Raw genomic sequence first — 461,373 nt, forward strand, 5'->3', positions numbered from 1 at the left:
TTCAAGTCTGATACTGTTACCTGTAGTTCACTTACCTTTTGCATATTTAAAAGTAGGGAATATTATTTAATGATGTAAAAATGAGGTGAAAAATTGCAATTGGGTGAACCTGACCGCTGATTTTTTTGATTGCGCAGATTTCGTTGATTCTATCTGTATTTGGATTAAAAGTATTTGTGGATTTATTTGATTTTTGTGATTGTGGGATTATCATTTATCATTATTTCCCCCGATTCGTGTCCTCACGAATCGCTTTATGCTATGAAGTTATTAATTGTTTGGCGGATGATCGTGAGGAAACGATCACGGCGAGCAGCGGTTGCGTCAGTGGTCGCTGAGATAACACCGACCATAAGCTGAACTGATTGTCCTAAAGGCGATCGTGAGGACACGAATCGCGGGAAGAGAATCCCTCAATCACAAAAATCTCATAAATCCCGGTTCAGTTCCATTTGCTCAGAAATACCCCGAAAGCTTCTTTATACTGATCGCCTACGGTGATGTTCACTTTGCCTATCTGCAAGGCATTACGGGTAATGGAATTAATTTTATTAAGTGATACAATGAACGAGCGATGTACGCGCATAAAACGTTTGGATGGTAGTTTTTCTTCCAAAGCTTTTAAACTGGTAAGAGACAACAGCGGCTTTTCCTTATCCTGGAGATAGATCTTTACGTAGTCTTTTAAACCTTCAATGTACAGGATTTCGTTAAGGGCAATACGCACCAACTGATATTCGATCTTTAAAAACAGGTATTCCTCTTCTTCAACAGGTTCGGTGGCAACTGCTGCACTATTGTTTGAGCGGTTCACCAGTTCAAAATAACCCAATGCTTTATTTGATGCATGCAAAAACTCTTCATAGTTAAATGGCTTGAGCAAATAATCGAGTGCGTCAACCCGGTAGCCTTCAATAGCAAACTGGTTATAGGCGGTGGTAAAAATAATACGTGGTTTGTTAGCCCCCCTGCTGTCAAGTACTCTTGCAAGTTCCATACCATTGAGGTTAGGCATTTGAATATCCAGAAAAATAAGGTCAATCTTTTGATCCTGCAAGCCAACCAACGCCTCAACAGCGCTACTGTAGCGGCCAACCAGTTTCAAAAATGGTGTTTGCTCAATAAAAGCACAAACCAGTCCCAGCGCAAGTGGCTCATCATCAACAGCTATACAATTAATTATCATGACAGCTTAAGGGTTAAGTTAACAGTATAGGTGTTGGCAATAGTATCCTCATTAATATCCAGCTTATACTTCCCGGTATAAAGTATATCAAGCCTGCGAATGGTATTTGTTAAACCGATGCCCTTATTTTCGCCAATGTTGGGGTTATGATCTTTATAGATACCGTTTTCAACCGTTAAATTAAGTGAATCTCCCTGCTGATCGACAACAATGCGAATGGCGCTCGGCTCGGTAGCGCTTATACCATGTTTAAAGGCATTTTCTACAAAAGGTAAAAAAAGCATTGGGGCAACGGCTACGTCATTAGTGTGCGCCGGCGGTGTAAAGGTAACTGTTACTTTTTCGGTAAGCCGCAATTCCATAAGGCTGATGTAATCCTTAATAAAAGCAATCTCCTGGCTTAATAATGCCGTGCCGTGCTGGGTATCATATAAAACATACCGCATCATACGCGAAAGCTGGTGCAACGCTTTACGTGAGGTTTCGGCGTTAACATGTGTAAGTGCGTAAATATTATTAAGCGTATTGAAAAAGAAATGTGGATTGATCTGGGCTTTCAGGAAGGAAAGTTCGGAGCTTATTTTTTCCTGCTCAAGAGCAGCCCTCAGCCTGATATCTGATTGCCATTTTTGAATAGCGGTTATACTGGTGCTGATGCCCAAAACCAATGCAATGATAATTGTACCGAAAATATCCCAGCCGCCTTTGTCCCTGGGTTTGGGCGGGCGGTGTTGTTTATGAAATATAGCTTCCATACGCTCATGCATATGGAGCGCATCATCTGCCCATTGGCTAAATAATAAAAAAACCGCCACTAATACTACAACAGTAATTAAATACATAGCGGTACGGTCATGCAGTAAAAAACGCGGAACAAGCAGTCGGCTATTAAAATAATAAGCCGCTACAAGCAGGAAAAAAACAATGGCTTGCTTGATCCAAAACTGGTAAGGAAACTCAACATTCCAGGTGAGCGGCTGGTAAAAAAACAGCAGTATACCAAAAACGGCCCATATTAAAACATGAATAAGTACAGTGATGGTGTTACTTTTTGATTTAAGGCTCATTTAAAGGATTACTATAATTCACGAAAGATAAATTTACTTATATAATCAACAATAATACAAATCAATACTACTACAGGACAATCATAATCGGCCGGGAGGCAAAAAACACCGATGAGCCCTTTAATCTGATCTTTAAAGAGTTCCATAACCCCTCCATGGTATAACCGCCGGCATTTATAGGCTAAAATGGCTATCCCGTCTATATATTAACAGGCTCTGTCTATTACGTTTTTTACACTAAAATTAATGCTATTGTTTTGCTGCTGTTAATCAGCATAAAATGAAAATCCTATACTCCTTAGCAGTATTAATTGCGTTAGCGTTTACGTTACATTTTAACGCCAACGCTCAAACTAACCGAACGGTTCATGGTATCGTAAAAGACTCTACCGGCTACCTTGTTGCCGGCACCAGTATAAAAATGCTTACCGGTACCGATAGCACCACCGTAATTACGGGTACCGACGGGACTTTTACGTTTAACAACGTAAAAGTAAACCAATTTAGTTTGGTATTTAGTTCGATAGGCTATCAACCACTCAGGCGCCGCTTTGTGCTTGCCAATGACAATAAACCGGCCGATTTACCTCCGGTTATCCTGAAAATAGAAACTACCATGTTAAACACTGTGGTTATTGCTGATGTGAACCCGGTAAAACTTAAGGAGGATACCATTGAATTTAATGCCGATGCTTACAAGGTGCGTGATAATGCCCCTGTTGAAGATGTGATCAAAAAGCTGCCGGGTATGGACGTTGATAAAGACGGTAACATCACCGCCCAGGGCAAAAGCGTTACTAAGGTACGCGTTAACGGAAAGGATTTTTTTGGCGGCGATGTTAAAACAGCCACAAAAAACCTGCCTGCCGATATTGTACAAAACATCCAGATCATTGATGATTACGGCGACCAGGCAAATCTTACCGGCGTAAAAACCGGCGAGCCCGATAAAGTACTTAACATCACCATTAAGCAAAATAAAAACTATGGCTATTTTGGACAGGCCAGTTTAGGCGGCGGGCGGGATGCCCTCCCCGGTGTATCAAGTGATAAGGAAAGCAACAGGTATGTGGCTTCGGCAAACGTGTTCAGTTTTAGCGGTGACAGGCAGCTGGCATTTCTGGGCAACCTGAATAATACCAATACCAACCTGTTTACTTTCGGCGGCGGCGGCCCGAGAGGTGGCGGTCCGGGTGGCCCTCCGGGATCAAACAGCAGCTCATCAAACGGGATCACTACAGCCCGCTCATTCGGTTTCAATTATCGCGATAGCTGGGGCAAAAAAATCACCGCTTACGGTAGTTATAGCTTTGCCGATAATTCGGTGAACACCATCAGCAGTACCATTCAAAATAACCTTTCGTCAACCAACGCAAGTACCAATACACAAACCAATAACCAGCAGGACGAGAAGCTGAACCACCGGGTTAACTTCAACATCGAATACAAGCCCGATACTATAAACTACGTAAAGATCACCCCATCATACGCATACGCCAGCACCAACACTACATCTGATGCTACAAGCCTGCTGCTCCGGAATTCGGAAACGGTATCAAACTATAGTCTTGCAAACCTTAGTAAATCAACAGAGCCCAACTATGGTGTTAATGTATTATTTAACCATAAGTTTAATAGCCATGGGCGCAACTTCAGCGTAAACGTTGGCGCTGGCAGTTACACTATTAATAAATATCAAAACCCGGTTTACACCTATATTGATGGAGCCCGCAATGCCCCCTTAAACCAGTTCATTAATACCGATAGCCGTACCGATAGCGTGGGAACTACCCTATCCTACATGGAACCTATCAGCAAAAAAGGCTATCTGGAGCTTAACTATGCTTACCACTACGCCTACACCACTGCCGATAGGGCAACGGATACCCTGGCCGATAACGGCGCTATAAACAGGTACGATTTGCTGAGCAATAACTATAACTCAACTTTTGTTACCAACAGGTTTGGGCTTAACTATCGCTTTATAGACAAAAAATACAATTATACTTTAGGTGTTGTGGCACAACCTACATTGCTAAAAGGATCGTCGATAGTTGATGGCACACCATTTACAACCAACAACAACACATTTAACTGGGCTCCTACTGCCAGGTTCATCTATAACTTTTCGCGCAGCCAATCACTTAGTTTAAATTATAACGGCAGCAGTAATCAACCTACTTATACAGAATTGCAACCGGTTACCGACTTCAGTAACGCATCATACCCGGTACAGGGTAACCCCGATCTGAAACCGGAGTTTAATAACACATTGTCGTTAAAATACAATAAGTTCAATTTTGAAAGCGGTAACGTATTCTTCAGCAACCTGTCGTTCATTAAAACGGATAACAAGATTGTAGCCAATACCATTACCTACCCTAAAACTTATGCGCCTAACAGCAAACTGGCCGGGAGTATTTTAACCCAATATTTAAATGCCGATGGTTATTATTCGGCACAGGGATTTTACGTGTTTGCCAAGCCCTGGCAAAAAAGAAAATATAATTTATTCATGATCGGTAACATTTCGTACAATAACAACGTCTCATATATTAGTAATGTCGACTCTGCTACCTACAACATGACAACCGAGAAAAATATTGCCAAAAATTTGGTATTATCTCAAGGCGCGCGCTTTAGAGTGAGCATTACCGATGTTATTGACGCCGAAGCAAGCACAACCTACAGTGTCAACACATCAAGCAATTCAATTAAGCAGGCCAACGTTAACAGTAACTTCCAATCCCTTAACCTGGGTATTAACGGCAAAAGCTATTTTAAAGACTGGACACTGAGCTATGATTACTCAAAAATGATCTATTACGGTTATACCGGTGCTACCAACCCCAATATATTGAACACCTATGTAGAGCGCCGCTTTTTGAAAGGCAATGCCGGCACCCTAAGGTTTTCAGTAATGGATGTATTTAACGAAAATACGGGATACACTACAACGCAAAACGGCAGCTACATTACTCAAACCAACAGTAACCGTTTGGGCCGTTATTACCTGCTGACATTTACACTTAAGTTACAGAAATTTGCCGGTAAAAGACCAACGATGGAACGCGGCGGGCCGGGTGGTCCCCCTCCTGGCGGCGGCCCCGGCGGACCGCCACCATTTTAAAGAATGGTAAGGCTCATAAAATATTAAAAACCTTTCCGTCCCTGAGAAAGATGGTGAGTTCAGATCAAAACATGATGATCTGAGATTTAGTTGATGTTATCATAAGATAACTGCAGGGCGTTCCGGGGTGAGATACGGGACGCCCCTTTTTATTAATTATACGTTAACATTTGGCCCGGGGTTATAGGATCTCCATAAAAATATCCGGTGTTTTGCCCCTTATCAATATTATAAATCGCTAATATGATGGCACCAGGCAATAAATACGCTATTTTTTAATTAATTGAAAAATGATAATTTACTCCTGCTTTAAAACCACTTTGTTTAATTGAATAATCTCCTGGTGTTTCATTGCCGCTGTGTATTGATGTTGGAATTGCATACGATGCATTGATCTCGAACGCTTTATTGATGATTACACCTGCTTTTATCGGAAAACCCAGCCAGTTTTTATCAAACGCAAGCAGGTTATTATTTGACGCAGATGTACCACCCGAAGTGATCACCTGGCTATATTTCGGAAAGTTTACCGTTACACCTATATCGCCGTAAAATTTCATAGTATTGGTATTGTATAAATAATAAATAAATTGAGGATAAGCGGTCAGATTACGCTGATCAAAATGATATTTTATTTTCGGCTTATCGGGTTGGGCATAATAAAGATCAGCAATTGTTTCGTTTGAGGCTGTCCAATACATCAGTTCAATCCGGAATACGGCCCTGCCTATTTTTGCGTTTGTATAAAAATTTATACCTGCCGAAAATGTGGGGCCAAAAGTTGTTTTACTTTCATCGGCATTACGAAATGGCAACTCGCCTCCAAATTTAAATTTATTGGCTGATACACCTGCGCCAACAAAGAAATCGAACGATGATTGAGTTTCATAATGCGTGTTATCAGCCATCATGTTATTTATCATGCGTGATATCTTCCTTAAAACAGGTGTTTTGTAGCTTGCTTTTTCAATTTCCTGTTTAAGTTCATCTGACGAAGGGTTGTACTTTGCCGCTAAATTATAAAGCTGTGGCACATACTCGTTATCTGAGTGTGTGGCAACACCAAGCTCGGGTATATAATACATCCGATATATAAGTTCATAGGTGGTGCCGGCTGCGTGATCAGTAATAAAGTATCTTGTTTTAATATCATCAGTAAACGAGTAAAGCGTAACCTTATCACCTTTTTGCTGTACTTTCAAAAAAACAGTACGCTGTTTTACACTGGTATCTTTGCCTGTGGGCAGCCTGGCAATATTAGTTTCATCATTACTTACAGGGCCGCTATAGCGCTCATAAGCTACCGAATTGGTTATTTCAAAATATCTAACATCGTTAGCAGTATAGTTATTGACGCTTGAACTTGAAGCTGAGGCTTTAAAACTGATAGCTTCGGGGTTGCTGTCCCATTCTTTTTCGTTTATAAATCCCTTAATTGTTTCTCCCTTAATTGTGATAATGTAACCTGGTTTAAAATTACTTTGAGCTTTTAAAAGTAAGGGATACAGAAGTGGTACCAATAACAGTACATGCTTAATTTTCATTGTGAAGTGGTTTGAGTTTAATTGGTAGTTGAAGATAATGTTAAAAAAATATAAATTTTATACTTTATCAAAAAATGAGCAATATTTACACTTTTTACCTACATTTAGCCAGTTGTTTGTAAATAAAACTGAATGAAACCGCTTTTACTCAAAGTTTCTGCCGATCCAGCGCATTCTTTTAGCGTAAGGCATGATATGTTGCCTGACATCAATAACCGCTGGCATTGCCACCCTGAGCTTGAACTGATTTATTTTACAAAGGGCGGCGGAACGCAATTTATAGGCGACAGCATTAAACAGTTTGAGGCCGGCGATATGGTATTGGTTGGATCAAACCTTCCGCACTACTGGCGTTTTGACGATGTGCACTTTGGCAATAGCGGCGACCAGGTGCCGGTTGATACCATTGTGGTGCATTTTTGTGAAAACTTTTGGGGCGATCAGTTTCTTCAGCTCCCGGAAAATAAGCTGATCAAGGTACTGCTTGAACGTTCCAAACGCGGTCTGCAAATAACCGGCGAAACAAAAAAACAGGTAGCCGACACCCTGGCAACCATGCTTAATACCGATGGGGCCGAAAGGATCATTATGCTGCTAAAAGCGCTGAATACCATAGCGGGCAGTTCGCCGCTTAATTATTTAACTTCCATAGGGTTTAAGTATGATCACAATGAATCGGAAAGCGACAGGCTCAACAACATTTATGAATACTCGGTACGTAACTTCCGTAAAAAGATCTATCTGGAAGAAATTGCCGATATAGCAGGCGTAAGCGCCAACTCCTTTTGCCGTTACTTTAAATCAAAAACCCGCAAAACATATTCACAGTTTGTGATCGAAATAAAAGTAGGCTACGCCTGCAAACTGCTCATTGAAAATAAGCTCAACATCAAACAGCTTTGCTATGATAGCGGGTTCAATAACTTCTCTACTTTTCATAAACATTTTAAGCAGGTAACCGGCAAAAGCCCGCTGATGTATCAGAAGGAGTTTACGAAGAAAGCCTGAACCGGGATTTGGGAGGATTGGCCGGATTAATAGGATCTCGCTTTGCTTGCGGTAGGCAATAAGTTCAAAAAGTTTCAGATAATAAAGGATCCTGTAATACTACATTTTCCCTAAAAGAATCCTGCGCATCCCGATAATCCACCCAAATCCCGGTTCATATCCCTATATTGTAAACCTCAACCTCTTACAATATGATCCGCAACATCCTGCTTGTTACCTGGCGAAACCTTATCAAAAACAAAAGTTACACGTTTATTAATATTATCGGGCTTGCTTTAGGCATGGCAGCGTTTATATTAATATTCGCTTATGTAAATTTTGAAAAGAGTTTTGACCGGATGCATCCCGATGCGGCGAATATTTATAGGGTTGAGAGCCAGTTTTACCGTGGCGATAACCTTAGCGACAGCTGGCCTACCAGCACCAACGGCTATGCTACCGCTATGAAAGCCAACTTTCCCGAAATTGAATCATACGCCCGTATCGACTGGCATAATGCAGAGCGGGTAGTAAAGTACAACAACATCAAATTTCGCGAGGAACATGTTTGCTTTGCCGACAGCAACTTCTTTAACTTTTTTGCTTACCCTATGCTTAAGGGCGATAAGCTTACTGCACTTAATGAGGTTAATTCGATAGTGATCTCACAATCGGCTGCTAAAAAATATTTTGGTAACGATGAGCCTGTAGGCAAGTTTTTGGATATCACTACATTGAGCGATAGTTACCATTGTATGGTTACCGGGGTATTTAAAGACCTGCCCGCTAATTCAACCATGCAGTTCAACTTCCTGGTATCATGGGCTACTATACCCAAGTTTGAAAAAGATTTTTGGTACCTGCATGAAAGCTACACGTTTGTGAAGCTGAAGCCCCACGCAAGCCCGGCTGCGGTTGAAGCCAAATTCCCGGCATTGGCCGAGCGCTATAAAACAGGTCTTTCTTTAAAAGACCTTAAATGGACGATAAAATTGGTCCCCCTTGCGGATATCCATCTTAACCCCGCCAAACCAAATGAAATTGAGGTAAAAGGAAATCGTTTTGCGGTAGATTTTCTGAGTATCATAGCCTATATCATCCTGCTGATTGCCTGTATCAATTACATCAACCTGGCTACCACCAAATCGGTTGACAGGGCACGGGAAGTAGGCATCCGCAAGATAAGCGGCGCGCATGCACCGCAATTGATCATGCAGTTCCTTGCCGAATCGGTTATTATCAACCTGGCTGCCCTGGTAGTAGCCTTAATACTGGTATTAGCCGGGCGTTATGGTGTCATGAACTATTTATATGGCGAAGGTTCGTATGGTTTGTTATTTGACAGCGCTTTGTATTTGAAACTTGCCGCTGTTTTTGTTGGTAGTATCTTGCTTTCGGGCATTTACCCTGCAACGGTGCTGGCCCGGATGAAGCCGATAGCAGTACTTAAAGGACGGTTCGCGTTTTCAAAAAGCGGTGTGCTTTTGCGCCGCGGAATGGTAGCTTTCCAGTTTATGGCTTCGGTATTACTGATTGCTGGTACGTTTGCGGTTTACAGGCAGATAGTTTACATGAACAGCCAAAATACCGGGGTAAATATCGATCAGACCATTGTGGTGAAAATGCCTGTTAATACACCGAATTATAATCAAAAAACAGTCAGTTTTAAAAATACGCTACAGGCTTTTGCAGGTGTTAAAGCCGTTACGCTTTCGGGCGCAGTACCGGGCAAGGAAGTAGGCAAATTTTTGGCCGACAGGCGCTTCGGTGCTCCAAAATCAGAAGAACGGACTTACGAAATGCTCCGTGCCGATCATGATTTTATTAAGACTTATGGCTTGCAGATTATAGCCGGCAGGGCCTTTGATAAAAGTCGCCCGGCAGATTCTGTTGGTTTGGTGATGAACGAAGCTGCTGTAAAACAGTTCGGTTTTGAGTCGCCGCAGGATGCCGTGGGTAAAAAGGTTTGGATTGAAACCCTGGATAAAGAACCCAACGAGATCATCGGCGTAGTGAAAGACTATCACCAGCAATCGCTTCAGAAAAATTATACCCCGGTTGTCATGTTCATGGATCCTAAACTACCCTGGATCCCCGCCGATTATATCTCGGTAAAAGTAAACGGAGGCAATATGCGCCAGATGGTTGATAATATCAAAACAACCTGGAATAATACCTTCCCCGAATCATCATTCGATTTCTTTTTCCTTGACGATTTTTATAACCGTCAGTACGCGCAGGACACCCAGTTTGGTCATGTATTTACCCTGTTTGCTTCGCTGGCGATATTTATTGCCTGCATTGGTTTGTTTGGCTTAACGGCTTACTCGGCCGCCCGCCGCACCAAAGAGATCGGCGTACGTAAAGTGCTTGGCGCATCGGTGCAAAATATCATTTCCCTGCTTACCTGGGATGTGGTAAAGCTCATCTTTATATCAAGCCTTGTGGCAATCCCGCTGGCATATATTTTCATTAACCAATGGCTTAACCGTTACGCCTTCCGGGTGCAGTTAACGTGGTGGCAGTTTGTTGTGCCGGTTTTCGCGCTGGTGGCAATTGCTGTGGCAACTACGTTTTATTTAACCTTCAGGGCGGCATTGGCTAACCCGACGAGTTCGTTGAGAAATGAATGACCGTTGATTTGTTTGATTACGCTGATGACGTTGATTTTTTCTGAACCGAGATTTGGGGGGATTTGCTGGATGGATGGGATTTCCCGTTGCCCCTTTTGCCGTCGCTCGGCCGGAGCCCATAGCCGTTAACTTAAGTTAAAAAAACTCTTAAAAGCTGGGGAATGTGCGATTCCCCTCTCGAGAGGGGTGGAGGGGTGTGTTATTCTACGTGCGGCTTATCGCTTGTATAACACACCCCTGCTACCTCTCGTTCCATCGCGCCCCCTCTCGAGAGGGGATTTTAAAACACTTACACCAAATTTTTTCCCTTAAGTTAACGGCTATGGGCCGGAGTCGAGCGACGGCGAAGAAGAAATAAAGCAGTATATAATATTACTGTAATCCTCTAATCCTAAAAATCAAGGTTCAGAAAAGAATCCGGCTCATCCGATCAATCCTCTAAAAATCCCGGTTCAGACAAAAATCAAGGTTCAGAAAAAATCAACGCCATCAGCGCAATCAAAAATTCATCAACGGTCCTATGCCAAAATAACTGAACATTTTGGCTAATTTTCGATACTTATTTATCTGTAAACCTTATTTCTTTGTATTACCGATATAAACTTTTTTGAGAGCTATTCTATGAGCCAACGATACTGTTTAACCCTCGATCTGAAAGACGACGCGGCACTCATTGCCGAATACGAAAAATACCACGAAGCCATCTGGCCCGAAATTCATGACAGCATTATTGCCAAAGGAATCACCAATATGGAGATCTACCGTTTTGATACCCGCATGTTCATGATCATGGAAGTGGATGATACTTTCAGCTTTGAAAAATCGGCAGCTATGGATACTGCAAACCCTAAAGTACAGGAGTGGGAAGATCTGATGTGGGGCTACCAGTCGCCGGTAAAAAATGCGCCAGTGAGTGCTAAATGGGTTTTAATGGATAAAGTTTTCTCATTATAAAATAGAATAGCCATGCTAAAAAAACTACAATTACTGCTGATGTTTGTATTGCTGATGGCCCCATCGGTATTTGCGCAAAAAATGATAGGCACCGAAACCGATGCCCAAAAAGATAAACGCATGGAATGGTGGAAAGACGACCGTTTTGGTATGTTCATTCACTGGGGACTGTACTCGCAGGCTGCCCGCCACGAATGGGTAAAGCACAATGAAAAAATTGACAATGCCGGTTATCAGAAATATTTCGATCAGTTTAACCCCGATTTGTTCGATCCGCAAAAATGGGCTAAGCAAGCCAAAGCAGCCGGTATGAAGTATGCCGTGCTAACCACCAAGCACCACGAAGGTTTTTGCCTGTTCGATTCAAAATTTACCGACTATAAAGCACCAAACACCAAAGCCAAACGCGACCTGGTACGTGAGTACGTGAACGCATTCCGTGCGCAAGGTTTAAAAGTTGGCTTTTATTATTCGCTGTTAGACTGGCACCACCCGCAGTATACTATTGATGAGATCCATCCGCAATCTCCCGCCGATAAAAGCGATGCATCATATGCTAAGCTGAACAAAGGACGTGATATGGCTAAATACCGTCAATACATGCGCGATCAGATCACCGAGCTTTTAACCAAATACGGCAAAATTGATATCCTTTGGCTTGATTTCTCGTTCCCTCGTAAAGATGGACATGGCAAAGGCAAAGACGAGTGGGGTTCAGTTGAATTGCTTAAACTGATCAGGAAATTACAACCTGGTATCATAGTAGATAACCGTCTGAACCTGGAAGAATACAAAGACGGCGCTGATTTTGAAACCCCAGAACAGGTGAGCACTGCCGAACTGGCTAAATACCGCGGCAAAACCTGGGAAACCTGCCAAACATTTTCAGGCTCATGGGGATACTACCGCGACGAAAATACCTGGAAAACCCACCGCCAGTTGCTTGATCTGTTAATTACATCGGTAAGTAATGGCGGCAACCTGATCCTGAACGTTGGGCCAACCGCACGCGGCGAGTTTGATTACCGCGCTACCAATGCGCTGGATAGTTTAGCCTACTGGATGCATGCCAACAGTAAATCTATTTATAACTGTACTTACGCTCCCGATACCTATAAAATACCCGAAGGCACTAAACTTACTTATAACAAAGCCGCCGGTAAATTGTATGTACAATTGTTCAGCTATCCGCAGGGTAAACTGATACTGCCGGGATATAAAGGAAAGATCAAATACGCACAGTTTTTGAACGATAGCTCGGAGCTTTTATACAAAGAGGCAAACGGCGACGATCTGGAGGTAACTTTACCGGCAAAGAAACCGAATTATGAAATACCGGTAATTGAACTTACGCTTCAGCAATAAGCAAAAATACTGTCCTTACTAAAAGGACCGATCATATAAACTAATGTCAACACAAAGAGAAACATATTTAAGGATCCATCCGCATGATAACGTACTGGTAGCCCTTCAGGACCTGCCGCAGGGTACTGTTATTACGTTTGATGGGCAGACTTTTACACTGGTAGATAAAATAGCAGCAAAACACAAATTTGCCATCAATGAATTGCCGCTGGATAAAGAGATTTACATGTATGGCGTACTGGTTGGCAAGGCTTCGGCAGTTATTCCGCAGGGTGGTTTGCTCACTACCGAAAATGTACATCACGCCGCCGAAGGTTTTCATTTAGGTGAACGTAAACTGGACTGGCATCAGCCTGATACTGCCAACTTTGAAGGCAAAACCTTTATGGGTTATCACCGTACCGATGGTTCGGTTGGCACAGGTAACTACTGGATAGTAGTGCCGATGGTTTTTTGCGAAAACAGGAATATCAACGTATTGAAAGAAGCATTGGTTGATAAGCTGGGGTATAAGAAAGCCAAAAGCTATGAGGGTGATGTAGAACAGTTGATGGAGCTTTACCAGGCCGGTAAATCTGTTGAAGAGATTCTGAATGCCGATATCCAAGCTACTGAAGATAAGCCAAACTCCAAACGCCTGTTTAAAAATATTGATGGGATTAAATTCCTGAGCCATAGCATGGGCTGTGGCGGTACCCGTGAGGATTCGGATACCCTTTGCGGGTTGATTGCTGGTTATGTTACCCATCCCAACGTAGCGGGAGCAACGATATTAAGCTTAGGCTGTCAGCATGCACAGGTAAGCATTTTACAAAATGAAATTGCTAAACGCGATGCTAATTTCAGTAAGCCGCTGGTTGTGCTGGAGCAGCAAAAAGTAGGTACAGAAAGCGAGCTGTTAAAACAGGCTTTAAAACAAACTTTTGCCGGTTTGGTAAAAGCCAATGAAACTACCCGTCAGCCAGCACCTTTATCAAAACTATGTGTTGGTTTGGAGTGCGGTGGTTCGGATGGCTTTTCGGGCATTTCGGCTAACCCGGCATTAGGCTATTTGTCTGATCTGCTGGTTACCATGGGTGGCTCCGTGATCCTTTCAGAATTCCCGGAGCTTTGTGGTGTGGAGCAGGAACTGAGCGACCGCTGTATTGACGTAGAAACAGCTAACCGCTTCATGCACCTCATGACCACCTACAATGCCCGTGCAGAGGCCGATGGTTCTGGCTTTTATGCCAACCCATCGCCGGGAAATATCCGTGATGGCTTGATCACCGATGCCATTAAATCGGCAGGAGCAGCAAAAAAAGGCGGTACATCGCCGGTAACAGCGGTTTTGGATTATCCTGAAAAAGTTACCAAACCAGGTTTGAATTTATTATGTACCCCGGGCAGCGATGTAGAAAGTACCACAGCCGAAGTAGGTGCAGGTGCAAATATCGTATTGTTTACTACTGGTTTGGGAACACCAACAGGTAACCCTGTTACACCGGTTATCAAGTTATCAACCAATACGGCCATGTTTCAGCGCATGCCCGATATTATAGATATCAACTGCGGAACCATCATTGAAGGTTCCGAAACCATCCAGCAGGCCGGCGAGCGGATCCTGGACTACGTGATAAAAGTAGCCAGCGGCGAGGCAGAACCAAAATCGGTAAAACTCGGCCAGGATGATTTTATTCCTTGGAAGAGAGGGGTGTCGTTGTAGCCCCACCCAAACCCTCCCCTAAAGGGAGAGGGCTTTTGATTAGCGCGAAGGATAAAGTTATTGGTAACAACACCAACAACGGCGATAAAAGCCGGGGTTCGTGCGATTCCCTCCCTCGGGAGGGTGTAGGGAGGGGTTTCTTCGATATGCTTAATCGGCATGCATGGCGTATAAACCCCTCCCTGCCACTGCACTGCCCAACCGCACCCCTCCCGAGGGAGGGAATTGAAAAAAGTTGGTGGTGACAATACCAACAACGGCGTTGAGAGATAAATTATTAATAACCATAAAATAAAAAAGTCTCCCCTTTCAGGGGGAGATTTAGAGGGGGCTTATGTTCAAACTAACCAATAAATCAGTAATTGTAACAGGCGGCGGCAGCGGCATAGGCAAGGCTATGGCTGTATTATTTGCACAGCAAGGTGCCGAAGTTCATATCATCGAATTAAATGACCAGGCAGCAGCCGATACCGTTAAAGAAATAACCGAAGCAGGCGGAAAAGCCACCGGCTATGCCTGCGACGTGAGCAGCCAGCAACAGGTGGTTGATACTTTTACCAAAATAGGTAAAATAGATATCCTGATCAATAATGCAGGCATAGCGCATATCGGTCGCGCAGATAATACCAGTACCGAAGATTTTGAACGCGTATTTAACGTGAATGTTAAAGGCGCTTATAACTGCCTTTACGCAGCTATCCCGGTATTAAAAAGCAACGGCGGCGGCGTGATCCTCAATACTGCATCAATAGCAGCCAGCGTAGGTATCACCGACAGGTTTGCTTATTCCATGAGCAAGGGCGCTATCCACGCCATGACCTTATCAGTAGCGCGCGATTATCTGCATGATAACATCCGTTGTAACTGTATCTCGCCGGCAAGGGTGCATACGCCTTTTGTGGATGGTTTTATTGCCAAAAACTATGCGGGCCGCGAAGAAGAGATCTTTGAAAAGCTGTCAAAAAGCCAGCCGATAGGCAGGATGGGCAAACCGGAAGAAGTAGCTACATTGGCACTGTACCTGTGCTCGGACGAAGCGGGTTTCATCACCGGTACGGATTATCCTATCGATGGCGGCTTTATCACCCTGAACAACTAAAACCTGATTTGATATGATCAAAAAGCTATTATTAATGGGGATGCTCCTCGGCGCTGTACGCGCGGGCGCTCAAACCTACACGCCAACAGCCGATAACCTTGCTGCAAGGCAAAACTTCCAGGACATGAAGTTCGGGCTGTTTATTCACTGGGGCATCTACAGTGAGCTTGGTGCGGGCGAGTGGGTAATGAACGAAAAGCATATTCCTTATGATAGCTATAAACGCTTGGCCGATTTTTTTAATCCGCAGGCTTTTAACGCCCACGAATGGGTGATGTTTGCCAAAAAAGCGGGCATGAAGTACATCACTATTACTTCGCGCCATCATGATGGGTTCAGTATGTTCGGCACCAAGACATCACCATATAATATCGTTGACGCCACGCCTTACCATAAAGATCCCTTGATGGAACTGGCACAGGAATGTGTTAAAGAAGGCATCGAACTACATTTTTATTACTCCCTGCTGGATTGGGGCCGCAAGGATTATGCTTTCGGTAGTCCTATTGCCGATGGCAAACCGGTAAACGGCGACTGGGACAGCTACATCAATTTCATGAAAGCCCAGCTTACCGAATTGATCACCAAATATCCCGGCGTAAAAGGCATTTGGTTTGATGGCCATTGGGAGCGCGATGTTAACTGGCATTATGATGAGATTTATGGGTTGATCCATAAACTGAACCCTGCCATACTGGTCGGCAATAACCATCACCTCGAACCAAAAGAAGGAGAAGACTTTCAGATGTTTGAAAAGGATTTGCCCGGAGCCAATACTACCGGTTTCAGCGGTAAATCAAAAATAGGTGCCCTGCCTCTGGAAACCTGCGAAACCATTAACAACAGCTGGGGCTTTAACATTACCGACAGGAGCTTTAAATCATCCAAACGCATCATCCATTACCTGGTTAACGCCGCAGGTTTAAATGCCAACTTTTTATTGAACATTGGCCCCATGCCTAATGGAAAGATCCAGCCTGAATTTACCGATACGTTGGCTATTGTTGGCGCATGGGTGCAAAAAAACGGCGAAGCTATTTACGGTACCCGCGGTAGCGGTATTCCGGCACAGCCTTGGGGCGTTATCACGCAAAAAGATAAAAACCTGTATGTGCATGTGATGACGCCATCGCAGCAACCATATGTTTTCATTCCGCAATTAAAAGGCAAAGTGACAAAAGCGGCTTTACTGGCCGATGGTACTGCGGTAAAATTTAAACAACAAACCGAGGGCGTGTTTGTATATCTTAACGGTGTAGCAACCGACCCTGCCGACACTATTATTAAACTGACAACTAACTAATACAACAACAATATGAAACTTATAAGATTTGGCGAGATAGGAAAAGAGAAACCAGGAGTTATTCTGAATGATAAAAAATACGATGTGTCTGCCTTCGGAGAAGACTACACCGAACAATTTTTTGAAACCAATGGACTTAGCCGCCTTGCCGACTTTATAAAAGATAACCTACTGCCTGAAGTTGCCGAAGATGTGCGCTTAGGAAGCCCTATCGCCCGTCCCTCAAAACTGGTTTGTATTGGTTTGAACTATGCCGACCATGCTAAGGAAACTAACGCCCCTCTCCCACCGGAGCCGGTGATCTTCATGAAATCAACTACCGCTATTGTTGGCCCGTTTGATGATATCATGATCCCTAAAAACTCGGTTAAAACAGATTGGGAAGTGGAGCTTGCCGTAGTTATCGGCAAAAAAGCATCATATGTTGAAGAAGCTGAAGCAATGGACTACGTTGCCGGTTACGTATTGCACAATGACGTAAGCGAGCGCGAGTTTCAGCTGGAGCGTAACGGTACCTGGGATAAAGGTAAAGGTTGCGATACCTTTGCACCGCTTGGCCCGTTTTTAGCTACACCTGATGAAATTGCCGATCCGCATAATCTGCGCCTGTGGTTGAAAGTTAATGGCGAAACCATGCAGGATGGCACTACCTCAAACTTTATATTTAACCTTCCTCACCTCATCTCCTACACCAGCCAGTTCATGACTTTGCTGCCGGGTGATATTATCTCGACAGGTACACCAGCAGGCGTTGGTTTGGGCATGAAGCCGCCGATTTATTTAAAAGCAGGCGACGTAGTTGAATTAGGTATTGAAGGTTTGGGCGAATCAAAACAAAACCTGGTAGCTTATGCTAAAAATTGATGCACATCAGCATTTCTGGCAGTATAACCCGGTAAGGGACAGCTGGATCACTGAAGATATGCAGGTAATAGGTCGGGATTTTTATCCTGAGGACCTGTTACCTGTATTGCAAAAACATGGCGTGGATGGCTGTGTTGCCGTCCAGGCCGATCAGTCGGAAAAAGAAACTGAGTTTCTGTTAGATCTGGCTTCCGTACACCCCTTCATCAAAGGCGTTGTAGGCTGGATTGATCTGAAAGCTGATGACCTGGAAGACAGGCTGCATCATTTTAAAAAATACGAAAAGCTTAAAGGTTTCAGGCACATCCTACAGTCAGAACCCGATGAGCAATACATGCTTGGCCCGCAATTTAAAAAAGGCATTGCTGCTTTAGGTAAACACGGATATACCTATGATATCCTGATCTTCCCAAATCACCTGCCTTATGCCGCGCAGTTGGTTGCAGAATTTCCTGATCAAAAGTTTGTGCTCGACCACATGGCTAAGCCATATATCAAAGCTGGCAAAATTGACGGATGGAAACAGGATATCGAAAAGCTGGCAAGTTATCAAAATGTGTATTGCAAAGTATCCGCCCTGCTCACCGAAGCCGACTGGCACAATACCCCGGCTGCCGATTTTATTCCTTACATCGATATTGTATTTAATGCTTTCGGTATCGGCCGGGTAATGTTCGGTTCCGACTGGCCAGTATGCCTACTTGCCGGTGGCTACGAAAAAACTATGGAGGTAATGAACCTTTATACTGAAAAGCTTTCCGGAACGGAGCGGCAGCTTTTTTTTGGCGGGAACGCCATAGCGTTTTACGGTTTATAAATTGATGACGCGATCCGTGTCCCCACGGATCGGGGGATAAAAATAAATTACCCGCTGCCGTGTCCTCACGGCCGCTTCCCAAGCTAATAAAAAACTGATGTCATTGCTGAGGAGGAACGACGAAGCAATCTCGTAGCTATGCAGGCGAACATGCATTGGCTACGAGATTGCCACGCTGCGCTCGCAATGACATTTTTAGAGCTTTCTAAACCGTCAAATTTCGCCTTTTCACGACACCTCCCTACTGTACTAAAATCACTAAACTGTACTGTATATTATTTATTTCAAAACGATAGTCACTATTATCAATATGATAGCATAACATTTTGCTCATTTCATTATAAATCAATTAAATATCAGCTTAAATGTAATATTAAGGTAACATACAACGTCTGATACAAGTATGGCACACATTTAGCTATGCTTATATATGATTGATGCAAAATATCACTAAAAAAGGTGAACCATTTGGCCCCCGATAACGTTATATAGGTACCAATCAGACTTAAATTTTTATGTTAGACGTTATGTACACAACCCTGTTACAAGTTGTAGTCCTGCTTGCGGTTTTCATTTTGCCGATGTTCATTTTTGGCAAAAGGATCAGGAACAAAAAAGTAAAGACCGTTAATTACAAAATAGATACCGATACCTCTGAGGCCCGATATGCTATTAACGAAAATGGCTTCCTGGAAGAAATTAATACAGGCAAGCTCTCCAAGCACCGTAGTTGAGTGCAAAAACATACAAAAGCAAAGCTTGCCTTTGTTGCCCGCTTTGCTTTTGTATTTTAACTGACCTTCTTTCTTCTTCTATAAGCCCTGCTCGTCGGCACTTGGGCCGTAACTTCCCGGAATAGGGATATCCAGCAAACGTAAATAAACTCCTAATTGTGCCCTGTGATGAACAATCTGGCAATAGGTCATCCTGATCACTTCTGCCTTTGTACGTTGATTAAGGATCTGTTCGCCATTACGTAAAGTCCAGATCTTATCAAATGTACTGATATCCGCTTTTTGCAGGTTTGAATACCCATCAGCCAACGAATCTTCAAATAGCTTCAGCAAATCAGCTGTACCGCTTACCTTTTTAGGTTCATAGGGCGCGGTGGCAAAATCAAGTCCATCGGTATGTAGGGTCAGGCTCACCCAGGTAGGCAGCTCGGCAATATGGGTAGAGAGTTGTTCAATGGTCATGCTTTTTGCGTGCGGTTTCCATTGGTATTTATCGTCGGGGATGCGGCTCAGCATTTTTTCGGTGGTTTGAGCTTCCTGCTCCATCTCTTCCAATAACGATTTCAAAGTGTCCATAAGTGTTGTGTTTTTGTTTTCTGATGTAAAGTAACGGCAGGGTAATGACAGCCCTATGTCAACAGGGACCGTTGATTGGAAAAAAAATGATTTCGCTGATTTCGTTGATTTTATTTTTTGGGATTACACCGATTGATTTTGATTACACTGATTTTTTCCAACTGTGATTTTTGGGATTTTAGGATTAATCGGATTCTCTTTTTTAGACGAATGATTGTTTAAAACCGTGAGCTTATTCGTCAGCAGATAAGTTTCGGATGAAAGCGGGCAGAACAATGCAGGGCGGTGCGGCTGTAGGGGCATAGCAAATATTTGCAGAAGTATGGGGATGGAGTGATCGAAGTGGGGCAACTTTTTGCAGCCCGTGGTTCTGGCCGCTTTGCAGGGCAAGGCCAGCGTTGGGAATTGAGGGCTGGCGAGTGCGGCAAAGAAACCTCTCTGCTGACTTGATTTATTCGCTCATTATTTTCTTTTATCGGTGCTCATGAGTTTCGCTGCGCTTCAGTTTTTGGTTACTTTTGTATCAAGACAAAAGTAACAGCCACCGCGGCAATTGAGCGGCGAATGTATGTTGTTTAGAACCTAAGCTCAATTAATTGGGCGTTGCCTGCGACCCGGGCTTTCCGCTCATACGCCTGCAGGCATTACGCTCGGGGCCGGTATCCGCTACAATCCCTAACGCTGGTTTTTGTTTAATTGGAAACTATGAATTATACACCACCACAGCTCCGCACCGTTAACGTGATCCGTTACGTAACGCCGTTGCGTGAGGGCGGGTCACTACCGGCCATTGCCGAAGCTGACGACGAGTTTTTATATGTACTGAAATTCCGTGGAGCGGGCCAGGGGGTAAAAGCCCTCATTGCCGAACTTATTGGCGGTGAAATAGCCCGTTTGCTTGGGTTTAAAGTGCCCGAGTTGGTTTTTGCCAATCTTGATGAAGCATTCGGTCGCTCAGAAGCTGATGAAGAGATCCAGGACCTGCTGAAATTCAGCGTAGGCCTTAACCTGGCGCTGCATTATTTGTCGGGCGCTATTACCTTTGATCCGGCAGTTACCGTGGTTGACTCCAAACTGGCTTCGCAAATAGTATGGTTCGATTGCCTGCTTACCAATGTAGACCGTACCGCCCGCAATACCAACATGCTGATATGGCATAAGGAACTGTGGATGATTGACAACGGAGCAGCGCTGTATTTCCATCACTCATGGCATAACTGGGAGGAAATGGCCACGCGTCCGTTTTTGCAGGTGAAAGATCATGTGCTGTTACCTCGCGCCACCCAGCTGGATATGGTTGATGCTGAATTTAAGGCAATACTAACACCTGAAAAGATCCACGATATTGTAGCGTTGATTCCTGATGAGTGGGTCACCTACAGAGATTTTGAAGAAACGCCTGATGAGGTACGGAATATATATGCTGAGTTTTTGATAACCCGGCTGGCCGCCTCAGATGTATTTGTTACAGCCGCTAAACAAGCCCTATATGCAGGTATTTGAGTACGCCGTTATCCGCGTTGTACCAAGGGTGGAGCGCGAAGAGTTTATCAACATCGGGGTGATCCTGTTTTGTCCCAAACAAAAGTTTTTAAAAGTGCTGTTCAAGCCAGATGACGAGCGGTTGGCCGCTTTCTGTTGTGATTTAGATCTGGACTGCCTGAAGGAAAATATCAATTCACTTCAGCGCATCTGCAACGGCGAAAAAGATGCAGGTCCAATAGCGCAGCTTGATCAGCCCTCACGTTTTAGATGGCTCACAGCTACGCGCAGTACAGTGGTGCAGGCATCAAAGGTACATCCGGGCTTGTGTGTTGATGCGGAGGCTACGCTGAACAGGTTATTTGAGCAGATGGTGTTGTGATATGTATATTGCCCGTGGGGACACGGACAAGGGGAAAGGCAAAAAAATCGCGCTCGTTTGTAACGAGTGCGCAGCTGGGTTTGCGTTTATAACGCAACGGGCGATGCAATCGCCAAACCATATCTTGCGCTCTTTGCAAACGAGCGCAAGATAATAACAAGGTGGTAAAAATATGTCATTGCGAGCGCAGCGCGGCAATCTCGTAGCCAATGCATGTCCGCCCTGTATAGCTACGAGATTGCCACGTCGCCCCGGCGCTTTTCCCATTTCCGTTCCTCGCAATGACATAATTTATTTGGCTTGTGGTTGGCGTTTTTACCGCCAGCATCTAACCGCCCCTACATCACCTCTCATTACATCGTTTTCTTAACATCATAAAACCAAATCCTTTAGTTTTATGATCACAATTATAAAAACACGATTATTATGATCAACCGAACTACGATTAACAGGGTGGCACTGTTTGTGGCTCTCATCGTTATGGCTGTTTTTACGGCGGTAAATGTTAACGCCCAAAGCAAAAAGAATTTCAAAGTAATAGCCTTTTATACCGGCCGGAATGACCTGGCTCATATCAGCTTTATGCACGAGGCTAATCGTTGGTTTCCGGCTATGGCCAAAAAGTATAACTTTACTTACGACAGCACCAATAACTGGGCTAATATGAACCCCGAGTTTTTAGCCAAATACCAGGTGGTAATATTTTTAGATACCCGTGCCGATAACCCGGAACAACGTGCGGCTTTTGAGCAATATATGAAAAAGGGCGGCGCCTGGATGGGGTTCCACTTTTCGGCCTTTGCGCTTACCCCATCTGATTTTCCGCAAAATTGGGATTGGTACCATAACGAGTTTTTAGGTTCGGGGCAATATGTAAGTAATACATGGCATCCAACGCCTGCTATTTTACATGTGGAAGATCCCAATCATCCCGTAACCAAAGGATTGCCGGTAACTTTTAAAACAAACCCTAACGAATGGTACCGCTGGGAGCATGACCTTCGCAAAAATCCCAATATTGATATCCTGCTGGCGGTCGATTCAACAAGTTTCCCCTTAGGCACCGGTCCAAAACAATACGAGATCTGGCATAGCGGCTACTATCCCGTAGCCTGGACAAACAAAAACTACCGTATGGTTTATTTCAACATTGGTCATAATGCCATGGACTATGATGGTGGTACCAACAAAGAGCTTTCCCAAACCTTTGAAAATGCCGATGTGGATAAGCTGATCATCAATTCGTTGCTGTGGCTGGGGAGAGGAAAATAGTGCCCCGCCCCTAATGTCGGAGTTAAATTACAGGCATATCTTTATTCCTCAATCAAACCCTAAATACTCTTTCTGGTGCACCTCAACGGAGCCGGAAATATTATCATGATTGAGGAATATAACGATATGGAAAAAATCGTTATCGAAAAGATAGATATCATTTTTGGCATCGGAACCATGGAGTTTCATAATGAGCCCCATGTGCTTTGCCTGGCCTATTAAATTAATAATGTGCTGCGATGTGGAGGTGGCATAAGTTACGGTACGCAATATTGTCCCGCTGCTAAGCTTGCTGCCGACGCCAATCACAATAGTTTCTTCCTTGTTATCAGCACCTACCTTATTCAGGTGTTCAACGCTGTTTCCGTCAACCTCCTGGATATACTGGCGTTTGAATTTTTTACCAAGGGTAAGATAATTATGGGCTTCGGCGTTAGACAGGTTGGAGATATTTGCCAAATCATTAATAGTTATGCTTTGGGCAAACACGGTTGCACTGCAAAACAGCAATAAGGCAATTAATAGGGTCCTTTTCATTTTTTAACTTACCAAATATACTTTTTTTACTACTTAAAATAATCGCCGGGATGATAAGTACGCATGGCGTGTTTTAAAACATCTTTTTTATAAAATAGCACATCTTTAAACTTACCATCAATAATACCCTGCTCCTGATCAGTAAAATTTTTTGATGCAGGATCAAAGGAGCTTCCACCGTTTACAATGCTTTTGGCTTTTAACCGTGCACCAAATTCCACAACAGCGATAAAACTATTACCCGAATATCCATAGCGCCTGTTAGTATTCATGGTACGACTTTGGAACGATGGCAGCTGACCGAAGCCTGAACCGGTTAAACCAACAGGGATACTTGGTTTATTATCATCAAAGCTAATGCCATCGCCAGGGCGCTGGTAGCGGTTCATATCCCCCCACTCCACTTTCCAGGTACCAAACCGAGTTTGCAAATCTTTAACAACGTCGCTTAACCATGCTAATTGCTGTGCGGGGCTTATAGTTTTAGCCAGTGTTTGAAAGCGGTTGATAATAAATGTACTCTCCTGGTCAGTTTTAGGCGGAGGCAGGGCCTTTACCATTAAGGAGCCCCATTCTATAGCAAGTGAACTGGCTACAGAATGGATCGCCGTATTCCTGTCCCATTGCTGAAGTATCTCTATCGGTTGGGCCAGTGCATGTTTTGTTGAATCGGGGGCGGCCTCATAAGCTTTAAAAAGAGATGGCAGCAGATCATCAAAAGCTGCAAGGTAATGATCATAGCCTTTAGCTACGAGGCCGTCAAGCGTAAGGTTCTTTGCATCTTTCAGGATCCTGATTGCTGTTATAGCCCGGTAGTTTTCGCCATCGGGTGCCATGTAAGCAGGATATCTGTTTTTATCCGGACTTGAAGTACCAGACGCAGTATACGGTGTAGAATTACAATTCTGGATCCAGCCGGTAGCCGGATTAGCAATAGTAATGATCTCGCTCAGTTTATGTACACCCCGCCATTCGGTAGCCGAAGTGCTGCCGTCAACCGGTAAACTCCAGTCATAATCAGGATTACGTTTAGGGATGAAATTTCCATACCAAAAAATGGTGTTCCCTTTATCATCAGCATAAACTGTACTATTGGTAGCATTTGATACCAGGTTCATGGCTCTTTTATATTCAGCCAGGTTATTGGCTTTTGTTATCAACCATGACTCAACCAGGGCGTTGTACGAGCGGTTGTTAGCTTTAAGCGTAAGCCACCTGCCATCCCTGGCACCTAATACCGGGCCGTGGTGGGTATAATAACCGGTTATAGATCGTTGTTCAACCTCAGCGCCTTTTTTTATTTTGAAGGATAGGTTACGGGTGACAACCGGTCTTAATTTACCATCATATTCATAATACCATTTGCCATCCTTCTTGCTCACCTTTTCGGCGTACAAATCGGCCACGTCAGCATAAGAGCTGGTATGCATCCAGCCGCAATGCTGGTTAAAGCCCTGGTAAATAAAAAATTGTCCCCATGTAACAGCGCCATAAGCATTAAGCCCCTCGTTGCTTACCAGCTCCACCTCACTTCGGAAATAAAACGGAACATGGGGGTTGATATACAATAAAGCGTGCCCCGAGGCCGATCTTGATGGTGATATGGCGAAACCATTTGACCCTGTTTCGCGCTCATTTACCATATTGTAACTATCTTTTTCCTGCTTGCTGCTTAGCGCACCCAGTTTTTCGGGATCAGCGCTGTAAAAATCTTTGGTTTCGCTTAGCTTAAGGCTTCCGGTTTCGGTAGCAGCAACGCTACCGTCGGTAAACATCAGCGCATACCAAGGCTCAAAATGCTTAAATACCTGCGGCTTTATTTCCGGATGTTTGTATAAATAGTAGTTGACACCATCGGCAAAAGCATCCAATAATTTTCGAAACCAGGGGGCGCTTGCCTTATAATCTTTAATGGCATCGGCGCTATCGGCTATTAATTGCAATTGCACGTCGGTATATAAATTAGCCTCACCGTCAACTTCGGCCTGTTTGCCCAACTGGTAAAGGTAATTGCGTTCGATACCTTTAAAATTATCCTCGCATTCGGTATACATCAATCCAAAAACAACCGAGGCATCTGTTTTTCCATAGATATGAGGAACTCCCCAATTATCCCGAATAATGGTTACAGTTTTGGCTAACATTTCTGCCCGCTTTATTTCCTTATGATTAATTTTTTGAGCAAAAACCAAAGCTGGAAGAAACATTAAAACGATGCTTAAATTAACTTTCATGGTAACAGCAATTTTACTAAGTAAATTATCTATGTAAATGTGAAGAAAACGATACTTTTTAAAGATTTTGAGGTAAATTTGGAGATTAATTCATAATAATTACATCGCACCGCCGTTTTTATTCAACTATTCACAATCGGTTTTTTGGAGGTAATTATTCTATACTGCCAAAGCGGTGTAGTTAATTGTTAATGTCTTTTCTGTACCGGCAAGCAATACGGTATCTGAATATAAAGAGCTTAGGTATATATTTAATATGATATCTGAGATTTAGTTGATTCAATATCATTTGAGACGTGATATTGTGTGCGTTCCGGGGTGAGATACGGAACGCATTTTTTTTTGGTTCACTGGTTCATTAGTTCAGTTGTTCATTAGTCTTAGCACAGAGGCTATCCATTTTATTGGTTTTAGTTCACTGGTTCATTAGTTCAGTTGTTCGTTAGTCTTAGCACAGAGGCTATCCATTTTATTGGTTTTAGTTCACTGGTTCATTTGTTCAGTTGTTCATTAGTCTTAGCACAGAGGCTATCCATTTCATTGGTTTTAGTTCACGGGTTCATTTGTTCAGTTGTTCATTAGTCTTAGCACAGAGGCTATCCATTTCATTGGTTTTAGTTCACGGGTTCATTTGTTCAGTTGTTCATTAGTCTTAGCACAGAGGCTATCCATTTTTATTGGTAGTTACCATACTCACAAACTATTTACTAATGAACCAGTGAACAAATGAACTAATGAACTAATGAACCCACTTATCCCTGTACCACGCCATAGCTAATAATACCATGCGGTTATAGGTTTCGAGGCCCTGGGGCTGGTTATTTGCTTTCAGAAAATTGTCGTAAAAAACACTGCTTATGGCACCAAGCTTATTTTCGTAAGCAAGCCAATAGTTTCGTTCGGTGATGTAATCGCTGCGTACTTCTTTGCTTATCAGTGCTTTAAGCTCTTTATGGGCAACTGTATCACGGGCACCAAGCGAATGCATAAATTCTTGTACTCCAAGATGATAGGCCGAATAGCGCAATAACCTGTCGTGCGATTTGACAGCGATAATAAAACCAGCAAAATCTGCTTCATCTTCGGCACCATATCCCATCTGATGTGACATTTCATGGCAAACAACAAAGGGACGGTTAAAAACGGGCATCTGGTAATTGACCTGGGCTTCGGAGGTAAAAGGATTATAATAGCCAGATGTACCGATATAATTTAATATAGGTGTAAGTATAGATGGTTTGATATCGGGACTGTAAGCTTTGAAATTGGCAGAATCTCTGCTGAGCGTATAAATAGCGTGACGGGCTGTATTATAAATGCGTGTATTGCCCTGCGCCCAGTCTGCAGGTGTAAGGCGCGCACGTGTAACGTTGGCACTGTCTATCAGCATCCGGGTTACGGCTTTAAGATCGGCAGTTGTAAAAGCTGTATCCCTGAGCCCAAACCGCTCGGAAGCTGGCAATCTGAAATAATTCATCCCCCATAAAATATAAAACGCCGCTATACCCGCCTGGATGCCTATGATCAATCCTAAAAATAACCTGCCTGCTTTTTGAAACTGCTTCTTAAACAGCAGGGTAAATAACCTCACCACGGCGTAGATCAGATAAATAACAACGGCTATATACAGAATATCGCCCATGCTAAACGGAAATATATTTAAAACGGAGTGAAAAACCCGGCAAACAACAATGTAAAAACCATTGGCGTAGTAATGCTCAACGGCAGCAGGGTGATCTGCAAATAACATCAGTAAAAAAATAACCGATGCCATTAATATTATTACGATAATTTTTTTTTGTACAGGTTTTATTTTGGTTGGGCTGCGCATTATGTTGTGTAAATATAGCGCTTTACGATGAGGTTAAAAAGAGACGCTATTGCATAAAAAAAGCCCCCTGTCCGGGGGCTTTAAACACTGAAAATAAGGTTACTAAATATTTTTTACTTTACAGAAACCGGCACAACGATCTTATCCCAGAACATGCAAAAGCTTTTTGCATCAACTGTATAAACCAACCTTTCGTGCATTGGTGCTGCTTTAGTTTTTACGTTTACGCGAAGTGCATCTTTTGATTCATCGTATTTGAACGCACCCCATTGTTTGGCCACTTTGTTAAAAATAGCTGTCCATGTGCCGTTTTCGTTAGGAATCAGGAAAAATCCGTAGGTTCCTGCAGCCAATGTTTTACCTTCAACTTTAATATCTTTTGATGTTGTAAAAGTGGTGGCTTCATTAGCACCTGCACGCCATACTTTACCGTAGGCCTCTAAACCGCCCCAAATTTTACGGCCTTTAACCGATGGGCTGCCATAATTAATAGTAATGGTTGAACCTGCTGCTGTACCACTTACGCTATCACGCGGGCTTGCTGGTTTGTCCTGGGCAAAAGTTGCTGCTGATAAAAATAAGGCAAAAACAAACAGGAATGCTGCCTTAAGCTGAAATGATTTTTTCATAAGATTTCTCATAATTATTTAAGTAAATATAGATTGAAATTTGGTTTAAAAACAACTATTCGTTTAAATACCTTCGAGAGGTGATTTTAACATATAAAACATTGAAAATAAACAACTGGTGTTTAAACTATTTGAATTTTATACTGTTTAACTAATTGAAGGATCATATTGCAATTAGGAATACACCGGAGGGATTCATAGCCCAAAGGTTAAACAATTGTTGTGGTTTTTTTACCCTGCCTACCATGGCAGGGTTTTTTATGCAATAACATCATTGTACCTTATAAGTTAAAACATTGCGCCCAATGTTACCGGCCTCATCAATACCCTCTATTACCAAACGATAAGTCCCCTTACCATCTGCGTTAAAAAAATCAAACGAGGCATTGCCGTCTTTATCTGTCACTATATTGGGGCTCCAGTATATAGCAGTCCTTGTATCGGGTTTTTCGCTGTTTGTTTTTGTATTTTCATAAACAGGTGTATAAAAAGTACGGGCCTTGTAAAACCCTTTTGCAGTATAATACAATAATCCATCACCAAGTTTCTTATTAGCCGCCGGGAGTGCCCCTTTCCGGCTCTTGATCACCAAAACACCATTAGCACCCCTCATGCCATATATAGATGCGTCAAGGTTTTTAAGTACTTTAACACTTTCAATATCAGCTATATTTAAATCATTAACAGATGCGCCTTGCTGCATAGTTACGTCATCAACAATGATAAGCATGGGCCCGCCCTGCAAATCATTAACTTTATCGGCCAAAAACGGCACCCCATTTTTCAAAACAACACCAATTAACCGCCCCTGTAAACCCGAAGTAACACTAACCTGGTCTTTAAGGTTCTCCTTTCCTAAAACCTGGGTACTATGGCCCTCCTCTTCATTTTTTTTATCGTATATCATTACCTCATCCAATACTTTGCCGGATACACTTGCCATATAAACAGGCTGTGCCCTTAGCTCGGCATTTTTGTAATTGGCCGCAGCGTTGTCATTTTCGGTATTGGCGGGTAAAGAGGTTAATGCCTTTTCAGGATCAAGAGTGATTATTGTGTTACTTCTTTCGATGGCTGTTACCGCCTGGATCAAAAATTGGGTTTTATCAACGTAGGCAATACCACGGAATGCAAATTTACCTTCAGCATCTGTAGTTTGGGTTAACACAGAACCGCCGTTTTGCGGCATAAGGGTTACCGTGCCACCATCTACCGGCTTACCATCCATGGTTTTTACATGGCCCGAAAGATCAAAGCCACCTTCGGCCTTATAAGCAATGTCTGCTGTTTTGCTATCACTTAATAACTGTTTCCACTCAAACCTGCGATACCCCTGGGTAAGCATCAATATATCCAGGTTTGAGCGGGTATCATTGTTAACATTGGCAAAATAATAATTAGGTTGTTCAACTGCGCCCCTCAAATCTGAAGTTAACAGCAGATTGGATAATATGGTACTTTCGTCATCTTCGGCAATAGGTACTTTACCTTCGTCAACAACCGCTGCAGACAAATAGCTTTTTGCCGCCGCGCCACTTTTATTTTTTGTATTGATTGCGATATGCACTTTCCCCCTTACCGAATATAAAGGTTTATCGCTGACTGGTGTGATGTTCAACTGATCGGCGTTCTGAATAAAGGCAATACGTTCATTAAGCGGCTCGCCTCCGGCCGAAAACAGGGTAACCTGTGCCAGCCCTGTTTTAAAATCATTTTTATTGAGATTAAGGTCAAGAACCTGGTTATCAAGCACCGCCTTTACCGACCTGATAGAACCACCCGAATATATAATTACTCCAAACTCTTTGTTTTTATTTTTGAGGTAATAAGCTTTGTTGGCATTTATTTCGATACCCAGTTTTTCCGGATAGTCGTTATTAACCGTTAAAGTTATCCCCTCGTCATATGCCTTTGGTAAATCAACCGTTACCTTGGTACCATCTGCATAGGTCAGTTTAGCTTTATAAGTTTTGCCGGCTTCTGCAGTAATAAATATAAGGCCCATACCCAGGTGTTTCGATTCAAATTTGGTTACCTCAACATTGGCATTATCAACAACAACACCCTTTACATTAATTCCGAGCCCGTTGGCAGCCACGGCTTTAAAAGCTAATTTGGCAGGTATGCCATTTACAAAACTGCCGCCTTCCGGAAAAAATTGAATTTCGGCTTTACCTGTTCTTGCGGCTAAGGTAGTTTTGTTAAGGGGTAATTTCCGACCGTTGATGTTAACTTGCTGATCAAAAAAATTATCCTGCCCGTTGTTCAACATCCATTTTGTATAAGCCCTGACGCGGTATGTACCTTTCGGCAGGTTGCCGGCGAGGCTAAAATCGCCCGCGGCCAAACCATTAATCAATTGTAATGATATAGTTTGCATCACGGAGTCTACGGGGCTAACCAGGTCAACATGTAGCAGACCGCTTAGTGTTGAAAGTTCATGCTGCTCGCCAAGGGTTACATATGCCTTAAAATAAAGTGTATCGCCGGCGTTGTAGTAGGGTTTATCCAAATGCAGATAAGCTTTTTCAATTGCCTTATTGGCCGATAAAGTTTGAAGCCGCGATACCGCCCCGTCTAAGGAAGTAACAGGCGAAACTTGCTTATCATTTTGTGAAAAAGCAGACATATAGCAGCACAATGCCGCTAAAAGCAGTGATACATTTTTTTTCATATACAGGACTTTAGTTCAGGTTATTAATTGGTTATATAAAGAGAAATAAATATAAGTAATAATTTACAATAAAATACTCACATTAAAATAGTTATATACAACCTAAATAACCTACCCTGCTATTGCGTAAGTTCAGCGTCCTGCTTCATCTCTTCCCAATAAAGTGTTTCAAGATAGATACCGTTTTGAATGGCCACACGCGTACGTATTTTTTCTAATTCGGCCTTCACTTCTTCATTGTTGAGCCCACGGCCCAGCGAATGGTAATAAATGGCGTAACCTGTTCGGCTGTTTACGCATTTATATTGCTTTTCCCCGGCTTTCATAATCGGATTAACTAATATAAATACAATGCAGCAAATGATTGGATTGTTTTAATTAAACTTAAATGTTACACAATTTTCTTTATTCAACCAGCAGGTTTCTTTTTACTTTAAATCAACAAGTTACAACACAAGCAACTTCACTTTATTACATTGGCTTAACCATTCTTAACATTAACTTAACAATTAGCATCTTATTAATAGTTACTTTTACACGCTGAATAATTTATAGTGACATATTTTAAAATCCGCTTAATATAACTACTGTAAATTCACGACTGATAAAACAGATCAATGAAGAGCACTAACTCAAAATCGATATTCCCAAACTCAAACCAGGTTTTTTACGATTTGTTCAACGCTGCTGTAGCCAATGTTACCGAAATGGCCAGGTTGCTTAACGAAGCCGTTAACGCCCCAACGTCATACGAGCAAAAATTCAATTTTGCCCATATCGACAAGTTAAAATTTAAAAGTTACGAGATAACACACAGGGTATTTTCAGAATCGGGCCGTACACTGATATCCCCATTTAACCGTAAAGACATGTGCGACCTTGCATCGGCTATTGATGATGTGGCCGATAGGATTACCATGGCTGCCCGCAGGATAAACCTTTATAATGTACCTGCTATTACACAACCTATAGTTGATTTGGCGGCCCTGATCCTGCAAACAAGTACTGAGCTTGAAAAAGCTGTTAATGCGATGAATAACCTGAGTAAATCGCCCGAAATTTTTGAGCTTTGCAGCAATATTAAAAAACTGGAGGCCCAGGCCGATTCAGTTCATAATAAAGCCTTTGCCGATTTGCTTAACAATGAAAAAGATCCGATTGAGCTAATTAAATACACTGACGTTTTTGCAGCAATGGAAACTGCTACCGACAGTTGTGAAGACACTACCCTGATCATTGAAAGTATTTTGATCAAGAATGGGTAATCTCTACTAAATCCACTCCACTCCAAAGGAGATGATTTTTATAAAACAAAAAAAGCGATGAGTTATCATCGCTTTTTTTGTTAGTACCATTTATTTTAAAGCCCTCGCCTTTGGAGCGGGTTGGGCGGCTGAGGCCCCTCTCCTATTTCCCCTTTTCAGATTGAGGGCCGTTATCGCCGCCATTATTATCCTGGTCATTATTTTTATCTTTCTCTCTGTCCTTCTTAAACTCAAGTTTACCAAATTTATAGCTCAGGCTTATTCCGAACGATTGTACCGGTACCAGCCTTACATTGGTTGAGTAAAAATTGCTGCCAAAAGTTGATGAACTTTGACTCACGTATTTGGCAAACGGATTGGTGGCCGTAAACCCGATACTGGCCTTTTTATTCATGAACATTTTGCGCATGGCAAAGTTGTAAAACACAAACTTAGGGTTGGTACCCTGAATGCCCTTTTGCGATGAGTTATAGTTACCGAAAAACTCGGCACTCAGATCATGGCCAAAGTTGTATTGCGCGTTTAAGTTAAGGCGGTAAGCAAAAGCGCTTACATTGGCAAAACCCGGATTGGTGCTGCGCCTGTCGCTGAAGATCATGTTGGTACGCAGGCTCAGCTTGTCGGTTACAGGAACAGAAGCATAGATATTGATTCCGATCCTGTCTTCAGAACCTATGTTATAACGCTGGTTAAATGATACGTCTCTATAGGTTTTATTGTTAACCTTCAACGAATCATAATAGGTAGTAAATTGCTGTATATCATCTGTATTGTGACGATAAAAAGCAGCAACATTGATATTGGCACCGCCATCAAAAGCTTTGTTGTAACCAAACTCGAAGTTATCTCCCTTTTCGGGCCTCAAATTAGGGTTACCGGTATTGATGTTGTGCGGGTCGCTGATATTAAGAAAAGGGTTCAGGTCGCCGTAATCCGGGCGCTGGATGCGACGGGTATAACTTAATTTAACAGATTGCGACCCGTTATTTCCAAATTTGTGCGAAAATACCAACGACGGTACCAGGATATTATAGTTAGGAATATTCACTCCCTGAAAATCGGCCTTGGTATTGGTGTACTCATCTCTTACCCCGGCTTTTACGTCTAAAAAACTATTAAATAACGATGCTGATCCTGACAGGTAATAGGCATATATTTTACGGTCATAGGTAAAACCATAAGTTTGCCCGGGATCGAGGTTAAACGTACCATCCGTTGCAAGTGTATCAGTAACCACGCTATTATTGATGTGATTGAAATCAAGCTTGCCTCCGGTTTCAATAGTCACCTTTTTGCTTACTGGATGAGTGTAGTCAATAGAGATATTGGTTTCCCGGTCTTTACCCGGATTGGCATTTGTTAAGCCGGTAGATGGCTTAACTCCGTTTAAATAATCTGTTTGCTGTGCAGATGCAAAGCTATTATTACCAAAGCTTTCGGTATAAAGTATATCCAGCTCCTGGCCTTCTTTTTCAAATGTTTTCTTGTAGCCTACGCTCACATCAGTTGAACGGCCATTAAACCTGCTGCTCGAGTTGCGGATATCGGCCGTATCTGACATAAATGCACCAGTAGCCGAAACAACCCCCGAATTTTCGTTGGTGACACCGTTACCATGGTTACCAAAATGATTAAAACCAACGCCTGCGGTAAGGTTATCATGTTTGCTTATATCCCAGTTAAAGTTAATGCCCGATTCATAACCGTTGCGCCTGAAATTATTGCTGCCTTTTTGAAAAAGCGTAGTTTGATTTCCACTCCCATCGGTTGACACGCGGTTACGTGTGTTAGGAGCATCGGTGTTGATCTGGGCATTACCGCTAAAAAAGGCATTAACACCAAAATTGCCTTTGCGGGCATTGAGGTTAAAAGAGCCATTTTCGCGGCGGGTACCTGCCGATAGGTTAAAGCTGCCGTTAACGCCCTCAACTTTGCTATCTTTTAATATAATATTTACAATACCACCCGTACCGGCAGCATCATACTTGGCACCCGGACTGGTAATAACTTCAATACTTTTGATCTGGCTGGCCGGGATGCTGGCCAAAGCATCGGCAAGGCTGGCACCGAAAATGCTCGATGGTTTACCATTGATCAAAAAGCGGATATTGGCGTTGCCCTGCAATTCTACGTTACCATCAATATCAACAGTGATCTGTGGTACCTTTTTCAAAACATCTATAGCTACCCCGCCCTGTGCACTTAAATCGTTTTGGGGGTTGTACACCATTTTATCAATGCGGTTTTCAACAGTCGGCACTTTAGCGGTTATGGTAACACCTTTCAGTTCGTTGGCTATGGGTGCAAGTTTGATTTCACCTAATGCTACTACACCATCTTTAACAACCACGTGTTCGATAACTGCTTTTTGGTAGCCTAAAAACTCGGCGGTTATTTTGTACTCGCCGGCGGGGATATTATTGATAGAAAAATTTCCTTTAGGATCGGTACTGATACCGTTGAACGGTGATGCGGCACCTTGTTTAAATACAGATACGGTGGCATAGTCTACCGGTTGTTTTGTAGTGGCATCGGTAACTTTACCTGTAATTTTCCCCTTAGCTCCGGGGGCGGTTTGGGCGTGTAAGGCGGTTATAAAAATAAAAGAAACTAATATCAGAAAAACGGACTTCATTATGTATTGCGAATAGTTGGAACCGCAAATTTTATAAGAAAGATTGGATTAAATCTGAATTAAATGGTATTGAAGTGTATTTGTTACAATATGTTTTATCAGTGTATATATGCCTGTTACATTGTATATGAGCCCGTTACAAAAAGATTAAAAAATCAATACAATTGTGCCCCCTATAATAAGCAGCGCACCTATGGCGTTCTTCAAAGTTAACGGTTCGCCCAGGAACACGACAGAGAGCGCAATAGCTAAAGCAACGCTCAGTTTATCTACCGGTGCTACCTGGCTTACCTTACCTAATTGCAGCGCACGGAAATAACAGATCCATGAAAGCCCGGTTGCGCAGCCCGACAGGATGAGGAAGGTCCAGTTGGTTTTAGTGAGGCTGCTGATGCCGCCATGTGTTCCTTTAAAAAGGGCAATAGCCCATGCCAGGATCAGGATTATCACCGTACGAATGGCGGTTGCCAGATCAGTATCCACCCCTTTAATTCCTATTTTAGCAAAAATGGCTGTAAGCGCCGCAAACAGCGCCGAAAGTAATGCGTATATCCACCACATAATGATCAGATTTTGTATTTAACTTGCAACAAGCTAAGTGCAAATTTGCTTAAGTATTCTGTATAAAATCTGTGAACATAATTTCATAGTACTAACCATTAACCAAAAAATCCAGAATCCGTACAAATTCATAAGCTAATTTTACCTAAAAAGATTTGAAATTACTGATCATTGAAGATGAAGAAGGCCTGCGCGAAAGTATCGAAGAGTACTTTACCGAAGCCGGCAATATCTGCGAAACCGCGGCCAGCTATACAGCTGCCCTTGCCAAGGTTGAACTGTACAGATACGATTGTATCCTCCTGGATATTACCCTGCCCGGCGGCAGTGGTATCGATATATTAAAAGTACTTAAAGCAAAAAACTACACCGACGGTGTGCTCATCATCTCGGCCAAAAACTCGCTCGACGACCGTCTGCAGGGCCTTGACCTGGGTGCTGATGATTATTTGGTAAAACCCTTCCATCTTTCCGAGCTAAAAGCAAGGGTATCGGCCATTATCAGGCGTAAAATGTTTAATGGCAGCAACGTGCTCAACTTTAACGAGCTCAGTATCGACCTGATGGCTAAAACTGTAGCTGTAAATGGGATCCCGGTAAAATTCACCCGAAAGGAGTTTGCTTTGCTCATCTATTTCATAGCTAACAAAGGAAAGGTGATTTCAAAAAACGCCATTGCCGAACATTTATGGGGCGACGGCATCGACCTGGCCAACAACTTCGACTTTATTTATTCGCACATTAAAAACATCCGCAAAAAAATAATGGAAGCCGGCGGGAAGGACTATATTTATGCAGCCTACGGCATGGGCTACAAATTTGCCGATCAATAAATGAAGCTTTCGGAAAGGTATAACCGGGTAAATTTAATTGCTACCATTGTTATCATGCTGATAACAGGTGCTATTTATTACCTGGCCATCAGCCTGATCCTTACCAATCAAAAAGACAGCTCACTTAAGGTTGAGGAGCAGGAAGTTTTTGATTACGTAAAGCTCAACAAGCACCTTCCCCAGGTTTTTGACTCAAAGGACCAGAAGATCACCTTTATTTCGGCCGAACCTAATTCGGTTAAACGTGAGTTTTTTAACACTACCTATTATCGTGAAAAAGATGAACCGGAATCTGGTCGCGGGTTAGTCAGTTCGGTAACCGTTGGCGACAGGTATTATAAAATCCTGATAGTTGAATCGAAAGTAGAAACTGAAGACCTGATCCAGATCATCTTCGGTATTACCATTGGCGTTATTTTATTGTTGCTGCTGGTACTGGTAATAACCAACCGCCTTATATTAGGCCGGCTTTGGCAACCTTTTTACAACATTCTGAGTGAGTTAAAACTATTTAACCTTACCGATAACAGGGAAATGCCAACGCCCAATACCTCCATAGACGAATTTGATGAGCTCCAGGCCGAAGTTACTGCCATGGCCGAAAGGGTAAAAAAAGACTATAAAGACCTTAAAACCTTTACCGAAAATGCGTCGCATGAGTTGCTTACCCCTATTGCCGTCATCAACTCTAAATTGGACACCCTGATCCAGACAGAAAACTTCAGCGAACATCAAAGTAAATTGCTTAATGACCTTTATAGTGCGGTGTCACGTTTGAGCAGGCTTAATCAATCGCTGTTGTTACTGGTTAAGATCGAAAATAAATTATTGAACGACCGCCAGCACCTGAATTTGCAGGAACTCATAGAAGAGCTGTTATACCAACTGGAAGATATTTTTGGCGATAAGCAGATAACGGTTACTTCAACGCTCAACGAAAAAGAAATTGAAGCCAGCAATTATCTCATCGAGATACTATTAAATAACCTTATCATCAATGCGGTTAGGCATAACCGCACCGGCGGGGAGATCATCATCAGGCTCACAGCCAAAAATTTAACCATCAAAAACACCGGCGAACCAGTAGCCCTCAATCCCGAAAACATCTTTACCCGTTTTCATAAAGCATCTACATCAGAAGGCAGCGGCCTCGGGCTTACCATCTCCAAACAGATCTGTGAAAGTTTGGGTTATCAGCTGGTTTACAGCTATGAAGCTCCTCATCATACCTTCACTGTCAACTTTTAAATTTGTTACAGTTCCTGTACCAAATTTTTCCAGAATTATACTTTAGCTTAGCTATTATTTAACACAACATATATTATTTTGACCATCCGGATAAAATGTTTTTTTGGCTTTTTATTTTGCCTGTTTAGTGCTGCTACACAGGCACAAACCTACAATCTTGAACATTATTTGGAGCTTGCTAAAAGCAACAGTCCGCTGTTAAAGGACCTGCAAAACCAGGTGGCTTCGGGCCAGTTGGATAGCCTCCGTATCAGGGCAGGTTACAAACCGCAGGTAAGCGCCAACAACGGCGGGCTTTATGCCCCGGTTGCGGGCGGTTATGGCTATGCCCCGGCCATTACTAATGAGCACACGCTTAATGCCTTACTGGGCATAAACCAATCGCTGGATAGTAAAAAGAATATTGCCACGCAAATAGATGCTGTTAAACTGCAATCCCAATCGGTACTCAACACAGCTAAAATATCCGAACAGGATTTGAAAAAAGCCGTCACAGCGCAGTATATCGCTGCGTTTGGCAGCCTTCAGCAGGTAAAATTTAACCAGGAAGTGATTACCCTCCTTAACCGCGAAGAGGAACTGCTCAAAAAACTCACCCGCACCAATGTTTACCGTCAAAGTGATTACCTTACCTTTCTGGTTACCCTTAAACAACAGGAATTAACACTGTCGCAAGCCAGACTGCAGTATAGAAACGATTACACCACGCTTAATTACTTAACAGGTATTGTTGATACCAGTTACATTGAACTGCAGGACCCGGGTATTCAAAAAAACATCCGTGCCGATATCAGCAACAGTATCTTTTTCAGTCAGTATAAAACGGATAGCCTTAAATTGGTGAACAGCCGTGCCCTGGTTGATTTCAGCTATAAACCTAAGATCAACCTGCTGGCCGATGGCGGCTACAATTCTGATTTCCTGAGCGGTCCGGCCTATAAAAACTTCGGTGCCAGTGTCGGGTTCAGTTTTACGCTGCCATTATATGATGGCGGTCAGCGTAAGATCCAGTACCGCAAACTCTCGCTTGAAGAAGATACCCGCCGCAGCTATAAAGCATTTTTTGACACGCAATATCGTCAGCAGATAGCGCAGCTTAACCAGCAAATAGATGGCTCCGAAAAGCTGTTAACCCAGATAGATGAACAAATGAAATACACCGAGAGCTTGGTAAAGGTTGATACCCAGCTATTACAAACCGGCGACGTGCGTGTAGCCGACCTGGTGCTGGCCATTAACAACTATCTCACCATAAAAAACCTTAAAACACAAACCAATATTAATAAGCTGCAACTTATTAATCAGCTCAATTACTGGAACAAATAACATGAAATTTAAACACATATACCTTGCTGCAGGCCTGTTAACGCTGCTATATAGCTGTAAAGGCAACACCCCACCCGCGGATGATACCGGCGGCGATGCGGGGTCTGCCGCTCAAACACCCGTAACAGTAACCACAATTGCCGATAGTGCCATGGTTGATTATATTGACCTGAGCGCTACATCTGTTTTTCAGCAAAAAAACATTGTTAAGGCTAATGCCAACGGTTATATCCAAAAGGTAAACATCCTGCCCGGGCATTATGTAAACAAGGGCGAGTTTCTATTCAGCATAAAAACCAAAGAAGCGCAAAGTATTGGCAACAGCATCAATGTGTTGGATACCACTTTTAAATTTTCGGGTGTCAATAAAATTAAGGCTGCCGGCAACGGCTATGTTACCCAATTGAACCATCAGCAAGGTGATTATGTTCAGGACGGCGAGCAGCTTGCCGTGATCAGCGATCGCTCAAGTTTTGTGTTTGTTATGCAGTTGCCTTACGAGTTACGCAGCTATGTGAAAAACAACCAGAACGTACAGCTTGTACTCCCCGGCGGCGAAAAGCTGACGGCACTGGTGAGCTCATCAATGCCAGCTGTTGATTCACTATCACAAACCCAGGGCATTGTACTTAAAGTAAGCAGTGCCAACCTCATTCCCGAAAATTTAGTGGCCAAGGCACGGATCATTAAATCAATAAGGCCGCATACGGTATCGCTGCCAAAATCGGCCATATTGAGCAATGAAACCCAAACCGAATTTTGGGTAATGAAGCTCATCAATCCAACAACGGCGGTAAAAACAGATATAACCAAGGGCATTGAAACCGGCGACAGAGTGGAGATCTTAACGCCCAAATTTTCGGCAAATGATAAAATAGTGATCACCGGCAATTATGGGCTGGCAGATACAGCTAAAGTGAAAATTGTAGAGTGATGAAGATAGCCCGTCAATACAGGATGAATAATCAACTCACCCCGTCAACGCTTCGCCTGACACCCCTCTCTGCTTCGCAAAGAGGGGGAGCAAAATTCTCCTTTTTCTTTTTTAGCCCTCTTTCTGCCGTAGGCGAAGAGAGGGTCGGCCAGCGAAGCGGTGCCGGGGTGAGTCAACTCATCGCCATACAGTACGCAGGCAAAAACAAAATATCTTTATCATGAACCAGCGCAAAAACTATTTTATAACCCATCGCAAGCCATTAGGCCTGGTGCTGGCCCTGTTTATTATGGGCGGGTTGTTTGCCTATTCCAAATTGCAAACCTCGCTTTTTCCTGAAATCACTTTCCCCAAGATCAAGATCATTGCCGACGAAGGCTTGCAGCCGGTAAATAAAATGATGGTAACGGTGACCAAACCGCTGGAGAATGCCATTAAACAAGTGCCCGACCTGCAACTGGTACGCAGCACCACAAGTCGCGGGAGCTGCGAAATTTCAGCACTATTTAATTGGAATGCTGATATCGACCTGAGCCAGCAACGCATCCAGTCGAGCATCGATCAGATCAAAAATGACCTCCCTGCCGATGTAAATATCAGCGTAGCTAAAATGAACCCTTCCATTTTGCCGGTAAGCGGTTATACTTTAGAAAGTCATAACCTGTCCCCTATTGAGTTAAGGCAGTTAGCTACTTACACCGTGAAACCCTTTCTTTCGCAGGTTGATGGGGTGTCAGAGATCAGGGTGATCGGCGGCAAACTCAAAGAATACTGGCTTACGCTTGATCAGCAAAAAATGACGGCATTAGGCCTTACACCTGATATTATCAATAACACGCTTGCCACTACCAACTTTGTAAAATCAGAAGGTTACCTGTCTGATTATAAGCGTATGTACCTTACTGTTACTGACGCAACCATCAACGCAAAAGATCAACTGGAAGAACTGGTGATTAGCAATAACCGTAAAAGGATTGTACGCCTTAAGGATTTTGCAAGCATCCAGGTTAACGAAGGTATTGAGTACACCCGCATTAACGCCAACGGGCACGATGGGGTACTGATAGCTGTAATAAAGCAACCCAACGCTAACCTCATATCGGTTAGTAATGACATGGCCGATAAGGTTGACGCGCTGAAAAAACTGCTGCCCCGGGGCGTAACTATAAGGCCATATTACATCCAGGCCGATTTTGTGAATGATTCGGTAAAAAGTGTAAGCGACAGTCTTTGGATTGGTTTGCTGCTGGCCATTATTGTGGCGGTAATCTTTTTAAGATCTTTTAAAGCCAGCGTTACGATATTAATTACTATCCCGGTTACACTTGGGCTTACGTTACTGATATTATACTGGCTTGGCTATACCTTTAATATCATGACCCTTGGTGCCATAGCAGCATCCATCGGTTTAATTATTGACGATGCCATTGTAGTGGTTGAGCAGATCCACCGGGTACATGAAGAACATCCTGATGAATTGAGCAGTCATTTGGTTCGGAAAGCTATTGACTACCTTTTCCCGGCTATGGTAGGTTCATCTATCAGCACCATTGTAATTTTTATCCCTTTTGTGCTAATGACCGGGGTGGCGGGAGCTTACTTCAAGGTATTAACCGATACCATGATCATTACGCTATTGTCTTCTTTCTTTGTAACGTGGATCGGCTTGCCGGTAATTTACCTGCTCATAACGCCCAAGCCTAAATTAAACGCAGCTGTAAAGGCTAAAAAAGAAGAAGTACACACGGTTAAGCAACAAAAATGGGTAAGTTTCTTTATCCTGCGGCCATATGTGAGCATCATTATCATTGCCGCTTTAGCAGCGGTAATTGTGATTGTGCCACCTTTGCTGGAAACCGGCTTTCTGCCCGATATGGATGAAGGTGCCATTGTGCTCGACTATAAATCGCCTCCCGGAACTTCATTGGAAGAAACCGACCGCATGTTGAAGCAGATAGAAAAGCTGATAGTAAAACACCCTGATGTAACCGCTTACTCGCGCCGCACCGGTACCCAAATGGGCTTTTTTATTACGGAGCCCAACAGCGGCGATTACCTCATCCAACTAAAAAAAGACCGGACCAAAAGCACTGAAGAGGTGATCAGCGACCTCCGTAAAATAGTTGAAGAAACCCAGCCCGCGCTGGAGGTTGAGTTTGGACAGGTAATAACCGATATGCTTGGCGACTTGACCACATCGGCCGAGCCAATTGAGATCAAGGTATTTGGCGATAATCAGCAAACTTTACAAAACCTGTCGAGGCAAATTGCCGGCCTGGTTGAGAAAGTAAAAGGCGCTGCTGATGTATTGCCGGGCATTATCATTGCCGGGCCTTCGGTAAGTATCCAGCCACACTATAGTAAGCTGGCGCAGTATGGCATTACCCCTGCAAACCTGCAAATGCAGGTACAAACAGCGTTGGAGGGTAATGTGATAGGCAGCTTATTGGAAAAAGAACAGCTTTCCCCTATCCGCATGGTTTATCCGGGCAACCGCTCACTTAATGTGAATGATATTCATAACCTGCATATCTTTTTACCCAACGGCAAGTTAATCCCGATAACAGAGCTTGCTTCGGTAGAGTTAAGTCCCGGCGATGCCGAAATTAACCGCGAAAACCTGCAAAGCATGAACGTGATCAGCGCACGACTGGAGGGCAGCGATCTGGGTACTGTAATAACAGCCATTCAAAAAACCATCCATGATAACGTAAACCTGCCTACCGGCTACCATGTGGAATATGGCGGCGCTTATGCCCAGCAGCAGCAATCATTTAAGGAGCTGCTTATCATCCTGGTAACAGCCTGTCTGCTTGTTTTCGGGGTGATCTTATTCCTGTTCAGGCAGTTCAGGATAGCGCTGCTTATTTTGGTGATCGGTATTTTGGGTATCAGCGGCAGCTTCCTGGCTTTATTTATTACGGGTACACCGCTTAATGTGGGCAGCTATACAGGGCTTATTATGATTGTAGGCATCATCGGCGAAAACGCTATTTTTACCTTCCTGCAGTTTAAGGAAAGCGCCATTGAAAATGAAAATAAAAACATTGATGAGGCTATAACTTTTGCCATCAGTACCCGTTTAAGACCCAAACTAATGACCGCTTTAGGCGCAATTATAGCACTGATGCCGCTTGCTTTAGGTATAGGCGCAGGCGCTCAGTTGCACCAGCCATTGGCCATAGCAGTTATTGGTGGGTTTTTAGCAGCATTGCCATTATTGCTTATTGTTTTACCGGCAATGCTCCGTATATTGTACCGCAAAGGGTTTACTACCCACTTGAACGAACTTAATGAAAGCCACCAAGGGTAACACAACATTTTTACAGATTCGGGATATAATTTCATGGCAATAAATAATCCCGAAAAATGAAAAAACAAATCCTGGCTGTGGCTTTGCTTATTGCAGGCCTTGCTCCTTTTAAACTAAACGCGCAAACCTATGTAGCCGATAAAACTATCGCGCTTCCGGGTGATGGCGGTTATGATTACCTGGCTATTGATAAGGTAAACCGTAACCTGTACGTATCGCATAGTACAGCGGTAAATGTTATTAACCTGGATACCGAAAAACCGGTTGGTGTTATTGAAAACATGAAAGGTGTTCACGGTATAGCCATAGTTAACAAACTTAACCGCGGTTTTATTAGCGATGGCAAGGCAAATGCCGTAGTGGTGTTTGATTTAAGAACTTTTAAAACCATAACCACAATTGCCCTTACGGGCGCCAATGGCCCGGATGCTATTATGTATGACCCATATTCCGACCGTGTATTTACCTTTAACGGCGAAAGCGATAATTCATCAGTAATTAATCCGGCAACCCTGAAACAAGTTGGCACGGTAGCGCTTGGCGGCGGGCCCGAGTTTGCAGTATCTGATGGAAAAGGAAAAATTTATAATAACCTTGAAGATAAAAGCAGTCTGAACGTTATAGACAGTAAGAGCCTTAAAGTAATTAAAAACTATCCCCTTGCTCCCTGCGGCGGACCAACCGGCCTGGCACTTGATGCCGTTAATCAACGTTTATTTACAGTTTGCCGTGAAAATAAGGGCGTAAGTGTTGTTGACATTAATACCGGCAAAGTAACCGCTACCCTGCCAATTGGCGCAGGCGTTGATGCCGTAGTTTATGACCAGGAAACCAAACTGATATTTTGTTCATGCGGCGATGGCGTTACTACCATCATCAAACAAAAATCGGCCGATGAATATGAAGTGATCCAATCACTAAAAACCGCTGAAAGGGCCAAAACCATGGCGCTGGATACCAAAACCCACAAAATCTATTTAAGTGTTGCGAAGTTTGAAACCGGTACCCGTAAAACCATTCCAAATACTTTCAAAGTGCTTGTTTTCAAACAAAACTAAAGTAAATTGTATATAAAATTTACATGAAATGATCATGAAGATTTTGTATATTCCAGATTTTACTAATTAATTTTTACAAAAAAATGAACTTTTGTGCACGTTATCGTTATATTTAACGTTTTAACATCATATGATAAAAAAGACTGATTTTGTTTATTCCCAGGAGTCTGAACCTCATCGCATCCGCACAAAAAAAATCTTAAAGCAGTTTCCGCAATTGCGTAAGCTTATAGGCAAAAACCCGGCAACTATATGGGCCATTGTTGGTTTAGTAACTTTCCAGGTAGTTTTAGCCTGGTTTGTACGTGATCAGTCATGGTGGATAGTTTTTGGAGCAGCTTATCTGTTGGGGGCTTTTGCAGATCATGCGCTGTTTGTAATGATCCACGAATGTACACACCAGTTATTGTTTAAAAACCGTAACGCTAACCGCTGGGCATCAATGTTTGCCAATTTACCGCAAATATTACCAAGCGCTATCTCGTTCGAAAAATATCATATCAAACACCACTCTTTTCAGGGTGTACACGAACTTGATGCCGATTTACCGAACCGCTGGGAAGCAAAACTGATCAGTAATTCATTTTTTGGCAAAGCACTTTGGTTGTTGTTTTTCCCGGTATTTCAGCTTTTCCGCTTATCGCGTTTAAGAGAAATCCACCCGTTTGATGGCTGGATCCTGACCAACTGGTTATTACAGGCAGCATTTACAACTGCTATCGCCTACTTTATGGGCTGGCATGCCGTAGCTTTCTTGTTGTTAAGCTTCTCGTTTTCGGTTGGCCTGCACCCACTGGGCGCACGCTGGATCCAGGAACATTACCTTACCGTTACTGAAGAACAGGAAACATACAGCTATTATGGTAACTTTAACGCGGTAGCCTTTAACGTAGGCTTCCACAATGAGCACCATGATTTTCCTTCTATCCCATGGAACAAACTTCCTGAGATCAGAAAAACGGCTCCCGAATACTACGATACTTTGCATTATCATACCTCATGGACTAAACTATTTTTCCAGTTTTTGTTCGACAGGGAGATCTCGTTGTTTAACCGCATCCTGCGTAAAGACCGTGGCCGTGTAGCATTAACGGATATTTCAAAACCAGATATCGACCTCACCAAATCCGAAACAACAAAGACGGAGCTTGCGGATGTTGAAAAATAAGAAAAAGAGAAAGGGCCTTAACAAAAGGCCCTTTTTTGTTGGGATAACCCGCTAATTGTCATTGCGGTAAGCGATAGCGTGGCAACCTTACGGAAGCATGTCCGGCCTGTACAGTGATCGATTGCATCGTCGTTCCTCCCTTATAATGACATGTAAAAATCACTTTCATTTCCACTTGCATCTCACCAAATAATTTTCTTATTTTGCTAATAAAATTAGCAAAATGAAATATCTAAGCATAGCCAATCAGCTCATTATTTTCAGTCGTTATATTGGGCAGCAGGTTGTTATCACCAGTCTTTTAAATCATAGCGAGATCAGTATCGGTACGCTGGCCGGTGTAAAACACAACGCCTTAGCTGTTAACATTGATGATACAACACGCTGGATTCCGCTGTATGATAATTTCAGGCTTTGCGAAATTAAGCTACTCCTGAAGCCCTTAAAAAAACTCACTCCCGAGGTTGTTTCTGCAGCTAACAATCTGCCTGTAAAAGCATTCATCACCCCCTACTATCAGCAACAAGGTTATGATATGCCGGTTTTTATTGAACCAGGGCACCCCTGCAATTGTAAATATGTACAAGAACTTGAACTTGCCGATTACCGTACCCCGGCAGATATTTACCGGCAAAATGCCTTATTACATGCTTTTGAGTCAGTTTAAATATATCGTGGTACGGATATTGTACGCTATCTGCTCTTTTTGTTATACAATTTTCATATAGTCGTAACAAAATCAAATAATTAATGTCAACTTCATACTAATGCACGTAATTTGCGTTATTGTTTGCAAGAAACAGAATGAGCCGATCAAAAAAATTAAATATACTTTTACCACTTGTATCCCTGCTTTTCATGGGGGCCTTTGCCAAGCACAGGCTACTCGACAAGCAGGATATTACAGGGACTTTAAATAATAAGGAAATGGATGAAACATCGGGCATTGCAGCCTCATCCATTAACCGGGATACTTATTACGTACACAACGACAGCGGCGATACGAGCCGTTTTTTTGCTATATCAGCCGAAGGCAAACTTAAATCAACCATCTATTTTAAGGGAGACAGCACACATGGGCTTGGCGTACAGGATTGTGAAGATATTGATGTGGGCCCGGGACCCGAGAAAGGAAAAAGCTACGTTTACCTTGGCGATATAGGTGATAATGCGCAAAACAGGCCATACATCACGGTTTATCGCATGGCCGAAAAGAAAGCATGGGCTACAGCCAACGCAGCCAACATAAATACGGAAGCTGCGCGTGCAGATTTTAAATATCCCGATGGCCCTAAAGATGCAGAAACGATGATGATTGATCCTATAGATAAACAATTGATCATTGTAAGTAAACGGGGTGATACTGTTGCAGTTTACACTACGCCGTTAAAATACAAAGCCAATACAACAACGGTATTAACCAAGCGCTGCAAATTGTTCTTCGCAGGCTTTAAACCTTTTAAATGGATCACAGCAGGCGATATCTCCAAAGATGGCCAGCAGATCCTGTTAAAGAGTTACGACAAAGTTTATTACTGGCGCCGCCAGCATAACGAGCCTATTTGGGAAACCATGGTTCGCAAGCCACAGGAGCTTACTTACAAAGTTGAAAAACAGGGTGAAGCCATAGGTTTTCAGCCGGATGGCAAAGGTTATTACACAACAAGCGAGGGTGTGTTTTCGCCAATATATCATTATGATGTGCCGAATTGATTTTTATATAAACAATCCCCTAACGTCCCATCAAGTTCTCTCGCAGATTTAAATTAACCCACAAAATTATTTTGTCGTTTAATTAGTAAGGCGTTTTGTTTTGTCCCTCTGGGGCAAAGGGCATTTCTATACTTTTTTATGCTACAAACCTTTTGCACTTCTGGTGCACTTGTCCTTAAATACACCTCAATTAATACCTGTTTATTAAATTGTAAAAATCCCCCAAAGGGGGAATAGGTTTGTAGAAATAAAACCCAACCCAATCCTCGAACCCCAGAGGGGTTCATCTCACACGGATTACTCAATTGACAATAACCATATGACTATTATTTGTGGGTTAACATAAATCTGCGAGATATCCTGGTGACATAATATAAACAAAAAACGTCATTGAGAGGTACGAAGCAATCCCCGATTAACAGGTCCACCCTGTGTAGTTTGGGATTGCTTCGTACCTCACAATGACGTGTATTTTATGCCTTTCTACCTAAAATCTACTTACATAACCCGGATAAGCTTCACGCCATGCGGTGGTATTTTGAAAGTATATTTATGATTAACTGCTATCAGGTATTTCTGCTCCCAAACATCGCGGGCTTTGGTGAAACCTTTTAACAGTTTATCATTAGCATCAAGGTTAACGGTTTGATATTTATCAGATGTATTAAAGAAACCTATAGCCTTTTCGCCTTTGTTAAGCTCCTTTACCCAAACCTGCTGCTCTTCTGTTTTAGAAGCCTGCCTTGCACCTTTACCTAAAGCGTCCTGATCAATGGCCAATACTTCGTCGTTGGTTAGCAAGCTAAGTGTAAACCTGTCCAAATGTCCCATATCACATCCAATTAATAATGGGGCAGATAATAAGCTCCATAAGCTGATGTGGGTGTATTGCTCATCATAAGTTAAACGGGTGTTGTGCAAACTTGGGCCCCAACCCACTTTACCAACAACCAGCATATCCGGATCATTAAAATGTCCCGGGCCGGCATATGGCGAGGCAGGATCCTGTCCAAAACCAATATCACTCATGCTCCTCCAGGTATCCTGGATATCGCCAGTGGTACGCCAGCTGTTACCGCCGGTTTCGGCACCCCATTTCCAAACATCGCCCCAGCCGTATTGGCAAAAGCTAAACATAATGTCACGGTTCACCTTGTTTAAAGATGAGCGCATTAATTCATAAGGTTTTTTAAGTGCGGGCAGGTCCGGATGCGGAGGGGTAACTTCCGAGTATGAGCACCAGTCGTATTTCAAATAGTCAAAACCCCAGTCGGCATAAGTTTTAGCGTCCTGATCTTCGTGCTGCCAGCTGCCCAGAAAGCCTCCGCAGGTACGCGGGCCAGGCGACGAATAAATACCTGTATGCAGGCCAAGGCTATGAACATAATCAGTTAAGCCTTTCATATCCGGAAACTTGCTGTTAGCTACAATAGCACCATCGGCGGCACGGTTCTCTGCTTCCCAGCCGTCATCAATATTGATATAATTCCAACCGTATGAACTCAGTTTTTCTGACATTTCTTTGGCCGAGATCTTCACTTTTTCATCGTTTACGCTCAATCCCCAGGCATTCCAGCTGTTCCAGCCGAGAGCCGGAGTAAGGCCTATTTTATCGCCAATGCTAATGGTGAGCGTTTTGGTTTTGCTCCCTAATTTGTTGGTAACAGTAAGCGTTACAGGATAGTCGCCTTTTTGGTTTACCACACCGGTAATGATACCTGTTTTAGCATCAAGTGTTAAACCTGCAGGCAACCCATCTGCTTTATAGCTAAGCGGTTTTTTACCCGTGGCCGGGATCAAATAAAGAAACGGATTTCCGGGCCTCGCTCCGTAAACATCAGCTCCATTAATTTTTGGTTTGGCCGATGGATAAGGTGTAAGTATATAAGGTGTAGTTTCGGTTTTATTGATGTCTTTTCCGGATTTTTGATCGCTAAATGTATAGGCGATAGTGTAAGATTTTTTAGCTAAACGGGCTATCACGAACGAATAAGTGAAGGGCTTGCCTGCGGTAAAGCTTGCCGGGTTTGACTTTTCGTAGATCACTGCGCCTGTTTCAGGGTCTGTTACTTTAAAAGCCAAAGTGCCCTGGTATTGGTATTTGTTAGTAGTTACCAGTTTAACAGATTTAGCCAGACTGTTATTTTCTTCAAAGCTGTAATCGCCATCGGTATTTACGGTAACATGATCCATTACATCGGCCATGCCAATGCTAAAGTTATCGCCATAAATACCTCCGTCGCCACCGGTATCATAAATACGAATGGCTAATACATTCTCCTTATCCCATAAAATGGCCGGATCAGATGCTGAAATATTATAAGTACGCTGCCCGTAATTTCCATCTTTAATAGTTCCGCTGCGGCCGCCATATTTGGCTATAAGTTTGCCATTTAAATACACCTCGTCATTATCGTCAACACTGGCCAGGTTTAACCGGAGACTATCCTTTAAATATGCTTTTTCTTTGAGTGACGAAGGGATCACCACATGGATCCGGTACCAGCCAAAGCCATCGTAATTAGGGTGCCCCTGCGGCTCCCACGAATGGGCAACATCAATGTTTTGCCAGTGTTGATCGTTAAAAGTTGGGGACGACCATTGCGCAGAATCACCTACGGCAAATTTCCAGCCTTTTTTAAGCTGAACATCTTGTGCCGAAGCGCCCAGGTAAGTACCGCCCAGCAAAAGCAACATGGTAAAGATCTTTTTTATCATTATAGGTTGTTTAAAATGTATTGCGAAACAGGATTTCGCATGGTTAGTATATGCAGATTTAAAGGTACAAGGATTTTGAATAATTAGAAATGTATTATTAACATTTATATTAAAAACCGGTATGCGATAAAAATTAATTTTCCTGTCTTTCCCCCTGTAATTGTTTAAACACCCGGGCAACTTGTCTGCAACGCATATAATTAAAAAACACACCGAACAATGAGGGCTCATCGCGGCGGTCGAGTGAGCTTATATTGAGGTAAACTTTATTTTCGGTATACAAACAAGTAATAAGGCGTTTTTGAGATGAATAGCTATAAGGATATTGAATGTATCTTATTAAATGATCTCCATTAGTATCCAAAATCTCGAGACTCCCTTCGTCGAGGGCCTTGCGCATATCTTGTCTGCGGCTTTGGAGGCTGACGCCTTCAATAACCAGCAAACTATTAAACAGCAATAAATTCGCAATCATCCAGCTATCAAAAACAAATGCAAATACAAATATCTGAGGCGATGACAGAGAGCTAATATATTGATTAACACCAAAATTTGGCGCGAATGGCAGTATCATTAACACAAAAGCTGTGATGCAATTAAACAGATAATTCATTTTTGAGCTATCGCCTCTATTGTACACCAATCTTCCGGCTTCTACGCTTTTCTGAAAGTCAATTCTATCCAAAACGGTTCGTTGTTTAAGATGCTAATATATCATTAGGCCTGAATAGTAATGCGTAGTATCTGATATAAAAACCTGCGCAAAAGTTGCTGAATCTTCAAACAGGTGTAAAAAAAGCGCGACAGTTGTTTATCAAGCTGTAGCAGTACAGTTTTTGTTTATAAACCGATAACACCGCCGTTAATAAACTTAATGTACAGTTTACGTTTTGGTTTAATATCGATGATACTTTTACCACAGAAAACAACAGCTATGAAAAAAACTTTTTTAACATTAGGCCTTGTAACACTTTGTTTTGTGGCCTGCTTTGCTGCTCTTTCAGAAATTACCGGCAAGTGGGAAGGCAAGCTTGAAACAGAAACCGGCGAAGTTTACCCATTGCTTTATAATTTCCAGATCAACGGCGATAAACTAACCGGCACAGCCAAAACCCCTAAAGGCGATATGCCAATTGAAGACGGCAAGATAACCGGCAACGATTTCAAATTCACTGTAAGTATCGAAGATATTCACATCGCCCATACTGGTAAGTTTTACGGCGATTCGGTTGGTGTTGATATTGAAGCTAACGGTTCAAAAACACATACTACATTAAAACGCGCTCAATAACCTTGTTTTTCCTGATTTAAGCGATTACATGATATTTAAATCGCATAAAATATCATGTAATCGCTTCATCCTATAAATCAAGGTTGTTATATTTATACACCAAATCAATATTTTATGAAAAGAAAATTTTTTACTACTACCCTATTGGTAAGCTGCTTTATGATCTGCCTTGCGGCTATAGCTGATTTAAACGGTAAATGGGCAGGTAAGCTGGTTACAAGCGACGGCCAGGAATACCCGTTATTATATAATTTTAAGGTTGATGGCGATAAACTGACAGGTACAGCGTTAACCCCGGAAGGTGATGTTGATATAAAAGAAGGCAAAACCAACGGCACCGACTTTTCATTTACGGTAGCAACCAGCGGTATCACAATCCCACATACAGGTAAATTCCTGGGCGATTCGATCAGCGTTGAACTGGATATCAACGGATCAAAAAGCAGTTCTGTATTGAAAAGACCAGTTGATAAGAAATAAACTTACAATAACACCATAGTCATGCCGTACTTGTTTCGGCACCAATGCTAAGCGGCCTTGTATGGTGCGCCTGCTTGTGGGATCCTGAAAAAAGGCCAGAATAACCTCTTTTATAAAAGAAAAACCTTACCCATCAGTAAGGTTTTTCTTTTTTTAATAAACTTAAAGGCAACAAAATTGTATATAGTTTAAATTACTCCTATAGATATCTGCTTAAACTATATCAACAATGAAAAAAGAGTTCCTGGCGATTGGTGCGTTTGTTATCATTACCGCATTTAGTTTTATTTCGATGGCCGATATCAACGGCAAATGGATAGGTTCGTTAAAGCTTCCCGGCGATGATCATTTTCCCTTAAGTTATACTTTTAAGATAGACAGCGGTAAACTTACCGGCATGGCTCACGCCCCCCAGGGAGATGTGGCCATTACCGATGGGATGATCAATGGCGACAATTTTTCGTTCAGTATCCCGGTGCCGGGCGGCAGCTCGCCCCATACAGGCAAAGTTTATACAGACTCCATTGGTATGAACCTGGTTTACAAAGGCCAGCATATGCACGCTACATTGAAAAGAGATAAGTGAAGTCATTAGTCTTAAGTACTGAGTCTGTAGTTCTAAGTCGTAAGTCTTAAGCCTAAATAGGATGACTTCAAACTTTCGGCTTAAGACTTACGACTTAGAACTTGCGACTTAAAACTTGCGACTACCGACTTTTAAAAAAGTTGCTTATTAAACGCGCAGGGCTTACCTTTGCGCCATGCTGCAACGTATTACAGCCTATTTACTCATCTTTTCGCTGATCACGGTCAATTTCTCGCGCTTTTTCATTTTTGCGGGCTTTGAGCTGAACAGGAATTACATTGCTACCAAGCTTTGCGAAAACAGGAACAAACCCTGGCTGCATTGCGACGGTAAATGTTACTTTGCGAAAAAGATCAAACAGGCAGAGGACAAGCAGGCCAGCGACGAAAGGCAGTCGCAAAAAAGTCTCTTTCAGGAGGTTTATGTCATCAGTTCAACTGATGTTAAATTCCACTCCAGCCTGTTGCAGGTTATTTCAACCCCCTACACCCCAACCGTACCGGCAGATCGCCCGGCTACGATATTCCAGCCTCCGCAGTTAGGATAATCATTTCATTTTTATTGGTTTTTGATTGATGGTATTTGTTGCTATATGCTTGCGTTTTTAAACGCGGAATAAGCATGGCGCATATTCAACTCACCCGGTCTACGCTTCGCTGGACCACCCTCTCTCCGGCTTTGCCGCAAAGAGGGCGAGGAAATAAGGTTTTTTTTTAATCTTTCGTTTTCCTTCCCCTCTTTACGCGAAGCGTAGAGAGGGGTGACGAGCGCAGCGATGTCGGGGTGAGTCGATACGCTGAAGAGCCACTTTGCAAGTCATCCCCGTCAATCAATCCCCCTACTCTACCCATTTTTTACACCGGGAGGCAACTCCTGTAATACTATATAATGAAACGATATCTAATCCTATTTATAACTTTTATACTAATTAAAACACTGGCTTATGGCCAAACTACCATACAAGGTACTGTAACTGATGCCAACACCCATGAAGCTATTTCCGGCGCGTCAATATGCAATGCAGATGTTGCAACAGGCGCAAAACTGGGCATGACCAATACTAAAGGACATTTTAGCATCAATGCACAGGGTATTACCAGGCTTAAATTTGCTATGGTAGGTTACAGTGCGCACATCATTGAAGTATCTGCCATAAAGGCCCAAAAGCTTGACGTTGCCTTAGAGCCTTCAACCGTCGATCTGCAACCTGTTGTTGTAACCGCCAGCCGCGAAGGACAGGCCAGGCAAGACGCTCCAATCGCCATCAGTAAGATCAATTCAACCCAAATAAAGGATACAAAAGCTACTGCCCTATACCAACTGCTTAATAAAGTTGCGGGCGTGTACATGGTGAATTTGGGTAACGAGCAGCATACTATGGCAATCAGGCAGCCAATTACCTATAACGCTCTTTATTTATATATGGAAGATGGCGTACCTATCCGCCCTACAGGCATCTTTAACCATAATTCCCTGTATGAAATCAACATGTCGGGCGTTAAAGATATTGAGGTGATCAAGGGACCTGCGTCATCGCTTTACGGCAGTAACTCCATTGGCGGTGCCGTTAACTTTATTACCCAGGGGCCGCCTACAGGCTATGCAGGCAATGTTTCTGTTCAGGGTGATAATTATCATTACCGCCGCGTGGATGCCGACGGTGGTTTTACACAAGGTAAATTTGGCTTGTATGTAGGCGGCTATGTAGCTCACCAAACCGATAGCTGGCAGGATTATTCTGATTTTGATAAGTACTCGGCCAATTTTAAAACCACTTATGATTTCAGCGCCAAAACCAAGCTTACAACTTCCGCTGCCTACAACTATTTAAACACCCAAACTCCCGGCAGTTTAGATAGTGCCCGTTTTTACGACCGCAGTTATGGTGCCAACCAGCGTTTTACCTATCGCAAAGTAAAATCATTCCGTGCCAGCACCAGGCTGGATCATCAATGGGACGATAAAAACAGCACTTTTGTAACCCTGTTTTTCCGTGGCAACTCAACCGCGCAATTGCCAAGCTATTATATCTCTGATGTTCGTGATGCCGGTGGTGTTTACCAAAGCAGCAACGGCCAGGTAAACGATCAGAAGTTTAACAGTTATGGCTTACTGGCCCAGCACCGGGTTGATTTTGATTTCCTGCATTCGAGGTTGATAGGTGGTGTTTATATGGACGATAGTCCGAGTTCATACTATGCCCAATACCTTGATATCACCAAAGATGTAGCTAATAACTATTACACCGGCTTTACCAATACCGGCAGATACATTGACAACTACAAAATTAAGTTGTTTAATACAGCGGCTTATGTTCAGTATGAGATTAAACCGGTAGAAGCATTAAGGATAGTGGGCGGCTTGCGTTACGACAGGGTGCATTATAACTTTGATAACGAGATCCCTGCCGGGCAAACCAAATACAAGCAACAGGAAACCAACAATTTCAACATTGTAGCCCCTAAACTGGGCATCACCTATAATTTTGGCAACAACAAAGGTATTTACGCCAACTACAGTGTAGGCTTCCAACCACCGGAAACCGGCGATCTGTACAGCTCGCGCCAGCTTACCCAGCTTAAACAAGCTACTTTCGATAATTACGAAGCTGGCGGCTGGTTCTCGGCTTTCAACAAAAAGTTATATTTTGAACTGAGCGTGTTTGATTTGGAAGGCCATAACGAGATCATTAACCAGTTACTGCCCGATAATACAACGCAAAACCAAAACGCGGGTGCAACACGCCACCGCGGTATCGAGTACTCGCTTACAGTGGCCCCGGTTAAAGAGCTTACTTTTAGGTTTAGCGGCACCAACGCAAAACATACCTATGTTGAATACAGCGAGGTGACCACCAACTATACCACCGGCACCAACACGGTAACCAACTATGACGGTAAACGTATGAACAATGCGCCGGCCTGGATTGCTAACTCCGAGCTTACTTACAAACCGCAATACCTCCCCGGTTTCAGGATAGCAACAGAGTGGCAGCACATCAACCAATACTATACCAACCCTGCCAATACCAAAACCTACTCTGGTTATGATATTTATAACCTGCGTTTAGGTTATGATGTAAAAAGCAGTGTATTAAAAGGTGCGGGCATCTGGTTCAATGTGCTTAACTTAACCAATAAGCTGTACGCAACTACGGTAACCAGCAGCCAGTACGGCGATACTTATAATGCCGCGCCGCCGCGTACCTATACATTGGGCATCAGTTATTCATTTTCAAAATATTGATCATGGCATCAGCAGCAATAAAAAGCAAATTTTATAAATGGCACCGGGTACTGGGCTTAACGGCCCTTATCCCGGTGATATTCTGGACACTGAGCGGGCTTTCACACCCGTTCATGTCCAACTGGTTCAGGCCATCGATAGCTGAAGAAGTGTTCAAGCCCCTGCCTCAAAACCAGATGAAGCCCGTGCTTAGCATTCAGCAGGTACTGGATAAAAATAACATTACTGCAATCCGCAACTTCGGATTGATAAATTTTAACCGTAATACCTTTTACCAGGTGCTGGGTAAGGATAGCGTGTATAACTATTATTCGGCAAATGATGGTGTGCTGCTAAAAGATGGCGACAGGCTCTATGCTACTTATCTCGCCCGCTATTTTACGCAGGATTCAACCTCCAGCATTAAAAAGATAGATTATCAAACAACGTTTGATGGGCAATACCAGCCCATCAATCATCTTTTACCCGTTTGGAAGATCAGCTTTGACCGCCCGGATGGCATGGACATCTATATTGAAACCAACCAAAGCCGCATGGGTACGTTTAACAATAACACCCGCAAAGCCTTCCTCTGGCTGTTTGAACAATTCCATACCTGGCAGTTTTTAGCTGATATTGGCGGCGATACTTTTCGTAATGTAGTGCTGCTCATTATCATGACGGCAATGCTTCTCGCTCTTATCAGTGGTTTAACTGTTTATGGTTTAATGTGGAAAAAGTTTAAATCGGTAACTCAAAAACGTAAAGAAAATGGTAGTGACGATAAGCGCATCGTTCATCGTTACCACAGGCAAATAGGGATCATTGTTTCATTTGTGATGTTTACGTTTGTGATCAGCGGAGCATTCCATCTTGCAGTAAAACTTCATAACACCGAAACTCCTAAACCTGATTATGGAAACGTAACTGACAGAAAGCAATTAGCTATCTCAAACCTTCAGCTTCCTATTGCCGATAGCCTCGTTAATCGCATTGCAATAGTTAGCTTTGATGGTAACAGCTATTACCAGGTAACCGACAACAAGAAACAGATCTCCTATTTCAATACGCTAACCGGTAAAGAGCAAATTAATGGCGACGAAGACTATGCCCGCTTCTTAAGTACTTATTACCATACCCACCAGGATCCGGATAAGTTTTATGGCAGGGTAAAAGTTAGCCGGATAAAGCAATTTGATAACGAATACGGTTTCATTAATAAACGTTTGCCTGTTGAAAAGGTAAGTTATCCGGACGGAAGCAATTGGTATGTTGAAACTACTTCATCAAAGCTGGCTACAAAAGTTGCAGGAATTGACAGGGCCGAAGGGCTTTCTTTTATATTTTTACACAAATATTTTGGCATGACCTGGGCGGGCAAAGATATCCGCGATATAGTAAGCATGCTGGCCGCCTTAGGCGTGTTGGTGGTATCGCTGTTCGGGTTGGCCTCATTTATTAAAAACAAATAATCAATGAAAAAAAGCTTTATCATTTTGGCTTTGGCCAGCCTCGCGCTGGGCGCCTGCAACAGTGCGGTTAAGAGCACCAACAAAACCGACAGTACTGCTACTGTAAAGAAAAAAGGCAAATATACCTGCACCATGCACCCTGATCTTACGTTTGATAAACCCGGCACCTGCCCTAAATGCGGTATGGCTTTGGTTGAAAGGGATACCACGGAAGATAAGAAGTAACTAATTACCTCTGAACTTCTTAACAACGTCATTGCGAGGTACGAAGCAATCCCCAAGTAGCCGAGCGGCTATGCACATCCGCCCTGTAAAGTCGGGGATTGCTTCGTACCTCGCAATGACGCTTTTTTTGCTTTACGTATTATCTTGCGCACGTTTTCAACGTGTACTTAATGCAGGCTGGCGATTGTATCGCCAGTATATTACGTTACAAACGTAAGCCCATATTAAGTCCTCGTTAAAAACGAGCGCAATTTTTATTTGCTTTCACCCTCCCTAAAAACAAACACAACAAATATCCCGTTATACCCCTTGTTACAAATAATTCATTAATTTTGGCGCTGATGAAAAAGGTGGAAGTATTAAAAATGATCGACTTGGTTGAAGAGATCAAGAAACTTGATGAACTTATACAGCAAAGTCGTAAGAAAAAAACTTCTGACTTTGTGATCAATCAGTATGAGGCAAAAAAGCTTAAGCTCATTGGGTCCACCATTACCGAATTGGCTTCCGCCCCTATTCAGTCTGTAGAAAGCTATCATCTTATCCAGAAGATATTGAATAAATATTATCCTTCTATATCTGAAAATAACCTGCTTAACGACGATGATATCAGCAAGATAGCAACTGCTATTTGATTAAGAATGCTTATTTCAAAAAGGCGGGTAAATAGATGCCGTTTGCTCTAACGACTCATCGCCTTTCCAGAATGTTGTACCAGGATGAAAATGCTTCCATGAATGCCAGTACTCCTGGTAAGCCTGTATTTTAGCAAGACGCTGACCTTTCTGCGCGCCGGTTAAGCATAAACCGTCCCAATCCCAAACCGAAGCTGTTTCTTCATCGGTAAGCATGCCTTTATCATCCAGTTTAAAATGAAGGTTTTTACCACTTACTGACGTATTCCAGGCGTGATAGCTAAGGCTATCCTTTTCAATAGCAATCAGCAGCGCATTTTTGTTCAACTCATCATTCAGCAAGCGTTTTGCGTACATATGGCGCCAATCATAAGCTTTGGCTTTCCCGTTTATGATCACGCCAATTACCCAGCTTTTGCGCATCAGGGAATCTTTGTTTTTTATGGTACTGTCACGGTCAACAGCCTGAACACGATCATAGTTTTTCAGGTCGGCGTAATCGGAAGTATATAACCTGTCAGGTTGTAAGATCAATGTTTCGGGATGTTTTTGTAACCAGGCGGCAAGAGTTAGTTGTTCATAGGGCAATTCTGCAAGCTGCTTTCCTTTAAGTTCGCCTACGGCAGCGTTGCCTGTAGCCTGGTACCACCAGGTTTTTGTGCTTTCATCTTCAATAATAGCATTATAGTGCCTTGCGCCTACCAGTCTGAAATTTTGCCTTACCCCGTTAATAACAGGGCTGTAAACTCGTCCTGTACGGCACATGGTACAATAAGTAACCAAAACAGGTTTGCTGCCAACATCATCCTGCAGTTTATGATGATAACCCAGGTAAATGAGCGGATAGGCTTTAGCCACTCCGTTATTTACTACGCCAACCACCAGATAGCTTAACGGCACCCGGTTACGTAAACCGTTTGCAAAAACAGCTTTTTCAGTTTCTTTAAACATGGTTTCGGCTTTGTACATATAATCAGTTATATAAAAACTGCCTAAACAAAGCACAAAAACAGCTGTCTTGATAACCTTTTGTTTGAAGGTATTTTTGGTATAAAATTTAAACAAGTACCAAACAATAAACAACAGCCCGATAAAACGTAAAGGGGTTATCACCTTTTCGAGATAATAGCAAACGGTTATGGCATTCAAATCCTGACTGCCGGGAAAAGGCATTAACAGGTAAGCATGAATAAGACCCGGCACTACCAGCAGGATAATGCCTATCCAGAATATTTTAGCACTGTTCCATCTCATGCTTATTCAATAAATCTTGAGCAATGGGCTTAATCTCAATAAGTTTATAATCGGTTTATAATTTCCTAATTTATAAAAATTTACAAATACAAAAAATTATCTCCGAAATAAAAATTCATTGATCATTGCAGTGCGCCCTTTAAATTTTACTTTTTACTTACCGGCCGTAGCCGGTACAGTCATTAAATTTGTTTAAACATTAAAAAGAGATGATGAAAGTAGAAATATGGTCGGATGTGATGTGTCCGTTTTGTTATATAGGCAAACGAAGGTTTGAGGAAGCGCTGGCCGGATTTGAAGGCAAACAACAAATTGAGATCGAATGGAAAAGCTTTCAGCTAAACCCCGATCTTAAAACTAATCCCAATATCAGCATTAACCAGTACCTGGCCGATATTAAGGGCTGGACACTGGATCATGCCGAACAACTGAACGATCATGTTACCCAAATGGCAGCACAGGCCGGGCTTACCTATAATTTCGACAAATCGGTTGTGGCCAATAGCTTTAACGCACACCGGTTAGCCCACCTTGCTAAGAAACATGGGCTGGGTGATGCAGCCGAAGAAGCGCTGTTCAGGGCATATTTTACCGAAGGCCTAAATATTGATGATACCCAAACGCTTATTGAGCTGGGTACCACTATAGGCCTGAAAGCTGAAGAAGTTAAGCAAACCATCGAAAGCGATACTTACACGGAGGATGTTAAACATGACATTGCCGAAGCTCAGCATTTAGGCGTACGCGGTGTTCCGTTTTTTGTAATGAACCGTAAATATGCAGTATCCGGCGCTCAGGAAGTAGCGGTTTTTAAAGATACGCTTACCAAAGCGTTTACAGGCTGGCAACAGGAAAATCCCAGGCCTGCGTTTGATATTATTGAAGGCGAATCATGCAGTCCTGACGGAGACTGTAAATAATTGAAATATTGTAAACTTTTCTTAACAATATTTGTATCAAATAATTTCGCAAGCACGTACAAAGGGCTAAACTACTTATATTTAAAGTATTAAAACCGCTTCATTTAGCCCTTTGTATGAAAAAAATTTACTACTATAAATTATTTATCCTGTTTTTAATGACTGCTTCGGTAAGCAGTTGTAAACTTGATCCCCCTCTCGGCCCCGACAAAGAACTGAAAGCAATTTCTGTAACTCCTACTACCAATACAGGAACAGGTACTGGAACGGGTACAGGAACTGGAACCGGTACGGGAACTGGCACAGGAACAGGAACGGGAACTGGTACGGGAACGGGAACCGGTACAGGTACTGCCGACGACGGCTCTGATTATCCTGCTGCAGCACAGGGAACAATATCGTATAAAATTGATGGCGGCGCTGCTATTATAAAAAGCGGGCCAATGCTTGTTTCAAATGATCCCAACATTCTTTCGGATAAAGGCCAAACAATTGTATCCTACTTCAGCGGAACTGGTACGGATGTATTTCAGTTAGGAGCCAGCACGCTTGTTGCGGGCACTTATGACATAACAACGATGAACCTCACTATCGATGGTTCTTTTTTAAGCGGAAAAGTCAAGTTTACTACCTTAAATCACTCAAGCAATATTAAGGGAAATGCGGTAGGTACCTTTAAGGCACAATTTGAAAATTTCAGTACCGGGGCAACACATACCATTGTGGGTTCATTTAATGTAAAAGGCTAACACTACAAAAGATTATATAATCAAAAGCGGTCATTTTTAAACTATTATAAATAAAATGACCGCTTTTACTTTTTTAACGCCCATTAATTCACCTAAAAGTAAAAAACGATTTAGCCTGTTAAAAGTACAATTAATTAAGTTATATTTGTGCTCACCAATCATAGTGTCAAATTGACACTATGATACTATTTCAACATGAACAATATCCCTGCTCAAAAAGATACTGTAAACAAAGTAATGCTTCGCATTGCCGTAGGTGCCATGTTTTTCATGGCAGGGTTAAGTTTTTCAAGCTGGGCATCACGTATAGCTACAGTTCAGCAAACTATGGGCTTATCTGAAGCCGGCTTAGGCGCTGTTTTATTTGCATTACCTGTTGGATTGATGTGTTCTTTGCCCTTTTCCGGCTGGATCATCACTAAGATAGGCAGTAAAAAACTGGTTATAGCAGCATTATTGGTTTATGCTGTTGCGCTGGTGAGCCTGGGCCTTGCTCAAAATACATTTCAGCTTATCATATGCCTGCTGTGCTTTGGTTTTGCCAGTAATTCTGTAAATATTGCGGTTAATACGCAGGCCGTAGCTACCGAGCAGCTTTACCAGCGGCCTATTATGGCATTTTTTCACGGTTTGTGGAGCCTGGCCGGGTTTACCGGAGCTGGTATAGGCACCTTCATGATAGCCAGGGGGATAATTCCTTTTCATCATTTTTCGTTAATGCTGATTGTAATAGCAATTGGTGTGGCTGTAGCTGCCCGTTACCTTAAAGATGATAAAGTTACTGATGCCGGGCCTGTATTTGTAATGCCCGATAAATCACTCATCAAGTTGGGCATCATTGCCTTTTGTTCTATGATCTGCGAAGGTGCAATGTTCGATTGGAGCGTGATCTACTTTAAAAAAGTGGTGCTTGCCCCGCAGGCGCTCGTTGGGATAGGATTCACTACATTTATGTTCACCATGGCAGGCGGCCGCTTCATTGCCGACTGGTTTGCCCATAAATTTGGTTTAAAACGCACATTGCAGGTCAGCGGCTCGTTAACGGCAACCGGTTTATTAGTAGCAGTTGCTTTTCCTCATGTTTATACTGCTATGGCAGGCTTTTTATTGGTTGGAGCAGGTGTATCATCAGTAGTGCCTATGGTGTACAGCGCCGCCGGTAAGTCAAAAACAATGCTGCCCGGTGTTGCATTGGCAGCGGTATCAACCATTGGGTTTATGGGCTTTTTGATCGGCCCGCCGGTTATCGGTTTTATTGCAGGCATCGCTACACTCAGAGCGTCATTTATCCTGATTGCCTGTATGGGCATTTCGGTAGTGGTTGTATCAACCATGGCAAAAATAGATTCGGACGATACCAAGGAAGAATCACCAGACGAGACTACAACCGTTGATTTTAGTCCTCCCGTTCCAGGTCCTCAACAGCAGGGTTAAGCAGGTATTCAAATTGTTCATAGCCGTTGTGAAAAATAAACTTCAGCCTTTCCTTCGGTAAATTAATATCCAACGCCATCAGGCCCAGCGTTTCCGGCAGGTTATCCCTGATCAGTTTTAAGTCGGTAACATGTGGCATTTCTACAAAAATATCATCGCCCTGCGGTTTTATTTCCCACCCATGTATGCGGGCATTTTGCAACGTAGTTATCCATTTCTGTTGATAGTTATTCATAACATCCGGTTTCATTGATAAATGTTTTATAGTTCAGTTTTGTTTTAGTCAGATGATAATCGTCATACCTCCTCTCAACCAATAAAACTTATTCGTTAATTTAGGGAACTATGAAACAAAGCTACCCTATTGATAAGATCACACAACCGGTAAGCAAATTCATAAACCAGGAACATACCGGCGGCATAGTACTTTTTATCAGCGTGGTTATCGCTATCATATGGGTAAACTCGCCTTTTCAACATAGTTACCATGAGCTTTGGGACCTCAAATTATCCATTGGTTTTGACAAGTATGTTTTAGATCATCCCCTTCACCTTTGGATCAATGACGGCCTCATGGCGCTATTTTTCTTTGTGATCGGCCTTGAGTTAAAGCGCGAGTTCATGGCCGGCGAGTTGTCCTCTGTAAAAAAAGCCGCACTCCCTATGTTTGCCGCTTTAGGCGGGATGCTGGTACCGGCTTTGATCTTTTTCCTTTTCAACACAGGTAAACCTTCAGCTCACGGCTGGGGAATCCCGATGGCTACAGATATTGCCTTTGCCCTGGCTTTATTATCCATGGCAGGTAAACATATTCCATCATCGGTAAAAGTATTTCTTTCAGCATTAGCTGTAGCCGATGATCTTGGCGCTGTATTGGTCATAGCCTTATTTTATAGTAGTCATATAGCGTTGATGCCGCTTACTGTTGGTGTTTGGTTACTGGTGTTGCTGCTCATCGGCAATAAAATGGGGATCAGGAACACGGCATTTTACCTGATCATAGGCTTTGCTGTTTGGATAGCCTTTTTACTTTCGGGCGTGCATGCAACTATTGCCGGGGTACTGGTGGCTTTTACCATCCCAGCCCGTACCCGTATCAACGAGGCAGGTTATGCCCAATCAGTAAAACAATACCTTGCCGATTTTGAAAACGAGCAACCCAACAACAGCACGCTTGTAACACCGGAGCAACATCATATTATTGATAAAATAAAAAAGCTAAGCCTTGATGCCGAAACGCCGCTCCAAAAAATTGAGCATGCGCTGCACCCCTGGGTAGCTTTCATCATTATGCCGCTTTTCGCTTTGGCAAATGCCGGGATAGTGATAGGTCATGACTTTTTCTCATCGCTGGTTAACCCTGTAAGTATAGGTGTAACTGTAGGCTTACTTGCCGGAAAGTTTACCGGTGTATTGCTCTTTACCTGGCTCATGGTAAAGTTTGGGGCCCAATTACCTGCCGGTTCAACCTGGAGACAGATGACCGGCGTAGCCTTGCTGGCAGGCGTAGGTTTCACCATGTCCCTTTTTATATCGGCATTAGCCTTTGATAGTGCAGATATGATTGACCAGGCCAAGTACGGAATTTTGTTGGCTTCGTTACTGGCGGGCATATCGGGAGTGGTTGTTTTGAGAGCCCCCCAGCCCCCTAAAGGGGGAGCTTTTGATTAGCGGATTTCCCAATTCGGTTTTCCATAAACACCCAAAGGCGTTATGCGGTTTTGGAAAATAGTTTGCGGGCTGTTGTAAAACCTTATAAAATCATCGGCACTGGTTTGGCCAGGATAGGGTACGTAATAATGATGCTCATTTCCGTTACGCCATGCCATTACATACGATACCCGGTGTTTAGCGAGTGTTTGAAGTAATACCTTCGTCCACCAATCGGCCATTGGGATACCTTCGTATCCGGTTTCGGGCAGACATGATATTTTATGATGTTTTGCTGCGATGGCGTCAACAATGGTAAGGCGTTTATCCAGTTTAGTTTGAAAACGATCAACACTGCTGGTACAATAGTTATCAAAACCGATAAAATCGGCGTAAGCATCGCCGGGATAACGTTCCAGAAAATCATCTTCTGATTCAAAGTCAGCCGCCGAATATACGATGAGCAGGTTATGCAGCTTCTTTTTATCCCGCAGGTAATCGATAGTAAAACGCCACAAGGCTTTAAACTCATCAGGCGTACTGGTGTTTTTGCACCACCAAAACCAGTTGCCGGTAAGTTCATGAAAAGGTCGGAACAATATGGGAATAGCCTCTCCCTCCTGTCCTTTCAAATCAGCTAAATAATTGGCAGCCCTATCGAGGTAATCAACATACACATCATGGAACGCGCCACCGGGGATGAGATCCTTTGCAGTATGCTGAGTGGTATCCCAGGCAGTTTTGCCATTGGCCGGATTATCCATATGCCAGCAAAAGGTATTGATACCGCCGCGGGCATAAACATCCTTAACAAACTGCTTTTGTTGACTAAAAAGAATGCCGTTAATATCATGGATACTGTCATGCTCAATTTTAGCCAGGTCCCAGCCATACAACGCCGGATAAGATCCGGTAACGCTTTTCACGTCTGACCGACCAGGTTCATTACGCCAGCCCACGCCATAAGCCAGGTCATCATGGTGGCCAAATATCACGCCCACGTTTAGCAGGCGCTGCATACTGTAAAAAAGCTGCCGGGTTTCAGTAGTCGCTTTTTTATCGGCGGGCTCAAACAGTTGCGCCGTAGCAGTCAAACTATTGATCAGCAGGAATAAAATAATAATTGCTTTAAAAGCATTACACATGATCACTGTTCTTTTAAATGGTGTATTTTTGATATTGTGCGAGCAAAGCTGGGGAAGACTTACGAAGTTTTAAAAACTTCGTAAGTCTGGGTTCTGCAACTTGATCTCCTCTTGGCACATCCAAATTAATGCTTTCAAAACTAAACATAAGCCATATTCAGATGTGTTATTTTTTATCGGCCACCAAAAACACCACTCCCCTTGCAGGTACGCTTACTTTAATGCCTCCGCTGGTACCGGTTGTGCTTGCCGCTATGGTTTTATAGTTTGACGGGCCTCCGTAAGCTACTGCCGGGCCATTGCCATTCACCGTTACCTTGGTCGAAAATTCGCCGTTATCAGTACCGCCTTTTAGTGTATAGTAATAATAATTACTGCCGGTATTGTAGTTTTTAAAATTGATGCTTACCACCTGGTCGGTAGTGCTTTTGTTAACCAGCACTACGCCTGCTTCACCCGAGTTAAAGGATGAGGCGTAGCTCACAATATCCGAACTTCCGCTAACGGAGGAGCTGATCATCCTGTCGCCAAAATATTTCTGAAAGTAATACATGTAATAAAATGCTGGCCGTGGCGTAAAATCAGGTGCATCCGGCTGACCGATACTGAATAAGCCATGATCATCGCCCGGGTGGTTAGTATCCCAGCTATTTGCCAAATCCCATCTGCTGGCCTGGCCGTATTGATCTTTGATAATTTCGCCCAAAACCATTACGGCATGTACACCGGCAATATTTGAGATCTGCTGCTTTGAACCTGATGAAAATATATTCCATTCGGTAAGTGCGATGGGCTTTTGAGGCACACCGGCTGTTTGTATGGCTCCTTTAACATAATCCATCATTGTTTTTGATGATGCCGGGGCAGTTTCGAGGATAGTCAGCGCGGTTGAATTTTCATTGTAATTAGTATAGTAGTTATGCACGATAAAAAAGTCGGCCTTGTCACCTATCTGCGCCAAAGCCCCGGGGTTCCAGTTGGCTACAATGGTGGGATTTGAACTATCGGCACTTTCATGCAGCACAGCGCCAATTTTTATGGTTGTGCCAATATCGGCTGCAGCTTTACGCATCGAATCGGCAAAAACCTTAAAATGCTTACCGTACAGATCGCCGGTAATTATAGCCGGCTGACCGTCTTTATTTTTGCTTACATCAATGCGGTAACAGGCTTCCCAGTTGCCATAACACTCGTTGCCAACTTCCCAATACTTGGTTTTACCTTTATCGTAACGTACCCATTGCGCGGCCAGGTGCGCGGCAGTAGCCACCGGATCATTGCTGGTGCCGTACCGGGCATAGGCGTAATTTACGGTGATGATACCAGTAGTATTTGTTTTTTGCAGCAGGCTGTAATAATTGCTTAAACTTAATGACCAGCTATCATTTACATTGCCGCTCCAATAACCGCTATCGTTATCAACTGTACCATCAGGTTTCAGAAGATGATCGGGTACATCGGTCGGCTTACCGTACGCAGCTAAATCCCAGAAATACACATCAGATAAACTCCCTCCCGGTGCCCGGATGATATTTGGCGACAGGTTAGTAATATTGGTCACTGTACCCGCATCAGTGTATTGCCCGGTAAAAGGGTTAATGTTATTACCAAACATGTATTTGGATACTTTTGATACTACCTGGCTAAAATCGGCCGTTACGGTAATGGATGTGCTGGCCGTTGGTTTGGCTGCATCAACAGTTGCCGGTTTGCTGAAAGTCTTCCCCTGCCAGTCGTCAAGAAAAAAGCCCTGGGTTGCCGCTACCGAAGGATCAGTTGGTGCCGTGATAGGGCCTGTAGCGCCGCCATTACCAGGGTCAACGACAACAGATGTTGGGTCGGGGGCGGGTTTACTGCCTTTTTTGCATGCCCCCGTGATCAGGAGGACAAGCGGCAGTACTACTATGAATGTTTTAAATAATTTCATTTCAATGTTTTTATCCGATTAATAATTTCAATACACGCACGGCTGTTGTGGTAGGGGCATTTCCACAGCCCCGCTTTATCCTCGCCGGGCATAATGCTTCCATCGGCTCTGATGCCCCAAAACCATTCGCCATTTTGTTTGTCCAGTATTTTATCCTTTACAAAAGCCCAATTATCAAGGGCCAGTTGAAGGTATTTATCATTGACGCTTACCTGCCAGGCATTGTAAAAACCAACCATGGCTTCGGCCTGCACCCACCAATGTTTCTCCTTAATGAGATGATCATCTGCCGGTTCATATTCATACCACAAGCCACCATCGATATCTAAACCTTGAATAGTTGCTTCTGCTATCGCGATACAAACGCCATTGATCTTTGTGATCATTTCCTGATTGCCAATAGTTTCGGCAGCTTCCAGCAGGAGCCAGGTAGCCTCAATATCGTGCCCGTATGATACCGTGTTTGACCTGCGGTTCCAGTCCTCGTCAAAAAACAGTACGAGGTGACCGGCTTCGGCATCAATAAAATGATCAAAGAAATTATTGATCAAAGTTTCTATTTGTTGTTTAAGCTCTTCATCAGGCCAGATGCGGTACAGGTTGGTATAAGCTTCCAGTACATGCAGGTGGGTATTCATGGTCTTTTTTTCGTTGGCATCCTTGGCGCTCAGCCGCAGATCGCCGAGGGGTTGCCAGTCGCGCGTGAAAGCTTCGAGATATCCTGTGTTACCCTGATCGTAACTTTTATCAACCAAGAGGCGATACAGGCCGATGGCTTCCTCTTTCACTCTTTCCAGTTTTGAGGCCATATAATATTCACTCAATGCGTAAATGGTAAAAGCATTGGCATACACCTGCTTTTTGGTGTCAAGCTTATCGCCCTTATAACTAACCGACCAATACACGCCGCCAAACTCTTCGTCAACAAAACAAACCTTGATATAATCATAAGCCCGGGTTGCTGCGTGCAAATAAGCTTTATCAGGATTTTGATTATAAGCAGCCGAAAAACTCCACAGGATCCGTGCATTTAACACCGAACCTTTTGCGGCATCAGGAGTAACCTGGTTCCCGTTATCTATCTTACCCCAAAAACCGCCGTTCACTTCATCAACTGTGTGGTTGAGCCAATAGTTGAGAATGCTTTTCAACTCTGCTGTTAATTCGTTACTGAATGTAGCGAGTTGCTCTCTTGATACAGGGTTTGATGATTGAAGCTTGTTATTTGTCATAGTTTACAGGCACACCTCCTCCACATTTCCTTTTAAGATAAGTGGCACGCAGGTTTTAACCCGCTACTATTGGTGTATGGTTTTAAGATTGTTTAGTAAATAGTAATGAATTAGCGGTGAATGTGTTTGTCGCGTGAAAAAACACACCCCTCCACCCCTCTCAAGAGGGGAATCGCACCGCCCCTGCTTTGAAAAGCTTATTTTATAGCCACCTTTTAAACTCCCCTCTTGAGAGGGGGCACGTTAAGTAGCGTGGTTACAGGGTTGTGTTTCATCACGCGCCAAGTAACACACCTCCGCCCCTTTCAAAAGGGGAATTGCACCTACCCCTCTTTGAAAGATGAAGAATATATGCTCAGAGGTTAAGTGTTCAGGCGCTGGCTTCCTGTAACTGGCCTAAACCTTTATTTTTATCAATAATATTATACACTACCTGCACCGATGAAGCCGAACGCAAACCATCTTCCGGTGTGTTCATAGCATAATCAATCAGTTTATCAATGGTGGTGGTAGCCACATGCATGCGGGTATCTGAAGATGCGTAGTAAACATACACAGTACCATCCTCGTCGGCTATCCAGCCGTTGCAGAATACTACGTTTGATACATCGCCTATCCGCTCCTCGCCTACCGGGGCCAAAAAGTAGCCGGCCGGCTGATACAGCACTTTGGTAAGATCATTTGTATCCGTCATGAACATGTACAACACATAGCGTAAACCTGCAGCTGTATTGCGCACACCATGCGCAAGGTGCAGCCAGCCTTTCCCCGTTTTAATTGGTGCCGGGCCCTGGCCGTTTTTGGCTTCGTAAACGGTATGGTAATTTTTATTGTGGATGATGGTTTCCTGATCAACCACAGCATTCTCCATGGTATCGCACAAGCCAAAACCTATACCACCGCCGGTACCTGCGCTGATAAAACCATCCTGCGGACGCGTATACAATGCATACTTACCATCAACAAATTCGGGGTGTAATACTACGTTACGCTGCTGGGGCGAATTGGTTTTCAGGTCGGGCAGGCGCTCCCATTGCACCAGGTCTTTTGTACGCGCAATACCACAAGCCGCTATCGCCATCGACTGATCATGCGACGGCGCTTCCGGATCGCGGCGTTCAGTGCAGAACAAACCGTAGATCCAGCCATCCTCATGTTGCGTAAGGCGCATATCATACACATTGGTATCTGGCTCATCGGTTTGAGGCAATTCAATCGGGTAATCCCAGAATCTAAAACCATTGATACCGTCAGCACTCTCGGCTACCGCAAAAAATGATTTACGATCGGCCCCTTCAACGCGTGCTACCATGAGGTATTTGCCATTAAATTTTATGGCTCCGGCGTTAAAAACAGCATTGATACCAAAGCGCTCCATCAAGTGAGGATTGGTTTTGGCGTCAAGATCATACCGCCACTCAAGCGGGGTATGGGCTGCTGTAAGCACAGGGTATTTAAACCGGCTAAAAATACCGTTGCCTGTTTCCTCAACCTCGTTTTCCCGGTTAATTAATTGCGCTTGTTCGGCCTGTAACTGAATGAGCCTTTGGTTAAATTCCTGCGTCATATATATCTTTTATCAATAATCTTTTAGTTTGTCCCACCAGGTTTTCTTCAGTATAGTAATCGTGACCACCAGTATGGCGATGGTAACTATCAGGGATGTTTTTTGTGCCAGTATCAGGTACATGGGCAATATTGTAAGGCTGCATTGCGTAATAGTGCCTATAACCACATTGAACATGTTTAGCTTAAAGTTTTTGTTGGGCACAAATGAAGGATCGCTCTCCATTACAATTGCCTTAACGGGCCCCCAAACACCCCATGGTCTCACCGTTGTGTAAAACGATTTCAACACGCTCAGATCTGTTGGCGCTGTAGCGTAAGAGCCGATAACCGAGCCCGCCAGCGAAATAGCAAACAACACCGGGAACCAGTACAACAACTCAACCGACGGTATAATAAGGGAGAAGATCATCGCCGATAAGATCCCCGAAAGCATCCCGTAAAAAAAGCCGTTGGCATTAAAGCGCCACCAATGCCATTTAAGTACGTTACTGGCTATATAACCGCCATAAAGTGCCGATACTATCCATTGCAGCACACTATTCACATCTTTTACAAAAAAACCCAATATCACGCCCACTGCTACCACAAAAACGCCTACCAGGTAATTGGCAGTAATGATTTTTTTGGTTGATGCCTTTGGGTTAATGTATTTAAGATAGATATCATTCACAATGTATGCCTGCGCCGCGTTCATAGTGCCGCTGAAGGTGCTCATGAAAGCCCCAAGTAAACCGGCTAACAGCAAACCCACTAAACCAACCGGCAAAAAGTTATTGATAACAGCCGGCAAAATGCGTTCAAAGTCGATAACACCTTTGGCATCTTTCAAATCCATTTGGTGATAAAAAAGAACGCCGAGTATGGTTAAACTTATAATAAGCGCATAGCGGATAGGCAGCAAGATGATATTTACAAAGCCGCTCATTTTGCTGGCCTCTTCGGGCGAGCGGGTGGAGAGGATTTTTTGCATATCATAATTAGGTGCCGGCCCGGCTACCGCCGAAAAGAAACCTTTAAAGGTCATCATCATAAAAAATAAACCGAACAGCGAATAACCATCTGCTTTGATCTTGCTGTTTACCTCGTTGATGATCCCCGTCCAGCTCAAACCGAGGTTTTTACCAAAAAATGGGCTATACCAGCCGTCAGGTACATTGAGGTGGCTTCCATGCAATTTCCCGGCAGCAATAAAGCTGATCCATACGCAGGCCACCGTCATAATGCCGTATTTGATCATATCGCCCAGCACAATACTGTGCATACCGCCTATAATAGAGTAAAACATGGCGAACAGCGTAAATATGATCCCGTACACATGCGGCACATACTGAGGCGCTACACTAAATGGTACGTAAGCCTTAACCAAATCCCAGGGGATAAATATTTCAATGAACTTACCTAAACCTATAAACCCGTACGCTAAAAAACCGAAACAGCTCAACAGCGCGAAAGCGATAACCACCACATTTGAGCCTGTTACCCCCGGCCCGGTTTTGCCAAAACGGGTTGCCAGCCACTCGGCACCGGTAGCCGCGTTTGACCGGCGCAGCCAGCGCGACAAGTACATCATTAAAAACACCTGGTTAAATACCGGCCAAAGCCATGGGATCCAGATGCTTTTCATGCCATAAACAAAGCACAGGCTTACCATCCACATGGTGCCGCTGATGTCGAACATATCGGAGGCATCGCTTAAACCCAGCTTATACCAGGGTAAAGATTTGCCGCCCAGCATATAGCTTTCCTTGTTTTCGCGGGCCTTTTTACGGTACCATAAACCAATAAAAATGGTGCTCAGCAGGTATAAAACTATAATGGCAACATCAAGTAAGTGTAACTTCATCTTGTCTGAATCAGAATTTATAGAATTTTTGAATTAACAGAATTAAAATCTTCCAGTACATAAAAGCTGATAGGGATGTGCTTAAGCATTCTGAAAATTCTTAAATTTTGAAAATCCTGATCCTAATTGGCATTACCCAAAAATGAATTTATTATCTGCAATTTTATAATACTTTTTTAACCTTCTATTTAACTTTATATACAGGTTAACATATTTTAACTGCCAGCACAGTTAAATAAATACACGGTTTCCGGTATAGGTTTCTCTAAACTCCTTGGGGATACACATCTTTTTACGCTTAAAGATCCTGTTGAAATTGGAAATATTATTAAACCCGCATTTGTAAGCAATCTCAGCCACAGTAGTCGTTGAATCGATAAGCATTCTGGATGCATGCCCAAGCCTGATCTCATTTAAACTATCAATAAAGGTTTTACCTGTACGCTTTTTAATAAACCTGCTAAATGAAGCTTCGGGCATATTAGCAATTTTAGCTACTTCGGCAAGGGTAATTTGCTTATTATAGTTAACATTCATATGCTCAAACACTTTCTCAATACGGCGGCTGTTGTAATAAAACTTCTCGTTGGTAAAGCTCGGATCCGACAACATTTTCATATTACGGGAAATCGACAGATCATGAAGGATGGATAAAAGCTCCAGCACTGAGTCAAAACCACTTTTTTTGTCCAGCATCGTTATCCTGTCCTTAAGCGCATAAATTGTTTCCGGCGAAAAGGAAATCCCTCTTTGCGAACGCTCCAGCATACTCTTCACAAAACTTAACTGATTGCGTTTCAGAAATTTCTCATCAAACAAATCCTTATGAAACTGAATAGTAACCTCGGTTATATCTTCGCTCTGGCATTGGTGCGTAAACCAGGCGTGATATAAATTAGGACCAACCAGCGCCAGCTCCACTTCTTCAATAACCTCAATGTGGCCACCCACCACCCTTTTGGCCCCCTTGGCATTGATAATTAAATTGAGCTCATACTCGTCATGATAATGAAGCGGAAAGTCAAATTTCTTTTTTACCCTCGAAAAAATAGTAAAACAATCACTTGGCGTTAGCGGAGTTATCTCTCGCATTACATTACTTGTCATCATAAAATCCCACTAATAAAGTTTGCTAATTGATGATACTAATTTAACATTTTTATATCAACAAAATAACGTTTACACAATTTATTATTAATTTTTTGTTACCCCATCGCTCATTATCGCCTTCACGGCAACATCATCAATTAAAAATGTGCCTGTAGCGTTACCCATTGCCAAAAGCAATTTAAAGCGCACCGCGCCGGCAGGTATCAAGACCTCCTTTGAAGCCAACTCCCAGGGATGATCGCCGGTTAGTGTAACTATGTTCACCCCGTCGCCAGTCTTTTTATCCGCTTTATCCAGAAACTCAACGCTGAAAACTGCGCCGTTCCAGTCGTCTTTCCCTTTTACCACATTGATAATTTTAAGCCATGCGCTAAATTCAAGCTTGCCTGCTTTTTTCGGTATAGTAACCAACTGATCGATACCAAGCCAGTTTGCAGCATTAGTTGAAATGATAGCACAACTACTTTTGCCGGTTTTCACATCCCATGGGGTAAGCTTAACCCCACCATCATTCCAGCCGTACATTTCATCTTCAAAACCACCGTTGGTTACCAGGTTCTTTTGAGTCTGTACCTTGTCTGCCAGCAGCAATAGTACCACACCGGTTATTAAGCTATAAATTTTCATGCTGTTAAATTTTAAAGTCAGAGTCGCCGCCGTGCGAATGACGGCGACCCGATAAAATTTAGATAAATCCGAGATCGTCAACATAGAAGGTGGCTGGTGCCCCAACTCCTAAAGTTTGAAAAGTAATTTCAGATATCGTTGTCGGATTGCCCAAACTGCTTAACGGAATGGTAAAATCCGTGTAGGCACCAGGTACAATAGTGAGTGGAACGGCTTTGTCATACCCACCATTTACCACAAGCTGTACCCTATCGCCGGTTTTAAAGTTTGTACCTCCGTAAATAGATACTTTTATTGATGTTAAACCCGATGAAGCCACGTTTAGGGTAGCGCCTCCATAACCTAACTGCAATGCACCGTAACCGTTATCAACATTAACCGCTATAGCGTGAGTACCACGTTTTACATGAGCTGTGCTGGCATAATCGCGGGTACTGCCATAACCATCATATCCGCCACCGTTACCGCCCCAGTACAGCGTAAGGTCATCGCCATAAATTAAATATTTGAAACCGAACGAAGCGGCAGACTTGGTTGTACCACCTGCTGTTGTAACATATACATAAGCCTGAACAATGCCGGCTGGTACTTTTACCTTTATTTCGGTTGTTGTTGGCGTACCTACAATTTCAGCCGGGGTATCATCAAACTTAACACTAACAATATCGCTAAATACGCTGCCTGTTATGGTAACAATATCGCCCGCTCCTGCTGCAAGCGGCGCAAACGAAGTGATTACCGGCGGCGGTTGTGCTATGCTGAAGTCATAATCAACCTTGCCCTGCGTGGTAACTACCGTAAGTTTATTTGACTGGCTTGACCCAAAAGGCACATTTGAGCCTATGGTAACAATGATGGTTTTATCACTTACCAAAGCAGGGTTAAAATAAACCTCGGTACCGTTAAAGTAAACATGGGTTGTATTCAGCAGGTTTTCGCCGATGATGGCATACTGTGTGTTTAAACGCCCCTGGGTCACTGTCGAATCGAACTTAACCAGCTTAATATCATCATACACATTAGATGAATCGAGGTTTACCGGGTGCGATACATCTTTAATAGTATCTGTTTTACTCACATACCTTACCCTGGTTATTTTAGGAGCGCCGGTGCCACCGGTACCCCTGTCATTATATTTACGGCACGAGGCCATACCAAACACCATCAAAACCGATAGCATCCAGTAAAATGATTTGGATTGTTGAAATATCTTTTTCATGGTTTGATTATTTAAATACATAAGGTACCGGCGCGTCTTTTAACTTAGGGTTTGATGCCACTTCGGTAGCTGGGTACGGTAGCCTGAAATTGGCATCGCTAACAATTGAATTATATTCGTTACCATAACGCTGCGGCGGCGTGCTGTTATCAGAAGTTCCCCTGTCCTGGTTTTTGATAATGCTAACGGCTATCGGGTGGGTGGTTACATTATAGCCATCCAATCGGCCCAGGTCAAACCAGAAATCATTTTCAAAAGCAAATTCGCGCCTTCTTTCATCCAGTATATCGTCGCGGTAAAGTTCTTTTGGTGTATTAGCCGGTGCTCCTGCCAGTTTAAGCGCTGGGTTTGCCAGGTAGTATCCACGTTTAATAGTGGTTAGGTTACCTAAACCTGCCCTGTTCCTGATCTTGTTGATAGCAGCCAAAGCTTCCGGATCACTGCTGGTTTTAGCACCTGCCATGATGGCTTCGGCTTTGATCAGGAAAACTTCGGCGTAACGCATCATGTAGGTATTGTTCGCGGCAGATTGTGCTGCACCCAAACCTCCGTTATCAGCAGGGGTACCAACCACATATTTTTTTACTTGTGCATGCGTGCCTTGCGAGTTGGCATTATCGGGCAGCGTGTAACCGCCTGCCGCCTGGTTTATTTCGGGATAATGATCACCCGGAAGCATAATGGTAGCTTTCCGGCGTAAATCGCCCGATTCATACATATCCTGCAGGTCGAAAGTTGGTGCAAGCACGCCATAGCCATCTCCCGTACCGGTTATTACTGAATTATAAGCGAAGGAAGCCTGCTGCGGGTTACCTTTTCCATAACCACCTGTGGCCGACCATTGTAATTGAATAATTGACTCCTCGTTATTGTTATTAGCTGTCAGGTATAAATCGGCAAAGGTTTTACCGGCTACATCAACACCATATAATTTAAACTCGCCACTGCTGATTACCTTGTTGGCTTCGGCCAGTGAGTTTTGATAATCCTGCATATACAGGTAAACTTTGGCAAGTAATGCTGATGCCGATCCGCTTGAAACACGGCCTGATGATTTACCACTGCGTGGTCCCATTTTAGCGAGGTTATCCTCAGCAAATTTCAAATCGTTAACAATAAATTTGTATACATCGGGAATAGGATTGGTGTTGATCTGGTAGTTTGACACATAATCCAAACTATTCTCAATTATTGGCACCGGCCCCCAGGTACGCACCAAATGGAAATAAGCTAACGCGCGGAATAGGTGAGCTTCGCCAAGGGCATTGTTTATCACAGCCTTATCAACTCCTGAACCCACTTTTACAGGCAGGTTATTGATTAAAGCATTGGCCTGGGCCACTACAATGTACAACGAGTTCCATGCGCCACCTAACTCAAAGTTAGCGTCGGTTACCGAAAAATTCTCAAAGTTCACTACATCAGATGAGTAGGTACGGCCATTGCCGCCCATCAGCTCGGTTATTGACCAGCCGGCTTTACCGCACCAGCCAAACCATACCGCACTGTACAAATCATTTGTACTGGCAACCACCTGGTCGTTAGTTTTATAGTAATTATCCAAAGTGATGGCACTTTGGGGCGGACGATTAAAGAAGTCCTTTTTACAGCTGCTTGCTGTAACACCTGTTACAACCGTTAGCCCTAATAAATATTTTATATATCTTTTCATATCAGGTATATCCAAAAATTAAAATTCAGCGTTAACTCCAAATGTGATGGTACGTGGTGAAGGATACCTGCCGATATCAACTCCATTTAAAAACGCATCCTGATTTATTGACCCAATTTCCGGATCGAGGCCCTTATATGGTGTAAACACATACAGGTTTTGCCCGCTTACATAAACCTTAAGGCGATTAAGCTTGATGTGCCTGATCCACGATAATGGCAGGTTGTAACCAAGACTAACATTTTGCACCCGTAGGAATGATCCGCTTTCGATGAACCTATCGGAGTTTTTCAGGTTAGGGTTATCGCCGCCGCGCGGGGCCGGGATATTTGAATTAGGATTTTGAGGTGTCCAGAAATTACCTACGGAAGCAAGCTGGTTTTGATAAAGGCCGGATAAGCCGCTGATAGAATAGTTAAGCACATTGAAGATCTTAGCACCATATGATCCGTTAAGGAAGAACGAAAGATCAAATGATTTATAGCTAAACGAGTTGGTAATACCGTAAGTAAACTTAGGGTTACCACTACCTAAACTGGTCTGATCCGATTCGTCAATTTTGCCGTCATGGTTTAAATCCTTGTATTGAATATCGCCCAGCCAGGTGCCTGCTGAGTTATTAGCCACTGCACGGCCAAACTGAATTGGTGCATTGCGCAGCTGATCGGCAGTTTTGAAAATACCCTGAACTTCATAGCCGTAAAACTCACCCACAGGTCCGCCCGCAACAGTACGTGTAACCGGTAACGACAGGAAGCTTACGCCAACACTCCTGTTGATGAAGGGCACACCATTGGCAAGTGATACAACTTTGTTTTTATACTTTGAGAAGATCAGCGTAGTGTTCCACCTGAAGTTGGTTGTAGCTATGTTTCTTGAATTGATGGTGAACTCAATACCGCGATTATACAATTTACCACCGTTAACATAAGGCGGCGCAATTACACCTGTACCTGAATACTCAGCACTTTGACCTAACAGGAATGCCGGTAACGATGCCTGGAACAGGAAGTTTTTTGATGTTTTATCAAAGTAATCAACGCTGGCATCAATCCTGCCGAACAAAGAGAAATCGATACCGATATCGGTTTGGATAGCTGTTTCCCAGGTAAGGTTAGGGTTTGCCACTTTATCAATGGTAAAGCCGGTACCCAAACCTGTAGTTAATGAATTTAAAGCCGAGCCATACAAATAGTTAGGCACTGCCTGGTTACCAACCTGGCCATAGCCTACTCTTAGCTTCACGTTATCTGCAATCTTTTTAATTCCAGCCAGGAAAGGCTCTTCAGATAAACGCCATGACACCGCAAACGATGGGAAATACCCCACCTGGTGGCCTTCGGCAAATTTTGATGATTTATCACGGCGAATGGTAGCGGTGATGCTATACCTGTTATTGTAAGTATAGATAGCACGGGCAAATTGCGACTCAAGCGCCTGGCCGTCTTTATACTCGCCGTTAGTAGCGGTTTTAGCATCGCCAAGGTTCAGCGTTTTAAGGTCATTGCCTAAAAAATTCTGAACACCGGCATCAACACCGCCCCAGGTCGATTCGTTAACCTCATAGCCTAATAAACCTACTACATTATGTTTTTTACCAAAAGTGTGGTTATAGTTCAAATACTCCTGCCAGCCCCAGTAAACAGTATTGGCAATATATTCGTTAAGTTTTGCGGTTGGGTTAACAAATAGCGGCCCGTAATTATACGACGGCTGGAAAACCTTAGCATTCGACCAGTTGAAATCGCCGTTCAACTGGCTTCTTAATGACAGATCTCGAGTAAATTTCATTTCGGCATACACGCCGCCGTTAAAATTGCTGCGTATTAGGTTATTGTAGATACTTAAAGCCTGGGCCACCGGGTTAATTTGTCCGCCCTGTTGATTAGCCTGCGGCAGCGGACCAGAAAATGAGCCATCCGCATTACGTACCGACTGATCGGGAGCACTTAACAAAGCACCGTAAATAACACCATTATTATCACCAATCGATACATTTTGGTTGGTACGACTACCGGATATGGTGGTACCTACCTTCAACCAATCCTTCACCTGCGAGTTGATATTGGTGCGGATGGTATAACGGGTAAAGTCGTTGCCCAAAATAGTACCCAATTGCCTTAAATAACCGCCAGAGATATAATAATCTGTACCTTCTTTACCACCTGAAATGGACACCTGGTGACTTTGCATCGGCGCGTTCCGGAAAATTTCATGCTGCCAGTTAGTTCCGTTACCCAATAGGTTCGGATCGGCAAACTCACCGCGTTTTTGAACACCAATTACATCGGCAAGGGCATTTTGCAATGCGGCGTATTGCTGCAGGTTCATCATTTTTAAAAACTTACCCTGTTCCTGGTAACCGAAATAACCATCATAACCCACGCGCGCACTACCGTTTTTACCGCGCTTGGTAGTAATAATGATTACACCGTTTGATGCCCGGCTACCATAAATTGCCGTTGCCGATGCATCTTTCAGCACATCGATAGATTCGATATCGCTCGGATTGATCAACGCCAGTGGACTCACTGCATTCTCATCATTGTTAGAAGTTAACTGCGGAGAGCGGCCACTGGTTGATTTGTTGGTTGCATCCCCCGAAACAGGAACACCGTCAATTACATACAAGGGCTCATTTGATAAACTCAACGAGGTAACACCACGCACCCTAACCGAGGTTGAACTACCCGGAGCGCCCGAGTTTTGAGTTATGGTTAAACCCGCAGCTTTACCCTGCAGCAATTGATCAATACTTGGCTGTGGAATGTTTGCTATATCTGCAGCCTTTACTGATGATATAGCACCGTTAACATCCTGCCGCCTTTGTGAGCCGTAGCCGATAGCTACCACATTAACATCAGTAAGCGCAGTGGTTGTTGATTTAAGGGTAATTGCCAATGTTGTTTTGCTCCCTATCGCTACTTCTTGTTTTTCGGTACCGATGAAAGTAAAAACAAGAATTTTGGCATTGGCCGGTAAAGTAAGGCGAAATTTACCGTCAACATCGGTAATCACCGTCGTTTTACTATCCTTAACAGCAACTGTAACGCCCGGCAGGGTGACGCCCTTTTCGTCTGAAACTGTTCCCTGCACCACCGTTCCCTGGTTTTGCGCCATCCCCCGGATGCACATCAACAGAAAGGAGAACAGCAATGCTATTCGTAGAATTTTTCCCATAATTGATTGTTAGTTAATATTGATTTATTTAGATTTTAAGTTCTTAATGATACAGACTGGATAATACCGCTCCTTCCCTTGCCTGATGCCCGATCTCTCTGAAAATAGATTATCTATCCCCGTAATGGCCCCCGTTTCATCAATTAACATTGACGGATCATCCTGTTAATAAATTGGTTTGTTACTTATTAGGTTTATATCAACCCTTGCCTCAGCAAATGATTGTGGTTAATATTGATTATAACGATGGTAAAATTATATGCAACAAACAGCCCGGTTGTGGATAAATAGGGGTACAAATGTCAACCATATTTAAAATCCTAATTATCAATAACTTAATATAAAAAATTGCCATAAAAATGCTACAATAGTTACAAATGTGCACCCATTGATATGGTTTATAATGACATTTTGGTGCGATAATAGTATCACCAGGAGCGGTTTATTGGGAGATAAAAAGAAGATAATTTTGAAATAGGAGAGATTCCGCTATTTCTGCCACTGGTCGAAGTTTAGCGATAGCGTAACTTCGTCCTAAAATGTGTTAAGCTTTCAGCTTAACTACAATGAAAATTTGATCTTACTTATTTTCCACAAACGAGCATTGCAGCCGTCGCAAGCAGGATGCTTGCCTTATTTTAGGACGAAGTTACGTTATCGCTAAACCCGCGGCAGCAAAACCCATTAATCCAGAAAACCCATTCAATCCCGGTTCAGAAAAAATCAGCGCAATCAGCGTAATCCAGAAAAATCAACGGTCAATCCTGGCTCATAGCTTCCTGATACTTGGATGGAATGCTGTTAAACTCGGCTTTAAAGGTGCGTACAAAGTATTTCTGGCTCTTGAAGCCAACCTTGTGGCAAATTTGAGATATGGTAAGATGTCCGGTTTCAAGCAATTGTGCAGCGCGTTTTAAACGCATGGAACGCACAAGCTCATTGGGGGTTTTACCCGTCATTTGCAGGATCTTTTTGTAGAGTGTATAGCGGCTTACAAACATATCGCTGCTTAATTCTTCAACAGAAAAATTAGGGTTGGAGATATTGGCATCTATCAGTAGCAGTACTTTTTTAATAAACAATTCTTCCGGCGAATCTACCTGCAGTTCAGTTGGTGTAACATCTACCTGTTTCTGGTAGGTTTTGCGCATTTTTTCCTGCTGGTTAAGGATGTTTTTTATTTTAGAATGCAGGATCTCGAAGTTAAACGGCTTGGTCATATAATCGGCGGCACCGGTTTCCAAGCCTTTGATCTGCTGCTCCTCCCCTGTTTGGGCAGTGAGCAATATCACCGGAATATGTGATGTACGCGAATCGCCCTTGATCTTGCGGCACAGATCAATGCCATTCATTTCGGGCATGCTGATATCACTTACTACCAGGTTAGGGTGCTGGGCCAATGCCCTCTGCCAGCCTTTTTTACCATTTTCGGCCTCGATAATGTTAAAGGCATCTTTTAAATTATCCTTAATGTAAAACCTGAAATCCCCGTTGTCTTCTACCAGTAACACTGTTGGCTTTTTAGCATCACGGGTTTCTTTTGGTTGAGCAGGCTTTGCCAAATCCCCCTCGGCCATAAACTCCATACTATGCTGCAGGTGATGCTCAGTATCCGTAAACAACGTTTCATCAACTTTTTGTAATGGTAATATCACCGTAAAGCAACTGCCCTGGTTATGTTCACTCTCTACAAAAATTTCACCCTCATGCAGCTTTACAAACTCTTTGGTAATGGCAAGCCCGATCCCGCTGCCCTGGTTTAACATAGAACCCGGAATATCATGCTGAAAGAAAGGATCAAAGATCCGCTCTCTTTTTTCTTCAGGGATTCCGATACCTGTGTCCATCACCCGGATCTCCAGCAGATATTTATCCTCCTCCTGGTTGGGTTTCAGGCTAAGCAGTACACTTACCTGCCCACCCTCATGCGTAAACTTGTAAGCGTTTGACAGCAGGTTAAACAGGATACGCTCAATTTTGTCATGATCAAAACTGGTAACAAACTCATCAACATCGGTATCAAAAACAAATTTGATATGTTTTTGATCGGCAATATCGGTGAACGACCACGACAGTTCTTTAATAAAGCTGATGATATTTCCTGATCGCCTATACAGCTTAAGCTCCTGATATTCCATTTTCCTGAAATCCATTAGCTGGTTAACCAAATTAAGGAGGCGTTTGGCATTACGGGTGATCATTGTTAGCTGGCGACGGGTTTCGGGCTCGCTCACCTGTTTCAGGATCTTATCAACCGGGGCCATGATCAGCGATAGCGGCGTACGAAATTCATGACTTACGTTGGTAAAAAATTTAATCTTCATCAGGTCAAGTTCATGCATACGCTGGGCCTCTTCGCGCTCCTTTTCAATAGAGAATTGCGCCTTTAGCTTTTTGATGCCCCGTTGCCTGAAATAAAACAGTACGCCTATAAACAGCAATGCGTAAACTATATAAGCCCAGGTAGTTTTCCAAAATGGAGGCAGGATCCTGATATGCAGCGATATTTCCTTTCCGTTCCAAAACTCGTTATTGGTTGCTCTCACTTTAAAAGTGTAATCGCCGGGCTCAAGGTTATAAGTGGCTTTACGAAGCTTGTTATCAACCGAAATCCAGCCATCGTAAAAGCCCTCCATAGCATATTGTAGCTTAACCTTATCCGGGTTAAAGAAAGTAAGTGCCGCAAATTCAATCGAAAACACGTTCTGATCGTAGTTAAGCACTATTTCTTTAAGCTGAGAAATAGATTCGGGTAATATTATCCGGCCATTAACCTTTTCGCCAACGCCCAAACTTTTGTCAAACAATTGAAAATCGGTAAATAATAACGTTGAGCTGCTTTTATCAAAATGCAGGGCTGATGGTTTAAAAACATTAAATCCGTTCCCTCCGCCAAAAATCAACTCCCCTTCGCCGGTCTTGCCTGACGAGTTTTCGGCAAACTCGCGCCCCTGCAATCCATCGGCTTCATTATAGTTTATAAAATGAAATTGGAGTTGTGGCTTACTCCTGTCAACAATAATATTTGACAGCCCGTTGGGTGTACTTACCCAAATGTTATGGTTTTCATCTTCCCTGATATCTATAGTTGTATTATCAGGCAGGCCATCCTGTTTGGTAAGCGCCGTAAACTTTTTTGTGGCCGGGTTGAAAATATTGAGGCCCTCGCGAGTACTGATCCATATCAGCCCCTTACTGTCCTCCAAAATATTATTGGTATTATTGTTTATGAGGCTATTCGCATCTTTATCATCATGCAGGTAATGAGTAAACTTATTCTCTTTTTGATCAAGCTTATCAACCCCATAGGCGGTTATTACCCAAATATTTTTTTGCCGGTCTTCAAGCAGGGCACTTACATAGTTTGAATGGATGGTGTTTTGGGTAATATCGCCATCAAATTTATAACTCTTTATCACCTGCCGGTTCCGGTTAAGCTTATTCAGCCCTGCCGACAGCGTACCTACCCAAAGATTCTGGTCGCTATCTTCCATGATAGAGCAGATCCTGTTTTCAGAAATACTCTTGGCCTCTCCATCAATATGTTTGTAGTGTTTAAAAGTTTTACCGTCATAACAATCAAGCCCCCCATAATAGGTGCCTATCCATAGTTTTTGTTCATGATCAACATACAGGCAAACTATAACATTGTTGGTTAAGCTATTATTATCACCGGCATTATGCAGGTATTGTTTAAAACTGCCGGTTTTACGGTTCCAGTAAATGAGGCCTCCGCCATTGGTACCAATCCATATATTGCCCAGCTTGTCTTCGGCAAAATTATTTACGTCGCTAAAGGGTAAGCTGTTAACATCACTGAGATGGTGGGTGTAACCTGCAAATTTGATGATACTTGGATGGTAATAACTTAAGCCTCTTTTATAAGTGCCGCACCACATAATACCCGAATAATCACGATACATGCAGGTTACGCAGTTTTGCCCTATCGTTTTATTGTCATCCTCGCGATTAAGCATATAACTTAAACTAAAAGTATGCTTGTTAAGCAAGTTTATACCGCCATGGTCCGTTGCTATCCATATCCTGTTTTGATCATCTTGTGCCAGGTCTGATACAACATCTGTATTAAGGCCTGTACCGGCCGCACCTTTACCAATATGCTTAAAAATGCCCTTTTCCATATTGAGGTAAAACACCCCGGATGAATAGCTCGGCACAAAAACCCATATATCATCCTGCCTGTCGATATATATTTTGTACGATGAGCTGAGGCCGGGCGGCAAACCACCAAGTGCCCTGCGATAATTAACTTTGTAGGTAACCGGATCCAGCCTTTCCAAAACACCGGTGTTGGATACCAGCCAAATACCCTTCTTTGAATCTACCGAAAGATCGGTAACCATATTAGTAAAGATAGAACTGCTGTCAGCATCCTTATGCGCTAAATTGGTAAGCAGTTTTGTTTTGGGATCGTATTTGTAAACACCCTGATTTTTGTTGTGGTGCAAAAACCAAAAATTGCCGAACCTGTCGTTTTTAATAGCAGCGATGTAAGGGTCATAAAGTTTTATCTTGTACAGGAAATCTTTGTAGTTACGGGTAAATTTCTCGGTAGCAGGATCATAAATATTAAAGCCCGTGCGGGTTTCGATCCAGAGCTTATTTTCCGGGCCGGGTGTTATGCTAACAATGTAATCGTCATCTAAAGTGGTGGTATCATTACCGGCATGTTTAAAGGTTTTGATCTTATACCCATCATACTTGTTAAGCCCCGATAAGGTGCCAAACCACATAAAACCTTTATCATCCTTATAAACGCAGTTAACCTGATTATGCGATAACCCGTTATTAATATCAAGCCTTGAAAACTGAAATGGATTTGATTGCGCACTCAGCAATGCCGGGAAATACAGCATAAAAAGGCAACATATCAAAATTTTACACTTCATTAACGATATTTTAAGGGCTGCGTTACGCTATATAAATTTTAACTTTTAGGTTTGCAGGCAAATAAGTTTAAACATTTAACCCAAATGGTCAAAAGGATTTAATTAGCTGTAATTTAATCTGCCATTAACACTGTATTTGATAATTTGCCCGCTTAAAACCGGTGCGGTTTTTGGCCGGGGTTTTGCTATAGCATTTATAATTGGTTTATTATCAAATGTACTTTTTATACAGAGGTAAGATATAATACTTTCTTTACATTATTTGGTTTTAAATTAACAAAAACATTTAAAATTATTGTTACAAACAACAAAATAACACATTGATATATAATACTTTTATTTCATTTTGGCAATCAGCAACACTGTTTTTAAAACGATTTAAAAAGTATTTCAATGAAATAAACGGAGCCTGGCAAACAAACTCCGGCAGGTTTTGTAGAAGTAACCGTATATTAATACAAGTACCTATTGAATGGACAATACGCAAAGCATAACAAAGCACCCAAAAAGATTAGCAAGGTTTAAACAAAGCCTGAGCGACTTTTTTTTGACGCTTTATAATATCAACCAGTTTATCCTCCGTTTTTTTAAAGAAGCTTTTGTACCGCCCTTTGAACTCAAGGAAGTTGTACGCCAATGTTATGAGGTTGGAGTACGTTCATTTACACTGATATCGGTTACAGGTTTCATTGTTGGCGTGATATTCACCAAGCAGTCAAGGCCATCATTGTCGCAATTTGGTGCCGAATCATGGCTCCCTTCATTAGTATCTATAGCTATCATGCGCGCGCTTGCGCCATTGGTTACCGCGCTCATAGCCTCAGGAAAGGTGGGCTCAAGTATTGGTGCCGAATTAGGTTCGATGAGGGTAACCGAGCAGATAGATGCCATGGAAGTATCGGGCACAAAACCTTTTAAATACCTGGTGTGCACCCGTGTTTTGGCTACCACCCTTACCATTCCTATTTTGTCGACCTACACGGGCTTTGTGGCTTTGTTTGGCGGTTATTTGAACGTTACCCAAAACGAAGGCACCACCTGGACAACCTTTATACAGGAAGTTTTTGAGCCCTTAACTTTTACCGATTTTGTGGCATCGCTCATCAAATCAATTGTATTTGGTTTTACCATTGGCATTGTTGGTTGTTACCAGGGCTATAACTCAAATAAGGGTACCGAAGGCGTGGGCAAGGCCGCAAACGGAGCGGTAATTACTGCCATGTTCCTGGTATTTATTGAAGAAGTTATTATTGTACAGATAACCGGCTGGTTCCGCTAATTAATTGAGATATGAAAAAGGCAGCAGTACAGGCAGATCATAATAACCCGGTTATCAGCATCAGGGGCCTCAAAAAAGCTTTCCAGGACTATGCGGTGCTTCGCGGTATCGACCTTGATCTTTACCAGGGCGAAAACCTGGTGGTACTTGGTCGTTCGGGTACGGGTAAATCGGTGCTGATCAAGATCATATCAGGCCTGCTCAAACCCGATGAGGGCATGGTAAAAGTATTTGGACAGGATATTGCCCATATAACCGAAGATGAATTGCAGAAGCTGCGTATCAGAATAGGGTTTTCATTTCAGAACAGTGCCTTGTACGATAGTATGACCGTTCGCAAAAACCTGGAGTTTCCGCTGGTACGCAACAAACGTAACCTTACCCGCGGCGAGATCAACACCGCTGTTGAAACTGTACTGGATGCGGTTGGGCTGTCACAAACTATTAATCAGATGCCATCCGAGCTTTCGGGGGGGCAGCGCAAGCGTATTGGCATTGCCCGCACACTGATCCTCAACCCCGAGATCATGTTGTACGATGAGCCAACCGCCGGCCTCGACCCTATTACCTGTATCGAAATCAATGACCTCATTAACGAGGTGCAGCAGCGTTATAACACATCATCCATTATCATAACACATGACCTTACCTGCGCCAAACAAACCGGCGACAGGATTGCTATGCTCTTAGACGGGCAGTTTCAACGTACCGGCACTTTCGATGAGGTATTTAATACCAACGACAGCCGGGTGAAACCATTTTACGACTACAACTTTATTCAATAACAACACTTAGATAAGATATACCATTATCATGGATCCAGCAGAAAACAGAAAATCGATCATAGTAGGCATATTCCTGGCACTTGGCCTTATTTTATTTATCCTGGGGGTATTCACCCTGGGTGGCCAGCAAAAAGCCTTTGTTAAAAACATAAAGCTAAGCGCCATATTTACCGATGTTGCCGGGTTAAAAAAGGGCAACGCCATTTGGTTTTCGGGCGTTAAGGTGGGCACTATCAGTAACATCAAATTCATTGGCCCGTCGGAGGTTCAGGTGTATATGAATGTTGATGAGGCTACCCAACAATATATCCGCCGTAACGCTATGGCCAAAATAGGATCAGATGGTTTGATAGGTAACAAGATCATTGTAATAGAAGGCGGCACCGCGCAGGCACCTGTTATAGAAGACGGTGATGTACTAAAGGCCGAAAAAATGCTTTCCACCGATGACATGCTAAAAACCCTGCAGGATAATAACCAAAACCTGTTAGCCATCACTAATGATTTTAAATCATTAAGCCACAACATATTGCAAGGCAAAGGTACCGTAGGGGCACTACTTGCCGATAGTACCATGGCTATGCAGCTGCGAGGCGCTATGCGCAACCTTCAGGCTACTACACAAAGCGCAGCGTTAATGGCGGTACAGCTTGATCAGTTTAGCCGTAAAATGAACACTAAGGGCGGCCTTGCAGATAAAATGCTTACCGACACAGCTACTTTTGCGCAAATTAAACAGGCCGTAACCCAGCTGCAACAGACGGCTACAAATGCATCAACACTTACCAGCAATCTTACTAAAGCAAGCAATAAGCTTAACAGCACAGATAATGCACTTGGCGTACTATTGAACGATCAGAAAGCGGCAGTACAAACGCAATCGGCCATTAACAATCTGCAGGCAGCATCTATCAAATTAAATGATGACCTTGAAGCTGCACAGCATAACTTCTTGCTTCGCGGGTTTTTCAAAAAACGCGATAAAGCGAAAGCTGATAGTTTGAAGGGCAAACAATAGCCCCCTCAAATCTCCTCATCCCGGGGAGATTTGCAAACTACATTTTTTTTCAAGTCCCTCTCATCCGGAGAGGGATTTAGGGTGAGGCAAAAAAAATGCGTTCCGTATCTCACCCCGGAACGCAATCTCGACAGCATCTCACTGATATCGATCAACTAAATCAGGTAAATCTCACCCTGTATCTTATTATACACGCATATCGTGCCATTGTTTTAAATAATTAAAAATCAGATATTTAAACAAAGTCCAACTTTTTAACATGTTCGATTATGTACATATACCGTCCTCTTTCGGATCAGATAACTTTATTTATGCCCGGTATCTTCAGCAAAACAGCTGATAACAGAAAACTGCCCGTTACGGCCAGCGGAGCAACTATCAATAATTTATAGCCGGGATCTACCGGCCAACCTATGGCAATCATCGAAAGCGAGATCAGTACAAGTGGATGGAAGATGTACACCCCAAATGCAGCACGCGATATACCTTTCAACAGCTTTGATTGCTTAACCCATTTATGTTTGGCAATAATTAACAACGCTGCCATAATAAAAACACCGGTAAACTGCTCCCAGCAAGCATACATTAATGATTGCCAATGCCCTTGCCCGCTCAAAGTTTCAACCGAACTGTGGGTATTTTCTTTTACAAAGAAGATTACAGGAAATACCACCAAAATCATGAAAACTGCCAGCCAGGCAAATAGCCGGCCGGTTTTGAGGGCAAAACCACTAAGCCAGTTATTTCTTGATGCTATTATGCCCATCAAAAACATAACTATATACTGCGAAAAATGCGCCAATTGAAACCCAACAGGTTTAAGTATCCAACCAATCGGGAAAACCATGCGTACTATATATGATGCTAATCCTAATCCGGCAGCAAATACTACAATAGCACCAGCTGATGGTGCTTTCTTTAATGGTTTATTTCGAGGCTTTATCAACGAGCGGATCAATACAAAAAACAAACTGAACAAAAGTAACGCAGCCACAAACCACAATACTCCAAAATCTATCCATCCGTCAAAACCGCTTAAATATTGAAAATAGGTGATATGGTGTCCGTAGGCAAGGCGGTAAACGATGAAACTCAATACCGGCGACAAAACAAATGAGTAAAACAATAATGGAATCCCCAAACGCTTTAACCTGTCAACAATAAAAATCCCCGCCCCTTTCTTTTGTAGTGAAGATTCTGTAAAATACGCCGAAATAAAGAAGAACAACCCCATAAAAAACGACTGATTTACGGCAACAAACAAGGTCATGGGAATAAGTGCACCTTCATGTGTGGTCTTATCTGTAAAATACCAGCCACCCGGTGCGCCGTACGTAATAAAGGCATGATGCAATACCACCAGGATAGTAAGTGCAACTTTCAAATTATCAATATAAAGCAGTTTTGGCGCAGTTGACGGCGCAATATTCTTTTCAACTGGTGGAGTATTTGTTAATTGCATAGGCAGGCTTTTCCGTATTTTCATGAATAAGACAACACAAATCTTTGTACGTTGCAGCCAAGGCGCTTTAATATGTCATGAGATCTTATCTCTCAAGGTGTGAAAAATCAGCTTGCGTTTCACATTTTTTGCACAATTTTCAATTAACTTGTAACATAATGTTTATATATTTGGTTGAATACTAAAAATATACTATTTAAATTGACATCCAGTTGAACACGCAGCTACAAACATCTGCACCCATGGCTCAGAGCAAGTCGGCGGCCGCACGAAACCTGTATAACAGTTACGCTGCAAAGCTTTTGGGTTATATTTTCGGCGTGGTGCAAAATCAATCAGTAGCTGAGCAATACCTCGCAGCAGTTTTTAAAGATGTTCCAAACAAGATAGATGAACTTTCAAAAGCAGATGTGAATGTGCTTTGCCACCTGCAAATAATGGCACGCCAAAAACTGGCTGATTTTCTGAAAACCCCTGATCATGATGCCGACAGAAAAATCACTCAAAATATACCTTGGGTGAATAATAAATATACTACCCTGATGACGGCATTACAACAACAGGTTTTTTTCGGGGTACATTATCAGTGTAAAACAACATCGAATATTGCTAAAGAGCTAAATAAAACAGAAGAGGAAATAAGAAAAACGTTAAAAGAGTGTTTTACCATTATCAGGAATGGGAGGGACAATGAAAGAGTACATTGATAGTGGTATACTTGAAGTTTTTGTAATGGGCGCAGCTACCGACGAAGAAGTAAAGGAGCTGATGTATATGAAGGCTAAATACCCCGAAGTGGATGAGGCCCTGAAACAACTGGAAATAGACATGGAAAGACTTGCGGCCGATATGGCCCTCGCCCCTCCTCCGGGCACCTGGGACAGGATTGAAAACGAGATTGATGATCTTATCCGCAGGGAAACTTACACTCAGCCAATTAAATTCAGGACAGATCACGGACATAATGGTTATGAAAAAACGGCTCCTCCCGAACAATTCATATCTATCGAATCTGAATCAAACCATATGCGCCTGCATAAATCATGGCGCTGGGTATTTGCCGGTGTGTTTGTATTAGGAAAGATCTTTTTAGGCTTCGCAATATATTTCTATCTCGAAAACCGCCAAACCCAGCAACAACTACAAGAGTTGAAGACCGAGATCAGGGAATTGAAGAACAAGTGATTGGAGGTCAGAGATTAGGTTTCAGGTCTATTTATATAGAATCCATTGATTAATTTCACAGAACACAATCAATAACATTGATAGTAAAGCTATTCGCTTTAAGCTTTGTGCATTCTGCTTTAAGCTTCAAATTATGGAAAACGATTATTTAACCAGCGTAAAAAAGCAATTTGCCTATTACAAATCTCTTGGCGAAAAAACGTTCGGGCAGCTTAACGATGAACAATTATGCTGGCAATATAACCCTGAATCAAACAGTATTGCTATGATCGTGAGCCACATGTCGGGCAATATGATTTCCAGGTGGACTGATATTTTTACTACCGATGGCGAAAAGCCCACCCGCAACCGCGAAGCTGAATTTACCCCATCCAGCGCCACCCGCCAAACAATTTTAGATAGCTGGGAACAGGGATGGAAATGCCTTTTTGATACACTTGATAAACTAACCGCTGATGATCTCGACCAGATCATCTATATCCGCAACCAGGGCCATACCGTTATGGAGGCTATTAACCGGCAGTTGGCTCATTACCCCTACCACGTTGGCCAGATAGTTTTTTTAGGCAAAATGCTCTGCAATGAAAACTGGGCTTCATTATCTATCCCCAGGGGGCAATCCGACAGCTATAATGCCGATAAGTTTGCCCAGGAAAAACGGAAGGTGCATTTTACGGATGAAAAATAATCCATTCATTATTAAGCCGTATCTCTTTACTAAACGACGTCAGGTTTAAAAATCCTGCCGTGCCGGCAGAACTCAATTAGCTTCCCATCCCGTTAAAACCTGCCCGGCATTTAAGATCTGCCTTTAAAATTTTCAAATAAATTTCCGCAACCAATTAATTGCGAATATATTTGCAATCATTTGATTGCAAATAGGAGATTTTTATGAGAAGAGATGTATTTCAGGCCATTGCCGACCCCACCCGCCGGGCTATTATTAGTCTGCTGGCCTTGCAAGCCATGACGCCTAATGCCATTGCCGAGCATTTTCAAAGCAGCCGTCAGGCTGTATCCAAACATATCCAGATATTGAGTGAATGCCAGTTGGTTAGCCAAAAACAAACAGGCCGTGAAATTTATTATCATTTTAACGCTCAAAAAATGAAAGAAGTGGATGTTTGGATGGATCAGTTCCGCGCCCTGTGGGAAACCCGTTTTAGCCAGTTAGATAACGTATTACAAAACCTAAAAAACAAACAATCATGACAAACAACGAAGCCGTATTTTCCAAAGACCTGCAAAACAAAAAGCTAAACGTGATAAGAACTTTTGACGCGCCGATCAATTTAGTATGGCAGGCGTGGACCGAAAGCGAGATCCTTGACCAGTGGTGGGCCCCTAAACCGTATCGCGCTGAAACCAAATTTATGGATTTCAGAGAAGGCGGTTACTGGTTGTATCAAATGGTTGGCCCAGAGCACACAGAACATCCCACATGGTGCAAGGAAGAATATAAAACCATCATCACACCGCAAAAAATTACCAATGCGGTTTCATTTAGTGATGAAAATGGTGTAACCGCAACAAATTTCCCTGTAATGAACTGGGAGAAGAATTTTGTTGAGAATGGCGAGCACACCACTGTTAACATAGATATCTATTTTGATAAAGTGGAAGATATGCAAACCATTGTGGGCATGGGCTTCCAGGAAGGTTTCAATGCCGGCTTAAGCAATCTTGATCACTACCTGAGCACTGCTTTCAAGATCAGGAAAGACCTGAAGCCAAACAACACGGCAAGGGTTACCACTTACTTAAATTTCAACGGCAACACCGAAGAGGCTTTAAACTTTTACAAAGAGGTTTTTAAGGGCGAATTCACCGGCAAAAAACTTACGCGTTTTAGCGATATAGAGTTGCCGGCGGAGGTTCAGATGAACGAAGCCGATAAGAAACTGATCATCCATGGCGAACTTACCATTATGGGCGGCCACGTACTGATGGCTACCGACGCGCCGGAAAGCATGGGTTTCAAACTGCAAACCGGCAATAATATGCACATTAACGTTGAACCCGAAAGCCGTGAAGAAACCGAGCGTTTGTTTAACGAACTTTCGGCCGGAGGCAAGGTGAGTATGCCCTTGAGCGATATGTTCTTTGGAGCGTACTTCGCAGAGCTTACTGATAAGTATGGCATTAACTGGATGCTGAATTATCAGAATGTCTGAACCTGGATTTGGGGGGATTTCTGGGATTAATAGGATTTTATTTAGGGATTTAACCTTGCGTTCGCTTGCAACGAGCGCTTAACTTGGCTTAGCGATTGCATCGCGACTCGCATTACAAATGCGAAACCATTTTAAGCACTCATCACAGATGAGCGCAATTGAGGAATAAATAAAAACTATGTCATTGCGAGCGCAGCGTGGCAATCGCACGGAAGCATAGCTGCCCTGTATAGTATGCGATTGCTTCGTCGTTCCTCCTCGCAATGACGTGGTTTTGTTTAATTCACCTTGCGCTCATTCACAACGCGCGCAAGGTGAACAAATCAGCGCAATCAACGAAATCAAAAAAAACGCTATAAATCAGCGGTCAAATTCCTATCTTTGCCCATGCAAGAAAAAATCCTCATTCTTGACTTTGGCTCGCAATTCACCCAACTTATAGCGCGCCGCGTCAGGGAGCTCAATATTTATTGTGAGATCCACCCCTTCAATCATTATCCCGAAATTGACAGCACTGTAAAAGGTATCATCCTTTCCGGCAGTCCTTATTCTGTAAGGCAGGAAGACGCACCTCATTTCGATTTTGAAAAATTTCATACCACACGCCCTATTTTAGGTGTTTGCTATGGTGCTCAATACGTTGCCCATTTCCACGGCGGCGAAGTATTACCATCAAGCACCCGCGAATACGGTCGTGCCAATTTGGAATACATAAAACAGGATAACCCATTATTTAAAGATGTTCCCGGTGGATCGCAGGTATGGATGTCGCACGGCGATACCATTGCTACTATTGGTGATAACTTTGAGGTAATTGCCAGTACCGATAGTGTTAAAGTTGCCGCTTACCAGGTAACCGGTACCCAAACTTACGGTATCCAGTTTCACCCGGAAGTTACCCACAGTATTGACGGCAAACAATTGCTGCAAAACTTTTTGGTTGACATTTGCGGCTGCAAGCAAGACTGGACACCAGACTCATTCATCGAAACCACGGTTGCCGCTCTTCGCGAAAAATTAGGCGATGATAAAGTAGTACTTGGTTTATCAGGGGGTGTTGATTCATCGGTTGCGGCAGTATTGCTTCACCATGCTATCGGCAAAAACCTGCACTGTATATTTGTTGATAACGGCCTTTTGCGTAAAGATGAATTTGAGCAGGTGCTTGATTCATACCAACACATGGGCTTAAACATAAAAGGCATCGACGCCAAACAACGTTTTTATGACGCATTGGCCGGCTTAACCGATCCTGAAAAGAAACGTAAAGCTATCGGCCGTGTGTTCATTGAAGTGTTTGATGATGCCGCGCATGAAGTACAAGACGTAAAATGGCTTGGCCAGGGCACCATCTACCCGGATGTTATCGAATCGGTATCAGTTAAAGGCCCTTCGGCTACTATCAAATCGCACCATAACGTTGGCGGCTTGCCCGATTTCATGAAACTTAAAGTTGTTGAGCCGCTCAACACTTTGTTTAAAGACGAGGTAAGGAAAGTAGGTAAAGCTTTAGGTATTGATCCTAATATTTTAGGTCGCCATCCTTTCCCCGGACCAGGCCTGGCTATCAGGATCCTGGGCGATATCACACCCGAAAAAGTGGCGATATTACAGGAAGCAGATGCAATTTATATAAACAATTTACGTGCTGCCGGGGTTTACGATAAAGTTTGGCAAGCCGGCTCTATATTTTTACCGGTACAATCGGTAGGTGTAATGGGCGATGAGCGTACTTACGAAAACGTGATTTGCCTCCGTGCCGTTGAATCGGTTGACGGAATGACCGCCGACTGGTGCCATTTACCGTACGACTTGCTGGCTAAGATCAGTAACGAGATCATCAACAACGTAAAAGGAATTAACCGGGTAGTATATGATATCAGTTCAAAACCACCGGCCACCATTGAGTGGGAATAAGTGGTTACCGTTTTTTTGCATAGCATTGCTGCTGGCCGCGTGTTCACCGAAAACGCGGCCGGTAGCAACTACCGTAAAAAAACCTGCTGATAACACCGAGAAAAGGCCCGGTAATACCACCGAAAACCCTTCGGAGAAAGTATCGGAGCAAAAAGTGGCGAACATAGCCATGCTCTTGCCCCTTAATCTCGAGCACTTAAATCCGGCTCAAAAATACAGCCCTTTACAGCTAAGCCAGGCTAACATCGCTGTTGAATATTACCAGGGATTTAAACTTGCCCTTGATTCGCTTACCGCTTACGGCAATAACTATAAGCTGCAGATCTTTGATTCAAGGGACGAAGCCATGCAGGCACATGACCTGGCTTTAAACGCATTTGTCCGTTCAAGTGATTTGATAGTCGGCCCTGTTTTTCCGGATGGCGTAAAGGCATTTTCCGGTGCCCTGTCCTATTCTAAAGGGCCTATCCTCTCGCCTTTGTCTCCGGCTAATCCGGCTACCATCAACAGCAAAAATCTGATCACCGCTATACCTCCGCTTGAATATCATGCCTGGGGCGCAGCAGAGTATATCAACAGAACGGTAAAACCCAAAAAGATCTTTATCCTGCGCTCCGGCTTTAACCAGGAAAATGATTATGCCGTCAACTTTAAAAAAGCCATTGACAGCTTAAGCAAAAAGAAGGTAAAGGTTATCAATGTATATGTTGTACGTGGAAAGCTGAGCAGCTTATTGCCGCAACTTTCAAAAACCGAGAAAAATGTATTTGTGATCCCTGCTATTGATCAGGCATTTTTAGGTGTAACCTTACGGTCGTTAGATACGCTGAACAAGCACTATCCGGTTATGGTGTTCGGGCACCCAAGCTGGGACAAGTTCAGCTTTCTGAAACCACAGCTTTTGCAGCGTTTAAATACGCATATCACCTCTACCGAAAAAATAAATTACAAAGCCGGGGCAACAACAACATTTTTACGTAACTATAGGCGTGCTTATCACGTTGAACCGACCGAATACGCTATTAAGGGTTTTGACGAGGGGTTATACTTTGGCAGGCAGCTTTTTGCCGATAAAGGTTTAGCTTCAATTGAGGGGACCGATTTTACCGGCTTGCATAACGGCTTCCATTTTATTAAAAAACCGGGGCAAGGCTGGATCAATACCCACGTAAATATATTAATGTACACTAACTTTGAGCTAAAACAGGTAGAATGAAGGCTATAAATCAGCTTAAAACGTTTCAGCGAATTTTGGGTGAATACCCTGCCGATACGCCACTAAGTAAATTTTTACCCGGCTTTTACCGGCAAAACAAACAAATGGGCTCAACCGACAGGCGAGTTGCCAATCGGTTAGTATACAATTACTTTCGCCTGGGCAAAGCACTGCCTGATGTTCCTGAAGATGAACGCCTGTTAGTCGCCGAGTTTTTATGCAATACCCAAACTAACTCCTACCTGCAAAATTTCAAACCTGAGTGGGCTGTATGCGTAGGATTTAGTGACGACGATAAACTCGCCCTTGTAAAAACTGCCTACCCTGATTTTAAACTGGAAGATGTATTCCCCTGGAGCAATCAGCTTTCGGATGGAATTGATAAGGAATCTTTCCTTAAATCTTTTTTTTATCAGCCCGATCTGTTTATTCGCGTTCGCAACGGTTATGATCATTTGGTAAAGGCCGAGTTGACAAAAGCACAGGTTGTTTTTAAGGATGAAGGTAATGGTTGTTATTCGCTGCCTAATGGGACACGTCTCGAAACGATATTCCCTAAACAGCACTGGTTTGAGGTGCAGGATTATTCATCGCAGCAAACGGGTAATTACTTTAAGCCACAGCGTTGGGATAGCTGGTGGGATGCCTGTGCGGCATCAGGCGGCAAATCGTTACTGTTGCATGAGGACGAACCCAATATCAAACTGGTTGTATCTGATATCCGCGAATCCATACTGGCTAATCTCGATGAACGCTTTCAACTGGCAGGGTTAACCAAATACCAAAAGAAAGCCCTCGACCTTACCCAAAACATCGATTCGGTGATGCATGACTACGCTTTCGACGGGATCATCCTTGATGCACCATGCAGCGGCTCCGGCACCTGGGGCCGTACCCCTGAAATGATAGCCCAGTTTGATGCGCACAAAATAGAGTTTTTCCAAAAGCTCCAAAAAAGTATCGCCCAAAATGTGGTGAAATATCTTAAGCCAGGTAAGCCGCTCATCTACATCACCTGCTCAGCTTTTAAAGGTGAGAATGAGGATGTGGTTGAATACTTAGTAAACGAGCTTGGTTTAAAACTGGACGAGAAGGCGGTTTTAAAAGGCTATGAGCGTAAGGCAGATACTATGTTTGTGGCGAGGTTAACCCCCCCAGCCATTTAATAATTTATGTCATTGCGAGCGTAGCGTGGCAACCGCACGGAAGCATCTCCGCCCTGTATAGCATGCGATTGCCGCGTCGCACCACCGCAAATCCCGGCCTGCTCCTCGCAATGACATGAGAGAATAAGCCTTTTTGATCTACAAATGTGTATTACTCCTGAAAAGCTTAATAGCAATCGCCAATAAAATAATCCCGAATGCTTTGCGCAGCACGCTTAACCCCTTTTGGCGCAAGTCTTGAGTAGAGGATAGTGTGAAGGCTGACTTGTGCCTCCGCAAGCGCCTTTTATAGAATCTTACCTTGGTCTTTTTATCACCGCTGTAACAATCCCTCCCGCAATTAACCCAATAGGCAAAATAACCTGACCGGGTAAAACCACCATTGAAACGACGGCTAAAAGAACACCAATTCCTATTTTTAATAACGCTAAATTAAAGAATGGCTTTTGCGCGTCATTAACGTCGATTATTTTCTGAACAGTCAAATTCGTTAATACTTGCTCTATCAACTCGGCAGGGACACCTTGCTTTTCGAGCCGGGCATAAATAACTTCATTATCAAGGCCCTCATTTTTTAGTTTTGAAGCTTGCAGGTAAGCTTTCCTTTTTAGTTCTTCGTCCATCGGTTTAGGTTAAAATTTGTGAAAGCCTACAAATGCGTATTACTCCTGAAAAGCTTAATAGCTATCGCTAATAGAATAATCCCGAATGCTTTGCGCAGCACGCTCAATCCTATAGGCCCGAGCAGCCTTTCCAGCCACTTTACATTTTTAAGTACAAGATATACCACCAGTGTATTTAACACTATGCCTACGAGGATATTCTGCGTTTGGTATTGTGATTTAAGGGAAAGCAGTGTGGTCATGGTACCGGCCCCGGCAATAAGCGGGAAAGCCAGCGGTACAATGGATGCAGCCTGCGGCAGTTCTTCTTTAAAAAAATCGACACCCAATATCATTTCCATGGCGATAATAAAAATCACCAGGGAGCCTGCAATAGCAAAGGAAGAGATATCAAGCCCGATAACCGCCAGCAGTTCATCTCCGATAAAAAGAAACGTCACCATAAGCACCAGCACGGCTATACTGGCCTTTTCCGACTCGATGTGACCTACGCGCTGCCTCAACTGAATGATTACCGGTATGGCGCCCAAAATATCAATAATAGCAAAAAGGATCATCGTGACCGAAATGATCTCTTTAATTATAAACGGGTGCGACATAACGTGTAGGATTTATTCTTTCTTCTTTAAACGGAAACTCAGCAAAAAGGCTGCTAAAATATAGCATGAAGATAAGAAGAAAATAGCATGTACCGATAGCAAAGCTGCAAAGCCCGCGGTAACCGGCCCCAGGGCTTGCCCTATAGAAGCGTACGATTGATTGATCCCCAATATTTTGCCCTGTTCTTTATGATCAATATGATCGGCAATTATTGCATTAAGCATAGGGTTGCGCAAACCGTTAAACAGGCCATAAATACAAATGCCGATAACAAAGGGTATAAATTGATTGGTGAGTCCGGTTACAAACATTGCTACAAGGCATAGAAAGGTAGAAAGTAACAGGATCATTGACTTAGATGAAAACCACCTGGTAAACAGCGGCACACAAAGCTGCATAATAATACCGCTTACGCCAAAACCTGCATACAAAATACCAATTTGTGTGGGTGTAATCTGCAATACGTCAACACTAAAGGTTTGAAAACCAATGATCATGGTAAACTGGGCCATGGTAAGCATAAAACCGGTAAATACCGCTGTACCGATGACAGGTCGCTTAAGGGTGGTTATTAAAGCTGTAAAGGAGAATTTAGTTTTTTCCGAATCTTTCTTTGTCGTATCGGGCGGGTTAGTCTCCTTTAAAAAAAACAGGCTGCAAAGCGTACCGATCAGTGAGATGCCGGCAGCAAAATAAAAAGGAACCTGCATGCCGTACCTGTTCAGGAAACCGCCAATGGCCGGCCCGATCACAAAGCCGAACCCAAATGCTGAGCTTAGTATGCCGAACCTCCTGGCCCGGTTATCCGGCCTTGCAGTGTCTGATACCATAGCTTGAGCTACGGAAACGTTCCCTCCAGTAAGTCCGTCTAAAATCCGGGCGGCAAAAAGCATGATCATGCTGCGGGCTTCGGCAAAAAGGATAAAAGAGATACACGTACCTGCAAGGCTGATCACCAGTAAAGGCTTCCGCCCCCATTTATCAGACAGCGAACCTAAAACAGGAGTGGCAAAAAATTGGGCCACCGAAAATGATGCAGTAAGGATCCCCAGCGTTTCACCGGTAACACCAAAGGTTTTACCATACGTGTAAAGTATAGGTACAATAATGCCGAACCCCAACGAGTTGATGACACATACAAATACTAATACCCACAGGTTTTTATCGCCCTTCATGAAGCGGTTTTATTGGTTTGGGAATATAAAATGGAATGTAACAAAAAAGGCCCTGAAAATTCAGAACCTTTTTTGTTTATGATAACATTGTTATACTATTCAACAAATTTAGGGTTGATAGGGTCATTAGCTCCTTCAACTTTGCCATGGCGCACATGCGAACGTTTGATGCTGTAGCCAAAGTAAACTGCAAAACCAATTAACAGCCATACAATAAGCCTTGCCCAGTTTTCCCAGCCTTCGCTGGCAATCATACAAAGGCAAATGATGGCACCAAGCGGACAAACTATGGTATAAGCCGGAGTTTTGAACGGCCGTACTATATCCGGATCGGTTTTCCGTAAGATAAAGATACCTATACATACAAGCACAAAAGCGAACAGCGTTCCGATACTTACCATATCACCTACATATTTATCAGGAATAAAACCGGCAAATAATGATACAAACACAAAGAATAACCATTGCGATTTGTAAGGGGTACGGAATTTAGGATGTAGCTTAGAGAATACTTTAGGGATCAAACCATCTGTGCTCATTGTGTAAAACACACGGGTTTGGCCCATCAGCATTACCAGGATCACAGACGAGAAGCCTGCAAGGATAGATACTGTAACAAATGAGGCTAACCAACCATAACCGGGCATAGCAGTCTTGATAGCATAGCTTACCGAAGCTTCTTTACCCTGGATAAGGAAATCTTTGTATGAAACCAAACCTGTTAACACATGCGAGAACAAGATATAAAGTATAGTACAAAACACCAATGATATCAAAATACCTTTTGGCATATCTCTCTGTGGGTTTTTAGCTTCCTGAGCAGCAGTTGAAACCGCATCAAAACCAATAAAGGCAAAAAACACCACACTTGCACCGCGCAATACACCGAGCCAGCCATGGTTAAAAGTATCGGCATAATCAACAACACCCGCGCTAACTTTGATCTTGCCTGCATCGGCCGGGATAGTATAAGGTGTATGGAAAGCCGGGTTGATAAAGTGCCAGCCTAAACCTATTATCAATAATACGATAGCAACTTTTACAACCACAATAATATTGTTTACAATTGCCGATTCGGCTGTACCGCGAATCAATAATAAAGTTAGCAGAAACAATACCAGGATGGCCGGAAGGTTAACAATACCTCTTGTGCCAAATTCGGCGGCATACATACCTGTTGTAGTATTTGACACTTCCATAAACGAGTGCGACCATGCGTAGGGTATATGCACGTTAAAGAAAGTTGTTAAAAACTCATTAAAATACTGCGACCAGCCAATAGCTACCGTAGCGGCACCAAGCGCGTATTCAAGAACTAAGTCCCATCCAATGATCCAGGCGATAAATTCGCCCATAGTAGCATAAGAGTAGGTATAGGCTGATCCCGCGATAGGGATCATACTGGCAAATTCTGCATAGCATAAACCAGCAAGGGCGCAACCAGCAGCTGCAATAAGGAATGAGATGGTAACTGCAGGACCGGCATGTTCACCTGCCGCTGCTGCTGTACGAACAAAAATACCGGCACCAATAATTGCGCCGATACCGAGTGCTATAAGCGAGCCAACGCCTAAGGTTCTCTTAAGCGATTTCTCCGTTTCTGCCGAAGCAGCCATTAATTGAGCAATCGGTTTCTTAATAAATAATTTCATTTTAAATTAGTAAGATCAGTCAAAAATTAAAAATTTACATTTCCCCAAACGTACTTAAATTTATTGAGAACGTAAAGAGCCGAATGAAACAACGGTTAAGTATTAATTATCAAAATATTAAACTGTTAAATGCTATTAAATCTATAGAGAATTAGATTTTTCAGCTCATTTCAGATGCAGAACATCAGTTTAATTTGATAATTCAGGGTTGATTAGGATTTTTTCGACCCGGCGGCAGCAGATTTGAGAATTAACCCGAAATTTCAAACCGTCATTGATGCTCTTAATGCAGTTTATATGATTTAGCAGGTATTTATTTTTTTGAACCATGATTTTGAGGTTAAAAGATTTCCTGATTTAGAGTTTAGAGATGATCTCTTATTTCTGCTGTAAATCCTGCCAAAATATGTCCGTTGCGCTACTGCAAACTTTTCTTTGCAATTTCTTACTGCAAACTGCCAACTGATAAACTGCCAACTGGCTACTGGCTACTGCTCCCCTTCCCTCTTCACCAGCAACACCTCATCATTATCAAGCAACAGGTAACCGTACTCGTAATTAAAAAAATAGGTCGACCCATTTTTTGTTTGATAGATACTGGTGATGTGGTCAAAATCAAAACCTTTTGCAGTAAGCTTTTTTCGGGTTGTTTTGGTTTTGCCGGTTGGGTTTAACTCTTCCAGCACACGTCTGTTACGGCGCAGGATATTGTTGATATTGCGTACGAGGTTGTAACTGCTGCTGTTGAGCTGATTGTTGTAATTATTACGGCACAAATCATTACAAAACTTTTTATCGGCACGGCCCTGCAATGGCGTACCACAATCTAAACATAGTCTTTCCTCACTCATTACATAAAGGTAATAATTAATTTATCCGTTTGCAAACGCTTACAAACGGATACTATCGACTATAAACGGTTAACATCCGGCTAATTTTTTCGCCTTACTGCACCTTTGTATCGTTAATTCAAACAACAGTAAACATTAATAATAAAACGATGAACTCATTAAGAAACAGTGTACGCCTGGTAGGCAACTTAGGCATGGATCCGGAAGTAAAAGTATTTGACAGTAATAAAAAGATGGTGCGCCTTTCCATCGCCACGAATGAAAGCTATAAAAACGATAAAGGCGAAAAGATAAACGATACCCAGTGGCACAACCTGGTTTTCTGGAGCCCGCAGGCTAAGCTTGCTGAAGACCTGTTAAAAAAAGGCGATGAATTAGCTATTGAAGGTAAGCTAAGCAACCGTAACTATACCGACAAGGATGGTATTAAACGCTACGTATCAGAGATAGTAGTTAACGAATTTTTAAAAATAGGTACTAAAGGCTGAAGAGCAAATGGCTATACGCCAAAAGCGGTGGGACATTGGCGGATAAAACCTGTTGATTTGCAGGGGCAGGTATCACCGAGGGAAGATCAACCTTCAACTGAAGTTTAAAGATAATTGACATTAACCTCTTAAAAGCAGGGCCGTCGCATTCCAAATGATCGGCTTTTTACACCTCGACCGTGCGATTTTTGAAGCACATTGAATTAGAATGTAATAGCCCTGCTCTTAAAAACGGTACATACCAGCCTTATATTTAAGGCGCATCCAAAACACTCTTAACCGATGATTCAGCGGATTCAATTGCCAATTGATATCAAACTTCTTATCCCGATCCTCTTTCAGCGCTCTGTAATTCGGGATTGGAACCTTACAGTGCAACATAGGCGGATCGGTAATTATCGTTTCCCTATACATTGCATCTAAAGAAGTTTTCAGATAATAAGCAATTTCAATTATTGTAACATTTCTTTCAGCCCTGTAAATGTATAAATTGATGTCGTGAAGGTTATCATATAGCGAAAGCAATTGCGGCATTACATCGGCCAACGAGCGGAGCATCTTTTGATCGTTGTTCTGTTTCCTCAACTTGTGCAGATCACAAAAGCCTTGTGTGCTGTTTTCAATTTCAGATGTTATATACAAACAGTTATCAGTTATTTTGTTCCATGATAATTTCCGCGCTATTTCAAGCAAAGACACAGTAGCTCCGGCCAAATGATCATACAGGGTAGCCTTAGTAATTATATTCATTATTTCGCTCTTAAACTACGCATCGGCCCCAAAAGCTTTAAGGTACGCGGTCCTTTCAACTATGGAGTGGATAACTACATCAAGCTGCTGCGATGTTGTATCTATATGGCCGATGATCTCTTTGTTAAGCGGATTTTGAAGATCGTCATTGTCAAATAAATTAACCAAACCTAAAATAGTAGCTACGGGCTTACGCAACTCGTGCGAGCTGATATTAGCGATGGTTTGCAGGCGATTGTTCTGCTCGCGGATATTATCTTCCGTTTTTTTGCTTTCAATTAACACCCTGAGAATATTAACTGTGCGTTCAATGATATTGAGCTCATCATTGCTGGGCTCGCGTATTTCATGATAATAAATACCAAACACAGCTAAAACCCTTGATCCTTTCGAACTCATTACCGGGGTAGACCAACAAGCCTTTAAACCATATGGCCTCACCATATGAGCATAATTATCCCAAAGCTGATCGTTTTCAATATCGCTGACAATCACTTGCTCGCGATGATATACCGCCTTGCCGCAAGAGCCTATCTCCGGGCCAACGGGTAAACCTTCAAGCAAATCACAATAGGCTTGCGGCAACCGTGGTGCGGCAAGCACATGCATTTTTTCCTGTTGCTCATCTACTTCAAGTACAGAGCAAACCATATCCGGAAAAATCTGCTCAATGCCCCGTAACAATTCGCGTGCGGTTTGCCCAAGTGTATATTTGGCTGTGGCATTTAACTCAAGTACTTCTTTTTCGAGCCCTAATATCCATTCCTGCATTTTGATCTCTGTAATATCACGAATAAAAATAGCCAACTGGTTTTTATAGGGATAAACATTGATGCGCAGCCAGCTATTAGAGTAAGTATTGAGATATTGTACCTGTATCGATCTCCGCTCGGTTAATGATATATGAAACTCAGCGGCTACCCGCTCGTTCAAACCCAGGTTATCGATTTGCATGAAGTTCAAATCTTTCAGTTGTTCTACACCAAGATTGGTCATAGCATGAAATGCCGGGTTAAAAGCAGTAATATTCCATGATGAATCAAGCACCGCAAAACCTTCATTAAGACTTTGGATAGTGTGCTGAACAATATCGTTTTCGGGCTGCCCAAGCATTCCGGCGAGAGTATTGCCGCTCGAATAGATGAGGTTATCGTCCTCGTTCAATACTACCGACCAAATAACACTAAAATAGCATCCATCTTTTGCCTTGATGCGGCTCTGATAACCAATTAGTTTTTTATGAAGCAAAAGGCTGGCTTGCGATTCGGACTGGCGCTCCTTATCTGCCGGATGACAAATAGCTGCAATATTTAAATCCGCTAATTCCTCATCGGTATAATTAAAAGTATTACGAAAGGCGTGGTTGGTATGAAGGATTGCACCATTCATATCCATAACAAAAAAAACGTCTTTTGAATGAGTGAAAAGTGATGTAAACCTCGTGTCCATTTGCTGCAGGCATAACATATTTATAATAACTAAGTTATAAAAATGTTTGCAATATTATCTAATATCAGGGAGTTGTTGATGCTACAGGTATTATTTTTCCGTTAAAAAATTTACTTCCGGTTAAGGCAAAATCGGCAATATATTTACCCATTTCAAATGCCATCACCGGCGATTCATAACCCGGGAATGCCTGTTCCAGCATCTCAGTTTGTGCCGATCCTAAAGCAAGGCAATTTACTTTTACGCCCTGGTCTGTTAGTTCCTGCGCCAAACACTCGGTCAATGTATGTAAAGCTGATTTACTTGCAGAATATGCCGACAAACCCGGAAATTTAGCGCTTCCCTGGAAACCTCCCATGCTGCCGATATTAACAATATGCGAACCGGCGGGCATTAAAGGTAATAATGCCTGAACAACCCGTACGTGGCCAATGAAGTTGCTTTGCAGCATCTCTACGAAATCGGACTCAAGCAATTCTGTAAATGGTTTATTGATAAGTACCCCGGCATTGTTGATCAAAATATCAACCCGGTTATCAAAATGCGATGCGATGAAATGCAGTAAACCCTCATAATCATCATGCACAATATCAAATTTAAGTGCAAACAACTGGCAATCCGGATTTAACCCATGAGCTATTTCCAGCAAACGTTCCAGTTTATCCTGTGAGCGGGCCAAAGCAATTACTTTGTGGCTGCCCGATAGTATCAGTTCAATTACGGCTTCAAAGCCCACGCCGCTACTGGCACCGGTTATTATGATGTTCATACGCCCCTACCCCCCTAAAGGGGGAATAATTGTTTGTTAATCGATTTGTTTTTCACCGTCATTACTTCGTATCCACACATGGCAAGTTGTAGAATCCAGACTTACGAAGTTTTAAAGACTTCGTAAGTCTTCTGCTTTGTCATTTCCAACTTCAGAGTCCATAGGTTTTCAAATCCGCAATGACAATCAGTTTTGACATCCGCAATTATATCAATAAATATCAATTGCTAAACTACCAATTTTTGCTCAACCGGATGCTTGATCAGGTAAAAACCATCGCTGATGAGTTTACCGTATTCGGGCTCATTATGTCCTTTTTGTTCAAGAAAATATTTGATCTCGGCAGCCAGTGCAGGCTCTACACCTTCATGATCAAGTATTTCCAATATCTCCAAAGCACAAAGCCAGTCATCATGATGGTCTTTTTGCAATTGCAGCCATACGTTACCTAAAAAGCCATAGTCGCCATGGTTTATACGACAATTACGCACCTGTTGATATAGCCTGTGCAGTTCTTTGGTTTTATGATCGTGTGCGGCATGATGGGTTTCTGTTTTTGATTTATAAACAATGGTTTCGTAGGCTTCCCTATCGGCAGCCCCGCAAAATACAGAAACGATCTCTTCACCGACAGCCATATCATAAACACCCCAGGCCGGGTCAAACAACACCATTCCATCTTTATCGGTAACGGTGACTTCATCAAAAGTGATCACCATGATCTTTTCTTCTGACGAAAGCACATTTTTTACAATACCTTTTATGGTAATCCCGCTTTCAAAATGCAGCTCGGTTTCCAGGCCTTTTACTATACCCGCTTGTTTTAAATCATCTGCTGAAAAATCTTCCAAAGCAACATTACTATTTTTCAGCTTACCAACCGGCGAGCTGAAACCATCCTTATGATAGTCTTTACCGTGTCCTTTTAACTGTTTATTGTTCAGGGCCAACGCGGTAGGGCCTGTGGTTTTAATAAAATATGGCTTCCCGCCGGCATCTGTCTTAAAATCGGTAACGGTACCCGAAACCTGTAAGCCTGAACTGTAAACCACAGTACAGGTATTTTTGCTCTCAACCGCTTTATTTAAACCATAAGCGCCTCCTTTTCTAAAAGACATGGTATCTGCAAACTCTTCCAGCACATTGATCAGGTTTTGAAAATCAGGAGTTACAAAAAGCTGCGGTTGAGGCTTGGTGATGTCATAAGTATATTTAACAGCTCCGATATCATACCATAGTTTTCCTACATGTTTTTGCATGCAGGTTGAACTTTCGCCTATGGATGAAAGCAGGCCTGCACCGTAAATCTTTGGCTGCTCTAAGGTTCCGATCAGGCCATACTCTACCGTCCACCAGTGTAAACGGCTCAATAATGCCATTTCCGAAGGTTCGCCCATGTTTTGCTGGCAATAAGATACCTGTTCCTCGGCCTTGATGATCTCATTTTCATCGGCGTCGGGCATTTCTTTTAAAATTGATAAAGCGCGGATAGCTTCATACAACTCAAAATCCTGTGCCGAAAACATGGCCTTGGCCCCTATCGACCCAAAATAGCTTAGATATTCGTGGTAATCCTTATCGGCAATTATGGGTGCATGCCCTGCCGATTCATGGATGATATCGGGTGCAGGCGTATATTCGATATGTTTTAACTGGCGGATATCGGCAGCTATAACCAATACCCGGTAAGCCTGGTACTCCATAAAGGCCGCCGGCGGAATAAAACCATCAACGGTAACCGCACCCCAGCCAATTTTACCAAGGGCATCGTTCATCTCCTGCAAATTGGGGATATGTTCAATAGTTAACCCTGCTTTTTGCAAACCGGGGATATACGGATAGTAGGCAACGTCTTTAAGATAGCTGTAATTCTGGCGCATCACATAGCGCCACACCGCATGGTCAATGGGCGTGTAGTGCTCGTAGTGCTGGTCGACTATAAATTGTTTTAAATGACCGGGCAATGCCGCAACCTGCGGATTATTAAAATCATTAAAATGGCTCATTGATAAACTGACGATTTATAATATAACGCCAAGTTTAGCAGTTGGTTGCCATGAAAACAAACTTCAGTCTATTATTATGAAATTAGATTTTAAACAGAATATTATTCTTCTATAGGGTGATTTTCCAATTTTGGTTCTTCACCTTTTTTAAGGCCTGCGTCCAGCCGTTTAGGAGCAAGTACATAATACACACCAAATAAGGCCACAATAATTGAAATAAGGTAGAACCCAAAGCTCAGGTAAACCGCCATATCTTCGGTAAGGTTAAACTGGCGGGCCAGTGTAAGGAACAGCGCATCGCGGATACCGCCGCCGCCCAAACTAAACGGAATAATAGCCGCTAACGATGAAAAAAGGAATGACAGCAGGTAAGGAGCAAATTTACCGTTGAAATCCTGCGCCAGCAGTAAACAAACAATGGTAAGTAATTGCATGCTTTGTACGCCGATTGCTTTTAAATGCGCCTGTAAAAAGTTGTGGGTGTATTCTTTAAAAAACTTGCGGGCTACAAAATAATAGATCACGGAACCAACCGATACTATACTGAGCGGCCAGCCAAGGTGATAAGGAAAACTTGGTATTAAAATAACCAGGCCCACTACAATAGCGCCTATTGCCCAAAAACCGCTCAACCTGTCAAACAGGATAGCCCAGAATACTTTTTTGGTTGGTAAATTATAGCGTTTGTGCAATAGGTAAATTTTGTAGCCATCGCCGCCGATGCCGCCGGGTAATAACACATTATAACACAAGCCAAGAAAATACAAGCGAAGGTTAAAGCGCCAATCTAACCGTAAACCAATTGATTTAAAATAGCTTAATAGCCTCCATGACGAAAAAAGCATCGACCCGACATAACAGGCAATAGCAGCTGCAAGCCAGGCCCTATCGGCATTGGCAAGGCGGTCTTTTATTTTAACAAAAGGTACTTTACTGAAAACCCAGTAAAGCAAACCACCGGTTACTACTATGATGAGGATTACTTTTACTACGCCCCAAAGCTTACCTTTCCAGGTTTTATGTTCGGCACCTTCGTCAATGATGTCTTCTGGTTGTGTCATTCGGCTGCAAAGCTATGTTATTTTTTTATTTGGATGTACAGGATAGTCAATTAACAATTTTTCTTCATTTTGTTTTCACAAATATTAAAAGCAGTAAATCAGGTTATTATTACAAACCAATTTCCTGCCTGGTTAACTCATTTGTTTCTGCAATTAACCATAACCATTGTAATCAAATATTCAACTCTGTGTAATCATAATATCAATTCGGTGAAATCCTAACAACAAAGTGTTATTTTTGCGCAAATTTTTTGGAGATGAGTAAAGTAAACGTTGGTTTAGTACAAATGACCTGTACTGCTGATAAACAGCAGAACCTGGAAAAGGCTATTGTTAAAGTAAGGGAAGCTGCCGCCAAAGGCGCGCAAATAGTTTGTTTACAGGAACTTTTTACCTCACTTTATTTTTGCGATGTTGAGGATTATGACAATTTTAAGCTGGCCGAAGCTATTCCCGGTCCATCAACCGATGAACTTTCGAAGGTTGCTGCTGAGCTTAACGTAGTGATCATTGCTTCATTGTTTGAAAAACGTGCCCAGGGTGTTTATCACAATACTACCGCTGTTTTGGATGCCGACGGAAGCTACTTAGGCAAGTATCGCAAAATGCACATCCCCGACGATCCGGGCTTTTACGAAAAATTTTACTTCACCCCAGGCGATTTGGGTTACAAAGTTTTCAATACCAAATTTGCCCGCGTAGGCGTATTGATTTGCTGGGACCAATGGTACCCAGAAGCAGCACGCATCACCGCCTTAATGGGTGCTGATATATTATTTTACCCAACCGCCATTGGCTGGGCTACTACCCAGGATGAAGCCACCAATGTGGAACAATATAATGCATGGCAAACCATCCAGCGTTCGCACGCTATAGCTAACGGAATACACGTGGTAAGTGTAAACCGCGTAGGCGAAGAAGCCGGCGTAAAATTCTGGGGCGGTTCATTCTTTGCCAATCCGTTTGGTGCAATTATTCACCAAACTTCACATGATCAGGAAGAAGTAATTGTGCAAGAACTTGATTTGGACAAGTCGGATTACTATAGGAGTCACTGGCCGTTTTTACGTGACAGAAGAATAGACAGCTATCAGCCAATAACAAAAAGGTTATTAGACGAGGACTAATCCCCCCATATGTCATTGCGAGGAGGCACGACGAAGCAATCTCGTAGCTATGCAAATCAACCATGCATTGGCTACGAGATTGCCGCGCTACGCTCGCAATGACATACAGTTTCTTACATTTGCACTACCAAATTATGAGCCAACAAATTTCAACTATACTAACTCCCGCCTCGCAAGGCTTCCATTTCCCTGCCGAGTGGGCTAAACATACAGCTACCTGGTTGAGCTGGCCGCACAAAGAGGCTTCGTGGCCCGGCAAGATAGACACCATTTACGCACCTTATATCGCTTTTATAAAAGTGGTTTCTGAGCAGGAACTGGTACGCATTAACGTGGTAAACGAGGATATGAAAGCCTCGGTGATTTTCCAGCTGCAGAATGCCGGGGTTGATTTAAGCAAAATAGAGATCTTTGAATTCCCTACTAATGATGCCTGGTGCCGTGATCACGGTCCGGCGTTTTTGATAAACCCAACTACCAGGCAAAAAGCCATTGTTGATTGGGGATATAACGCATGGGGCGGCAAGTATCCGCCATTTGATTTGGATGATGTGATCCCTACCAAAATAGGCAACCACTTTGGCCTGCCAGTATTTAACCCGGGCATTGTGATGGAAGGCGGCTCGGTTGACTTTAATGGTAAAGGAACTATTTTAACTACCACAGCCTGCCTGCTTAATAAAAACCGTAACCCGGAGCTTAATCAGCAGCAGATTGAAAGCTACCTGCAAAACTATTACGGCGCAGAACAGATTTTATGGTTAGGTGATGGGATTATTGGTGATGATACCGATGGGCATATCGACGATATTACCCGTTTTGTAAACGAGGATACAGTGGTTACCGTTGTTGAGGAAGATAAGAACGACGAGAACTACCACATTCTTCAGGAAAACCTCGAAACCCTGAAAACCATGCGCCTGCTTAACGGCAAACAACTTAACATTGTTGAATTGCCGATGCCTGATGCAGTAGTTTATGAAGATACCCGTTTACCGGCCTCATACGCTAATTTTTATATAGCTAATTCGGCGGTGATAGTGCCTACTTACCGTTCAAAAAACGACGATAAAGCACTTGACATATTAACTCAATGCTTCCCCGACCGTAAGGTAGTAGGCATTGACAGCACCGACATTATCTGGGGCCTCGGCAGTTTCCATTGCCTGAGCCAGCAGGAACCGGAATAAGCCCCACCCAACCCTCCCCTGACGGGGAGGGCTTTTTTTTGCAAAAAATTGTCATTTCGATAGAGCATGGGAGGGCATAAGCGATTGGAGCGAAAGAGAAATCTCATACAACAAGCATAGCCACGCATACATGCTTTACAGCATAGCGTATAAGATTTCTCCTCACGGCGCCGCGCACCCCCAACCGGTTCGTCGAAATGACAATTCGATTTTTATCAATATTTTTCATCCTGCTTCCCACCCTCTTCCTTTCTTGTTTCCTGCATCTTGACTTCTTGCCTCTCTCCTCTTGTCTTCTTGCCTCTCTCCTCTTGACTTCTTGCCTCTCTCCCCTGCCTCTCTTTTCACCGCCTTTATCCCCCATTTTACCGACATCTCCCCTTGCACCGCCAAGTATTGATTGACCTGCCTGCCACATCGCTGTAGATTTGGGTAACATTAAAACTTAAAGCGATGAACAACGATATAATAAACACCGAAAACAAAAGAAATGGCAAAATCATGTTAGGAATAATTTTACTGGCAGCCGGTGGTTTATTTCTGATAGATCAGCTTGATGCCTTACTTATTCCTGATTGGCTTTTTAGCTGGCCAATGTGGTTCATAGCCTGGGGCGCTTACATGGGTGCCAAACATGATTTCAAAAAACCATCATGGATTTTCATGATACTGATAGGCGTGATATTCCTCATCAATGAAAACGTTTATGATGCCGACCGCATAACCTGGCCAATTGCACTTATCATACTTGGTGCCTGGATAGCCATCAGACCGGCAAAACAAACCGACCGTGACTTTTGGGAAAAGAATGAAAAAGCCAAACAGCATTTCGACTTTGAGCAGCCTAAAACAGAAGCTTAAACTCAACCATCCATCATATATATCGAAGCCGGGGCATTTTTAAAAAGCCCCGGCTTTTTGTTTTTCTTATTTGAGAATTACAGGCTAACGTAATACCACGGCATTTTAAACAGGCCCGGCTTTAAATTTACATAAACCGTATCGCCAACTTTAACCTGGTAGTAAAGTGATTTAGAAACTTCTGTTTCTTCACTTTCTTTCGGCCCCCATTTACTTAAAGTTAAATCATATGATGTGTGTTTTCCTGTTGACACCCTTTGACTAAGCACCTGCGCTTTATACTCCTTTGGGGCGCTATAATCAAAATTGCAATTAATTATAACAGGGGCAGTAAAACCATATAACAGTACAAATGCCGCAGCGCTAAGCCAGGTCATTTTGTTTGAACGTGCTTTTTCCTTCGAGCTCATTATTATCCCCAAAAAAACAACCCCTAATACAGCTATCACTGAAAACGCGGGCAAAAGCATCTCAGTTAAATGCATTAATTTAAAATCAGCCAGTACCCTTATCAAAAGCCCAAGGGGTGGCAATATCAACGCTGTACTTAAAGATGGATACACGGCCTGTTTCTTATTGTCGGCGCTGTTAAGTGTAACTACATCCCTTTTTAAATAAAATACAAGCATCACTACCAGGGGCCAAATTGTACCGGCTAAAACAGCATAATCATAAGGTGCAGGATGTATGAACAGCCAAAAACACAAACCGATGCCTCCGTAATTAAAATATGAGCAAAACTGTTTTAACTTTTTTAATTCGGCTAATCGCTCTTCACTGCTGTAGCCATAGCTTTCATCATTTTTTATCTCTTCTATACCTTTCTGTTCTTGTTCGGCGTCAAGATCTTTGCAATTCAAGGCTATCCATTGCAATATTTCGCTGCCATCGGCAAAATAGCTGTAGTCGCTTAAAACTATCGCTTTATTCGATTTATCAGCAGGGCGTATAGTTATCCTTTTATCCCGAACAGTATCGTAACCCTTAATATCATTAATTAGCAACTCTCTGCTACTAAAATACCCCACACGTTTTATCCCGTTGTTAGAGATAATTATTTTGCTTGCCTGCAATTCAAGATAGAGATAAAGTCCTAACATTATCAGTCCAATCCCTATTAATACAAGCCACCAGCTTTTATCGGCGATAGAAACATAAGCCAGATAAACGCCGCCGACTACCATAGCGACAATGATGATATATAGGAATATTTTCCATCCGGTGCTGAGGCTGTATTCCTTTTCAAACGTAGCACCCATGGAAGGGTTAAAGCGCTGTTCCATTTTGATATGATAAAGTTTAGTATGGTTATTTACGGATAAAAAACCGTCGCAACATACAAATTTTTATTTTTGCCGGATGTTAAAAAATCAAACGCAACTTTTTCACCGCCAAAACCTCCCCTTTTACCGATTTCTTTAAATACATCACCAATTTTTGTTTGGCTCAACTATAATGTTACCTTAGTTTTGGATATGATTTCAATTTGCAGATAATACAATGAACAACGATATAGAACATCCAAAAGATCCCAACAAAGGCAAGTCTGTTGCCGGGATCATTTTACTTGCTGTAGGCGGCATATTGCTGCTTCAGCAATTCCGAATTTTTTTCATACCCGATCATCTTTCCCTGTGGCCATTGTGGCTCATTTTTTGGGGAGTATATGTAGGCGCTAAGCATAATTATAAAAAGGCTTCATGGGTTATGCTGGTAGGTTTAGGTACTATATTCCTTATAACCGAAAACATAAACGACTCTGGCCGTATTGTAGGCCCCTTAGCTGTAATTGGCTTTGGCATGTGGCTGATATTAAGGCGCAACAAGCATTTCGATCCGCAGCAATGGAAAAATGATTTCAAAGGTGATAAATGGACTAACTGGGATAAGAAAGAGCCTTTCCAATTTGAAAAAAATGAGCCGGTTGTTGATTACACTGTAAAAGACGAAGGCGACCCGATTCCTCCGGTTGACCCATATGCTCAAAAACAACAGCAATACAACACCAAATATTCTGGCGATGATTATATAGATACGGTATCTATTTTTGGCGGGGTTAACAAAACCATTCTTTCCAAACAATTCCGCGGTGGCGATATCGTTAACATATTTGGTGGTGCCGAACTTGACTTTACCCAGGCAGACATCAACGGTCGCATTATCATTGATATAACCCAAATTTTCGGCGGCACCAAAATTATTGTACCATCAAACTGGCAGGTAGTATCTGACCTGGCAGCCGTTTTTGCCAGTGTAGATGATAAACGCATCAGGAGCACCGCAAGTGTAGGCAGCGAAAAGGTACTGGTACTTAAAGGTGTATCCATTTTTGCCGGAGTAGATATCCGCAGTTATTAATTAAGGCAGCTAATAACGAAAAGCATAAACAACATGAACTGGTACGTAGCAAAATTAGTTTTCAGGGTGATAAGCGGAGATGGCGATCATCAGGCGCAATTTGATGAGCAATTAAGATTGATCAGTGCAGAAAATGAGCTGGTAGCTTATGAAAAAGCCAACCGAATAGGTCACGCTAATCAGGATAGCTTTAAAAATATTGAAAAGCAAACCGTTAAATGGCAATTTATTGATGTGGCCGAACTTAACCAGCTTGGCGAACTCACCGATGGCACCGAATTGTATTACAATATACATGAAACACCCGATGCCGATCTTTACATCGCCTGGGCGCATCATAAATCAGCCTTATTAGGCATCAGAAATTAAACCTTAAACCACAGAAAGCAACCCATTTTGGAAGTTCCATCAATACAATCATCAAAACTATACGCGGCATTTGTAATTTGCGGTGTGGCATGGGCTGCACTGCAAACTTACATCATCCATAGTTTTGGTTTTTTATGGTTTACTGCCGCTACCGATGGTTTGCTTAGTGCAATATTGCTTTCATGTGCCTGCTGGCTTATCAACAATAACTTACGCTACTACCAACCAGGTAAAGGCAGCTACATTAACCTGTTTATTTGGTGCGTGGCGCTTGCAGGTATTTGTACAGCCGGCTGCCGATACCTTTTACCACTCATTAACAGCGATCAGATCTATACCGGTTTCCTGGCCCAGTCATTAACCATCCGCTTTTTTACCGACTTTTTAGCCATAGGCTGGATGGCCATGATCAGCTTGCTGTGGTTTTCACAACTCGACCAAAAAGAAACCCTGAAGCGCAAAACCGAGGCCGAACAACTGGCCCGCGAAGCCGAGCTGTACAATTTAAGGCAACAATTACAACCTCACTTCCTGTTCAATAGCCTTAATTCCATTAATGCCCTTATAGGCTTTAAGCCTGATGAAGCCCGCAGGATGATCCACCAGTTATCTGATTTTTTACGAGGAACCCTTAAAAAAGATGATCAGCTGCAGGTTAGTCTTACCGAAGAATTGGCACATCTTAATTTATACCTCGATATTGAAAAAGTACGCTTTGGACACCGTTTACAAACAGAAATAAGCTGTGACCCAAAATGCGGATCTGCAATATTACCATCCATGCTGTTACAACCTTTGGTTGAAAACGCTATTAAATTTGGCCTCTATGATACCATAGGCGAAGTTACCGTGAGTATTCGTGGCGAGATTGAGGATGGATACCTGAACCTAATGGTACAGAACCCGTATGATCCACAAACATCCAAACCAAAAAAAGGTACAGGTTTTGGTTTGCGGGGAGTGCAACGGCGATTATATTTGCTGTATGCCCGTAATGATTTAATGGAAACCCATGCGAGCGATGATCTGTACACAACCATTATAAAAATACCGCAACTATGAAGCGAGCTTTAATTATTGATGATGAACCTTTAGCCCGCATGGTTGTAAGGGAATACCTGCTTGATTTTAAAGACATTGAACTTATACAGGAATGCAACGATGGCTTTGAAGGCCTCAAAGCTATTCAGCAATATCAGCCCGATCTTGTTTTTTTAGATATCCAGATGCCTAAAATTACCGGCTTTGAAATGCTTGAACTGGTTGAGCAGCCCCCTGCCGTAATATTTGCCACCGCATTTGATGAATACGCTATAAAAGCTTTTGAAGCCCACGCGGTCGACTATCTGTTAAAACCTTTCAGTAAAGAACGCTTTAATAAAGCTGTTGAAAAATTCCTGGCTTCGGCTGCACCAAAACCTGCTGTTAAACAAACGGAGGAGTTATTGGAAACCGCCGCTACTCATTCGCCTGCGCAGCATGAGCGTATTGTGGTAAAAACAGGTACTAAAGTGAAGATCATACCCGTTGCTGATGTAGAATACCTGCAAGCTGATGATGATTATGTAAGCGTGATTACCAAAGAAGGCTCGTACCTTAAAAATAAAACCATGAGCTTTTTTGAGCAAACGCTTGATCCTAATCACTTTGTCCGCGTACACCGCTCGTACATCGTAGCTATACCGCAAATCACCCGTATCGATCCCTACGAAAAAGACGCACACCTGGCCATCCTGAAATCGGGTGCCAAAATCCCGGTAAGTAAAACGGGCTATGTGAAATTGAAACAGGTGCTGGGGATATAACAGTAAGAGTTTAAGAATCAAGCTACCCGTCACTGTTTCTCTACCCGTCATTGCGAGGTACGAAGCAATCCCCTAAATGCAGAGGGGCTTGCATGGATGCTCTGTACAGTTCGCGATTGCTTCGTTCCTCGCAATGACGATGGTTAATATTTTCCGCTACGCTCGCAATTGACATAAAGACATCATCGCGTTTTCACTAATAAAATCCTTTCTCCCACATAATTTACTGCGATCAATCCCGTTAACTATAACTATAGTTAACAACCTAACCAATGCCTAAACTGATCACCTTGCTGCTGTCACTCCTGTTGATAGCACCTCCCAAACCCGAAATTCCGGATAGTAAGCGGGCCGGCGATGTTCGCCTTAAAGTATGGCCTAAACTTCAGAAAGAACTTAAAGACAAAGGCTTTGCACCTTATGGCTCAATATACATCCGCATAATTAAAGATATTAGCGTACTTGAAGTATGGGTAAAATCAGCCAATAAATACCAGCTTTTTAAAACCTACGATGTATGTACGTACTCAGGCGGACTGGGCACCAAAACCCGTAATGGTGACGGCAAAAGTCCGGAGGGATTATATATCATTGAACCCAAACAGCTTAACCCGGTAAGCAATTATTACCTGGCTATTAATGTTGGCTACCCAAATGCAATTGATAAAGCCAAAGGCTATACCGGCAACGCCATTATGGTTCATGGCCATTGCGCATCAATAGGCTGCTACGCCATGACCGATGCCCGCATTGAAGAAATTTACACCTTGGTTTATGAGGCCTTTATAGCAGGACAAAAGCAAATCCGTGTTGATATCTTCCCTTTCCGGGTAAACGACGCAAACTTAAGACGCTATGCGGCTTTTAAACAGGATGCTTTTTGGCGATCATTAAAGCCAGCATATGAACTTTTTGAAAAACGGCAGGTACCGGTGGAATATCATCTTAAAGGGAAGGATTATGCTTATTGAGGGTAAGTCGGACGATAATTTTGCCACAAAAGAGGTAATTTCGGCTAACAAAACCATGTCATTGCGAGCGCAGCGTGGCAATCGCACGGAAGCAGAGCCGCTCTGTATAGCATGCGATTGCTTCGTCGTTCCTCCTCGCAATGACATAGTTTTATTAAATCCACAGCTATTATCCACAAGGGTATCACTCCATCAACAACACCATCAAAGCTTCCTCTACCCTTTCCAATTCCAAAAGCTGTTTGGCTTTCAAATGCAATTGTAGTTCACGGGTCTGGCTATCACCTATGGTGGCGTCCAACACTTCTTTTATTTCGGGAGTAAGCGCAAATGCTTCGATAGCTTCATCGGTGGGTGTTGCTTCCAGGTTACCCAATTGTCCGAGGTTATTACCGGTAAGGACCCTTGAGTTACGGATGGCGTACGGCAATGCATCAACACCTATACCTATTTTAGTATTTGGTTTGGCTACTTTAAACAGATTGTCATTAGTAACGCGGCAATACCAATCTCCGCCGAGGCGGGCTACCAGATCCATTTTTGCCTGGTCTATTTTCCCGTCTGCATCTAAAACCATATCACTGATGTGAATCAGCTTAATTTCGGCAAGTACGAGGTTACCTGCACCGTGGCTTTGCCCTAATTCAATTACCTCATTCACCACACATTCCAGTTGTACATACGACTCGGCCACGCGCGGAGGTTTTACCAATTGCGACTGTACTGGTGTTAAGCCCGACTTAATAAACTCATTAATGCCCTGCGAATACTCTACGCTTGATAATGACGTTTGCTGTACCATATCGTAGTTAACAATATTGATCACGCATTCAGGCACTTCCCTGATATTTTCGAGCGTATGCTTGGTAGTATTATCCCTCACCCTGCGCGATGGCGAAAAGATGCATATGGGCGGGTTTGTGCTGAAAAAATTAAAAAAGCTGAATGGGCTCAGGTTCACGTTACCTGCTTTATCTACAGTAGAAGCCAAACATATTGGCCTCGGCGCTATTACATAGTGCAGGTAATTTTGAAGTTGAACCGGCGAAAGATCGGCTATGTTGATGGTAGGCATGGAGGCTGTACTTTAAAGCCGTCATTGCGAGGTACGAAGCAATCGCGAACTTTACAGAGCGGCTCTGTTTATCGGGGATTGCTTCGTACCTCGCAATGACGCGTTTGTATTTCTATGGATAGTATTTTCTTATTTCTTCAGCTTCAATATTGAAAAATCACTATCAGCTTTCTTAATGATATTACCCAGCATGCCCAGGCCGGTTACTTCCATTTCCACTAAGTCGCCGGGTTGTAACCATTGCGGTTCATAGTCGGCATTGTTGAGTACGCCGGTGCCATTCAGTTCAAGAAAACAGCCGGTACCAACAGTGCCTGAACCTATTACGTCGCCCGGCAAAACATCACAGCCATAAGCTGCACGCTCAATGATCTCGGCAAAGGTCCAGTCCATATCGGCCATATTACCTGCCGATACCTGTTTGCCATTCACCACACATTTCATCTCCAGGTTATATGCATTACCGGTATGGCCGGGTTTTGCGGAAACTTTATATTGCTCCAACTCATCGGGCGTCACCAACCACGGACCAATCACTGTCGAAAAATCCTTGCCCTTTGCCGGGCCAAGGTTCAGCAGCATTTCTTCCATTTGCAGGGTACGGGCGCTCATATCGTTCATGATCATGTATCCCGCTATAAAACTATCTGCTTCGGCAGCTGTAATGTTACGGCCTTTTTTATTGATCACCACGGCAACTTCCAATTCAAAATCAAGCTTTTGGAAGTGATCGGGCATACATTCAATTTCGCCGGGCCCTTGTATGGCGTTATGATTAGTAAAATAAAATATAGGATATTGGTCAAACTCCGGTATCATATCCAACTTACGGTTACGCCTGGCCGAAGCCACATGCTGCCTGAACGCATAACCATCACGACATGAAGTTGGGTGCGGGACCGGGGCCGTCAATTCAAAAAACAACTCCTCTTTAGCCTCTATCTTTCCTAACCGGATATCTTCATTAACCCGTGCGGCATGTACCATCAACTCAGGCCCACCCCATAAAAATTCGTTCATGTTATCGGGGATCAGCTTATCACATGAATTTAAATTGTAAATATGGCCGTTAACAAAAACGCCCAGATGTTCACGGTCTTCGGTTTTATAGGATACTAATTTCATAGAGTAGCTTAATTGGTATAATCAAAGCTAATGATTTTTTGTTAGGTGAATGGTTGATTAAGTTGATTAGGTGAGTGGTTTCTTACGCGGATATATATTTAACCCCGCCGCCGCTCGGCTCCTGCCGAGTGGCCGTTTTCCCCAGGCCTCTGGCCTGTATACACCACGTCGGCGGCCAGAGGCCGTTTTATAGCTGCCACTCGGCTGGAGCCGAGCGGCGGCGTAAGGATTAAAAAAACAACCAACCCCTCACCTAATCAACCACTCACTATTCAACCCAAAATTTGCATCCTAAATATAATCCCGCTAACTTAGTATCATGTTGCGCATACAAATGCATTTCCTGTTTTCGTTGGGGTTAACCTCCATGAGCGATGCTTCATCGTTCAGAGATGCTATGCTCGCTAAAATCGTATTGGCGCAATACTAATTCTCCCCACCTGTTTCCTTCATTTTTTTAATCATTTATTTACTAAATGGTTAAGGCTATGCGTTCCGGACTTTTAGCCCGAACACAAATCAGCATTTTATACGTTTTGTTGTTAACCAATTAAACCAATCCATGCCTGTATATCATAGTTTAGGATCAATTCCGCCTAAGCGGCATACGCAATTCCGTAAGCCCGATGGTAGTTTATATGCCGAAGAGCTTGTATCAACCGAAGGCTTTTCAAGCCTTTATTCGCTGGTATACCACGCCTACCCGCCAACTATTGTAAAAACACTTGGTGAGCCCTACAGCGTGGAGCCTAAAATAGCGCGCGAAAAACACCTGAAGCATACCAGTTTGATAGGGTTCAATGTACAACCCGAAGATGATTATCTGCAAAGCCGCAAGCCGGTGCTGGTAAACAGCGATCTGCATATTTCGCTTGCGGCACCGCGCAAAAGCATGACCGACTACTTTTATAAGAACAGCCAGGCTGATGAGGTAGTATTTATTCACGAAGGTACCGGTACTTTAAAAACAGGTTTCGGCAATATCAAATTCCAGTATGGCGATTATTTGATAATCCCCCGCGGAACCATTTATCAGATGGAGTTTGACGGCGCTGCAAACAGGCTTTTTATTGTGGAAAGCTTTAGCCCTATCCGCCCGCCCAAACGTTACCGTAACCAATATGGTCAGTTAATGGAACATTCGCCCTACTGCGAACGAGATATCAAACGGCCGGCCGATCTGAAAACTTATGATGAGCATGGTGATTTTAAAATCCTGATCAAAAAGCAAGGGCTCATTTACCCTTATATCTACGGCACCCATCCATTTGATTTTATAGGCTGGGATGGCTTTCATTATCCATGGGCGCTGTCCATTCATGATTTTGAACCGATAACCGGCAGGCTGCACCAGCCGCCGCCTGTACATCAAACTTTTGAGGGTAACAACTTTGTGATCTGCTCATTTGTACCCCGCAAGTTTGATTATCATCCGCTATCCATCCCTGCGCCCTACAACCACAGCAATGTGGATAGCGACGAGGTTTTATATTATGTAGATGGCGATTTTATGAGCCGTAAAAGTGTGGTAAAGGGGCAAATCACCCTGCATCCCGGCGGTATCCCGCATGGCCCGCATCCCGGCTCGGTCGAAAAATCCATAGGCAAAGAGTCGACAGATGAATTAGCCGTGATGATAGATCCATTCAAGCCATTGATGCTAACTGAGGATGCTATAAAGATAGAGGATGAAAATTATTATAAAAGCTGGCAATATTAACTACTAATCCCATGTCATTGCGAGCGTAGCGTGGCAATCGCATGCTATAAAGAGCGAATCTGTACAGCTCGCGATTGCTTCGTTCCTCGCAATGACATATTTAAATTTATTAAAATGCACACTCAAACTTTAGATAAACAACCAACTACAACCGATTTCCTGCCTCTTAACGGCACCGATTACGTTGAATTTTACGTAGGCAATGCCAAGCAGGCGGCCCATTATTATAAAAGCGCTTTCGGTTTTCAAAACCTGGCTTACGCCGGGCCTGAAACCGGCGTGCGCGACAGGGCATCATATGTTTTACAGCAGGGCAAAATCAGGATTGTACTTACCACTCCGCTGCATTCTGAACATCCAATTGCTGAGCACATTAAAAAACATGGCGATGGAGTAAAAGTACTGGCACTTTCGGTTGATGATGCTTACGATGCTTTTGAGCAAACTACCAAACGCGGTGCCGAAGCTTATCAGCAACCGCAAACCCTAACCGACGAACATGGCGAAGTACGCACCAGCGGCATCAAGCTTTACGGCGAAACCGTACATATGTTCATAGAACGTAAAAACTATAAGGGCTTGTTTTTACCAGGCTATCAAAAACTGGAAAACACCTTTAATCCAAGTGATACGGGTTTGTTATATGTTGACCATTGCGTAGGCAATGTCGGCTGGCATAAAATGAACGAATGGGTTAATTTTTACGAAGAGGTTTTAGGCTTCCGCAATATCCTCACCTTCGATGATAAAATGATCTCGACCGAGTATTCGGCTTTAATGAGCAAGGTAATGAGCAACGGAAATGGTTATGTAAAATTTCCGATCAATGAACCGGCCGAGGGCAAAAAGAAATCGCAGATTGAGGAATACCTGGAATTTTACGAAGATGAGGGTGTGCAACACCTGGCCCTTGCCACCCATGATATTGTAGCTACCGTTACCGAATTGCAAAACCGTGGTGTTGAATTTTTAAAAGTGCCTTCCACTTATTACGATGACCTTATTGACCGTGTGGGCCACATTGATGAAGACCTTGAGCCATTAAAACATTTGGGCATCCTGGTTGACCGTGATGACGAGGGTTATCTGTTGCAGATTTTCACTAAGCCGGTTGAAGACAGACCGACGCTTTTCTTCGAGATCATTCAGCGTAAAGGCGCAAAATCATTTGGTGCGGGTAATTTCAAAGCCTTGTTTGAAGCCATTGAACGGGAGCAGGACGCAAGGGGAAACCTTTGATTACTGATTTCGGATTTTTATTAGTGATTTATGATTTGAAGCCGGGCGAATGCCCGGCTTTTTATTTTCAATTCGCTATTTTTAGCAAATGCATAAATACCTAACCTTCCTTTTTATTTTATTGAGTGCGGCAGCTTTTGGACAAAAAAGCCTTAGTAATAAAGGCGATAGTTTATACGAGGCAAAAAATTTTGTTCAAGCTGGAAATTGTTACTTACAGTCGGCTAAGCAAGCCGAATTTAAGGCTGCGGCCACAAACGATTATTATAATGCAGCCTGCTGTTATGCACTATCGGGTAAAGCAGATAGCGCAATGACCATATTGAAATTAGCCATTAACAGCGGCTACAAAAATGCGGCGCACCTGGTAACAGATTCAGACCTGAATTCGTTGCATCAAATGCCCGAATGGCGGCCACTGCTCAATTCGGTAGAAAAAGAACCTAAAGGCTTCACTGATGATCCGTTGAAAGCAAAACTCGTAACAAGCGACATAAAAAACTTTTGGATTGCTTATGACAGGGCGCAAAAAGATACTGCAAACCGACTGAAGATCTACAGGCAATATTATATTGATCCGGGATCGGCAGGACTGCAGGATTACTTTGCAATCAAAGTTATCAGCATGAAAAGGTTTGTTAAGGCGCATGATAAAAAGCCCAGGTTTTACGCGGCCATCCGCAAAAACACCTATACCGTTGATAAGCAAAAACCGCAGATGACAGCATCATTTGTAAAACTTAAAGAACTTTATCCGCAGGCTAAATTCCCGGACGTTTATTTTGTTATTGGTGCTTTTACATCCGGGGGCACTTCAACAGATAATGGCTTACTTATTGGCCTTGACCAGGCAGTTAGTACTCCCGACATACCTGTTGATGAATTAAGCCTTTGGGAAAAGAACAATTTTGGCAAGCTTGATTACATCCCCAACCTGGTAGCACATGAACTTATCCACTTTAACCAGGGCGGCATGTTAGGCGGCGATACCACCTTGCTCAGGGCCGTTTTGGAAGAAGGCATGGCCGACTTTATAGGCGAATTGATTTCCGGCCATACCGCTAACGAGCGCCTCCATGTGTGGGCCAAAGGGCGCGAAAAGCAAATATGGGCCGATTTTGAAAAAGAGATATATCTAAAGCGCGGCTACAATTGGATAGCCAACTCCAACCAGGAAACGGCCAACAAACCAGCCGACCTTGGTTATTGGGTTGGTTACCAGATATGCAAAGGTTACTATGATAACAGCTCAGATAAAAAGCAAGCCATCTACGATATGCTTAATATCAAAGATTATAAAGCTTTTTACCAGAAAAGCGGCGCAAGTAAAAAGTTTACCAATTAACTCACCCCACTCCGGGGCCGGGCTAATGCCCGGCCTTTTTATTTGGCAGCCATTAAGTTATATTTGATATAACCAATAATCATTTTATGAAAAAAGCTTTACTTATCCTTGCCGCTGTAGCGTTAAGCTTTAACTGCTTAGCCCAAAGCTCTGCCGCCGCCAAACCTGTTTATGATGCCGCTTTGGCCAAAAAACTGGGAGCCGACGATTACGGTATGAAAAAATATGTGATGGCATTCCTGAAAGAAGGGCCTACACAACTGAAAGACTCGGCGGCTAATATGCAGTTGCAAATGGCCCACCTTAAAAACATCGGCAAGCTTGCTGCCGAAGGTAAGCTGGTTGTTGCAGGGCCATTTTTAGATAACCAGCCCTTACGCGGTATTTTCATTTTCAATGTTGAAACTGTGGAAGAAGCAAGAAAACTTACTGAAACTGATCCGGCTATTAAGGCAGGCGCTTTAGTTATGGAACTACACCCTTTTTATTGCAGTGCCGCACTGATGCAGGTGGTACCTATCCACAATACTCTTCAAAAGCAAAGCATGACCAATTAAATGGATACGGTGCAATTTGTGCTTGAACAGCTTAAAGAAAAAGCTGATGCCGCGTATTTAAAAGGGATGGCCCGTTTTGGCATCGATAACTCGCAGGCCCTGGGTGTAAAGTTACCCGAAATACGCAAGCTTGCTAAAATCATAAAAACAGATCATGCGTTGGCTTTAGCACTTTGGGGCACAAGGGTACATGAAGCCCGGATGCTGGCCTCGCTCATAGCCGACCCCAAACAGGTTACACCAGAATTAATGGATAGCTGGACCCGTGATTTTAACTCATGGGATATTTGTGACCAGGTTTGTGGTAATCTTTTTGATCGCACCGTATTTGCCATTGACAAAGCTGTTGAATATAGCAGTCATGAGCAGGAATTTGTTAAACGTGCGGGATTTGTTTTAATGGCCGAATATGCAATCCACAACAAAACCGCCCCCGACAGCGTATTTATAAAACTGTTTCCTATTATGGAACGGGAAGCCTGGGATAATAGAAACTTTGTTAAAAAGGCTATTAACTGGGCACTACGGCAAATAGGCAAACGAAATAATATATTAAAAGTTAAAGCTATTAATACTGCGAGAAATATTTATAACCAACCCGCCAAATCTGCTAAATGGATCGCCAAAAACGCGCTCGATGAACTAATAAGCAAATAGCAATATAATATTTTTCCATAAAATTAAATGCAGGCAAATTGCAGGTAAATTGCCTGTAAAATAGGACATTATAATACCCAATAATAGTTCACCCATATTTACTAACTTAGTGCCCGCTATTTTTGACAATCAAATTACTTCAAACTATTTTATTGAAGATATCTTCATTTCAAAATATAAATAAGTAAAAACAGAACACATTTGGCGGGTATTTTGCAAAATATTACTTCAATTAGGAGTAGATATAGCCAGATATTCTAAAAACCGTAATTACCAGTAAAAGAATACATTATAAAGTATCAAAAATATTATATTTGGAACCTGCAAATGTGGAATAACGTTTGAAAAGAAAATCCACAGCAGCACAACTGATGGTTGTAAATTTAAAAACTTCAAATCATGGCACATGTTTTAATAATAAGCACGTGTCAAAAAAACAAATTGAATAAGTGAACGGATTGTTGATATGAGTTTTTTGGAAAAGGGTAAACTTTCTGGCGATGATGTACATCTAACCCCTTTGATCAATGATCTGGATACGGGTATCTGGAAGTATAATTTCAATACAAGGGAAGTAAAATGGTCGACAGGGTTTTATAAGGTATTAGATTTTCAATTGAATGAAATTGAATGTAATGCTTACACTTTCTTTGAGCATTTACTTTATCACGGCGATAAACCGGCCTTTATTAATGCCATTAACAACAGGCTAACTGAAAACACTCCACCGCTGCAATTACGCTTTTTAACAAAAAAAAACGGGTACCAGTGGTTTGAAACCACTATCAGAAAAATTGATAACGAACATGGCTGTATAGCTTACGGTTCGCTCATCAATATCAACCGCTACAAACATAACGACCTATTATCGGCACATAACCAGGTAATCAATGATGCTGCCTTTAACACAGCACAATTGGGAAGCTGGGAAATTGACGCTCAAAACACCGGCACCATCGAGCTGTCAAAGCAGGTGTATGATTTATTTGATCTTCAAAATCATTTAAACCTGAGCGTTGAAGAATTTATTAGTTTTTTTGAGCCCCCATACCGGCCTGTTTTACAAAACGCCATTAATCAAACGTTTGATCAGAGCCGGCCGTTTGATGTCGATTTACTTTTACGATCGGCCAAAAACAATATGTTGTGGCTAAAAGTAAAGGCCGTACCGGTAATTAATCACTTTGGCAAATGCACCTCGGTTAAAGGGATTGTGCAGGATATCGACAGCGAAAAAAGGAAATTACTTAAACTTGAGCAGTCGATAAATTTATTGACCGACCAAAACCGGCGCCTGCAAAACTTTGCATATATAGTATCGCATAATCTTCGTTCGCACACAGGCAATCTCCAATTTATGGTAAACCTGTTTGAACAAACCGAAACAACTGAAGAACGCGAAGAGATTTTTTCGCACATTAAAACTATCAGCGATAGCCTGGATCTTACTATCGAACATATCAATGAAATAGTAAAAATTCAGACAGAAATTACCAAAGAGCGAAAAATGGTTGAGTTAGAGCCAATGTTTAAAAATATTTGCTCTGCGCTAAAAAATAATATAGAAGCAATAAACGCCCGTATTGAAGGCGACTTTACGCAATGCCGTGAAATCAGCTACATTCCGGCTTACATGGAAAGCATCCTGCAAAATTTGCTCACCAATTCATTAAAATACAGTCATCCTGAAAGACAACCCGTTATAAAATGCTATACATTAACCGAAGGGAACCACATCTATCTTATTTTTGAAGATAATGGCCTCGGCATTGATCTTGACCGTTATGGCGATAAGATTTTTGGTATGTACAAAACATTTCACCAAAACACCGATGCTAAAGGGATTGGCTTGTTTATAACCCGCAACCAAATTGAAGCATTAGGCGGCAGCATCAAAGTTGACAGCAAAGTAAATGTTGGCACAAAATTTACTATCAGACTGGCATAATTAACTAACAAGAAATGATTGCAGATCTAAATGCCGCAAACACCTGGATTGTGGATGATGATAGTATTTATGTTTACGGCCTGAAAAAGCTAATAGGTATAAAGGGACTTAACACCCGGCTAAGCCATTTTGTAAATGGAGAAGAAGCCATTAATGCCTTAAAAAAAGCAAACGAAGATCATGATTTGCCAGATTTGATATTGCTGGATATCAATATGCCGGTTATGGATGGATGGGAGTTCATGAATGAATTTGCGAAAATAAAACCCCGGCTGGGGAAAAGAATCGCTATTTATATCGTAAGCTCATCAGTTGACCTGAATGATATTCACCGGGCTAAAAGTATTTCTGAAGTTTCTGATTACCTGTTCAAACCCGTGAGGACAAGTCACTTAATAAAGGTATTTGATACAACACCGGAAAGCAGCAGCGAACAGCTATTTAAGTATGGAGCTTAACATAAGCTCCATACTTAAAATCAAAATTATTCTATATAACTTTCCAGTATTTTAAAGCCTCCAGTTGTTTCCAATTCAACTTTATCAATACTTTTTGGCAGCAGGATGCACTCGCCCATTTTAACGGCATATGCTTCATCATTATATTTTACAGTGTATCCGCCTTCTACGCAAACATGGATCACAAATGAATCTAATGCAGAATAGTCTTTAGAGGTACTTTCATCAAAATCAAGTACGTTGGTTGTAAAATACGGGCAGGTAACCAATTTTACAGTCTCGTTCTCTTTAGGCTCGTATTGGGTTTTATATTCCGGATAGTGTTTGTAATCAATAGCGGCAAGGGCCTCTTCGGTATGCAACTCACGTTTATTGCCTTTATCATCAACACGGTCAAAATCGTAAATACGATAAGTGATATCTGATGTTTGCTGAATTTCGGCAATCAGTAATCCTTTGCCAATGGTATGTACCCTGCCTGCAGGTAAAAAGAAAACATCATCAGCTACGGCTTCTTCCTTGTTCAGGATATCCATGATATGGCCGCTGTTTAAAGCATTGACATATTTTTCTTCGGTCATTTCCTGGTTAAAACCGGTAATCAATGTCGAGCCCTTGTCGGCTTCGATGATATACCACATTTCTGTTTTGCCAAATGAGTTGTGGCGCTCTTTAGCCAGTTTATCATCAGGGTGCACCTGTACCGAAAGATCATCATTGGCATCAATAAATTTCACCAGTAAAGGGAAGATATTACCAAAATGGTCATAAACTTTCTTACCCACCAGCTCATCTTTGTATTGCTCCAACAAGTCAGCCAATGATTCACCTTCAAGGGCACCCGAAGCTACAACCGAAACATCAGATTTCACACCCGATATTTCCCAGGTTTCGCCGCAGTTAGGCAAGCTGCCAAAATCTTTATGCAAGTAGGTTTTGATCTTTTGACCACCCCATATCTTGTCTTTATATATGGTTTTAAATTTTAATGGATATAATGCCGACATAGTGTTGTGTATTTTGACCGCTAAGTTAGGAGTAAAATAGAAAATAGGAAATGCTAAATTGATTTACGTACTATACATGTAAACAAAAAAAGCCCATACTATTGTATGAGCTTTTTATATCAAATTGCCTGGTAATTATTTACCTAAGCGTTTTTTTAAGTTTTCGTCAATTGCAGCTAAAAACTCTTCGGTGTACAGGTAATCGGTACCATGTTCCACTTTAGGTTTAATAGTGATGGCCAAATCTTTGGTCATTTTACCACTTTCAACAGTTTCGATACAAACTTCTTCCAAAGCTTTGCAGAAATCGATCAGCTCCTGGTTGTTATCCAGGATACCGCGGAATTCCAAACCTCTTGTCCATGCAAAAATAGATGCAATTGGGTTAGTTGAAGTTGGCTTGCCAGCCTGGTGATCACGATAGTGACGGGTTACTGTACCGTGGGCAGCTTCTGCTTCCATTACAGTACCATCAGGAGTAACCAGGGTTGAAGTCATTAAACCTAATGAACCAAAGCCTTGAGCTACAGTATCTGACTGTACGTCGCCGTCATAGTTTTTACAAGCCCAAACAAAGTTACCGTTCCATTTAAGGGCCGATGCAACCATATCATCAATTAAGCGGTGCTCATAAGTGATACCGGCAGCATCAAACTTCTGTTTGTAATCGCTTTGATAGATCTCTTCAAAAATATCTTTGAAGCGGCCATCATATTTTTTAAGGATGGTGTTTTTGGTTGAAAGGTATAAAGGCCAGCCTTTCATTAAAGCCTGGTTAAAGCAGGCATGGGCAAATCCTCTGATTGACTCATCAGTATTGTACATGGTTAATGCAACACCATCGCCTTTAAAGTTAAACACTTCAAATGATTGCTCAGGGCTACCATCTTCTGGTGTAAATTTAACGGTTAATTTACCCTTGCCTTTGGTTAAGAAATCGGTAGCACGGTATTGATCGCCAAAAGCGTGACGGCCTATGCAAATAGGGGCTGTCCAGTTAGGTACCAAACGAGGTACATTGCTCATAACAATTGGCTCACGGAAAACAGTACCATCCAGGATATTACGGATAGTTCCGTTTGGCGATTTCCACATTTGTTTTAAACCAAACTCCGCAACCCTTGCTTCGTCGGGAGTGATAGTGGCGCATTTGATACCAACACCGTATTGTTTAATGGCGTTAGCTGCGTCAATAGTTACCTGGTCGTCGGTTTGGTCGCGGTACTCGATACCCAAGTCATAGTATTTGATATCAAGATCAAGGTACGGGGTAATCAATTTGTCTTTGATGAATTTCCAGATTATACGGGTCATTTCATCGCCATCCAGTTCAACTACCGGATTCTCTACTTTTATTTTTGACATGCCTGATGTGGTTTTGTTATACAACGGCTCCAAATATATAAAATTGGCTTTATCAATTTTATCAAATAATGCAATGAAAAATTATAGATTTCGTTATAATGACAATTATTGCCGCCAGCATTGTTGTTTTTATAAACTTTGGTGCTATTTTTATAAAATAAAACGCTTACCATAAAACAAGCTCCTTCTTAAACAGGCGCTACCGTTTATTTATGATAAAATCCATACTAAAAATCTCCATTATAATCCTGTTGAGTTCTGTATCATTTTTGGCTAAAGCCCAGGTAGGGTTTGATTATGCGCAATATGATGTTGGTTTTGCAGCAGGTATCAACCAGGCCAGTTCGGCCGATGTGCAAACTTTAAAAACTACTCCTTCCATCAATCTCAACTTTACTTATAATCAAAGTCCTTTTTTGAACTACGTATTTAACGTTGAAATTGGCCGTTTAAAAGGAGGCTCGCCCAATACAACTACACAAAGGCAGTTTGAAAACCATTTTAGCGCCTACTCATTCAGGGTGCAGGTGCAGGCCGGCGAATTAATTGACTATTCGCAAAGCGCTATAGCAAACGCCTTTAAAAACCTTTACCTGTCATCAGGGTTAGGATACATCAATAATAATGTAGTATTCAGAACAGATGATGCGCTTTTATTGGCGAACGACCAGGTACTACCTTTTGAGCCTAAAACAAATGAAATTTTTATACCCGTAAGGTTAGGTTATGAATTTAAGATCTTCAACAGCTACAACCAACCCGCTGTAAAAATTGACCTCGGTTATCAATACAACTTTATCATGGGCGATAACCTTGACGGTTATGTTGCCGGTGCTCATAATGATGCATATTCGCAGGTTACATTAGGTTTTAAATTTGCCATTGGCGGTGTTACTTCGTACCGGAAACAGATCCATTATTAAGCTTTAGGTAAAAATTCTTTTTTTAACTGGTTTGCTTTTTTGGCAGGGTTTTTACTGTGTATATTTATATTATAAAAACACAGACCTATGAACAACGATCAAATTGACGATGCGGGCTTTAACGACGATCTGCCTGATCGCGACGAAACACTGAAAGATGAGCTGGGCGAAACTATTGACAAAGAAGACCTGAGCTATAATCCGGACGCCAACAGCTACGAATATGATGTTAAAAGCGACGACCCGGATTACGACCATCCCGATCCATATCATACAACAGCAAAGAACGGTGAGGATTTTAACTCCACCTATGATGAAGCAAATCCTTACGACGTTGACGGCGAATTTGACGAAGACCGTTCGCTCGAAACTGATGTAGATGAATTAGGCATGCACATTGATAACGGAGAAAGCGTTGAAGTTGATCCTGTTGATGCAGCCTTATCTCATACTCCCGAAGATGACCGGGATGATCTTGATGAAGAAGGCTATCCTAAAAATGACAGTAAACCCCTAAAATAATTTATTTTACCTGCCGAGTTGTGAATTTTAATTAAGCACAACTCGGCAGATAACCTAATTTAATCAAAATCAAGGTTAAACCTGTTTTTTAACTCCAGCAATTCAGGGTTGCGCGCCGCCATGTGCTGAAATTTTTCGGGCGCGGTGTAAGGCTTGCGCACTACTTTTAGTTCGTCAACACGGGCGTTTACGTCAATAGTAAAATTTTTGAGTGCACTGCGCAGGTAGTTAAGCATAATGGGCTTTTCATCCCTGAAAATATTTTCCTGCACCATGTTACCTACTATTACCTCAAAAACGTAAGGCTTCAACATGCGCGGCGCACCGGTTGTAAGTACGGTTAGCAAAGTTTTTTTTCCTTCCTTTTTTGCAAATGCGGCAAAATCGCTCCAGCATTGCAAAAAAGCATCCATGGTAAAATCCTCTTTATCCTCGCCTTTTAAATAAGGGTCTTCTTCTTCAAGTAATGCTTCCGGTGTCTTAACCTCGCCGGTTAACGAAGGGGTGAGTGTACTTCGCAAAGGCATCATAATCTTAGGCTTTTCGGCCGGAGATGCTTCTTTTACCGGTGCAGCTGACACTACAGGCTCTTTTGCAGGGGCACTGTATACAGGCGCAGCTTCACTTACCATGGATACGGCCGGGCTTGCCGGTGTACTATTAACAGGTGTTATTGCTGAGGTATCAGGTTTTTTTTTTAATCCCCCGTCGGCAGCGGGCGTTACAGTGAGTGAAGTGGTTGCCAGGTTAAATACCGATGGCAGGTGGCACATCTTAAGCAGTGCCAGCTCCACCTGCAGCCGTTGGTTTTTACTGAGCTTATAACTGATATCGCACTGGTTGGCAATATTCATGGCCGAGAGCAAAAACGACACTGACGCCTGCTGCGATTGCTGCAGGTATTTTGCTTTGATCCCTTCACTTACCTCAAGCAGTTTTAATGTTGACTGATCTTTCCCAACTAACAGATTTCTGAAGTGTTCAGACAGGCCTGCTATAAAATGTGCACCATCAAACCCGCGCGAAAGGATCTCGTCAAAGAACAACAATACTTTTGCGGTATCTTCCTTAAGCAGGCTTTCGGTTATATTAAAGTAGTAGTCGTAATCAAGTATGTTCAGGTTATCAATAACCGAACGATAGGTTACCTTACCGCCCGAAAAGCTCACGATCTGGTCAAACATCGATAACGCATCGCGCAAACCGCCATCGGCTTTCTGGGCTATGATATGTAGGCCATCAGGTTCGTAACCGATGTTTTCCTTACCGGCAATTGATGCCAGGTGGTTAGCCATATCTTCAACCCTGATGCGGTTAAAATCAAAGATCTGGCAACGCGAAAGAATGGTTGGCAGGATCTTATGCTTTTCGGTAGTGGCTAATATAAATATGGCGTAATGAGGCGGCTCTTCAAGCGTCTTCAGGAAAGCGTTAAACGCTGCCTGTGATAGCATGTGCACCTCATCAATAATATAAACCTTGTAACGGGCTGCCTGCGGGGGAATCCGCACCTGCTCAATTAAACTGCGGATATCATCAACAGAGTTGTTTGAAGCAGCATCAAGCTCATGAACGTTAAAGGAGTTGCCGTTTTCAAAAGCTTTGCATGACGCACATTCGCCGCAAGCCTCTCCATTAGGCTGTAAATTGGTACAGTTTATGGTTTTGGCCAGGATCCGGGCGCAGGTAGTTTTGCCCACACCACGTGGACCACAGAACAAAAAGGCCTGTGCCAGCTGGTTATTTTTTATAGCGTTTTTGAGCGTATTGGTAATATGTTGCTGACCAACAACGGTTTCAAAAGTAGCCGGGCGATACTTACGGGCCGAAACAATGAAATTATCCACAAGTGCTAAGGTAGTGAGAAAATAGGTTTAGTGAAAGGGGGCTTTTGCTAAAATTTTGAACACTCAGCAGTACTCATATGATAAAAACAACATTACCAATTTGTTTCGCCATATCAAAACAAACCTGTACGCGCTAATTTTCTAAAAATCATCATCGGGCAGATGATCATCATCTTCAGGGTCGGACTCACCCATATCATCATCTACCTGTATTTCATGCAGGTCTTCTTTATCCTCAAGTATGTCGTCAAAATCCTCATCTTCCTGGTCGTCCCAGTCCCCCTCAAGAGGATCATCCCCTCCGCCGTACATCAATACTTCATCAAACGAAAGTGCTTTTGAGTTTTCAACACCGGTAAAGTTTGCTACTAACTGCATAGCTTTAAGTTTTTTTAGATAGAACGGTGCATTAAGTTATAAGTTTTAAAAATACCGGTAAATAGTTATCAACCAGTATCAACATTGATTTGAAAATTACAAAACTATTTGTACATTTGCAGCCCCGTAATAGCGGGTAAATAATTAAAAATCAAGTATAATGCAACAGTACGAAATCGTGATCGTTCTAACCCCGTTGCTTTCAGAAGAGATTGCTAAAGAGGCAAATGCCAAATACAGCAAAGTTCTTACTGATGGCGGAGCCGAAATTGTCCAGGAGGATAATTGGGGTTTGAGAAAATTAGCGTACCCTATCCAAAAGAAAACTACAGGGTACTATCACTTAACTGAATTTAAGGCTCCGGGTGAATTAATTAACAAATTGGAGATAGAGTTAAGGCGCGATGAGCGTGTTTTGCGTTTCCTGACCATTGCTTTGGATAAACATGCCATTGCTTACAATGACAAAAAACGTAGCGGTGCTTTTAACAAAAAACCAGCAGCTAAAGCAGAGGAGGCAGCAAACTAATGGCTAACGAACAAATTAAATACGTTACCGCTCCCAAAGTGGAGGATAACCGTAAAAAATACTGCCGTTTCAAAAAGAATGGTATCAAGTATATTGATTACAAAGACGCAAACTTTTTATTAAAGTTCATTAACGATCAGGGTAAAGTATTACCACGTCGTTTAACTGGTACTTCATTAAAGTTTCAGCGTAAAGTGGCTCAGGCTGTTAAACGCGCACGTCACATCGGTTTATTACCTTACGTTACAGATTCATTAAAATAATAGGAGATTTAAGAAATGGAAGTTATTTTAAAACAAGATGTAAAAAACCTGGGTGATAAAGACGATATCGTAAATGTGAAACCAGGTTATGGCCGTAACTACCTTTTACCAAAAGGCTACGCCATATTAGCTACTGAAAGTGCACGTAAAGTTTTAGCCGAAAACCTTAAACAAGCTCAATTTAAGCAAGAAAAAATCCGCAAGGATGCTGATGCTATTGCAGCCCGTTTAGAAGGTGTTAAACTGAACATTGGTGCTAAAGCCGGCGAAACTGGCAAAATCTTCGGTGCTATCAACACTATCCAAATTGCTGATGCATTGAAAAAAGAAGGTTTTGACGTTGACCGTCGCCGTATCACTTTTGACCAGGAGCCAAAATTTGTTGGTGAGTATGTTGCCAACATTAACCTGCACAAAGAAGTTAAAGTACAGGTTCCGTTTGCAGTAGTAGCGGAATAATTATATTTCGGAATTCGGATTTAAGATTTCGGATTTTGAAAAATTTAAACAGGTGTTTTGTTAATTCAAAACACCTGTTTTTTTATGATCAGAATTAAATAAAAACAAATCCGAAATCGAAAATTTGAAATCCGAAATCGAGAATATTTATTTCGGATTACTGGAAAAAATTTAGAATTTTAGAGGGTGCTTTGCTTATGTGAAGCACTCTCTTTTTTTAAAGGAAATATTATAACAGTGTTAAAGTTTTTCAGCAAAAACAACCAGAAGTCAAAGTCGGATAAGCGGAACTCCAAATCGGAATCGAAATTTTATGGTATTCCTAAACTCATATTCAGGATTTTCAAACTGGCATTCATTCTATTTTTTGGTTTAAGTCTGCTGGGTGTAATCGGCTACCGTTTTATTAACCCTCCTTTTACCTGGTTGATGATTGAGCGCGGTTTTCAGCGCAAATCGGCAGGTAAGGAATGGAAGATAGATAAAAAGTGGAAGGATTTTGACGACATCTCCGACAATATGAAACGTGCTGCCGTTGCTGCCGAAGACCAAACATTTTTGGAGCACCACGGCTTCGACTTTAACGCTATCGAAAAAGCCATCGAAAAAAACTCGCATAGCAAAAAACTTATTGGCGGCAGTACCATATCGCAACAGGTGGCTAAAAATGTTTTCCTGTGGGAAGGTCGTTCCCTGCTCCGTAAAGGCATTGAAGCCTATTTTACTGTACTGATAGAAACCTTCTGGAGCAAAAAGCGCATTATGGAGGTTTACCTCAATGAAATTGAAATGGGCGATGGCATTTACGGTGTGGAAGCTGCTTCACAAGCCTATTTCCACAAATCGGCATCTGATTTAACCCGGCAGGAAGCTGCGGCCATAGCGGTGATTTTCCCAAGCCCGTTGAAATGGTCTGCCACTAACCCTACCAAATATTTAAGGCACAGGCAGTACCTGATCATGAAGAATATGAAAAGACTGGGACCTTTGGATTTTTAAGCCTTCCTGAAGCTACTAAGGTGTACGCATCTTATCAACGAATATCGATCAATAAAATCGAATGTCATTTCGACGAACCAGTTTGGCAATGCGTGGGCGCAGTGAGGAGAAATCTTATACCTCCTGCTCTGAACCTTACTCACGGCTCTACAGGGCGTATAAGATTTCTCTTTCGCCCTACTCCTCGGCCCTACCCCGCTCAATCGAAATGACATTTTTCTTTATTTAAAAAGATGTCATTTATTTAACACCTTCTTTTATCAATTAGCTCAATTTCCAATCGGGCCTTTCAAAGTGACAGGTATAACCGTATGGATTTTTCTGAAGATAATCCTGGTGTTCGGCTTCCGCATTCCAAAAGTCAGTTGCAGGTACTACTTCGGTAACGATTTTTCCCGGCCATACGCCAGAGGCTTCCATCTCTGCAATCAACTCATTTGCTACCTCATGCTGGCTTTCATTCAAATAAAAAATAGCCGAGCGATAAGAAGTTCCAATATCATTCCCCTGCCTGTTCCTTGTTGTTGGATCGTGGATCTGGAAAAAATACTCGAGAAGTTTACGGTAAGATAATAGAGCAGGGTCAAATTCAATCTCAATCCCTTCAGCATGTGTTCCATGGTTTCGATAAGTTGCATTAGGTACATCCCCACCTGTATACCCCACTACAGTAGAAATAACACCTGGATAATGCCTGATCAACTCTTCTACTCCCCAAAAGCAACCGCCTGCCAAAATGGCTTTTTCTGTATTCATAAGGCTTTATATTTAATTAAATAAAGGTAAGGCACAAACGTGCAAATGACAAAAGATAGATGGATGAGATCTGTATGCTCACGGTCATTATTTACTATCGTCTGATCGAAGTTACCCTATCGCTAAACTTCGACCAGTGAAAGTTAAACTTAGACCAGCCTCCGTATTTATTTCATCAGCGCTGTAACCTTTTGTAAATTAACGTTATCTTAATTTATATGATCATACCGCCATGTTTAAAAAAAACTTAAAACTCAGCACAATCCTTTTTGCTTCTATCTTTTTTGCAAACATTGTAGTCGCCCAGGTTAAAAGCACATCCCCTACTACATTTACAGATAAAGACATGGTACAGTGGGATTACAGTTCAAAAGTTATTGGCGAGGATTATACCATATATGTGCATTTCCCTCCGGGTTACGATACCACCAAAACCAAATATCCGGTACTATACATGACCGACGGCGACTGGAACATGACAGTAGCCATGAACTGCTTCAATATGCTCAGGCAGGATTATGAAACCACCGAAGCACTCATTGTAGGCATAGGCTACGGCGAGCGCACTAACCAACGGAGCCGCGACCTGAACCCGGCAACCGGCGGACCAAAATTCATTTCATTTATTGAGCAGGAGGTAATCCCGTTTATACAAAGTAAATACCGTGTAAGCGATAATAAAGCCTTATACGGCTATTCGTACGGAGGCATGTTTACCACTATGGTATTATTTGAGCATCCCAACCTGTTTAACATGATCTTTATAGGTGCACCCGGTAATGGAGGTAACGAACTGATCCCGTCGGCAAAAAAATATTTCGCCAATAACCATGATCTTAACAGCCGGGTATTTTTGGGAGTTGGCTCTTTTGAGCATACCACAGCCAAAAATATCGAAGATTTTAAGGTATACATGGAAAGCCAGCACTGCAAAGGTTTGGATATAGCTACGGCAATTACTCCTAACGCCGGGCATGGAGCAGCCTTAGCCCAGGTAATGCAAAACGCTATTGCTTTTGCATATTGTAAAAAACATAAGGAGATAAGCATACCAGTTAAAGACCTGCAACAGTATACCGGCACTTATATTATACCAGGCGATACTACTAAAAGCCAATTCAAACTGTACGTAACGGATAATAAACTTTATTTTGCAAACAACGGCCAACCGCCAATAGTCTTTGTACCATTTGCCAAAGATTCATTTTTCATGCTCGAAAACGAAAGGGATGAAGTATTTTTCCATACTGAAGGAGGCAAAATGTATATACTTTACAGCCCTCTACATGAAAAACCAACCCGGCTGGATAAAGTAAATTAAACCAATTCACTTCTATTTATACTTCCAGTGCCTCGATTTACCTTCTGCCAGCCACTCAGCGGCTGTTTCCATGCGCTTAAAGCGGGTAGCTTCGGTCTTGGCTTCAGTTATCCACTCTATATATTCCTTTTTCTGCGAATAACTAAACTGGTTCAGGTTAAGCCAGGCTTGCGGATGATCCTCTAAAAATTTCACAAAGTAATCTGGCACTAACAATTCGTCCCGTTGGGCAGGCGACTTTTTCACGGAGGCTGGCCTTACCTTGTTATCCTCATTTAAGATTATGGCCTGGTGTATAAACTCAATAAGCACTTCTTTTGGCGGCAGGTCATCAATACTCGTTAACCGGCCAAAGCTGCCTGCTGCCTGCTCGGCCAGACTCAATACTTTTTCCGGATCATACAATAACGACGTTTTCCAAAACCCAAATGAGCAATGCTGTTTAAAAGCAGCCATATTACAAACCACACCTTTGTGATCAAAAAATGGCATGCTCCATTTCATGGTTTCGGTTATCGTGGGCGAGGCCTCATGCACCACATCCCGCAAATAGTTTAAAATTGGCTTTGCAAAATCAGGCGATTTTTCAATGTAGGCATCAATCCGGCTATCGTAATGTTCCATAAAACTAAAGTTAGTAATTTCAACGGAGATCTAAATATGGCAATCTTGGGGGAGCATCGCTTTTACAACAGGGGGCACCTACGGAGCCGAAAAATTGGTTTGCTTTCTTCTATAAACGCGATACCCCTCCGGGTAATGTCATTAAGTTAAGGGAAATTCCACCACAGGGGGACAGGTTTATAGTAATATCATACACCGAAAATAACCGTGTTAGAGGAGCGGAACACTCAGAGTTGTGTACCTCTGGCACACCAAGACAAACAAATCTTTAATTTCTACAAACCTTTTGCACCTCTGGTGCAACCTGTCAATCCCTTAACTTAATGACATTACCCAGAGGGATAATTCTTCATAATTGTTTTACACTCCATAGGAGTGACGTGTTTATAGCAGAATATAAAAGCTGTATTTGGCTCCTTAGGTGTCTGTTATTGATAATATTATACAAACAAAAAAGCCCTCCGGTTAACCGGAGGGCTTCATATACTTATTTATCAAATATTATTGGCTGATAAATTTCTTAGCGTTGATCTTACGTTCGTTTTCGTTAAGAAAGATCTTACGTAAGCGGATGCTTTGCGGTGTAACCTCAATATACTCATCGGCCTGGATATACTCCATTGATTCCTCTAAAGAGAATTTGATAGCCGGAGCAATACGTACGTTGGTATCGCTACCTGATGCACGCATGTTGGTTAACTGCTTGCCTTTAGTTAAGTTAATAACCAAATCGTTATCGCGGATGTGCTCGCCTAAAACCTGGCCTTCATAGATATCAACTCCCGGATCAACGTGGAACCTGCCACGATCCTGTAATTTATCAATAGCGAAAGCAGTAGTTTTACCTGTATCCATTGATACCAATACACCATTTAAACGGCCCGGGATCTGACCTTTCCATGGTTCGTATGCTTTGAAACGGTGTGCCATGATAGCCTCACCACCTGTTGCAGTTAATACGTTGTTACGTAAACCGATGATACCGCGTGCAGGGATATCAAACTCAAGGTGTTGCAGATCGCCTTTAGGCTCCATGATCAACAGATCACCTTTACGTTGGGTTACCAGCTCAATTACTTTACCGGCAACATCGCCCGGTACGTCAACAATAAGGGTTTCAACCGGCTCACATTTAACACCGTTGATTTCTTTAACGATAACCTGTGGCTGACCAACCTGCAATTCGTAACCTTCACGACGCATAGTTTCGATCAATACCGACAAGTGAAGGATACCACGGCCATACACTAAGTATGAATCAGGCGATTCGGTTTCAACAACCTTAAGCGCCAGGTTTTTTTCCATCTCTTTGTATAAACGGTCGCGCAGGTGACGTGAAGTAACAAATTTACCTTCTTTACCAAAGAAAGGTGAAGTATTGATGGTGAACAACATATTCATTGTTGGCTCATCAATTTTAATTACTTCCAGTTGTTCAGGATTTTCAAAATCGGCAATGGTATCGCCAATATCAAAGCCTTCAATACCTACTACGGCGCAGATATCACCCGAACTAACTTCAGTAGCACGTACTTTACCTAAACCTTCAAAAGTATAAAGTTCTTTAATTCTTGATTTTTGGATAGTGCCATCGCGTTTTACCAATGATACCGGCTGGTTTTCTTTGATAGTACCACGGGCAACCCTGCCGATAGCGATACGGCCTACGAAAGATGAATAATCTAACGAAGTGATCTGCATCTGTAAAGTACCTTCAGCAATAGGTGCAGGAGGAATATTTTCCAGAATAGCATCCATCAACGGGAAAATATCCGTTGTTGGTTTTTTATAATCTGTGCTCATCCAGCCTTGTTTTGATGAACCGTAGATAACCGGGAAGTCCAGTTGCTCTTCAGTTGCTTCAAGGTTGAAGAATAATTCAAAAATTTGTTCGTAAACTTCTTCGGGGCGGCAGTTCTCTTTATCAACTTTGTTTACAACCACAATTGGCTTAAGGCCTAAAGCCAATGCTTTTTGAGTTACAAAACGTGTTTGAGGCATAGCACCTTCAAAAGCGTCGCAAAGTAACAATACACCGTCGGCCATTTTCAATACACGCTCAACCTCGCCACCAAAATCGGCGTGACCAGGGGTATCGATAATGTTGATCTTAACATCTTTATACCTTACAGATACGTTTTTTGAAACGATGGTGATACCACGCTCACGTTCAAGATCGTTATTGTCGAGGATCAACTCTCCGGTTTGCTCATTGTCCCTGAAAATGGCACAGCTGTGCAGAATTTTATCAACCAAAGTAGTTTTACCGTGGTCAACGTGCGCAATGATTGCGATATTTCTTATTTTTTGCATGAAAATGCTCCCTAAAATTTGGCGCAAAGGTACACTTAATATATGAGATTATAAAGCGTTTACAAGTTATAGTTGATAATTAATGTAATCAAAGTATCAAAAGACGAGTTGCTTCACCCTATCTCCCAAAAGCCCAAACCAAAAACTTACCCATTGCGCGGCCCCAGGTAGCGGTATCATGGGTACCTCCTACTACTTCAACATATTGAATTTCTTCCGGGCGTTTAAAACCTTGGGCTTCCATCTCCCTGATCAGGTCGATGGTATCATCAATAGCATCAATAATGCCGTTCTTATTCCGGTCGCTGGTTTCATCTTTGGTACCGGTTTGCAGCCAGGCGCTGATAGCCGGTTTAGTTTTAGTTTCCCTTATTACCTGGTGCATCAGCCTGTCGGCCTCTGTATAACCTTTGGCAAGGTCTTTCCCCCGCCACCAAAATGAGCCAGAAAAAACGCCGGCCTTATTAAACAATGCCGGATTGTTCCAAACAATATCGAAAGCCGATAAACCGCCAAGCGAAAAACCAGCGAATGCAGTTATATCAAATTCATTAAAACCCGTCAATTGCTCTAATTGAGGCAACAATTCTTCTTTTATAAATTGCGTATAGATATCGGCTTTAGCCCCCCTGCCTTTAAAATCCGGTTTACCGGTAATACCATATTCATCCAGGCGGTCATCACCGGCATGTATGGCCACAATCAATACCGGTTTAAGGCGATTGGTATTATATAATGTTTCGAGCGTTGTCTTTAATCCAAGATTTTCAAGTTCCTGGCCGTCGTTAAGCAGCAGCAGGTTCAAAGGCTCGGCAATATCGCTATCTTCCGGTTTCAGGATGGTTAAAGTTACTTCCCGCCCAAGCAGTGCAGAGGTTATATTTATATCTTGTTCGGTTATCGTCATTTCAGTATCAAGCCAGCCCGGGTACATCTCTTTCTAAATTAAAATTAAGGGCGCAAAAATAAGCTATACTTTTTACTTTTTAGGGCTAAGGATTAATATTATCAGGCTGTTGCCTTTTTCAAACAAACCTCCTAACTTACAATCATTATAAAAACTACACTACTTTGACCGAAAAATTTCACCGCTGGCACTCCCCCAACACCAACACCGACCTCGAAATGCTGGTTTTCGGCGACCGCGGTTATCCTGTGATCGTTTTTCCTACAACCAAAGGCCGCTATTACCAAAATAAAGATTTCGGCCTCATCCAAAGTGTAAAATGGTTTGTTGACAATGGCCTGGTGAAGATCTACTGTCCTGATACCATTGATGACCGCAGCTGGTACAATAAAGGTATCCACCCTGCCGACAGGGCCAAAACCTATGCCGGGTATGACCGTATGTTGCAGAATGAACTTATTCCCTGGGCTATGCATGAAACGGGGGTTGGCAAAGTAGCCCTTGCCGGTTGTAGTTTCGGCGGATACCATGCAGCCAATTTCGCGTTTAAGCACCCCGAAAAAGTAAGGCATTTATTTACTATGGGCGGAGCTTTTGATATTAAAATGTTTACGGATGGTTACTATGACGACAATATCTTCTATAACAATCCTGTCGACTTTTTGCCGGGCAGCAACCATCATGACCTTTGGCAAATGAATATTATTCTTGGCACGTCCGAGCATGACATTTGCAAAGGATATAACATCCAGCTTTCAAACATTTTAAAGCAAAAAAACATTAAACATTGGCTGGATATCCGCCCGTTTGCCAATCATGACTGGCCCATCTGGCGTGAAATGTTCCCACACTACTTATCAACCATAAAGTAGAGAATCAGGAAATCAAGAGTCAAGAAGCAAGAAAAAAAAAGAGAATTTAAGAAGCAGGAGGCAAGATATAACAAACTGAAACCCCAAAGAAAAACAAACATAAAACACCTATTACCATGAAAAAAATTGGCATCTTATTCGGACAGGAAGATTCGTTTCCGCAAGCATTTGTGGACCGCGTAAACCAAAAAGCAGAAAAAGGCATCAGTGCTGAATTTGTACGGCTCGATAAGGTTATGCAAGCCGAACCGCTTGACTATGCAGTGATCGTCGACCGTATTTCGCAGGATGTGCCCTACTATCGCGCAGCCTTAAAAAATGCCGCCATTTGCGGTACTGCCGTAATCAACAATCCATTTTGGTGGAGTGCCGACGAAAAGTTTTTCAACAACGCCCTCGCCGTAAAAATTGGCGTACCTGTACCTAAAACGGTGATCCTGCCGTCAAAGGAACTGCCCGATGATACCACCAATAAATCGTTCCGTAACCTGGCTTACCCCTTGGATTGGAATGGAATTTTCAATTATGTAGGCTTTCCGGCCTATATGAAACCATTTGACGGCGGCGGCTGGAAAGAAGTTTACAAGCTGGAAAACGAAAAGGATTTTTTTAGCAAATACGATAAAACCAAGCAATATGTAATGATGCTGCAGGAAGAGATTGTTTTTGACGATTACTTTCGCTGCTATTGCATTGGCGGCAAGCATGTACGCATTATGCAGTACGAGCCGCGCAACCCGCATCACCTGCGTTATGAGCATGGCAAGGCACCGGCATCCAAAAAGCTACTGGATACCATTAAAGATTATGTAATTAAACTAAACCAATATTTAGGTTACGATTTTAATACTGTGGAGTTTGCTGTACGCAACGGCATCCCATACGCCATCGACTTTTGCAATCCTGCCCCCGATGCCGAAGTTACCAGCGTAGGTCAGGAAAACTTTGAATGGGTGGTTGAAACCGCCGCCAATTACGCTATTGAACGCGCCAAAGGTCAAAAAGACGGACTGGACAACCTTACCTGGGGCGAGTTTGTAAAAACATCAGCAGCAAAAACACCGCTGGTAGCAGCTGTAAAAAAAGCTGCTGTTAAAGTTGATGTTTCGGTAACTGCGGTTGATCATACTATTGAAGCGGAAGGGAAAGTGAAAAAAGCTAAAGCGGTTAAAGCGCCGGTTGTAAAAGCCACTGCTGTAAAAGAACCAGTAGTAAAAGCGACTGCCGTAAAAGAAAAAGCAGCAGCCAAGCCTAAAAAGGCTACTAAAAAATAGGGTATGTGCGATTCCCCTCTCGAGAGGGGTGTAGGGGTTTGTTATCGCGTGTAGAAACACACCCCTTCCATCACACCGCCCAACGCGCCCCCTCTCAAGAGGGGAGTTTTGAAGAAGAAGAGTAATAACCCTAACCAATTATGAACGAATTTACCTTAGGTGTTGAAGAAGAATTTATGGTGATTGATCCCGTATCGAGGGAGTTAAAATCGCATGAGCAAAGAATTGTGGATGCTGCTCAAAAAATCCACGAAGACCAGGTAAAGGCCGAAATGCACCAGGCTGTGGTTGAGGTAGGTACTCATATTTGCCGCAATACAGAAGAGGCCCGCCAAGAGGTAGGGAAGCTTCGTACTACCGTAGCTCAACTGGCCGGCGACATTGGCTTGCGCATCGGCGCTGCAGGTACACACCCCTTTTCGCACTGGCAACATCAGTTGATAACCGACCATCCAAGGTATTTTGAAATTGTAGATGAAATGCAGGAGGCCGCACGCTCAAACCTTATTTTTGGGTTACATGTACACGTGGGGATCCAGTCGCGGGATATGGCTATACACATCGCCAACCAGGTACGGTACTTTTTGCCGCACGTATATGCACTTTCAACCAATTCGCCCTTTTGGGAAGGACGAAATACCGGATTTAAATCATTCCGTACCAAGGTTTTTGATAAGTTTCCGCGTACGGGCATTCCCGATTATTTCAGCAGCATTGAGGAGTATGACCGTTATATTAAACTACTGGTAAAAACCAATTGTATTGATAACGCCAAAAAAATCTGGTGGGATATCCGGGTACACCCCTTCTTTGAAACCATTGAGTTCCGTATTTGCGACTGCCCCATGCTGGTAGACGAAACCATTGCTTTTACCGCTTTATTTCAGGCTTTATGCGCTAAGTTGTATAAACTCAGAGCACAAAACATGAAGTTCATCAATTATTCGCGGGCGCTCATCAATGAAAATAAATGGCGTGCGGCCCGTTACGGTATCGACGGTAAAATGATAGATTTTGGTAAGGAAATGGAGGTAAACACCCGTTCGCTGATACTGGAACTACTTGATTTTGTAGACGATGTGGTTGATGAGCTCGGCTCGCGCGATGACCTGCAATATGTACATAATATACTGGAGCATGGCACCGGCGCCGACAGGCAACTGGCTATTTATAATCAAAACAATAACTTTGCCGATGTGGTGGATTATATAACATCGCAAACGTTGAAGGGGATTTAAGAGCCCCACCCAAACCCTCCCCTAAAGGGAGAGGGCTTTAAAAAATAAGGCATAAGAAACATGACGGAGAAACCGGAAATAAAAGTAGCCATACTTGATCTGTATGATGGGATAGCGAACGAGGGTATGCGCGGCTTCCAGGATATTTTGAAGCGATATAGAACTAAACACGATCTGAATTTAAGTTACCAGATCTTTGATGTTCGCCGTAAGTGCGAGATGGCAAACCTCGACTTTGATATTTACATTTCAAGCGGTGGCCCCGGTAATCCACTGGAAACCGAAGGTACCGAATGGGAAAAGAAATATTTTAACCTGGTTGATAAACTGGAAGACCATAACCTATCCAACAACAGCAACAAAAAACACGTTTTTTTTGTGTGCCACTCTTTTCAGCTGATGTGCCGCCGTTATAAACTGGGCGATATCAATATGCGCCGGTCGCCCTCATTTGGGGTACTGCCTGTTAATAAAACTGAGCTGGGTTTGAGTGAGCCGTTATTTGAAGGTTTGGCCGAACCTTTTTATGCTGTTGATTCGCGCAGCTGGCAGGTGATCAATCCGGATGAAAAACGTTTTGAAGAACTGGGCATGCAACTGGTGGCAATCGAAAAAGAACGCCCGCATATCGATTTACCAAGGGCGATGATGGCCATCAGGTATAACGATTATTTCTTTGCCACACAATTTCACCCCGAAGCCGATGCAGGGGGCATGAAAGGGATGCTGCTTCGCGAAGAAAAAAAACAGGAAGTGATCAGTGAGCATGGCGAGGTTAAATATAAAGAGATGCTGGAACGCCTCGACGATCAGGATAAAATAACACACACCCAACATACGCTGATCCCTAATTTTTTAGATGCAGCCGTAGAAAGTGTATTGGGTGTGGTATAATTATAATGCTATATATAACGCTATATCATTGCGAGCGCAGCGTGGCAACCGCATGCTATACAGAGCGGTCGCGCTTCCGTGCGATTGCTTCGTCGTTCCTCCTCGCAATGACATGGTTAATATGAATCACCTATGAATCCATCAGTCAGAAAAACATTTAACGGAAAATTCAGCGACGAGAAATACAGTCAATTTCTGGATAAGCTCAATAATGACTTAAAAGAACCTGTTCCTTTCCGCGTAGCGGAAACACCCGTTTTTTTGACTGCTGATTTTCGCGATAAACTCATAGCCGCCGGAGATAATATTGTTGGTACCATCCTGAAACCCAATTTCAAAGAACTTACCGAACGCGCCATTCCTGATTTTTGGCGGGTAGCCAATGAAAATGATCATCCCCATTTTATTGCCCTTGATTTTGGCATCTGTAAAGATGAGCAGGGAAATATCGTACCCAAACTGATCGAATTGCAGGGCTTCCCTTCACTTTATGGTTTCCAGGTGCATTTGGGCGACACTTACCGCGATGTTTATGATCTCCCTGCTGATGAAACCACTTTTTTTAGCGGATTGAATAAAGAAAGCTATCTCGATCTGCTTAAAAAAACGATTCTCGGCCCCTACCAGCCCGATGAAGTTGTGCTGATGGATGTTAATGCCCCGGAGCAAAAAACGGCGGTCGATTTTTATCTTACCCAAAAGTACATCGGCACACCGGTGGTATCTTTAAGCGATCTGATCCAGGATGGCAAAAAGCTCTACTACATGGCCGGCGATGAAAAGAAACAGATCAAACGCATTTACAACCGTTTGATATTTGATGAGATAGCCGGAGATCCGGAGATCTTTACCAAAGTTGCCGATATCAGGCAGCCTCTTGAGGTTGAGTGGATCACGCATCCTAACTGGTTTTATCGTATCAGTAAATTCACCATGCCTTTTTTAACGGGCGATTACATCCCCAAAACGCAGTTTTTGCACCAGATAGCACAAATTCCTACAGATTTAGAAAACTATGTACTAAAACCGTTGTTCTCCTTTGCAGGTCAGGGCGTAATTATTGATCTTAGTAAAGATGACGTACAAGCCATTACAGATCCGGAGAATTGGATTTTACAGCAAAAGGTAAATTACGAACCTGTTGTACAATCGCCGGAGGGGGGCGTAAAGGCCGAGATCAGGCTGCTTTACCTTTGGCCCGATGGGGATCAAAAACCAACGCTTGCCATTAACCTTGCACGGTTAAGCCGCGGAAAAATGATAGGCGTACGTTATAACAAGGATTTTAACTGGGTTGGCGGCACAATTGCTTTTATGCCCCGTTAAACTTTGTACTAATTACCCTGTCTGTACGTATATATTAAATAATGCTTAATTTTGTCTTTATGAATATGCAGATCATCATTATCGCGATACTTTTTGCAGGCGCTGTTTTCTACATCGGCCGTATGATGTATAGGGCTCTTACAACCAAAAAAAGCTGTGGCGGCAATTGTAAATGCGGTGTTGATTTTTCGGGTATTGAACCTGGAAAAACCGCTAAATAATGCTAAATTCCCATTTCATACAATCTTCATAACAAACCAATACTTTTAGTAAAGTAATTTCTCTTAATGTCGTCAAGCAAGCAAGTTTTTCAGGCTGATAACCCCGGTAGGTGGAACCGTTTTAAATGGTTAAGCCGTATACTACTGGCTGCATTGGTTATTGGTATTATAGCCGTAATTGTAACTATCCGCTCTACATATTACCCCGAACTCCCCAACCTTAATCCGGCTCCTAAAAAAATGACCAGGGAGGAGCTTGAGAAGTTAAAACAGTCAACAAAATTCAAATCGTTCAAAATTCAAAAATCTGAGATAGAAGCTCTTGAACGCGCAAAAAAACTTCATCAGATTAAGCAACCCAACAATAAAGACCGCATCAATGCCGCGTTTTACCGTGCATGGGAACCACAGGCCTATAACTCACTGGTAGTGAACATTGGCCACCTGGATATGGTGGTAAGCGAAGGTTTTTTTATAGCACCAAAGGTTGATACCGTAATTACCAAGCTGGATACCGGTTTAATGAACCTCAACAAAAAGTACAACAAACCAATTGTTGTTTCGCTGTCAAATTATGTAAATTATGATAATGCGCATGGTGGCTACGATACTAAGGATGTTGACCGTATTGTTAACAGCAAGGCCCTTCGCACTAATTTCATCAACAGCATAGTTAATGCGCTAACCAAAAACAAGCTAAAAGGCATCAATGTTGATTTTGACGAGCTTAAAGACCGTAACAGCAAAAACTATATAGCGTTTCAAAAAGAGCTTTATGAAACGCTGCATGCCAAAGGCTTACTCGTTACGCAAAACGTAGTACCTGAAGACGAAACTTTTGACATTACCAAGCTGCAACATGTGAACGATTTCCTGTTCATCATGGCTATTGATGAACATTATGAAGCCACAAATGCCGGCGACCTTTCAAACCAGCGCTGGGTTGAGCAGATCCTGGATGACGTATGTTCAAAAGTTCCGTCAGAAAAAATAATTTTAACTTTTGCAGGCGGTGCCTATGACTGGCGTGAAAACAGCGTAGGCAAAACAATGGGATATCAGCAGGCTATCAGTACTGCCGATGAACAAAAAAGCAAGATCACTTTCGACCCAAATTCGGCCAACCTGCATTATACCTATATGGACAAGGATAGCCTTGACCATACTGTTTATTTTACTGATGCCGCTACTAATTTTAACGTGATCCGCATGGCCGACGACTGGGCAACCGGCGGCGTAGCACTATGGCGTTTAGGTGCAGAAGACCCGCGCTTGTGGACCTTCTTTCAGAAAAACCTGTCGATAGATTCTTTGAAAAAAACCGGTATCGACATGCGCAAACTCACCTCGGTAGGTTTAAACAACCGCGTAAATGTTGACTATGACGGCGATGGCGAGGTACTTGACCTCATCACAACGCCTACCACCGGCGAGATCAATGTAAAGATGGATACTTCCACATTTACTATTCTTGATCAGCATTACATCAAGCTTCCAACTAAATACGTTATCCGCAGGTACGGTTACGCCCCTAAAAAAGTGGTTTTAACTTTCGACGACGGGCCCGATCCTGACTTTACCCCCCGTATTTTAGATATCCTTAAGGCCGAAAAAGTACCTGCAGCTTTCTTTGTGGTTGGTTCGATGGCTGAGAAGAATATACAACTGCTGAGGCGTGAGTATGAGGAAGGCTATGAAATAGGTAACCACACCTTCTTCCACCCTGATATTTCAACCATTAGTTTAAAAAGGGTGATACTGGAGCTTAACTCCACCCGTAAACTTATTGAATCGGTAACAGGCAGGAGCACTATATTGTTCCGCCCGCCTTTTAACGCCGATGCCGAACCGCAAACACTTGCCGAGGTTATCCCGGTTGCTGAAAGCCGCCGCCAAAGCTATATCACCATTGGCGAATCTATCGACCCATGGGATTGGCAGCCCGGCGTAACTGCCGACAGCATTATTGCCCGTACCATCAGGCAAAAAGATAACGGATCAATGATATTGCTGCATGATGCCGGTGGCGATACCCGCGAAGAAACTGTTAAAGCCCTGCCTGCAATCATCCATTACTTTAAATCGCACGGATACCAGTTCACCACCATTGCCGATGTGCTTGGCAAAACCAAGGATGACCTGATGCCGCCGATTAAAAATGACCCAAGCACAGGTATTTTCGGTCCGGCTTATGATGTTTTTGTTCACGGTTATTACTATATCAACTGGGCCCTGATCTATGTATTCCTGTCGGCCATATTCCTGGCCATTGGCCGTATTGTACTTATAGGCATTTTAGCTATAAGACAACGAAGCGTTGACAAAAAATCTAAAAAACTTGACCGTGATAAAGATGTGATGCCTCCGGTAAGCATCATTGTGCCGGCCTACAACGAGGAGGTTAACGCGGTAGCAACCATTCAAAGCCTGCTCAAAACCGACTATCCATCATTCGAGATCATTTTTATTGATGATGGATCAAAAGATAAAACTTTTGAGGTTGTAGAAGCTGCTTATAAAGGCAATCCGCTTATCAAAATATTAACCAAAGCAAACGGAGGTAAGGCGTCGGCATTAAACTTCGGCATTACCCATGCACAAAATGATTTTGTGGTTTGTATTGATGCCGATACCCAGCTTAAAACTGATGCTGTTTACCAGTTGATGACCTACTTTACCGATGAGGAAATAGGTGCCGTAGCCGGAACGGTTAAAGTTGGCAACGAAACCAATGTCATTACGCGCTGGCAATCCATAGAGTATATTACAGCGCAAAATATGGACCGCCGTGCTTTCGATTTGATCAATAGTATTACTGTTGTACCGGGGGCAATTGGCGCATTCCGTAAATCGGCTATTTTCCGTGCAGGCGGCTTCACTTATGATACCCTTGCCGAGGATTGTGATTTAACTATGCGCATCCTAAAACAAGGCTATGTGGTGCGCAACTGCGCCGAAGCCATTGCCTATACCGAAGCGCCTGAAAGTATCAATATGTTACTTAAACAGCGTTTCCGCTGGAGTTTTGGTGTAATGCAAAGCTTCTGGAAAAACCGAGATGCGCTGTTTAACAAAAAATATAAGTTTTTTGGAATGGTGGGGATGCCTAACATCCTTATTTTCCAGATCATATTACCGCTGTTCTCCCCTCTTGCCGATCTGATGATGCTGTTTGCACTGTTTGGCGAAAAACCGGAGAAGATGCTGCTTTACTATGTAGCCTTTGTAGTGGTTGATTTTATTGTTGGTATCATCGCTTTCCGCATGGAAAAGGAGGATTACAAAAAACTTGTGTACATCATTCCGCAGCGGTTTATGTGGCGGCAGCTGATGTACTATGTACTGTTTAAATCACTGCGAAAAGCTTTAAAAGGAGAGCTGAGCGGATGGGGCGTACTTAAGCGTACCGGCAATGTAAAAGTTGATGGCTCGGGAGGTAAAAAAGCGCAGCCAATTTATATAGTTATCGGCGTTGCAATAATTGCCGTGATAGGATATCTGCTGTACAAGCATTTTAGTTAGCATACTAAACGCTATTCATAACAAAAGCCGCTGCTTATAAACAGCGGCTTTTTTTTATGAGCCCGCCAGTTTCTTTTTAATAAAGCCGGCGGCCTTGGTATATCCCCCTTCCGATCCATCTACAAAATGAATATGTCCATCCTCCAGGTCGCGCACATAGCATGACATTACCGATTCGCGGCTTACATGGAAACCAAAATACAGCTCGCCGTTATTTTCAAGTTGGGTTAATACTTCCTGCAGCTTTTTCCTTTGCGCCGACGTACCCGATATCACGGTATTGATCTTACCGTCGATAACCAGCGTATCCGACATTTCAACAAGGCGATTCAGGTAATGCCTACCTTTTTTTGTATTGAAATAAATATAGACATACAGCATTACCATCCACTCTTTGATCAGCTCTATCACTTTTATCTTGCCCAGTTTTACTTTCATCTCTCTGCCAAGCCTGTCGAAAGTTGATTTAAGCTTAAGTTTTGGAACTGATATAGGCTGCCGCTTTTCCGAATCGCCGTAAATTTCATCAATATAACAAACCACCTTTTTGAAAACACCGGCTTGCTTATTTTCCTCGCGGGCAACTACCAGCAGGGATATTACTTCATCTGTGTTTTCGGGCGGAGGGATCTTGTCCCAGCGGCATTGCATACCGGTAAGGTCAAGTTCACCTTCTTGCGCCATGTAGTCAAACGATTCGCCTTCCCGCCCCTTTATCACCTTCTCGGCATAGCTTAATCCGTTGCCCAGGATAATAGGTATTGTAAAATTGCCCGAAGTACAATATTTGCTGATGCAAAGCTTGTGCCCCTGTTCATAAACCTTACTAACAGGCACAATACCCGTACGAAGCTCAAGATCGAAATTTTTACGGGTATTGTCCTTATACAAAGCCAGCGCCTGCATCACCACATCAACAATAGGCTCCGGAACTATGAACGTTGCGCCATCACCACCAAAAAAGAATGGCACAGTTATGTTATGTTTAAAAGCAATATTAAGTACCGATACGATGCTGCCTGTAGCCACAAAATTCACGTTTTCGTGCTGCCCGTTGTTTACGGCTATGGTGCTTCCTTTAATATCAGTAATGATGATATGCCAGTCGGCAGGTACTTTATCAAATAACTCATCTTTAATAAAAAGCTCACCAAGGGGTATGGTGTTCACTTTCAGGTTGGAATAAAAATTCTGGTTGGTGGCGGGCATTTTTCCTTAAATAAAAAACAGGCTGATTATGTTTTAAAGATCGGGTTCAATTACGAAAAATGATACAGTATCGATGCAAAAAATATTTTTATTGTTGTGATTTTTCAAAGATAAGTTCGACATTCAACGCGGGTTAAACCTACCCGATATAAACCATCAACGCTAAACAAATGAAAGCTATCGAAATTATTTCCATTCCTGTAACCGATCAACAGGCGGCCAAATCCTTTTACCTGAAATTAGGTTTTGAAATTATGATTGAAGCCAACTTTGAAAAACAAACCTGGATCCAGATGTCATTCCCGGGCTCGCCGGTTTCTATCACACTGGTAAACTGGTTTCCGGAAATGCCCGCAGGGAGTGTACGTGGCCTGGTGATTAAAACCGACGATCTGGACAAAGAAATAGAAGAACTAAGGGTAAAAGGCCTCGAAGTGGCCGACGCGGAAAAAACGCCATGGGGTAGGTTTGCTACCGTTAAAGACCCCGACGGAAATGCGCTCAGTTTGCATGGGAAATAATTAATTTCAGATGTGCAGATTGTTTGCTGATCAATAAGCTTAATCAAATCGCCTGCACATTTGTACATATAAAATCCACACATCAATAAATTCATCTGCATATTTGCACATCTGAAATCTGCACATCCACAGCACATGCTAAAAAAATACTCCGCGCTCTTGTTTATTCTTTTGGTTTTATGGGGTTGTAATCCTAATAATACCAAACAACCCGATGCCGATGTTTATAAGGTTGTAAAGGTAAAAGACGGCGATACTTTAGGTTTGCTTAGTAACGATAACCAACAGGTTACTGTAAGGCTTGCCGAAATTGACTGTCCCGAAAAATCACAGGCCTTTGGGCAGGCGGCTAAAAAATTCACGTCCGACCTGTGCTTTGGTAAAGAGGTAAAATTAATAGGCCATGAGCATGACCGCTATGGCCGTACAGTTGCACAAGTGGTACTTACCAATGGTACAAACATAAATTACGCGCTGGTAAAAAACGGTTACGCCTGGCAATACAAAGCCTACTCCAAAAACGCCGAACTGGCTGCATTAGAACAGCAGGCTCGTGAAAACAAGCTCGGCTTGTGGCAGGATCCCAACCCAACCCCACCATGGGATTTCCGAAGGGAAAAGAAACAGCCCAAAACAGACTCACTTCAAACCCCAAAACCTAAAAAACATTATCACAAGCGTAAGCCAAAACTTGAATATGCAGCCTAAATAGTTAACTTTAGGGGCATATCATCAACAATGAAGTTAACAAAAGCATTCATATCCATTTTTTTTACCTTACTGCTCATCTGGGCATTACAAACCAAATTTGGCGTTGTACCTCCATTGGGAAAATTCCTAAGCCCTGCCGATGGCTTTTGGCAAAATGCCGAAAGCAAGAACATTTTGCCCACCCTCGATCTGAGGCTTAAAGGCCTTCAGGGTAAGGTTACCATTAAATTTGATGAAAATCACATTCCGCACATTTTTGCAGAGAATGAACACGATCTGTACTTTGCCCAGGGCTATATGACCGCCACCGATCGCCTTTGGCAAATGGATATTCAAACCCGGCAGGCGGCAGGAAGACTGGCCGAAGTTATAGGGCCCAAGGTGCTGGATATTGACCGCTATCACCGCCGCATGGGTATGGTTTACGGTGCCGAAAAAACCATAACGGCAATGATGGCCGATCCGGTAGTACGAAACATGATCCTTGCTTATACTGATGGGATCAATAGTTACATTCACCAGCTGAGCCCGAGAGATTACCCGATAGAATTTAAACTCCTGAATTACGCGCCTGAAGAATGGAAGCCCATCAACTGCGCATTTTTGCTTAAGCTGATGTCAGAAACACTGGCCGGCGGCTCAAACGAATTTGCAATGACCAACATCCTGCGCAAATTTGGCCCTGCTACCACCAATGATCTTTTTCCGGATTATCCCATGCACGAAGATCCTATTATCCCCGTAGGTACAAAATGGGACTATTTTAAACCACTGCCTATTCCCAAACCATCCGCACATTTTTTGGCCAGCATGACCGATAGCGCCAATACCAAACCCCGCGTTGAAGGCATCGGCAGTAATAACTGGGCAGTAGCCGGCAATAAAACAGCAAGCGGCTATCCCATCCTGGCTAATGATCCGCATCTTAATCTTACTTTACCTTCCATCTGGTATCAGATCCAGCTTTCGGCACCGGGTATGAATGTTTACGGTGTATCCTTGCCTGGTGCTCCCTGTGTAATTTTAGGGTTCAACAACAATATCAGCTGGGGTATCACCAATGTTGATGCCGACGTGTTGGACTGGTACCAGGAAAAATTCAGGGATACTAAAATGGATGAATACTGGTATGATAACAAATGGAATAAAACCACACGTCGTATCGAAAAAATTGATGTGCTTGGCCAAAAACCCGTTTATGATACCGTAGTTTATACCCATCATGGCCCGGTTGTTTATCAAAATGATGTTCAAAAATCAGATGGTGCCGATTTTGTTCCGGTAGGTCATTCCCTGCGGTGGATAGCACATGAACCTTCAAATGAGCTGATGGCTATGTACCTGCTTAATACCGGTAAAAATTATGCTGATTACCGTAAAGCACTTACCTTTTTCAGCGCTCCGGCGTCGAATTTTGTTTTTGCAAGTAAAGATGATATAGCCATTACCCCTAACGGTAAGTATCCACTTAAATATAAAGACCAAGGTAAATTTATTTTAGACGGAACCGATCCTGCCGACGACTGGCATGGCTGGGTGCCCTTTGAGCATGACCCGACAGTTAAAAACCCGCCGCGGGGCTTTGTGAGTTCGGCCAATCAGTCATCCACCGATCCTACTTATCCTTATTACATCGATTGGACGTTTGCATCCTACGAACGCGGCAAACGCATTAACGACCGGCTATCGGCTATGACCAAAGCTACCGTAGATAGCATGCGGGTTTTGCAAACCGATGTTTACAGCATCCGCGCGCAGGATATTTTACCAACGTTGTTAAAATACCTCGACCCGGCAAAACTTGATGCCACACAACTTTATGCATATCACGAAATCCTTAAATGGGACAAAAACGTTTCAGCAGCTTCAACCGGCGCTACCGTATTTGGCAATTGGTGGTCGCAATTATATAATGGTGTATGGGCCGATGATTTTGCAGATAAGAACCTGCAAGGCAACTTCCCCTCAATGGACCGCACCGAACGACTGCTATTAAAAGAGCCTGACTCTAAATGGTTTGATGATACCCGCACACCTGCCAAAGAAACCGCAGCAGACATTGTTAATAAAGCTTTTGCAGCCGCTGTAAAGCAAATAGCCGATAGATGCGGGAAGCCCGGAGCAGGTTGGCGATGGGGCAATTTCAAGAAAATGGAGATAGCCAGCCTGTCACGCCAGCCGGCCTTTGGATCAGGCAATTTTGAATCGGGCGGCACCGGATCTACCGTTAATGCTTTAAATGACGGTCACGGCCCTTCATGGCGTATGGTGGTACAAATGGGGCCAAAAGTGAAAGGTTATGGTATTTTCCCTGGCGGCGAGTCGGGCAATCCAGGTAGCTTTTTTTATAACGATATGTTTAAAACCTGGAATGAAGGCCATCTGAAAGAATTACTTTTCATGCAATCGGCCAATGAGCCTTCACCGCGTATCAAATCAACTTATACATTAACCGGTAAATAATTTCAGCATCATGTTATTCCTCATCATACTTATACTTTCATTTGCCAGCGGATACTTTTTACCCTGGTGGATAGTTGCTATCATATCTTTTTTAACGGCCCTTATTATTGGCACTACGGCAAAAAGCTCTTTTTGGCAAGCCTTTGTTGCCGTTTTAATTGTGTGGATTGTACTGGCACTTTTTAAAAGTATCCCGAATGACCATATTATGGCTACGAGGATAGCTCACCTGTTCCATCTGCCAGGCTGGGGGTTTATACTGGCGGTAACGGGCATTTTAGGAGGATTGATCGGTGGGCTTTCTGCATTATCAGGACTGCTCCTTAAACAAGCCTTTCAAAAGCATTAAAACAAAAATGCCCGGCAAAATTCCGGGCATTTTGTTGTTAGTGTATTTAGCTTAAAATGAAGCCAGTGTTTCTTTTAATGTTTTTACTGCTTCGGTGGTGCTTGTTGCCTGAGCAAATATGTCCTGCGAGGTTGCTTTTGCTCCGTAATAAGCTGCATTTGAATCTTTATCGATACCCAGGTTTGAACCGTTGATAGTTATACCTGCAAATAAGCCTTTACTGCGCGAATAAGAATAAACCTCGGCTTGCAGCTTATAATCGGTACTTGCAGTTGAACTGCGACCAACCGGGCCAGCTGCTGCAGAAATATCGCCGCCAATGGTAAAATCGCCGTTTTTAACCTTGGTTAACACACCTTTACTACGGAATACCAATACCAGATCGACTGATTGTACGCCAATTTGCAAACCAAAGCTGCCGCCTGTTAAGGTCACAAACACTGGGTCGCTCCATTTGCCGTTACCCAGTTTCACCATAGCTACGCCTTTTCCGCGTTTACCTCCTATGCCAAAACCTGCATTGATCATCTTAGGAATAATCACAATACCTTCGTATTCTTCCAATAACTGGTGGGGGATGCTTTCCTTCATTTTGGCAAACTCTTTCAGTACGTTTGCTGAATTATGGATGCGCTCCGTTTGCTTGCTGTCATCATCGGCAGGCTTTGCCGATATCATTACGAAAAAGAGGCCTAACAAAACCGGGAGCCTCAAAAATTTTAATGTTTTCATGGGGATGGATGATTAATATAACTAATTGTTGTACGCTTCTATACTTTACTAACCCCCAAAACACGCACTTGTTTTTTAATTTTATGTAATTTCAAAGTCAAACACGCTCAATTTTGCATATAAAACAACACGCCTGCGCATTTCTGGCATGCAAATATTCAACATTAACATTTTCGGCAAATATTTCGGTTATCAGTTCATCAACATCGGCATCACCAACAAGCCGTGTCAAAACCATTTGCTGCGCTTTACTATAACCTATAAGCGACAGTGGAAAACTCTTTTTATTAGTTTTGATCTCCGGAGGAAAACGATGGATATCGTTGTATTCCTCAACATCTGAGGCACTGATAAAAACCGGTCCCGGCTGGTTGTAGGCATTTTCAATTTCAAACGGCGAATGTTTTAACAGTAAGCGTTTGTCAACATTACGTTCAAACGGCTTAAGCGAAACCCGGCAAGGCCCAAGGCCGGTAGCTAACTGTTCAACCACTTCTCCCGCAAAATCGTCGATCATGGTAGTTCTTATTTTTTGCGCAAATGATTTAGATAATGGTACAATTTTAAATGTGTTCATGATTATTGTTTTTGATACGTCAAAGGTCTGGTTAGTCATAAAACACTTCAACCCGAAACTTGCGGTGTTTGTCTGAACCGGGATTTTGAACCATGATTTATAGGATTTAAGGATTACATGATATCAAGCAAATCCTCCAATCAAGTAAATCACGGTTCAATCTTGATGTCATGTAAATCCATTAATCATGCGAATCATGGTTCAAATTCCGCAATCATGCGAATCATGGTTTTCCTTATCTTTGCCCCCAATGAGCAAACCCGGTAAACAGCAGGTATTTTCTATCAATACCGATGATCAATTTAATGAAGCAGCGTTGCAGGTTTTCAATTACCAGGCAAAGCATAATCCGGTTTACAGGCAGTTTATTGAAGGGTTGAAAATTGATCCGTTAGCAATTACATCTTACGGGCAAATTCCCTTTTTACCTATCGAGTTTTTTAAATCGCACACTATATTAAGTACTGATGAACCTGTTGAGGTAACTTTCACCAGTTCGGGCACTACAGGTATGATCACCAGCAGTCACCGGGTGACAGACACATCCTGGTATGAGGATAGTTTCCGTAAAGCGTTTACTATTTTTTATGGCGATATCAGGGATTATACAGTTTTAGCACTGCTTCCCTCCTATCTTGAACGCGAAGGTTCATCGCTTATTTATATGGTTGATGATCTTATTAAGCAATCAAACAACCCGGATAGCGGTTTCTTTCTGTATAACCATGATGAACTTTTTCAGCAACTTAAAAAACAACAGGACGCCGGAAAGCCTACGCTTTTGATTGGTGTAACTTTTGGATTGCTTGATTTTATCGAAAGTTATCAAATAAATTTCCCCGAGCTGGTAGTAATGGAAACCGGCGGAATGAAAGGCCGCCGTAAGGAAATGATCCGCGAGGAGCTGCATGATATTTTAGGTAAAGGATTTGGCGTAAAACACATCCATTCGGAATATGGAATGACCGAACTGCTATCACAAGCTTACTCCAAAGGCGATGGTATTTTCAATTGCCCGCCCTGGATGAAGATCATCATCCGGGATACTAACGATCCGCTCAGTACGTTACAAAATGGTAAAACAGGTGGGATCAGCGTTATTGATCTGGCCAATATCAACTCCTGTGCGTTCATTGCCACGCAGGATTTGGGCAGAATTTATAATGACAGCTCATTTGAAGTATTAGGCAGGTTTGACCAGTCGGATATTCGCGGCTGTAATTTGCTGATTGCTTAATACTATTTGAGAATCAAGACGTCAGGAATCAAGATTCAGGAAAGTTTTTGAATAAGATTTTATCTTTTTTATTGCTTCTTAACGCTTAATTCTTGACTCTTTGACCGTTATAATTATTATTTTTGCGCGCATCATAAATGCTAAAAACATGATTGAGAAATTTTTAACAGAGGAACAGGATCCTAAAGCAGTTGAAAAGGTTTATTCGCGTCTCGTTGATCTGCTATCAACCGGCGAGGAGATTATTTATATAGCCGTTCAGAAAAAACCGCTGGTAAACCTTTTTCCTGATTGTATCGCTATAACTAACAAACGTGTATTATTTTTTACCCCGGCCAACCTGGGTTTATCTATCAAGTTTGTTGATTTTGTTTGGAAAGATATTGTTGACGTACATACCAAAGAGGAGATCATTGGTGCCGTATTCAGCGTGAGGACAACCGGCGGAGCCGAAATGGCCGTTGATTACCTCCCTAAAGTTCAGGGCCGTAAATTATACCAGTACGCCCAGGAGCGTAAAGAAGTTGAGCGTGAAGCCCGCCGCCAGCGCGAGCTTGAACAAAAACGTGCCGAATCAGGTTCTATTCAGTTAGAAAACTCGCCTGCCCGTGCTTTTGCGGCACCTGCTTCGCCACAGCCTTTTTCACAGCCAAACGGGTATGCAGCGCCCGCCGCACCGGTAACTCCACCAGCACCGGTTGCAGCCCCCGCACCGGTTTTACAGGAAACACCAGCGCCTGCGCCAGCACCTGCACCTGCAGCTAAACCCGATGAGCTTACCGAAAAATTAAAGAAACTAAAAACATTGTTTGATAATGGCCTTATCTCGCAGGAAGAATATAATGCCAAGAAACTGGATTTACTGAGCGATCTTTAAAAGTCATTGAGTCATTATAAGAAAGGCGATGGAAACAACTACTTCCATCGCCTTTTTTCGTCATTAGGTCATTGGTCAGACATTTCAGGAAAAGCACAAGTCACCCACGCTTATACCCTTGACACAAGACTTGCGCTAAAAATGCAAACGCTATACAATGACTTAATAACGATTTATCAAATGACCTAATGACTAAAGTAGCCTCCGGTCGAAACCAAAAGGCTCTCTTTTTAAAAGCTTCACATCAAAAGCATCCGGATGCAGAGGATTAAGGAGATAATTATATTCGGCAGGGACAATTGATGAGGGCACTTTCATCAGCAAATATTCCTGTTTTTTAAGGAAAGTATCCCCAAATTCGCGCAAAATTACCGGGCCCGATATATCCCGCCAATCTTCAGGTAATTGCTCAACCTTAACGGTGGTTATTTTGTCATCCGGCACTTCAATTTCTACAAGGCAGTAATTACCCGGAATTATCAAAGGATCTAAATGCACAAGCACTTCCAACACCGCTAATGACCGGGATGAGGCAAGATAAAGCATCGGTTTGCCTTCACTGTTCCAACGGCCGCCATATAATCGCGCTCCCGCGCCGCTCAGGTCGGCAGCGTAATTACATTTAGTGATACGATAAAGTATCATCAGGCAAAAATACCGTGCTCTATACGACCAAGCTCCTTGAAAACCATATCAAAACCGGCCGAAGTATCCAAAATAGTTACAGGAGCCTCGCCCCTGAAAACCACCGATGGTGTTTTGATCCAGATCTTGAACTTATCCATCGACTCAAAAACCTCCTCGCCGCGGGTGTAAAGCCGTGCAAGCTCAATGGCCTTTTCGGCATATTCGGTTTTAATAATGACATCATCCTCGTAACGTTGTAAGGTGCGCTCGGAAATATGCAATATATTGGCAAGCTCCTGGATATTGAGGGAAATTTTTTTTGCAAGAGAAAGTAAAGCGCTTTTCGGGAATCCCTTACGGGCCAGGCTGATGATATCAAAATCAGACGAGGCTTTTACCTGTTTTGAACCATTCAATAAACTATAAAACGAAGGCATCGCACCCTGAACAACATAAGCTGCCATTGGCTCTTTGACCTCATTTTTAGTATCCGGCTTTGACTTATACGACATATGTACAAATATAACTACCATTTGTCGTATTTACAAATATTAGGCCAACAAAAAAGCGATGGGTTTTATTTCACCTATCGCTTTTCTATCATTGGGTCATTTTGTCATTAAGTCATTAACTGTGCGAATGACTCAATGACCTAACTTATTCTGCAACTATTAAAAAGTAGTTCTTTTTACCTTTTTGAGCTACGATGAATTTACCGCCTATCAGCGCATCATTATTGTAAACATCATCGGCAGTGCCTATCTTAACTTTATTAATGGCAACACCACCGCCCTGAATCATCTTTTTAGCTTCGCCTTTTGATGCAAAAACAGCCGTTTTCGCAGCCAACAGATCGGTAGCGTTAATGCCCTGCTCCAACTCACTTAGTGCGATATTATAGTTAGGTACTCCCGCAAATAAACCCAACACCTCGTTTTCACTCAACTCGTTCAAAAATTCGATACCTATATTACCAAACAAAAATTCTGATGATTTGATAGCCTTTTCATATTCGGCTTCACCATGTACGCGGATAGTAATATCTTTTGCCAAAGCTTTTTGCAGTATACGGGTATGAGGAGCAGCATCATGCTCTGCCTCCATAGCTTCTATAACCTCACGATCAAGCAAGGTAAAAATACGGATGTATGATTTAGCGTCAACATCGGTTGTATTTAACCAAAACTGGTAAAACTGGTATGGCGAAGTACGCTCAGCATCAAGCCAAACAGCACCGCTTTCGGTTTTACCGAATTTGGTACCATCAGCTTTCTTGATCAGGTTGGTAGTTAAGGCAAAAGCTTCACCGCTGTCTTTACGGCGAATCAACTCGGTACCAGTAACAATGTTACCCCACTGGTCGCTGCCGCCCATTTGCAGTGAGCAGTTATGGTGCTTCCACAGGTAGTAAAAATCGTAACCCTGAACTAATTGGTAAGTAAACTCAGTGAACGACATGCCGGTGTCGCCCTCCAAACGTTTCTTCACCGAATCCTTAGCCATCATATAGTTTACCGTAATGTGCTTGCCTACATCGCGGATAAAATCAAGAAAAGTAAAGTTTTTGAACCAATCGTAGTTGTTCACCATTTCGGCGCTGTTGGCACCTGTGTTGAAATCAAGGAAACGGGTAAGCTGTTTTTTTACCGCCTCCAGGTTATGCTGAAGCACATCCTCCGACAATAAATTACGCTCGGCCGATTTGCCCGATGGGTCGCCCACCATGCCGGTAGCACCGCCAACCAAAGCATAAGGTTTGTGGCCCGCGCGCTGAAAGTGGATCAGGGTCATGATTTGGGTAAGGTGGCCAACGTGCAATGAATCGGCAGTTGGATCAAACCCGATATACCCCGAAGCCATACCTTTATTTAACATATCCTCGGTTCCGGGCATTTCGGTATGCAGCATGCCGCGCCAACGTAATTCTTCAACAAAGTTCATATCAAGTTCTGTTTCAAAAAGGTGCAAATATAAATGAAATTGATACACTAATTTTCACTAATTGAGTCGAATTACACGAATTTAAAATGCATCAATTTTAAATTCGTGTAATTCGATTTAATTGTCTGCTGCCTGAAAAGATTCGTGTTTATACGGTTAACTATAAGTAAACCCAGTTTCAAATAATTACTTATATTTTGTATCTTGAGCAAAACCGGGTATTTTGCAAGACAAGGCTTATGAATTTTCTATCGCATTTTTATTTCGACAGGCATACTACCAACTGTTACCACGTGCTGGGAACGGTACTGCCCGACCTGTTGAAAAATGCCGATAAAACCATCATCCTTCACCCTGAAAAACTCCATCATGCTGATAACGAAGTTAATTCTATCGTAGCCGGATGGAACAAACACCTCGATGTCGACCGTTATTTTCACTCGTCCGACTTTTTCACCACCCGCTCGCATGAATTAAAAAAGCTGCTTGCCCCTGCCCTTGCAGGCTCTCCGGTTAAGCCATTCTTTTTAGGCCATATAGCGTTGGAGCTTATTATCGATAACCTGCTGCTCACAACAGGTAAAATAAGTGTTAATGAATTTTATGATCACCTGAGTGGTTGTCGGGAAGATAAAATAAAGGAGTTTTTAACTTTTGCCGGACTTAAAGACACTGATGTTTTCTTTAAGTTTTACGAAGGATTTAAAAAAAGCCAGTACCTGCATACCTATGCGGAAACGCATCAAATAGCTTATGCGCTTAAAAGGATCTGCATGCGGATTTGGAATAATCCCTTTACACCAGAGCAGGAAGCATTGATGGATGAAATATTAAGCGCCTACCGGGATGAGATGCTGAATGATTTTATGTTGATTTTTAAAGAGATTGAGCAGAAATTAACAAGCGTTTAAAACATTTTTCGGGCACCAAATACCTCCTTAAAGTGCTGTTTTACACTCCTATCAGATAACCTGCAGCAAAAAACCGCCTTTTTTAATGCAAAATGGCCTGAATATAAGCAATTAACATTAAAAAATTTCTTTTTTCAATAAAATATATCCGTACCTTTGCAGTCCCAATTAACAAATTGGGAAAAGGAGAAAAATTATTTAATGGCAAAAAAACAAGAAGCAGAAAAAGAATTAAAAGCGAAAGAAGCTGAACTGGGTACAGTTAATGCGTCTGGCGAAAAAGAAACTATTGAATCAGAAGCTGATTCAATCTCTATCGAAGAGATCAAATCAAAAATTGCGGCTACACCGAGCGAAGATTTCGACTGGGATGCTGACGACAAAAAATTTGGTAACTACAGCGATGACGACCGTGAGAAATTTGAGAAATTGTATGATGGAACTTTCAGCTCTATCACCAAAGGCGAAATCATCACCGGTACTGTTGTTAACGTTAACAACAAAGATGTTGTGCTTAACGTAGGTTTCAAATCAGACGGTTTAGTATCAGTATCAGAATTCCGTGACACACCAGATCTTAAGATCGGTGACAAAGTTGACGTTTTTGTTGAGTCGCAGGAAGATGCTAACGGTCAGTTAGTGCTTTCACGCAAACGCGCAAAAACTCAAAAATCATGGGAGCGCATTAATTCAGCCCTTGATAATGATGAAATCATCACCGGTTTTGTTAAGAGCCGTACTAAAGGTGGTTTAATTGTTGACATTATGGGCGTTGAAGCCTTCTTACCTGGCTCACAGATCGATATCAAACCTATCAGGGATTACGATGTGTACGTAGGTAAAACTATGGAATTCAAAGTTGTTAAAATCAACCACGAATTCAAGAACGTTGTGGTATCGCACAAAGTGCTTATCGAAGACGATCTGGAAAATCAAAAAACAGAAATTGTTGCACGCCTTGAAAAAGGTCAGGTATTGGAAGGTACCGTTAAAAACATTACCGACTTTGGTGTATTCATTGACCTTGGTGGTGTTGACGGCTTACTGCACATTACAGATATTTCATGGGGCCGTATTGAGCACCCACGTGAAATTTTGGCATTGGATCAAAAGATCAACGTTGTTGTTCTTGACTTTGATGACGAGAAAAAACGTATCGCTCTGGGCTTGAAACAATTAACCCCTCACCCTTGGCAAAGCCTTTCTGAAGAAATTCAGGTTGGTTCAAAAGTTAAAGGTAAAATCGTTACCGTTGCTGATTACGGCGCATTCCTTGAAATCATCCCTGGTGTTGAAGGTTTGATCCACGTATCAGAAATGTCATGGTCACAAAACCTGCGCAACCCTCAGGAATTCCTGAAAGTTGGTGACGAGATCGAAGCTCAAGTATTGACTTTAGACCGCGAAGAGCGTAAAATGTCATTAGGTGTTAAACAATTAACTCCTGATCCATGGCAAAACGCTGCTGAAAGGTACGCAGTTGGTACTCAGCACGTAGCTACAGTTAAAAACATGACCAACTTTGGTGTGTTTGTTGAACTGGAAGACGGCATCGACGGCTTGATCCACATCTCTGACCTTTCTTGGTCTAAAAAAGTTAACCACCCTAACGAATTCACTAAAGTTGGTGAAAAATTAAACGTAGTTGTACTTGAACTTGATGTTGAAAACCGCAAATTGAGCTTAGGCCACAAACAGCTTGAAGAAAACCCTTGGGATACTTTTGAAACTATCTTCACTATCGATTCGATCCATGAAGGTACTGTTATCAAAGTAACCGACAAAGGTGCTATTGTAGCTTTACCTTACGGTGTTGAAGGCTTTGCGCCAACCAAACACCTGGTTAAAGAAGACGGCAAGAGCCTGAAAGCTGAAGAAGCTGCTGAATTCAAAATCATTGAATTTAACAAAGAAAACAAACGTATCGTTATTTCACACTCACGTATCTGGGAAGAAGCCCGCGCTGATGCCCGCGTACAGGAATTTGAAAACCGCAAAAAAGAAGCAAAAGCTGCTACTAACGCGGTGAAAAAAGTGAAAGATTCTGTTGAAAAATCAACTTTAGGCGATCTTAGCGTATTAGCTCAATTAAAAGAGCAAATGGAAGGTGCTGAAAACAAAGCCCGCAAGGCTGCACCTGCTGCTAACAGCTCTGAAGAAGAAGCATAATTTAGCTTAACACTTTATACAAGCCCCTCCGGAAACCGGAGGGGCTTTTTTGTTGGATTAAACTTTTTTGATTTGAGTTATATGTTATACTTGCGCTCGTTTGTAACGAGAGCTTAATATGGTTTGGCGATTGTATCGCCTTTGCGTTACAAACGCAAACCCAGGTTACGCACTCGTTTTAAACGAGCGCGAGTTAGTTTTTATATATTTGAATATGCCCACCGGAGAAACCAACCTTAATACGCTGCTTAAAAACATAACACCCGCGCTTAATGAAGATGATTATGTTTATTGCACAACATCATCATTACCTAACATCAATGCCGATGACATCATAGCGTTTTTCAAAGAACAGGAGGCTATAACCCTTATCCTCAAAAAAGAAACCGCCGATAAGTTAAACCTTGAATATAGTTACGTTGCCGCCTGGATCACATTAACTATCCATTCATCATTAGAAGCAACCGGGCTTACCGCTGCATTCGCAACCTCGCTGGCTAAAGAAAATATTAGCTGCAATGTGGTGGCCGCCTATTACCATGACCATATTTTTGTAGCTAAAAAGGATGCAGAAAGGGCGATGGCAACTTTGAAGAAGCTATCAGAATAATCCTCATTCCCGACTCCTACCCGTCATTGCTTTAGGGTACGAAGCAATCGCAAACTTTATAGGGCGGCCATAAAAACAACTCTGTACGTAGGAGATTGTTTCGTTCCTCGCAATGACGCCGCGAAGAGCGCCTGTTAAAAAAGAGTTGCGACTAAACCCCACTTTCAAAACTCATCCTCCAAAACTGAAAACAAATTATTACTTTTGCCCAAATCCACCCATACGATGCAAAATCTAACGCTGCTCGACGGACAAAAGTTTCAAATCACTATACAACGTTTATGTCGCCAGTTAATTGAAAATCATAACGATTTTTCAAATACAGTATTAATTGGTATTCAGCCTCGTGGCATTTATTTAGCCAAACGCGTTGCCGAAGAATTAAGAAAAATCCTTCCTGATAAAAACATACTGCAAGGCGATCTTGATATAACCTTCTATCGCGATGATTTCCGCCGCCGCGAATCACAACTGCTGCCAAATCAAACCAAAATAGATTTTATTATTGAAGGCAAAAAAGTGATCATGATGGATGATGTACTGTGGACAGGCCGCACTATTCGCGCCGCTATGGATGCCCTGCAGGCGTTCGGCAGGCCTGAAAAGGTGGAGCTCCTGGCTTTGGTTGACCGTCGCTATTCCCGTCATATCCCGGTATCGGCTGATTATGTGGGTATCGAGGTTGATTCCATTGCATCGCAAAAAGTAGTGGTAAGCTGGAAAGATACCGATGGGGAGGACAAGATAGTTCTTGTTTCAGAGGCACAGGAATAATATAATAATAATATATATACAACGCGTCATTGCGAGGTACGAAGCAATCCCAAACTATACAGGGTAATCATGCATGGTGCCTCTGCTAATCGGGGATTGCTTCGTACCTCGCAATGACGGAAAAAAATAAAAAATCCGAAATCGAACATCCGAAATCCGAAATCAAAATAACATGGCAGGACTGAGCACACGACACTTATTGGGTATAAAAGATTTAAACCGGGCAGATATTGAGCTGATATTTGAAACTGCCGATACTTTTAAATCTGTTTTAAACCGGCCTATTAAAAAAGTGCCGTCGCTGCGGGATGTTACCATTGCCAATATTTTCTTTGAAAATTCAACCCGTACCCGTTTATCATTCGAGCTGGCCGAAAAAAGGCTTTCGGCTGATGTGATCAACTTCGCGGCCTCATCATCATCGGTAAGTAAAGGCGAAACACTGATTGATACGGTGAACAACATCCTGGCCATGAAGGTTGACATGGTAGTTATGCGCCACCCTTATGCAGGAGCGGGCATCTTCCTGTCAAAACACGTAAAAGCACAGATCGTGAACGCAGGCGATGGTGCGCACGAGCATCCAACCCAGGCATTGCTTGATGCCTTTTCTATCCGCGAAAAATATGGCGATGTAGCCGGCAAAAAGGTGGTGATTGTGGGCGATATCCTGCACTCGCGCGTGGCACTTTCAAATATCCTTTGCCTTAAACAATTGGGAGCCGAAGTGATGGTTTGCGGGCCAACTACATTGATCCCAAAATACATCGGCTCATTAGGGGTGAAAGTTGAACATAACCTCATTAAAGCCCTTAACTGGTGCGATGTGGCCAACATGCTCCGCATTCAGCTGGAGCGCCAGGATATCAAATATTTCCCATCGTTAAGGGAATACACTATGCTTTTCGGTCTTAACAAAACTATCCTGGATTCGTTAGATAAAGAGATCACTGTAATGCACCCCGGCCCTATCAACCGCGGTGTGGAGATCACCAGTGATGTTGCCGACAGCAAACAATCAATCATTCTCGATCAGGTAGAAAACGGTGTAGCCGTACGTATGGCTGTGCTTTATCTGCTGGCCGGACAAACACCAACCATATAAATAGCATGTTTCAGGTATGAAGTTCAATTTCAAAACATATCTGAAACATACTTATAAAGGAGAACTACTCTATCTTGCAGTTATTGTTGGGCTATACTTGTACGACCACAACAATATCATCTTTCTTTTATTTTTCCCATTCTCGTTTGTACAGGGCTATTACCGCTATCAATACAAAATTACCCAGGCAGAGAAACTTAAAGCCCGTGGGCTCACCGAAGAAGATATCGATAATATCAGCTTTGTAAAAAAGTGGGAGCATTCGCGCAAACGTGGTATGTGGAATTACTGCATTATTGACGGTGGGTTCATTTTCGGATTAGCTATATCACTCATTACAAGCGTAGCCTGGTTAATTTTTAAAGGTAAAGATATGCACAGCCTACTGGCGGAGCCCGGTGATATGTTTGCTTTTATTGGTTATAATTATATGATAGGAGCCGCTATTGCCGTTATTATATTCCGTATGAAATGGAAACGAAATGAAAAACGCTTTGTGCGTTTAACCGATCCATTGGCTGATAACTATTTTGCCAAAGATTACCAGGACATATAAATCGATAGTATTTAGTCATAAGTCCATTACCTTTTTCCTTCAATTTTAAGGGCTTGTGACTAAAGATTAACGAGATTCATTAAACACGAAATCAGATTTCATGAAACTAAGGCTCTGTTTTATCCTATTCTTATTTATCCCATATATAACCTTCGCCCAAAGTCATCAGCAATTTAAAACCGATTCGGTATTTGTGCTGGTGAAAAAATTCTTCAACGCCAAGCAGGCCGATTCTATTTACGCTTTAACCGGGGTAAATTTTAGGCATGCCGTAAGCGAAGGTCAGTTCCGCAGCCTTAGCCAACAGCAATTATTCCCCTTAAATGAAATTAAAGGTTCAACGGTGATCAGCTTTGTGAACAACAAGGTAAGCACTTATAAGCTGGTATTCCCATCGGTAACGCTGCAATTGCTCATGAGCCTTGATACCGACAATAAGATAGAGCTCTTTCTGTTTCAGCCATACAAGGATATTACCGCCGATAAGACCACTCAAATGCCAACCTCGAATAAAATGCTTACCGCTATAGATAAACAGGTTGATGAGATCGCACGTCCTTATATTCAAAAGGCAAACACCGTAGGCCTAAGTATAGGCGTATTTAAAGACGGGCAGATCAGCATTTATAATTATGGAGAAACGGCCCGGGGCAACAAACAATTACCAACTGCAGCTACGATATATGAAATCGGCTCCATCACTAAAACATTTACGGCTACCCTGCTGGCTTATTACGCCAACGAAGGGAAAGTAAAACTTACCGATCCTATTACCAAATACCTGCCCGATTCGGTGAAAACCAATGCGGCATTAAATGCTGTAACCCTTCAAACACTAAGCAACCATACATCAGGCTTGGCAAGAATCCCCGAAAACCTTCAGTTTGATTCGACCAGTGCGGCTAATCCTTACAAAAGCTATAACAAAAGGCTTTTGTACAGTTATCTCAAAACCTGTAAGCTCAACAGTAAACCAGGCGAGCAGTATGCTTATTCCAATTTAGGAGTGGGCTTATTAGGAACGATATTATCACAAGTAAGCGGCAAAACTTTTGAACAGATGGTACAGGAGGTAATTTGCAATCCTTTAGCAATGAAAAATACAGTGCAGCATTTAAGCGCTTTACAACTCCCCCACTTTACTAAAGTGTACAGCCAATATGGCGACCCAACAGTTGCCTGGGATTTTGACGCTCTTGCCGCCTGCGGGGCCCTCCATTCAACAGTAAATGATCTGCTGATATATGTAAAGGCCAACATGACAGGTGGCGCCGACAAGCTATCAAAAGCCTTTGAACTCACTCATCAAATAACTTACAGCAAGGATGCTAAAATAGCCCTTGGCTGGCATATCATTTTGGTTGATGGTGTGGAATACATTTTCCACAACGGAGGCACTTATGGTAGCAGCAGTTTCTTAGCTTTTAATGCCGATAAGAAACTTGCGGTTGTTGTATTATCAAATGCAGCTGAAAGTACAGATGCCGTGGGGACGGGGATTATTAAGAAACTGCAGTAACCGATAACTTCTGTAACATAGCAAATCGAGCTATTGGATGTTATTAAACGCCGCAAGAATACCTATTTATAGGTATTTAGGCCATCAAGTTGATATTAATTTCTATTTTCGCGCAACTTATCCCTTATTAGTTTATGACGAAAAAAGTATGCCTAATTGCGCTTGCTGCATTTGTTTCGATTATGCAGGCATGTGTATCTTCAAAAATAGCAAGCAACAAAGATTCCGCTTACAATATCAAGCCCAAAAAGTTATACCTGATCGTGAGCAGCTCAAAAGATGCAAAAACCTTCCCCCAGGACCTCTACAACGGTTTGGTAAAAAATTTTAAAACCAGAAATATTGCTTATGATGGATTTGTGCGTGATCCACTTTCGCTAAAATCAGATGAAGAGCTGAACCATGACCTCAACGCGTATGACCCTGACGGGTTATTAACTATTAAAATGACGCAGATAGATATAATAAACGGAGGTGCTGGAGGTGCCACTTTTGAGCTCAGTTTAATAAGCCGCGAAAACAAAAAAACGGTATGGAAAGCTAATTTAAATGTAACCGGACCAATGAGGGATTTAGCTACAGTAAACAGCGCCATAAAAACGATAATAGGCAAAATGCAGGAAGATCAAATTATAGAAACTAACGATAAAATCAGCCTTCTTCACAATCAATACTAATGAAACAATTACTATCTTTTATAGCTATCATAATGCTTTTACAGTCATGTGCCACTGTAAATATTAACTCAAACAAAGATCCCAACTACACTCAAAAGCCTAAAAAAATATACATCGAAATAAAATGTAAAAAAGATATGCGGCCTTTTGGTCAGGGATTGGCCAATGGTTTAAAAACTGATTTTGAGAGTAAGGGAGTAAGTTCCATTTCGCAGTTATATGATGACCTTGATTTGGAAAGCGCCGAAAACTTGGAGAAAAAAGTAAGCGACTATGCTCCCGACGCCGTATTCCTGATCAAACAAACTGTATATGGCGATCAAAGCACATTTGAACTGGGTTTGATAGACAGCAAAACCAAAAAGTTTTTTTGGAAAAGCGAAATAGTTACTACAATGGGCACCTATGGTGATTTCGACGAATTGATCAATAAAGCCCGTAAAGCTATTTTAACCAGACTTACTGCAGATGGAGTGCTTTAGCACCCAAATAAAAATCCATCAACATCGATTAAATTTTCGATAAAAAAATGGGGAAAGCTTTTAGCTCTCCCCTTTTTTTATCCCTTCGCACTATCCTTAAGGTTGATTCAAATCAACCAAAATTCAAATTTCAGCCTATGGTCGGTGTTATCACCACAGGTGTTCGGAAGATTCAGATCGGTTGGGAATGCTGGTTAAAAAAGCTATGTCATTGCGAGGAGCGGCGAGGGCAAAAGCACTTGGGGCGACGTGGCAATCCCGTAACTATACAGGGCGGATATGCATTGGCTACGAGATTGCCGCGCTACGCTCGCAATGACATATTTTTTTATTTAAAAAGTAGAGATAATTTCATCTTCCGAACACCTGTGGTGTTATCACCGCACCATATGATTTAACTTCCAAATCACTAATGTTAGTTATAAGTATAGTTGCAGTAGCACAAAGATGGAAGTGGTACGGTGATAACACCAACCACAAGCTGCATAACCTGCAATAAAAAAAGGTGCCTGAAAACTGATTAAGCTTTCAAGCACCTTCCCCTTCACACTATTCAGGTTGTTTTAATTTTGAAGAAGAAATTTTCAACTCTTCAAATCAACCAAATTCAAATTATTAATATTTCAAAGTCGATCCGTTCCTGATCTCATCTGAAGCTACCTTTACCAGTTTATCATCTTGCTTCAAGTCAGCGCCGAAGATCTCGATGCTATCGCCGTTAGTGAGGCCTTTTTTCACATCAACCCAAACCGCTTTGTGATCCACAACTTTTATAACAAAAACCTTTTCGGTTGAAGTTGCTACTGCCGTTTTAGGTACCACGTAAGTACTGTCGCCAGCAGGCAACGGTACATTTACTTCGGCAAACATGTGCGGGATCAGCTTCTTGTCTTTATTGTAAACGTCCATCTCCAGGCGTTCTGCACGTAATTTTTCATCGAGCGCGCCGGCTATACGTTTTACCTGTGCAGTAAATTTTTCACTTGGCAAAGCCCTTACAGTGAAATTAACCTCGCTTTTGTTGCTTAGTGCACCTGTATAAATTTCAGGTACTGATACCACTAAACGTAAGCGTCCCTGATCTTGTACGGTAAACAACGGATCGGTGCTTTTACCTCCCGGACCAACATAAGCACCCAGGTTTACATTACGACTGGTGATCACCCCATCAAAAGGAGCACGGATTTCCAGGTAAGCCAAATTAGCCGATACCTCTTTTAATCCGGATTTTGCAGCGTCGATATTTGCCTGGTCGGCGTTCTTTTTAGCTTCGGCCTGCTCCAGGTCATTTTGCGAAACAGTACCAGGAGTTTTACTGGTACTTACCAGCCTGTCATAAGTGGCTTTGCTGGCAAAGTAAACTGCCTCAAACTGCTTAATGCGCGATTGTGCTGCAGCCAATTGCGAGTTAATTTCCGGTGCTTCAAGTACAGCCAGAAGCTGGCCCTGGTGTACTTCAGAACCTATATCAACCAATAGCTTTTTAACGTAGCTGTTGGTTTTGGCATACAGGTCAACCTGCTGGTAAGGGATCAATTCACCCGGAATAGTGATATTGCTGCTTAACCTGCCTTTTGTTACCGGTACTAATTGTACCGTTGGACTTTCAACAGCTTCCTGCTGTTGTTCCTCTTCCTGCTGCTCCTTTTTTTCTTTATCATCTGAGTGGCAGGCGCTCATGGAGCCAATTGCCACTGCTAAAACGGCAAACAGCAGTATTGATTTATTTTTTAGCTTATTCATGGTGGTGCAAAGGGACATAAAATTTACTTTCTTTATCTTCTGGGTCTAATGAAACAGATTGGGTGGTGGCATTACCTTGTACCCACGCAAAAACCAATGGTAATATCAGCAGCGCGGCAAAGGTTGAGGCAATAAGGCCGCCGATTACGGCGCGACCGAGCGGTGATGTTTGATCACCGCCTTCACCTAAGCCTGATGCCATCGGGATCATACCTACGATCATGGCCAAACTGGTCATCAATATAGGGCGCAGACGTAATGCTACAGCTTCGCGGGCCGATTTCAGTGCATCGCCATTGTGCTTGCGCAGCTCTTCGGCATTGGTTATCAGCAACACAGCGTTTGAGATAGATACACCTACCGACATGATCATACCCATGTATGATTGCAGGTTAAGCGTAGCACCGGTGATCTTCACCAACAACAGCGAACCAAACAATACAGCCGGTACAGTTGATAATACCACCATCGACATCTTGAACGACTGGAAGTTTGCCGCCAGCATCAGGAATATCACCAACACCGCTACCAATAAGCCTGATTGTAAACTGTTCAATGTCTCGGTAAGGGTTTGGCTCATACCATGCATTTCAACTGTTAAACCGCGCGGCGGCTTACCCAGTTCATCAATGGCTTTTTGTACATCATTAGTTGCTGTACCTAAATCCTTTTTATTGATGTTTGCCGTTACCGATAAGGTTGGCACAGCGCCTACGTTATCATCTTCGCCAAAGGTAGTACCGGTTTTAACGTCAGCCACATCACCTAATACCGGGCGGGCCTGGTTTGCCAACACAGGGATTTCCTTAACATCATTTAAACTTGCCATCTGGTATTCAGGTACCTGTACCTGCACAAGGTAGCTCAAGTTTGATTTTTCATCAATCCAGTTATTTTTTTCGGTAAACCTTGATGATGAGGTTGATGCTACCAATGATCGTGAAATATCATTTAAACCTACCCCAAGCTGCGCCGCCCGTTGCCTGTCAATATTGATATCAATGGTTGGATAGTTGAATGACTGGCCTATCTGCACATCACGCAGATAATTTATGCTTTTAAGTTTATTGATAACCTTAAAGGCATATTCAACATTCTGCTGTTTATTTTTACCGGTAATAGCCACCTCAATTGGCGTTGGCGATCCCTGGCTCAGAATCTTGTCGGTCAATTCAATAGGCTCAAATGATAGTTTAACATCTGGTAGCTGCTTAGCCATCTCGTGCCTGAACTTTTCCTTCAATTCATCAAGGTTAACCTTATAATCTTCTGTTAAGCTAACCTGCATTACAGACTCCTGCGGACCGGCCATAAACAGGTAAATAGGGTTGGTTGAAAATGATGAAGGATGCGAGCCAACAAATGTTGAAGTAATAGCTATGTGGTTTTTACCTACAATATCACCAAGTATATTTTGCGCCTTAACGGCAATTAGTTCGGTGCGCTCCAGGCGGGTACCATCAGCAGCACGCAAACGTACCTGGAAAGTACCAGAGTTTACCTTAGGCAATACGTCGCGGCCAATGATATTGAACAGCAGGAAGGCAAGGCCAAATGCCGCAACCACATAAACTGTCACCAGTATTTTACGATTAGGCAGCATGCGGTCCATCAGGCGCATAAAGCTATCCCTGAATTTATCAAAACGGGTAACCTCACCGCCTTTATGCTCAAGGGCAGCCTTCATGGCCCGTTCTTTTTGTTCCCATGGCTCACCTTCATCCTCTAATGCAAAACCATCTTTATGGCTGTGATCTTCGTGTTTGTTTACCATGATCCAGTTGGCCATGATAGGCACGAAGGTTTGAGCAAGCAAATAAGACACGATCATTGAGAAACCAATAGCCAATGCCAATGGCAAAAACAATGCACCCGGAATACCAGTCATGGTAAAGGCAGGAGCAAACACCGCCAAGATACAAAACAGGATCAGCAATTTAGGAAACGCGATCTCCTTACAAGCATCCCAGATAGCCAAAGCTTTCGGTTTACCCATATCAAAATGCTGGTGAATATTTTCGATCGTCACCGTCGATTCATCCACCAAAATACCTATCGCCAGCGAAAGCCCGCTCAGCGTCATGATATTGATAGTTTGATGTGCCAGCGACAGGAAGAATATGGCTGATATGATACAGGTTGGAATGGTGAGGATCACGATGAGTGCCCCACGTTTATCCCCTAAAAACAGCAATACCATTAAGCCGGTGAGTACCGCACCTATCGCGCCTTCCTCCGCCAAACTTTTTACTGCGTTGATCACATATATGGATTGGTCAAACACAAACGACAACTTCACATCATCGGGCAGTAAAGCCTGGAATTTAGGCAAAGCCTTTTTCAGGTTTTGAACCACATCCCAGGTGGATGCCGTGGCCGATTTGGTGATTGGCAGGTATACCGAACGTTTACCGTTAATAAGCGCGTAACCTGCGGTAATATCGGCACCATCTTCAATGGTAGCCACATCCTTCATAAATACGGTTTGGATCCCATTTTTATACAGCGGAATATCTCCAAAGTCCGAAATCTTCTTTATCGTGGTATTTGAAGGGGCAAGGTAGTTATAATCGCCTATGCGTACGTTACCTGCCGGGGTATTCTGGTTATTCTCGCGCAGGGCAGCCACGATCTGATCGGGCGTTAAGTTGTGTGAGCGTAACAGGTTGGGGTCAACCTTGATCAATATGGTACGCTGGTTACCACCAAAAGGTGCCGGAGCAACAAGGCCCGGAATGGAGGTAAATGACGAACGTACGTAAACCAAAGCATAATCAAGCAATTCGTTATTACTTCGGGTGGCGCTGCTCAACACCAGCTGACCAACCGGCAGCGTTGAGGCATCAAAGCGCAAAATAAAGGGCGGCTGCGATCCCTGCGGGAACGCGGCCTGGGCCCGGTTGGTATAGCTCGTGACCTCCGCCGCGGCCTGGGCCATATTAGTGCCCTCGTAAAAAGTAACTTTTATTAACGTTAAGCCTTGTATATTTTTCGTTTCGATACTTTTTACGCCCGATACGAAAAGCAAAAGGTTAACATATTGCTTACCAAAGTAAGCCTCCATTTGGTTTGGGGTGAAACCGCCGTATGGGTGCGATACATATATAACCGGCAGGTTTAGATCGGGAAATATATCGATCTTGATAGTCCGTACCGCATTTATACCGAAGAAGAACAGCCCGGCTACTATAACCAATATGGTAATTGGTTTTTGCAGCGCCCCTTTTATCATTCCCATTGTATATGTGTGTAACTGTTAAAAATTATTAATAAAGATCCCGAAATCGCCGGTTGCTGCCGATTTAAACAGCAATGCCTGCCATACGTTGTTCAGGGCTATATATTTGTCAACCTCGGCCCGGTTAAGGGTATAAAGTGCCTGTGTAAAATCAACTATGTTTGATAGTCCGTTTTTATACAGTGTATATTTTTGAATGTAAGCGTTGTTCGCGGCCGAAACTTCAACCGGTACTTCGTTAACATTTTTAAGTGCGTTGCCAATGCGGGTTTCGGCTAATGCGCGTTGTGCTTCCAGTTGTTTATCAACCAGTTCGTAGTCATTTTTTAATTGTTCGGATGTGAACTTTTGTGACTGTACCTGGTAATGGGTCCTGAAAACGCTGGTGAAATTCCAAACCATGCCAACACCAAACAGGTAGTTATAGCGTGTTGGGTCAACACCTGCACCGTAGCTGCCGGTATAACTTGATTGGTCAACACCATAATCCGACTTAAAGCCCGATCCCCTGCCCTGGTAAACACCAAAAAGGCTAAAGGTTGGTAAAGCAAAAGTGCGGAGGTATTTAGCTTGCTGATCGCTCACGTTTACCCTGTTTTGGTAAAATTTCAAAGTTGGGTGATCTGTAGCGGCAACAGCACTTAAAGCCTCCAGGTTGTTGGGTTGTTTGGTAATGAAAGCACTATCCAGCTGAAACTCCTGCGCAGGGATCCCTAAGTAAATAGAAAGCTGATTGCTTTGATCCTGTACAGTTTGCTGAGAATTGGTAAGCGCTATTTTAGCGTTAGATACTTCGGCGTTGGCCAGTGATGAATCTACTCCAGGATTTAAGCCGTTCTTTACGCGGGCTACAACTACTTTTTGCAAATCCATGGCGCGATTAAGATTATCCTGCTGCGCCTTGGCAAGCTGTTGTGCTGCCAGCAAGTTTAAATAAGTAGCTGCTACACGTACCTGGTGCTGAAATTGCTCCTGTGCAAGATCAGTTTCATCGCGTGATACGATGGTTTTCTGTACGCCGATCCTTTGCTTTGATTTGCCAAAAGCGAAAAAATCCCAGCTTACGTTGGTTAAATAGAGCGCTCCGAAAGCAGCATTCCAGTTTTGCTTGGCCAATACCGGCCCGGATGAAGCTACAGAAAGCCCCCGGTAACCATACGATGGTCCGTTTTGGCCGTTCACTGTTCCGTAGTCCTGTTGCGCGGAGAAATTTACATCCGGCAGATACTCCGTTTTTGTCTCTTTGAGGTATGCCTTAGAGGCGTTAAGCTGGTTTGCCTTCGACTTAATGGAAGCATAGTTAGCAAGGGCCATTTGTTCAGCATCCTTAATAGAAAGGACTTTTTGCTGAGCTTGTACGTGTAAGACATATGAAACACTCAAAAAAAACAGGAGTAATTTTTTTGCATTTGTGTTTAACATGAGGTGTATTTTATACACAGCAAATGTATATTTATATGATTCATGAAAAAAATGAATTATTTTTGTGCAAATCATTAGCAAAACTAATAATGAATATCGCATTACATCATTTCAGGTTAGTAGATACCATTTCAAAAGAGGGTTCGCTGACCAAAGCAGCGAGCGCTTTACACCTAACTCAATCGGCCCTTAGCCATCAGTTAAAAGAGCTGGAAAAGGAACTCGATATAGAGGTATTCCATCGCCAGGGAAAGAAGCTTCAGCTTACCGAAGTGGGCTATCGTTTTCTACGAAGTTCGGAAAAAATATTGGCCGAAATACGTACTCTTCAAGAAGATATTAACAACTATAAAAATGGCAAAACCGGCCAGCTAAATATCAGCATGCAATGCTATACAGCATACCACTGGCTGCCCGGCGTAATTAAAGATTTTAAGAGCCAATGGCCTGATATTAACATAAATATAGTTTCAGATGCCAGTCGCCGACCGCTCGAATACCTCATGCGAGGCGACCTTGACCTGGGCATTGTGCGCACCCAAATGGTGAACACCCAAATTGTTTATGAGCCCATTTTTGAAGACCAGTTAGTAGCCATTTTACCGGCCGATCATCCACTGGCAAAGAAGGCCATTATTGACATCTGCGACTTCCAGGATCAGGAGCTGATACTGGCACTTTATGACCCCTCATACCAGGAAACTCCGGTCATCGAAACGCTCATTCAGGAGCAGCATGTAAAGCCCAAAACACTTAACCGAATCCACTATACTGACGCCACTATTGAGATGGTAAATGCAGGCCTCGGAATTAGCGTTATGGCCGACTGGATAGTGAAGCCATACCTCCCGGGTAAGCACATTGTTACAAAACCACTACATCACAGCATCGCAAAACGCACCTGGTACGCCGCTACATGTAAGGATACACCGGTAATTCAAAACTTTTTAAGCTGCCTGAAAAACCATTTCTGCAAAACCGAGCTATTGTGCAATGATGCTGAAGAAGCTGCCGCATATCCCGAACTCCGTGCGATATAGCCTGTTGCTATTATTAATATTTATCGTGAACGGCCTTCATGCACAGGTTGCATTAAGGCCGTTTCCGCAACATAGCCGGTATACTGCCGGTACTATTAAGCCCAATCACCTTAACCAGCAGCAATTGGATAAACAGGTGACTGCTTTTTACGATCAGTGGAAACACCGTTATATAAAACCCGGATGCGGTAAAGGCCAGTTTTACGTTTGGTTTGAAAAGCCCGGTAAAGAATGTGTATCCGAAGGACAGGGTTATGGTATGATCATTACCGCACTCATGGCCGGATATGATAAACAAGCCAAAACTATTTACGATGGCTTATATCTTTATTATAAAGCTCATCCTGCCAAAACATCTCCTTATTTAATGGCATGGGCACAAGTAAAAAACTGCAAAAATCTTGACAGAAGTACAGCTACCGACGGCGATATAGATATAGCATATTCCCTGCTCCTGGCCAATAAACAATGGGGCAGCAAAGGAGCTGTCAATTACCTGCAGGAGGCTAAAAATATCATGGCTGCTATTATGCGCTATGAAATTAATCCTAAAATGTTTTCTGTTTTACTAAGCGATGGCAGCGAAGGAGATAGCAAAGACTATTATGACATGCGCTCCTCTGATTTTATGCCTGCTAACTTCAAGGCTTTTGAAAACATCACCAAAACCGGCAAATGGCAAAAAACCGTTGATAATAACTATAGGCTTTTTAATTACCTGCAAAAAACTTACAGCCCGGATGCAGGTTTGGTACCGGATTTTATAAGGGGAATAAATACGAAAGCCCGGCCTGCCCAACCCAATTACATGGAATCAGTTTACGATGGCTATTACAACTACAATGCATGCCGTGTTCCGTGGCGTGTTGCCACCGATTATTTATTATATGGCGATAAACGCGCAAAAGATTTTGTGCGCCCGATAAACAGATGGATAAGACAAACTACCGATGATAACCCTGATAACATTTCGGCCGGGTATACACTTGCGGGGAATGACATTAAGGGCCGCTACTTCGAGGCGTTGAGTTTCATAGCACCATTCACGGTATCGGCCATGGTTGACCAAAATAACCAGCAATGGCTTAATAAAATCTGGGATTATCTTGTGGCCTTTAAACTAAAGGATTATGATTATTACGATAATTCCATCAAGATGTTGAATATGATCATTGTTAGCGGAAATTATTGGCGGATAGAATAGGTAGCATACATCAGTCTTACAGCCAATTTTTAAAATCCGGCGGATATTGGAGGTAAATTAGTGAGTACCATACATACATCAGAAAACACTATTACAAATCCTTCTATTTCCCGCTTTCAGCCTCTCTTTTTCTTACTTTGATATCATACCCGATATAATGTTGATACTCAACGCCACAATAGCTGTATTAAACGCAAATGAAATTAACCCGTGCAACCAGGCCAGCCTACGGATGGATCTTGCAGAAATTTCGACATCGGATACCTGGAACGTCATTCCGATAACGAATGAAAAATAAACAAAGTCCAGGTAATCGGGTTCCTTTAAATCACCGGGAAAGTCGAGCCCTCCTAAAGGCTTTATTTTTTTATCATCGTCAGGATCGGTAGCGTAGTACATATGTGCATAACGAAGGGAAAAAATAGTATGAACCAGCCACCAGGAAACAATTACCGATCCCATAGCCAGTAAAACCCGGGCTGTCACAACCGCGTCAGACTGGTTCTTGGTAGATATCAACAAAAATATTATTGCAAGCAAACTGGCCATTGAGGCCACTATTACAAATAAAAATATCAGGGTACGGCTCGAATCCTCAATACTTGCTATCCTCCTGATCTCGGCCGGATGTGCTGTAAGAATGATGATCCAATCCATAAGGATGATGCATAAACCAAATGCAATCCAGGTTACGAGCGCTATTGTCGGTACTGAAAAATGTCCCCAGGAAAAAAACAGGGCTCCCGCGGCAACTCCCAACGAAATCAGGAGACGGTGATGGGCATCAAGACTGAAAAGGACTTTTGTATTTGTTTTGGCTTTTTGAGGCATATCATTTTAGGCTACACTGTAAATATGCTGATGATTAGTGTAGAATAAATGAAGATACTAAACTTAATCTTCTTCCTCCACAATCCAGGCCACACGGCCTACCTGTCCATCATCTAACTGCACTTTGATACCACGCGAGTGGTAAGCCGCGCTGGTGAGCAAACGTTTTACAAAACCACGGGTAAGCGCACCGGTGCGCTGATCTTTTTTTAATATGATGTCAACCTCAAGGCCTGGGTATATATCGCTTCTGTTTTGTCCGTTCATGACCGCTGATTTGTTTTGATTACGTTGATTTCGCTGATTTTACTTTAAGGGCTTCAATGATTTTTTACTGATTTCCCATCCGTCCTAACAATGACGTTTTTGTAAATGACGATCATTTATTCAACCAAGCCTTTTACAGCTTCTTCTACCTTTCCGAAATCAAAATTACTGATCAGCTTATCGAACGAGGCTGCAATTTGCTCATTACCCAAATTACCGATGCTGCCCTCGTGGGTGTGGTTCACTGTTTTATCGGGATTAAAGTTACCTGCTTCAATAGCTAAACCAACCTGTTTGTAAGCATCGCGGAATGGTGTGCCACTTAGTGTTAAACGGTTCACTTCTTCAACACTAAACAGGTAAGCGTATTTGGCATCATCCAAAATATCGGTTTTTACGGTGATGTTTTGCAGCATAAAGGTTGCCATTTGCAGGCAGTGTTTCAGATCGGCAAAGGCCGGGAACAACAGCTCTTTCAATAACTGAAGTTCGCGGTGATAGCCTGATGGCAGGTTAGTGGTCATCATGGCTACATCAGTGGGCAGTGCTTGCAGGCGGTTGCATTTGCCGCGCATAATTTCCCAAACATCGGGGTTCTTTTTATGCGGCATAATGCTGCTGCCAGTGGTAAGCGCATCCGGATAACTCACAAAAGCGAAGTTCTGGCTTAAGTACAGGGCCTGATCCATAGCCATTTTAGCCAATGTAGCGGCAATTGACGAGATTGCCTGTGCAATGACACGCTCAGTTTTGCCGCGGCCCATTTGCGCGTAAACAACATTATAATTAAGGCTATCGAAGCCTAAAAGTTGCGTAGTTAAAGTACGGTTAAGTGGGAACGATGAACCGTAACCAGCCGCAGAACCCAACGGGTTTTTATTAGTGATGCGATAAGCAGCTAAAACCAGTTCCAGATCATCGGCCAAACTTTCGGCATAAGCACCAAACCAAAGGCCAAACGATGATGGCATAGCCACTTGCAGGTGGGTATAACCTGGCAATAACACATCTTTATGTTTTTCACTCAGTTCAATCAACTGGCGAAATAAGGTTTCGGTGCTTTCAACAACTTCCTGTAACTGATGACGGAAGAAAAGTTTGAGATCAACCAAAACCTGGTCATTACGCGAGCGGCCACTATGGATCTTTTTACCGGCATCACCGATGCGCTGGGTAAGCAGCAGTTCAACCTGCGAGTGCACGTCTTCTACATGATCATCTATTTTAAAACCGCCCTTAGCGATATCGGCATAAATATTTTTCAATTCACGCTGAACAAGCTCCAGATCGGTGCTGTCCATCAGCCCTACGCTCTGCAGCATTCGGGTGTGGGCCAACGATCCTAAAACGTCAAACGCCGCCATTTGCTCATCAAATTCGCGGTCGCGGCCAACAGTAAAGTTTTCAACCAGTTCGTTAACGTTGGTAGTTTTTTGCCATAGCTTGCTCATGGTGCAAATGTATAAAAGCTACTTGTAAAAGTGAGTATAACTGTGTAAAAGCTAACCGCCACCGCTCGGCTCCAGCCCATATCAGTTAACTTAAGGGAGTAATTTGGCGCAAACCTTTTAAAATCCCCTCTCGAGAGGGGGCGCGTGGGAACGTGTTGTAGCAGGGGTGTGTTATACAAGCGATAAGCCGCACGTAGATTAACACACCCCTCCACCCCTCTCAAGAGGGGAATCGCACATTCCCACGCTTTTGAGGAGTTTTTTACTTTAAGTTAACGGCAATTCGCTTCTGCCGAGTGGCGGCCTTCTGTTATCCTGATAATCATTAACTCCCATAAATCATGGTTCAGACAAAATAAGACAGTACAGGATGCAAATCCCAAAGCATCCAATTAACATTGTTGATTGTGACAACATATTACAGCCTTTGGCCAATATTGTATAAACCGCTATCTTAACCACATGAAACATCATTTATGTAAGCCATTGCTTAGCATTGCCTTATTATGCTGCTCTTTTTCTGTAACGCAAGCCCAAACGCCGGGTGCTTCAGGTCTTAAATCCGAATACCTCTTAAATCCTATAGGTATCGATAACATACACCCCCGCCTAACCTGGCTCATGAATGATAAAGCACAAGGAGCCGCACAGAGCGCCTATCAGCTTTATGTAGGCACCGATTCAACCACGGTTTCGGCAGGTAAAGGCAATGCCTGGTCTACCGCAAAAATAGCTTCATCAAATAACCTCGCTATTTATAATGGCCAGCAACTAAAACCTTTTACTAAATACTACTGGAAGGTTCAGCTTTGGGACCAGGCGGGTAAAAAGCTTGCTCCGTCGGCCATAAACAGTTTCGAAACCGGAATGATGGGGATGCAAAACTGGAAAGGCTCATGGATCAGCGACAACAAAGGGATAGCAGTAAACCCTGCCCCCTACTTTCGGAATACATTTAAGATAGCGAAACAAATCCGCTCGGCAAGGGCCTATATTGCTGTGGCTGGTTTATACGAGCTATATCTCAACGGAAAAAAAACAGGTAACCACCGGCTCGACCCAATGTATACCCGGTTTGACAGGCGTACGCTTTACGTTTCATATGATGTTACTGCACAATTGCAAAGCGGCAAAAATGCTGTTGGCGTATTATTGGGTAACGGATGGTATAACCACCAGAGCACAGCTGTTTGGTTCTTTCATCAGGCACCGTGGCGCGGTCGCCCGGCATTTTGTATGGATTTGCGCATTACTTATACTGATGGTACGGTTGAAACCGTAAAATCAGGTACAGACTGGAAAACATCGCTTAGCCCAATTGTTTTCAACAGCATTTACACTGCCGAACATTATGACGGCCGCCTTGAACAGGCAGGCTGGAATACTGCCAACTTTGACGACAGTAAATGGAAGCCGGCAATTAACCGCTCGGCCCCATCCATGAACATCGTATCGCAGGCTATGCAGCCTATCCGCGCGGTTGACACCATCAGCACCAAAAGCGTTACTAAACTTGATAGTGATGTTTGGGTATTTGATATGGGCCGGAATATTTCGGGCGTAAGCCAAATCACGGTTAAAGGTGATTCGGGTACGGTGATCCGCCTTAAGCATGCCGAAAGGTTGAACAAGAATGGTCATGTTGATCAATCCAACATCGATTTGCATTACCGCCCTACTGATGATAAAGATCCTTTCCAAACCGATATTTTCATTTTAGGCGGCAAGGGTGAAGAAACATTTTCTCCGCGCTTTAACTACAAAGGGTTTCAATATATTGAGGTAAGCAGCAGCAAACCTATCCAGATAGGCAAGGAAAACATCAAGGCGTTTTTCATGCACAGCGATGTTGAACCCATTGGTACGGTTAAAGCGTCAAACCAAACCATTAACCAAATCTGGACTGCTACCAATAACAGCTACCTGAGCAACCTGTTCGGCTACCCTACCGATTGCCCGCAGCGCGAAAAGAACGGCTGGACAGGCGACGCCCACATTGCCAGCGAAACCGGTTTATACAACTTTGATGGTATTACCGTGTACGAAAAATGGCTTGCCGATCATCGCGATGAGCAGCAGCCTAACGGCGTACTGCCATCTATTATCCCAACCGGTGGCTGGGGCTACGAATGGGGTAACGGTCCTGACTGGACAAGTACCATCGCCATTATCCCGTATAACATTTATTTGTTTTATGGCGATAGCAAACTCCTGGCCGACAGTTATAATGCGATTGAAAAATATGTAAACCATATTGATGAGCTTTACCCAACCGGCCTTACCACCTGGGGCCTGGGCGACTGGGTGCCTGTAAAATCTGTTTCGCCGGTTGAGCTTACCTCATCGGTTTATTATTATACCGATGCCAGCATATTGGCCAAAGCAGCTAAAATATTAGGCAAACAGGCCGATTATGTAAAATATACCGCACTGGCCAATAAGATTAAAAATGCCATCAACGCAAAATATTTAGACACGACTACCGGCATTTACGGCAAAGGCCTGCAAACCGAGTTAAGCGTACCTCTTTATTGGGGTGTAGTTCCCGAAAACCTAAAAAGTAAGGTAGCGGATAATCTTGCTCAACGTGTTGCCGCCGATAATTTTCATTTAGATGTGGGGATATTGGGTGCCAAAGCTATTTTAAGTGCTTTAAGTGATAACGGTCACCCGGACGTAGCTTACAAAATAGCTTCGCAGGAAACCTTCCCTTCATGGGGCTGGTGGATGGTGAACGGCGCTACAACCCTTTACGAAAACTGGCAGATAGATGCCAAATCCGACATTTCACTTAACCATATCATGTTTGGCGAAATTGGCGCATGGCTATATAAGGGCATAGCCGGTATCCACCCGGATCCCGAGCATCCTGGTTTTAAAAATGTATTACTTCAGCCACATTTTGTACCGGGCTTAAATGAGTTTACCGCTACACATAAAGGTCCTTACGGCAATATCGTTTCCTCATGGCAGCGTACCGGCAATGGCGTAACTTATAAAGTTACCGTACCGGCCAATTCAAGTGCAAGCATCACGTTCCCGGCAGGTAAAGTTTATCTTGGTGGTAAGCCACTTGCTTTCAATAATTCTTACAAAATAACCGCAGGCAGTTATGTATTCGAGATAAAATAATGTAAGGGTAAATGCCATAGCATTTTCATATTTTAATATCCACGCATATCAAATGACCATTTACTGACAGGCCGGGGCAACCCCGGCCTGTTTTTGTATATAAATTTGCCCCACCTTATTTACAATCACTGATTAACCATGCACAGGATACTATCTATCTTACTTTTATTATTTGTTACCAAATTTGCCATGGCAGGCACTGAAGAGCCGTGGTCATTAAGCACAGACAAGGAAGGCATCAGGGTTTATACCCGCCACATCGCCGATTCAAAGATCAAAGCCATCAAAGTAGAATGCACCTTTAATGCTACTGCCGCACAATTAGTAGCTGTTTTGATGGATATAAAAACCTGTTCAGAATGGGTTTATCACACCAAATCTGCAACCATTATTAAAGAGGTATCCCCTTCAGATATATATTATTACTCGGAAGTAAACATACCATGGCCGGTACATAACCGTGATTTTGTAGCACATTTAAAAGTTACGCAAGATCCAAAAACCAAGGTTGTTACCATCGATGCACCCGTTATATCAAATATGATACCCGCAAAGGATGGCATTGTGAGGGTTGAAAATTCAACCGGCAGATGGGTAATTACCCCTGTTGATAGTGCCCATGTGAGCATCGTTTACACCCTTCACCTTGATCCCGGTGGCTCGGTACCTGCCTGGCTTATCAATATGTTTGCCGCACAAGGACCTACTGAAAGTTTTAAGGGATTAAAAAAACAGCTTCAGAAACCTGCTTATAAGGATGTGAAGCTGGCTTATGTGCAGTGAGCGCCAACCGTTGATTTAGATGATTACGTTGATTTCGCTGATTTTTCGTCTGAACCGGGATTAAAGGATTTTTTCGATTTTGCCTACCAACTCTTAGTTTAGGTTAAGATGTCTAACTTCCTAAAATTATTTCCCGAAATTGACTGAGAGACACAACGTTAAGCTCAGGAAAGTCGAGCTCCTTTAAAACATCAAAATGTTTATCATTCGTGACAATATAATCTGCATTTCCCGCTATTGCTAAATCTACAAATTTATTATCGTCAGGATCTTTTGTTATGAGATTCCACTTGAAATAGGCTTCGGTATAAATTACATTCTGTGCAACGCTCAATAGGCTCAACACAATCTCTGCGGTTTGAGAGGAATAAAATGAGGAAAGTAATTCATTGTATTCCGTAAGCACTTCGTTGCTAATAAGCCATTCAAATTTGAGGTCTCTAAATGCCTCGTACAGCCAATAATGGGGACTTTGGCGAGGAATGGAAGCGAGAAGACAATTGGTATCGATAACTGCCCGCATTAGCTATCCGCATTGAGCATTTTGTCAAAATCTTCTTGAGTATAGCCTTTTTCTGACACCACTCTGTTTACTTCTACCTCTAATTTATCAGCATAGTAATCAGTCAATAGCTTCTTCAACTCCAGCGTCTCTTTTTCAGACATTGGACGATTGAACAACCGTAATAAACTAACCTGTAGTGGATTAAGTTCTGTATGAGATTTCTGTACTATTGCCATTCTCTTAATCTTTGTATAACAAATTTACCTAATTAATAGCACAACATCAAAAACGCGCTTTTCTCTTCTTTTCTGCAAATAAACGTCAACATTTTGCAAATAAAATTGAAAACTCGTATCACACTTAGCTGTACTTTCGATGTTAGTATATAACCGTTTGATTTGCCAGCAGGATACCAAAGGATAGTTGTGCAAATTATAAACGCTAATATTGCTTTAACCAATAAAGTAAACGTGTAAACGATGAGAGTTGCCTTGTTTGTTCCTTGCTATGTTGACCAGTTTTATCCCAAAGCGGCTATTGCTACGTTGGAGTTACTGGATAAACTTGGCTGTGAAGTCCACTACCCTAAAAATCAAACCTGCTGCGGGCAGCCGATGGCCAATTCGGGCTATGAGCATTTAACCGGCGGTTGCAATAATTTATTTGTCGACAATTTTTCGGGATACGACTATATCGTTTGTCCTTCGGGGAGTTGTACCCTGCACATCAAGGAGCATTTACATGCCGATGGGAAAGAGGAACAGGCAACCGAGATCCGCAAAAAAGTTTACGAGCTTACCGAGTTTCTGGTTGATATATTGCGGGTAAAACAATTGACAGCCAGTTTCCCTTACCGGGTTGGATTACACCAGAGCTGCCATGGGTTACGCGGATTACGGATAGCCCAGATGAGCGAGCTGGTTGCCGAACCTTTCAGCAAACCGGCTCAATTGCTTGATATGGTTAACGGATTAGAATTGGTACCCTTGAGCCGGCAGGATGATTGCTGCGGTTTCGGCGGTACATTCTGCGTAGTTGAGGAAGCCGTATCAGCTAAAATGGGGAAAGACCGTGTGGCCGATCACGTATCGCACGGTGCACAATACATAACCTCGGCCGATCTTTCTTGCCTGATGCACCTCGAAGGCATTTTACGTCGTCAAAACAGCGATGTTAAAGTAATTCACGTAGCCGAAATTTTAAACCACAGTATGCAATGAGTACCGCTACTACCAAAGATCACCCGCATTTAGCTGCAGATTTTAACCGGGACGAGCCGCGCGTAAACTGGCACGACGAAACCCTATGGTGGATACGCGCCAAAAGGGACATTGCGGCACATAAACTTCCTGAATGGGAATTGCTGCGCGAAACGGCATCGCAGATAAAATTTAATGTGCTCTCAAACCTGAGCACCTACCTGGAGCAGTTTGAGGCTAATGCCATTAAAAATGGGATCATAGTGCACTGGGCGGCCAACGCTGCCGAACATAACCAGATTGTACACAGCCTGCTTGAGCAAAAGGGTATTACCAAAATGGTTAAAAGCAAATCGATGCTTACCGAGGAATGCCACTTAAACGAATACCTGAAAGAACAAGGCATCGACGTAATTGACTCTGACCTTGGCGAGCGCATTGTACAGCTGGCCAACGAACCGCCAAGCCATATTGTACTGCCCTGTATCCACAAAAAAAAGGAAGAAATAGGCGACATTTTCCACGAGCACTTAGGTTCGGCCAAGGGCGAATCGGATCCTAAAATATTAACAGAAACCGCACGCCAGCACTTACGCGAGGTGTTTTTAACCCGTCGCGCAGCACTTACTGGTGTTAACTTTGCTGTGGCCGAAACAGGCGAATTTGTGATCTGCACCAATGAGGGTAATGCCGATATGGGTGCCCATTTGGCCGAGATCCATATTGCTTCGATGGGAATAGAGAAAATCATCCCAGAAAGAAAACACCTTGGGGTGTTTTTACGCCTGCTTACCCGCAGTGCTACCGGGCAGCCTATTACCACTTATTCGAGCCATTTCAGCAAACCGCAGAACGGCACCGAAATTCATATTGTTATTGTTGATAACGGGCGCAGCATACAGTTAGGCCGCGAAGAGTTCCGCAACTCGTTAAAATGTATCCGTTGCGGGGCTTGTATGAACACCTGCCCGGTTTACCGCAAAAGTGGTGGCCACAGTTATCACACAGCCGTTGCCGGGCCAATAGGCTCTATCCTTGCCCCCAACCTCGACATGAAAAAATATGCCGACCTGCCCTTTGCTTCTACCCTTTGTGGTTCATGCAGCAATGTGTGCCCGGTTAAAATAGATATTCATGATCAGCTGTATAAATGGCGGCAGGTAATTGTTAAAGAAGGCTATTCGCCCAAAGCAAAAACTATGGCCATGAAGGCTATGGCTTTAACGCTGGCATCGCCAACTTTATACCGTATGGGTGGCAAAACCGGCAGACTGGTATTTAAATACGCCCCTTTTGCGGTAAACAACAAATTAAACCCCTGGTACAACCAAAGGGAAATGCCCAAGGCACCCGATGAATCATTTGGCGAATGGTATGCCAAAAGGAAAGGAGCAAAAAACTCATGAGCCGCGAAAAAATATTGGCCGCTGTAAAATTCAATCAGCCTGCAGCTATGCCGCTGCCTGATATGGAAGTATTGAATACGCTCACTGATGTGAGGACAGACCTGGTTTCAAAGTATAAAACCATTGCTACAGCAGGCGGCAGCTTTGTTTATGAAGTAAGTGGCTTTGACGAGATCAAAACCATCATCAATAACGAATTTAAACCCGGTGTAAAGATCATATCGGCCCTTAACGAGCTAAGCGATTACATTTATGCCGATACCATAAAGCACGAAGACGGCCACAGTTTTGCAGATGTTGAACTAACCGTGTTGCGTACCAATCTTGGCGTTGCCGAAAATGGCGCACTTTGGCTTACTGAAAAGGAAATGGGCAGCCGGGTATTACCGTTCATTGCCCAGCATTTGGCCGTAGTGATCGGCAAAGATGATTTTGTGCCTACTATGGCACAGGCTTATCAAACCATTGGCGAGGCCGGTTATGGCTACGGGGCGTTCATATCAGGCCCATCAAAAACGGCTGATATTGAGCAATCCTTAGTTATCGGGGCGCATGGGCCGAGGAGTTTATCGGTGTTTATACTTTAAAATAAAGAGCCGTCAAAGTTATGTCATTGCGAGGAGCCGATGGGAAAGAGCCAGGGTGCGACGTGGCAATCGCATGCTATACAGGGCGGCTATGCTTCCGTGCGATTGCTTCGTGCCTCGCAATGACATAGGTTTGTATTTTTATTATCTCGCGCTCGTTTGCAACGTGCGCGTACCTGGGCTTGCGTTTATAACGCAAAGGCGATACAATCGCTAAACCATATTAAGTGCTCGTTACAAACGAGCGCAAGACGACAACTCCCTTATTATCCCTAAAAATCAACAATTTACAACAATGACAAAAAGATGATATAAAAATATACCGATTGGTATATTTTTGTGGTGTCGAAAATAATGATCGACATCACAGAAAATGAAAACTTCAGAAAACACCATATTGATCACCGGCGGCAGTGCTGGTATAGGCTTTGAAATAGCTAAACAATTAACAGCAAAAAATAACCATGTAATTATAGTTGGACGTAACCAGCAACGTTTGGATGTAGCCGCTGCTCAATTACGAAATGTAACCGCCATTAAAGCAGATGTATCAAACGCTACAGACGTTGATGCTTTGGTTAGCAAGCTTAAAAGCGATTTTCCTCAATTGAATGTTGTAATTAATAATGCCGGTGCTGCTCAATATAACACCCTTATTAACGATGAAAACATTTTTGATAAAGCTCAGGCCGAAATGTTCACCAATTACCTGTCAATAGTAAAGCTTAACGAAAAACTATTATCATCATTGGTAAAACAACCCGAAGCAGCTATCGTAAACGTATCATCAATAGTAGCTTTTGCACCAAGCATCGGGCTGGCCACTTACGCAGCTTCTAAAGCGGCTTTACACTCTTATACCCGCGCACTGCGTTTAGCATTAAAAGACAGCAGCGTAAAAGTATTTGAATTAATGCCGCCACTGGTTAATACTGAATTTTCGGCCGAAATTGGTGGTGCTGAAAGAGGGATCCCTGCTTCACAGGTTGCTGATGAACTGATCGCATCGCTGGAAACCAATAATTACGAAATCAGGGTAGCCGGTACCGAACAATTCTACCGTTTATACCTCTCTAATCCCGATGAGGCTTTAAAAGCCATTAACTCAATTAAATAATCATCAACTCACTATAAAAACAAACAACATGAAAACTTCAGAAAATACCGTATTGATCACCGGCGGCAGTGCCGGTATAGGTTTTGAAATTGCAAAACAACTATCAGCAAAAAATAATCATGTAATTATTGTTGGCCGTAACCAGGAACGTTTAGATAAAGCAGCTGCCCAATTAAAAAACGTTACCGCTATTAAAGCAGATATATCAAATGCAGATGATGTAGAAGCATTAACCGAAAAACTGACTAAAGATTTTCCTCAGTTGAACGTGGTGATCAATAACGCCGGTGCTGCACAGGTTAACGACTTGATAACTACACCTAATGTTTTTGAAATAGCCCAAACAGAAATGTTTACCAACTATATTTCTGTTATCCGCCTCAACGAAAAACTATTGCCGATACTTAAACAGCAAAGCGATGCCGCCATTGTTAACGTATCATCAATAGTTGCGTTTTTACCTGGCAAACAAACCTCTACCTACTCGGCAAGTAAAGCAGCTTTACATTCATACACCATCTCATTAAGGGTAGCTTTAGAAGATACCAATGTTAAAGTTTTTGAACTGATGCCTCCTTTGGTTGATACCGAATTTTCGGCCGAGATTGGTGGTCATAATGGTATCCCTGCATCACAAGTTGCTGATGAGTTTGTAACCGGTTTTGAAACTAACAACTATGAGATCCGCGTTGGTGGCACCGAACCATTTTATCGCTTGTTCCTGTCAAACCCAGCCGAAGCATTGAAAGCCCTGCACCAGAGATAATTCTCTGGTTTAATTTTTTTACCCTGAAAAATACCGATTGGTATTTTTCAGGGTAATTATTATTCTTAATTCGTACTCCAATGAAAAAAAGCATCCTTATCATCACTGTTATAGCCGCCGCTATCATGGAGCTGATAGATACCTCTATAGTAAACGTAGCCCTTTCGCACATGAGTGGTAACCTCGGTGCCACGCTCGAAGACACTTCCTGGGTTATTACAGCTTATGCCATAGCCAACATTATTGTAATACCCATGACCAGTTTTTTAACTACAAAACTTGGTCGCCGCAATTATTATATCGGGTCAATCATCGCATTTACGTTCTTTTCGGCCATGTGCGGGCTGGCATCAAATATCTGGACACTGGTTGCCTTTCGCTTTTTACAGGGTATTGGCGGTGGCGCACTGCTGTCAGTTTCGCAGGCTATTGTATTTGAGGTTTACGGCAAAGATCGTGTTGGTATTGCCAGCGCGTTGTTTGGCGTTGGTGTGTTTTTAGGCCCGACTATTGGCCCTACCCTTGGCGGTTTCATTACTGAAAATTACACCTGGCCATGGATCTTTTATATTAACATCCCTATCGGGATTGCTGTTACCGTATCAAGCTTACTACTGGTTACCGAACCGGAAATTAAAGCCAAGGTAAAAGCTGTAGACTGGTGGGGTATCCTCCTGCTTATTATAGGCATAGGCTCCCTGCAAACCGTATTGGAGCGGGGCGAAACTGATGATTGGTTTTCGGCAGGTTACATTATCGTGCTTACCATAATTGCTGTTATCAGCCTTAGCACCTTTATCTGGTGGGAGCTTACAACCCCTAATCCTGTAATTGATTTGCGGGTACTGAGAAGCAAATCGCTTGCTGTGGCAGCTATACTTACGTTTGTAACCGGGTTTGGGTTATTTACCTCGGTATTTCTTACACCTGTATTGGCACAACGAGTGCTGCTTTTCCCGCCTACTATAACCGGGCTTATTTTATTACCGGGGGCCGTGCTGGCAATTGTAGGTTTACTATTTTCGGCAACGCTGCTTAAAAAAGGCGTATCACCGTTAATAATTATTACTTCGGGCTTTATTATCTTCATCATATTTACCTGGCAAATGTCGCACATGAACCTGGAGGCAGCACCTGGCGACCTGGTTGGCCCCCTAATTTACAGGGCAATGGGTATCGCTTTATTAACCGTGCCGCTTACTGCCCTGGCAGTGTCCGGGCTCGAGCCTAAAGATATTCCCCAGGGGTCGGCGCTAAACAACATGATGCGGCAGTTGGGTGGTTCGTTCGGCATAGCAGTTATAAATACCTATGTAGCCCAGCGCTTCGGCCTGCACCGCAGCGATCTGTTATCTAATATCAACATTTTCAATGATCAGGCTACTGCACGAATAACTAAGCTTACCAATTATTTCGGCAGCCGGGGCTTTTCATCATTTGATGCGCATAAGAAAGCTATTGCCGTTATTGACAATACCATTAACAGGCAATCATTTTTGTTAAGTTACCTTGATGCCTACCTGTTTTCGGGTTTGATTTTCTTATTGGCTATGCCGCTCCTTCTCCTGGTTATCAACCGTAAAAAGCAAGCGGGCCCTGTTGTTATTATAAGTGATCACTAAAAACTAAATACCAGTTGGTATATTTGTATTATGGAAAACGAATTGTCAAAAGCCGAGCGTACGCGTCAGTTCATTATTGAACGTACCTCATCCATATTTAATAAAAAAGGATACGCGGGCACTTCCCTTTCTGATCTTACTGAAGCTACCGGCCTTACCAAGGGCAGCATTTATGGTAACTTTAAAAATAAGGAAGAAGTTGCTGCCGAAGTATTTGATTATAATTCGGGCAAAGTACGTAAGCAGGTACAGGAGCGGATTCAGCGGGCAACCAGCTACCATGATAAATTATTAGTGTACGCCCAGGTATATCACAGCTTTACCCGCGGTGATTTTATTCCTGGCGGCTGCCCTATTTTAAACACCGCTGTTGATGCCGATGATACTAATCCGCTGTTAAAAGATAAAGCGGCAAAAGCAATAGCCCGCTGGAAAAACGGTATAGAAAGCCTCATTAAAGCCGGCATTGAAACAGGCGAACTAAAACCTGATATTAAGGCTACCGAAACAGCTTTAAGTATGATAGCACTCATAGAGGGAGGGATCATGATATCAAAGGTGACCGATTCCCCGGCAAATCTCGACATCGTGCTGGCATCCGTTCATAGCCTGGTAGACAGCCTGAGGCTATAAATAGCACCAATATTTATAGCTTCAGGTTGTTACTTGATTGTTACAATAATTGGATATAACTTTGAAAACAAAAGAAACGTTCCCAGCGTTGTCTTCTTTACCAATTATTATTTATGTCAAAAAAAATATTGATCCTTGATGATAGCGAGGATATTTTGGAAGTGATGAAAGATGCTCTTGAAATGGAGCACTACGAAGTTGAGGTATTGAATTATACTGATGACATATGCAAGGCGGCCCTATCAGCTAATGCCGATCTTGTTATTTTGGACTACATTTTATTTGGTATTAATGGTGGCGAACTTTGCCACATGTTAAAAACCACCCAATCAACCGCGCATATCCCCGTAGTGATGGTATCAGCCTATCCGCGTGTGCTCGAATCATTGGGCAATTACGGTTCCGATGCTTTTATTGCCAAGCCTTTTAACATCAGCGATATTGTTGACACGGTAAACCACTGCTTTTTAGCAGCAGGTGATGATGTGGCACACGTAGCTTAAAGATTTTCAGCTTGTGAATTTTGAACTTACGAAGTTTTAAAAACTTCGTAAGTTTCTTTATGCGCTAACCTGGGGTTACCTGAACAGGTCAAAACTGTATTGCGCCACACTCCAAAACTCATCAAGCGCAATAATGCGGGGTTTAAAAAAAGAGATCAGGGCGGGCCAGTCCTCCCGGTTAAACACGCTTACGCCGGGCAGGGTTTTAATAATGCGGCTTACGGTTTTGTTATATTCATCGGTTGTATGCAACTGCCATTCCCATTCTTCATTAAGCTGACCCTGCAACACATTTTTCAGTTCAATAAACTGGTCAAACATCAGCTGCTGGATGTCTGCATCAGGATGGCTCATTTCAATAGCGATAAAGGCAGATCTTTTATCAGCCTCCATTTTAAAATACAGATGCTTAATACCTGTTTTATAATTCACCCAGTTGGTGCGCAGCCCGTCAGCCGAAAGCTGGGGTTTCAGATATTGTCCAAACGCCGTCCAGAAAGCCTGGTTTAATTGCGTTGCCTGTTCTTTTGAATACAAATTTACCGAAATTGATGAAGGGCAAAAGTAAGGGTTTTCTATAAACTCAAAAACGGCTGTTTATTCATCGCATAGCAGGGCTATCCGTCGCCCCGTTAACCGAAGCCAATCACAGGCTCCGTTTTAACTTTTTGTAGGCGATAAACCTTATCTTTACAGCTACACATTTATATTTTATGGCAAGTTACCAGGTAAACTGCATTGATAAACCCAGGGCATCAAGCACACATGAGCACATAACACATATTGGCTACTATGAATCATTAGACAAGCCAAGGGTTATAATTTCCGTTACCGAGGCCATAGCCCGCATTGAAGCCAATAGCCAGGCCTTTTATGTAAGTACCGAAAGAGGTAAAACCTACCTGACGATAGTAAAACCCGAGGACGGCGGCAAAAAGCACCTTAAATCATTAACCGACAGGGCTGGTGTTGATAACCTCCTGACACTGGAAGAGGTTTAACCCTTACAAAGTAAGCTCCCGACCTCCAATCAGTTACTCCTTTTTGTCGACTATATATGATGTGAGTTTTTTTACCTTATCATTTTCCAGTTCGTAAAAATCGGCGTAATACATAGCCATTTCGTTTCCGTCTTTCCCCTTGCATTGAATAAGGCCGTCAACAGCAGCTATGTTGCCATCTGCAACAATGTGATCTTTGGTTGATGAAACCATTTTCACGTCTTCCATCCCACCCAAAAATTGATTTACTTCGTTTTTCCCATTCATAACCGTGATGGACGAGCCCATCATAGTCCATTGCACATCGTCTGCAAAAAAGCTTAAGATCTTTTCAACGTCGTTATCATCGAAAGCATCGATAACCTGTGATACAATTTCTTTAGTTGCCATGATAGTTTGGTTTTGTTTAAGATAAAGTTAGGCAGGATAGTTCCGGATTGAGAGGGGCAAAAACGACATTATCAGGGTGCTTTTGACGGATTAAGATTTATTATTTAAATTGCTGCAGTTAAATACCAGCCATATCACATGAACAACAGACAAGCACAAAACCAAAGCCCGGCGGCCATTGTAAAAACCCTCAGTATAATACACATGGCCCTTGTTGCCGGTCAAACACTATTTGCAGCAGTAACATTTATCATTCCTAAAAACCCGGTTAAAAGTGCGGGCAATGACATGCTGGTTTACATAGTGCCCATTTTTGCCGTAAGCTGCTTCATTGCAAGCCACATGCTGTTCCTGAAGTTGTTAGGTAATATTAAAAGCGATGCTACATTAAAGGCTAAACTTATGGCTTATCAATCAGCAACTATTGTGAGGTTAGCATTGCTGGAAGGCCCATCATTATTTGCCATTGTAGGCTTTTTATTAACCGGTAAATTAATCCTGATAGGTATATCCGTTGTGCTTATAGCTTATTTTATTTACCTGCGCCCCAGCAGGCAAAAAATTGAAGACGACCTGACTCTGGGTTATGAGGAAAAGGCGGAACTTGACGGGACAGGTAAAGCGTATTGAATTATCTTTCTTAAACATATGAAATCTAAATTCAATTTTTGGCCAAAGTTTCTCCTGCTGATGTGCCTGCTTTTGAGTTGCCTTATATTTTTTTATGTTTTCACCAGTTTCGACATTCTTTTTGCCCGTGATAAACCCCTTCATTTCCTAACATTTCCTTATATGATTTTTAATTGCACTATCTGTGGTTTGATAGGGCGGCAATTAAATTATAAAACACATAAAATCATTATTGATGACTATACAATAACCAGAGTCCGAAACTTTGGCTTTGGTTTGAAAAAGGTTTATAAAATCAATGAGATCGCAGGATTTTCAACCTATTATATATCTGGAAAGAAAAACACGAACGAATATCTATACCTGGTTGCAGGCGATGAAAAGGTAGCGAAACTATCAACCTATTATCACCAAAACTATCAAGAATTAAAATCGGTAATGATTCAGCATCAAATTCAAAACTTAGGAAATGAACGATGGACCCTGTGGAAACACCTATCGGAGCGAACGATTTGAGCATTAGTATGGATAACAATTAGTATTTGTCAGGATATTTAGAAATACCAATTCGTAAAATTCGATCCAATTCGTGTAATTTGTGCCAAATAATATGTATCCCGAACTCATCAACCACATTAAACGCTACGTTCAGCTATCTGCGGCCGATGAGGAAAACATATGCCAACATTTTGAATTAAAGAAATTTAAAAAGAAAGCCCTCATTTTAGAGCCGGGCAAACTTTGTGCCGGCAATTATTTCGTAATTACAGGACTGGTTAGGCAGTATTTTGTTAATAATAAGCTTAACGAGCAGATCATTCAATTCGGTTTGGAAAGCTGGTGGATAGCCGACCAGGATAGCCTGCTCAATCACCAACCGGCTACTACCTATATTCAAACCATCGAGGCTTCAGAACTATTGCTGCTTAGTGAAAAGAACCGTGTGGCGTTGTTTGAAGCAGTACCGCAGATGGAAGGTTACTTTCGTGTTATGATGCAAAAAGCCTTTATTGCCTCGCAAAGGCGCATTGGCTATATCTTCAATCAAAACGATGAAGAACGTTACCGGCATTTCACCGCCCTGTTTCCAGGTTTTGTACAGCGGGTGCCTCAATATATGCTGGCCTCTTACTTAGGCTTCACTCCCCAGTTTTTAAGCAGGCTCAGGGCCAAAAAAATCTGATTTTCTTAAACTCAGTTCATTTTTTGAGGGCATGTTTATCCGCAACTTTGTATTAACAAAAAAGAAAAAAACATGAACCGCTTAAAAATCAACACCACCGAACCAGCTGGATACAGGGCCATGATAGCCCTTGAAAAATACATTGAAAGCACTGACTTAACTACCCGTCATAAAGATCTGATCAAGATCCGCGCTTCACAAATTAATGGCTGTGCCTTTTGTGTGGATATGCACACTGCTGATGCACGCAAAGCAGGCGAAACCGAACGCAGGATCTTTAATATCAGCGTTTGGCACGAGGCTCCTTTCTTTGATGAGCAGGAACGTGCTATCCTTGCTTTAACCGAAGAAGTAACCCTGATCACCGGCCGCGTATCTGATGAAACCTATAAAAAAGCAGCCGAATTATTTGACGAAAAGTATTTGGCACAGGTAATTATGGCTATCATCACCATTAATGCCTGGAACCGTATAGGTGTAACTACCCAACTACAGCCACCGCTTAATTAATATTTTAATTTTGTTGTTTTGATTTGGGCCGCACGGTAATGCCGGGCGGCTTTGTTATTATATTAACCTGGCAGGATGCAATTATTTACTATGATCAGTAACTAAAGGAATAATTATTGATAGTTAACATGATAAAATTGTAAACCAAAAAACTATTCGTATGACAACAGAAGCAAGTTCAACCGTTGGCGGTGCCAATGATATAGTACTTTCCTTTATAAAAGCATTAAACGACGAAGATTTTGCAGCGGCACGCAACACTGCGGTAGATGACCTGAAATTTATAGGCGTGCTTGGTGAACGCGATAATGCCGAAACCTATTTTACCGATATGCGGAAGATGAAGCTAAAATATGATATAAAACGCGTGTTTAGTGACGGCGACGACGTATGCGTATTTTATGATATTGATATGGGCCGCGCAACAATATTCAGCTGCGGCTGGTATCATGTAGTTGATGGTAAGGTAAATTCTATCAGGGTAATATTTGATCCGCGGCCTTTGCTGTAATTATTGGCACTAATCAAAAACGTCATTGCTTCGCATCTCGCAGCAATGACGTTTTTTTATTCTTTCAATTTACTTACCTGCCCAATTATCTGTACGGAAAGGCGATGCCGGTAAACCAACGCCATTGTATAAAGTACTTACCGGGTTATTGGCCCAGGCATACCTTACCGCAACCGGATTTTTAACATCCGGGCTGCTTACAATAACCTTATCGCCTTTTATTACCGCAGTTGCCCAATGAAATTTCATATCCTCGCCCGCTATGGCAAAGCCCTGCATGTTGTTGTCGCCCTGCGTTTTTAGGCCTCCTTCAGCATGATTAAAGCTTAATTCTATTTTATCGCCATCAATTTTCTGCGATTTATACATCGGGCCTGAATATGGCTGCGTTTTGTGATAAGTTTTATCCAAAGCAACTATTGCCAGCCTCCGGCCAACCTCCTGTTTATTTTTAGGATGAATATTATCAGCTTCGCCAAGATCAATAGCCACAGCCATGCCGGTATTTGGTAACTCAAGAGTTTGGGTCTGTGCTTCCCGCAACTCTGCCCAACCTGAAGGAATTGGTTCTGCATCGCGCTTTTGCCAGTTGGCCAGCTGTACAAAATAGAACGGGAAATTGCCTTCGTTCCAGATAGTGCGCCAACCGTTTATCATTCCCTCAAACAACTCTTTATATTGCCCTGCCCTGCCTGTATTAGCTTCGCCCTGGTACCAGATAGCTCCGCGGATTGTCATAGGAGTAAGCGGATTGATCATAGCGTTGTATAATACTGCAAGCTTGTTAGGATTATTTGCAACAGGCATTGGCGGAAGCCCCTTGATATTAAAGCCTACTTTAAAATCCCAATTGCCGGCCAGGCTTATTTTTTCGCCCGATGCGGAGGTTAACTGCATCTCATCAACCCCATAAAGGCCACCGCCGCCGCCGCTGTCAAAAACCCGTACTGTAATTACAGTTTCACCGGCCTTTACTTTTGCAGCGGGGATAACATAACTGCGCGATTGTAAATAGCCTTCTGTTGCCCCTATTTTTTCGCCATTCACCCATGTAATATCATTATCATCTATCTTACCCAGATTTATTTTAACATCTTTTCCGGCCCATTCTGCCGGGATAGTTACCTTTTTCCGAAACCAAACGGCACCGTCAAAATCACCCAGCACGCTCTTTTCAAAAAACTGAGGCAACACCATAGTTCTCCATCCGGTAGTATCAGGGTTAAAAGCGTTATTATTGGTATATCCCCAATCTGCCGCTGTAGCCTGCCGGTTCCAGGCTTCCAGTTTTTGTGCAAAAGTTTGCTGACTTTCAGTTTTAGCAGTTTCCTCCTGTCGTTTAATTTCCTGGCTAAAAGCAGGATTATTGGTTAAAGTATTTTCGTCGCTCCAGGCTTCGATCATGGTACCGCCCCAATTTGAGCTGATGAGCCCAATTGGAATTTTAACCTGCTTATTGATTTCCCTGGCAAAAAAATACGCTACCGACGAAAACTCGCCAATAGTTTGGGGCGAACACACCATCCAACCGTTATTGGCTACTTTTACACTGGTTTGCGGAATAAGGTTTATAGCCTGCGACACCTGCAATAAACGGATCTCGGGGTAATTGGCATTGGCAATTTCTTCTTTATAATTGCTCACCTGCCCCCAGCCTGCAACAGGCATTTCCATATTTGACTGGCCGGAGCATACCCATACCTCGCCTATCAATACATTATTTAAAACAACAGGTTCGCTGCCATCGGTAATTGTAACCTTATATGGGCCGCCGTATGATGGGGTTTTGATTTTCAGCTTCCAATCGCCATTGGCATCGGCAACGGTTGTGTAAGTTTTGTTGTTCCATGAAGAAGTAACGGTTACAGATTTCCCGGCATCGGCTTTACCCCACACACGGGCCATTGTTTTTTGTTGTAAAACCATATTATCGCTAAAAACACCAGGCATTAACACTTTGGCAATAGCGCCGGTATTAAGCAATAAGCTTCCGATTATTACAGGTAAACACTTTTTCAGGTTCATTAAATTTTGATTTAAGAATATAGGTTTATTGATGAGCTGACTGGCCTTAAAGTTAAGCGCTATAACTCATAAATGAAAAAATGTTTTGAAGACATTTAAATGCATGACCAGTTGATCATAAATAGCCATAATGGCAACTATCTATCCGCCACTTCTCCCAAACTAAAAAATGATCGTCAAATGTGCTCCGATTTTATTTGGTATCGAAAAAGAAATGCGTTAATGGAGCTTAAAGATTGCCCGAGGGCAAAGTCACTGAAGAAAATTGATCCCTTTATTTGTAATGTGCAAACAACAATACGCAATCACAAACAGATAAAGCGAGGTAAAATAAAACAATGTGCTATCCCTGGCTAACACATTGTTTTTTTAACTAAAACTGTATTTTACAATGAAAATACCCATTAAAGAACTATCGGGAATATCGATACAGGCAATAACAAATACTACCTGGTAATTTTTAAGAACGCGGACCTTTGCCTGAAATACATCAGCAATCCTGCTAAACAAAAAGGGTTTGTGAAACCATTTATATTTTAACAAGACGTGTTGAATACCGGTATCGTTGCAGGATGGGATATTTTTTATTCATGCTGATAAGATTAAGGTTAATGCAAAACTAAAGCAAATCAACGATACAAACGGCTAAACAGGCAAAAAAAGGTGATTTTTACTCATTAATCACCGTAACATTCAAGTTACACCAGTCAATACATGATGTTTTGGGCTCCATTTTGTGGCTGCAAGGCGTTTTAATGCACATTTTAACAAATAGTTGTCATTTAAATGCGTTATAGTTTTTAGCTATTACCTTATAGAATTAATTGATTGTGATTGTTGAAGTTAACATCATAATTTTATAAAGCTTAATACCTAACCAATAGTTTAAGCAGCCTATTCAATATATAACTCATAATTATGGAAAACGGATCAAATGACATCAGTAAATGCCCGTTCCACAACGGCACAATGAAGCACAATGTTGGCGGCGGCGGTACGCGTAACCACAATTGGTGGCCTAATCAGTTAAAGCTGAATATCCTGCGTCAGCACTCTTCGTTATCAAACCCTTTGGGTGAAGATTTTAATTATGCAGCAGCTTTTAAAAGCCTGGACCTTGAAGGTGTAAAAAAGGATCTGCATGCGCTCATGACCGACTCGCAAGATTGGTGGCCTGCAGATTTTGGACATTATGGCGGCTTATTTATCCGTATGGCCTGGCATAGCGCCGGCACCTACCGTGTAGGTGATGGCCGTGGGGGTGCAGGCGCAGGCTTACAACGTTTTGCCCCGCTCAACAGCTGGCCCGATAACGTAAGCCTTGATAAAGCCAGAAGATTGCTTTGGCCAATTAAACAAAAATACGGCCGTAAAATTTCATGGGCCGACCTGATGATCCTTGCCGGAAATATAGCGCTTGAATCAATGGGCTTTAAAACTTTTGGCTTTGCCGGCGGGCGTGAAGATGCCTGGGAAGCCGATGAATCTGTATACTGGGGTTCAGAAACTACCTGGCTGGGCGGTGATGTCCGTTATGCACATGGTTCGCACGGTGTACAGGAAGGGCACGGAGTGCTGGTATCAGATGATGACGCCGATGGCGATATTCATTCACGCAACCTCGAAAAACCACTTGCCGCTGTACAAATGGGCTTAATATATGTAAACCCCGAAGGCCCGGATGGTAATCCTGATCCGGTTATGGCGGCTAAAGATATCCGCGATACATTTGGCCGTATGGCTATGGACGATGAAGAAACCGTTGCATTGATAGCCGGCGGTCATACTTTTGGCAAAACCCATGGTGCAGCATCTGCAGATAACGTAGGCAAAGAGCCCGAAGCATCTGATCTTGAACTACAGGGCTTTGGCTGGAAAAACAACTACGGCTCAGGTAAAGGTGCTGACACTATTACCAGCGGACTGGAAGTAACCTGGACCACAACCCCAACCAAATGGAGCAATAATTTTTTCGAAAACCTGTTTGGTTTTGAGTGGGAATTAACAAAAAGCCCCGCAGGCGCACACCAATGGGTGGCTAAAAATGCAGAAGCTATCATTCCGGATGCATATGACAGCACTAAAAAGCATTTACCAACCATGCTCACTACTGATCTTTCTTTAAGGTTTGATCCTGCATATGAAAAGATATCAAAGCGCTTTTTGGAAAATCCTGATCAATTTGCAGATGCATTTGCACGCGCATGGTTTAAACTTACCCACCGCGATATGGGCCCAAGGGTACGTTACCTGGGTGCCGATGTGCCCGAAGAAATATTGCTTTGGCAGGACCCTATTCCGGCGGCTGATCATGCGCCGGTAATTGAGAGCGATATCGCGGCTTTGAAGGGGAAAATATTAGCATCGGGCTTAAGTGTATCTGAACTGGTTTCAACAGCATGGGCTTCAGCTTCTACCTTCCGCGGTACTGATAAGCGTGGGGGCGCTAATGGTGCCCGGATCCGCCTGGCCCCGCAAAGGTACTGGCAGGCAAATAATCCTGTACAATTGCAAAAAGTGCTGAGCGTACTTGAAGGCATACAAAAAGATTTTAACGGGAGCCAAACTGGCGGTAAAAAAATATCCCTGGCCGATTTGATCGTACTGGCAGGAAGCGCGGCTGTTGAAAAAGCAGCTAAAGACGGCGGTAGCAATGTTACCGTTCCGTTTACCCCTGGCCGTACCGATGCATCGCAGGAGGAAACCGATGTAGAGTCATTCGGTTATCTTGAACCTGCTGCCGATGGTTTCCGCAATTACCGTAAAACAAAACACCCTGTTTCTACCGAAGAACTGCTGATTGACAAAGCTCATTTGCTTACGCTTACGGCACCCGAACTAACCGTACTATTAGGCGGCCTGCGTGTATTGAACATCAATCATGATGGCTCGAAGCACGGTGTGTTCACCTCGCGCGAGGGTGTGCTTAGTAACGATTTCTTTGTAAACCTGCTTGATATGGGTACAGCATGGAAAGCTACAGCCGCGGATAAGGAACTTTACGAAGGGAGCGACCGTACTACAGGCGCTGTTAAATGGACAGCAACCCGTGCCGATCTTGTGGCGGGTTCTAACGCTGAACTAAGAGCTATTGCCGAAGTATACGGAAGCGCTGACGGGAAGGACAAATTTGTGAATGACTTTGTGGCTGCCTGGGCAAAGGTAATGAACCTTGACAGGTTTGACCTGGCTTAGTGTCAAAAGCAACGCTGTTTTCAAGCGTTGATAAAAGTTTGTAAACATAAAAAAGTCTGTTCTCAAATTATCGAGAACAGACTTTTTTATAGAATATCAATTAAGTTAATAACCAGGGTTTTGTACCAGTTTCGGGTTTAACTGCATTTCTGGTCTTGGTATCGGAAAAATGCGTTTATTAGGGTCAGCGTCTGTTTTGATGCCCCATTTTTTCTCAAACTGGCCAAAGCGGATCAGGTCATTACGCCTCCACATTTCCATAGAAAATTCGCGGCCGCGCTCATCTAATATATCAGACAGGGTTACTGATGTTAAAGGTGAAGCTTTTGCGCGTGACCTAACCTGGTTAACCAATGCTAAAGGCGAATCGCCATTAGTGGTTGATGCGCCGCGTAAAATAGCCTCGGCTTTTTCCAGTAAAACATCGGCATACCTGAACATTGGTACGTCATTGCTTTGGTTACGGTCTGTACTTAAGCTATCCGGATAAAACTTATTGTTCCTGTAACCTGCTTCGTTGGCAAGCTCATCGTTGCCAATATCAAAAGTCGCCTGGTTTTTCCATACAATATCAGGCGTAAACTCCAATTGGTGTATCACCGTAGCATTGGGGTTAGGGCCCGAATAACTTGCATCAAGCCCGATATTGGTTGTTGTAATATTTATTGGTGTGCCGTCATTATTATACTGCTTGCCAACTAAAAATTGTTTTTTACGGATGTCATTTGCATCGTTAAACAGGGCGTAGTATTCTTTATAAGTATACACAGGCCCATCCGGCGTGTAAGGCATTTTATACTTGTCCTTCAGGTTGGGGTTTATTGTCCAGCGGGCAAAATACTGGCCCTGCGCCTGAATAGCATCGTAAGGTATAGCAAAAATAAAATCTTTTACAGACGGGCCATTGCTTGGCTTAAACATGCCTAAATAATCTGCATCTAACGAATACTGGCCACCTTTTATAATATTATCGCACATGGTAACCGCATCCTGGTATCTTGGTGTGCCAATGTAATATTGCGCGTTAAGGTACATTTTTGCAAGTACGGCATAAGCTAAACCTTTGGTTGGCCTGCCGTAAGTGGTTACCCCGGCAGTTTCGCTCAGATCAGGAATTTGCGCAAGCAGTTCGCTCTCAATAAATGCAAATACAGTAGCCCTCGACTGGGTGCCCAGGTTAGTTGTATCACCAAAGGTTTTGCTGATAGGAACGTTACCAAACAGGTCCATCAGGTAAAAGTATGACAGGGCACGCATGGTTTTAATTTCGGCAATGGTTTGCTTTTTTGCGTCACTTTCGGGTGTGGATGCAAACAGCGATAGCACCTGGTTGCACAAACTTATGGTTCCGTAACCACCAGTCCAGCAGGTTTCAGTCATGCTGTTATCAGGGGTAACCATGTGCAGGTTTACGGTTGAGTAGGTACCCCCATCAAGCCAGTTACCACCACGGGCCACAAGCACGCATTCATCGGTACTTAAATTTTGCAGCAACCAATACTGCCTGGAAGGTGCCCCGCGAAATGAGGTGTAGATAGGCCCTGTAGCAGCTACATACTGCGCCGGAGTAGTCGGAAAGTTAGCCGGGGTAAGTGCCGATTTCGGTGTAATATCCAGTTTAGTACAACCCGAAAGGTAAATTGCTCCTATAAACATGGCAATAAGGCCAGGTTTTATATATCTTTTTAAATTATTCATGTCAGTTAGGTTAAAATCTATTATAAATCAACTTGTACGCCGGCAAGGAAACTCCTCGTTTTTGGATAAAAATTATTACTATCCACACCAATGAACTGGCCGCTTAGCTGGTTATCGATGTTTAAGTTTAATTCAGGATCGACGCCTTTGTATTTGGTGATGATGAATAAATTGGTACCGGTAACATACAACCGGATGCCATGTACATAATTGCCCGCAACATTTATTTTATAAGCGAGCGTAGCATTGCTTAACCTGATAAAAGCACCGCTTTCAAGGTAACGTGTTGAATATAAATTGGCATTAACATCATTACCCGGCTCACTTAGTGTTAAAGTAGGTACGCCGTGTGCCGAAGCCTGGGTAGGCTGATTAAAGCTGGCCAATGATGCATTCATGATCTTGTTACCACCCTGCCCTCTGAAAAAGAAATTAAGGCTGAAGTTTTTATAGGTAAAATCATTACCAAACCCGAAAGTATATGTTGGCTGCGCATTACCTGCATAAGTTTGATCGGTACTTTGAGGTGTTGTTGTTGGCTGGCCATTGGCACCTAAAAAGGTAGATACACCATTGGTACGACCAAGGTATTTCAATGTATAAAACTCACCAAGCGGGTAACCGGCTTCAATGATAGATACTTTGATACCGCTTTGGCCTGGCCCTTCAGGATCGCCTGCATATATTTTTGAAAGATTTGGAGCCAGCGATGTGATCTTATTCTTATTAAACGATATATTACCGTAGCTGCTCCAGGTAAAGTCTTTTGTTTTTATTGGCGTGCCGTTAAGTGCTATCTCCACACCTTTATTGGTCATACTACCTACGTTTTCAACTTTTGTATTTACAAAGTTGTTGATCAGCGATACAGGTACAGTAGTGATCATATCGGTTGTTTTTTTATTGTAGATATCAACCGAGCCTCCCAAACGCCCTTTAAATAATGAGAAATCAACACCGCCGTTCAGCGTAGCTGTACTTTCCCACTTTAAATCGGGGTTAGGGTTTTGAGTTACACCAATTGCACCGATATAGGCACCGTTATAATAAAAACTACCGGTAGTGCCGTAAAGCGTTATAGGCGTATAAGGCGAAAAACCTAATGAGTTACCTGTTTTACCATAACCAACCCGCAATTTCAAATCATCAAACAACGATTGCGATTTCATAAAACCCTCGTCGATGATACGCCATGCAGCCGACGCAGCCGGGAAATACCCCCAGCGTTTGTTGGTACCAAAGGCATTTGAACCATCCCGGCGTAAAGATGCCTGAAACAGGTATTTACCGGCATAGCTGTAATTAAGACGGGAGTAAAAAGAAATTAAACGTAAGGTTTCAACATTAACACTACCGTAATCAACCCTGTAACCTGCAGCAGGCGTACCTAAAGCCAGGTTGCTGGAGCCTGTAGCGTCAGAAATAAAGCCCTGATTAGTTGACTGAAAACCATTGCCTGTTGTGGTTTGATCTATCGAATAACCAAATAAAGCTTTAAAATCATGTTTGTCGCCCCATTTATGAGCGTAGGTCAAATAGTTTTCAAATAACTTTTTGGTATCCTCATAAGTTGAACGGATAGCTTTGCCGCCAAGACCCGGCGCAAGTTCTGATGCCGAGTTATAATAGGTATTGTTATCGGTATTTGTTTCCTGGTAAGCTAAGTTAAAATTGTAAAGCAGGCCTGCAGGCAATATTAACTCGCCCCTCACATTGCCCAGCAATAAGTTAATTTTTTGCTTGTAACTATCATTAGTTATAAGCCCTACCGGGTTATAACCCAATAATAAGGTAGGGTCATTATAAAATGTACCATCAGCATTGTAAATAGTACGTGTAGGCAAATATTGAACTACTGATTTAAACAAGCCGGGGCTTTGACCGTTGGCCTGTGTTAGCGGTATATCATTAACTAACAAATTGGAGTTGGTTACCGAATTACTCAATGAAAAGTCCAGTTTTAACTTATCATTAAGTGCTTTTTGGGTGATATTAAGCCTGCCTATAACACGCTTCATATCGCTGCTTTTAACAATGCCCTGATTTTCCAGGTAATTTATACTACCGTTATAGGTGGTTTTATCGGTGCCGCCGCCAAAAGAAAGGTTATGATTTTGAGAGAACCCGGTACCGCGTTCAACCGCTTTTTGCCAGTCGGTATTGCCACCGTTATCATTTGCAGGTGTAAAACTTTGGCCATTGGCTTTCACATAAGCCCGTAGCTGATCGGCACTGGCTACCTGGAACTGGTTAGATACTTTTTCAAATGATCCGTAGCCGTTGTAAGTCATCCTTAGCTGGCCGGCTTTTGCTCTTTTGGTAGTAACGATAATTACACCATTGGTAGCCCTGGTTCCGTAAATTGCCGCGGCCGATGCATCTTTCAGTACATCTATCGAAGCAATATCTGATGGGGCAAGCAAGTTAAAATCAGCGCCAGGCACGCCATCAATTACATAAAAGGGAACAGAAGCAGCACCAGCCCTTATTGATGATGGGCCGCGCAGTGTTACAGAGGCCTTGCCGTTAGGGTTACCATCGTTGGTGATGTTTAAGCCGGCCACTTTACCTTCCAACAGATCGGCAGGGGTTGCTACAACACCTGCATTAAATTGTTCGGCTTTAACCGTTGCTACAGCGCTGGTCAGTTCCTTTTTGGTAGTAGTACCATAACCTATAACCACAACAGTAGATAATGAGTTAGCCGAAGGCTGCAAAGTAACTTTAATGGCCGTTTGCTTACCCACCGCCACTTTTTGGGTTTCAAAACCGATGTAAGAAAACACCAGCACCGCTTTTTCATTGGCAACCTGAACCCTGAATTTACCATCAATATCCGTTACCGCGCCGGTTGCAAGGCCCTCTATTTTAACAGAAACACCTATTAAAGGCAAGCCTTTATCATCAACAACAGAGCCGGTAATAATGATAGGCGGAGGAAGCTCAACCTTTTTTTCTACCGGTGGTTTTGGTGCTGGCTTAACCAATAAACTTCCTTCAACCTCGGTATAGGTAAACTGGTTATCTAACAAAACTTTTTTCAAAACAGTTTCCAGCTTTTCGTTATGAGCTGTAAGCGTCACCTTAACATCGGTTTCAATGTTGTTCCCTGTGTACATGATCCGCACGCCTGTGTTTGCCGAGATCCGCTCAAGCGCATCAGAAAGGGGGGTATTTTTTAACTTAAGGGTAACCGGTTTTTCCAGTACGCTTTGCCCGTATGAGTTACCAGCCATAGCAATGGTTGATAATGAACAGACAACAAATAAAATGATCGCATTAATTTTCATAACATATGTTATGGTTCGAAAGACTCTTTCGGGTATGTTTATTTTCATATTTTTGCTATATTAAAGTGTTATAGGTCAAGCTGGAACGTGCTGTGGTTGTGAGAGGCCTTGTGCATGGTCCAAAAAAAATCCTTGCATTTTATTTCCTCCAAAAGTGGCCCGGCCATTTTGGAGGATCATTTTTCTTTCCTGGGTTCAACTCATAGCAATTCCATTTTTTAGGTTGTCAAACATTTGGTTGTTTTATATAATTGGTATATGGTTACATTAATTACAGCCTTTGCCTTTTAAGGTATAAGTTTCGCCTTCTTTATTAAAGCGGGCATTTACAAGGGCTTCCATCAGCTTCAATACTTTTTCTAATGGCATATTGTTAAAATCGGCGTATAGCGTACAATTCAGTAAATTTTTGTCGGCCCTGATCATCACATTGTATTTTCGCTGAACATCAGCCAAAACATCAAACAGGGGGGTATTATGGTATTGCAACTTGCCCTGCTGCCAGCTGATCACAGCTGAAGCGTCGTCAATTTTTTCGGCAAGCAACTTTTGGCTGGCTTTATTATACACCATTTGCATATTTGATGTAAGCAATACAGCCGGGTGTTTTGAAGTTACCGGAGCAACCCCCACTTTTCCGCTTACTACTGTTATTTTAATTGATTTATCTTCGTTGTAGGCCTTAACATTAAAGCTGGTGCCTAAAACAGTGGTTTTAATTTTACCCGAGTGAATGATAAATGGCTTCCTGCTATCGTGGGCTACCTTAAAGAAAGCCTCGCCTGTAAGTGTAACCTCCCGCGTGCTTTGCTTAAACTTATCGGGATACTGTAACCGGCTTCCGGCATTAAGGCAAATTGTTGTACCGTCGGGCAGGGTGATCAGCTTTATTTCGCCATTAAGTGCTACCGTTTCCTGGTAATTAACCGGGTTTAGCCAGTTATCTATTTGTTTTCTGAAAATATAACCGGCGCAACAAACCGCAGTTACAGATGCAGCAACTGCTATTTTTATCAGTAAGGGCCAAAGGGGGAATACCTTCCTTACGGGAGGCGGCTTTATTATACGTTGATGAATGTTGCCAAGTATTTGGCCGGATGCCTCGGTGCTTAGGGCTATCTTTTTTTCCAGTACATCTTTACAAAAACGTTCAAGCGCTACAAGATATAATTCTGAAGCATCGCCCTGCAGGTATTCGGCAAGCCAGCGCTTGTCTTCAGGGGTCAGGTTTTCAGTATTATAAAGCCTTTCTAAGCGTTTAACGATGGTTTCCACAAGCTATTTTTACCTAAATACGCTGGGGGCCTTAAAACGGGGGGATGGTTTTGTGATTATTTTAAAAAAAATAAAAATTACTTTTGATTGGCATTAACGTTTCGTCCCATCAGGGTCTCTCTGCGAGTTTAAGTTTATCCACAAAATCTAAATGTGTGCTAAATAGTTGTTGGAAAGCACGTTTACGATCACGAGACTCCGCTGGAGTCCAATATCTCTTTAAATTTTGTCTATAAACACGTGGCCTCTCTGAGGCCGCTTAGCACGTCAGCAAATATTCATTATGTTATAAATATTACCGGCCTCAGAGAGGCCACGTGTTTATAGCGCTAAAGGGGTATATTTCCTGGCTCCGTAGGTGCCTCGTATTGAAATTCAGGTTGGCGAATTTGTGGGTAAACTTAAATCTGCGAGAAACCCTGAGGTAACATATATAAGCTTATAGCAGAGGCACACCCCTCCCACCACTCATTCCTCCGCGCCCCATCTCGAGAGGGGAATTTTTAAAACACACCAACCAAAAGCAAAGCGAGGACCGCTTAAAATAAGAAAAGCGGTAAATGATCACTTTTGCTTGTGGTCGGTGATAACACCATGGGTGTTCGGAAGATTCAGATCGGTTGGGAATGCTGGTTAAAAGCCATGTCATTGCGAGGAGCGGCGTGAGCAAGAGCTTGGGGCAACGTGGCAATCCCGTAGCTATACAGGGCGAACATGCATTGGCTACGAGATTGCCGCGCTGCGCTCAGCAATGACATATTTTTTTTATTTAAAAAGTGGAGATAATTTCATCTTCCGAACACCCATGGTGTTATCACCGACCACAAGCTTAAATAAACAATCCCGCTATTAATTCCCTCCTATCCAGTAACAAGCCAATACAACACCTGCAGTTTTCCATTCGGTGTGGTGTTCTTTTATATGATTTTTAACAGCTACAACGGCATGCCCCAGATATTCTTTAACAGTGTGTTTAGACAGGTTCAATTTTTCAGCGGCTTCTTCATAGCTTTTCCCTTCCAACTTGCAAAGGGTAAATACTTTTTTTCGCTGCGGCGATAGCTGATCTATAGCCTGTTGTAATAAATAATATTGCTCATCTATTAATTGCAGATCGCCATTGTCGGCTTCCATTTCGATAAATGGCAAAGTGTTGACAACAGCGGCTTCGCGTACTTTTTTACGGAGATATGAGATTGATTTGTTGAAACTAAGCACAAACAACCAACCGCTTACAGATTGGTCGGGATTAATATCGGCACGCTTTTCCCATAGGGCAACAAATACATCCTGCAAAATATCCCGGGCCGTATCATCATCTTTAGTGAGTTTGAAAATATTACGATAAATGGCCTGGTGATACTTTTGATAAAGTATATCAAACGCAGCGATATCATCGCTGTGTAAGCAAAACACTAAATCTTTGTCTCCATTTAAATTCATAAAAAACTGATAACTATTTATTTACAAATAAATCAACAGACAATAATTATTGTTAAAAATACAACCATTTTTTTGTCAATAAATATGCCTTACGATTATATCGTTAATAATTTATTCAGCAATTGGTTAAAGGTGGCTTATTGCCTTTTTTTGAGTTTGGCCGGGATTATAAATAGCTTTTTACAACCCCGGCCAAACAGATAATTTAAAAGGTAATATAGTAATATGCTGAAATTACAGCATATTAAATAAATTATAATTTAACGGTAGCAGGCAAATATTTGGCAATTAAATCCTCATAATAAGGTTTTAACTCCGATACTACCGGTGGTTTCGGGCTTTTGGAGTACAGATCATAGGGATTAAATTTATCAACCCATTTAAACATCTCCTGGTCATGCGCGTTCAGTAAATGATCATACGCCTTTTCGCGGTGCTGCGAGTAAAAAGAGTGATAACGGATCATATACAGGGCCTCTTCCGGCAAATAATCTTTGGTGATGTGGTACAGGTACTCATCATGGCCCCATGACATGTGCACGTTATCGAGCCCGCACTGGTGGGTATAAACGCCGTATTTGGTGTTATAACGTTCATCATCATTATCAGGGTTTGCGGCAAAAAATTCAGGGTAAACTATCTTATCCGAAAATTTGCAGCCAACCGGAAACGAATCGCCTACTACGTTCCATTGTGGTTCGCCAAAAAGGCAAAGCACCTTGCCCAGGTCATGTATAAAGCCGGTTAAAACAAACCAGTCCGGATGGCCATCGGCTCGGATTGCCTCAGATGTTTGCAGCAAATGCTGCAGCTGATCAAGCGAAATATCCGGATCTGATTCATCAACCAGCGTATTCAGATATTCCATGGCCGACCACCATGGCATTTCCTTTTTATCAAACTGCAAAAAGTTGGCTTTTTTGGCCAGTACGTTGCCATAGGTTTGATAGGTATGGTTAAGCCTGTAAAATTCCCTTACCGGGTTATCCTCTGCATCGTTATAAACCCTAAACTCGTCTTTAGCTTTGGCAGTACCCTGTTCGGGATACCTGCTCAATACATCATCTTCCCATACATCAAGACTTGACAATGGCGACATCTCTTTTTCAGTTAACTTTTCCATATCGTAAACCTTTTATTAAATAATAAGCATCCTGATCTTCATTGCACTCCCGAAACCTGCACCACAGAAAAATCCAATTAAGTTTTGCGGCAATAAAGTTTTATTTGGAACTGCAATTAAATGCTCTGTTTAGTTTTATAATGATTAAATTTTGATAAAAAAAACGGACCTTTTACATTAACGGCAATATTTATTTACGTAAACGATTAAGTTAACTACCTCCTGAGGATCTTGATTTTACTCTTTCCGGGGATCTGAATACCTTTAACCGATGATTTGCTTACCCCATTAAACACAATCACCGGCAGTGATTTAACCTGCGGTATTTTAAGGCCGTTAATGGTCAATCCATCCACATCATGAAATATAGCAGCAGCCCTGAAATCATTACCGGGGCAGCTAAGGGTTACATTTTTAAACGTTACTCCTTCTGCATGGCGGGCATAAAAACCCCAGGCCGGCAATTCGCCAAACATCGAAAACTCGGGGTAATCATGCGGGTTTTCGGGAATCGCTGTTAACGAATCAAGACTGACATTGGCTACAGCCTTGCTGGCGTCACCATGATACACTATCTTAATATTTTCGAGCGTTACATTTTTAACCGGGTGACCAGGCAGCCCGGCAATTGACGAAGGAAAAGTATTGTGGTTGCCTTTAACCAGGGGGCCTTCCATCGGGTAACCTTTATCGGGTTTACCTTTAGGTATATCTACAATTACATTACTGATGTGGATACCATTAATACTGCTCACTACAGCATCCTTATTGCGATGACCGAGGCGGATAAAAATAGCGTTACCTGTATTTACTGCGTTGATGTTGCTAATATCAATATCTTCCATCACTCCCCCATCAACGCACTCCAGCGCAATCGCAGACCGGTAGGTATCATAAATTTTCACATCTTTTATCGTTATCTTTTTAAAACCACCTCTTGAGGCCGTACCAAATTTGATGCCGCTTGCGCTTGACCTAACGGTACAGTTTGCCACATATATGTTTTCGCAGCTGCTGTTCCTATCGCTCGATTTCAGGCAAATTCCATCATCATCGGCATTAAAAAAGCTATTGGTGAGTTTCACATTCTGGCAATCAACCAAATCAATACCATCATTATTCCAGTAAGTATTGCTTTCAACTTTTATACTGTCAATAACCAGGTTGCGGCATTTGGTGTAATCCTGCACCCACATCAGCCCGTTTTTCATGGTTACACCTTTTATCAGTACATCAGTACAGTTAGAGAAATGGATCAATTTAGGCCTGTTTGGCTCCTCGGGCTGAATTTGCCCCCATGGATTTTCTTTTTGCCATAATGAATCCCTTAATTTACCCGCTTTCAGCATCCCGAAAACATCTTTAAGCAACTCCTCCCCGTTTCCATCAATTGTCCCTTTACCTGTTATTGCAATATGCTGCAAATTACTGGCAGCTATTAATGGTGCTGCATGGCCTTCACCAAAATCGGCTCTTTTAGCGCTGCCTAACAGCACGGCGTTTTCGGCAAGGTTAAGGGTAATATTTGATTTCATGCTGATAACAGCCGTTAAAAACTTACCGGCAGGTACATATACTATACCACCACCCTGCTTGCCTGCATCATCAATAGCCTTTTGAATGCTGATTGTATTATTGGTTATACCATCGGGCTTGGCGCCATAATCAGTAATATTAAATACTTTTTGCTGAGCATAACCGGCAAACGGGGTTATGAGCAAGGTTAAAAAATGAAGGATTTTCATTATACGTTATGATTAAGAAAATTTTAGTCAGGTTTATCGCTTCTTAAATTTACGGGCATGAAGCGTTTAATTGTACTTTAAACACCTAAACTATTAAACTTTCAACTTAGTTGTTGGTGCAGGTATACTTTTATTTACGTAAACGTTTACGTAACCCCGGCATAGTGGACAGCAATCATTGCTAACCTGCCCGTTATTGTTATATGTTAAAGTATTAAACAATGCTTTTGGTTTAAATCAATTTTATATCTTTGCCCCTATCTGCTTCCGTAGTTCAATGGATAGAATTATGGTTTCCGGTACCATTCAACCAAACCAACAACACATTGGTTTCCAGGTTTTTACAAGATTTAAAATTCTATTTGTAAAACATTTGTAAAACACATATTACACTACAATAAAAATTACGACACAAGAAAGACAAAAAAATAGATCATATCATGATGGCTTGGCTGTCTTGCGATAGCATATTGTTGCTTTAGATAAATAATTTAATTTACATAGTGGCTACTTATTGACCTCAGTCAAAAATCATCTTGCCCATGTTAGTCTTATCCAAATCAAAATACTTATCTGAATAATTGCGATCTAGCCCATCTCTTCTGGCGCTTTGAAATTTTAAAGTCACAAGCCTACTTATTGGTATCCGGAAGGGCGCACAAAGTATTCAACATTGTAGGTATAAAAGAAGTTCTACAATGTATAAGAGTCCCGGAAGTCCTTGCTGCTACGCTAAAAAAACAGAACCCGGTAAGCTTTTATCTATCGGCCATGCCAGGCAAAAAGATGACCGCTACCGTAAGCCGGAAAACAGGGAGCGTTAATATCCAGTACAGTTCGGAGCGGATAGTACCGGATGTACCTAATAAAGACGGCGCGTTATCGCCTATAATGTATGCCGATGTTATACTCAAGGCTAAAAGAAACCCGAAAGCATTGATCGTTCCCAAGTCTGCCGTTGTAACCTCGACCGAGTGCAAGTTTTTTGATCGCGGTGCGAAACGGAAAAACCGTCAGGGTCGATGTGCCCACCGGGATTGAAAACAAAAACAACATTGAAGTCGTTGGTGAATTAAATGCTGAAGACGAAGTAATTGCCTCCGCAACTGATGAGATCGAGGAAGGAATGACGGTTAATTAACTGTTATTCTTTTTGATTAACTTGAGAACCATGGATCACGAATTTTTACACATTCCGGCAGGCCCTATTGCCTTAAAGATGGCGGTAGCAATCTGTATCGGCATGCTGATCGGGATGGAACGTAAATGGTCGCATAAAGAGGCGGGCGTACGCACATTTGCTATCATCTCGTTGCTCGGTATGCTTTCTTCAATCGTTGGTGAAAACATGATCACCATGGCGATGATCAGTGTTTTTCTGCTGGTCATCGCCACTAATACCCGCAGCCTGCTTACCGGCAGGACTTTGGAAATTACCACGTCGGCAGCGCTGATCGTGAACTATATCCTGGGTGTGCTGGTTGGTCTCGGCCATATTTTCACACCGGTGGCAGGTGCCATTGTTATGACGATGCTGCTGGCCTTAAAATCCGAGTTAAACCGCTTTGCGGGCGGCTTGCAGCTTTCAGAGATCAGGAGCGCCATACTGCTGGGTTTGATCGGCTTTGTGATCTACCCGATCATGCCGGACCGCTACGTAGACCATTGGGAACTGTTTAACCCCAGTGACGCCTGGGTAAGTATCATAGCCATAGCTGGAATAGGTTTTGTTAATTATGTGTTATTAAGAATATTCAGCACCGGGGGGTTATACCTCGGTGCTATTTTTGGCGGCTTAGTTAACAGCAGTGCAACGGTGGCGGAAGTTAGCACAAGAGCGCAATCTTCGGGACTGACCTCTAAAATGACTACGCTTTGCCTCCTTACCACCATCGCCATGTTTGCCAGGAATCTGCTTATCGCTACTTTATTTTCACCGGCTTCCATAACTGCTACGCTAATGCCTTTACTGGCCATGACCTTAGTTGCCGCCTTTTTTATTTTCAGGGATAAGGTAACCGAAGGCAAAGCTGCCGAACCGACAGGCACCCTGAAACTTGATTCGCCCATATCGCTAAAAAAAGTCCTGGGTTTCGGACTATTGTTCATCCTGATCCAGGTGGGCGGTACCGTATTAACTCGACTGTTCGGAAGTTATGGACTGTTGGCAACCGGCCTTTTCGGAGGCTTGGCCAGCAGCGCGAGCACTACAGCTGCAGCGGCAACCATGGCCATGCATGGCAAAATCACCGCTTCTTTGGCTGGAAGCGTAACGATCATTTCTTCACTGGCCAGCGCCATTGTCAACCTGCCCATTGTATGGAAAACCATTAAAGATAAGCAGGTGGTCAAAAGGTTAACCATAGAAATCATGGCAGTGATTATCGTAGGTACAGCCGTTGTTGCGTTAGACCGGATCTTTATGATATCGGATATACTATTCAAGCGTTAATTTCGACACGAGACAGCGTAAACAAAATTAATGATTCACTGTATTCACTTTCCGATGCTTCAACCGGTTGACGGTAAGCTTGTGCTCATTTTTTAAAGCTATTTCCGGAAGGCACCTTTCTATGCGATGCGTATATTATCGTACTCGGTGATATTCTAACTGGTACAAAAAAATGCCGGCCTCCATTTTCCATTGGATAACAGCGAAACCACCTTGCATGCCATGGTTGCGAAAAATAGCCGAAAAAAGAGGCTTTAGAAATTCGAAACAGTTCACGGGAACTGCTAGACAAATGCTGACACCATCGGTTGAAGAATGATCGTGAAATATTTACCGAGCAGTGAGCCATTGTTCACGTTAAATTTTCGGTTATAAAAGTCGCTGATATACGTGTATCTGCTGTCCATACAGCGGTTTCGTTCAAAAAAGAAGAGCTTGATAAAAAATTTATTGATCATGCTAACATCTTACATTAAACCTGTCGTGATTACTTAAACGACCCCTCTTTTTTACGATTTTGCCGTCCCTGTGCTTCATGACAACTATGTATTTTTGTACAGGAAGTTCTCGAAACACTTAATGATAATTATTATCTGCCAGTCCAACGAGCTAAAGAACTTCAGTTTAAAAATACGTATCTATATTGGTTCCGCGGCCGCCCGGCCGCAATAATTGGTTAGTGAGGCCAGTTCTTCTCAAAGGCTGGCCTTTTTCACATATTACAGTTTTTTTTGATTCAATTGAACTTGAAAATTGCGAGGACCATAATAGTTAGGAACAGGCAATATTGGCCGAAGAAGACCGGCTAATTTGCTTAGGATGGTTGATATTTGCCTCCGCGGTTGATGTATTTTATGGGATGAGCCGCCTCAGTTGTTAATCCAGGTGCACAACATGGCTGGGAATACATCGAGATATGTTTCAACAACCATCACAAACTTTAAAAAAAAATCGCATATAACACTCCGAGCGCCAACAAATAACAGCAGGCTATTTTCCGCGCCCCACCGGCCGTATGACTATACCGGAAAGGAAAATCTTTTAAATCGTACAAATTCTATGTAAGCGACAAGATTGAACTCTTTTTTGATCAAGAATGGAAGGACAGGCCGTTAACAATATCCTCCATTGTGCATTGTAACTACGATAGCATTCGGGCCGCGAACTATACGAGACAATAGTTATATGATTAGTCTTTCCTATTGTAAATCCTCTTGAATACCTTTAATATAAAAATTCAGGTTAAAGGTATGGGGGATGTAGCCTAAACTTTATCTTTCATCATTCGGCCAATGTTTAAGGTAATTCCCCGTTCAGCGATTGAGCAAGGCGTTGTGTAGAACTATAAAACATTTTTGCCCTTAACAAATTATAGCATATTATAAAGTAGAGGATCTCACGTGCAACCGACAGTGGACTTTTATATTAAATAACTGATCTTTCAAACGCTTATGCTATAATATCTTAAAAATGTCCTTGAGAGATAATCAACGCGCCTATGAGGTAATTAAAGTATTTTTTGCATTTTTTAATAAAAACGGGCCCGGCAATTTCATAAAAGAAGTATAGGTAAGTGCTTAACTATTGTAAACCAACATTGCCCTTAGGCAAAATAGAAGACTTCTTCCAGCGATTTACTAACGGGACACCGATCCGGGTTGGTTGCCAGAATGTCGCTCAAATGCACCTGCCACTTCTGCATTATTTCAAGGAATTGCAGGCGTTCAAATCCTTCCGCGTCTCTTACCTTGAGCGTAGCAAACAAGTTATTGGTTTCCTTATCCAGAAATATGGCATAGTCCCTTACTCCCACCTTTTTTAATAATGCCTGAAGTTCAGGCCACATCTTTTCATGCCGTTCCCTAAATTCGGATTCACAGCCAGATTTCAATATCATTTTAAAAGCCAATCGTTTCATATCATTTTAACCTTAATCCCGGTGCGGAAATAATCGACAACCGCATCTCCAATACTTGCACGGACTATCACCTCGACCATGGGAAGAAACCCTGCCAAGTTATATTTTCTCCTTTTGGTAAGCCATGAATTTGCAAACCATAGTCAGAGAACCCCAGTTCGTTATCGAAAAACCAATGACCATTTCCACAAATAATCTGCATAAAAGTCTGTTAGCTACGAAATTCCATGACATCATAACTGGTCGTAAAGACCGCCTAATCTCACATAGTAAACTTCTAAAACTTCACCGACAGCGAGTAACTCTTTCTTCAAGAAATAACTCGGCTGTAGGGCTTGTTACTTCTTTTAAATTTTGCTTGGGGCCAGAACAAATACTATCATCTTTTTTCAACTTTATATCAGCATATAAGGAACTTCTATTGCGCCTGTACCTTAACATGACGAGGTTAGACACCAGCAAGAGGAACATCAAACCGTAAAATAATAAATTTTGAAAATCGTTTCCGACACTACTTAAGCTGCCCTTTCCTTATCTTTTTTACCGACGAATTGTCGCCTCCTTTACCTTCTGCTGTCTCGTGCGGCTGATGAACAATCGACGGTTAACTACAATTACTGTTTATTTACCTGCTCGAAATATGCTCTTACCTTAAATTTATAGTAATCGTTCAGTGTTGTCGGCGTCGTTTTTAACTGTTCTGTTTGTTTGGACTTTTCCTGTTCAAACGCCTGTAAAGCCTTTATAAAACCAGGTGGAATATCATTTTGCGGCGCCTTGCTTTCTCTTTTGGAATCCTGATCGCGTTGCTGATCAGCCTTTTCTGCTTCGAGCAAACGGGTCCTGATTTGCAATTGTCTTGAAAGGGTCGCTTCCGTTAAATTTTTATTAACGAGATCTGCTTCTGTTCTTTCCATATGTTTAGATAGCGAGGCCAGATCCCCCAACTGGTGATGGCCGTCTTTATTTTCTTCCCTGTTGAGCTGTTCAATGGCCTGCCTGATTTCCGCCTGCTGACGCGCCATCTTGGCAAACTGCTCACTCATTGGGCCTCCATCTCCGGGACCACCTGGTTGATTGCCATTCTGAGGTTTATTCCCGGCCTGACCTTGCTGCTGTGCTGTCTGCCGCATTTTATCCCGCATAGCTTGCATATTGGCATTCAGCTTTTCCTGCAATGCACTTAACTCTAAAATAGTTTTTCTTTTGCGTGCACCACCACCACTTGGTGCACCTCCGGCCTTGGGTGTTTGTTTCATAGCTTCCTGCATTTTTGTTAATGTTTCTGACAACATCAGTGCAAGATTATTCATTGATGTCATCGCCAATACCTGATTTTTATTAGCATCCCATGTCCGCCTTTCCTCGAGAAATTTGACGGCTTGTTCTATATTTTGGTTTAGCAAAGCAGTTTCATTGATCACTGTCGATTCGATATCAGGCAAGCGGTTACCAAGAGCAGTCAAGCTATCCTGCGCCGTTTTCATGTTCGCCTGAATATCTCGCTGCTTTTGCGCCCACTTGGGATAAGATGGATCATCTTCCTTGATTTGCTTCAAATTAGCTATAATATTTTCCTGCGTGAACGAACTTTCTACTAGTTTCTTTATCAGGTTTCTTAAATCTTTGCCGTTGATAACAATATCCTGCAACTCTTCTTCCTGAAGCTTTTTTTGCATTTTCTGGGCAAGCTGTTGCATTTTATTAGCCGCCTGTTGCTGTTCAGTGTTTGCTTCATTTTTTTTATTTTGCGCCAGATCGCTGGAACTTTTATTTAGTTGATCATCAATTTTTTGAAGGTCGGGTTTAGGGTTCTCGAAATTCGTGGCATTTTCTAACTGGTCATTTTTTTCCTTGACATCATCTAATGATTTTTTGACATCTGCAAAGTCCTTCTTTATCTCTGCCTGTTTTTGTTGCAGCGCTTTGGTGTCAGCACCGCTTTGCTTGGTTTGATCTGCCAACTGCTGTTGTTTATCAGCCAGTTTATTTAATTGATTAATATTCTCCTTCACTTTGGTATGCACATCGAGCAGCTTCATCAGCTCCAAGGTGCGGTTGAGCTGTTGACTAAGTGCTTTATCATCCATCTGCATTTTGGAGAGTTCCTTAGACGCGGGATTTTCAAGTTTATTATCCATCATCTTTTGCAGCATTTTAAGCATTTCATCGGTTTTCGGATCCATCAGGTCTTTCATGAGCCTTTCCATCCGGTTTTGCTTTTCGGCCAGGTCTTTATCCTGCGGCATATTTTCCTGCCTGTTTTGGGCATTCTTCTGATTCTGCTGCTGTGCATCCTCAATCATTTTTTTTAATTCCTGACGCTTGTCCAACAGGTCCTGTATCTGTTTTTTATCATCAAATGACAGATTGGCCTTATTCAAAAGCATCTCATTAAGTTTTTTAATGTCCTTGTCTATTTGTGCAGCCAGTTTAATTGCACTCTGCATCTTGTCTTTAACTGATTCAACATTGGCATTTAATTGCTGACTTATTTCTGTTTCAGAAGGGATGTTTAAAGTATGTTCCAGTGTCCGGGCGGTCTGATGTCCGGTTACGGCGTTATTGTCCGCAACTTGAAAATAGTAGCTGATCTGTTCTCCGGGGTTTATATGGAGTTCCTTAAGATTCCAAAAATAGAAAAAACCCATTTGATTATTGCCAAGTTCAGCTTTCACCGGCAATTCGAAGATACGTGCTTTCTGCGCATCTCGTCCCTTTATGGAATAATGGAATATCAACGATGAAAAACCGTAATCGTCCTGAGCCTTTCCGCTAAAATAAATTGCTTTCGAACTGACAGAATCTTGTTTTTCATTCACCGAGATAGTTGGCGGTTGATCGGCTATTACATTGATATGATATCCGACGGAATCGCCGTTGACTGCTATGTTGCTCATAGTCCTGAGCAAATAAGAACCCGACCTGGTTATGCGCTCGGTCTTGAAAAAAGTATTATTATCACTTGTTAATTGCTCGGCATTCCCATTTAGGTTAAAGAGTAACCGGCTTGCATTTTGCGTATGTACCTGCCATGTTACCGTGGTCCCTGCCGGTAACGTCAGATCCCCTGCATTACCTATATGCTCATTTTTCCTTTTCAGATAAGACGGATAATTCAAGTGCGCTTCGAAATGTAGCAAAGAAGGTTTAGGATGAACGGTAACCTCGTATTCCTGTGATTTAAAATCGCTTCCAACCAATCTGAATTTCAAATTCTGTTGCAAATTGGGAAACAAATAGTTGAAACGGCCTATACCTTCCTTATCCATTTTGAATGTATTCTTAGCAGTTTCGACATAAACATCGTTCGGAAACCGGTTACCGGTCAATTTTACATGAAGCTTGAGATCATCGCCCTGAACTACAGTAAGTTGCTCATTAGTGACAATAAACTGAAAAGGTGACTTCACTGCGAAATATTGATTATGCTTAATTATCTTCTCTGCATTTTCCCTTAGCATTGCCGGGGCGGCAATCGCCAGGATAAGGATAACACCCAAAGGCAACACAACCCATTTCACATGTTTCACGTTTTCTTTGATGCGCACAGCCGATGGAAAAGTAACCGGTTTGATGCTGATAATGCGTTGGTCAATACTAGCTTCGATAAGGCGTCGCTGGTCAGGATGCTCGTCCGCAAGGCGTTTCAATTGCAACGTATTCAGGAGTTTGTCTTCAACATGGTTGAAATGTTCACCAATGATCCTGGCGGCCTCCTCATGGCTGATAATTCGTCCCAATTTTAAATAAGACAAAAGCGGTGGCAGCACTAACCAGCCAAACAAGCCGGTATTGACTAACAAATAGCCATAGAAGAGGATGCCCCGCACAGTGGAGTTGAAATTACCCAGATATTCACTAAACAAAACGAGCACAAAGCCGCAAAATATCACCGCGCCAACAAGCAACGTTCCTCTTAATACTTTATTCAAATAGTATTTCCGTATGAATACCTCTATCTTATCTATTAGTATCTCGTAATTTGTTAATGCTTCCATGTTTGTATCGCCACGATTTATTTAATTAGTGTTTTTGGGATCAAGTCTTTTGCTTTTTCTTTTTTGCAGCAGGAAAAAGGATATTGTTCAGGATAAGCCGGTAACCAGGCGAATTAGGATGTAATGACAAATCCGTTGGAGGATCTCCGGGGTGACGTTGGTAATCTTCAGGATCGTGGCCGGCATAAAATGTCCATTGTCCCTTTCCGAGCTCTCCATGCAGGTATCTAGCCTCATTGAGCTTTTTAGTTTCACCCATGATTGTCACGCCTTGTTTGATTTTGCTCTCGTCAAAGGCCGTCGCCAGGCCATTAAACGCTTTAATCACATTATCGTGATTTTGTGTCAGCATACTGGCTACCACATCCCATTTCGCTGAAAAGTCAAACAGGGTAAAAAAATCATCCTCTTGCTTAACACGGCGTATAGCGCCCAGATCAATATTGCTGAACTGTTTAGTATTGGGATTGGTAACAACCGAAAAATTCTGAAAAGCAAGGGTACCGGTAAAGTCCAATTTGGATTGCGCATTCGGATCCGGCGGGTCACCGTCATATATCACATCACAGATATCTGTGTTCGCAGCTGCCAGTGCGATATCAAAACTATCGGTACCGGAACACATTGCAAATAAAAACCCCCCATTGGTGCAAAAGTTCCGGATAGTCAATGCAACGGCAAGTTTCATCTTTGAAACCTTAGTAAACCCTAATTTACGGGCACGGGTTTCCTCCTTGATTTGGTTATCAACATACCATTTCTCCTTACTGTTTTCCTTCCCATATTGCCCGGTAAAATCCTCATGGTGCATGTGCAACCAGTCGTATTTGCTCAGGTCACCTTTTAAAACTTCCTCATCATAAACATAGTCGAAAGGTATCTCGGCATAGTTCAATACCAAAACAACTGCATCTTCGACCGGCCCTTTATCCTTAGGAGAGTAAACTGCTATTTTTGGCAATTTTTCAAGTTTTACTACGTCCATATTAACCGAAGGGTCGCTAATCTGCTTGAGAATCTCATTTACCTTTGCGTCAGCCAAAACCTCATAACTTATGCCGCGTATCTTACATTCATCCTCAGCCGCTTTACTATACGAGGTCATAAAACTTCCACCGCGATAGTTAAGCAGCCAGTCCACCTCCCCCTTGTTCTTTAATACCCAATATGCGAGCCCATAGGATTTAAGGTGATCTTTTTGTGTATTATCCATGGCAATCAGGATAGATGAGGATCTCGCCAAAAAAGGCAGCAATAGATAAACAACAGAGAAAAAAAGTATCTTTTTCATTTTAATAGTATTACGTCATAAATTCTTCTGGTGGCCATACCGACGGCCGCCGTAAACGTTGTTTCTATTGTACCCGGGCACTTTGTATCAAATAGTTCAGGTTTCTGTTTAAAATGCACCATAGCAATTTCCCAAGCCTTACTTAATGAAATCGATGATAACAATAGCTTTTGATTTAAGTCCCGGAGACTTCACAGTTACCTTAACCGGGCCGGAATTTCCCTTGTACTTAATGTAAGCCAGGAGCTTTCCATTCAATACTTTTTTACTATGTGAGCGGTAATCATCCATGCTATCCAGTGCGCCGCTTTCCAAACCAAGTAATTTTGCGGGGCCACTTACATTAACAGTGATTTCATTATCTGAGTTGGGCACCGTAAGACCATTTTTATCGACAACGTTTATAGTAATTTGTTTCACTATAGCCTTTTGATCCGTTACGGGAACCTGATCAGCTTCTACCGTAATTGCATAAGCAGCCTTGGTAGTTTTTAACATATGAGTTATCGTTTTGCCGTCTTTGGTATAGCCCTTAACCATTAACTCGCCTGGCTGGTAGTCAACATCCCATCGAATTACCCGATTTTCAAAATCTGCCAGTCGCTTTTTACCTAATGACACGCCGTTCAAGAACAGTTCTGCCTCGGGACAATTTGTATAACAATACACGCGCTTCCGGTCACCAACGGTATAATTCCAGCTGGATTGCCCCTGTTTTGGGTACGGGTCCTGATTTCTGGCATCGGGAACGTCCGCCGTGCCAATATTGATCATAGGCTCGTCCAGCCATAAGCTTTGTCTGAAATAATACTCCGCTTTCGGGAACCCAGCCATATTTAACAGGCCGGTTCCGCTGGAACGGTCGGGCCATTTGTGAGCTTCACCCAGAAAATCGATTCCTGTCCATACGAACAGCCCGGATATGAATTTATTATTTTCAACAGCGGTCCAGGCATATAGCTGTTTACTGTTCTCGCTTCCAAAAATGATCCTCCTGGGATATAATTCATGGTCTTTTTGGTAACGGTTCTCCTGATAATTATAGCCCACTATATCCAGGTTTGAGGGATATGTCGTCTTATTCGATTGTTCCACGCCTGCAAGCGCAGCGGTAACTACCCGGCTTGAATCAAATTTTTTTACCGTGTTAACCAGAAGTCTCGATACTTCTCCTAACCGGGCCACGGATGGATGCAGTGAATTTGCCCTGGTCGAATCCACATAAGGGTCACCGGGATAATCAATCTCGTTTCCAATGCTCCACATAATAATGCTGGGATGGTTGCGGTCACGAAGCACCATATCACCCATGTCCCGCAATCCCCAATCTTTAAAATACTCGTGATAGCCGTCTTTACCCGGCTTACCCTGGTTCCAGCCTTTAATCCATATATTTTTGGCACCTTCCCATTCATCAAAGCTTTCATCCATTACTAAAATCCCAAGCTCATCGCATAGATCATAGAAGTAATCAGCATGCGGATTGTGAGACATTCGAACAGCATTGACCCCGGCACTTTTTAATATCTTTAAGCGGCGATACCAAACTTCTTTCGGCACGGCTACACCTAATACTCCAGCGTCATCATGTATGCAGACACCTTTAATTTTCATGTTTTTTCCATTCAGGAAGAATCCTTCATTCGCATCAAAATGGATATCACGGATACCCACCCGATCCCGCCATTCATCGACCACCTTGCCTCCGGTTGTAACAGTAACTATCAATTGATATAAATCCGGCCTTTCCAATGACCATAGTCTGGGTGTTTTAATATTAAATTCAAGGTTCGTGGCCAAAGTGTCCCCTTGATGTATTTTCAGGATTTTATTACTGGTACCAACTATCCCTCCCCTTGAATCAATCAGACTACATTTTACGGTAAGATCAGCAGGCATTTCAGAATTGTTTACCAGGGATACATTAACTTTAGCATCAGCGTTACTGGCATTGGCTATGGGCGTAGTGAATGCGACGCCCCATAAACCAATATGGATCCGGTTGGCAGTGATCAAATAGACATTGCGATAAATTCCGGATCCGGTATACCAGCGGGAATCTGCAAATTCTGAATGATCAACCCTTACCAGCAATTCGTTGTCCGCATTGGGCTTTAAGTATCTGGTCAGCTCATATTGAAAGGATACAAATCCGCTCGGCCGCTTTCCTAATTTATGACCGTTTATCCAAACTTCACTGTTATTATATACGCCATCAAAATAGATAAACGTTTGTTTATCGCCATTGAGAGTTGGCCTGAATTTCTTGCGATACCAGCCTATGCCGGCTGGAGCAAATGCAGTCCCACTGGCCCATTCCTGGCTAAACGGACCTTCGTTGCTCCAGTCATGGGGCAATTCTACAGCACGCCATTCTGTGCTGGTAAATTCTCTTTTGCTGGTATCCAGATCGCCCCTATGGAATTTCCAATCGCGGTTGAACAATTCAGAATTATGCCCGTTTTGCGCATAGGTTACGCAATGACATAAAATCAGAAATAGGACAATGACAGATTGACGTATAACTTTTTTCATTATAGTGGAATGAGTTATTGAGTTAGTTTAATGATTTTGGATACAATACTTTTAATGAACACATTCGTAATACTCTTATGCCGAATACTGCATAACCAGTATATTGAATGGCGGGAATGGTCACGACAAATAACACGATGAATAAGCACATTCAGGAGGGGCAAATTCATCAAAAATGGGTCACTCTTCATTAATCGGTAAATAATGACTAAATAAGTCCGTCCAGGTATATCGAAAAACAAAGGACATCACACCTCACCTTCATGCTTGCGTAAATACCATTCAGCGCTAAGCAAAATCAATATCAAGGCAAATACCAACTTATCATCGATAAGGTCACGGTAGGTCTCATCATCGTAGACAATTGTTTTAATGCCCTCATTCTTACGGATCAGCTCCGCTAGTTGATTAACCTGCGATGGCAGGAGCATTTGGCCACCGCTTTCTTTAGCTAATGTGTAAAGCAGCTTGTGATCCGCGGCGCTTTGACGAGTCTCGGCGTTAACTGATTTTACAACAAGCTCTCCCTCTGCGGTAAAACTTTTATCGCCAAGTTTGGCACCTGCGTGATAAGAATATTCGTCAGGAGGGAGCGTCCCGGCATTCAATTGGTAGCTGTTGCCGTTGCGGGTGAAAATAAAACTGAATGTCTTGCCGGATTTGCCCTTCAAATCTATCTTGACATCTGGTATATTGATGAGTTCCAGCGCATCATTGTAGAGTTCTGCGTTAAGTAATACATCGTCACTTTCGTCAAAGGCATTTTTCGCCGGATAAACCCTAAAGCGGCTTCGGTCGCCTTTGGCGGTCAAATATTGTACAGATTGGCTCAACAGCTCTTCAATAGCACGATGATTACCATTTGTTGAAAACTCAGCCAAACGCCATTTCCAAATCCCTTCAGCGCTCAATACTGCTATACGGATACCCGCATCCTCTCCGAAAGCTAACAATGGGTAGGATGTTTCAACTCTGCCTATTCGCTGTTTCAATAAAACGAAAGGTGTTGATGGCATGCTGTAATTTCCAAAAGGCGCTAGCAATGGTGGCAATACATCGAATTCCCGACGCGTCGAGTCGGATAAGGTAAAGGCCGAGAAATCAGTCTTGGGAGAGGTAAAAACCTCCTGCATATCCTGTCGCGTACCACTTATCTGCAATATCCTTTGCAAGCGATTAAGTTGCGGTATATCTGATTGCGCCCCAACAATATACCAAAGCGGCACTTTTAATTTAGTCAGCTGGTTTTGCAGCGGAGGCGGCAAGACAGAGCCTGATGCAGGTAACTGATACAAAATGACCAGGCTGTAAATGCTCAGTTTGGCAACGTCTGCATCGGTAACTAAAGCCGTTTTCACTTCATAATTTCTGTTACTTTCCAACGACAACTTTATAGCACTGATGTCTGGATGTGGCCCGTTGTATAATAAGAGGATTTTTTGCTTGCTATCCAAAACCTCCACGTAAAAAGTTTCGATGTTATTTTCAGTAGATATTTCATTGGGTACGGGCTGCAGGCTGATTGTAAATTTGTGAATACCTTTTTTATCGGCATGCAACTTTAGGGGTATGACTTTACGAAAGTCAGTTGAGGGAACGATAATATTTTGACTTACCACCGTGCTTCCATCCTCACTAACTTTTAAGCGAATGCCATCACCCTTGCTTTGGTAAGCTTCGGTTAAAACTTCAACTTCAAAATCATTGCCTAAAAAAGCGGTTTTGTTATAGTTAACGTTACCTATCAGTATATCGCGTCTCGGTGCAGTATCGCCCAGAGCTATAGTATAAATGCTGGTTTTTAGATCACGCGCCGCATATTGCGGGCTGCTACCTTTATTATACAATCCATCAGTAGCTAAAACCAAGGCGCCCACGTTTTGGTTGGAAAAGCGCTCCGTGAATCCCTTAAAAGCCGCTGAAATATCGGTTTGTCTGCCATCAAACTTGACAGATAAGCTGTCCTTTAACTCCCTGGAGAAATTGAACTCGCGTACATCATAATCACTTCCCAGGTCTTTTTTGAGTTCGCCAAGTTGATTGACAAATTTTTCAGGATTAAAATCTTTAGATTTAAATAATGAAACTGATGATGAATTATCCTGCGCTATAATTATCAATGGTTTTTGCGGGTCCCTGGTTATCGTTTTAAGTAAGGGGGATAACAGCAATAGCGAAATAACGGTCACCGCAATAACCCTGAAAGCGCTTAACAGGTACTTAATGAGGGAATTCAAATGATTTTGCCGGCGATAAAAAAACCAGGCATAAAAGAGGCCCAAAGCCACGCAGGCCAGTAACCACCATGCAGAAACAGTACCCCAGGTTATCGAAAACAAAAATACCATACTTGAAAGCATTATGCTGTTTTATATTAATTATAAAATAGGACGCAACGACGGATCGCTGCTTTTAGGTTATCCATTAGTGACAAAAAGTCCTCGGCGACCTCATAGGCAACCGTACCATAGTTAATTCACTTGCGCCGCCGCCGGGTAATAACCGAATCAAACTGATAACAGTTAACTATCTAACTATTAATTACGAGGCTGTTTAAAACAGTTTCTCAATTAATTGTTCGGCGCTAACGCCTTCAGCCTCTGCATGATAGCTACGCACGATGCGATGACGTAAAATAGCCTTCGCAACAGCCTGCACATCCTCAACATCCGGCGAGTACTTACCTGATAACACTGCGTGACATTTGGCCCCCAAAACCAAAAACTGCGACGCGCGCGGCCCGGCTCCCCAGCTCAATAAGCGGTTTACATCTGCGGTGGCCTGCGGAGTATTGGGGCGTGTTTTGGAAGCCATTTTTACAGCGTATTCCAACACATTATCAGCAATGGGAATATTACGTACCAATTGCTGGAAATACATGATCTGTTCACCATTAAGCACCTTATTGACCACCGGCCTAAAAGAACCCGTCGTGTTCTTAATAACCTGTATTTCTTCTTGCAAAGACGGATAGTCCAAGGATACATTGAACATAAAGCGGTCCAATTGCGCTTCAGGCAATGGGTATGTACCTTCCTGTTCGATGGGATTTTGCGTTGCCAAGACAAAAAATGGTTTTGGCAACTGGTGAGTAACACCGGCTGCAGTAACTGATTTCTCCTGCATGGCCTCCAGTAAGGCGGCCTGAGTTTTAGGCGGTGTTCGGTTGATCTCATCAGCCAAAATAATGTTTGAAAATATTGGTCCCTTGATGAATTTAAAATTTCTGTCTTCACCCAGTATTTCTGAGCCAATAATATCGGACGGCATCAAATCCGGGGTAAATTGTATGCGGTTGAAATCAAGAGCCAATACACGTGCTACCGTTTGCACTAATAGGGTCTTGGCAAGACCAGGCACGCCAACCAACAGACAATGTCCCCCACTAAAAATAGCTACTAAGACAGATTTTATCACTTCGTCCTGCCCAATTATTACCTTACCTATTTCAGTACGTATTTCCTGGTATGCTGCTTTTAAAGCGTCAGCTGCTTCAACGTCAGATTTGTATTGCATATATTTAGTTTAAATTGTTTGCGTGTTCATAGTTATTGCCCAAGTATCAGGATTATATCCGGAGAAAAAACGAAGCTTCCCTTGATAAACCAGCCCATCCTTCTCCTCCCAAAATAAAGGCTAATAAATAGCAGTCAACAGGTACAGGTTGATTAAAATTGGGGGAGTAATTGATAATATGATCTTGCCTTTGGCCAAGATTATTATCAACGGTTTCTGGGTCATAAGATTCTACTAAACCGATATCTCAGTCATGTTTTCTTCCGGCCGATAAAGCCTTACCAATAACATTTCAGCCCCGAGACAGATGAGGCTGATGATTAAACAAAATTTCCAAAGTTCCAAACCTAAACTGGCTTTGGCAACGGTATCTTTTGAGGACAGCGGGCCAGTTGCAGACATGACCAGATTATATTTCCCCGGGACACTAGTTTTCAATTCACTATCAGTCAAATAACTTAAATCCGACTCGCTTCTGCTGTTATTAAATGCCAGCTTTGAAAAAATACTATCCTGCTTCATCAGATTATAAGTGCCCGGCTCGTGCACCTGATCGGAAAAATATAATAATGTACTACCCTCCTGTTGTCTTAGATCAGGGATGATAATCTGCTTGGGCTTTACCAGTTTAATTATAGTCCTGTCGGAAGCCTGTATCGGCAAAGTCTCTATACTCTCATCCTGTCCGATAGTATAAAACAAAGGCTGTTCACGGCCGCTTAAAAGTGCCATTTTATACATTAGGGGAACAAACAAGGCATGGTGAGGCAGATTGCTGTAAGCATCGTTTAACGGCACCGCTGAAATATATACGAGTCCCTTTCCGCTCGTATAATCTGCAAGAAAGGGTTGCCTGCCAGGCATGTCGAATAGTCTTTCCCCTGCCAAGCTGCTATTGGTGCTTAAACGATAAAATTTAAGAACCATTGGCAGATCGGGGTTCTGGGGCAATTGTTCGAATATGTTCTTAAATACTTTGCTTTGCAGGTTTATTGTCGCTACCCTGCCCATGTCTGTCATCAGGGCTTCAGGGAAATTTACTCCCATAGGCTGCAGTAGCGCCCGGTAACTGGGCAAGTCTGCCCCATCAGCCGGAAAAATGGCCAACGTGCCCCCTTTCTTTACGTATACCTGCAGCTGCTGTGCAAGTCCGACAGATATCGACTTAACATCGGTCAGCACAATGAAAGGATAGGTCGCCAGTCGGGCATAATCTACATTGCCATCGTGCACGGTTTCCGACTTAAAGAATGGATCAGAGCCGAAAACAGCCGTTAAATATCTATTAGGGATGCCGCCGTCAATAAGTAATAAAGGCATTTGTGGCTCAACCTTAAATGTCAGGTAAAAATGGTTGTCGAAAGTCACCGGATTGTCCTGCAGTTGTATCTCGGCACTTTGCCAACCTGCCTGTAAACCTGAAAAACTGAGTGTGTCGTTTTGTATACTGCGCCCCTTGATCGTAAAGCTGCCCAATGATTTCTGGATGCCGTTAATAATGAGTTTGAGTGGCACTTTTTCCGCCTTTTCATCAGCATAATTATGCAAGGTAACAATCAGTTTTTCACCTGCACCCGGACTATGCACGGCGCTCACCAGCCATGCCGAATCTACCGTTACATTTGGCATTGATGCTGCTTTGAGTTTAATCAGGCGAACAGGAATATTTTTATCCGTTTTTACCGGTTGTGATGAAAGCAGGTTCTTTTGAAAATCGGATATCACAAAAATTTCCTTAACAGTGCCAGGCTGCGTATTGAGCAAACTTTGTTGTCTGTCTATAATTTGCTGTATTTTGCGGCTTTGCGGGCTTATCTTGATTTTGTCTACTTCGTCAAAAAACTCTTTTCGGCTTAACAAACGCTGATGCGCACCTTCAAAATCATGAGTAAGCAGCTGAAATCTGTCGTTAAGGCTATAGCCTGAGGCCAATTCTTTCGCGCGGCGGCGGGCTTCGTCGAGTAGCGTACCTTCGCGGTTTATCGTTTCCATAGAATAAGAGTTATCCACAAAAACGCTTACTGTGTGCTGCCGGTTTACTTCATTGCTGTTGCTTTTGGAAGGAATATATGGCTTTGCAAAAGCGAGCACCAGAAAGGTAAGTGCGAGTACACGTGTTAACAAAATCATGCGTCGTTTTAAATTTTTTCGCGACGATTGTTTTTGTTGAATGTTCTTGAGAAACTGAACATTTGAAAAATACACCTTTTTGTAGCGCCGCATGTGAAAAAGGTGGATAATAACGGGAATAGTCAACGATAACAACCCGAAAAGAAATGCAGGAAATATAAATTGCATAGCTAAATAAATATATTAATGAATGGCAACAGCAAACCAGTTAACTGGCAAACTGCTGTTGAATAAACTATGAAAGCCAGTACCGCCGGATCCGAAAACGTTACCATCCGGAATAAAACCAAGTCATGCCAAATACTGGATCTATCGTTCTGTTAAATGATCGATAAACAAGAGCATTCAGCCAAGATTAGGAAGTGGCACGACTTATACGAAACGTATTTCGATATAACAGCACGACTTACAAGTAAATATCATAGCTCAATGGCAGCAGTTTGATATCAACAAAGCTATCCCATAGATAATAAATGGGACAGGGACAGATTAGTAAATTTTAGGGCTAAAACCGGTGCCGAATTATTTTTAAATGCGATCTTCAAAGCAGTTATTTAGTTTTCTACCGTTGAACTACTTTGTTAATCAATGAAGGTTCTGTCGCTTTCACAGCTATGTGTCTGATAAGAAATACGAAATAAGGCCCCCAAATATATTAATTCGTCCACTAGCCGATCCATCATAAGTGAGTAGGTTTGGTTTAACCAATCTCGATGTAACAAATGAGGGAAAACCCCCCTTAGTTGTTTGAGATCAATTTTAACCGAGCATGAAAAGATTATCCCTTATAGCTACCTGCTGCCTGCTGATATGCAGCGGATTTAGTGTTCCCACTTATAAAATGGCCAAAGTAAAATATAGCGGTGGAGGCGATTGGTATGGTGACCGTACAGCGTTACCAAACCTGATCAAATTCTGTAATGAAAATCTAAAAACCAACTTTCAGCCCCAGGAGGAAGTGTTGGAAATTGGCAGCTCTGAAATACTTAATTACCCTTTTATATTTTTGACAGGGCATGGCAATATTGTCTTTTCTGATACCGAGGTACAAAACCTCCGCAAATACCTAACAGGTGGGGGCTTTTTGCACATTGATGATAATTATGGCCTGGATAAATTTATACGACCGCAGATGAAGAAGGTCTTTCCGGAGCTTGAATTTATAGAGCTGCCGCCGAATCACCCGGTATTTCATCAGAAATATGATTTCCCTTCCGGCCTGCCCAAGATACATGAACATGACGGAAAACGAGCCCAGGCTTTTGGCCTGATATACAAAGGGCGTCTGGTTTGCTTTTATACTTATGAATGTGACCTGGGCAACGGTTGGGAGGACTTTGGAACCTACCCCAGCGATACGCAGGAATCTCGTTTAAAGGCGCTGAAAATGGGGGCTAATTTGATACAGTACGTTTTAACACAATAGCATGTCGATAGTACTTTGACTTTGCTGACGATCTACCACGGGACATAAATTTAATACTTACTTGCATATATAATGAAAACTCTATTGCTGTTTATTATACTAATTTTTAACGGATTTGCGCTGTTTGCCCAAAAAGAGGATGAGATGCTGGCCAGCCAATATATGCGGGACGGTGAGACACAAAAAGCTGTGGACATTTATCAAAAACTGTATCAGCAGAACAATGACCGTTACTATGATCAGTACTTCAACAGCCTGCTTAGTCTGAAAAAATTTGACGAGGCTGAAATCATCACCAAAAAAATAATCGATCGTCATCCTCAAAGCTATGAGTTCGTGATTGCGCTAGGCCGTGTTTACAACGAAAAAGGTGACAAGAGCAAAGCCGAAGGAGTTTACGACGGCTTGATTAAAAATATGCCTTCCGATCCCACTGCCGTAATTCGTCTTTCCTCAAAGTTTTCAAATGTCCATAATATCGATTATGCCTTAAAGGTGCTTGTACAGGGCAGGATATTAATGAAAAACGATCAGCTTTTTGCATTGGAAATGAGCACCCTGTACCGCTATAAAAACAATAAAGTCGACATGCTGAAAGAGTATTTAACGTTGTTACAAACCAAGCCGGATTATATTTCGGATGCCAAAAGAAACATCTCGGCAATGTTTGATGGCGCACAGGATTACACCATGTTGAAAACATATCTTCTGAAAATGATCAAGCAATACCCTGATCAGCTCGTTTTTGCCGACCTGCTTACCTGGCAGTTTTTGCAGCAAAAACAGTTTGACACGGCCCTAAGCCAGGCCATGGCTCTGAACCGCAGGCAAAATGATGACGGTAAGAGCATTGACGAACTTTGCCAGATATTAGTGGCCAATGAAGCTTACGACGAGGCTATTCGCGGGTACCAATATATTATCGACAAGGGCAAAGAGCATGCCCTGTATGAAAAAGCCAGGATCGAACTCATTAACACCAAAAATTTAAAGCTTAAAGATGCGAAACACGGCCAGGCAGACCTTGCTGAACTGGAAAGAAATTACCTTGACCTGCTTACCGAATTTGGTCGCACGCCAAGCACTGCTCCTGCGATGGAAAAACTGGCCATACTTCAGGCTTTTCAACTAAACAGGCCCGTCGACGCCGAAAAAACGCTCGTAGCCCTGATCGCCATTCCCAGGCTACGTGCTGATTTATTGGGTAGCTGCAAACTTGAACTTGGTGATGTATACCTTATTAACGGCAAGCCCTGGGATGCAACTCTAATGTATAGCCAGGTAGAAAAAGCCTTCGCTGGCACTCCCGTCGGACAGGATGCGCAATACCGCAATGCCAAACTGGCTTACTATACCGGTGATTTTACCTGGGCAAAAGAACAGCTTGATATTTTAAAGGCAGAAACTTCACAATTCATTGACAACGATGCTTTGAATCTGTCGCTTATGATTGGCGACCATACCGTATTTGATAGCACCGCCAATGCCCTTAAAATGTATGCACATGCTGATCTGCTCATATTTAAAGGTGAGCCGGACCATGCAGTTATTACGCTCGATAGTATCGATAAAGTATACCCGTTAAATGACCTGGGGAATGATATCCTAATGGCAAAGGCCCATATACTGATCCAGAAAAAGGAATACCAGGCCGCTATCGTGCCGTTGAAAAAGATTGCGGTCGAAAGTCAAAAAGACTTTTGGGCTGACGATGCCGTATTTATGCTTGGCGATATTTATCAGAATCATCTGGATGACAAAACAGCCGCGCAAAGCTGGTATCAGAAGATCATATCGGACTATCCAAGCAGTTTATGGATAAATGAGGCTCGTAAGCGATTCCGCATTTTGCGTGGCGATACCACGCCGAGTTCTTAGTTTCACTGACGGAATATGAACAAAATTGCCTAACGGTTATAGAATATAGAAAAGTACAATCTTATCCATTATTATGCCCAAACTGAGTAACAACCGAGATATACAGCAATTAGCCAATCTCCAACTGCTCGCCCACCAGGTGGTCGAGGGTTTCATCACCGGTCTTCATCAAAGCCCCTTTCATGGTTTTTCGGTAGAATTTGCCGAACACCGTCTGTATAATAATGGAGAATCAGTAAGAAATGTCGACTGGAAATTGCTGGCCCGTACCGAAAAATTGTTTGTAAAACAATTCAAAGAAGAGACCAATCTGCGCAGTTACCTCTTACTGGATACTTCATCATCCATGAACTACCCAGAAAAGGAGTTAAGTAAATTACAGTTTTCCATTTACGCCATAGCAGCGCTGATGTACTTGTTTAAAAAACAACGCGATGCTTTCGGGCTTGCCTTGTTTTCGGATAAGCTTAATTGGTTAAGCCGGGCGCGGTCGACATCGGCACATTTATATTATCTTTTTGCAGAGCTTGAAAAGGCGTACGAGCACCCAAAGCCCAATGCTCAAACAGACATTGCAGGCGTTTTACATCATATTGCAGAAGACGTTCATCAACGATCCATGATCATTCTGTTCAGCGACATGCTTGAAAATGGCATGAGTGAGCAAAAATCAGATGCCTTATTCGCGGCCATACAGCATTTGAAACACAATAAGCACGAGATCATCATATTTAATGTTATCGATCGCAAAAAGGAGATAGAGTTCGATTTTGATAACCGGCCGCATCATTTCGTGGATCTGGAGAGTGGAGAAGAACTCCGTGTACACCCAAACGAGATAAAAAACGGCTACCTTAACTCCTTTAATACATGGCGGCATAAGCTTCAGCTTAAGTGTGCCCAATACCACATCGACTTAATTGATGCCGACATTCACCAGGGCTTTGAGCAAATATTGAAGACATACTTAATTAAGCGCAATAAAATGGCGTAGATAAATAACATGATATTCACACCATAAAGATTGGATAATTTAAGATACACAAACTACCGTCAGAAAACTATCGATCGCTATACCTTAGTTTGATTGGCTGTCGCGAAAAACATTAAATCAATTCTATATAAAAAGGGAATTTTTGGAATAAATTAGGAAATAAATTTATTTCGCCTGTACAATAGCTCATCAATAATTTGCATTTCACTGACATACATTATTACGATGGGAAAACAATTGCTGTGATAATTGCTGATAATTTTAACCTTATATTTTCAAGCTTTATTCTTAATCTTTATTTTATGAGAGCCATTTTAGCCGCCACCAATTATACTGGACTGGCGGAAAACGCCGTTAAATACGCCGCAGGAATAGCCCGTCAAAATAATTACAAATTAATCCTGTTAAACGATTTCACCATTTCTGTACATGTCGAAAACGCCCGTTCGGCTGGATGGGTTGATGAATTAATAAACGAAAACAAGATACTTCTGGAATCAAAGGCTTTATTACTCGCTGATGAATACGGAATTGAAGTATTTGCCAAGGCTACTTTTTCTTTTATCGATAATGCCATTAAGAAGTTAGTTGCCGAATACCAACCTGAGCTAATTGTAATGGGAATGGAAGAATAGTCGCTCGAGCAGGAACTTTTAGGTAATACTACAACATCCATTATCAAAAAGCTAAGATCTCTGGTACTAGCTGTTCCTGCTAATGTGAAATTTACTGTTCCCCAAAAAGTACTTTTCGCGTGTGATGTATTAAATGGCGTATCTGAACAATTATTGGCACTGATTAAAAAGGTGGCCCTAACTAGTCATGCCGAAGTAGAAGTGCTTTTAATTAACGAAACCGTAAGCCAATTGAAGGAATTGGGAGTTGATGCGACAAAATTAAATCACATCGATGACGGTCTTGAAGGAATTGATTATTATTATAAAAATATCAAATCAAATTCCGTTATCGAAGGCATTGCCAATGAGATCAAGGTTGCAAAAGCTGACCTGTTAATTATGGCCCCTCAACAACATGGATTTTGGGGATCAATGGTTCATCGCAGTAAAACACGCATTATGGCCTCTGGTCTGAATATCCCTCTATTCTCAATTCCTGTCTAAGCAAGCCGATAAACTCACGGTGTATCAAAACCCCCAGCATCTACAATTCGCCTGCATAAGCAAGCCGCCTTGGAACAAGCTTTGATTTCGATTTTTTGCAAAACATACCCTGAGAATGTTAACTTTTAAAAGGAGCAGCAATGTTTGGCTATCAGGAGAGCAACAATATTCGTTTTGAACCGTATTTTAACCTTTAATCTTAAAAAATCATTCTCCATGATAATGTCAACGCCAGAAATAAAGCCATAGTTTACCCCGGTACTCTGTGAGCCAAACGTGCAGAAAAGGTACAAGAAAAGTATCCCTTGTGTTTCCCTCCGTTCCTAACATAAAGTTAAAGCAGTTCCGCGATAATCAAAAGATAGGTATTAGGTTTTCATATACGCATCATTCGACTACTTTACTTAAGCCCGCTCATTAGGTAATACGGAATTGGCTTACATTATCATTGGCTGATCAAAGGAATAGCCATAGATTATAGTAAAAAGGACAAATTTGAGGAGCCTAGAGCTACACGATTAACAAAGGCGTCAGTCCGCATTCCAAGTCTTAATTTGCTCCTTACATGGAAGAAGAATAAATCTTCCGAAAAGCAGTAAGTTAATAAATCGCACGGGAAACTCATATGCAGCATACGGGATCGACAGTAGGATGCATTTCCGGTAGCTTTACGGCTGTTTGATCGCCGGGCTAAGAATAGCATGATCAAAGAATTTTCAAACAAGCTACCGCACTTTCCCTCCGATAATCTGTTGATACTGCACGACGCCCTGAAGGGTTCTATATTGCGACGGATCTCTATAAAAAATGCGTCGTATTCCGTTGCCGAACACTACCTCAAGAATTTCACCGCTTTCTTCCAGTATGCTGACTTGTGCAGTGAAGTTTTGAATTTGCTGTTCTTTTGTTTTATCATAATCAAAAGTGACAATATATAACATCTTCCCAAGATATTCTCTATTTCCCAAGTCCCTTGGTAACATCGATTCTGTGATCTGAGTCAGCTGAATTTCGGGAGCTTTGAAGTCACGGTAATAACCGGGTCCGTGAAGTAGGATCACCTCTCTGGCCTTAGCCGTCAACAGGTATTCTCTATCACGGGATGGCAAATCCGATATACGTTTCCCGGCATAGCGCGATATAACCTCCCTATTAATTTTTAAGAATCGCTCGATCTCTGCTTTTTTTGACAGGATGGTTGTTGTTTGAGCGGCGCAGTTTGCAACAGATAGGATAATTAACAAAGGGATCAAAAAATATAATTTCATAATGCTATATTTTAATAATTTTATATAATGGAAATAACAGGAGAACACATTGCAGTATAAGTACGACGAATGATGAGGTCGGCTGTACCCGGAAACTAGCAACTGCAAAATTTCCATTTACTATGGGGTGGAAGGCTCCTTCTACATTATTCTATGCTCTTACTAAGCTTTAAGCATCTCTTTCAGCGGCATAAGTTTAAACAGTGAATTTTGTTGAACTCAGTTATTGTAACTGCTTATCCGGTACAAATAACAGGAATCAACTTTATTTCAAAAGGGGGCAAATTTCCCTTTTCAAGGATACAAAATCGTAATGGTGACAGCATAAGTCAGAAAAATCGCCCAATTATGTCGATCTGCTCTAATTTAATACAGGATAAATCCGAATCATCTTAGAACAATTAAAGCCCGGAAAGCTACTTGCCGGGGCTTTAATAAGTACATTTTGTCTCCCGGATCAGCGGAAGCTATTCTGATCGTTCAGTTGATGAAACATTCTTCCCGTAAGTTGATATTTTTTGGTAAACAAATTTATTTTATCAACATCCTTATACCCTCTGAATGTGCATTGAACTCAGGTGCATACATACATTCCATGGTGCTTATCCCTGTAGCAAAATTTCCCGGCTGAACCACCCGAAGGCGATACTCAAAGACATAGCTGCCTTTGTCAAGGTAACTGATGAAAAAGTTGGTGGCTATATCCTTTGTTACCTGATAATAATAAAGGCCGTCCTGATACCGGTAGCTAGATATGGCATCCAAAGGTTCAGTCCCCGCCGGGCGCATATCCTTAAGATGCACATATTCAAACTGGCGGCCGGATTTCAGGTATACCACTACTTTGAGCAGATCACCGGTTTTGGGTTGATGGGTATCATCCAATGCCATAAGCACTTCACCGGAGCTTGTTTGTTTTATAAGGAAGTATTTTCGTTGAAGGCGGATATCGGTATTTGATGACGTGATCTTATCCAGGTTTTCCAGATATTGCCAATGTAAAGCGCCCCAACTCACGGTTTTACCGTTATTGGTAATAACCACATTGCCCAGAGCAGGTTTAACGGCATCATCTGCCCAACTGGTTTTGATATAGCCCGTACCATCATCAGCATTGATGGCGGTTGTTAATTCCTGAAGATTTTTATTGCCGAGTTTGATGTCTGCCAAACCTTTATCTGCAAGCCAGTTATCGCCTTTTAGCAGCAACGCGTAACAGGCAGCAGCTGTTGCTTTGGTGGTTTTCCAGTCGTGAGTTTGCTTGTTCCGAAGAAGCCATATCTTCATTTCTTCCACCTCTTTGTCATATCCCCCAACTTCGGTAAAGAGTTCGATCAGCAGGCTTTGGGTTTCAATAGGCGACTGATACCAATTGTATCCTAACTGATTTTTGCCCCAGTACATTCCCATTTCCTCCTTATGCTGGGCAGTCTGGTTAAGCCAACTAACGATGGCTTTGGCAACCTCAGGATGATTATTGCGCTGCATGGTCAGGGCTATCAGCGCCTGCTGGTAGATCTCGTTCGCCTTCCATTGTACGGTGGCCAGTTTAAGATAACCGGCTAAAAGCGACTTCAGTTCATCGCTGCGCGATCTGTCGGTAAAATAGCTATCCACATAATAGCTGTGTATTTCGTCCGCTGCTAAAAGACGGCCCTCGTATTCCTTATGAACTTTGGCACGTGCAGCGGCAGCCATCAGCTGATTATCCATGTATATCAATGCTTTGTCTGTAATATCCTTCAGGGCCTTATTTGATGTCTGTATGATGCCCAGGTGATACAATTGACCTATACCAGCGAGTATATAACGGGTAATATACTCATCGCTGCGGTCACCCCCGAACCAGGGGAACCCGCCATCAGACATTTGCCTCTTTTGCAACTTGTCAAGGTTCAATTGGAGCTCGTCATTCATTTTGTTAAGGTTAAATAGTAAAGCAATACGCTTTTTTTGCTCCGATTCATTAGCCGCATCACGTAACCAGGGCGTTTCTTCCAACAGGGTGGATTTGAGTTCTGAATTTTTTTCAAGATTTGACGTCAGTTCAGCGCTTTTGGAAGCCTTCCATTGCTCGAATACTTGTCTGATAGCCGGCATTTTGTTAATCAGATTTATTCCCAGGCTATTGGCAAAGTACCGGTTGAACATTTGTTCCGAACATTCATAAGGAAACTCCATCATATAAGGCAAGGCTTGCACAGCATACCAAGCCGGATTTTGCGTGTATTCCAGTGTGAGGGTTTTACTATCGAGCGTATTGCTATTTGGTTTTAAAAGCTTGTCAAAAGTGAAAGTTCTGGTTTGAGAAGGGCGCACCATCATCGGCATTGATTCCGTCACCAGCATGCGATTAGATAGTATAGGTAACGTGTTTTCTTCGCCATCGCTAAATTGTGCAGCATTTGCTGTAAGTCTATAGGTCAAAGCCACCAATCCTGAAGGGACAGCCAATTTGAATGATACGGCCTTGTTGCCTGAAGCGTTCACCTCTACATCCTGCAGTGCTTCGGCAGGATTGACGAGCAACGATACCGGCTGCATATTGATCCCGTTGAACAGTTGCAGGTTAACTTTGCATTTTAACGGCGCGACAGACAGGTTGGCCAACCTTGCGGAAATGGTCACCGTATCGCCCTCACGTAAAAAACGGGGCGTGTTGGCACCAATGCCCAATTGCTTTTGGGTCACCATCTCTTTTTCAATATAACCGGTTTTCAAATCCCGGGTATGGGCGAAAGCGCGAAACTTCCACCTAGTTAAGGCTTCAGGAATAGTAAAATCAATGAGGATCTCGCCCTTATCATCTGTACGCAGCTGCGGATAAAAGAACGCCGTTTCGTTAAAGTTCTTTCGTATAGCGATAGGCTGCCCAGCCGTGAGCTTCGCCCTGCCGCTATTGGTAGTGACGACGGCAACCCCATTTGCTGCTCGTGCACCATAGATTGCTGTTGCATCCGCACCCTTTAAAATCTCAATATTTACGATGTCTGAGGCGGCAATGTTACTTAGTCCTGTATTTGTAACTACGCCGTCGACAACAAAGAACATTCCATTGCCCGCATTGGTACTACCAGTGACATTACCCAGCCCTCCGATCATTATGCCGTTCATACCGGATTGGCCGTTCACTACCTGCGAGCCGGCAACCTTGCCTTGCAACAATTCCACAAGTGACCGCGTTGGCAAGGAATTCCAGTCCCGGAAGCTCACGCCTGAAACTGAGCGCATAACAGCCCTTTCCCCTTTAGCCCAATCGCCGACTACAACAGTTTCGCTCAATGACAGGTTGGTTTCTATGACTATGCTTACATGTCCGGCCCGGGTGATGGGTAATTTCTTGGAATTGTAACCAATGTAGCTGAATGATAATATGCCATTTACAGGCACCCTGATCCTGAACCCTCCTTTACTGTCTGTAACTGTGCTGATATTCTCACCCTCAATATTTACAGTCACGCCGGGCAGCATAAATCCTCTATCGTCGACGACGACGCCAGTTATATCAACGCCGTCCTTTACCAGGGCAGCATTCCTGTAATAAGTATGTTCTAATTCGGAATCACGCTCCACAGCGGCGGACCGCAATTCAAGGTTCCTCAGGTAATTATGATAAGCGTTGTTATAGCCACCAAAATAACCGTAACCAAACAGGTTCAGCGTTTCATAGTTATATCGCTGCAACTGGTAAATATAGTCGCGGTAAACTAGCGGCCGGCTGTTTTCCTGTTTTACGAAATTATAGTTGTTCCATCCAAAATAATTGTAGTAAGAGGAACGGGGCTGATCCAGTAAACTCCTCCAGCTGGCAGGAGCTGCAATATCATCCAACGATTCATCGTACATGCCGGCAACCATCTCGGCGCTTTGCTTTTCGTTACCGGGGGTAGATATCTGCAACTTCCATTGCTCTTTATCACCGGGCTGCAATTTATCCCGGAAGGTGAGCATTTTAATGTTTAGCAGCTTATTTGGCCCCACTATATTTACTTTTTGAAAGCTGGTGTAAACACGGTTTTGAAAGGCCATCATAAATTGCACATTCACATCATTATCGGTTAAATCGATGGGGACGGAAATTACTTTCTGACCTTTATCGATATGTAACCATTGCGAGCTCACTTTTAGCACGCCACGGTATTTCTCCATCAGAACGTGGACAGGTTCGTTGATACCAACCAGGAATTCGGCTTTACTGCCGGGTTTGACTTTGTTGCCGGTTGCGACAACCCAGCCGTCCATAGTGGATGGCACGGCGGTGTCACCAACCAGGTTAAAATAATAAATTACAGTGGCGGTGTCACCTTTTTGATTTTTCGCCTTCAATACCAATTTATACACTCCTGACCGTTGTTTATGCAGGCCTTGCAGGTAAAAGCAGAAAGAGCCGGTATCAGCCAATGTATAGGTGCTATCGCTTAATTTGTCCCGGTTTCGCCAGGTTGTGCAATCGTCATCACGGTCGAAAGCGTAGTATGGAAAATTGGCATGGTACGCGTTCCTGTCCATCAGGAACAGGTCGGGTTTTCGCCACCATACCCTGTTTTTAAATATATGCGGCGGGTTTTGCAGGGCATAAACCTGAACCTGGAGCTTCCCGCCTGACCGCTGTCCATTTAGGTTACTGAGGGTAGCGGATATGCCTGAAGTGTCCCCGGCAAGGATACTGGCGGGGACGTCCGAGTTGATGACAATATTGTTATTGCCAACTTTCACAGCTGTGTTGACAGATTGAGTTTCGCCCGTCCCATCGGTAATATCAGCGTTGAGCGCGTAGTTGTAAACAACGTTATAGCTATCGGACAGGTCTGCAAAAGCTTTGAATCTGATGGTGAAATGCCCTTGCTCATCAGTATAAACGGTATCCGATATGATCTCTCTGACACAAGAATTAGTGCGGTAATTGTAGCTGTAAACGGGGTAACGCGTAATATGATAAGCGACCCGCGCCCGCGATAAGCCATATCCTGAAAGTGCCATTGTGCTGCCCTTCAGCCTTACAGAGTCGTTTAGTTTGTAGCTTTCGGTTACCGCCGAAAATTCGGTCCTGAAAGTCGGGCGCTTATATTCTTCAACCCTTATATTTACTTCGCCGCTGGCTGTCCGGATCTTCACATTCCCATTTAGGATGTTTTGGGGAACCACAAATGAGTCGCTGAACGTGCCAAAATCGTTTGACTTTAAATTTAAGGTGCTCAGCGTTTTGTTGTTCGGATCCCGAAAATCAATATCCACAAGCTTATTTGCCTGGATGGCTGATCTTCCCTTGAGCAATTGCAATTCCAGCCCTTTGAAATAAATAATTTGTCCGGGTCTATAGATCTGCCTGTCCGTGAACAGAACGGTCTTATCTTCGGGCTTTTCATCATCGACAGATCCGACAATATAATTCTGTTCGGTAGTTAAGGTGTCATCCTTGAGCAGGAGTTCAAACGCGACGTTATTACCCTCGAGATTTATTCCGCTTATGCCGCCGGTTTTATCCGTCAGGCCATTCTCTGTGTGTGCTGATTTATCGGTGTTTGACCAGCCTTTCACTTTAACATGAACACCCTTCAAAGGCTCGCCGGTTTTTCTGTCCATCACCTTAATTTCCATGCGGCTATCAGGATTAATACGCGCTGTATAGGCCAGCCGACTTACCTGAAAATCCGCATAGTTGACAAGTGAGGTGTCTGCAGATTGACCATCTTCTATATACAAAATATAGGGCCCCGACGGTAGCCCACTGATGGCAAATTCCGTACGATGCATTCGTAAATCATACGGATCAGGTAATTGCAATTGCTGCCGTTGAACAGGCTTGCTCAATTTTACGAAGTTGTTTATCCAATCTTCCTGGCTGGGCTTAGTGTGATCATAGCTATTGCTGTAGCGCCTTATCATACCGCTCCAACTATTTTTGTAATCGGTATATTGTTGTTGCGATAAGCGATAAATACTATATCTGACTGCCTTTACGTTGCGGTAGTTGATGAGTGCCAGTATGGGTTTACCCGGGATATTCAAATCCTCCACAGCTGCAGATAGTTCCCGGCGTTGCACTTGTTTGATCAAGGTCGCTGCGTTGTGCGCGCCTAAACTTCCGGGGAAGCGGCTCGATGCTATTTGAAAATATTGCATAGCGGAAAGCAGGCTATCCTTTTGCTGGTAGTATCTGCCAAGAGCGACCCAGGCATCCGCACTGATGGGCTTGCCGCTGTAGGCGGCGGCAACTTGTCTCAACGAACCGGTGTACAACGAATCTTTTCGTGCAAATGAGGATTTGTTAAATAGAAATTCCAAACGTTTAATGTCAAGGTCGGCCAAAGCTTCATCGCCTTCTTTCCGGAGGTGGAAGAGCGAGGCCTGCTGCAGCAGTCTGACGCCGTTATAATAAGTCGAGGCGGTATCAGTTGTTTTTATAGTTAAGCCGCCGAAGGAGCGGCTATCGCCAAAAAAGCGCTTGTCATCTAAGGTAAATGCCTGGACCGACTTGGTTAATGCAGGTTCATCCGAAAGAAAAAATTCGAGGGCGCGGTACACCAAAAGGTCGTAAAGGGTTGGTCGAAGATATCGGGCATTTGGATCGCCTTCCAGTACGCCGTCTAAAACCTTAATGGACGTAGCCTGTTCGCGTTTTGTATCCTGCAGCGATTGCAGGTACAAGCGACTGGTTTCGTCAATAAGGGTCTGCAGGTCCCACTGTGTATAATCACTCAAAGGCTGCTCAAGTTTAGTACGCTGACCAAATTGCCATCGGTTTTGCTGGTAATATGTATAATACATACTGCCTAGTAAGGATTGCAGCACTGGTTTTACTGGATATACTGCATGGCTTATATCGCTACGGAGGCTGTCGATTATAGCCACTAGCGCATTCTCTTCAAGGTATGATTGCAGGTTCATCCGGTATAGTGTAGATTTTATTTGCTGGGGAGCATTATGGTTTTTACGGGCAAGTTGTTCCAGCAGGTCTACTTCGGCTAATGCCAATTTTGGTAGGCCTAATTGTACCAGCGAGTCGATCCGGTGATCGATCTGCTCATAATTCTGCGCGCAGGCGGAACTGCATATCAATAGCAGATTAGCGATTAAAAATGTTTTTTTTAGCTTATTTGCAAAGAAGTTTAGGTTTGATAACAGCTGCATAAAATATTCATTTAAAATAGGGATGCACCGGGATAGACTATTCCACAAGGTCCTCCGTAAATATCCTTGATTTGTTCATTAATAATTTGTTTACGAGGGAACAGCACATATTAAATTATAGAAGTTCACTTAGTTGAAGCATAAAGGAAATTAAGTGCTATTGATTTGAAGCGGAACTAATAATTTAAACAGCAATAAGCCCCAAATGGGTATGCATCGTGTTGTTTTCATAATATTAGATTAATCGGAGATCAGTCTCTTCACGACAGAGCCTGGTAGGTTTATAAGTGAAATCAAATAACCTACTATTTATTTATACTTATGAGGGGCTAAACCATATTTTTTGAGGGTATAATCAGGATTGTGTCGCGAATTTGGCGATTAAATTGGCGTAATCGAGCTATCAGCTATTTGCCCCTGAGGGTGTTAATCGCAATTTGTACTTTCAGATAAGCTCGAGCCCGCCTTGAAAATAGATTTCAAAGGATAAATGATATTTGCTAATCTCTCCTATTGCATTTCCCGGCGGTATTGTCCTTGAACTATCCACTATTAGTAATGCTTAATACCAGAATGGAGTATTTATTCCGATTGAGAAGCCGCCTATAAATTTGATTCTTCTATTGATTCCTAAATAAAGAAAGGAAGCGATATATCAATTCTCCCGAGTATGTTATTTGCCATTGGGCGTTAAACAGTTATACTAATATAATCCATCAGTGTCAGCTTTTTCATATTTACGGTGGATCTAAAAAAGGAGTTACGGACTAGAGAGCGCCGATACAAACGATATTATTAGCACTTTAGGATAAAGTCTAGCAAGTGTTCCGAAACGCCTCAAATAAACCCACCAAAGTTGCCGCTACTTTAGAGACAAGTGGTTCAGATATCCAAACTTCCATGATAGCTTTAGTGAAAGCTCCGCCAGATACAGGAACAAGTAATGCGTAAAGTATAAAAAGCACTATTTGACTGCACATCAGACACAATAAGGTTATCTATGTGAAATGAGAAGCTTTGATTTCTTGTGCTTAAAAAACAAATAACACAAATAACACAGTTGATACTATACCATAAATTATCCCCACAGGGATTAAAATTCTATTCGAAATCCTTCCTTTAAGTAATAAGAACAATAACGCACCTGCCGTTAAAAAAAGCGATAATTTTGCCTTTGCATTAGGTAAAATAAAAGCTTCTGTCACCAGCAATATTAGGAATAGAACTATTAGTAAATTAATAAAATCTTTTTTTTTATTCATTGTTCTTAAAGTAACCTTGGCACATGCGGGGAACGTTCCAGCAACCCAATTTGCGCATATACCCAAACCGTTAGGACAGTAATTTTGTAAACCCATGCAGTCGCGCTACGCTAAGCGAGGATGACAGCTAAAACCTTTGAGGTTGGGTCTGGATCCGTTCTTGCAACTATATCAACGAGGATTGCATATGATAAATAAAGATCAAGCCCTTACCTATTTTCTGTAGAAGTTATCAGCCGGAACATAGGCTGAAAGCTGAAACCGGGTACAGAGTTTTTCCTGGTAGTCTTTTTTGCATTGCATGCTCTTAACATACAAAACAAAGCACTAAATATCAAATACTTATATACAAAAAAAAACGATCCAATCAAACCATGTTCGATTGGATTATTTAAAAACTTCGACTCAGTTGCGCAACGGCCATTTAACGTTGGGGACTTTATTCACATCCGGGTCATTTAATATTGCCGTCCGCCTTGAACAAAGGAGTCGGCTTTGTTCGTTATTTAAGAAACATCCCGGATCAGTCTGCAAATCCAGACAATCGCATCGGTTAATTCCCCTAGGCACTGCCCTGATCCGTTCCCGATTATTACTACTGCTGTTTCCCTATCAGCTTCTGGTTATCTGCTGAATAAGCAGGGCTAAAAATATTCGCCTCTTCGTATTGACGGTTCTTTGAATCAAAGTATACGCCAAAATCCTGAGGGGCAGTGTCCGAAAGTTCGGTCAGATAAAGATTGGTACCTTTAAATGTACTCGCTCCTGATACAGACAGAAATTTGCCGTCTTTCACATTTTTGATCTTATAGTAACCATCCGGCTGAAGATTGAATTGCCAGTTCTGGCTTTCCGAATTGCTTTCCGCGCTCAGGCGGAGTGTGCCGAAGAGCGACTCCACAAATTTCCCGGTCTTGCTATCTTTGAGCTGATATACATCAGGCGTTTTGGTGGCGATGAAGGTCAGGTTCATATTGATGGCGTCATCATCATCCCCGATAATGAACCCATCTGCAGGTTTGGAAACCAGCCTGTTCGATTGCTTTTCAAGTAAGGCATATACATTTCCAGGCACAATCGCCTTTGCCCTTTTGTAACGGTACATATCGTCAAATACACTTAGATCCCAGCTGTCATACCATTTGACCGTCGGGTAACCGGATCGCATGCTGATCGGTAGCCATACATGCAGGGATCCACCTACGTCCTTAGGATTCCAGCGGTCACCTATGTAAACATAGGCTTTATCTTTTCCCTCTACCTTAAATACGTAAGCACTTTGCGACTGGTAGGATAGCTGTTTCTGCGGGTCTATCGCGAAATTAAAACCTTCGGTCCAGTCACCTAATATTCTGGTGGCATAGGCGCTTCTTCCTGGATTGGGATCCCAGCCTGTGGTGCCGGAGAATAATCCGAAATAACTGTCTCCCACCCTGAAAATACTGGGGGCTTCGTAACGCTGTCCTTTCAATATCTTCGTTTCGGTAGCAGTAGGCTCCAGATAATCATCACTCAGCAGGGCGACGTTGATATTGGTATTCATGTCAGTAGAACAGAACTGATACGCTTTTCCGTCAATATCCTGAAAGACTGTCTGATCCCTGGAATCATGATTGTTTGGGCGGTAAGTTTTATACAGCTTGTAAGGCCCCTCGATCTTATCACTGGTTGCAATACATACCCGGGCTGCGCCGTAATCTTTACCTGTTTCCCAATGGGACCACATCACCCATTTTTTGGTGTTTTTGTTATACAATACCTTCGGGCGCTCCAAGGTGCGCCCCTTGCCGATATCGTTATTATCGTCCTTTAACTCTCCGCTCGTTGTTAATGCCAGGCCGACCCGAACCCAGTTATAAAGGTCCCTGGATTTGTAACAGCTGACGCCGTTTGACAATTCTCCCTTCCTGTCCTCGCCAAACCAGTAATAAAAGCCATTATCAAAAAGCACACATCCGCCATGCGCATTAATCGGAACGCCGCTTTTGTCGTTCCATACAACTCCCGGAGCAATTTTCCCTTGGGAAAATGCGAACAGGGATGAGAGCAAAAAGCATAGTAATAAGTAATATTTCATGTGTTATGCGTATGTTTTTTTGAGAAGGATGCCGGCTTCAACGGCATCCTTTTGCTTGTTAGTACTCCGGATTCGTTATTTATAAATACCGGCCGGGTTCGGTTATTTAATTCCTGTTGAGATTGCTATTTTCGGTTCCTCCAGCGGGGCATAAGCTCCTGTCAGATCATAAGTAAAATACTTGATATTGGAAGACTTGTTGGTAAAACCGATCTTCGGTGCAAATATTCTGGACTTTCCGGTCAGCTTTACATTATCCGCCTCAAGCGGCGTGATATTAGCCCCCCATTTATCGCGTTCCAGATAGAAAACTATGCGGATCTGTTTACATTCTGCCGATGTAGTATAATCCAAAGAATATGTCTCCCATTTATCACTGCTGATTTCCACCGATTTCCCAAGGGCTCCATCCTGAAGCTCTTCAATTTTGAGCTTCCCCAGCAGAGTGCCTTCTTTTTTGACTCCACCTCTTACCAGCGCCGAAAGCGTATAGGTTTCATTTGGAGCGACATTAACGACCTGGCTGATTTCAGCTGCGCCCCAGCCATCTGACCATTTATAACGTTCCATGCTCAGGATATGATTATCGGCATCCTGCTGGTTTGTAATTTCCTGCTTCCTGATACTTTGATCTGAATTATAAATGTCGCCAATCGCAATGTCCCATCCCTCTATCGCTTTTACCATCTTTCCGTCGCGGGTGTCATAGTCACCCTCAAATCCCGGATTTTTCAGTAAGTTCTCTACCGGATCTCCTGTTTCGGTTGTAAAATCGGGTTGCGGGCCATAGTCAACTGCGCGCACGGTATCGATCGGCAAGCCGTCACGGTAAACAAATATCCTGTTATCCGGCGTTACGGCATAGCGGTAGGTATGTGAGCGTTTATCATCATTATAGAATTTCCCCAGGCCGCCTTCTCCAGATGTAGCAGGGTTCACAAATGCCTTATCATTGGCAGCACTATAGAGCCCGGTACCTGATGAATTAACAAAGGCTTTAAAACCGACACCTTTATCATTAACCACATAAGGGAAAAACTCTTTCCTTGCATCATCGGTATTTACCTTAAATTCCACAGTATAACCTTTACTGGTCGGTTTAAATCCGTCATTTGCCGCTTTGTTGAATTTTTCTGCGTCACCGCCTGCATAAACCGGCGATTTAGAAATATCTTTTGGGGTAAGCGGCGTTCCAAAACCTTTCAGGTTCACATAGGACCGGAAATCCCCGCTGCGCAATACCACTTTTCCAAGGGTTTGTTTTTTTGAACTGTTGAGGGTTACAGTCACGAGCACGTTTTTTGCATTTGCCGGGATCGTGGCAGGGCTAACCGAAAACCCGCCGCTTACCGAAACCTTAATAGGCAGGTCCGTCTGCAGGTCCTGGCCGTTAACGATAAAAGTTCCGGTTTTATCGGTCCCGTTAATAACCAGTGAGGTTCGGCCGCGCTCTTCAGTATTATCTGCACCTTTTCTTTCTTCCTTTCTTTCTTCTTTTTTGTTAACTGGTGCAGTTCCGTCCTTGGCAGGCTCCTTTGTCTGCTGCATCACCATTTCCAGGCTAGCTGCACGGGCGGTAATGCCCCCTCCGGATGCAAGTGTAAATGCCAAAAATGCCAGAACGTGCGTTTTTAAGAATCTCTTTCTCATGTTGAATTTTAATAATTTATAATAATTAATTAGTTTTTAATTTTTTCGCTGGTCCGGTTGGCACATCGGCTGTTTCCAATACCATCCAGCCAACTGTTTCTTTAGATAAAGCTTTAGAGCCCCTGGACATTTCCTTTTCCTTGAAAACATCCGTAAAGTTTGTGCCCCTGTTTTTTATTCTTAGTGCTGAGGTAACGCCGTCACTTTCTGTCTGCATCGCGCCAAAAAAAGCAGGCCTCCTATAGGAATCGGTAAATTCGATTTTCGCAGAGCCGAAAAAGTCGCCGACCGAAAGTTCCTCTGTTCGTCCTACCTGTATCTTTTTACCATTGATCAGGCCTTTTCCTGCAGTTACTGCAAGATAAACAACATCTTCCTTTACACCAGGAGGAACAACCGCGCCTTCATATTGCAATTGCAGCTCAAAACCGTTTGCAGTTACATTTCTGATCCTGACAGCAGTAGCCGAATCGCAGTGATTGGTGACCTGGGTGGCAAAAACCACCGGTATCTCCCTGAAGGGAACATTGAATTGTATCTTGACCCAATCATGGCCGATCGCGGCGGCTTTACCGGTAAGTGCTGTTAGCCCTTTCAGATTGTAACTTCCGACAGCGGGGAAGCCGATATAAGCAATCGTATCCTTACTGATAAAGACCGGATTTTTTAGGTATTCCCAGGGATCGAACCGGAATTCAAACGATGTTTTATCCAAATGCTGTATTCTTGCAGTCTGGGGTGCCTTATTCCGGTTGGTCGGTGTACCGGTGATAACTATCGGATCTGTATCGTAAGCATTGGCAAAGGCGAACAGTGACCAGTCTGTAGGTGCAATCAGATTTCCTGCTGTGATCAGGTTCTTTTGGTTCTTCAGGTAGCTGTAAGATATGGTGTTGGACAACAATTCAGCTTTGCCACCAGGAACGACAGCCCGAACCCTGTAATAAACAGCGCCTGAAGGGATTTTGTTGACATCCATTAACGGTTCGGCGTAAGCCTGCTGCGTCGGACGCTCAACAGCACCGACCTCTTTAAATACCTTATTGTCCGTAGACCGCTCTATCGCAAACCGGTTGACCATTTCCGAACTGCTCTTCATGGCCCATTCCAGCCGGATCTCATTGCGCTTTGATAACGTGTATCTGAGCAACGGAATTTCGCTTAAGTTCCATTGGGGAACAACTTCATTCTTCAGGTTAAAGGCAAAACCCGGTGCATTATCCCTGTAAAAACTTCCTGCAGGAGTGAGTTCCTGTGCTAGCAGTTTGTCTTTTACACTTTTTCCATCCACCGTCTTAAAACTGATGCTGTCCAGGACCATTGCCCTTTTATCCTCAACCCAATTATATATGGAATAACGTTCGACAAACGAAGCGGTATCCAGCACCTGGATAATTTTCCTCAGGTCACGCAGCTGCTTAGCCTGCTGCTCTGCCTTTCCTGAAGGCCATGCTTCTTTTGTCCAGTTAGCACCGTTATTCCATTCGGTAAGCCATAACGGACGCCCCGTCTTAACATGTATTTCCTTTAATTTTTGATACCAGTCCTCGGCTGAAGGCATTTGTTCTGCACCCCAATAAGCATGGACCGCAACATAGTCAACCCGGTAATTTCTTTTATCGCATTCGTCGATGAACTTGTAAAGCCAGTCATCCAGCCTGCTGTTGTCAGATACGGAGGGACTGCCCAGGCGCAAGCCGCTTTTCATCAAACGGGGCCACTCCTCCAGTGCATTATCAACCGACATCTTCGATTGATCCGGCCGGTTGGGTTCATTATAGCCCAGCAGATGCGTAACGTCTTTTCGGGAATTGATAGCAGCCATTGACCCGCCATACCCCCATTTCATCGGTACAAACTCGGAATCGAAACTTACCGGATCGGAGGTTCCCCAGGAATAAAACCAGGTAGACTGGGTCAGCCTTACCTCATTGTCTTGCTCGTTTACACCATTCGAGGCCACCACGCTTCCCCGGCCGCCGCACCATCCCTTTTTTGATGGCCACTGCCAGCGAAATACCCGGACGAACGATACTTTCTGATCCAATTCAGCGGGCAGTGCCGATAGGGTGATATCTGCAGTGTCGGCTACAAATATGCGACTGTACCCCATCCCGTCAGCCTCGTTTGCAAAGGTAGCCATGTAGCCCCTTTTGAGTTTAAACGACCGGATGCTATTGTCCTGTGACAGTGGAAGTATCAAATGAGCCGGTATATCTGCTGTTAGCTTATTGGTATAGTAATTTGATACGGAATATTTTACGCCCGGTCCGCCGAAATTCTTTTCTGCAAAGGCCTCTAGCGGCTGATAGCTGTCTGGCTGGGCGATAACCACGGCTCCCTGCTTGTAAATAGCAATCCGACCGTTTCCGCCAGCACCTGCCTGAAGCGGTTTTCCGTTGATCAGGATTGACCCGGCATATTTCTCTAAAACCGCGGAAGGCCTCATGTTGTCAAAAAACAGCCAGGCTTCCTCTGACGTTAAATTTACGGTGCTGTTCTTTAGCGGCGCCGCACCATCGGTTAAATGCAGGTCAATGGATTTATTCAGTACCAGCGATTCGTTGGTCAAAGCCAACCTGGTCTCTGTATTTTTGGCAAAAACCCTGGTTACAAACAGGAGTAAGAAAACCGGTAATAACTTAAATAGCAAATGTAGTTTCAATTATTGTCTTGTTTAATTTGTTTCACAGCCGCATCAGATGAAGCTGTCATTTTACAGGTATATTAATGATCTTTATTTATAAGCCAATCTCTTCAATTGGTTAATGATGAAGCAAACTACGGGAATATCAGGTGAATTGAAGGGAGTCAAATTAGGTTTTATTAAGGTAGAAATTCGTAAATCGCCGCCTTATCCAGCAACGCGGTAAAAAGCGTGATCACAAGCAATTCCGATTTTCCTGAAATGGCGTTTTGCCAGTTACCGCAACTACCTGAATTATCAAAATAAACCCGCTCCGGCACGTCTTTCCCGTCTGGTAACCCCAATAGTCGTAACAGGCCCAAGGCCGGCGCATCCCATGACCGAAGCGCCCAAACAAATTTGTAATCCGGATTACCTCGATGGCCGTTGGGGTAGTGCCGTCACCTTTCCATCCAATAGTTGATCAGGACAAACTGATAAGCTGGCAGTTCCCTCGCCGAAAACTTCCGCCATATCGCTATTGCCGTTATTTCGCAAACCACCTGCACCTTATTACCGATCACCAGGATAAGCTCGTTCCTCATTGATGCGGCAGACCATACACTCGAAAATGAAACAGGCCAGCATTGTTAACCGTTTATATCATATTCAGCAACTTTACCTAAATCCATCTCCGCCACCAAAGCATACCAGACGCAGTAAGACGTGAATGCCTGACCTGGCCGCATGCATTTGCCGTACCGGCTGCCTGAAGGTCGAATCCTTTTTCGATATTACCAGTTTTCGTATTGGTTACAAAGATTTTTGCCGGATTACCTTTTGAATGAACCACACGTAGCTGATTCCAATGGGCGACACGGTATGAATCTCAAGCCGGCAGGGTCATCATAGTTCCAGGTCATGCTTTAAAAAAATCGTAGTGTGCCAGCCCAGTTTCTGGCAATTGCAAGGTGAGCTGCGATCTGCTCCTGGATTTGTCGCGCAAGGCTTTGTCCCTGTAATACCAACAAAAGGCGCAATTTGATAGTAGTTTTCCCAAGGTATATAAAATTTAGCGGCTGGGGCTGCTTAAGTCGACGTTGCCTAATCAGATAAAGAACTTAGGTATTGATTTCCTATTGCAGCCGGATCAATATCTTCCCCCCGGGCTCTTGATGCCATAATTCCGCGGTTCAACTCCAGCATATTTCTACTCAGGAAATGATAATCACTTTCTGAGATGTTAATCTCCTTTCCAGACGTCAGATCAGTCACATAGATGCTGTCCCTGATGGTTACATGCTTAAAAAAACGCCAAACGACGGCTTTTACTTTTATCTTCTCGGTATCTGGTGCTGTTGATAAATGGTAGATCAGGTTGGTATCGATATCAAGATATTTATCACTTAACATCAGGCATCTGGCAGTTCTTGATATGTCTGAACCCGCCGCCCGTACAGATTGATCATGCGGCAATGTTTCGCTTTTTCTTTGAAAAAAGATGATAATTAATATGAGCAGCGCTATAAAACCTGTAAATAGATTTTTCATGATTACAACGGGCTGATAGAGTAATTTAGATCAATGGCGATAAATGGTTCTCAGTTGGCAACTGTGAAAAGTCATTCAAATTAACTACTATTCTCAAATATAAGTCAGGGCCAATTTGGTATATTAAAGGGGTATAATCAGGAATAATTCATTCTGCGGTCCGAACATTGGTCGAAATAAAGTTAACAAAATCTTAAAAGTAACCTGAACACAAGTAGATTACCAACACTTTCACAATTCAGTGCAAAGGCAATAAATTCATCAGTCAAACATTGCCAGGATTATCACTTAATCTTTTGCTTAAATTTAGAGCGACCTACGATCAACCACACTATGAAACAAGGACTATTAATCGAAATGGACGGCGTTATTTATAGCGGCGAAGAACTGATTTACGGAGCCGATAAATTCATCAGGCATTTACTGGACAATGCTATCCCATTCGCCTTTATGACCAACAACAGCCAGCGCACCAGCCTGGAAGTGGTCCGCAAGTTAAAACGCCTTGGGATAACTGTCGAAACCAAACACGTCTTCACCAGCGCTATGGCGACAGGCAAGTTTTTAGGCGATCAGAGCCCCGGCGGAACAGCTTATGTGTTAGGCGAGGGGGGGCTATTAACCAGCCTGCATGAAAATGGGATAATACTAGTTGATTCTGATCCTGAATATGTGGTATTGGGTGAGGGCAGGAATTTTACCCTGGAAATGGTACAAAAAGCGGTTGACATGAAACTTGCCGGTGCTAAATTCATCACGACCAACAGGGATCCTTCACCAAAAAAGCCGGGCTGGAACAATTTGGGAATAGCTGCGACCACCGCGATGATCGAAGAAGCTACGGGGAGAAAAGCCTTTGTAACCGGCAAGCCAAGCCCGGTGATGATGCGGTCTGCCCGTAAATTTTTGGGGTTGGAAACCGCTGATACAACCGTTGTTGATGATACCATGGAAACAGACATACAAGGGGGCGTACAAATAGGCTATAAAACGATACTGGTATTATCCGGCATCGCAAATAAGGATCACCTAACCCATTTTGCATTTAAGCCGGATGTGGTTACCGGCTCAGTCGACAAGATCACTTTTCCGCTCAAGTGGTGGTAATCAACCCAGGCAATTTTTTACTTCCCGAATCGATTAACCGGCATCACCGAACGCAAGAGTAAAATCGGGACAGCAAAGTTATCGGTTGAGCTCTGATATTCCGGTAAGGCTGGTTCACTACCACAGATCTCTGGCCCGGTATAATCACGTATAAAGGAGCATGAAAATGTCTCCCGAAAAGCAATATTGAATTACCTGCCCGCTTGCAGCCCGAGCCGAGGGCAGATTGCCCTTAATGAATTCTTCCGGCCATTAATACTCACCGAGTAATTTCCGAGCCCCATTAAACAAATTCCAACACCCGGCCATCCGTATTAAAAAAAGACAATGATGTATGTGCCACGTGCCGAAGAGGCTTCGCAGCCAAAGAAATAATATCAGATGTAATATTGAATTCATATTCCTCTCCGAATTGATCCCGAAACGATTTATAAGGTTCAACCTTTTTTAAATTAAGCTTTGATTAAGGATTTTAACCTTTCTTATATGATTATACATAATAGCCCCCTTAATTTTACTGTTTCACCCCCTGATTGTAACTATTATTTTAACTTATTTAGCCTCCCCAATTATATTTATATATCGATTACAGTTAATGCCTTACCTGTTTTAGAAAACCAATTTTACAATTATGGACAATTTCATTTCAAAAGCGAAGAATAAGCTTTTTATTCTATTGTTAGTATTAAGTTCCATGACGAGTTTAGCAGCTCATGCCCAGGAGACAATAAATGTCACCGGAAAGATCACGGGAAAAGATGACGGTATCCCCTTACCTGGTGTCGTCGTAAAAATCAAGGGTTCGGGCGCCGGTACAGCTTCCGATGCTCATGGAAATTATAGTTTAAAGGGCGTCAGTCCAAATGCAACACTGGAATGCTCCTACCTCGGCTTTGTAACCACGGATGAACCCGTTAATAGACGAACCGTCATTGACTTTCACCTGGCGACAGACTCCAGGTCTTTAAATGAAGTTGTGGTGATAGGTTATGGTACTGTAAAAAGAAAAGACTTAACCGGCGCTGTAGCAACTATCAAAGGGTCTGACATCAAAACACAGGGCGTTAGTGACCTTACAAGGTCCTTACAAGGGAAACTTCCCGGTGTAAGCATCGAATCGGCAGGTGGCGACCCTGGTGCAGGAACAAGGATTTTAATAAGAGGTGTCGGTACACTGGGAAATGCAAATCCTTTGTATATCGTCGATGGTGTACAGGTTGCCAATATAAACAACCTTTCTGCTACAGATATTGATTCCTTCGACGTCCTGAAAGATGCATCTGCTGCTGCTATTTATGGCTCCAGGGCTGCGAATGGGGTTGTTATCGTCACCACCAAGTCAGGAAAGTCAGGAAAGCCGGTAATCCAGTTCAACGCAAACGTGGGAGCGCAGAAAATTGAGCATCAGGTAGATGTTTTAAATGCGGAGCAATGGGCGAATGTCAGCAATGCCGCACATGTTGCGGCTGGACTGCCCAGTCTTGACATAGCAAAGAATCCCTCTTCACTGGGTGCCGGTACAGATTGGCAGAACGCTATTTATCGTACTGCACCCGTCCAGCAATATGAAATGTTAATCGGCGGCGGCAATGAATCAACCAAATATAGCGTATCAGGCAGCTACATGGACCAACAGGGTATTGTAAAGAAAACAGACTATAACCGTTACAACCTACGTATAAAGTCAGAAACGACCAAGGGTATTTTAAAAGTTGGGGAAACGGTACTTTTATCACAGGAATCCCGTGATCTGATGCCCGGGGGCTGGGGCGGCCAGGGTGGAAATCCGGTAGGAGCGGCAGCTGTAATGATACCCGCGTTCAGCATCTATGATCCTACTGCTGTCGGTGGATACGGTGGGGCGTACGGGCCGGTAGTGAACGTTGCAAATCCTGTTGCCCAATTAAACCTGGAAGACATCAATCGCAAACAAACAAGTATTCTTACTGATGTCTATGGCGAACTTACCTTGTTGCCGGGCCTGACTTACAAGCTCAATATAGGGTATACCGATAACCGCAGTAATTACCAGGACTATGCCATGCGATATACGGTGGGCACTTTATTCACCCACCCCACAAATGATCTTAGCCAAAGCAGGGACCAGACTAATTTACTGCTCCTGGAGAACACATTGAATTATAACCGGCAATTTGGTAAAAGCTCGTTACAGGCGCTGGCGGGTTATACCTATCAAAAAAATACTTATACGTATTTACAAGCCGCAAGAACTGATTTACCTGACGGGATAATCAATCTTGATGCCGGAGCCGGGACCTCATCAAATAGCGGCAACAGTACAGACAGCAGGCTGGTATCCGTGCTCGCCCGGGCTATTTATTCCTATGATAACCGTTACGTCCTTACCGCGAGTTTCCGCCGTGATGGATCATCGAGGTTTGGATCAAACAACCGTTACGGCAATTTTCCTTCCATTGCCCTGGGTTGGAATTTATCAAATGAAAGTTACCTTAGATCATTGTTTTCGAAATCCTTCAATAGCTTAAAGCTTCGTGCAAGCTATGGCATACTTGGCAACCAGGAGATTGGCGATTATCAATACAGCGCCGCTGTGGCTTCTAATATCAATTATGTCACGGGTACAGATCAGCATAAATGGTTTGGCGCTATCCAGACGGCTTTCGCCTCACCGAATATCAAGTGGGAAAACACGAAAACGGCTAACGTTGGACTTGATGCCGGATTCTTTGATAACAGGTTAACGATAACAGCTGATTATTTCATCAAAACGACCAGCGATGTCCTGTTAAATGTCCCTATTCCCGGCTCAGCAGGCGCGGTTTCGAATCCGGTCGTCAATGCAGGAACTTTACGTAATCAGGGTATTGAAGTCGGTGCTAATTTTTCTAACCGCATCGGAAAGTTCAATTACAATATTTTTGGAACAATAAGTTCGATCCGAAATAAGGTCATCGCACTCGGAACAGGTTCCCAGCAAATATTTGGGGGGAATCCCACGCTGCACGGCGCTTCCACCACAGTGACACAGGCAGGTCATCCGATCAGCGACTTTTACTTGGTTAAAGCCATCGGCATATTTAACTCGCAGGACGAAGTTAACAATTACAGCAAAAACGGAAAACTCATACAACCCAATGCCGCGCCTGGCGATATCAAATTCCTGGATGCCAATGGCGACGGCCAGATTAATGACCAGGACAAAGTCGACCTGGGAAGCCCGTTTCCAAAACTCGAATATGGTCTGGGTTTAAATGCCTCTTATGGCGACTTTGACATTAACCTGTTCTTCCAGGGGGTATATGGTAACAAAATTTATAATGGCTTACGTCAGGATCTTGAAAGTATGAGTTTAGAGTTTAATTACTCCGCTGCGACACTAAACGCGTGGACGCCAGCAAATCACTCGACTATCCCCCGTGCAGTAATTAACGACCCCAATTTTAATGACAGAACATCCTCCCGCTTTTTAGAAAGCGGCTCGTATCTGAGGATGAAAACATTACAGGTTGGCTATAAATTTTCATCACCCTTTATGAAAAGAATAAACGTTAGTTCATTAAGAGCTTATTTCAGTGCTGATAATATATTTACCCACACGAATTATACAGGTTTGAATCCAGATATCGGACGAACCGGCAGTATTTTAGACCGTGGTGTAGATTATGGATTCTCCGCCTATCCTTTAGCAAGAACTTTTTCACTTGGCCTTCAATTAACGTTATAAAACACAATTCCGGCATTTTATTGATATAAATCATGAAAAAACTATATATAATGCTAAGTGCAGCAATGCTGATAGTTAGCTGCAAGAAAAGCACATTGGAACTAGAAAATCCAAACCAGATCACATCTGCTACTTACTGGAAAACAGAGAATGACGTCATCAGTTCCCTGGCCGCCACTTATGGTCTTTTACGCGATGTAAACGGCGGTTTTTACGGGGTAAGAGGTGTTGAGCAGGCCAACGGAAGAGGTGATGATTTTGTTATACGGAACGACGTTCAGGATTTGTATCAGTTATCAACGTTTACAAATACAACTGACAACGCAACAGCAAGCACCTTGTGGAACATTTCCTATCAGGCTATCATGAGGGCTAATCAGATATTACAGAATATCAGCAAAGTTCCGATTAGCGCCGACCTGCAAAAACGATATATTGCGGAAGCAAAATTTCTCCGAGGAATCAATTACTTCATTCTGGTGATCAATTTCGGGGATGTGCCTATACGCCTCTCCGTTCCGCAAACTACCAATGATTATTTTACCGCAAAATCACCGGAGGCTGATGTATGGAAACAGGTTAAACAAGACTTTACAGATGCTGCAGCTGACCTCCCCGTTTCATATGATGCCCAATGGGTGGGACGCGCTACGGAAGGCGCAGCTCTGGCATATCTTGGAAAGGCCGATCTGTATACCAAAGACTGGAGTGCTGCCGAAACGACGTTAAAACAATTGACCGCAACGCCGTTTTCTTATCAGTTAATGCCGAACTTCGGTGACAACTTCATCGCAACAAAAGAAAACAACCAGGAATCTGTATTTGAGATACAATTAGGTGATGTCGGAGGAACAAACCCATGGTCCGGCGAGAATGCCGGTCAGGCACTGGGGGTTACGACCGCTCAGGAATTTGCGCCTTCAGAAGTGGGAGGATGGTTTGAAATCAGTCCGGATGACAAATTGTTTAATGAATTTCAGAAAGAAAGAACGATGGGGAATGACTTTGACCCCAGAATGTATGCCACGTTGGTTTGGAATTATCCGGGCGCTACTTTCTATAATAAACCCTTTAGTAGTTATGCTTTGGTATTTGGCTATAAATCTTTACTAAAGAAATACCAGAACTACAATCAGACCAATGAAATCGCGGGCTCAAGCGGCGCGTCCGACTACACATCCAGCAATAATGAACGGGCATTGCGCTATTCAGATGTATTGCTCATGATTGCTGAAGCGATAACCATGCAAGGCAATGTTTCGGCGGCGTACCCCTTTGTTCAGCAGATACGCACCCGGGCGCAGCTGCCCCCTTTGCAGCAGGGCCTGACACCAGATCAAATGATGGCCGAAATACGTCACCAGCGAATGATTGAATTCGCAAGGGAAAATCAGCGGTTTTATGACTTAAAACGCTGGGGCCTGCTTCAACAGGAAATTACTAACAGCGATAAAGTAGGCAAACAATTTTTTGTTCCCGGCAAACACGATCATTATCCCATTCCGCAAAGTGAGCTGAACAGCAATCCTAAAATTACGCAGAACGCTGGCTGGTAAGGTTTGGTTCTATAATTAACAATGACAAAAGCTTCCTGCATCAGGGAGCTTTTGTCATTTATGGCATTCATTCCTGGAACTGAAATTCATTTATCTATCGGCTCTCGGGTTTCGGGATCGCCCCTTTTACTTCCGTGGACGCTTTTTTCTTACATTTCCCGGCCGATCAATAGGAGGTAATGGGTGCTCCCGGGGATTGGCGAAAGCAGGCAATCTTTCCGGCCGGTTGCCGGTATTATCCGTTGCAAATCTTACCGTGATCTCGCGGTCATCAATCATTCCGCCATTCATGGCGGCAATCAGTCACCCTGCGCTTTCTTGATCATTCATGTGCAGAAAACCATAGCCTTTGCCTGTTTCTTAATCAGTGATGATCTTAACCATGTCTATCATGCCATAAGTACTGCAGAGCTCCAGCAACTCAGCTTCATCCATAGCCCTTGGATACCTACGATAAATAATTTAATCATTGTAAAATGCTTTATTGATCAGCCATTGTGTAATCTCCAACAGAACATCGATCCAATCCCATAAACAGCCCATTTTCGGTCATCGAAAGTCTGTTTGCACTTTACCCCTCAGCATTGTTTGATAAAGCTCATAGCCATACTAACGACCCAGCCAGCCACCGTCAACGGCTAATATAGTGCCATTAACATAATCAGCGGCGGCGGAAGACAGGAACACTGCAGGGCCCTTAAAATCATCTGGATCCCCCCAACGTCCCGCAGGAATAAGTTCCAACAGGCTGTTATTTTTTTCAGCTTCGTTTAGCGAGGCCTTGGTTCGATCTCCCAGGATGTAGCCCGGGAAAATACCGTTCACATTGATACCCTGGCCGGACCACTCATGCGCAAGGTCCCTGATCATGTTGACCAAGGCACCCCTGCTGGCAGCCTGTCCTGGACCATTCAGGTTTCCCCTGAAACCAGCTGAAGGGCTGGTAAAAATGATCTTGCCGGAACCATGTTCGGCCATTCGTTTACCAAGCTCCCTCGCCAGGATAAAGGGCGTATCCAAATTGAACTTCATTACACGGTCCCAATATTCGTCAGGATGCCGGGCTAAAGGTTTCTTGTTGATCATTCCGGAATGATTGATAAGGATATCGATCCTGCATTTTTTTCGCACCGTCAGGTCCATAATAAAACGGTAAAGCTTATTACGGTCATGAAGATCAACCTGGTGAGCTTTAAAATTGCGGCCCAGAGCTTGTACCGCTTGTCCGATCTGCCCCCCTAACGGTTCCACTGACGCGGATACCACCATAATATCGGCACCCGCCTCCGCCAGACCCAATGCTATGCAGTAACCAATTCCCTTGTCGCCGTCGGTAACAAGAGCTGTCTTACCCTTTAAGTCAAAGAGCTTTGTTACGTTAATCATCATCTTTCTCTAATTATTTATACAATAGTTTGTTAGCTTCTCCAGTCCATTAAATAACATCAGTCCTGATGGTGCTTTTTCATTTCCTGATGGTCACTACATTCCAGTTAGCATGCTGATAAATGATCTGATCGGATTTCAGGTTATGCGCTTTAAGTAAGTCGGATAACAGCAACAAATGATCGTCCCTGACATACACTTCATCTTTGTCGTTAATATATCCCTTTATTTTTCCAAGAGAATCCAATAAAAGAAGCGTATGGATGTTTAATCGCTGATGCAGTTCCATGTGGGCGGCATTTAAAGTTGGAGAAATGAAATAATCTGTTTTCCGCGCAAGCGGGATGGACAACCTGTTGACCGGCTTACCCGTAGCATTAACCGGATCGGTCCCTGACCATTGATGAGTAAACCATAGAACGGTAATGAGCAGTTGGCCACAGGTATAGGTGACCAACTGCAACGTTACTTTTATTTGAAGTTAGTCACATGCAATGCACGGCTTGAAACCGCCTCAGGCAATATCGTTACCTTATCCGGGCGATTGCCGAACTGGTCATAGAAGACAATCGCATTTTCGCCTTCTTTTAACCAACATTCCGGAATATACAGACTGTTGATCGGAATACCTTCGGGGTAACCACCCAGGTTATGCCCGTTAACAAAGACGAAGCCGCGGCTCAGTCCCTGGTAAGTTACCCGCCAGATCGGATAGCTGCTGGCTTTTTTTCTGTTAATAGTAAACGTACTCCTATAGAAATAAGGACGGTCAAAAGGTGCTGATGCGTCGAGGGTCTTCCAGCCTGAGGTTGACTCAAAATTGCCCGGGCCACCTTTCATGCGCCACCCCTTCAGGAAAAGATCGTCCGTGTAAATAATCTCCACCGGCTTATCGATTCCCCCGGGACCGCTTTTGTTCTCCAGGAAAACGGTAATCGTAACAGCGCCGTCGGCATCAAGAGATCCGTCATAAGGCACCGTAAAAGGCTTGTCACCCTGATCCTGAACAGCCGCCTTTTTACCATTCACATATACGGTTGCCTGATCATCAATGCTCCGAAAAATAAAGCAAACCGGTTTGCGGCCTCCGCTGACATTGATCTTTGCCTGGAACCAGGCAGAACCAGACAATCCTTTGAATGCATCCTCTCCTGTTTTGTAGGGAATGGCTGCTGCAAAAGAAGCAGGGATTGGCGGAACCTTTCCGTCCTGTCCAGTACCCGGTTTGATCATCCTCCAGCCTGTGACAAAATAGGGAGCATCGCCTTTATGGAGGATCACATCTCCTGTTATTCCCTTTTTTTCCACGTCTTTTAAAAGCCCTATATAACGGTAAAGCTTCCCTCTGCCGTCATGCGCCGCATAGATCGCAAGCTGATGTGTCCCCGCTGTCAGGTTGAAAGGAATCTCGTTCATGCCGCCCGAAGCCACCCTTTTATTATCCATAAAATAAATGAACTGGCCGCCACCGCTATTGATGTTCAATTTATAAATACCCGGCGTTTTGATATCGACCGTCGTTCGGTACCAGGCATTTGCGGAAACGTCGCCATCCGCGCCCATCTCCATTGCTTCCCCACTCTTCATCCACTTACTGTCATCAAAATCAACGGTTGCGGGGATTGATGCGCTCTTATATTCCCATCCGGCTAATTTCACAAAAGGTTTGTCTAACGTATCTGTACGATAATCCGCTTTCGCAGCAACTTTGCTGAAGCCATCACCATAAATCCAGCTTGGGTAAACCTGGCTCTCCTTCCAGAAATGTTCGGTCCCGATTTTGATACCGCCTTTGGCCTGCACACTCAGTTCAGATACATACTCGGGTCCCGTCACTACATAATTTTTTCCTTTATCATCCAGAAACCAGGTGCGGTCAGCGAGGGCGGTGTTAACCGCCAGTACCCTGATGGTATTCAGGCCGGTTTTGAAACCGTAGGTCTGCGGCTGATTCGCATCAAAAGAAATATTTAAAATGGCCTGCTTGCCGGTGATTTTGAGCGGTTTCAGACCGGGTACAGCGGAGGGTTTACCCTGCAATGAAAATTGCAATCCTGCCTGTGACCCCCCAGGTCCATATACCACCAGCGTAGTAGTGGCCCCCTGGCGGCTGATACCGAGAATCCGCGTTACCGCCCAATCCAGGGTTACGCCCGGATTTAATTTAAAATGGTGAACGATGGGCAGAATCTCCCCGGGCCTAAGCGTCAGGCTGACATCGCCCAGTGGTGCCGGCAAATGAACCGATGCTTTGGCATCTCCTTCTTTCTCATGGTCCAGGAAAATAATATCACCGCTTTCGCTGTGACGGGTGTTGACCCGCAAACCGGTATCAGTTACCAGATTCCTGTACAACGGAGAATCCTTACTATTCTCCAATATGTCCTGAAAGCTTGTCGCAAACAGCGCATTTCGCTTAAACTGATAATACATCGGCCGCAGATCGCCGGTTTGTCCCACAGCTGCCCCATAATCATAAGACGTTGCGCCACCATCATTAAAATAAGCAAAGTTTGTTCCGCCATGCGCCATGTAATAGTTGTAACCATTACCGCCATGGGCAATGATCTTCCAGGTACGCCGGCCAAAAAGATCGGCATCTTTCTGGCTCGATCCGTAATAGCTATACCAGATGCTCCAGAATTCAGTTGTCATCCATGGGCTGGGACGTCCCGGATCATCCAGGGATGGCGCGTCGCCGGCCGGGTCACCTCCGTGATGCATGCCACTGAAAAAATAGGGTACCTGTAAGCCCAGCGAAAGCGCTTTATTTTTCAGATGAAGGAAATAAGCATTCGTGGATTTATTTTCCCATCCCTCCGGATGCTCATTTTCCAGCTGTACCAAAACTACGGAGCCGCCTCTATTGATCTGGTTACTGCTCACGATAGGCATCAGCTTGTCGAAGAAGCGATCTACATATTTTTCAAACTGGGAATTATCCGCCCGTACAACCACATTGTCTTTAAACCGCAGCCATATCGGGTAGCCCCCACTGTTCCACTCCGCGCAATAATAAGGTCCGACACGCACGATAGCATACATACCCAGCTTTTTGACCAGCTTTAAAAAGCCATCCAGATCCTGGTCGCCCCTGAACTCGAACTGGCCTTCTTTTGGTTCATGAAAGTTCCAGAAAGTATAGATCTCCACGCAATTGAATCCGTCCCGTTTCAGGCGGAGCAACCGGTCATACCAGAGCTGATGCGGGATACGTGCGTACTCTAATCCTGCAGATGCCAGGAAGGTTCGCTTGCCATTGATCAGAAATCCCCTGGCATCAAACCTGACACTCTTACTGGCTTCTGGAGCGGCCGGGTACATTTCGGGATGTTTTTCATCGGCGGGGTGCTCGACCAGCTGCGCTGTAACCGGGTTCGTACTGAAGCAGAACCCCAGCATGATCAGCCCGTATACGATTCTGTGAATAACCTTCTTTTTCATTTTTACGCTTATAGTTAATATTAATTGGGTTAATGTTTTACTGTTTTGATCTGTACAACCCGGTGCCAAAAAACCAGTGCGTTGTCTATTCAGAAACGACCTGATGCGCCGCGGTGCTACAGCGTATTGAGCACAGGCACGTTCTTTTCAACTTCTTTTTTAGCATCCCGCGGGTCTTGCTTATCGTTTATCCTGATTCCACTGGCAGATGTCTTAATGCGGATAATGCTTAAAGAATAGGGCGGTGCCTCATAGGACACCTGTTCCTGTGCTGTAAAATCAGCTGTTGACGGCTGGCAATTTCCGGGGTCATCCATCGTATTCTGATCACCGGGCTTACCCCTCAGCACCAGCAGCTTTGCCTTTGAATTGATCATACCGAACCTGGTCAGGCTGGCTTCAGCCTTCGCAGATGACGGACGGCAATTGACGATCTTGAGGATAATATCTCCTGTCTTACTGTCCCGGACACAGGATGCCGCCAGGCTGGAATCTTTTAAAACATTCCCGCCGATAAAGGAAACGATATGGTCGAAATACCTGTCTCCCTGGTTACAGGAGAACAATTGCTGCACATAATAATTTACTGTCGGGCAAACCTTCGTGTTGGTAAAATAGATCAGGTTCGGATTCCAGGACGTATTGCCCTGACGGGCCAGCAGCGGGGCGTAAGAGGCCATCCTGACCACATCCCCGTTGCGCTCCAGTGAGGTCATATAAGAGGCCTCCGCCAGCGCGTTGGCTAATTCATTTCCCCAGGATGCATACTCCCCTATATAAACCTTTGATCCGGATCGCGCATAAGCATCATATCGCAGATTATTGTTCAGGAACCAATCTGGTTTCTGGTAATAATGCTCATCCACGACCGGGATAGCCATCTGGCCGGCAAAAGCCCAGCCCCTCTCATACTCAGCACCTGAAGGGTCCGGCCCTACGGTGCCGATTAAAGTGATTGCGGGGTATTTTTTCTTTATAGCATCATAGATCAGTCGAAAACGCTCCCTGAACTCCGGCGTTATTTTATCCTCATTGCCAATACCCAGGTATTCCAGGTTAAACGGCTTGAGATGGCCGGCGGCGGCGCGCTTCGCGCCCCATTTTGTAGCTGCTGATCCGTTGGCGTATTCCACCAGGTCCAAAATATCCTGTACATAACCCTTCATCGCTTCCAGGGATAAAGCCCGTTGTCCAGTGCTTCCTATCCGCCAAGATCCGCCGGAATTCTGACAGCTCACACCAGCGGCTACCACAGGAACCGGCTTAGCCCCGATATCTTCACAGAACTGGAAATACTCAAAATAACCTAGCCCCATGCTTTGGTGATAATTCCAGATATTGCGTTGCTCAACGCGTCGTTCTACCGGGCCGATGGTGTTTTTCCAGCGGTAAATATTATTCAGCCCGTCCCCATGGGTCAGACAGCCCCCCGGAAAACGCATAAATTTCGGCTTCAGACCGGCTATCACCTGCCCGAGATCTGCCCGCAGGCCGTTTTTACGGTTATGAAAGGTCTTCTGGGGGAATAAAGAAACCATATCCAAACCCAAAATGCCCTTTTTCTTTACCACGATAACCAACACCGCGTTATCATCGGTGGCGTCCGATGTGATCGCAGCCCCGTATTGCTTCCATTCCCGGCTTTCGGTTTTCAGGTCAAGGCGTCCGTAGACAACGCCGCCTTTGCTTTGTAACCGGACCTCGATTGGGATCCCGGAGTTGGAAAACTGCTTCAGAAAAACGGAGAATTTATATTGCTCACCGGCCTTTACCGCTATGCCGTCAAACCCACTATTGGTCAGTCCCACGCCGCTTCCGGCTTCATCAACATTGAGCACCACGTAATGCGGGTTTTGTGCTGACAGGGGGAACCTGGTTTCTACTGAAATACTGCCATAGCCATAACCTTCCGTGGTATAATCCCAGGAGGTCAGCGCATCCCAGCCTTTATGATCGCCGGGGTTATATTCAAACGAACGGTTTTGTATCAGTTCCGCATAAAGTCCGCCATCCGCCGCATAACTCAGATCTTCAAAAAAGACCCCGAAAAGGTCAGGGCTGATCGCTTTCCCGGCAGTAGTTTTTTCAGCTCCCTGCGTATGATGAGGCTGCGCCACGGCTGTTGAAAAGAAAAACAATAGCAGGCAAGTCAGCAGTACCGGTATAGGGCTTTTGGGGGAGTTAAGGATATTGATACGATTCATTTCAGTGGCTGCTTATTTTTTGAAACTGACGCCCTGTATGCCCGTATGGGTGGGCCTGACCTGCTTTATTTTGCCATCCCCTGTAAATTCCAGCTTATCGATACAGACCTCCCTGTTGTAACCCGCAGCACCGCCCATCGTTATTCCTTTGGGATAGCTGAACCTGTGGTAGACCAGGTACCATTCATCTTTACCAGGAATCTGGATCACCGAATTGTGACCGGTCCCGTAAATGCCGAGCGACCTGTCTTTGGCAATAACCAAATTATCATCGGGAACATCGATTTTTCCAAGCGGGGAGGCGGATGTGCCATAACGGACACGGTAATCTTCGCTCCGGGTATCATTTTCTGACCACATAAAATAATAAAGACCGTTACGGTAGATAACATAAGTGCCTTCGTTGTAAGTCCTGTCAGGTGTCAGAACTTTCGTGGTGCCCGGTTTTATGGAAATCATATCATCGTTCAGTTCGGCACCCGCCATATAACCGTTGCCCCAGTATAAATAGCTTATACCTGTTTTAGGATCGGTGAATACATCCGGGTCGATTTGCTGTCCCCTCGTGATACCCGCGGGATATTGATCGATCAGCGGCTTCCCGGAATCGATAAACGGACCGGTCGGACTGTCCGAAACAGCAACGCCGATCTTCTGCGCTGCTACGAAATAATAGAAGTATTTATACTTATTATCAATCTTCTTTTCAATGATACACGGTGCCCAGGCATTCCGCTTCGCCCAGCTCACATCTTTAAGATCCAATATTACGCCCTCATCTTTCCATTCGGCCAGGTCCGGTGAGGAAAAGGCCTTAAAGTAGGTGCCCGACCAGTTATCAAAACCGTCACTGGTCGGATAGATATAAAATTTCCCTGTTTTTTCTGCGTACAGGATCTCCGGATCTGCAAACAGTCCCTTCAGGACAGGGTTATGGTCCTGCATGACGCTTACCATATAAGTCTTTGCAGGCTGGCCTTTGATCCTGACGGTATATTTAACCGGTCCCTTGCTGAAATTTGCAGCGTGTTCCGGGCTTAACGTTACACCGGGAAAAGTAATAAAGCCCGGGTCAAATGAACTCAGTCCGGTTCCGGGTACTACCTTCAGCAGCAATGTACCTGCGGAAGTGTCCTGCACGGTGGCCTCTTTCTTCAGCGCAGCCGCATTGCTGAACCGCATCACATCATCCGGCGTCAGCCACTTGCCGGCCAGCGCCGCAGATTCCGCAGCGGTGATCGGCATCACTGTGCCATGACGGGGATGGAAATCCATCGAAATGTCATTATCAATTACCTGAAAGCTTAATAAATCCTTACTTTGGGTAAACTGGTACTTACCACTCATATACATATCATACATCAGGATATAATTGTCCGAATTGTTTATTTTGAATGTCCCCGATCCTTCCACGGCCGCAGTGGTTTGCTGCAGGTATTTATCATACATGACATATCCTTCAGTAAGATAGTCTGAAACTGCCTTTTTTATCCCGGGGCTCCTGTCTTCTGTTTTGAAGAACAAATGGTATTTGCCGTCTTTTAAAATGATATCGGCGTCGATACAGGCGGCGTTGTCCGGACTGAAGAACAGCTGTTTGGGTGCGGTTTCCAGCCCGGTAAAATCACTGTTCGCATAGGCATAATATAATTTATCAGGGGTGTTGCCAAAACGCATCGCCCAATAGATCATGTATTTCTTTTCCTGAGGATCGTATATAGTCTGTGGTGCCCAAACCCGGTTAACAGCAGCCAGCTCCGGGAACGCCTTGGGGATATTAACAGATTGCGAGGTCCAGCTGATCAGATCCCTGGATTTCATCAGTACCATAGCGAGATTCGGCCCCCAGCCGTTGACGGCTACGTGCATATCGGTTGCAACCATATAAAAGGTCTTTCCATCAGCGCCCCTCAGGATATGGGGATCGCGCACGCCACCCGTCGCACTGATCTGCGCTGTATTCAATACCGGCCTGTTCTTATTTAACGCCCGATAATTGTACCCGTCATTGCTGAGGGCAAAGCGGATAGCTTCCTCGCCATTGCCGTTACCTGTAAAATAGGTAAACAAGTAGGCACTGTATTTCCCGGCACCCTGCTGTGCGTAGCCTTGTATTCCAGCCAAAAGCAAAAATGACAATAGGTAAAGACTTTTTGCTGATCTGTTCAGGTTGCTGATGATATTCATTCCTTTCTTGTAGTGTATGGTATTTAGAAGCAATTGCGCAAGAAGGATTACAGATACCGGACAGCCAGGCGATCCTAAGCCGATGTAACCGATACGCCCGTTTATCATTAACAATCCTTTCTCTCCGATAACGTCTTTTTTAACTTATAAAATTGGCATCATTGACAGGACAAAAGAAATATAATTTTTAGGTTAAGGGGGTGGCCAATATGGTAAAAAAAGGGGGTGGTATTGGTAATCCGGGCAATCATCGCTGACAGACGATTCCGTATGTCGATCTATGCCGCTAATTATATTGATTTGGCCTCTGAAAATGCCGCCGTATGTCGCTTATTTTGTTTATCCTTTGTAAATCCTGATACTATGAAAAGCCTTATTAAAAATTTAATTACCGGAATACTTGTGGTTTTTTCTTTATCCCTCAGCGCGCAGCCGCAACAGGGGCTCCGGACCTTCGACTTACGGGATGTAAAATTGCTAAACGGAATTTTCAAAGATGCTCAGGAGACCGACTTACGGTACATGAAGCAACTGGTACCCGACAGGCTATTGGCTCCATACCTGCGGGAAGCCGGCCTCCGGCCTAAAGCAGCAAGTTATACGAATTGGGAAAATACGGGCCTGGACGGCCATATCGGCGGCCATTATCTTTCCGCTTTAGCCATGATGTACGCTTCAACGGGCGATAAGGATTTGCTGGCCCGCTTAAATTATATGTCATCGGAACTGAAAGAATGCCAGGATAAAAACAAAAACGGTTAAATCGGCGGCGTACCAGGAAGCCGGGTCTTCTGGTCATCGGTCATGAAAGGCAATATCGACGTTTTTAATAAAAAAGGGGGCCTGCTTTACAATATCCACAAAACATTCGCCGGAATTCGCGATGCTTATCTATATACCGGCAATGAAACCGCGAAAGTCATGCTGCTGAAGTTTGCCGACTGGTTCGTGCAGCTGTCGGCTGCGCTTGACGAGACAAAAATGCAAGAGATGCTCCGGACTGAACATGGTGGCATTAACGATGTACTGGCCGATGTGTACGCGATCACCGATGATAAAAAATACCTGATGCCGCTTACCGCTTTTCTCATCAGGCTTTATTGGAACCCCTGGAGGAAAAGCAGGACAAGCTCAATAACTTGCACGCTAATACACAAATACCAAAAGTTATCGGCTTTGAACGCATAGATGCCGTTCACCGGGACAGCAATTATTATAACGCGGCCCGGTTTTTCTGGGAAACCGTGGTCAATCGCCGTACGGTTGCTATAGGCGGAAACAGCGTACGGGAGCACTTTAATCCGGCCTATGATTTTTCTTCCATGATGACCAGTGAACAGGGACCTGAAACCTGCAATACCTATAACATGCTTAAACTTACCGAAGGACTTTATCTGGCGGATCCAAAGATAAGCTACATCGATTATTATGAGCGGGCCCTTTATAACCATATCCTGATAACCCAACGTGCCGGTAAAGGAGGCTTTGTGTATTTTACCCCGATGCGGGCGGGACAGTACCGCGTCTATTCACAACCGGAAACGGGGATGTGGTGCTGTGTAGGATCGGGCATGGAAAATCATTCCAAATACGGCAAAATGATCTATGTTCACGATGAGCAAAACCTGTCGTTAACCTGTTTATTCCTTCACAGTTAACCTGGAAGGAAAAGGGTTTGAAAATCACCCAGGAAACAAACTTCCCCGAGACCGAACGGACAACCATAACGGTCAATCAGGTTAATCAGCCTCTTTTTGCTATTAATATCCGCTATCCATCCTGGGTCAGGTCCCAAGGTCTGCAGATCCGTGTCAATGATAAACCCTGTGAAATAACGGCCCCCCCAGCTACGTTTCGATCAAAAGGGCCTGGAAAAAAGGTGACGTGATCACTGTTTTCTTACCGATGAACAACACTGTTGAACGGTTGCCGGACGAATTAGATTACGAAGCGGTCGTGCACGGCCCGATTGTACTGGCCGCAATAATAGATACCACCGACATGCCTGGTCTGCTGGCCGACGACAGCCGGATGGGCCATGTTGCCCAGGGCAGGCAGCTGCCGCTGAAGGATATGCCGTTTTTTGTAAACGGTAAAAACGACGACACCACGTTTATCCGGCAGGTGCCTGATAGCCACTGACCTTCACTGCTCCCAAATTGATTTTCCCTGCAAAATATTCGGGCCTGCAGCTGGTTCCCTTTTATAAAATACATGATGCCCGATATATCGTCTACTGGCAAAAGAAAAGCCCGCAAAGTATAGTTGCAGGTGAAAACCAGGCACTAAAAGAGGAAAATGAAACCTACCTGGCGACAAAGACAATAGACCTTGTTACCCCGGCGAACAACAGCCGGAAAATGACCATTCCATGGAAAGCGAGCATTCAAATACCGGCATAAACCTGGATAGGCACTGGCGGGCTGCTCTCGGCTGGTTTTCTTATACGTTAACCGATAAAGCCCGCGAGGCAGGGGCCCTGCTCATCACTTATAACGGCAGCGATGCCGGTAAAAGTTTCAGTATCCTGGTAAATGATAAACTTAATGCAAATGATGCTTTAAACGGAAATCGCAGCAACCTGCTTTATACAAAACAGTATGTAATTCCTGAGGATATAAGAAGGTCCTCAAAAGGTTCATTGATAGTGAAGTTCAAGGCTACCGGAGGTAAAGCAACCGGCTGCATTTATGAGATGGAACTAACCGTTAAACATCCGCATCCAGTCTGCGGTTAACGAATGGCTCGAACCTCTTTGTTTCTCAAATCCGAAAACGGGCTAGCATTCTACGGGATTTACGATCTCAATAGTTGTTTAATAATATATCCGGGATCTTTGAAAAAATCCTGATACGTACAGAATAACTCGGTTTGTCCATATTTTTTTAGCTGCATTCCGCTGTCGCTAAATTCATAGATAAGCGAGTCCGGATAGGCAATAAGAATTGGCGAATGAGTGGCAATAATAAATTGAGATCGCTCCGCTATCAGTTCATCCATCCTCAAAAGCATCGCCATCTGCCGCGCCGGAGACCAGGCTGCTTCCGGCTCATCCAAAATATAAAAGCCGTTTCCGGAGAATCGATTGGAAAACAATGCCCATAAAGATTCACCACGCGATTTTTCATGCAGGGGCTGACCTCTATAGGAGACGGGCCCCAAGAGGTTGAGCGTCAAGATTGTCAATTTCCGTAGCAACATTAAAAAAGCTTTCACTTCTTAAAAAATATCCATCAGTATGCCGGTGTACTGCTCTTGAAGTACGTAAAAATCGGTGAAACACGGAATGCGACGCTCGGGTATTGAAATTGAAATTAACCGAACCACCCTCCGGGTTGAATCCCGAAGCTACAGCTATAGCATCCAGCAGGGTGGATTTGCCACTACCGTTTTCACCCACCAGGTAAGTTACTTTGGGATGCATTTTAAGTCCATCATGCCTGCTGAAAAAGGGAAGATTAAAGATATATATCACGATCTGTGTTTCCCTTGATGAAATAGATGTCTTTTAATTCGCCTCTATATATCATATTTATACATTTATTCTACAAATAATAACTCTGGAACTGTTTTACAGGCCAGATGGGTCACATCTGCAAAGCTACACCTCTTGATACTTCTCCCTGTTAATTTATCGTATTACAACCACCAAAAATATAACGGTTCAATTAAAACAAGCATGCTGTAAACGGTTTACCAGTAAATCGAATACAAAGCTACCAACAAACCACATATGAGCAGCGCACCCGCTACGAAGGCAGGATGTGCCTTAAACATTTTGGTATCAACTTCAAGCGCATTCGGACGATTACCCTTGCTGTTCTCGATCATGCTGATCACATACATGGCAGCGATACAGATCAAGAATACGAAACCCATGCGGTCCAGGAAGGGGATCTCGTAAACGCCAGCATCCGTTAACTTGGAAAAACCGCTCGGTGCCAGGAAGGCAAGATCGGTCCATCCCGGTAAAAGCTTAAATATAACCGACAAGATGAAACCGCCCACAGTCGCAAATAAAGCTGCATTGGAAGTTGTTTTCTTCCAGAAGAAACCTAGAATGAACATAGCGAAAATACCCGGCGACACAAAACCTGTATATTCCTGGATGTACTGGAAACCGCCTTTCTTATCAATCCCCAGGTAGGGCGATATCACGATACCCAAAAACATAGCCACTACAACCGCGATCTTGCCAACCTTAACCAGGTTCGCCTCGCTGGCATCTGTTTTAAAGGCGTTTTTATACACATCAAGCGTGAAAATTGTCGCAATGCTGTTAACTTTCCCAGCCAGTGATGCAACCACGGCCGCTGTCAGCGCAGCAAAAGACAGGCCTTTCATGTACGTCGGCAAAAGATCAAGCAAAACCGGATATGCATTGTCCGGGTTAAGTTCACCGTTATGCAGCATTTCTTTTTGGAAAAGATCCTGTTTGTATAACACATAGGCAGCGATACCCGGCAGCACGACGATGACCGGCATTAACAGCTTCAGGAATGCGGCAAATAAAATGCCGCCGCGTGCCGTCTTCAGATCAGCGCCAAGCGCACGCTGGGTGATGTACTGGTTACAGCCCCAGTAGTTGAGGTTCACGATCCACATACCACCGATCAGCACGGTCAGGCCGGGAAGGTCCATGTAATTGGGATTATCTTTTTTGAAGATCATATGAAAATGATCGTCCGCATGGGACGCCATGAGTTTAAACCCGTTTAAAGGGCCCGCACTGCCAAAATGCTGTGCCACCAGGTCCAGCGCGATATATGTGGTAACCAGCCCTCCCAGTATTAAGAAAAACACCTGGATCACATCGGTGTACCCGATCACCTTCATCCCGCCCAGTGCGATAATAATGGCAAATATCGCCAGCCCATAAATACACACGGTAAAGCTGACGCCGGAAATACTGCTCACCGCCAACGCCCCTAAATACAGTATCGACGTTAAATTAACCACTACATATAACAACAGCCAGAATATGGCCATGATCATAGCCACTGCTCCGTTGTAACGCTGTTTCAGGAACTGCGGCATTGTAAAGATCTTGTTCTTCAGATAAACCGGGATAAAAAAGACAGCGACGATGATCAGCGTCAACGAGGCCATCCATTCATAGGTTGAAATCGCCAGGCCCATTTTAAAGCCGGACCCGCTCATGCCAATAAACTGTTCAGCAGAAATATTGGATGCGATCAACGATGCACCTATTGCCCACCACGTCAGCGAGCCTTCTGCTAAAAAATAATCGTGCGAACCGCTGACCGCAGTTTTCTTTTTCCGGTAAACCCACCATCCATAGAGTGCAACAATTAAGAAATAAACAAGAAAAACAATATAGTCACCGGTTTGAAGTCTTTTCATATTTAAAAATTTAGTATTTATCATAATTTGCTCCCGGACCTTGTCCCGCATTTTATAGGGAATGTTTAATCGTCCGGATGGTCAATCTCAGGTAATGCGCTGAGCCACGTGCAGACACCCCGACCTATTTCCGAACTGTAAATGGTTGGAGAATAGCCAATTTTAGCTGCATAATAAACGGTCAGCCCGGCTGAAAAACGCTGAAATCCCTCCTTTGCTACCAAGGCTATTGCACAACCACCAAACCCGGCTCCCGTCATGCGGGCCCCGATCACATTTTTGTCCGTAAGCGCATAGTCAACAATGGCATCCAACTCATTTCCGCTCACCTCGTAAAGCATTTTCAATGAATCGTGGGACTCATACATCAGTTTACCAAAACCTGTTAAGTCACGTCCGGCAAGAGCTGTTGCTGCTTTTTTTACACGTTCACTTTCTTCGATGACATGCTGCGCACGTCGTCTCACGGTCTCGCTGGTAATAAGATACTGGTACTGTTGAAACGCTACACTATCTATATCACACAAATAAGTGAGATCAAGCTCTTCCTGCAATGCTTTTAATGCCAGAGCGCATTCGCCTACCCTTTCATTATATTTAGACGCTGACAACTTTCTTGGTTTATTGGTATTAATAATGGCGAGCAAATAAGGATCAAGGTGGCTGTCTATTACGGCATATTCCAGGTTATTGCAATTTAACAGCAATGCCTTATCTTTCTGGCCGAAGGCTACCGCAAACTGGTCCATTATGCCGCTGCTAACACCGATAAATTTGTTTTCCACACGTTGCGACAGTAATACCAGTTCCAAAAGAGAATATCCTAATGAAAAAAAATCGTTCAGGGCAAAAGCGGTGACAAGTTCTATGGAAGCGGAAGAGGAAAGACCAGACCCTATCGGGATATTACCATAATACAGCAGATCGAGCCCATCGAGGTTACATTTGTCCTGCATCATGAAATGGATTACTCCTAAAGGGTAATTATACCAACTCTCGCCCGATTTTATATAAGATGATGCGAGAGGAATTTCCACCGACTCCTCAAAATTGGCGCTATTTATACGGAACAGATGATCACTATTGGGTGCAAGAAGCAAATAAGTCCCCATCGTGATCGCGCAGGGCATGACAAGGCCACCGTTGTAATCGATATGCTCTCCGATCATGTTCAACCTTCCGGGCGCGAAAAAGCTTTTTTGCGGTAGTTTTTTGTACTCCTTTTGGAATTCTGATTCAAGCACCTTTTTCATTTCCGATATATTCATTTTGCTTTATTGCCCCCTGCCCGCTGGTAAACCCTTACATAATCTATTTCATACTGCTTCGGAAAGGATGTGGTGGAAGGGTCTCCGCCGTTATCTCCCCCGACAGCAAGGTTAAGCAGAATATACTGTGGCTGCGTGAATGGCTTTGACCTCGCGCCATCCCGGTTATACAGCTCTTCCATCCCGACATGGTTCAATAATTCATCGTCCACAAAAAGGCTTATTCCTTGCGCATCCCAGTCCATTCTCCATATGTGGAACTTTTTGGACCAATCGGGATCTTTAAAATCTTTAATGGCCTTCGTATTACTGTACCATTTGGCATTATAACGCCTGTCCGTCCCGATAGCAATATTAGCCAGTAGCTTACGTTTGTAGAACTCCATAATGTCAATTTCACCGTTGGAAGGCCATTCACCATTAGTTCCAAGTGTCCAGAAGGCTGGCCAGAGGCCCGCGCTGGTGTCTATCCTGGCGCGCATTACAAAACGACCGTATATCCAGCTATGCACGCCTGCCGTATTTAAACTGGCGGAAGTATACTCGATGAACTCCCGGCGGGTCCTCCAGTTCTCACTCTGGGCATCATAGGTTTTGTTGGGCAAGTGTTCCTTCCGTGCCTCAATGATCAGTAAGCCTTTACTGCACTTCGCATTTTGAGACTGGTACCACTGTAATTCATTATTACGCATATAGCCCTCCTCGAATTTCCAGTTACCGGGATCCGGGGCTCCTTTGTGGTTGAACTCATCTGCCCAGACGAGCCTATAGCCACCTGAAGTGTCCTTAACCGCCCCGGCTCTTTCCGGCAGGCGCATCGCCGAGTGTATACAATGACAGGGTTCCGCATCAGCAGGATCAGGGATCATCACCAATAACAGGAACGGGGTTAAAACTTTTACGGCTGTTAAACGAATTTTCATATTTTCTTTTTCTCCTGAGCTTCAATTTTGATGATTGTTTATCCATGTCTGAATTTATGAATCACCTTGCAAATAAAACGACTTCGGGTATTGGCTGTAGGTACCAAATCAGTAATATTAAGGGGGAAAAACGTTATAATTTCCGGCCGATCTATGCCAGGTCTGACAGGCCCGGAAATTCAAAAGAGAACCGGCCTAAGCCGGTTCTTTATTATAGATTTAAATTAGGGAAAGGGCTTAGTTGGCGATACTGTTTAATACAGGGTTGGTCAGGCTGTGTAATTCCTGGCTTTGGGGCTTTAACAATTCCAATATGACGATGTCATTCTTTCCTTTTTTGAGCCACTCTGCAGGCAGGTACAATGTTTGTTGCGGACCAATTCCCCAGTACCGGCCCAGATTGTGCCCGTTAACCCATACCATACCTTTACCCCATTTTTGCATATCCAGATAAGTATCTGCAACCTGATCTACCTTAAATGACGCCGTTTTTACAACCGGCCCGTTACTGATCAATGGGGAAGTCTTATAATGAATTTGGCTGAGATCTTGAAAAGGAAGGCCAAACATTTGCCAGTTTCTCAGCTCTTCGCGGTTAAACGATACTTTTCCAGTGATCCCTTTTTTATTCTCCAATAAAAATTTACCAAAGTTAATACGTCCCATATTTTCAACCAGAATATCCAGCGTAACCTCACCCTTTGGCAAAGTGATGCTGAGGCTGTCCTGATTTAACCGCCGGTCCAATACGCCGATCCGTTTTCCATTGGCCAAAATGATAGCATAATCTCTTAATTTTTCAATAGTTAGCAATCCTTTTCGGCCTCCCTGAATTTTTGTCCGGTAAAGCACAAAACCATAATCCTGGCGCAAATCCTCAAAAGTCAGCGGCGTAGGGCTGTTTACCGGTGCAGGCAGCATATCCTCAAGATAAGAAGCGCTTGTAAATTGAATAGACGGAATGGCCATCACGGGCTTTGCTTTGGGGACATCCGGCAGGGTGACATTTGGTGGAAGATGTTTCTGAATCACGGAACGGAACAACATATACTTAGGCGTCGCGTTTCCCGCCTCATCCAGAGGGGCGTCATAATCGTAGCTACTGGTCTGCGGCTCAAATGGGGTATACCCTTTATAATTGGAACCGGTCATAAAACCTCTTGTTGTACCTCCGTGAAACATATACATATTAATGGATATCCCTGCACTTAATACCGTATCTAACTTTCCAACGTATTTTTCGGCGGGCACGGTGTGATGGGCTGTTCCCCACCAATCGAACCAAGCCGGATACCATTCTGCTATATAATATGGCCCCTTACCATTATGTAGGCTGTCTACAAGGCCCTTAACCCTTTTAGGATCATCAATTCCGTTTACAGCAGGAAGAAGACCTGGTAAAGAGCCGTTTCTGGCATCCGGAGCCGGGTCACAGGTATAAAGCAACCCATCGAATCCCGCTTTTTTAAACAGGTCCTGATTGATCTTCAGATATGCCTTATCTTTTCCGAAAGAGCCATATTCATTTTCAATCTGGACCATCAGGATATTTCCTCCATGGTTAACCTGCAGCGGGGCCAACTGCTTGCCGACCTCCATTATGTATGTCTCATACTCCTTGAGATAGCTGGCCTCGGTACTGCGTACAACCAGATTCTTTTCGTTTTGCAGCCAGTAAGGATACCCACCGAATTCCCATTCTGCACATACATAAGGACTGGGTCTCAAGATTACCCATAATCCCTCTTCCTTGGCAATTTTTACAAATTCTGCTACATCATTATTACCGCTAAAATCAAACTTTCCCTTTTGAGGTTCGTGCAGGTTCCAGAACACATAGGTTCCAATGGTATTCAACCCCATGGCCTTGGCCATCTTCATTCTGGCACGCCAGGCCTCTTTAGGTACACGAGGATAATGCATTTCACCAGAGATCATCTGAAAAGGCTTTCCATCTAAAAGAAAGGTTGAATCACTCAGAGCAAAAGTATGTGTAGAAGATTGTGCGATGGCCCGGCTCTGATTTAGTAGGAGCGCCAGGATAAATAAGTGCCATTTAAATTTCATGTTTTTTTTGTGTAGTTTTTTCTTTTTTAGTGTAGACTTTACCGAACCGGCAGTCGAACATTTTATTTTCTGTGGCAACCAAAACAGACTGAAAATTCATCAATAAGCGATTCAGTTTACAGGCCTTGAATAATTGGTTGGCACTAAATACCGTTAAAATAATTTAACATTCAGGGGGTAAATCAGCAAATTAAAGGGGGCAATACCGCCTTAACATCCGGATTACTATTTACACGATGTGATTTATTGCCGCATTAAGCTCCTGGCACCCCGGTGCCTACCAATAGACAACGTTGGCTTGCTTCCAAAAAAGATGGCCGGGGCTCAAGGCATGCCGTCCTATTTAAAAAGATACTGTTTGGAGATCACGGCTTGCCGCGGTTTCCGGTTGAATCGCAACATTATCCGGCCGATTTCCATACTGATCATAAATGACAATACTATTCTCGCCCGACTTTAACCAGCATTCCGGAATGTACAGGCTGTTTACAGGAACCCTTTCCGGGTAACCGCCTAGGTTATGACCGTTCACAAAAATAAAGCCGTGACTTAAGCCCGCAAACGTTACACGCCACATCGGGTGACGGCCTGGATTGGGATTATCGATCGTAAATGTATTTTTATAAAAATAAGGCCGGTCAAACTGGTCGCCTGCCCTAAGCGCCTCCCACCCGGCAGCAGATAACATATCACCTGGCCCGCCTTTCATTTTCCAGCCGCTTAGAAATACGTCATCATCATATAGGACCTCCACCGGTTTATCTATCCCCCCGGAACCGTTCCTATTTTCCACGAATACAGTAACGACTGTAGGATTCCCGGACGCACTTTTCCCGGCGGGCACCGTAAACGGTTTGTCCCATTCATTGACACCACCAACTTGCTTTCCGTTTACAAATACAGTGGCCTTATCATCAATGCTGCGAAAATTGATGAAACGCGGAACGCGGGTATCATTCGCCGGCAAAATGCACTGGAACCAGGCGTAACCATGACGCTGGTTGAAAGGATCCTGACCAATCCGGTAAGGGACTGCTTTTTCAAATGATGGAATAACGAGGGCCGTCTTCTCTTTGTAGTCATTCGCCGCAATCATCTTCCAGTCAGTGAGGTATGTTGCTTTTCCGCGTTGAAGGAAAACGTCCCCAGATATACCTTTCACATCGACGCTCTGCAGGGAGCCAATAAAGCCATAAAGCTTATCTCTGCCGTCATGTGCAGCGAACATGGCCAGTTTGTGATCACCCGCGGCGAGATCAAACTGCAACTGACTGATCTCTCCGTCTGCTACCCGTTTATCGTCAACAAACACGATAAATCTTCCCCCTCCTTTACTGACATTCAACTTATAAAGACCAGGAGTTTTAATACTTATATTGACCCGGTACCATGCATTCGCCGTAATATCGCCATCTGCGCCCATTTCCAGCGCAGTGGTGCTTTCTTTCCACCCGCTATCGTCAAAGCCTGCTGCAGCCGGGAGGGAAGCTGTTTTTGCCAGCCACCCACGCGTGAATCTTACATCAGGAGTTTTTGCTGATAAAGTAGATTCAGTGCCCGTTTTATTAAAGCCATCTCCAAAGATCCATGTTGGATAAATATGCTTTTGTTCCCAAAAATGCTCAGTAAGGAGCTTGATTTCCCGGCCACCGGACTCATCTATGTCTGAAATATATTCCGGGCCGGTGATGACATAGTTTTTATGGTCATGGTCAACAAACCAGGTCCTGTCAGCAAGTTCCGTGTTTACCGCAAGAATACGGATCATCCTGCCTCCCGTTCTGAAACTATAGACTTCTGGCTCAGCCCTGCCGTAACTGAATTGAATAACTGCCTTATTTCCTTTTATGTTAACAGGTTTTGAGCCGGCAACAGGAACCAATTTTTTTAATAACGACAACCGCAATTCTCCCTGGCTGCCAGCCCCTCCGTAAACAACAATCGTTGTCGTTGCACCCTGCTTGCTGATTCCAAGGACGCGGGTCAGAGCCCAATCGATGGTGACACCTCCGCCTAGTCTGAAATTGTGCACAAGCGGCAATATTTCACCCGAACCTAAGGTGAATTTAATAGCCGCCTGCTGACCAGCAATTTTGACCGGCACGGTAACGTTACCCCCCCAGTGATGATCGATAAAAACGATATCCCCGCTGATGCTATGCCTGGTATTTACTTTTAGTGCCGTATCGGAAACAATGTCCTGGTAGCTACCGGCGTTTGTACTGTTTTCCAGAATATCCTCAAAACTCCTGGCAAATAATGCGTTGCGTTTAAATTGGTAATAGATGGGCCGGAGGTCGCCAGTTTGCCCCACGGCCGCCCCGTAATCGTAAGATGCTGCATCTTCATGGCTATTGCTGTAATCGAAGTTGGTGCCTCCATGAGCCATATAATAATTATAGCCATTTCCTCCATCTGCAATAATCTTCCATGTGCGCCGGCCAAAGGTATCAGCGTCTTTTTGTGTAGATCCGTAAAGATTGTACCATACGCTCCAAAACTCCGTCGTAAACCAGGGACTGGGACGCTTCGGGTCATCAAACGACTGGCGATCCCCGGCCGGGTCACTGCCATGATTGAGCCCGCTGAAAAAATAAGGAACCTCCAACCCGGCAGCCAGCGCTTTTTGCTGTAGGTGTCTGAAATAATCGTTCGGCATTATCGTACCCCATGCTGCGGGATGTTCGTTTTCCAACTGAACCAGTACCACCGGTCCGCCTTTATTGATCTGGTTATTTTTTACGATCGGCAGAAGCTTGTCGAAAAAACGATCCATGTATTGTTCAAACGCCGGATTCGGGGAACGTACGATGACATTGTCCTTAAACCGCAGCCAGATCGGGTAGCCTCCGCTGTCCCATTCCGCACAGTAATAAGGTCCGACCCGGACAATCGCATACAGGCCGAGTGCTTTTACCTCCTTTAAAAAGCCATTGAGGTCCTGATCGCCGCTAAAGCGGAACCGGCCTTCTAAGGGTTCATGAAAATTCCAGAAAGTATAAATTTCAATGCAGTTGAAACCATCCCGTTTTAAACGAAGCAGGCGGTCATGCCACAACTGATGCGGGATCCGGGCATATTCAAGTCCGGCCGAAACCAGGAAAGTCCTTTTCCCGTTGATGAGAAATCCGCGGGCATCAAAGTCAATAAATTTTTTGGCTACGGGAGAGGCCGGGAACATATAATCATTAGACTGCGCACTAAGCGAAAGGCTGCAGACCATAAAGAGAAAAGCTAATAACAATGGCCTTACCAAGGTATTGCCGTATCTGTTTTTCATTTTAAGAAATATCATTAAACTGCGTAAATTGTGACTTAGGAATAGCTGACGCCGGCTGCGAAAAGCCGCCGCACGAAAAATAAACTTTGAAATTGCTGTAATGCATACACCAGATTGGAAAAAGAAAGAGCGATTTTCTCATAATTTGCTTGATTCCTTGAATTCAAACGTACGGTCGTTCAAACGCAAAGTAAAACTTAAATCAGGGATTATCTGGGGGCTTAAATGATCGGTATAAGGATATAATCTGGTATTCATGATTATATGAATACCAGACGCCTGTTAATTATTGAAGTTCCGTTGCAAAGCTACTGAGGAATACTCTCCCGTCCAGCGCCCATGTCTGATCGATAGAAATTCCCAGCCAGTAATAGATTTGCGGAACGATGGTGATATTTTCAACGGTCACGTTATCTGCGCCTAGATTACAGGGCAGTGTATTTGGTGAGTTGGCAAACTCGGATGTCCCTGTAATTGTAAAGTCGGGCTGACCGGCAATTGCATTTTTCAAGGTTACCAAGCCATCCTGAGCTGGCCAGTAGCCGATCAGATTCTTGTAGCTGGCACTCCCGGATTCTGCAGCAATGCTGCAGGCATCGTTGGCAATATCTCCGTCAGTGAGCGCCTTATTAGAAATACGGATATCCTCAATGTTGAAATCTATTGCATCACGGGCTGAATAATCATTATTTCCCCCTATTTGTAAAGGCCGGGGATCGGTAATTGTACCCGATGAATACTGATCCAGCTTAGAACCCATTAACGCACCGTCAATATATGTTTTTATGGTTCTGGAAGATTTAACATTATCGGTCGATATTACCACGGCGAAAGAATGCCACAAGCCATCGGTAAAAGTATTGTCCACATCCAGTTGCGTACGATTTCCGGAATCATCTGCCAGATATATCGACAAAACATTGCGCTGCCGATAAACCCCCCACCTGTTTTTACCGATCAGCAAAATATAGTTTCCTCCGAAGTTATAGGTACCATCCGGGGCAGGATTGATCTTAATTTTTCCCTGTAAGGTAATGGCTCCCGACCCTATATTGTAAATACCATTCGGATCATTTGCTGTTGCTACTACGCCGCTTTTGAAGTGTTCAGTATATAATGTCTTGCCGTTGAGTTCAAGCTGTTTATATTTTGGATTGTAAAAGACCGCGAATATATTCCTCTCAGCATCGGAAGAACCGCCATAACTGGTGCCTGAGGCTCCATGATTGGTCGTTATAATCACCAGCCATTTTTCCTTATTGTAACTTTTACGCTGTTTTAAGGCGGCCAGCATTTCCGCGACATAACCGTCGGCCGTTTTTACAGCAGTGACAAAGCCAGGATTGGTTGCGGAGAAACCAGACTGTGCGCCTACGGTTTCGACCTCCCGGAAATTGACAAGAGTCAGTGCGGCGTTACTGCTTTGCAATCGTTTTACGGCGGTATCCTTGGATGCCAGGTCGTTGACTGTCGTTACCCGGGTGTCCGCATGGATGAACAACCTGTCATTTAATTGGGACCATGAAGAAATCGTCAGGGTTTTCAAAGCAGGCGATCCGGTCAATATGCGGTAAAATATTGTCGGATAAAACGGGGGATTGGTGTTAGGGTTATTGACATCCCGGACCGGCAGAAAAGTATCATCCTGGATCAGATGCTTACCTATCCTCACCCCGGTTGCGATGCTAGACCAAGTACTCGGATCATCTGTCCTTGGTTCACTCAATCCTGTCCAGGTGTATTTGCTGTTGGGTAACAGTGAGGATATGGTCGGAGGCATTATGGCCTTCATGACCGAACCGGGCACACCGTCTATGCTGATGACCAGCACCTTACTGGTTACGACAGAATCTACGGGCTTATCGTACGTTTCGAATACAGCGGGCGGGTTATAATATTTCCTGCAAGCTGTTGCCCCGAGAATTAAAATGCTCATGCAGCCTATTAATAAGTTCTTTAATTTCATATTACTCTATTCAATATTAATATTTAAACTATGGCATACCACTAATTGCCATCATAGAACGTACCTATTTCTGCTAAAGCAGAATATGGCGCTCCATCATAGCTGTTATGAGCGATAGTAACGCGCATGTATCTCAGGTTAATTTTCTGCGGTAAAATGAATTCCTGGGCGCCATCCTGGTTAGCCAAGGGGAAATTTCCCAATGAGGTCCAGCTGACATTGTCTGTACTGTATTCCACCGTCACATCCGTTGTACGCCGGTTACCATATCTTTGTACCACATAAAATCCGCTGATCCTGGTAGTTTGTGCCATATCGATGTTGATAATGTGCGGAGGGGGTACCGGACTTGGCAGCGGAGAGCAGCCGGAATAACAGCCGTGCCAGTAGGTGTTCGGATCACCGTCGCCCATTGCTGAGGTAATGTTCAACGCACCTTCATTAGCTGCGAAATCACTTGCTGTATAAAGCCAGTTGACGCGGTCATTGTATACCCTGGTCTGGCGTAAAGGATAATGGTCAGTTACATATTGCCTTGACAACGGATTGTATAACCATATCGGATCAGTCATCGGCTTATACTTTTTGGCAACAGCCGACCTGGTGATGGTACTGACCGGAATACCCCAGGCATCAAAAAATTTCGAGTAATCCATTTGACCGTAATCGCAAAGCCCGGTGAAGAAGAAGTTTATTTTGCTCATGTCAGACAGTCCCGAAAGTGAAATCGCCTGTGCTTTCTGAGCAAGGTAAGGTACTAAGCCAAAACCATCTTCGTTAGTCACCGGATTACGCACCTTGGCAAAAAGCTGTAAAAAAGGAACCAGTTTAAACGTAGCGCTGTTGGTAGCTACATTGGCTATTGCATCTTTATCTATGTACTTTCCGGCACCGCTATTGACATAGGTCAATGCTACGGGAACTATCGTAGGCAAACTTGCAGCAGTTCCCAGTCCTGAAAGCGTTGGGATAGGCTGATTATTGCGCAACGCTGTCTTCATTACATTGAAATAAAGCACGCTGGGTTGAGCACCACCCCACCAGAAACTCGCCGCAGATGACTGATAATTTAAACTGATCTGCTTATATGTTCCTGACGAATTCCCGGTTATCAGCGTATTCAGATTCGTCCACTCATCAAACCAGTAATCGGCACTCTGAGCGACAATGGGCTGCCCGTTATGTATATAAACGCCACCTTTGGTCTGAATATCCATCACGAAACGTTCCGGCAATTCCGGGGCTCTGTATTGCAAATTTTGATTCCCGGGAATCAAGCCGGAGAATTTATAATAATCTTCTACAAAAACCTTATCCCATTCTGCCATCGTTTTATCGATATTGCTCAAGGTTCCGTTTTGGATCCCCCGGACAACATAATCCCGTGAAATAGAGAAGGCAGTATGCTGTGATCGCAGTTCTAACCAGGGTACCCCTGAAGCCAGAACCCTTCGCTGCCATGCGGCAAGGTCGGTGGTAATTCCCAGTATAAAGTCACTGGTGGCTACCGCATGCCTAAAATGCAGCGTTTCCGGCGCACTGCCTGCAAAAGATGGTTTGATCCAGATATAGCCGCCGTATAAATTACGTACCGTGTTCTTTCCTGGGAACAAAGCTTTTACTGTTGACACAATCGGGTCCCTTCTGTAGGGAATCTGCCCGGTTACATTGTCTGCCTGCGATCCTACCTGTACAGAAAGGCCAAAAAGGCCGCTGGGAACGTCAATCTCGACCAGCTCTCCAGCCGGGGCAAAAAGACCTGTGCTGAATATTGGCAGCGGAACATAACTCACGCCCAAGGTCGTTGCCGGAACATAAGTATAGTTAAAATTAAATACGATACTAGTATCTGCGATCCGTGGCTGGCTATCAGTAACGAGCCCAGGAAATATCCTCGCCTGGGCATATAAACTACGGTCGGTGCCTAAATCTGTGGTATCCACGCTCCCGCTGGAAGTCGGTGTATCATAACCGTCCGGGAAATTATATTTATATTTTTTACAGCCTATCAATATCCCGGAACAGATGGATATTACGATGAACAAAATCCCTATCTTTTTCATTTAAATCAATTTTAAATCATTTAACCTTTTTCAATGCACTTATGGCGTCACAGCGGTATAAGTGGGAGTAAAGGCCTTGCCATCCAACTGCCAGTTTACATTGGGCGTAACTGATAACCACTGCATAATCTGCAGCGGAACATCTACCGAATTAGGAACGGTTCTGTAAAATGAAGGGGAGACCGGCGGAGACAGTACCGGGCTGTAATCACTGAAATCACTCCAGGAATAAGGTCCGGACAGCACGAAATCACTGCCTGCGCCCATTTTTCCGGTTCTTTCCTTCAATACCTTTTTTCCCACTTCATCACCCGGCCAGTAGCCGACCAGGTTCTCATAGTAGGGATGGCTGGAATCAATTACGGTCTTTCCCGCTAAAGCTGCGACATCTGCATCGGTGAAAGCGACATTGTAAATCTGCAGGTTGGTCACAAAGATACTGGGCTGGTCATTGCCGTTGTTGGGTATCCGGCCAATTCTTAAAGGTGCATTGTTACTCAGCGGGTCTGTTGTACTGCCCCATGTTCCCGAATTATTAAATTTGCCGTCCGTGTATGTCTTCATCGTGGTTACATTATCCGCCCTCGTTATGGTCAGCGTGATCGAATGCCATTGATTATCGCTTACCGTTCCGCCGGATATTTCGTACGATGAAGACGAATTGATCCACCACTCAGTTCCTTTCAGGAACAGGTTGAATCCCGCTCCGCCGAAATCCTGAACACGTTTTGACAGCACTGTCGGATAACCGATCCAATTGGTATAACTGTTTTTAAACAGGAACTGGTATGTATAGGAACCAGAGGTTCCTATATTATATAAAGCGGGATTGGAAAGTGTGGCGTTTACGTAATTGTTGTTCGCATAGGTATATTTAACTGCATTGCCGCTATAGACGACAGCGGCACTGGATGGCTGAACCAGGTATTGAGTGGTAAACCTTGGACTGTAAAATATGGTAAATATGTTCCGGGTAGCATCATCGAATGCCGTGCCGTTCGCTGGCGGAACGGCGCTAATCTTGCCGCCTTTATTGGAGGTGATGACAACGAGCCAGTTTTCCGCAGAATAATTTGGCCTGCCTTTAAGGGCCGCCATAATTTCTCCGACATAAGAATCCACCTGTGACAAAGCTGCCTGGTAAGCAGGGGTCGTACTGTCATAGTTCGATGAGGTTCCCGCGGCTTCCACGGAATGGAATTGGGCAAGCACAAGGTCTCTGTCATTTTTTTGCAGATCTGCAACCACCGCGGCTTTAACGGCCTCATCACTGTTTTCAAAAGTTTGCTTTTGATCGGCAGACTGGGTGAAATGATCTGCAAAAGCCGCCGAAGCGCTAAATGCAGCAATCCGGAAATTATGATCGTAACTTTTCAGCAAAGAGATAAATGAAGGAAATTCGGACAGCTTGTTTCCGGCAAAATCCTCCGTTGTTACCTGGTTCTTGGCAACGCCGACACCGGTAAGCTGCGTAGCCCAGGCGCTCGCATTTGTCACCGGTTCATTATCCGGATCAACAATTGCACTAAAAGTGTAAAGCGAATTGTTGTACAGCTTTGTGATCTCGGGATAGCGGACAGCGGTATCGCCCAATGCCTTTCCTCTTGCACCGTCAATAATTATATAAAGCACCTTGCCGTGTCCCTGACTTAATGGTTCGGCAGGGTAATTCTTCTTTAAGAGGTTCGGGAAGTCCTTATTACAGGAAACCATCAGGATTCCGGCGAAATAAAACAGCATCCGGGCGAAGAGCAACCGGCTTTTATTGGTTAATTTATTTTTTTTCATATCCGTGATGATTAATTCTTTATTTCAACTTTCACTATATTATTAACTGTCTGATCATCGAATTTGTGGATGAGGCCCAGCAGGATGACCGCAGGGTTGCCTGCGGTGGAGGTCGTTTCAATGACCTGCTGAATCTGTCCCTCAAAAGTCCCGACGTGATTGAACGTCTGAAGCGCAGATCCGTCGCCGTTTAGTAACAGGAAGCCTGGTCTTGAAACATTGTTATACATGGTGAAAGTTCCGGAAACAAGTACCTTACCATTGTTCAGCATCCTGGCAAAATTCACCTCTCCACCGGTTGCAGCTCCAAACAAGAAGCTTTTATCCAAATCCCCGTTATCCTTGAGCATGGCGATACCGGGACAGGCAACGCCGTCGTATGCAGTAAAATTACCGGTAATCATTACCCTGTGCATCAATGGATTATACTGCACAGTATTGATCTTACCATTAGCCCCTGCTCCCGCAAGAAATGTGGCGTCCACGTTGCCATTGCCGTCCAGCCTGACAATGGAGCCTACCTTGGTCCCGTTATATTTCGTAAAGTTGCCTACCAGAACAACCTTATCGTCGGGTTGCAAATAAGCATCATTGACCAATGCATCAGCGCCTGTATTTTGTGGTCCGTAATTGTAAGTCGAGTCCAATACACCATTTTCATCCGTCCTCATTATAGTATGGATCGGTTTGTATATGTAAAACCGGCCGAGGCGGGTGGACTGCGCATAAGAGATCGTTGAATAATAGCTGATAGCGCCTACAGCAATAACCTTATTATCGCTGGTTACAAAGGTCTTGATGATATTTTGATTAGGCACGGCAGCATTAAAGGCAGGCACGGTATCCAAGCCGTTGTTGGGGACATCCGGCGTTTGGTTGATCACATTGACATACATCACATCCAAGGAGCCATCAGAATTCAACCGGGTAATATTGCCGATGCCCGAGCGCCCGGTAAAACCAGTAAAGCTCCCACCGATAATAAACTTGCCGCTGGCCAGCCTGGCAACAGAAAGCAAAGAACCATTTGCTCCGGTATAAGAAGCGTAGTTAGTACTGGGCGTGCCCTGGTAATTGATAAATCCGATATGATTGACGTTCTGGGTGTTGATTTTTAAAAAAGATCCAACCAGTAAATAACCCTGATTGTACTCATAAGCCGCATTGATGGGAAGGTCGGTACCTACTCCCAGGTTGGCGGCAAAGCCCGCGTCAATGGAAACATTCCCGGTCACCGTAAATCTTGGCCCAAAAAATATTTGCCCCCCAAGCTTGATGGACGCAATACCTGAACTGATATTGTCGGGAATCTCGACAGTAATGGTCGAATCACTAAGATCGAGGACCTTTGTCGACTCGTTGCTGATCTGGAAATCAAACTTACCTTCGTAGCTCTTCAGGCCCTGTACCTTAAAGATAACGGAGGAACCGGCGGGCCCGCTTGACGGCAAAGGTTGCGCCTCCGCGAACTTAACACCAAACGGAACCTTTCCCCCGGCATATGGATCCGGTCCGACAACCTCTTTCTTTTTACAGGAAAGTAGTCCTCCGATCAAAAAATTAAAGAGGACAATGTAATATATAACTTTTAAAAGCTTCATTTTTTTATGTTTTGGAATTGATAATCAGGATACAGAAATTATTGCGGTGGCTTGATGCCTACCGCTATAGCCTCTAAAATGAAATTATTGCTTTTGAATCCGAATGTGTGATTCTGGTATTGTAAAACATGAACAACACCATTATATGGCTGAATATCAGATGATGCTACCGGAACATTGATCATAGAACCAAGCTGATTCGTAAAATCATTGATATAGGAGTAATACAATTGACGGTATCCCGCATATTTAACCCCGCCGGCGTCGTTGTAGATCACCCCAATGTTCATCGGCCTGCCACCGTAACTGATGTAACCCTGACCAGGGTAAGCGTTGAGCTGTGTGGTATCGAGTTGCGGAATGTCTTTCAACAGGTACTTTCCTTTAATGATATAAAGAGATAGCATATCCTTCCACACCTTGGGATCCACCTGTTCAAGCTGTTTTACTGTATCCTGTCCCCTGTTATAAAGGTATAGGTTAAGACCTTTAACAGCTTTATAAATACTGGACTGGGGCGGGGCAAAAAAGGTGATCGTATCATTTTGAAAAACATTCTGCATTCCGGCGATGTTGATCACCCTGCTCAATGTATCAAAATAGATAGGTTTGTCACTCAGGTATTTTAATATGCTGCCATCGTATTTAGCCTGATGCACTCCCGTATCGATATAATAATTCCCTTTCTTACAGGCGTTTAGCACAAGGATTATTAATACGATACTTAAAAAATAACGTAAGCTATGATTATTATGATGATCTGAAAAATGTTTGTTACGCATGGTCTTTCTGATTATTTGTTAATTCCAATATGCATTCAAGGTAATGTAAGGGTTGTTCAGCAGGGCAGATTTATCAATAGGCCAGGTCCACGCACCGTTGTTAAAAGCATCTACTGCTATAGGGGAAAAGGAATAGGTACCATCCACTGCTTTACGGGTCCTTACCAAATCGTAGAAATACTGGCCCTCGCCCATCAGTTCCCTCACCCGCTCATAATAGATATCATCTTTAAGCGCCTGGCCTGTAGAGGTAAATTCCTCTGCCCCGGCCCTCCTCCGGATCATATTGACAGCGCCCTGGGCCAGGTTATCCTGGTTCAGCTGCGCAAGCGCCTCGGCCTTCAACAAAATAGCGTCTGCATACCGAAAAACGATCTGGTGATTCACCTGGTTCTGCCCTGCGGTTGAGCCCTGGGCGGCATTGATAAATTTGAACATCTGCTGCGTGCCATCTGATGCATAAATATTGGCATCAAACCACAAAGACTTTCTCTGATCAACAACGGTCGCAGGGTATAACTTTAACATAAAACTGGCATCATACCAGATGGTCGATGTTGAATAAGGCTGAAATGGTTTAAGCAACACATAATTGGAATAAACAGCCGTTGGAAGGAACTGCTCTGTAGAACTTTGTGTTTGTACGATCTCAAACAGCCCTTCTTTGGATCCTCCTCGGAATATATCGCTGGTCCTTTCTATCGGCAGCAGCTGGTAAGCACCGGTATTTTGATTTTGTAATTCATCCCCTTGCGTTACGACAGTCTGATAATACTGGGCGGCATTACCGGCATCAAATCCTGCAGCCCACATATTCATATGCATCATGAGTATCAGCGCGCTGCCGCGCATAGCTCTTGTACCGACCTTGGCGGCATCACCATAGGTCCAGGGCAGATTGTCTTTAACGGCCGCCATATCGGCCAGACAGTTTTTAAGAACCGTCACCATATTCGTCCTCGGCAGAGCTTCCGCATTAAAGGCATTGGTGTAATAGGGAACATCGCCATATACCCGCACCATGAAAAAATAGCTCAGGCATCGTAAAAATACGGCCTCCGCCTGGTACTGTTTTTTATCTGAGGCTGAAATTGCCGTCTCCGGCATATCACCTACCTGCTTATACAATATATTGGCTTCCTGCACGACCGCATAAAAGTCAGTCCACAAAGTGATTTGCCAGAACCTGTTGGTTGTTTCCGGTTGCAAATATCTGCCATCAGCCAAAAGCCCATTCAGGTCATTTCTCCGCAGGTACCCAACATAATACTGATCATAATGCTCATTCGTAATATTGGCCGGCGCACACCGGAGGTCCCCGGTAGCTACAAAAAATCGGGAATCCTTCATGGTCGCGGTCCTGAACTTATTATAAACACCAAGCGTAAATGTTTCCACATCTGCTTTCGTTTTCCAGAAACTATTCCCGGCAAGGCCATCGATCGGTGTCACGTTCAAAAATTTCTTGCAACCCGTAAATCCTGTAAACAGGGTAGTGAGAACGGCTATATAAATTATTTTTTTCATGTGAATATTTTAAAATTGAACGCTTAAACCAAAAGTAAAATCGTGGCTGGTCGGATAACCACCGGCAACATCGCGGCCCAGCGCGGAAACCACTTCCGGATCGGGTCCGTTATAGAAGCTGAAGGTATAGATGTTACTTACTGTTCCATACAGCCTGCAAGATGTAATTCCGAAACGTTTGGTGAATTTGGGATTGAGGTTATAGGAAAAAGTAATGCTGTTGATTTTCAGGTATGAGCCATCCTCCTGAAATAGGGTTTGTCCATATTGAAATGGTGAGATAAGACCGCTCCTGGTATAGTCATATGGATTGGGATAAATGGCCACATCGCCTGGTTTACGCCAGAAATTAAAGTTCTCGATAGGTGCCAGCGCATTCTGCGAGGTAGGATTGGAAAAATTCTGGAAACGGCTAGCCAGGGCATTGTTCAAAATGTCCCTGCCAAAGACGTAAGAAGCATTAAAACTGAATGAAAACGGCCCATATTGCATATTATTGCTGAACCCGCCCACGAATCTTGGCTGAGAATCTCCGGCAATTACAAAGTCGTTAGCATCCAGAACATAATCGCCGTTGACATCAGTCCATGCAGGATCTCCTGCCTGAAAATAACGGCCGTTATTAGCGGTTCCGCCCATCCGGTATCGTAGCCCTGTAAGCGGGTCAATTGGGACATCGGTTGTTCTGGAATAAACTCCCTTATAATTTAAAAGAACGTTGGCAAGCGCATTGGTCCCCAACCGGTTAATAATAGGCTGACCCGTATCTCCTCCCGAGATGATAATCTGCCTTACATTATCGGGAAGCGCCGCAAGCACATCGTGAGTATAGGAGCCGTTGATAGAAAAGTTCCACTTCAGCTTACTGGACGGGCTCAAAGGCCTGAACGACAGGGAAATTTCCTGCCCGTAATTTACAAGGCTGGTTTCATTGGTATTGATACTGTTAAAAACATTTATATTAGCGATATTTTTAGCGCTCAGGATATAATCGGTTTGTTTATAGTAGGTATCAAAGCTTAATCCGATGGCACCGTTAAAAAAGCCGAGATCAAGGCCGTAATTCCACTGAGTAGTTGAACTTGGAACTAAAAACTGGTTGGGTATCGTCGTCAGGTCCAGTGATGTGGAGGGCTGGTTGTTGTAGGTGCTCGGATCGGTCGTATATTTACCGTAAACATCGTAAATCGTACCTGTCGGCACTATGTTCCTTCCCCAGGTAACCCTGACAGATCCATAATCCAGCCAGCTCAGATTTTTAAGAAAGGCTTCTTTATTAAAGTTCCAGCGAAAACCTGCTCCGGGGCTTCTTGACCACGGGGTGTTGGTTCCGCTCGTTGATGTGCCATCCAGCCTGTAGGAAAGGTCCAGCACATATCTAGTCTTATAGTTATATGAAAATGCCGCAGAATAGCCTAAGGACCTGGTTTCCGGGTTGACGATGGCACTGCCGGATGATGTCGCATAATTATACCCGAGCGGCCCCTGGATCTGGTCGTTTGGCGTACCGACCTGATTGATCGTATTTCCCCTTGAGGTGCCCACAGATAGTTCGTTGAAGGCAAAAATATTAAAATTGTGATCGGATGCCACGACCTTGGTAAAGGAAATACCGCTCCTGGAATAGAGCGAAGTTCCTATTAAACTGTAAGCGTAAACCTGGTTAGTATTGTTGTTCAATATACCCGGACTGAATGTTTCCTCCGTTGCTGAAGTATAAGTATACCCAAAAGTTGTTGAGGCGCGCAAGCCCCTTGCCAGTTCGTAATCAATACCTATGTTCGTACCTATCGAAGCGGTTTTATTGTTATCGCTGATTGACACTGCCGCCAAAGCTGCATTGCTTGCAGTAAACAAAGATGGCGGAGGTAAAAGGGATGATGAATTCACAACGCTGGCGATACCTGTTTGCAGCAATGAATTGCCGCTACCTTTGCTGTTTTTTGCAAGCGAACTGGTGATAGAGGCGGATAGCTTAAATTTGTCGTTTGGCGCATACTGCATGTTCATATCCATATTATACCTCTGAAATCCTGTATTTGCGATGATCCCAGTTTGGTTAAACATGCCCGTATTAACCTTATAATTAAACGTCTGGCTGCCACCGGAAATATTTGCATTTTGCGTTTGATTAAATGTTGTGGCATAAAACAGTTTCTGCCAATCTGTTGAATTATTGTAATAGGCATTCAGACTGTCTGATAAAAACGGCGTTGTGTTAACCGTATTCAGAGCATGGTAGTAGGAAGTATCAAATTGCATAATCTGGTTTATCCTGGACCATCTTTCCCCTTTTCCGCCGATAACATTCTGCAGACGCGGAGGAGTGCTCAGATAATAATTACTGGTATATTGCACGATCGGAACAGCAGAGCGACCACGTTTGGTGGTTATCAGTATAACGCCGTAAGCCCCTTTGGATCCGTAAAGCGAGGTAGCCTGCGCATCTTTTAAAACCTGTATTTCTGCAATATCTTCGGTGGGAATCAACGAGAGAGGGCTGATACCGGGACCTGCCTGTTCAAATCCATATTGTGCACCTGTTGTCTGATCAACAGGTATTCCGTCTACTACAAAAAGCGGTGAGCTGGGTGTGAGGTATGCGCTGTTACCTGTTCCCGTCACATTGGGATTGGATAGCCCGCGTATGGTAATCGTCCCGATCATACCCGGCGTACCGTTGTTATTCTGAATGTTCAGGCCAGCGACTTTACCCTGTAAAAGAGATACTACATTCGATGCCGGAACGTCCTGAATATCTTTGGCAGTAATAGTGGTGATGGTACCTGTAGCTAGTTCCTTTCGTTTGGCATTGTAGCCGACAACCACGATATCCTTTAACTGACTTTCTTTTACCTCCAGATTAACAAGGATATCCTTGCCGGCAACTACTTTTTGCTTTTGGGTTTCGAAACCGATGAACCGGAAGTAAAGCTCCGTGCCCTCCGGTACCTTTACGGTAAATCTCCCTTTACTATCGGTCGACGTTAAGATCTTCACAGGCTTCTCCTGCAAAAACACGGTTACCCCGCTTAACGTTGCATTTTTTGCCCGGTCCATCACCGTACCCGAAACTGTTATCACTTTTTTCTGCGCCAGCACCTGATTGCTGACACAGGATAACACTAAGAATAATATGACTAGAGTGTATAATTTCTTCATAATGAATTTCTGTTACCTGTTAATGTTAAGGGTTAAAACAAGGGAGATTCTCCGGAGAATACGATGATAATCTGCCAGCTTCCTTCTTCATATATCGCAAAGTCGAAAGCCATCTGGGAAGTTTCCCTAAGCCCTCCCGAGTTAAGCCGGTCATAGGAAAATATGGTGTGTGCCATGGTTCCTGACGAATTCGTATAACCGGTTTTCATTGCGACCAGGGGTATCGGGTAAGCAACCTTGTATTTTACATATTGATCGGTTTTCTCCATATCAAAACCGTGCACCAGCGCAGGCCAATTCGTCTTATTGAAATTGTTTGGATCAATCGGGTTATAGTTCGCATCATAAAATTTGAAGGTCAGAGAATTGCCCTGGGTCACACTGGCGGTGTCCTTGTAAAAGAAAATATGAACGGTAGACAAGGGGATGCTGAGACCTGTCTGCTTTCCCCTGAAATTGCTGATAGAAAGCGGAGACACATAGGTGTTTTGCGCAATACCATTAACAGGATCATAAACTGAGGGTTCGTAAGGCCTTTCTCTTTGCGGCTGTAATCTCATATTCCTTACGTACCGGCTTCCGCCGGAGTTACTGATTTTCACATCAAATGTATATCCGGAATCAGGCTGACATAATACGAACGATGATTGTGCACCTGCCCACATCAGGAACTCCCCTGCATGATCCCTTATAGAAAACAAAGGCTGTTTTACGATTGATCTTTTGTTCTCAATTTCCGCCAAAGTTGTTTCTGTACCGGTATAGCCTTGCGTCCATACCTTTACCGGGAAACTGTTGGTAAGTTCCGGCGCCGGGGCATTGGTTGTCGTCCGGTGAAGGTTGACAATTTCAAAGGTCAGCGGCAACGTGGAGTTCCCGGCATTGAAGTTGTTATCAAATAACGTGCTCCGTCCAAGAGTGGGTTTGTAAACTGTCTGTGTAAAACGTGAATCATCACTTAGCGTGTCCCGATTGTCCGGCAGGTTCTTTGTACAGGAACTTAACGTCAGCAATAAGCCTGCAAAAACCAGCAATATATTTTTATGGTTTAGTGTGAATTTTTTCATTGGTTATTGATTAAACTTTGAAGAAAATTGATTGAATCCAAAGATGTGGCCGGGAGACAGGACATGTATGATACCGTTTTTTGTTTTAATATTCAGAGTTTGAGTAGTTGTACTAACCCAATTACTTGAAATCGTGGAATTATTGGTGTCGGAAAAGAGCAACTGTTGCTCGCCCGCGCCGACATAGCCGGATGCGTTAAGCAACTGGTAGTCTACGTGCATGGGATATTCATATTTCAATCCCGAAAAATCAACTCCGTTAGATTGTGAACTGATATCTGTTGTAAGGTAAGTTCCGCTGATCACATACTTGTAAACCATCGTATCCAATACAGATACGTCCAGATCCCTGAGATATAGAGGCGGTTTGTTTTCAAATGCCCTGTCCCTGTTCAGACTTTTGATCGCGGTTTCAAAACTCTTGTTGGTGATACTGAAAAAAGTTATTTTTTTATTGGTCAAGCTGTCCTGTAACCCAGGTATGCGGTCAACCAAAACCAACAGTGAATCATAAACCCCGGTTTGCGCTTTCAGGTAGTCCATTGCAGATCCATCATAACTGGTAAAACTCTGTTTGAGTGCATCGTGGTAGGTCTGATCTCCTTTCTTACAAGAAATAGTTACGATGGCAATAACAGCACAGACCATTAATAATTTATAAATTCGGCTAATCATTATTTCAATTTTAAAGTTTATTTCCAATATGGATTTTGCTGAAGCAGATTGTTTGCACTTAGTACATTTGTTGCTATCGGCCAGTATATGCCGCCGTTTTGGATGAGTGTGGTGAATGCCGGATTGTTTTGCCTTATCCTGTTATATCGGATCAGGTCGTACCAGCTCCATCCTTCGCCCAGGAGTTCTCTTCTCCTTTCGGCGAAGATGGCATCCACAATATTTTCCGGCGAGTCGGCAACAAAAATCGGTAGGCCCCTGGCCGATTTGATGATATTTAGTGACCTGATGGCGTCATCCCGGCGACCGAGAACAGCCTGTGCTTCAGCACGCAGCAGTGTAATCTCTTCCAGGCGGGTAAACAAAATCACAGAACCGTATATAGGATAAGTTCCATCAGTTACACCATCCCGCAAAACCTTTATTTTGCTAAAAACCGGCATATCGCTATTGTAGTTAGTGATATAATTTGTTCTTATTGCTTTAGCTATGGTATCTGTTCCGAAGCGGAGATCATATGGGTCAGTAAAGATGGATGCCAGCGTATCCCTGGATATATATATATCCTGCTTTTGCCTGGCTATAATTGGCTGTGCCAGCGTAAGCTCTTCAATATGGCCGGACTGACCGGATTCCCCATTTATATCCATTGCGCCGAAGGCGACGATCTGCGAAGGAAACCGTTGTGAAAAAAGACCGTTGGCAGCCGTAAGCGTGTTAACATCAGTATAAGTAATATTAGCCTTAGCATAATTATTCAGGACAAAGGAAGTATAAACATCAACATTTACGTAGTTGCCTTCCCATGCGGCTACATGCGCCAGAATCGCGTATGCAGAAACCTTATTAAGCAAAGCTCCGCTCCAGGTTCCCTGATTGGCACCATAGTAGCTTTCCGGAGCAACTCCATACAGGTAGGGAAGGTCGGCGGCCGCAGCAAGGAGTTCGCGATCACAAAAATCCAGTACAGTTTTGGAATTTGTTCTTGGCATTGCGGCAAAACTACCGTTATCGTATGCCGCCGTAAGGAGAGGCACGTCACCCCATATTCTGACCATGTAAAAATACGCGAATGCTCTTAGCGCCCTCGCCTGAGCAATATCATATTTAAGGTTAACATCTGAGTAACGGGTATCAGCCACCTGTACGGAAGGAGCGTGCTCAATAAAGACAGAAGCACTGTTTATAATAGCGTAGAACCTTCTCCAGTCCGAAAGGTCCTGCAAAACAGGGAATGCGGCATTTAACTCGTTCCTCCTGATCGCAGAAAGATCGTTTCGGTTATAAACGCTGAAATCACCTGTTCTCAGTTCTCCGTACAGCCACTGCCCGTCATTGTTGGAAAGGGCCGCCCTGAACAAGCCGTAAATACCCATCAGGGCGGACTTGGTGTCTGTGATGCTTTTCCATTGTTGTGGTTCAGCAGAAACATGTGTAGCCTGTATATCCAGCATTTTCCTGCAGGAGAAGTTCACAGTGATTAGTAGTGTGGCAAGACCTAATAAAAGGAATTTCCACATTGATATTTTCTTTTTTAATAAAAACATATGCATGACGGTCATTATAAATTCAACTTAAATCCTAAAATGAATGAACGGGGGATCGGGAGGCCATACCCGCTGTAATTACCGTTAAAATCGATCAGCTCCGGGTCAGATCCGCTAAAGCTGGTAATCGTCAGTAAATTACTTGCTGTTGCATAGAGGTAGGCCTTTCTTGTACCGATACTTCCTTTCTTGAACAGAACTTTACTGATGTCGTAACCCAGCGTCACGGAACGTAATTTGATATAGGAGGCATTTTCAAGGAAAAGATTCTGGTCCTGCTGGTAAGGCACGGCGCTGCTCCATGGGTTATATATTGGGTACTTGGAAAGATCAACGTCCTTTTGCCAGGAAAAAATTTCCTGCACCGCGTTGATGGAGTTTGAATTCCCCTGGTTAATAAAATCAAATTCATTTGCGGCTTTTACATTCAAGGCCTTTTGTCCGACCGCAAAAAACATATTGATGTTCAGATCAAAGTTTTTATAATGAAACTGGTTATTCCAGCCGCCGGTAAACGCGGGCATGCTATGTCCCGTCAATACCTTATCGTTATCATCAATCACAAAATCACCGTTTTGGTCTTTCCATCTCGGATCCCCCCCCTTAAGGGCCACTCCTTTATAGTTTAGTGGTTTGTTATCGGCAGGGTTAACCGGTACATCAGCCGTATTATTGTAGATCCCGTTATTGTCAAGCAGCCAGAACTGATCTACCGATTTGCCGACCTGCAGCTTCCTGTCACCCACAATCAATTCATGCAGGCCGTTGGGAAGTGCGGTAAGCTCGTTGCGGTTAACATTGACGTTGAAGGACGTTGACCAGTTAAAATAATCTTTGCTCTTTAAAACGGCTATGTTGACGGTAGCGTCGACCCCTTTATTATCTACTGACATTCCCTGAAGCCAGTTCGAAGTATAGCCATACTCCCTGGGCACCGGTACGGCTATCACCTGCTGTTTGTCTTTCCGGTCATAAAGGCTTAAGGAAACCTGTAGCCTGTTATTAAAAAATGAGCCGTCAAGATTGACCGCTGCCTGATCGGAATAAGACCAGCCAAGCCCGTAGCCTATCCATCCTGCCACATAGGGACGGGAAAGGGCGGCATATGAATTGTAGGAAGAAATGTCGGGGTTTTGATTCCAGCCCAGGTCGACCGTATATTGCGGCCCGGCCGCGAATTGGTCCTGGGTAAGCAGGCGCCCAATTTTTGCCCAGGAAAGCCCTGCCGAAAGTTGGTTAATTGCTTGGTTGTTCCTTAGAAACTGATTTCTGATATTCCATTTCGCATTAAAAGCCGGCGTAACCAGCCAGGAATGATCCGGCTGAACATTCGAAACACCGTCATCCCGCAGCATGGCATTAACCTCCAGCAGATCCTTGTAATTATACTTCATCGAACCATACGCGGAGTATAACCTCATCCGCTCCTTATCTGTATAGCGGCGAATCACAAAACCGGCACTCGAAGTGGCCACTTTTACGAAGTCATTTAAGCCGTGATAAGCTTGTGAATAATTATAGCGGTGGATATCATCCTGAACCGTAGCGCCTGCATCGAAAGTAAAAGAATGGTTTTCATCCAGTTTATACTTATAATTCAGCGAGTTGATCCACATCGCCCGCTGATTATAACCGAAATAATTAGAAACATAGTTGATATTATCCATGATAGCCATCGGATAAAACAGGTCTCTTATTCCTTCATTATAATCAAAAGCGATCTTGGTGGTATAGTTAATTTTAAAAAAGTTAAAATTTAAGGCCAGGTAACCCTGAACCGCGTTGGTAATATTGTTATCGATAGCATTATTATATTGGGTTAAAAAAGATTGATAAACGTCTTTCGATGGAGGCAAAGGCGTGGTGAGATCCGGCAGATAACCTGTTTCCGCATAGCGGTCCCGCAAGCTTTTGTTCGGATCGCGGCTTGTCCGGGCGGCGCTGATCATACTGGAAACAGTCAGCCAGCTATAAGGAGCCATATTGATAAAAAATGCAGCGCTGCTACGGGTGAAAGATGTATTGTCAGCATTTCCCTTATCGGAGCTCTGCCCGCCAAAGAAACGAAAGTTTGCTCGGTCTGAACCACCGGCAATACTCAAATCAATATTATAGACGGGTGTGTTTTGATAATAAAGGTCAGACCACTGCGCCGGTCCGTAGTAATTGCCGTTGGTTGCATCTCCCAGATAATTCGGATAGGTAGCCTTTTGTGCAGCCGTAGCGTACTTACTGTAAAACTGTTCACGGAACTGGTTTACATAACTGGCATTTACCGGACTTATATCAGTGGGTTTGGTTACCATTCCATAATAAGAGTTGACTTCTATCGTGCGGTATCCTGTTTTAGCATTCTTGGTAATTATATATATCGCTCCATTCGCTGCCTGAGGACCTAACTTCGCAAGCTCCAGCGGATCCTTGATCACTTGGATTGACTGAATATTATCCGGGCTGATACCGGCAAGTAGATTGGTAGCAGGGCCGATAGGCTTATAATCGTATTGCTGGATGTTATAATTGTAGGGATGGTCCTGAATAAGAGGAATGCCATTTAAAAAAACGGTAGGCTGTACACCATAGAGATCCTTGTTCGAAAACAGTGGTGAAGATAAACCGTGGATAACCATGCTTTGCATCGTGCCCGGTTCCCCGCTGTTCTCCTGAACGTAGGCTCCTGCAACATTTCCTTTGAGTAACTGCTGAATAGAAAGTAGTGGTGCTAAACCAGTTCTTTTCAGAGGGACCGTATCGGCACTTTGGACTGCTCCTTCAATATGATCAATCTTATACTTGATCGTTTTTGCCAGGGCAACAGAATCTTTATAGTGCCTGGTAGTAGTATCTCTCTTAATGGTATCTTTGCCCATGAAGGACAGGATCAGGGCTTTTTCTGAAATTGCCGGTCGCTCCTTTGCATAGATTTTGTCAACACTAATAAATAATGCGAGGCAAATAAAGAAGACACATAATGGCTTACGTAAAAATTTGATCATATAATTTGTTAATTAGAGCTTGGTTATTAACTGGTACCTGTACGACGTACTTAATTGAATCGATTTCCACACTGTTATTGGATATCTGTTTTTAAGGTGCGTAATACTGAGGTTTATTTAATACAAGGTCCAAAATTGACAGTTGCTTTGAAGGGCCGACCGTGGGGTTAGCCCGGTTTAAGCGACTGTATCTTGTTTCTTATATAGCTTTATATTGGTTTATAATATTAAATGCTTACCCAAATTAAACACTTATATCCGAAATGCACAGGGGTAATATAAACATATTTAAGGGGTGTAATCTGTATAAATTCAGCTAAAAAACCTCTTTTAGGGCATTTTCAATCCCGCGTTACAAGGATAACACCAATTAAGCCGTCCATCGTTGAATACACTAAGCACTTGGCTGTGATTTTATTGGGCAATCATGAATGACTGAAAGAAAGCGGATATGTTTTTTAAGTCAGATTGTTCATATCCTTAATAAGAAGTTTGGAAATTATTTGATTTAAATGAGCCGTCAAGCATTTTTGCTTCCCTGGAAATTTCCAATCGGGGCAAAATTTCAGGTAATTCTTTCCAAGGCGTAAGCCTAAACACGATCACAGTTTTAACTCCATGACTTTTGTTTGCAATATCCTCATCAGATACACATGGCGTCAAATCGATGCATACATGCCTTCTTAAGCAAAATTTCATCACGCCATCCTGTATACAGCCGGATCAAACCGATGGAAGTTACGATTATGAAATAGTTCGCGGCTCAGGGTGAGCTATTATATAGCTTATTTTGACCGTCAATCAATCAAAGGATTTAAATCGCTTATGTTATCGAAGAGATATAGATATAAAGGCGTATAAACCAATGCTTGTCAATTGATTGATTGCATAGCCCACAATTTAAGCGATAGAACCACTATAAAAGGGTGCTTATACCTAATAAGCGCCGAAGGATAGTAAACTACAGATACGAAGCCGCTTGTTTCTATGTGTATTATACAAAGCTTTTCCGGTATTTTTTTATAAATTCGGAGGGGGTCATTTCAAAAACCTTACTGAATTGATTCCTGAAATATTTGAGGTTGTTAAAGCCAGCCTGAAAAGCGGCTTCGTTAACGCGGCAATCCGTATTGATCAGTATCTCTGCCGCCTTTCTCAGACGGATGTAGCGGATAAATTCGTTAATGGACTTACCCGAGATAGATTTGACTTTTTTGTAGAGATTGGAATGGCTCATGCCAATCTCTTTGGCGAAAACCTTCGCATTAAAATCAGGATCATCCAGGTGCTTTTCCGTGAGCGCTATACATTTATTTAAGAAATCCTTGTATTCGGGAGAGATTCGCTGGTTATCGGACTGTAAGGTAATTTCATTATAGAAGTATTTTTGTAAACTGCTCCTGCTTTTCAGAATATTGAATACCCTGGCAGTAAACAATTCTGCATCAAAAGGTTTGGTTATATAATCATCTGCTCCACATTCGATCCCTTTCAACTTGATCTCGGAAGATGTGCTGGACGTTAACAAAATTACCGGTATGTGGTTGAGATAAGCGTCCGCTTTGATCTTCGTGCAGAGTTCTACACCATTTAACACCGGCATGGTTACATCACTGATAATGATATCAGGAACATATTTTTGCGCCAATTTAAACCCTATATCCCCGTTAGGGGCTTCATGGATCGTGAAAGATGCCTTAAAAAGCTTCATAATATATTTCCGAAGTTCATCATTATCATCGATGACCAGCATGACGGGCTGCTCTGAAACCAGGTGTTCTATATTGTCGTTCTCCGAGCCCCATGGCTGATCGCCGGAGGTGAGGTTGTTGCTGACAAATTCATCAGGCAAAAAGGTACTTTCAGAAAGCTCTTCATAAATAATTTGACCCGTCAGGTGTTCTTTACCCTTAGGAAGATTGATGCAAAAATCGGTTCCCTCACCCAATGTGCTTTGATAGGTCAGGTTTCCCTGATGTAACTGTACGAATTTCTTGGCCAGGTAAAGCCCTATCCCAAATCCTCTCTGAGATGAATTATTTTTATCGGGAACCTGATAGAATTTATCAAATAATTTATCCCCGATCTCCTTCGGTATGCCCTGTCCGTTATCTTTGATATGGATGTCGACGCCTGTAGCTGATTCTGTCACTCTAAAGGATATTTTTCCATGTTCTCCTGTAAATTTAAAGGCATTAGAGATCAAATTGAACAACACGATCTCCACCTTTTCCCGATCAGCATAAATCTCCGGTATACCGGCATCACATTCAAAAACAAAATCGGTACCGTTTAACTTGGCCTGGTTGGTAAAACAAAGAAAGACATCTTTGCAAACAGTAGTTATATCCAGTTTAACGAACTTTAAATTTCCTGCCTCATTATCTGTTTTTCTAAAAAGGAGCAACTGATCAACTAAGCTTAACAATCTTTTTGCATTCAGGAATACGGTGGACAGATCGTTCATATCGATGTTTTTTTCCTTTCCGTACAAGAGTTCCTTTAGCGGGTTAAGAATCAATGTCAATGGAGTTCTGAACTCGTGTGATATATTTGTAAAAAAAGATAATTTGTTTTCATTCAGCTCCCTTTCCTTCTCCGCATTCAAAGTCGTCAATTCAATTTCATAGCGGAGTCTTACCTGATTGGATTTGTATTTGTTGATATAATACAAGATAACGAGAATCAGACAGGTATATGCTGAATAAGCCCACCATGTGCGATACCACGGCGGCAATATGATAATCTTCACTGACCTTTCATTTGTATTCCAGATGCCTGCCGCATTGGTGGATTTGATTTTAAGCACGTAGGAGCCCTCCTTAAGTCGGGAATAGCTGGCGGTACGTGATTTACCAACATAGTTCCATTTGCTGTCAATGCCTTCAAGGAAATAGGCGTAGGCGATTTTGGGAGCGGCGGTATATTCTATCGCGGCATAGTTAAAGGAAATCGTGGCCTTATCATAAGGGAGCGTTATCGTAGAGACGCTATATAAATCATCAGCTTTATTCAGCTCTTCTGCCGTCACGGGGCTATTCATAACGCGCAATCCGGTAATCCAAAGATCGGGATATGCCGCATTTGGTCTGATATCCTCGGGTTTAAAAATATTAAAGCCTTTAATGCCGCCAAAAAGCAATTCCCCTGAGCTCATTTTCAAGGAACCGTTGTAATTGAATTGGTTACTTTGTAACCCATCTTCCATATAGAATTTACTGAAATTACGGTTTTTATAGTTAAACTTTGAAAGTCCGTTATAGGTGCTCATCCACAAGTTGGAAAAATTGTCTTCCTGAATATTCAGCACACTATTGTTACTTAAGCCTTCGGTTTCCGTAAACGCAGTGAAATTGCCCCTTAAAGGGTTGAACTTGAGCAGGCCGGCATATTCGGTTCCTATCCATAGATTCCCGGCATGGTCCTCAAAAATAGACCGGATCGGGTATTCAACATTGAAGTACCGGAGCTTGCCGGTTTTCTTATCCAGACGTATCAATTGGTTGAAGGTACCAAACCAAAGGTGGCCTTCACGGTCCTCATTAATGGAAATCACATTATTCAACTCATCGTTAAAAGGTTCAAATTTTTGAGTTGCCCTATTGAGCTTGTAAGTCAATCCGCGCCAGAAACAGGTGCCTGCCCAGATGTTATTTTCAGCATCCTTATATAATTTCCAGACACTGTTATCCGTATTCGAGCTGTTAACGCAGGAATAATGATCAAACCCTCCGGTTTGATCATTATATTTATTGATTCCGCCACCAAATGTCGCAACCCAGATTACATTGTCATTGTCTTTGACGATACTTGTGATGTTATTGTTGCTTATAGAATGGTCGTTTTTAGGATCATGTACAAAAGTCCGGTAGGTATCCGAAGCCCGGTTCCAAACCGAGATCCCGCCTCCGTCAGTGCCTATCCAAAGGTCTCCATTTGAAGCCTCACAAAACGACAATACAAAATCATTGGCCAGGCTGTTTTTGTTTAAGGGATTGTGTGAAATTGTCCTGAACTCGTTTTTTTGTTCATCCATCACATTGATCCCCCCCCTTAGCGTGCCGATCCACAGCCGGTGCTGCGGATCGCTATATATCGCTTTTACGGCATTGCTGGTCAATACCGCATTCTCATGCTTTGCGTACGTATAAGAGAACTCTCCTGTTGCAAGGTTAAGTACATCCACTCCACCACCGTCAGTACCGATCAACAGGCCTCTTTTGGTGTCCATTTCCAGGCTGATAATGCGTAGCGCTGAAAGTTGCCCCGGACCGTCTCTATAAAGCCGTGTCAGGCCTGTAGCCATATTATAAGAATAGAGCCCGTCGTTTGTCCCTATCCATAGATTACCCCGGTTATCAGTGACCATGCAATTGGAGTTGCGCATATCCGTATTTACGAGCGTAATTTGGCGACTTTTATACTCATAGGTATATAAGCCTTTTCCGGGAGACACCATCCACAGCAGATTTTTAGCGGGAACGATCGAAGACACCGAGTATTTTACTACCGCGCCATTTCGTTCAAATATCGGAACCTGGTTCGTGACGTTGTTCTTATGATCATAGACCATCAGTCCTTCTCCGGCCATCCCCATAAAAATATCCCCATTCGGCCCAGCCTTGATGACATAGATCTCGTACTGAATTTTATTCCTGACTTTTTGCTTGTACGGATAATAATCAGGCACCGAAAAGTTGGAGGAGATATTGTCAAAAATACCGGCCCCACGCTTAGTAGCCAGCCACAGCTTACCTTTGGCATCTTCCGCCATACCGACAACCTGGTTATTGATCAATGACGCGGAATCATTCAGCTTGTTCCGGTAAACATCAAACTCATAGCCGTTGTAGCGGTTAAGACCATCATCCGTGCCAAACCACATAAAGCCAAATTTGTCTTTGTAAATCGTATTAACCGAATTATTTGAAAGGCCATTCTCCAGTCCTAAATGGCTGAAAGACTGCTGACCAACGGCCAGAAATGGCCCAAACAGGAAGTAAATTAAAAAGGCAAAAATACGTCTCATCATCAGGTGAACTTAACTGATCCCAAAACAGATGCCCCATTGATCAAACAATCCGGATCGCAAGTTGCATAAAAGCAAAAGGTCTGCACTGTCCTTGCGATTATTTGAATGAGCATCCCTGAAACTACAGATCAGGTGTTTGAGATTATTGGTTATACAAAAGAAATCTTTTATTTTGACAAGGAAAGGGGTGAATTCAGTAAATTAAGAGGGTAAATTCGATAATAATATTACCTGAGGACCAACCACTACAGTCTTAAATCTGGCGTTGTGAGTTGATCATAGCATCTTCTACCCGGTAATTATTGTGAAAAGCACTTCTGTGTTTTTTCATAAATTCTGAAGGCTTCATACCGAAAAGCTTAATAAAATGCTCCCGGAAATATTTGATGTCATTGATCCCCACGTTTAAAGCTGCTTCATTTACATTACAATTGGTATTGATCAGCAACTCGGCAGCTTTCCTGATACGGATAAAGCGCACAAGACTGTTAACGGACTGCCCTGTTATCGCTTTGATTTTTTTAAACAGGCTGGAATAACTCATACCCATCTCATCGGCAATCGTTTTGACATCAAAGTCCTTGTCAATAATATAATTCTCAATGATCGAAACGCACTGATATAAAAAATCTTTATGTTTTTCCGAGATATTCCGCGTATTTCCTTTAAGCGTAATCTCGTTATAAAAATAATTCTGCAGCTCCTTTTTACTCTTTAAAATTCCGTTCACACGGGCAATCAGCAGATCCTTTTCGAAGGGCTTGCTGATAAAATCAACCGCTCCCACCTCGATCCCTTCTAATTGTAACTCCGGTGTGGAATCCCCTGTGATTAGGATAACCGGGATATGGCTTAACGAAGAATCCTGTTTGATCGTCCGGCAGAGGTCTATGCCTGTCAGCTTATCCATATTAATATCACTTATAATGATGTCAGGCAGGTAACGCTTGATCATCTCCAACCCCGTACTTCCATTCTCCGCTTCATAAATTTTATAATTCTTTCTGAAGATCTTGGCGATGTAATCGCGCAGCTGCGCATTATCGTCGATGATCAGTACCGTTTGACGGTCAGAAATAAGTAATTCCAACTGGTTACTTCCTTCATCGTCCGCTGGCTGGAGCTCGTCTATTTCCAAATCCTGGTTCAATAAGGAGGTATGCTTCTGATCCGCGTCAGAAGCCTCAAAGATTTCATCCGCTTTAAAATGCAGTTTCCCTATTTGAAATTTTAACAGGAAGCTGGTTCCCCCCTCGGGATTATTGGTGTACGCGATCTGCCCATGATGACTTTCGATAAAGGTTTTAACCAGGTAAAGGCCGATTCCAAATCCGGTTTTCAACGAACTTTTATCTTTGATCTGATAATATTTGTCAAATAATTTTTCACCGATGCCTGCCGCGATCCCACGGCCGCTATCGGACACTTGTAACATGACGACATCTTCATCCTGCCTGATGTCCACATCTATCTTTCCGTTATCCGGCGTAAATTTAATGGCATTCGATATTAAATTAAACAATACAATTTCAATCTTTTCGCGATCTCCATAAAGCTCAATATCTTCTGACGGATGGTTAAACTGGTAAGCTATGTTTTTGGTCCTGGCCTGGTGTACAAAGCATTGGTAGACATCATTACATACCAGTGTGAAATTTAATTTAACGATCTTGAGACTATTGTTTTCACTCTCGGCTTTCCTGAACATGAGCAGGTGATCCACCAGCCCAAGCAGGCGTCTAGCATTTCGATAGATGGTATTTAAGTCGTTTTTATCCTTTTGTTCGCTGTGTTGAAGCAAATCTTTGATCGGATTGATGATTAGCGTTAAAGGCGTCCTGAACTCATGTGATATATTAGTAAAAAAAGAGAGTTTCTTTTCATTGAGCTCTTTGTCGCGTTCTGCTTTTAAGTTGGTGATTTCTATTTCATATTTTAGTTTCGTCTGCCGCGTATGATAAAGCCATAACCGGTAAATAAACACGGCGATAACCAGGGAGTAAAGGGCAAACGCCCACCATGTACGGTACCAGGGCGGAAGAATGACCAGCCTGATAACTAAGGGGTTCTTACTCCAAACACCATCTGTTCCCGTCGCCCTGATCTTCAGCAGGTAGCTTCCCTCATTCAGCCGGGAATAATAGGCAGTCCGCAGATGTCCTACGACATTCCAGCTATGGTCCCATCCTTCCAGGTAATAGGCATATTGTATTTTATCGGGGAAAGAATATTCAAGCGCGCTATAGCTTATAGCGATGCTGGCCTGGTTATAGGGTATGGTAATTTGATCGAGCTTTACCAGCGGAACCCCCTTGCTTAGTTCCGGGGTACTTTCCAGAGGCTGATTGTCGACCATAAAGGAGGTAAATCTTAACTTCGGCTGATGCGATACGGAATTTATACTATCGGGGTAGAAACGGTTAAACCCTTTGATACCACCGAACAGCAATTCGCCGGTCGAAAGTTTTGCTGCAGCATTATAATTGAACTGGTTACTCTGCAGGCCGTCAGATGCATCATAATTCTGAAATTTTCGGGTCTCCGGGTTAAATTCGGAAAGACCGTTGTATGTACTGAACCAAATTCTTCCCTGATTATCTTCCAGCGAGTTTAAGAGCGAGTTACTCGGCAAACCATCATTCTCAGTATAACGGGTAAAAGTGTTTTTAGCGCGGTCAAACAGCAATAACCCACCACCCTCGGTACTTATCCAAAAGCGATGTTTTCGGTCTTCCAACATGCTTCTGATAGCAAAACCGATAGGGATAAATGTGTGCTTCTTGTGGCTAATATCGACCTTAATCAAGTGTGTGTAGTCAGCAGCCCATAAAACGCCTTGATTGTCCTGGTACAACGTATGTATATTAGTCAATTTTTCATCAAATAACTTAAAACTGTCAGCCTGTTCGTCATACTTATATAAAGCACCACCTTTGGTAATGCCCGCCCATATATTGTGCTGCCGGTCCTCATATAGCTTCCATAAATTCTTTTCAACTACTTTCTTTGCCGTGTTGTAACAGGAATAATGTTTAAACTGCCCTGTCTGTTTATTGAACAGGTCAATTCCTCCGCTGAAAGTCGCTATCCAAATATTGTCCCTGTGGTCTCTTAAAATGCTGACGATAAAATTACTGCTGATCGAGTTGGTGTTCCCGGACTGATGGGTATAATTGGTATAGAAATTTGTTTTACTATTGTAATAACTCAAACCGCCGCCATCCGTTCCTATCCATAGATTTTTCTGTTCATCTTCACAAAAGGAAATAATAAAATTATTGATCAGGCTGTTGGCGCTTAAGGGATCATGAGTAACTGTTTTAAATTTCAACCCGTCATTATCAATGATGTTGACGCCGCCCCTCAGGGTCGCTATCCATTTCCGCAATTCTCCGTCCTCGTAAATATCAAAAATAGCCCCACTGCCTATTGCTCCGCTGGATTCGCTAGGTAAAAGATAGGTTATCTTTCTGTCGCCCTTATGAACAATGTTGATCCCGCCCCCATTGGTCGCGATCCATAAGTCACCATTTTTAGCAATAGTGATCTTTGTAATATTTTCGCTGGACAGGCTATATGCTGATTTGTTTAAGATTTGTTTATCGGTATTGAAAATATAAAGACCGTTTTCTGTACCGATACAGATGTTTTTATTCTCGTCAAGGGCCAAACAGCTTCCCCGCTGGAGTTGGTTATTGATTACTTTAATCTGTTTAGTTTCCGGCTCATACACACACAAGCCCGTATCTTTGATAAACAGCCAGATTTTTCCGGATTTGTCTGCAGCGAGGCCCTGTACGGTATAATTTGTGATCCCCCCTTCAAGAGCGATTTGTTCACATGCTTTTTGACTGTCTGAATAACGGAGTAAACCATTATCATTTGTGGCGACATAGACGATCCCGGATTTTCCTATGACAAGATTGTTAATGTCTGAAGTGATTTTCTGCCTGGCCCGTTTATGCCAGGGAATATAATCTATAGATGAAAAAAGAGCATTGCCATAGTTCAGCCTGCTAAGTCCCTTTTGCGTCCCTATCCATAAATTATTCTCATCACCTGCGAGTGCGATGATATAATTATTAATCAGCGATTGCTTATTTCCCCAAATATTACGGTAAATTTTAAAATTATAGCCATCGTAGCGGTTAAGACCATCATAGGTCCCTATCCACATAAAGCCATAAGGGTCACGGAATATACAGTTCACTGCGTTGTTGGACAGGCCCTGATCAATGCCAATTTTTCTTACCGGTGCCTTTTGAGCATGAACCTGAAAAGTAAAAAAAAGACAAAGTAAAACAAGAAAAGGAAACCTGTTAATTAAATACATATCCGGCTTAAAATTGGTATAGGAGAAGAGCGTTTATAATGGATTCAAAAGTACAACTTAATTTTTTCTTTGCATAGCGACAAATGTTTTGTCCGTTTACCGGGGGCATAATACATAGCTCGTCCTGCAGGTTAGCTTGATGCTTACGGCATCGGAGGTATTCGTTAAACATAAACAATAGCTGTTTCAATTTGAAAAGGTTTAAGGCAACAGGGGCGCGGGGATACCCAGCGAAAATAAAGTTAAATTTAAATAACACTAAGGGGGGCGAACAATAAGTAAAGGGGGTGATATCCGTCATATCTTTAGCTGTTGGGGATCAAGTCCTGTTTATGTTGCTGTCATTTGCGTGAGTGAATGGTGATTTGCTGATATTGATAGCCTATTTTTCCATTCATATCGCCGCCTTCAACCCTTATGGTATAGGTAGTGGGCCTGTCCGCGGCAAAAAATGATACGGTACATGTACCGTTGTTGTCTGTCACAATATTTGGTTCCCAGTGAATAGTAGACCTCAAATCTGAATTATCGGGCTGCCTGTCTTTAAACAGATAACGCGGCCTATAGAACTGTTTGTATTCTTCAAGCTGAACCGGCTTATAAATGGAAATACCTTCAGATCTGTTAATGACAGGTCCCCTGCCGGTCCGCGTAGTAATTTCAAGGTAAGCAAAGTCGGACCCGGCCGAATCAGTTCCCTTTGTCGTAAACTGCGTTTGTCGTGTGCGATATTGCGCGTTATATAATTGGTTTTTGTTATATATAACCTCAATTCCCACGATATCTTCAGCCGATATGTTTTCAAGAAATTGTTTTTGAAATTCGTAATGTTCATTGGGCTGTCCACCGATCGGCTCGTATAATCCTTCCAGGTCGACGCCATCAAAAATAAACCTGATCGGGTTGTCCCTGATAAAATATTCGAGATCGGTGCTTTTGCCGCCCCGGTGAAAACCCTCGTGGAAATGTCCTACCATTTTTTGCATCACACTTAACAGGGAGGTCCGCCCGGCGTTCACAAATACATCTTCAGTTAAAGTTTGGTCCGTGCTTTCAGGATCATTCAGATTATGAGAGTTTTTAATGGTTCGCGTACTTTTAACTACCACAGTCTGCAACATCGTGCCGGTTGTCCCGTTTATCTTGTGGTTAAGGGTTCCCCGGTAGTTTTCGTCAGACTTGATAAAATTGACGAAAATGCTGTCAGTATTTACATTCCAGGCATCTCCAAAAAAAGGGTCTGAGTACGGTATTGGTTGCTGGCTCTTTTCATCAACATTCAGTCCCCCGTTGATTACCCTTCCATGTGCATTTCTTGCCGAAATCAGGAAAGGGCCGTCATAAACTGGTGGAAATTTATCAAACACGAACCTGCCTTCCTCGTTTGTAAGCGTATCCTTTACCAATACCCGCTTTCCCATGGACACGAGCATTACATTTCCGCTCTTGATCGGTTTATTAAACGCATTCTTAACCTGGCCTCTGACGGTAAATTCAGGTTCGGGGTAAAACTCCGTCTTGACCGGCTCTCCTATCTTCCGGAGGTCATAACCGATCCAGCCTTGAGTTAAAAGCAAAGCGTCCAGAGCTCGCCACGATTGCTCGTTTTGTTCCAGGTAATAGGCCGGATTTTCGACATATCCTTTCAGGTCAGACGTCAGCAATAAGCGGGAACAAATATTATCAGCTAACGCACTATGAACAACCTGTGCATCATCGGTCACGGCCAGCGAAAAACTGCCGACAACGGGTCTTCCCTGTTTGTCCCTGACACTTATGTGTACAGGTATACTGTCCCTGACCGACAAATTACCGATATCCGTCTTCAAATCAATATGCAAATTGTCCTGATGATTGATATAGGTTATCCGTTCATTAGTCGCCTGCCCGACAGCATTCAAAGCAATAAAATGAGCCAGGCCGTCCGGAAACAGTTTTTTGGCAATCTTGATATTGCAAAAATTATCCTCCAGTTTAAAAGATGCGGCATAGCAAACCGCTCCCCGGGCTTGTCCGATAAGATGATATTGTTGTCCATTACTATTTTCAGAGGTATTGTAAACGGAAATGGTAAGACTGTCTTTTTCCATGGCATTCACGATACGCAGAACGGTTCCTGATTTAAGGGGTACGGGCAGAGGTACTACCTTTTTCAATCCCCCGTCGAAAGTGATTTCAGCGTGATAATTCTTACCAGATTCAGGCAGCATTTCAAAAACCCCCATCCCATTATGTAAAGAATTGATTGCCGTTATTTCATTCTGCGCGTCATCAAAGATTTTACCTGTAACAGCAACTCCCCGACCATCTTCGCCTATCGCCTTAAATCCCATAAGCGAAGGTATTCCGCTAACCAATGATCCGCCTTCCGGCATAAACTGTATATCAATATCTTGGGGCCTGTTCACTCTTATAGGGATTACCAGTGATCGGGTTTTGTCCTGGATGTCCTGTAAGCCGATGCTGAGATGCATCAAAGGAGCCTGGGCGGGAATATTGAAATCAATCCGCGCATTTCCTTCAATGTCCGTTTGAATTTTATTACGCGACAGCACCTTTGTGCCGTTTATCACACGCAACTGAAGGTCACGGAGTCCGGATGGCACCTCATTCAGGGTAGTAAATTTGAGGTTCATATCTATTTTATCCTTCCCATTTAATTGTGTCAGCGCTGCTTTTGATGATATCAGCCATCTGTTCTGCATCTGGTTACTGATATGAAAGTGCCGTGTGAACAGATAGTCGTTCCCAAAATTTCGCATCCAGTTGGTATAAGCTCTAATGGTATAATTCCCATCATGAACATATTCCGCATTCAGGGGGATGTTTCCCCAGGACAGGCCGACAACCGCCGGAAAAGCAAAGTGTCTGATCACCGCATTGCTGTCATTTAACAGCTCGACGTATAATCTGCTGCTTAAAAGGGAAAAACCGAGCGCTTGATTCATCAGATACGCTTTAAACCAAATGGTGTCACCTGCCGCATAATAAGATTTATCAAATTGCAGGTAAGCTTTTTCAACCGGCATACTGCGATTATAATTATCTAAACCGGTTAAGACCTTGTCGAAGGCGGCCGATGGCTGATTTTGGGCATAGCCGGCGCAACAGATCATACTGAAGAAGATGGAAACAAGTATCCCTTTTAATTTTGACATAGTAACAAAAAGTATTTATGGTATTTACCTGTTAATGTTCTTGAAAATGCAGGTTTATCGACCATTGATGGTGCTATCTGTGTTGCTCTTGTTTCCATAATGGTTGAAGCAAAGAAACCACTAAAAAAAAGCAACTATGAGGGTGAATGCTGTAAATATGCAGGTACAAAATGGTATTCATATTTTTAAAGCCGGATTGCTTGATTGTTGTCCTGCTTAGTGAATCTGTTTGTTAAAGCTGCCGATTTATGGGACTGTTGGATTTGCCTATATTTAATTTCGAGTGGCCCTTGCATATGTGTCCAGGAAAATTAACGACATGGCCGTGATACAATTATGCCAATTACGGATTATACCCCCAAAATTGAACAGATTGACCCTCTGATCTTTTATTTTCTTATCCTAATTTCGCCCTTGAGAATTCGGACCTTGGGCGCGGTTCTCTTAACCGATTATAGTTGATTGCGTACGGCCTGATCATTATCAATGGCAGTGCATCGACAACCGATTTAATTATTATAATTTCCGTTAGTGAACACCACTAACCGGCCCATTTAAAATCACAACCATGAAAGTTCTTAGAGTACTGCTCTTTTTTTCCCTTTGTTTACCAGCGGCTTATGCTCAGCGAAATAGTGGTATTGCCACTACCCCACCAATGGGATGGAACAGCTATAATTGTTTTGGATCTGCGGTACATGAAAATGAAGTAAAGGAAAATGCTGACTACGTAGCCGCAAATCTTAAGCAATACGGTTGGCAGTATATTGTCGTCGATTTTCTATGGTCATTCGATAATCCCCCCGGAAGCAGGGTTGGCAATCCCTTTCAAACCAAAAACGCGGATGGCAGTTTCTCTCCATGGTTAACCATGGACAAATGGGGGCGATTAATCCCACAACCGAACAAGTTCCCTTCAGCTACGGGAGAAAACGGCTTCAAACCCCTGGCTAAGTACGTTCATTCTCTAGGTCTGAAATTCGGTATCCATGTAATGAGAGGCATTCCGCGTCAGGCTGTGGCAACCAAATCACCTGTATTGGGCACAAAAGGAATCACCGCTGATATGATAGCCAATGTCGAGTCACAATGCACATGGTTAAACCATATGTACGGACTGGACATGAGTAAGCCGGGAGCACAGGAATACCTGAACTCCCTGTTAAAGCTATATGCGTCCTGGGGCGTAGATTTTATCAAAGTAGATGATATATCACGGCCTTATCATACGGCGGAAATAGAAGGCTATAAAAAAGCCATCAAGGATTGCGGCAGGCAGATTGTCCTGAGCCTGTCACCGGGTGAAACACCCATTCAGAAGAAAGATCATGTGGCTGAATACGCCAATATGTGGCGCATGGCTGATGACTTTTGGGACAACTGGGATCAACTGGAAAAAATGTATGACTATGCGGGCCAATGGCAAGGCACAGGCGGACCAGGGCATTGGCCCGATTGCGACATGATCCAGATAGGCAAGCTCTCTAAGCGGGGGCCGGTAGGAAATGAGCGTTTCAGCCGTTTTTCTGTAGATGAACAATATAGCCATATGAGTTTTTGGTGCATTTACCGTTCGCCTTTGATGCTTGGGGGCAACCTTCCCGAAAACCGGCCGCTGGAATTAAAATTGTTTTCCAATCCGGAAGTTTTAGCAACAAATCAACAGGGAAGAGATCCAAAGCAATTATATAAAAAGGACGGCGCGATGGTTTGGTATTCCAGGGTAAACGGCAGTAAAGACATTTATGTAGGCTTATTCAATATAGGTGAAGATAAGCAGCAAATCGCCGTTAACCTGCAAGAGCTGGGTTTTAGCGGCGATTGCCAGGTTCGGAATCTATGGACACAAAGCAACCTGGGTACATTTAAAGGTCAGTTCGCCGACGATATTAATAAACATGGTGCGGGACTGTACCGTGTTACATCCGGAAAATAGCACATGCTCAGCGGGCATTACCTCGCGTAGCATACCTCAATTTATTGAACACGCACCCGGCAGCAAACAAACAGATAAATTAAACAACGATAAATGTCCGAAAAGATTTTAGTTACCGGTGGAACAGGCTACATCGGTGCCCATACTGTTGTTGAACTTCAGCACAGCGGTTATAATGTGATCATTGCAGATAACCTGTCTAATTCAAATGTGCGAATCCTGGACCAAATTGCGGCGATAACAGGAATAAAGCCGGAGTTCGTAAGTATTGACCTTAAAAATGAGACAGATGTCTTCACCTTGATTCATACCCAGCCCAAAATATCAGGAATTATCCATTTTGCGGCATCTAAGGCTGTCGCAGAATCTGTAAGGGACCCGTTGCAATATTATGACAATAATATCTGCTCCCTTGTAAACCTTTTAAAGTCAATTTGTCAAAGGAAGATAGACTTTGTCTTTTCATCCTCCTGTACGGTTTATGGCGAACCGGACGTGCTGCCTGTCAGCGAGAATGCACCCGTTAAGCCGGCAGAATCCCCATACGGCAATACCAAACAGATAGGCGAAGAAATATTGAGGGATGTCACTTTAGCGGGTAAGCATCTTTTGGTCACGGCACTGCGTTATTTTAATCCTGTGGGCGCTCACGAATCTGCTTTAATCGGTGAATTGCCAAGGGGCACCCCTCAAAACCTGGTACCGTTGATTACCCAAACCGCAATTGGCAAAAGGGAAAGCCTGACCGTTTATGGCGATGATTTTGACACGCCGGATGGCACATGTATCAGGGACTTTATCCATGTGGTCGATCTCGCAAAGGCGCATGTTGCCGCCATTAAAAGAATGGAATCAGGCCAGATGGATGCTGATTATGAGATATTCAATATCGGTACAGGCAAAGGAATTTCGGTGATGGAACTGATTCATACATTCGAATCGGTAACGGGTACAAAGCTAAATTATACCATTGGGAAACGCCGCGATGGCGACATTGTAAAAATATGGGGAGACGTTTCCAAAGCGGAAACAAAATTAAATTGGAAAGCAGAACGCGACCTGAAAGAAATGATGGGATCAGCGTGGGCATGGGAAAAATATATCCACACGCATCCACTATAATCTTTAAAGGTTGTCAGAACGGGTTATTATCTCCGTCATACACGGCAACGGGCAAAAGGCTATCCCAGTATCCGGAGGCCTTAAAAAAATAGAAAGAATATAAATAAGATGAATATAAACTGCGTTTATGGCTTTAGAAATTATTATTATTCTGGTTACAAGTTGCTTGATATGCCTGATGGCGGTAAAGGTTTTTCCCAAAGAATAAACAAATCTTAATAGAACGAGCCCTTGGCATCTTTCTCGGAAATCGCCCAATTTGTCCCCCTTAATAGGTGAATTCGGGCCACCTATGATTAAAATTGAATTTCCAATTTAGCAGCGCAAAACGGAACTTCATGAGGCAGGGGGTTTTAATATGCAGTTTTTGTTTAGTTTATATAGTGGCAATGCCAGGAGAGATCCTGGCACTGTACTATGACCGATAAAGGTTGCCAGCCGCTTCGTTTCATCAAATGAAATGATATAACAGGGCAATAAGAAGCTACAATTACATTCACAGGAAAGCGTATCAGTAATACCACGCTGCATATTAATATCCATTATCCCAAATATCATGATGAAAAAAACACTCCTATTTATGCTTTTTGTCTGCTGTGCAGCGCTTTTGGCTGAGGCACAGGTTACTATTAATCCGGGGTTATCGTGGAAGGACGATTCCGGGAATGTCATTCAGGCTCATGGCGGAGGCATAGTAAAGGCAGGAAAAACTTTCTACTGGTATGGCGAAGACAGATCTGATAACAAAAGTTCGCAGAAGATCAATTGTTATTCTTCTACTGATCTAAAAAATTGGACTTTTCGTAAGGTTGTTTTATCCTCATCAACACCAGGCATGGCGGAGGCTAACCTGGAAAGGCCCAAGGTACTCTATAATGATAAAACAAAAAAGTACGTACTATGGGTACACAAGGAGAACACCCATGACTACGGGGAAGCAAAAGCACTTGTCGCTGTTTCCGATAAACCGGATGGTGATTTCACTTTTATTAAGGAGTTCAGGCCATTTGGCAACATGTCCAGGGATTGTAATCTGTTCAAAGATGAAGACGGAACAGCTTATTTTGTTTCCACCGCAAGAGAGAATACCGACATGATCTGCTACCGGTTGAGTCCTGACTATCTGGATGCAGTTGAGCAGCGCAAAATACTGGACGGCGGCAGACGGGAAGCCCCTGTCATCTTTAAAAGAAACGGCTTATATTATCTCTGCACGTCAGCAGCAACCGGTTGGGCCCCTAACTATAACTCTGTGCAAACGGCTAAAAATATTTTTGGGCCATACGGGCCTCAGCAACCGCTCTACAGCAACACGACAGGGAATAGTTATGATAGCCAGACCGCATTTGTCCTGGATGTCAATGGCACGCTGGTGATGGTCGCAGACAGGTGGAAAGGCTGGGATTTAAAAGATTCCCGGTATATGTGGCTGCCGATGAATTTTGACAGTAAAGGAGGGCTAATGCCAATTGAATGGGCTGATTCCTGGACAATTGATCCGATAACCGGCAATGCTAAGGCACCGGCGAGACTTAAACCCGCTTCCAATAATATTGCTTTAAACAAAACCGCCGAGGCAAGCGTAGCCAACACCGTGAACGGAAATGAAGCCCGCTGTGCTTTTGATGGCAATCCTGCTACCAAGTGGTGCGCCGATAACGGCAACTGGCCGCATTGGCTGATGGTAGACCTCGGGCAAATTTACAAGATATCGTCTTCTGAGATAACCTGGGAAAGAAATAATGGTACCGCTTATCAATATATCATTGAATCTTCATTAGATAAAAATTCCTGGACTACAGTAATAGATAAATCCAGAAACACCAATGGAGATCAAACACAGGTGGATAATTCGATTGCTGGGGGCCGTTATTTCAGGGTACGCGCCATTGGTCATATAGATGTCAAAGGCGGATATTCTTGGGCAAGCCTTTTCGAATGGAAACTGATCAGCGATGGCATAAACGTGGCTTTGCACAAAACAGCTACCGCGGACAGCCAGCAGGCCGGAACCTATGCTGTCAAGGCAAATGACGGTGAGTTCGAATCTGCCTGGTATACGGGTGGTGGTAAATTGGGCAACAGCTGGGCGGTGGACCTGGGGAAACCATACAATTTGACGGGATGCCGAATCATGTGGCAGGACCCCGGATTTTATTATCAATATAAAATCGACGTATCTTCAGATAAAAACACATGGACAACAATGATCGATAAAACAGACACCAATGTGATATGGACGCCTGTCCATAAATTCAATGCCAGCAATGCAAGATATCTTCGCATAACAGTAAATGGCCTGGATGACGGATGTTGGCTCGGAATCCGTGAGGTGGAGGTGTTTGACACGAAACCGTTGCCGCTTCATACAGGTACCATTAGGATCAGCGGCAGGAAATAAACTGCCTCAAACATTCTGCGAAGAGCTTTCGCCGGCCATCTTAAAAGTATAAGGGAATAATTTTATTGTAAAGTTGTTCGACCCATGGCACCATTTATTTAAAACGCAGGATTGCACAACCCACCCACCCCGTCCTGCCTAATTAGCTATTAACTGACAGTGATCTAATCTGTTAGTAATAGGTATCTAACGATATATTTATAATATAATTATTATCTTTTAAATTAAATTACAAAACCCCACAACCAACAAGGATAGCACAAATGTTAATGCTAAATAATTACAACATCAATAGCTAAAAATTATCAAAGGCAGGTTTTACCACCCTGCAAGCGCGATTTAACTGCCTATAATGCTTCCAACCCATCAGATCGTGTTCCGAAACGATCAATGTTTCAAATGATTGGATGCGCTCCGGACATTGCCGACAGTTCAGCTGCCGTATATTGTAGTTACGCCTGGTGATCCCGACGGCATGTTGCCCGCGGTTGTTCTGCGTATGTGCGATCAGGAACAGGACAAAACGACGGCGGTATTCCTTTCCGCCGCCCGATGGCACGAAATTGTTTTAAGATAGATCATGCAGATCATTTACATCAACGACCGGAAAAAGAAACCCGCAGCAAATATCATCAGCCTTAGCAAAAGCCACAGCCTCGTTGAAAATTATTTACAATGGCCGAAAAGGCATAAATTCAAATGGTTCCGCATCATTCACAGGCCTGATCCCCTGACCATCATATATCGTCTACCTATTCCCCTATCAGGGCTTTCTTTAGTTTAGGAGTGTGCGTTTTCTGTACACGTTTAATGTCATCCTGCTGAGTGCTTGACGGTTGATTTCAATTTACAGTAGTCCATGCGTAGCCCAGCATAAGGATTTGCACAGAAATATTATTTTTGCGCCTTAAAAATAAGATCATGGACAAATTTCAAAAAGTAAAAGAAGTAATCGCAGCAGCGGAAGCCGATGCAGCAAGTTTTTATGACAAAGGCAATAAAGCTGCAGGAACGCGCTTGCGCAACGCCATGCAGGCGCTGAAAGTTCTTGCCACCGATATCCGCAAAGAAGTTACAGAGAAAAAGAACGCACAATAATCAAATTAAGAACTGTTTTGGGAAAGGGCCGGTCATCATGACCGGCCCTTTATGCATCATTAAATTACGGATATAACTAATTGCTCATTTATCCTTCCACCAGTTCAGTGGAAACTGGATCTGATTGACGGAATCGACGACCAGCGTTGGTTTAAAACCGTAAGCATTCAGATTTTCTTTTTCAGCAATACCCGATAAGACTAATATGGTTTTGAATCCCATATACACGCCTCCTTTGATATCAGTTTCCATTGTATCCCCAACTACGGTTGTTTGGGAGGGCTCAAGTTCCATATATGTAGCAGCGGAACGCATCATTACAGGGCTGGGTTTTCCGATTACAAAGGCTTTACGACCGCTGCCTTCTTCGATCATTGCAGCCGTTGCCGCAATACCCAGGTTGTTCCAGCCGGGTTTACGCGGAGTGGGGTCCCTGTTGGTTGCAATAAACCTTGCGCCCGAAAGAATCATGTCAACTGCTTGATGAACTCTTTCCAAGCTGAACTCCTGGCCTTCCCCAAGGATTACATAGTCAGGTTTTTTATCGACAATCTGTATTCCTGCATGATCAAGGCTTTTAAGCAGGCCGCCCTCGCCTAATACGTAGGCGCTGCAACCCGGGTCCTGGTCTTCCAAAAATGTTGCGGTTGCCATCGCGCTGGTATAGATATGTTCTTCGGTAACCTCAATACCGAGCTTAGCCAATTTTTCCACAGCCTCGGCGCGACTGCGCGAGCTGTTATTGGAAAGAAAAGTAAAATCGATTTTTTTCTTCAATAGTTTTTTTACAAAATCATCGGCACCATCGATCAGTTCCTCCCCGGCGTAGATCACGCCGTCCATATCGATCATCAATCCATGTTTTTTCACAACATAAGAACCTGTAACCTAAAGCCTTGTTTTAATTCGGCTGAAAAAATGGCACCGGAGCTGATGTTTTTTCAGCGGGAAACTGCAAATTTATCAGCGTCTTTGTATTGGCATATGCCTTGTAATGATCTGCTTGGTTTAAATAATCTTATTGTCCAATTATTTTTTAGAGTAAAATTTAAAGGAGAAAAAAGCCATGACCTTAGTTAAATTCAACCACAACCGCAACAACATGTTAATGCCGGGCTTTAATGATGTTTTCGATTCGATCTTCAACGATACTTTTTTTAACGATCGCATGACCAACCGCGTACCTGCTGTAAACATCAGCGAAAGCGGGAACCACTATCATGTGGAACTGGCCGCACCCGGTTTAAAGAAAGAGGATTTTAAACTTCACCTCGACCGCAACCAGTTGAGTGTTTCCGTCGAAGTTTCCGCAGACAACCAGGACAGTCAAAAAAACTACAGCAAGCGCGAATATTCTTATAGTTCGTTCCTGCGTTCATTCACATTACCTGACAGTGCTGACTTAAACCAGATCGAAGCCGGTTATACGGATGGTGTACTGAGCATAGACATCGCCAAACGCGAGGAAGCGAAAATGGTGCGCAAACAGATCGAGATCAAATAATGTTTAATGGTATTCAGTAACCACGGGCTCCTGCATGCAGGGGCCTTTTTGATAGGGAGTTCGACATGAAAACGCATTTCTATATCATATTGAGTCTGAAAACACCGCAAGGCTTTGTGGATTACGGACACTACGCATTCGGTAACGATCGGGAAATTGCCCGGGGATTGTTCGGGCAACTGCAGGGAAGCGAAAAAATTAAAGATAGCTGTCCGTTGCATATTGACCTGATGGAAACGGTCAACGACTTGCCGGTAAAGATCAAAACTATTTGTTGTACGCTGGATGAACTCGGCACAAACTGTAAACTGATAGCACGCGAGATCTTCCGCTTAAAGAACCTCGAGGAAATGTTATGAAAAATAAACTGTTTTTTATCCGGACGTCAATGATTACTGTAACGGTAATCCTACTTGCATGGGACATGCTGTTATGGCTGAGCAAGCATACAGAAACTTTGCCGCACCGCGATCTTTTGCTAACCTGCGTATTGCTTTGGATTGTTTCTATATTCTTTCCCCAGCAAAATGATGACGATTGGGTTGGCCAGTTTTGATGAGCGTTAAATAATAAATCAATGGCTGTTGCTGCTGCCATCGATTCAACTGCATCGTTAACGCTGACCACCGGCCACGGCAATCGTTTCGCCATGGACCCAATATGAATCATCAGAAGCAAGGAATATAGCTACATTGGCAATATCCTGAGGCTTGCCGGCACGGGCAAGCGGAGTTTCTGAAACATGCCATTTTCCGCATCGCCATTCGTCACGCCGGAGCTGTGTGAGCCTTCGGTTTCGATCAGTCCCGGATTGATCGAATTGACCCTGATATATTTAGGGCCCCGTTCCTTAGCAAGGATGCGGGTCATGGCGTCTACTGCATATTTGGTTTGCGTATAGATCAACGACGTTGCCATATCCAGGGTGAATACGATGGAACCGGTATTGATAATCACGCCGCCCTGATCGCCAAACAGCTTAACAGCCTCCTGGGTAGTCAATATACTGCCCAAAACGTTGATATGAACATCCGGTGAAAAGATTCTTCTGTAATTTCTTCAATTCCGGCGAAACTGTATACGCCTGCATTAACCAGGATGTCCAGTTTTCCAAATGCTTTTACTGTTCTTCAAAGAGTCGCCTGACGTCGGCTCCGCTATCCACGCTGTCCTGAACGGCTATTGCTTTACCCCGGCTGAGGTTATTTCCAGGACCACCTGGTCAGCGCCTTCGCGGCTGCTGGCATAGTTGACAACTACAGCTACGCCTTCTCTGGCGTATGCTTTTGCAATACCTGCACCTATCCCTTTGGATGCGCCTGTAATGACGGCGACTTTTCCATTTAATTTTCCTGTATTTTCCATTTGCTTTATCTTATTATTCTGTTTTTGAAAGCAAAGTAGGCGTTTAAAGCAATCGGGAAGAGATCTCGCCCTTTCGGGGGCGATAGTCTTTTACATGGATGTTCTCCCGAATTCACGGAATTACCTGATGAGCGTCCCTGATTTTTCCGATTTCTATGGCGAAGACGAACATTGGGGTACCGAGCATTCAGCCCTGGCGGAATATGAAGTTTTCGGTTCGCCGGAACCATTTTAAATGGAGATATGGAAAAGCCGTTTGAGATCATTGAAATTGATGGCGCGAACATGTTGTTCCGCCGGAGCACAGCTGTATGCTGAACGTCATCCACTTGAAAAGCTCGGAGCGCGATCTGGGGGTTACAGGAATTATTCCTGTAGCGACATTACGATTGGGGCAATGATCAAAAATGTGGGATTCCTTGAGAAGCTGTTCCCAACGGATGTCATCTTTGATTTCCAGGGCATCGACATCAAATTCCAGGACGGGGGCCGGGTCGAACCGAATTTTCTGCGCTGGTTCGATGCCGTTGAATATTATCGTATGACTAAGCTGGCTGTCAGCAGGGATCAGATTTTTGGCTTGGAATACCACGGGAGATTTGTGTAGATGAAAATGGCAGAAGAAGTCACCCGGTATTGGAAATACCGGAAGCTGAAAACATCGATTACGATTTTCAGTTTATAGAGGGGGGTGGAAAAGAGATTGTTTATCTGGCTGACGGCACTTTAGTATGCGAGTAGAACAACGTCAACCTGATGAAGTGGAAAGCGGCCCGGTATTATCGGCCACCTTGTACAAAGCCGTTTGTTGATGGTAATGTAATCCGGTTCGATTATGAAGAATGGGAAATACGCGCAAATTTTGTATTCAGGATATTGAATTGCGACCAGGTGATCGACGGATTTATGCTCCCGAAGCAAATGTATTCGACGCGATTGATTTTTATTTCAAGGGGAGTATTGGGAACATCGAATTACCAGGCAGGTTTGCCTTTATCATTCGTATATTTCAGGGATTAGTTAAAAAGATGAATAAAAAACATAAAGCATATTATATTCCTTGTCCGACGAAGATAGGGAATATAGGGATAGCCTTTCCTTACAGGACAGGGCCTTATATGATTATTTCAGCAGCAGCCCGGCAAAACCCAAAGATCCGGACGGACGCTTTACACTTGAATGGGCCTTGGGGCCTGAGTTAACTGTAGGTGACTGCATACCGGAATTTTGGGCGAGCATTGGCTATATCAATAAATATTACTGTAAATTCCCTCTTTAAACCAGGGACATTTATTGAGCCAGCCCTCTGATCGCATAGTTAAAACTGGCCGGGGATTTAGCGGCCAATCCTCCGGGTGCCTGCATCGCGCTGCAATTTAGCAGCATTTTGAGCCACGATCTCCGGCAGCGCCGTTTCGGACAGGGAAATCAGGTTACCTTTGATCACTTCCAGGATCGGGAATTCACGGAGCAATTCCAGGTCACCCAAGCCGTGCTCCCTTGCTGCCCCTATCGGATCGAGAATAATTTCATTGGGAATTTGAAGGAGCATGACATGCGCGGGCAATTCGACAGGATCGTCGTCCATCTGAAAAAGTTCGTGATTGAACACGTGGTAATACGACACATAGCCATCTCCATCGGTAAATAGCTCCATATCCCTGATATTTAGCCTATTCCATGGCTTTTCGGTTTCCCGCAGCTGCTGCAGGTGCCAGTCAACGGTAAAATCAATACCGCCGATATCAATACGCGGCAACTTTCCTGCCAGCCGCCGTAAGGTGAGTGTCTCCGGAGTAGCGGGCTGTGCCGTATCGTCCGGGGTCCGGTTGTTCCTGTCCGATACGAGTTTGAGGGCGAAACAGTGCGCGATATACCTATAAACCGACCCGTCGATCCATTCCTTATGTGGAAAGGCCTGGGTGTGAAAATACTGCAAATCGAAAACATCCAGATCGTCCCAGGTCTCAAAAGCAGCTTTCGCTGCATCGAAGTTCTTATGTTCGGCCATTTTGAACACGATATCTCCGGGACCTAATTTCCCGTATTTTTCCGTCAGTTCCGGGACGGTAATATTGCCTGTTGATTTAAAAAGGATTTCTTCAGGTGTTTCCATAAAATTTTCTGTTAGACAAGTTTCAGGTAGAGAAATGAGAGCGCGGCCAGGCTCATCTGCCTATCCGGCGGCGATAATGCGGTGCAGCTTCCTGGTTTTTTGGCAACTGCGCTAAAGTGTTTTGATCAATGGGCCATAAATACCCTTTAAGATGGTTACGCACCGGGTGGCCGTTCGAGAAGACGAGGTCATCAAGTCCTTTTTCCTGTGCCACGGCAACCGGATCAAGCTCCATTTCATAAGGGATATGTAACAGCAAAACGTTTTCCGGGATTTCGTGAATCCCTTCCCCGATGGTGTAAAGCTGGCGGTGGCCTGTATCATACAAGGCTTCGTACCCGTCTTTAAAGTAATTTAATGCCATTGCGGTAATATCGATTTTGTTGGCAGGGTGACCAGTCTCCCGTAATTCGCGCGATTTCCAGTCCACCGTAAACGAAGTACCGCCGATGTCGATCTCCGGCAGTATCCCGGCCAACCGCCGAAGCGTAGCGACATCTTCCTGATCGTCATTTTCCAAAGCGAACTGATCACGGACGTTTCTTTCCCGGATCAGCTTCATCAGGTAACAATGGGCCAGGTAAACGTTTCGCGCTTCCTTTGCCCACTCGGAATGAACAAACCTGGTAAGCAGGTAGGCATCTGACTTCCTAACGAAATCATCGTCCCAGCGGTCGAACACAGCTTTTGCCGCTTCGAAGTTCTTGTGTTCCGCAAGCCTGAAGTAAAATTCCCAGGGATTTATTTTGCCGTATTTCATCACGATTTCGACAGGTGAGATCCGGCTTTCTGATTTAAAGAAAACGTCTTCGGGATTTTTCATAAGATTAAGGGTAAGAGGTGCAGGGTTAAAATAAAAAACCCCGGAGCGCTCGCCGCCCGGGGTTTACCTAAACCTTATCACAAGTGCGGGAGGTTTCCCGCACGAATGGACAAATGTAATATAATAAAATTATGTTGCCCGGAGTACTACCTCCGGTTATTTATTCGTTGCCTCGACCTCATGTAATTTTCGAACATGCGCTCGTTGAAACGTTTTGCGGCATCCTTCTTCAGGCGGTTGTTATAGCCCCACAAAAAAAGAGCCCATAAGCCGAACATGACAGCGTATAACGGGAACGGATTTTTTGCTCCCAGTGAACCCCAGAATGCGAATGTGGAAATGCATGAGGTGACGATAAAATAAAAGATATTCTTCATCATATTCAATGGTTAAAAGTACTAACTTCTTTAGTAAGAAGCAAGTTTCTGGACGCATTCCTGACCTTAAAACTCCTAACAATCAGCAACAAAACTTGTGGAAAACTACCGTTTTCGTGCCCTGTGATCAGCTGCTCCCCGCTGCTGATATTGCTTGTCCAGCTTCTTTTTCACTAAAAGGTGGTCGATGGCCTGGCGGTGGTTCGTAAAAGGCACCCCGCCGACAACATATTGCATGGCCGTATCATCGTAGCCGATAGTATTCAGGTCATCCTCATCCAGTAGGGTTATATCAAGTTTCCCCTGGCTATAAACCGCTTCTCCATAGGTGCTGTTGTTCCCGAAATAATGCAGGAAACCAACGCTGAATTCTTCCGCAATTTCCCGGAGCCTTTGTGTGGCAGGTTCACCGGTACTTTCGAACCAAACCCTGCCGTCGCCAAGGAAGGAAATGTTGTTCAGCCCTTCTTCCCCCATTGATAAACGCGCGCCCTTTTCATAGATCAGTTCTTTGAACCAGGCAAGTATTTCCATGACGTTAAGCTCCTCTCCGTTAAAGTCCACGGCATTGTAATACCTGTTAAGCATATTATATATCTTTAAGGTTGTGGGGGCTGCTGTAACAGCAGGATCAAAAAGGATGCATGACGTTTAGGTTTGATTGTCCGGCAACAGGTCCTGATGCCAAATGCTTTCTGGAAAACGTTCAGGGTGATGTCATTTGCTTCAAATTGCAGCGCCCTGCCCCTGGAGATAATTTCAACCTTATCCCCGCGCCAAAACAGGCGCGGGACATGGTTCCTCAAAGCCGCCGCTACATAAACATCCGTCAGGCGACCAAGGAGATCATTTGCAAATACGAGGATAAAATGTCGTTGGGGGAAGCGGGCATTAATTTCAGCGAGCTGCAGCCAGCCGGGCAGGCGTCCCAGGGCAACGAAGGCAAGATTATGGAGACGGGGATAACGATGCCGGTTACAGGATAAAAAGGCGATGGCTTCCATAACAGAATCGGTAAGCACCACATGACTGCCGGCGTTTGTGTTCCATATCCATGCCTGATCGGCTGCCGGGACGTAGTGAAAACCTTCCTCGAAGAACTCTGCAGATACTGAAGAGCCGTAGTGAAAATTCAGTTCGCTGATACCAAAAAAATCCTGGATCTCCCCTGAAACCCCGAGCTTCGTTAATAGCGGGTGCATTAGCGGAATACCCTGCGCCTGGCATCAACCTGGATATGACTGTTATCCAGAACCGGGTTCTCTGCTTCCATGTCAGCCACGACCTTATGATACCCGGGACTGAGTTTTTCTGCTTCGGCGGGGTCACGTTTCTGATTAAAAAGCGCGTTCAATCCTTTGTAAGCAACATAGGAAAGCCCGCCGTCGATCAGGACAGAAGCGATAAGCGCGACTTTGTCAGAACGGATCCCCTTTGCATCTACTGCGGAGTAACTGAATTTGGTGTGGTCTGCGACCTCTACTTCTTTACCTTTCCGGTATTTCTCTTTCTGCGCCGGCGTGAGGAATTCGCCGTTGACCATATCCGGTGCCAGTATCTTTTCCGAGTCGGACACGATAAATTCATGCGTTTCCGGGTCGTATTCCACCAGTAGTTCCTGCTTATTGCCTTTATTGTCGGTCACCAATTTCTGGAGGTTCGCGACTTCGCCTTTTTCCAGGAGTTCCGCTTCGTGGTCATCCAGAAAATCCGGGGTCGCCGGTTTCCTGTAAACCGGGTGGATCAGAAGATCGGTGCTACCGTCCTTCCCTGTCGTCAGGGAAATCTTGGCATCCATTGCTTTTATTTTGATGTTTTCAGCCCTGAGGTTCTGCAACTGGAGCATCGATGTGCGCCTGCCGGACAGTAAGGAGCGCAGGTCATCAGGCTTAAGCCTGAGCTGACCGTCTACGGCCAGCCCAAGGATTTCGAGGTCCTTCATCGGTAGTTCCGATTCTTTAAAGCGGATCAGGTCCATGCTCACCTCCCTATTTTTGCGGTTTGTGACTGTTCTTCACCCAACTCTATTTCAGGCTGCTTTTCCGCATATTTCGCCTCGAGCAGCGCGGAATAGACCGCATCAGTTTTTTTGATGACGGTGCGGGCACCCAGCGAATCCTCCACCTTGACGTTTTTGTTCTTGTGAAGCTCCAGGACCTTGTAAACCGTATCATTGTAGGGGATCTCGTCATCAAGCGCGAAAGCCTTTTTTGCTCCGGTCTTTTTCTCCGGGGCCGAACCCTGTTCCTGGCCCTGCTCATTGCCATGTTCCTGTCCCTGTTCCTGTTCACGTTTTTGGCTTACGCCCAACAACAGGTTACTGATCTTCTGCGCGTCGGTTGCCACCCTGGAGATTTCGAAGGGGTCGTCCTTCAGCATTTTGGCCCAGGTTCCGGCATAGGTGGCGTGCAGCGGTATGTTATGGCCGAGCTTGATCTCCGCCCCGATCTGCATGGCCGCTGTTGCCGCACGGAATTCTTCTTTGGCGGCGTCCAGGGAGCCCAGCTTTCCATCCAGCGGGCGGTTCAGGCGGCTTTCGTGGCCGCTCCAGTGTGCCAGCTGCAGGACGGCCGCCTGCATGTAGGCGGTTTCAGTTTCGAACCGTTCTTTTTCAGGCAGCTGGATCACATCCCTTGCCTTGTCGTAATAAGCTTCCTGGCCGCCGTGCTCGATCACTGCCTTGCTGTCGGCGATTAATTTTCCTGCTTTCTCTACCGGGGACAATTGTTCAGGGTCACTGGCTTTGAGGTAATCTTCCAGCGGCGGTATGCGGTTGATCTGGGAGGCGTTGAACAGGAAGTAGTTGGCCGTCTGCGGCCTTTCGAATTCCACTACTTTAACCTGTGTCCTGCCTTCTTCATCGGTAAACTTGTTACCTTCAAAATCCCGCATGGCCTGAATATCGGTCTTTTTAGGAAAGGAGATCATAGTGCCTTTGGCCCCTTCCTTCACCACGTAACCGGTAAAGCTGGCTTCTTTGGCCGACATCCACCTGGGGTCGTCATGGCCCCGCATCGCGAGGTTCATCGCGTTCAGCGCGCTGTAACCTTTCCCGGTGTTGGGGTTGACAGGCGTAACATAGGCGGGAAGCCCGTTCTCTTTAACGGGCTTTTGAAAGAATGAGGTGCCGTTTTTTAATTCGGATGATAGCTTGCCCGCTACAATCTCGGGTAGTTGTCTGAAATTTTTACTCATGATATGTTGAATTAAGATTTGATAGATAAATTTTAGCGGATCAATGCTGCGGCCTTTGCAGCGGATGGAAAAGTGAAGGTGTTCAGCGGTCACCCTGCCTGTCGCGCCTGTGATGCCGATGGGCTCGCCGGCAGATACAGCCTCGCCCTGGCGGACAAAGACCTGGCTCAGGTGGCCGTACCCGGAGCAAAAACCCCGGTGGGCGATATCCACAAACCGGCCGAGGCTGATATTATACCCGGTTAGCGCGACGTTGCCGTCGAATACCGCAAACACCGTGTCATGCCGCGCCCGGAGATCTATTCCCGCATGCAGGGCATACCTACCGCTCAGCGGGTGGATGCGGAAGCCGAATGGCGAGGTCACCTGCAGGTTTTTCAGGGGAAGGCAAAGAAAGGAGCAGATCAGCGGAAGTATCATCTGCTGACTGCCTGCCGTTTTGATAAACCAGCGTCAAGCGCTTCCAGGCCGCCCTCCCAGATGTTCGGGTTGTCCCTGGCGATTTCGAGGGCCTGCCATAAGTCTTCTCCCCTTCCCATATCCTGGAGGCTGCTTATTTTGTACAGGTCCTTGAAATCATTGACATCCAGTTGAGCTGCGTTTTTCATCAGGTCGGGGAACAGTTTTTCCCGGTCTTTCAGGCGGAGCAGCTCAGCTGCCGGGTAGCGTGCTTCCTCTCCGCCCTTAAAGCTCAGGTATACCTGATCTTCCGTTGGGTCAACATAGGTAATGATGCCGATGCTGCCTTGCTTATGTGCCGGATCATTTTCCATGTCGGGCCGGACGAGGGCGAGTGTGCCCAATAGTTCATTATTCATCATGGCATTGTTCTTATATGTTTAAGGAAATATTTCGGCAGCAGCAGGTTCAGCGACCTATCTGCCGTACTTCTGCGTTTTTAAGTTTGTCCGCGATGGAGATCATGCTGACCTGTAAAGCTTCAGGGTTGCCACGAACCATGTTCATCGCTGTAAGCAACTGCGGTTCCTTACCATAACCCAGCAGGAGCGCTATGTTTTTAAGGTCTTTGAATTCCCGGGCAGAAAGGTTCACCGCATTCTGCTTCAGCTGGTCATAGATCTCCTCTGAACTTCGGAACACAAGCAGGGCATCGCTGCCATAGAAACCGTATTTCTGGTCATCAAATTTTACCCGGATCAGGTCATCGTGGAGGTTTACTTCCGTGATCTCGCCGATCTCACCATTTTTCTCTGCCGGGTCGTCCCACAGTACCGGGTGCACCAGCACGCGGCGCCCGGTCAGTTCTTCATTGTTCATGATGTCTTGTTTTTAAAGGTGCCTTTAACGATGTTGGATGGCGAAGCCGGTGAGGGCACTTTGAATTTCAGGACGATGTCCTGTACTTCCTGGTTGATGCGGAAGAAATTCTGTGTAAGGGTAACTTCCTTATGCTCCCCGAAATCATAATAAAAAGGCAAGGGCTTATAATTGCTTTCCTCCCTGGCGATGGCCTTCATGTCAAGGTGGATCCGGCAATGGATAGCGGATGTGTTATACTTCCCGGTAAATTCCTCCTGGGCATCGTCCGCGATGATACCGACCATTTCACCCGTTTTCAGGGACGCGATCTTGCCTGCGGGGATCAATTCCTCGAGCTTTTCATTGAGGGAAGTGGAAGTTTTGTTGCGGTCGATGGAAAGGCTTTCGCCTACCTGCTTTGATTTGCCAAAGAGGCGCTCCAGCCATTCCAGCGTTTCCTTATTGCGCACTGAACCTGAAAGCACATTGCCGACTACCGCGGTAATGGTCGCCGCCGTATCCTTTCCATATTGCTGGCTGAACTGCGGCAGCTCCTGCAGCCCGAGCAGCACCGCCACCTTATTGCTCCTTGCTGTCGCGATCAGGTTTTCCACCTTATGAACGAACAGGGTGGGCACCTCATCAACGATCAGCGCTGATGGCAGATTGCCTTTATTATTGATCAATTTAGTGAGCCTGTTGATCACAATGGAATAGCAGGCGGAGTTGATGTTCTGCGTATTGGGGTCATTCGCCAGCACCAGGATACCGGGGTTTTCTTTCGAGGAGATCTTCAGGTCAAAATCATCGCCCGAAAACACCCAAAAGGTTTCCTTGGTCGCCAGGCGGCTGATAAAGATCTTCAGGGTACCGATCTGTCCCTCCAGCTGGTCGAACGCTTTGGCGTTATAGGCCGTCATGAAGGGAGAGAGCATTGATTTCAGTTCAGGTTCAGAAATCAGCGCGTTGAATATTTCGTCGTAGCTGCGGTTCAAAAGGGCGAGCACATGGGGCACGCTGGAGAACCTTCCCTGGTCATGCTTGCTTAAGAAGTAAATACAGCAGGCCAAAAAATTAATGGCCGACTGCGTAAAGAACTGATCGCTGCCGCCTGAGCTGTCCCCTTTCTTCAGCGCTTCGACAAGCGCTTCGGCAGTTTCCGCCGCATCGGCCAGTGACCTGATATAATCTGCCCGCCAGGGGTTGATGCGCCTGCTTTTTTCCACATCGTTCAGGTTGATCACATGGAAACGGAAGCCTTGCAGCCGGCCCGCCTGTTTGGCCAACAGGTAATGATAGTAGGCGATATGGCCGAGGTCAGGAAACTTAAAATCATACAAACAAACCGTAAATGACTTACTACCAATTAATTGCCTTATAAACGGATTTACAATCCCAAACGATTTTCCGGACCCTGGTGTCCCAATAAGTATGGTACCCCTAAAAATATTTGTCAGGTTGACCCAACCACGCCATACCCTTTTGTCATGGTAGAACAACATCGGGATATTCACTGATGAGGGTGTTTCCACCATTTTCACCGGTTGCATAAAACTTTCCGCCTCTACATTCCATTTATCCTTGCCCAGGCCGGTCCTGATCATTTTGGAGATGTTATCCATGGACAGGCTGATCATCAGCGCTCCGGCGAATGAGCAGATGATATAGAGCAGGTTGAAGCCGGAGGTATAGGGTAGGATAAAGGGGGATGCGCGGCCCATGTAGACCATGCTGCCGAAGAAAAGGAGCAGGCCAAGGGCCAGCGGGTAGACGATATGCTTTTTCGGTTCAAGCTCTCTTTCCTTTTTTGCCAGCGTCCCGATACTGACGAGGCAGATGAGGATAAACGTGGCCAGTTTACTGTAGATGAGCTTGTGATAAATAACAATCCCTGCAAACCTTTGCAGGGGTACAACAAAAATGCCCCAGAACGGGGCATCAGTATAGATAAAGACGGCGGCTTCCAGCGCGACCGAAAGGTAGATACAGCATCGCAGGAAGCCGTGCAGCTTCTGCTGATCGTGTGTTTCCTCCATAATTCAGGTGATCGAGGATTGACTTTGGAAGCAGGGCTCCCCTTCAGCGCTTGCGGCCGCTGTAAACCATTTGTTTGGTATCGTCCGGAGAATCCGGGCCAGGTTTTAATGGATTGTACTGATCCTCTTCCTGCCCGGGACCTCCTTCGGTTTTTTGTTTATCGGCGATATTTTTATTGATTTCCGTTTCCAGCTTTTCCAGCTCGATCTTCAGTGCGACCAGGTCGGTCTCCTGCTCAAATACTTTTTGGGAAAAATCACGCAACCGGGGTAACTTATCTTCAATTTCCAGCATCCGTTTCCCGTATTTTTCCGCAAGCGGCATGACGCGGTCGATGGCATTGAGGAAATACCTTGCGGAATATTTAGGATTGTCAATATTGGGCGCGCCGTTATTGAACATATATTTTATCCCGGTTTCCCTGCTTTCCGCATATAAAGTGGTTGCATACCCGAACTTTTCCGACTTATCTTCGAGTCCATGCAGCTTTCGGCGGACATACAGATCGAAGCCGTAAAGGTCACCGATACGCTTTTCGGGCTTATCATAGCTTTCCGGGTGCCAGCGCAGGTAGAGGCCGATCAGGTGGTTGCCAATCTCTGCCGGGTCAGCAGATGCAAAATCATCCAGCCTGATCATATTGATCTTGCTCCCGTCTTCATCGTATTTCAGCACTCTTTTATAGGTAGCCTGGTCCTTAAGCATCAGCTCAAGGGTTTGCCCGGTACCTATCTTTTCCTTTTCGAGGTCTTCCAGGTAGATCCGGCTACGGCTGACTTCTTTGTAATGAGCCGAACGTGCGCTTTCCAGCACGGCCACTTTTTTCTCCAGCTTAGCTTTCTCCAGCAGTGAAGTATCGCCGGAAAGAATAGCGATGTACTCGGAAAAGTTCATGCCGCTCTGTTCATCCATGACCCCCTCGTCAAGGGTACGGACGGTCAGTTCGTTATTTTTCATCTGGCTGATAAAGGTCTGTTTGTTTTTAAGCAGGTTAAACTTGTAGTTGTCAAGTGATTTTTCGACGGCGTAAATGAATACCCTTACTTTGTTGCCAAAAGACTGTTTGGCCAGCCAGTTTCCCTGCCTGCCCATCCGGCCGTTGCGCTGTTCCAGTTCCGAGGGCTTCCAGGGGATATCGAGGTGGTGCATGGCCAGTCCTCTTGCCTGAACATTTAGTCCGGTCCCGGCTTTTTCGGTGCTGCCGATCAACACCCTGATCATACCGGCGTTCATCAAGCGGAACAATTCCGGTTTTTGTTTCGAGGTCCAGTTATGGATGAAAGTGATCTCCTTACGGGGGATCTTAAAATCATTGACGAGCTTTTCCAGTAATGCATCGTAAACGTTAAACCCGCCTGGGCGTGGTGTCCCGATATCACAGAAAATGATTTGCGTGCCCCTGGACTCCTGCCCCTCCCCGTAGATCCGGGCTACATTCCGGCAGCAGACATTGACCTTGTTTCCGGGATGATCGCTGTAGTGTTCTTCATCAACAAGGCGCAGGTCCACTGCCATTTTCTTAGCATAGTTCGTCGCAATGAGCATCCTGCCCATGTCTTCTTCCCTGGTCAGCGGACGGCGGCCGATCAGGCTGCCGTTTCCCGTTTTGGCAAAAGCCATGAGTTTTTCGATAAACTCACTTTGCTCGGGAGTCGGCGGGATATTGACCAGCTTTTCATCAATCTCGGGCTTGTCAAGGTTAATATGTTTGGCCGTCTTATAATCCGTAATCTCATTGTAAAACAAAGCCAGTTCAGGCACTTTGATAAAATGCCGGAACCGCTCCTTCGCGCGGATCTCGTTGGTGACCGTAAATTCAAAGTCTACGGTTTTCCTCGCGTATACCGCTGCCCAGGCATCGAAATTGCTGATGCCCTGCCTTTCCAGCTCCCTCGGACGGAGGTATTTGAAGATAAGGTACATCTCGGTGAGGCTGTTCGATATAGGGGTACCGGATAGAAAGGTCACGCACAGGTCGGCGTCGAACTTTTCCTGCAGCGTCCGTACGGCAAAAAGCATGTTCAGCGATTTCTGACTGCCTGCCATATTCCCCAGCCCGGCAACGCGGGTATGTCTCGTCGTGAACGTCAGGTTTTTAAACTTATGCGATTCGTCGACAAAAAGGTGGTCAACATTCATTTCCTGGAAATTGATACCGTTGTCCTTCTTGTTCTCAATGGCATAAAGCACCGCATTAAGTTTCACTTCCAGGTTCTGCTTACGGATTTCCAGGCCTTTCAGCATGGACTGGCTGACCTCAGCGCCCAGTTCCTTCAGCGTCTCGAGATCAAGCTCAACGTTCCCTAATTCAATATTGAGTATTTCCTTCTGGATCTCCGGTGACTGCGGGATCATTCCAAACTGGTCATGGGTTAGGATGATGCAGTCCCAGTTATTATTTTTGATCTCATGAAAAAGGCGCAGCCTTTTAGCCGGTGTAAAATCATTTTCACCGGGAGCCAGGATCTTTGCCTTCGGGTAAGCCTTTCGGAACGTGTTGGTAATGTCGCCGATATTCGCCTTGAGGGCAAGTATCATCGGTTTGTTGATCACACCGAGCCTTCTCATCTCCATGGCAGCCACGATCATGGTCAGTGTTTTCCCTAAGCCGACCTCATGATCGATTAAACCGCCGCGGTTCTGGATGATGCGCCAGGCTGCGTTCTCCTGGGAAGAATAAAGGCTTTCAATTCCCAAAGCTTTCTTATCAAGCCCCGGGAATTTCAGGTGGCTGCCGTCGAATTCGCGGAGCACGAAGCAATTGAACTTCTCATTATAAAGCTGCTGAATCTCTTTCTTCTCAGCAAATTCAAGTGCCTTGAGCCAGTCGATATAACGCTGCCTGATATTTTCGATCTTACGGTGCGCGGCCTGCATGGCCTCGTTATCCGCCATACGAACAACCCTGTCCCCCTGCTGCAGGGGATAAGTGATCTGCGGGCTTGTATTTTCAAGGGCATGTTCCAGCAAGGTACCGGCCAGTATCCGGTTGCCAGATTTGGGGACCACCACAAACTCGTCCGTTACGGTCGGATCTCCCTTTTTAATGTTTACCTTAAAAGTATCGACCGAAGAAAAGTAGTTGACATCGGTCTCCGTTTTGAACAGGGATGAGGCAAAACGCCGGTATAGATCAACAGGTACCCAGCGTTCACCGAGATTGAAATCGAGCAGCTCAAAAGGGATAACCTCCGGCTGCACACGCCGGATGGCAGCAAGGCTCCTGGCAATCTGCAGATTGTCCGGTTCCGGCAATAATAAGGACTCCGCTATTTTCAGTTTATCGACAACGTTGCCTGAAAGGTAATTGTCGGCAGTTTCCCATACGCCCGGGCCGGGATTATAAAGCAGTTGCTTATCCAATTGCAGAATGATCTCCGGCTCTTCGAGACCTGTCGTTTCCGCAATAAATCGCAGGTCAACCTTACCCAGTTCGTTCAGGCAGATGGCGAGCGCTTCAGCGGGGTCTTCGGTTTGCAGCAGGTCTTTACTTGAAAAAACAGGACCGTAAAAAATATCTGAGCGAACGAATGCGCCCTCCTGCCTGACTTCAAGCGAAGACAATATTTTAAAGCCGAATGCAGCGTCGTTCAGGATGCGTGCCCTGTTCGCGGTCTTATTAAGCTCGCCGTACCTTGCTACAATATTTCCGTAAGCATCGTTGAGCTCTCTCCGCAAATCCGGATATTGTACCAGGTGTTCCGCCTCATATCCGGATAACTGGAGATAAGTATCGCGTAATAAGATATATTCGTGGTAAAACGCAATATCTTCCTGAATTTCCAACGGCTCAAATTCTGCTTCAAACTTTTGAGGCTCACTGATCAGCCCCACCCTGCCATTGAAAACAACCAGTGTATCTTTGGTATAGTACGGCCTGATTTCGGTGAACGCCTTAGGACGGTCAGGTTGCAGTTTAAATGCGGGTTCGAAACTTGTATCACCTTCATAACGGTAGTCGTGAGCATAATACTTCAGTTTTGCCGCAAGGATCTCCAGTTCATTACCGAGAGCCTGGCCATTATGCCAGCGGTTAGAAAAGCTTAATTCCTTTACATTGCTGAACAGCTTGTACAGGTAGCGGTTATTTGATCTGGCCCGGGCAGTAAGCATGACAACGCTATCGTGTGTTAATTGATCGGTTGTCCGGATCGTGCTGATCTGCTTCGCAGTCCCGGGGTCAATTACTGCTTTATCGATGTCTTTCAGGTAGCTTAGTGCGCGGTTGGTTTCAGCGGCAACATCAAATAACCCGAGCTGTCCGGTGCTTTTTCCTTTGACTTCCGCCGGCAGTTCCAAAAACGTCAGTTTTCGTCCCTGCGGCTTCTTTTCCTGTTCAAAGGCAATGGCCTGCCATTTTTTAATGTCGAAATTCCGTCCGATCCCCTCGCTGATAATTTTCTTCAGAAAAGGGGCGATATCGGGCATTTCCCCGTTATACCATACGGTCAGGTTGGGTTCACCATAGGCGTTCGTGCCCTCTAAAAGCTCATCCCCGAGAATTATATTTTCCTGCGCATCAATATAGCTGTTGATATGGTATGTCCCATGGTCATTTTTCCGCTCTGTCGTCTCCATGAGCTGCACGTCGGCATCCCTTAGCCTGGTTTTACCCGTGTTTTTCTGTACAACGATCAGGTGGGTGCCCACCTCAACATTTGCATTTTCCTTCATCAGGTTCGCAGGAAGCACCGCTACGCTGAGCAGGTCGGCATTTGTCACCAGAAACTTACGGGCGCTGCTGTTGGAAGGGTTGTTTAGAAAAGCGTCAGTAACGAGATAGGCGAGGATACCGCCATCGGCCAACTTATCCAGGCCTTTGGCAAAAAAATAAGTGTGGATTTTCGAAGCCACCGGGCTGCCGAGATAGGCAGGGTCGTACACCGAAAACTTCCCGAAAGGGATATTGCTGATTACGAGGTCCGACTGCCCTTTCTCTGCCGCATCTGTTTCTTCGAGCGCCATCACTTGTATCTCCGCAGGAATCCCAAGCCCGGCGCAGTAGGCTTTGAGCACTTTGCCGGTAAGTATGTCTTTTTCAACGGCATTGATTGCCGCTCCCGGAAAGGCTTCAAAGCCTTTGGTAATAAAAATGCCGGCACCTGCGCTTGGTTCGTAGATTTTCCGGGGAGCGGCGTTGTTTTCGCGGAAGGCAGCGTAAATCATTTCCGGTACGAAGCCCGGCGTATAGAAAGCCGTCAGCCTGCTGTTCCGCAGCGAGTCAAAAACCTGCCTGTATTCTTTTGGTGAAAGCTTATCCTGTAACAGGCGGTGGAGTTCCATGACCTGCGGATAAAGTTTCAGATCGGCGTCCGATACACCATTCTTTTTCCATTCTTCAATAGTGCCCGGCTTGTTGAGGATCACTTTTAAGCCGCCGAAGCCTGCATACATGCTGAGTGCTTCCACCTCTCCCGATGAGAGCTGACCGCCAGAAAAATCCAGCGCAATGCGGATGGCCGCGATATTTGCGGCCAGCCTTTGAGCAGTATTAAAAGCCATGTCATTCCTCCTGCAGGTAATCGGCAATCGTCCCGATCACCTCGTATTTCAAAAAGCGGTCATCCTCATCGAGGCCTTCCATCAGCGGGGCGCACAGTTCGAGAATATTGGTCAGTTCATAATGAAGTATGCCGTCATTGCTGAACCGAAGGAAGGTTTCGGTGAACTCTTCTTCCATCACCAGCTTCAGGTAGTCATAGGCAAGTACGTCAGTCATAAGCTTAATTTGGAATGGTATAGGCAGCGAGGATATCTTTATAGGAAAGGTTGATCCTGATGACCCGGCCGGAAAACTGTTTTTCGCTTAATTCTACGGAGAGTACTTTATTCCCGGGAAAGGTCAGTTTTTTGAATACAAATATGTTCCGGTAGCTTTTCGTAAAAGGGGCAATGTCAAGCAAGGTGAACACAGGTTTCAATTCGACGGATTGCACGTTGGATGCTTTAGTCACCTTTTTATCGTCCACCTTGAACTGAAATCCTTCGGAATCGTATTTAAGGTTGGTTTTGTTGAGGTAACTGATATCAAGAAAAAGGTAGTCACCGGCCGTAAAAACCTGGTTGACCTTAGCCTCCATACCGAAAGCCTTTACCTTTTCCAGCGGGTGCCGGCCTTTACCTGCAAAGATCCCGAGGGACAGTTTCCGGAGCTGATTCTCGGAAAAGCCAATCCCTGCGACATCCAATTGGTGGGTATCAGCAGGCACAATTTCTATTTCGGTGGGCACATCCGCACCGCCGGGGACAACGTGGTATTGGGCGATAAATTTCTCCCCGACGATGGTCACAACGGCATCCTGAAAATTCACTGTCGAATCCCGCATTTTCAACCTGAACACGTTTTTCAGCGGGAGGTCGCCGACCATTCCCTTACTGGATATATCCACGTATTGTATCGGTTCCGGTGAGACGAAATGGATTGTCAGATTAAGTGGGAGACAAACCAGGGGTAGTTTTTCCTGGGCATAGAGTGCCGGTGCCGCCATGCAGGCAAGCCATAAAAGGATGATGTTTTTCATAGGTTAATTCTTTTGAGCGGTTTGTAGGGAATCGTTGTCGATGAGATAGATATAAGTATTGTATTTCAGCTTCGCCTTGTTCTTGCGGATCAGGTCGGCAATTGCCGAGGAAGTTGACTGGAACATTTTGCTGACCGAACTCATGATGAACTGGCTGCCCGAGGTCCCGTCAAGGGTCACGCCCTGTACAGAGCTGCCACCAAGATCTTTTGTAAAATCGCGAAATGCCGATGATGGGACGTACAAGCCTGGTAAACCATCCAGGTCATAAACCTGCAGCTTCACCGGCAGGATCCTGCCACCAGCGACTATGGAACTGATCACGAGGCTGACCCGCTGTTCGGAAAAGCCGCTGATCTGGGCATAGAGCAAAGTGCCTTTGGCTACGAGGTTATCACCGGCACGGATATCCTCCAGCAATTTCAGGCGAAGGCGGGAGCCTGCATACCCTGTGATACTTTCATCGATCATCGCGGAAATGAAGCTGTTGTTCCCTCCGGGTTTAACTGTATTGAAGTCGCCAGTTATACTATCATTTTTTCTGACCTCCAGCTTAGGGCCGGCAACGTTGGTTTTAGCCAGCTGCTCCGCAGCAGCCTGTTTTAGTTTCTGCGCCTTATATTCCGGATCATTCATTTTACCCACGCTGTCGATGTAAGCCATCTGCTGCTTAAAGATGTCCATCGGGCCAGGTTCAGCAACCGTGTGCTTTGAAGGTGCTGGCATCCGGCGGCGTTCCATGCCCTGTATGGCCGCCGCAACAGCCTTGTCCTGGTTATCCGCCGGTAAGGGAGCATATCTGGCCTTCATTGCTTTTTCGATGGAATCCAGTGTGCGTTTTTCGTTGCTGCTGTAAGGATCACGGAAGGCCGGGTAGCCCGATGTTTCCTTAGGGATGACATTTACAGCGCTAAACCCGTCTGCATCCTTAAAGGTGTTCCTGTAGGCGTCCAGCTTATCCGACAGGTTTTTTTTTCGTACATCCGAAGAGACGTTTGCAACCGTCGCGTTCAATCCCGGTTTCGGTTTCGTTTCCGGCTCTTTTTTAGAGAAGCCGCTTTGCCAGGCGTAGTAAAAGAGGATCAGGAAAGGCAAGGCGATGGCCGGCAGCACATATTTGGGCTGTTTAAAATCTATTTTCATGATATGATTAATTAATGTCGGTTTCGGATCACCCGGAGCCGGTCAAGCGCGCTGTCCAGCTTCAGGCTGTCCTTTCGAGAGAGCTGTTTTTTTGACGCCAGGCTGTCTACCAGATGTTTCAGGGCGAGCGTTTGCCGGATATCTACCGAAGTTTCGATAATCTTACTGAAGCCGTCTGCGGCGGGCTCGAATACTTTCGATATCGCAGGAAAGCCCGGTTTTTCCCGTGCTCTGAAAAGGGTAAAAGAAAGGATCATGGACAAAAACATGGCTGCGACCATGATACCGAAAGAAACTTTTGGACGTCTTTCGGCACGTTTCCGGAAGGCCTCACCAAGCCATTTGAAATACCCGCTGAACTCTTTTTTGATTTCGCTGAACAGCGTATCCCTGGGATCGCGGTTAGAATGTATTCTTTTCCACATCTTCGAGGTCCTTATTTTCTAAAGTTTTCCAGTTGGTAATGATGACTCCGTGCGGGTTATTATCGCTACGGGGGATATCTTTCAGATAGCCTTCGGTAATGAGTGAGCGGATGACGGTCGAACTCCTGCGGTCGATCTTCAGTTTACCATAGTAGCGGAAGTAACGTTTCGGCATATCCAGTGCTATAGAATCTGTCTGCAACGTAAGTACTGAACTCGAACTGAGGATGGAATTGAAAAAACCTTTTTCCTTCAAATCGTTGTATTGCTGCATACCGGATTCATCGATGAGGTACATGGCTTTTTTCATCTGGTATTCCATATATTTATCGTCCGGCGTCAGCGAAAAGAAAAGGGAATGAAACACATCCACTTCCGCCCTGTATTCAGCGGGCCGGTTGATCTGCATGTCAGTTTGTTTGGCCAGGATAGGCACGTTATTGTCGAGAATATATATGTTACGCTGGGAGGCAGCAACCAGGCGGTAAGAGTAAAAGCAATTGACGGCAACAATGATGAGTGCCGTCAGTAAACTTCCGATCGATACAATGGTAGCGAGCCGGATCTTATCTTCAATATTTTTAATGATCATAGCGATAAATAAAAAGGCCCCGCAAGGAGCCATGAGTTAATAATTCAAATTGGGAACTATAAAATCGCGACAACCGCCTTTTTTGCGGCGGCTGTTACGGTGCCGGAACTGCGCCCAAACGTTGAGGCGGCCGAACTTATGCCAGAGGTGGAAATGATCCAGGTGGAGATACTGGGCACCGTGAACATACAGATCGCACCGATCAGGAAAACGATGATCACTGTTCCAAAGGAAATGATCCCGTTTCCTGCAAACAAGGTGATCTTCCCCATATCTGCCGCCATGCCATGTTCGCCTACAAGCTCCTGGTATTTCACGATCTCCGAGGTCAAGGCATATTCCTGCATCAAACCGGTCAGGTACATGATCAGGTAGGCGATCCCCGAATAAAGGTTTACCGAAATAAAACGGGCGATCCAAGTACTGAAGCTGTCGCGGAATGCCGGCAGGATACTGGCCGCGACCGCAAAGGGACCGAGAATAATGAGGATCGTGGAATAGATAATTTGCAACATAAAGATCACATAAACCGCAAGGCGGAGGATCCAGATCCCGAGGAGTTCCAGCAAGTTAGTAAAGAGTAGCTGCAGGCCCATGGCCAGTCGGTTCTTCAATTCCAGTATGGGAGATATGATCGTGCCGATACCCTGCTTGACCGTACTGGTGACCGAGTTCCATGCCTCGTCATACCAGGTATCGCTTTCCTTTTCAGCAACTTCCGTTTGCGCCTGGTAGGTGTACAGTGAATTGGTCACGGCGACCATGAGTTCCGAGCGTTTCACCCGCAGGTTATTCACGATATGCTGTTCGCTGTTGAACATTTCCTCCGTTTGCTGTGCAACGAGATCGGTCGGGAAAGCGACCATTTTTACAAAAACGCCCCACCATAAAATAATCATGGCGAGACCGAAGGGGCGCAATAGCGGCATGATTTCCAGCTGCTTATCCCCTACCATCATCTCGTAAGACTTGACAGCGAAGAAAATGATCATGAATATGGCAGCAAGGGCCTTGGCATCAGCAATGAACAGGTCGAAATGCGTCCAGACGGAATCTTTTAAGCCTTTCAAAAAAACCATTACGCCGGATTCATAGACACCGTCTCCCTGCAGAAATTCGAGGGTCGTAGTATGGTCTTCGTCAGCGCTGGCAGGTAAAGCGGCGATGCAGAGCAGCATCAATATTAGTAGTATAGGAATTTTCTTTTTCATCGGATATGTTGTAAAACTTTTTGAGCGATTTCGATGTCAGTTTGCGGCTTCCAGGCACCCAGGCTTGTACTACCTGTTTTCAGTTTTTCCTGCCGGGCGGTCATATCGAGCGTAGCCTGGGCCGAGGCGGTCCTGATCGCCCAAATGCCTGATTTCGTTCGGAATTCATGGAGCAAACGATAATAGGTCATGATCCTGGAACCGCGGTCCATATCGCTATTACGGGCCCCGTCGAGCCTTTCTTTGAGCCTGTCCAGCTCATTCCGATACCAGTCATAGAGCCCCTCGGAGACGAGGTTCTGCTGTACCGCAACCGGTAATCCTGCGAGGATCGATTGCATCGAATGGTTCAATACGGGCCCGAACTGATCTTTATAATAAAGTAGCCATAAGGGGTCAGCATCGCTCAAAAGGCCGGATTGGGAGGCTATTTGAGAAAGGGCTGTGTTCCGCAGGGTATCGGATTGTAATTTGTGTTTGTCATCAACAGACTGCATCGTGGCCACCGCGGCAAGCCGCTGGGTCTGGGGGCCGTTTGCCCGCAAGGGGCGGAGGTCTGTCTTGTGGTAATTAGGATAGGGAAAACCCCAGACCAGCCAGTAAAACGGGTTGAGGCCTAAAAAACCGGAAGAGGGCTTGAATTTATTCTGGTCCCATTGCTGGAACACCATCCGCTGCTCCTGGTAACGCAGCGCTTCATCATTGATCTTTTGCTGTCCACGGCCCGCTGTGCAACACAGCTCCAGGCAGGCCAATAAAAATATATACTTTTTCATTCTCTTAAATATTTAGCGTTTCGGATGATCTGGGTGACATAATCGCGGTCATGACTGATAAAATCGCGGAAGGGGTTCATGCTTTTGAACAGACCGTTTTGCCTGGCCCAGAACATGGCTTTCCAGCAGCCGTAGGCAAGTCCGTCAAGGATTTGCAACTGCGTTACAACCTTGTGTAGCAACTCGTCGCGGGCACTGTAATCGGCGAGCATATTACTGCCTTCTTTGAGCACGAAGCCGGAAACATCGGAAACCAGGGCGAGTGCCCGCTGTCGCATTTCGTTGGTCATACCGTTGGCAAAGGCGAGCAGGAATGGATTGGTTTTCGCCAGTTCGAGGGATTGCGTGACGTAGGAGCTTATATCGCTCACGATAAAAAACATGTATTTTACTTCAAGACCGTCCTTCAGTGCGGAGTTCACATTGGAAAGTGAACGATAGATCATCTCCTGTGCCAGTACGACCGATCCGGCATTGGTATTCAGGTTGTCGATATCGGTATTTATCTTAGCAAGATATTGCTGGTGCGTTGTTTCAGCCGAGCTGCGTACGGCCGCGTTTGCCACAACCGACTGATAATGCTTAGCGTCGAAGACAGCTTTTTGAGCATCAGCGCAGTCCGCCAATAAAAATGCCCAAAGGACTATAAAGATCATTTTCATAATTTGAGGTATTTGGCGTTTCGTAAAATATCTTTTGCCAGGTCCTGATCGGCATCAATGAAACTTTGGAAGGGGTGCGCCGCTTTCAGTAGATCTGGTAACCGCGAATACTGCATCATTGCCAGCATATTCCCGGACTGGTCCTGAATGGCGCTTAGTTCCGAAAGCACATAATCAAAAAGAAGCTTACGGTCCGAAGCCTTCATCTGGTTCACGTCTCCGAGTGACAGGATCAACCCGGAAACATAACGGAGCAAACCCTTAGCTTTATCTGAAAAATCCAAAGCCGCCCCATATCCAATTGCGATCAGTGCAGGGTTATTTTCGACAAGGTCGATGATTTGCGCCTGGTTGCTGATGATCCGCTGAACCATCGGTGTCGCGTATAAACCGATCTGAGCTGCATTGATCGCTGTGCCAAGCGTATTGTACCGGCCCTGCAGGTTCCGGTAAGTAACCTTCAATCTGGCAAGGAGGGTCAGGTTCGCCTGCTCATTGGCCAGGGCGGCGGCCTGCCTGTTCCTGGCCTCGGTCTGTTGCTTGTTCTCAGATTTGGATTCTTCGACAAGCTGGTGAATGGCGGGGATATTAAGCACTTTGTGCTGGGCTACGACAACGTTACCCGATAACGACAGCAACGAAATCAAACCAGCATAACGTAACGTCAATCTTTTCATTTCTTCAGGTATTTGGCGTTATTGAGCACTTCATTAGCGATGCGTGTATCCTGGTTTTGCCATTCCGCCCAGGGGTTAAGCGAACGGAATATCCCATTCATTTTTGCCCAGTATATCGCGCGGTTCATGCCAAACGCGATTCCCCGTAATATGCGCATTTGGTCGGCTATGTGGTTCAGCAACCTGCCCCTTTCTCCGGAGTCCATGAGGTTATTAGCTCCGGGCTTTAAGACGAATGCGCTGACGTCGGCGGCGAGCATCCCTGCGCGTGTGTCAAAATCGCGTGCGCCCTGTTCAGCGAACAGCAGCAATACCGGATTGGAACGGGCCATAGAGACCGCCGACCCCACATCGTTAACGATATCCGATCCGCATTCAGCTATATCCTTCACCGTATAAAGATTATTGATGACTGCCGCTACTTCGCTCAAACCTTTATAGATCCTATTTTGCAGGTTATTGACCAATACGAGCTGACTGCTTACGGCCAGCTGCCCCTGGCCTATCAGGTTAAGCTTATCATTTGTGGTATTCAGCTGGCCATTGATCATGCCGGCATTTACAGCGATGGCCGCCGATGTCGCCGGGTCTACTACCAGCTCCTGTGAAAATGCTTTTGTCACGATCAGCAATGCAGCGATCAAACTGCTTATTTTAATTATCATAGCTTAAAATTTGAAATGTAAAAGCCACCCGGATTTTCCGGATGGCAAAGCGATGGACATGATACCAAAGGCAGTTAAGATTGATGCTTAAGGTTCACCGCGTTAACGAACCCCGCAAGCGAAAGGCCGCTTTGCCGGAAATCAGCAACAAAGGCGTCAAGGCCTTCTTCGTACGACCCAAAGGCATCGGTGTAACTTTCCACGGCTGTTTTTTCCGGTTTCTCTGTCGTGTAGGTGAGATACTGCTCGGTAGAAACCTCGACACCATAGACCTCGCCAACACTTCCCCGCCGGATGTATACTTCTTTAAAGCGGCCACGTGCAGGACCTTTCTCCAGCTGGTTGATGGTAAAGATCTTTTTCTGCTCGGTTTTACTGATAGAAAGAAGCGCTGCGATCTCCGCATATTTATCCCGAAAGTTGGACTGGTCAAGCAGGCATATCGTATCCGAATTATTGATGATACTGTCCTTAACAACTGAATTCCCGATGATATCGCCTAATTCCTGGGTTACGACGATTGCTTCGCCCCAAAACTTGCGGACCGTCTTATACAGATAGAGCAGGTAGCCCGCCATCAGGGGACTGGCAATCGCCTTCCAGGCTTCCTCCACGATCAGTGCCTTACGCATTTGGTTGCGGTACCGCATCTTCTGGATAAATACATCCATTATGATGAGCGTAGTTATCGGAAAGAGGGTTTTGTTCTCCTTCAACTGGTCAATTTCAAATACGACGAAGCGTTCAGTAAACAAAGAGCTGTCCGTATCCTGGTTGAGGATCAACGCGAATTCACCACCGGTATAAAACTTCTTCAGCACATACCTGAACTCATCGAAGTCAAAAACGATCCGTTCTTCAGACTGGATCAGGGGAATTTTTTCCAGTGCGAACTCATAAAAGGTATTGAAGTTCATATTTCCCTGCCCTGCGAAACAGCTGATGTAATATGCGCTGATGACATTGGAAATAACATCCCGTTCCACCTGGCTCAGCCCCCCTTCGGCCCCTTTCCATATTACCCCTACCAGCGTGATCAGGAAATCCTTCTTCTCGATGTTGTATTCAGCTTCGCTGATGCGGAAGGGGTTCATGGTGATCGGACGCTGATCTGTATAGGTGATGTATTTTCCACCATAATATTTGCAGAGCCCGGAATACGAATGACCGGTATCAACGATGACCACATCCATGTTGTACAACATGTATTGTTCTACCAGTGAATTTACAAAAAAAGACTTGCCCGCTCCACTGGGGGCCATCACGAATTTGTTGCGATTATTAATCCTACCTGTCCGCATCGGTAAATCTGCCAAGTCTATTCCGACCGGGATTCCCTGCCTGTCGGTAAAGCGGATAAGGAAATCCGACAGTTCATCCTTCTGAAGTGATTCTTTAAAAAAGAAACAGGCAGCTGCTTCGGCGGTTGTCAGGAACCAGTCATAGTTTTTGAGTTCGACACCATTGCCCGGCAGTATCGTTCGAAACAATTCCAGCTGATTATAAGCATTTTCGCTCGGGATGATCCCATACTGGAATAAGGCGTTTTCGACAAAATTTCCTGCTTTTTGCAAATCATTTTCACCAGCAGCGATGACGACGTTAAAGTGTGCTTTGACCAATAACAGGTTATCCCGGGCAACATCGGCTAAGAGCCGGTCGATGTCTTCAACACAAAGGTTATTGACCGGGTCGGGGATGCCGGAATGCTTTTTCTTCTTTGCCTCCAGCGCGCGCAATGTCATTACCTGGTTCGGGATATCGATGAGCTGGTTTAATACCACTGCTTCCGCATGTGGTATCCTGAAAAGAAAAGACAGGAAATCTACCGGGAAACCGCGGAGGCTTTCACTATCGTTAAGTTCAATGAAGGGACTTACTTCAGGGGGCAGGTCGATGGTATCAATATTGACCAGGCTGATACTCCGTACATGCCGTTTGCCGATCCTGATCCGGTCATCTCCCGGTGCGATATTGTCGAGCTTCAGGCAGCTTCCGTTGAAATTCATACCGAGCATGCGCAGAACAAGGTGGTTAATGGCCTCCTCCTTTAAGGCATGGGCACCGGGGATCATTTCCATTATTTTCCCGATCGACCGTAAGAAATCCTGTATCGATTTTGGATCGTAAACATAGAACCTGCCCTTTTTTACCTGGCGGGTGATGGTCAGGTAGGTTTCGATCTGCAGGCGTTCCCTGCCCTCAAAATGGGCGTTGTATTTTTGTTGGAGATATTCTTTTTGTGGGGAACCCTGATAGCGTCCCCGGCAGATGATATCCTGCTTTTGAATAATGTAACCATCGCCAAGAATGGAAATGATGTTAATCAATTGCCGGTGGAATTCTTCGTAGCCGGCAGCATGGGCAGCATAACGGGTGACCGGGTTGACCATCCCGATAACTACGGATGTTTCGCCGTTCATCCCGATCAGCAGGTTGTACCCGCTGCTTTTATCAATCCCGGCATAGGGAATGTTAAACAAAGTTTTTCCGGCCATAATGGTTGAGGATAAGAATGTGTTTTGAGCGAGTTTTCACATGCAGGCCTTTTTTCTGCTTCGACGCGGTAAAGAGCAAGCCGCCAACAATGCAGCCGATAAGTACAAATGCCCCGAGCCACATATTGATCAGCGACATGGTCAATGCGCCGAACACCAGTCCTGCGAGCAGGAAACCAATGCCCCAATAGATGAACTTCCCTTTAAATCCTTTGAATATAAGGGGCTTCTGAAGCCCCTTATAAACAGCGTACTTTGGCGGCATTTTAAAGGCCGAAGAAAGCTTTGATCACGAGCGCGGAAACGACGAGGAACACACAGCTTCCACCCCATCCCATGAGCTCTTTGTTGATATCCTGATCACCACTATTCCATTTTGAATAGACACGGATGGCGCCGACTATACCGACGATGCCGCCAATGACCAGTGTAATGTTCGTCACCGGGGCGATATAGGTTTTCAGGGTTGTGGTAGCGGTGTTAAGGCCGTTAACACCATTTTGGGCAAACGCGGGAACTGAAAGGGCAAGCAGGAATGCCATGGCCCATAACTTTTTTGTTTTGGTAAACATTAATCGAGGTATGAGAATGAAGGCGGAGATCTTTTAAGGCTACCGGGGTGGCAGCCGTGTATGCATATCAGGCGTTCAGATCTCGAACAACGCCGTCAGGAATACAGCCGAAGGGCATAAAAAAAGCCGCAATACATTGCAGCCGCTGACCGTTAGAAGGTCGTAAAGAGGTAAAAGACAGGGAACTTTTACAGGCCACCGGGTGGTGGCCTCATAAAGAAAAAAAGCGTTCAGATCCCGAACAACGCCTTTAAAAAAACACCCGCGAGCAAGATGAAAATTGCCGCATAAAACCAGCCTGAGATATCAGGCGTGATATCCCGGTTACCGTCCTGCATCCTCTTATGGATCTTGAGGGCACCGATAATACCTAAGATTCCGGCCGTCACAAAGGAAAGGTCGACGGCGGAGAAAAAATCTGAAGCAAGATCCTGTCGCGCCTGCTGCATTTCAGCTATGCCAGGTTGCGCTTGTGCGCCCAATGCAAGCAGGCAGCAACAGAATAAGAAAAATGACTTCATCAGGAAAAGCTTACCGCGCGGGTAAACTCAATGGCCTCCTGCTGAGCGAGGCCGAACATTTGTTTGATGCGCACCCCACCGGAAGAAACGATGGGAGATTCCAACCTGGCAGGGCTGTCTTCATCTGTTCCCGATTGGAGCCGAACCGGAGTTTCTTGTTCTACAAAGGTCAACACGTTTCGTTCTTCGTGATTGTCGGATTTCCCGGAACGAAGAAAGTCCCATGTGATCAATAGTCCGTAATAGCTAGCGTAAATGGCCGAAAGCCAAAGCGTAAATTTTATCCAGTTCATAATTCTGTATTTAGCATAAATTGTTTGATTACTTTTTTCAGTTCGGGGTGCTGCTCAAAAAGATATTTTACAGCGAAGGCGACGAGCTTGGTAGTATCTATATTGGTAGCGATCTTAAACTGGCTCAAAAGCAGTACGTAATCCGCGTCGAACCTCACGTGTACCATACTTTTATTATTACTGTTGTCATAATCCATAATGGCCTGCAGGATCTGCGGGATTTCGCGTACCGTTTTCTTCCGGTTGTCATTTTTCGTTTTTTTCGCGTCGGGTTTCCCCAGTTCCTCGCGGAGCTGGTCAGCCAGTGATTTCATGTTTTCCATGGATATAGTGATTGTATATAGGTTCAAAAACGGGAACGATGAGCGAGAGCAGGGACAAAGGTGTTTGAAAAGTATTGACCCGCTGGAAGTCTATCCGGTCGGGAAGCATGGCACTGATCCTTCCAAACTTGGAAAGCTGTTCGTTAACCTCCTCCATGATCTCGAATTTAGCGTTGGCTTTCACCCTGTTGGGAATAAAGACTATCGGGATCTTTGGATTGATCTTCCGCAATACGACGGTGAAGAGTATCGTAGACGTAAAGCTGAACTCATCATAGGAGAACGGGCAAATCACCAGCTCGGCAGATTGGAAAACCGGTATCAATCCGTCGTCGTCCAACTTACCTGGAAGATCGATAAGTACGATATCTTCTTTCTTTTTGCCGACGATATTCCGGAGTACCGGGTATGCCTCAAGGCTCGTTGGTACAACCTGGTAAGGCTCCGCATTTTCCAGGATCTTGGCCTTGTCGAATTTCTGTGATATGGACTGCTGATAGTCCATGTCTACCACGGTGACGGGGCAATTTTTCGCGGTGGTCAGGTAATTGGCCATGACCAGGGTGAGCGTGCTTTTTCCCGCCCCTCCCTTCTGGTTTGCTATAAGTATTGTCATGATTAAAGGTTGATTGTTACCGGGTATTTGTCCTTGCTTTTTTTTGTCGCCTGCGCCGCATGCCATGGATTTGCTGGTCATCGACATCATCAGTGATCATTACCGGAGGTATATAGTTATCCGAGAATTCGGTTGGGTATTCGCCATTGCCATCCAGATGATTTGCAGGTATCCGGTGCAACTCACTTTCGAAAAGTAAATCTCTCAAGGGCATTACTTCACCGCCCTTAAAAACTATCCTTCGTTCGTGGTCAATGATGGAATAACCATATGGCTTTTTACCATCAGCTGCATGAAAAATCAAATCGATATTGAATTGATCTTTAATTATCCGGGAAATTGCCGGGTTTGCTTTATGCCGTTCCAGCAATAACCTGATTTCCGCGGCGCGCTTTTTATCAGTTTGATAGCGCGCCGCCCGCCCAAGCACCTTAGCTTCATCGGGATCTTTTCCTAAAAAACCCCTGGCCTCCAGTATCATCAGAAACTGGGCTTTAGTGCTGAACCTGTATTTCATTGCGAATTCATAGCCCAGGACCTTGTTGATCGCGATCCTGCTCCTTTTATGTTCATAGCCGCCGGAGACCTTCCTGCCATCCCGGTCAATCCTTGTACTGACGATATGCAAATGATTATTAGCAGTATCTTTATGAAATACGAGGAGGTACGGCTGTTCACCGTATCCCATTTCTTTTAACCATTCTTCAGCGATTCCACTTAGGTTATTTTTATCATATTGCCGCCCCTTCCCGGAAATGGCTACATGGAGCTGCGGGTATTCGATCCGTTTGTTAAGGCTGGTAACCATATCGAGGTAATTGAAATAGTCCTGCATTTTCATTGACGTCAGGGCTCCGGCAATCCCGAAGTTGGCTGCCTTCATCAGTTCCGCCCTCGCACCGTCGACTTTATTAAGGTTGTAAAAAACCGCGGCGAATGAAACTGAGGGCTTCAAGAACTTGACGATCATAGCAATTAGTGGTTTATGCCAACAAAGGCATTCCTGGCTTTTCAGGGCATTCTTAAATTCTGAGGATCAAACCTTTCGAGGCAGGCGATGGTATCGTGAATAGCCCCTCCATGGCTGAACAAGGCCAGTTTTTCCAGTTTAAATTCCCGGTTCCGCCCCATGACAATGGAATGATAACCAAATGTAATTACAAGCCCTCCGGGCTGAACAACTGGTAAAAGTGCGTCTTTCAGCTGTCTGAATGGGCTGCAGATGTGGCCATTATACAACTCCATGCTTTTTCGGTAAGCATAGGGCGGATCAAGGATCACTGTATTGAACCTACGCCCTTTCCATGTCCGCAAAAACTCCAGGGCATCCAAATGGAATTCTGCCGTCATATCCGGATCGATATCATTTCGTACCTCGTCCAGGGCCAATAATGTTTTTCCGGCAAAAAGGTTCAGCACATGCCCTTCAGCATTGCCCTCCACCCATTCCCTGACCGGCCGGACGCTAAAGGTATAGCGATGCAGAGGGCATCTGACGTGTTCAAATAAAACCATAAAAAAAACGATGTATCATACGAACTAAGGAACCTTATTTTATCAGAGCAGTGTTGCCGTCTATCCTTCTCTCTATATTCGCGCCTATCTTTGAAGCTGTGCGATTAAATACATCATATGCGCTGTTTCATCACAACCTGCTATCAACGTAACCTGCTATCTGCCTGCTTTGCTATCCCGATACATCCTGATCTGTGTAGCATGGAAATTATGAATCCCGGCACCGAAGCAGCGTGCTATCAGGCGATCAGTGTAGCGCGGTAGCAACAAATTTCGATATAGCGAAATAGCGGTATATCAACGCATCAAATCAAATGTGTGACAAACTACCGGCCCATTAGGCGGATGATTTTCCTTATCGCAATTTCGAGGGTATGTTGCATCTCAATGTACTGATCCAGCAAATCGTTAAAGCGCCGCGCAACCTGTGGATCCAGTACCTCTTTGAGCTGCATTATGTTGCCATATCGCGCTAACTGGTTAATGTTATTTCCAGCCCTTGCCAGTTCATTGCCAATCTGATCAAGTTTTGCAATCAGTTCACGGGCATTGATAACCGTCTTTCCCACATCCTTTAAAACCCTCAACCTGACCAGGTCGGCTTTAGCTATGCCCAGTTGCTTTTCAAGTTCCAGTACCTGCGCATATTCTTCCTCGCTGAACCGGACATCAATTTTTTTTGACCGCCTGCCCTCCTTCAGTAAAGGCCGCCCTTTCAACTTTTTCCGGTCATCCATAAGAAAAACGAGTTGCGAAGTTTTGGCAATTCCCCCGGAGGGCAAGATGTTTTTGGATGGATGAAAAATCGCCCGGAACGGGATTTTTTGTCCGACAAAAAGACATCTTGCCGTTAGAAAATCAAAATGTTTTCCGTTAAGGAAACAGTGTCTACAGATCACTTACGGAGGAACGTATGCTTCGGGTTAGCAATAGCATCTGCAGTGTCCGCTTCAGGCAGAGCCGGCACCGGCGTTTGCCGGATGAAAGCCACGAGCATGGCATTGTAGTCATTAAAGCCTTCGTAAACAATAGACCGGTCCCTGGCGTAAGGCAGGGCAGCAATGAATTCAAGCGTAGCTTTATGGCCGCGTATGTCGCGATCGAAATAAAGATCGATGCTTGAGAACTGTTTGGCTTTGGCGATCCCCGCAGCAAGGAGCGATAGTGAATTCAGTATGAGTATACTATGCTCCGCGGTGGGGTTGTCAACCTTCCAGGTTAAGTAATCCATACATCCCTCAAAGACAGCCAATTTCTTAGGATCACGGGCAATAAAGGAAATTGCCTTTAATCCGACGCAGCCTTTAAAATACCGGTTCCGGACCTCCCAGCTTCCGGTTTCATTCTGCCATCCTGCAGCGAAGTATATTTTTCGTGGCTGTATGCCATCGGCATAATAATAAACCTCATGAAGGTGACCAAAGCCGGCTTCGAAGACACCTCTCGATTTCAAATAATTGGTGACAGCAGGATGGCTCCCCAGCCTTTTGATTTCAGCAACAAGAAAATGAGGGACTTTCCGCCTTATCCGGGAGCGCTTCGTCCTCGGCTCAGCGGCGGATGCTATATTTCCGTTTAATACTTCGTTTATCTTGATTACTACTTCTTTAAATGTGAGAAGCGGCCAATACTTAAGCCCGAAGTCGATGATGTTGCCGCCCTTTCCCGTTCCGTGGTCATACCATCCGCCGATAGCATCATCAACTGCAAAGGAAGGATTGGAGTCATCATCCCGCAGCATACTGCTGTACATTTGTTCTTTACCTGACTTTCGGACCGGTTTGTAGCCAAGATTGGCTAACAATTCGACAAGCGATGCCCGCTCCTTTAATTGCCTGGCGTCTAATAATTCTGTCATAGGATCAATGATTAAGGGGGGAGACAATGATAGATGCTGATGGCTTTAGCAATTGTTTCGAGCTCCACCCTGTCCAACCGCCATGCTGCTGAATGATTACCATCCTTTCTGGGGGTAATCAAACCCTGCTCTAGCCAGCGCTCTATGTTTTTCCTCCCGTAAATGTTAAATGCTTCTGATTTTTTGAGGTAAGGCCTGAGCAGGCCTACTTTTACCAATGTGGTGATTGCAGCCAGTTCAGAAACCTGCTGCATGAATTTTTCTAATTGAATCCTGGATATTTCCATGAACCGGCAGCGGGCAACGAACCCGTTCAATTCACTTCTGCCGGTCAATTTTTTCGGGATTACTCACGTCGTATCCTACGATACGGGCCTTCGCCTGCCTATGCGCTTTCAGTTATTGGTATACTTTCAACCTCACCTTCGCAATATTTTCCGGTTTAAATGCGGAATAATGCTTCATCCCCCTACGTCAAAGAGCGTACCGCACGCAGCGGTTTTATCGTTCTGCCACTGGCAGATAGGTCATGCGGTTACTGGAAGCCGCAATAGCTTCGAGCTGCGCACGGTCTAACTTTTTTCCTGAAATTTTAATGAGGCCTTCGCTTATCCAGCGGTCTACATTGCTCCTGCCGTACAGGTGGTAAGCCGATGTTTTGGAGATCATTACCGGCATTAAATGCGTTGCGGCCATGACAGCTTTGGGGCTTTCCCCGGTGGCATTTTTTAATATGATGATGATCTCTCCAAGCTTCATTTCAGTATGCTTCGGTGTTTATCCTGCGGCATGAACAAAGGTTGAAAGGATAGAAAATGATTTTGGGTAGTAAGGAGGTAGGGTACCCCAAATATAATTTAACGGGGGCCCCATAAATTTTAATCGATTGATAAACAGAACAATAACCAGAAAACCATTAACTATTCCTGCTCAGAATGGTATTAACCGCTACATTAGCTCGTTGCCATTAAAAAGAAAAAGGCTTCAAATGAAGCCTTTTTAGGTAAATTAGGTTGTAAGCGGGTGGGTAACCTAAATGCTATCATTTTGGCATCAATTAGCCCTGCTATCCGGCGATTTCCTTTTCGATCCTATTATTAATTTCTGCTTCCATTTGATTAATGAACCGTGTTGGACTTATCCGTTTTCGCTTGGATATATCTAACCAGCGCCTGTGCGGTTTGCCGATGGATACTTGTAAATTATCTTCCAACCAGTAAAAAATATCTGTTATTGTAGCACTTCCGTTGTTTATCTGCCCGGTCAGCCATATACCATAAGCAATTTCAACGAGGTTGACCGTCTCTCCGGTCCATCGCATTTTTCTCTGTTTTTTTTCGGAATGCACGTTAGAATTAAAAAGTTTCTGGTTATCACTATACCCCAGCTTTTCTGAAATGTAGTCGCTCAACATTTCAATTGATATAAACCTCGCAAAAGTATAATCCAACAAGGTTGAAAAGCTTTTATCGGGGGGGCCGAGTTCCGCGAACGGGATCAAGGGCAACGAGGCTCCGCGAATAAATAAATACTGATCGAGGTCATTAGAACCAAACCTGTAATAATCGTAGTAGAACCTGTGTTCATTGAAATATGCGGCACCCTGAAGCAGCTTTTTATGGTAATATTCCCTGATTAGCTCGGGTGGGCCGACAGGCTTCCCGCTTTCCAATTTAAATAAAGCGGTATAAAAAAATTGATATGCCAGTACCCTGGGTTTTATCACTTTGAAAAACTCCACTTCCTCCTCCCCGGACGGATGTGAAATTGCGATGACTGCCCTAAGGTCTTCAACAGTTGAACTGATGACGGCAAGTGCGGCATTAAGCAGTTTTAATGTAATATCGGCTTCAAAGTTTAATGCATTGAGTGATGAGACTAGTTTCTCCTCTATCAGCTTAATCTTTTCCATGCAAGCGATTCGTTAATTTATGCTGCAAATCAAAAAGGTTTTAGCTATGACGTAAAGTGGCAAGGGTGGCAGGAATGATGCAATGAGTGAAATTGAAACAGTCCTGCAGTAATCACAATGCAATAAACGGGAAGCCACCTGTTTATTGAATTTAATTAAATACCGAGTTGAAAAGCTAATTTGGTATGCCTAACTTTGAATCATGAAATAGGATAAGGAACAGAAATAATATATAGTGGCGATGCTATTAACCTTGTAAAGAGAAACCGGCTAAATTTCAAAAACACACAAGGGGTAAATAGACTGATCGTCCGCGTTATGCGCGGGCAACAGTTTACCTTGTGTGTAGGTCTTTAGCCGGACCTCTCTTACAGATAGCTGCTGACCCGCGCTATTTTGTACCATGGAAAAAGGATCAGAAATTAACGACTTCTTGTGTTCGGCACTGGAACAGTTTCCTTTCAGCGAGCGTTTTATAAGGAAAACCAAGAAGATTGGGTTATCCTCGTTAAAGGAGATTGTGGCTTTAGGCTGGGTAAAATTACAGAAGCTGGAAGGCTTTGACTATGGCTGCCTTAATGAGTTGGTAAGGTTCCTGGAGCAACGCGATCAATTGAACTTATTGACAGGCAAAAAAAAATAGTTGAAGAGGCTTTATGCCAATCTATGCCGGTATGAAAGCGTGTTGTACGCTGTCAGTTCTCCGAAAAAAGGGGGTTCCCCGGAGTGAAATCATCTGGATAGTGCAGATATTGATCCGGGCTGAATGCCGCAGAGATCCTGCCAACCTCGTGGCATATCTGAACTAACCGCTCCATTTGAACTTTTGTCTCTTCCGGCTGTTCGATTTCAAGGCGATCGTTGACCAAAACACTTAATTGGATCAGGACCGCTTTTGCATCACCGAAATTCCTTACGTATTTACCCAGTCTTGCAAAGGGTTCAAGCAGGTCAAGACCGGTCAGAAACTTGCCAAATACTTTAGCCATCTCAGCCGCGGCAAATGAAAGTGATTTAACATGTTGCTGTTCCATGACCTCCCGGTAACTTTCATCGGCATCTTTGAACGCTAAAATCAGGTCCAGTACATCTTGTGGTGTAATATTTTTGTCCATCAGCGAATTCGATGTAATTAGTTTACAAATTAACGATAAGTGTTGAGATGCAGTATGTATTATAGCATGATGCTCATTATTGAATTAATACGAACTTACTTATAATGTAAATCAATGTGTCTAACCATCTTTAATAACCATTCCCGGACATTATGTACGATCCTGTCCGAGAAGGGTTTCGAGCCAAAGCGGTTACGCATGCTCTTTTTAGAAAAATTCTCAGCACGTTGGGTACGAATATGATTGGCGATAAAATCATAAAGGTGCGACTTCAATTTGGTAACCATGAATTCCGTTTCGATCATTACCCTGAACAGGAACATCAGTTCCGCGAGGGTTACCATGACCATAAAATAGAATTTGGAAGCGCCGGGGTCATCATTCGTCCTGTATGCTTTTTGAAACAGCTTATTTTTTTGTGAAATATATTTCAGTTCGGCGGTTATAGCACCCCGAATGAGTTCTTTCAGTGTTTTCGATTCGAGATCAAAGCCTTTCGGGTAACGCGTGTTGATCTGCCGGAAGACCTTAAGCAGGTAAAAAAGTTCATGCTCCACTTCTTCGTCATCGGCATCCTTCGCAGACACGCCTTCCATGAACTTCAGGAAATAGCTATAAATATATATGCTGTTGAAATTGAGTTCTATAAGCAGCTTCATGACCTGAATCTTCGGGTCTTCTGCAGGTGGAGCATTCAAAAAAAGAGTCAATTCCCCTATAAAATTCTTATAGAATAGCCATTGATTCCAGCTTCTGATAAAAAACCGGTCATTAACATTGTCAGCAAGCACAAACCCGGATAAAAGCCCTGTCATTTCTTCATCGCCGACTGCCTTACGAAAACGGATCATCAATTCGGCGGAAGTCGGATAAACATTCCGTTTCTCCCGGATGACAAAGCTTGCAGGAACCGGGACCTCAATATTAAAATAGCTTCCAAAATATTGATGCAGGTGTTCAAGCAATGCTATTAGTTTGGCTTCCAACCATCCGAAAATTTCACTTAGTCCATCAGTGCCCCGGTTCACTTGGGCCAAGTCATCAATAATATTGATCACGGCTAATTGCAACTGCTCGGTAAACAGGCGTTTGTCCCGCTCCTCTCTTTTTAAAATGATCTCATTATCGATATTTAAAATAAGCGAAGTAATCGCATGCCCCGCAAATGTTTTCAGCTCTTCAAGCGTAGCCTCGGAGATCTCAGCGTTTTTCAGATCGGCATAAGTATGGATAAACGCCTTTATTTTTGTCAGTGAGGTTATCATAAAAAATCTTCTTCACATCCCTTGACCCAAAAACCTATCGTGTATTACACCACTTAGTTGTAAATATTATTTGCAAATTAATAAATTTTCCCTACACGGGGAAAAATTACATAAATAATATTTTTTAATTGAAAACTATGACTGTGTAGCCATAAGATGGCATATTTCTGCCACCATTTGCCACTTGACCCGCACTTTATGAATCGCTTATTTGCAAAAAACTATACCCTATGAAAGATATTAAAGGATTTATAAAAAGGCTCGCTGATACAAAAGAGATATCTCCGGCCGTTATAGCCGCCATTACGGAAAAAGCCCGGTTTAACCGGTACGAAGCCCTGGAGACGATCCTATCGCCCGGTCATAACCCGGCAGCGATCTATTACATACAAAGCGGCATCATACGAGGTGCTTTTGAAGGTGAAAAAGACAGGATAACCGCCTGGTTTCAGAAAGAAGGAGAACTGGTGATCCCGCCAAACCTTTTCAACCAGACGGCCGGCGAAGAGTACATTATTTCGGTTACCAAAGTTGAAGTCATCACTGTCCCGCTTATCCACATTTTAAAGGTAGCTGAAAAATATGATGAAGCCGCAACGCTAATGATGATGCTCTCGCTGGAAGTATCTATTGCCGGACGCTACAGGGAATCCTTATTGAGGTTAAGTTCTGCAAGGGCGCGGTACAATCTTATGAAAATAAAAGAACCATACCTTACCTTGCAGATTCCGCATTATCTGATCGCATCCTACCTGAATATTACAAAAGAAACATTCAGCAGGATCCACAAGGGGCTCCCCTATTGATCGCCCCCCCAAGAAGACACTGACATTTGTTATGGTAAATCAGTTTTTTGATACGGTATATCAAAAACAGCGTGAAAAACCATCGGTAACTTGAGTTCATCAAACGAGGCGACCAAATGGATGCTAAAACCCTTAAAGAAGAACCGTTACTGCCAGCCGGGCCGCAGGCAATTGAACCGGTAAGTCAAACAAATAACGAAGTTGGCGAATACCAAAAACACCTTGTGGCCTGTCAATTCGATTTTGTTGTCAATTATCCTTATCTCAGCGTCATGAAAACTGATGCATTTGAAGGCTGGGCGCTGCATGTCACTGTCGTCGTTCCGCAAACGGAAAAAATGCTGGTCGCTCTATTTCCAGTATTGAAAAGGAACGGTATTTCATTCGATATACCATTTGACAAAGCAGCACACTATAGTTTACTCACCGGAAGACAAGGGCAGTCCACACACGCGAAGATTATCAATTTGTACCCTGGTGACGAAATACAAGCCAGGCACCTGGCGGTTCAGCTCATAGAAATAACAACCGACTTTGCCGGCCCGAATATTCCGGGAGCACTAAAACTCGGAAATTGCTTATTTACATCCCATATACCGGTGAATTTAGGGCATGCCAACCCTCATCAACAGCATTTAACGAAGGTGACTATCAAATCCGGTGTATCAACATCCCCCTGGCCGTTCCGAAATCTCAAAGTCATCAAAAAGAAAGACAATCCAAAGATCATCCGGAAATATGTTTTATCGGAAATCATCAAAGATGATGCGAAAGGCAAGGTTTTCAAAGCTATAAAACTTTCATGGACGTTAAACCCGGCAACTTACCTGATAAAGCAAGGGTTACACGCACAGTCCTATGACGATCATCATCGTGATATCAGGAACAGATTGCTATGGCAGTTTCGTGTACATCAGGTGCTTCAGAGTCAGTTAAGCATCCCAAAAGTCTTCGATTATTTCGAACTCGACGGCGACGGCTATCTGGTGATGGAGTACATCGAGGGTAAAAACCTTAACAAAACCGTAGAATTATTATACGGCGGAAAACGGTTCGCAACCGCTGATATCGAAACACGGGAAACCATTATCAAGCTCGCAAGGCAGGTGATCTTTATAGTCGAAAAACTGCACTCCCTTAACTATGTACACCGGGACCTTAACCCGCAAAACTTCCTCATCAATACCTCCGGCGAGTTGTTTCTGACCGATTTTGAGCTCTCTGCTTCACTTAGCATGCAGGAGCCTAACCCTCCGTTTGGTGTCGGCACATCCGGGTATATGCCCCAGGGACAATTCCAGGGAAACCAGCCTTCTGTACGTGATGATTTCTACGCAGTGTCAGGAATCCTGATCAAACTTTTTACCGGCTGTTCACCGCTGAAATTTGAAAATTCCGATCGGTTGACGTTGGAAACCCAGTTATTGTTTTTCATCAATGACAGCGCTTTAGTGAAAGGGATCGCTTCCCTGCGCTTAACCGAGTGCGAATCCGACCTCCGCGGGTCGTTGCCGGTACTTTTCGATGCCGCTAATGATCCTTGCATAATTGAACTAAAAGCGATGCCTGCAGCAGACGCCCTGCAAGTCATTTATAAAGGTTTGAATATCTTCAAGTCGGGACTCTTTAAACCTGAAACAGATATCGAAAGTGCTACTACATACAGCCTAAGTTCGGGACTCTCCGGTATCCTGTTATGTTTGGCCGCGGCCAGGAAAGCTAATTTAATCACCCGCGAGTCAGCAAACTTTGGAGATGACCTTTACAGGAAATTAAGCAATGATTATTTAGGGAAATCCTTTGATAAACCAACGTGCCTATTCAACGGCAATGGCGGGGTGGCATTGACAATCGCGGCACTCCTTGATTGTGGTATGATAACGACTGACCACGTTTCCCCTTCACAATTAGCTTTACTGTTCCTGTCGCATCCTGCCCAGGGAAATGACCTGGCAACGGGAAAGGCCGGGTTCGGAATGGCATTACTAAAATGCCTTCCGTTCATGGAACCAGGGATCGCTTCTAGGCTGCTTGCTGATATCGTAAACTATTTAGAAACCACACAAAATACAGACGGGTCGTGGCCATTATTCCATGGCCATGGGAATGACCTGCCGCCCGGCTTATTTTACGGTATTTCAGGCATCCTGTGTTTCCTAATTGAATATAGAAAAACCTATGAAGTAAAAACCGTCGACCAGTTATTGCGCAAAGGATTGCATTACCTCCTGAGCCACAAGGAATTTATATTGCTGACAAGCGGCGGGAAGCCAGAACCAGGTGCAGCCGAACTATTCGGTGTCGGAAATGGCATTCCCGGAATAGCATTCATGCTGATGAGGGCTTACGCCTACAGTGGCGAAAACAACATCAAGGATACTATTTACCAACTGCTGGAGCCCTTCCCGGATTTCCCTACAACAGATTACCTGGGATTTGAAAACGGCCTTGCCGGCTTAGGTCAAGTTTACCTGGAGGCTTATAGGGTTTTTGGAGATGATTGCTGGCAGTTGCGCGCGGATGCTATCGCTGGGTTCCTTTTTTATACAGGTTCCAATTATGAAAAAAACTCCCGTTACTGGATGACTGTAAACGGCCCAGATATCATACACGGTTTTCTAAGGGGTCAAGCCGGCGTCCTGCATTTCCTTATACGCTATTTGAAACCTGATCATGTCAAATTTCCTATTGTTTAAAAAGTCAATAATGAAAAAAGAACTTCTTTCCGATTTGTTTAATGCGCTGCTAATCGTTTTACTCCTATATGCCGGCTTTAGCAAAATAGCTGATCATAATTCCTTTGTGAGTGCAATGAATAACCAGCCAATCCCTAACCTTTTCAGGACTGGTCTGATCTTCCTTTTGCCTACCATCGAAATAATTACTGCTTTACTGATAATGTTCGAAAAAACCCGATTTGCGGGTATCTGCTGCTTCCTGATGCTTATGATAGCATTCAGCATTTACATTACTATGGCCTTGCTAAAATTGTTTCCATTCACGCCATGTCCGTGTGGTGGAATTTTTGCCCGACTCAAATGGCCTGGTCATTTAGTTTTAAACATTGGATTTATTATAGCCGGTTTTATCGCACTAAGACTCGCTAAAAAACATGTTTTAAAAAGGCCTTAAAAAATAAACGAATCAAAATTATTTCACGCGCGAAATCAGGTTATTTCCGGTCCTGAGGTAAAACCGGAAGGTCAATAACTTAAATTAAACAGCATGAAAAAAATCAGAATGGCCATGATGGCCCTGGCGGCGGTTTCCGGCATTGGAAGCGCCTACGCTTTCAACACACCGAAAAAACATTTCGGTACGCCTTATTACGGGCGAATTTACTCTACAGGTCATTTCCGTTGGTTCACATCTGCTCCCGCAGGCTGTAATACAACAGCACTCCCTAATGCTGCTTGTACCATTACATCAACCTACGATGTTACCGGAGCTGCATACCAGGACAAATTGCCCGCCGGCGCAAATGTTCAAAACGACAGCGACGGCCAGCTGCGTAATTAACAAAGCCGAAAGCTTCCCTTACCGGGAAGCTTTCATTCATTTTGTCAACATTTTATTGATTGTCGAAATAAGGGCAGCGCCATTGTCCTCATGAGGATCAACAAAACTATTATTTATTTTACCATCCCTATCGATTAGCAGTAACGTTGGGCAGCCATTGATGTTATAGTGTTTTGCAATTGGGTGATTTAAAGCTTTGCCTTCCGTGAAAAGGTTAACGCTGTAATCAGTAATAAATTCCTTTTTCCTAACAGCACTTATCCATCGACCCCTCGTTTTGTCAACGGACACTGAAATAAATACTATTTGTTTTCCGACGAAGTTTTTTTCAAGTTGATTTAATATTAATCCAAGGGACTTACAAGGCCCGCAGGTTGAAAACCAGAAGTCAACTAAAATTACTTTATTCCTGAAATCGGACAGCCGGACCAAATTTTGAGAAGTATCAGGCAAAGCGAAGTCTGCAGCAGCCGCTCCGTTAACTGAAGACGCTTTGAGTTCGTAAAGTAATCGCCGATATAATGGATCACTGACAGTTGTGACGGCATCATCCAAAGTGTAGGATTCAAGGCCGTTATTTCTGCTCGTGTAAAGCAATAACGTTAAAACCCGTTCACGAAAAGCAGGTGTTTTCTCGTAGCGCTTCTTTAAACACCGGTATGCAGCAGCAGGATTATAAATCTTCCCGGTCAAAAAACAGGAATCAAGTTTGTACTCTTCAATTATGCCATACGCGTAATAGTCTGAGTATTGCATGCCTCTTGAACCTAATCGCAGGACATTGCGGCTACTATGCCTGTAATTCTGCAAGCTTGGGCGATAGGCTGCTATACCTTTGTAAAAGTCGAATAACTCCATGAAACGTGCATGACAGGCCGATCCCAATATATCAGCCGTTAATATACCGGTGACAACGGGGCCAAGCCGATAACGTTCCCTTGTTATTTTCGCACAAGCTTTTTCGATATAATTATTGAATGACCCGATCAGTTCTTTAACGTCATTTTCGCTGAGGTTTTTTGCCGGCGCATATTTTGTGATAAAAGTATCCGTTTCATCTTTTATCCTCCATTTTTCCGATCCTTTTCCCGAATAGGTGATCTTCCCGTCGCTTTCACTTATGACTATCCGGTCGCCAGCTTCAAGAAGATAGGAGCTGATTCTAAATTTCGGTGCTAAGGGTGCAAACAGGTCGATATATTGGGGATGATCATCAATTGGTATTTCGAAAGAAAAACGCCCTTGTTCAACTACACTTTTAAAACTTGATTTTGATAAACTACAGCCCTGAAATTCACCAAACCTATACAGGTTCATCGTGATCGAGTCGCCGTCTTTCAGTTCATCGAGCCGCCCGCTGATTATTGCCATTACGGGTGGTATCTTCGCATAGGATGCCTTACTATTTAATCCAAGGCAACTTAAAAATACGGCAATGGCCAGCAATCTAAATAATAGGACAGCGAGCGCCCTCATCCCAATTGTCATATCATCTAGGATTTTGAGGTAAATTATTTACTTGGATTTCGTTGTCGGGGATCGGCCAGGCATACCTAGGACTGTTTGGCTCCAACGTGTATTTGTTTCCGTTAACGTTCCGAAAAAGCGTAACCGCATAATTAGGATCCTTATTAAGCCGCCTGAGATCAGTCCATCGTAATCCACGATAAAGTAATTCCTTCCTTCGTTCTTTTAGTATTTCCGATAATGCTTCATTGGAATCTGCTGCTTTTACCGGAACAAATGACCCTTTAATCCATCTTTTTGAAAGTAAACTATTTAAGTCGGCAAGTGCACCTTCCGTATCGCCCGCCCTGGCAAGACATTCTGCCCTGATCAGATAGATTTCATCATTAGCAATTCCGCTGTACTGGTTACCCTTAAAATCGTAGGTTCCTTTAAAATATGGTAATCCGCTTTTCAGGTTAAAAAATAAACTTTTCCGCAGATCGTCTGGGTCATAGGATGCATACAAGGTAGAATCGGTTATTGAACGTAAATTGGGTGATATAATACCATAGCCGGCGAAAGTGGCATGGAATATATCTTCGGCTAAAAAGGTACTGCTAAGCCCCGATTTTAATGGCGCCAAATCGTTGAAATCAGTTAGTCCGCCGTAGCTTTTCAAACATTCGTCGGCATACTTGAGCGCGTTCTCATAATCATTGATAGCTAAATAAATACGCGCAAGGTACCCTTCAACAGCAAGCTGTGAAGCAGACGTAATTACGGCAGCCTGTTCCGGCAAAAGAGGCAAAGCAGTTTTAAGATCTCCGAGTATTTGATTGTAACATTGCTGAATGGTAGACCGGGTCGAGCGCACCTTGAGATCGGAATTTAAGCGAAGCGGAATTCCGAGGTCGGTCCCGGCAGTTTTTTTGTCGTAGGGCGTCGCAAATATTTGTAAGAGATTATAGAATGCTACCGCCCTATAAAACAAGGCATTACCCTTGACTACATTATATTTCTCCTGATCAGATGCACCTATCGTTAATTTTGGAAGGGCATTAATTACGGTATTTGCATAATAAACCTGTTTATAAGGATTAGACCAATCCGAAATGTTCGCGCCTGCATCGTAAACAACTTTGTCCCATATATAACCCTTAATTTCCTGGGTGGTAGCAAGCGAGCTCCATACAGGCGTTGTAACGTAAAAATCGTCAGTGGCTATTTCTCCTAATCCGGGGTCTTTGATGTTAAAAACCCCCTGGTTCTGCAACAATGATTGGTAATCATCCAATGTTAGCGGAACTGCGAGCGCCGCATTGGTTTTTGCGGACAGGAAAGTGTCCTGCTTTTTGCAACTATTCAAAATAAACATCAGCGATAAAACAAATAGTTTAAGAAAGCAATTGCTATAATGGTGATTGTTCCGATCCTGCCGACAATGACAAAAATTATTTCTTGTTTTCATAATGTTTTAATAATGATTAAAGTCCTATTTTAAATCCCAAGGCGAATGTTTTGGGGATTGGGTAGGTTGATCCCGAATACATATCAGGGTCGAGGTTTTCTTTATTAGCCCGCCAAAGAATGGCTATGTTATTGACATACCCGTAAAACTGCACCTCGCGGAACGGCATGCTTTTCCATGCATGCCGTGTTAAGCTATAGTTAAGTGAAATATCCTGCAGACGAATGTGATCAGCCTTATCAACCAATGCAGATGCGTAACTATAAAATGTTTCCCGGTCGTCATTTACAGGTGGAAGCTGCATAGATGGTACATTGGTTGCTAATTCGTCCCCAGGCTTTATCCATCTTTTTGTAAAATCCTCATGGCCAAACCAGACTGAATAGAGCCCGCCGTAAGAGATTGACGGTCGCCTGAAGTAGTATCCAAATTTGTAGAGTATGTTAACGGAGAGCGAAAGTTCTTTAAATGAAACGGTATTTTTAAAAGAGCCAAACGTCGTAGGCCTTGATGGGCCATTATAAAAAAGATCGTTCAATTTAGTTCCCGCGATAATCGATGTATAATCAGTGCTGATTCTACCATTTAAATAGCCCTGCGGGTCGCCGGTCTCATGTGACAAGCCGGCCCATTTATAACTATATATACCGAAAAGTGGTTTACCGGTAATAGGAAGAACAACTGAGCCATCGGCCAACGAGCCTATCGCAGTTTGCTTGAGATCGTATTTGGTCAATTCGTCGGTTGCGCGGCTGATTAGCAACGTCGACCGCCACCTAAAATCTCCTTTCGAAAGATTATTCGAATTCAATACCAGGTCAAAACCATGGCCTTGGGTATTAGCGGTATTCCCCCTGAACAAAGTAAAGCCAGTTGACGGCGCGAGCGGCGAATCACCAAAAAGGTCGATACCTTTTTTTACAAAATAATCGAAACTGCCGGTAATAACCTGGCCTTTAAAACCAAAATCCAGGCCTATGTTGATCATCCTGATCTTTTCCCATCGCAAATCGGCATTGGCCGGGTTAGCTATGCTCGAATTGGAAAGACCTGGTGTATAATAATCACTTGTATTTCTTTTGATGGTCGTAACCGCAACGACATTCTTGTCTATGTTGCCATTGTAGCCGTAAGTAGTCCTCAGTTTAAGCACAGGAAGAAGATCAATCTTGCAAAATTTCTCCTTGGCTGCATCCCATGCCGCGCCGATTGAATAAAGGGGCACAGATTTTTGATTGGCATTTACACCGAACAAATTGGATCTGTCAATCCTGCCGCTTGCGGAGATCGTGTATAATCGATTGAACGTGTAAGCTGCATTACCGAAATAGGATATGTATCGATCTGTGTACCTGCTGAATCCCAGCGTTCCTGGTACCTGCGAATAAAATCCTGAAGGATATGTCGCATAATAGGTATTAAAATCTACATATTGGTAGGTTCCCAGCTCTTTCTCATATCCATAGACCGTGTTAGCATTGCTTGTTGTAACCACTTCACTCACTTCAGCACCCGCAAGCGCTGTCACCTCGTGCCGGTCATCGTGGCTAACATGATAATTCAGCTGGGCCCGAAAATGGTGAGTTGCCAGATTATTCTGAGATTGCTGCAAAATCCCTGAAACAGGCACGACATTCGTGATTGTTGCGCCATCAAGCGTGGTAAATTCATTTATTAAGTTCCTGGTATAATAAGTGTCCTTATCAAAATAATTCTTCCCGGATGTGCCGGCGGTTTCATATTGATATCGAACCTCTGCATTGAAGTTCTTCCGGAACGTATATTTCAGCGATGTATTGATCCGCGTTTCCCGCAAAACAGATGTATTATCTGCATTTCGTATCTCATCCAGTGGTTTATAACGCCAGTTCAGGTAACCCTGCTGCGCGGATGCATCTGTTATCCAGCCATAGTTGTAATCTTTAACGATAGGCACAGAATTACCAGATTCGTCCGCCAATCTTGCATAAGGGTAGATTTGTCCGTATTGCCCGCCAGATGTAAGATTGCCGATAGCATTGTTAGTATTACGTGCTTCAATATAATTCAGTCCAATAAATAGTTCGAGCCCGGGCAGCAGTTTATAAACATTTTGACCGTTTAAGGTAAGCCTTGAATTTTTGTTGCCTGTCAGGTTCCCAATCTGATTATCGTACCCGGCTGAAAAATAGTAGGTGCTGCGGTCGTTACCACCGCGCAGGCTCAGGCTGTATTGCTGATCGATACTTTTATGATACAGGTAACGTTCAATATCATTTCGAACATCTGTGTTATTAAATATTTCAATCTGCTTGTCAACCATCGCCTGATCAACTTTTCCATCACGTTGATCTGCCAGTAATTGAACAACGGGTGAAACCACCGGATGGCCAGGATCGCTTAATTGGCTATCATAATATCCGAGGTTAAACAATTGCTTTTCAACGCCAATAAAATCCTTGCTATCCAGAAATGAGCGGTCATAAAAAGCATTTGGCTTGTCCCCCATGGTGATATTTGCGTTGAAGTCCACAAGTACGGGTGTGTTCAATTTGCCTTTCCTTGTCGTGATGACTATTACGCCGTTTCCGGAACGTACGCCCCAAATCGATGCTGCTGCGGCATCCTTCAATACGGTGATACTTGAAACATCGTTGGGATTAATGTTTTTGATATCGCCGTCATACGGAAAATTATCGACAATGATCAAAGGCTGATCGTTGGCAAATAATGTACTGTGCCCCCGAATACTCAAATCAAGGTTGCCTGTGGCCGACGATATGGTATTCCGGTTAAAAAGTAATCCAGGAACAATCCCTTCCAGCCGGTTGACGATATTAGAACCAACCCGCCGGCTTAATAAGGCACTGTCCACGTTGGCAAATGAACCAGTGGCTCGTTCTTTAGATAATAGTTGATATCCGGTTGATACCAATACTTCAGTTATCTGCAGGGTAGCGGGCTTCAGTTGAACAAGCAATTCAGAATCCACCTGCCTGTAAATAACCTTCGCATTATTGTAGCCTACGTAAGAGACTATCAGGAACCCACCCCTTCTTGGAGCTGAAATGGAAAATTTGCCTGTGCCGTCAGTTAAAACACGGGTTTCATTATATGGGTTTGTGATAGTCGCACCAGCAAGTGGCATATGAGAAAGTGAATCAACGACAATTCCATGAACAATTGCATTACCTTGCTGAGAAATTACACGATCAGACAGCAGAACACTGTACAGCAAAACGATGCTAAACAGAGCGGGGAGTATAAGGCGCTTAAATTTTAGACAAAGTAAGCCCATTAAGCAAAAAATAGCTTTCATTTTTATAGTGTTAGGAGTTAGGAAAAAAAGTTAAAACATGGATATCCCCAACCTAAACCGGGTTCTTAGGCTTCCGTGCAAAAAGAATGTCAAATTGGGTAAAATAAACAAGGGTAACAATGGCGATTAAAAGCCTGATAACTTGGGGAAATCCGATGATCCTATAGAGCATCGAAAGGGAAATGAATACCGGCAAACCGGTATTCATCCAAATAATTCCTGGTTGCTCTTTAGCCGTGAGAGCCAAAACCCGAGAAGAAAAGTTATTAGGAAAATGATAATTTATTACTTTAAATGCGATACTGAAAAACGTGTCAGCGAAACATTTAAAGTGGAGCGATAGGAATTTTGATAGTTTGCAAATCTGAAGCAACATAACCCGAATATTTAAAGGATCGAGTCATTTGTTGAAAAGCACTATAGCCGGGCCCTACAACCGTACTGCTAGGCTTCTGACGGCCCTTCGAAACGGAATTACAATAGGGCCCATAATGGCTATAGTGTGTACAAAAATACACAAATATCATTATGGGCATTAAACCTATTGTCTCCTTCGATTGCATTTGTCAGAATTTAGCAGTAGAGACTCTTGAATAACACCAATATAGAGATAAAAAGAATAAGTAATTTTTAGCTATGGCCTATATGTAAACACACACAAACTACCTTCATTCGATTAATTACTCTATTTCAAATATATCAATAATAAATTTCCATGCAAAATAAAATTCCTATTTTATTAGGATGAAATTTATTTCTGCAATTGTGATTTTAACACAATGGCAAATGTTAATGAGCATAAGCGCGAGGAAAATCCCAATAACAACGAAAAACTTTTTTATTCCCTATTAGGAAACTACCTTAAAACACTTCGGATAAAAGCTGGCTTTCCAACACCAGAGGCCTTCGCGAATATCACGGGCATGACTCGTTCTCAATATAGCGCTTATGAAAACGGGAAAAATCTCACATTAATAACGTTCCGAAACATCCTGCTCGAATTTAATATTAAAGTTGAGGAATGGTTGAATTTAGATATTGTAAATCCCCCTCTTGATCAAAGCAAGCTTATTAGGAGCAGCCGACAAGCAAGAGTAGATCAAGTTATAGAACAAGTAAAAATAATTGCAGGAACTAATTACGATGTTAATATAGGCTCAAAAGTAATCCAACGTTATATTGATATTCTGATTTACTGCCACACGGCCAAAAGTCGGCATGAAATCCTTACTAAGTTATTGGAAATGGATGATTCTGTTAATACGTTAAAACGAGTGGCAGGAAAATTAATTGATTATGGCTGGTTGCAACTTACTGACCCAACTAACCGGAATAATCCTAATCAAAAATACATCACTTCTGAAGTTGGAAAATCGGTGCTTAGTTTAAAAAAAACATAAATTAAATCAGTTCTGCTTTTTCAAATTCCGCTCAAAGATTGCTTTATTATAAGTGTACCCAATGATGTCAACTATGGCTTTTTTAATTCTATTTAGTCCTTCAGGTTGATTGATGTCGATCTCACAAAATAGACTATCGGTCGACTTCGCGTGTAAAACCATATGATAAATACCCGCAACTAACAAACCTGTTATTGCCCTAATATCTACCGAAGTGTCTTTGAACTCAGGGTCGGCTAATTTGAAAAAAAGCGTCCCGAGCCTTTCTCTTTCCTCGCAAACTTCGAACATTACTTTACTACGTTCGCTTATTTGCCATAATATAATTTTTTGTAATTCGTCATCTTTGTAGAATTGATCTAACTGATTTGTCAGCAAGTCAATTAAAATCGAAAATGACTTATTTTGCTTTGACTTTTGCAGGGTATCAAAACCGATCGCTGCTCCGGCATAATAATCCTTTTGACGGATATAAATCTCAATTAAATCCTCTACTGACTCAAAATAAATATAGATAAGTCGCTTGCTCAATCCCGCGGCTTTGCCAATATTCGTCCCGGTAAGACCTTTATACCCTTTCTCTCTAATTACGATACCGACAGCATCTATGAGTTTACACATAGATTGTTCTTTACCCAAATATCGTTTCGCCATGATAGTTTCGAATTTGTTTGGGAATATGCAATTTTTGAAGCTAAAAACAAATGAAAAAGTGTTTGGTAATTTTCAGAGTCGGTCACAGGAAAAAAGAATACAATTTCACCGTTCTTCAACCGTGATATTTTGAACTATCATTTACTGTATAACAGAAGTAGCAACCATGGATAGTTTATCTAAATTCTTTTTTATCCAATTATGCAGAGCAAAGTTTAATTGTTGCAATCAGCTTGCGCATCAAATCGATCTTTTTCATAAAGGCGATCTATTTGGTATGGCAACTAATTGTAAATTAATGCAAGCAGACTTCGAAACGGTTAAACGCACCGGAATATCGAACCGTAAAGTAGCAAAATAGAGTTGATCCTTAAAGGCATTTTATATACTGAACGCAGTGAAGTATTATTGGGTCCGGGTATCCCGGCAAGCCGTTTTGGTCTGGCCAAAACATGGCTTGCTCAAAGCAAAGTTGACAACAGGTTCTTAAAGATTACCGAGAAAATCGCATTCACATAGGATCAATTTACATAGATACCCATTTCACCTGTAGAAACTATATCAAATCGATATGTTTTAGTTAACTCTGCCAAGTCTTTTAAAAACTTTCTTTTCATGTCAAATATGGGAGGTAGGTTTACAATTAGATTATAATAAATTCCTTTTATTGGAAAGATTTCGATTTCGTAACCTATTATACGTAATTCGCCTTCCAATCGCGTTATTTGGCCTTCCGCAAGCTCTTTAATGACAATGCTTTCTTGATTTATTCCGTCATCACTTAAGCTCGGCAAGTCTTTTACCTCCGCTATAACTTCGGGTTGTATCTCGATGTCAACAATATTTTTTATGTGCTCTAGAAAACTAAACGGCTGATAGGCGTAAAATAATTGCTTGCTTTCGTGCAAAAACTCTTTTTGCAATTCAGGAAGAGGTGAGATTATTTGTTTAGACTTGTTAATAAACCACCAGTCTTCTTTGCGGTCGTCGGTTACAAATAGACATGGTTTTTCATCTTTTTTTGCTTTCTCGATTAAATCTTTCCAGATTATTAAATCGCCATATTTTCGAATCTCTTCTGGTTTTGATTTTTCATCCGCGAAACCAGGAGGGATTTTATTTTTATACCTTTCTTTACCTTCCTTTATAATTTTTTCTAAAACATCTTTACTGGGCTCATTACCTACAGCATCTTTGAAAATTATATTTAGTTCAACTAAGATTTCATCATCAGTTAAATATGTCTCATATTTACTGGCTGATTGTTCCAGTTCTGTAATTATCTTATCAAATAGTTCAAGATTACCGATTGATAAAAATGGGTTTCTATTTTTATCCTCGAACTTGTTTTTGATGTTCTGTAACTCTTTAACAGAATCCTTATATATGCCTTTTTGAGAAATGATTTCGTCAACTCTATTGTTATGAAATTCCTTACCGACTTGATAGGGCATATACAAACGGCCGTTTAGTTGCTTTAATACCTCCAAGAATTTAGTGACCGTTGAGTTTGAATATCTATAGAAGTTTATTAAAACATTTGTGTCCAATACAATAAACGCGTTGTCAAAAAAATGACCGTTATCATTTTTAGACAGAGGATAATATTCTTTATAAGTTTTTTTCATTATACTTTCTCCAAAAATTCAAAATGCCTTGTTTGAAAGTATCTCGCGATTCGATTTTATTAGTTGATGCTATGATACTTGAAATTTCTTGTTTAACGATGTCTTTATTTACAAACAATAATTCTGGCTCAACATTCGCGATAAGCAACCAAAGAATATAGAAATTTTTAGATGTTCGTTTAGTATCTGAATTAAGCAGTTTGTCTAATTCATCGCTCAATAAATTGGACTCGTTGCGGTTCACATTTATTAAGGCCAATATCACATCTAAAAATTTATGCTTGAATTCCCGTATCTCTTTTAATACCTTATCTCTGAATTCATTTTTTTCAAGGATACTTGTAATTTCATTTTTCGCTTTTATACGGACGTTTATTTTTTCGGCTGAAAGGTATGTATCTAGAAAAGAATTTATTTTGTCAAAGTCCCTTTGAACCCCTTGAACTTTAAAAAATAAATAAATCAAACTTGTTACCAAATCCTCATTGTCCATTCTGGTATTGTTTTTTCGCAAATAAAACCAGTCTTTATTGTCTTCATATATCGACTTAATACCGTCAATTATGTTTTTATTCATAAATGAATTCCACATTTCAAAAGTATTTTCCTTTATCGGGAAAGGCTTAGAATTTAATCTTAAATAGAGATCAACCTGCTCAAAATCTGGATTGTTTTTTTCATTTATTTCAATCACCCATAAGTCAAAGTCAAGGATTTTATTTTGTATATCACTTGCCAGATTTTTATAGGTCTTTTTATCTAAATCAGATAATATGCCATTTTTTAGTGCAAGTGGGAAGTTGTTTTTATTCGATTCGGTCAACTTGCCATGTTCATTAACATACTTTTTACCAATGAATCCGATAATAGATAGCAATCTTTGCTGTCCGTCAATGACTTCCGAAACTCCATCCTTTCTTTTATAAATAAAGATCGGCGGCAGTTTAATTCCCAATATTATACTCTCAATTATTGCAGACGACTTAATTTTATTGATGACCTCGTCCCTTTGATAGGGTGGTCTGATTAAAAATCTCGCATTTTCCATTTGCAAGCATATATCATCTATTGTAATAGAGGATGCATCGGGTTTATTTAGTCGAAGACTTTCAAATTTTTCAAGTGTGGATTTATCGGTCTTGTCCTTTTTGTCTATTGATGAGTTTTTTGATTTAAACGCATCATTGTTTTTTAGATTCTTTGTGAAATCAATGTTGAACTTGTCAGTAAAGAAATCAGCGATTGTAATATAACGTTTCATAATCTGAGGCGAAAATGAGTTTCTATCTATCGCAAAGTGTTGCATATTGCTTTCTAAATAAGAGACTAGTGCCTGACCATTTTGCTCCAAAATACTATTTGATATAGCTTCAAGTGAAACACCCTCTTCCTCAACAATTGTGATAGCCCAATACAGGCACTCGAAAACCAACCTATTTACCGAGGTCTTTTTGAGCAACCTGGAGATTGTAAAAAGAAGATTGATTTTTTGGATAAAATTAAAATATACTTGTTCGCAATCTAGGTTTTCCTGATCAAAATAAAATTCATAAAATTTATTTAAGACGATATCTTTTTTAGTAGAATAATAGCTTATAGGAATTTTGTCAATGACTAATATCTTTCTAATCTCCTTCAGCAAAATTTCTAAATTTATAGTATCATAGTGAAACAATGTTTTAATCACATCATATACCTTTTTATCTTTCTGAAACTTTGATTTAAAGTAAGACGTGAGGTTATTGTCCAAATATTTTGCCTTGTCAATTTCGGTAGACTTTAATGGAGTTATACCTGAATTATATCTTTTAAAAATTTCACGTTTGACAATTTCTTCAATTTCCTTATTGTGATTATCTGTTATAAAGCCAAATTCAATTAGCCGCAATTTCGTTTCCCAAAAGACGTTTCTGATTTCAATGTCCAAATCTTCAAATTTTTTATTATTTAAATCGTTGAAAATCAGTAGTCCCTTTTGCGTCAATTTCTGCTTACTGTTCTCTCTTACGAAGTTGAATATCGTTTCGTAACGCTGTCGTCCATCAATGACTTCAATATTTTCTCCAGATTTAAAAAAAATCAATGGTGGAATTTCTGTCCCAAGTATTATACTTTCTATGAAATAGGTAGCTTTTTCATTATCCCAAACATAGTTCCTCTGATAAGGTGGTTTATAGTTGGTTTTTTGAAGTCTTCTAGGATTATTAAACATGGTTTGAATGGCCATAACTTTTGGCTCAATCTTAATATGTTTTTGGAATATTTCTTGAATCGTAATATCGTCTTTAGAGTCCATCGTGTAAGGTTATGAGTAAATGTATGATAATTATCACACATCTTTAAATGTTATGATGTCACTATATTTAATTATTTATTCTTAGGCTACCAATCTATAAATGAAAAGTTCTTTAGATCTTAGATTCTACGCAAAGGAGATTATTTTTCCTCATTTTTAGATTTTTGTCTACCTTACATTCCTAAACCAAATTCCAGCCAAATGGCCTTTAATTTATTGATTGATTATGATAATCTTAATGCGAGTGACCAAACTAAGGGGCTTATTTACATTGCAGAAAATATCCTAAGTCAACTTTCACCAAGTGAGGTGAGCGATAAAAATGTTTTAGTTAGACTTTATGGCGGTTGGTATGAAAACAACAAGATAACGCGCAAAGCTGAGAATCTTAAAGCTGATATATTGAGAGATTTCCCCAGACCTGCGTTGTTATCAGATTCAAAAACTTCAGTAATAGTAAATACAGAGCTTGCGACAAGTTTAACTATTCAGCCGACATTGTTTTTGGCAAATACCTATAGAAGGAATGGAATACCTTCGGGCTTAAAGGCCTATCACCCAATTAGAAATGGCTGCAAACGAACATCTTGTCCCGTTTTACATGTTTACAATTTTGTGCAAGCAGGCATTTGTGGAGAATGTAACACCGCCACTGTTGAAGATATATTCTATAGAAGTGAACAAAAACTCGTTGACACTATGTTAACCTCTGATATGATTTTAATTGCCCAGCAAGAAAAAAAATACGGCATCGTTTCGTCAGACGACGATTTTTGGCCGGGCATTTTAACGTCTATCACTATCGGAAGTACCGTTTATCATTTTCAAACTCAAAGGGGCAGGACTACTCCACCGCATTACAGCAGGACAGTTAATCACAACTATTATATGAAAAGCCTTTAGTATGAACATACAGGATTTTAAACGAATTTTAATATCATTTGCTGATAGCTCAAATGATATAATAATTGATAAAGGCAAAGTTACTGGACTTATACGTGGTGAAGTTTTAGAAATAGAGCTTCTAGATAAAGATGGCGAGTTGTATGTAAAGGAAGATGGAGAAGATATAAAGGCTCGCATCTGGATTTCAAAAAGATTGGCTCAACTTGAACAATTGGCTGATAGAATTAAAGAGTATTCTACATCTATTAAAGATTTTATAAACCCTACAGGGGTTTTACTTGATGACATTGATAGTGATCCAACAGAAATTGAACAGCCTACTGATAACGTTACTGAATGCTTGCGGATAAAGTTAGGTCAAAAAATCCCAGGCACCACTAGAGTGGTTTATTTAACATCAGATGCTGGGGAAGGAAAGACTACAGTCATAACTCACCTTGCCGTTACACAAGCTGATCTTTTTAAGAAAAAGAAAACGGATTGGCTTTTACTGCCTATCCCTTTAGGTGGAAGACCATTTCTAAGATTTGATGATATCGTTATTGCATCGTTAGTCAACAGATTGCGCTTTCGTTTATTTTATTATGAGTCATTTATTGAATTGGTTCGTCTTGGTTTGATTGTACCAGCTTTCGATGGTTTTGAGGAAATGTTCATGGTTAGTTCAAGTGGCGAAGCGCTTTCAGCGACAGGGCAGCTTATGACCAAACTTAATTCTTCAGGAAATGTTCTTATAGCGGCAAGACAAGCATATTTTGACTATAAAGGATTTGGTGCGCAGGCTAAGCTGTTTGACACCATAAGTATGGATTCCGTAGCATTTGCTAAAGTCGCTATTAATAGATGGAACAAAAATCAGTTTGAAGAGTACGCAATATCAAGAAATATTAATGACGGCGAAGAAATTTATGATATTGTAAATGCGCAGTTAGGATCAGATCATCCTTTACTTACACGGCCAGTTTTAGTGAATAAATTGTTAAGTGTAGTTGAGACAACCGGAAATATAGGTAAGATTTCAGAAGCTCTAAAAAACTCGACAGACTATTTCCCGAATTTTGTGGACGCGATAATTATAAGAGAAGCGGACACAAAATGGATTGATACTTCAGGGGAAAACAAGCCACTTCTTACAATTAATCAACATTACGAACTTCTTGCTACAGTTGCAGAAGAAATGTGGTTAAACAATACCAATTCCTTACCTTTCAACATTATTGACCTTTTATCGGATCTTTACTCCGAATCAAATGGTTTTTCCGTACAAATAAGTCGCCAAGTTAAAGAACGATTAAAACAACATGCCCTCTTGGTTAAGGCAGAAGGTATAAACCAATTGAGATTTGATCACGAAGAATTTCAAGAATTTTTCTTAGGAATCAGTTTCTACAACACACTTAAGAATAACAAAATTCAGGACTTTAAAAACTTATTGAGAAAGGGATTAATATTTGGTCAAACAGTAGAGGTTTTAGCCACTTTTTGTAGAAGTGAGAAAGACTTTACTTTGAAAAGGATGTCAGAAATTTTTGCTCTCATTCAGACAAACGAAAATTCAACCTCATATATTAAGGAAAACTGTGGTAACATTATTCTTAAGTCTCTATCCCATAAAGACAGCTCAAGTATTTTATTGGAAAATTATTCATTTCCCGTGGATGGATTGAAAGGTATATCATTAAAAAATTTAACAATTAAAAACTCGTACTTCCAAACATCTGTAATTTTGGGAACTGAGATTGAGAATTGTAAATTTAACAATTGCACATTTGACAATCTCGAAATCATTAACGATCACAACAGTATAAAAGACGGAATTTTTAAGGAGTGCGAAATTATGGCGGTTCAAAACTCTAGTAAGGAAATAGATTATTATGATCCTTTTAATATTGAAAAAGAGCTCATTAGCATAGGTTTTAAATTTGAAAGATCTGTTTCGTCGCAAGATGATTTGCCTAAAGAAACCACGATTGATGATGATCTAGCGCTGGTACAGAAAGCTCTTAGGCGATTTATTCGAGGAAATCAAATCAATGATGATGTATTTAGGATTAAACTCGGAAAGGATGCAGAGTACTTTATTGATGATTTACTTCCTCTTCTACTTCAAGAGAAATTATTGGCTGAAGTCGATTATCAAGGATCTGGTAAAAAGCGAAGATTTAAACTCATAGCTCCCTTTGACAAAATTAATAACGCTTTAAAAACAAGTAGTGGAAGTTTCGAGACGTTTATTAAGAATATGAAAGATGCCAAATAATCAGGTGTAAATGTGTATATCAATTAAAAGTCTAAATGAATTCTAATTTAAAAGTCGCTTAAGTTAAAAACTTTTGAACGATCAATTGTATTATTTTCGGTATCAATGTTTGAGATATTGAATTTTAAGCATGAGAGCACAAAATCGGCAAATTCATCTTTATAATTTCCTCCGTTAGGGTTATGAAGTTTTCTATTGATTGCACCAGTGAATATATCAATGGCTTGTATGAAAAAATTACCCTCAGAGGCGACAGCGCTAAATTGTCCGAGGTAAAGTCCCTGAATTTTTTGGCTGGTGAGACGTTCTTTTATATTTTCAAGTTTAAGCTGATCACTGCCCTTTTCTTCTTCATCAATCCAAACTTGGAGATATCGAGGCAGTGGAGCTCTTCCTGTTGAATTTTCGTGTTCTACTCCCTTGGTAAGTAAATGGTAAGTTAGGTCGGTTATTGCTGTGCCTTTACCTTTTATTCCCATGTTATTTATAACAATGAGTTTAAATCCTACGTCTGGATGTTTGGAAAGAAATAACGTAAAAAATTCTTTATAATCATCCAGCTTGTTTTTAGATAATTCTGCAAAATGAAATTCATAGGTAATTTCTTTGAATTTTTTCCAATTTGTTAATTCCTTATGCGAAAGAATAGTGGAATAATTATAACTCAATACCCAAAGAGAACCGACTGACAGATAGGCTTGCGTTTTACCAGTTTCATCAATATAAACGGAATACATGCCCATTCCGGCTGGCTTATCGCTTATGGCATCTTGCTTTTTATCTTCCTCCAAAACCCCTCGGTGCCGTTTAATCTCGTCATCGGCCTGAAATAATTTATATTCATTTTGTATTTTTGCCCGAATGCGTGTAAGCGAGCTAATCCTCGTTAAGCTATACATCTGTTCTTTTGAAATCGTAGAACCCTGTAATATATTGTCCTCAAACGTTTGCCAGTACGACCAAGCAAGTTCAATATCAGAATTCCTTGCATCGTTTGAATTGTTTAATATTAAAGCAACTCTATCTTTAATATTTTCAATATTGCCGCTAACTACTTTATTTAGCAGCTCAGTTTTTTCGGCTTCAATTAGTTTTATCTTTTCAATTTGTTCTTCAGTAAATTCAATGCTGTCTTTATTTGAAGAATTAATGGGATTTTCGGGGATGCTCATATTGCTGTTGATAAAGTTGTAAATTGGTTTTCAGGGCTTTGGGGAAACAAACCTAATATATTGAATATATTTAATCGATTATATAAAAATTGCCAGTAAAAACTTAAGCAAATGACGCTCCCTTCAGAGAGCTATCAATAAAGAAGAAACTGGTCTTGTTAGGGTTTGCTAAAACAGGTAGCTCAAGCAGGATTTTGCTATCTTAGTTAGCAGCTTCTAATCCTGTCGAGACTTTCAAGAATAGATTAATTAGTTCAACTTATGTCCAGTTGGCGGACGAAATCCATGTCCTCGAACTGGGCTATAGCCAACTAAATAATAGCAGATAGATTTCTGATACTATCCTTCAAGTGGTTCGACATTAGTCCTGACCGGGCTAACCGCCATGGTTAGCCCGGTCAGGACTCGAATCATTATTCAAGGCCTAAAAATCTCTTAGGTTCACCCCTCTTCCAATTTCATTAACAGATTCCCCAAACAAAGGCTTGCTGACGGTTTCTTTTGCTTCTTTTCTTTACGTTTTAGCCCACCCTTTTCCAAACACAGACAACCTGATTTTTTTGTATTATGTTAAGTAGCGCCAAACCCCATTATTGCATTTCATTGATGTCGTACTATTAAAACAGAGGCAATTACCTCAAATCAAGATGCAGCTAATAGTCGCAAATCTTCCAAAAAGGGGTTCGAAAACGTTTTCCTATGGCTACTTAAAGAAACGGCCATATTTGGTTATTTCTTTTTTCATTTGCTTAACTTTTTGGGAGTTAGTTTATTATCGTAGTTTTTTTGTTTCAAAAAGGTTGTTCGATATTTTGGTCCAGTATGTCACCAAACTACGTTCTTTTCCCAAGAACGACCCTGATAGTCTGTAAACGGCAATTTTGGGGTTCGATTCTCCTTGCTCATTAAATCCGGATTTTACTGGTATTGGGGCTGCCTTAACGTTTGATTTCATCTTTTCAATTGGTGTACATACGATGTTGCTAACTGATAAGGTCTTACTCAAAATTTATATATTTGTATAATTTTTCTCTTTTAATCAATAAATATATGGTAAAAGAACAATTATACGAGCCATTCACTGTGTCAGTCGAGACAATGAATGAATTTCCAAAACGGGCCAGGCAAAACGCTTTTTTTGAATTGGTGTACATTCTTTCTGGAGAAGGAAAACATTGCGTCAACGATAATCGCTATGCCTATCGTACCGGTGATATGTTCCTATTTGCCCCTGACGACCTGCATGATTTTAAGATCGAAACGACTACCGAGTTCTTCTTTCTTCGCTTCAACGATATCTATTTAAAATCAAACGGTATTATTAAGGATAATGTTCAGCGGATGGAATATCTGTTGTACAATGCCAAACAAATTTCCGGATCGATATTGCGTTATGAGACCGATAAACCACTGGTGAAAATGATGGTGGAAACCATTATCCGGGAAAGAGTTAACCGCATTAATTGCTGGGACAAACTTACACTGGCCTTAGTGAACGCTTTAGTGGTGGTCATCGGGCGAAGCATTGAAATGAACCTGCCAGAGCAGTTCGCGGAAGATAAAGAAGATAAAGCGCTCGATATTTTACAATATATCCAGGCTAATATTTACGATCCGAAGCTGACCAAAGCGGAACACATCAGTGATAAGTTCGGCATTTCACTGAGCTATCTCGGCCGTTATTTCAAAAAGCATGCGGACCAAACCATGCAGGATTATATCGCCCATTATAAACTCAAGCTGATCGAGAATCGATTACAATACAGCAAAATGCGTATCTCTGAGATCGTGGAAGAGCTGGGCTTTGCCGATGAAAGCCATTTCAACAAATTCTTTAAGAAGCAAAAAGGTATGAACCCCTCTCAATTCCGCCAAAATGCGGAAAGTAAGGCCGTTTCTGCATAAATGACAGATTTGTACAAAATTTACGAAACAGAAGACAAACGATAGCAGCCGGGCCCTTGCGAACTTTGTATGGTTATTTAAGCAATCATACAATGGAACGCATCGAAGATCTTAACATCGATAAAAAACCTTACCTGGTTAGCCCGCATAACCGGAGCGTAGTTTATATTCTCGCCCTGGGCGTCTTTGGCATTATTACAACGGAGTTTGGCGTGATCGGCATCCTGCCGGAACTGGCCGCCCGCTTTCATATTTCTATCGCGCAGGCAGGCTGGCTGCTTACCGCCTTCGCCTTAACCATCGCCGTTTCGGGCCCTTTTATTACCCTGGCTGTATCACACATTAACCGCAAAGCCGCTTTATCGGTTGTGCTTGGAATATTTATTTTATCCAATCTTTTCTCCATGATAGCACCCAGCTTTGGATGGCTGCTGGCCGCCCGGATATTGCCTGCCTTCTTTCATCCGATATTTTTCTCGGTAGCCATGGGCACTGCAGCGCAATCGGTCGAGCCGGCCAAAGCCCCCAAAGCAGTAGCTATTGTCTTTTCGGGGATAAGCGTAGGTACGGTATTGGGTGTGCCATTAACGGTATTTTTTGCCGACCTGTTTGACTGGCGCGCGGCATTTGCCGTTTCGGCGGTGATTAACCTGATCGCGGTACTGGCGCTATTATTTCTTTTGCCGTCTATGCCTGTTACTGAACGCCCATCATTCGGTAGTCAATTATGCATTCTTAAGAAGAAAAAAACCTGGTGGAGCATCATCACCACGATCCTGATCATTACCGGGATGACTGTGAGCTATGGCTACATGGCCGATTATCTTAAAAACGTGGCACTTATGAATGGTAAAATGATCAGTATTGCCATGCTGCTTTTTGGTGGCGCAGGCGTATTTGGTAATTTATTGATCGGCCACCTGTTGAGCCGTAACAAGGGGCAGACGGTATGGTTATTTTTTGTTGGCTTGATTGTGGTACAGGCTATCTTGTTTGTTGTTGCGAAACAGTTTTACCCGGCATTTGCATCGGTCGTGATTTGGGGCTTTATCCATACCGGCGGGTTTCTTTTAGGACAGACGCTGATCACCAGTTCGGCGCCGGAAGCCCCTGAATTTGCCAGCAGTATTTTTGTGTCCGCAGGTAATACGGGCTTTGCAGCCGGCTCATTTGCCGGTGGTGCAGCCATTAATGCTTTTGGGGTACAGGCATTGCCTTTGGCCAGTATCGCAGTATTACTTGCTGCCGCCCTGTGGTTTCTTGTTCAGCAAAGGCTGAGCAAAAATTAAGAAAGCGGATTGAAAAAACAAAGGCCGCCCGTACTCAGGCAGTCTTTGTTTTTTGCTGGCTATTGATCCATTGCCATAAATGCACGCAGAGATAGGTACGGTACGGCCGCCATTGTTCGGCTAAGACGATAATATCCGCTCTCAATTTTTTACGGCTAGTCTTATCCAGCCCAAATAACATAGCCATCGCGTTTTGGATGCCCAGGTCGTCGGCTACAAATACGTCCTCCCGGCCCAGGCTGAACATGAGCAGAATGTGGATTGTCCATTGACCAATGCCTTTGATCTCACCTACATATTTGTAGATCTCCTCTTCAGTCATCCCATTTAACTTGCCGGCACTTAAACCCTGATCGATATCATATTGCGCTACATTTTTGATGTACCCGGCCTTTGATGCAGAAAGTCCGATAGAACGCAATTGCTCCATGGGGGTATCGATCACCTGTTGCGGTGCTGGTTCCAAGCCGCCATACAAGTTTAGAAAGCGCTTATAAGTTACGTCGGCTACTTTGGTAGATAATTGCTGGTTGATAATGGAGGTATAAAGCGCCAGCGGTATGTTATCTCTCAGCTTGAGCTCATAGGGTTCCAGGTTCGCGAACATGGTCATGAGCTACGGATCAGTTGAGAGTTGTTCAAAATAAGGGTATGCCATATTTGTATAATTTTTCTATTAACAAGGTTAGATATTTGCTATCATCCATTAAATAAGTTTAAAATTAGACATAAGCGCTAATTTAATCTGTTATTTGATTGTAATTGTAAAGTTTTGAAAGAATTGTACAATTTTTACGAAAGCAATGACAATAAAATACATCTGTATCTGATGTAACTTTGTATTGTAAATCAAAACAAAATTTACAATACGTTATGGGAAGTAAAGATAGAATACAACGATTAAAAGAGCATACCCGCAGCAATATATTGCAGGCCGCTTTGAAAATCGTTAAGCACAACGGCTGGCATGCACTCAACATGCGCCGGATAGCCGAAGATATAGATTACACTGCACCTGTTATATATGAATACTTTAATGGCAAAGATGCGCTGGTAGGCGAATTATCGGCAAATGGCTTCCGCAAACTCGCCGGCGCTATCGGCAAAGCAAAGAACGGTCATATTGCCCCGGTTAAACAATTGGAAGCGATGTGGCTCGCCTACTGGAACTTTGCTTTTACCGAAAAAGAGCTTTATCAGGCCATGTTTGGTGTGGAGGTAAGCTGCAGCGCCATGAAGGAAGGTTTTGCCAAAACAGAACAAATACCCGCATTATTTAACAAGGTGATCCGTGAATTGATAGGCGATAGCAATGCCACCGAAGATATGATCAGCACCAAATACTTTACCCTTTGGTCGGTAGTACATGGCCTGATCGCCATAAACCTGATCAATAAAGGTAAATCAGAAGAGATCAACCAGATGGTCCTGCACGAGGCCATTAATAATACTATCGCTACCATCACTCATTAATTTTTTGAATATCACTTAACAGCGATAGATCATTTAACTCAATTAACAAAAAAGAATATAACAGCAAATAATTTAAAAATAAGATCATGAAAACAATAACATCCATCTTCACCATTTTAGCAGCAGCCCTTTTAGCGGCCTGTTCGCCGGCTGAACAAGCAAGCACGAACGATGCCATATCCTTACCGGTAGCTACCGTTACTACTTCAAACGCAGAAACCGTTAATGAATACCCTACTGCCATTGAAGGTTCGGCCGAAGTGGAGATCCGCCCCCAGGTGAGCGGCATATTAGAAAAAATATTTATAGATGAAGGCGCTTATGTTAGTGCCGGTCAGCCTTTATTTAAGATCAACGACAGGGTTTATAAAGAGCAATACAACAATGCCGGCGCCGAATTACTGGCGGCCAAAGCTGCTGCTGCAAATGCGCAATTAGAAGTGAACAAACTCCAGCCCCTGGTACAAAACAAAGTGGTATCTGAACTCCAGTTGCAAACTGCACAATCTAATTATACTTTGGCTGCAGCCAAAGTAAAACAAGCTCAGGCCTTATTAGCCGATGCCCAGATCAATATTGGTTACACGTTAATCAAAGCACCTGCTGCCGGGTATATTGGTCTGTTGAATAAGAAAGCCGGGAGCCTGGTTTCGCTGAGCGACGCAAAAGAACTAACGACACTGGCTAATATCAAAGAGGTGCGTGCCTACTTCTCCCTCAGTGAACAGGAATTTGCCGGCTTGAAAAATGACTTACCTGGTAATTCCATCGGGGAAAAGTTAAAGAACGCCAGGCCGGTATCGCTGATTTTAGCCGGTAATGATATTTATCCTGAGCCTGGTCGCATGGATATGGTGAACGGTGGTTTTGATAAGAACAGTGGCGCCATTACCATCAGGGCCAGTTTTCCTAATCATCACGGATTATTACGATCCGGCAATACGGGCAGGATCAAGCTGAGTTTTATACAAAACGATGTGATCGCCATCCCGCAGGCTGCCACTACCACCATCCAGGATAAGATATTTGTATTCGCCCTCGGGGATAGCAGCAAAGTACATAAACAACTGATCACCGTAGCGGGCCGCTCCGGCGACAGCTTCCTGATAAGCGACGGCCTAAAAAGCGGCGACCGGATCGTTTTGGAAGGCATCGAAGGCTTACAGGATGGCACCAAAATACAGCCGGCCGAGGCTAAACCTAATAAAGTAGCGCTGCTAAACAAATAATCAAACAGTAAAATAACTAATTAGCGGAGGTGTTCTAAAAAAATATTTTGGAGGGCTTCCCGGGAGAGAACTGCCCTTTAAATGCAAAACCCTCCAAAAACACTAACACAAACACGTTAAAAAATAGAAATCATGTTTAAGAAATTCATAGAAAGACCGGTACTGGCAACAGTTGTTTCCATTTTGCTGGTCATCCTGGGCTTTGTTGGCCTTACCGGCCTGCCCATACAGATGTTTCCGGACATCGCCCCGCCAACCGTACAGGTAAAGGCATTTTATCCCGGCGCTAATGCCGAAACTATATTGCGCTCGGTGATCCCGCCATTGGAAGAAGCCATCAATGGCGTAGAAGATATGAGCTATATGAGCTCATCGGCCACCAATGACGGCTCCTTACTGATCAGCGTTTACTTTAAGCTGGGTACCAATGCCGACCAGGCTGCGGTGAACGTACAGAACCGTGTATCATCCGCAACAGGCCTTTTACCACCGGAAGTGGTACAGGCGGGTATCACCACCAAGAAAACACAGAACGGCTTGATCATGGGGGTAAATATGTTCAGCATGGATGAAAAGGTGTTTGACAAGACCTTTATCGCCAACTATGCTACCATTAATATTTTACCCGAGATCCAGCGAATTCCCGGTGTAGGTGAGGCGCGCATTATCGGCGCCAGCAAAGATTACTCAATGCGCGTGTGGCTGAACCCCAGTCAAATGGCTGTTTATCATTTAGCACCTGACGAAGTAGCCAAGGCTATCCAAAAACATAACCTGGAAGCAGCCCCCGGTCGCTTTGGTGAAAACAGCAAAGTATCCTTTGAATACGTGATCAAATACAAAGGCAAGAACAGTGAACCGCTGGCCTATGAAAATATGATCATCCGTACCAATCCGGATGGGTCGCTTTTAAGATTGAAAGATGTTGCTAAGGTAGAATTAGGAGCCTATACCTACGGCACATTCAATACATTGAGTGGTGCCGATCCTAATTTTACCAATAAACCGGCAATAACTATCCAGATCCTGCAATTACCTAATTCCAATGCCCGCGAAATCCAGGTGCAGGTAGAAAAACTAATGCTGAAATCGGCTAAGAATTTCCCGGCCGGTTTGAAACAGCAAACTATCTGGTATTCTAAAGACATGCTGGATCAATCTATCGAGCAAGTTGCCCATACCCTGGTTGAAGCCTTTATACTGGTATTCCTGGTAGTGTTTATCTTTTTGCAGGATTTTCGCTCCACACTGATCCCGGCTATTGCCGTCCCGGTCGCGCTCATCGGCACTTTCTTTTTCATGTCGGTATTCGGGTTCTCCATTAACCTGCTTACCTTATTCGCGCTGGTACTGGCTATTGGTATCGTAGTGGATGATGCCATCGTAGTGGTGGAAGCGGTACACGCTAAAATGGAACATAAAAAGATGGCAGCAAAACCGGCCACACTGGCTGCTATGCATGAGATTACCCCGGCTATTATTTCTATCACATTGGTAATGTCGGCTGTGTTCCTGCCGGTGGGCTTTATGAAAGGTTCGGCCGGTGTGTTCTACAAACAATTCGCCTTTACACTGGCTATCGCCATCTTCATTTCGGCCGTTAACGCTTTAACATTAAGCCCCGCATTGGCAGCCCTGTTTTTAAAGAATGTGCATCATGATGATGAACCCGTTGAAAAAACCACATTCAAACAACGCTTCTTTGCAGGCTTTAACAGGGGCTTTGAAAACGTTACAAATAAATACATCAGCGGTCTGAAATGGCTGATCCAGCATAAATGGGTAAGCTTATCCGGCCTGGCTGTTGTCACCGTTGTTTCGGGTATCCTGGTGCATAATACCCGCACCGGCTTTATTCCTTCAGAGGATCAGAACTTTGCGGCGGTATCTATCACCCTTCCGCCGGGATCATCACAGGAACGCACCCAACAGGTAGTAAAGGAAGTTAATGACAGATTACTGCCGATGAAAGTAATGAAGAGCCTGACCCAGATAGCCGGCCTGAACATCTTCACCGGTGCTACCAGTCCTTCTTCAGCGGTTGCCTTTATGGTGCCTAAAAAAGATCGCGGTGAAATGAGCGACCTCAACGATATTATGAATGACATGCGCAAGCGTGTAGCAGATGTTAAAGGCGCTACCATCATCGTATTTACTTTACCTACCGTACCCGGCTTCGGTAACGTGGACGGTTTAGATTTCGCTTTGCAGGACCGTACCGGTGGACGTTTAGATCAGTTCAGCGCCGTATCCGGCAAGTTCTTATCTGCATTAAATAAACGAAAAGAAATTGCCATCGCCTATACTTCTTTCAGGGCTGATTACCCCCAGCTGGAAATGGTGATTGATGAGCAGAAAGCCGCCCAGCTGAATATAGATGTAGATGAGGTGGTAAAAACCATGCAGACCTATTATGGAAGCCAGCAGGTATCCGACTTTAACCGCTTCGGTAAATACTACCGGGTGATGCTGCAAGCTGCTAAAGGCGACCGGGCCAATCCATCATCAATGGAAGGCGTATCGGTAAAAAGCACTACAGGCGAAATGGTTCCGATCAGCTCATTGGTAACACTTAAACCTGTATTAGGCCCTGAAACCGTTACCCGTTATAACCTGTACAACTCCATTCCGATGAATGCCAATCCAAATCAGGGTTACAGCACGGGGGATGCCATTCGTGCGGTAGAGGAAGTAGCCGCGCAAACCCTGCCGGCTGGCTACTCACATGAATTCTCCGGCGTTACCCGCGAGGAAATTATTTCAGGTGGGCAATCGCTGTTTGTATTCCTGCTGTCTCTTGTATTTGTTTACTTCCTGTTATCGGCCCAGTATGACAGCTACATCCTGCCCTTGGCGGTGCTGCTGTCTATACCGACAGGTGTGATAGGTGTATTCACGGCTATAGGGATTGCAGGCATTGAAAACAACATTTATGTGCAGGTAGCACTCATTATGTTGATAGGCTTACTGGCTAAAAACGCCATCCTCATCGTGGAGTTTGCCGTGCAGCGTCGTCATGCCGGGGAAACACTGGTTACTGCTGCTATGGAGGCCGCCAAGGCCCGTCTGCGTCCGATCATCATGACTTCTATCGCATTTGTGGCGGGCATTTTACCGATGATGCGTGCTACAGGCCCTTCAGCTGCGGGTAACCATTCCATAAGTGCTGGTGCTGCCGGGGGAATGATCAGCGGTGTAATACTGGGTGTATTTATTATACCTGTTTTATTCGTGGTATTTCAATACCTGCATGAAAAAATAACACCACTGCCGCCATTGGAAGACAAACACCAGGAACATGCCCCTGCACCGCAACTGGTACATGAGCTTAATTAATCATCTTTAAAAATTCAGACAATGAAAACTTATCAAAATATATTAACAGCCGGCCGGGTATTCCTGGCTGTGCTGATCCTGATCGCAGCCGGCTGTGCCGTGCCCAGGAATGCGGGCAATACCACTGCAATTACTCCGGCTGCCTTTCGTAACGATATAGCATCAGCAACTAAAGAGAGCATCGCAGCCTTACCCTGGAAAGCGTCCTTAACCAACCGGGAGTTAGCCGCACTAATTGATACTGCATTAGCTAAAAACAATAACTTGCAAATAGCCATTAAGAACATCGAGACAGCCGATGAGTTATATAAAAAAGCCAAAATGGGCCTGGTTCCCGAGGTTGGTTTTGCAGCTAACTCCAGCAACAGTATCCCGGCAGAAAACAGCCTTAATGGTTTAACCGCCGGTCAGTTCCTGGGGAGTAAAAACCTTGATAATTATACAGCCGCCCTCAATATTTCCTGGGAAGCGGACATCTGGGGCAAAGTAAAGAATCAGAAACGCGAGGCTTTAGCTGGTTATTTGCAAACACAGGAAGCACGTAAAGGAATCCAGACCACACTGATCTCGTCAATAGCTAACGGTTACTATAACCTGCTGATGCTGGATAAGCAAATGGCAATCGCTAAAAAGAACCTGGCACTGAACGACAGTACCCTGCAGATCCTGAAGTTGCAATACCAAGCCGCGCAAGTAACGTCATTAGCGGTACAGCAGGAAGAAGCACAAAGGATGGTAGCTGCCCAGTTGATCCCCAAACTGGAACAACAGATCAATATCCAGGAAAATGCTATCAGTGTTTTAGCGGGTATAACGCCGCAAGCCATTCCACGTTCAGGTTCACTAAATGAATTAACCATATCTGCGCAGTTAAGTGCCGGGCTGCCTGCTGAAATATTGAGCCGCCGGCCCGATGTAAAAAGTAATGAATTGGAATTAGAAGTGGCCAGCGCCCGCATCGGTTTAGCACGGGCTAATATGTATCCCTCATTAACCATCTCCGCTACCGGCGGTGTAAATTCACTCAAAGCCAGTAATTGGTTCAACCTGCCTTCCTCGCTGTTTGGTGCGGTGGTGGGTGGCTTAACAGAACCTTTATTGCAAAAAAGAGAATTACGCACACAATATAATGTTGCTAAGATCCGTCGCGAACAAGCGGTATTGCAATTCCGCGGGTCTGTTTTAGTAGCGTGCCAGGAAGTGGAGGATGCCCTGGTTAGTATTGACAAATTAAATCAGCAACAAGCAATCGCCGCTGAGCGGGTTAATAAACTGCAAACCGCAACAAATAATGCCGGCCTGTTATTTAAAAGTGCCCAGGCCAGTTATCTTGAAGTGATAACAGCTCAAAGCAATGTACTGAATGCTGAACTGGAGCTGGCAGCTATTAAAAAGGCGCAACTGAATGCAGTGATCAATCTGTATCGGTCATTAGGTGGCGGGTGGAATTAATCACCTTGTTAAATAAGAACAAAGCTGGGTGGCTGAGTGGCAAGGCGGAGGTCAGCAAAACCTTTTACGACGGTTCGAACCCGTCCCCATGCTTCGTCCTTTTTAGCAAGGCAGATATAATGTATTTTTACAATCAATTTTCCTAAAAGTGCAGATCATAAACTTTGACAATATTGATTACCTGGCTCAGGGCAACCTCCGGCAAAAGGCTGCTTACGCGGCACTCAACGAAAATAAAATATTGGACTCGTTAAAGTCATATCAGCCATTGCTTGTCGGTACTATTCCTATTAATATTGACATACCGGGGAGCGACCTGGATATCATTTGTCACTATAAGGATGAAGGGAACTTTGAGCTGACTTTACGCAAACACTTTTCTTCATTCCCCGGTTTTCAAATTAGTCATTCAATCATCAATGGACTGAAGACGATTATCTGTAATTTTACTATTGGCACCTGGCCCGTTGAGGTGTTCGGTCAGAAATTGCCCACCAAACAGCAAAATGGATATTTGCACATGATTGCTGAATTTCGCTTATTGGAGCTATACGGGGAAACACTTCGGAAGAAAGTAATTGAGCTTAAAGAACAAGGATTCAAAACGGAACCTGCATTTGCGACTGTTTTAGGAATAGATGGAAATCCTTATCTTGAATTATTGAAAGCCTCTATCATTAATATTGAGTATTAATGATACAAGTTTTTATTCTATCGCCGAGCTTTGCAATTTTCTCATTCTGGACTCGAAACGCGGGGCAATTCTAATATATTTATCTTTATAAAAGGATTAGATGTACTTCCGCTAAAACCTGGAAATCGGCCAACTTTCAACTGAAAGTTAGTTGAATTATGTTTAAGTGAGATTTGATTAAAAATTAGCCCTAATTTGCCGTGATAACTTTTTAACTGATACTTATGACAATCTATTGAACTGCTAAAGGTCTTAAATCTGTTAAAAAAGGTTCGAGAAACTTCCGATAGGGGCTGCCGCAAAAACAACTATTATATCATATTGTGGAAACGCCGTTCCCGTACAGATTCCCAGGGCGCTCGTTCCCTTGTACTCGTCAGGGTGTTAATGCCTGAAAGTATAATACTTATGTCGTAATTGATTTACAGCTATTCATAAATAAAGCTGCCATCCCCGCGGCGATTCATATTTCTGCCGTTCCTTTTCGGCGTTCCGCTCCATTTTTGAAGGTTTAACCTTAATCCAACCAGGAAATACCTGCTAAGCGTGCTGGATAAAGTATTGGTATACCCCCCCTGAGGCGACAGTGTTTGCTGGATAAAATTGTTCTGGTGAAGGATATCGTAAACATTAAAGGTCAGCACCAGGTTTTTCTTTGCCAGGAATTCTTTTTCAAAGCCGCCATTAATTACAAAAGGATTATTGCTGATACCTGTTAACCCGGTAACATAACTTTTAGCAGCGCTGTAATTAACCTGAAAAGTTTTCAGGAAGTAAACCTTACCATCAATGCCCAATGAGGTTGTCCTTAATGACGTGGGCGTAGCGTTTCGGAGTGTGGTAAATGAACGGGATACGTCATATCCGATATAGGGGTTTACCTCAAACCAGTCGGTAGGGTTTATCCGGGGGCCAAAACGTTCATCAAAACGCCAGTTGGTGTTATGATAAAGCACATCATTGCTCATCGCGTTGTTGTAACTGTAAGTAATGTTACCGTTTAATGACAAGTTGTAACGGCGGTCGTCAAATTGTTTGGCAATATTATAGCGGCCCACTATGGCATGTGAGCCGTTGATGTTAATATAGTGGGTTTCATTAATAGTTTTATATTGAAATTTCGCGGGATTACCGGGGTCATTCGGATCGGCCGACAGGAACTCCTTTATTTGCAGCAAATTGGTCGTTGCCTGGTTGCTGTATGATGTGGCATTAACGCTGAACGAGAGGTTAAATTTAGAATTGGGCAGATAATTATTATAAGCCAGGTTAAGCGAATTGGTAAAGGTTGGTTTAAGATCAGGGTTGCCGACGATGATATTATTAGGGTCCGACCGATCTGTAAACGGCTGGATCTGCTGAAAATTCGGTTCGGTATTTGAACCGGAATAGGCAAAGGTTATCCGTTCCGTACGCGACCATGCATACGCAAAACGAAACACCGGGATAACTTTAAGATCAGACCGGGAGGTTGAAACGTTTTCGCTGGTCCCGTTATTTATCTTAGTCCCTTTCAAGAGTGTTGGCACCACGGTTGCACCCAACGAAAGATTAACCTTAGTGCCATTATAACGGTAATTTAACGTAGCCCTTGTTTCGGTAAATGAGTAGTTATAAATATTGTCCAGCCGGGTAAGTTCCTCAATCTGGCCGTTGGCCAATACCGTATCGGATATAGCTTTGTTATCATAAACAGATGTACGCACCTGCCCGTTAAATTCTATCTGCGATAAAAGGTTTATCGGTTCAACATAAGTTACGCTGCTGCGGTAAGTGGTATTTTTACTGGTACGGTTTGTTAACAGGTGAGATGCGGAATCCTTGAGCAGTGAGTCCCTTGACTTATCAAAGTAATAATGATAATCGTTATCCCTGTCGCCATTTGCCTGGCTGTTTGAATTATTAATACTGAACTGGAAGGAAACATTACGGTGGGGTTTCCTGAATATGTGCTGATAAAGCACGGTTGCGCCCAGGTTGGGTGCACTGTTTAATGTATTATTCAGGCTGTTTACTACCGGATGCTCAAAGCCGGTACTGAAATTATTGATATTATCTGTAACGGAGTTTGTAAAATTAGTTGATCCGGAATAGCTGAAGGTGGGTGTAATTTGTAAATAGTTGGCGCTGTCAATAGTATAGTCTAACTCGAAGTTGATGTTGTGGCCTTTGTTTTTAGCTTCCCTGGTGCTTTGCCTGTTAAAATCTGTTGAGCCCAGCGTTGAGTTACGCTGCCCGTAACTGCTGCTAACGGAGTTATTATCGCTGTACCGGTAAGCGTAACTGGCCACCACCTGAATCTTTTTATTCCACTGGTCGCGGTAATTGACCGAGGGGGATGCGGAAAAAGTTGTCCCCGGGCTGCCGCCTGCCCTGCCCGCCCCTGTGCCAACACCTGTACCGCCGCCGCCGCCATTAGTTGCACCACCGGCTATACCCGTAGATGCTACCCCCGTTACGGTATTCGCTATACGGCCAATAACGCCTAACTGTTCATTGGCATTAATGCGTTGTACAAACAACTGGCCGTTATACCTGTCGTTATTACCGCCCTGGGCAGTAACCCGCCCGGTGGTGCCTACTGATCTGTCGGCCCGGGTGGTGATGTTCAGTATTTTTTGCGGATCACCATCTTTAACACCTGTGCGGGCGGCCATATCCCCATAATCGTCAACTACCTGTATCTTATCGACAATATCGGCAGGCAGGTTTTGAATAGCCTGGGCCACATCGCCACCCGCGTATTCTTTGCCGTTTAGCTTTGCTTTGGTTATCTGCTGCCCCTGGTGGGTCAGGCTGCCATCCGTCCCCACTTCCATACCTTCCATCTTCTTTAACAGTTCATCAACAGTGGCGTTTTCACGAACTTTGTAATCGCTGGCCCGGTACTCCACGGTATCGGTTTTATAAACGATACTCGGGGTGCCGTTAATTTTCACCTCATTTAAGACATTCGTTTCAGATTTCAGGACTATAGGATCCAAAACCAAACGCGGAACAGCGTCATTGTTCAGCATCTTTTTTACCAGCGTACGATAACCTATACTGCTTATGGTTAGTGTAAACGTGGCCGACTTTACGCTTTTAAAAATAAAGATCCCGTCGGCATTGGTTGCCGTGCTAACGGTATCTTTTGCTGATACCAGTTTAACCACCGCACCTACAAGTGTATTATCACCCGTATCTTTGACTATGCCGCTTACCTGTCTTAAAGGTAAAGGAGGCGGAAGCCCAGCTTGTTTGCGCGGGGAGTTTTGGGCATACGAACCTGCAGAATACAGGATAGCCAAAACGATAATGAATAAAACTTTTTTCATAAGGCAGGTTTAAGAAATTCTATTTGCAATGACCGATAAGCCGGTTCGACAAAAACCGGAAGAGGGTGTGCGCATAACAATACATTATTATTTTTTAGCCGGTATGTATTTACCCCAGAAATCTGTCGGGCTCATCAGGCTTTGCATGTCTGTTCCGCCGCCGCCTGCCCTTGCGCCGCCGAAACCACCGCCCCCGCCTCGTCTGCCGCCACCGCCACCAAATCCTCCGCGGTTGCCGCCGTTTCCACCCTCGTTGCCGTTATCAGCTCCTCCGCCGCGATTTCCAAACCGGATACCATTTACCTTAAGGTTATATGCGAATTCCTTAGCCTCGCCCGGTACAATGCCAAGCAGCTTAAGCGGGAGCCCCAGTTCATAAACAAAGTTTCCGTTATTGTCGTAACTAACAGCTGCCTTAATACCGTACTCATTATAAATAGAAATTACGCTATCCGCGATATCCTTAAAACCGCTCAGGCTGATCTCCTTTGCGGCGGCCAGCGCCTGTTTGCGCATATCGGCAATAGCTGCCGAATCAAGCGCCTGCCGCTGACCGCCCGGACCACCTCCGCGCTGGTGAAACTGGTTTCGCATGCCCGCGGCATTTACCATAGGAAAAGTTAAGACATAAGCATCATCGCTCTTTTTTTTGTCCTGGGTATTAATGGTAAAACTTATCCCTCCCGCTACTATTTTCCTGCTATTGGTTTGATCTGTTGATTTGATGGCCAGGTAAAGATTATGATCATCATTTGATATGGTATAATAAAGCTGTGTAGCTTTGTTATAGGCCTGTAAAGCGTCTCCCCATTCTGTTAATTTCCCGTCAATTTTAACATTCCCGGGAGCCGGCAGGCTATTTTCCTGAACGTTATTTAGCTTTTGCGCATAGCTATTCAGGCTTGTGCCTAAAATTAAAACGCCTGATAATAAGACATTTATTAATAATTGAATTATATTTTTCATAAAAACAGATATTTATACGGGTTTTAGTGATGACCTATGTAAGCTAAAACCCTGTCCTTATAATTATCGCTCACCGGTATTTCAATATCCCTGAGCATTAACCGGTTACTTTTAAAGGAAGTAACCTTATCCAGCGACACGATGTATGACCGGTGTACGCGGGCAAAGGCGCCGGTGCCTAATTTATCATCCATAGCGTGCATACTTAACCTGGTTATTACCGGTCTGTCCGAATTTGTCAGATAAATCTTCACGTAATCCTTTAAACCTTCCACATAGATAATGTCAGGTATGTTAACACGCACAACGGCGTAATCAGCATTTACAAAAATATATCCCGCATTTGTCGACGGCTTAGAGATCACTTCCTTAGCCAGCCGGACATCGTGAAGCTCCCTCGCCTTATTTGCAGCTTTCAGAAACCTTTCAAAAGAAAATGGCTTTAACAGGTAATCCGTCACATCCAGATTAAAACCGTCAAGCGCATGTTCTTTATAAGCAGTTACCAGTACTGCCATTGGCGGATTGATCAGGCATTTCAAAAACTGCAGGCCTGATATCCCAGGCATTTGTATATCCAAAAAAATAAGGTCGACTGTCTCCCGGCGCAAAAACTCAGTGGCCTCCATCGCGTTTTTACAAATGCCCTGCAATTGTAGAAAAGGCACTCTGCGCACATTATCTTCCATCAGTTCCAATGCAAGTTTTTCGTCATCAACTAACAGGCAGCGCATCATCAATTAGTTTAATTTTAAGTTCAGTCATGAAAATTTGCCCATCATTTATGATTTCAAGGCTATGATTACCAGCATATAATAATTCAAGGCGCCGCTTTACGTTATTCAATCCGATACCCGGGTTTTTATCTTTCGTATCATCCTGCGAAGCAATAGTGTTGCTAACTCTAAAATTAAGCCAGCCACTATCATTTTCAACCTTTAGCACAATCTCTATTCTCGGTTCCTTTAACAGGCCTAAACCATGCTTGAAGGCATTTTCAACAAAAGGCACCAATAGCATTGGTTCAATATAATAAGCAATTACATATTCAGGTGAAACGAACACAATTGTTACATCGTCCCCAAAACGTAACTTTTGCAGGGCTATGTAACCTTCCAAATATTCCACTTCACTGCTTAATGACACTTTTTCATCGTCGTTCTCATAAAGCATGTACCGCATCAGGTTTGATAGTTCGATGATAGAGGGTTCCAGCATCTCCGATTTCTTACGCGCCATAGATGCCATGCTGTTCAATACATTGAAAATAAAATGCGGACTGACCTGCGAGCGCAGAAAGCTGAGCTCCGTTTTAAGGGTTTCGTTTTCCTTTTCCTTCCGGACTTTTTCCTGCCTGGAATTATCGGAAATAATGCGATAACTGATACTTATCCCTATAATGCACAGGTTAGTAATGATATTGGTAAAATACCATCCAAACCAGCCGCGGCTCCAGCCATGGCGGTCCGGCCTGAACCCGTTGCGGCCCACGGTAATATACCGGTGGTGGCCGGCGTGAAAATGCGCTGCTTCAACAGGTTTCAGCAAAGAAAGAAGCCCGTCAATGAAATGCGAAAGATACATTGCCAGTGTAATCAGTATGATTAGTGATAATATATAAACAAACAGCCCTCTTTGTTTATACAATACCGGATACAAAAAATAAGCATTAAAATAAAAGCATCCGGCCAGAAACAAGTTATTGATCATTAACTTGTAATGCCAGCTACTGAATCCGTTCCAGGTGGTGGGATTGCGAAAAAGATAAGGCGAAGTAACGATCAGCGCCCATAACAATATGTGAATAGCGGGCTGCAGGTATTTGCCGGAGTATATTTTTCGGAATGCCATTAACATAAATGTACCTTATAAGAAAATGTGTTTTTTACATAAGAGATAAAGATGGTGAATAAATAGATGACAGCCTGTTATTGGACGACCAAAGCATGCCTTAGTAAATACAAAAGACTATCAAGCGCAGAACGCTTCATCCGCCTGAACCTTTCATCTGTAAACTAAATGCACGGAGCCCACCTTTTAGGTCTTAATGTTCAAAACACCATGGTTACGGTGCTAAACGGCATTTACCTGCTCTGCTTTTTCTATTATCTTAGACATCTTTTTATCGAGAAAACATATTGTTGAAATAGGTAACCTATAACCATGCAAAGCCGACAGAAGCATAGTGAAATGGTAATTTTAATAGGATTGATATTTAAGTATTTAGAAGAAATGTTTATTTCGTAAGTTTTCAAAATATTTTGATAATCGGGTCTGTATCTGCTGTATCCGAACTTGACGGAATGCACAAGAATGGAAAGGTTATATGCAGGCGGAGTTTGAAAAGAGACGGGCGAAAGATCCGGGGATAGAGGTCCGGGTTAAAACAACAAGTGTTGTACTTATTCCGCCACTACCGGTTTCAGCCCCAAAGCATACGGAAAAAATGGGCAATGTGGACAGCAACATATTCATTATTAATTTTAACGAGAAGTAACCAATTCTCGGATCATATTCAGTAAGTTTCATTTCGATATCACATATTTGGTCAATGTGCCAGACTATTGCCATTATAGCCAGAAACGCGTGGTAATCCCGAAAGCCCAATGTTTCAAAAAACAACATACTTCACCCTGATATTCACCGAATAACCGGATTTCACCAGAGCTTGTTTGATATGAGGTAAATCGACGGACTTTAACAAAGTTAAGCTTGCGCATTTACCGCTGTCGCATAAAAAATGAAAGCTAAGACAAATAACATAGCAAAATTTCATTTCATGACTTTGTTGTAAGATGGTGACAGAAAAATTAGACTTAAGTATTGCACTTATTGATCTAAATTTCAACGTAAACCTAAAGTTTTAGGGCAGGGTTTTATTGGCACTTTGTTAATTTATTTAATCCCCCCTCTAAAAATATCGATTTTACCCTCAAAAACAATAAATTAATTTATTCACTTAGCCAATCCAATCGTAAACCATGTTTCATGAAAAATCTAATTTTATTATTCTGTCTCATTTTGGTAGGCCGGGGGCCTCTTCATGCGCAAAATAACTATTGGTATGGCAAGAATTTCGTGTCTTATAACGCATATTTTGAAAGGGAATCGGGGGTTACTTTTAAAATGCCGAAGAACTTTACAGATCTGAACCAATATTTCATTGGTGTGAAGATCAGAGATGCTGAGATGTCCCCTGCCGCCGCCTTTTTTATCGGACTTACGCTGAAAGCCGACCAAGATTGCATTGTCGGCTACCCTGGAACCGCTGATTACGAATCCAAAAGAATTTGGGTAGAAAAAAACGAAAAAGACACACTTGCCGTTTGGCGGGCAAAAAACGCTAAACTGTCTCGAATCCTTATAAATCATGAAATTAAAGCAGCTCTTGGCTATCCTATGTATCTCCCCGATCTACCGCCAACAGACACCCTAAAGCGAATCGTGCCTTTTCGACCTGACACGACGCGTATTGATCTTAACCAATATATTACCATCATAGCCGGGAAAAAGGCCAGGGAAATGTTCAATGCCGACTCCATATTCTTGTACGACCTGCCTTTGGATAAACCTTATTTAGGAAAATACCCTTATTGTACGGGTTTAGTCATTTCCAAGAAAGACAGAGCTATACTGCTCTTTAAATTCTTTTTCACCGCAGCGGGAAGGAAAAGGGAGGAAGAATATATTAACCAATTATCTAAGCAGGTTTGGTACGACGATAAGTTCCAGCCAGACTAAATCATGCTGTACCGATCAGAAGGCTTTTAACCCGAAGAAGATCAATAAATATACCCATAAATTTGCCGATGTAGTAAGGGGTAAATTTTGTATATTTCAAGGGTATTCTTTAATATTAATCACTAAAAATAAAAAAACAACGGAGTGATCTTTAAATAGGCCCAATTGAATTTAAACGCGCTTCGTACTTCTCGTTTAAAAATGACATCTCCGGTCTCGCGATCTAGAAAAATTTTGTTTGCCCACTATTCGCGTAGTCCCAAGTCGTTCACAAACGATCTCATTTTCACCATTTAAGCAACCCAAATTGAATTTGAACAATTTATCATTAAATTCTATTGGGGTTAGCATAGAAGGAGTTAAATCATTTTATCTTAGAACGATGGAAATAAATTTGATCGCAAGGAATAAGATAGCCGATTATATTCGGCAGAAACCTCAAGCGCAAACAATTTTTCTAACTTGGCTTAGGGATTTTCCTTATATGGAAGCAAAAAGTATAGCCCGTCGTATTGAAAGATCACCCCAGGAGAGGTTTCTCATGCGTCGTCTCCGTTAAATAATGGCGAATACCAAATTTTTTATCACACAAATTTTGTGCTTAAAACGGTTTATATTTCTTGGCTTGGTACGCAAAAGGAATGGGAAAACAATAGGCATGCTGAATTTGAAGAGGCGCGGGCGAAAAACCCGGGTTTAGAATTCAAAGTTAAGATAACAAGTGTTGTACTTATTCCGCCACCACCGATTCCGGACCCAACAATGCATCCGGAAAAAACAATGGAACTTATCGACAGCAACACAACCGGTATTAATTTAAATGAAGAAGTTATCGAACAAGTCAGGCCGAAGTATGTAGAAAGCGAACAAGATTATAGAACAAAAGTTGAATATGAAAAGGCCTTAAACAGAGCCATCGCTATTTTTGAGGCTCAACCAAATACACCCGAATTTGAGGAGCTAAGGGCATTGTTGCCACTGTTAATACATTATGAGGACACCAAACTTATTTTACCAGAATTAGATATTGCTGATGTTATTAGACTTTCCATAAAAAACTTCAACTTGCCCAGGCCGATGTTAAAACCCATAATTGGTAACGAGGAAGATGTTGACCTGTTCTTAAAAGGCAAACAACAGCTCCCGGAAGAAACGCTTAAGTTAATTTGTAATAGTCTTGGAATCCGATATTAATCTAAGCAGAGGGAATTCAATGCCACGCAAATAACCTCAAGAGTTTCGATACGGATGGCTTTAGCCTTGCCGTTTTTCAGGATAGGTAAGTTAGACAGCGCAATGCCTACTCTGCACTTTAACATGTTTAGTGACGTTTTACGTTTGGCCATCATTACGGCAAAGATTATTATGACGGGTATATTAAACTGTAAATTCTAATTCCTGCTTACCTTTAACTCCCGATTGAAAGAAAGGATTATTCTGATTATCCAAATAGAAAGGATGGCGTAGCACGACTGTGACATGTTACCATAACCAAGGAATTTGAGAGTCGAAAAACCATGTTGGTTGGTTAAGGAGACCCAAAATAACGTCTAAATCAAGTTAGAAAATTCTATCAGAATAACACCTACTGCCAGGTTACAAAATACACTGACCTGTTTTAAATGCCGGATGTTATATGGGTCTTGAAAATTAAATTTCCACATTATTATTAACAGGAATACGCACATACCTAATTTTAACAGTGAAGTTAAAAAACACTCATTAGTAACTCCCCACATAAAAAATATAGGTAAAAATTTTATTGAGAACTTCTAAAAATTTGTTCATATCGTTTTATTAATTAGTAAACCATTCAAAATGAACGTATTATTTATTAAATTGGCTTCATTTTCTTTTAATCCGGCATAAATTCAAGGATATCACCGGGCTGGCAGTTTAAAACCTTGCAAATTGCCTCAAGGTCTCAAGCCGTACGGCGTTTGCTTTACCTGTTTCAAGATAGACAGATTGGACATCGTAATTCCCACTCTTTCGCTAAGTTCGGTTAATGATATTTTACGCCTTCGTTTATGTCTATTTCAACAATACCGCCGGCGCGGCACTCGACAACCTGCACTTCTTAAAAAGCTGCCTGGAGGAGGCGTAAGCTTACTTAATCTCCGGCTCAACCGGCGTACCGGGTGTTTGCACCTCCGGCGGTAAATCATCAGGAATTACTTGCGGATCTTCCTGGGGCACATCTCGCTCATTCGGGTCTGAAGGCTGATTAATCTCCGGCGTTTGTTTTGGTAACGGCATTTCCGGCGCTTCTCCCGGAAAGGTATCGTGTTGTTTTCCCATTATTTTTCTTTCTCCTGATAATCGATCAATCCATTCACTATCTTTTGCCATTGCGGCCCCGATAAACCCGCGCGCGCCATCAGCGCAATAACCGTGTTCCGTACTTTATCATGCAGGTCTACGCTTTCATTATTCGGCGTTTCATTCCGCCCGTGCGCACCCGCGCTCAGCAGCAGGCCGTCACGGCGCACTACGAAAGTGCTGGTCGAAACATCTTTGTAAAAATGCGCGATCTCCGTTTCCGCTTTTCGCGGGTCTGGCACCGGCCGCACCGTCATCAGCACATATTCTTCGGCTGTATGCGCACCGCCTTCGGAAACCAATTTTTCGATCATCACCCATTCCAGCCCGTGACCCGCATCCGGCCCCGGTGCCGGAAGGTCGATGCTAAAGAAAAACCCTTCTTCGGCCATGACCTCCAGTTCAACGCCCTGATTATTGCACAAGATAAACTTTGCGGAACCCGCGCCCGCGTAATCATGCCAGTTGCTGACCGACAATAAACGGCCCGTCGCCGCCTGGAAAGCGCCGTGCGCCGCTTCCACTGTATCATATTTCTTTTCGTGGATAAAATCGGTTTGCCGCCCGGTCTCCTGGGCGGGTAATTGTTCCGGCGCTGTTTTCATCATTAAGCAACGCCCGAAGCGCTGCCTTGTTTGCGCAATTATAAATTCTAATCTTAAGCATTCTCTTAAAAAGAATAAATAACCACTTGAAAAATAAAGATTATGAGTCGGCTTTATTTTTCAGGAGTAAAGGAATTGAATGCGTTTTAAGAGGAGCTATATAAAATGCAGATCTTGGTGATAACCTGCCTGAATATCGTGCCGGTTAGTCAAACAGTTCCTGCCCTTTTGTATAATACGTCTTGCGTTTGTCGATTTCAGCTTTGAGTATTTCCTCCCCTGCAAGCGTCAGCTATATAGAATACGCTCTATCTTTCAGGCTGAGGTAATAAGGGTATTTATCAGCTGCTTTTAAAGGAAGGCCCATCCTTTTATGATTGCGGTAATATGCCGCAATTCATAAAAGCCGGCTGAAATAATGAGGCACCGGCGCTCACGGGCAGCGTCTGCGTATATGAATTCCCTTTCGCCGTCCTCGCTGATGAACAGGTTCTCCGCCTTGGCGTTCTGAGCGGTATAACCTTTATGCCATTTACCTTTGCCGTCTTATGGCCGAGCCGGAATTTCTGTACCTGTCCGCGGTTTTTACTATAAGTCGGCAGATAACCACACGCCAAGGCACGATATCGAAATTGGCCTCAACGTCATCAGGGAGCAGTACGGCAAGTTTTCCATCACTGAAACCGCTGATCACCCCTTTATTTAAAAAACCTTCATTTCTAAACTGCTTTTTCCAGTTGCTTAAGTTGGATAAACTCGGTCCTCGTTACTATTGCCTGTTGTGATAACACACAACTACCTGTTTCTTAAATACTCAGTAATTCGCGCACCAAAAAACTCCGCTTCCACCTGTCTTCCCTGCGGTACGATGTCCAAAAGGTCTTCCTGCCCGTGAACGCTTCATGAACCACAAGCGGCGGCCGGTTGTCGGAAAATCGCATATGATATACGTGCATGCCTTTGAGCCCGTGCCCGGTTACCCAAAAGTAATATCGTGCAGTTCAATGGTGAATTCCGTGTCCGTTTGCATTGATTAAAATTAGGCAAAAATTACCCGGTCAGTCAAAATATCGCTCCTGCAATTTTCCTAAAGCGGCCTAGGCTGCCGATATGCCAAGTTTCCGGTCAACATAGGCAAACGCATTCAATGCAAGGTCCAGGTGCTCCCGTGTATGGGTCGCCATCAGGCTTGTCCTGATCCTTGCGTTCTTCCTTGACACGCCCGGATAAACGATCGCGTTCGCATAGACGCCCGCCTCCAGCAACAGACGCGCCGCGTCACCGGTCTTATGTGCGTCACCGATCTTGACGGGAATGATGGGCGATTCGGTGTTTCCGATATCCATCCCCATGCTTATAAGGCCCTTTTTAAAATAGGCGACGTTATCTGCAAGCTTTTGGCGCCATTCCGGCTCTTCGTCGATCAGGTCAATGGCTTTCAGCAGGCCCGCAGCTGCGGGGGTGGATGTGGACGAAAATACCTGTTGCCGCGACTGGTATTTTATAAAGTTGATCATTTTCGGATCGGCCACAACGAAACCGCCGATATGCCCAAAGGCCTTGCTCAATGTTCCGGAAATCACATCTACTTTATCAAGCATGCCGAACAGCTCAATCGCGCCCCGTCCATTTTCCCCTAAGACGCCGATACCGTGTGCATCGTCAACCATCAGGAACCCGCCGTAGCGTTTGGTCAGCGTATGGATATCTCCCATCCGGGCGAGGTCCCCGTCCTGCGAGTATACGCCATCTATAATGACCATACGGGTGAGCTTGTGCTGTGTTTCTTTCAATATTCGTTCGAGGATCTCCAGGTTATTATGCGGAAACATCTTCAACTGCGTTTCCTTGCATCCTTCATATACACTCGCATGCACCGCCATATCAACGATGGCCACATCATCTTTTTTAAGCATGGCTAAGATCGTGGCACTATTGGCGGTATATCCGGTAGTATAAATGATCGAAGAATCAGGCGAGCGGCCGAAAAAAGAGGATATCTTTTCCTCCAGCATTTGGTGATAAATATGATGCCCGCCGATAAGCGGAGATGCACCGGCCCCGGTACCGTAATTTTCGATACCCTCGATAGCCGCTGTTTTTACTTTGGGGTGCTGTGTGAAATTTAAATAATCATTGGATACCAGGCTCACGCACTTCTGCGGTGTTTTGCTGAAGGGCGAGGTCACCCACATTTCAGGGCCGCAGCCGCCGGAGGTCAGGAACCGGTAGTTCATATGGCCGTGGGTTTCCATGTAACCTGTGAATTCATAAAAAGCCTCGGCGCGCTCAAATGCATTGAGGTCTGGGATGTTCTCGAAGTCTTTAAAACTTGCTTTGTTAAAATCAATATTTGTTTTCATAAGGCTGTGGTTTCTGAATAAAGCCTTAATTTAACATTTTTCCCTCTTAAGGGAAAATATTACTGTCATTTCAACACTTATTTACACTGTGATTATATTTATCTAAGCTAAAATCAGCACGCGGCTGCAATGATCCATTTTTCAGCAGGAAAGAAAGGCGTATAAGCACTGTAATTACCTGACAGAAAGGAATTAACAACACCGATGCCGAATTTTGATTCTTTTTTCCGGCAAATTGGCTTAGCCGGAGAAAACACAGTAAATACCAGCGGAGATAACGCTTAAAAAAGGGCTTATTGACAGCAAAACTTTTCTTTGATGTCTTTCTGTATCCTCAATATATCCAGGTTATACTGCAAGTTAAGTACATCATTGCCCGCATATACCCCGGCGCAATTTACGAAGGCCGCATAAAGGCAGCATCCAAAGAGAAAGGTAACCGAAATTTTGAAAGTCCAATGAAGCAGGGAAACATTAGGAATGAGCAGGTCTTCGAAAACTATCAAAGTGCTAAGTATGAACATACCTGTTATGCTCCAAATGATTTTTCTTTTCCTATATGCTTCCATCCCGGAGAGCCTCAATTCGATGCTTTCGTTCAAACTGATCATCAATTCAAAAATCCGAAGTAACTCATCCTTACTGTGATGGCACAGCTGTAAACCATCGGCCTCATTTACTAACAGCGATAAATTTTCACAAAAAATCATCGGAACTTTCATCGAAAAGATCCCCGCTCCAGTATCAAAAACTAATTCCGGAATTCGTAGCCGTTTATCCATTTTTAGGATAAAAATGAAATATTTAATAATGGTGCTGCAGCACACGATCAGTAATCTTTAATGATCCAACGGGTATCAGCCTAATTCAACACCCGGAAATACAGAATTTAGGTTCAACGGGCGAGGCATAGGTTAGCTGAAATGGCGCGAATTTGGATCCGGCTATCAGATCTCCGGATAGCCGGATCAAGCAATCGGCAAATGGTTCACTGATTACATTGGTGCCATCCGGGAGGGCATGGTCCATTTACAAATTTCTTTTGGTTTCCTTTACAGCAGAACCGGCCCTGCTGATTGCCTTCATCCTCTTCATCGCCGGGGTCTCCTGCAACGGGCAGAAGCCCGGGGTCCGGAACACCGGGTGTCGGCTTGCTTTCCAGCGCTGTTTCAGCACCGCTTTCAAATGTTTCTTCTTTAAAATTGTCCATGGCTATTGATTATTTTGATAAAAAAAATCTGGTGGAGCCGGTTATCAAAGCACCGCTGTTAGACGTTGTCTGTGCGGTTGCGGTCAGATAGCCGGTGTACGATGTGTTCAAAGGCACATAATGAACCTGTACCTGGCCATTAGCATCAGACTTGCCGGTATTGATATCATTAAAGAACATCCCTATAGCATTTCCTGCCACATCCGTAACCTGGAAACTTACCGGCGTACCAACGGAAGCTTTTCCGCCGCCGGTAGTTTTGAGGGATGCAGTAATAACTACCTCACTTTTATTATTATTCCGCACTGATATCGAATCCACCGATACCGTCAAATTATCCGCCAACGTTGCTGTAAAGGTTACCGTTGGTTTTTTGATCGCGGTAATTTTTTGAACTGTTGCCGTTATGATCGCAACCCCGGCTTTCAGGCTGAACAGTTTAGCTGAAGAAACGGCATGGTCGTCAGCTGTTACCTTAATACTATCTGTACCGCCCGCGAATGTTCCCAATGATGTTTTAAAGATGACTTCCATTTTCTTTTTATCAGCCCGGGTATCGGTCACTTTCGCGCTAACGACGTAAGCGGTCGCCCCGTCGGCCACGACAGTGCTATCGCCGGAAGTAACCTCGATTATTCCTTGTGGCTTGACTTCGTCATATTTTTTTGGATTAAAGCAGGCGCTAAAAAAAAAGCAAGCGGCCAGAACTACTATGTGGAAATTGTTATTAGTTCTCATGGTTTGAATAATTTGTTGATACCGCCAAATAATGATTGTAGGTCCAGGTCTAACGACAGGGCAACATAAGGCGAAAAGCCTAAAGGCTGATTTGTCTGTAGCGGGTCTGAGTTTACGGTTTTAAACCAAACGGCCCCGCCTGTCACCCGCAACGAATTGTTTACCCGGAACCCAAGGCCGGTGTAAATATTCTGGTCACCGAACAAATTGAAGCGTTTGTTAGGGATCGCGATAGAAGTCAAAGTAAGGCCCGCCGAAAACGAGAGGTAATACCAGATGTTTTTATTATAAACCAGTTTCATTGGCAGGTTCTTATTGATGGAGCGAAAGTCTACTTCAAATCCGAGAAATGGCACAAGATCAGAAAAATGAAAAACCCGATCACCTGTAAAAACACCCATTAATCCAAAGTCAGGTATGATGCGCAATTTATTGGCCGATGTGAAATCCAGCGTTTCCGTTGACACGAGGGAATTTTGTGTTTCAAGGCCCTGATATGCACCCCGCCACGCAGCGATGATGCTATTGTTAAGTTTATTAACTTTATCGATGCTGTCACTAACCGCCTGCATATCCTTCATCAACTGAACCGCAGAGGCATATACCCGGGAGAAACGCGCCTGGTTCGGATCGTGAGCTTTCAGGTTAACCAGGAATTCAACAAGTATTTGTAGCTGTTTCAAACTGAATTTAATATTTGACCGCCTGGTTGTATAGTCTTCCGCTGCTGCAGGATCGGCTATCAAATCTTTGGTTGACAATCGCCCGGACCTAATTAAATCCCACTGGCCGGCAGTGGCAACATTCAGCGTTCCTATAATATGGAACAAATCGTTCGCCTGGGTAATATCCTTAATTCCTTTATCAGAGCATGGGCATTTCACAGCCTCATCCATAACTGCTTTATAAGCAGAACAGAGTCTTTTGCATAATTTACCGTCCCCGCGAGTTTTGTTTTAATATCTTTGAGATCCTTATATGATGCTATGACATTCCTGTTGATCTTGAAATAATCGGCCCCGGGAATTCCGGGGTTTACCTTGAAATCGACGTCTTTGCCACTATTCTTTTCCTCCAGGTCCCCAATTTCATTGAAAGAAACGAGTTCAACAGCTACGTTTTGTTTTGATTTAATCCCGTACAATTCCTCATAGCAGGCGAGGAACAATTTGTATTTGCCGTTACTGTGAAAGTCAATCGGTTTCCTCCCGATGTCATATAATTGATCGGGAGTACCGATGAAATCCCTGAGCGCAAGCTCAACAGGGTTCTCGTCAGGGACCGTATCGAGATATTGGTTCGGCTTCATATTACCCAAATCGTTAAAAGTGAAAGGCATGTTGGTCTGATCCGACTTGAAAAGCAAACGATAACGCCTCCTGTACAAATAGTTGTCGTCCTCGCGAAAGTTCTTAGGCAAGTGCAGGCTAATAAGCTTTGCCAACATTCCGGATGTTCTCGGATGGATATCCTTCAGGAAGGTAAGCGTGTCATTGGCAAGGAGATCGATGGCATCCTCAGCGTTCAACGGGTTCGCAAAAATTGTACCCTTGGCCTTGTTTTTTGACTTCATCAGGCTTAACTTAAGATTTATATCATCTAAAGTATTTTGCGGCGGCGGGAATGCTACGGTATTAAAAATATACTCGCCTATGGATTGGAGCGTTTTTAATGAGCTATTATCGTCCGACAACAGAATAATCTGGTATTGCCGGTTCGGGGAAAGCGGTGTTACGTGGAGGTATACGTCGGTGTTTGCCCCCTTGTTATAACTTTTTACTTCGGGATAGACATTTCCCAATTTACTCTCCCTGAAATTCTCCCATGTGTAACTTTTCTTAAACGCGCTCCGCTTGGCAGGATCAGGTTCCATTTCCCTTACCGCGATCCGGTAATCTCGCCTTGTCCAATGAATTCTACCGTTTCGGTCAACAGGATTTATCGCAAAATAACGGATCTTCGGATCACCTTTTAAAGTGATCTTAAGAACGAATGCCTGATCAAAAGGCATGGGCGTCGTAGGGGTATAAAAAATAGTATCCAGGGAAGCAGCCGGGCCTTCCGGATAAGGTATCTTATGCACGCCAGGTTGTTGGGCATACAGTGACCAAGAAAAAGTAATGGCTGCAAAGAGCAATACCAATCGAAGCAGGTAGTAACGTTTTCTCATATTGTTTTTTTTCTAAGTCCGATCAAGCCTTTATGCTGGTCAAATAACACATCATATGTAAAAAAGAGATTGGTGCCGAATGACATGTGCGCGGCCATCCCACCTGTATGATTGTAGGTTACATTATCCAGCCCCGTAACTTGGTGCTGAACCGTGAAATCCTGCACAATTTCTGATTTTCCCGACTTGGTAAAAATTGCCATAACGACTCGATGGCCCGTCTTCACCCGTCCATAAAATGGCAGGCTTTCACTATAAGCCTCTGTCACCGGGCTACCGGTATCAAGTAACGTTGGCAGGGGATCGGCCGCCCCGTCTAAGGAAATGGCCCCCGGAAGGCTTGCATCTTTCCAGCCCCGGATTCCATTTGGAAGCAAAAGGCTATCGGCATCAAGACTATACATTGTAAATCCGATGCGGTCCTGATCTGCCGGATTAATCAGTACATTGCCTGTCTGGTCTCCATATTTCGGAAAATGCACGATATAGGAACCGTTCCCCGGCAATTGGGCCAATGGATTAGAGATACCGCTTCTTGTAGACCGGAAACCAACTCCGAAAATGCCGGCAAGGCCACGAAAATGCTTATCGTTTAACCGGGGAACATTGACAATCGAAGTCCAGGGTCCTTTTAACGACCCGGCCGTGTCGTCGATCCTCATAAACCTGATCGGGTCGTAGGCCGGCAAGTCCCCGACTTTAATGAGCGCACCAGCCATTCTACCCCTTATTTCCAATACTCCGGGAGGATAACCATAGCCATATGTAACAACCTCTTGATCGGTATCTACGGCAGTGGTTCCCAATGCCCCGTGTATCAGCCGCAATCCCTGTGATCCAGTATCGAAAAGAAGCTTGCAATCGATACCATTTACGTTTATGGTGATCACGGGCGTAACGAGGTTACTATTGTTTAACGGATTGTAAAGAATTGACAAGGGAATGGAGGTCTTGAAATCTTCCCTGTAAATCAAATCTTTTCCGCATCCTGAAACCGAGATGCTAATCGCAAAAAATATAAAAACAAAGCAATTATAAAACAATTGTCCGACAGTTCGACTGAAATGGCAACAGGAATCACAGGGAGCCCTGTGACTATCGTAAATATTAAACCTAAATAATTTATTGTGGTGACGTTGAAAAGAACAAGAATTAAGCCCACTATTTAAAGCCTGTTTTAATGCAAATTTCCGGGTGATATTCAGCCTGTTACTTGAAGTCATGATAAAGCACTGGTTTAGCCTAATTTAAATACAGATAACTTGATTTACAATACGTTACATCAAAATAAATTGAATCTTTTACACTTTTATGAAATCGCTAAAAAACAAGGCAATCACAACCAATAGTTGTAAAATACTATATTATGTTTTGCGTAGTTTTATGGTATTTTAATTAAAAGCTTAAGTATATCATTGAAAATTTCCGGATTACCGAATGATTACCGGGTATTTTTGGCAATGATTAGTCTCAATAATACTTAACAGGCTTAGCCGGATACCATTTTTTGAAAATTCCTGACCGTTTAATTAAGTTGCCTTATTTCGCCCCATGTGCGAACGTCTTGCTGCGCATTTCGATACCGCACCTACTTATTTCTGTTAAAAGCCGTAACCAGAATAAATGAGGCTCATATGACGGGACACTTATACGCTTCTTAAATCCCGAGACCGCTGGATCAGGCATACCTGAAACGCAATGAAAATGAAAGCCGGCCGGACGGAGGAGTTAGGCTTACCGGCGGTGAGGTTCAGGTACTGATCATCATCGGTTCATTTTCCCCACGATGCTACCCTCAGAAACCTGGTTTCTGTACCTTAAATTTCAAAATCACCAAGAAAGACCAGCAAATGCTGCCGAATTTCATTCCTTTATTCATTCATTATGGCTTTAATCAATTATATTTGTTTAAGCCTGTGTGAGAGTACGTTTAATACCCCTTTAAATCTTACAGCTGCCAAGCCCGTCGACCGATGGGCTTTTTTTTGGGTTTTTTTGGGGTTTTTCATCTCTAAATTCAAAACCTTTAGGGTATTTCCTTCGTTTTACAGTCAGGTTATTTTAATAGGGGTATTAAATAACGCTAACATTGAGGCCACGCTTTGAAAAAGGCGTGGTTTCTTTATTAACAGCGAAAGCCCGATAAGCTCAAATTCCAAGGCAGTAACTGCTGTATGGAATATCAATAGCGAAGAGCATGCTGTCCCTGAAATATTTCGGTGTATTTTCCATGGGCTTTCCCCTCAGCAGCTTCCGTCCGTCTTCCAGCATAAAATCAAACTGGTACCCATCATAAACGAAAAGCCTGGACTGCAGGAATTTCTCAGCGACGTCCAATTTCATGAAATCGGACTTACATTGAAAAAAACTGCCCTTTCCTGTGTTATAGAATATCGAGATCAATGGCATATGGTAGGAGATTAAAGATCACAAATTGATAAAGTCCTGAATTTGCGCCGCCCATATTTTTCAATGCCGCGGCGAAAAGCATACCGCTTTACCTTGTTAACCGAAAAACTGTTCGGGTTCGTCGAGGCGGTCGATCCTCACCCAGCTCATCCCGGCAGCCTTGGCGGCGGTGACCCCTGCCTGCCCATCCTCAAAAACAAGGCAATCCTTTGGTTCCACACCCAGTAAGGCGGCAGCTTTCAATAAAGGGTGCGGATACGGCTTGCCCAGCGGGGTTTCCCCTGCACATACGGTTACCTTCACAAACTGGTCTATCCCCAACGCGCGGAGCGTCCTTTCTACAGCGCCCCTGCTGCTGCCCGAAACCACCGCGATATTCACCTTTCCGGCATGCTGCCGGAGATGTTCAACAACAAATTTTACTGGCAGGGTCCGGTCAATATACTCGTCTAAAAAGAGGCGGTATTTTTGTTCATTAAAAATGACGGGATCAAAGCTGGTCCCGTACCTGCGGTTCATTTCTTCTACAACTTTCATAACAGGCCAGCCTGCAAGTTCATCCACGATGGCGCCGTCCATTTCAAATCCTTCGTCCCATGCCACCCGTATATACGTTTCCTTATGGGCAGCCATGTTATCGGCGAGCGTTCCGTCGCAATCGTACAAATAAGCTTTGAATGGACTACTCAGGGCCGTAAGCTTTTCCAGCCTTGCGATATTTGCTGTCGTCATATTCCTCCTGTATTGGGGTGGCATTCCGGCCGGAAGCTGGCCGCCTGTCACCGCACGTATAAAAATCAATTTAAAAAACGTCCCGGCAACCAACCGGAACGTACGCTAACCAATATAACCGACAAAGGCTCTTGGCCGGCCATACAAAATGCCCATTTTTTATTTCATGTCATTTATACAATTATAACTATAAATCACGGTATTTGCGCATGAAATATACAAACGGCATGATAATCCATCTTTTGCAGGCAGGAAGAAGACAGGAAATCGATTTCTCCGGAAAACAAGGTTGCCTACATGTTTTGCAGTTTGACATCGATATGAACGGGATTGCAGCTTTCTCCGAGGCCGACATGATGTAGCCCTCTTTGATCTTTACCACGACTTCCCCCATCCATTTACCCCGGTTCATAAACCCGGATATCCAAATTGATACCCGACAGATATTTTTCAATCATCGGTTTCACTTTTGACCAGTCCAATCCCCCGTTCCCGCACCCAAGGGCCGGCATCGCCAGGCTATTAGCCGGGTTGATTTCCAGGTATACGGCTAAAGCCATCAAACCCGCCTCTATCCAGCCATATTGCGAAGGGTCGCGCCAGTGTTTCTTCGTGGGAAAATTAATAATGGTCTTTTGTCCGTAGATCAGGTTGAAGCCGGAGACCACCCAAAGTTTCCCAACCTGCAATTCGCCTGCAACGCAGGCCGCGCGGTAAAGCGCATAATTATCAGGGAAAGCTTTTCTGAAGGCCAGCGCGATGCCTTTGCCCATTACGCCGGAACAATTAACGGTATTCACCAGTGCTTCGGCTTGATCTTCCAACAGGTTGCCTTTTTTATAAGTGATCATGGTTGAGTTTTTTGATTGTCCGTGGTATTGAGTTCGTTTTCCAGCAAGAGCAATTTAATATAAAAATCCTCCCAGTAAACGTGCTGTTTACGGTTGAATTCGGCGTAGGCCGAGCCGCCCAGCTGGTAATGCCGGTAATCGTCCGCCTGCAGTATGGCCAGCTGCAGGTTGACAACTTCTATTTTCTTTCCGTGTAAATCGATGATGTGCATAAAACGATGATTAGGCCACTTTGAGCGGCTGCATTTTGTATTCTTTCAGGTTATAGAAAAATCCCCGTTCGAAAAGCATCCCCTCTCGGAACATTTTTTTGAGGATTTCGACACCGGGATAAGCGATCCCGGCATTGATGAACAGATCCTGTTCTTCAAGTGCGCCTGCTGTAGAGCAATTGTGTTTCCGGTCTTGCTGCTCCCCTGCCTTGAGCAGGTCAGGAAACTCGTCGGTAACCATTTGCAGTGTGTTCCTTGGGGCGAACTTTTTCGATTCCGGCTGGACGATCTCCCCCACCGTGCCCATGATGACCTGCCCGGAGCTGCTGCTGTTCCCGAAGTCGAGCCAGTATTTGGGGCAGTTCCTGACATAGGCTGATTTTTCACGGGCATTCTTGAGGATATGCGCCACCTGGAACCTGGCTTCTGCTGAATCCACGCAAGTAATGGTAACGGTTGCCATTGCGATTCCCGGCTCAGTTTTAACGGTGTCGTGAGTAAACCTTTCCGTCACCGCCTTCCAGTTCGTACCGAATGCGAGGTTTATACGGTTGATAAGGATTACCGATTTGTAAAACCCGGTTTCTTCGGAGGAGAACAACATGCGCAGGCGGTTATTCCGTTCGATAAGGTCATCATCGAACACCCTGACGGACAGGCCGGGGTGGCCGAGTTCGTTCAGCATAAAATTGAGCCTCGCCAGTGCGGTCAGCACATGGCTGCCTGTCCCCCCTGCGCCGATAAGGTTAACGGTAACCGGGTTGCGGGGCTGTAACAATTCCTTGTCGACAATGTGAACTGGAATTTTCGGGGTGCTTGTTTTCTTTTTCATCGGATGATCTGCACTAAAGTTTTACCTGTGCTTATTAATTGTTCTTCCGGGAATTTCTGCCCCATCGCCGCCTGTTCCTGCCAAAGCTGCACGATGTTTTTCCCGGCGTTGCTACCCCCGTCGATGGTGTGACTGAAATAGCTGTTAAAGAAATAGTCTTCCCAAAGCCGGATGAAATCTTCGAGGCAGGTGAAGGCGTCGATTTTTAGGTCAACTGTTCCCATGCATACCCGGCCGTCGCCATACATATTGAAGTACGGGGCGTGAAAAACAGGCGAGTTCAGCAAAGGTTTTCTGTTTCCTTTAAGGGCGTAAACGGAAAGGGATTCCCTGCTCCCTTTCCAAAGCATTGCGGGGATTTTAACTGCTGCGGATGGAATACCGAGACTTTCCACGAAGTACAGCTTCCGTTCCATCGGCGGCGTATGCCATACAGCAAAGCCCTCTCTCTCCATACCGAGATACAGCAGGTTCGGCGGGAGGATGCCCCGGCATTTCAGGAAACTGTTTTGTGAGCGCTTTGCGCTTCGCAGCATTTCGCCGAAGAGGTAACATTCTTTGACTGACAGGGGGTGCGCATTGATCGGCCTTCCGTTATGGCCGATGTCATAACTTTCCACGTAAACTTCTTCCGGGCCGTACTCATCTTCCTGATCGTTATTGCTTTTGCTGTAGATCAGCATGGCTTTTACCGGGGTGTAGTTATGACTTATATTATTGGTGATGTTCCTTTGCATGATCGTATTGGTATAGGTAATTATTGAGTTCAAGTAACAGCGGGAAAAGCCTCGGTTCATAATCAAAAGGATAATTTTCCTCGTGCTGCGGGGTATCGAACCACTGGAGCGATACAGGTTCGACCTGCTCCCCGCTTTCCTGTAAATCAGTGTTGACCATCTCAAAAAAAGTATCGTTCAGGCTGTCAGAACCGCCCCAGTAAAAGGACAGGTACTGGTCAACCTCAATCGTCCCAAACTCGTTGTAGGTGTAATAATCTGTAGGGATACCATCGTAAACCGAACGTTTCGGATAGTCCGATATGAGTTTCTCAAATTCCAGGGCAAGTTCAAGCGGGCGGCTTTCACAGCATGAGCTTTTCCGGTAAGCGTTCAGTGAACGTTTAAAATCCGCCTTGCGGAATGGCTTCCTCAAAGCAGGCAGGAAGCTATCGCCAAAGGTTTTCATTTCTTCGAGTTCGTCCAGTTGCTCCTGTTTATAATCATCGTCACCTCCCTCTTCTTCGTTGATCCAGTTCAATGGTGTAATAAGTGGAATTGATGTAGTCGTTTTCCCGGTAGTAGTTGACCTTTGTAATTTGGTAGAGATAGGCACAAATGAGGCACACCAATTTGTATAATGCTTTCAGTTCCTTTTTCTCCCCTATCCTTGCCAACGGCCTGACCGGGATGTAATAGAGGCAATATCCTGTATCATAGCGTTTGGCTGTGGCCAGTGTGGCCATGCGGGTTTCATCCTGCATGATGTAGCATCCAATGCCTTTAGCTGCCTGCAGTTTTTCGGTAAGGGCAGCATGCGCTTCGCTGATATTTTGGGGAAAGGGCTGGCCGGATACGTCCGGCACTGTCAGCCCGTACAGTCCGCATAGGTTTTCGACCGACCTGAAAAATTCCGTTTCTGCCTTAGCCCTGTTCTGGAGGTTGTACCCTGTAAACGGCAGGAAGCGGTGTTTCAGAAAACCATCCCTGACATCCCCAGTGGGGCGCTTCGGAGAGGTTTTCCCTGCACCGATGCCGCATCGGGTGTTTCGTCGATTTTTCTGATAAAATTTCCGAATGACTGATAGACTTTCCATTGGCTGCTGTTCCTGTTGATGTTGATCCTTCGTTTGACCTGTCTCTTTTCCATACCTATCCTTTCGTCCCCATCGTACTTTCAAAGCGGTACTGAATGGTATCTTTTTTGATTTCAGGGCCGGCCAGCCTGGCGTTGGTCAGCACGGGATATGTCGGGGCGTAAAAGTTCATGACCGCCTCGGGGCTGAAATCGGGGTTAGGGTCTGTCAATGTGATTTCCTGACCATTATCCTTATGGATAAAAACCCTTGATAGTATATTGGTGCTTAACATGGGTAATACTGTTAGATGTCAAATAATAAGTTGGCTTTCTGTTCCTTTTTGCGTTCAAGTTCCGCTTTGCGTTTATTGATCTCGGCCTCCTTGTCGGGGTAATCCGCAACGGTCGGCAGGATGGCCAGTGCCTCGTCGTACTTGCAAAGGGCATCAAGTTCTACGACCTTGCGCACAGCTTCCGTATAGGCCTTGCGCCTGGCATCGGCATTAACGGCATCTGCAAGTTCAAAACCCTCTTTGCCACCTTCCGGCTTGATTTTGTTTTTGGTTTTACTATCCTGTACCATTTTCGATTGCTCTTTCGCTTTGGATACACTTTTCATGTAGTCTTCCATGTTGTGGAGCAGGCCTGCTGTTTCCCGGACAGGCCGGGCAATGGTGTCGAAATAGCCTTCATCAAAATCGTCGGCCTTTCCGCTGCTGACAAACGGTTTGATGTGTTTAGCTGCAGTATCTCCGCAGGCATCCAGTTTAAAAAGTGTAGACACTGTAAAATTGCCTTTGTCGTCTGTTTGAATGGTGATACTCCAAAGGCCGGGGCAATCCAACCCGGCTATGTTGTTAAAAAAATTCGTTTTCATAATGCTTCTTTGCTTGATAAAAAGGGGGATTGCTCCCCCTTTGGGTTTAGTTAAACATTAACAGGTTGTCCGTAGGATTAAATGCAAAGCCAACGCACAGGTCGAATGCAGCCTGCCCCCTGAGTTTGGCAGTGCCTTCGGTGATGGACTTAAATTTCGCTTCACTGTCCCGGTAATTGCGGACGTTCTGAAAGTACCCGGTTACGGCATTGTATGCGCCGAAAAGCGTACCTGCTGTTGTGGTTAGCTGCTGCGTTTCGCTGCTCATAGCATACTCAAAAACTTTCTCCACCATATTATTGTAGACTGATGATAGTTCATCTGTCTTCCCTGCCAACAGGTTGTTAAGTGTTTCCTTGTTCGGAACCATCGCTACCTGAATCAGCTTTTTCAGGTTTTTGTCGCTAATACGGACTTTCGACCAACTGTTAAAAACCCCCTCCATCCCGTCGGCCATCTGATTGGAAATACCCATGAGTTTGTGGGCGACTTTAAGCCGTTCATTTGCCGAGGCAGTATGGCGTATCTTGATTGCCCCGGTGTGGTTGCTCATGGCAGCGTTGAGGGTGTTATTGCATACGATCCTGATCGGTGTAAAAGCTGCGGTGATCGAGCCGAAGCCATCATGGGATGTGGTCAGGAATAAATATTTCTCGATAAAATCGTCATTCCCAACACGGATATAGCCGGGGAGTTTAGCCGTGATAAAAATACGTTCGCCATTCCCCAAAGCGCCTGCTGTCTCGTACAGGATGCCATCTCCCCCGCCAACGATCTCGTCAAAGAACCGGAATGCATCGACATTCTGTACGATCTCGTATTCCTTTCCGACCACGCCCAAAACCTGCCGGGTATCTGTGCGAATGGTGGCCAACTGGTTAGGTACACGCGGTTCGTCCATGGTGACTGCATTGGGGTCATAGGCATACATCGGCCATTTTTCGACGGTGTAATCAAGTCCGGCGTACCGTATGGCTTCCGCACTGGTGGGATATTGGTCAACGATTTTGCCTAAGCCGTGCCAGGCACGTTCCTTAACACTGAAAAAACTGTATGAATTGTTATTGAAATTGATATTGTGTGACATGTTGTTTGAATTGAAAGGTTAAAGAATCTGGTTGTTGATTAAAAGGGCAGGTCATCATCATCTGCGGAAGTGCCTGCGGAACGGATGCCGTCTTGTTCGGCGGTTGCGTCCCGGGTAGGAGAAACGGCTTTCTCCGGCCTTTCGGGCGGTTCGGCGCGAGCGCCCGCCCCGCATAGCCTGATGTCTCTGACCGTGCAGGTGAGGTAAGGTTTCGGTTTGTTTTCGCTGTCAAGCCATGCCCTGGCCTCCACCCTGCCGAAGATTTCGACAACCAGACCTTTGGTGAGATAAGGGGCGAGGCCGTGGTTAACCCAGTAAGAACATTCCACGAAAGTGGTAACCGTCTTTTTTGCGCCATCCCTGTCCTTGAAACGGTCATTGATGGCAAGGGTGAAACCGGTGACTGTCTTCGCCCCTCCGATTTCCCTGACCGCCGCATCGGCGGTAATACATCCTGTAAATAGCATACGCATTTGTTTTAGTGAATACCCTGATTTGAAAGTCCATTCGGCGGAACCTCATTTGGCCTTTGATAGAGGCAATAAACTTGTGCGTGGGGCGGGCGGGCCAAGGCTGCCGCAAAAAATACTACCCGGAGCGCAGCGGAGGTGTGGAGATTTTTTTAGCGGCACTTGCATGGCCTTGACCGCCGGGGAGGTGTAAATTTGCCTCATCAAAGGCTAAATGAAGCTCATGAAACAAAAATGCGATTGAAGAAAGGATGTGGGAAGGAATTAATGCCTAAAGGCATTTGACCATATTTTCAATCAAAACTAAAGAAGGTTTAAATCATGACTGCCTGCCGGTTTTGGTACCGGCCGCACACCTGAAGGGCCTGGTCAGGATTTAAACATTCAGCCCCAATACACGTGAACAAGGCCAAACAGGGGTAAAGGCGAATGACCTGCCGCAGCCAGAAACCCGACTCCGGCAGGTTTTTCGCGCGGGAAGCTGCCGGTGGCTTAGCGAGCAGCGGGAATCGGAACGGTGAAGGGCGGAGCGGGTGGAGGCGCGGAACTGCGTAGCAGCTGATTTAGTGAAGAAACCGGTACGGCGAAGCGGCCGGCAGCAGAAGCCCCGTTAGGGATAGCAATGGAAATCCTTTTTGCGAAATAACAGCAAGGTAAGCCGTTTGCAAAAAGATTGGAATGGATGAGCCCGGGCCGCAGGCAACGGCGTAAAACTTCTGCCAGCCATCGTGCCGGGCGTGGCCATATTTCCCAGACGCCATTAGCGCGTACTTCCAGGAAATTTTAAATATTCAAGCTAAACATTTATTTTTAGACTATGATGGACGCACCGGAATTTATGACGCCCGAAGACGGCTACGAGCAATTGAGCCTGGGCGCCCCATTTGGAGACGACAGGGAAGAATTGGATATCTTTTGCCGGAGAATGGGAGATGCAGCAGCGTATACGATTTACGTTGATCGGATAGAAATGGGTGAGCTGATGTACGATGGTCACTGGTATCCCTTAAACGGCAGTTTGCTTACAGCCAAAGAGGTCAGCATAATCACTGCGATCATTGAACAAAGCGAAATTAAGCCGCCGGAACCGGAACCCATGAGCGATGAAGAAAAACGATTGCGGGAGTGGATGACAGCCAACGACATCCATCCCGGCAATCCGGATATGCAGGCTGTGATTATCAATTCATTCTATGCCGCTGAAAATGAGGAACACAGCGATGGGGACTTTTTATCATTGGATGAGATCGATTTTGATAAATTTGATCTGGAGCAGCCATTTGACCATAAGGAAGATGAGGAAAATGAAGCAAAAAACTGGAGGACAAGGATTAAATACGCACTGAACAATCTCGATAATTTCATGAAGTACATTAATACAGACTGGCATTAGGCAGCCGCCTTATGGAAACACAGCACCATCCGAGGCAGTTTTTGTGGCTTTCGATCTACTAAAATAAGCAAAATTAAGCAACCTCATCTCGTCCGGAAACCTCATATTTATCCTCCCTCTGATAAAATCGCTATCTTAGCAGTAAATGAGCGACATAGAACGATTTAACCTCTATTGGCTTTGCCATGCCATGACAGCGCCGGTAGCGGCGATTGAGCAATATTATTACGATTCCCTTACCAAGAAATTCTTTGTTGAAAAATCGGGCATCCTGTTCGATATGTTGGATCTGCAATTAATACCGGCAGAGGCTGAAGACCTCATCAAAAGATTGAGGGATATTGACACCGAAGCTTCAAGAATCGTTGAAATACCAAGGCTGAACCTACAGGAGAAGGTTTCCGTGCAATTACTGTTTCTGTCGAAATTCCAGGGTATTATCCATGAAGAAAAACTAAGGCTCGAAGCTGAGCAGCAAAAAGACAGCTACGGCTTTGCGCTGGACAAACTGGAAGCGATGGACCCGGCCCTCTCGCCCATGTTGGAATATTGGGAAAACTTTAAATTAAAAACCGTTCAATTCTACCTGGAGAAATTTACAGGCATCATCGGCATAACCTCAAAGATGTTTTGATCCAGGACAAGAGCATTATCGACCTAAAAGTTTCAATAACTAGGGCCCAACTAAAGACAAGGACGATAAATACATTCAGAACTTCCCTATAGAAGAATGATGGTATTCATAATAATACATAAATACATTAGCCAGCTGACTGTCCGTTAGCGGATCATTATCACCCAACTGGTCGATCTTTACATCTTCAACCCGGTAATCAGTTCCTGCGAGGATGTTATAAATGATAGCGGGATTGAATAATTTATCAATGGCCTCATACCGGGTTTGGCCGAACCCCGCTTTGTACAATTTACTTGTACCATCGTTGCTCCAGCTTTGAACAGTTGGCGTGAACACTTTAATCAATTGAACAGCTTTGAGCGGGTCATTTTCCAATTGAACCTTCAGCTGTTCTTCAAGTCCAGCTCGGTCCGCCTCGCTCCACCAAATAATTAGCCGCCATAAATTGCTATCGGAAAAATCAGTTACTAAAATCTTCCCGAAATAAGCGGCTTTAAAACGTTGCAGAAAATAAGCATGAATTTCAGCCTCGTTTGCAGCGTCAAAATATTTTTTTGTTTCCTTTTCATTCTTGTAGAACAACCAATAACAGATTTCCATGGCGAACTCCATGTCATCAGTTAAACTGAAAACATTCAGCGCATGAGCTACCCTCCTTTCGGCAGATAAATTCAAAATCAGCCGGGCAATTATCTTTGCCCCTTCCGCCCTGGTCGTATAAGCGCTGAATTCACCTTCTTCAATTGGCAATTCAGGGCCCATATGGGTCAGCAACTCTGAAAGCTTTTCAGATTGTATCTCAGGCAAAGAATCTTCCCAAAGCCGCATTTTGAATATCACATCCTTAACGGCAGTATCTTGGAACAATAATTTCATTTTTTTCGCAGCCTGGGTCAAGTCCATTACTTCCAGTTCCTTCAGGAATTGATCAAAGAATACATCAGAAAGGTCACCTTCAAGGACTGCATAGGTAAAATACCTTTCAAAATATTTTCCTGAACAAATCCTTTTCTCTTTATACCATTCGCGCCAGCTATCCTCAGCATACCCGACATTACGACAGACATACTCATATTGAGGAAAAAGAGCCATCCAAATTTCCTGAACCCGCTTTCTTGTTTTTTATCAAAACCCGCAAGAAACTGTCCCGTTTCAGTAGTAATCGTCCCTTTATCCGGGCTGCCGGCAAACATTGATTTCCTATCCCGCATATTATCCGTGATGAACAAAGCTGAATTCATCCGCATAAATTCGTAAGCCCCGGGAAATAAAACCTTTAAGCCTTCTACAAGCATGACATCGGTGGTACATACTTCACCGACGAGCAGGGGCAAGGAGAAAAACAGCGCGTTGGCATAGCGGATAGCGAGGCGCGGATTATCAATAACAGGTAAGAAATTCTCATCAAACACATTGCGGTACCGATTTACTTCATCCATTGTCAGCGTCAGCTCCATATCCTGAAACACGTTGTCAAGCATTTCATTCGTATAGTCACGTAAAGCAGGCTTGATAGCCTTAGGAATTTTGAGGGGAACCTGTATAATCTTCTCCAGGAACTGGTAACCATTGTTCGTTTTTCCATCCCCATAGAGCGGAGCCAATGCGCCCGCCACCATCTCGTCATCAAATGCCAGTATATAAGCCGTATTGCAAAAGTCGCCTACCAGCTTGACCAGTTTAAAAATACATTGCACCTCTCTGACGTCGAGCCGGTCGATATCATCCACGCATACCACTATTTTCTTTCCTGAAGCCCTGATAACCCCATCCACCCGGCCCTTCAATTCTTCCGTCGACACCTGATTAAGTTTATCTCCCATTTCCTTAACGCCATCAAGGCTGATTCCCGCTAACTTTGTCACGTTACCGATTACGCTGCCATAATCGCTGAGCACCTTACCAATATTTTCCTTTTTTGTCTTTATCGAAAGTTTAAGCTCATAAGCGATAGTGTCGAAGAAAGCCTTGATCAGCTTTTCCTGATCGCTGAAAAACCAGGGATTGAAATTGATGACAATACAATTTTCAGGTAGTTCCCGTTTGATGAAGTTCATCACAGTGGTCTTTCCTTCTCCCCATTTGCCGTACAAGCCAATCACGAGCGACCTTTCCGAGGAATTCATATCGATTAGCCGGGCAATTCTCTTAGAGAACTCATATCGTTGAAATCGATCGTGTTCCTTAAGGCTTTTGGGTTGATCAGTATTGATGGTGTTATTCATAATAAAAAGTCGTGCAGGCTCAGGGTTTGCTGAAGTAAATATATTTATTCCGGCAATTAATTCAAGTCCATGGTTTTTTGAAAACAAGTCTTACAGATAAGTTACCGCACGGAAAAACAAGTGATTACTTTTCCCATATCGAAGAATTATTCAAATGAAAATTTCCGGGATATGTAAAAAGCACAAAAGCCTGCAGGCGATGTCTTGATATAAAAAAATTAGCCTTTGCGGTTGCAAAGGCTACAGAATAGTAACGGATAATTGAATGCCGTCTTGTAAAAAGGCTATTTCGTTAGACCGTATCACTTAAAACGTCCGGCTGCATCGCTGCTCTTGCTACTGCAAGATCATATTCCATTTGCATACCGAGCCAATATTGAGCGCTCATCCCAAAATACCCTTCCAGTCGTAAGGCTAGTTTCGCGGAAATATTTCGTTTCCCAACGAATATTTCGCTTAGGTGCTGAGGCAATATTTCCAAAGCAACTGCAGCTTCCTTTTTTACAAGTCCCCTTTCATTAATTTCCTCCAGCAAAAATTCTCCCGGATGAAATGCAGCAATTTCAATTTCAGTACCTGTATGATCTAATACTTGATTAATCATATGGATAGTAAAAGCGCTCCTGGCGCATTAGTTTATGAGTAGTGGTCTGATATTTCATCGATCTCTATGATTTCCACTCCTCCCAGTTTGTCAATACCGAATATAAGGCGAAAAGCTCCGCTTAGGCGGACACTGTATTTTCCCTTATACCGTTTTTCTTTTAATTTTTCAAAGTGCAAAGGTTTTATCAGGCGTAAGTCCTGCGTATTTTTGGCGCTTTTCATTTGAAAAATGCGCTTTTGAAACGACAAAATAACTTCAGGTGAATAAGCCTGCTTTCCTGTTAACTCTTTCCTTTTCGCTAATTCTTCTAAATTCTGATTTGTAAACTTAATGATCATAAAAATTTACTTTAGGCCGTATTCCTGGAACACGACTGGTTAGTTCCAAGCACCTGTCCTATGGGACTTTAGCGCCTGTTTTGGTAGGTACAGTTTCTGATTGCTTCATAATACTCATGGTTAAATAAGGGAATTCTGTTTTGGTACAACAAACATAAAAACTTTTTTGATAATTACCAAAATTTGGTAATTATTTATATTTGCTTCTTTAAGTGCAGACTTACCAGCACCCCTGGGCGTTGGTGAGGATTTAAGCATATACCTCCGGAAAACACCGAAACTATAGGCGAATGGCCTGCCTACCCTAAGCACCAAACCAGGCAGGCGTTTCGCGCGGGTAGCTGTCAGCGGCTGAACAAGTACCGGGAATCGGAATGGTGAAAGGTGTGAAGAGTACTGGAACCGTAGAGCGGTGTCGGGCCGACTTGAAGAACTTAAAGAAATCGATCTGACTGAACGCATGCAATCCAGAAATCAATTTTAACGACAATCGATTTAATAGATCTGGAAATCCAGCCCGACAGAATAACGATGGCTTTATGATTTTGAAGAAATATAAAGCAACCGACACAGTTGGATTGATTAGACGCAAACAAATGAACGCGAACTCAAACTACCGTCATTTACAATAATAAAGCAGCAGGGACATGGTTAGGTCATTCAATACCTCCTGTTTCTCTCATTAGCTTCATTTTAACGGCTTATTTTTAAAAAATCTCCTAATTCTTAGATATCAATTCTATTATCATTGCTCTTAGTGGTGCTTCTGTCGGCTTTTACATATGCACATCGAGAGGAACTGCCTTGTTATTCAATAATAATACACATAACGCTATTCTATTTAGCCAAAATAAATTATTTTATCCGTTGTATATAAAATTCACCGTTAGTCAGTGTATGCTTTTCTGAGTTTGCGCTGACGCCTAAGTACAGTGTGCCTGAAAAAGTACCCATCATTCTATAAGTTGTTATTTGGGTGAATTTAATCCGCGTATCTGCAAGTAGGTCCGCACCGAATTCCTTACCATACGAGGAAAATAATTGATTCTTACTATTATACCAGGTTAGCTGTACCAGGTTGGCCTTAGCCGTAGTATCCGTCTTGGCTCCAAAATTCTGGTAATATTTACCTGTCACCAATGAATCTTTATTAACGCCAACCACAATTAGCCTGCTGGTACCCGGCTCCAGTGAATTAGCCTGACCGCTAAAGCTGAAATCGAAATTGCCGCTGGCGTCTTTTTTATTAAAATTACCCTGCACCAATGCGGTAAATTTATAAGTGGTAGTGTCTGCTTTAAATTTGATATAGAAATGGGTATCCGTTGTATCCGTTGCAGAGATGGTGGTGTCCGTAGCTCCTCCTACTTGTTTTTGGGTATCGGGTTTACTAATCGTTGTCGCCTCCTGCTTACCGCAGGACAATGCAATGATCGAAATAACCAACAAACTCATGATAATCGGGTTCTTATTCATAATAAATTGTTCCGTTAAGCATTTTAATTATTTTTCTTTACAAAATTTCCCCATCATCTCCCCACCGTCCAGGCAACCATCTTGTCTATCGTAAGGATTTGGTTCTTATCCCCGCTGATCAGCCTTATTTTATCGCCATCCTTTCATAGGCACATTCGGCAGTCATCCCGTTGATCTCAATGTCTACTTTGCTGCCGGAAATAAAGGTCATCTTTCCGCTTACCATGCCGCCCATCAGTCCCCCGGATTGTTTATAGGTGCCGCTTAAACCGATGCGGCAACCAGCAAGCATCACGGCGCTTAATAAAATGATCGATCTGATGAGTGTCTTCATTGTTAACCCAATTTTGATAATATGTGACTTTATATCCGCGGATACGCCTGTCAAACTATTTCAGTAGCAGCAGGAGCTGCCAGCGGATTGGCCATTACATAGGTGTTGTTGGCAATCGCAGCTAATGCTTTTATTTGTTCCGCCAGGAACCGGAACAGCACCAGGGTAAAATAGCCAAGGAAAGGAAACAGGATGATACCTGCGAAGCCTATCCCTGATGGGATGGCCATCGGAATCAGGCTGCCCAGATAACCGTTCTCCCCGCTTAGAAATATTCCGGCAATCAGGGAAAACCCGGTTCCTGCAATGAACAGCCAAATCGCCAGGTTCTCGCCCATGGTCTGGATAAAATGGGCAAAAATCGGGGTTGCGACAAAATCATCCCGATTGCCTGTAATCACATCCAGCTTATCCTTCCGGTTCCACCAAAGCAGCATCCCGGTTACCGCGGCAATGGTTATAAAGACCAGTATCAGCAAAAATGCCAATACGACCTTAAAAGGCGCGTCAAACAAGTGATTGCCCAAAGCAGATATGAGGATACCTACAGGTATAATACCATGCAGCACAGTGATCAGCATATACAGCCATTTATAGGGTTTACGAAAAATGGCGCCACTGTCAATGTAGGCGAAAAGTGCTTTGGCAAGGTTCAGGAATTTAATGATCATGACTTTGTGTTTTAAGGGTTATTGATCAACGACTGAACTAACCTACGCGAAGCAGTTCGCGGATGCAATACGCGTTTATTAGTTGTCTGCCGCTATTTATTTTCCGTGTGCTATGGTCACCATTCTTTGATTCGTAGCAACGGATCGTTTCTGTGAAATTTACAGCGCAAATACCTATATTTGATTGACAACCGGTTCACAAGGAAACTGACTTATGAAAGGTATCATTATCGCAATTTTACTGACCCTGATCGCACCTACGGTTTCGGCACAAAATAAAAAGATCGACTCTCTTGAATCTTTGCTGAAAAGAGTTGCTTCGCGTGATACGTCTAAAATTGCCATCTTAAACGAACTGGCTTTCGCCTATATCAATGTGAATCCCACCCGGGGGCTGTCGTATGCAAACCAATCCATCGATTTATGTATCAGGTTTAAAAACAACCGCAGGTTAGGTACCGCCTATAATTACAAAGCTTTGAATTACTCAAGCTTAGGAAATGACACATTGGCAATAACCTGGTATACCCAGGCCATTCGGCTTGCCCGGCTCAATTTTGATAAGGACGGTGAAGGCCGTGTCCTGAATAACCTGGCCATCTTATATACGGACCGTTCCGAGTACAAAAAAGCACTGGGGCTTCGTTTAAACGCGCTGAAGTTGTTCGGAGAACTAAAAAACAATAAGGCGATCGGTAGCCTTTACAACAATATCGGAGTAACCTACCTGTACCTGGCGGATTATCCGGAGGCCCTTGCTTATTATTTTAAAGCATTAGGTATAGCCCAGATCATGGGTGATCCCAATGCCCAGGCCCAGGCCTTAATGAATATTGGCCTGGTTTATAAGAAACTCGGAAATTATCGCAATACGTTCGCCTACTATCAAAAATCTTTGAAGCTGTACCGGCAACTGGGGGATCAGCAGCAACTGGCAGGTATGTACGCCAACCTCGCTACTGCCTATGATGAACAGGGGCAACAGCAAAAAGCACTTGAACTGTACAACCAGGCGCTTGCCATCAGCCGGCAGATCAAATATAAACGGGGTGAAGCAAGTAACCTGACCAATATCGGGATCGTATACGGCAACCTGGGAGTATACAGTACAGCTTTCCATTACCTTCAACAGGCCCTGGGCCTTTATCAACAATCACCTGATTACAATTCCATGTCTGTCATCTATAATGAACTGGCTGAACTGACGCTGACAGCGCCGGACACTGCGTTGGCAAAGCTTAACCTACTAAAAGACCGGTTAATGGCTGCCCGGGCTTATGCTGCGCTCTGTATTAAACTGAGCCATGAATCGGGGGCTGCGGAGCGCGAAATGAACGGCTGGCAAACACAAAGCCTCATCCAAGAAAAACTACACCAGTACGATGCGGCCTTAGGTGACTATAAAAAATATACCCGACTGAAAGACAGCATTTTCAATGATGAAAAAAAGCAGGCGGTCGCACGGACGGAAATACAGTTCGAAGCGGATAAAAAGCAAGCGCTTGCCGAGGCGGCCGTTCAAAGGGAAAAGATCGTCAAAAATACAATTATGGCAGGATCAGGATTGCTCGGTTTAACCGCCGTAACTTTGTTTATATCCTATAAGAAAAGACGCGATGCTATCCAGGTAAAGCAGGATCTGTTGCACCGGTCAAAGGTCTCAGCGATTGAGATGAAGGTTCTTCGTTTACAACTCAACCCGCATTTTATTTTTAATTCGCTCAATTCCATCAGTAATTTCATCACCAGGAATGATGTTAAAACCGCCGATTATTTTTTAGCGAAATTTGCGAGGCTGATGCGGGGAACATTGGAAAACTCGGAGGAAAAAGAGATCAGTCTTGCGGAAGAGCTTCAAATGACAGAATTGTATATGCAGCTGGAGGCTATTCGGCTCGATCATAAATTCACCTATGAATTTAAAATAGCGGAGCATATCAACCCGGAACTTACCCTGGTGCCGCCGCTGATACTGCAACCTTTTGTGGAAAACAGCATCTGGCATGGCTTTGCCGGAAAAGAGGGAAAGGGGCACCTCCTGATCGAGATCATGCGCGATGACCAAGTACTGCATTGCACTATTACTGATGATGGTGTCGGGAGGCAAGAAAAATCTAAAGAGGGAAAAAAGTCATTCGGTGTAAAAATTACAGGCGACCGGCTGGCCCTGCTCAATAGGTCAAAAGATACCCGCGCCGGTGTACATATCATTGACCTGGAAAAAGGCACAAGGGTCGAACTGAAATTACCGTATGAAACCCATTTTGAAGCATGATCAGCGCCGTAATCATAGATGATGAACCACACTGTATTGACCGGCTGCGCTACCTGGCAGATCATTACTGTGCAGGGGACCTTTTTATTGCAGGGACTGCAGACCGGGTAGACAGCGGTTTTGAACTGCTCAAAGAACTGAAACCGCAACTGGTGTTTCTCGATATACAAATCCACCAGCAAACGGGCTTCGACCTTTTAAAAAAATATACCAACATACCATTTCAGGTTGTCTTCACCACGGCCTTTGAACAATATGCTATCCGGGCTTTTAAATTCAGCGCGGTTGATTATTTATTAAAACCGATAGACCCGGACGAATTTCAACTTACCGTGAAAAAGCTCGGGGAAAGAATTGACCGTGAGCACCACCTGGACAAGGTCGAGCTTTTGTTTCAAAATATCAAACGAACAGGACTACATGATCCTAAAATCACGGTTCCTACGGTGTCGGGCTTGGAATTGATCAGAGTTCAGGACATTATTCGCTGCCAAAGCGATGTGAATTATACCACCATCTTTATGAAAGACAAGAAAAGCCTGATGGTGGCCAAAACCTTAAAGCAATTTGAGGGGCTGTTATCATCTTACGGCTTCTTTCGTATCCATAACTCCCACCTGGTGAACCTGGCTTATATCAAAAGTTATCACAAAGGCAAAGGTGGTTATGTACAATTGGAAGACAAAACTGAGCTGGAAGTTTCTTCGCGGCGTAAGGATGACTTTCTGGTAAGGCTGTCTGCTTTAAAATGATCCGTCGGATAATTCTTCAGTATGATGATGACCATCTTTCAAAAAATAAACGATTACCCAAATTAAATAACTAAAGGCCCACAGTCAATCATTCCGGATTGCTCAGTCAAGTGCTGACATTTACCTTCAGCAAATTAACAACTCCACGAAAAGTGATGTGGCTTAAATAACTACGTTAAATCTGAACTTATGCGCAGTTTTATAATACTATTGACCGGAATGGCCCTATTGGGAAGTAACGTTACCTGTGCCCAGTCAAATCCAAAAAACGCTTCATTGGGTAAAGCCATAAAAGACCTCGGTTCTTTTTTTAAAAAAAAGCCGGCATCCCTACCCGCTGGTAATGATAAATTACCTGCAAACAATGCTGCTGTACAGGCTGACAAAGGGAACGCCGGAGCACTCAGCCCCGGCGCTGTATCATTGGCCGTAGACAAACTATTTGATTTCAATAAGGGTGTAGCGATTGTAAGAAAAGGAACGTCAGCAGCACTTATTGATCCTAAGGGTAACCTGGTGGTGCCTTTTAACAGTTATGATTTTTCATATTACACGGTTTCCGTCCTGCAAAATGTGTTGCTAAGCAACGGATTGCTACGATTTCAGACAACGGACCACCAGCAATGGGGCTATATGAACAGTTCGGCAACAGTGATCGCCAGGGGGGTGCTGAACGACTTAACAGACAATAAAAGATTATTGGAGCTGAACAATAGTGGCCGGTGGACCTATACCACACCGGACGGTAAAAAATATTTCCCCGGTGACCGGTTGGCCGACATCAACGAGGGAATTGGCATTATGCGACGCCAGATAAATGGCAATGTAATAATAGGATATAAACGCTTAAGCGGCGATCCGCTGGTTACAACCGCATTCGATGAGCTTTACCGTTTTTCGGAAGGGCTGGCCGTCGTCGGAAAAAAGGACCAGTTCGGGGATATTAAATATGGTTATATCAATACTGATGGAAAGCTGGTCATTCCTTTACTGTATTCTATAAAACCCTCGGAATTTTCCGGAGGTTATGCACGGGTGGTGCCAAAGGACAAATCAGCATTTGAGTACGCTTTTATTAATAAAAAAGGAGAGATTGTGTTTAGACAAACGCAGGCAGATATCCTTAAATACGGCACCTTTGACCATTTCACCACTTATGGCATGGCCTTTAACATGAAATATGTAATGGATGCCACTTTTAAACTAACCAGCAAGGCCGATTTCTTTAAATCCTATGGGATCCCGGCAGACTCCTGGTTCATCGGCGAACAAAATTCTGTGGAAGGTGAAACGAATCCCAAGTTACTGTATAGTACCCGGGGAGTAGTAGGCACCTATACCAGGTTGCCGCTGACCGGTTTTATAAATTTCGGAACCGGAAAAGTAGTAGCACCGGTATTCGATCTGTTAAATGTGAATGCTATCTATTTTGACCCAACTGCGAAACTGGCCTATGCCAAAGTATGCCTGGGCAAAAGTAACACAGGCGCACTGATCTATCGTGAAGGGTATATTAATGAAAACGGGCTATTCGTCATTGTTAAAGCGGAAGGATCAAGATGGTAGAAGGTATCGTATCTCATTAGCTTACTGACATTTCTCAGAGACGAATCTACTAAGGCTACCTCGCCGTTGATATATCTAAACTCAGGAACCAAATTTTCAAACGCATTTTCAGAAAGCCTCGCTTTTGGTGGAGTCCAGTATTGCGAACGCAAATGGCCCCTTGTTATTACTAAAAACAGCTCCATAATCAAACACAATTACTTTATTCAAATCGTTCAATTCAGTTTTGAGATACCCAATGATAAAGCTGATTTGGACCATTAATAAAGGAGCAAAATACCTAAAAGTAGTGATGGCAAGAAAAATGTCGAATACATATCTTTGGGTTTGATTTTGTCAAATCAAATCAAAAAATAAGTTTAGGTGAATGCCCCGGTCAGCGAGTGAGTGGGGCATTTGAACTTTGCCCATTTTGGCAAGAGCTGCAACACTAAGGCTCTAATTCTTAAGCTTTTTTCGCTGACAGCGTTGTTATTTTGATATACCCGTAATGTTCCGCGCAGCTGCGGCAGGCGGCTCCATTATACACGCGCTATAACCCCGTGTTTCATTGCGCCGTCAGCCTCCCCGCCCCACGCAAAACAGTTGCATTCGCAACAGATTTGCCTCCCCTCGCGATTGCAGATATAGAATTGTCTTTAAGACCTCAAATTGATTTGTCTTCGGATATCTCAAAATTAATTTGGCACCGTGTCTAATAACTAATAGATAAGTATTAAGAATGCCCGGTTCCGGCCATTCTTCTAAATGCAGATTTGATCTGCAGGCCCGCTACCGGGTTTCGAAGCTGTCCAATTTCGCGGCAGCATTTTCACCATAACAATAACGAAACCCGGCATGCCGTCCCAGAAAATGTTTTTGCAGGAAAGATGAAAGGGCTTTTGAAAAACAAAGATCTGACCATTCCGGAAAGCGAAAAGGGGTCGGGTCGACCTTCTTTTACCCTGCCGCTGACATGACCACCGCCGGCGCGTGCAACGCAGCTGGCATTCGGATCCTTAGGGGTGATGGCATACATCAGAACCAGATACAGTACATAATTAATTCAAATCTTTATAATCGCGTTAATTTTCCGGTGGGTTTCCATAACAATAGCATCCATTTCCTCTACACATTGACCAAGCATCAGGTAGATCTCGTCTTTTTCTCCCGGTTCAGCCATAGCGAGCATATCCATCAGACCCAGCATCGAAGCCACTGGTCGCCTGATCTCGTGGGAGCTCAGCCAGGCCACCTCTTTTAATAATTCATTCTGACGCTTGTTTTCCTGCAGCGAACGCTTAAGTTCGTCAATATCCTTGATCGCCCCGATCAGACGCACCGGCGCTTTGTCTTCGTCATAGATGAAATAACCCTGGTCAAGAATATACCTGTAACGACCTTCCCCGCAATCTACCCGGTACTCGCAGCTCCAGTTCGTTTTTCTATCCGCGCTTATTTTTCCCTGGCTGCTGATCACCTCATCAACATCATCAGGGTGGATCAGGCTGCGCCACCATTCCAGGTTGTAGCTTATCTCTTCAGGCGGAACATCGATCAGCCGGGTGAGGCTGGTATTATAGATCAGGCGATCCTTTAATATGTCGAGATCATAGATGATATCATTGGTAGCTTGGCTAACCAGTTCATATCTTTCAACAGCTTCCTTTAACTGAATATCCTTAATCCGGCTTTCGGTGATATCAGAAAAATATACCGCTACGCCCTCAGCAGTTGGATAAGCCGCCACGCGGATCCATTTCATCAGAACCAGTGAATAATCCTCCTTCCGGACTACTATACGCTCCTCCAGTGCCTTCTGATAAACCGCATAGAAACGATTTTGGGCTTTTGGAAAAAGCGTACAAATATTTTCCCCTATGATCTGGCTGTGCTTTTTGTCGATGATCGCCCGGAATGCCGCATTAACGCGGATAATGCGCATGTCCGTGTCCAGCGCAAAGAAAGCATCACTAATACTGTCCAGTGTATTTTCCAGGTTTTGCAGGTGCCTGTTTCTTTCGTTTTCCATGAGCCGCAGCTCCGAAATATCCTGCATCGAACCGACTACTTTGATTTCTTCAACATCAGGTTCAAGCCGGGCGAGCTGCCGGATATAGCGGGTTTCGCCGTTAAGCGCGCTGATCCGGTGCGTGATATCAACAGGCGTGCCGTTTTCGATCAGCTCTCCAAGCGCGCTGATCATTAGCGGCCTGTCTTCCGGAAAAATATGCTCAATATATATGTCAAAAAGTTCCCTGGGATCTTCCGGGCTGATGCCGGTCAGGTTGTACAGTTCCTCCGACCAAAGCAATTTTCTTTGTTCCGGAAAGAAAACCCAACCACCGACCCGGGAGATCAACTGGGTTTCACGAAGTTTTTTCTTTTCTTCAAACAGATCTTCATTGAGCTTTTCCAGCGCCTGTTCAAACAAGGTACGTTCGGTCATATCGCGTGCCATGACCAGCGTGCCGGCCTGTTTGTTAAAGGTAAGTTTGTGCGACGTGATACTGACATACAACATGGCCCCACCCTTTCTGATATGTCGCCAGGTGCCGCTTTGGTTGAGTTCGTCCGAGAGGCGCCGGATTGAAGCGAGCACATCAAACGCATCTTCAGATGGCCGGATATCGAGGATCGATTTTTCCAGGAACTCAGCCCTGCTGTAGCCGTAATTTTTTACCGCAGCGTCATTTACTGATACGATCCGCAGCGATTCATCATAGATCCACATAGGAACAGGATTAGCCTCGTAGATCGCCCGGTACTGATCGCCGACTTCCAGTGACAGCCGGCCGTAGGAACGGATGAGGTAATACAGCATGAGACCGGTGAGGCTAACAAATGTATAACCTTTAATACTGCTCAGCCAAACCAGTGACCGATCACCAACATACGGGGCCAGGGCAAAAAGGAAGTGGTCACTGCATGTGATCCAAAGTATACTGGCTACGACATACAAGGTCGCGATCCGAAATGCACCGTTACTCATAAATATTTATACATGGTGAAGGGAATGGATTCAAACGATCCGCTTATGTGAAGTTTAATTAGAAATTAAAACACAACAAGTTTCGGGATCTTGTGGTAAAATTCAGGCTTGTCCGGAGATCACGCCGAATGCTTTGACAACCGCAGCTCTTCAAAAAGCGCTATCACCTTTTTCTGCAGAAAAATGACCTCGGATTCCCGTTCGTTCAGCTTTTGATGAATACCGGCCAGTGCATCTGGCACGGTATCACGCCGCGTTTCGCCTATGCTAAGTAACTGGACGGTTGACAGGCCAAACACCGCTGAAATCTGTTCAAGCCTTGAAAGGTTAATATCGGTAGCACCAGTTTCAATTTTAGAAAACGCCGGAATTGAAATATCCAGGCGCTTGGCCACATCTCCTTGGCTCCAGCCATTCTGACGCCTTAATAAGCGAATGCTTTGTCCGAGTGTTCCCATAGCTTTATTGATGAATTTATATCGGCGCAAAGTTACTTATAAGTTAATAGATTAATCAGTCTTTTAATATATTTTGATTTAAAAAACTATGCCGCCGAAACATTCGATCTTATGGTTGACGCGATGATTCTCTCCGGCCAGACCGGTACACGTCAGATCCCTGTGCCTGGTTTGTTATGATCAAGATCATCTTCCGGTTTTCTGATTGGATAACCACTTTTCCCATTCCTTTTCATTTTTCCCGTTTCCTTTTGATTAGCCATATCAACAATGAACGGTAGAAAAACACCAACCCTCCAATAGTTAATTTCCATAGCATTGATTTGATCAGTATAAAATCGGCATAAATTCAGGGGGTTAGGTAAATTTATCACCGGGAGCTATACTCTTCTGCAAACAAATGACATCCGGCTTGCATCAGCCAGCATAGCAGGTTCGGCAAGCGACCGTTGATACCTTAATATTACAGATCGCGATTTTCAAACTTACTCGACAACGGTCTCAACAGCAGGTTTGGTAATGTCTTTGGAAACTCCCGTTTTATCACTGGCCAATTCTGCTGCAAAATCTTTTCCGTTTTCTTTTAGCGCTGTTTTCCAGCTCTCCAGTGCCTGCCCGCCGCTTTCCGTAAGAAACAACCACACTAAACCGCCGGCTAATGCCGCACCAGCCACGATAGCATCAATCAACGCGCTGCTATCTTTCTGTTCAAATGGATTTTTCATACTTATCTAAGCCGCGCAGTCACAATGTTCTATAAACTTAGAAGAAAATCCGCATTCATACTATTGAAATTTTATTGACTTAAACCATTTAGCAGGGAAACTGTTACACAAATCAGGAATATTAACCACTACATTAGCTTTGATGGAAAATGATGCAGAAGTGCCACAAACAGATACAAGACTGGAATTAGAATCAAAGCGGGGTATGCTGGCAGCGATCATTGATTCCACTGATGACACGATCATCAGCAAAACCACACAGGGGATCATCACCAGTTGGAATCCGGCCGCCAAACGCATGTTCGGCTATACCGAGGAGGAGGCTATCGGACAGCATATCTCGCTGATCATCCCAGAGGATCGTATGGGAGAGGAAACCTATATCATCGGGCAGATACTACAGGGTCAAAAGGTTGATCATTTTGAAACGTTAAGGCGTGCAAAAAACGGTGACCTCGTGCCAATCTCCCTTACTGTTTCTCCCATAAAAGACCGCAGCGGCAGAATCATTGGTGCATCCAAAATCGCACGTGATATATCCGTGCAGCGAATCGCAGTGGAAAAGCAGGGGGTACTCGCCGCTATCATCGATACCTCTGATGATACCATTCTCAGTAAGACCCTGGAAGGGATCATCACCAGTTGGAATAAAGCTGCCGTTAAAATGTTCGGTTATACCGAAGCGGAAGCTATCGGCAAACATATTTCCCTGATCATCCCGCCTGATCGCCTGGATGAAGAATCCTATATTATCGGCGAGGTAAGCAAAGGCAACAAGGTCGACCATTTCCAGACCTTTCGCCGGGCCAAGAACGGAAACCTGATACCCATTTCACTTTCCGTTTCCCCTATCACTGACGAAAGCGGTAAGGTCATCGGTGCCTCGAAGATCGCCCGCGATATCAGCGCCGAGCAATCTGCCCAGCAGGAAACTGCTGAACTTTACAAACAACTCCAGGCGCTTAATGCCAAAAAAGACGAATTTATCGGATTGGCCAGCCACGAATTAAAAACGCCGCTCACCAGCGTCAACGGTTACCTGCAGATCCTCGGTCAGCGGATAACGGATGAAAAGAATAAGGTGTTCGTGCAAAAGGCGCAACAACAGCTGAGTAAGCTGAGCACCCTGGTGGACGACCTGCTGGACGTATCCAAGATCGAGGCCGGCAAGTTGAATTTTCGCGACGAAGTATTTAACATCTGCGAGGTCATTAGTGACGCGATAGATCTGATCTCCCATGCCAATGGCAATTACCAGATCACCTTCGAAACCTCTACGCCTGAGTTTACCATTCGAGGGGATGCCCACCGGATCGAGCAGGTGCTCATCAATCTGCTGACTAACGCGATCCGTTATTCGCCGGGCAGTAACCGGATCGAGGTATATCTTTTTGCCGAGGCGGAAAATGTAAAAGTAGGAGTAAAAGATTTTGGCTTAGGCATCGCATCGGAGAAACTGAACCACATCTTCTCCCGCTATTACCGAGTGGATGACAGTAGCGCTAATGTTTCCGGCCTGGGTATCGGACTGTACCTGTGTTACGAAATCGTCACCCGTCACCGGGGCAGGATCTGGGCGGAAAGCGAGCTGAAAGCAGGAAGCACATTCTGGTTCATATTACCCATAGCTTGATAGACCTGCTGTTTCAGTTTCCCGTAAGCATAAACAAGTTGTTGTAATTCGTTTTTTGCTAATACAAACTTATAGAACAACACTCCATTAAAAACCATTGTAGAATGTGTCCAATAGGCGAGTCCGCATTCTGCGATGTTTAGATACATATTCCAGTCCAATTCCTGGCGGCCGGTCAAAATAAAAACCAAGTTTACTTCAATATGTTGTGTTGCAGGCACGGCTGAATAACGCAGGCCTTAAGACTATGGAAAATAAACAACCTGTAAAGACACCCTTTACTTTAGACAAATTTTATGATGCCGCTTACCATTGGGTCCTCAACTATGGCCCCCGCTTGCTGATCGGCCTAGTGGTACTGTGCCTCGGCCTGTGGGTCATCCGCTGGATCGTTAACCGTTCGCATAACAAACTGCATCAAAAAGACGTGGACCCGACCGTTAAGCCCTTTTTACTGAGTCTGCTTGGCGTAGCCATGCGCATTCTTCTGGTTATTGGGGTGATGCAGATCATGGGCATCCAGCTCACCCTATTCACCGCCATCGTGGGTGCCTTCGGCGTAGCCGCCGGTCTGGCGCTTTCCGGCACCCTCCAAAACTTTGCGAGCGGTATACTCATTTTGCTGCTTAAACCCTTTGCCGTGGGCGATAATATCATTACCCAGGGACTGGAAGGCACCGTAACTGCTATCGAGATCTTTTATACCATGGTGACCACTTTTGACAACCGCCTGGTTATCGTTCCCAACAGCAAGCTGTCCAATGAAGTGATCATCAATATCAGCCGCGAAGGCAATCGCCGGCTGGACCTGAGTATCAGGTTTCCCAACGGTGTAGATATCAAAGGGGCTAAAGAGGTTATCAATAAAGCTATCGATAAGGCGGAGAACGTATTAGCCAAACCGGAACGGCGTATCGGGGTAGGTGAACTGCAATCAGATGGCTATCTGATGAGCGTGAACGTTTGGGTCAATGCTCATGGCTACCAGGATACCAAGCTTGCCGTACAGGAAACTATTTTGCAGGACATTAAGGATGCGGGCATCAAGATACCCGGCCTGTAAGACATCAGCCCCCGGTTAAGCGCATTAATGTTTTCGCATCAGGTATGGCTGCTACCTCAGCATCATTATTAAAATAACACCAGGCCTCGCGGACCTTGGGATGGACAACAACCTCGCGGACAAACTGCTCCAGCGCAGCTTCCCCATACGCCGAACGGTACAGGTCGGGTACGCCGTGAAAACGGTAGTACACTGTATCCGTATTTGTCACTACTTGTTGAGGCAGTTCCGGATGGCTCATTCCGCAAAAGGCCACACCCAGCTGTGCCAGGTGTTCATAAACCTCCGCCAGCCACCAACTCGGATGTCGGAATTCAAGCACATTCGTGAAGCCCAAATCCATCTGGCCCGTTATACGTTCCAACCGTTCCCGGGTATAAGCCAGTCTTGGCGGTAACTGGAACAGCACCGGCCCCAGCTTTTCCTGCAAACCTTCCCTGATCGTTCCGTAGAAATCGCTGAGCATATCCAGGGTATCGTGAAATTGCTTGAAATGAGTGATTGCCCGGGGCGCCTTGACCGAAAAGCGGAAATCTTCCGGTGCCTGTTCATACCAGTTCCGGACAAAGGGCAGGCGGGGGAAACGGTAAAAAGTGACGTTAAGTTCCAGTGTGCTAAACTGCCCCGCATAATATTCGAACCAGCGCCTTTGCGGCAGCCTTTCAGGGTAAAAGGTATTCCGCCAGTGTTTATAGTGAAAACCCGAACAGCCGGTATGCCAGTTGATCATATAGGAAGGTGTTAAATAGCAAGGGCTACCTATGGCAGCCCTTGTCGTTTCAATAAAAGGTAATTTATTCTGTTTCCGCTGCCGCGGCTTCGTTCACATAATTTTCAGCCACCTGGGTCAGCAGTGAGTCTGCATTCTTTTCTTCAGCCAGGGTTTCATCCAGCAGGCCCTGTGCTTCGCTGTACCCTAAAGTACCTGCTAAAGTACGCAGCGTTCCATAAGAGGCAATCTCGTAATGCTCCACTTTCTGCGCGGCAGAAATGATGGCTACATCGCGTACCTCAGTTCCTTTTTCGGTATCTTCAAGCAATTCGGTCGCTTCTGCCAGCAAGCCTTCCATAGCTAAACATTTTTTTGCAGCTGCTTTCTCGCCCAGGGAAGCGAACACGCTTTCCAAACGGGTGATCTGGTTCTTCGTTTCTTCCAGATGGGTTGTGATCGTTTGTTTAAGGTCTTCTGAGGTCGCACCTTTGATTAGTTTTGGCAATGCGGCGGCCAGGTGTTTCTCCGCCCAGTAGATATCCTTTAATTCGTCCACGAATAATTCTTTTAAAGCGCTTTCGGCTTCCGGTGTGCGGCTTGCAGCTGCTGCAGTCGCTTTTTTGTTTGTTTTTGTAGGCATGATGTAAATGATTAATGTTTAAAAGACTGTTTTGACTGCGGGATCAATCGCATTTGAATGGTGCAATTACCATTCCAGTAAATACTATTTATGATTTTATTTTTCAATAGAGCTGATCTCCCCGTTGCGTTCTATATAAACCTTTTCGATCAGGCCCATATCTTCCGTCATCGCCGACTTCCGCACACCTTGCATAATATCCTCCTGGCAGACCAGCGCTCTTTTCATTTCTTCATCCCGGAACTTCCCTTTATCGAAAAGCACCATTTTATCCCCTTCTATAAATCGCCCGAAGGCCTTACTGTGTGCGATCAGCCATCCGAACAGCCGGTGGAGCAGCACGATCACGAAACAACAAACCACGACAGGCACAAAAGCCGAAGCGCCGACGATGGCCCGGCTCATGACCGCGCCAAGGGAGATCGTGATAATATTGTCCAGCGGCGTACGCACGCCGAAAGAACGCCTGCCGGAGGCCCGGATCAGCAGCAGCGCGATAAAGAACATCACCACGCCCCGGCTGCTCATTTGCAGCGCATTGAGTCTTTTCCCTCACCAAAGATTTGAATAAGTAGTTTCATCGTCTTCTAGTTTAAATTCGCTTAGCTGACCCGCAAACCGCTACCGGCGGGCGCGTTATAGTTCCCGGTTGCCGGTAACGCTGCCAGGCGATAGCGGCGCCCAACAATAAAAGCGAACCTGCCACCAACAGTAAAAAATATAGCCGTTTACCGGTCATTTTCCCGGCGCTATTGAATAGCTGCATATTTACCATCTTTGTAATCTTTAACATACTGATCATAATAGCGTTTGACACGGCCCGCATAATCCAGGGCGTAGCCCAGTAAAGCATCCTGCCATCCTTCTGACCGGCCAAAGGCTATCAGGTCATCTGTATTCGATGAACCCTGGAAACCGCTGCTGCGCAATTGCGCGGACGCAGTAAGCATGCCCATATCATCGATCACCTGGTACATGCCCCGGTAGTCATGCTTCAGCAGCTTGAACTTGATGGTGTCTTTAACCGGCTGTAATTCCTGGATCAAATAACTGTCACCCTGAAACGTAGTTGTGCCCAGCAAAGCCGCCGACACGTTCTGCATCCGGCGCTGTATCCCCGTCACCCTCTCCGCCTCTGTTTCCCATTGTAACTGCTGCACCGGAATATAAGGCAAAGGCGATGCGGCCCGGCACTGCTTCATATCCAATAATAAATAATGCTGTTTTACAACCGTACTCTTCAGCAGGAACAGATAACGTTTGACCCCGATACTACCCGTGCCCGCCAGGCGAAAAACCACACTTTTGACCTTATAGTTATACGGCCCACCGTTCGTCCCCACCACCTGCTGCTGCATATGCGTCAGCAATTCCTCCCGGAGTTTTTTATCTATCTTAAAATGCCGCTCATCCTCCAGTGAAAGCACGCGTTTGCTACGGTCGGCCGTCGTCCGTTTTTGTAACAGGTCTTTATATGTGCTTTTCCCCGCCGCCTTTAAAAAATCACAAACGATCCCCCGTGCTGTACGGGGTTCAATGCTTTTGGCCTTACCCTGCGCCAGCGTTACTGAATAAGAGCGCAGGTAGAGTTCCGCCATCCGCCGGGCTTTCTTTGGCCCGATCTTCAGCTGGTCAAAGGCAATAAAGATGCTGGTGACCATGCGCGCCAGCTCATACGCCGCAGGCGCCAGCAGCGCCTCGTCAAAATCGTTCAGGTCAAAATAGACCAGCTTGTTATCCCCACGGTAGCTCCCAAAGTTTTCGATATGCAGATCGCCGCAGATCCAGGCCAGCGGGGACAATGGTAAAGGCGAAGCAGCAGCCAGGTCTTCGTAAAACAAATGACAGGTCCCCCGGAAGAAACGGAAGGCATTCTCCGCCATCGCTTCAAATTTCAGCTCCACCATGTCCGGCAGCAGGCCGGTATTAAAAGCCATCAGGCGCTCTAGCAGATCTAACAGTTCCATGCGATCAGGGTTTAGGTTTATGGCTGCCGGATTTACGCCGCTGGTTTTCCTCGGCCGCATCTATAGAGTGCGTACGCGTAATGTCGTCCTCCTTTTCCGCCAGGGCGGATATCCGGGCATAGAACCGGTGCAGCTCATCCAGTTCCTTTTCAGTCAGGTTTTCGATATCGACAATGCGATTACTGGTTCCCTCGTGCGAAGCTAGCAGTTCATTCAGTTTCAGGTGAATGGCCTTGGAATCTTTATTCTGTGATTTCTGTATCAGGAACACCATCAGGAAGGTGACGATAGTCGTGCCCGTATTGATCACCAGCTGCCATGTTTCCGAATAATTGAACACGGGCCCGCTGATCGCCCAGACGAGCACAACCAGGGCCGCGACAATAAAAGCCGCAGAACTGCCGGTAGCGGTGGTTGCCCAATTGGAGAAACGCTCAAATAAATTGATCTTTTTTTTCATCCGGTCTTTATATTTTATTTCCAGTTAATGTACATATCGCTATCGCCGGGCACACTGAATTCCAGGTGACCTTCTTTTGTCCTTTTTCCCTCAAGTGGCACTTTACTGCCTTTGAGGGTTACTGAGAACTCCGGTAATTTTCCTTTATCCGTTTTGACCAGCATCAAACGGCTGAGCAGTCTGCCGTCACCCGCCAGCTTAAACTTCGCGGGCCGGTGTTTTTTTGCGGAGAACCCGTAAGTCGGGTAGTCGGTATAGATCATAAATGGCTGGCCTTCGACCTGCATATAATGACGGGGCAGGATCCCGAAGGCATTGCCCGCACCGTAGACTTCCTGACCGACCTCCCCGGATCTTTCCCAGCCATCGTGCAGATCCTCCAATGCTATCCAAAGGTCAGGGTCGACCTCCCCGGTTTTCACCTCTTCAGACAGCATCTCTTTTGGCAACATGGTTGGATAATAATAAACTGCACGGTCTACCAGGAAGCGGATGTACTCCGCTAATAGCAGCCGTAGTGATGGCAGGATATCCTCACCTTCAGCGTGGCGCAGGTAATCATGGAAGGCGCAGAAAACTTCCTGTTCCTCATAGACAGCTGTGTAAGGCGCGTCGTTCAGTGGGAACAGCGCAAAAAAGGAAGGGAAGTTTTTCCCGTATCCATAATTGCAATCCCAAAGGCTGACGTTCTTGAATATATTTGCCAGGCATAAATAACTCAACTCCCTGTAAATTTCTTTTTTGGTGATTTTGTAGAGTCGTAACAGCGCCCCGGCCGAAAAAGCAGTATTGTTCGCCTGGTAAAAAAGCCCGAAGCCCAGGCCTGCCAGTCTTTGCCCCGCTTTTTCCGCTTCTGCGAGGTAGCGCTTATTACCTGTTAGTTCCCATGCCTGCAGCAGCACATGCGCATATAGGCCGGGCACATCCTTTTCCCCGCCCTTGCCCGGCTGCGTTTCTGCCTTCACAACTTCCAGCGTATCCATCTTATAAAATACCGGCCAGTTATAATCGAAGTGATGCGCCACTTTGATCGCGAATTCCAGCGAATCCAGGAAAAGTTTTTCCGCCACCCGGTCACCCTTTAACGCCAGGCGGGACAGGTTCAGCAGCGGATGCTGCAAATACCAGGCATCCATGACCATCGGCTTTTTATGTTCTTCTTCACCCTCCAGTTTGTCCAGCGCCTTAGGATGCCAGCGCATGACCGTACCGAGTTCCTCGTTATAAAAAGCAGGCAGGCCCTCTTTGATCTTTTTCATAACCTCCAGCTGCGCGCCATTCCATTCCACATAATCCAGCAGCGGCAACAGTACCGCCAACTGCACCATGATCTCGGGCGGCGTGGTGTAATCGCAGACGTAGGCATTCAGGTAATGATGGCCATCAACCTGGTTCCAGCAGCCGGGGCTATCCTGCAGGTCGGACAGGCCTTTTTCCAGGATCGACGGCCAGTGTTTATAAGCTGTTGCCGGTTTTGGCAATTGCAGGTAAACCGCCGCCAGCAGGTTGAGGTATTGTCGGACCATGGCAGGTTCATCAGCGGGTACTTCTTCGCTCAGTGCGATAAAAGCATCGCTTAACGTATAGGTCTTATTCGCTTCCAGCGCTTTATTTTTTAACGTTGGCGGTAAGGCAAAGCCGATCTCCGGCCAATCGCCTCCAACTGTATCCCCTGCAGAGGTTTCGGTCTGCTGGTTATAATCTTCCAGCGCGGTCAGGTTTTGCAGGTAAAGGACGGAACCAGCCTTCGGTCTGGATAAACTAAAGTAAAGCTGTCCTGATCGTGTCCCGACCTGGCTGACCTCAACTGTTCCCTCCGCAAGCACATCGCTGCCTGCCGCTCCCAGCGGCACGATATCCCGCGGCCAGTACGGAAATAACAGCTGTGCTGATGTTTTTAAGGTCGCGCTCAGCCTTAACACGGGCTCATCACCGGCAGGAAGGATAATACAGACTTCGTAATCCCCTATCAGCGACGCGATCTGAAAAGTAATATTTCCGTCTTTCTCCATGGCCTTTCGCATCACCAGTTCGTCATTTGGCGAATAAGCCAGGCGGAAAGCTATACGGCTGCCTTTGGGCCAGGTGGCCACAAGCCAGCAGGAATCGCCGGTGAGGTAAACCTTAAAAGAATAACCCGCAGCTTGTTGCTCGAAAACAGCAGCAAGGGCAGGGTCGTTTAACTTTTTGGTGGTGGTCAAGAGCCATGCTGAAGTTGCTTTCATGGTAAAAAAAAATAGCTTAATGATAACGGTTTATGCGCCCCGCAGCTTTATCAGTGTCAAGGTATTACCAAAACTATTACAGGTTAAAAATGTTTTTAATGATTTCTTATTAAATTAATTTATTAATTAAAACATAATAACACTACCTGTAGTTGTACTTTAACACCCATTAAAACTTCCCACTATGTTTCATCACGTTAAAGACTTACAATTCAATGCCAGGGTTTCGCGCCCTGACCCTCGCTTCGCCAACCTGCTGCTGGAGCAATTCGGCGGCGAGAACGGTGAGCTGGCTGCCGCCATGCAGTATTTTACGCAGGCATTTGGTGCCAAAGTACCGCACCCGGACAAATACGATATGCTGATGGATATCGCCACCGAAGAATTCAGCCACCTGGAGATCGTAGGTGCAACCATACAGATGCTGCTTAAAGGTGTAAACGGCGAACTGAAAAATGCAGCCGACAGTTCAGAGATCATGCAGGTATTAAATGGCAAAACCGCCAAGGAAGACATTATACACCAGGCCGTATTTGCTAATCCGCAATTCGCGATCATTACGGGCGGTGGTGTAACGCCCCGTAACAGCCAGGGGATTCCATGGTGCGCATCCTATATTCATTCCAATGGCGATCTTACCGTGGACCTGCGCAGCAACCTGGCCTCAGAGTCGCGTGCCAAGCTGGTTTACGAGCACCTGATGAAATTCACCGATGACCCCTATATCCACGAAACACTTTCCTTCCTGATGACCCGTGAGGTCACCCATTATAAAATGTTCGAAGCGGCACTGGACAGTATTTCTGATAACTTCCCGCCGGGCGTGCTTGCTGCTGATCCGAGATTTACACAGCAGGTTTATAATTTATCAGATGGCGCTGTTCGTGGGCCATGGAACACGGGTGAAATGCCAGGCATGGGTAAAGAATGGAACTTTATAGAAAACCCTTTACAGCAGGTGCAGGAAACAGAGGGCCAGACAAAACTTCGGGAAGATTTCAGTAAAGAACTCAAAGCAAAAGAAAAGCTGGATAAGCAAAAGAGCGAAGTTAAAAGCGCTGAAGTTAAAAAAGCCGAACCGGATGGCGTAGCGCAATGGAGTACATACGAACCTATTAAGGTATAACCGATATTAATATGAAACGTGTAAAAAAATTGTACGGCCTGGTGATGACCTTTTCGTTGCCACTGTTCATGGCTTCCTGCCATGAAGCTGATAGTCAGAAAAAACTCGGCGGAAGCCAGGATACATCCAGTGTTAACCGGGGCGGCGGCCCTGCAATCCGCGATACGGCGACGATTAATAAAGACCGCCGGGATTCTGCAAAAATGACGGCTGGCGATTCTGCCGCAAAAGGCAACGCTGATCCTTCCGGACACATGTCCCCTAAACCGGTTAAACATTAGGCTGATGAATTTAAAAGGACAACGGGTGCTCAGCCCCGGCGGAAAAGGAGAAGTACTGGAAACCATAGGTGATAAAGTGGTGGTTAAGCTGGATTCCGGAGAGATCCGGACGTATCCATCCGGCGATGTCGAAGACGACAGCAGTGCGGGTTAATTGAATAAGTAATATCTACCTAAAACAAACAGTAACTACCTATGGAAATTTCTGAAAAATCGATCGATGTGATCAATGACCTCATCAAGATCAACAATGACCGCGTAGCCGGTTTTCAAAAAGCTGCAACTGATCTGGAAAATGACGATAACGGTTTAACCGTTGTTTTTAATAAGCTGTCCGGCGAAAGCCAGCAATACGTGGCTGAACTGACGGACATAGCCCGGCAGCATGGAGGCGATGTCGCAGAAGGTACGAGTACCTCCGGTGATCTGCACCGTGCATGGATAGATATTAAAGCGACCTTTACCGGTCATGATCTTTTGGCCGTCTTAAATGAATGCGAACGTGGTGAAGACGCGGCCAAAACTGCTTATCGGAACGCATTGGATCCGGAAAACGAGCTGGATTTTGAACTTACAACGGTTTTGCAAAAGCAGCAGCAAGGCATTCATGAAGGACACGACCTGATCAAATCCCTGCGCGACCAGGTTGAAACTTCCGGCGATGATGATGACGACACAGCTACCAGTGACTTTGCTGCACAAACATCCTACGAAGGAACGGCCGGTGAATACCATAATCCAACTGCGTATGCACCGGAACCGGAAAGTATTGAACCGAAAGAAGACTGGCAGGAGGCACAGGAAACCGGCAGCGGTAATTCCAAACTCATGGAGTTTTTTGTAAATGAATTGAAGGACCTGCTTTGGGCTGAGCGCGAACTGGTAGATATGCTGCCGGATATGGCTGATGCGGCTACTTCTCAGGAATTAAAGGATGCCTTTGAACTGCATTTGTCTGAAACGGAAATACACGTACAACGTTTGGAACAGGCATTTGCCATCCTTGGCCTGGAACCCGAAAGCCGGAAATGTGAGGCTATGGCAGGTATTACTGATGAGGGCGATGAAATTATCAGCGCGACGGAAGAAGGTACCGCGCAACGTGATGTGGGTTTGATCTTTGCCGGTCAGAAAGCTGAACATTATGAGATCGCCTCCTATGGCGGGATGATCGCCCTGGCTAAAACCTTGGGGTTTTATGAAATTGCTGAATTATTTGTATTGACGTTGGATGAAGAAAAGACAGCGGACGGCAAACTGACAGAAATCGCAGAAAGCCAGGCTAACTATGATGCCAGTACAGAACCGGCAGCAGATTAAAAGATAAGATTGGACGTTTTAATTGTGGGGGCGCTTAGTATTAGGCGGCCCCTCTTTTTTGAATTTTCCAACGTTTTTCTTTAACCCCCGTTTTCCTGAATTCCCTGCGGAACGCCGCCGCGTCCTTAAATGCTAATTGCGGGATAAGCCGGGTTTCAAAGTACAATTCAAATTGGTCAGTCTCAAATGGCCATGGCTCTACAGTAAGAATACCCTTTTCCAGTTGAATCAGAAAATTAGTCTTATCCGCCGGGCCATTGCTGATCTCGATGGAACGTGCGTCAGGTTGAGTATCATGCTGGCAAAGTAACAGTGATAATGCGTCACACCATTCCAGCAGACGGTAATCACGTTCAGCTTCATTAGCCGTTAGACCTAACTCCCTGCGCCATGTTTTCTGTAAAGCCAGCTGTTCTTTAAAAAATTGCGAAGCCTGGCGATTTCCGGCGCATTTGTCCCCGTAGACGAAACTTAGATGCATCGAGCAAAGAAGTGCTATATAGCGGCTTTTTGATAATGCGAAATCTATCGTCTGCATACAATGGCGCTGTTCAAAGGCTTTCATCTTAAAATTCACCGGGCCGCCTTGTGGAGTCAGCAAATTGTTCCCTTCCGGTTCCACCTGAGCATCATCATGCTCAGCGACGGCCAGCAAAGTTTCGGTCCAGCGTTCCGTGCGGATACCGTGTTCCCATTGAGCTGCGATCTGCGCTGCCAGCATTCCATGTGCGCGCTGAGTAATAATTTCCCAGCCGCATTCGGTGTAATTAACGATCATCCTTTCTTAGCATTAATAGTTATACCGAACCAACCTATAGGTAAAACCGGCGGCATATTGTTTATCTCAACATAATTTTATGTTAGCTCAGCTTACTTAAAATTTCATTGATCGAAAAATGCGCGCCGCAAACAAACTCGTCTGCCGCACCATAATAAATGGTTAATAAGTCACCCTCCACTAGGTGTCCGTTGGTAAATACCACATATCCAAAAAAACCGCTGAGCTCATAGGCCTCGGTTGGTACCATAATGGGGTCGGTGGTGCGGGCAATAATTTTTGAAGGATCGTTAATGTCCATTAAAAAAGCGCCCAGGCAATACTGGTGTTCGGCGTTCGCACCATGATAGATTTCCAACCAGCCTTTTTCGGTACGGATAGGTGACGCTCCTGCGCCGACGCGAGCGCTATCCCATAAACCCGGCCTGGTTTTGATGAGGCATTGGTGATTTCCCCAATGCAATCCGTCAGGTGATTCTGCCAGCCAGATGTAATTACCGCCGATCTCTTTGCTGCTTGGACGGTGGAGACAATAATATTTGCCGGCGATCTTTTCCTCAAAGACAGCGCAATCCTTATTATGCGGGGCCAGTATCATACCGCGATGCTCAAAATGCTGCCAGTCTGTTGTCGTTTGCAAACCTACGCCAACGCCATTATCGGAAACCGCTGTGTACGTCAGATAATAGATGTCATCAATCTGGCTTACCCTGCAATCCTCGATACCGAACCGCTCCAGATATCCCTGTCCGAATATGGCAGTATCGCTTTGAGGCTCACTGAAATGAATGCCGTCATCGCTGGATAACAAACGAAGGTGTGAGATTGTGGTCAGATAATCCAGGCCTTTATAATTGATCACCCGTGCATCCGTAGCGATCAGGTCCGGATCATTGAGCGGCACCTCAATGATCTCCGTATTTCCCGTCGCGTTTAGTGTTGGGAAGAAAAGAGCGCCTTCTTTCTGCGACACGCCCTCGGCTACCCTGACCAATAGCCAGGTTTGTTCTTTAAACCGGAACACACCCGGATTCAGCAGGCTGATCACCTGGAGCCCGTCTGCGCTGGGTTTAAGATCTTTAGGGAGCAACAAAGGATTTTCTGGAAATCTCTTTGCCAGGTCAGTTTTGCGTTGCTCTAATTCATTGATGGACTGTAACATGGTTTATTTTCTGTGAGATTTGATAGCCTGTGCCGGCAAAGACCGCAAATATTAGGTGTGCAGGTATCAGCTGGAGATAATATTTATTGAAACTTAGTGAGGGTGGTAAAGGATGCAGTCTAAAAGTGGCCTTCCAGATGGCAACAGCAAACAGGCCGCTAAGCGCTCCCAGCCAAAGGCCCATTTTCAGGTTTGGCCTTAATTTCCCCTGCTGCCAGAGTTCGACGTAAACCATGGCGAACAGCAAACCGACGCCATAGTGCCCGAGCCAACCCAGCGAACGGCTCTGGGCTTTATCCATTTTGGGCAGCAGGCGGCCTGCCAGCTGCCCGAGGCGCTCTGGTTCGCTAAAATTCTCCCCGTCGGCCAGCGAGACCAGGTAGCTGAACAGGGTCATGAAAGTTGTTCCTGTTACACCTGCAGCTAATATGGCGTTAGTTCTGATCATAGCTAATAGCTGGCAGACCTTTGGTTGCGGGCCCTGTCAATACATGGCCCCGGATATCGTAACGCGCGCCATGACAAGGGCAGTCCCAGCTCTTTTCGGCACCGTTCCAGTTCACGACACAGGCGGCATGTGTACACACCGGGCTGAGCGCATGTATGACACCATCATCGTCCCGGTAAGCCGCAATCTTTTCACCGTCTATCTCGACCACCTTGCCCGTGCCGGGCTGCAATCTTTTTAAGGAATCTGTTTCGTGGATACCGACGCGGTCCGCCACAAAGTGATAGGCGACATCCGCGTTCTCTTTGACAAACTCACTGAAACTGTCCATCGGCTTGATACGGGAGGGGCTGAACAGCTTTTCGTATTTATTTTCTTTATTTAACACAAGGTCACTTAATATCCTGGCAGCAATACTGCCGAGCATCATTCCATTGCCGTTATAGCCGGTAGCGCAAAAAATCCCATCAGCAGCCATCGGCATTTGCCCGATATAAGGAAGGCCGTCTACCGGTACATAATATTGCGATGACCAGCGGTATTTTATTGACGAAACGTTATAATATTTCCGGATATATTTTTCCAGGTCCGTAAACGCCTTTTCCGGGTCTTCATGACCGGTCTTGTGATCCAGGCCCCCGGCCAGCAGTAATTCCTCGTCATTCACGACATGGGTACGGACATAATGATAAGGCTCCTGTGTATCATAAATGAGCGCATCCGGGTATTTCCCGCTTTTAAGTTTTACCGCCATTACATAACTGCGGTAAGGCGCGCATTCAAAATTGAACAGGTTAATATTCGGCGGCATATGCGTCGCGTAGATTACCGCTTTCGCACGGATATCATCCGTGTCCGAAGTTGCAATATGAATACCATCAGCCGTTTCAATACCGGTTATTAGCGTGTTTTCCCGAATTATCCCACCTGCAGCCAAAAAAGCCATTTGCAATCCCTGTAGGTATTTCAGCGGATGAAACTGTGCCTGCCCATCCCAAACCAAGGCCTTTTGAAAAGGCACGGGCGTCGGCACATCTTCCGTATAACTGACCGCAACGCCGACCTTAACCGCGCCCTTGTAGATTTCGTCCAGTTGTTTGACCTCATCTTCATTTTCTGCATAGATATAACCTGGCCTGCTTTCAAAATCGCAATCAATTTTTAACGTTTTGATATTCGAGCTGATCAATCCGAAACCCTCCTTAATGGCGTCCGCGAAAAGTTGCGCACCATCCTCTCCAAAAGCGCTTTCTGCTTCCGGGTAAGTAGTATCCGCAAAAGTATTAATGTGCGCACTCGTACCACCGGTGGTGCCAAAGCCGGAATTACGGGCTTCCGCAAGTACAACTTTTTTACCCGCCTGTTGCAACAGCAGGGCCGCGGTTAGCCCGGTGATCCCGCCCCCCACTATCAGGCAATCTGCTACCTGTGCAGGCGATGCAGCTATTTGAGGTGCCGGCTGCCCGGTCATTTGCCAGGGCGATAACATTTTTCCGTCCCGGTCAGCAATCGGTGTGTGAAAAGTTGATTTCATAAAAAAATCTTTAGAAATATAACCCGCTTCAGACGCATAAGTTTTATATTTTAATAAATAGTTAAAAACATAAAGTTTTATTTAAAATCACGCAAACCATACTACCACAGGCCTGTTGTTTTTACACATCAAATCTTCTATCCATGAAAGCAGCAGTATTCCACAAACCCGGCGATATCCGTTACGATACCGTTGAAGACCCGCGCCTGGAACAAGACACGGACGTTATTTTAAAAGTTACCTCCACCGCCATCTGCGGTTCCGATCTGCACATCCTGAGCGGTGGCGTACCGCAAACAAAACCCATGATCATGGGCCATGAATTCATGGGTATCGTCGAAGAAGTCGGCAAGGGCGTCAAAAACCTGAAAAAAGGCGACCGTGTAGTGGTGCCCTTCCCGATCTCCTGCGGGCATTGTTTTTTCTGCCAGCATGAAGCCTCACCGGCCTGTGAGAATTCCAACTACAAACATTACGGCCCGAACGGCGATATGGCAGACCAGAAAGGTGCGGCCCTGTTCGGTTATACCGACTTGTACGGCGGTTACTCCGGCGGGCAGGCCGAATACGTACGCGTACCCTATGCTGATATCAGTCCGCGCATAGTGCCCGATAACATGACTGACGAACAGGTATTATTTCTAACTGATATTTTTCCTACTGGCTGGTCTGCGATTGATTGGGCGCAGCTGAAAGGCGGTGAAGTAGTGGCCATTTTTGGTTCCGGCCCGGTGGGCCTGATGGCCCAGAAAGCTGCCTGGATCAATGGTGCAAGCCGGGTGATCGCCATCGACCCGCTAAACTACCGCCTGGAAAAAGCCAGGGCTGTCAACAATGTTGATACCCTGAACCCGCATGAAGTAGATGTGGTGGAAGCCATCCGCGAAATGACCGGTGGCCGTGGTGCCGATGTTTGCGTCGATGCAGTTGGTTTTGAGCCAGAGCGCGACCTGCTGGATAAAGCCAAGGCGCTTTTCAACTTTGAGGTAGGCAGCATGAAAGTGCTGGATATGGCTTTTAAGGCCGTGCGCCGCATGGGTACGGTATCCATTATGGGCGTTTACGGTTCCACTTACGATAACTTCCCGCTGCACCGTGTATTTGATAAAGGCATTACGCTTAAAATGGGCCAGGCCCCCGTGCTGAACTATATCGATCACCTGATCGAACTGGTCAAAACCGAAAAAGTGGTGCTGGATGATATTATCACCCATACACTGCCGCTGAGCGAGGTCACCCATGGATATGACATATTTAATAAAAAGGAAGAGGACTGCGTCAAAGTGGTGTTAAAACCCTGGGAACAGCAAAAACCAAACGAAAATAAAGAACCCGTTAAAATAGAGAACTAATGGAAAGTCAAAGAAAAACAGCGCTGATCACCGGTGGTACCACCGGGATCGGCAAAGAACTGGCGAAACTTTTCGCAAAAGATCAATATGACCTGATCATCGTGGCCCGAGACCAGGGTGAACTGGACAATACCAGAAATGAATTGCAAAGTTCAGGTGTACAAATAACCACCATCACCAAAGACCTTTCCGACATGGCGCAGGCTAAAGCCTTGTGCGCGGAAATTACCACGCCCATCGATGTATTGGTCAACGATGCCGGCCAGGGCGTTTACGGCCTTTTCACTGATAACGAACTTGAACGCGAACTCGGCATTGTGCACCTGAACATCTGCGCCACTGTGATCCTGACCAAGCATTTCCTGAAAGAGATGGTCGCCCGCGGCGATGGTAAAATACTGAATCTCGGCTCGGTAGCGGGCAAACTGCCCGGCCCCTGGCAGGCTGTTTACCATGCCACCAAAGCCTTTGTATTATCCTTTACCTCTGCTGTCCGGGAAGAAGTCAAAGACAGCGGCGTAACATTGACTGCGCTCCTACCCGGTGTGACCGATACCGACTTTTTTAACAAAGCGGGCATGCAATCCAGCAAGGCCGTGCGGGATAAAGAAGCTATGGCCGATCCCGCTGATGTGGCCAAAGACGGTTATGAAGCGCTCATAGCCGGTGAAGACCGTGTGATCGCAGGATTTAAAAATAAAGTACAGGTAAATGCTGCCAATCTGATGCCGGACAGCACGGTAGCGCACCAGCTTTACGAACAGCAGAAACCAGTGGAAAACTCTTAAAACATAATCATGGCAAAAACACCCGCAAAACAAAACCGACAGCCCGGAATCGAAGCAAAAATGGACCCGGCGCCGGAATATATCAAAGACAGCTATCTCGGCGCTCAGAAGCTGAAGGATAAGGTGGCGCTGATCACCGGTGGTGATTCGGGTATCGGACGCGCGGTGGGCATTCATTTTGCGCGTGAAGGTGCGGACATCGCCATTGTTTACCTGAATGAGGACGTGGATGCCGAAGACACCAAAAAACACATCGAAGCCGAAGGCCGCAAATGCCTACTGATCAAAGGCGATGTCAAGAAAGCTGCCTTTTGCAAAAAGGCGGTAGCGAATACCGTGGCCAAACTGGGGAAATTGAATATTCTGGTGAATAATGCCGGTATGCAATTGCCGCAGAAAGATCCTAAAGCTATCAATGAAAAACAACTGGAAGATACTTTCCGCACCAATATCTTTGCCTATTTCCATTTTGCCAATGAAGCGCTGGAATACCTGAACGAAGGTGATTGCATCATCAATACCACTTCTGTCACGGCCTACCGTTCGTCGCCCAACCTCGTCGATTACTCCTCAACAAAAGGCGCGATCACCAGCTTTACCCGTTCGTTAGCTACCAACGTGGTTAAAAAAAAGATCCGGGTCAATGCAGTAGCACCCGGCCCGGTCTGGACACCATTGATCGTCGCCACATTCGATGAGGAAAAGATCAAATCTTTCGGCAGCGAAACTGCCATGAAACGGGCTGGGCAACCTTCAGAGCTTGCCCCTGCCTATGTATTCCTCGCCTCGGATGATGCATCTTTTATTACCGGGCAGGTGATTCATGTAAATGGCGGAGAGGTAGTTAATGGCTGATCAAACAAACTGGATCAACAAAAACCTATAAGATATTAAATAATTAACAATAAAATGAAAGAAGAACATAAAGTTTCCCGTCGGCAGGTTGTCGCCGGGCTTGGCGCAACTCTCGCCGCCGCGGCTGTATCACCCGCCTTTGCGGGTAACGGCTTGGGCCTTAAACCAGCCGACGGCCCCGTGAAGATCAGCGACCCGACAAAACTCCACCCGAAACCGCCTTTCAAAAGCCAGCCCCAGGCATGGCCCGGCCTGCAAAGCAAAATGGATCCCGTGCCCGATTGCGGCGAAACCACTTATAAAGGTTCCGGCCGTTTACAGGGCAGGAAGGCGCTCATCACCGGCGGCGATTCCGGCATGGGCCGGGCAGCAGCCATCGCTTATGCCCGCGAAGGCGCGGACGTCGCCATCAATTATTACCCGACCGAAGAACAGGATGCACAGGAAGTCATCGCCCTGATTAGAAAAGAAGGCCGTAAAGCCATCGCCATTCCCGGCGACCTGCGCAGCGAAGAATTCTGCAAGCAACTTGTACAAAAAGCCCTCAGCGGTTTAGGCGGGCTGGATATTATTGTCAACAATGCGGGCAGACAGCAATCTATCAACTCAATCACCGATGTGACTACCGAGGAATTTGATGCCACCATGAAAACTAACATCTATGCGCCGTTCTGGATCATTAAAGAAGCGCTGCCACATCTGCCAGCTGGCTCGGCGATCATCGGCACTACTTCAGAGCAGGCCTATGACCCTTCACCCGATTTGTACGCCTATGCGCAAACTAAAGCTGCGACTATGAACTATGTCAAATCACTCGCCAAGCAACTGGGGCCGAAAGGCATCCGGGTGAATGGGGTAGCGCCGGGACCGATCTGGACAGCTTTACAGATCAGCGGAGGTGCCCAGCCCGAAAAACAGCAAATGTTTGGTAGCTGGACAATGCTCGGCAGGCCCGGGCAACCCGCAGAATTAGCTTCTATTTATGTACAATTAGCCGCCGCCGATGCCAGTTTCGCAACAGGGCAGATCTATGGTTCATCGGGTGGTGTGGGTATGCCTTAATCCGAAACTATATGAAACGACTCATCATTATCGCACTCATCAGCCTGACGGCATTACTAGCTAATGCACAGATTCCGCAGCCTGACCCGGACACTACGGCTAAACATTTCCTGATAGTGGCCAGTATCAAAAATTTACAGGAGATCAGTGCCGGTGGCCTGGCCTTACAAAAAGCCCAGATACCCGATGTAAAATCGTTTGGCCAGATGATGGTCAAAGATCACGGGGAAGCCGAACAAAAACTTCTGCAACTTGCCAAAAGCAAAGGCATTGTGTTACCGCCTGCCGCAACCGGAGGCATACAGCCCGACCTGATGCTGAAAAACGCCGGGGCAAATTTTGATAAATTATATGTACATGCCATGGTCAGCGGACACCAAAACACCATCCAAACATTCCAGAATTATACCACGGCAGGTAAGGATCCGGATGTGAAAGCCTTCGCACAGCAAATGCTGCCAGCCTTAAAACATCACCTCGAGGAGATCAATGTAATTGACGAAAAATTAAATTAAAATAAAAAACAATCAGATCCGCCCGGCACCGTTGGTGACCGGGCCTTTAATTGATCAGCGCTTATTATAACAGATATAAGCCATGCCCCAATTCCCTGATATTATTGAATGCACAGCAACGTAAAATCTTATTGTCCAGCTGGTTGTAGTACATCTCATCGTAAATCCTGCCCAGGTTACACAACTATATAATCAACCACTCGCTTCGCGGTTGGCCAGGAATCACATGATCACATCCGGCTTTTCGGACTCACTTAGCGCATTTATATAATTTCGTGTTAGTTATAGTGCTAATTTAAGTATTAAATATCCGGTTCCTGATAGGTTTCAATAAATACCGCTAGGTAGGCTTGTTCTGCAACACTCAGTACCTGACCTTCAAAATGGTGAAGCCTGCCATCTTTGAATATGAATTTTCCCAGCTAATCCGGGTTTTGCCAATCCGGCAGTTCACCTGCCGGAGCATCGATTAGGGCAGGTTCGGTGAAAAGATGGGTTTCATCACCAAAGGCATCTTTGTAAATATGGGCATAGTCACGACTGTCCAGCATGTCCAGGTCCAATGACGAGGTTTGCATTGCAGAATACAATTTTATCAGGATGCTGACTAAGCCAAACCCGATTGAGCCTTTCCAGATGCTTCTCATTGCTTTAATTTTCTAATATTAATACCTTGCGGGTGGTGCTTCTCAATCTGGTTGGCCAGCAGGTGCAAGATTTCCTCGTTCACCTCTCCCGGATTTTGACAGATATGTAGGAAATCATGATCATCCGGGGGTAAAGCTGGCTACATACGCGCCGTTTTCGTATATCCTGTACTTGCATTTATCTTCTTCGTGGTGCACATATTCACCCACCTCAAAGTGATGCACCTTCTTATCTTTGCTGATCGTAATTGGATAATTTTCCATAAATTTATAATCATCAGGCACCAGTTTTGTGTTACTCCCTGGGGATATACGGAAACAATTCTCATTTTTAGATTATGACCTTGGTAGTGCCATATTTGATGGTAAGCACTTTATTAGCATTCTAAGGGTAAGGTTTTGTAACAAACAATTATACATTTCATTTGCTGTCCTTATACGAACCCAGGACGAGCAACCAGCCGACAGCAAAAGTTTCTTTCTTTTTTTGGATTCTTTCACCCCAAAAATGCCTATGGAAACGATCGTCATACAAGAAACAGATCCGGACGTTTTAGAAATATTATATGCTGCGCTGGAGATGGAGGGCTTCAGGGTTTACGCATTGCCGGAAGCAGACCCCGATTACCTGGACATCATCGAAAAGGCGCGGCCACATGTGGTTATTCTTGATTACCGCCTTAACGGTGAGGTATGCAAACAACTTTGCAGCCAGATCAAGGCGCGTTATCCATATTTGCCTGTTGTGGCCATGAGCTGCAACAGCAACATTCACGAGGTCTATGATCGGTACGGTTTTAACGATTACCTCTCTAAGCCCTTCGATCTGGAGCACCTGTACCGGGTATTACGCAAATACGTATCCGGAGAAAAGGCCATACTGTAAAGGCAACATGATGCGAACAATCCGCGGCCTTTCGACTTATTAAAGTATGGGAATTTTCCAATATCTCAAACCTTACCGGGCACTGATCGCCGTGGCACTTTTACTCGCGGCCGCGGCACAGCTACTGGCACTGATTGCCCCGGTTATCTTCGGGCATATCATCGACCGATACGCTACCAATAAAAATCATTTATCTGAGCGCGGTTTGATCCACGGTATTTTATACTGGCTGGCCATCGCCCTGGGATTGGCGGTGCTTTCCAAGCTTTTTAAGTCTATGCAGGACTTTGTAACCAGGAAAACCGTCGCCCGCTTCGGCATGCAGGTTTTTAACGACGGATTAAAGCAAACGTTACGTCTTTCCTTTCAGAAGTATGAGGAAAGCCGTAGCGGAACTACGCTGTCGGTATTGCAAAAGGTCAAAACCGATGCCGAGCGTTTTATCAACGCTTTCGTTACGGTGCTTTTTTTCTTCGCTGGTCGGGGTGGCTTTCCTTTTGTATTATAGCCTGAGCAAGAACTGGCTGCTGGTGCCGGTATTCTTTGTGGGGATCATCGTGCTGGGGTCGCTGACCGGTCTTTTATACAAGCGCATCAAGACTGTACAACGCTCCATCAAACCGGCAGACCGACGCGCAGGCGGGCATCATCACGGAGAGCCTACGCAATATCGAACTGGTCAAGAGTCTCGGCCTGACCTTTTCCGAGATCAGGCGCCTGAACGCCCAGACCAAAACCATCTTTGATCTGGAAATGTACAAGGCCCGAAAAGTGGCTTTTCTGTCTTTTCTCCAGGGAAACATGCTCAACCTGCTCAAACAATCCATCCTGTTTATTCTGCTGCCAGTTAGTTATAGTTGCGAAACCTTCTATTTCCGCGGCCAATGCAAAATCCTTCGAATCAATCTGGTCAAGCAACCAAAAGGTTTTTTCAAATGCACCTAAAGTGCGGCTTTGATAATTCTTCATTAGTTTATTATTTAAATGTTTTTATCGATAAATATTCATGCGTTTTGTTCTATTCTTATAATCGTACTGAACGCTTATTTTCTTTTATAAGAAAGCTGGATTACGCTTTTATTTTGATGGGCAAAATTATCAGTGAGCCAAGCGGAAAGAAATACCATGATTTGGGTTTGCAATCCCCTTTTATGGGGATACTGACACTCAATTGAGTATTCATTACACTCATATATAGTTAACCGCCTGTCTCTAATCAAAAGAATAAAGTTTATTTTTATTGAGACCAAAAGTTAGATTTTCTCAGATTGCTTGACGCAAATAGATTAACAAATATGGAGTGATGTCATGTAGATACTGTTGCGTATTACTGCGGTTAATAAACAGGGTTACGGTACGGTATTTCGTCTTTTTAATAAATACAAGACTGTGTACCGTCCCTAAATCGGCAATAACAAACGTAAAATATTGGCATACAAACAATTGCAAAACCGGCATAAAATTAGACGACTTTATTTTACGAAAGTGGCTGATGCTCGGCCTCATTCAAAATATATGAAGATATTAGTTTAGTCCTTTTACTTAATTAAAACCTTAAACGAACACATTATGTTTGAAACTGTAGAATTAATTCCAGGAAACACGCTCATTACGGCAACGCCGCAGGAAGGCCGCGAACTTGCGATAAAAATGGCACGCCTCATTATTAAAGTCACCCAGCCTGATGCTGAAATACGCGGACGACGAGAAGTGTTTACGCCGAAGACGCCACAATGCTAATAGCGATCGGGCAAACAGTAGCCACGGAATTTACTGTTATAGCAGCCGCTAATAATTATTGGAGATAAAGATAGTGCATGAGAATGGATTTCCGAGAAATTGGATTTTTTAACTCGCGAAACCGGAATTAAGTGGAAAATACGAATCAATCCTCCCCCACGCTGGATCTAATATTTTAAAATACATTTAAATGTTGTAATTGAAAGGCAAATTCCATTAGTCATTTGCTATCCCCTAACCGGGCTTGAGCTAAAAGTAAAATGACGATTAATAAAATCTCAAGAATCTAATTTTTGTTATATTTGTATATCGGTTTGGAGAGACCGTGCTTTGTTTTACAAATGTTTTACAGTAAGAAAGAGCAAACTTCTAAATAATTGAAATACAGCAATATATAAAGACCGTCGAAAGGACTGAAAATCCTTGTGTCACTGGTTCGATCCCAGTTGGTACCACACTTAAAAGCTTCTTAGAAATCTCTAAGGAGCTTTTTTTATGCCTGAAAAGTGCTATTAGAAGCAAAAAATGCAGGTTTTACATAATTAACTGTTAATTTCTCGTTTAATCGATTGGTTGATACTTTTCTTTCTGTTTCGTAAATCAGGGCTGTTTTAATGGTGTTTTGGCGCACTTTTGGCGCATATTGTTAATTGAGATTATGAATTATGACGCCCATGCACGCTTATAGCAATCAAGTGCAAGGAGGAACGGAATAAATGATAGCCTGTGTGTTGGATTGTGTTTATGCCGTAGTTCCTTGCCACGCTTCAACAGCTATAAGCGTAACTTTGCTTAAAAATTCATTCTATACTCCTCGTCCATAACACCGCACATTTTCTTTCAACTTCCTTATGTACTATACCCTTGTCATCTAAAATGTGCGTAATGATAGCACGGGTTAAACTAATGAGTTTATAGTAAAGTTAAGGCCATTTATCGCATTTTTCTTTTTTTTCCTTAAATCTTGTAACGACCCCTATAAGAGTAACATTACTATAAAAATAGGAAAAACTACTGGCTGCCATTTCAAAGCGATAAAGGTAATTCAACCAACATGAGTCGAGAGCTGCGCCCTACACTTGCACTTCTAATTTTTCTTGTGATCTTGTAATGTCCTTATAAAGGTGAAAGTTTAAGAAAAGTTAGAATTTGACAATGAAGATCTACTGTCAATTGATTGGCTGTTTAAGGATTGGGGAATAGCTCTTCCAACCACTCGCTCTAAAAGGTTACTGAATCCGATACATTGCAACATCTATCAAGAGATTTTAAAGGGAATAATCATCAGTTACCTTTTAATAAAAGCAGCAGACGATAATAGTTAATGGCTTACACCATTTGATCGTTATATGTAAACGTAAATTTTCCTTTTAATCTTAATGGGGTTCCATCAACTCTGAAGATCATTTTGCCGAACGAACTCACCCATCTTTCACGAGTTCCATTTATCGGCGTAATCTTATAGACCATTGAGAAATCGGCTCCTGTATTTAACGAAATGGTTAAAGCTGTTTCGACTTGCTTCCTATAATCATCACTGATTATATCAAGGGCATCTATCCAAGTTAGCTTCGTTCCCGGAGGGTATCCGCGAACCCTCAAACCATATTCAGATAAGGTAAGCTGGTTGTTAGCAACATCAATCGACCAGTCCCATAAGTGTTCATCATACGATATGGTTAAGTCTAAACACGCTAATATGTCCACTAACTGTTCGTTAAGCTTATCAGATTTATTGTAGGATAATTCTAATTCCTCACCTAAAGCTAATAGTTCAGCTTTTAAAGAAGCATTTTCCGCTTCCAAATCTTTACTTTGTTGATATAGCCGTTCATAGTCGGGGTGTTTCTTTTCAGCGGTATTTCGGTCTATTTTAATCTGATCAGCATCTGCAAGTTTATTCGTTGATACATCACGCTTTCGCCTTATTAAAAAGATATTTATTGATAGAAGCAATAAAATAAAAGTGTAAAACAAAATGTTTTGTAGTGGTGACCCTACGCTAAGGGACTTGATAAGGAGTTCGAAGGTATGGAAGATGTTGTCATTCATGATAGGTGTCGGCAAATAATAATGCAAGGTAATTATTCCTATTAGCTATAACAACCCGTTTAAACACCCATTAATAGTTAAATTACAATTCCCTGATTAACTTTTAATCATTATGGACTGCGGGTGCGAAAGCTAAGGTTTGTAATACAACATTAAAACGTTTTCTTGTGTCAAGTGTAGTTATCATAATAAGCTTATGGCGACGGAACATACTACATTGATTGTTAGCGCATTCTCTGGTCTTGCAGGCGCTCTAATTACTCAGGCCTTGACTGGCTTATTCGCATACTTAGGTGATAAGCGTAAATCCAACATTGAACTCAGTAAGGAGTATCGGAACAAAAAAGTCGAGATTGCAGAGAACTATTACTATGTGACTGGCGAAACAATGTCTATCCTGAAGAAAAGTGTGCAGCTATGGAAAGGTAGAAACATACCACGCAGTGAGAAAAGTTATCGGTCAATGTCTGATAGTTTAAAGGAAGCTGATGCTCGCTTAAAGCAAATGAATATCGACAACTGGAAACACAGCCTCATCGGGCTTTACTTCAACGTTACCTTGTCCTATGATGAACTAATTGCTGCTAACAATAAATCGCATGAGTTGTATTTAAAAGTACTTGATATCGAGAGTAAAATACGAGAGGCGAGTGATGATGAAGAAGATAGAGAGCGCTTAATTGGTCAATATAGCTTAGCCATATTCGATTTATGCAGCCAGTATGATACTGTTTACGCTATTCTTGCTAACGACATGGATAAAGTTAAAACGAATCTGTTAGCTACCTTTAAAGATAATTGAATTTCAACCACTCGACTTAAAAGGTCACTGAATCCGATATATTGAAAAAGTCTCTCAACACTCGCTGTCAAGAGACTTTAAACCTTATCACAATTGAATAAGCTATCCGCTTATTCGAAGTGCCACGAAATTAAATATTTTGACTGATACTGCAGCAATGAAGAAAAAAAGTTCTCCTTACTTTGAGATTACAGATGCTTATGACATCGTGCGTGTAACTGTGAAAGGCCTTACGAAAAAGTCTACTAAAGTCGTTACCAATAAAGGGTGGTTAGATATAGACATAACAGTTAAGGGATGTACATTAGGGGGCAGCTATCATGCTGAATTTTTACCAATAAGCTTCATAGCTTTAGGCAGCAACTTATTTCATTAATGTACGGCCTGGACAAGACAGCGGTCTTTGATGGCGTAATGGGGTACCTAGAGTTAGAATTTGAAGTTAAATATGAAGGCTTCGCTGAAATAAAAGTTAAGGCTTGCGATGTTCCTGGTATTGGCTCGGAACTCACATTTAAGATGAACATTCATTTAAGTGATATCAATGAACTCGTTTTACAGCTTGATTCAATATTGAATCGGTACCCATTACTCAATTAATGGGCGTCGAAGATAAGTAGTCATTATTATTAACAAGCACCTGAATTCAGTAACCTTTTAATAACAGTGCTTATCCTAATCTTCTCCTTCAGCTTGTATGATCTTGGTGTATTCGCTCCAAGCATTGTCATTTACCCCACTATCTAATTCTGCCAACAGCCTTTGTACGTGATTAAGATCTGAAGTGAAGCTATCCACTTCTGCCTGGTATTCTTCTATCACTTCCAAAAGCTTTCCTTCTTCTCTTAGCAATCTATCGCGTTGTGTTTGTTTGTTCATAAGGCTAATTTAATCTATAACTAAGATGTTCTTTCGTTTA

Annotated in this window: 390 protein-coding genes and 5 pseudogenes (1 of these 395 only partly in view); 175 read left to right on the plus strand and 220 right to left on the minus strand. The window is 43.7% G+C overall.

Features of this window, described 5'->3' with window-relative positions:
* The 3 genes from MTO98_RS24435 to MTO98_RS24445 all read right to left on the minus strand — a co-directional run.
* A protein-coding gene (locus MTO98_RS24435) for an ATP-binding protein (protein ID WP_243481604.1) crosses the window boundary here: on the minus strand, positions 1-44 show its 5' portion. It extends 1,375 nt beyond the left edge of the window; 44 of the gene's 1,419 nt are visible here — the first part of the coding sequence; its start codon is at positions 42-44; its stop codon lies beyond the left edge, outside the window.
* Between the two features lie 398 nt (positions 45-442).
* Positions 443-1,186 (minus strand): LytTR family DNA-binding domain-containing protein, encoded by a 744-nt coding sequence (locus tag MTO98_RS24440; RefSeq protein WP_243481605.1) that lies wholly within the window; start codon positions 1,184-1,186, stop codon positions 443-445.
* Positions 1,183-2,253 carry a sensor histidine kinase gene (locus MTO98_RS24445; RefSeq protein WP_243481606.1) on the minus strand — a complete coding sequence of 357 codons (1,071 nt, stop codon included), beginning with the start codon at positions 2,251-2,253 and terminating at the stop codon, positions 1,183-1,185. Before MTO98_RS24445 ends, MTO98_RS24440 begins: the two co-directional genes overlap by 4 nt.
* A gap of 280 nt (positions 2,254-2,533) precedes the next feature.
* Between MTO98_RS24445 and MTO98_RS24450 the strand changes: the two genes are divergently transcribed.
* Positions 2,534-5,383: a TonB-dependent receptor gene (locus MTO98_RS24450; RefSeq protein WP_243481607.1), complete on the plus strand. Its 2,850-nt coding sequence runs from the start codon at positions 2,534-2,536 to the stop codon at positions 5,381-5,383.
* A 275-nt stretch (positions 5,384-5,658) separates the two neighbouring features.
* Here the strand turns inward: MTO98_RS24450 and MTO98_RS24455 are convergent, their stop codons facing one another.
* A complete protein-coding gene (locus tag MTO98_RS24455) occupies positions 5,659-6,927 on the minus strand; it encodes an outer membrane beta-barrel protein (RefSeq protein WP_243481608.1) in 1,269 nt (422 codons plus the stop codon).
* A 132-nt stretch (positions 6,928-7,059) separates the two neighbouring features.
* Here MTO98_RS24455 and MTO98_RS24460 point away from each other — a divergent pair, with 132 nt between their 5' ends.
* The 10 genes from MTO98_RS24460 (at position 7,060) to MTO98_RS24505 (ending at position 19,388) form a co-directional block, all read left to right on the plus strand.
* Positions 7,060-7,935, plus strand: a complete 876-nt coding sequence (locus tag MTO98_RS24460; RefSeq protein ID WP_243481609.1) for an AraC family transcriptional regulator — start codon at positions 7,060-7,062, stop codon at positions 7,933-7,935.
* A gap of 191 nt (positions 7,936-8,126) precedes the next feature.
* Positions 8,127-10,547, plus strand: a complete 2,421-nt coding sequence (locus tag MTO98_RS24465; protein WP_243481610.1) for an ABC transporter permease — start codon at positions 8,127-8,129, stop codon at positions 10,545-10,547.
* Positions 10,548-11,168: 621 nt separating this feature from the next.
* Complete coding sequence (locus tag MTO98_RS24470; protein ID WP_243481611.1) at positions 11,169-11,501, plus strand: L-rhamnose mutarotase; 333 nt, start codon at positions 11,169-11,171, stop codon at positions 11,499-11,501.
* A gap of 12 nt (positions 11,502-11,513) precedes the next feature.
* The gene (locus MTO98_RS24475; RefSeq protein WP_243481612.1) at positions 11,514-12,866 is read left to right on the plus strand and encodes an alpha-L-fucosidase; all 1,353 of its coding nucleotides are present in this window, start codon (positions 11,514-11,516) and stop codon (positions 12,864-12,866) included.
* Positions 12,867-12,909: 43 nt separating this feature from the next.
* Complete coding sequence (locus tag MTO98_RS24480) at positions 12,910-14,571, plus strand: UxaA family hydrolase (protein WP_243481613.1); 1,662 nt, start codon at positions 12,910-12,912, stop codon at positions 14,569-14,571.
* Positions 14,572-14,905: 334 nt separating this feature from the next.
* Positions 14,906-15,670 carry an SDR family NAD(P)-dependent oxidoreductase gene (locus MTO98_RS24485; RefSeq protein WP_243481614.1) on the plus strand — a complete coding sequence of 255 codons (765 nt, stop codon included), beginning with the start codon at positions 14,906-14,908 and terminating at the stop codon, positions 15,668-15,670.
* A gap of 13 nt (positions 15,671-15,683) precedes the next feature.
* Positions 15,684-16,973: an alpha-L-fucosidase gene (locus tag MTO98_RS24490; protein ID WP_243481615.1), complete on the plus strand. Its 1,290-nt coding sequence runs from the start codon at positions 15,684-15,686 to the stop codon at positions 16,971-16,973.
* A gap of 12 nt (positions 16,974-16,985) precedes the next feature.
* Positions 16,986-17,837, plus strand: a complete 852-nt coding sequence (locus MTO98_RS24495) for a fumarylacetoacetate hydrolase family protein (RefSeq protein WP_243481616.1) — start codon at positions 16,986-16,988, stop codon at positions 17,835-17,837.
* Positions 17,824-18,654 carry an amidohydrolase gene (locus MTO98_RS24500; RefSeq protein WP_243481617.1) on the plus strand — a complete coding sequence of 277 codons (831 nt, stop codon included), beginning with the start codon at positions 17,824-17,826 and terminating at the stop codon, positions 18,652-18,654. The genes MTO98_RS24495 and MTO98_RS24500 overlap by 14 nt, the downstream gene beginning before the upstream one ends.
* A 527-nt stretch (positions 18,655-19,181) precedes the next feature.
* The gene (locus MTO98_RS24505) at positions 19,182-19,388 is read left to right on the plus strand and encodes a hypothetical protein (protein ID WP_090528232.1); all 207 of its coding nucleotides are present in this window, start codon (positions 19,182-19,184) and stop codon (positions 19,386-19,388) included.
* A 78-nt stretch (positions 19,389-19,466) separates the two neighbouring features.
* Here the strand turns inward: MTO98_RS24505 and MTO98_RS24510 are convergent, their stop codons facing one another.
* Positions 19,467-19,964, minus strand: a complete 498-nt coding sequence (locus tag MTO98_RS24510) for a DinB family protein (protein WP_243481618.1) — start codon at positions 19,962-19,964, stop codon at positions 19,467-19,469.
* 705 nt (positions 19,965-20,669) lie between these two features.
* Between MTO98_RS24510 and MTO98_RS24515 the strand changes: the two genes are divergently transcribed.
* From MTO98_RS24515 to MTO98_RS24525, 3 genes are all read left to right on the plus strand, one after another.
* Positions 20,670-21,467, plus strand: a complete 798-nt coding sequence (locus MTO98_RS24515) for a HipA family kinase (RefSeq protein ID WP_243481619.1) — start codon at positions 20,670-20,672, stop codon at positions 21,465-21,467.
* Positions 21,454-21,828 (plus strand): DUF3037 domain-containing protein, encoded by a 375-nt coding sequence (locus MTO98_RS24520; RefSeq protein ID WP_243481620.1) that lies wholly within the window; start codon positions 21,454-21,456, stop codon positions 21,826-21,828. Before MTO98_RS24515 ends, MTO98_RS24520 begins: the two co-directional genes overlap by 14 nt.
* Before the next feature lie 426 nt (positions 21,829-22,254).
* Entirely contained in the window at positions 22,255-23,100 is an 846-nt protein-coding gene (locus tag MTO98_RS24525) for a ThuA domain-containing protein (protein WP_243481621.1), read from the plus strand.
* A 48-nt stretch (positions 23,101-23,148) separates the two neighbouring features.
* On the opposite strand, the gene MTO98_RS24530 is transcribed toward MTO98_RS24525, so the two are convergent.
* The 6 genes from MTO98_RS24530 to MTO98_RS24555 all read right to left on the minus strand — a co-directional run bounded on the left by MTO98_RS24530 (position 23,149) and on the right by MTO98_RS24555 (position 31,331).
* The gene (locus MTO98_RS24530; RefSeq protein WP_243481622.1) at positions 23,149-23,637 is read right to left on the minus strand and encodes a hypothetical protein; all 489 of its coding nucleotides are present in this window, start codon (positions 23,635-23,637) and stop codon (positions 23,149-23,151) included.
* A 29-nt stretch (positions 23,638-23,666) separates the two neighbouring features.
* The gene (locus MTO98_RS24535; protein ID WP_243481623.1) at positions 23,667-25,871 is read right to left on the minus strand and encodes a penicillin acylase family protein; all 2,205 of its coding nucleotides are present in this window, start codon (positions 25,869-25,871) and stop codon (positions 23,667-23,669) included.
* A 739-nt stretch (positions 25,872-26,610) separates the two neighbouring features.
* On the minus strand, positions 26,611-27,645 hold the full coding sequence (locus tag MTO98_RS24540) for a DUF3810 domain-containing protein (RefSeq protein WP_243481624.1): 1,035 nt from the start codon (positions 27,643-27,645) through the stop codon (positions 26,611-26,613).
* A gap of 170 nt (positions 27,646-27,815) precedes the next feature.
* Positions 27,816-28,331, minus strand: coding sequence for a DUF2911 domain-containing protein (locus MTO98_RS24545; protein ID WP_243481625.1), 516 nt, complete (start codon positions 28,329-28,331; stop codon positions 27,816-27,818).
* A 271-nt stretch (positions 28,332-28,602) separates the two neighbouring features.
* Positions 28,603-31,005, minus strand: coding sequence for a TonB-dependent receptor plug domain-containing protein (locus MTO98_RS24550; RefSeq protein WP_243481626.1), 2,403 nt, complete (start codon positions 31,003-31,005; stop codon positions 28,603-28,605).
* Positions 31,006-31,124: 119 nt separating this feature from the next.
* A complete protein-coding gene (locus tag MTO98_RS24555; RefSeq protein ID WP_243481627.1) occupies positions 31,125-31,331 on the minus strand; it encodes a hypothetical protein in 207 nt (68 codons plus the stop codon).
* Between the two features lie 291 nt (positions 31,332-31,622).
* On the opposite strand from MTO98_RS24555, the gene MTO98_RS24560 reads away from it, so the two are divergent.
* Complete coding sequence (locus MTO98_RS24560; protein ID WP_243481628.1) at positions 31,623-32,270, plus strand: DUF47 domain-containing protein; 648 nt, start codon at positions 31,623-31,625, stop codon at positions 32,268-32,270.
* Positions 32,271-32,412: 142 nt separating this feature from the next.
* Here MTO98_RS24560 and MTO98_RS24565 read toward each other — a convergent pair whose 3' ends face one another.
* Positions 32,413-34,905, minus strand: a complete 2,493-nt coding sequence (locus MTO98_RS24565) for a TonB-dependent receptor domain-containing protein (RefSeq protein ID WP_243481629.1) — start codon at positions 34,903-34,905, stop codon at positions 32,413-32,415.
* A gap of 147 nt (positions 34,906-35,052) precedes the next feature.
* Complete coding sequence (locus tag MTO98_RS24570; protein ID WP_243481630.1) at positions 35,053-35,466, minus strand: EamA family transporter; 414 nt, start codon at positions 35,464-35,466, stop codon at positions 35,053-35,055.
* A gap of 155 nt (positions 35,467-35,621) precedes the next feature.
* On the opposite strand from MTO98_RS24570, the gene MTO98_RS24575 reads away from it, so the two are divergent.
* The 9 genes from MTO98_RS24575 (at position 35,622) to MTO98_RS24615 (ending at position 47,059) form a co-directional block, all read left to right on the plus strand.
* Complete coding sequence (locus tag MTO98_RS24575) at positions 35,622-36,299, plus strand: response regulator transcription factor (protein ID WP_243481631.1); 678 nt, start codon at positions 35,622-35,624, stop codon at positions 36,297-36,299.
* On the plus strand, positions 36,300-37,547 hold the full coding sequence (locus MTO98_RS24580) for a HAMP domain-containing sensor histidine kinase (RefSeq protein WP_243481632.1): 1,248 nt from the start codon (positions 36,300-36,302) through the stop codon (positions 37,545-37,547).
* A 78-nt stretch (positions 37,548-37,625) separates the two neighbouring features.
* The gene (locus MTO98_RS24585; protein ID WP_243481633.1) at positions 37,626-38,873 is read left to right on the plus strand and encodes a TolC family protein; all 1,248 of its coding nucleotides are present in this window, start codon (positions 37,626-37,628) and stop codon (positions 38,871-38,873) included.
* A 1-nt stretch (position 38,874) separates the two neighbouring features.
* Positions 38,875-39,807 carry an efflux RND transporter periplasmic adaptor subunit gene (locus tag MTO98_RS24590; RefSeq protein ID WP_243481634.1) on the plus strand — a complete coding sequence of 311 codons (933 nt, stop codon included), beginning with the start codon at positions 38,875-38,877 and terminating at the stop codon, positions 39,805-39,807.
* Between the two features lie 220 nt (positions 39,808-40,027).
* Entirely contained in the window at positions 40,028-43,120 is a 3,093-nt protein-coding gene (locus MTO98_RS24595) for an efflux RND transporter permease subunit (protein ID WP_243481635.1), read from the plus strand.
* Between the two features lie 56 nt (positions 43,121-43,176).
* On the plus strand, positions 43,177-44,178 hold the full coding sequence (locus tag MTO98_RS24600) for a YncE family protein (RefSeq protein ID WP_243481636.1): 1,002 nt from the start codon (positions 43,177-43,179) through the stop codon (positions 44,176-44,178).
* 130 nt (positions 44,179-44,308) lie between these two features.
* The gene (locus MTO98_RS24605; RefSeq protein ID WP_243481637.1) at positions 44,309-45,346 is read left to right on the plus strand and encodes a fatty acid desaturase; all 1,038 of its coding nucleotides are present in this window, start codon (positions 44,309-44,311) and stop codon (positions 45,344-45,346) included.
* A 223-nt stretch (positions 45,347-45,569) separates the two neighbouring features.
* Positions 45,570-46,013, plus strand: coding sequence for a hypothetical protein (locus MTO98_RS24610; RefSeq protein ID WP_243481638.1), 444 nt, complete (start codon positions 45,570-45,572; stop codon positions 46,011-46,013).
* A 137-nt stretch (positions 46,014-46,150) separates the two neighbouring features.
* Entirely contained in the window at positions 46,151-47,059 is a 909-nt protein-coding gene (locus MTO98_RS24615) for a hypothetical protein (protein ID WP_243481639.1), read from the plus strand.
* Between the two features lie 498 nt (positions 47,060-47,557).
* Here the strand turns inward: MTO98_RS24615 and MTO98_RS24620 are convergent, their stop codons facing one another.
* Both MTO98_RS24620 and MTO98_RS24625 read right to left on the minus strand, forming a co-directional pair.
* Entirely contained in the window at positions 47,558-49,777 is a 2,220-nt protein-coding gene (locus MTO98_RS24620; protein ID WP_243481640.1) for a putative Ig domain-containing protein, read from the minus strand.
* Between the two features lie 133 nt (positions 49,778-49,910).
* Complete coding sequence (locus tag MTO98_RS24625) at positions 49,911-50,462, minus strand: hypothetical protein (protein WP_243481641.1); 552 nt, start codon at positions 50,460-50,462, stop codon at positions 49,911-49,913.
* 249 nt (positions 50,463-50,711) lie between these two features.
* On the opposite strand from MTO98_RS24625, the gene MTO98_RS24630 reads away from it, so the two are divergent.
* The 8 genes from MTO98_RS24630 (at position 50,712) to MTO98_RS24665 (ending at position 57,691) form a co-directional block, all read left to right on the plus strand.
* Complete coding sequence (locus MTO98_RS24630; RefSeq protein WP_243481642.1) at positions 50,712-51,068, plus strand: hypothetical protein; 357 nt, start codon at positions 50,712-50,714, stop codon at positions 51,066-51,068.
* 114 nt (positions 51,069-51,182) lie between these two features.
* Positions 51,183-51,548, plus strand: a complete 366-nt coding sequence (locus MTO98_RS24635) for a hypothetical protein (protein WP_243481643.1) — start codon at positions 51,183-51,185, stop codon at positions 51,546-51,548.
* Between the two features lie 229 nt (positions 51,549-51,777).
* Entirely contained in the window at positions 51,778-52,134 is a 357-nt protein-coding gene (locus MTO98_RS24640) for a hypothetical protein (RefSeq protein WP_243481644.1), read from the plus strand.
* A 175-nt stretch (positions 52,135-52,309) separates the two neighbouring features.
* On the plus strand, positions 52,310-52,681 hold the full coding sequence (locus MTO98_RS24645) for a hypothetical protein (RefSeq protein ID WP_091217873.1): 372 nt from the start codon (positions 52,310-52,312) through the stop codon (positions 52,679-52,681).
* Between the two features lie 341 nt (positions 52,682-53,022).
* Positions 53,023-55,380, plus strand: coding sequence for a TonB-dependent receptor (locus MTO98_RS24650; RefSeq protein WP_243481645.1), 2,358 nt, complete (start codon positions 53,023-53,025; stop codon positions 55,378-55,380).
* A gap of 2 nt (positions 55,381-55,382) precedes the next feature.
* Positions 55,383-56,831, plus strand: a complete 1,449-nt coding sequence (locus MTO98_RS24655; RefSeq protein ID WP_243481646.1) for a PepSY domain-containing protein — start codon at positions 55,383-55,385, stop codon at positions 56,829-56,831.
* 3 nt (positions 56,832-56,834) lie between these two features.
* Positions 56,835-57,056 carry a heavy metal-binding domain-containing protein gene (locus tag MTO98_RS24660; RefSeq protein WP_243481647.1) on the plus strand — a complete coding sequence of 74 codons (222 nt, stop codon included), beginning with the start codon at positions 56,835-56,837 and terminating at the stop codon, positions 57,054-57,056.
* A 341-nt stretch (positions 57,057-57,397) separates the two neighbouring features.
* Positions 57,398-57,691, plus strand: a complete 294-nt coding sequence (locus MTO98_RS24665) for a hypothetical protein (protein ID WP_243481648.1) — start codon at positions 57,398-57,400, stop codon at positions 57,689-57,691.
* Positions 57,692-57,706: 15 nt separating this feature from the next.
* Here the strand turns inward: MTO98_RS24665 and MTO98_RS24670 are convergent, their stop codons facing one another.
* A complete protein-coding gene (locus tag MTO98_RS24670; protein ID WP_243481649.1) occupies positions 57,707-58,945 on the minus strand; it encodes a DUF3179 domain-containing (seleno)protein in 1,239 nt (412 codons plus the stop codon).
* A 209-nt stretch (positions 58,946-59,154) separates the two neighbouring features.
* Here MTO98_RS24670 and MTO98_RS24675 point away from each other — a divergent pair, with 209 nt between their 5' ends.
* Together MTO98_RS24675 and MTO98_RS24680 are read left to right on the plus strand one after the other, a co-directional pair.
* Complete coding sequence (locus MTO98_RS24675) at positions 59,155-59,865, plus strand: DsbA family protein (RefSeq protein WP_243481650.1); 711 nt, start codon at positions 59,155-59,157, stop codon at positions 59,863-59,865.
* Between the two features lie 116 nt (positions 59,866-59,981).
* Positions 59,982-60,614 (plus strand): hypothetical protein, encoded by a 633-nt coding sequence (locus MTO98_RS24680; protein WP_243481651.1) that lies wholly within the window; start codon positions 59,982-59,984, stop codon positions 60,612-60,614.
* A 177-nt stretch (positions 60,615-60,791) separates the two neighbouring features.
* On the opposite strand, the pseudogene MTO98_RS34490 reads toward MTO98_RS24680, so the two are convergent.
* Positions 60,792-60,845, minus strand: a pseudogene (locus MTO98_RS34490) (hypothetical protein); the annotation flags it as partial.
* Between the two features lie 6 nt (positions 60,846-60,851).
* On the opposite strand from MTO98_RS34490, the gene MTO98_RS24685 reads away from it, so the two are divergent.
* Positions 60,852-62,048 (plus strand): MFS transporter, encoded by a 1,197-nt coding sequence (locus MTO98_RS24685; protein WP_371825434.1) that lies wholly within the window; start codon positions 60,852-60,854, stop codon positions 62,046-62,048.
* Here MTO98_RS24685 and MTO98_RS24690 read toward each other — a convergent pair.
* Positions 62,011-62,298, minus strand: coding sequence for a hypothetical protein (locus tag MTO98_RS24690; protein ID WP_243481653.1), 288 nt, complete (start codon positions 62,296-62,298; stop codon positions 62,011-62,013). The genes MTO98_RS24685 and MTO98_RS24690 overlap by 38 nt on opposite strands.
* A gap of 95 nt (positions 62,299-62,393) precedes the next feature.
* Here MTO98_RS24690 and nhaA point away from each other — a divergent pair, with 95 nt between their 5' ends.
* A complete protein-coding gene (gene nhaA, locus MTO98_RS24695) occupies positions 62,394-63,719 on the plus strand; it encodes a Na+/H+ antiporter NhaA (RefSeq protein WP_243481654.1) in 1,326 nt (441 codons plus the stop codon).
* Here nhaA and MTO98_RS24700 read toward each other — a convergent pair.
* The 11 genes from MTO98_RS24700 to MTO98_RS24750 form a co-directional block, all read right to left on the minus strand.
* Positions 63,716-64,843, minus strand: a complete 1,128-nt coding sequence (locus tag MTO98_RS24700) for a glycoside hydrolase family 26 protein (RefSeq protein WP_243481655.1) — start codon at positions 64,841-64,843, stop codon at positions 63,716-63,718. The two genes, nhaA and MTO98_RS24700, sit on opposite strands and share 4 nt — an antisense overlap.
* 166 nt (positions 64,844-65,009) lie before the next feature.
* Positions 65,010-66,770, minus strand: a complete 1,761-nt coding sequence (locus MTO98_RS24705; protein ID WP_243481656.1) for an alpha-L-arabinofuranosidase — start codon at positions 66,768-66,770, stop codon at positions 65,010-65,012.
* Positions 66,767-68,002 carry an AGE family epimerase/isomerase gene (locus MTO98_RS24710; protein WP_243481657.1) on the minus strand — a complete coding sequence of 412 codons (1,236 nt, stop codon included), beginning with the start codon at positions 68,000-68,002 and terminating at the stop codon, positions 66,767-66,769. The genes MTO98_RS24705 and MTO98_RS24710 overlap by 4 nt, the downstream gene beginning before the upstream one ends.
* Positions 68,003-68,372: 370 nt before the next feature.
* A complete protein-coding gene (locus MTO98_RS24715) occupies positions 68,373-69,569 on the minus strand; it encodes a glycosidase (RefSeq protein WP_243481658.1) in 1,197 nt (398 codons plus the stop codon).
* Between the two features lie 12 nt (positions 69,570-69,581).
* On the minus strand, positions 69,582-71,414 hold the full coding sequence (locus tag MTO98_RS24720; RefSeq protein WP_243481659.1) for a sodium:solute symporter family protein: 1,833 nt from the start codon (positions 71,412-71,414) through the stop codon (positions 69,582-69,584).
* A gap of 231 nt (positions 71,415-71,645) precedes the next feature.
* Complete coding sequence (locus MTO98_RS24725) at positions 71,646-72,506, minus strand: AraC family transcriptional regulator (protein ID WP_243481660.1); 861 nt, start codon at positions 72,504-72,506, stop codon at positions 71,646-71,648.
* Positions 72,507-72,608: 102 nt separating this feature from the next.
* On the minus strand, positions 72,609-73,151 hold the full coding sequence (locus tag MTO98_RS24730; RefSeq protein WP_243481661.1) for a hypothetical protein: 543 nt from the start codon (positions 73,149-73,151) through the stop codon (positions 72,609-72,611).
* A gap of 58 nt (positions 73,152-73,209) precedes the next feature.
* Positions 73,210-74,370, minus strand: coding sequence for an IPT/TIG domain-containing protein (locus tag MTO98_RS24735; protein WP_243481662.1), 1,161 nt, complete (start codon positions 74,368-74,370; stop codon positions 73,210-73,212).
* Between the two features lie 7 nt (positions 74,371-74,377).
* On the minus strand, positions 74,378-76,042 hold the full coding sequence (locus MTO98_RS24740; protein ID WP_243481663.1) for a RagB/SusD family nutrient uptake outer membrane protein: 1,665 nt from the start codon (positions 76,040-76,042) through the stop codon (positions 74,378-74,380).
* Positions 76,043-76,060: 18 nt separating this feature from the next.
* Positions 76,061-79,222 carry a TonB-dependent receptor gene (locus tag MTO98_RS24745; protein WP_243481664.1) on the minus strand — a complete coding sequence of 1,054 codons (3,162 nt, stop codon included), beginning with the start codon at positions 79,220-79,222 and terminating at the stop codon, positions 76,061-76,063.
* 758 nt (positions 79,223-79,980) lie between these two features.
* Positions 79,981-84,132, minus strand: coding sequence for a hybrid sensor histidine kinase/response regulator transcription factor (locus tag MTO98_RS24750; RefSeq protein WP_243481665.1), 4,152 nt, complete (start codon positions 84,130-84,132; stop codon positions 79,981-79,983).
* 472 nt (positions 84,133-84,604) lie between these two features.
* Between MTO98_RS24750 and MTO98_RS24755 the strand changes: the two genes are divergently transcribed.
* From MTO98_RS24755 to MTO98_RS24765, 3 genes are read left to right on the plus strand one after another with little or no spacing between them, the layout of a single operon-like run.
* Complete coding sequence (locus MTO98_RS24755; RefSeq protein ID WP_243481666.1) at positions 84,605-85,411, plus strand: ABC transporter permease; 807 nt, start codon at positions 84,605-84,607, stop codon at positions 85,409-85,411.
* Positions 85,412-85,422: 11 nt separating this feature from the next.
* Positions 85,423-86,196: an ABC transporter ATP-binding protein gene (locus MTO98_RS24760; RefSeq protein ID WP_243481667.1), complete on the plus strand. Its 774-nt coding sequence runs from the start codon at positions 85,423-85,425 to the stop codon at positions 86,194-86,196.
* Positions 86,197-86,224: 28 nt separating this feature from the next.
* A complete protein-coding gene (locus MTO98_RS24765) occupies positions 86,225-87,214 on the plus strand; it encodes an MlaD family protein (RefSeq protein WP_243481668.1) in 990 nt (329 codons plus the stop codon).
* Between the two features lie 295 nt (positions 87,215-87,509).
* On the opposite strand, the gene MTO98_RS24770 is transcribed toward MTO98_RS24765, so the two are convergent.
* Complete coding sequence (locus MTO98_RS24770; RefSeq protein ID WP_243481669.1) at positions 87,510-88,700, minus strand: acyltransferase; 1,191 nt, start codon at positions 88,698-88,700, stop codon at positions 87,510-87,512.
* 218 nt (positions 88,701-88,918) lie between these two features.
* Here MTO98_RS24770 and MTO98_RS24775 point away from each other — a divergent pair, with 218 nt between their 5' ends.
* The 8 genes from MTO98_RS24775 to MTO98_RS24810 all read left to right on the plus strand — a co-directional run bounded on the left by MTO98_RS24775 (position 88,919) and on the right by MTO98_RS24810 (position 96,334).
* Positions 88,919-89,383: a hypothetical protein gene (locus tag MTO98_RS24775; RefSeq protein WP_243481670.1), complete on the plus strand. Its 465-nt coding sequence runs from the start codon at positions 88,919-88,921 to the stop codon at positions 89,381-89,383.
* Entirely contained in the window at positions 89,367-89,861 is a 495-nt protein-coding gene (locus MTO98_RS24780; RefSeq protein ID WP_243481671.1) for a hypothetical protein, read from the plus strand. Before MTO98_RS24775 ends, MTO98_RS24780 begins: the two co-directional genes overlap by 17 nt.
* A gap of 133 nt (positions 89,862-89,994) precedes the next feature.
* The gene (locus MTO98_RS24785; RefSeq protein WP_243481672.1) at positions 89,995-90,549 is read left to right on the plus strand and encodes a DUF1572 family protein; all 555 of its coding nucleotides are present in this window, start codon (positions 89,995-89,997) and stop codon (positions 90,547-90,549) included.
* 203 nt (positions 90,550-90,752) lie between these two features.
* Complete coding sequence (locus tag MTO98_RS24790) at positions 90,753-91,073, plus strand: helix-turn-helix transcriptional regulator (RefSeq protein WP_091217982.1); 321 nt, start codon at positions 90,753-90,755, stop codon at positions 91,071-91,073.
* A complete protein-coding gene (locus MTO98_RS24795; RefSeq protein WP_243481673.1) occupies positions 91,070-92,035 on the plus strand; it encodes an SRPBCC domain-containing protein in 966 nt (321 codons plus the stop codon). The genes MTO98_RS24790 and MTO98_RS24795 overlap by 4 nt, the downstream gene beginning before the upstream one ends.
* 387 nt (positions 92,036-92,422) lie before the next feature.
* Positions 92,423-93,952, plus strand: coding sequence for a glutamine-hydrolyzing GMP synthase (guaA, locus tag MTO98_RS24800; protein WP_121224281.1), 1,530 nt, complete (start codon positions 92,423-92,425; stop codon positions 93,950-93,952).
* On the plus strand, positions 93,909-95,168 hold the full coding sequence (locus MTO98_RS24805; protein ID WP_243481674.1) for an ABC transporter substrate-binding protein: 1,260 nt from the start codon (positions 93,909-93,911) through the stop codon (positions 95,166-95,168). The genes guaA and MTO98_RS24805 overlap by 44 nt, the downstream gene beginning before the upstream one ends.
* The gene (locus MTO98_RS24810; RefSeq protein ID WP_243481675.1) at positions 95,165-96,334 is read left to right on the plus strand and encodes an RsmB/NOP family class I SAM-dependent RNA methyltransferase; all 1,170 of its coding nucleotides are present in this window, start codon (positions 95,165-95,167) and stop codon (positions 96,332-96,334) included. The genes MTO98_RS24805 and MTO98_RS24810 overlap by 4 nt, the downstream gene beginning before the upstream one ends.
* A 138-nt stretch (positions 96,335-96,472) precedes the next feature.
* Here MTO98_RS24810 and MTO98_RS24815 read toward each other — a convergent pair.
* From MTO98_RS24815 to MTO98_RS24840, 6 genes and pseudogenes are all read right to left on the minus strand, one after another.
* Positions 96,473-96,556 (minus strand): annotated as a pseudogene (locus tag MTO98_RS24815) (MarC family protein); the annotation flags it as partial.
* A gap of 74 nt (positions 96,557-96,630) precedes the next feature.
* Positions 96,631-96,957: a hypothetical protein gene (locus MTO98_RS24820; RefSeq protein WP_243481676.1), complete on the minus strand. Its 327-nt coding sequence runs from the start codon at positions 96,955-96,957 to the stop codon at positions 96,631-96,633.
* Positions 96,958-96,983: 26 nt separating this feature from the next.
* The gene (locus MTO98_RS24825; protein ID WP_243481677.1) at positions 96,984-97,556 is read right to left on the minus strand and encodes a MarC family protein; all 573 of its coding nucleotides are present in this window, start codon (positions 97,554-97,556) and stop codon (positions 96,984-96,986) included.
* Positions 97,557-97,568: 12 nt separating this feature from the next.
* A complete protein-coding gene (locus MTO98_RS24830; RefSeq protein ID WP_243481678.1) occupies positions 97,569-98,732 on the minus strand; it encodes an MFS transporter in 1,164 nt (387 codons plus the stop codon).
* 95 nt (positions 98,733-98,827) lie between these two features.
* Positions 98,828-100,384, minus strand: coding sequence for an amino acid permease (locus MTO98_RS24835; protein WP_243481679.1), 1,557 nt, complete (start codon positions 100,382-100,384; stop codon positions 98,828-98,830).
* A gap of 488 nt (positions 100,385-100,872) precedes the next feature.
* A complete protein-coding gene (locus MTO98_RS24840; protein WP_243481680.1) occupies positions 100,873-101,235 on the minus strand; it encodes a hypothetical protein in 363 nt (120 codons plus the stop codon).
* A 149-nt stretch (positions 101,236-101,384) separates the two neighbouring features.
* Between MTO98_RS24840 and MTO98_RS24845 the strand changes: the two genes are divergently transcribed.
* The gene (locus MTO98_RS24845) at positions 101,385-101,723 is read left to right on the plus strand and encodes a single-stranded DNA-binding protein (protein ID WP_243481681.1); all 339 of its coding nucleotides are present in this window, start codon (positions 101,385-101,387) and stop codon (positions 101,721-101,723) included.
* A 225-nt stretch (positions 101,724-101,948) separates the two neighbouring features.
* Here MTO98_RS24845 and MTO98_RS24850 read toward each other — a convergent pair whose 3' ends face one another.
* The 5 genes from MTO98_RS24850 to MTO98_RS24870 all read right to left on the minus strand — a co-directional run bounded on the left by MTO98_RS24850 (position 101,949) and on the right by MTO98_RS24870 (position 107,758).
* On the minus strand, positions 101,949-102,473 hold the full coding sequence (locus tag MTO98_RS24850) for a hypothetical protein (protein WP_243481682.1): 525 nt from the start codon (positions 102,471-102,473) through the stop codon (positions 101,949-101,951).
* A gap of 15 nt (positions 102,474-102,488) precedes the next feature.
* Positions 102,489-103,922 carry a PAS domain S-box protein gene (locus tag MTO98_RS24855; RefSeq protein WP_243481683.1) on the minus strand — a complete coding sequence of 478 codons (1,434 nt, stop codon included), beginning with the start codon at positions 103,920-103,922 and terminating at the stop codon, positions 102,489-102,491.
* Positions 103,923-103,986: 64 nt separating this feature from the next.
* The gene (locus tag MTO98_RS24860) at positions 103,987-104,691 is read right to left on the minus strand and encodes an SDR family oxidoreductase (RefSeq protein WP_243481684.1); all 705 of its coding nucleotides are present in this window, start codon (positions 104,689-104,691) and stop codon (positions 103,987-103,989) included.
* A gap of 227 nt (positions 104,692-104,918) precedes the next feature.
* Entirely contained in the window at positions 104,919-106,697 is a 1,779-nt protein-coding gene (locus tag MTO98_RS24865; protein ID WP_243481685.1) for an aromatic amino acid hydroxylase, read from the minus strand.
* Positions 106,698-106,798: 101 nt separating this feature from the next.
* The gene (locus tag MTO98_RS24870; protein WP_243481686.1) at positions 106,799-107,758 is read right to left on the minus strand and encodes a lysylphosphatidylglycerol synthase transmembrane domain-containing protein; all 960 of its coding nucleotides are present in this window, start codon (positions 107,756-107,758) and stop codon (positions 106,799-106,801) included.
* A 257-nt stretch (positions 107,759-108,015) separates the two neighbouring features.
* Here MTO98_RS24870 and MTO98_RS24875 point away from each other — a divergent pair, with 257 nt between their 5' ends.
* Positions 108,016-108,885, plus strand: coding sequence for a carbon-nitrogen hydrolase (locus MTO98_RS24875; RefSeq protein WP_243481687.1), 870 nt, complete (start codon positions 108,016-108,018; stop codon positions 108,883-108,885).
* A gap of 134 nt (positions 108,886-109,019) precedes the next feature.
* On the plus strand, positions 109,020-110,075 hold the full coding sequence (locus tag MTO98_RS24880; protein ID WP_243481688.1) for an agmatine/peptidylarginine deiminase: 1,056 nt from the start codon (positions 109,020-109,022) through the stop codon (positions 110,073-110,075).
* Between the two features lie 103 nt (positions 110,076-110,178).
* Here the strand turns inward: MTO98_RS24880 and MTO98_RS24885 are convergent, their stop codons facing one another.
* On the minus strand, positions 110,179-110,493 hold the full coding sequence (locus tag MTO98_RS24885; protein WP_243481689.1) for a hypothetical protein: 315 nt from the start codon (positions 110,491-110,493) through the stop codon (positions 110,179-110,181).
* A 35-nt stretch (positions 110,494-110,528) separates the two neighbouring features.
* Between MTO98_RS24885 and MTO98_RS24890 the strand changes: the two genes are divergently transcribed.
* Complete coding sequence (locus MTO98_RS24890; protein ID WP_121224263.1) at positions 110,529-110,936, plus strand: LiaI-LiaF-like domain-containing protein; 408 nt, start codon at positions 110,529-110,531, stop codon at positions 110,934-110,936.
* A gap of 77 nt (positions 110,937-111,013) precedes the next feature.
* Here MTO98_RS24890 and MTO98_RS24895 read toward each other — a convergent pair whose 3' ends face one another.
* On the minus strand, positions 111,014-112,219 hold the full coding sequence (locus MTO98_RS24895; RefSeq protein ID WP_243481690.1) for a hypothetical protein: 1,206 nt from the start codon (positions 112,217-112,219) through the stop codon (positions 111,014-111,016).
* Positions 112,220-112,248: 29 nt separating this feature from the next.
* Positions 112,249-112,386: a hypothetical protein gene (locus tag MTO98_RS24900; RefSeq protein WP_243481691.1), complete on the minus strand. Its 138-nt coding sequence runs from the start codon at positions 112,384-112,386 to the stop codon at positions 112,249-112,251.
* A gap of 50 nt (positions 112,387-112,436) precedes the next feature.
* On the opposite strand from MTO98_RS24900, the gene MTO98_RS24905 reads away from it, so the two are divergent.
* From MTO98_RS24905 to MTO98_RS24925, 5 genes are all read left to right on the plus strand, one after another.
* Positions 112,437-113,294, plus strand: a complete 858-nt coding sequence (locus MTO98_RS24905; protein ID WP_243481692.1) for a LiaF domain-containing protein — start codon at positions 112,437-112,439, stop codon at positions 113,292-113,294.
* Between the two features lie 33 nt (positions 113,295-113,327).
* Complete coding sequence (locus MTO98_RS24910) at positions 113,328-113,663, plus strand: DUF4288 domain-containing protein (protein WP_243481693.1); 336 nt, start codon at positions 113,328-113,330, stop codon at positions 113,661-113,663.
* A gap of 27 nt (positions 113,664-113,690) precedes the next feature.
* Positions 113,691-114,725, plus strand: a complete 1,035-nt coding sequence (locus MTO98_RS24915; RefSeq protein ID WP_243481694.1) for a sensor histidine kinase — start codon at positions 113,691-113,693, stop codon at positions 114,723-114,725.
* Positions 114,722-115,468, plus strand: coding sequence for a LytTR family DNA-binding domain-containing protein (locus MTO98_RS24920; RefSeq protein ID WP_243481695.1), 747 nt, complete (start codon positions 114,722-114,724; stop codon positions 115,466-115,468). The genes MTO98_RS24915 and MTO98_RS24920 overlap by 4 nt, the downstream gene beginning before the upstream one ends.
* A 272-nt stretch (positions 115,469-115,740) precedes the next feature.
* Positions 115,741-116,439 carry a murein L,D-transpeptidase family protein gene (locus MTO98_RS24925; protein ID WP_243481696.1) on the plus strand — a complete coding sequence of 233 codons (699 nt, stop codon included), beginning with the start codon at positions 115,741-115,743 and terminating at the stop codon, positions 116,437-116,439.
* A gap of 184 nt (positions 116,440-116,623) precedes the next feature.
* Here MTO98_RS24925 and MTO98_RS24930 read toward each other — a convergent pair whose 3' ends face one another.
* Positions 116,624-117,514: a flavin reductase family protein gene (locus tag MTO98_RS24930; RefSeq protein ID WP_243481697.1), complete on the minus strand. Its 891-nt coding sequence runs from the start codon at positions 117,512-117,514 to the stop codon at positions 116,624-116,626.
* A gap of 129 nt (positions 117,515-117,643) precedes the next feature.
* Positions 117,644-118,639 carry a fumarylacetoacetate hydrolase family protein gene (locus MTO98_RS24935; protein WP_243481698.1) on the minus strand — a complete coding sequence of 332 codons (996 nt, stop codon included), beginning with the start codon at positions 118,637-118,639 and terminating at the stop codon, positions 117,644-117,646.
* A gap of 562 nt (positions 118,640-119,201) precedes the next feature.
* Here MTO98_RS24935 and MTO98_RS24940 point away from each other — a divergent pair.
* The 7 genes from MTO98_RS24940 (at position 119,202) to MTO98_RS24970 (ending at position 126,563) form a co-directional block, all read left to right on the plus strand.
* Positions 119,202-120,359, plus strand: a complete 1,158-nt coding sequence (locus MTO98_RS24940; protein ID WP_243481699.1) for a homogentisate 1,2-dioxygenase — start codon at positions 119,202-119,204, stop codon at positions 120,357-120,359.
* A gap of 114 nt (positions 120,360-120,473) precedes the next feature.
* Positions 120,474-121,598, plus strand: coding sequence for a 4-hydroxyphenylpyruvate dioxygenase (hppD, locus tag MTO98_RS24945; RefSeq protein WP_243481700.1), 1,125 nt, complete (start codon positions 120,474-120,476; stop codon positions 121,596-121,598).
* Positions 121,599-121,686: 88 nt separating this feature from the next.
* Positions 121,687-122,943, plus strand: a complete 1,257-nt coding sequence (locus MTO98_RS24950; RefSeq protein ID WP_243481701.1) for a DUF2268 domain-containing putative Zn-dependent protease — start codon at positions 121,687-121,689, stop codon at positions 122,941-122,943.
* Positions 122,944-123,029: 86 nt separating this feature from the next.
* Positions 123,030-123,500, plus strand: coding sequence for a YciI family protein (locus MTO98_RS24955; protein ID WP_243481702.1), 471 nt, complete (start codon positions 123,030-123,032; stop codon positions 123,498-123,500).
* On the plus strand, positions 123,501-124,157 hold the full coding sequence (locus MTO98_RS24960; RefSeq protein WP_243481703.1) for a DNA alkylation repair protein: 657 nt from the start codon (positions 123,501-123,503) through the stop codon (positions 124,155-124,157).
* A gap of 466 nt (positions 124,158-124,623) precedes the next feature.
* Positions 124,624-126,105 carry a PAS domain-containing sensor histidine kinase gene (locus MTO98_RS24965; RefSeq protein ID WP_243481704.1) on the plus strand — a complete coding sequence of 494 codons (1,482 nt, stop codon included), beginning with the start codon at positions 124,624-124,626 and terminating at the stop codon, positions 126,103-126,105.
* 14 nt (positions 126,106-126,119) lie between these two features.
* A complete protein-coding gene (locus tag MTO98_RS24970) occupies positions 126,120-126,563 on the plus strand; it encodes a response regulator (protein WP_243481705.1) in 444 nt (147 codons plus the stop codon).
* A 26-nt stretch (positions 126,564-126,589) separates the two neighbouring features.
* Here MTO98_RS24970 and MTO98_RS24975 read toward each other — a convergent pair whose 3' ends face one another.
* The gene (locus MTO98_RS24975; protein WP_243481706.1) at positions 126,590-127,570 is read right to left on the minus strand and encodes a type I phosphomannose isomerase catalytic subunit; all 981 of its coding nucleotides are present in this window, start codon (positions 127,568-127,570) and stop codon (positions 126,590-126,592) included.
* Positions 127,571-127,705: 135 nt separating this feature from the next.
* On the minus strand, positions 127,706-128,935 hold the full coding sequence (locus tag MTO98_RS24980) for an NADP-dependent isocitrate dehydrogenase (protein WP_243481707.1): 1,230 nt from the start codon (positions 128,933-128,935) through the stop codon (positions 127,706-127,708).
* Positions 128,936-129,147: 212 nt separating this feature from the next.
* Between MTO98_RS24980 and MTO98_RS24985 the strand changes: the two genes are divergently transcribed.
* Both MTO98_RS24985 and MTO98_RS24990 read left to right on the plus strand, forming a co-directional pair.
* The gene (locus MTO98_RS24985) at positions 129,148-129,858 is read left to right on the plus strand and encodes a hypothetical protein (RefSeq protein ID WP_243481708.1); all 711 of its coding nucleotides are present in this window, start codon (positions 129,148-129,150) and stop codon (positions 129,856-129,858) included.
* A gap of 87 nt (positions 129,859-129,945) precedes the next feature.
* Complete coding sequence (locus tag MTO98_RS24990) at positions 129,946-130,380, plus strand: hypothetical protein (RefSeq protein ID WP_243481709.1); 435 nt, start codon at positions 129,946-129,948, stop codon at positions 130,378-130,380.
* Positions 130,381-130,439: 59 nt separating this feature from the next.
* Here the strand turns inward: MTO98_RS24990 and MTO98_RS24995 are convergent, their stop codons facing one another.
* Complete coding sequence (locus MTO98_RS24995; protein WP_243481710.1) at positions 130,440-132,227, minus strand: DNA polymerase III subunit gamma/tau; 1,788 nt, start codon at positions 132,225-132,227, stop codon at positions 130,440-130,442.
* A gap of 141 nt (positions 132,228-132,368) precedes the next feature.
* A complete protein-coding gene (locus MTO98_RS25000) occupies positions 132,369-132,605 on the minus strand; it encodes a hypothetical protein (protein WP_243481711.1) in 237 nt (78 codons plus the stop codon).
* Positions 132,606-132,765: 160 nt separating this feature from the next.
* Here MTO98_RS25000 and rpsF point away from each other — a divergent pair, with 160 nt between their 5' ends.
* The 4 genes from rpsF to mtgA all read left to right on the plus strand — a co-directional run bounded on the left by rpsF (position 132,766) and on the right by mtgA (position 134,855).
* Positions 132,766-133,134 (plus strand): 30S ribosomal protein S6, encoded by a 369-nt coding sequence (gene rpsF / locus MTO98_RS25005; RefSeq protein ID WP_243481712.1) that lies wholly within the window; start codon positions 132,766-132,768, stop codon positions 133,132-133,134.
* Positions 133,134-133,397 (plus strand): 30S ribosomal protein S18, encoded by a 264-nt coding sequence (gene rpsR, locus MTO98_RS25010; protein ID WP_022833472.1) that lies wholly within the window; start codon positions 133,134-133,136, stop codon positions 133,395-133,397. Before rpsF ends, rpsR begins: the two co-directional genes overlap by 1 nt.
* Positions 133,398-133,412: 15 nt before the next feature.
* On the plus strand, positions 133,413-133,856 hold the full coding sequence (gene rplI / locus MTO98_RS25015; RefSeq protein WP_243481713.1) for a 50S ribosomal protein L9: 444 nt from the start codon (positions 133,413-133,415) through the stop codon (positions 133,854-133,856).
* A 330-nt stretch (positions 133,857-134,186) separates the two neighbouring features.
* The gene (gene mtgA, locus MTO98_RS25020; protein WP_371825435.1) at positions 134,187-134,855 is read left to right on the plus strand and encodes a monofunctional biosynthetic peptidoglycan transglycosylase; all 669 of its coding nucleotides are present in this window, start codon (positions 134,187-134,189) and stop codon (positions 134,853-134,855) included.
* Between the two features lie 264 nt (positions 134,856-135,119).
* Here the strand turns inward: mtgA and msrA are convergent, their stop codons facing one another.
* Positions 135,120-135,611: a peptide-methionine (S)-S-oxide reductase MsrA gene (msrA, locus tag MTO98_RS25025; RefSeq protein WP_243481714.1), complete on the minus strand. Its 492-nt coding sequence runs from the start codon at positions 135,609-135,611 to the stop codon at positions 135,120-135,122.
* Between the two features lie 232 nt (positions 135,612-135,843).
* Between msrA and MTO98_RS25030 the strand changes: the two genes are divergently transcribed.
* Positions 135,844-136,932 carry an alpha/beta hydrolase gene (locus MTO98_RS25030; RefSeq protein ID WP_243481715.1) on the plus strand — a complete coding sequence of 363 codons (1,089 nt, stop codon included), beginning with the start codon at positions 135,844-135,846 and terminating at the stop codon, positions 136,930-136,932.
* Positions 136,933-136,944: 12 nt separating this feature from the next.
* On the opposite strand, the gene MTO98_RS25035 is transcribed toward MTO98_RS25030, so the two are convergent.
* The 3 genes from MTO98_RS25035 to MTO98_RS25045 form a co-directional block, all read right to left on the minus strand.
* A complete protein-coding gene (locus tag MTO98_RS25035) occupies positions 136,945-137,556 on the minus strand; it encodes a YdeI family protein (protein ID WP_243481716.1) in 612 nt (203 codons plus the stop codon).
* Between the two features lie 501 nt (positions 137,557-138,057).
* A complete protein-coding gene (gene typA, locus MTO98_RS25040; protein ID WP_110583072.1) occupies positions 138,058-139,869 on the minus strand; it encodes a translational GTPase TypA in 1,812 nt (603 codons plus the stop codon).
* A gap of 118 nt (positions 139,870-139,987) precedes the next feature.
* Positions 139,988-140,803, minus strand: a complete 816-nt coding sequence (locus MTO98_RS25045) for an esterase family protein (protein ID WP_243481717.1) — start codon at positions 140,801-140,803, stop codon at positions 139,988-139,990.
* A 137-nt stretch (positions 140,804-140,940) separates the two neighbouring features.
* Between MTO98_RS25045 and MTO98_RS25050 the strand changes: the two genes are divergently transcribed.
* The 7 genes from MTO98_RS25050 to MTO98_RS25080 all read left to right on the plus strand — a co-directional run bounded on the left by MTO98_RS25050 (position 140,941) and on the right by MTO98_RS25080 (position 150,123).
* Complete coding sequence (locus tag MTO98_RS25050; protein ID WP_243481718.1) at positions 140,941-141,648, plus strand: alpha/beta fold hydrolase; 708 nt, start codon at positions 140,941-140,943, stop codon at positions 141,646-141,648.
* Positions 141,649-141,764: 116 nt separating this feature from the next.
* Entirely contained in the window at positions 141,765-142,922 is a 1,158-nt protein-coding gene (locus MTO98_RS25055; RefSeq protein WP_243481719.1) for a RimK family alpha-L-glutamate ligase, read from the plus strand.
* A 140-nt stretch (positions 142,923-143,062) separates the two neighbouring features.
* Positions 143,063-144,160 carry a carboxylate-amine ligase gene (locus tag MTO98_RS25060; protein ID WP_243481720.1) on the plus strand — a complete coding sequence of 366 codons (1,098 nt, stop codon included), beginning with the start codon at positions 143,063-143,065 and terminating at the stop codon, positions 144,158-144,160.
* Between the two features lie 60 nt (positions 144,161-144,220).
* Positions 144,221-145,054 (plus strand): type 1 glutamine amidotransferase, encoded by an 834-nt coding sequence (locus MTO98_RS25065; protein ID WP_243481721.1) that lies wholly within the window; start codon positions 144,221-144,223, stop codon positions 145,052-145,054.
* A 132-nt stretch (positions 145,055-145,186) separates the two neighbouring features.
* Positions 145,187-146,380 carry a hypothetical protein gene (locus MTO98_RS25070; protein WP_243481722.1) on the plus strand — a complete coding sequence of 398 codons (1,194 nt, stop codon included), beginning with the start codon at positions 145,187-145,189 and terminating at the stop codon, positions 146,378-146,380.
* A gap of 59 nt (positions 146,381-146,439) precedes the next feature.
* Entirely contained in the window at positions 146,440-146,601 is a 162-nt protein-coding gene (locus tag MTO98_RS25075; protein ID WP_091218164.1) for a FeoB-associated Cys-rich membrane protein, read from the plus strand.
* Positions 146,602-146,667: 66 nt separating this feature from the next.
* Positions 146,668-150,123 carry a glycosyltransferase gene (locus tag MTO98_RS25080; RefSeq protein ID WP_243481723.1) on the plus strand — a complete coding sequence of 1,152 codons (3,456 nt, stop codon included), beginning with the start codon at positions 146,668-146,670 and terminating at the stop codon, positions 150,121-150,123.
* A 54-nt stretch (positions 150,124-150,177) separates the two neighbouring features.
* On the opposite strand, the gene MTO98_RS25085 is transcribed toward MTO98_RS25080, so the two are convergent.
* Positions 150,178-151,332, minus strand: a complete 1,155-nt coding sequence (locus MTO98_RS25085; protein WP_243481724.1) for a DUF3095 domain-containing protein — start codon at positions 151,330-151,332, stop codon at positions 150,178-150,180.
* Positions 151,333-151,502: 170 nt separating this feature from the next.
* On the opposite strand from MTO98_RS25085, the gene MTO98_RS25090 reads away from it, so the two are divergent.
* From MTO98_RS25090 to MTO98_RS25105, 4 genes are all read left to right on the plus strand, one after another.
* Positions 151,503-151,853 carry a VOC family protein gene (locus MTO98_RS25090; protein WP_243481725.1) on the plus strand — a complete coding sequence of 117 codons (351 nt, stop codon included), beginning with the start codon at positions 151,503-151,505 and terminating at the stop codon, positions 151,851-151,853.
* Positions 151,854-151,988: 135 nt separating this feature from the next.
* Complete coding sequence (locus MTO98_RS25095) at positions 151,989-152,561, plus strand: thermonuclease family protein (RefSeq protein WP_243481726.1); 573 nt, start codon at positions 151,989-151,991, stop codon at positions 152,559-152,561.
* 30 nt (positions 152,562-152,591) lie between these two features.
* Positions 152,592-155,027 carry a penicillin acylase family protein gene (locus MTO98_RS25100; RefSeq protein WP_243481727.1) on the plus strand — a complete coding sequence of 812 codons (2,436 nt, stop codon included), beginning with the start codon at positions 152,592-152,594 and terminating at the stop codon, positions 155,025-155,027.
* Between the two features lie 10 nt (positions 155,028-155,037).
* Entirely contained in the window at positions 155,038-155,376 is a 339-nt protein-coding gene (locus MTO98_RS25105; RefSeq protein WP_243481728.1) for a hypothetical protein, read from the plus strand.
* 51 nt (positions 155,377-155,427) lie between these two features.
* On the opposite strand, the gene MTO98_RS25110 is transcribed toward MTO98_RS25105, so the two are convergent.
* A complete protein-coding gene (locus tag MTO98_RS25110) occupies positions 155,428-156,108 on the minus strand; it encodes a lipid-binding SYLF domain-containing protein (RefSeq protein ID WP_243481729.1) in 681 nt (226 codons plus the stop codon).
* A 97-nt stretch (positions 156,109-156,205) separates the two neighbouring features.
* A complete protein-coding gene (locus MTO98_RS25115; protein WP_243481730.1) occupies positions 156,206-156,685 on the minus strand; it encodes a DUF1203 domain-containing protein in 480 nt (159 codons plus the stop codon).
* Positions 156,686-156,935: 250 nt separating this feature from the next.
* On the opposite strand from MTO98_RS25115, the gene MTO98_RS25120 reads away from it, so the two are divergent.
* Positions 156,936-157,922, plus strand: coding sequence for an acyl transferase (locus MTO98_RS25120; protein ID WP_243487949.1), 987 nt, complete (start codon positions 156,936-156,938; stop codon positions 157,920-157,922).
* 148 nt (positions 157,923-158,070) lie between these two features.
* Positions 158,071-158,799 (plus strand): PH domain-containing protein, encoded by a 729-nt coding sequence (locus MTO98_RS25125; protein WP_243481731.1) that lies wholly within the window; start codon positions 158,071-158,073, stop codon positions 158,797-158,799.
* 192 nt (positions 158,800-158,991) lie between these two features.
* On the opposite strand, the gene MTO98_RS25130 is transcribed toward MTO98_RS25125, so the two are convergent.
* From MTO98_RS25130 to tyrS, 3 genes are all read right to left on the minus strand, one after another.
* Positions 158,992-159,444, minus strand: coding sequence for an RES family NAD+ phosphorylase (locus MTO98_RS25130; protein WP_243481732.1), 453 nt, complete (start codon positions 159,442-159,444; stop codon positions 158,992-158,994).
* Entirely contained in the window at positions 159,444-159,959 is a 516-nt protein-coding gene (locus MTO98_RS25135; RefSeq protein WP_243481733.1) for an antitoxin Xre-like helix-turn-helix domain-containing protein, read from the minus strand. Before MTO98_RS25135 ends, MTO98_RS25130 begins: the two co-directional genes overlap by 1 nt.
* Positions 159,960-160,083: 124 nt before the next feature.
* Positions 160,084-161,367, minus strand: a complete 1,284-nt coding sequence (gene tyrS / locus MTO98_RS25140; RefSeq protein ID WP_243481734.1) for a tyrosine--tRNA ligase — start codon at positions 161,365-161,367, stop codon at positions 160,084-160,086.
* Positions 161,368-161,606: 239 nt separating this feature from the next.
* On the opposite strand from tyrS, the gene MTO98_RS25145 reads away from it, so the two are divergent.
* The 9 genes from MTO98_RS25145 to MTO98_RS25185 all read left to right on the plus strand — a co-directional run bounded on the left by MTO98_RS25145 (position 161,607) and on the right by MTO98_RS25185 (position 170,170).
* Entirely contained in the window at positions 161,607-162,278 is a 672-nt protein-coding gene (locus MTO98_RS25145; protein WP_243481735.1) for a hypothetical protein, read from the plus strand.
* Between the two features lie 201 nt (positions 162,279-162,479).
* Positions 162,480-164,447 (plus strand): 30S ribosomal protein S1, encoded by a 1,968-nt coding sequence (gene rpsA, locus MTO98_RS25150; protein ID WP_129569382.1) that lies wholly within the window; start codon positions 162,480-162,482, stop codon positions 164,445-164,447.
* A gap of 214 nt (positions 164,448-164,661) precedes the next feature.
* Positions 164,662-165,057 carry an ACT domain-containing protein gene (locus MTO98_RS25155; protein ID WP_243481736.1) on the plus strand — a complete coding sequence of 132 codons (396 nt, stop codon included), beginning with the start codon at positions 164,662-164,664 and terminating at the stop codon, positions 165,055-165,057.
* 225 nt (positions 165,058-165,282) lie between these two features.
* On the plus strand, positions 165,283-165,831 hold the full coding sequence (gene pyrR, locus MTO98_RS25160; protein WP_243481737.1) for a bifunctional pyr operon transcriptional regulator/uracil phosphoribosyltransferase PyrR: 549 nt from the start codon (positions 165,283-165,285) through the stop codon (positions 165,829-165,831).
* Between the two features lie 172 nt (positions 165,832-166,003).
* Positions 166,004-166,936, plus strand: coding sequence for an aspartate carbamoyltransferase catalytic subunit (locus MTO98_RS25165; RefSeq protein ID WP_091163068.1), 933 nt, complete (start codon positions 166,004-166,006; stop codon positions 166,934-166,936).
* Between the two features lie 16 nt (positions 166,937-166,952).
* The gene (locus tag MTO98_RS25170; protein ID WP_243481738.1) at positions 166,953-167,492 is read left to right on the plus strand and encodes a hypothetical protein; all 540 of its coding nucleotides are present in this window, start codon (positions 166,953-166,955) and stop codon (positions 167,490-167,492) included.
* Positions 167,493-167,592: 100 nt separating this feature from the next.
* Positions 167,593-169,011: a serine hydrolase gene (locus MTO98_RS25175; RefSeq protein ID WP_243481739.1), complete on the plus strand. Its 1,419-nt coding sequence runs from the start codon at positions 167,593-167,595 to the stop codon at positions 169,009-169,011.
* 134 nt (positions 169,012-169,145) lie between these two features.
* Positions 169,146-169,688 carry a hypothetical protein gene (locus tag MTO98_RS25180; RefSeq protein ID WP_243481740.1) on the plus strand — a complete coding sequence of 181 codons (543 nt, stop codon included), beginning with the start codon at positions 169,146-169,148 and terminating at the stop codon, positions 169,686-169,688.
* Positions 169,688-170,170 carry a hypothetical protein gene (locus MTO98_RS25185; protein ID WP_243481741.1) on the plus strand — a complete coding sequence of 161 codons (483 nt, stop codon included), beginning with the start codon at positions 169,688-169,690 and terminating at the stop codon, positions 170,168-170,170. Before MTO98_RS25180 ends, MTO98_RS25185 begins: the two co-directional genes overlap by 1 nt.
* 615 nt (positions 170,171-170,785) lie before the next feature.
* On the opposite strand, the gene MTO98_RS25190 is transcribed toward MTO98_RS25185, so the two are convergent.
* From MTO98_RS25190 to MTO98_RS25200, 3 genes are read right to left on the minus strand one after another with little or no spacing between them, the layout of a single operon-like run.
* Positions 170,786-171,913, minus strand: coding sequence for an efflux RND transporter periplasmic adaptor subunit (locus MTO98_RS25190; RefSeq protein WP_243481742.1), 1,128 nt, complete (start codon positions 171,911-171,913; stop codon positions 170,786-170,788).
* Positions 171,906-175,151: an efflux RND transporter permease subunit gene (locus MTO98_RS25195; RefSeq protein ID WP_243481743.1), complete on the minus strand. Its 3,246-nt coding sequence runs from the start codon at positions 175,149-175,151 to the stop codon at positions 171,906-171,908. Before MTO98_RS25195 ends, MTO98_RS25190 begins: the two co-directional genes overlap by 8 nt.
* Before the next feature lie 18 nt (positions 175,152-175,169).
* Positions 175,170-176,573: a TolC family protein gene (locus tag MTO98_RS25200; RefSeq protein WP_243481744.1), complete on the minus strand. Its 1,404-nt coding sequence runs from the start codon at positions 176,571-176,573 to the stop codon at positions 175,170-175,172.
* A gap of 89 nt (positions 176,574-176,662) precedes the next feature.
* On the opposite strand from MTO98_RS25200, the gene MTO98_RS25205 reads away from it, so the two are divergent.
* Together MTO98_RS25205 and MTO98_RS25210 are read left to right on the plus strand one after the other, a co-directional pair.
* Complete coding sequence (locus tag MTO98_RS25205; RefSeq protein WP_243481745.1) at positions 176,663-177,613, plus strand: LysR family transcriptional regulator; 951 nt, start codon at positions 176,663-176,665, stop codon at positions 177,611-177,613.
* Positions 177,567-178,817, plus strand: coding sequence for a glycosyl hydrolase family 8 (locus MTO98_RS25210; protein ID WP_243481746.1), 1,251 nt, complete (start codon positions 177,567-177,569; stop codon positions 178,815-178,817). Before MTO98_RS25205 ends, MTO98_RS25210 begins: the two co-directional genes overlap by 47 nt.
* A gap of 132 nt (positions 178,818-178,949) precedes the next feature.
* Here the strand turns inward: MTO98_RS25210 and MTO98_RS25215 are convergent, their stop codons facing one another.
* The 3 genes from MTO98_RS25215 to argH form a co-directional block, all read right to left on the minus strand.
* Positions 178,950-179,648, minus strand: a complete 699-nt coding sequence (locus MTO98_RS25215) for a DUF1345 domain-containing protein (protein WP_243481747.1) — start codon at positions 179,646-179,648, stop codon at positions 178,950-178,952.
* Positions 179,649-179,711: 63 nt separating this feature from the next.
* Positions 179,712-179,915 carry a YwbE family protein gene (locus MTO98_RS25220; protein WP_243481748.1) on the minus strand — a complete coding sequence of 68 codons (204 nt, stop codon included), beginning with the start codon at positions 179,913-179,915 and terminating at the stop codon, positions 179,712-179,714.
* Between the two features lie 116 nt (positions 179,916-180,031).
* Positions 180,032-181,366, minus strand: a complete 1,335-nt coding sequence (gene argH, locus MTO98_RS25225; RefSeq protein ID WP_243481749.1) for an argininosuccinate lyase — start codon at positions 181,364-181,366, stop codon at positions 180,032-180,034.
* A gap of 462 nt (positions 181,367-181,828) precedes the next feature.
* On the opposite strand from argH, the gene MTO98_RS25230 reads away from it, so the two are divergent.
* Both MTO98_RS25230 and MTO98_RS25235 read left to right on the plus strand, forming a co-directional pair.
* Positions 181,829-184,498 (plus strand): alpha-L-rhamnosidase, encoded by a 2,670-nt coding sequence (locus MTO98_RS25230; protein WP_243481750.1) that lies wholly within the window; start codon positions 181,829-181,831, stop codon positions 184,496-184,498.
* 138 nt (positions 184,499-184,636) lie between these two features.
* A complete protein-coding gene (locus MTO98_RS25235) occupies positions 184,637-185,281 on the plus strand; it encodes an START domain-containing protein (protein WP_243481751.1) in 645 nt (214 codons plus the stop codon).
* A 112-nt stretch (positions 185,282-185,393) separates the two neighbouring features.
* On the opposite strand, the gene MTO98_RS25240 is transcribed toward MTO98_RS25235, so the two are convergent.
* Both MTO98_RS25240 and MTO98_RS25245 read right to left on the minus strand, forming a co-directional pair.
* Positions 185,394-185,804 carry a putative toxin-antitoxin system toxin component, PIN family gene (locus MTO98_RS25240; protein WP_243481752.1) on the minus strand — a complete coding sequence of 137 codons (411 nt, stop codon included), beginning with the start codon at positions 185,802-185,804 and terminating at the stop codon, positions 185,394-185,396.
* Positions 185,804-186,022, minus strand: a complete 219-nt coding sequence (locus MTO98_RS25245; protein WP_243481753.1) for a hypothetical protein — start codon at positions 186,020-186,022, stop codon at positions 185,804-185,806. The genes MTO98_RS25240 and MTO98_RS25245 overlap by 1 nt, the downstream gene beginning before the upstream one ends.
* 243 nt (positions 186,023-186,265) lie before the next feature.
* On the opposite strand from MTO98_RS25245, the gene MTO98_RS25250 reads away from it, so the two are divergent.
* The 8 genes from MTO98_RS25250 to MTO98_RS25285 all read left to right on the plus strand — a co-directional run bounded on the left by MTO98_RS25250 (position 186,266) and on the right by MTO98_RS25285 (position 193,619).
* A complete protein-coding gene (locus tag MTO98_RS25250) occupies positions 186,266-187,006 on the plus strand; it encodes a (Fe-S)-binding protein (protein WP_243481754.1) in 741 nt (246 codons plus the stop codon).
* Positions 187,003-188,391: a lactate utilization protein B gene (locus MTO98_RS25255; RefSeq protein ID WP_243481755.1), complete on the plus strand. Its 1,389-nt coding sequence runs from the start codon at positions 187,003-187,005 to the stop codon at positions 188,389-188,391. Before MTO98_RS25250 ends, MTO98_RS25255 begins: the two co-directional genes overlap by 4 nt.
* Positions 188,388-188,978, plus strand: a complete 591-nt coding sequence (locus tag MTO98_RS25260; RefSeq protein ID WP_243481756.1) for an LUD domain-containing protein — start codon at positions 188,388-188,390, stop codon at positions 188,976-188,978. Before MTO98_RS25255 ends, MTO98_RS25260 begins: the two co-directional genes overlap by 4 nt.
* Before the next feature lie 373 nt (positions 188,979-189,351).
* A complete protein-coding gene (locus MTO98_RS25265) occupies positions 189,352-190,095 on the plus strand; it encodes an SDR family oxidoreductase (RefSeq protein ID WP_243481757.1) in 744 nt (247 codons plus the stop codon).
* A gap of 28 nt (positions 190,096-190,123) precedes the next feature.
* The gene (locus MTO98_RS25270) at positions 190,124-190,861 is read left to right on the plus strand and encodes an SDR family oxidoreductase (RefSeq protein WP_243481758.1); all 738 of its coding nucleotides are present in this window, start codon (positions 190,124-190,126) and stop codon (positions 190,859-190,861) included.
* Positions 190,862-190,941: 80 nt separating this feature from the next.
* Positions 190,942-192,483, plus strand: coding sequence for a DHA2 family efflux MFS transporter permease subunit (locus MTO98_RS25275; RefSeq protein WP_243481759.1), 1,542 nt, complete (start codon positions 190,942-190,944; stop codon positions 192,481-192,483).
* A gap of 30 nt (positions 192,484-192,513) precedes the next feature.
* Positions 192,514-193,116: a TetR/AcrR family transcriptional regulator gene (locus tag MTO98_RS25280; protein WP_243481760.1), complete on the plus strand. Its 603-nt coding sequence runs from the start codon at positions 192,514-192,516 to the stop codon at positions 193,114-193,116.
* A gap of 113 nt (positions 193,117-193,229) precedes the next feature.
* The gene (locus MTO98_RS25285; protein ID WP_243481761.1) at positions 193,230-193,619 is read left to right on the plus strand and encodes a two-component system response regulator; all 390 of its coding nucleotides are present in this window, start codon (positions 193,230-193,232) and stop codon (positions 193,617-193,619) included.
* Between the two features lie 75 nt (positions 193,620-193,694).
* Here MTO98_RS25285 and MTO98_RS25290 read toward each other — a convergent pair whose 3' ends face one another.
* Positions 193,695-194,156: a DUF4268 domain-containing protein gene (locus MTO98_RS25290; RefSeq protein ID WP_243481762.1), complete on the minus strand. Its 462-nt coding sequence runs from the start codon at positions 194,154-194,156 to the stop codon at positions 193,695-193,697.
* A gap of 176 nt (positions 194,157-194,332) precedes the next feature.
* Between MTO98_RS25290 and MTO98_RS25295 the strand changes: the two genes are divergently transcribed.
* The gene (locus tag MTO98_RS25295; RefSeq protein WP_243481763.1) at positions 194,333-194,620 is read left to right on the plus strand and encodes a DUF3892 domain-containing protein; all 288 of its coding nucleotides are present in this window, start codon (positions 194,333-194,335) and stop codon (positions 194,618-194,620) included.
* 33 nt (positions 194,621-194,653) lie between these two features.
* Here the strand turns inward: MTO98_RS25295 and MTO98_RS25300 are convergent, their stop codons facing one another.
* Complete coding sequence (locus tag MTO98_RS25300) at positions 194,654-195,010, minus strand: nuclear transport factor 2 family protein (RefSeq protein WP_243481764.1); 357 nt, start codon at positions 195,008-195,010, stop codon at positions 194,654-194,656.
* A gap of 138 nt (positions 195,011-195,148) precedes the next feature.
* Between MTO98_RS25300 and MTO98_RS25305 the strand changes: the two genes are divergently transcribed.
* The 5 genes from MTO98_RS25305 to MTO98_RS25325 all read left to right on the plus strand — a co-directional run bounded on the left by MTO98_RS25305 (position 195,149) and on the right by MTO98_RS25325 (position 197,844).
* Positions 195,149-195,640, plus strand: coding sequence for a hypothetical protein (locus MTO98_RS25305; RefSeq protein ID WP_243481765.1), 492 nt, complete (start codon positions 195,149-195,151; stop codon positions 195,638-195,640).
* A 162-nt stretch (positions 195,641-195,802) separates the two neighbouring features.
* Positions 195,803-196,156 carry a hypothetical protein gene (locus MTO98_RS25310; protein WP_243481766.1) on the plus strand — a complete coding sequence of 118 codons (354 nt, stop codon included), beginning with the start codon at positions 195,803-195,805 and terminating at the stop codon, positions 196,154-196,156.
* A gap of 94 nt (positions 196,157-196,250) precedes the next feature.
* On the plus strand, positions 196,251-196,823 hold the full coding sequence (locus MTO98_RS25315) for a Crp/Fnr family transcriptional regulator (RefSeq protein WP_243481767.1): 573 nt from the start codon (positions 196,251-196,253) through the stop codon (positions 196,821-196,823).
* 72 nt (positions 196,824-196,895) lie between these two features.
* A complete protein-coding gene (locus MTO98_RS25320) occupies positions 196,896-197,333 on the plus strand; it encodes a carboxymuconolactone decarboxylase family protein (RefSeq protein ID WP_243481768.1) in 438 nt (145 codons plus the stop codon).
* A gap of 160 nt (positions 197,334-197,493) precedes the next feature.
* Complete coding sequence (locus MTO98_RS25325) at positions 197,494-197,844, plus strand: nuclear transport factor 2 family protein (RefSeq protein WP_243481769.1); 351 nt, start codon at positions 197,494-197,496, stop codon at positions 197,842-197,844.
* Between the two features lie 69 nt (positions 197,845-197,913).
* Here MTO98_RS25325 and MTO98_RS25330 read toward each other — a convergent pair whose 3' ends face one another.
* The gene (locus tag MTO98_RS25330) at positions 197,914-199,869 is read right to left on the minus strand and encodes a sialate O-acetylesterase (RefSeq protein ID WP_243481770.1); all 1,956 of its coding nucleotides are present in this window, start codon (positions 199,867-199,869) and stop codon (positions 197,914-197,916) included.
* Positions 199,870-200,787: 918 nt separating this feature from the next.
* Between MTO98_RS25330 and katG the strand changes: the two genes are divergently transcribed.
* A complete protein-coding gene (gene katG / locus MTO98_RS25335; RefSeq protein ID WP_305852734.1) occupies positions 200,788-203,064 on the plus strand; it encodes a catalase/peroxidase HPI in 2,277 nt (758 codons plus the stop codon).
* A gap of 105 nt (positions 203,065-203,169) precedes the next feature.
* On the opposite strand, the gene MTO98_RS25340 is transcribed toward katG, so the two are convergent.
* From MTO98_RS25340 to MTO98_RS25370, 7 genes are all read right to left on the minus strand, one after another.
* Positions 203,170-204,762: a RagB/SusD family nutrient uptake outer membrane protein gene (locus MTO98_RS25340; protein ID WP_243481771.1), complete on the minus strand. Its 1,593-nt coding sequence runs from the start codon at positions 204,760-204,762 to the stop codon at positions 203,170-203,172.
* A 20-nt stretch (positions 204,763-204,782) separates the two neighbouring features.
* Entirely contained in the window at positions 204,783-208,052 is a 3,270-nt protein-coding gene (locus MTO98_RS25345) for a TonB-dependent receptor (protein WP_243481772.1), read from the minus strand.
* 267 nt (positions 208,053-208,319) lie between these two features.
* Positions 208,320-209,327 carry a FecR family protein gene (locus tag MTO98_RS25350; protein WP_243481773.1) on the minus strand — a complete coding sequence of 336 codons (1,008 nt, stop codon included), beginning with the start codon at positions 209,325-209,327 and terminating at the stop codon, positions 208,320-208,322.
* Positions 209,328-210,176: 849 nt separating this feature from the next.
* Complete coding sequence (locus MTO98_RS25355; protein WP_243481774.1) at positions 210,177-210,770, minus strand: RNA polymerase sigma factor; 594 nt, start codon at positions 210,768-210,770, stop codon at positions 210,177-210,179.
* A 253-nt stretch (positions 210,771-211,023) separates the two neighbouring features.
* Complete coding sequence (locus tag MTO98_RS25360) at positions 211,024-211,893, minus strand: inositol oxygenase (protein WP_243481775.1); 870 nt, start codon at positions 211,891-211,893, stop codon at positions 211,024-211,026.
* A 215-nt stretch (positions 211,894-212,108) separates the two neighbouring features.
* Positions 212,109-213,638, minus strand: a complete 1,530-nt coding sequence (locus MTO98_RS25365) for a glycoside hydrolase family 28 protein (RefSeq protein ID WP_243481776.1) — start codon at positions 213,636-213,638, stop codon at positions 212,109-212,111.
* A gap of 758 nt (positions 213,639-214,396) precedes the next feature.
* Positions 214,397-214,588, minus strand: a complete 192-nt coding sequence (locus MTO98_RS25370) for a hypothetical protein (RefSeq protein WP_243481777.1) — start codon at positions 214,586-214,588, stop codon at positions 214,397-214,399.
* Between the two features lie 44 nt (positions 214,589-214,632).
* On the opposite strand from MTO98_RS25370, the gene MTO98_RS25375 reads away from it, so the two are divergent.
* Entirely contained in the window at positions 214,633-214,779 is a 147-nt protein-coding gene (locus tag MTO98_RS25375; protein WP_243481778.1) for a hypothetical protein, read from the plus strand.
* Between the two features lie 30 nt (positions 214,780-214,809).
* On the plus strand, positions 214,810-216,090 hold the full coding sequence (locus MTO98_RS25380) for a DUF4010 domain-containing protein (protein WP_243481779.1): 1,281 nt from the start codon (positions 214,810-214,812) through the stop codon (positions 216,088-216,090).
* Positions 216,091-217,693: 1,603 nt separating this feature from the next.
* Here MTO98_RS25380 and rhaM read toward each other — a convergent pair.
* From rhaM to MTO98_RS25415, 7 genes are all read right to left on the minus strand, one after another.
* Complete coding sequence (gene rhaM, locus MTO98_RS25385; RefSeq protein WP_243481780.1) at positions 217,694-218,008, minus strand: L-rhamnose mutarotase; 315 nt, start codon at positions 218,006-218,008, stop codon at positions 217,694-217,696.
* A gap of 614 nt (positions 218,009-218,622) precedes the next feature.
* The gene (locus MTO98_RS25390; RefSeq protein WP_243481781.1) at positions 218,623-222,009 is read right to left on the minus strand and encodes a DUF4175 family protein; all 3,387 of its coding nucleotides are present in this window, start codon (positions 222,007-222,009) and stop codon (positions 218,623-218,625) included.
* Between the two features lie 40 nt (positions 222,010-222,049).
* On the minus strand, positions 222,050-223,300 hold the full coding sequence (locus MTO98_RS25395; protein WP_243481782.1) for an asparagine synthetase B: 1,251 nt from the start codon (positions 223,298-223,300) through the stop codon (positions 222,050-222,052).
* Positions 223,301-223,438: 138 nt separating this feature from the next.
* Positions 223,439-225,835 carry a glycoside hydrolase family 2 TIM barrel-domain containing protein gene (locus MTO98_RS25400; protein ID WP_243481783.1) on the minus strand — a complete coding sequence of 799 codons (2,397 nt, stop codon included), beginning with the start codon at positions 225,833-225,835 and terminating at the stop codon, positions 223,439-223,441.
* A gap of 248 nt (positions 225,836-226,083) precedes the next feature.
* Positions 226,084-228,195, minus strand: a complete 2,112-nt coding sequence (locus MTO98_RS25405) for a hypothetical protein (RefSeq protein ID WP_243481784.1) — start codon at positions 228,193-228,195, stop codon at positions 226,084-226,086.
* A gap of 193 nt (positions 228,196-228,388) precedes the next feature.
* The gene (locus MTO98_RS25410; RefSeq protein ID WP_243481785.1) at positions 228,389-229,351 is read right to left on the minus strand and encodes a MoxR family ATPase; all 963 of its coding nucleotides are present in this window, start codon (positions 229,349-229,351) and stop codon (positions 228,389-228,391) included.
* A 234-nt stretch (positions 229,352-229,585) separates the two neighbouring features.
* A complete protein-coding gene (locus MTO98_RS25415; protein ID WP_243481786.1) occupies positions 229,586-231,649 on the minus strand; it encodes a BatA domain-containing protein in 2,064 nt (687 codons plus the stop codon).
* Positions 231,650-232,250: 601 nt separating this feature from the next.
* Between MTO98_RS25415 and MTO98_RS25420 the strand changes: the two genes are divergently transcribed.
* The 5 genes from MTO98_RS25420 (at position 232,251) to MTO98_RS25440 (ending at position 236,900) form a co-directional block, all read left to right on the plus strand.
* The gene (locus tag MTO98_RS25420) at positions 232,251-232,907 is read left to right on the plus strand and encodes a DUF4159 domain-containing protein (protein WP_243481787.1); all 657 of its coding nucleotides are present in this window, start codon (positions 232,251-232,253) and stop codon (positions 232,905-232,907) included.
* 72 nt (positions 232,908-232,979) lie between these two features.
* Complete coding sequence (locus tag MTO98_RS25425) at positions 232,980-234,785, plus strand: tetratricopeptide repeat protein (RefSeq protein WP_243481788.1); 1,806 nt, start codon at positions 232,980-232,982, stop codon at positions 234,783-234,785.
* A gap of 73 nt (positions 234,786-234,858) precedes the next feature.
* On the plus strand, positions 234,859-235,779 hold the full coding sequence (locus MTO98_RS25430) for a DUF58 domain-containing protein (protein WP_243481789.1): 921 nt from the start codon (positions 234,859-234,861) through the stop codon (positions 235,777-235,779).
* Positions 235,780-236,081: 302 nt separating this feature from the next.
* Positions 236,082-236,414 carry a universal stress protein gene (locus tag MTO98_RS25435; protein ID WP_243481790.1) on the plus strand — a complete coding sequence of 111 codons (333 nt, stop codon included), beginning with the start codon at positions 236,082-236,084 and terminating at the stop codon, positions 236,412-236,414.
* Positions 236,415-236,498: 84 nt separating this feature from the next.
* Positions 236,499-236,900, plus strand: a complete 402-nt coding sequence (locus tag MTO98_RS25440; protein WP_243481791.1) for a hypothetical protein — start codon at positions 236,499-236,501, stop codon at positions 236,898-236,900.
* 725 nt (positions 236,901-237,625) lie between these two features.
* On the opposite strand, the gene MTO98_RS25445 is transcribed toward MTO98_RS25440, so the two are convergent.
* The 8 genes from MTO98_RS25445 to MTO98_RS25480 form a co-directional block, all read right to left on the minus strand.
* A complete protein-coding gene (locus MTO98_RS25445) occupies positions 237,626-238,168 on the minus strand; it encodes a hypothetical protein (protein WP_243481792.1) in 543 nt (180 codons plus the stop codon).
* A 531-nt stretch (positions 238,169-238,699) separates the two neighbouring features.
* Entirely contained in the window at positions 238,700-245,299 is a 6,600-nt protein-coding gene (locus tag MTO98_RS25450) for an alpha-2-macroglobulin family protein (RefSeq protein WP_243481793.1), read from the minus strand.
* 1,031 nt (positions 245,300-246,330) lie between these two features.
* A complete protein-coding gene (locus MTO98_RS25455) occupies positions 246,331-246,561 on the minus strand; it encodes a hypothetical protein (protein ID WP_243481794.1) in 231 nt (76 codons plus the stop codon).
* A gap of 595 nt (positions 246,562-247,156) precedes the next feature.
* Positions 247,157-248,638, minus strand: a complete 1,482-nt coding sequence (locus MTO98_RS25460) for a family 43 glycosylhydrolase (RefSeq protein WP_243481795.1) — start codon at positions 248,636-248,638, stop codon at positions 247,157-247,159.
* Positions 248,639-248,740: 102 nt separating this feature from the next.
* A complete protein-coding gene (locus MTO98_RS25465) occupies positions 248,741-250,288 on the minus strand; it encodes a carbohydrate binding domain-containing protein (RefSeq protein WP_243481796.1) in 1,548 nt (515 codons plus the stop codon).
* 25 nt (positions 250,289-250,313) lie between these two features.
* Entirely contained in the window at positions 250,314-252,953 is a 2,640-nt protein-coding gene (locus MTO98_RS25470; RefSeq protein ID WP_243481797.1) for a glycosyl hydrolase, read from the minus strand.
* 422 nt (positions 252,954-253,375) lie between these two features.
* Positions 253,376-253,519, minus strand: a complete 144-nt coding sequence (locus MTO98_RS25475) for a hypothetical protein (RefSeq protein ID WP_243481798.1) — start codon at positions 253,517-253,519, stop codon at positions 253,376-253,378.
* Positions 253,520-254,018: 499 nt separating this feature from the next.
* On the minus strand, positions 254,019-254,465 hold the full coding sequence (locus MTO98_RS25480) for a hypothetical protein (RefSeq protein ID WP_243481799.1): 447 nt from the start codon (positions 254,463-254,465) through the stop codon (positions 254,019-254,021).
* 333 nt (positions 254,466-254,798) lie between these two features.
* Between MTO98_RS25480 and MTO98_RS25485 the strand changes: the two genes are divergently transcribed.
* From MTO98_RS25485 to MTO98_RS25495, 3 genes are all read left to right on the plus strand, one after another.
* Positions 254,799-255,572: an HAD-IIA family hydrolase gene (locus tag MTO98_RS25485; protein ID WP_243481800.1), complete on the plus strand. Its 774-nt coding sequence runs from the start codon at positions 254,799-254,801 to the stop codon at positions 255,570-255,572.
* Positions 255,573-256,203: 631 nt separating this feature from the next.
* Complete coding sequence (locus tag MTO98_RS25490; RefSeq protein WP_243481801.1) at positions 256,204-259,278, plus strand: TonB-dependent receptor; 3,075 nt, start codon at positions 256,204-256,206, stop codon at positions 259,276-259,278.
* A 32-nt stretch (positions 259,279-259,310) separates the two neighbouring features.
* On the plus strand, positions 259,311-260,834 hold the full coding sequence (locus MTO98_RS25495) for a RagB/SusD family nutrient uptake outer membrane protein (protein WP_243481802.1): 1,524 nt from the start codon (positions 259,311-259,313) through the stop codon (positions 260,832-260,834).
* A 609-nt stretch (positions 260,835-261,443) separates the two neighbouring features.
* Here MTO98_RS25495 and MTO98_RS25500 read toward each other — a convergent pair.
* The 5 genes from MTO98_RS25500 to MTO98_RS25520 form a co-directional block, all read right to left on the minus strand.
* Positions 261,444-262,223 carry an SDR family oxidoreductase gene (locus MTO98_RS25500; RefSeq protein WP_371825382.1) on the minus strand — a complete coding sequence of 260 codons (780 nt, stop codon included), beginning with the start codon at positions 262,221-262,223 and terminating at the stop codon, positions 261,444-261,446.
* Positions 262,224-262,299: 76 nt separating this feature from the next.
* Entirely contained in the window at positions 262,300-262,683 is a 384-nt protein-coding gene (locus MTO98_RS25505; RefSeq protein ID WP_243481803.1) for a hypothetical protein, read from the minus strand.
* Between the two features lie 8 nt (positions 262,684-262,691).
* The gene (locus MTO98_RS25510; RefSeq protein ID WP_243481804.1) at positions 262,692-265,664 is read right to left on the minus strand and encodes a beta-galactosidase; all 2,973 of its coding nucleotides are present in this window, start codon (positions 265,662-265,664) and stop codon (positions 262,692-262,694) included.
* A 116-nt stretch (positions 265,665-265,780) separates the two neighbouring features.
* On the minus strand, positions 265,781-267,868 hold the full coding sequence (locus tag MTO98_RS25515) for an alpha-L-arabinofuranosidase C-terminal domain-containing protein (protein ID WP_243481805.1): 2,088 nt from the start codon (positions 267,866-267,868) through the stop codon (positions 265,781-265,783).
* Positions 267,869-267,880: 12 nt separating this feature from the next.
* Positions 267,881-270,055, minus strand: coding sequence for a family 43 glycosylhydrolase (locus tag MTO98_RS25520; protein WP_243481806.1), 2,175 nt, complete (start codon positions 270,053-270,055; stop codon positions 267,881-267,883).
* A 522-nt stretch (positions 270,056-270,577) separates the two neighbouring features.
* Here MTO98_RS25520 and MTO98_RS25525 point away from each other — a divergent pair.
* The 5 genes and pseudogenes from MTO98_RS25525 to MTO98_RS25530 all read left to right on the plus strand — a co-directional run bounded on the left by MTO98_RS25525 (position 270,578) and on the right by MTO98_RS25530 (position 272,792).
* A pseudogene (locus tag MTO98_RS25525) lies at positions 270,578-271,713 on the plus strand (beta-L-arabinofuranosidase domain-containing protein).
* A gap of 17 nt (positions 271,714-271,730) precedes the next feature.
* Positions 271,731-271,943: a hypothetical protein gene (locus tag MTO98_RS34495; RefSeq protein WP_371825383.1), complete on the plus strand. Its 213-nt coding sequence runs from the start codon at positions 271,731-271,733 to the stop codon at positions 271,941-271,943.
* 38 nt (positions 271,944-271,981) lie between these two features.
* Entirely contained in the window at positions 271,982-272,197 is a 216-nt protein-coding gene (locus MTO98_RS34320) for a DUF4986 domain-containing protein (protein ID WP_256464381.1), read from the plus strand.
* Positions 272,198-272,214: 17 nt separating this feature from the next.
* A complete protein-coding gene (locus MTO98_RS34325; protein WP_256464318.1) occupies positions 272,215-272,457 on the plus strand; it encodes a DUF4986 domain-containing protein in 243 nt (80 codons plus the stop codon).
* On the plus strand, positions 272,427-272,792 hold the full coding sequence (locus MTO98_RS25530) for a DUF6805 domain-containing protein (protein WP_243481807.1): 366 nt from the start codon (positions 272,427-272,429) through the stop codon (positions 272,790-272,792). Before MTO98_RS34325 ends, MTO98_RS25530 begins: the two co-directional genes overlap by 31 nt.
* 59 nt (positions 272,793-272,851) lie before the next feature.
* Here the strand turns inward: MTO98_RS25530 and MTO98_RS25535 are convergent, their stop codons facing one another.
* From MTO98_RS25535 to MTO98_RS25635, 21 genes are all read right to left on the minus strand, one after another.
* Positions 272,852-273,232, minus strand: coding sequence for an AAA family ATPase (locus MTO98_RS25535; RefSeq protein ID WP_243481808.1), 381 nt, complete (start codon positions 273,230-273,232; stop codon positions 272,852-272,854).
* Positions 273,198-273,530 carry an ATP-binding protein gene (locus MTO98_RS25540; RefSeq protein ID WP_243481809.1) on the minus strand — a complete coding sequence of 111 codons (333 nt, stop codon included), beginning with the start codon at positions 273,528-273,530 and terminating at the stop codon, positions 273,198-273,200. Before MTO98_RS25540 ends, MTO98_RS25535 begins: the two co-directional genes overlap by 35 nt.
* A gap of 218 nt (positions 273,531-273,748) precedes the next feature.
* Complete coding sequence (locus tag MTO98_RS25545) at positions 273,749-275,419, minus strand: sodium/sugar symporter (protein ID WP_243481810.1); 1,671 nt, start codon at positions 275,417-275,419, stop codon at positions 273,749-273,751.
* A 65-nt stretch (positions 275,420-275,484) separates the two neighbouring features.
* Entirely contained in the window at positions 275,485-276,672 is a 1,188-nt protein-coding gene (locus MTO98_RS25550; protein WP_243481811.1) for a galactokinase, read from the minus strand.
* Positions 276,673-276,683: 11 nt separating this feature from the next.
* Entirely contained in the window at positions 276,684-277,379 is a 696-nt protein-coding gene (locus MTO98_RS25555) for a family 16 glycosylhydrolase (protein ID WP_243481812.1), read from the minus strand.
* A 468-nt stretch (positions 277,380-277,847) separates the two neighbouring features.
* Positions 277,848-279,677, minus strand: a complete 1,830-nt coding sequence (locus MTO98_RS25560) for a beta-galactosidase family protein (RefSeq protein ID WP_243481813.1) — start codon at positions 279,675-279,677, stop codon at positions 277,848-277,850.
* Between the two features lie 343 nt (positions 279,678-280,020).
* Positions 280,021-282,957: a beta-galactosidase gene (locus MTO98_RS25565; protein ID WP_243481814.1), complete on the minus strand. Its 2,937-nt coding sequence runs from the start codon at positions 282,955-282,957 to the stop codon at positions 280,021-280,023.
* 286 nt (positions 282,958-283,243) lie between these two features.
* Positions 283,244-284,923 carry a LamG-like jellyroll fold domain-containing protein gene (locus tag MTO98_RS25570; protein ID WP_243481815.1) on the minus strand — a complete coding sequence of 560 codons (1,680 nt, stop codon included), beginning with the start codon at positions 284,921-284,923 and terminating at the stop codon, positions 283,244-283,246.
* 41 nt (positions 284,924-284,964) lie between these two features.
* Positions 284,965-286,986 (minus strand): discoidin domain-containing protein, encoded by a 2,022-nt coding sequence (locus tag MTO98_RS25575; RefSeq protein ID WP_243481816.1) that lies wholly within the window; start codon positions 286,984-286,986, stop codon positions 284,965-284,967.
* Between the two features lie 39 nt (positions 286,987-287,025).
* Positions 287,026-288,774: a DUF4983 domain-containing protein gene (locus tag MTO98_RS25580; protein ID WP_243481817.1), complete on the minus strand. Its 1,749-nt coding sequence runs from the start codon at positions 288,772-288,774 to the stop codon at positions 287,026-287,028.
* 11 nt (positions 288,775-288,785) lie between these two features.
* Positions 288,786-290,375, minus strand: a complete 1,590-nt coding sequence (locus MTO98_RS25585) for a DUF5008 domain-containing protein (RefSeq protein ID WP_243481818.1) — start codon at positions 290,373-290,375, stop codon at positions 288,786-288,788.
* A 38-nt stretch (positions 290,376-290,413) separates the two neighbouring features.
* Entirely contained in the window at positions 290,414-291,157 is a 744-nt protein-coding gene (locus tag MTO98_RS25590) for a fasciclin domain-containing protein (protein ID WP_243481819.1), read from the minus strand.
* Positions 291,158-291,175: 18 nt separating this feature from the next.
* Positions 291,176-292,684 carry a RagB/SusD family nutrient uptake outer membrane protein gene (locus MTO98_RS25595; protein WP_243481820.1) on the minus strand — a complete coding sequence of 503 codons (1,509 nt, stop codon included), beginning with the start codon at positions 292,682-292,684 and terminating at the stop codon, positions 291,176-291,178.
* A 9-nt stretch (positions 292,685-292,693) separates the two neighbouring features.
* Positions 292,694-295,846 carry a SusC/RagA family TonB-linked outer membrane protein gene (locus MTO98_RS25600; protein ID WP_243481821.1) on the minus strand — a complete coding sequence of 1,051 codons (3,153 nt, stop codon included), beginning with the start codon at positions 295,844-295,846 and terminating at the stop codon, positions 292,694-292,696.
* Positions 295,847-295,878: 32 nt separating this feature from the next.
* Positions 295,879-296,913, minus strand: coding sequence for a DUF5007 domain-containing protein (locus tag MTO98_RS25605; RefSeq protein ID WP_243481822.1), 1,035 nt, complete (start codon positions 296,911-296,913; stop codon positions 295,879-295,881).
* A 3-nt stretch (positions 296,914-296,916) separates the two neighbouring features.
* Positions 296,917-297,588, minus strand: a complete 672-nt coding sequence (locus tag MTO98_RS25610) for a hypothetical protein (protein ID WP_243481823.1) — start codon at positions 297,586-297,588, stop codon at positions 296,917-296,919.
* A gap of 17 nt (positions 297,589-297,605) precedes the next feature.
* Positions 297,606-299,108, minus strand: a complete 1,503-nt coding sequence (locus MTO98_RS25615) for a RagB/SusD family nutrient uptake outer membrane protein (RefSeq protein WP_243481824.1) — start codon at positions 299,106-299,108, stop codon at positions 297,606-297,608.
* 41 nt (positions 299,109-299,149) lie between these two features.
* Positions 299,150-302,131 carry a SusC/RagA family TonB-linked outer membrane protein gene (locus tag MTO98_RS25620; RefSeq protein ID WP_243481825.1) on the minus strand — a complete coding sequence of 994 codons (2,982 nt, stop codon included), beginning with the start codon at positions 302,129-302,131 and terminating at the stop codon, positions 299,150-299,152.
* A gap of 994 nt (positions 302,132-303,125) precedes the next feature.
* Positions 303,126-307,163: a hybrid sensor histidine kinase/response regulator transcription factor gene (locus MTO98_RS25625; RefSeq protein ID WP_243481826.1), complete on the minus strand. Its 4,038-nt coding sequence runs from the start codon at positions 307,161-307,163 to the stop codon at positions 303,126-303,128.
* Between the two features lie 253 nt (positions 307,164-307,416).
* Positions 307,417-311,496: a hybrid sensor histidine kinase/response regulator transcription factor gene (locus tag MTO98_RS25630; RefSeq protein ID WP_243481827.1), complete on the minus strand. Its 4,080-nt coding sequence runs from the start codon at positions 311,494-311,496 to the stop codon at positions 307,417-307,419.
* A 341-nt stretch (positions 311,497-311,837) separates the two neighbouring features.
* On the minus strand, positions 311,838-314,654 hold the full coding sequence (locus MTO98_RS25635; RefSeq protein WP_243481828.1) for a hypothetical protein: 2,817 nt from the start codon (positions 314,652-314,654) through the stop codon (positions 311,838-311,840).
* A 568-nt stretch (positions 314,655-315,222) separates the two neighbouring features.
* Between MTO98_RS25635 and MTO98_RS25640 the strand changes: the two genes are divergently transcribed.
* The 4 genes from MTO98_RS25640 (at position 315,223) to MTO98_RS25655 (ending at position 321,211) form a co-directional block, all read left to right on the plus strand.
* Positions 315,223-316,590 (plus strand): glycoside hydrolase family 27 protein, encoded by a 1,368-nt coding sequence (locus tag MTO98_RS25640; RefSeq protein ID WP_243481829.1) that lies wholly within the window; start codon positions 315,223-315,225, stop codon positions 316,588-316,590.
* 93 nt (positions 316,591-316,683) lie between these two features.
* Positions 316,684-317,712, plus strand: a complete 1,029-nt coding sequence (galE, locus tag MTO98_RS25645) for a UDP-glucose 4-epimerase GalE (protein WP_243481830.1) — start codon at positions 316,684-316,686, stop codon at positions 317,710-317,712.
* Positions 317,713-318,268: 556 nt separating this feature from the next.
* The gene (locus MTO98_RS25650; RefSeq protein WP_243481831.1) at positions 318,269-320,113 is read left to right on the plus strand and encodes a discoidin domain-containing protein; all 1,845 of its coding nucleotides are present in this window, start codon (positions 318,269-318,271) and stop codon (positions 320,111-320,113) included.
* A gap of 921 nt (positions 320,114-321,034) precedes the next feature.
* On the plus strand, positions 321,035-321,211 hold the full coding sequence (locus MTO98_RS25655; RefSeq protein ID WP_243481832.1) for a histone H1: 177 nt from the start codon (positions 321,035-321,037) through the stop codon (positions 321,209-321,211).
* Positions 321,212-321,295: 84 nt separating this feature from the next.
* On the opposite strand, the gene MTO98_RS25660 is transcribed toward MTO98_RS25655, so the two are convergent.
* Complete coding sequence (locus MTO98_RS25660; protein ID WP_243481833.1) at positions 321,296-322,063, minus strand: HAD-IIA family hydrolase; 768 nt, start codon at positions 322,061-322,063, stop codon at positions 321,296-321,298.
* Positions 322,064-322,277: 214 nt separating this feature from the next.
* Here MTO98_RS25660 and MTO98_RS25665 point away from each other — a divergent pair, with 214 nt between their 5' ends.
* The 3 genes from MTO98_RS25665 to MTO98_RS25675 all read left to right on the plus strand — a co-directional run bounded on the left by MTO98_RS25665 (position 322,278) and on the right by MTO98_RS25675 (position 323,271).
* Complete coding sequence (locus tag MTO98_RS25665) at positions 322,278-322,715, plus strand: Hsp20/alpha crystallin family protein (RefSeq protein WP_243481834.1); 438 nt, start codon at positions 322,278-322,280, stop codon at positions 322,713-322,715.
* Between the two features lie 65 nt (positions 322,716-322,780).
* Positions 322,781-323,074, plus strand: a complete 294-nt coding sequence (locus MTO98_RS25670) for a hypothetical protein (RefSeq protein WP_243481835.1) — start codon at positions 322,781-322,783, stop codon at positions 323,072-323,074.
* The gene (locus tag MTO98_RS25675; protein ID WP_243481836.1) at positions 323,071-323,271 is read left to right on the plus strand and encodes a hypothetical protein; all 201 of its coding nucleotides are present in this window, start codon (positions 323,071-323,073) and stop codon (positions 323,269-323,271) included. Before MTO98_RS25670 ends, MTO98_RS25675 begins: the two co-directional genes overlap by 4 nt.
* A gap of 57 nt (positions 323,272-323,328) precedes the next feature.
* Here MTO98_RS25675 and MTO98_RS34330 read toward each other — a convergent pair whose 3' ends face one another.
* The 3 genes from MTO98_RS34330 to MTO98_RS25685 form a co-directional block, all read right to left on the minus strand.
* Positions 323,329-323,415, minus strand: a complete 87-nt coding sequence (locus MTO98_RS34330; protein WP_256464382.1) for a hypothetical protein — start codon at positions 323,413-323,415, stop codon at positions 323,329-323,331.
* Positions 323,403-323,729 carry an SDR family oxidoreductase gene (locus tag MTO98_RS25680; protein ID WP_256464319.1) on the minus strand — a complete coding sequence of 109 codons (327 nt, stop codon included), beginning with the start codon at positions 323,727-323,729 and terminating at the stop codon, positions 323,403-323,405. Before MTO98_RS25680 ends, MTO98_RS34330 begins: the two co-directional genes overlap by 13 nt.
* A gap of 165 nt (positions 323,730-323,894) precedes the next feature.
* Complete coding sequence (locus MTO98_RS25685; protein WP_243481837.1) at positions 323,895-324,080, minus strand: SDR family NAD(P)-dependent oxidoreductase; 186 nt, start codon at positions 324,078-324,080, stop codon at positions 323,895-323,897.
* Between the two features lie 235 nt (positions 324,081-324,315).
* Here MTO98_RS25685 and MTO98_RS25690 point away from each other — a divergent pair, with 235 nt between their 5' ends.
* From MTO98_RS25690 to MTO98_RS25700, 3 genes are all read left to right on the plus strand, one after another.
* Positions 324,316-324,687, plus strand: a complete 372-nt coding sequence (locus MTO98_RS25690) for a hypothetical protein (RefSeq protein ID WP_243481838.1) — start codon at positions 324,316-324,318, stop codon at positions 324,685-324,687.
* 149 nt (positions 324,688-324,836) lie between these two features.
* On the plus strand, positions 324,837-325,100 hold the full coding sequence (locus tag MTO98_RS25695) for a hypothetical protein (protein ID WP_243481839.1): 264 nt from the start codon (positions 324,837-324,839) through the stop codon (positions 325,098-325,100).
* A 40-nt stretch (positions 325,101-325,140) separates the two neighbouring features.
* Complete coding sequence (locus tag MTO98_RS25700) at positions 325,141-325,359, plus strand: hypothetical protein (protein WP_243481840.1); 219 nt, start codon at positions 325,141-325,143, stop codon at positions 325,357-325,359.
* Positions 325,360-325,416: 57 nt separating this feature from the next.
* Here the strand turns inward: MTO98_RS25700 and MTO98_RS25705 are convergent, their stop codons facing one another.
* The 34 genes from MTO98_RS25705 to MTO98_RS25870 form a co-directional block, all read right to left on the minus strand.
* Positions 325,417-326,196 carry a hypothetical protein gene (locus MTO98_RS25705; protein ID WP_243481841.1) on the minus strand — a complete coding sequence of 260 codons (780 nt, stop codon included), beginning with the start codon at positions 326,194-326,196 and terminating at the stop codon, positions 325,417-325,419.
* Between the two features lie 52 nt (positions 326,197-326,248).
* Positions 326,249-327,019 (minus strand): hypothetical protein, encoded by a 771-nt coding sequence (locus MTO98_RS25710; protein WP_243481842.1) that lies wholly within the window; start codon positions 327,017-327,019, stop codon positions 326,249-326,251.
* Positions 327,020-327,501: 482 nt separating this feature from the next.
* Positions 327,502-327,984, minus strand: coding sequence for a hypothetical protein (locus MTO98_RS25715; RefSeq protein ID WP_243481843.1), 483 nt, complete (start codon positions 327,982-327,984; stop codon positions 327,502-327,504).
* Between the two features lie 11 nt (positions 327,985-327,995).
* On the minus strand, positions 327,996-328,598 hold the full coding sequence (locus tag MTO98_RS25720) for a hypothetical protein (RefSeq protein ID WP_243481844.1): 603 nt from the start codon (positions 328,596-328,598) through the stop codon (positions 327,996-327,998).
* Entirely contained in the window at positions 328,598-329,374 is a 777-nt protein-coding gene (locus MTO98_RS25725) for a DUF4099 domain-containing protein (protein ID WP_243481845.1), read from the minus strand. The genes MTO98_RS25720 and MTO98_RS25725 overlap by 1 nt, the downstream gene beginning before the upstream one ends.
* A 2-nt stretch (positions 329,375-329,376) precedes the next feature.
* Positions 329,377-331,011, minus strand: coding sequence for a zincin-like metallopeptidase domain-containing protein (locus MTO98_RS25730; protein WP_243481846.1), 1,635 nt, complete (start codon positions 331,009-331,011; stop codon positions 329,377-329,379).
* Positions 331,008-331,412 (minus strand): hypothetical protein, encoded by a 405-nt coding sequence (locus MTO98_RS25735; protein ID WP_243481847.1) that lies wholly within the window; start codon positions 331,410-331,412, stop codon positions 331,008-331,010. Before MTO98_RS25735 ends, MTO98_RS25730 begins: the two co-directional genes overlap by 4 nt.
* A 46-nt stretch (positions 331,413-331,458) precedes the next feature.
* On the minus strand, positions 331,459-331,869 hold the full coding sequence (locus MTO98_RS25740; protein WP_243481848.1) for a hypothetical protein: 411 nt from the start codon (positions 331,867-331,869) through the stop codon (positions 331,459-331,461).
* A complete protein-coding gene (locus tag MTO98_RS25745; RefSeq protein ID WP_243481849.1) occupies positions 331,866-333,887 on the minus strand; it encodes a type IV secretory system conjugative DNA transfer family protein in 2,022 nt (673 codons plus the stop codon). Before MTO98_RS25745 ends, MTO98_RS25740 begins: the two co-directional genes overlap by 4 nt.
* 43 nt (positions 333,888-333,930) lie before the next feature.
* Positions 333,931-339,390 (minus strand): helicase-related protein, encoded by a 5,460-nt coding sequence (locus MTO98_RS25750; protein ID WP_243481850.1) that lies wholly within the window; start codon positions 339,388-339,390, stop codon positions 333,931-333,933.
* Between the two features lies 1 nt (position 339,391).
* Positions 339,392-339,607, minus strand: a complete 216-nt coding sequence (locus MTO98_RS25755; protein ID WP_243481851.1) for a hypothetical protein — start codon at positions 339,605-339,607, stop codon at positions 339,392-339,394.
* A gap of 4 nt (positions 339,608-339,611) precedes the next feature.
* Positions 339,612-340,409 carry a DUF4138 domain-containing protein gene (locus MTO98_RS25760; RefSeq protein ID WP_243481852.1) on the minus strand — a complete coding sequence of 266 codons (798 nt, stop codon included), beginning with the start codon at positions 340,407-340,409 and terminating at the stop codon, positions 339,612-339,614.
* A gap of 3 nt (positions 340,410-340,412) precedes the next feature.
* Complete coding sequence (locus tag MTO98_RS25765; protein WP_243481853.1) at positions 340,413-341,552, minus strand: conjugative transposon protein TraM; 1,140 nt, start codon at positions 341,550-341,552, stop codon at positions 340,413-340,415.
* 11 nt (positions 341,553-341,563) lie between these two features.
* Positions 341,564-341,977: a hypothetical protein gene (locus MTO98_RS25770; protein ID WP_243481854.1), complete on the minus strand. Its 414-nt coding sequence runs from the start codon at positions 341,975-341,977 to the stop codon at positions 341,564-341,566.
* A complete protein-coding gene (gene traK, locus MTO98_RS25775; RefSeq protein ID WP_243481855.1) occupies positions 341,955-342,569 on the minus strand; it encodes a conjugative transposon protein TraK in 615 nt (204 codons plus the stop codon). Before traK ends, MTO98_RS25770 begins: the two co-directional genes overlap by 23 nt.
* Positions 342,570-342,625: 56 nt before the next feature.
* Complete coding sequence (locus tag MTO98_RS25780) at positions 342,626-343,780, minus strand: plasmid transfer protein (protein ID WP_243481856.1); 1,155 nt, start codon at positions 343,778-343,780, stop codon at positions 342,626-342,628.
* The gene (locus MTO98_RS25785; protein WP_243481857.1) at positions 343,777-344,556 is read right to left on the minus strand and encodes a hypothetical protein; all 780 of its coding nucleotides are present in this window, start codon (positions 344,554-344,556) and stop codon (positions 343,777-343,779) included. The genes MTO98_RS25780 and MTO98_RS25785 overlap by 4 nt, the downstream gene beginning before the upstream one ends.
* Complete coding sequence (locus MTO98_RS25790; RefSeq protein WP_243481858.1) at positions 344,553-345,218, minus strand: hypothetical protein; 666 nt, start codon at positions 345,216-345,218, stop codon at positions 344,553-344,555. Before MTO98_RS25790 ends, MTO98_RS25785 begins: the two co-directional genes overlap by 4 nt.
* Positions 345,215-345,895: a hypothetical protein gene (locus MTO98_RS25795; RefSeq protein ID WP_243481859.1), complete on the minus strand. Its 681-nt coding sequence runs from the start codon at positions 345,893-345,895 to the stop codon at positions 345,215-345,217. The genes MTO98_RS25790 and MTO98_RS25795 overlap by 4 nt, the downstream gene beginning before the upstream one ends.
* Positions 345,892-346,560, minus strand: coding sequence for a hypothetical protein (locus tag MTO98_RS25800; RefSeq protein ID WP_243481860.1), 669 nt, complete (start codon positions 346,558-346,560; stop codon positions 345,892-345,894). The genes MTO98_RS25795 and MTO98_RS25800 overlap by 4 nt, the downstream gene beginning before the upstream one ends.
* A gap of 74 nt (positions 346,561-346,634) precedes the next feature.
* A complete protein-coding gene (locus MTO98_RS25805) occupies positions 346,635-349,058 on the minus strand; it encodes a TraG family conjugative transposon ATPase (protein WP_243481861.1) in 2,424 nt (807 codons plus the stop codon).
* Positions 349,036-349,323 carry a plasmid transfer protein gene (locus MTO98_RS25810; RefSeq protein ID WP_243481862.1) on the minus strand — a complete coding sequence of 96 codons (288 nt, stop codon included), beginning with the start codon at positions 349,321-349,323 and terminating at the stop codon, positions 349,036-349,038. The genes MTO98_RS25805 and MTO98_RS25810 overlap by 23 nt, the downstream gene beginning before the upstream one ends.
* Before the next feature lies 1 nt (position 349,324).
* Positions 349,325-349,630: a DUF4134 domain-containing protein gene (locus MTO98_RS25815; protein ID WP_243481863.1), complete on the minus strand. Its 306-nt coding sequence runs from the start codon at positions 349,628-349,630 to the stop codon at positions 349,325-349,327.
* 230 nt (positions 349,631-349,860) lie between these two features.
* The gene (locus MTO98_RS25820; protein WP_243481864.1) at positions 349,861-350,151 is read right to left on the minus strand and encodes a DUF4134 family protein; all 291 of its coding nucleotides are present in this window, start codon (positions 350,149-350,151) and stop codon (positions 349,861-349,863) included.
* Complete coding sequence (locus MTO98_RS25825; RefSeq protein ID WP_243481865.1) at positions 350,151-350,444, minus strand: hypothetical protein; 294 nt, start codon at positions 350,442-350,444, stop codon at positions 350,151-350,153. Before MTO98_RS25825 ends, MTO98_RS25820 begins: the two co-directional genes overlap by 1 nt.
* A complete protein-coding gene (locus MTO98_RS25830) occupies positions 350,441-350,758 on the minus strand; it encodes a hypothetical protein (RefSeq protein ID WP_243481866.1) in 318 nt (105 codons plus the stop codon). Before MTO98_RS25830 ends, MTO98_RS25825 begins: the two co-directional genes overlap by 4 nt.
* Entirely contained in the window at positions 350,742-351,383 is a 642-nt protein-coding gene (locus MTO98_RS25835; RefSeq protein WP_243481867.1) for a ParA family protein, read from the minus strand. The genes MTO98_RS25830 and MTO98_RS25835 overlap by 17 nt, the downstream gene beginning before the upstream one ends.
* 16 nt (positions 351,384-351,399) lie before the next feature.
* Complete coding sequence (locus MTO98_RS25840; protein ID WP_243481868.1) at positions 351,400-352,353, minus strand: relaxase/mobilization nuclease domain-containing protein; 954 nt, start codon at positions 352,351-352,353, stop codon at positions 351,400-351,402.
* Positions 352,354-352,394: 41 nt separating this feature from the next.
* The gene (locus MTO98_RS25845; RefSeq protein ID WP_243481869.1) at positions 352,395-352,898 is read right to left on the minus strand and encodes a hypothetical protein; all 504 of its coding nucleotides are present in this window, start codon (positions 352,896-352,898) and stop codon (positions 352,395-352,397) included.
* Positions 352,899-353,224: 326 nt separating this feature from the next.
* On the minus strand, positions 353,225-353,635 hold the full coding sequence (gene mobC / locus MTO98_RS25850; RefSeq protein ID WP_243481870.1) for a plasmid mobilization relaxosome protein MobC: 411 nt from the start codon (positions 353,633-353,635) through the stop codon (positions 353,225-353,227).
* A 158-nt stretch (positions 353,636-353,793) separates the two neighbouring features.
* Positions 353,794-354,756: a toprim domain-containing protein gene (locus MTO98_RS25855; protein WP_243481871.1), complete on the minus strand. Its 963-nt coding sequence runs from the start codon at positions 354,754-354,756 to the stop codon at positions 353,794-353,796.
* An 11-nt stretch (positions 354,757-354,767) separates the two neighbouring features.
* Positions 354,768-355,091, minus strand: a complete 324-nt coding sequence (locus MTO98_RS25860; RefSeq protein ID WP_243481872.1) for a hypothetical protein — start codon at positions 355,089-355,091, stop codon at positions 354,768-354,770.
* A gap of 166 nt (positions 355,092-355,257) precedes the next feature.
* On the minus strand, positions 355,258-355,515 hold the full coding sequence (locus MTO98_RS25865; RefSeq protein WP_243481873.1) for a hypothetical protein: 258 nt from the start codon (positions 355,513-355,515) through the stop codon (positions 355,258-355,260).
* Positions 355,516-355,822: 307 nt separating this feature from the next.
* On the minus strand, positions 355,823-356,668 hold the full coding sequence (locus MTO98_RS25870) for an RteC domain-containing protein (protein WP_243481874.1): 846 nt from the start codon (positions 356,666-356,668) through the stop codon (positions 355,823-355,825).
* A 403-nt stretch (positions 356,669-357,071) separates the two neighbouring features.
* Here MTO98_RS25870 and MTO98_RS25875 point away from each other — a divergent pair, with 403 nt between their 5' ends.
* A complete protein-coding gene (locus MTO98_RS25875) occupies positions 357,072-357,311 on the plus strand; it encodes a hypothetical protein (RefSeq protein WP_243481875.1) in 240 nt (79 codons plus the stop codon).
* 52 nt (positions 357,312-357,363) lie between these two features.
* Here the strand turns inward: MTO98_RS25875 and MTO98_RS25880 are convergent, their stop codons facing one another.
* On the minus strand, positions 357,364-357,783 hold the full coding sequence (locus MTO98_RS25880) for a hypothetical protein (RefSeq protein WP_243481876.1): 420 nt from the start codon (positions 357,781-357,783) through the stop codon (positions 357,364-357,366).
* Between the two features lie 95 nt (positions 357,784-357,878).
* A complete protein-coding gene (locus MTO98_RS25885; RefSeq protein ID WP_243481877.1) occupies positions 357,879-359,048 on the minus strand; it encodes a hypothetical protein in 1,170 nt (389 codons plus the stop codon).
* A 230-nt stretch (positions 359,049-359,278) separates the two neighbouring features.
* On the opposite strand from MTO98_RS25885, the gene MTO98_RS25890 reads away from it, so the two are divergent.
* The 4 genes from MTO98_RS25890 to MTO98_RS25905 all read left to right on the plus strand — a co-directional run bounded on the left by MTO98_RS25890 (position 359,279) and on the right by MTO98_RS25905 (position 363,373).
* A complete protein-coding gene (locus tag MTO98_RS25890) occupies positions 359,279-359,854 on the plus strand; it encodes a Crp/Fnr family transcriptional regulator (protein ID WP_243481878.1) in 576 nt (191 codons plus the stop codon).
* A 116-nt stretch (positions 359,855-359,970) separates the two neighbouring features.
* Positions 359,971-362,550, plus strand: coding sequence for a lanthionine synthetase LanC family protein (locus tag MTO98_RS25895; RefSeq protein WP_243481879.1), 2,580 nt, complete (start codon positions 359,971-359,973; stop codon positions 362,548-362,550).
* Between the two features lie 10 nt (positions 362,551-362,560).
* On the plus strand, positions 362,561-362,986 hold the full coding sequence (locus tag MTO98_RS25900; protein WP_243481880.1) for a MauE/DoxX family redox-associated membrane protein: 426 nt from the start codon (positions 362,561-362,563) through the stop codon (positions 362,984-362,986).
* A gap of 93 nt (positions 362,987-363,079) precedes the next feature.
* The gene (locus MTO98_RS25905) at positions 363,080-363,373 is read left to right on the plus strand and encodes a hypothetical protein (protein WP_243481881.1); all 294 of its coding nucleotides are present in this window, start codon (positions 363,080-363,082) and stop codon (positions 363,371-363,373) included.
* Positions 363,374-363,409: 36 nt separating this feature from the next.
* On the opposite strand, the gene MTO98_RS25910 is transcribed toward MTO98_RS25905, so the two are convergent.
* The 3 genes from MTO98_RS25910 to MTO98_RS25920 form a co-directional block, all read right to left on the minus strand.
* Positions 363,410-364,744 (minus strand): TlpA disulfide reductase family protein, encoded by a 1,335-nt coding sequence (locus tag MTO98_RS25910; RefSeq protein WP_243481882.1) that lies wholly within the window; start codon positions 364,742-364,744, stop codon positions 363,410-363,412.
* 118 nt (positions 364,745-364,862) lie between these two features.
* Positions 364,863-366,290: a RagB/SusD family nutrient uptake outer membrane protein gene (locus MTO98_RS25915; protein ID WP_243481883.1), complete on the minus strand. Its 1,428-nt coding sequence runs from the start codon at positions 366,288-366,290 to the stop codon at positions 364,863-364,865.
* Positions 366,291-366,306: 16 nt separating this feature from the next.
* Positions 366,307-369,588, minus strand: coding sequence for a SusC/RagA family TonB-linked outer membrane protein (locus MTO98_RS25920; RefSeq protein ID WP_243481884.1), 3,282 nt, complete (start codon positions 369,586-369,588; stop codon positions 366,307-366,309).
* 779 nt (positions 369,589-370,367) lie between these two features.
* Between MTO98_RS25920 and MTO98_RS25925 the strand changes: the two genes are divergently transcribed.
* The gene (locus MTO98_RS25925) at positions 370,368-370,988 is read left to right on the plus strand and encodes a helix-turn-helix transcriptional regulator (RefSeq protein WP_243481885.1); all 621 of its coding nucleotides are present in this window, start codon (positions 370,368-370,370) and stop codon (positions 370,986-370,988) included.
* Between the two features lie 6 nt (positions 370,989-370,994).
* Here the strand turns inward: MTO98_RS25925 and MTO98_RS25930 are convergent, their stop codons facing one another.
* From MTO98_RS25930 to MTO98_RS25940, 3 genes are all read right to left on the minus strand, one after another.
* Positions 370,995-371,642, minus strand: a complete 648-nt coding sequence (locus MTO98_RS25930; protein WP_243481886.1) for a TetR/AcrR family transcriptional regulator — start codon at positions 371,640-371,642, stop codon at positions 370,995-370,997.
* 521 nt (positions 371,643-372,163) lie between these two features.
* A complete protein-coding gene (locus tag MTO98_RS25935) occupies positions 372,164-373,270 on the minus strand; it encodes a PIN domain-containing protein (protein ID WP_243481887.1) in 1,107 nt (368 codons plus the stop codon).
* Positions 373,254-375,566 (minus strand): DUF262 domain-containing protein, encoded by a 2,313-nt coding sequence (locus MTO98_RS25940; RefSeq protein WP_243481888.1) that lies wholly within the window; start codon positions 375,564-375,566, stop codon positions 373,254-373,256. The genes MTO98_RS25935 and MTO98_RS25940 overlap by 17 nt, the downstream gene beginning before the upstream one ends.
* Before the next feature lie 201 nt (positions 375,567-375,767).
* On the opposite strand from MTO98_RS25940, the gene MTO98_RS25945 reads away from it, so the two are divergent.
* Complete coding sequence (locus MTO98_RS25945) at positions 375,768-376,469, plus strand: hypothetical protein (RefSeq protein WP_243481889.1); 702 nt, start codon at positions 375,768-375,770, stop codon at positions 376,467-376,469.
* A gap of 1 nt (position 376,470) precedes the next feature.
* On the plus strand, positions 376,471-378,732 hold the full coding sequence (locus MTO98_RS25950) for a hypothetical protein (protein ID WP_243481890.1): 2,262 nt from the start codon (positions 376,471-376,473) through the stop codon (positions 378,730-378,732).
* A 47-nt stretch (positions 378,733-378,779) separates the two neighbouring features.
* Here MTO98_RS25950 and MTO98_RS25955 read toward each other — a convergent pair whose 3' ends face one another.
* Positions 378,780-379,904: a DUF3800 domain-containing protein gene (locus tag MTO98_RS25955; protein WP_243481891.1), complete on the minus strand. Its 1,125-nt coding sequence runs from the start codon at positions 379,902-379,904 to the stop codon at positions 378,780-378,782.
* Between the two features lie 1,050 nt (positions 379,905-380,954).
* On the opposite strand from MTO98_RS25955, the gene MTO98_RS25960 reads away from it, so the two are divergent.
* Positions 380,955-381,809, plus strand: coding sequence for an AraC family transcriptional regulator (locus MTO98_RS25960; protein WP_243481892.1), 855 nt, complete (start codon positions 380,955-380,957; stop codon positions 381,807-381,809).
* A gap of 92 nt (positions 381,810-381,901) precedes the next feature.
* Positions 381,902-383,098, plus strand: a complete 1,197-nt coding sequence (locus tag MTO98_RS25965; RefSeq protein ID WP_243481893.1) for an MFS transporter — start codon at positions 381,902-381,904, stop codon at positions 383,096-383,098.
* Positions 383,099-383,132: 34 nt separating this feature from the next.
* On the opposite strand, the gene MTO98_RS25970 is transcribed toward MTO98_RS25965, so the two are convergent.
* Complete coding sequence (locus MTO98_RS25970; protein WP_243481894.1) at positions 383,133-383,711, minus strand: DNA-3-methyladenine glycosylase; 579 nt, start codon at positions 383,709-383,711, stop codon at positions 383,133-383,135.
* Between the two features lie 260 nt (positions 383,712-383,971).
* On the opposite strand from MTO98_RS25970, the gene MTO98_RS25975 reads away from it, so the two are divergent.
* The 5 genes from MTO98_RS25975 to MTO98_RS25995 all read left to right on the plus strand — a co-directional run bounded on the left by MTO98_RS25975 (position 383,972) and on the right by MTO98_RS25995 (position 391,282).
* Complete coding sequence (locus tag MTO98_RS25975) at positions 383,972-384,571, plus strand: TetR/AcrR family transcriptional regulator (protein ID WP_243481895.1); 600 nt, start codon at positions 383,972-383,974, stop codon at positions 384,569-384,571.
* 86 nt (positions 384,572-384,657) lie between these two features.
* Positions 384,658-385,800 carry an efflux RND transporter periplasmic adaptor subunit gene (locus MTO98_RS25980; RefSeq protein ID WP_243481896.1) on the plus strand — a complete coding sequence of 381 codons (1,143 nt, stop codon included), beginning with the start codon at positions 384,658-384,660 and terminating at the stop codon, positions 385,798-385,800.
* A 132-nt stretch (positions 385,801-385,932) separates the two neighbouring features.
* Entirely contained in the window at positions 385,933-389,136 is a 3,204-nt protein-coding gene (locus tag MTO98_RS25985; protein WP_243481897.1) for an efflux RND transporter permease subunit, read from the plus strand.
* 21 nt (positions 389,137-389,157) lie between these two features.
* A complete protein-coding gene (locus MTO98_RS25990) occupies positions 389,158-390,588 on the plus strand; it encodes an efflux transporter outer membrane subunit (protein ID WP_243481898.1) in 1,431 nt (476 codons plus the stop codon).
* A 148-nt stretch (positions 390,589-390,736) separates the two neighbouring features.
* Complete coding sequence (locus tag MTO98_RS25995; RefSeq protein ID WP_243481899.1) at positions 390,737-391,282, plus strand: DUF4269 domain-containing protein; 546 nt, start codon at positions 390,737-390,739, stop codon at positions 391,280-391,282.
* Positions 391,283-391,710: 428 nt separating this feature from the next.
* On the opposite strand, the gene MTO98_RS26000 is transcribed toward MTO98_RS25995, so the two are convergent.
* The 4 genes from MTO98_RS26000 to MTO98_RS26015 all read right to left on the minus strand — a co-directional run bounded on the left by MTO98_RS26000 (position 391,711) and on the right by MTO98_RS26015 (position 397,416).
* Positions 391,711-394,599 (minus strand): outer membrane beta-barrel protein, encoded by a 2,889-nt coding sequence (locus tag MTO98_RS26000; RefSeq protein WP_243481900.1) that lies wholly within the window; start codon positions 394,597-394,599, stop codon positions 391,711-391,713.
* An 87-nt stretch (positions 394,600-394,686) separates the two neighbouring features.
* Positions 394,687-395,565, minus strand: a complete 879-nt coding sequence (locus tag MTO98_RS26005; RefSeq protein ID WP_243481901.1) for a hypothetical protein — start codon at positions 395,563-395,565, stop codon at positions 394,687-394,689.
* Positions 395,566-395,588: 23 nt separating this feature from the next.
* Positions 395,589-396,302 (minus strand): LytTR family DNA-binding domain-containing protein, encoded by a 714-nt coding sequence (locus MTO98_RS26010; RefSeq protein WP_243481902.1) that lies wholly within the window; start codon positions 396,300-396,302, stop codon positions 395,589-395,591.
* Positions 396,280-397,416, minus strand: coding sequence for a sensor histidine kinase (locus tag MTO98_RS26015; RefSeq protein ID WP_243481903.1), 1,137 nt, complete (start codon positions 397,414-397,416; stop codon positions 396,280-396,282). Before MTO98_RS26015 ends, MTO98_RS26010 begins: the two co-directional genes overlap by 23 nt.
* A gap of 1,137 nt (positions 397,417-398,553) precedes the next feature.
* On the opposite strand from MTO98_RS26015, the gene MTO98_RS26020 reads away from it, so the two are divergent.
* The gene (locus tag MTO98_RS26020; protein WP_243481904.1) at positions 398,554-399,306 is read left to right on the plus strand and encodes a hypothetical protein; all 753 of its coding nucleotides are present in this window, start codon (positions 398,554-398,556) and stop codon (positions 399,304-399,306) included.
* 597 nt (positions 399,307-399,903) lie between these two features.
* Complete coding sequence (locus MTO98_RS26025; RefSeq protein WP_243481905.1) at positions 399,904-400,500, plus strand: hypothetical protein; 597 nt, start codon at positions 399,904-399,906, stop codon at positions 400,498-400,500.
* Here the strand turns inward: MTO98_RS26025 and MTO98_RS26030 are convergent.
* The 13 genes and pseudogenes from MTO98_RS26030 to MTO98_RS26090 form a co-directional block, all read right to left on the minus strand.
* Entirely contained in the window at positions 400,497-400,625 is a 129-nt protein-coding gene (locus tag MTO98_RS26030; protein WP_371825384.1) for a helix-turn-helix domain-containing protein, read from the minus strand. The genes MTO98_RS26025 and MTO98_RS26030 overlap by 4 nt on opposite strands.
* A 536-nt stretch (positions 400,626-401,161) precedes the next feature.
* Positions 401,162-401,321 (minus strand): annotated as a pseudogene (locus MTO98_RS26035) (helix-turn-helix domain-containing protein).
* A gap of 94 nt (positions 401,322-401,415) precedes the next feature.
* Positions 401,416-401,607, minus strand: coding sequence for a hypothetical protein (locus MTO98_RS26040; protein WP_243481907.1), 192 nt, complete (start codon positions 401,605-401,607; stop codon positions 401,416-401,418).
* Complete coding sequence (locus MTO98_RS26045; protein WP_243481908.1) at positions 401,607-402,236, minus strand: hypothetical protein; 630 nt, start codon at positions 402,234-402,236, stop codon at positions 401,607-401,609. Before MTO98_RS26045 ends, MTO98_RS26040 begins: the two co-directional genes overlap by 1 nt.
* Positions 402,237-403,330: 1,094 nt before the next feature.
* On the minus strand, positions 403,331-404,596 hold the full coding sequence (locus MTO98_RS26050) for an aminotransferase class I/II-fold pyridoxal phosphate-dependent enzyme (RefSeq protein ID WP_243481909.1): 1,266 nt from the start codon (positions 404,594-404,596) through the stop codon (positions 403,331-403,333).
* Positions 404,597-404,965: 369 nt separating this feature from the next.
* A complete protein-coding gene (locus tag MTO98_RS34500; RefSeq protein ID WP_371825436.1) occupies positions 404,966-405,019 on the minus strand; it encodes a hypothetical protein in 54 nt (17 codons plus the stop codon).
* Positions 405,020-405,584: 565 nt separating this feature from the next.
* Positions 405,585-405,806, minus strand: coding sequence for a hypothetical protein (locus tag MTO98_RS26060; RefSeq protein WP_243481911.1), 222 nt, complete (start codon positions 405,804-405,806; stop codon positions 405,585-405,587).
* A gap of 9 nt (positions 405,807-405,815) precedes the next feature.
* Positions 405,816-406,544, minus strand: coding sequence for a hypothetical protein (locus MTO98_RS26065; protein WP_243481912.1), 729 nt, complete (start codon positions 406,542-406,544; stop codon positions 405,816-405,818).
* Entirely contained in the window at positions 406,541-407,440 is a 900-nt protein-coding gene (locus tag MTO98_RS26070; protein WP_243481913.1) for a hypothetical protein, read from the minus strand. Before MTO98_RS26070 ends, MTO98_RS26065 begins: the two co-directional genes overlap by 4 nt.
* Positions 407,425-408,714, minus strand: coding sequence for a hypothetical protein (locus tag MTO98_RS26075; RefSeq protein WP_243481914.1), 1,290 nt, complete (start codon positions 408,712-408,714; stop codon positions 407,425-407,427). Before MTO98_RS26075 ends, MTO98_RS26070 begins: the two co-directional genes overlap by 16 nt.
* On the minus strand, positions 408,711-409,937 hold the full coding sequence (locus MTO98_RS26080; protein ID WP_243481915.1) for a hypothetical protein: 1,227 nt from the start codon (positions 409,935-409,937) through the stop codon (positions 408,711-408,713). The genes MTO98_RS26075 and MTO98_RS26080 overlap by 4 nt, the downstream gene beginning before the upstream one ends.
* Positions 409,938-410,862: 925 nt before the next feature.
* The gene (locus MTO98_RS26085; RefSeq protein WP_243481916.1) at positions 410,863-411,057 is read right to left on the minus strand and encodes a hypothetical protein; all 195 of its coding nucleotides are present in this window, start codon (positions 411,055-411,057) and stop codon (positions 410,863-410,865) included.
* Between the two features lie 162 nt (positions 411,058-411,219).
* Positions 411,220-411,855: an HAD family phosphatase gene (locus MTO98_RS26090; RefSeq protein ID WP_243481917.1), complete on the minus strand. Its 636-nt coding sequence runs from the start codon at positions 411,853-411,855 to the stop codon at positions 411,220-411,222.
* A 209-nt stretch (positions 411,856-412,064) separates the two neighbouring features.
* Here MTO98_RS26090 and MTO98_RS26095 point away from each other — a divergent pair, with 209 nt between their 5' ends.
* Positions 412,065-412,217 carry a hypothetical protein gene (locus MTO98_RS26095; protein WP_243481918.1) on the plus strand — a complete coding sequence of 51 codons (153 nt, stop codon included), beginning with the start codon at positions 412,065-412,067 and terminating at the stop codon, positions 412,215-412,217.
* A gap of 36 nt (positions 412,218-412,253) precedes the next feature.
* Here the strand turns inward: MTO98_RS26095 and MTO98_RS26100 are convergent, their stop codons facing one another.
* From MTO98_RS26100 to MTO98_RS26145, 10 genes are read right to left on the minus strand one after another with little or no spacing between them, the layout of a single operon-like run.
* Entirely contained in the window at positions 412,254-412,706 is a 453-nt protein-coding gene (locus MTO98_RS26100; RefSeq protein ID WP_243481919.1) for a macro domain-containing protein, read from the minus strand.
* A complete protein-coding gene (locus tag MTO98_RS26105; protein WP_243481920.1) occupies positions 412,703-412,918 on the minus strand; it encodes a hypothetical protein in 216 nt (71 codons plus the stop codon). Before MTO98_RS26105 ends, MTO98_RS26100 begins: the two co-directional genes overlap by 4 nt.
* 10 nt (positions 412,919-412,928) lie before the next feature.
* Positions 412,929-413,750 carry a PRTRC system ThiF family protein gene (locus MTO98_RS26110; protein ID WP_243481921.1) on the minus strand — a complete coding sequence of 274 codons (822 nt, stop codon included), beginning with the start codon at positions 413,748-413,750 and terminating at the stop codon, positions 412,929-412,931.
* Positions 413,747-414,487, minus strand: a complete 741-nt coding sequence (locus MTO98_RS26115; protein WP_243481922.1) for a PRTRC system protein B — start codon at positions 414,485-414,487, stop codon at positions 413,747-413,749. Before MTO98_RS26115 ends, MTO98_RS26110 begins: the two co-directional genes overlap by 4 nt.
* A complete protein-coding gene (locus MTO98_RS26120; RefSeq protein WP_243481923.1) occupies positions 414,465-415,007 on the minus strand; it encodes a hypothetical protein in 543 nt (180 codons plus the stop codon). The genes MTO98_RS26115 and MTO98_RS26120 overlap by 23 nt, the downstream gene beginning before the upstream one ends.
* Positions 414,976-415,563, minus strand: a complete 588-nt coding sequence (locus MTO98_RS26125) for a hypothetical protein (protein WP_243481924.1) — start codon at positions 415,561-415,563, stop codon at positions 414,976-414,978. Before MTO98_RS26125 ends, MTO98_RS26120 begins: the two co-directional genes overlap by 32 nt.
* A gap of 55 nt (positions 415,564-415,618) precedes the next feature.
* Positions 415,619-415,837: a PRTRC system protein C gene (locus tag MTO98_RS26130; RefSeq protein WP_243481925.1), complete on the minus strand. Its 219-nt coding sequence runs from the start codon at positions 415,835-415,837 to the stop codon at positions 415,619-415,621.
* An 11-nt stretch (positions 415,838-415,848) separates the two neighbouring features.
* Complete coding sequence (locus MTO98_RS26135; protein ID WP_243481926.1) at positions 415,849-416,421, minus strand: hypothetical protein; 573 nt, start codon at positions 416,419-416,421, stop codon at positions 415,849-415,851.
* Between the two features lie 46 nt (positions 416,422-416,467).
* Entirely contained in the window at positions 416,468-417,508 is a 1,041-nt protein-coding gene (locus MTO98_RS26140; protein WP_243481927.1) for a DUF932 domain-containing protein, read from the minus strand.
* 38 nt (positions 417,509-417,546) lie between these two features.
* Entirely contained in the window at positions 417,547-417,975 is a 429-nt protein-coding gene (locus MTO98_RS26145; protein ID WP_243481928.1) for a single-stranded DNA-binding protein, read from the minus strand.
* Between the two features lie 820 nt (positions 417,976-418,795).
* On the opposite strand from MTO98_RS26145, the gene MTO98_RS26150 reads away from it, so the two are divergent.
* Together MTO98_RS26150 and MTO98_RS26155 are read left to right on the plus strand one after the other, a co-directional pair.
* The gene (locus tag MTO98_RS26150) at positions 418,796-419,371 is read left to right on the plus strand and encodes a hypothetical protein (protein WP_243481929.1); all 576 of its coding nucleotides are present in this window, start codon (positions 418,796-418,798) and stop codon (positions 419,369-419,371) included.
* 145 nt (positions 419,372-419,516) lie between these two features.
* Entirely contained in the window at positions 419,517-420,005 is a 489-nt protein-coding gene (locus MTO98_RS26155; protein WP_243481930.1) for a hypothetical protein, read from the plus strand.
* Positions 420,006-420,080: 75 nt separating this feature from the next.
* Here MTO98_RS26155 and MTO98_RS26160 read toward each other — a convergent pair whose 3' ends face one another.
* The 7 genes from MTO98_RS26160 to MTO98_RS26190 all read right to left on the minus strand — a co-directional run bounded on the left by MTO98_RS26160 (position 420,081) and on the right by MTO98_RS26190 (position 425,659).
* Positions 420,081-420,884 (minus strand): hypothetical protein, encoded by an 804-nt coding sequence (locus tag MTO98_RS26160; RefSeq protein WP_243481931.1) that lies wholly within the window; start codon positions 420,882-420,884, stop codon positions 420,081-420,083.
* A 41-nt stretch (positions 420,885-420,925) separates the two neighbouring features.
* Positions 420,926-422,320, minus strand: a complete 1,395-nt coding sequence (locus MTO98_RS26165) for a P-loop NTPase fold protein (protein ID WP_243481932.1) — start codon at positions 422,318-422,320, stop codon at positions 420,926-420,928.
* Positions 422,321-422,525: 205 nt separating this feature from the next.
* Positions 422,526-422,837, minus strand: a complete 312-nt coding sequence (locus MTO98_RS26170; protein ID WP_243481933.1) for a HigA family addiction module antitoxin — start codon at positions 422,835-422,837, stop codon at positions 422,526-422,528.
* Between the two features lie 32 nt (positions 422,838-422,869).
* The gene (locus MTO98_RS26175; RefSeq protein ID WP_243481934.1) at positions 422,870-423,178 is read right to left on the minus strand and encodes a type II toxin-antitoxin system RelE/ParE family toxin; all 309 of its coding nucleotides are present in this window, start codon (positions 423,176-423,178) and stop codon (positions 422,870-422,872) included.
* An 855-nt stretch (positions 423,179-424,033) separates the two neighbouring features.
* A complete protein-coding gene (locus tag MTO98_RS26180; protein WP_243481935.1) occupies positions 424,034-424,654 on the minus strand; it encodes a hypothetical protein in 621 nt (206 codons plus the stop codon).
* Positions 424,655-424,778: 124 nt separating this feature from the next.
* Complete coding sequence (locus tag MTO98_RS26185) at positions 424,779-424,988, minus strand: hypothetical protein (RefSeq protein ID WP_243481936.1); 210 nt, start codon at positions 424,986-424,988, stop codon at positions 424,779-424,781.
* Between the two features lie 50 nt (positions 424,989-425,038).
* Positions 425,039-425,659 (minus strand): hypothetical protein, encoded by a 621-nt coding sequence (locus tag MTO98_RS26190; protein WP_243481937.1) that lies wholly within the window; start codon positions 425,657-425,659, stop codon positions 425,039-425,041.
* A 214-nt stretch (positions 425,660-425,873) separates the two neighbouring features.
* Here MTO98_RS26190 and MTO98_RS26195 point away from each other — a divergent pair, with 214 nt between their 5' ends.
* The 3 genes from MTO98_RS26195 to MTO98_RS26205 all read left to right on the plus strand — a co-directional run bounded on the left by MTO98_RS26195 (position 425,874) and on the right by MTO98_RS26205 (position 430,252).
* A complete protein-coding gene (locus MTO98_RS26195) occupies positions 425,874-427,934 on the plus strand; it encodes a tetratricopeptide repeat protein (protein ID WP_243481938.1) in 2,061 nt (686 codons plus the stop codon).
* Positions 427,931-428,686, plus strand: a complete 756-nt coding sequence (locus tag MTO98_RS26200; RefSeq protein ID WP_243481939.1) for a LytTR family DNA-binding domain-containing protein — start codon at positions 427,931-427,933, stop codon at positions 428,684-428,686. The genes MTO98_RS26195 and MTO98_RS26200 overlap by 4 nt, the downstream gene beginning before the upstream one ends.
* A gap of 189 nt (positions 428,687-428,875) precedes the next feature.
* The gene (locus tag MTO98_RS26205; protein WP_243481940.1) at positions 428,876-430,252 is read left to right on the plus strand and encodes a WG repeat-containing protein; all 1,377 of its coding nucleotides are present in this window, start codon (positions 428,876-428,878) and stop codon (positions 430,250-430,252) included.
* Between the two features lie 1,045 nt (positions 430,253-431,297).
* On the opposite strand, the gene MTO98_RS26210 is transcribed toward MTO98_RS26205, so the two are convergent.
* From MTO98_RS26210 to MTO98_RS26225, 4 genes are all read right to left on the minus strand, one after another.
* A complete protein-coding gene (locus MTO98_RS26210; protein WP_243481941.1) occupies positions 431,298-433,193 on the minus strand; it encodes a PAS domain-containing protein in 1,896 nt (631 codons plus the stop codon).
* Positions 433,194-433,342: 149 nt separating this feature from the next.
* Positions 433,343-433,681, minus strand: coding sequence for a helix-turn-helix domain-containing protein (locus MTO98_RS26215; RefSeq protein ID WP_243481942.1), 339 nt, complete (start codon positions 433,679-433,681; stop codon positions 433,343-433,345).
* Between the two features lie 152 nt (positions 433,682-433,833).
* Entirely contained in the window at positions 433,834-433,995 is a 162-nt protein-coding gene (locus MTO98_RS26220; RefSeq protein ID WP_243481943.1) for a hypothetical protein, read from the minus strand.
* A gap of 171 nt (positions 433,996-434,166) precedes the next feature.
* Positions 434,167-434,406 carry a hypothetical protein gene (locus MTO98_RS26225; protein ID WP_243481944.1) on the minus strand — a complete coding sequence of 80 codons (240 nt, stop codon included), beginning with the start codon at positions 434,404-434,406 and terminating at the stop codon, positions 434,167-434,169.
* A gap of 142 nt (positions 434,407-434,548) precedes the next feature.
* On the opposite strand from MTO98_RS26225, the gene MTO98_RS26230 reads away from it, so the two are divergent.
* Both MTO98_RS26230 and MTO98_RS26235 read left to right on the plus strand, forming a co-directional pair.
* On the plus strand, positions 434,549-436,039 hold the full coding sequence (locus tag MTO98_RS26230; RefSeq protein ID WP_243481945.1) for a PAS domain-containing sensor histidine kinase: 1,491 nt from the start codon (positions 434,549-434,551) through the stop codon (positions 436,037-436,039).
* A gap of 247 nt (positions 436,040-436,286) precedes the next feature.
* Positions 436,287-437,102: a mechanosensitive ion channel family protein gene (locus MTO98_RS26235; protein ID WP_243481946.1), complete on the plus strand. Its 816-nt coding sequence runs from the start codon at positions 436,287-436,289 to the stop codon at positions 437,100-437,102.
* Between the two features lie 4 nt (positions 437,103-437,106).
* Here MTO98_RS26235 and MTO98_RS26240 read toward each other — a convergent pair whose 3' ends face one another.
* The 6 genes from MTO98_RS26240 to MTO98_RS26265 all read right to left on the minus strand — a co-directional run bounded on the left by MTO98_RS26240 (position 437,107) and on the right by MTO98_RS26265 (position 443,106).
* A complete protein-coding gene (locus tag MTO98_RS26240; RefSeq protein WP_243481947.1) occupies positions 437,107-437,832 on the minus strand; it encodes a DUF72 domain-containing protein in 726 nt (241 codons plus the stop codon).
* 64 nt (positions 437,833-437,896) lie between these two features.
* Positions 437,897-438,454: a ferritin-like domain-containing protein gene (locus MTO98_RS26245; protein WP_243481948.1), complete on the minus strand. Its 558-nt coding sequence runs from the start codon at positions 438,452-438,454 to the stop codon at positions 437,897-437,899.
* A gap of 96 nt (positions 438,455-438,550) precedes the next feature.
* Entirely contained in the window at positions 438,551-438,982 is a 432-nt protein-coding gene (locus tag MTO98_RS26250) for a DUF421 domain-containing protein (RefSeq protein ID WP_243481949.1), read from the minus strand.
* Between the two features lie 221 nt (positions 438,983-439,203).
* Positions 439,204-440,421, minus strand: a complete 1,218-nt coding sequence (locus MTO98_RS26255; RefSeq protein WP_243481950.1) for a DUF2252 domain-containing protein — start codon at positions 440,419-440,421, stop codon at positions 439,204-439,206.
* Positions 440,422-440,425: 4 nt separating this feature from the next.
* On the minus strand, positions 440,426-440,881 hold the full coding sequence (locus MTO98_RS26260) for a low affinity iron permease family protein (RefSeq protein ID WP_243481951.1): 456 nt from the start codon (positions 440,879-440,881) through the stop codon (positions 440,426-440,428).
* A 14-nt stretch (positions 440,882-440,895) separates the two neighbouring features.
* A complete protein-coding gene (locus tag MTO98_RS26265) occupies positions 440,896-443,106 on the minus strand; it encodes a hypothetical protein (protein WP_243481952.1) in 2,211 nt (736 codons plus the stop codon).
* 184 nt (positions 443,107-443,290) lie between these two features.
* Between MTO98_RS26265 and MTO98_RS26270 the strand changes: the two genes are divergently transcribed.
* From MTO98_RS26270 to MTO98_RS26285, 4 genes are read left to right on the plus strand one after another with little or no spacing between them, the layout of a single operon-like run.
* Positions 443,291-444,232 carry a manganese catalase family protein gene (locus MTO98_RS26270; protein ID WP_243481953.1) on the plus strand — a complete coding sequence of 314 codons (942 nt, stop codon included), beginning with the start codon at positions 443,291-443,293 and terminating at the stop codon, positions 444,230-444,232.
* An 11-nt stretch (positions 444,233-444,243) separates the two neighbouring features.
* Positions 444,244-444,513 (plus strand): hypothetical protein, encoded by a 270-nt coding sequence (locus MTO98_RS26275; protein ID WP_243481954.1) that lies wholly within the window; start codon positions 444,244-444,246, stop codon positions 444,511-444,513.
* Between the two features lie 4 nt (positions 444,514-444,517).
* Positions 444,518-444,667: a hypothetical protein gene (locus MTO98_RS26280; RefSeq protein ID WP_243481955.1), complete on the plus strand. Its 150-nt coding sequence runs from the start codon at positions 444,518-444,520 to the stop codon at positions 444,665-444,667.
* A gap of 41 nt (positions 444,668-444,708) precedes the next feature.
* Positions 444,709-445,833 carry a DUF892 family protein gene (locus MTO98_RS26285; RefSeq protein ID WP_243481956.1) on the plus strand — a complete coding sequence of 375 codons (1,125 nt, stop codon included), beginning with the start codon at positions 444,709-444,711 and terminating at the stop codon, positions 445,831-445,833.
* Between the two features lie 40 nt (positions 445,834-445,873).
* On the opposite strand, the gene MTO98_RS26290 is transcribed toward MTO98_RS26285, so the two are convergent.
* The 4 genes from MTO98_RS26290 to MTO98_RS26305 all read right to left on the minus strand — a co-directional run bounded on the left by MTO98_RS26290 (position 445,874) and on the right by MTO98_RS26305 (position 449,755).
* Positions 445,874-446,611 (minus strand): DUF3891 family protein, encoded by a 738-nt coding sequence (locus MTO98_RS26290; protein ID WP_243481957.1) that lies wholly within the window; start codon positions 446,609-446,611, stop codon positions 445,874-445,876.
* Positions 446,612-446,693: 82 nt separating this feature from the next.
* Positions 446,694-447,773 carry a glycoside hydrolase family 130 protein gene (locus MTO98_RS26295; protein ID WP_243481958.1) on the minus strand — a complete coding sequence of 360 codons (1,080 nt, stop codon included), beginning with the start codon at positions 447,771-447,773 and terminating at the stop codon, positions 446,694-446,696.
* A complete protein-coding gene (locus MTO98_RS26300) occupies positions 447,754-448,221 on the minus strand; it encodes a hypothetical protein (protein WP_243481959.1) in 468 nt (155 codons plus the stop codon). The genes MTO98_RS26295 and MTO98_RS26300 overlap by 20 nt, the downstream gene beginning before the upstream one ends.
* Entirely contained in the window at positions 448,208-449,755 is a 1,548-nt protein-coding gene (locus tag MTO98_RS26305; RefSeq protein ID WP_243481960.1) for an FAD-dependent oxidoreductase, read from the minus strand. Before MTO98_RS26305 ends, MTO98_RS26300 begins: the two co-directional genes overlap by 14 nt.
* Positions 449,756-449,898: 143 nt before the next feature.
* Between MTO98_RS26305 and MTO98_RS26310 the strand changes: the two genes are divergently transcribed.
* The 5 genes from MTO98_RS26310 to MTO98_RS26330 are packed head-to-tail and all read left to right on the plus strand — an operon-like array spanning position 449,899 to position 454,327.
* Positions 449,899-451,107 carry a zinc-dependent alcohol dehydrogenase gene (locus tag MTO98_RS26310; RefSeq protein ID WP_243481961.1) on the plus strand — a complete coding sequence of 403 codons (1,209 nt, stop codon included), beginning with the start codon at positions 449,899-449,901 and terminating at the stop codon, positions 451,105-451,107.
* Positions 451,107-451,895 (plus strand): SDR family oxidoreductase, encoded by a 789-nt coding sequence (locus tag MTO98_RS26315; protein ID WP_243481962.1) that lies wholly within the window; start codon positions 451,107-451,109, stop codon positions 451,893-451,895. The genes MTO98_RS26310 and MTO98_RS26315 overlap by 1 nt, the downstream gene beginning before the upstream one ends.
* Before the next feature lie 60 nt (positions 451,896-451,955).
* The gene (locus MTO98_RS26320; protein WP_243481963.1) at positions 451,956-452,750 is read left to right on the plus strand and encodes an SDR family oxidoreductase; all 795 of its coding nucleotides are present in this window, start codon (positions 451,956-451,958) and stop codon (positions 452,748-452,750) included.
* A gap of 54 nt (positions 452,751-452,804) precedes the next feature.
* A complete protein-coding gene (locus MTO98_RS26325) occupies positions 452,805-453,812 on the plus strand; it encodes an SDR family oxidoreductase (RefSeq protein ID WP_243481964.1) in 1,008 nt (335 codons plus the stop codon).
* A gap of 11 nt (positions 453,813-453,823) precedes the next feature.
* Positions 453,824-454,327: a DUF4142 domain-containing protein gene (locus MTO98_RS26330; protein ID WP_243481965.1), complete on the plus strand. Its 504-nt coding sequence runs from the start codon at positions 453,824-453,826 to the stop codon at positions 454,325-454,327.
* A 422-nt stretch (positions 454,328-454,749) separates the two neighbouring features.
* Here the strand turns inward: MTO98_RS26330 and MTO98_RS34505 are convergent, their stop codons facing one another.
* Together MTO98_RS34505 and MTO98_RS26340 are read right to left on the minus strand one after the other, a co-directional pair.
* Entirely contained in the window at positions 454,750-454,974 is a 225-nt protein-coding gene (locus MTO98_RS34505; RefSeq protein WP_371825385.1) for a hypothetical protein, read from the minus strand.
* A 120-nt stretch (positions 454,975-455,094) separates the two neighbouring features.
* Positions 455,095-455,238 (minus strand): hypothetical protein, encoded by a 144-nt coding sequence (locus MTO98_RS26340; RefSeq protein WP_243481966.1) that lies wholly within the window; start codon positions 455,236-455,238, stop codon positions 455,095-455,097.
* Positions 455,239-455,488: 250 nt separating this feature from the next.
* On the opposite strand from MTO98_RS26340, the gene MTO98_RS26345 reads away from it, so the two are divergent.
* Both MTO98_RS26345 and MTO98_RS26350 read left to right on the plus strand, forming a co-directional pair.
* On the plus strand, positions 455,489-455,860 hold the full coding sequence (locus MTO98_RS26345) for a response regulator (RefSeq protein ID WP_243481967.1): 372 nt from the start codon (positions 455,489-455,491) through the stop codon (positions 455,858-455,860).
* A gap of 46 nt (positions 455,861-455,906) precedes the next feature.
* Positions 455,907-456,368: an ABC transporter transmembrane domain-containing protein gene (locus MTO98_RS26350; RefSeq protein ID WP_243481968.1), complete on the plus strand. Its 462-nt coding sequence runs from the start codon at positions 455,907-455,909 to the stop codon at positions 456,366-456,368.
* A 152-nt stretch (positions 456,369-456,520) separates the two neighbouring features.
* On the opposite strand, the gene MTO98_RS26355 is transcribed toward MTO98_RS26350, so the two are convergent.
* A complete protein-coding gene (locus tag MTO98_RS26355) occupies positions 456,521-456,829 on the minus strand; it encodes a hypothetical protein (protein WP_243481969.1) in 309 nt (102 codons plus the stop codon).
* 681 nt (positions 456,830-457,510) lie between these two features.
* On the opposite strand from MTO98_RS26355, the pseudogene MTO98_RS34510 reads away from it, so the two are divergent.
* Positions 457,511-457,668 (plus strand): annotated as a pseudogene (locus tag MTO98_RS34510) (hexameric tyrosine-coordinated heme protein).
* 1,261 nt (positions 457,669-458,929) lie between these two features.
* Here the strand turns inward: MTO98_RS34510 and MTO98_RS26365 are convergent.
* Positions 458,930-459,652: a PAS domain-containing protein gene (locus tag MTO98_RS26365; protein WP_243481971.1), complete on the minus strand. Its 723-nt coding sequence runs from the start codon at positions 459,650-459,652 to the stop codon at positions 458,930-458,932.
* A gap of 196 nt (positions 459,653-459,848) precedes the next feature.
* Here MTO98_RS26365 and MTO98_RS26370 point away from each other — a divergent pair, with 196 nt between their 5' ends.
* On the plus strand, positions 459,849-460,454 hold the full coding sequence (locus tag MTO98_RS26370) for a hypothetical protein (protein WP_243481972.1): 606 nt from the start codon (positions 459,849-459,851) through the stop codon (positions 460,452-460,454).
* A gap of 157 nt (positions 460,455-460,611) precedes the next feature.
* On the plus strand, positions 460,612-460,830 hold the full coding sequence (locus tag MTO98_RS26375; protein WP_243481973.1) for a hypothetical protein: 219 nt from the start codon (positions 460,612-460,614) through the stop codon (positions 460,828-460,830).
* Positions 460,831-461,129: 299 nt separating this feature from the next.
* Here the strand turns inward: MTO98_RS26375 and MTO98_RS26380 are convergent, their stop codons facing one another.
* Entirely contained in the window at positions 461,130-461,333 is a 204-nt protein-coding gene (locus MTO98_RS26380; RefSeq protein WP_243481974.1) for a hypothetical protein, read from the minus strand.
* Positions 461,334-461,373: the final 40 nt, after the last annotated feature.

The sequence above is a fragment of the Mucilaginibacter sp. SMC90 genome (genome assembly GCF_022811725.1).
Classification (GTDB): Bacteria; Bacteroidota; Bacteroidia; order Sphingobacteriales; family Sphingobacteriaceae; genus Mucilaginibacter.

What these genes read in the sequence shown, in the direction of transcription:
- MTO98_RS24440 (WP_243481605.1), bottom strand. Translation starts at nt 1,186, where the DNA reads ATGATAATTAATTGTATAGCTGTTGATGATGAGCCACTTGCGCTGGGA.
- MTO98_RS24445 (WP_243481606.1), bottom strand. Translation starts at nt 2,253, where the DNA reads ATGAGCCTTAAATCAAAAAGTAACACCATCACTGTACTTATTCATGTT.
- MTO98_RS24450 (WP_243481607.1), top strand. Translation starts at nt 2,534, where the DNA reads ATGAAAATCCTATACTCCTTAGCAGTATTAATTGCGTTAGCGTTTACG.
- MTO98_RS24455 (WP_243481608.1), bottom strand. Translation starts at nt 6,927, where the DNA reads ATGAAAATTAAGCATGTACTGTTATTGGTACCACTTCTGTATCCCTTA.
- MTO98_RS24460 (WP_243481609.1), top strand. Translation starts at nt 7,060, where the DNA reads ATGAAACCGCTTTTACTCAAAGTTTCTGCCGATCCAGCGCATTCTTTT.
- MTO98_RS24465 (WP_243481610.1), top strand. Translation starts at nt 8,127, where the DNA reads ATGATCCGCAACATCCTGCTTGTTACCTGGCGAAACCTTATCAAAAAC.
- MTO98_RS24470 (WP_243481611.1), top strand. Translation starts at nt 11,169, where the DNA reads ATGAGCCAACGATACTGTTTAACCCTCGATCTGAAAGACGACGCGGCA.
- MTO98_RS24475 (WP_243481612.1), top strand. Translation starts at nt 11,514, where the DNA reads ATGCTAAAAAAACTACAATTACTGCTGATGTTTGTATTGCTGATGGCC.
- MTO98_RS24480 (WP_243481613.1), top strand. Translation starts at nt 12,910, where the DNA reads ATGTCAACACAAAGAGAAACATATTTAAGGATCCATCCGCATGATAAC.
- MTO98_RS24485 (WP_243481614.1), top strand. Translation starts at nt 14,906, where the DNA reads ATGTTCAAACTAACCAATAAATCAGTAATTGTAACAGGCGGCGGCAGC.
- MTO98_RS24490 (WP_243481615.1), top strand. Translation starts at nt 15,684, where the DNA reads ATGATCAAAAAGCTATTATTAATGGGGATGCTCCTCGGCGCTGTACGC.
- MTO98_RS24495 (WP_243481616.1), top strand. Translation starts at nt 16,986, where the DNA reads ATGAAACTTATAAGATTTGGCGAGATAGGAAAAGAGAAACCAGGAGTT.
- MTO98_RS24500 (WP_243481617.1), top strand. Translation starts at nt 17,824, where the DNA reads ATGCTAAAAATTGATGCACATCAGCATTTCTGGCAGTATAACCCGGTA.
- MTO98_RS24505 (WP_090528232.1), top strand. Translation starts at nt 19,182, where the DNA reads ATGTACACAACCCTGTTACAAGTTGTAGTCCTGCTTGCGGTTTTCATT.
- MTO98_RS24510 (WP_243481618.1), bottom strand. Translation starts at nt 19,964, where the DNA reads ATGGACACTTTGAAATCGTTATTGGAAGAGATGGAGCAGGAAGCTCAA.
- MTO98_RS24515 (WP_243481619.1), top strand. Translation starts at nt 20,670, where the DNA reads ATGAATTATACACCACCACAGCTCCGCACCGTTAACGTGATCCGTTAC.
- MTO98_RS24520 (WP_243481620.1), top strand. Translation starts at nt 21,454, where the DNA reads ATGCAGGTATTTGAGTACGCCGTTATCCGCGTTGTACCAAGGGTGGAG.
- MTO98_RS24525 (WP_243481621.1), top strand. Translation starts at nt 22,255, where the DNA reads ATGATCAACCGAACTACGATTAACAGGGTGGCACTGTTTGTGGCTCTC.
- MTO98_RS24530 (WP_243481622.1), bottom strand. Translation starts at nt 23,637, where the DNA reads ATGAAAAGGACCCTATTAATTGCCTTATTGCTGTTTTGCAGTGCAACC.
- MTO98_RS24535 (WP_243481623.1), bottom strand. Translation starts at nt 25,871, where the DNA reads ATGAAAGTTAATTTAAGCATCGTTTTAATGTTTCTTCCAGCTTTGGTT.
- MTO98_RS24540 (WP_243481624.1), bottom strand. Translation starts at nt 27,645, where the DNA reads ATGGCATCGGTTATTTTTTTACTGATGTTATTTGCAGATCACCCTGCT.
- MTO98_RS24545 (WP_243481625.1), bottom strand. Translation starts at nt 28,331, where the DNA reads ATGAAAAAATCATTTCAGCTTAAGGCAGCATTCCTGTTTGTTTTTGCC.
- MTO98_RS24550 (WP_243481626.1), bottom strand. Translation starts at nt 31,005, where the DNA reads ATGAAAAAAAATGTATCACTGCTTTTAGCGGCATTGTGCTGCTATATG.
- MTO98_RS24555 (WP_243481627.1), bottom strand. Translation starts at nt 31,331, where the DNA reads ATGAAAGCCGGGGAAAAGCAATATAAATGCGTAAACAGCCGAACAGGT.
- MTO98_RS24560 (WP_243481628.1), top strand. Translation starts at nt 31,623, where the DNA reads ATGAAGAGCACTAACTCAAAATCGATATTCCCAAACTCAAACCAGGTT.
- MTO98_RS24565 (WP_243481629.1), bottom strand. Translation starts at nt 34,905, where the DNA reads ATGAAGTCCGTTTTTCTGATATTAGTTTCTTTTATTTTTATAACCGCC.
- MTO98_RS24570 (WP_243481630.1), bottom strand. Translation starts at nt 35,466, where the DNA reads ATGTGGTGGATATACGCATTACTTTCGGCGCTGTTTGCGGCGCTTACA.
- MTO98_RS24580 (WP_243481632.1), top strand. Translation starts at nt 36,300, where the DNA reads ATGAAGCTTTCGGAAAGGTATAACCGGGTAAATTTAATTGCTACCATT.
- MTO98_RS24590 (WP_243481634.1), top strand. Translation starts at nt 38,875, where the DNA reads ATGAAATTTAAACACATATACCTTGCTGCAGGCCTGTTAACGCTGCTA.
- MTO98_RS24595 (WP_243481635.1), top strand. Translation starts at nt 40,028, where the DNA reads ATGAACCAGCGCAAAAACTATTTTATAACCCATCGCAAGCCATTAGGC.
- MTO98_RS24600 (WP_243481636.1), top strand. Translation starts at nt 43,177, where the DNA reads ATGAAAAAACAAATCCTGGCTGTGGCTTTGCTTATTGCAGGCCTTGCT.
- MTO98_RS24605 (WP_243481637.1), top strand. Translation starts at nt 44,309, where the DNA reads ATGATAAAAAAGACTGATTTTGTTTATTCCCAGGAGTCTGAACCTCAT.
- MTO98_RS24610 (WP_243481638.1), top strand. Translation starts at nt 45,570, where the DNA reads ATGAAATATCTAAGCATAGCCAATCAGCTCATTATTTTCAGTCGTTAT.
- MTO98_RS24615 (WP_243481639.1), top strand. Translation starts at nt 46,151, where the DNA reads ATGAGCCGATCAAAAAAATTAAATATACTTTTACCACTTGTATCCCTG.
- MTO98_RS24620 (WP_243481640.1), bottom strand. Translation starts at nt 49,777, where the DNA reads ATGATAAAAAAGATCTTTACCATGTTGCTTTTGCTGGGCGGTACTTAC.
- MTO98_RS24630 (WP_243481642.1), top strand. Translation starts at nt 50,712, where the DNA reads ATGAAAAAAACTTTTTTAACATTAGGCCTTGTAACACTTTGTTTTGTG.
- MTO98_RS24635 (WP_243481643.1), top strand. Translation starts at nt 51,183, where the DNA reads ATGAAAAGAAAATTTTTTACTACTACCCTATTGGTAAGCTGCTTTATG.
- MTO98_RS24640 (WP_243481644.1), top strand. Translation starts at nt 51,778, where the DNA reads ATGAAAAAAGAGTTCCTGGCGATTGGTGCGTTTGTTATCATTACCGCA.
- MTO98_RS24645 (WP_091217873.1), top strand. Translation starts at nt 52,310, where the DNA reads ATGCTGCAACGTATTACAGCCTATTTACTCATCTTTTCGCTGATCACG.
- MTO98_RS24650 (WP_243481645.1), top strand. Translation starts at nt 53,023, where the DNA reads ATGAAACGATATCTAATCCTATTTATAACTTTTATACTAATTAAAACA.
- MTO98_RS24655 (WP_243481646.1), top strand. Translation starts at nt 55,383, where the DNA reads ATGGCATCAGCAGCAATAAAAAGCAAATTTTATAAATGGCACCGGGTA.
- MTO98_RS24660 (WP_243481647.1), top strand. Translation starts at nt 56,835, where the DNA reads ATGAAAAAAAGCTTTATCATTTTGGCTTTGGCCAGCCTCGCGCTGGGC.
- MTO98_RS24665 (WP_243481648.1), top strand. Translation starts at nt 57,398, where the DNA reads ATGAAAAAGGTGGAAGTATTAAAAATGATCGACTTGGTTGAAGAGATC.
- MTO98_RS24670 (WP_243481649.1), bottom strand. Translation starts at nt 58,945, where the DNA reads ATGAGATGGAACAGTGCTAAAATATTCTGGATAGGCATTATCCTGCTG.
- MTO98_RS24675 (WP_243481650.1), top strand. Translation starts at nt 59,155, where the DNA reads ATGATGAAAGTAGAAATATGGTCGGATGTGATGTGTCCGTTTTGTTAT.
- MTO98_RS24680 (WP_243481651.1), top strand. Translation starts at nt 59,982, where the DNA reads ATGAAAAAAATTTACTACTATAAATTATTTATCCTGTTTTTAATGACT.
- MTO98_RS24685 (WP_371825434.1), top strand. Translation starts at nt 60,852, where the DNA reads ATGCTTCGCATTGCCGTAGGTGCCATGTTTTTCATGGCAGGGTTAAGT.
- MTO98_RS24690 (WP_243481653.1), bottom strand. Translation starts at nt 62,298, where the DNA reads ATGAAACCGGATGTTATGAATAACTATCAACAGAAATGGATAACTACG.
- nhaA (WP_243481654.1), top strand. Translation starts at nt 62,394, where the DNA reads ATGAAACAAAGCTACCCTATTGATAAGATCACACAACCGGTAAGCAAA.
- MTO98_RS24700 (WP_243481655.1), bottom strand. Translation starts at nt 64,843, where the DNA reads ATGTGTAATGCTTTTAAAGCAATTATTATTTTATTCCTGCTGATCAAT.
- MTO98_RS24705 (WP_243481656.1), bottom strand. Translation starts at nt 66,770, where the DNA reads ATGAAATTATTTAAAACATTCATAGTAGTACTGCCGCTTGTCCTCCTG.
- MTO98_RS24710 (WP_243481657.1), bottom strand. Translation starts at nt 68,002, where the DNA reads ATGACAAATAACAAGCTTCAATCATCAAACCCTGTATCAAGAGAGCAA.
- MTO98_RS24715 (WP_243481658.1), bottom strand. Translation starts at nt 69,569, where the DNA reads ATGACGCAGGAATTTAACCAAAGGCTCATTCAGTTACAGGCCGAACAA.
- MTO98_RS24720 (WP_243481659.1), bottom strand. Translation starts at nt 71,414, where the DNA reads ATGAAGTTACACTTACTTGATGTTGCCATTATAGTTTTATACCTGCTG.
- MTO98_RS24725 (WP_243481660.1), bottom strand. Translation starts at nt 72,506, where the DNA reads ATGCGAGAGATAACTCCGCTAACGCCAAGTGATTGTTTTACTATTTTT.
- MTO98_RS24730 (WP_243481661.1), bottom strand. Translation starts at nt 73,151, where the DNA reads ATGAAAATTTATAGCTTAATAACCGGTGTGGTACTATTGCTGCTGGCA.
- MTO98_RS24735 (WP_243481662.1), bottom strand. Translation starts at nt 74,370, where the DNA reads ATGAAAAAGATATTTCAACAATCCAAATCATTTTACTGGATGCTATCG.
- MTO98_RS24740 (WP_243481663.1), bottom strand. Translation starts at nt 76,042, where the DNA reads ATGAAAAGATATATAAAATATTTATTAGGGCTAACGGTTGTAACAGGT.
- MTO98_RS24745 (WP_243481664.1), bottom strand. Translation starts at nt 79,222, where the DNA reads ATGGGAAAAATTCTACGAATAGCATTGCTGTTCTCCTTTCTGTTGATG.
- MTO98_RS24750 (WP_243481665.1), bottom strand. Translation starts at nt 84,132, where the DNA reads ATGAAGTGTAAAATTTTGATATGTTGCCTTTTTATGCTGTATTTCCCG.
- MTO98_RS24755 (WP_243481666.1), top strand. Translation starts at nt 84,605, where the DNA reads ATGGACAATACGCAAAGCATAACAAAGCACCCAAAAAGATTAGCAAGG.
- MTO98_RS24760 (WP_243481667.1), top strand. Translation starts at nt 85,423, where the DNA reads ATGAAAAAGGCAGCAGTACAGGCAGATCATAATAACCCGGTTATCAGC.
- MTO98_RS24765 (WP_243481668.1), top strand. Translation starts at nt 86,225, where the DNA reads ATGGATCCAGCAGAAAACAGAAAATCGATCATAGTAGGCATATTCCTG.
- MTO98_RS24770 (WP_243481669.1), bottom strand. Translation starts at nt 88,700, where the DNA reads ATGAAAATACGGAAAAGCCTGCCTATGCAATTAACAAATACTCCACCA.
- MTO98_RS24775 (WP_243481670.1), top strand. Translation starts at nt 88,919, where the DNA reads ATGGCTCAGAGCAAGTCGGCGGCCGCACGAAACCTGTATAACAGTTAC.
- MTO98_RS24780 (WP_243481671.1), top strand. Translation starts at nt 89,367, where the DNA reads ATGAAAGAGTACATTGATAGTGGTATACTTGAAGTTTTTGTAATGGGC.
- MTO98_RS24785 (WP_243481672.1), top strand. Translation starts at nt 89,995, where the DNA reads ATGGAAAACGATTATTTAACCAGCGTAAAAAAGCAATTTGCCTATTAC.
- MTO98_RS24790 (WP_091217982.1), top strand. Translation starts at nt 90,753, where the DNA reads ATGAGAAGAGATGTATTTCAGGCCATTGCCGACCCCACCCGCCGGGCT.
- MTO98_RS24795 (WP_243481673.1), top strand. Translation starts at nt 91,070, where the DNA reads ATGACAAACAACGAAGCCGTATTTTCCAAAGACCTGCAAAACAAAAAG.
- guaA (WP_121224281.1), top strand. Translation starts at nt 92,423, where the DNA reads ATGCAAGAAAAAATCCTCATTCTTGACTTTGGCTCGCAATTCACCCAA.
- MTO98_RS24805 (WP_243481674.1), top strand. Translation starts at nt 93,909, where the DNA reads ATGATATCAGTTCAAAACCACCGGCCACCATTGAGTGGGAATAAGTGG.
- MTO98_RS24810 (WP_243481675.1), top strand. Translation starts at nt 95,165, where the DNA reads ATGAAGGCTATAAATCAGCTTAAAACGTTTCAGCGAATTTTGGGTGAA.
- MTO98_RS24820 (WP_243481676.1), bottom strand. Translation starts at nt 96,957, where the DNA reads ATGGACGAAGAACTAAAAAGGAAAGCTTACCTGCAAGCTTCAAAACTA.
- MTO98_RS24825 (WP_243481677.1), bottom strand. Translation starts at nt 97,556, where the DNA reads ATGTCGCACCCGTTTATAATTAAAGAGATCATTTCGGTCACGATGATC.
- MTO98_RS24830 (WP_243481678.1), bottom strand. Translation starts at nt 98,732, where the DNA reads ATGAAGGGCGATAAAAACCTGTGGGTATTAGTATTTGTATGTGTCATC.
- MTO98_RS24835 (WP_243481679.1), bottom strand. Translation starts at nt 100,384, where the DNA reads ATGAAATTATTTATTAAGAAACCGATTGCTCAATTAATGGCTGCTTCG.
- MTO98_RS24840 (WP_243481680.1), bottom strand. Translation starts at nt 101,235, where the DNA reads ATGAGTGAGGAAAGACTATGTTTAGATTGTGGTACGCCATTGCAGGGC.
- MTO98_RS24845 (WP_243481681.1), top strand. Translation starts at nt 101,385, where the DNA reads ATGAACTCATTAAGAAACAGTGTACGCCTGGTAGGCAACTTAGGCATG.
- MTO98_RS24850 (WP_243481682.1), bottom strand. Translation starts at nt 102,473, where the DNA reads ATGAATATAATTACTAAGGCTACCCTGTATGATCATTTGGCCGGAGCT.
- MTO98_RS24855 (WP_243481683.1), bottom strand. Translation starts at nt 103,922, where the DNA reads ATGGACACGAGGTTTACATCACTTTTCACTCATTCAAAAGACGTTTTT.
- MTO98_RS24860 (WP_243481684.1), bottom strand. Translation starts at nt 104,691, where the DNA reads ATGAACATCATAATAACCGGTGCCAGTAGCGGCGTGGGCTTTGAAGCC.
- MTO98_RS24865 (WP_243481685.1), bottom strand. Translation starts at nt 106,697, where the DNA reads ATGAGCCATTTTAATGATTTTAATAATCCGCAGGTTGCGGCATTGCCC.
- MTO98_RS24870 (WP_243481686.1), bottom strand. Translation starts at nt 107,758, where the DNA reads ATGACACAACCAGAAGACATCATTGACGAAGGTGCCGAACATAAAACC.
- MTO98_RS24875 (WP_243481687.1), top strand. Translation starts at nt 108,016, where the DNA reads ATGAGTAAAGTAAACGTTGGTTTAGTACAAATGACCTGTACTGCTGAT.
- MTO98_RS24880 (WP_243481688.1), top strand. Translation starts at nt 109,020, where the DNA reads ATGAGCCAACAAATTTCAACTATACTAACTCCCGCCTCGCAAGGCTTC.
- MTO98_RS24885 (WP_243481689.1), bottom strand. Translation starts at nt 110,493, where the DNA reads ATGTGGCAGGCAGGTCAATCAATACTTGGCGGTGCAAGGGGAGATGTC.
- MTO98_RS24890 (WP_121224263.1), top strand. Translation starts at nt 110,529, where the DNA reads ATGAACAACGATATAATAAACACCGAAAACAAAAGAAATGGCAAAATC.
- MTO98_RS24895 (WP_243481690.1), bottom strand. Translation starts at nt 112,219, where the DNA reads ATGGAACAGCGCTTTAACCCTTCCATGGGTGCTACGTTTGAAAAGGAA.
- MTO98_RS24905 (WP_243481692.1), top strand. Translation starts at nt 112,437, where the DNA reads ATGAACAACGATATAGAACATCCAAAAGATCCCAACAAAGGCAAGTCT.
- MTO98_RS24910 (WP_243481693.1), top strand. Translation starts at nt 113,328, where the DNA reads ATGAACTGGTACGTAGCAAAATTAGTTTTCAGGGTGATAAGCGGAGAT.
- MTO98_RS24920 (WP_243481695.1), top strand. Translation starts at nt 114,722, where the DNA reads ATGAAGCGAGCTTTAATTATTGATGATGAACCTTTAGCCCGCATGGTT.
- MTO98_RS24925 (WP_243481696.1), top strand. Translation starts at nt 115,741, where the DNA reads ATGCCTAAACTGATCACCTTGCTGCTGTCACTCCTGTTGATAGCACCT.
- MTO98_RS24930 (WP_243481697.1), bottom strand. Translation starts at nt 117,514, where the DNA reads ATGCCTACCATCAACATAGCCGATCTTTCGCCGGTTCAACTTCAAAAT.
- MTO98_RS24935 (WP_243481698.1), bottom strand. Translation starts at nt 118,639, where the DNA reads ATGAAATTAGTATCCTATAAAACCGAAGACCGTGAACATCTGGGCGTT.
- MTO98_RS24940 (WP_243481699.1), top strand. Translation starts at nt 119,202, where the DNA reads ATGCCTGTATATCATAGTTTAGGATCAATTCCGCCTAAGCGGCATACG.
- hppD (WP_243481700.1), top strand. Translation starts at nt 120,474, where the DNA reads ATGCACACTCAAACTTTAGATAAACAACCAACTACAACCGATTTCCTG.
- MTO98_RS24950 (WP_243481701.1), top strand. Translation starts at nt 121,687, where the DNA reads ATGCATAAATACCTAACCTTCCTTTTTATTTTATTGAGTGCGGCAGCT.
- MTO98_RS24955 (WP_243481702.1), top strand. Translation starts at nt 123,030, where the DNA reads ATGAAAAAAGCTTTACTTATCCTTGCCGCTGTAGCGTTAAGCTTTAAC.
- MTO98_RS24960 (WP_243481703.1), top strand. Translation starts at nt 123,501, where the DNA reads ATGGATACGGTGCAATTTGTGCTTGAACAGCTTAAAGAAAAAGCTGAT.
- MTO98_RS24965 (WP_243481704.1), top strand. Translation starts at nt 124,624, where the DNA reads ATGAGTTTTTTGGAAAAGGGTAAACTTTCTGGCGATGATGTACATCTA.
- MTO98_RS24970 (WP_243481705.1), top strand. Translation starts at nt 126,120, where the DNA reads ATGATTGCAGATCTAAATGCCGCAAACACCTGGATTGTGGATGATGAT.
- MTO98_RS24975 (WP_243481706.1), bottom strand. Translation starts at nt 127,570, where the DNA reads ATGTCGGCATTATATCCATTAAAATTTAAAACCATATATAAAGACAAG.
- MTO98_RS24980 (WP_243481707.1), bottom strand. Translation starts at nt 128,935, where the DNA reads ATGTCAAAAATAAAAGTAGAGAATCCGGTAGTTGAACTGGATGGCGAT.
- MTO98_RS24985 (WP_243481708.1), top strand. Translation starts at nt 129,148, where the DNA reads ATGATAAAATCCATACTAAAAATCTCCATTATAATCCTGTTGAGTTCT.
- MTO98_RS24990 (WP_243481709.1), top strand. Translation starts at nt 129,946, where the DNA reads ATGAACAACGATCAAATTGACGATGCGGGCTTTAACGACGATCTGCCT.
- MTO98_RS25000 (WP_243481711.1), bottom strand. Translation starts at nt 132,605, where the DNA reads ATGCAGTTAGTAGCAAACTTTACCGGTGTTGAAAACTCAAAAGCACTT.
- rpsF (WP_243481712.1), top strand. Translation starts at nt 132,766, where the DNA reads ATGCAACAGTACGAAATCGTGATCGTTCTAACCCCGTTGCTTTCAGAA.
- rpsR (WP_022833472.1), top strand. Translation starts at nt 133,134, where the DNA reads ATGGCTAACGAACAAATTAAATACGTTACCGCTCCCAAAGTGGAGGAT.
- rplI (WP_243481713.1), top strand. Translation starts at nt 133,413, where the DNA reads ATGGAAGTTATTTTAAAACAAGATGTAAAAAACCTGGGTGATAAAGAC.
- msrA (WP_243481714.1), bottom strand. Translation starts at nt 135,611, where the DNA reads ATGAATACAGAAAAAGCCATTTTGGCAGGCGGTTGCTTTTGGGGAGTA.
- MTO98_RS25030 (WP_243481715.1), top strand. Translation starts at nt 135,844, where the DNA reads ATGTTTAAAAAAAACTTAAAACTCAGCACAATCCTTTTTGCTTCTATC.
- MTO98_RS25035 (WP_243481716.1), bottom strand. Translation starts at nt 137,556, where the DNA reads ATGGAACATTACGATAGCCGGATTGATGCCTACATTGAAAAATCGCCT.
- typA (WP_110583072.1), bottom strand. Translation starts at nt 139,869, where the DNA reads ATGCAAAAAATAAGAAATATCGCAATCATTGCGCACGTTGACCACGGT.
- MTO98_RS25045 (WP_243481717.1), bottom strand. Translation starts at nt 140,803, where the DNA reads ATGTACCCGGGCTGGCTTGATACTGAAATGACGATAACCGAACAAGAT.
- MTO98_RS25055 (WP_243481719.1), top strand. Translation starts at nt 141,765, where the DNA reads ATGAAAAAAATTGGCATCTTATTCGGACAGGAAGATTCGTTTCCGCAA.
- MTO98_RS25060 (WP_243481720.1), top strand. Translation starts at nt 143,063, where the DNA reads ATGAACGAATTTACCTTAGGTGTTGAAGAAGAATTTATGGTGATTGAT.
- MTO98_RS25065 (WP_243481721.1), top strand. Translation starts at nt 144,221, where the DNA reads ATGACGGAGAAACCGGAAATAAAAGTAGCCATACTTGATCTGTATGAT.
- MTO98_RS25070 (WP_243481722.1), top strand. Translation starts at nt 145,187, where the DNA reads ATGAATCCATCAGTCAGAAAAACATTTAACGGAAAATTCAGCGACGAG.
- MTO98_RS25075 (WP_091218164.1), top strand. Translation starts at nt 146,440, where the DNA reads ATGAATATGCAGATCATCATTATCGCGATACTTTTTGCAGGCGCTGTT.
- MTO98_RS25080 (WP_243481723.1), top strand. Translation starts at nt 146,668, where the DNA reads ATGTCGTCAAGCAAGCAAGTTTTTCAGGCTGATAACCCCGGTAGGTGG.
- MTO98_RS25085 (WP_243481724.1), bottom strand. Translation starts at nt 151,332, where the DNA reads ATGCCCGCCACCAACCAGAATTTTTATTCCAACCTGAAAGTGAACACC.
- MTO98_RS25090 (WP_243481725.1), top strand. Translation starts at nt 151,503, where the DNA reads ATGAAAGCTATCGAAATTATTTCCATTCCTGTAACCGATCAACAGGCG.
- MTO98_RS25095 (WP_243481726.1), top strand. Translation starts at nt 151,989, where the DNA reads ATGCTAAAAAAATACTCCGCGCTCTTGTTTATTCTTTTGGTTTTATGG.
- MTO98_RS25100 (WP_243481727.1), top strand. Translation starts at nt 152,592, where the DNA reads ATGAAGTTAACAAAAGCATTCATATCCATTTTTTTTACCTTACTGCTC.
- MTO98_RS25105 (WP_243481728.1), top strand. Translation starts at nt 155,038, where the DNA reads ATGTTATTCCTCATCATACTTATACTTTCATTTGCCAGCGGATACTTT.
- MTO98_RS25110 (WP_243481729.1), bottom strand. Translation starts at nt 156,108, where the DNA reads ATGAAAACATTAAAATTTTTGAGGCTCCCGGTTTTGTTAGGCCTCTTT.
- MTO98_RS25115 (WP_243481730.1), bottom strand. Translation starts at nt 156,685, where the DNA reads ATGAACACATTTAAAATTGTACCATTATCTAAATCATTTGCGCAAAAA.
- MTO98_RS25120 (WP_243487949.1), top strand. Translation starts at nt 156,936, where the DNA reads ATGAGCAAACCCGGTAAACAGCAGGTATTTTCTATCAATACCGATGAT.
- MTO98_RS25125 (WP_243481731.1), top strand. Translation starts at nt 158,071, where the DNA reads ATGATTGAGAAATTTTTAACAGAGGAACAGGATCCTAAAGCAGTTGAA.
- MTO98_RS25130 (WP_243481732.1), bottom strand. Translation starts at nt 159,444, where the DNA reads ATGATACTTTATCGTATCACTAAATGTAATTACGCTGCCGACCTGAGC.
- MTO98_RS25135 (WP_243481733.1), bottom strand. Translation starts at nt 159,959, where the DNA reads ATGGTAGTTATATTTGTACATATGTCGTATAAGTCAAAGCCGGATACT.
- tyrS (WP_243481734.1), bottom strand. Translation starts at nt 161,367, where the DNA reads ATGAACTTTGTTGAAGAATTACGTTGGCGCGGCATGCTGCATACCGAA.
- MTO98_RS25145 (WP_243481735.1), top strand. Translation starts at nt 161,607, where the DNA reads ATGAATTTTCTATCGCATTTTTATTTCGACAGGCATACTACCAACTGT.
- rpsA (WP_129569382.1), top strand. Translation starts at nt 162,480, where the DNA reads ATGGCAAAAAAACAAGAAGCAGAAAAAGAATTAAAAGCGAAAGAAGCT.
- MTO98_RS25155 (WP_243481736.1), top strand. Translation starts at nt 164,662, where the DNA reads ATGCCCACCGGAGAAACCAACCTTAATACGCTGCTTAAAAACATAACA.
- pyrR (WP_243481737.1), top strand. Translation starts at nt 165,283, where the DNA reads ATGCAAAATCTAACGCTGCTCGACGGACAAAAGTTTCAAATCACTATA.
- MTO98_RS25165 (WP_091163068.1), top strand. Translation starts at nt 166,004, where the DNA reads ATGGCAGGACTGAGCACACGACACTTATTGGGTATAAAAGATTTAAAC.
- MTO98_RS25170 (WP_243481738.1), top strand. Translation starts at nt 166,953, where the DNA reads ATGAAGTTCAATTTCAAAACATATCTGAAACATACTTATAAAGGAGAA.
- MTO98_RS25175 (WP_243481739.1), top strand. Translation starts at nt 167,593, where the DNA reads ATGAAACTAAGGCTCTGTTTTATCCTATTCTTATTTATCCCATATATA.
- MTO98_RS25180 (WP_243481740.1), top strand. Translation starts at nt 169,146, where the DNA reads ATGACGAAAAAAGTATGCCTAATTGCGCTTGCTGCATTTGTTTCGATT.
- MTO98_RS25185 (WP_243481741.1), top strand. Translation starts at nt 169,688, where the DNA reads ATGAAACAATTACTATCTTTTATAGCTATCATAATGCTTTTACAGTCA.
- MTO98_RS25190 (WP_243481742.1), bottom strand. Translation starts at nt 171,913, where the DNA reads ATGAATAAGCTAAAAAATAAATCAATACTGCTGTTTGCCGTTTTAGCA.
- MTO98_RS25195 (WP_243481743.1), bottom strand. Translation starts at nt 175,151, where the DNA reads ATGGGAATGATAAAAGGGGCGCTGCAAAAACCAATTACCATATTGGTT.
- MTO98_RS25200 (WP_243481744.1), bottom strand. Translation starts at nt 176,573, where the DNA reads ATGTTAAACACAAATGCAAAAAAATTACTCCTGTTTTTTTTGAGTGTT.
- MTO98_RS25205 (WP_243481745.1), top strand. Translation starts at nt 176,663, where the DNA reads ATGAATATCGCATTACATCATTTCAGGTTAGTAGATACCATTTCAAAA.
- MTO98_RS25210 (WP_243481746.1), top strand. Translation starts at nt 177,567, where the DNA reads ATGATGCTGAAGAAGCTGCCGCATATCCCGAACTCCGTGCGATATAGC.
- MTO98_RS25215 (WP_243481747.1), bottom strand. Translation starts at nt 179,648, where the DNA reads ATGCCTCAAAAAGCCAAAACAAATACAAAAGTCCTTTTCAGTCTTGAT.
- MTO98_RS25220 (WP_243481748.1), bottom strand. Translation starts at nt 179,915, where the DNA reads ATGAACGGACAAAACAGAAGCGATATATACCCAGGCCTTGAGGTTGAC.
- argH (WP_243481749.1), bottom strand. Translation starts at nt 181,366, where the DNA reads ATGAGCAAGCTATGGCAAAAAACTACCAACGTTAACGAACTGGTTGAA.
- MTO98_RS25230 (WP_243481750.1), top strand. Translation starts at nt 181,829, where the DNA reads ATGAAACATCATTTATGTAAGCCATTGCTTAGCATTGCCTTATTATGC.
- MTO98_RS25235 (WP_243481751.1), top strand. Translation starts at nt 184,637, where the DNA reads ATGCACAGGATACTATCTATCTTACTTTTATTATTTGTTACCAAATTT.
- MTO98_RS25240 (WP_243481752.1), bottom strand. Translation starts at nt 185,804, where the DNA reads ATGCGGGCAGTTATCGATACCAATTGTCTTCTCGCTTCCATTCCTCGC.
- MTO98_RS25245 (WP_243481753.1), bottom strand. Translation starts at nt 186,022, where the DNA reads ATGGCAATAGTACAGAAATCTCATACAGAACTTAATCCACTACAGGTT.
- MTO98_RS25250 (WP_243481754.1), top strand. Translation starts at nt 186,266, where the DNA reads ATGAGAGTTGCCTTGTTTGTTCCTTGCTATGTTGACCAGTTTTATCCC.
- MTO98_RS25255 (WP_243481755.1), top strand. Translation starts at nt 187,003, where the DNA reads ATGAGTACCGCTACTACCAAAGATCACCCGCATTTAGCTGCAGATTTT.
- MTO98_RS25260 (WP_243481756.1), top strand. Translation starts at nt 188,388, where the DNA reads ATGAGCCGCGAAAAAATATTGGCCGCTGTAAAATTCAATCAGCCTGCA.
- MTO98_RS25265 (WP_243481757.1), top strand. Translation starts at nt 189,352, where the DNA reads ATGAAAACTTCAGAAAACACCATATTGATCACCGGCGGCAGTGCTGGT.
- MTO98_RS25270 (WP_243481758.1), top strand. Translation starts at nt 190,124, where the DNA reads ATGAAAACTTCAGAAAATACCGTATTGATCACCGGCGGCAGTGCCGGT.
- MTO98_RS25275 (WP_243481759.1), top strand. Translation starts at nt 190,942, where the DNA reads ATGAAAAAAAGCATCCTTATCATCACTGTTATAGCCGCCGCTATCATG.
- MTO98_RS25280 (WP_243481760.1), top strand. Translation starts at nt 192,514, where the DNA reads ATGGAAAACGAATTGTCAAAAGCCGAGCGTACGCGTCAGTTCATTATT.
- MTO98_RS25285 (WP_243481761.1), top strand. Translation starts at nt 193,230, where the DNA reads ATGTCAAAAAAAATATTGATCCTTGATGATAGCGAGGATATTTTGGAA.
- MTO98_RS25295 (WP_243481763.1), top strand. Translation starts at nt 194,333, where the DNA reads ATGGCAAGTTACCAGGTAAACTGCATTGATAAACCCAGGGCATCAAGC.
- MTO98_RS25300 (WP_243481764.1), bottom strand. Translation starts at nt 195,010, where the DNA reads ATGGCAACTAAAGAAATTGTATCACAGGTTATCGATGCTTTCGATGAT.
- MTO98_RS25305 (WP_243481765.1), top strand. Translation starts at nt 195,149, where the DNA reads ATGAACAACAGACAAGCACAAAACCAAAGCCCGGCGGCCATTGTAAAA.
- MTO98_RS25310 (WP_243481766.1), top strand. Translation starts at nt 195,803, where the DNA reads ATGATTTTTAATTGCACTATCTGTGGTTTGATAGGGCGGCAATTAAAT.
- MTO98_RS25315 (WP_243481767.1), top strand. Translation starts at nt 196,251, where the DNA reads ATGTATCCCGAACTCATCAACCACATTAAACGCTACGTTCAGCTATCT.
- MTO98_RS25320 (WP_243481768.1), top strand. Translation starts at nt 196,896, where the DNA reads ATGAACCGCTTAAAAATCAACACCACCGAACCAGCTGGATACAGGGCC.
- MTO98_RS25325 (WP_243481769.1), top strand. Translation starts at nt 197,494, where the DNA reads ATGACAACAGAAGCAAGTTCAACCGTTGGCGGTGCCAATGATATAGTA.
- MTO98_RS25330 (WP_243481770.1), bottom strand. Translation starts at nt 199,869, where the DNA reads ATGAACCTGAAAAAGTGTTTACCTGTAATAATCGGAAGCTTATTGCTT.
- katG (WP_305852734.1), top strand. Translation starts at nt 200,788, where the DNA reads ATGGAAAACGGATCAAATGACATCAGTAAATGCCCGTTCCACAACGGC.
- MTO98_RS25340 (WP_243481771.1), bottom strand. Translation starts at nt 204,762, where the DNA reads ATGAATAATTTAAAAAGATATATAAAACCTGGCCTTATTGCCATGTTT.
- MTO98_RS25345 (WP_243481772.1), bottom strand. Translation starts at nt 208,052, where the DNA reads ATGAAAATTAATGCGATCATTTTATTTGTTGTCTGTTCATTATCAACC.
- MTO98_RS25355 (WP_243481774.1), bottom strand. Translation starts at nt 210,770, where the DNA reads ATGAATTTAAATGGAGACAAAGATTTAGTGTTTTGCTTACACAGCGAT.
- MTO98_RS25360 (WP_243481775.1), bottom strand. Translation starts at nt 211,893, where the DNA reads ATGGAAAAGTTAACTGAAAAAGAGATGTCGCCATTGTCAAGTCTTGAT.
- MTO98_RS25365 (WP_243481776.1), bottom strand. Translation starts at nt 213,638, where the DNA reads ATGAAAATCCTTCATTTTTTAACCTTGCTCATAACCCCGTTTGCCGGT.
- MTO98_RS25380 (WP_243481779.1), top strand. Translation starts at nt 214,810, where the DNA reads ATGGATCACGAATTTTTACACATTCCGGCAGGCCCTATTGCCTTAAAG.
- rhaM (WP_243481780.1), bottom strand. Translation starts at nt 218,008, where the DNA reads ATGAAACGATTGGCTTTTAAAATGATATTGAAATCTGGCTGTGAATCC.
- MTO98_RS25390 (WP_243481781.1), bottom strand. Translation starts at nt 222,009, where the DNA reads ATGGAAGCATTAACAAATTACGAGATACTAATAGATAAGATAGAGGTA.
- MTO98_RS25395 (WP_243481782.1), bottom strand. Translation starts at nt 223,300, where the DNA reads ATGAAAAAGATACTTTTTTTCTCTGTTGTTTATCTATTGCTGCCTTTT.
- MTO98_RS25400 (WP_243481783.1), bottom strand. Translation starts at nt 225,835, where the DNA reads ATGAAAAAAGTTATACGTCAATCTGTCATTGTCCTATTTCTGATTTTA.
- MTO98_RS25405 (WP_243481784.1), bottom strand. Translation starts at nt 228,195, where the DNA reads ATGCTTTCAAGTATGGTATTTTTGTTTTCGATAACCTGGGGTACTGTT.
- MTO98_RS25410 (WP_243481785.1), bottom strand. Translation starts at nt 229,351, where the DNA reads ATGCAATACAAATCTGACGTTGAAGCAGCTGACGCTTTAAAAGCAGCA.
- MTO98_RS25415 (WP_243481786.1), bottom strand. Translation starts at nt 231,649, where the DNA reads ATGCAATTTATATTTCCTGCATTTCTTTTCGGGTTGTTATCGTTGACT.
- MTO98_RS25420 (WP_243481787.1), top strand. Translation starts at nt 232,251, where the DNA reads ATGAAAAGATTATCCCTTATAGCTACCTGCTGCCTGCTGATATGCAGC.
- MTO98_RS25425 (WP_243481788.1), top strand. Translation starts at nt 232,980, where the DNA reads ATGAAAACTCTATTGCTGTTTATTATACTAATTTTTAACGGATTTGCG.
- MTO98_RS25430 (WP_243481789.1), top strand. Translation starts at nt 234,859, where the DNA reads ATGCCCAAACTGAGTAACAACCGAGATATACAGCAATTAGCCAATCTC.
- MTO98_RS25435 (WP_243481790.1), top strand. Translation starts at nt 236,082, where the DNA reads ATGAGAGCCATTTTAGCCGCCACCAATTATACTGGACTGGCGGAAAAC.
- MTO98_RS25445 (WP_243481792.1), bottom strand. Translation starts at nt 238,168, where the DNA reads ATGAAATTATATTTTTTGATCCCTTTGTTAATTATCCTATCTGTTGCA.
- MTO98_RS25450 (WP_243481793.1), bottom strand. Translation starts at nt 245,299, where the DNA reads ATGCAGCTGTTATCAAACCTAAACTTCTTTGCAAATAAGCTAAAAAAA.
- MTO98_RS25455 (WP_243481794.1), bottom strand. Translation starts at nt 246,561, where the DNA reads ATGAATAAAAAAAAAGATTTTATTAATTTACTAATAGTTCTATTCCTA.
- MTO98_RS25460 (WP_243481795.1), bottom strand. Translation starts at nt 248,638, where the DNA reads ATGAAATATTACTTATTACTATGCTTTTTGCTCTCATCCCTGTTCGCA.
- MTO98_RS25465 (WP_243481796.1), bottom strand. Translation starts at nt 250,288, where the DNA reads ATGAGAAAGAGATTCTTAAAAACGCACGTTCTGGCATTTTTGGCATTT.
- MTO98_RS25475 (WP_243481798.1), bottom strand. Translation starts at nt 253,519, where the DNA reads ATGAGGAACGAGCTTATCCTGGTGATCGGTAATAAGGTGCAGGTGGTT.
- MTO98_RS25480 (WP_243481799.1), bottom strand. Translation starts at nt 254,465, where the DNA reads ATGAAAAATCTATTTACAGGTTTTATAGCGCTGCTCATATTAATTATC.
- MTO98_RS25485 (WP_243481800.1), top strand. Translation starts at nt 254,799, where the DNA reads ATGAAACAAGGACTATTAATCGAAATGGACGGCGTTATTTATAGCGGC.
- MTO98_RS25490 (WP_243481801.1), top strand. Translation starts at nt 256,204, where the DNA reads ATGGACAATTTCATTTCAAAAGCGAAGAATAAGCTTTTTATTCTATTG.
- MTO98_RS25495 (WP_243481802.1), top strand. Translation starts at nt 259,311, where the DNA reads ATGAAAAAACTATATATAATGCTAAGTGCAGCAATGCTGATAGTTAGC.
- MTO98_RS25500 (WP_371825382.1), bottom strand. Translation starts at nt 262,223, where the DNA reads ATGATGATTAACGTAACAAAGCTCTTTGACTTAAAGGGTAAGACAGCT.
- MTO98_RS25510 (WP_243481804.1), bottom strand. Translation starts at nt 265,664, where the DNA reads ATGAAAAAGAAGGTTATTCACAGAATCGTATACGGGCTGATCATGCTG.
- MTO98_RS25515 (WP_243481805.1), bottom strand. Translation starts at nt 267,868, where the DNA reads ATGAATCGTATCAATATCCTTAACTCCCCCAAAAGCCCTATACCGGTA.
- MTO98_RS25520 (WP_243481806.1), bottom strand. Translation starts at nt 270,055, where the DNA reads ATGAATATCATCAGCAACCTGAACAGATCAGCAAAAAGTCTTTACCTA.
- MTO98_RS25530 (WP_243481807.1), top strand. Translation starts at nt 272,427, where the DNA reads ATGGAAAGCGAGCATTCAAATACCGGCATAAACCTGGATAGGCACTGG.
- MTO98_RS25545 (WP_243481810.1), bottom strand. Translation starts at nt 275,419, where the DNA reads ATGAAAAGACTTCAAACCGGTGACTATATTGTTTTTCTTGTTTATTTC.
- MTO98_RS25550 (WP_243481811.1), bottom strand. Translation starts at nt 276,672, where the DNA reads ATGAAAAAGGTGCTTGAATCAGAATTCCAAAAGGAGTACAAAAAACTA.
- MTO98_RS25555 (WP_243481812.1), bottom strand. Translation starts at nt 277,379, where the DNA reads ATGCGTAATAATGAATTACAGTGGTACCAGTCTCAAAATGCGAAGTGC.
- MTO98_RS25560 (WP_243481813.1), bottom strand. Translation starts at nt 279,677, where the DNA reads ATGAAATTTAAATGGCACTTATTTATCCTGGCGCTCCTACTAAATCAG.
- MTO98_RS25565 (WP_243481814.1), bottom strand. Translation starts at nt 282,957, where the DNA reads ATGAAAAACAGATACGGCAATACCTTGGTAAGGCCATTGTTATTAGCT.
- MTO98_RS25570 (WP_243481815.1), bottom strand. Translation starts at nt 284,923, where the DNA reads ATGAAATTAAAGAACTTATTAATAGGCTGCATGAGCATTTTAATTCTC.
- MTO98_RS25575 (WP_243481816.1), bottom strand. Translation starts at nt 286,986, where the DNA reads ATGAAAAAGATAGGGATTTTGTTCATCGTAATATCCATCTGTTCCGGG.
- MTO98_RS25580 (WP_243481817.1), bottom strand. Translation starts at nt 288,774, where the DNA reads ATGAAAAAAAATAAATTAACCAATAAAAGCCGGTTGCTCTTCGCCCGG.
- MTO98_RS25585 (WP_243481818.1), bottom strand. Translation starts at nt 290,375, where the DNA reads ATGAAGCTTTTAAAAGTTATATATTACATTGTCCTCTTTAATTTTTTG.
- MTO98_RS25590 (WP_243481819.1), bottom strand. Translation starts at nt 291,157, where the DNA reads ATGCGTAACAAACATTTTTCAGATCATCATAATAATCATAGCTTACGT.
- MTO98_RS25595 (WP_243481820.1), bottom strand. Translation starts at nt 292,684, where the DNA reads ATGAAAAAAATAATTTATATAGCCGTTCTCACTACCCTGTTTACAGGA.
- MTO98_RS25600 (WP_243481821.1), bottom strand. Translation starts at nt 295,846, where the DNA reads ATGAAGAAATTATACACTCTAGTCATATTATTCTTAGTGTTATCCTGT.
- MTO98_RS25605 (WP_243481822.1), bottom strand. Translation starts at nt 296,913, where the DNA reads ATGAAAAAATTCACACTAAACCATAAAAATATATTGCTGGTTTTTGCA.
- MTO98_RS25610 (WP_243481823.1), bottom strand. Translation starts at nt 297,588, where the DNA reads ATGATTAGCCGAATTTATAAATTATTAATGGTCTGTGCTGTTATTGCC.
- MTO98_RS25615 (WP_243481824.1), bottom strand. Translation starts at nt 299,108, where the DNA reads ATGTGGAAATTCCTTTTATTAGGTCTTGCCACACTACTAATCACTGTG.
- MTO98_RS25620 (WP_243481825.1), bottom strand. Translation starts at nt 302,131, where the DNA reads ATGATCAAATTTTTACGTAAGCCATTATGTGTCTTCTTTATTTGCCTC.
- MTO98_RS25625 (WP_243481826.1), bottom strand. Translation starts at nt 307,163, where the DNA reads ATGATGAGACGTATTTTTGCCTTTTTAATTTACTTCCTGTTTGGGCCA.
- MTO98_RS25630 (WP_243481827.1), bottom strand. Translation starts at nt 311,496, where the DNA reads ATGTATTTAATTAACAGGTTTCCTTTTCTTGTTTTACTTTGTCTTTTT.
- MTO98_RS25635 (WP_243481828.1), bottom strand. Translation starts at nt 314,654, where the DNA reads ATGTCAAAATTAAAAGGGATACTTGTTTCCATCTTCTTCAGTATGATC.
- MTO98_RS25640 (WP_243481829.1), top strand. Translation starts at nt 315,223, where the DNA reads ATGAAAGTTCTTAGAGTACTGCTCTTTTTTTCCCTTTGTTTACCAGCG.
- galE (WP_243481830.1), top strand. Translation starts at nt 316,684, where the DNA reads ATGTCCGAAAAGATTTTAGTTACCGGTGGAACAGGCTACATCGGTGCC.
- MTO98_RS25650 (WP_243481831.1), top strand. Translation starts at nt 318,269, where the DNA reads ATGATGAAAAAAACACTCCTATTTATGCTTTTTGTCTGCTGTGCAGCG.
- MTO98_RS25655 (WP_243481832.1), top strand. Translation starts at nt 321,035, where the DNA reads ATGGACAAATTTCAAAAAGTAAAAGAAGTAATCGCAGCAGCGGAAGCC.
- MTO98_RS25660 (WP_243481833.1), bottom strand. Translation starts at nt 322,063, where the DNA reads ATGATCGATATGGACGGCGTGATCTACGCCGGGGAGGAACTGATCGAT.
- MTO98_RS25665 (WP_243481834.1), top strand. Translation starts at nt 322,278, where the DNA reads ATGACCTTAGTTAAATTCAACCACAACCGCAACAACATGTTAATGCCG.
- MTO98_RS25670 (WP_243481835.1), top strand. Translation starts at nt 322,781, where the DNA reads ATGAAAACGCATTTCTATATCATATTGAGTCTGAAAACACCGCAAGGC.
- MTO98_RS25675 (WP_243481836.1), top strand. Translation starts at nt 323,071, where the DNA reads ATGAAAAATAAACTGTTTTTTATCCGGACGTCAATGATTACTGTAACG.
- MTO98_RS25685 (WP_243481837.1), bottom strand. Translation starts at nt 324,080, where the DNA reads ATGGAAAATACAGGAAAATTAAATGGAAAAGTCGCCGTCATTACAGGC.
- MTO98_RS25690 (WP_243481838.1), top strand. Translation starts at nt 324,316, where the DNA reads ATGGAGATATGGAAAAGCCGTTTGAGATCATTGAAATTGATGGCGCGA.
- MTO98_RS25695 (WP_243481839.1), top strand. Translation starts at nt 324,837, where the DNA reads ATGAAGTGGAAAGCGGCCCGGTATTATCGGCCACCTTGTACAAAGCCG.
- MTO98_RS25705 (WP_243481841.1), bottom strand. Translation starts at nt 326,196, where the DNA reads ATGGAAACACCTGAAGAAATCCTTTTTAAATCAACAGGCAATATTACC.
- MTO98_RS25710 (WP_243481842.1), bottom strand. Translation starts at nt 327,019, where the DNA reads ATGAAAAATCCCGAAGACGTTTTCTTTAAATCAGAAAGCCGGATCTCA.
- MTO98_RS25715 (WP_243481843.1), bottom strand. Translation starts at nt 327,984, where the DNA reads ATGCTTAACAGGTATTACAATGCCGTGGACTTTAACGGAGAGGAGCTT.
- MTO98_RS25720 (WP_243481844.1), bottom strand. Translation starts at nt 328,598, where the DNA reads ATGCACCCGCTATTAACGAAGCTCGGGGTTTCAGGGGAGATCCAGGAT.
- MTO98_RS25725 (WP_243481845.1), bottom strand. Translation starts at nt 329,374, where the DNA reads ATGGACCTGATCCGCTTTAAAGAATCGGAACTACCGATGAAGGACCTC.
- MTO98_RS25730 (WP_243481846.1), bottom strand. Translation starts at nt 331,011, where the DNA reads ATGATACTTCCGCTGATCTGCTCCTTTCTTTGCCTTCCCCTGAAAAAC.
- MTO98_RS25735 (WP_243481847.1), bottom strand. Translation starts at nt 331,412, where the DNA reads ATGATGAATAATGAACTATTGGGCACACTCGCCCTCGTCCGGCCCGAC.
- MTO98_RS25740 (WP_243481848.1), bottom strand. Translation starts at nt 331,869, where the DNA reads ATGAACAATGAAGAACTGACCGGGCGCCGCGTGCTGGTGCACCCGGTA.
- MTO98_RS25745 (WP_243481849.1), bottom strand. Translation starts at nt 333,887, where the DNA reads ATGGAGGAAACACACGATCAGCAGAAGCTGCACGGCTTCCTGCGATGC.
- MTO98_RS25750 (WP_243481850.1), bottom strand. Translation starts at nt 339,390, where the DNA reads ATGGCTTTTAATACTGCTCAAAGGCTGGCCGCAAATATCGCGGCCATC.
- MTO98_RS25755 (WP_243481851.1), bottom strand. Translation starts at nt 339,607, where the DNA reads ATGACTGACGTACTTGCCTATGACTACCTGAAGCTGGTGATGGAAGAA.
- MTO98_RS25760 (WP_243481852.1), bottom strand. Translation starts at nt 340,409, where the DNA reads ATGAAAAACATCATCCTTTTATGGCTTGCCTGCATGGCGGCACCGGCA.
- MTO98_RS25765 (WP_243481853.1), bottom strand. Translation starts at nt 341,552, where the DNA reads ATGAAAATAGATTTTAAACAGCCCAAATATGTGCTGCCGGCCATCGCC.
- MTO98_RS25770 (WP_243481854.1), bottom strand. Translation starts at nt 341,977, where the DNA reads ATGTGGAAAAGAATACATTCTAACCGCGATCCCAGGGATACGCTGTTC.
- traK (WP_243481855.1), bottom strand. Translation starts at nt 342,569, where the DNA reads ATGATCATTAAAAATATTGAAGATAAGATCCGGCTCGCTACCATTGTA.
- MTO98_RS25780 (WP_243481856.1), bottom strand. Translation starts at nt 343,780, where the DNA reads ATGAAAAAGAAAATTCCTATACTACTAATATTGATGCTGCTCTGCATC.
- MTO98_RS25785 (WP_243481857.1), bottom strand. Translation starts at nt 344,556, where the DNA reads ATGAAAAAGTATATATTTTTATTGGCCTGCCTGGAGCTGTGTTGCACA.
- MTO98_RS25790 (WP_243481858.1), bottom strand. Translation starts at nt 345,218, where the DNA reads ATGAAAATGATCTTTATAGTCCTTTGGGCATTTTTATTGGCGGACTGC.
- MTO98_RS25795 (WP_243481859.1), bottom strand. Translation starts at nt 345,895, where the DNA reads ATGAAAAGATTGACGTTACGTTATGCTGGTTTGATTTCGTTGCTGTCG.
- MTO98_RS25800 (WP_243481860.1), bottom strand. Translation starts at nt 346,560, where the DNA reads ATGATAATTAAAATAAGCAGTTTGATCGCTGCATTGCTGATCGTGACA.
- MTO98_RS25805 (WP_243481861.1), bottom strand. Translation starts at nt 349,058, where the DNA reads ATGGCCGGAAAAACTTTGTTTAACATTCCCTATGCCGGGATTGATAAA.
- MTO98_RS25810 (WP_243481862.1), bottom strand. Translation starts at nt 349,323, where the DNA reads ATGCCGCCAAAGTACGCTGTTTATAAGGGGCTTCAGAAGCCCCTTATA.
- MTO98_RS25815 (WP_243481863.1), bottom strand. Translation starts at nt 349,630, where the DNA reads ATGTTTACCAAAACAAAAAAGTTATGGGCCATGGCATTCCTGCTTGCC.
- MTO98_RS25820 (WP_243481864.1), bottom strand. Translation starts at nt 350,151, where the DNA reads ATGAAGTCATTTTTCTTATTCTGTTGCTGCCTGCTTGCATTGGGCGCA.
- MTO98_RS25825 (WP_243481865.1), bottom strand. Translation starts at nt 350,444, where the DNA reads ATGAACTGGATAAAATTTACGCTTTGGCTTTCGGCCATTTACGCTAGC.
- MTO98_RS25830 (WP_243481866.1), bottom strand. Translation starts at nt 350,758, where the DNA reads ATGAAATCACTGGCTGACCAGCTCCGCGAGGAACTGGGGAAACCCGAC.
- MTO98_RS25835 (WP_243481867.1), bottom strand. Translation starts at nt 351,383, where the DNA reads ATGACAATACTTATAGCAAACCAGAAGGGAGGGGCGGGAAAAAGCACG.
- MTO98_RS25840 (WP_243481868.1), bottom strand. Translation starts at nt 352,353, where the DNA reads ATGATCGTCAAGTTCTTGAAGCCCTCAGTTTCATTCGCCGCGGTTTTT.
- MTO98_RS25845 (WP_243481869.1), bottom strand. Translation starts at nt 352,898, where the DNA reads ATGGTTTTATTTGAACACGTCAGATGCCCTCTGCATCGCTATACCTTT.
- mobC (WP_243481870.1), bottom strand. Translation starts at nt 353,635, where the DNA reads ATGGATGACCGGAAAAAGTTGAAAGGGCGGCCTTTACTGAAGGAGGGC.
- MTO98_RS25855 (WP_243481871.1), bottom strand. Translation starts at nt 354,756, where the DNA reads ATGACAGAATTATTAGACGCCAGGCAATTAAAGGAGCGGGCATCGCTT.
- MTO98_RS25865 (WP_243481873.1), bottom strand. Translation starts at nt 355,515, where the DNA reads ATGAAGCTTGGAGAGATCATCATCATATTAAAAAATGCCACCGGGGAA.
- MTO98_RS25870 (WP_243481874.1), bottom strand. Translation starts at nt 356,668, where the DNA reads ATGGAAAAGATTAAGCTGATAGAGGAGAAACTAGTCTCATCACTCAAT.
- MTO98_RS25875 (WP_243481875.1), top strand. Translation starts at nt 357,072, where the DNA reads ATGGAAAAAGGATCAGAAATTAACGACTTCTTGTGTTCGGCACTGGAA.
- MTO98_RS25880 (WP_243481876.1), bottom strand. Translation starts at nt 357,783, where the DNA reads ATGGACAAAAATATTACACCACAAGATGTACTGGACCTGATTTTAGCG.
- MTO98_RS25885 (WP_243481877.1), bottom strand. Translation starts at nt 359,048, where the DNA reads ATGATAACCTCACTGACAAAAATAAAGGCGTTTATCCATACTTATGCC.
- MTO98_RS25890 (WP_243481878.1), top strand. Translation starts at nt 359,279, where the DNA reads ATGAAAGATATTAAAGGATTTATAAAAAGGCTCGCTGATACAAAAGAG.
- MTO98_RS25895 (WP_243481879.1), top strand. Translation starts at nt 359,971, where the DNA reads ATGGATGCTAAAACCCTTAAAGAAGAACCGTTACTGCCAGCCGGGCCG.
- MTO98_RS25900 (WP_243481880.1), top strand. Translation starts at nt 362,561, where the DNA reads ATGAAAAAAGAACTTCTTTCCGATTTGTTTAATGCGCTGCTAATCGTT.
- MTO98_RS25905 (WP_243481881.1), top strand. Translation starts at nt 363,080, where the DNA reads ATGAAAAAAATCAGAATGGCCATGATGGCCCTGGCGGCGGTTTCCGGC.
- MTO98_RS25910 (WP_243481882.1), bottom strand. Translation starts at nt 364,744, where the DNA reads ATGGCAATAATCAGCGGGCGGCTCGATGAACTGAAAGACGGCGACTCG.
- MTO98_RS25915 (WP_243481883.1), bottom strand. Translation starts at nt 366,290, where the DNA reads ATGAAAACAAGAAATAATTTTTGTCATTGTCGGCAGGATCGGAACAAT.
- MTO98_RS25920 (WP_243481884.1), bottom strand. Translation starts at nt 369,588, where the DNA reads ATGAAAGCTATTTTTTGCTTAATGGGCTTACTTTGTCTAAAATTTAAG.
- MTO98_RS25925 (WP_243481885.1), top strand. Translation starts at nt 370,368, where the DNA reads ATGGCAAATGTTAATGAGCATAAGCGCGAGGAAAATCCCAATAACAAC.
- MTO98_RS25930 (WP_243481886.1), bottom strand. Translation starts at nt 371,642, where the DNA reads ATGGCGAAACGATATTTGGGTAAAGAACAATCTATGTGTAAACTCATA.
- MTO98_RS25935 (WP_243481887.1), bottom strand. Translation starts at nt 373,270, where the DNA reads ATGAAAAAAACTTATAAAGAATATTATCCTCTGTCTAAAAATGATAAC.
- MTO98_RS25940 (WP_243481888.1), bottom strand. Translation starts at nt 375,566, where the DNA reads ATGGACTCTAAAGACGATATTACGATTCAAGAAATATTCCAAAAACAT.
- MTO98_RS25945 (WP_243481889.1), top strand. Translation starts at nt 375,768, where the DNA reads ATGGCCTTTAATTTATTGATTGATTATGATAATCTTAATGCGAGTGAC.
- MTO98_RS25950 (WP_243481890.1), top strand. Translation starts at nt 376,471, where the DNA reads ATGAACATACAGGATTTTAAACGAATTTTAATATCATTTGCTGATAGC.
- MTO98_RS25955 (WP_243481891.1), bottom strand. Translation starts at nt 379,904, where the DNA reads ATGAGCATCCCCGAAAATCCCATTAATTCTTCAAATAAAGACAGCATT.
- MTO98_RS25960 (WP_243481892.1), top strand. Translation starts at nt 380,955, where the DNA reads ATGGTAAAAGAACAATTATACGAGCCATTCACTGTGTCAGTCGAGACA.
- MTO98_RS25965 (WP_243481893.1), top strand. Translation starts at nt 381,902, where the DNA reads ATGGAACGCATCGAAGATCTTAACATCGATAAAAAACCTTACCTGGTT.
- MTO98_RS25970 (WP_243481894.1), bottom strand. Translation starts at nt 383,711, where the DNA reads ATGACCATGTTCGCGAACCTGGAACCCTATGAGCTCAAGCTGAGAGAT.
- MTO98_RS25975 (WP_243481895.1), top strand. Translation starts at nt 383,972, where the DNA reads ATGGGAAGTAAAGATAGAATACAACGATTAAAAGAGCATACCCGCAGC.
- MTO98_RS25980 (WP_243481896.1), top strand. Translation starts at nt 384,658, where the DNA reads ATGAAAACAATAACATCCATCTTCACCATTTTAGCAGCAGCCCTTTTA.
- MTO98_RS25985 (WP_243481897.1), top strand. Translation starts at nt 385,933, where the DNA reads ATGTTTAAGAAATTCATAGAAAGACCGGTACTGGCAACAGTTGTTTCC.
- MTO98_RS25990 (WP_243481898.1), top strand. Translation starts at nt 389,158, where the DNA reads ATGAAAACTTATCAAAATATATTAACAGCCGGCCGGGTATTCCTGGCT.
- MTO98_RS26000 (WP_243481900.1), bottom strand. Translation starts at nt 394,599, where the DNA reads ATGAAAAAAGTTTTATTCATTATCGTTTTGGCTATCCTGTATTCTGCA.
- MTO98_RS26005 (WP_243481901.1), bottom strand. Translation starts at nt 395,565, where the DNA reads ATGAAAAATATAATTCAATTATTAATAAATGTCTTATTATCAGGCGTT.
- MTO98_RS26010 (WP_243481902.1), bottom strand. Translation starts at nt 396,302, where the DNA reads ATGATGCGCTGCCTGTTAGTTGATGACGAAAAACTTGCATTGGAACTG.
- MTO98_RS26015 (WP_243481903.1), bottom strand. Translation starts at nt 397,416, where the DNA reads ATGGCATTCCGAAAAATATACTCCGGCAAATACCTGCAGCCCGCTATT.
- MTO98_RS26020 (WP_243481904.1), top strand. Translation starts at nt 398,554, where the DNA reads ATGAAAAATCTAATTTTATTATTCTGTCTCATTTTGGTAGGCCGGGGG.
- MTO98_RS26030 (WP_371825384.1), bottom strand. Translation starts at nt 400,625, where the DNA reads ATGTTAAAGTGCAGAGTAGGCATTGCGCTGTCTAACTTACCTATCCTG.
- MTO98_RS26040 (WP_243481907.1), bottom strand. Translation starts at nt 401,607, where the DNA reads ATGGGAAAACAACACGATACCTTTCCGGGAGAAGCGCCGGAAATGCCG.
- MTO98_RS26045 (WP_243481908.1), bottom strand. Translation starts at nt 402,236, where the DNA reads ATGATGAAAACAGCGCCGGAACAATTACCCGCCCAGGAGACCGGGCGG.
- MTO98_RS26050 (WP_243481909.1), bottom strand. Translation starts at nt 404,596, where the DNA reads ATGAAAACAAATATTGATTTTAACAAAGCAAGTTTTAAAGACTTCGAG.
- MTO98_RS26060 (WP_243481911.1), bottom strand. Translation starts at nt 405,806, where the DNA reads ATGGACAATTTTAAAGAAGAAACATTTGAAAGCGGTGCTGAAACAGCG.
- MTO98_RS26065 (WP_243481912.1), bottom strand. Translation starts at nt 406,544, where the DNA reads ATGAGAACTAATAACAATTTCCACATAGTAGTTCTGGCCGCTTGCTTT.
- MTO98_RS26070 (WP_243481913.1), bottom strand. Translation starts at nt 407,440, where the DNA reads ATGGATGAGGCTGTGAAATGCCCATGCTCTGATAAAGGAATTAAGGAT.
- MTO98_RS26075 (WP_243481914.1), bottom strand. Translation starts at nt 408,714, where the DNA reads ATGAGAAAACGTTACTACCTGCTTCGATTGGTATTGCTCTTTGCAGCC.
- MTO98_RS26080 (WP_243481915.1), bottom strand. Translation starts at nt 409,937, where the DNA reads ATGACTTCAAGTAACAGGCTGAATATCACCCGGAAATTTGCATTAAAA.
- MTO98_RS26085 (WP_243481916.1), bottom strand. Translation starts at nt 411,057, where the DNA reads ATGAAATTGGACGTCGCTGAGAAATTCCTGCAGTCCAGGCTTTTCGTT.
- MTO98_RS26090 (WP_243481917.1), bottom strand. Translation starts at nt 411,855, where the DNA reads ATGACGACAGCAAATATCGCAAGGCTGGAAAAGCTTACGGCCCTGAGT.
- MTO98_RS26095 (WP_243481918.1), top strand. Translation starts at nt 412,065, where the DNA reads ATGAAATATACAAACGGCATGATAATCCATCTTTTGCAGGCAGGAAGA.
- MTO98_RS26100 (WP_243481919.1), bottom strand. Translation starts at nt 412,706, where the DNA reads ATGATCACTTATAAAAAAGGCAACCTGTTGGAAGATCAAGCCGAAGCA.
- MTO98_RS26105 (WP_243481920.1), bottom strand. Translation starts at nt 412,918, where the DNA reads ATGCACATCATCGATTTACACGGAAAGAAAATAGAAGTTGTCAACCTG.
- MTO98_RS26110 (WP_243481921.1), bottom strand. Translation starts at nt 413,750, where the DNA reads ATGAAAAAGAAAACAAGCACCCCGAAAATTCCAGTTCACATTGTCGAC.
- MTO98_RS26115 (WP_243481922.1), bottom strand. Translation starts at nt 414,487, where the DNA reads ATGCAAAGGAACATCACCAATAATATAAGTCATAACTACACCCCGGTA.
- MTO98_RS26125 (WP_243481924.1), bottom strand. Translation starts at nt 415,563, where the DNA reads ATGGAAAGTCTATCAGTCATTCGGAAATTTTATCAGAAAAATCGACGA.
- MTO98_RS26130 (WP_243481925.1), bottom strand. Translation starts at nt 415,837, where the DNA reads ATGTTAAGCACCAATATACTATCAAGGGTTTTTATCCATAAGGATAAT.
- MTO98_RS26135 (WP_243481926.1), bottom strand. Translation starts at nt 416,421, where the DNA reads ATGAAAACGAATTTTTTTAACAACATAGCCGGGTTGGATTGCCCCGGC.
- MTO98_RS26140 (WP_243481927.1), bottom strand. Translation starts at nt 417,508, where the DNA reads ATGTCACACAATATCAATTTCAATAACAATTCATACAGTTTTTTCAGT.
- MTO98_RS26145 (WP_243481928.1), bottom strand. Translation starts at nt 417,975, where the DNA reads ATGCTATTTACAGGATGTATTACCGCCGATGCGGCGGTCAGGGAAATC.
- MTO98_RS26150 (WP_243481929.1), top strand. Translation starts at nt 418,796, where the DNA reads ATGATGGACGCACCGGAATTTATGACGCCCGAAGACGGCTACGAGCAA.
- MTO98_RS26155 (WP_243481930.1), top strand. Translation starts at nt 419,517, where the DNA reads ATGAGCGACATAGAACGATTTAACCTCTATTGGCTTTGCCATGCCATG.
- MTO98_RS26160 (WP_243481931.1), bottom strand. Translation starts at nt 420,884, where the DNA reads ATGAAATTATTGTTCCAAGATACTGCCGTTAAGGATGTGATATTCAAA.
- MTO98_RS26170 (WP_243481933.1), bottom strand. Translation starts at nt 422,837, where the DNA reads ATGATTAATCAAGTATTAGATCATACAGGTACTGAAATTGAAATTGCT.
- MTO98_RS26175 (WP_243481934.1), bottom strand. Translation starts at nt 423,178, where the DNA reads ATGATCATTAAGTTTACAAATCAGAATTTAGAAGAATTAGCGAAAAGG.
- MTO98_RS26180 (WP_243481935.1), bottom strand. Translation starts at nt 424,654, where the DNA reads ATGAATAAGAACCCGATTATCATGAGTTTGTTGGTTATTTCGATCATT.
- MTO98_RS26185 (WP_243481936.1), bottom strand. Translation starts at nt 424,988, where the DNA reads ATGAAGACACTCATCAGATCGATCATTTTATTAAGCGCCGTGATGCTT.
- MTO98_RS26190 (WP_243481937.1), bottom strand. Translation starts at nt 425,659, where the DNA reads ATGATCATTAAATTCCTGAACCTTGCCAAAGCACTTTTCGCCTACATT.
- MTO98_RS26195 (WP_243481938.1), top strand. Translation starts at nt 425,874, where the DNA reads ATGAAAGGTATCATTATCGCAATTTTACTGACCCTGATCGCACCTACG.
- MTO98_RS26200 (WP_243481939.1), top strand. Translation starts at nt 427,931, where the DNA reads ATGATCAGCGCCGTAATCATAGATGATGAACCACACTGTATTGACCGG.
- MTO98_RS26205 (WP_243481940.1), top strand. Translation starts at nt 428,876, where the DNA reads ATGCGCAGTTTTATAATACTATTGACCGGAATGGCCCTATTGGGAAGT.
- MTO98_RS26215 (WP_243481942.1), bottom strand. Translation starts at nt 433,681, where the DNA reads ATGGGAACACTCGGACAAAGCATTCGCTTATTAAGGCGTCAGAATGGC.
- MTO98_RS26220 (WP_243481943.1), bottom strand. Translation starts at nt 433,995, where the DNA reads ATGGAAATTAACTATTGGAGGGTTGGTGTTTTTCTACCGTTCATTGTT.
- MTO98_RS26225 (WP_243481944.1), bottom strand. Translation starts at nt 434,406, where the DNA reads ATGAAAAATCCATTTGAACAGAAAGATAGCAGCGCGTTGATTGATGCT.
- MTO98_RS26230 (WP_243481945.1), top strand. Translation starts at nt 434,549, where the DNA reads ATGGAAAATGATGCAGAAGTGCCACAAACAGATACAAGACTGGAATTA.
- MTO98_RS26235 (WP_243481946.1), top strand. Translation starts at nt 436,287, where the DNA reads ATGGAAAATAAACAACCTGTAAAGACACCCTTTACTTTAGACAAATTT.
- MTO98_RS26240 (WP_243481947.1), bottom strand. Translation starts at nt 437,832, where the DNA reads ATGATCAACTGGCATACCGGCTGTTCGGGTTTTCACTATAAACACTGG.
- MTO98_RS26245 (WP_243481948.1), bottom strand. Translation starts at nt 438,454, where the DNA reads ATGCCTACAAAAACAAACAAAAAAGCGACTGCAGCAGCTGCAAGCCGC.
- MTO98_RS26250 (WP_243481949.1), bottom strand. Translation starts at nt 438,982, where the DNA reads ATGAGCAGCCGGGGCGTGGTGATGTTCTTTATCGCGCTGCTGCTGATC.
- MTO98_RS26255 (WP_243481950.1), bottom strand. Translation starts at nt 440,421, where the DNA reads ATGGAACTGTTAGATCTGCTAGAGCGCCTGATGGCTTTTAATACCGGC.
- MTO98_RS26260 (WP_243481951.1), bottom strand. Translation starts at nt 440,881, where the DNA reads ATGAAAAAAAAGATCAATTTATTTGAGCGTTTCTCCAATTGGGCAACC.
- MTO98_RS26265 (WP_243481952.1), bottom strand. Translation starts at nt 443,106, where the DNA reads ATGAAAGCAACTTCAGCATGGCTCTTGACCACCACCAAAAAGTTAAAC.
- MTO98_RS26270 (WP_243481953.1), top strand. Translation starts at nt 443,291, where the DNA reads ATGTTTCATCACGTTAAAGACTTACAATTCAATGCCAGGGTTTCGCGC.
- MTO98_RS26275 (WP_243481954.1), top strand. Translation starts at nt 444,244, where the DNA reads ATGAAACGTGTAAAAAAATTGTACGGCCTGGTGATGACCTTTTCGTTG.
- MTO98_RS26280 (WP_243481955.1), top strand. Translation starts at nt 444,518, where the DNA reads ATGAATTTAAAAGGACAACGGGTGCTCAGCCCCGGCGGAAAAGGAGAA.
- MTO98_RS26285 (WP_243481956.1), top strand. Translation starts at nt 444,709, where the DNA reads ATGGAAATTTCTGAAAAATCGATCGATGTGATCAATGACCTCATCAAG.
- MTO98_RS26290 (WP_243481957.1), bottom strand. Translation starts at nt 446,611, where the DNA reads ATGATCGTTAATTACACCGAATGCGGCTGGGAAATTATTACTCAGCGC.
- MTO98_RS26295 (WP_243481958.1), bottom strand. Translation starts at nt 447,773, where the DNA reads ATGTTACAGTCCATCAATGAATTAGAGCAACGCAAAACTGACCTGGCA.
- MTO98_RS26300 (WP_243481959.1), bottom strand. Translation starts at nt 448,221, where the DNA reads ATGATCAGAACTAACGCCATATTAGCTGCAGGTGTAACAGGAACAACT.
- MTO98_RS26305 (WP_243481960.1), bottom strand. Translation starts at nt 449,755, where the DNA reads ATGAAATCAACTTTTCACACACCGATTGCTGACCGGGACGGAAAAATG.
- MTO98_RS26310 (WP_243481961.1), top strand. Translation starts at nt 449,899, where the DNA reads ATGAAAGCAGCAGTATTCCACAAACCCGGCGATATCCGTTACGATACC.
- MTO98_RS26315 (WP_243481962.1), top strand. Translation starts at nt 451,107, where the DNA reads ATGGAAAGTCAAAGAAAAACAGCGCTGATCACCGGTGGTACCACCGGG.
- MTO98_RS26320 (WP_243481963.1), top strand. Translation starts at nt 451,956, where the DNA reads ATGGACCCGGCGCCGGAATATATCAAAGACAGCTATCTCGGCGCTCAG.
- MTO98_RS26325 (WP_243481964.1), top strand. Translation starts at nt 452,805, where the DNA reads ATGAAAGAAGAACATAAAGTTTCCCGTCGGCAGGTTGTCGCCGGGCTT.
- MTO98_RS26330 (WP_243481965.1), top strand. Translation starts at nt 453,824, where the DNA reads ATGAAACGACTCATCATTATCGCACTCATCAGCCTGACGGCATTACTA.
- MTO98_RS34505 (WP_371825385.1), bottom strand. Translation starts at nt 454,974, where the DNA reads ATGAGAAGCATCTGGAAAGGCTCAATCGGGTTTGGCTTAGTCAGCATC.
- MTO98_RS26340 (WP_243481966.1), bottom strand. Translation starts at nt 455,238, where the DNA reads ATGGAAAATTATCCAATTACGATCAGCAAAGATAAGAAGGTGCATCAC.
- MTO98_RS26345 (WP_243481967.1), top strand. Translation starts at nt 455,489, where the DNA reads ATGGAAACGATCGTCATACAAGAAACAGATCCGGACGTTTTAGAAATA.
- MTO98_RS26350 (WP_243481968.1), top strand. Translation starts at nt 455,907, where the DNA reads ATGGGAATTTTCCAATATCTCAAACCTTACCGGGCACTGATCGCCGTG.
- MTO98_RS26355 (WP_243481969.1), bottom strand. Translation starts at nt 456,829, where the DNA reads ATGAAGAATTATCAAAGCCGCACTTTAGGTGCATTTGAAAAAACCTTT.
- MTO98_RS26365 (WP_243481971.1), bottom strand. Translation starts at nt 459,652, where the DNA reads ATGAATGACAACATCTTCCATACCTTCGAACTCCTTATCAAGTCCCTT.
- MTO98_RS26370 (WP_243481972.1), top strand. Translation starts at nt 459,849, where the DNA reads ATGGCGACGGAACATACTACATTGATTGTTAGCGCATTCTCTGGTCTT.
- MTO98_RS26375 (WP_243481973.1), top strand. Translation starts at nt 460,612, where the DNA reads ATGAAGAAAAAAAGTTCTCCTTACTTTGAGATTACAGATGCTTATGAC.
- MTO98_RS26380 (WP_243481974.1), bottom strand. Translation starts at nt 461,333, where the DNA reads ATGAACAAACAAACACAACGCGATAGATTGCTAAGAGAAGAAGGAAAG.